The organism is Pseudorhizobium sp. NPDC055634, assembly GCF_053618655.1.
On the sequence record NZ_JBSHHW010000004.1, the window covers coordinates 1 to 418,085 of the forward strand.

The 418,085-nt window shown below is 64.3% G+C and carries 410 protein-coding genes, 12 tRNA genes, 3 pseudogenes and 1 other annotated feature; of the genes and pseudogenes, 264 read left to right on the top strand and 161 right to left on the bottom strand.

From position 1 onward, the window contains the following. Positions 1 to 41: 41 nt before the first annotated feature. The 6 genes from rplI to ACWGPT_RS07365 form a co-directional block, all read right to left on the bottom strand. Positions 42 to 617, bottom strand: a complete 576-nt coding sequence (rplI, locus tag ACWGPT_RS07340) for a 50S ribosomal protein L9 (protein ID WP_452604952.1) — start codon at positions 615 to 617, stop codon at positions 42 to 44. A gap of 23 nt (positions 618 to 640) precedes the next feature. After that, positions 641 to 1,609: a DUF2232 domain-containing protein gene (locus tag ACWGPT_RS07345; RefSeq protein WP_452604953.1), complete on the bottom strand. Its 969-nt coding sequence runs from the start codon at positions 1,607 to 1,609 to the stop codon at positions 641 to 643. A gap of 155 nt (positions 1,610 to 1,764) precedes the next feature. After that, positions 1,765 to 2,013, bottom strand: a complete 249-nt coding sequence (gene rpsR / locus ACWGPT_RS07350; protein WP_452604954.1) for a 30S ribosomal protein S18 — start codon at positions 2,011 to 2,013, stop codon at positions 1,765 to 1,767. A gap of 22 nt (positions 2,014 to 2,035) precedes the next feature. Next, positions 2,036 to 2,479: a 30S ribosomal protein S6 gene (rpsF, locus tag ACWGPT_RS07355; RefSeq protein WP_452604955.1), complete on the bottom strand. Its 444-nt coding sequence runs from the start codon at positions 2,477 to 2,479 to the stop codon at positions 2,036 to 2,038. Between the two features lie 311 nt (positions 2,480 to 2,790). Next, positions 2,791 to 3,060 (bottom strand): hypothetical protein, encoded by a 270-nt coding sequence (locus ACWGPT_RS07360; RefSeq protein ID WP_452604956.1) that lies wholly within the window; start codon positions 3,058 to 3,060, stop codon positions 2,791 to 2,793. A gap of 196 nt (positions 3,061 to 3,256) precedes the next feature. Continuing rightward, positions 3,257 to 4,300 (bottom strand): aldo/keto reductase, encoded by a 1,044-nt coding sequence (locus ACWGPT_RS07365; RefSeq protein ID WP_452604957.1) that lies wholly within the window; start codon positions 4,298 to 4,300, stop codon positions 3,257 to 3,259. Positions 4,301 to 4,544: 244 nt separating this feature from the next. Here ACWGPT_RS07365 and fabD point away from each other — a divergent pair, with 244 nt between their 5' ends. The 7 genes from fabD to gmk all read left to right on the top strand — a co-directional run bounded on the left by fabD (position 4,545) and on the right by gmk (position 11,026). Then, positions 4,545 to 5,489, top strand: a complete 945-nt coding sequence (fabD, locus tag ACWGPT_RS07370; protein ID WP_452604958.1) for an ACP S-malonyltransferase — start codon at positions 4,545 to 4,547, stop codon at positions 5,487 to 5,489. 23 nt (positions 5,490 to 5,512) lie between these two features. Beyond that, positions 5,513 to 6,250 (top strand): 3-oxoacyl-[acyl-carrier-protein] reductase, encoded by a 738-nt coding sequence (gene fabG, locus ACWGPT_RS07375; protein ID WP_452604959.1) that lies wholly within the window; start codon positions 5,513 to 5,515, stop codon positions 6,248 to 6,250. 271 nt (positions 6,251 to 6,521) lie between these two features. Further along, entirely contained in the window at positions 6,522 to 6,758 is a 237-nt protein-coding gene (locus ACWGPT_RS07380) for an acyl carrier protein (protein WP_029618457.1), read from the top strand. A gap of 110 nt (positions 6,759 to 6,868) precedes the next feature. Further along, positions 6,869 to 8,131, top strand: coding sequence for a beta-ketoacyl-ACP synthase II (gene fabF, locus ACWGPT_RS07385; protein WP_452604960.1), 1,263 nt, complete (start codon positions 6,869 to 6,871; stop codon positions 8,129 to 8,131). A gap of 127 nt (positions 8,132 to 8,258) precedes the next feature. Then, positions 8,259 to 9,440, top strand: coding sequence for an endolytic transglycosylase MltG (gene mltG, locus ACWGPT_RS07390; protein WP_452605327.1), 1,182 nt, complete (start codon positions 8,259 to 8,261; stop codon positions 9,438 to 9,440). A 29-nt stretch (positions 9,441 to 9,469) separates the two neighbouring features. After that, positions 9,470 to 10,360 carry a YicC/YloC family endoribonuclease gene (locus ACWGPT_RS07395; RefSeq protein ID WP_452604961.1) on the top strand — a complete coding sequence of 297 codons (891 nt, stop codon included), beginning with the start codon at positions 9,470 to 9,472 and terminating at the stop codon, positions 10,358 to 10,360. Between the two features lie 3 nt (positions 10,361 to 10,363). Beyond that, entirely contained in the window at positions 10,364 to 11,026 is a 663-nt protein-coding gene (gmk, locus tag ACWGPT_RS07400) for a guanylate kinase (protein ID WP_452604962.1), read from the top strand. 19 nt (positions 11,027 to 11,045) lie between these two features. On the opposite strand, the gene ACWGPT_RS07405 is transcribed toward gmk, so the two are convergent. The 7 genes from ACWGPT_RS07405 to ACWGPT_RS07435 all read right to left on the bottom strand — a co-directional run bounded on the left by ACWGPT_RS07405 (position 11,046) and on the right by ACWGPT_RS07435 (position 19,251). Further along, the gene (locus ACWGPT_RS07405; RefSeq protein WP_452604963.1) at positions 11,046 to 11,669 is read right to left on the bottom strand and encodes a methyltransferase family protein; all 624 of its coding nucleotides are present in this window, start codon (positions 11,667 to 11,669) and stop codon (positions 11,046 to 11,048) included. A gap of 62 nt (positions 11,670 to 11,731) precedes the next feature. Further along, positions 11,732 to 12,559 (bottom strand): 16S rRNA (adenine(1518)-N(6)/adenine(1519)-N(6))-dimethyltransferase RsmA, encoded by an 828-nt coding sequence (gene rsmA, locus ACWGPT_RS07410; RefSeq protein WP_452604964.1) that lies wholly within the window; start codon positions 12,557 to 12,559, stop codon positions 11,732 to 11,734. Further along, positions 12,559 to 13,581, bottom strand: coding sequence for a 4-hydroxythreonine-4-phosphate dehydrogenase PdxA (gene pdxA, locus ACWGPT_RS07415; protein ID WP_452604965.1), 1,023 nt, complete (start codon positions 13,579 to 13,581; stop codon positions 12,559 to 12,561). The genes rsmA and pdxA overlap by 1 nt, the downstream gene beginning before the upstream one ends. 15 nt (positions 13,582 to 13,596) lie before the next feature. Continuing rightward, positions 13,597 to 14,544 (bottom strand): SurA N-terminal domain-containing protein, encoded by a 948-nt coding sequence (locus ACWGPT_RS07420; protein WP_452604966.1) that lies wholly within the window; start codon positions 14,542 to 14,544, stop codon positions 13,597 to 13,599. Positions 14,545 to 14,654: 110 nt separating this feature from the next. After that, complete coding sequence (locus ACWGPT_RS07425) at positions 14,655 to 16,997, bottom strand: LPS-assembly protein LptD (protein ID WP_452604967.1); 2,343 nt, start codon at positions 16,995 to 16,997, stop codon at positions 14,655 to 14,657. Further along, on the bottom strand, positions 16,997 to 18,085 hold the full coding sequence (lptG, locus tag ACWGPT_RS07430) for an LPS export ABC transporter permease LptG (RefSeq protein ID WP_452604968.1): 1,089 nt from the start codon (positions 18,083 to 18,085) through the stop codon (positions 16,997 to 16,999). Before lptG ends, ACWGPT_RS07425 begins: the two co-directional genes overlap by 1 nt. Beyond that, positions 18,082 to 19,251: an LptF/LptG family permease gene (locus ACWGPT_RS07435; RefSeq protein WP_452604969.1), complete on the bottom strand. Its 1,170-nt coding sequence runs from the start codon at positions 19,249 to 19,251 to the stop codon at positions 18,082 to 18,084. The genes lptG and ACWGPT_RS07435 overlap by 4 nt, the downstream gene beginning before the upstream one ends. Before the next feature lie 321 nt (positions 19,252 to 19,572). Here ACWGPT_RS07435 and ACWGPT_RS07440 point away from each other — a divergent pair, with 321 nt between their 5' ends. Further along, entirely contained in the window at positions 19,573 to 21,063 is a 1,491-nt protein-coding gene (locus ACWGPT_RS07440; protein ID WP_452604970.1) for a leucyl aminopeptidase, read from the top strand. Positions 21,064 to 21,065: 2 nt separating this feature from the next. Continuing rightward, positions 21,066 to 21,515, top strand: a complete 450-nt coding sequence (locus ACWGPT_RS07445) for a DNA polymerase III subunit chi (protein ID WP_452604971.1) — start codon at positions 21,066 to 21,068, stop codon at positions 21,513 to 21,515. A 4-nt stretch (positions 21,516 to 21,519) separates the two neighbouring features. Here the strand turns inward: ACWGPT_RS07445 and ACWGPT_RS07450 are convergent, their stop codons facing one another. Further along, complete coding sequence (locus ACWGPT_RS07450; RefSeq protein WP_452604972.1) at positions 21,520 to 23,406, bottom strand: ABC-F family ATP-binding cassette domain-containing protein; 1,887 nt, start codon at positions 23,404 to 23,406, stop codon at positions 21,520 to 21,522. Here ACWGPT_RS07450 and ACWGPT_RS07455 point away from each other — a divergent pair. The 3 genes from ACWGPT_RS07455 to ACWGPT_RS07465 are packed head-to-tail and all read left to right on the top strand — an operon-like array spanning position 23,396 to position 25,529. After that, positions 23,396 to 23,617 carry a hypothetical protein gene (locus tag ACWGPT_RS07455; RefSeq protein ID WP_452604973.1) on the top strand — a complete coding sequence of 74 codons (222 nt, stop codon included), beginning with the start codon at positions 23,396 to 23,398 and terminating at the stop codon, positions 23,615 to 23,617. The two genes, ACWGPT_RS07450 and ACWGPT_RS07455, sit on opposite strands and share 11 nt — an antisense overlap. Next, positions 23,611 to 23,916: a hypothetical protein gene (locus tag ACWGPT_RS07460; RefSeq protein ID WP_452604974.1), complete on the top strand. Its 306-nt coding sequence runs from the start codon at positions 23,611 to 23,613 to the stop codon at positions 23,914 to 23,916. Before ACWGPT_RS07455 ends, ACWGPT_RS07460 begins: the two co-directional genes overlap by 7 nt. Beyond that, complete coding sequence (locus ACWGPT_RS07465; protein WP_452604975.1) at positions 23,913 to 25,529, top strand: methyl-accepting chemotaxis protein; 1,617 nt, start codon at positions 23,913 to 23,915, stop codon at positions 25,527 to 25,529. The genes ACWGPT_RS07460 and ACWGPT_RS07465 overlap by 4 nt, the downstream gene beginning before the upstream one ends. A 2-nt stretch (positions 25,530 to 25,531) precedes the next feature. On the opposite strand, the gene ACWGPT_RS07470 is transcribed toward ACWGPT_RS07465, so the two are convergent. Beyond that, positions 25,532 to 26,041, bottom strand: coding sequence for a DinB family protein (locus tag ACWGPT_RS07470; protein WP_452604976.1), 510 nt, complete (start codon positions 26,039 to 26,041; stop codon positions 25,532 to 25,534). Positions 26,042 to 26,181: 140 nt separating this feature from the next. Here ACWGPT_RS07470 and ACWGPT_RS07475 point away from each other — a divergent pair, with 140 nt between their 5' ends. Together ACWGPT_RS07475 and ndk are read left to right on the top strand one after the other, a co-directional pair. Beyond that, positions 26,182 to 26,871 (top strand): glutathione S-transferase family protein, encoded by a 690-nt coding sequence (locus ACWGPT_RS07475; protein WP_452604977.1) that lies wholly within the window; start codon positions 26,182 to 26,184, stop codon positions 26,869 to 26,871. Positions 26,872 to 26,951: 80 nt separating this feature from the next. Next, on the top strand, positions 26,952 to 27,374 hold the full coding sequence (gene ndk / locus ACWGPT_RS07480; RefSeq protein WP_142521150.1) for a nucleoside-diphosphate kinase: 423 nt from the start codon (positions 26,952 to 26,954) through the stop codon (positions 27,372 to 27,374). Between the two features lie 48 nt (positions 27,375 to 27,422). Here ndk and ACWGPT_RS07485 read toward each other — a convergent pair whose 3' ends face one another. Both ACWGPT_RS07485 and ACWGPT_RS07490 read right to left on the bottom strand, forming a co-directional pair. Further along, entirely contained in the window at positions 27,423 to 27,926 is a 504-nt protein-coding gene (locus tag ACWGPT_RS07485) for a hypothetical protein (protein WP_452604978.1), read from the bottom strand. Continuing rightward, a complete protein-coding gene (locus ACWGPT_RS07490; protein WP_452605328.1) occupies positions 27,923 to 28,465 on the bottom strand; it encodes a CGNR zinc finger domain-containing protein in 543 nt (180 codons plus the stop codon). Before ACWGPT_RS07490 ends, ACWGPT_RS07485 begins: the two co-directional genes overlap by 4 nt. Positions 28,466 to 28,527: 62 nt before the next feature. Between ACWGPT_RS07490 and ACWGPT_RS07495 the strand changes: the two genes are divergently transcribed. Continuing rightward, positions 28,528 to 29,424: a branched-chain amino acid ABC transporter permease gene (locus ACWGPT_RS07495; RefSeq protein ID WP_452604979.1), complete on the top strand. Its 897-nt coding sequence runs from the start codon at positions 28,528 to 28,530 to the stop codon at positions 29,422 to 29,424. A gap of 3 nt (positions 29,425 to 29,427) precedes the next feature. Here ACWGPT_RS07495 and ACWGPT_RS07500 read toward each other — a convergent pair whose 3' ends face one another. The 4 genes from ACWGPT_RS07500 to uvrC form a co-directional block, all read right to left on the bottom strand. Continuing rightward, positions 29,428 to 29,889 carry a molybdenum cofactor biosynthesis protein MoaE gene (locus ACWGPT_RS07500; protein WP_452604980.1) on the bottom strand — a complete coding sequence of 154 codons (462 nt, stop codon included), beginning with the start codon at positions 29,887 to 29,889 and terminating at the stop codon, positions 29,428 to 29,430. A 4-nt stretch (positions 29,890 to 29,893) separates the two neighbouring features. Next, positions 29,894 to 30,148, bottom strand: coding sequence for a molybdopterin converting factor subunit 1 (gene moaD / locus ACWGPT_RS07505; protein WP_452604981.1), 255 nt, complete (start codon positions 30,146 to 30,148; stop codon positions 29,894 to 29,896). Between the two features lie 2 nt (positions 30,149 to 30,150). Further along, on the bottom strand, positions 30,151 to 30,732 hold the full coding sequence (gene pgsA / locus ACWGPT_RS07510; protein ID WP_452604982.1) for a CDP-diacylglycerol--glycerol-3-phosphate 3-phosphatidyltransferase: 582 nt from the start codon (positions 30,730 to 30,732) through the stop codon (positions 30,151 to 30,153). A gap of 91 nt (positions 30,733 to 30,823) precedes the next feature. Then, a complete protein-coding gene (gene uvrC, locus ACWGPT_RS07515; protein WP_452604983.1) occupies positions 30,824 to 32,851 on the bottom strand; it encodes an excinuclease ABC subunit UvrC in 2,028 nt (675 codons plus the stop codon). A gap of 479 nt (positions 32,852 to 33,330) precedes the next feature. Between uvrC and ACWGPT_RS07520 the strand changes: the two genes are divergently transcribed. Then, positions 33,331 to 33,969, top strand: coding sequence for an outer membrane protein (locus ACWGPT_RS07520; RefSeq protein ID WP_452604984.1), 639 nt, complete (start codon positions 33,331 to 33,333; stop codon positions 33,967 to 33,969). Between the two features lie 55 nt (positions 33,970 to 34,024). On the opposite strand, the gene ACWGPT_RS07525 is transcribed toward ACWGPT_RS07520, so the two are convergent. Further along, positions 34,025 to 34,624: a glutathione S-transferase family protein gene (locus ACWGPT_RS07525; RefSeq protein ID WP_452604985.1), complete on the bottom strand. Its 600-nt coding sequence runs from the start codon at positions 34,622 to 34,624 to the stop codon at positions 34,025 to 34,027. 26 nt (positions 34,625 to 34,650) lie between these two features. Beyond that, positions 34,651 to 35,259 carry a ribonuclease T2 family protein gene (locus ACWGPT_RS07530; RefSeq protein ID WP_452605329.1) on the bottom strand — a complete coding sequence of 203 codons (609 nt, stop codon included), beginning with the start codon at positions 35,257 to 35,259 and terminating at the stop codon, positions 34,651 to 34,653. Between the two features lie 143 nt (positions 35,260 to 35,402). Between ACWGPT_RS07530 and ACWGPT_RS07535 the strand changes: the two genes are divergently transcribed. After that, on the top strand, positions 35,403 to 36,350 hold the full coding sequence (locus tag ACWGPT_RS07535; RefSeq protein WP_452604986.1) for a lysylphosphatidylglycerol synthase domain-containing protein: 948 nt from the start codon (positions 35,403 to 35,405) through the stop codon (positions 36,348 to 36,350). Here the strand turns inward: ACWGPT_RS07535 and ACWGPT_RS07540 are convergent. Further along, entirely contained in the window at positions 36,347 to 37,213 is an 867-nt protein-coding gene (locus ACWGPT_RS07540; protein ID WP_452604987.1) for a 23S rRNA (adenine(2030)-N(6))-methyltransferase RlmJ, read from the bottom strand. The two genes, ACWGPT_RS07535 and ACWGPT_RS07540, sit on opposite strands and share 4 nt — an antisense overlap. 17 nt (positions 37,214 to 37,230) lie before the next feature. Here ACWGPT_RS07540 and ACWGPT_RS07545 point away from each other — a divergent pair, with 17 nt between their 5' ends. Next, positions 37,231 to 39,435, top strand: a complete 2,205-nt coding sequence (locus ACWGPT_RS07545; protein WP_452604988.1) for a molybdopterin-containing oxidoreductase family protein — start codon at positions 37,231 to 37,233, stop codon at positions 39,433 to 39,435. Then, positions 39,432 to 40,022, top strand: a complete 591-nt coding sequence (locus tag ACWGPT_RS07550) for an NUDIX domain-containing protein (protein ID WP_452604989.1) — start codon at positions 39,432 to 39,434, stop codon at positions 40,020 to 40,022. The genes ACWGPT_RS07545 and ACWGPT_RS07550 overlap by 4 nt, the downstream gene beginning before the upstream one ends. An 85-nt stretch (positions 40,023 to 40,107) precedes the next feature. On the opposite strand, the gene ACWGPT_RS07555 is transcribed toward ACWGPT_RS07550, so the two are convergent. From ACWGPT_RS07555 to purM, 3 genes are all read right to left on the bottom strand, one after another. Next, positions 40,108 to 40,341 carry a type II toxin-antitoxin system Phd/YefM family antitoxin gene (locus tag ACWGPT_RS07555; protein WP_452604990.1) on the bottom strand — a complete coding sequence of 78 codons (234 nt, stop codon included), beginning with the start codon at positions 40,339 to 40,341 and terminating at the stop codon, positions 40,108 to 40,110. Positions 40,342 to 40,403: 62 nt separating this feature from the next. Next, positions 40,404 to 41,081, bottom strand: coding sequence for a phosphoribosylglycinamide formyltransferase (gene purN / locus ACWGPT_RS07560; protein ID WP_452604991.1), 678 nt, complete (start codon positions 41,079 to 41,081; stop codon positions 40,404 to 40,406). After that, complete coding sequence (gene purM / locus ACWGPT_RS07565) at positions 41,078 to 42,151, bottom strand: phosphoribosylformylglycinamidine cyclo-ligase (RefSeq protein WP_452604992.1); 1,074 nt, start codon at positions 42,149 to 42,151, stop codon at positions 41,078 to 41,080. The genes purN and purM overlap by 4 nt, the downstream gene beginning before the upstream one ends. 173 nt (positions 42,152 to 42,324) lie before the next feature. On the opposite strand from purM, the gene ACWGPT_RS07570 reads away from it, so the two are divergent. The 4 genes from ACWGPT_RS07570 to ppx are packed head-to-tail and all read left to right on the top strand — an operon-like array spanning position 42,325 to position 47,947. Further along, complete coding sequence (locus ACWGPT_RS07570) at positions 42,325 to 43,461, top strand: AI-2E family transporter (RefSeq protein ID WP_452604993.1); 1,137 nt, start codon at positions 42,325 to 42,327, stop codon at positions 43,459 to 43,461. Further along, positions 43,458 to 44,165 (top strand): DnaA regulatory inactivator HdaA, encoded by a 708-nt coding sequence (gene hdaA / locus ACWGPT_RS07575; protein ID WP_452604994.1) that lies wholly within the window; start codon positions 43,458 to 43,460, stop codon positions 44,163 to 44,165. The genes ACWGPT_RS07570 and hdaA overlap by 4 nt, the downstream gene beginning before the upstream one ends. A 60-nt stretch (positions 44,166 to 44,225) precedes the next feature. After that, complete coding sequence (locus ACWGPT_RS07580; protein ID WP_452604995.1) at positions 44,226 to 46,412, top strand: RNA degradosome polyphosphate kinase; 2,187 nt, start codon at positions 44,226 to 44,228, stop codon at positions 46,410 to 46,412. 17 nt (positions 46,413 to 46,429) lie between these two features. Next, positions 46,430 to 47,947 (top strand): exopolyphosphatase, encoded by a 1,518-nt coding sequence (ppx, locus tag ACWGPT_RS07585; protein ID WP_452604996.1) that lies wholly within the window; start codon positions 46,430 to 46,432, stop codon positions 47,945 to 47,947. On the opposite strand, the gene ACWGPT_RS07590 is transcribed toward ppx, so the two are convergent. The 3 genes from ACWGPT_RS07590 to ACWGPT_RS07600 all read right to left on the bottom strand — a co-directional run bounded on the left by ACWGPT_RS07590 (position 47,934) and on the right by ACWGPT_RS07600 (position 50,795). Continuing rightward, positions 47,934 to 48,299: a YunG family protein gene (locus ACWGPT_RS07590; protein WP_452604997.1), complete on the bottom strand. Its 366-nt coding sequence runs from the start codon at positions 48,297 to 48,299 to the stop codon at positions 47,934 to 47,936. The two genes, ppx and ACWGPT_RS07590, sit on opposite strands and share 14 nt — an antisense overlap. 126 nt (positions 48,300 to 48,425) lie before the next feature. Further along, positions 48,426 to 49,784, bottom strand: coding sequence for an esterase-like activity of phytase family protein (locus ACWGPT_RS07595; RefSeq protein ID WP_452604998.1), 1,359 nt, complete (start codon positions 49,782 to 49,784; stop codon positions 48,426 to 48,428). A gap of 96 nt (positions 49,785 to 49,880) precedes the next feature. Next, positions 49,881 to 50,795, bottom strand: coding sequence for an AraC family transcriptional regulator (locus ACWGPT_RS07600; RefSeq protein ID WP_452604999.1), 915 nt, complete (start codon positions 50,793 to 50,795; stop codon positions 49,881 to 49,883). On the opposite strand from ACWGPT_RS07600, the gene ACWGPT_RS07605 reads away from it, so the two are divergent. After that, positions 50,773 to 51,180, top strand: coding sequence for a DUF2000 family protein (locus ACWGPT_RS07605; RefSeq protein WP_452605000.1), 408 nt, complete (start codon positions 50,773 to 50,775; stop codon positions 51,178 to 51,180). The two genes, ACWGPT_RS07600 and ACWGPT_RS07605, sit on opposite strands and share 23 nt — an antisense overlap. 11 nt (positions 51,181 to 51,191) lie before the next feature. Here the strand turns inward: ACWGPT_RS07605 and ACWGPT_RS07610 are convergent, their stop codons facing one another. The 3 genes from ACWGPT_RS07610 to ACWGPT_RS07620 all read right to left on the bottom strand — a co-directional run bounded on the left by ACWGPT_RS07610 (position 51,192) and on the right by ACWGPT_RS07620 (position 55,150). Beyond that, entirely contained in the window at positions 51,192 to 52,196 is a 1,005-nt protein-coding gene (locus ACWGPT_RS07610; protein WP_452605001.1) for a DUF2891 domain-containing protein, read from the bottom strand. A gap of 469 nt (positions 52,197 to 52,665) precedes the next feature. After that, complete coding sequence (rnd, locus tag ACWGPT_RS07615) at positions 52,666 to 53,811, bottom strand: ribonuclease D (RefSeq protein WP_452605002.1); 1,146 nt, start codon at positions 53,809 to 53,811, stop codon at positions 52,666 to 52,668. A gap of 85 nt (positions 53,812 to 53,896) precedes the next feature. Continuing rightward, entirely contained in the window at positions 53,897 to 55,150 is a 1,254-nt protein-coding gene (locus ACWGPT_RS07620) for an MFS transporter (RefSeq protein WP_452605003.1), read from the bottom strand. 216 nt (positions 55,151 to 55,366) lie between these two features. Between ACWGPT_RS07620 and aspS the strand changes: the two genes are divergently transcribed. From aspS to ACWGPT_RS07635, 3 genes are all read left to right on the top strand, one after another. Continuing rightward, entirely contained in the window at positions 55,367 to 57,154 is a 1,788-nt protein-coding gene (aspS, locus tag ACWGPT_RS07625) for an aspartate--tRNA ligase (RefSeq protein ID WP_452605004.1), read from the top strand. A gap of 155 nt (positions 57,155 to 57,309) precedes the next feature. Further along, positions 57,310 to 57,636, top strand: a complete 327-nt coding sequence (locus ACWGPT_RS07630; protein ID WP_452605005.1) for a DUF1236 domain-containing protein — start codon at positions 57,310 to 57,312, stop codon at positions 57,634 to 57,636. 100 nt (positions 57,637 to 57,736) lie between these two features. Beyond that, positions 57,737 to 57,794, top strand: a sequence feature (sul1 is cis-regulatory element that is thought to sense ions involved in sulfur or methionine metabolism; They are found in Alphaproteobacteria). A 68-nt stretch (positions 57,795 to 57,862) separates the two neighbouring features. Beyond that, on the top strand, positions 57,863 to 59,344 hold the full coding sequence (locus tag ACWGPT_RS07635) for a SulP family inorganic anion transporter (RefSeq protein WP_452605006.1): 1,482 nt from the start codon (positions 57,863 to 57,865) through the stop codon (positions 59,342 to 59,344). Positions 59,345 to 59,364: 20 nt separating this feature from the next. Here the strand turns inward: ACWGPT_RS07635 and ACWGPT_RS07640 are convergent, their stop codons facing one another. Then, positions 59,365 to 60,291 carry a response regulator gene (locus ACWGPT_RS07640; protein ID WP_452605007.1) on the bottom strand — a complete coding sequence of 309 codons (927 nt, stop codon included), beginning with the start codon at positions 60,289 to 60,291 and terminating at the stop codon, positions 59,365 to 59,367. Beyond that, the gene (locus tag ACWGPT_RS07645; RefSeq protein ID WP_452605008.1) at positions 60,284 to 63,658 is read right to left on the bottom strand and encodes a hybrid sensor histidine kinase/response regulator; all 3,375 of its coding nucleotides are present in this window, start codon (positions 63,656 to 63,658) and stop codon (positions 60,284 to 60,286) included. The genes ACWGPT_RS07640 and ACWGPT_RS07645 overlap by 8 nt, the downstream gene beginning before the upstream one ends. A 433-nt stretch (positions 63,659 to 64,091) precedes the next feature. Here ACWGPT_RS07645 and urtA point away from each other — a divergent pair, with 433 nt between their 5' ends. The 7 genes from urtA (at position 64,092) to ACWGPT_RS07680 (ending at position 70,605) form a co-directional block, all read left to right on the top strand. Next, complete coding sequence (urtA, locus tag ACWGPT_RS07650; RefSeq protein ID WP_452605330.1) at positions 64,092 to 65,267, top strand: urea ABC transporter substrate-binding protein; 1,176 nt, start codon at positions 64,092 to 64,094, stop codon at positions 65,265 to 65,267. A gap of 88 nt (positions 65,268 to 65,355) precedes the next feature. Beyond that, on the top strand, positions 65,356 to 66,282 hold the full coding sequence (gene urtB, locus ACWGPT_RS07655; protein WP_452605009.1) for an urea ABC transporter permease subunit UrtB: 927 nt from the start codon (positions 65,356 to 65,358) through the stop codon (positions 66,280 to 66,282). 11 nt (positions 66,283 to 66,293) lie between these two features. Continuing rightward, a complete protein-coding gene (urtC, locus tag ACWGPT_RS07660; protein WP_452605010.1) occupies positions 66,294 to 67,424 on the top strand; it encodes an urea ABC transporter permease subunit UrtC in 1,131 nt (376 codons plus the stop codon). A gap of 12 nt (positions 67,425 to 67,436) precedes the next feature. Then, positions 67,437 to 68,195 (top strand): urea ABC transporter ATP-binding protein UrtD, encoded by a 759-nt coding sequence (gene urtD / locus ACWGPT_RS07665; protein ID WP_452605011.1) that lies wholly within the window; start codon positions 67,437 to 67,439, stop codon positions 68,193 to 68,195. A 10-nt stretch (positions 68,196 to 68,205) separates the two neighbouring features. Next, a complete protein-coding gene (urtE, locus tag ACWGPT_RS07670) occupies positions 68,206 to 68,895 on the top strand; it encodes an urea ABC transporter ATP-binding subunit UrtE (RefSeq protein ID WP_452605012.1) in 690 nt (229 codons plus the stop codon). A gap of 42 nt (positions 68,896 to 68,937) precedes the next feature. Continuing rightward, positions 68,938 to 70,167 (top strand): formamidase, encoded by a 1,230-nt coding sequence (gene fmdA, locus ACWGPT_RS07675; RefSeq protein ID WP_452605013.1) that lies wholly within the window; start codon positions 68,938 to 68,940, stop codon positions 70,165 to 70,167. A gap of 105 nt (positions 70,168 to 70,272) precedes the next feature. After that, on the top strand, positions 70,273 to 70,605 hold the full coding sequence (locus ACWGPT_RS07680; protein WP_452605014.1) for a zinc ribbon domain-containing protein: 333 nt from the start codon (positions 70,273 to 70,275) through the stop codon (positions 70,603 to 70,605). Positions 70,606 to 70,659: 54 nt separating this feature from the next. Here the strand turns inward: ACWGPT_RS07680 and ACWGPT_RS07685 are convergent, their stop codons facing one another. Then, entirely contained in the window at positions 70,660 to 71,370 is a 711-nt protein-coding gene (locus tag ACWGPT_RS07685) for a GntR family transcriptional regulator (protein WP_452605015.1), read from the bottom strand. A 76-nt stretch (positions 71,371 to 71,446) separates the two neighbouring features. Between ACWGPT_RS07685 and ACWGPT_RS07690 the strand changes: the two genes are divergently transcribed. The 4 genes from ACWGPT_RS07690 (at position 71,447) to uxuA (ending at position 75,509) form a co-directional block, all read left to right on the top strand. After that, positions 71,447 to 72,418, top strand: coding sequence for a C4-dicarboxylate TRAP transporter substrate-binding protein (locus ACWGPT_RS07690; RefSeq protein ID WP_452605016.1), 972 nt, complete (start codon positions 71,447 to 71,449; stop codon positions 72,416 to 72,418). Between the two features lie 65 nt (positions 72,419 to 72,483). Further along, complete coding sequence (locus ACWGPT_RS07695) at positions 72,484 to 72,999, top strand: TRAP transporter small permease (protein ID WP_452605017.1); 516 nt, start codon at positions 72,484 to 72,486, stop codon at positions 72,997 to 72,999. 1 nt (position 73,000) lies between these two features. After that, on the top strand, positions 73,001 to 74,281 hold the full coding sequence (locus tag ACWGPT_RS07700; protein WP_452605018.1) for a TRAP transporter large permease: 1,281 nt from the start codon (positions 73,001 to 73,003) through the stop codon (positions 74,279 to 74,281). Between the two features lie 25 nt (positions 74,282 to 74,306). Then, positions 74,307 to 75,509, top strand: a complete 1,203-nt coding sequence (gene uxuA, locus ACWGPT_RS07705; protein WP_452605019.1) for a mannonate dehydratase — start codon at positions 74,307 to 74,309, stop codon at positions 75,507 to 75,509. Positions 75,510 to 75,555: 46 nt separating this feature from the next. Here the strand turns inward: uxuA and ACWGPT_RS07710 are convergent, their stop codons facing one another. Further along, a complete protein-coding gene (locus ACWGPT_RS07710) occupies positions 75,556 to 76,479 on the bottom strand; it encodes a LysR substrate-binding domain-containing protein (RefSeq protein ID WP_452605020.1) in 924 nt (307 codons plus the stop codon). Between the two features lie 99 nt (positions 76,480 to 76,578). Here ACWGPT_RS07710 and ACWGPT_RS07715 point away from each other — a divergent pair, with 99 nt between their 5' ends. From ACWGPT_RS07715 to ACWGPT_RS07735, 5 genes are all read left to right on the top strand, one after another. Beyond that, complete coding sequence (locus ACWGPT_RS07715; RefSeq protein ID WP_452605021.1) at positions 76,579 to 78,036, top strand: carotenoid oxygenase family protein; 1,458 nt, start codon at positions 76,579 to 76,581, stop codon at positions 78,034 to 78,036. A 75-nt stretch (positions 78,037 to 78,111) separates the two neighbouring features. Next, positions 78,112 to 79,794, top strand: a complete 1,683-nt coding sequence (locus ACWGPT_RS07720) for a thiamine pyrophosphate-binding protein (protein ID WP_452605022.1) — start codon at positions 78,112 to 78,114, stop codon at positions 79,792 to 79,794. A 90-nt stretch (positions 79,795 to 79,884) separates the two neighbouring features. After that, a complete protein-coding gene (locus ACWGPT_RS07725) occupies positions 79,885 to 80,880 on the top strand; it encodes an RNA polymerase sigma factor (RefSeq protein ID WP_452605331.1) in 996 nt (331 codons plus the stop codon). Between the two features lie 97 nt (positions 80,881 to 80,977). Then, positions 80,978 to 81,322: a hypothetical protein gene (locus tag ACWGPT_RS07730; protein WP_452605023.1), complete on the top strand. Its 345-nt coding sequence runs from the start codon at positions 80,978 to 80,980 to the stop codon at positions 81,320 to 81,322. Between the two features lie 74 nt (positions 81,323 to 81,396). Continuing rightward, positions 81,397 to 81,918 (top strand): OsmC family protein, encoded by a 522-nt coding sequence (locus ACWGPT_RS07735; protein ID WP_452605024.1) that lies wholly within the window; start codon positions 81,397 to 81,399, stop codon positions 81,916 to 81,918. Between the two features lie 22 nt (positions 81,919 to 81,940). Here the strand turns inward: ACWGPT_RS07735 and ACWGPT_RS07740 are convergent, their stop codons facing one another. Next, positions 81,941 to 82,279, bottom strand: a complete 339-nt coding sequence (locus ACWGPT_RS07740) for a hypothetical protein (protein ID WP_452605025.1) — start codon at positions 82,277 to 82,279, stop codon at positions 81,941 to 81,943. 70 nt (positions 82,280 to 82,349) lie between these two features. Next, positions 82,350 to 83,540 carry a hypothetical protein gene (locus ACWGPT_RS07745; RefSeq protein ID WP_452605332.1) on the bottom strand — a complete coding sequence of 397 codons (1,191 nt, stop codon included), beginning with the start codon at positions 83,538 to 83,540 and terminating at the stop codon, positions 82,350 to 82,352. Positions 83,541 to 83,735: 195 nt separating this feature from the next. Between ACWGPT_RS07745 and parC the strand changes: the two genes are divergently transcribed. After that, positions 83,736 to 85,994, top strand: coding sequence for a DNA topoisomerase IV subunit A (gene parC, locus ACWGPT_RS07750; RefSeq protein ID WP_452605026.1), 2,259 nt, complete (start codon positions 83,736 to 83,738; stop codon positions 85,992 to 85,994). A gap of 20 nt (positions 85,995 to 86,014) precedes the next feature. On the opposite strand, the gene ACWGPT_RS07755 is transcribed toward parC, so the two are convergent. From ACWGPT_RS07755 to ACWGPT_RS07775, 5 genes are all read right to left on the bottom strand, one after another. Then, positions 86,015 to 86,899, bottom strand: coding sequence for a DMT family transporter (locus ACWGPT_RS07755; RefSeq protein ID WP_452605027.1), 885 nt, complete (start codon positions 86,897 to 86,899; stop codon positions 86,015 to 86,017). A 4-nt stretch (positions 86,900 to 86,903) separates the two neighbouring features. Further along, complete coding sequence (locus ACWGPT_RS07760; protein ID WP_452605028.1) at positions 86,904 to 87,662, bottom strand: arginyltransferase; 759 nt, start codon at positions 87,660 to 87,662, stop codon at positions 86,904 to 86,906. A gap of 139 nt (positions 87,663 to 87,801) precedes the next feature. Further along, positions 87,802 to 88,260, bottom strand: coding sequence for an RDD family protein (locus ACWGPT_RS07765; protein WP_452605029.1), 459 nt, complete (start codon positions 88,258 to 88,260; stop codon positions 87,802 to 87,804). A 72-nt stretch (positions 88,261 to 88,332) separates the two neighbouring features. Further along, on the bottom strand, positions 88,333 to 89,343 hold the full coding sequence (hemB, locus tag ACWGPT_RS07770) for a porphobilinogen synthase (RefSeq protein ID WP_452605030.1): 1,011 nt from the start codon (positions 89,341 to 89,343) through the stop codon (positions 88,333 to 88,335). A gap of 81 nt (positions 89,344 to 89,424) precedes the next feature. Beyond that, positions 89,425 to 89,805, bottom strand: coding sequence for a cupin domain-containing protein (locus ACWGPT_RS07775; RefSeq protein WP_452605031.1), 381 nt, complete (start codon positions 89,803 to 89,805; stop codon positions 89,425 to 89,427). A gap of 126 nt (positions 89,806 to 89,931) precedes the next feature. Here ACWGPT_RS07775 and ACWGPT_RS07780 point away from each other — a divergent pair, with 126 nt between their 5' ends. The 16 genes from ACWGPT_RS07780 to ACWGPT_RS07855 all read left to right on the top strand — a co-directional run bounded on the left by ACWGPT_RS07780 (position 89,932) and on the right by ACWGPT_RS07855 (position 105,117). Then, complete coding sequence (locus ACWGPT_RS07780; RefSeq protein ID WP_452605032.1) at positions 89,932 to 90,363, top strand: DUF6163 family protein; 432 nt, start codon at positions 89,932 to 89,934, stop codon at positions 90,361 to 90,363. 237 nt (positions 90,364 to 90,600) lie between these two features. Beyond that, positions 90,601 to 91,113 carry a transcriptional regulator LdtR gene (ldtR, locus tag ACWGPT_RS07785; RefSeq protein ID WP_452605033.1) on the top strand — a complete coding sequence of 171 codons (513 nt, stop codon included), beginning with the start codon at positions 90,601 to 90,603 and terminating at the stop codon, positions 91,111 to 91,113. Between the two features lie 298 nt (positions 91,114 to 91,411). Beyond that, positions 91,412 to 92,743, top strand: a complete 1,332-nt coding sequence (locus ACWGPT_RS07790; protein WP_452605034.1) for a L,D-transpeptidase family protein — start codon at positions 91,412 to 91,414, stop codon at positions 92,741 to 92,743. 213 nt (positions 92,744 to 92,956) lie between these two features. Beyond that, the gene (gene glyA, locus ACWGPT_RS07795; protein ID WP_452605035.1) at positions 92,957 to 94,246 is read left to right on the top strand and encodes a serine hydroxymethyltransferase; all 1,290 of its coding nucleotides are present in this window, start codon (positions 92,957 to 92,959) and stop codon (positions 94,244 to 94,246) included. Between the two features lie 16 nt (positions 94,247 to 94,262). Beyond that, positions 94,263 to 94,742, top strand: coding sequence for a transcriptional regulator NrdR (nrdR, locus tag ACWGPT_RS07800; RefSeq protein WP_452605036.1), 480 nt, complete (start codon positions 94,263 to 94,265; stop codon positions 94,740 to 94,742). Between the two features lie 4 nt (positions 94,743 to 94,746). Then, entirely contained in the window at positions 94,747 to 95,883 is a 1,137-nt protein-coding gene (gene ribD / locus ACWGPT_RS07805; protein ID WP_452605037.1) for a bifunctional diaminohydroxyphosphoribosylaminopyrimidine deaminase/5-amino-6-(5-phosphoribosylamino)uracil reductase RibD, read from the top strand. Further along, positions 95,883 to 96,497, top strand: coding sequence for a riboflavin synthase (locus ACWGPT_RS07810; RefSeq protein ID WP_452605038.1), 615 nt, complete (start codon positions 95,883 to 95,885; stop codon positions 96,495 to 96,497). Before ribD ends, ACWGPT_RS07810 begins: the two co-directional genes overlap by 1 nt. Then, entirely contained in the window at positions 96,498 to 96,965 is a 468-nt protein-coding gene (locus ACWGPT_RS07815) for a group III truncated hemoglobin (protein ID WP_452605039.1), read from the top strand. Positions 96,966 to 97,253: 288 nt separating this feature from the next. Then, on the top strand, positions 97,254 to 97,709 hold the full coding sequence (gene rnk / locus ACWGPT_RS07820; protein ID WP_452605040.1) for a nucleoside diphosphate kinase regulator: 456 nt from the start codon (positions 97,254 to 97,256) through the stop codon (positions 97,707 to 97,709). A gap of 176 nt (positions 97,710 to 97,885) precedes the next feature. Next, a complete protein-coding gene (locus tag ACWGPT_RS07825) occupies positions 97,886 to 98,467 on the top strand; it encodes a nucleoside-diphosphate kinase (RefSeq protein ID WP_452605041.1) in 582 nt (193 codons plus the stop codon). A gap of 70 nt (positions 98,468 to 98,537) precedes the next feature. Continuing rightward, positions 98,538 to 99,434 (top strand): DMT family transporter, encoded by an 897-nt coding sequence (locus tag ACWGPT_RS07830; protein WP_452605042.1) that lies wholly within the window; start codon positions 98,538 to 98,540, stop codon positions 99,432 to 99,434. A gap of 174 nt (positions 99,435 to 99,608) precedes the next feature. Next, positions 99,609 to 99,836 carry a type II toxin-antitoxin system CcdA family antitoxin gene (locus tag ACWGPT_RS07835; protein ID WP_452605333.1) on the top strand — a complete coding sequence of 76 codons (228 nt, stop codon included), beginning with the start codon at positions 99,609 to 99,611 and terminating at the stop codon, positions 99,834 to 99,836. A gap of 811 nt (positions 99,837 to 100,647) precedes the next feature. Then, positions 100,648 to 101,103 (top strand): 6,7-dimethyl-8-ribityllumazine synthase, encoded by a 456-nt coding sequence (gene ribH / locus ACWGPT_RS07840; RefSeq protein WP_452605043.1) that lies wholly within the window; start codon positions 100,648 to 100,650, stop codon positions 101,101 to 101,103. A 4-nt stretch (positions 101,104 to 101,107) separates the two neighbouring features. Then, positions 101,108 to 101,587 (top strand): transcription antitermination factor NusB, encoded by a 480-nt coding sequence (nusB, locus tag ACWGPT_RS07845; protein WP_452605044.1) that lies wholly within the window; start codon positions 101,108 to 101,110, stop codon positions 101,585 to 101,587. 25 nt (positions 101,588 to 101,612) lie between these two features. Continuing rightward, a complete protein-coding gene (locus ACWGPT_RS07850; RefSeq protein WP_452605045.1) occupies positions 101,613 to 102,836 on the top strand; it encodes an MFS transporter in 1,224 nt (407 codons plus the stop codon). A gap of 142 nt (positions 102,837 to 102,978) precedes the next feature. Then, the gene (locus ACWGPT_RS07855; RefSeq protein WP_452605046.1) at positions 102,979 to 105,117 is read left to right on the top strand and encodes a sodium-translocating pyrophosphatase; all 2,139 of its coding nucleotides are present in this window, start codon (positions 102,979 to 102,981) and stop codon (positions 105,115 to 105,117) included. A gap of 71 nt (positions 105,118 to 105,188) precedes the next feature. Here the strand turns inward: ACWGPT_RS07855 and ACWGPT_RS07860 are convergent, their stop codons facing one another. After that, complete coding sequence (locus ACWGPT_RS07860) at positions 105,189 to 105,674, bottom strand: outer membrane protein assembly factor BamE (RefSeq protein WP_452605047.1); 486 nt, start codon at positions 105,672 to 105,674, stop codon at positions 105,189 to 105,191. Positions 105,675 to 105,915: 241 nt separating this feature from the next. Between ACWGPT_RS07860 and ACWGPT_RS07865 the strand changes: the two genes are divergently transcribed. The 9 genes from ACWGPT_RS07865 (at position 105,916) to ACWGPT_RS07905 (ending at position 111,393) form a co-directional block, all read left to right on the top strand. After that, a complete protein-coding gene (locus ACWGPT_RS07865) occupies positions 105,916 to 106,452 on the top strand; it encodes a ubiquinol-cytochrome C chaperone family protein (RefSeq protein WP_452605048.1) in 537 nt (178 codons plus the stop codon). 7 nt (positions 106,453 to 106,459) lie between these two features. Continuing rightward, on the top strand, positions 106,460 to 107,029 hold the full coding sequence (locus tag ACWGPT_RS07870) for a YceD family protein (protein WP_452605049.1): 570 nt from the start codon (positions 106,460 to 106,462) through the stop codon (positions 107,027 to 107,029). Between the two features lie 94 nt (positions 107,030 to 107,123). After that, positions 107,124 to 108,170: a phosphate acyltransferase PlsX gene (gene plsX / locus ACWGPT_RS07875; RefSeq protein ID WP_452605050.1), complete on the top strand. Its 1,047-nt coding sequence runs from the start codon at positions 107,124 to 107,126 to the stop codon at positions 108,168 to 108,170. Between the two features lie 18 nt (positions 108,171 to 108,188). Then, positions 108,189 to 109,160: a beta-ketoacyl-ACP synthase III gene (locus tag ACWGPT_RS07880; RefSeq protein WP_452605051.1), complete on the top strand. Its 972-nt coding sequence runs from the start codon at positions 108,189 to 108,191 to the stop codon at positions 109,158 to 109,160. A 129-nt stretch (positions 109,161 to 109,289) separates the two neighbouring features. Then, entirely contained in the window at positions 109,290 to 109,628 is a 339-nt protein-coding gene (locus ACWGPT_RS07885) for an integration host factor subunit alpha (protein ID WP_077547891.1), read from the top strand. Positions 109,629 to 109,770: 142 nt separating this feature from the next. Continuing rightward, positions 109,771 to 110,307 (top strand): MerR family transcriptional regulator, encoded by a 537-nt coding sequence (locus ACWGPT_RS07890; RefSeq protein WP_452605052.1) that lies wholly within the window; start codon positions 109,771 to 109,773, stop codon positions 110,305 to 110,307. A 132-nt stretch (positions 110,308 to 110,439) separates the two neighbouring features. Beyond that, positions 110,440 to 110,856, top strand: a complete 417-nt coding sequence (locus ACWGPT_RS07895; protein WP_452605053.1) for a BA14K family protein — start codon at positions 110,440 to 110,442, stop codon at positions 110,854 to 110,856. A gap of 170 nt (positions 110,857 to 111,026) precedes the next feature. After that, positions 111,027 to 111,221: a hypothetical protein gene (locus tag ACWGPT_RS07900; RefSeq protein ID WP_452605054.1), complete on the top strand. Its 195-nt coding sequence runs from the start codon at positions 111,027 to 111,029 to the stop codon at positions 111,219 to 111,221. 98 nt (positions 111,222 to 111,319) lie between these two features. Next, positions 111,320 to 111,393, top strand: a tRNA-Pro gene (locus ACWGPT_RS07905). Between the two features lie 222 nt (positions 111,394 to 111,615). On the opposite strand, the gene ACWGPT_RS07910 is transcribed toward ACWGPT_RS07905, so the two are convergent. After that, positions 111,616 to 112,110 carry a DUF883 family protein gene (locus tag ACWGPT_RS07910; protein ID WP_452605055.1) on the bottom strand — a complete coding sequence of 165 codons (495 nt, stop codon included), beginning with the start codon at positions 112,108 to 112,110 and terminating at the stop codon, positions 111,616 to 111,618. A gap of 280 nt (positions 112,111 to 112,390) precedes the next feature. Between ACWGPT_RS07910 and ACWGPT_RS07915 the strand changes: the two genes are divergently transcribed. The 6 genes from ACWGPT_RS07915 to phoB all read left to right on the top strand — a co-directional run bounded on the left by ACWGPT_RS07915 (position 112,391) and on the right by phoB (position 118,571). Continuing rightward, positions 112,391 to 113,422 (top strand): substrate-binding domain-containing protein, encoded by a 1,032-nt coding sequence (locus ACWGPT_RS07915; RefSeq protein WP_452605056.1) that lies wholly within the window; start codon positions 112,391 to 112,393, stop codon positions 113,420 to 113,422. A gap of 65 nt (positions 113,423 to 113,487) precedes the next feature. After that, on the top strand, positions 113,488 to 114,948 hold the full coding sequence (gene pstC, locus ACWGPT_RS07920; RefSeq protein WP_452605057.1) for a phosphate ABC transporter permease subunit PstC: 1,461 nt from the start codon (positions 113,488 to 113,490) through the stop codon (positions 114,946 to 114,948). Continuing rightward, the gene (pstA, locus tag ACWGPT_RS07925; protein WP_452605058.1) at positions 114,945 to 116,279 is read left to right on the top strand and encodes a phosphate ABC transporter permease PstA; all 1,335 of its coding nucleotides are present in this window, start codon (positions 114,945 to 114,947) and stop codon (positions 116,277 to 116,279) included. The genes pstC and pstA overlap by 4 nt, the downstream gene beginning before the upstream one ends. 12 nt (positions 116,280 to 116,291) lie before the next feature. Further along, a complete protein-coding gene (gene pstB, locus ACWGPT_RS07930) occupies positions 116,292 to 117,107 on the top strand; it encodes a phosphate ABC transporter ATP-binding protein PstB (protein WP_452605059.1) in 816 nt (271 codons plus the stop codon). A 44-nt stretch (positions 117,108 to 117,151) separates the two neighbouring features. Continuing rightward, entirely contained in the window at positions 117,152 to 117,871 is a 720-nt protein-coding gene (phoU, locus tag ACWGPT_RS07935) for a phosphate signaling complex protein PhoU (protein ID WP_452605060.1), read from the top strand. A 16-nt stretch (positions 117,872 to 117,887) separates the two neighbouring features. Further along, positions 117,888 to 118,571 carry a phosphate regulon transcriptional regulator PhoB gene (gene phoB, locus ACWGPT_RS07940; protein WP_452605061.1) on the top strand — a complete coding sequence of 228 codons (684 nt, stop codon included), beginning with the start codon at positions 117,888 to 117,890 and terminating at the stop codon, positions 118,569 to 118,571. A 192-nt stretch (positions 118,572 to 118,763) separates the two neighbouring features. Here the strand turns inward: phoB and phnE (ACWGPT_RS07945) are convergent, their stop codons facing one another. The 11 genes from phnE (ACWGPT_RS07945) to ACWGPT_RS07995 all read right to left on the bottom strand — a co-directional run bounded on the left by phnE (ACWGPT_RS07945) (position 118,764) and on the right by ACWGPT_RS07995 (position 129,069). Then, positions 118,764 to 120,266 (bottom strand): phosphonate ABC transporter, permease protein PhnE, encoded by a 1,503-nt coding sequence (gene phnE / locus ACWGPT_RS07945; RefSeq protein WP_452605062.1) that lies wholly within the window; start codon positions 120,264 to 120,266, stop codon positions 118,764 to 118,766. 12 nt (positions 120,267 to 120,278) lie between these two features. Next, a complete protein-coding gene (gene phnE / locus ACWGPT_RS07950) occupies positions 120,279 to 121,238 on the bottom strand; it encodes a phosphonate ABC transporter, permease protein PhnE (RefSeq protein WP_452605063.1) in 960 nt (319 codons plus the stop codon). Between the two features lie 74 nt (positions 121,239 to 121,312). Further along, entirely contained in the window at positions 121,313 to 122,221 is a 909-nt protein-coding gene (gene phnD / locus ACWGPT_RS07955) for a phosphonate ABC transporter substrate-binding protein (RefSeq protein ID WP_452605064.1), read from the bottom strand. Positions 122,222 to 122,303: 82 nt separating this feature from the next. Next, a complete protein-coding gene (phnC, locus tag ACWGPT_RS07960; protein WP_452605065.1) occupies positions 122,304 to 123,152 on the bottom strand; it encodes a phosphonate ABC transporter ATP-binding protein in 849 nt (282 codons plus the stop codon). A gap of 165 nt (positions 123,153 to 123,317) precedes the next feature. Beyond that, positions 123,318 to 123,659, bottom strand: a complete 342-nt coding sequence (locus ACWGPT_RS07965) for a hypothetical protein (RefSeq protein WP_452605066.1) — start codon at positions 123,657 to 123,659, stop codon at positions 123,318 to 123,320. A 146-nt stretch (positions 123,660 to 123,805) separates the two neighbouring features. After that, positions 123,806 to 123,994 carry a hypothetical protein gene (locus ACWGPT_RS07970; RefSeq protein ID WP_452605067.1) on the bottom strand — a complete coding sequence of 63 codons (189 nt, stop codon included), beginning with the start codon at positions 123,992 to 123,994 and terminating at the stop codon, positions 123,806 to 123,808. Positions 123,995 to 124,084: 90 nt separating this feature from the next. Then, a complete protein-coding gene (locus ACWGPT_RS07975; RefSeq protein WP_452605068.1) occupies positions 124,085 to 124,375 on the bottom strand; it encodes a helix-turn-helix domain-containing protein in 291 nt (96 codons plus the stop codon). A 30-nt stretch (positions 124,376 to 124,405) separates the two neighbouring features. Then, entirely contained in the window at positions 124,406 to 125,659 is a 1,254-nt protein-coding gene (locus ACWGPT_RS07980) for an O-antigen ligase family protein (RefSeq protein ID WP_452605069.1), read from the bottom strand. Further along, positions 125,656 to 127,230 carry an undecaprenyl-phosphate glucose phosphotransferase gene (locus ACWGPT_RS07985; RefSeq protein ID WP_452605070.1) on the bottom strand — a complete coding sequence of 525 codons (1,575 nt, stop codon included), beginning with the start codon at positions 127,228 to 127,230 and terminating at the stop codon, positions 125,656 to 125,658. The genes ACWGPT_RS07980 and ACWGPT_RS07985 overlap by 4 nt, the downstream gene beginning before the upstream one ends. Before the next feature lie 96 nt (positions 127,231 to 127,326). Further along, positions 127,327 to 128,487 carry a glycosyltransferase family 4 protein gene (locus tag ACWGPT_RS07990; protein WP_452605071.1) on the bottom strand — a complete coding sequence of 387 codons (1,161 nt, stop codon included), beginning with the start codon at positions 128,485 to 128,487 and terminating at the stop codon, positions 127,327 to 127,329. Between the two features lie 6 nt (positions 128,488 to 128,493). After that, positions 128,494 to 129,069 carry a polysaccharide biosynthesis/export family protein gene (locus ACWGPT_RS07995; protein ID WP_452605072.1) on the bottom strand — a complete coding sequence of 192 codons (576 nt, stop codon included), beginning with the start codon at positions 129,067 to 129,069 and terminating at the stop codon, positions 128,494 to 128,496. 163 nt (positions 129,070 to 129,232) lie between these two features. Between ACWGPT_RS07995 and ACWGPT_RS08000 the strand changes: the two genes are divergently transcribed. Then, positions 129,233 to 131,386 carry a GumC family protein gene (locus ACWGPT_RS08000; RefSeq protein WP_452605073.1) on the top strand — a complete coding sequence of 718 codons (2,154 nt, stop codon included), beginning with the start codon at positions 129,233 to 129,235 and terminating at the stop codon, positions 131,384 to 131,386. Positions 131,387 to 131,397: 11 nt separating this feature from the next. On the opposite strand, the gene ACWGPT_RS08005 is transcribed toward ACWGPT_RS08000, so the two are convergent. Next, complete coding sequence (locus tag ACWGPT_RS08005; RefSeq protein ID WP_452605074.1) at positions 131,398 to 132,606, bottom strand: GNAT family N-acetyltransferase; 1,209 nt, start codon at positions 132,604 to 132,606, stop codon at positions 131,398 to 131,400. A 114-nt stretch (positions 132,607 to 132,720) separates the two neighbouring features. Further along, complete coding sequence (locus tag ACWGPT_RS08010) at positions 132,721 to 132,936, bottom strand: DUF2842 domain-containing protein (protein ID WP_452605075.1); 216 nt, start codon at positions 132,934 to 132,936, stop codon at positions 132,721 to 132,723. Between the two features lie 145 nt (positions 132,937 to 133,081). Between ACWGPT_RS08010 and ACWGPT_RS08015 the strand changes: the two genes are divergently transcribed. Beyond that, on the top strand, positions 133,082 to 134,182 hold the full coding sequence (locus tag ACWGPT_RS08015) for a COX15/CtaA family protein (RefSeq protein ID WP_452605076.1): 1,101 nt from the start codon (positions 133,082 to 133,084) through the stop codon (positions 134,180 to 134,182). 57 nt (positions 134,183 to 134,239) lie between these two features. Here the strand turns inward: ACWGPT_RS08015 and argC are convergent, their stop codons facing one another. From argC to ACWGPT_RS08040, 5 genes are all read right to left on the bottom strand, one after another. After that, positions 134,240 to 135,169, bottom strand: a complete 930-nt coding sequence (argC, locus tag ACWGPT_RS08020) for an N-acetyl-gamma-glutamyl-phosphate reductase (protein ID WP_452605077.1) — start codon at positions 135,167 to 135,169, stop codon at positions 134,240 to 134,242. A 45-nt stretch (positions 135,170 to 135,214) separates the two neighbouring features. Beyond that, entirely contained in the window at positions 135,215 to 136,168 is a 954-nt protein-coding gene (speB, locus tag ACWGPT_RS08025; protein WP_452605078.1) for an agmatinase, read from the bottom strand. Between the two features lie 101 nt (positions 136,169 to 136,269). Continuing rightward, on the bottom strand, positions 136,270 to 136,737 hold the full coding sequence (rpsI, locus tag ACWGPT_RS08030; protein ID WP_452605079.1) for a 30S ribosomal protein S9: 468 nt from the start codon (positions 136,735 to 136,737) through the stop codon (positions 136,270 to 136,272). A gap of 2 nt (positions 136,738 to 136,739) precedes the next feature. Beyond that, positions 136,740 to 137,204: a 50S ribosomal protein L13 gene (gene rplM / locus ACWGPT_RS08035; protein WP_452605080.1), complete on the bottom strand. Its 465-nt coding sequence runs from the start codon at positions 137,202 to 137,204 to the stop codon at positions 136,740 to 136,742. Positions 137,205 to 137,420: 216 nt separating this feature from the next. Then, positions 137,421 to 137,849, bottom strand: a complete 429-nt coding sequence (locus ACWGPT_RS08040; RefSeq protein ID WP_452605081.1) for a PaaI family thioesterase — start codon at positions 137,847 to 137,849, stop codon at positions 137,421 to 137,423. Positions 137,850 to 138,009: 160 nt separating this feature from the next. On the opposite strand from ACWGPT_RS08040, the gene ACWGPT_RS08045 reads away from it, so the two are divergent. Next, positions 138,010 to 138,438: a CoA-binding protein gene (locus ACWGPT_RS08045; RefSeq protein WP_452605082.1), complete on the top strand. Its 429-nt coding sequence runs from the start codon at positions 138,010 to 138,012 to the stop codon at positions 138,436 to 138,438. Between the two features lie 4 nt (positions 138,439 to 138,442). Here ACWGPT_RS08045 and ACWGPT_RS08050 read toward each other — a convergent pair whose 3' ends face one another. Continuing rightward, the gene (locus ACWGPT_RS08050; RefSeq protein WP_452605083.1) at positions 138,443 to 138,868 is read right to left on the bottom strand and encodes a DUF6455 family protein; all 426 of its coding nucleotides are present in this window, start codon (positions 138,866 to 138,868) and stop codon (positions 138,443 to 138,445) included. 113 nt (positions 138,869 to 138,981) lie between these two features. Here ACWGPT_RS08050 and ACWGPT_RS08055 point away from each other — a divergent pair, with 113 nt between their 5' ends. Together ACWGPT_RS08055 and ACWGPT_RS08060 are read left to right on the top strand one after the other, a co-directional pair. Continuing rightward, entirely contained in the window at positions 138,982 to 140,265 is a 1,284-nt protein-coding gene (locus tag ACWGPT_RS08055) for an O-acetylhomoserine aminocarboxypropyltransferase (protein WP_452605084.1), read from the top strand. 7 nt (positions 140,266 to 140,272) lie between these two features. After that, a complete protein-coding gene (locus tag ACWGPT_RS08060) occupies positions 140,273 to 140,617 on the top strand; it encodes a cupin domain-containing protein (protein ID WP_452605085.1) in 345 nt (114 codons plus the stop codon). Here the strand turns inward: ACWGPT_RS08060 and ACWGPT_RS08065 are convergent. Then, positions 140,607 to 141,098 (bottom strand): MarR family winged helix-turn-helix transcriptional regulator, encoded by a 492-nt coding sequence (locus tag ACWGPT_RS08065; RefSeq protein ID WP_452605086.1) that lies wholly within the window; start codon positions 141,096 to 141,098, stop codon positions 140,607 to 140,609. The two genes, ACWGPT_RS08060 and ACWGPT_RS08065, sit on opposite strands and share 11 nt — an antisense overlap. Positions 141,099 to 141,237: 139 nt before the next feature. Between ACWGPT_RS08065 and ACWGPT_RS08070 the strand changes: the two genes are divergently transcribed. Continuing rightward, entirely contained in the window at positions 141,238 to 142,068 is an 831-nt protein-coding gene (locus tag ACWGPT_RS08070; protein WP_452605087.1) for an SDR family NAD(P)-dependent oxidoreductase, read from the top strand. Between the two features lie 3 nt (positions 142,069 to 142,071). Here ACWGPT_RS08070 and ACWGPT_RS08075 read toward each other — a convergent pair whose 3' ends face one another. The 3 genes from ACWGPT_RS08075 to ACWGPT_RS08085 all read right to left on the bottom strand — a co-directional run bounded on the left by ACWGPT_RS08075 (position 142,072) and on the right by ACWGPT_RS08085 (position 146,475). Further along, positions 142,072 to 143,319: a cytochrome P450 gene (locus ACWGPT_RS08075; RefSeq protein WP_452605088.1), complete on the bottom strand. Its 1,248-nt coding sequence runs from the start codon at positions 143,317 to 143,319 to the stop codon at positions 142,072 to 142,074. A gap of 46 nt (positions 143,320 to 143,365) precedes the next feature. Further along, entirely contained in the window at positions 143,366 to 145,129 is a 1,764-nt protein-coding gene (gene ggt, locus ACWGPT_RS08080; protein ID WP_452605089.1) for a gamma-glutamyltransferase, read from the bottom strand. 95 nt (positions 145,130 to 145,224) lie between these two features. Beyond that, positions 145,225 to 146,475: a GGDEF domain-containing protein gene (locus ACWGPT_RS08085; protein WP_452605090.1), complete on the bottom strand. Its 1,251-nt coding sequence runs from the start codon at positions 146,473 to 146,475 to the stop codon at positions 145,225 to 145,227. A 334-nt stretch (positions 146,476 to 146,809) separates the two neighbouring features. On the opposite strand from ACWGPT_RS08085, the gene clpP reads away from it, so the two are divergent. The 4 genes from clpP to hupB all read left to right on the top strand — a co-directional run bounded on the left by clpP (position 146,810) and on the right by hupB (position 152,239). Next, positions 146,810 to 147,442 carry an ATP-dependent Clp endopeptidase proteolytic subunit ClpP gene (gene clpP / locus ACWGPT_RS08090; protein ID WP_452605091.1) on the top strand — a complete coding sequence of 211 codons (633 nt, stop codon included), beginning with the start codon at positions 146,810 to 146,812 and terminating at the stop codon, positions 147,440 to 147,442. Positions 147,443 to 147,717: 275 nt separating this feature from the next. After that, entirely contained in the window at positions 147,718 to 148,995 is a 1,278-nt protein-coding gene (clpX, locus tag ACWGPT_RS08095) for an ATP-dependent Clp protease ATP-binding subunit ClpX (protein ID WP_152340432.1), read from the top strand. A 358-nt stretch (positions 148,996 to 149,353) separates the two neighbouring features. Then, entirely contained in the window at positions 149,354 to 151,774 is a 2,421-nt protein-coding gene (lon, locus tag ACWGPT_RS08100) for an endopeptidase La (protein ID WP_452605092.1), read from the top strand. Between the two features lie 186 nt (positions 151,775 to 151,960). Next, positions 151,961 to 152,239, top strand: a complete 279-nt coding sequence (gene hupB / locus ACWGPT_RS08105) for a DNA-binding protein HupB (protein ID WP_052637900.1) — start codon at positions 151,961 to 151,963, stop codon at positions 152,237 to 152,239. A gap of 120 nt (positions 152,240 to 152,359) precedes the next feature. Here the strand turns inward: hupB and ACWGPT_RS08110 are convergent, their stop codons facing one another. After that, on the bottom strand, positions 152,360 to 153,346 hold the full coding sequence (locus ACWGPT_RS08110; RefSeq protein WP_452605093.1) for an aldo/keto reductase: 987 nt from the start codon (positions 153,344 to 153,346) through the stop codon (positions 152,360 to 152,362). Between the two features lie 109 nt (positions 153,347 to 153,455). On the opposite strand from ACWGPT_RS08110, the gene ACWGPT_RS08115 reads away from it, so the two are divergent. The 3 genes and pseudogenes from ACWGPT_RS08115 (at position 153,456) to ACWGPT_RS08125 (ending at position 159,439) form a co-directional block, all read left to right on the top strand. Further along, positions 153,456 to 154,691 (top strand): metallophosphoesterase family protein, encoded by a 1,236-nt coding sequence (locus ACWGPT_RS08115; protein WP_452605094.1) that lies wholly within the window; start codon positions 153,456 to 153,458, stop codon positions 154,689 to 154,691. Continuing rightward, positions 154,691 to 158,131 (top strand): AAA family ATPase, encoded by a 3,441-nt coding sequence (locus ACWGPT_RS08120; protein WP_452605095.1) that lies wholly within the window; start codon positions 154,691 to 154,693, stop codon positions 158,129 to 158,131. Before ACWGPT_RS08115 ends, ACWGPT_RS08120 begins: the two co-directional genes overlap by 1 nt. A gap of 161 nt (positions 158,132 to 158,292) precedes the next feature. Next, a pseudogene (locus ACWGPT_RS08125) lies at positions 158,293 to 159,439 on the top strand (ceramide glucosyltransferase). 53 nt (positions 159,440 to 159,492) lie between these two features. On the opposite strand, the gene ACWGPT_RS08130 reads toward ACWGPT_RS08125, so the two are convergent. Then, positions 159,493 to 159,568 (bottom strand) — tRNA-Val (locus ACWGPT_RS08130). Positions 159,569 to 159,825: 257 nt separating this feature from the next. Between ACWGPT_RS08130 and ACWGPT_RS08135 the strand changes: the two genes are divergently transcribed. From ACWGPT_RS08135 to dnaE, 25 genes and pseudogenes are all read left to right on the top strand, one after another. Further along, positions 159,826 to 159,902, top strand: a tRNA-Asp gene (locus tag ACWGPT_RS08135). 59 nt (positions 159,903 to 159,961) lie between these two features. Beyond that, positions 159,962 to 160,038 (top strand) — tRNA-Asp (locus ACWGPT_RS08140). A 214-nt stretch (positions 160,039 to 160,252) separates the two neighbouring features. Continuing rightward, positions 160,253 to 160,618: an NADH-quinone oxidoreductase subunit A gene (locus ACWGPT_RS08145; protein ID WP_452605096.1), complete on the top strand. Its 366-nt coding sequence runs from the start codon at positions 160,253 to 160,255 to the stop codon at positions 160,616 to 160,618. Further along, positions 160,609 to 161,190, top strand: a complete 582-nt coding sequence (locus ACWGPT_RS08150) for a NuoB/complex I 20 kDa subunit family protein (protein WP_452605097.1) — start codon at positions 160,609 to 160,611, stop codon at positions 161,188 to 161,190. The genes ACWGPT_RS08145 and ACWGPT_RS08150 overlap by 10 nt, the downstream gene beginning before the upstream one ends. A gap of 16 nt (positions 161,191 to 161,206) precedes the next feature. Continuing rightward, positions 161,207 to 161,809 carry an NADH-quinone oxidoreductase subunit C gene (locus tag ACWGPT_RS08155; RefSeq protein ID WP_452605098.1) on the top strand — a complete coding sequence of 201 codons (603 nt, stop codon included), beginning with the start codon at positions 161,207 to 161,209 and terminating at the stop codon, positions 161,807 to 161,809. A gap of 78 nt (positions 161,810 to 161,887) precedes the next feature. Next, on the top strand, positions 161,888 to 163,078 hold the full coding sequence (locus tag ACWGPT_RS08160) for an NADH-quinone oxidoreductase subunit D (RefSeq protein ID WP_452605099.1): 1,191 nt from the start codon (positions 161,888 to 161,890) through the stop codon (positions 163,076 to 163,078). Positions 163,079 to 163,151: 73 nt separating this feature from the next. Continuing rightward, positions 163,152 to 163,976, top strand: a pseudogene (nuoE, locus tag ACWGPT_RS08165) (NADH-quinone oxidoreductase subunit NuoE); the annotation flags it as partial. Positions 163,977 to 164,187: 211 nt separating this feature from the next. After that, on the top strand, positions 164,188 to 165,492 hold the full coding sequence (gene nuoF, locus ACWGPT_RS08170; protein WP_452605100.1) for an NADH-quinone oxidoreductase subunit NuoF: 1,305 nt from the start codon (positions 164,188 to 164,190) through the stop codon (positions 165,490 to 165,492). A gap of 5 nt (positions 165,493 to 165,497) precedes the next feature. Continuing rightward, complete coding sequence (locus tag ACWGPT_RS08175; protein WP_452605101.1) at positions 165,498 to 166,151, top strand: 5' DNA nuclease; 654 nt, start codon at positions 165,498 to 165,500, stop codon at positions 166,149 to 166,151. Positions 166,152 to 166,204: 53 nt separating this feature from the next. Next, complete coding sequence (gene nuoG / locus ACWGPT_RS08180) at positions 166,205 to 168,286, top strand: NADH-quinone oxidoreductase subunit NuoG (RefSeq protein WP_452605102.1); 2,082 nt, start codon at positions 166,205 to 166,207, stop codon at positions 168,284 to 168,286. A gap of 7 nt (positions 168,287 to 168,293) precedes the next feature. Continuing rightward, positions 168,294 to 169,340 carry an NADH-quinone oxidoreductase subunit NuoH gene (gene nuoH, locus ACWGPT_RS08185; protein WP_452605103.1) on the top strand — a complete coding sequence of 349 codons (1,047 nt, stop codon included), beginning with the start codon at positions 168,294 to 168,296 and terminating at the stop codon, positions 169,338 to 169,340. Between the two features lie 39 nt (positions 169,341 to 169,379). Next, positions 169,380 to 169,871, top strand: coding sequence for an NADH-quinone oxidoreductase subunit NuoI (nuoI, locus tag ACWGPT_RS08190; protein ID WP_452605104.1), 492 nt, complete (start codon positions 169,380 to 169,382; stop codon positions 169,869 to 169,871). Between the two features lie 121 nt (positions 169,872 to 169,992). Beyond that, positions 169,993 to 170,607: an NADH-quinone oxidoreductase subunit J gene (locus ACWGPT_RS08195; RefSeq protein WP_452605105.1), complete on the top strand. Its 615-nt coding sequence runs from the start codon at positions 169,993 to 169,995 to the stop codon at positions 170,605 to 170,607. A gap of 23 nt (positions 170,608 to 170,630) precedes the next feature. Continuing rightward, on the top strand, positions 170,631 to 170,939 hold the full coding sequence (gene nuoK / locus ACWGPT_RS08200) for an NADH-quinone oxidoreductase subunit NuoK (protein WP_452605106.1): 309 nt from the start codon (positions 170,631 to 170,633) through the stop codon (positions 170,937 to 170,939). A 7-nt stretch (positions 170,940 to 170,946) separates the two neighbouring features. Further along, the gene (gene nuoL / locus ACWGPT_RS08205; RefSeq protein WP_452605107.1) at positions 170,947 to 172,947 is read left to right on the top strand and encodes an NADH-quinone oxidoreductase subunit L; all 2,001 of its coding nucleotides are present in this window, start codon (positions 170,947 to 170,949) and stop codon (positions 172,945 to 172,947) included. After that, entirely contained in the window at positions 172,947 to 174,458 is a 1,512-nt protein-coding gene (locus tag ACWGPT_RS08210; RefSeq protein ID WP_452605108.1) for an NADH-quinone oxidoreductase subunit M, read from the top strand. Before nuoL ends, ACWGPT_RS08210 begins: the two co-directional genes overlap by 1 nt. Before the next feature lie 18 nt (positions 174,459 to 174,476). Then, positions 174,477 to 175,919 carry an NADH-quinone oxidoreductase subunit NuoN gene (gene nuoN / locus ACWGPT_RS08215; RefSeq protein WP_452605109.1) on the top strand — a complete coding sequence of 481 codons (1,443 nt, stop codon included), beginning with the start codon at positions 174,477 to 174,479 and terminating at the stop codon, positions 175,917 to 175,919. 2 nt (positions 175,920 to 175,921) lie between these two features. Further along, positions 175,922 to 176,692: a biotin--[acetyl-CoA-carboxylase] ligase gene (locus ACWGPT_RS08220; RefSeq protein ID WP_452605110.1), complete on the top strand. Its 771-nt coding sequence runs from the start codon at positions 175,922 to 175,924 to the stop codon at positions 176,690 to 176,692. 7 nt (positions 176,693 to 176,699) lie between these two features. Next, positions 176,700 to 178,367: a ribonuclease J gene (locus tag ACWGPT_RS08225; protein ID WP_452605111.1), complete on the top strand. Its 1,668-nt coding sequence runs from the start codon at positions 176,700 to 176,702 to the stop codon at positions 178,365 to 178,367. A 9-nt stretch (positions 178,368 to 178,376) separates the two neighbouring features. After that, positions 178,377 to 178,781 carry a methylmalonyl-CoA epimerase gene (gene mce, locus ACWGPT_RS08230; RefSeq protein WP_452605112.1) on the top strand — a complete coding sequence of 135 codons (405 nt, stop codon included), beginning with the start codon at positions 178,377 to 178,379 and terminating at the stop codon, positions 178,779 to 178,781. Positions 178,782 to 178,855: 74 nt separating this feature from the next. Next, on the top strand, positions 178,856 to 179,125 hold the full coding sequence (locus tag ACWGPT_RS08235; protein WP_452605113.1) for a DUF1467 family protein: 270 nt from the start codon (positions 178,856 to 178,858) through the stop codon (positions 179,123 to 179,125). A 435-nt stretch (positions 179,126 to 179,560) separates the two neighbouring features. Beyond that, entirely contained in the window at positions 179,561 to 180,883 is a 1,323-nt protein-coding gene (gene proS, locus ACWGPT_RS08240; RefSeq protein ID WP_452605114.1) for a proline--tRNA ligase, read from the top strand. Positions 180,884 to 180,929: 46 nt separating this feature from the next. Beyond that, positions 180,930 to 182,237 (top strand): lipoprotein-releasing ABC transporter permease subunit, encoded by a 1,308-nt coding sequence (locus tag ACWGPT_RS08245; protein ID WP_452605115.1) that lies wholly within the window; start codon positions 180,930 to 180,932, stop codon positions 182,235 to 182,237. Positions 182,238 to 182,250: 13 nt separating this feature from the next. Next, the gene (locus ACWGPT_RS08250) at positions 182,251 to 182,934 is read left to right on the top strand and encodes an ABC transporter ATP-binding protein (protein ID WP_452605116.1); all 684 of its coding nucleotides are present in this window, start codon (positions 182,251 to 182,253) and stop codon (positions 182,932 to 182,934) included. Between the two features lie 321 nt (positions 182,935 to 183,255). Continuing rightward, complete coding sequence (gene dnaE, locus ACWGPT_RS08255; protein ID WP_452605117.1) at positions 183,256 to 186,744, top strand: DNA polymerase III subunit alpha; 3,489 nt, start codon at positions 183,256 to 183,258, stop codon at positions 186,742 to 186,744. 6 nt (positions 186,745 to 186,750) lie between these two features. Here dnaE and ACWGPT_RS08260 read toward each other — a convergent pair whose 3' ends face one another. The 3 genes from ACWGPT_RS08260 to ACWGPT_RS08270 form a co-directional block, all read right to left on the bottom strand. Beyond that, positions 186,751 to 188,067: a L,D-transpeptidase family protein gene (locus ACWGPT_RS08260; RefSeq protein ID WP_452605118.1), complete on the bottom strand. Its 1,317-nt coding sequence runs from the start codon at positions 188,065 to 188,067 to the stop codon at positions 186,751 to 186,753. Positions 188,068 to 188,176: 109 nt separating this feature from the next. Then, the gene (locus ACWGPT_RS08265) at positions 188,177 to 189,469 is read right to left on the bottom strand and encodes a DNA polymerase IV (protein WP_452605119.1); all 1,293 of its coding nucleotides are present in this window, start codon (positions 189,467 to 189,469) and stop codon (positions 188,177 to 188,179) included. Positions 189,470 to 189,559: 90 nt separating this feature from the next. Beyond that, positions 189,560 to 189,868 (bottom strand): DUF3572 domain-containing protein, encoded by a 309-nt coding sequence (locus tag ACWGPT_RS08270; RefSeq protein WP_452605120.1) that lies wholly within the window; start codon positions 189,866 to 189,868, stop codon positions 189,560 to 189,562. Between the two features lie 131 nt (positions 189,869 to 189,999). Between ACWGPT_RS08270 and ACWGPT_RS08275 the strand changes: the two genes are divergently transcribed. Together ACWGPT_RS08275 and ACWGPT_RS08280 are read left to right on the top strand one after the other, a co-directional pair. Further along, positions 190,000 to 190,371 (top strand): response regulator, encoded by a 372-nt coding sequence (locus tag ACWGPT_RS08275; RefSeq protein WP_077547187.1) that lies wholly within the window; start codon positions 190,000 to 190,002, stop codon positions 190,369 to 190,371. A 16-nt stretch (positions 190,372 to 190,387) separates the two neighbouring features. After that, positions 190,388 to 191,758: a PleD family two-component system response regulator gene (locus tag ACWGPT_RS08280; protein ID WP_452605121.1), complete on the top strand. Its 1,371-nt coding sequence runs from the start codon at positions 190,388 to 190,390 to the stop codon at positions 191,756 to 191,758. 465 nt (positions 191,759 to 192,223) lie between these two features. Here the strand turns inward: ACWGPT_RS08280 and rpmG are convergent, their stop codons facing one another. The 6 genes from rpmG to topA all read right to left on the bottom strand — a co-directional run bounded on the left by rpmG (position 192,224) and on the right by topA (position 199,826). Then, positions 192,224 to 192,391 carry a 50S ribosomal protein L33 gene (gene rpmG / locus ACWGPT_RS08285; RefSeq protein WP_452605122.1) on the bottom strand — a complete coding sequence of 56 codons (168 nt, stop codon included), beginning with the start codon at positions 192,389 to 192,391 and terminating at the stop codon, positions 192,224 to 192,226. 92 nt (positions 192,392 to 192,483) lie between these two features. After that, entirely contained in the window at positions 192,484 to 193,668 is a 1,185-nt protein-coding gene (locus tag ACWGPT_RS08290) for an MFS transporter (RefSeq protein ID WP_452605123.1), read from the bottom strand. Between the two features lie 9 nt (positions 193,669 to 193,677). Continuing rightward, complete coding sequence (locus tag ACWGPT_RS08295; protein WP_452605334.1) at positions 193,678 to 194,328, bottom strand: NUDIX domain-containing protein; 651 nt, start codon at positions 194,326 to 194,328, stop codon at positions 193,678 to 193,680. 32 nt (positions 194,329 to 194,360) lie between these two features. Continuing rightward, positions 194,361 to 194,810: a DUF983 domain-containing protein gene (locus ACWGPT_RS08300; protein ID WP_452605124.1), complete on the bottom strand. Its 450-nt coding sequence runs from the start codon at positions 194,808 to 194,810 to the stop codon at positions 194,361 to 194,363. Between the two features lie 10 nt (positions 194,811 to 194,820). Next, the gene (gene rnr / locus ACWGPT_RS08305) at positions 194,821 to 197,157 is read right to left on the bottom strand and encodes a ribonuclease R (RefSeq protein ID WP_452605125.1); all 2,337 of its coding nucleotides are present in this window, start codon (positions 197,155 to 197,157) and stop codon (positions 194,821 to 194,823) included. Next, on the bottom strand, positions 197,154 to 199,826 hold the full coding sequence (topA, locus tag ACWGPT_RS08310; protein WP_452605126.1) for a type I DNA topoisomerase: 2,673 nt from the start codon (positions 199,824 to 199,826) through the stop codon (positions 197,154 to 197,156). Before topA ends, rnr begins: the two co-directional genes overlap by 4 nt. Positions 199,827 to 200,058: 232 nt before the next feature. Here topA and ACWGPT_RS08315 point away from each other — a divergent pair, with 232 nt between their 5' ends. Next, positions 200,059 to 200,277: a hypothetical protein gene (locus tag ACWGPT_RS08315; RefSeq protein ID WP_452605127.1), complete on the top strand. Its 219-nt coding sequence runs from the start codon at positions 200,059 to 200,061 to the stop codon at positions 200,275 to 200,277. Here the strand turns inward: ACWGPT_RS08315 and dprA are convergent. The 4 genes from dprA to ACWGPT_RS08335 are packed head-to-tail and all read right to left on the bottom strand — an operon-like array spanning position 200,230 to position 204,254. Beyond that, positions 200,230 to 201,381 carry a DNA-processing protein DprA gene (gene dprA / locus ACWGPT_RS08320; protein WP_452605128.1) on the bottom strand — a complete coding sequence of 384 codons (1,152 nt, stop codon included), beginning with the start codon at positions 201,379 to 201,381 and terminating at the stop codon, positions 200,230 to 200,232. The genes ACWGPT_RS08315 and dprA overlap by 48 nt on opposite strands. 15 nt (positions 201,382 to 201,396) lie before the next feature. Continuing rightward, entirely contained in the window at positions 201,397 to 202,014 is a 618-nt protein-coding gene (gene plsY / locus ACWGPT_RS08325) for a glycerol-3-phosphate 1-O-acyltransferase PlsY (RefSeq protein ID WP_452605129.1), read from the bottom strand. A 12-nt stretch (positions 202,015 to 202,026) separates the two neighbouring features. Further along, positions 202,027 to 203,316, bottom strand: coding sequence for a dihydroorotase (locus tag ACWGPT_RS08330; RefSeq protein WP_452605130.1), 1,290 nt, complete (start codon positions 203,314 to 203,316; stop codon positions 202,027 to 202,029). Continuing rightward, positions 203,313 to 204,254 (bottom strand): aspartate carbamoyltransferase catalytic subunit, encoded by a 942-nt coding sequence (locus ACWGPT_RS08335; protein ID WP_452605131.1) that lies wholly within the window; start codon positions 204,252 to 204,254, stop codon positions 203,313 to 203,315. The genes ACWGPT_RS08330 and ACWGPT_RS08335 overlap by 4 nt, the downstream gene beginning before the upstream one ends. A gap of 121 nt (positions 204,255 to 204,375) precedes the next feature. Between ACWGPT_RS08335 and ACWGPT_RS08340 the strand changes: the two genes are divergently transcribed. Next, the gene (locus tag ACWGPT_RS08340) at positions 204,376 to 206,028 is read left to right on the top strand and encodes an acyl-CoA dehydrogenase family protein (protein WP_452605132.1); all 1,653 of its coding nucleotides are present in this window, start codon (positions 204,376 to 204,378) and stop codon (positions 206,026 to 206,028) included. Here ACWGPT_RS08340 and ACWGPT_RS08345 read toward each other — a convergent pair. Then, entirely contained in the window at positions 206,010 to 206,945 is a 936-nt protein-coding gene (locus ACWGPT_RS08345) for an AEC family transporter (protein ID WP_452605133.1), read from the bottom strand. The genes ACWGPT_RS08340 and ACWGPT_RS08345 overlap by 19 nt on opposite strands. 156 nt (positions 206,946 to 207,101) lie before the next feature. Between ACWGPT_RS08345 and ACWGPT_RS08350 the strand changes: the two genes are divergently transcribed. Continuing rightward, positions 207,102 to 207,746 (top strand): TetR/AcrR family transcriptional regulator, encoded by a 645-nt coding sequence (locus ACWGPT_RS08350; protein WP_452605134.1) that lies wholly within the window; start codon positions 207,102 to 207,104, stop codon positions 207,744 to 207,746. An 86-nt stretch (positions 207,747 to 207,832) separates the two neighbouring features. Here ACWGPT_RS08350 and ACWGPT_RS08355 read toward each other — a convergent pair whose 3' ends face one another. From ACWGPT_RS08355 to ACWGPT_RS08365, 3 genes are read right to left on the bottom strand one after another with little or no spacing between them, the layout of a single operon-like run. Further along, a complete protein-coding gene (locus ACWGPT_RS08355) occupies positions 207,833 to 208,843 on the bottom strand; it encodes a Bug family tripartite tricarboxylate transporter substrate binding protein (RefSeq protein WP_452605135.1) in 1,011 nt (336 codons plus the stop codon). Between the two features lie 25 nt (positions 208,844 to 208,868). Further along, positions 208,869 to 209,732 carry an amidohydrolase family protein gene (locus ACWGPT_RS08360; protein ID WP_452605136.1) on the bottom strand — a complete coding sequence of 288 codons (864 nt, stop codon included), beginning with the start codon at positions 209,730 to 209,732 and terminating at the stop codon, positions 208,869 to 208,871. A gap of 8 nt (positions 209,733 to 209,740) precedes the next feature. Continuing rightward, positions 209,741 to 210,421 (bottom strand): TetR/AcrR family transcriptional regulator, encoded by a 681-nt coding sequence (locus ACWGPT_RS08365; protein WP_452605137.1) that lies wholly within the window; start codon positions 210,419 to 210,421, stop codon positions 209,741 to 209,743. A gap of 204 nt (positions 210,422 to 210,625) precedes the next feature. On the opposite strand from ACWGPT_RS08365, the gene ACWGPT_RS08370 reads away from it, so the two are divergent. Together ACWGPT_RS08370 and ACWGPT_RS08375 are read left to right on the top strand one after the other, a co-directional pair. Further along, complete coding sequence (locus ACWGPT_RS08370; protein WP_452605138.1) at positions 210,626 to 210,802, top strand: hypothetical protein; 177 nt, start codon at positions 210,626 to 210,628, stop codon at positions 210,800 to 210,802. After that, positions 210,799 to 211,128, top strand: coding sequence for a DUF6105 family protein (locus tag ACWGPT_RS08375; RefSeq protein WP_452605139.1), 330 nt, complete (start codon positions 210,799 to 210,801; stop codon positions 211,126 to 211,128). Before ACWGPT_RS08370 ends, ACWGPT_RS08375 begins: the two co-directional genes overlap by 4 nt. On the opposite strand, the gene ruvX is transcribed toward ACWGPT_RS08375, so the two are convergent. Continuing rightward, positions 211,068 to 211,559, bottom strand: a complete 492-nt coding sequence (gene ruvX, locus ACWGPT_RS08380; protein ID WP_452605140.1) for a Holliday junction resolvase RuvX — start codon at positions 211,557 to 211,559, stop codon at positions 211,068 to 211,070. The genes ACWGPT_RS08375 and ruvX overlap by 61 nt on opposite strands. Positions 211,560 to 211,672: 113 nt before the next feature. On the opposite strand from ruvX, the gene ACWGPT_RS08385 reads away from it, so the two are divergent. The 4 genes from ACWGPT_RS08385 (at position 211,673) to ACWGPT_RS08400 (ending at position 214,869) form a co-directional block, all read left to right on the top strand. Continuing rightward, positions 211,673 to 212,377, top strand: a complete 705-nt coding sequence (locus ACWGPT_RS08385; protein WP_452605141.1) for a metal-dependent hydrolase — start codon at positions 211,673 to 211,675, stop codon at positions 212,375 to 212,377. 73 nt (positions 212,378 to 212,450) lie between these two features. Further along, complete coding sequence (gene gatC, locus ACWGPT_RS08390) at positions 212,451 to 212,738, top strand: Asp-tRNA(Asn)/Glu-tRNA(Gln) amidotransferase subunit GatC (protein WP_452605142.1); 288 nt, start codon at positions 212,451 to 212,453, stop codon at positions 212,736 to 212,738. A gap of 53 nt (positions 212,739 to 212,791) precedes the next feature. Then, a complete protein-coding gene (gene gatA, locus ACWGPT_RS08395) occupies positions 212,792 to 214,273 on the top strand; it encodes an Asp-tRNA(Asn)/Glu-tRNA(Gln) amidotransferase subunit GatA (protein WP_452605143.1) in 1,482 nt (493 codons plus the stop codon). Between the two features lie 86 nt (positions 214,274 to 214,359). Beyond that, entirely contained in the window at positions 214,360 to 214,869 is a 510-nt protein-coding gene (locus tag ACWGPT_RS08400) for a GNAT family N-acetyltransferase (protein WP_452605144.1), read from the top strand. Here ACWGPT_RS08400 and ACWGPT_RS08405 read toward each other — a convergent pair. After that, on the bottom strand, positions 214,863 to 215,201 hold the full coding sequence (locus ACWGPT_RS08405; protein ID WP_452605145.1) for a DUF1294 domain-containing protein: 339 nt from the start codon (positions 215,199 to 215,201) through the stop codon (positions 214,863 to 214,865). The genes ACWGPT_RS08400 and ACWGPT_RS08405 overlap by 7 nt on opposite strands. Positions 215,202 to 215,345: 144 nt before the next feature. Between ACWGPT_RS08405 and gatB the strand changes: the two genes are divergently transcribed. The 5 genes from gatB to ACWGPT_RS08430 all read left to right on the top strand — a co-directional run bounded on the left by gatB (position 215,346) and on the right by ACWGPT_RS08430 (position 218,857). Continuing rightward, positions 215,346 to 216,848, top strand: a complete 1,503-nt coding sequence (gene gatB / locus ACWGPT_RS08410) for an Asp-tRNA(Asn)/Glu-tRNA(Gln) amidotransferase subunit GatB (RefSeq protein ID WP_452605146.1) — start codon at positions 215,346 to 215,348, stop codon at positions 216,846 to 216,848. Positions 216,849 to 216,853: 5 nt separating this feature from the next. Next, a complete protein-coding gene (locus ACWGPT_RS08415) occupies positions 216,854 to 217,360 on the top strand; it encodes an N-acetyltransferase family protein (protein WP_452605147.1) in 507 nt (168 codons plus the stop codon). Continuing rightward, positions 217,357 to 217,827 carry an N-acetyltransferase family protein gene (locus tag ACWGPT_RS08420; protein ID WP_452605148.1) on the top strand — a complete coding sequence of 157 codons (471 nt, stop codon included), beginning with the start codon at positions 217,357 to 217,359 and terminating at the stop codon, positions 217,825 to 217,827. The genes ACWGPT_RS08415 and ACWGPT_RS08420 overlap by 4 nt, the downstream gene beginning before the upstream one ends. A gap of 116 nt (positions 217,828 to 217,943) precedes the next feature. Then, positions 217,944 to 218,342, top strand: coding sequence for an NADH:ubiquinone oxidoreductase subunit NDUFA12 (locus ACWGPT_RS08425; protein WP_452605149.1), 399 nt, complete (start codon positions 217,944 to 217,946; stop codon positions 218,340 to 218,342). A gap of 95 nt (positions 218,343 to 218,437) precedes the next feature. Next, on the top strand, positions 218,438 to 218,857 hold the full coding sequence (locus tag ACWGPT_RS08430) for a DUF2155 domain-containing protein (RefSeq protein WP_452605150.1): 420 nt from the start codon (positions 218,438 to 218,440) through the stop codon (positions 218,855 to 218,857). Between the two features lies 1 nt (position 218,858). On the opposite strand, the gene aat is transcribed toward ACWGPT_RS08430, so the two are convergent. The 6 genes from aat to ACWGPT_RS08460 all read right to left on the bottom strand — a co-directional run bounded on the left by aat (position 218,859) and on the right by ACWGPT_RS08460 (position 225,732). Continuing rightward, positions 218,859 to 219,476, bottom strand: a complete 618-nt coding sequence (gene aat / locus ACWGPT_RS08435; protein WP_452605151.1) for a leucyl/phenylalanyl-tRNA--protein transferase — start codon at positions 219,474 to 219,476, stop codon at positions 218,859 to 218,861. Between the two features lie 7 nt (positions 219,477 to 219,483). Next, positions 219,484 to 220,830, bottom strand: coding sequence for an acetyl-CoA carboxylase biotin carboxylase subunit (gene accC, locus ACWGPT_RS08440; RefSeq protein ID WP_452605152.1), 1,347 nt, complete (start codon positions 220,828 to 220,830; stop codon positions 219,484 to 219,486). An 8-nt stretch (positions 220,831 to 220,838) separates the two neighbouring features. Next, the gene (accB, locus tag ACWGPT_RS08445; RefSeq protein ID WP_452605153.1) at positions 220,839 to 221,306 is read right to left on the bottom strand and encodes an acetyl-CoA carboxylase biotin carboxyl carrier protein; all 468 of its coding nucleotides are present in this window, start codon (positions 221,304 to 221,306) and stop codon (positions 220,839 to 220,841) included. A gap of 27 nt (positions 221,307 to 221,333) precedes the next feature. Further along, positions 221,334 to 221,774: a type II 3-dehydroquinate dehydratase gene (gene aroQ / locus ACWGPT_RS08450; RefSeq protein WP_452605154.1), complete on the bottom strand. Its 441-nt coding sequence runs from the start codon at positions 221,772 to 221,774 to the stop codon at positions 221,334 to 221,336. A gap of 132 nt (positions 221,775 to 221,906) precedes the next feature. Next, a complete protein-coding gene (locus tag ACWGPT_RS08455) occupies positions 221,907 to 222,668 on the bottom strand; it encodes a DsbA family protein (protein ID WP_452605155.1) in 762 nt (253 codons plus the stop codon). A gap of 196 nt (positions 222,669 to 222,864) precedes the next feature. Beyond that, positions 222,865 to 225,732, bottom strand: coding sequence for an Rne/Rng family ribonuclease (locus tag ACWGPT_RS08460; RefSeq protein ID WP_452605156.1), 2,868 nt, complete (start codon positions 225,730 to 225,732; stop codon positions 222,865 to 222,867). 662 nt (positions 225,733 to 226,394) lie between these two features. Between ACWGPT_RS08460 and ACWGPT_RS08465 the strand changes: the two genes are divergently transcribed. From ACWGPT_RS08465 to prfB, 3 genes are all read left to right on the top strand, one after another. Continuing rightward, positions 226,395 to 227,582: an N-acetylmuramoyl-L-alanine amidase gene (locus ACWGPT_RS08465; protein WP_452605335.1), complete on the top strand. Its 1,188-nt coding sequence runs from the start codon at positions 226,395 to 226,397 to the stop codon at positions 227,580 to 227,582. Positions 227,583 to 227,798: 216 nt separating this feature from the next. Next, a complete protein-coding gene (locus tag ACWGPT_RS08470) occupies positions 227,799 to 230,255 on the top strand; it encodes a penicillin-binding protein 1A (protein ID WP_452605157.1) in 2,457 nt (818 codons plus the stop codon). Positions 230,256 to 230,354: 99 nt separating this feature from the next. Beyond that, a protein-coding gene (prfB, locus tag ACWGPT_RS08475; protein WP_452605158.1) for a peptide chain release factor 2 occupies positions 230,355 to 231,486 on the top strand; the annotation gives its coding sequence in 2 pieces (ribosomal slippage) (positions 230,355 to 230,423 and positions 230,425 to 231,486; 1,131 coding nt in all). Positions 231,487 to 231,543: 57 nt separating this feature from the next. On the opposite strand, the gene ACWGPT_RS08480 is transcribed toward prfB, so the two are convergent. Further along, on the bottom strand, positions 231,544 to 232,317 hold the full coding sequence (locus ACWGPT_RS08480) for an NAD kinase (protein WP_452605159.1): 774 nt from the start codon (positions 232,315 to 232,317) through the stop codon (positions 231,544 to 231,546). A gap of 172 nt (positions 232,318 to 232,489) precedes the next feature. On the opposite strand from ACWGPT_RS08480, the gene ACWGPT_RS08485 reads away from it, so the two are divergent. Further along, positions 232,490 to 232,565, top strand: a tRNA-Thr gene (locus ACWGPT_RS08485). Positions 232,566 to 232,702: 137 nt separating this feature from the next. Here ACWGPT_RS08485 and ACWGPT_RS08490 read toward each other — a convergent pair. Then, positions 232,703 to 233,644 carry an alpha/beta hydrolase family protein gene (locus ACWGPT_RS08490; protein ID WP_452605160.1) on the bottom strand — a complete coding sequence of 314 codons (942 nt, stop codon included), beginning with the start codon at positions 233,642 to 233,644 and terminating at the stop codon, positions 232,703 to 232,705. Positions 233,645 to 233,759: 115 nt separating this feature from the next. On the opposite strand from ACWGPT_RS08490, the gene ACWGPT_RS08495 reads away from it, so the two are divergent. From ACWGPT_RS08495 to ACWGPT_RS08505, 3 genes are all read left to right on the top strand, one after another. After that, positions 233,760 to 234,710: a LysR family transcriptional regulator gene (locus tag ACWGPT_RS08495; protein ID WP_452605161.1), complete on the top strand. Its 951-nt coding sequence runs from the start codon at positions 233,760 to 233,762 to the stop codon at positions 234,708 to 234,710. Positions 234,711 to 234,951: 241 nt separating this feature from the next. After that, positions 234,952 to 235,773: an alpha/beta fold hydrolase gene (locus tag ACWGPT_RS08500; protein WP_452605162.1), complete on the top strand. Its 822-nt coding sequence runs from the start codon at positions 234,952 to 234,954 to the stop codon at positions 235,771 to 235,773. Positions 235,774 to 236,000: 227 nt separating this feature from the next. Continuing rightward, on the top strand, positions 236,001 to 236,804 hold the full coding sequence (locus ACWGPT_RS08505) for a RibD family protein (RefSeq protein WP_452605163.1): 804 nt from the start codon (positions 236,001 to 236,003) through the stop codon (positions 236,802 to 236,804). On the opposite strand, the gene ACWGPT_RS08510 is transcribed toward ACWGPT_RS08505, so the two are convergent. Genes ACWGPT_RS08510 through ACWGPT_RS08525 form a run of 4 tightly spaced genes read right to left on the bottom strand, consistent with a single transcriptional unit; the run spans position 236,760 to position 240,013 of the window. Further along, positions 236,760 to 237,554 carry a methyltransferase domain-containing protein gene (locus ACWGPT_RS08510; RefSeq protein ID WP_452605164.1) on the bottom strand — a complete coding sequence of 265 codons (795 nt, stop codon included), beginning with the start codon at positions 237,552 to 237,554 and terminating at the stop codon, positions 236,760 to 236,762. The two genes, ACWGPT_RS08505 and ACWGPT_RS08510, sit on opposite strands and share 45 nt — an antisense overlap. Beyond that, positions 237,551 to 238,594 (bottom strand): glycosyltransferase family 4 protein, encoded by a 1,044-nt coding sequence (locus tag ACWGPT_RS08515; protein ID WP_452605165.1) that lies wholly within the window; start codon positions 238,592 to 238,594, stop codon positions 237,551 to 237,553. Before ACWGPT_RS08515 ends, ACWGPT_RS08510 begins: the two co-directional genes overlap by 4 nt. Continuing rightward, positions 238,591 to 238,989 carry a 6-pyruvoyl trahydropterin synthase family protein gene (locus ACWGPT_RS08520; RefSeq protein WP_452605166.1) on the bottom strand — a complete coding sequence of 133 codons (399 nt, stop codon included), beginning with the start codon at positions 238,987 to 238,989 and terminating at the stop codon, positions 238,591 to 238,593. The genes ACWGPT_RS08515 and ACWGPT_RS08520 overlap by 4 nt, the downstream gene beginning before the upstream one ends. A 22-nt stretch (positions 238,990 to 239,011) precedes the next feature. Further along, the gene (locus ACWGPT_RS08525; protein WP_452605167.1) at positions 239,012 to 240,013 is read right to left on the bottom strand and encodes a zinc-dependent alcohol dehydrogenase; all 1,002 of its coding nucleotides are present in this window, start codon (positions 240,011 to 240,013) and stop codon (positions 239,012 to 239,014) included. Between the two features lie 216 nt (positions 240,014 to 240,229). Here ACWGPT_RS08525 and ribA point away from each other — a divergent pair, with 216 nt between their 5' ends. The 3 genes and pseudogenes from ribA to ACWGPT_RS08540 form a co-directional block, all read left to right on the top strand. Then, complete coding sequence (ribA, locus tag ACWGPT_RS08530) at positions 240,230 to 241,333, top strand: GTP cyclohydrolase II RibA (RefSeq protein WP_452605168.1); 1,104 nt, start codon at positions 240,230 to 240,232, stop codon at positions 241,331 to 241,333. A gap of 6 nt (positions 241,334 to 241,339) precedes the next feature. Then, positions 241,340 to 242,110: a CDP-alcohol phosphatidyltransferase family protein gene (locus tag ACWGPT_RS08535; protein WP_452605169.1), complete on the top strand. Its 771-nt coding sequence runs from the start codon at positions 241,340 to 241,342 to the stop codon at positions 242,108 to 242,110. A 98-nt stretch (positions 242,111 to 242,208) separates the two neighbouring features. Then, a pseudogene (locus ACWGPT_RS08540) lies at positions 242,209 to 242,859 on the top strand (FkbM family methyltransferase); the annotation flags it as partial. Positions 242,860 to 242,861: 2 nt separating this feature from the next. Here the strand turns inward: ACWGPT_RS08540 and ACWGPT_RS08545 are convergent. Continuing rightward, positions 242,862 to 243,794 carry a lysylphosphatidylglycerol synthase transmembrane domain-containing protein gene (locus ACWGPT_RS08545; protein ID WP_452605170.1) on the bottom strand — a complete coding sequence of 311 codons (933 nt, stop codon included), beginning with the start codon at positions 243,792 to 243,794 and terminating at the stop codon, positions 242,862 to 242,864. A gap of 86 nt (positions 243,795 to 243,880) precedes the next feature. Between ACWGPT_RS08545 and ACWGPT_RS08550 the strand changes: the two genes are divergently transcribed. Next, positions 243,881 to 245,530 (top strand): sulfatase, encoded by a 1,650-nt coding sequence (locus ACWGPT_RS08550; protein ID WP_452605171.1) that lies wholly within the window; start codon positions 243,881 to 243,883, stop codon positions 245,528 to 245,530. A 7-nt stretch (positions 245,531 to 245,537) separates the two neighbouring features. On the opposite strand, the gene cysQ is transcribed toward ACWGPT_RS08550, so the two are convergent. Next, positions 245,538 to 246,353 carry a 3'(2'),5'-bisphosphate nucleotidase CysQ gene (gene cysQ, locus ACWGPT_RS08555; protein ID WP_452605172.1) on the bottom strand — a complete coding sequence of 272 codons (816 nt, stop codon included), beginning with the start codon at positions 246,351 to 246,353 and terminating at the stop codon, positions 245,538 to 245,540. 70 nt (positions 246,354 to 246,423) lie between these two features. Beyond that, entirely contained in the window at positions 246,424 to 247,308 is an 885-nt protein-coding gene (gene rlmB / locus ACWGPT_RS08560) for a 23S rRNA (guanosine(2251)-2'-O)-methyltransferase RlmB (RefSeq protein WP_452605173.1), read from the bottom strand. 193 nt (positions 247,309 to 247,501) lie between these two features. Here rlmB and ACWGPT_RS08565 point away from each other — a divergent pair. Then, positions 247,502 to 247,586: transfer RNA gene (locus tag ACWGPT_RS08565), tRNA-Tyr, on the top strand. 23 nt (positions 247,587 to 247,609) lie between these two features. Then, positions 247,610 to 247,683, top strand: a tRNA-Gly gene (locus ACWGPT_RS08570). A gap of 318 nt (positions 247,684 to 248,001) precedes the next feature. On the opposite strand, the gene ACWGPT_RS08575 is transcribed toward ACWGPT_RS08570, so the two are convergent. Further along, complete coding sequence (locus ACWGPT_RS08575; RefSeq protein WP_452605174.1) at positions 248,002 to 248,640, bottom strand: hypothetical protein; 639 nt, start codon at positions 248,638 to 248,640, stop codon at positions 248,002 to 248,004. Positions 248,641 to 249,140: 500 nt separating this feature from the next. On the opposite strand from ACWGPT_RS08575, the gene modA reads away from it, so the two are divergent. Next, positions 249,141 to 249,887 carry a molybdate ABC transporter substrate-binding protein gene (gene modA / locus ACWGPT_RS08580; protein WP_452605336.1) on the top strand — a complete coding sequence of 249 codons (747 nt, stop codon included), beginning with the start codon at positions 249,141 to 249,143 and terminating at the stop codon, positions 249,885 to 249,887. Between the two features lie 31 nt (positions 249,888 to 249,918). Here modA and ACWGPT_RS08585 read toward each other — a convergent pair whose 3' ends face one another. Further along, positions 249,919 to 250,296: a winged helix-turn-helix domain-containing protein gene (locus tag ACWGPT_RS08585; protein WP_452605175.1), complete on the bottom strand. Its 378-nt coding sequence runs from the start codon at positions 250,294 to 250,296 to the stop codon at positions 249,919 to 249,921. A 235-nt stretch (positions 250,297 to 250,531) separates the two neighbouring features. Between ACWGPT_RS08585 and tuf (ACWGPT_RS08590) the strand changes: the two genes are divergently transcribed. The 11 genes from tuf (ACWGPT_RS08590) (at position 250,532) to ACWGPT_RS08640 (ending at position 265,531) form a co-directional block, all read left to right on the top strand. Beyond that, positions 250,532 to 251,707 carry an elongation factor Tu gene (tuf, locus tag ACWGPT_RS08590; protein ID WP_452605176.1) on the top strand — a complete coding sequence of 392 codons (1,176 nt, stop codon included), beginning with the start codon at positions 250,532 to 250,534 and terminating at the stop codon, positions 251,705 to 251,707. Between the two features lie 220 nt (positions 251,708 to 251,927). Then, positions 251,928 to 252,003: transfer RNA gene (locus ACWGPT_RS08595), tRNA-Trp, on the top strand. A 188-nt stretch (positions 252,004 to 252,191) separates the two neighbouring features. After that, positions 252,192 to 252,392, top strand: a complete 201-nt coding sequence (gene secE / locus ACWGPT_RS08600; protein ID WP_452605177.1) for a preprotein translocase subunit SecE — start codon at positions 252,192 to 252,194, stop codon at positions 252,390 to 252,392. Positions 252,393 to 252,406: 14 nt separating this feature from the next. Next, entirely contained in the window at positions 252,407 to 252,937 is a 531-nt protein-coding gene (gene nusG / locus ACWGPT_RS08605) for a transcription termination/antitermination protein NusG (protein ID WP_052638093.1), read from the top strand. A gap of 144 nt (positions 252,938 to 253,081) precedes the next feature. Beyond that, positions 253,082 to 253,513, top strand: coding sequence for a 50S ribosomal protein L11 (rplK, locus tag ACWGPT_RS08610; RefSeq protein WP_452605178.1), 432 nt, complete (start codon positions 253,082 to 253,084; stop codon positions 253,511 to 253,513). Positions 253,514 to 253,515: 2 nt separating this feature from the next. After that, positions 253,516 to 254,211, top strand: coding sequence for a 50S ribosomal protein L1 (gene rplA, locus ACWGPT_RS08615; RefSeq protein ID WP_452605179.1), 696 nt, complete (start codon positions 253,516 to 253,518; stop codon positions 254,209 to 254,211). A gap of 336 nt (positions 254,212 to 254,547) precedes the next feature. Next, entirely contained in the window at positions 254,548 to 255,066 is a 519-nt protein-coding gene (gene rplJ / locus ACWGPT_RS08620; RefSeq protein ID WP_452605180.1) for a 50S ribosomal protein L10, read from the top strand. A gap of 60 nt (positions 255,067 to 255,126) precedes the next feature. Beyond that, a complete protein-coding gene (gene rplL / locus ACWGPT_RS08625; RefSeq protein ID WP_247246402.1) occupies positions 255,127 to 255,507 on the top strand; it encodes a 50S ribosomal protein L7/L12 in 381 nt (126 codons plus the stop codon). Positions 255,508 to 255,754: 247 nt separating this feature from the next. After that, complete coding sequence (rpoB, locus tag ACWGPT_RS08630) at positions 255,755 to 259,891, top strand: DNA-directed RNA polymerase subunit beta (protein WP_452605181.1); 4,137 nt, start codon at positions 255,755 to 255,757, stop codon at positions 259,889 to 259,891. Positions 259,892 to 260,080: 189 nt separating this feature from the next. Further along, the gene (gene rpoC, locus ACWGPT_RS08635; RefSeq protein WP_452605182.1) at positions 260,081 to 264,289 is read left to right on the top strand and encodes a DNA-directed RNA polymerase subunit beta'; all 4,209 of its coding nucleotides are present in this window, start codon (positions 260,081 to 260,083) and stop codon (positions 264,287 to 264,289) included. Between the two features lie 177 nt (positions 264,290 to 264,466). After that, positions 264,467 to 265,531, top strand: a complete 1,065-nt coding sequence (locus ACWGPT_RS08640) for a cytochrome-c peroxidase (RefSeq protein ID WP_452605183.1) — start codon at positions 264,467 to 264,469, stop codon at positions 265,529 to 265,531. Between the two features lie 47 nt (positions 265,532 to 265,578). Here ACWGPT_RS08640 and ACWGPT_RS08645 read toward each other — a convergent pair whose 3' ends face one another. Further along, complete coding sequence (locus ACWGPT_RS08645; RefSeq protein WP_452605184.1) at positions 265,579 to 265,875, bottom strand: transcriptional regulator; 297 nt, start codon at positions 265,873 to 265,875, stop codon at positions 265,579 to 265,581. A gap of 483 nt (positions 265,876 to 266,358) precedes the next feature. Here ACWGPT_RS08645 and rpsL point away from each other — a divergent pair, with 483 nt between their 5' ends. From rpsL to rplQ, 31 genes are all read left to right on the top strand, one after another. Further along, positions 266,359 to 266,730, top strand: coding sequence for a 30S ribosomal protein S12 (gene rpsL / locus ACWGPT_RS08650; protein WP_003507760.1), 372 nt, complete (start codon positions 266,359 to 266,361; stop codon positions 266,728 to 266,730). 81 nt (positions 266,731 to 266,811) lie between these two features. Further along, positions 266,812 to 267,282: a 30S ribosomal protein S7 gene (gene rpsG / locus ACWGPT_RS08655; RefSeq protein ID WP_452605185.1), complete on the top strand. Its 471-nt coding sequence runs from the start codon at positions 266,812 to 266,814 to the stop codon at positions 267,280 to 267,282. 33 nt (positions 267,283 to 267,315) lie between these two features. Next, entirely contained in the window at positions 267,316 to 269,415 is a 2,100-nt protein-coding gene (fusA, locus tag ACWGPT_RS08660) for an elongation factor G (protein ID WP_452605186.1), read from the top strand. Between the two features lie 65 nt (positions 269,416 to 269,480). Further along, complete coding sequence (gene tuf, locus ACWGPT_RS08665) at positions 269,481 to 270,656, top strand: elongation factor Tu (RefSeq protein WP_452605176.1); 1,176 nt, start codon at positions 269,481 to 269,483, stop codon at positions 270,654 to 270,656. A 307-nt stretch (positions 270,657 to 270,963) separates the two neighbouring features. Next, a complete protein-coding gene (gene rpsJ, locus ACWGPT_RS08670) occupies positions 270,964 to 271,272 on the top strand; it encodes a 30S ribosomal protein S10 (protein WP_003547547.1) in 309 nt (102 codons plus the stop codon). A 36-nt stretch (positions 271,273 to 271,308) separates the two neighbouring features. Further along, the gene (rplC, locus tag ACWGPT_RS08675) at positions 271,309 to 271,950 is read left to right on the top strand and encodes a 50S ribosomal protein L3 (protein ID WP_452605187.1); all 642 of its coding nucleotides are present in this window, start codon (positions 271,309 to 271,311) and stop codon (positions 271,948 to 271,950) included. Between the two features lie 13 nt (positions 271,951 to 271,963). Further along, positions 271,964 to 272,584: a 50S ribosomal protein L4 gene (gene rplD, locus ACWGPT_RS08680; protein WP_452605188.1), complete on the top strand. Its 621-nt coding sequence runs from the start codon at positions 271,964 to 271,966 to the stop codon at positions 272,582 to 272,584. Further along, complete coding sequence (locus ACWGPT_RS08685) at positions 272,581 to 272,874, top strand: 50S ribosomal protein L23 (protein ID WP_142520908.1); 294 nt, start codon at positions 272,581 to 272,583, stop codon at positions 272,872 to 272,874. Before rplD ends, ACWGPT_RS08685 begins: the two co-directional genes overlap by 4 nt. Before the next feature lie 11 nt (positions 272,875 to 272,885). Next, positions 272,886 to 273,722 (top strand): 50S ribosomal protein L2, encoded by an 837-nt coding sequence (rplB, locus tag ACWGPT_RS08690; RefSeq protein WP_452605189.1) that lies wholly within the window; start codon positions 272,886 to 272,888, stop codon positions 273,720 to 273,722. Positions 273,723 to 273,737: 15 nt separating this feature from the next. Then, complete coding sequence (rpsS, locus tag ACWGPT_RS08695; protein ID WP_452605190.1) at positions 273,738 to 274,016, top strand: 30S ribosomal protein S19; 279 nt, start codon at positions 273,738 to 273,740, stop codon at positions 274,014 to 274,016. A gap of 2 nt (positions 274,017 to 274,018) precedes the next feature. Then, positions 274,019 to 274,408: a 50S ribosomal protein L22 gene (gene rplV, locus ACWGPT_RS08700; protein WP_052638126.1), complete on the top strand. Its 390-nt coding sequence runs from the start codon at positions 274,019 to 274,021 to the stop codon at positions 274,406 to 274,408. Next, positions 274,408 to 275,145 (top strand): 30S ribosomal protein S3, encoded by a 738-nt coding sequence (rpsC, locus tag ACWGPT_RS08705; RefSeq protein ID WP_452605191.1) that lies wholly within the window; start codon positions 274,408 to 274,410, stop codon positions 275,143 to 275,145. Before rplV ends, rpsC begins: the two co-directional genes overlap by 1 nt. 38 nt (positions 275,146 to 275,183) lie before the next feature. Next, complete coding sequence (rplP, locus tag ACWGPT_RS08710; protein ID WP_452605192.1) at positions 275,184 to 275,597, top strand: 50S ribosomal protein L16; 414 nt, start codon at positions 275,184 to 275,186, stop codon at positions 275,595 to 275,597. A 12-nt stretch (positions 275,598 to 275,609) separates the two neighbouring features. Beyond that, on the top strand, positions 275,610 to 275,810 hold the full coding sequence (gene rpmC / locus ACWGPT_RS08715) for a 50S ribosomal protein L29 (RefSeq protein WP_452605193.1): 201 nt from the start codon (positions 275,610 to 275,612) through the stop codon (positions 275,808 to 275,810). Between the two features lie 11 nt (positions 275,811 to 275,821). Further along, positions 275,822 to 276,058, top strand: a complete 237-nt coding sequence (gene rpsQ, locus ACWGPT_RS08720; RefSeq protein WP_052638134.1) for a 30S ribosomal protein S17 — start codon at positions 275,822 to 275,824, stop codon at positions 276,056 to 276,058. Positions 276,059 to 276,291: 233 nt separating this feature from the next. After that, positions 276,292 to 276,660 (top strand): 50S ribosomal protein L14, encoded by a 369-nt coding sequence (rplN, locus tag ACWGPT_RS08725; RefSeq protein WP_052638136.1) that lies wholly within the window; start codon positions 276,292 to 276,294, stop codon positions 276,658 to 276,660. 13 nt (positions 276,661 to 276,673) lie between these two features. Next, positions 276,674 to 276,982 (top strand): 50S ribosomal protein L24, encoded by a 309-nt coding sequence (gene rplX, locus ACWGPT_RS08730; protein WP_452605194.1) that lies wholly within the window; start codon positions 276,674 to 276,676, stop codon positions 276,980 to 276,982. Continuing rightward, positions 276,975 to 277,532, top strand: a complete 558-nt coding sequence (gene rplE, locus ACWGPT_RS08735) for a 50S ribosomal protein L5 (protein WP_452605195.1) — start codon at positions 276,975 to 276,977, stop codon at positions 277,530 to 277,532. Before rplX ends, rplE begins: the two co-directional genes overlap by 8 nt. 33 nt (positions 277,533 to 277,565) lie before the next feature. Further along, the gene (gene rpsN / locus ACWGPT_RS08740) at positions 277,566 to 277,871 is read left to right on the top strand and encodes a 30S ribosomal protein S14 (protein ID WP_247245354.1); all 306 of its coding nucleotides are present in this window, start codon (positions 277,566 to 277,568) and stop codon (positions 277,869 to 277,871) included. 12 nt (positions 277,872 to 277,883) lie between these two features. Then, positions 277,884 to 278,282, top strand: coding sequence for a 30S ribosomal protein S8 (gene rpsH / locus ACWGPT_RS08745; protein WP_052638144.1), 399 nt, complete (start codon positions 277,884 to 277,886; stop codon positions 278,280 to 278,282). A gap of 42 nt (positions 278,283 to 278,324) precedes the next feature. Continuing rightward, positions 278,325 to 278,858, top strand: coding sequence for a 50S ribosomal protein L6 (gene rplF, locus ACWGPT_RS08750; protein ID WP_452605196.1), 534 nt, complete (start codon positions 278,325 to 278,327; stop codon positions 278,856 to 278,858). 12 nt (positions 278,859 to 278,870) lie between these two features. Then, positions 278,871 to 279,233, top strand: a complete 363-nt coding sequence (gene rplR, locus ACWGPT_RS08755) for a 50S ribosomal protein L18 (protein ID WP_452605197.1) — start codon at positions 278,871 to 278,873, stop codon at positions 279,231 to 279,233. Between the two features lie 123 nt (positions 279,234 to 279,356). Beyond that, the gene (rpsE, locus tag ACWGPT_RS08760) at positions 279,357 to 279,926 is read left to right on the top strand and encodes a 30S ribosomal protein S5 (RefSeq protein ID WP_452605198.1); all 570 of its coding nucleotides are present in this window, start codon (positions 279,357 to 279,359) and stop codon (positions 279,924 to 279,926) included. An 11-nt stretch (positions 279,927 to 279,937) separates the two neighbouring features. Beyond that, a complete protein-coding gene (rpmD, locus tag ACWGPT_RS08765) occupies positions 279,938 to 280,150 on the top strand; it encodes a 50S ribosomal protein L30 (protein WP_452605199.1) in 213 nt (70 codons plus the stop codon). Positions 280,151 to 280,166: 16 nt separating this feature from the next. Beyond that, positions 280,167 to 280,640, top strand: coding sequence for a 50S ribosomal protein L15 (gene rplO / locus ACWGPT_RS08770; RefSeq protein ID WP_452605200.1), 474 nt, complete (start codon positions 280,167 to 280,169; stop codon positions 280,638 to 280,640). 228 nt (positions 280,641 to 280,868) lie between these two features. After that, complete coding sequence (gene secY, locus ACWGPT_RS08775) at positions 280,869 to 282,209, top strand: preprotein translocase subunit SecY (RefSeq protein ID WP_452605201.1); 1,341 nt, start codon at positions 280,869 to 280,871, stop codon at positions 282,207 to 282,209. Beyond that, positions 282,206 to 282,856: an adenylate kinase gene (locus ACWGPT_RS08780; RefSeq protein ID WP_452605202.1), complete on the top strand. Its 651-nt coding sequence runs from the start codon at positions 282,206 to 282,208 to the stop codon at positions 282,854 to 282,856. The genes secY and ACWGPT_RS08780 overlap by 4 nt, the downstream gene beginning before the upstream one ends. Positions 282,857 to 283,095: 239 nt before the next feature. Next, positions 283,096 to 283,464: a 30S ribosomal protein S13 gene (gene rpsM / locus ACWGPT_RS08785; RefSeq protein WP_058329561.1), complete on the top strand. Its 369-nt coding sequence runs from the start codon at positions 283,096 to 283,098 to the stop codon at positions 283,462 to 283,464. Between the two features lie 136 nt (positions 283,465 to 283,600). Continuing rightward, positions 283,601 to 283,990, top strand: a complete 390-nt coding sequence (gene rpsK / locus ACWGPT_RS08790) for a 30S ribosomal protein S11 (RefSeq protein ID WP_007766864.1) — start codon at positions 283,601 to 283,603, stop codon at positions 283,988 to 283,990. A gap of 171 nt (positions 283,991 to 284,161) precedes the next feature. Continuing rightward, positions 284,162 to 285,172 (top strand): DNA-directed RNA polymerase subunit alpha, encoded by a 1,011-nt coding sequence (locus ACWGPT_RS08795; RefSeq protein ID WP_452605203.1) that lies wholly within the window; start codon positions 284,162 to 284,164, stop codon positions 285,170 to 285,172. A gap of 45 nt (positions 285,173 to 285,217) precedes the next feature. Then, on the top strand, positions 285,218 to 285,643 hold the full coding sequence (rplQ, locus tag ACWGPT_RS08800; protein WP_452605204.1) for a 50S ribosomal protein L17: 426 nt from the start codon (positions 285,218 to 285,220) through the stop codon (positions 285,641 to 285,643). A 62-nt stretch (positions 285,644 to 285,705) separates the two neighbouring features. Here the strand turns inward: rplQ and msrQ are convergent, their stop codons facing one another. Both msrQ and msrP read right to left on the bottom strand, forming a co-directional pair. After that, entirely contained in the window at positions 285,706 to 286,347 is a 642-nt protein-coding gene (gene msrQ, locus ACWGPT_RS08805; protein ID WP_452605205.1) for a protein-methionine-sulfoxide reductase heme-binding subunit MsrQ, read from the bottom strand. Then, positions 286,347 to 287,291: a protein-methionine-sulfoxide reductase catalytic subunit MsrP gene (gene msrP / locus ACWGPT_RS08810; RefSeq protein WP_452605206.1), complete on the bottom strand. Its 945-nt coding sequence runs from the start codon at positions 287,289 to 287,291 to the stop codon at positions 286,347 to 286,349. Before msrP ends, msrQ begins: the two co-directional genes overlap by 1 nt. Before the next feature lie 228 nt (positions 287,292 to 287,519). Between msrP and ilvD the strand changes: the two genes are divergently transcribed. Continuing rightward, positions 287,520 to 289,355 carry a dihydroxy-acid dehydratase gene (gene ilvD / locus ACWGPT_RS08815; RefSeq protein WP_452605207.1) on the top strand — a complete coding sequence of 612 codons (1,836 nt, stop codon included), beginning with the start codon at positions 287,520 to 287,522 and terminating at the stop codon, positions 289,353 to 289,355. Between the two features lie 8 nt (positions 289,356 to 289,363). Here the strand turns inward: ilvD and ACWGPT_RS08820 are convergent, their stop codons facing one another. Next, positions 289,364 to 290,521 (bottom strand): endonuclease/exonuclease/phosphatase, encoded by a 1,158-nt coding sequence (locus ACWGPT_RS08820; protein WP_452605208.1) that lies wholly within the window; start codon positions 290,519 to 290,521, stop codon positions 289,364 to 289,366. 213 nt (positions 290,522 to 290,734) lie between these two features. Here ACWGPT_RS08820 and ACWGPT_RS08825 point away from each other — a divergent pair, with 213 nt between their 5' ends. Both ACWGPT_RS08825 and ACWGPT_RS08830 read left to right on the top strand, forming a co-directional pair. Continuing rightward, on the top strand, positions 290,735 to 292,135 hold the full coding sequence (locus tag ACWGPT_RS08825; RefSeq protein WP_452605209.1) for a DegQ family serine endoprotease: 1,401 nt from the start codon (positions 290,735 to 290,737) through the stop codon (positions 292,133 to 292,135). Further along, a complete protein-coding gene (locus ACWGPT_RS08830; protein WP_452605210.1) occupies positions 292,132 to 293,448 on the top strand; it encodes a replication-associated recombination protein A in 1,317 nt (438 codons plus the stop codon). The genes ACWGPT_RS08825 and ACWGPT_RS08830 overlap by 4 nt, the downstream gene beginning before the upstream one ends. On the opposite strand, the gene ACWGPT_RS08835 is transcribed toward ACWGPT_RS08830, so the two are convergent. After that, positions 293,445 to 293,750, bottom strand: a complete 306-nt coding sequence (locus ACWGPT_RS08835) for a DUF1883 domain-containing protein (protein ID WP_452605211.1) — start codon at positions 293,748 to 293,750, stop codon at positions 293,445 to 293,447. The two genes, ACWGPT_RS08830 and ACWGPT_RS08835, sit on opposite strands and share 4 nt — an antisense overlap. Positions 293,751 to 293,868: 118 nt before the next feature. On the opposite strand from ACWGPT_RS08835, the gene ACWGPT_RS08840 reads away from it, so the two are divergent. The 3 genes from ACWGPT_RS08840 to ACWGPT_RS08850 all read left to right on the top strand — a co-directional run bounded on the left by ACWGPT_RS08840 (position 293,869) and on the right by ACWGPT_RS08850 (position 296,311). Continuing rightward, a complete protein-coding gene (locus ACWGPT_RS08840) occupies positions 293,869 to 294,126 on the top strand; it encodes a hypothetical protein (protein WP_452605212.1) in 258 nt (85 codons plus the stop codon). Positions 294,127 to 294,387: 261 nt separating this feature from the next. Then, on the top strand, positions 294,388 to 295,428 hold the full coding sequence (gene ftsZ / locus ACWGPT_RS08845) for a cell division protein FtsZ (RefSeq protein ID WP_452605213.1): 1,041 nt from the start codon (positions 294,388 to 294,390) through the stop codon (positions 295,426 to 295,428). Between the two features lie 256 nt (positions 295,429 to 295,684). After that, positions 295,685 to 296,311 carry an outer membrane protein gene (locus ACWGPT_RS08850; protein ID WP_452605214.1) on the top strand — a complete coding sequence of 209 codons (627 nt, stop codon included), beginning with the start codon at positions 295,685 to 295,687 and terminating at the stop codon, positions 296,309 to 296,311. Positions 296,312 to 296,355: 44 nt separating this feature from the next. Here ACWGPT_RS08850 and ACWGPT_RS08855 read toward each other — a convergent pair whose 3' ends face one another. The 6 genes from ACWGPT_RS08855 to ACWGPT_RS08880 all read right to left on the bottom strand — a co-directional run bounded on the left by ACWGPT_RS08855 (position 296,356) and on the right by ACWGPT_RS08880 (position 305,445). Further along, positions 296,356 to 296,517 carry a hypothetical protein gene (locus ACWGPT_RS08855; protein WP_452605215.1) on the bottom strand — a complete coding sequence of 54 codons (162 nt, stop codon included), beginning with the start codon at positions 296,515 to 296,517 and terminating at the stop codon, positions 296,356 to 296,358. Positions 296,518 to 297,740: 1,223 nt separating this feature from the next. After that, positions 297,741 to 298,415, bottom strand: coding sequence for a hypothetical protein (locus ACWGPT_RS08860; protein WP_452605216.1), 675 nt, complete (start codon positions 298,413 to 298,415; stop codon positions 297,741 to 297,743). A 265-nt stretch (positions 298,416 to 298,680) separates the two neighbouring features. Further along, on the bottom strand, positions 298,681 to 302,499 hold the full coding sequence (locus ACWGPT_RS08865) for a vitamin B12-dependent ribonucleotide reductase (protein WP_452605217.1): 3,819 nt from the start codon (positions 302,497 to 302,499) through the stop codon (positions 298,681 to 298,683). Between the two features lie 666 nt (positions 302,500 to 303,165). Continuing rightward, complete coding sequence (gene gpt, locus ACWGPT_RS08870; RefSeq protein WP_452605218.1) at positions 303,166 to 303,663, bottom strand: xanthine phosphoribosyltransferase; 498 nt, start codon at positions 303,661 to 303,663, stop codon at positions 303,166 to 303,168. 77 nt (positions 303,664 to 303,740) lie between these two features. Then, positions 303,741 to 304,577, bottom strand: a complete 837-nt coding sequence (locus ACWGPT_RS08875; protein WP_452605219.1) for a universal stress protein — start codon at positions 304,575 to 304,577, stop codon at positions 303,741 to 303,743. A 94-nt stretch (positions 304,578 to 304,671) separates the two neighbouring features. Then, the gene (locus ACWGPT_RS08880; protein ID WP_452605220.1) at positions 304,672 to 305,445 is read right to left on the bottom strand and encodes a competence/damage-inducible protein A; all 774 of its coding nucleotides are present in this window, start codon (positions 305,443 to 305,445) and stop codon (positions 304,672 to 304,674) included. Positions 305,446 to 305,662: 217 nt separating this feature from the next. On the opposite strand from ACWGPT_RS08880, the gene wrbA reads away from it, so the two are divergent. Beyond that, on the top strand, positions 305,663 to 306,262 hold the full coding sequence (gene wrbA / locus ACWGPT_RS08885; RefSeq protein ID WP_452605221.1) for an NAD(P)H:quinone oxidoreductase type IV: 600 nt from the start codon (positions 305,663 to 305,665) through the stop codon (positions 306,260 to 306,262). 571 nt (positions 306,263 to 306,833) lie between these two features. Next, positions 306,834 to 307,196, top strand: coding sequence for a hypothetical protein (locus ACWGPT_RS08890; RefSeq protein ID WP_452605222.1), 363 nt, complete (start codon positions 306,834 to 306,836; stop codon positions 307,194 to 307,196). Between the two features lie 37 nt (positions 307,197 to 307,233). On the opposite strand, the gene ACWGPT_RS08895 is transcribed toward ACWGPT_RS08890, so the two are convergent. Both ACWGPT_RS08895 and ACWGPT_RS08900 read right to left on the bottom strand, forming a co-directional pair. After that, positions 307,234 to 307,318 (bottom strand) — tRNA-Leu (locus ACWGPT_RS08895). Between the two features lie 70 nt (positions 307,319 to 307,388). Beyond that, positions 307,389 to 308,843, bottom strand: coding sequence for a TrkH family potassium uptake protein (locus ACWGPT_RS08900; protein WP_452605223.1), 1,455 nt, complete (start codon positions 308,841 to 308,843; stop codon positions 307,389 to 307,391). A gap of 34 nt (positions 308,844 to 308,877) precedes the next feature. Between ACWGPT_RS08900 and ilvA the strand changes: the two genes are divergently transcribed. Together ilvA and ACWGPT_RS08910 are read left to right on the top strand one after the other, a co-directional pair. Next, complete coding sequence (ilvA, locus tag ACWGPT_RS08905) at positions 308,878 to 310,197, top strand: threonine ammonia-lyase (RefSeq protein ID WP_452605224.1); 1,320 nt, start codon at positions 308,878 to 308,880, stop codon at positions 310,195 to 310,197. An 88-nt stretch (positions 310,198 to 310,285) separates the two neighbouring features. Continuing rightward, positions 310,286 to 310,609: an HlyU domain-containing protein gene (locus ACWGPT_RS08910; protein ID WP_452605225.1), complete on the top strand. Its 324-nt coding sequence runs from the start codon at positions 310,286 to 310,288 to the stop codon at positions 310,607 to 310,609. 99 nt (positions 310,610 to 310,708) lie between these two features. Here the strand turns inward: ACWGPT_RS08910 and ACWGPT_RS08915 are convergent, their stop codons facing one another. Further along, positions 310,709 to 311,323: an FMN-dependent NADH-azoreductase gene (locus ACWGPT_RS08915; RefSeq protein ID WP_452605226.1), complete on the bottom strand. Its 615-nt coding sequence runs from the start codon at positions 311,321 to 311,323 to the stop codon at positions 310,709 to 310,711. A 142-nt stretch (positions 311,324 to 311,465) separates the two neighbouring features. On the opposite strand from ACWGPT_RS08915, the gene ACWGPT_RS08920 reads away from it, so the two are divergent. After that, positions 311,466 to 312,419, top strand: coding sequence for a LysR family transcriptional regulator (locus tag ACWGPT_RS08920; RefSeq protein WP_452605227.1), 954 nt, complete (start codon positions 311,466 to 311,468; stop codon positions 312,417 to 312,419). A 113-nt stretch (positions 312,420 to 312,532) separates the two neighbouring features. Here ACWGPT_RS08920 and ACWGPT_RS08925 read toward each other — a convergent pair whose 3' ends face one another. From ACWGPT_RS08925 to ACWGPT_RS08935, 3 genes are all read right to left on the bottom strand, one after another. Next, positions 312,533 to 314,518 carry a bifunctional 2',3'-cyclic-nucleotide 2'-phosphodiesterase/3'-nucleotidase gene (locus ACWGPT_RS08925; RefSeq protein ID WP_452605228.1) on the bottom strand — a complete coding sequence of 662 codons (1,986 nt, stop codon included), beginning with the start codon at positions 314,516 to 314,518 and terminating at the stop codon, positions 312,533 to 312,535. A 153-nt stretch (positions 314,519 to 314,671) separates the two neighbouring features. Continuing rightward, positions 314,672 to 315,013, bottom strand: a complete 342-nt coding sequence (locus ACWGPT_RS08930) for a PilZ domain-containing protein (RefSeq protein ID WP_452605229.1) — start codon at positions 315,011 to 315,013, stop codon at positions 314,672 to 314,674. A gap of 83 nt (positions 315,014 to 315,096) precedes the next feature. Beyond that, entirely contained in the window at positions 315,097 to 315,558 is a 462-nt protein-coding gene (locus tag ACWGPT_RS08935; RefSeq protein ID WP_452605230.1) for an Lrp/AsnC family transcriptional regulator, read from the bottom strand. Between the two features lie 157 nt (positions 315,559 to 315,715). Between ACWGPT_RS08935 and ald the strand changes: the two genes are divergently transcribed. After that, complete coding sequence (ald, locus tag ACWGPT_RS08940; protein WP_452605231.1) at positions 315,716 to 316,834, top strand: alanine dehydrogenase; 1,119 nt, start codon at positions 315,716 to 315,718, stop codon at positions 316,832 to 316,834. A 154-nt stretch (positions 316,835 to 316,988) separates the two neighbouring features. Next, complete coding sequence (locus ACWGPT_RS08945) at positions 316,989 to 317,639, top strand: PadR family transcriptional regulator (protein ID WP_452605232.1); 651 nt, start codon at positions 316,989 to 316,991, stop codon at positions 317,637 to 317,639. 78 nt (positions 317,640 to 317,717) lie between these two features. On the opposite strand, the gene ACWGPT_RS08950 is transcribed toward ACWGPT_RS08945, so the two are convergent. The 8 genes from ACWGPT_RS08950 to ACWGPT_RS08985 form a co-directional block, all read right to left on the bottom strand. Further along, positions 317,718 to 318,185: a DUF1203 domain-containing protein gene (locus tag ACWGPT_RS08950; protein WP_452605233.1), complete on the bottom strand. Its 468-nt coding sequence runs from the start codon at positions 318,183 to 318,185 to the stop codon at positions 317,718 to 317,720. Positions 318,186 to 318,256: 71 nt separating this feature from the next. Further along, the gene (locus ACWGPT_RS08955; RefSeq protein ID WP_452605234.1) at positions 318,257 to 318,814 is read right to left on the bottom strand and encodes a GNAT family N-acetyltransferase; all 558 of its coding nucleotides are present in this window, start codon (positions 318,812 to 318,814) and stop codon (positions 318,257 to 318,259) included. Beyond that, a complete protein-coding gene (gene sseA / locus ACWGPT_RS08960) occupies positions 318,811 to 319,686 on the bottom strand; it encodes a 3-mercaptopyruvate sulfurtransferase (protein ID WP_452605235.1) in 876 nt (291 codons plus the stop codon). The genes ACWGPT_RS08955 and sseA overlap by 4 nt, the downstream gene beginning before the upstream one ends. Positions 319,687 to 319,709: 23 nt before the next feature. Further along, positions 319,710 to 320,444, bottom strand: coding sequence for an alanyl-tRNA editing protein (locus ACWGPT_RS08965; protein WP_452605236.1), 735 nt, complete (start codon positions 320,442 to 320,444; stop codon positions 319,710 to 319,712). Between the two features lie 8 nt (positions 320,445 to 320,452). Continuing rightward, on the bottom strand, positions 320,453 to 321,490 hold the full coding sequence (locus tag ACWGPT_RS08970) for a cysteine synthase A (protein WP_452605237.1): 1,038 nt from the start codon (positions 321,488 to 321,490) through the stop codon (positions 320,453 to 320,455). Positions 321,491 to 321,669: 179 nt separating this feature from the next. Then, positions 321,670 to 321,951, bottom strand: coding sequence for a hypothetical protein (locus ACWGPT_RS08975; protein ID WP_452605238.1), 282 nt, complete (start codon positions 321,949 to 321,951; stop codon positions 321,670 to 321,672). A gap of 264 nt (positions 321,952 to 322,215) precedes the next feature. After that, positions 322,216 to 322,608 carry a DUF1236 domain-containing protein gene (locus ACWGPT_RS08980; protein WP_452605239.1) on the bottom strand — a complete coding sequence of 131 codons (393 nt, stop codon included), beginning with the start codon at positions 322,606 to 322,608 and terminating at the stop codon, positions 322,216 to 322,218. 568 nt (positions 322,609 to 323,176) lie between these two features. Then, positions 323,177 to 323,251: transfer RNA gene (locus ACWGPT_RS08985), tRNA-Asn, on the bottom strand. A 134-nt stretch (positions 323,252 to 323,385) separates the two neighbouring features. Between ACWGPT_RS08985 and ACWGPT_RS08990 the strand changes: the two genes are divergently transcribed. Then, the gene (locus ACWGPT_RS08990) at positions 323,386 to 323,682 is read left to right on the top strand and encodes a hypothetical protein (RefSeq protein ID WP_452605337.1); all 297 of its coding nucleotides are present in this window, start codon (positions 323,386 to 323,388) and stop codon (positions 323,680 to 323,682) included. Here the strand turns inward: ACWGPT_RS08990 and ACWGPT_RS08995 are convergent. Then, complete coding sequence (locus ACWGPT_RS08995) at positions 323,679 to 324,320, bottom strand: exopolysaccharide biosynthesis protein (protein ID WP_452605240.1); 642 nt, start codon at positions 324,318 to 324,320, stop codon at positions 323,679 to 323,681. The two genes, ACWGPT_RS08990 and ACWGPT_RS08995, sit on opposite strands and share 4 nt — an antisense overlap. Positions 324,321 to 324,562: 242 nt before the next feature. On the opposite strand from ACWGPT_RS08995, the gene ACWGPT_RS09000 reads away from it, so the two are divergent. Both ACWGPT_RS09000 and ACWGPT_RS09005 read left to right on the top strand, forming a co-directional pair. Further along, positions 324,563 to 324,778: a hypothetical protein gene (locus ACWGPT_RS09000; RefSeq protein ID WP_452605241.1), complete on the top strand. Its 216-nt coding sequence runs from the start codon at positions 324,563 to 324,565 to the stop codon at positions 324,776 to 324,778. A gap of 111 nt (positions 324,779 to 324,889) precedes the next feature. After that, positions 324,890 to 325,381, top strand: coding sequence for a hypothetical protein (locus ACWGPT_RS09005; RefSeq protein WP_452605242.1), 492 nt, complete (start codon positions 324,890 to 324,892; stop codon positions 325,379 to 325,381). A 468-nt stretch (positions 325,382 to 325,849) separates the two neighbouring features. Here the strand turns inward: ACWGPT_RS09005 and ACWGPT_RS09010 are convergent. Continuing rightward, positions 325,850 to 325,923 (bottom strand) — tRNA-Cys (locus ACWGPT_RS09010). A 213-nt stretch (positions 325,924 to 326,136) separates the two neighbouring features. Here ACWGPT_RS09010 and ACWGPT_RS09015 point away from each other — a divergent pair. The 5 genes from ACWGPT_RS09015 to exoR all read left to right on the top strand — a co-directional run bounded on the left by ACWGPT_RS09015 (position 326,137) and on the right by exoR (position 333,682). Then, on the top strand, positions 326,137 to 326,787 hold the full coding sequence (locus ACWGPT_RS09015; RefSeq protein WP_452605338.1) for a protein-L-isoaspartate O-methyltransferase family protein: 651 nt from the start codon (positions 326,137 to 326,139) through the stop codon (positions 326,785 to 326,787). 174 nt (positions 326,788 to 326,961) lie between these two features. After that, positions 326,962 to 327,759 (top strand): DUF2497 domain-containing protein, encoded by a 798-nt coding sequence (locus tag ACWGPT_RS09020; protein WP_452605243.1) that lies wholly within the window; start codon positions 326,962 to 326,964, stop codon positions 327,757 to 327,759. 116 nt (positions 327,760 to 327,875) lie between these two features. After that, positions 327,876 to 330,791, top strand: coding sequence for a valine--tRNA ligase (locus ACWGPT_RS09025; protein WP_452605244.1), 2,916 nt, complete (start codon positions 327,876 to 327,878; stop codon positions 330,789 to 330,791). A 339-nt stretch (positions 330,792 to 331,130) separates the two neighbouring features. Then, positions 331,131 to 332,402, top strand: a complete 1,272-nt coding sequence (locus ACWGPT_RS09030; RefSeq protein ID WP_452605245.1) for an OmpP1/FadL family transporter — start codon at positions 331,131 to 331,133, stop codon at positions 332,400 to 332,402. A gap of 476 nt (positions 332,403 to 332,878) precedes the next feature. Continuing rightward, complete coding sequence (exoR, locus tag ACWGPT_RS09035) at positions 332,879 to 333,682, top strand: exopolysaccharide production regulator ExoR (RefSeq protein ID WP_452605246.1); 804 nt, start codon at positions 332,879 to 332,881, stop codon at positions 333,680 to 333,682. A gap of 28 nt (positions 333,683 to 333,710) precedes the next feature. On the opposite strand, the gene xth is transcribed toward exoR, so the two are convergent. Together xth and erpA are read right to left on the bottom strand one after the other, a co-directional pair. Then, positions 333,711 to 334,505, bottom strand: coding sequence for an exodeoxyribonuclease III (gene xth / locus ACWGPT_RS09040; protein ID WP_452605247.1), 795 nt, complete (start codon positions 334,503 to 334,505; stop codon positions 333,711 to 333,713). Positions 334,506 to 334,592: 87 nt separating this feature from the next. Next, complete coding sequence (erpA, locus tag ACWGPT_RS09045) at positions 334,593 to 334,925, bottom strand: iron-sulfur cluster insertion protein ErpA (protein ID WP_452605248.1); 333 nt, start codon at positions 334,923 to 334,925, stop codon at positions 334,593 to 334,595. A gap of 138 nt (positions 334,926 to 335,063) precedes the next feature. Here erpA and ACWGPT_RS09050 point away from each other — a divergent pair, with 138 nt between their 5' ends. From ACWGPT_RS09050 to ACWGPT_RS09115, 14 genes are all read left to right on the top strand, one after another. After that, positions 335,064 to 336,281: a deoxyguanosinetriphosphate triphosphohydrolase gene (locus ACWGPT_RS09050; protein ID WP_452605339.1), complete on the top strand. Its 1,218-nt coding sequence runs from the start codon at positions 335,064 to 335,066 to the stop codon at positions 336,279 to 336,281. A 56-nt stretch (positions 336,282 to 336,337) separates the two neighbouring features. Then, positions 336,338 to 338,095: an arginine--tRNA ligase gene (argS, locus tag ACWGPT_RS09055; RefSeq protein WP_452605249.1), complete on the top strand. Its 1,758-nt coding sequence runs from the start codon at positions 336,338 to 336,340 to the stop codon at positions 338,093 to 338,095. 67 nt (positions 338,096 to 338,162) lie between these two features. After that, positions 338,163 to 341,030: an SPOR domain-containing protein gene (locus ACWGPT_RS09060; protein WP_452605250.1), complete on the top strand. Its 2,868-nt coding sequence runs from the start codon at positions 338,163 to 338,165 to the stop codon at positions 341,028 to 341,030. A 102-nt stretch (positions 341,031 to 341,132) separates the two neighbouring features. Next, positions 341,133 to 342,149 carry a beta-N-acetylhexosaminidase gene (nagZ, locus tag ACWGPT_RS09065; RefSeq protein ID WP_452605251.1) on the top strand — a complete coding sequence of 339 codons (1,017 nt, stop codon included), beginning with the start codon at positions 341,133 to 341,135 and terminating at the stop codon, positions 342,147 to 342,149. Between the two features lie 26 nt (positions 342,150 to 342,175). Continuing rightward, positions 342,176 to 343,009: a segregation and condensation protein A gene (locus ACWGPT_RS09070; protein ID WP_452605252.1), complete on the top strand. Its 834-nt coding sequence runs from the start codon at positions 342,176 to 342,178 to the stop codon at positions 343,007 to 343,009. After that, positions 342,996 to 343,715: an SMC-Scp complex subunit ScpB gene (scpB, locus tag ACWGPT_RS09075; RefSeq protein WP_452605253.1), complete on the top strand. Its 720-nt coding sequence runs from the start codon at positions 342,996 to 342,998 to the stop codon at positions 343,713 to 343,715. The genes ACWGPT_RS09070 and scpB overlap by 14 nt, the downstream gene beginning before the upstream one ends. Positions 343,716 to 343,764: 49 nt before the next feature. After that, entirely contained in the window at positions 343,765 to 344,874 is a 1,110-nt protein-coding gene (locus ACWGPT_RS09080; RefSeq protein ID WP_452605254.1) for an ABC transporter ATP-binding protein, read from the top strand. Between the two features lie 30 nt (positions 344,875 to 344,904). Next, positions 344,905 to 345,111 carry a twin-arginine translocase TatA/TatE family subunit gene (locus ACWGPT_RS09085; RefSeq protein ID WP_452605255.1) on the top strand — a complete coding sequence of 69 codons (207 nt, stop codon included), beginning with the start codon at positions 344,905 to 344,907 and terminating at the stop codon, positions 345,109 to 345,111. Between the two features lie 33 nt (positions 345,112 to 345,144). Continuing rightward, positions 345,145 to 345,777 carry a Sec-independent protein translocase protein TatB gene (gene tatB / locus ACWGPT_RS09090; RefSeq protein WP_452605256.1) on the top strand — a complete coding sequence of 211 codons (633 nt, stop codon included), beginning with the start codon at positions 345,145 to 345,147 and terminating at the stop codon, positions 345,775 to 345,777. Next, a complete protein-coding gene (tatC, locus tag ACWGPT_RS09095; RefSeq protein ID WP_452605257.1) occupies positions 345,774 to 346,598 on the top strand; it encodes a twin-arginine translocase subunit TatC in 825 nt (274 codons plus the stop codon). Before tatB ends, tatC begins: the two co-directional genes overlap by 4 nt. A 54-nt stretch (positions 346,599 to 346,652) precedes the next feature. Next, on the top strand, positions 346,653 to 347,936 hold the full coding sequence (gene serS, locus ACWGPT_RS09100; RefSeq protein WP_452605258.1) for a serine--tRNA ligase: 1,284 nt from the start codon (positions 346,653 to 346,655) through the stop codon (positions 347,934 to 347,936). Then, on the top strand, positions 347,936 to 348,712 hold the full coding sequence (surE, locus tag ACWGPT_RS09105; protein ID WP_452605259.1) for a 5'/3'-nucleotidase SurE: 777 nt from the start codon (positions 347,936 to 347,938) through the stop codon (positions 348,710 to 348,712). Before serS ends, surE begins: the two co-directional genes overlap by 1 nt. Before the next feature lie 8 nt (positions 348,713 to 348,720). Next, positions 348,721 to 349,362: a protein-L-isoaspartate(D-aspartate) O-methyltransferase gene (locus ACWGPT_RS09110; protein WP_452605260.1), complete on the top strand. Its 642-nt coding sequence runs from the start codon at positions 348,721 to 348,723 to the stop codon at positions 349,360 to 349,362. A gap of 135 nt (positions 349,363 to 349,497) precedes the next feature. Then, entirely contained in the window at positions 349,498 to 351,039 is a 1,542-nt protein-coding gene (locus ACWGPT_RS09115; protein ID WP_452605261.1) for a peptidoglycan DD-metalloendopeptidase family protein, read from the top strand. A gap of 51 nt (positions 351,040 to 351,090) precedes the next feature. On the opposite strand, the gene ACWGPT_RS09120 is transcribed toward ACWGPT_RS09115, so the two are convergent. Beyond that, the gene (locus ACWGPT_RS09120) at positions 351,091 to 351,963 is read right to left on the bottom strand and encodes an ATP-binding protein (RefSeq protein WP_452605262.1); all 873 of its coding nucleotides are present in this window, start codon (positions 351,961 to 351,963) and stop codon (positions 351,091 to 351,093) included. Between the two features lie 195 nt (positions 351,964 to 352,158). Between ACWGPT_RS09120 and yajC the strand changes: the two genes are divergently transcribed. The 4 genes from yajC (at position 352,159) to ACWGPT_RS09140 (ending at position 354,344) form a co-directional block, all read left to right on the top strand. Next, on the top strand, positions 352,159 to 352,509 hold the full coding sequence (gene yajC, locus ACWGPT_RS09125; protein ID WP_452605263.1) for a preprotein translocase subunit YajC: 351 nt from the start codon (positions 352,159 to 352,161) through the stop codon (positions 352,507 to 352,509). A gap of 73 nt (positions 352,510 to 352,582) precedes the next feature. Further along, complete coding sequence (locus tag ACWGPT_RS09130) at positions 352,583 to 352,969, top strand: Mth938-like domain-containing protein (RefSeq protein ID WP_452605264.1); 387 nt, start codon at positions 352,583 to 352,585, stop codon at positions 352,967 to 352,969. Between the two features lie 36 nt (positions 352,970 to 353,005). Next, a complete protein-coding gene (locus tag ACWGPT_RS09135) occupies positions 353,006 to 353,818 on the top strand; it encodes a phytoene/squalene synthase family protein (protein ID WP_452605265.1) in 813 nt (270 codons plus the stop codon). Positions 353,819 to 353,888: 70 nt separating this feature from the next. Next, positions 353,889 to 354,344, top strand: coding sequence for a hypothetical protein (locus ACWGPT_RS09140; protein ID WP_452605266.1), 456 nt, complete (start codon positions 353,889 to 353,891; stop codon positions 354,342 to 354,344). On the opposite strand, the gene trmFO is transcribed toward ACWGPT_RS09140, so the two are convergent. The 3 genes from trmFO to ACWGPT_RS09155 all read right to left on the bottom strand — a co-directional run bounded on the left by trmFO (position 354,299) and on the right by ACWGPT_RS09155 (position 356,401). Next, positions 354,299 to 355,759 carry a methylenetetrahydrofolate--tRNA-(uracil(54)-C(5))-methyltransferase (FADH(2)-oxidizing) TrmFO gene (gene trmFO, locus ACWGPT_RS09145; RefSeq protein ID WP_452605267.1) on the bottom strand — a complete coding sequence of 487 codons (1,461 nt, stop codon included), beginning with the start codon at positions 355,757 to 355,759 and terminating at the stop codon, positions 354,299 to 354,301. The two genes, ACWGPT_RS09140 and trmFO, sit on opposite strands and share 46 nt — an antisense overlap. A gap of 114 nt (positions 355,760 to 355,873) precedes the next feature. Then, a complete protein-coding gene (locus ACWGPT_RS09150) occupies positions 355,874 to 356,017 on the bottom strand; it encodes a DUF1127 domain-containing protein (RefSeq protein WP_452605268.1) in 144 nt (47 codons plus the stop codon). A gap of 237 nt (positions 356,018 to 356,254) precedes the next feature. Beyond that, positions 356,255 to 356,401: a DUF1127 domain-containing protein gene (locus ACWGPT_RS09155; RefSeq protein ID WP_452605269.1), complete on the bottom strand. Its 147-nt coding sequence runs from the start codon at positions 356,399 to 356,401 to the stop codon at positions 356,255 to 356,257. Positions 356,402 to 356,954: 553 nt separating this feature from the next. On the opposite strand from ACWGPT_RS09155, the gene ACWGPT_RS09160 reads away from it, so the two are divergent. The 3 genes from ACWGPT_RS09160 (at position 356,955) to ACWGPT_RS09170 (ending at position 360,382) form a co-directional block, all read left to right on the top strand. After that, a tRNA-Leu gene (locus tag ACWGPT_RS09160) sits at positions 356,955 to 357,039 on the top strand. 144 nt (positions 357,040 to 357,183) lie between these two features. Then, entirely contained in the window at positions 357,184 to 358,680 is a 1,497-nt protein-coding gene (tig, locus tag ACWGPT_RS09165) for a trigger factor (RefSeq protein ID WP_452605270.1), read from the top strand. A gap of 79 nt (positions 358,681 to 358,759) precedes the next feature. Next, positions 358,760 to 360,382 carry an ABC-F family ATP-binding cassette domain-containing protein gene (locus ACWGPT_RS09170; protein ID WP_452605271.1) on the top strand — a complete coding sequence of 541 codons (1,623 nt, stop codon included), beginning with the start codon at positions 358,760 to 358,762 and terminating at the stop codon, positions 360,380 to 360,382. A gap of 48 nt (positions 360,383 to 360,430) precedes the next feature. Here ACWGPT_RS09170 and ACWGPT_RS09175 read toward each other — a convergent pair whose 3' ends face one another. Together ACWGPT_RS09175 and ACWGPT_RS09180 are read right to left on the bottom strand one after the other, a co-directional pair. Beyond that, positions 360,431 to 361,057 carry a glutathione S-transferase family protein gene (locus tag ACWGPT_RS09175; RefSeq protein WP_452605272.1) on the bottom strand — a complete coding sequence of 209 codons (627 nt, stop codon included), beginning with the start codon at positions 361,055 to 361,057 and terminating at the stop codon, positions 360,431 to 360,433. A gap of 119 nt (positions 361,058 to 361,176) precedes the next feature. Then, positions 361,177 to 362,391 carry an NADP-dependent isocitrate dehydrogenase gene (locus ACWGPT_RS09180; RefSeq protein ID WP_452605273.1) on the bottom strand — a complete coding sequence of 405 codons (1,215 nt, stop codon included), beginning with the start codon at positions 362,389 to 362,391 and terminating at the stop codon, positions 361,177 to 361,179. Positions 362,392 to 362,607: 216 nt separating this feature from the next. On the opposite strand from ACWGPT_RS09180, the gene ACWGPT_RS09185 reads away from it, so the two are divergent. The 14 genes from ACWGPT_RS09185 (at position 362,608) to lpxB (ending at position 376,379) form a co-directional block, all read left to right on the top strand. After that, positions 362,608 to 363,141, top strand: a complete 534-nt coding sequence (locus tag ACWGPT_RS09185; RefSeq protein ID WP_452605274.1) for a hypothetical protein — start codon at positions 362,608 to 362,610, stop codon at positions 363,139 to 363,141. Positions 363,142 to 363,334: 193 nt separating this feature from the next. Then, positions 363,335 to 364,108 (top strand): 30S ribosomal protein S2, encoded by a 774-nt coding sequence (gene rpsB / locus ACWGPT_RS09190; RefSeq protein WP_452605275.1) that lies wholly within the window; start codon positions 363,335 to 363,337, stop codon positions 364,106 to 364,108. A 162-nt stretch (positions 364,109 to 364,270) separates the two neighbouring features. Next, positions 364,271 to 365,197 (top strand): translation elongation factor Ts, encoded by a 927-nt coding sequence (tsf, locus tag ACWGPT_RS09195; RefSeq protein ID WP_452605276.1) that lies wholly within the window; start codon positions 364,271 to 364,273, stop codon positions 365,195 to 365,197. A gap of 94 nt (positions 365,198 to 365,291) precedes the next feature. Beyond that, on the top strand, positions 365,292 to 366,014 hold the full coding sequence (gene pyrH, locus ACWGPT_RS09200) for a UMP kinase (RefSeq protein ID WP_452605277.1): 723 nt from the start codon (positions 365,292 to 365,294) through the stop codon (positions 366,012 to 366,014). Between the two features lie 42 nt (positions 366,015 to 366,056). Next, complete coding sequence (gene frr, locus ACWGPT_RS09205) at positions 366,057 to 366,617, top strand: ribosome recycling factor (RefSeq protein WP_452605278.1); 561 nt, start codon at positions 366,057 to 366,059, stop codon at positions 366,615 to 366,617. A 44-nt stretch (positions 366,618 to 366,661) separates the two neighbouring features. Continuing rightward, positions 366,662 to 367,408: an isoprenyl transferase gene (locus tag ACWGPT_RS09210; RefSeq protein ID WP_452605279.1), complete on the top strand. Its 747-nt coding sequence runs from the start codon at positions 366,662 to 366,664 to the stop codon at positions 367,406 to 367,408. Then, positions 367,408 to 368,241 carry a phosphatidate cytidylyltransferase gene (locus ACWGPT_RS09215; protein WP_452605280.1) on the top strand — a complete coding sequence of 278 codons (834 nt, stop codon included), beginning with the start codon at positions 367,408 to 367,410 and terminating at the stop codon, positions 368,239 to 368,241. Before ACWGPT_RS09210 ends, ACWGPT_RS09215 begins: the two co-directional genes overlap by 1 nt. A gap of 45 nt (positions 368,242 to 368,286) precedes the next feature. Next, positions 368,287 to 369,411: an RIP metalloprotease RseP gene (gene rseP, locus ACWGPT_RS09220; protein WP_452605281.1), complete on the top strand. Its 1,125-nt coding sequence runs from the start codon at positions 368,287 to 368,289 to the stop codon at positions 369,409 to 369,411. A gap of 187 nt (positions 369,412 to 369,598) precedes the next feature. Continuing rightward, on the top strand, positions 369,599 to 371,932 hold the full coding sequence (gene bamA / locus ACWGPT_RS09225) for an outer membrane protein assembly factor BamA (protein ID WP_452605282.1): 2,334 nt from the start codon (positions 369,599 to 369,601) through the stop codon (positions 371,930 to 371,932). 50 nt (positions 371,933 to 371,982) lie between these two features. After that, on the top strand, positions 371,983 to 373,047 hold the full coding sequence (lpxD, locus tag ACWGPT_RS09230) for a UDP-3-O-(3-hydroxymyristoyl)glucosamine N-acyltransferase (RefSeq protein WP_452605283.1): 1,065 nt from the start codon (positions 371,983 to 371,985) through the stop codon (positions 373,045 to 373,047). Then, positions 373,040 to 373,507, top strand: a complete 468-nt coding sequence (gene fabZ / locus ACWGPT_RS09235) for a 3-hydroxyacyl-ACP dehydratase FabZ (protein WP_452605284.1) — start codon at positions 373,040 to 373,042, stop codon at positions 373,505 to 373,507. The genes lpxD and fabZ overlap by 8 nt, the downstream gene beginning before the upstream one ends. Beyond that, the gene (lpxA, locus tag ACWGPT_RS09240; protein ID WP_452605285.1) at positions 373,504 to 374,319 is read left to right on the top strand and encodes an acyl-ACP--UDP-N-acetylglucosamine O-acyltransferase; all 816 of its coding nucleotides are present in this window, start codon (positions 373,504 to 373,506) and stop codon (positions 374,317 to 374,319) included. Before fabZ ends, lpxA begins: the two co-directional genes overlap by 4 nt. Before the next feature lie 3 nt (positions 374,320 to 374,322). After that, positions 374,323 to 375,207, top strand: a complete 885-nt coding sequence (locus tag ACWGPT_RS09245) for an LpxI family protein (protein WP_452605286.1) — start codon at positions 374,323 to 374,325, stop codon at positions 375,205 to 375,207. Further along, the gene (gene lpxB / locus ACWGPT_RS09250) at positions 375,204 to 376,379 is read left to right on the top strand and encodes a lipid-A-disaccharide synthase (RefSeq protein ID WP_452605287.1); all 1,176 of its coding nucleotides are present in this window, start codon (positions 375,204 to 375,206) and stop codon (positions 376,377 to 376,379) included. The genes ACWGPT_RS09245 and lpxB overlap by 4 nt, the downstream gene beginning before the upstream one ends. Before the next feature lie 30 nt (positions 376,380 to 376,409). Here the strand turns inward: lpxB and gltA are convergent, their stop codons facing one another. Continuing rightward, complete coding sequence (gene gltA, locus ACWGPT_RS09255) at positions 376,410 to 377,699, bottom strand: citrate synthase (RefSeq protein ID WP_452605288.1); 1,290 nt, start codon at positions 377,697 to 377,699, stop codon at positions 376,410 to 376,412. A 273-nt stretch (positions 377,700 to 377,972) separates the two neighbouring features. Between gltA and ACWGPT_RS09260 the strand changes: the two genes are divergently transcribed. Continuing rightward, complete coding sequence (locus ACWGPT_RS09260; protein WP_452605289.1) at positions 377,973 to 380,546, top strand: ComEC/Rec2 family competence protein; 2,574 nt, start codon at positions 377,973 to 377,975, stop codon at positions 380,544 to 380,546. Here ACWGPT_RS09260 and lexA read toward each other — a convergent pair. Further along, on the bottom strand, positions 380,527 to 381,243 hold the full coding sequence (lexA, locus tag ACWGPT_RS09265) for a transcriptional repressor LexA (RefSeq protein WP_452605290.1): 717 nt from the start codon (positions 381,241 to 381,243) through the stop codon (positions 380,527 to 380,529). The genes ACWGPT_RS09260 and lexA overlap by 20 nt on opposite strands. 204 nt (positions 381,244 to 381,447) lie before the next feature. Between lexA and kdsA the strand changes: the two genes are divergently transcribed. The 14 genes from kdsA to ACWGPT_RS09335 all read left to right on the top strand — a co-directional run bounded on the left by kdsA (position 381,448) and on the right by ACWGPT_RS09335 (position 394,663). Beyond that, a complete protein-coding gene (kdsA, locus tag ACWGPT_RS09270) occupies positions 381,448 to 382,296 on the top strand; it encodes a 3-deoxy-8-phosphooctulonate synthase (protein WP_452605291.1) in 849 nt (282 codons plus the stop codon). Positions 382,297 to 382,391: 95 nt separating this feature from the next. Further along, positions 382,392 to 383,666 (top strand): phosphopyruvate hydratase, encoded by a 1,275-nt coding sequence (gene eno, locus ACWGPT_RS09275; protein WP_452605292.1) that lies wholly within the window; start codon positions 382,392 to 382,394, stop codon positions 383,664 to 383,666. 131 nt (positions 383,667 to 383,797) lie between these two features. Beyond that, on the top strand, positions 383,798 to 384,115 hold the full coding sequence (locus tag ACWGPT_RS09280) for an FtsB family cell division protein (protein ID WP_452605293.1): 318 nt from the start codon (positions 383,798 to 383,800) through the stop codon (positions 384,113 to 384,115). A gap of 151 nt (positions 384,116 to 384,266) precedes the next feature. Continuing rightward, positions 384,267 to 385,313: a pyruvate dehydrogenase (acetyl-transferring) E1 component subunit alpha gene (pdhA, locus tag ACWGPT_RS09285; protein ID WP_452605294.1), complete on the top strand. Its 1,047-nt coding sequence runs from the start codon at positions 384,267 to 384,269 to the stop codon at positions 385,311 to 385,313. A gap of 17 nt (positions 385,314 to 385,330) precedes the next feature. Beyond that, positions 385,331 to 386,761, top strand: a complete 1,431-nt coding sequence (locus ACWGPT_RS09290) for a pyruvate dehydrogenase complex E1 component subunit beta (RefSeq protein WP_452605295.1) — start codon at positions 385,331 to 385,333, stop codon at positions 386,759 to 386,761. Positions 386,762 to 386,773: 12 nt separating this feature from the next. Beyond that, the gene (locus ACWGPT_RS09295; protein ID WP_452605296.1) at positions 386,774 to 388,144 is read left to right on the top strand and encodes a pyruvate dehydrogenase complex dihydrolipoamide acetyltransferase; all 1,371 of its coding nucleotides are present in this window, start codon (positions 386,774 to 386,776) and stop codon (positions 388,142 to 388,144) included. A gap of 13 nt (positions 388,145 to 388,157) precedes the next feature. Further along, positions 388,158 to 388,799, top strand: coding sequence for an SGNH/GDSL hydrolase family protein (locus tag ACWGPT_RS09300; RefSeq protein ID WP_452605297.1), 642 nt, complete (start codon positions 388,158 to 388,160; stop codon positions 388,797 to 388,799). 96 nt (positions 388,800 to 388,895) lie between these two features. Continuing rightward, the gene (locus ACWGPT_RS09305; RefSeq protein WP_452605298.1) at positions 388,896 to 389,135 is read left to right on the top strand and encodes a YdcH family protein; all 240 of its coding nucleotides are present in this window, start codon (positions 388,896 to 388,898) and stop codon (positions 389,133 to 389,135) included. Between the two features lie 74 nt (positions 389,136 to 389,209). Then, entirely contained in the window at positions 389,210 to 390,655 is a 1,446-nt protein-coding gene (lpdA, locus tag ACWGPT_RS09310) for a dihydrolipoyl dehydrogenase (RefSeq protein ID WP_452605299.1), read from the top strand. Between the two features lie 72 nt (positions 390,656 to 390,727). Beyond that, the gene (locus ACWGPT_RS09315) at positions 390,728 to 390,976 is read left to right on the top strand and encodes a GlsB/YeaQ/YmgE family stress response membrane protein (RefSeq protein ID WP_452605340.1); all 249 of its coding nucleotides are present in this window, start codon (positions 390,728 to 390,730) and stop codon (positions 390,974 to 390,976) included. A gap of 34 nt (positions 390,977 to 391,010) precedes the next feature. After that, positions 391,011 to 391,985, top strand: a complete 975-nt coding sequence (gene lipA / locus ACWGPT_RS09320) for a lipoyl synthase (protein WP_452605300.1) — start codon at positions 391,011 to 391,013, stop codon at positions 391,983 to 391,985. A 79-nt stretch (positions 391,986 to 392,064) separates the two neighbouring features. After that, on the top strand, positions 392,065 to 392,508 hold the full coding sequence (locus ACWGPT_RS09325; protein WP_452605301.1) for a type II toxin-antitoxin system RatA family toxin: 444 nt from the start codon (positions 392,065 to 392,067) through the stop codon (positions 392,506 to 392,508). Positions 392,509 to 392,585: 77 nt separating this feature from the next. Next, positions 392,586 to 393,575, top strand: coding sequence for a LysR substrate-binding domain-containing protein (locus ACWGPT_RS09330; RefSeq protein ID WP_452605302.1), 990 nt, complete (start codon positions 392,586 to 392,588; stop codon positions 393,573 to 393,575). Positions 393,576 to 393,670: 95 nt separating this feature from the next. Beyond that, a complete protein-coding gene (locus tag ACWGPT_RS09335) occupies positions 393,671 to 394,663 on the top strand; it encodes an MBL fold metallo-hydrolase (RefSeq protein ID WP_452605303.1) in 993 nt (330 codons plus the stop codon). Between the two features lie 114 nt (positions 394,664 to 394,777). Here ACWGPT_RS09335 and ACWGPT_RS09340 read toward each other — a convergent pair whose 3' ends face one another. The 4 genes from ACWGPT_RS09340 to ACWGPT_RS09355 form a co-directional block, all read right to left on the bottom strand. Continuing rightward, a complete protein-coding gene (locus tag ACWGPT_RS09340; protein WP_452605304.1) occupies positions 394,778 to 395,134 on the bottom strand; it encodes an MmcQ/YjbR family DNA-binding protein in 357 nt (118 codons plus the stop codon). Positions 395,135 to 395,387: 253 nt separating this feature from the next. Next, the gene (locus ACWGPT_RS09345) at positions 395,388 to 395,849 is read right to left on the bottom strand and encodes an Lrp/AsnC family transcriptional regulator (RefSeq protein WP_452605305.1); all 462 of its coding nucleotides are present in this window, start codon (positions 395,847 to 395,849) and stop codon (positions 395,388 to 395,390) included. Between the two features lie 359 nt (positions 395,850 to 396,208). Beyond that, positions 396,209 to 396,979: an AAA family ATPase gene (locus ACWGPT_RS09350; RefSeq protein ID WP_452605341.1), complete on the bottom strand. Its 771-nt coding sequence runs from the start codon at positions 396,977 to 396,979 to the stop codon at positions 396,209 to 396,211. 66 nt (positions 396,980 to 397,045) lie between these two features. Continuing rightward, a complete protein-coding gene (locus tag ACWGPT_RS09355; protein ID WP_452605306.1) occupies positions 397,046 to 397,483 on the bottom strand; it encodes an ester cyclase in 438 nt (145 codons plus the stop codon). A gap of 116 nt (positions 397,484 to 397,599) precedes the next feature. Between ACWGPT_RS09355 and ACWGPT_RS09360 the strand changes: the two genes are divergently transcribed. Further along, positions 397,600 to 397,953 carry a winged helix-turn-helix transcriptional regulator gene (locus tag ACWGPT_RS09360; protein ID WP_452605307.1) on the top strand — a complete coding sequence of 118 codons (354 nt, stop codon included), beginning with the start codon at positions 397,600 to 397,602 and terminating at the stop codon, positions 397,951 to 397,953. Between the two features lie 196 nt (positions 397,954 to 398,149). On the opposite strand, the gene ACWGPT_RS09365 is transcribed toward ACWGPT_RS09360, so the two are convergent. Further along, positions 398,150 to 399,022, bottom strand: coding sequence for a class I SAM-dependent methyltransferase (locus ACWGPT_RS09365; protein ID WP_452605308.1), 873 nt, complete (start codon positions 399,020 to 399,022; stop codon positions 398,150 to 398,152). A gap of 191 nt (positions 399,023 to 399,213) precedes the next feature. Further along, the gene (locus ACWGPT_RS09370; protein ID WP_452605309.1) at positions 399,214 to 400,140 is read right to left on the bottom strand and encodes a manganese catalase family protein; all 927 of its coding nucleotides are present in this window, start codon (positions 400,138 to 400,140) and stop codon (positions 399,214 to 399,216) included. 495 nt (positions 400,141 to 400,635) lie between these two features. Here ACWGPT_RS09370 and ACWGPT_RS09375 point away from each other — a divergent pair, with 495 nt between their 5' ends. Then, a complete protein-coding gene (locus ACWGPT_RS09375; RefSeq protein WP_452605310.1) occupies positions 400,636 to 401,073 on the top strand; it encodes a hypothetical protein in 438 nt (145 codons plus the stop codon). 8 nt (positions 401,074 to 401,081) lie between these two features. Further along, positions 401,082 to 401,597, top strand: a complete 516-nt coding sequence (locus ACWGPT_RS09380; protein ID WP_452605311.1) for a hypothetical protein — start codon at positions 401,082 to 401,084, stop codon at positions 401,595 to 401,597. 84 nt (positions 401,598 to 401,681) lie between these two features. Here ACWGPT_RS09380 and ACWGPT_RS09385 read toward each other — a convergent pair whose 3' ends face one another. Then, complete coding sequence (locus ACWGPT_RS09385; protein WP_452605312.1) at positions 401,682 to 402,827, bottom strand: FAD-dependent monooxygenase; 1,146 nt, start codon at positions 402,825 to 402,827, stop codon at positions 401,682 to 401,684. A gap of 29 nt (positions 402,828 to 402,856) precedes the next feature. Between ACWGPT_RS09385 and ACWGPT_RS09390 the strand changes: the two genes are divergently transcribed. Continuing rightward, positions 402,857 to 403,024, top strand: coding sequence for a TetR/AcrR family transcriptional regulator (locus ACWGPT_RS09390; protein WP_452605313.1), 168 nt, complete (start codon positions 402,857 to 402,859; stop codon positions 403,022 to 403,024). Positions 403,025 to 403,075: 51 nt separating this feature from the next. Here ACWGPT_RS09390 and ACWGPT_RS09395 read toward each other — a convergent pair whose 3' ends face one another. Both ACWGPT_RS09395 and ACWGPT_RS09400 read right to left on the bottom strand, forming a co-directional pair. Further along, positions 403,076 to 403,576 (bottom strand): CinA family protein, encoded by a 501-nt coding sequence (locus tag ACWGPT_RS09395; RefSeq protein WP_452605314.1) that lies wholly within the window; start codon positions 403,574 to 403,576, stop codon positions 403,076 to 403,078. Continuing rightward, positions 403,573 to 404,760, bottom strand: coding sequence for a bifunctional 2-C-methyl-D-erythritol 4-phosphate cytidylyltransferase/2-C-methyl-D-erythritol 2,4-cyclodiphosphate synthase (locus ACWGPT_RS09400; RefSeq protein WP_452605315.1), 1,188 nt, complete (start codon positions 404,758 to 404,760; stop codon positions 403,573 to 403,575). The genes ACWGPT_RS09395 and ACWGPT_RS09400 overlap by 4 nt, the downstream gene beginning before the upstream one ends. A 178-nt stretch (positions 404,761 to 404,938) precedes the next feature. Between ACWGPT_RS09400 and dusB the strand changes: the two genes are divergently transcribed. Genes dusB through ntrC form a run of 3 tightly spaced genes read left to right on the top strand, consistent with a single transcriptional unit; the run spans position 404,939 to position 408,530 of the window. Next, on the top strand, positions 404,939 to 405,937 hold the full coding sequence (gene dusB, locus ACWGPT_RS09405; protein WP_452605316.1) for a tRNA dihydrouridine synthase DusB: 999 nt from the start codon (positions 404,939 to 404,941) through the stop codon (positions 405,935 to 405,937). Further along, a complete protein-coding gene (locus ACWGPT_RS09410; RefSeq protein WP_452605317.1) occupies positions 405,934 to 407,082 on the top strand; it encodes a two-component system sensor histidine kinase NtrB in 1,149 nt (382 codons plus the stop codon). The genes dusB and ACWGPT_RS09410 overlap by 4 nt, the downstream gene beginning before the upstream one ends. Next, the gene (gene ntrC / locus ACWGPT_RS09415; protein ID WP_452605318.1) at positions 407,079 to 408,530 is read left to right on the top strand and encodes a nitrogen regulation protein NR(I); all 1,452 of its coding nucleotides are present in this window, start codon (positions 407,079 to 407,081) and stop codon (positions 408,528 to 408,530) included. Before ACWGPT_RS09410 ends, ntrC begins: the two co-directional genes overlap by 4 nt. A gap of 207 nt (positions 408,531 to 408,737) precedes the next feature. On the opposite strand, the gene ACWGPT_RS09420 is transcribed toward ntrC, so the two are convergent. From ACWGPT_RS09420 to ACWGPT_RS09450, 7 genes are all read right to left on the bottom strand, one after another. Further along, positions 408,738 to 410,258, bottom strand: a complete 1,521-nt coding sequence (locus tag ACWGPT_RS09420) for a TniQ family protein (RefSeq protein ID WP_452605319.1) — start codon at positions 410,256 to 410,258, stop codon at positions 408,738 to 408,740. Then, positions 410,258 to 411,430, bottom strand: coding sequence for an ATP-binding protein (locus ACWGPT_RS09425; RefSeq protein WP_452605320.1), 1,173 nt, complete (start codon positions 411,428 to 411,430; stop codon positions 410,258 to 410,260). Before ACWGPT_RS09425 ends, ACWGPT_RS09420 begins: the two co-directional genes overlap by 1 nt. Before the next feature lie 12 nt (positions 411,431 to 411,442). Further along, positions 411,443 to 413,629 (bottom strand): hypothetical protein, encoded by a 2,187-nt coding sequence (locus tag ACWGPT_RS09430; protein ID WP_452605321.1) that lies wholly within the window; start codon positions 413,627 to 413,629, stop codon positions 411,443 to 411,445. A 19-nt stretch (positions 413,630 to 413,648) separates the two neighbouring features. Beyond that, entirely contained in the window at positions 413,649 to 414,059 is a 411-nt protein-coding gene (locus tag ACWGPT_RS09435; RefSeq protein WP_452605322.1) for a hypothetical protein, read from the bottom strand. A 110-nt stretch (positions 414,060 to 414,169) separates the two neighbouring features. Further along, positions 414,170 to 415,075 (bottom strand): hypothetical protein, encoded by a 906-nt coding sequence (locus ACWGPT_RS09440; protein ID WP_452605323.1) that lies wholly within the window; start codon positions 415,073 to 415,075, stop codon positions 414,170 to 414,172. 97 nt (positions 415,076 to 415,172) lie between these two features. Then, positions 415,173 to 415,373 carry a hypothetical protein gene (locus tag ACWGPT_RS09445; RefSeq protein WP_452605324.1) on the bottom strand — a complete coding sequence of 67 codons (201 nt, stop codon included), beginning with the start codon at positions 415,371 to 415,373 and terminating at the stop codon, positions 415,173 to 415,175. 180 nt (positions 415,374 to 415,553) lie between these two features. Next, complete coding sequence (locus ACWGPT_RS09450; RefSeq protein ID WP_452605325.1) at positions 415,554 to 415,973, bottom strand: hypothetical protein; 420 nt, start codon at positions 415,971 to 415,973, stop codon at positions 415,554 to 415,556. A 446-nt stretch (positions 415,974 to 416,419) separates the two neighbouring features. On the opposite strand from ACWGPT_RS09450, the gene ACWGPT_RS09455 reads away from it, so the two are divergent. Then, positions 416,420 to 417,163, top strand: coding sequence for a hypothetical protein (locus tag ACWGPT_RS09455; RefSeq protein WP_452605326.1), 744 nt, complete (start codon positions 416,420 to 416,422; stop codon positions 417,161 to 417,163). Positions 417,164 to 417,186: 23 nt separating this feature from the next. Here the strand turns inward: ACWGPT_RS09455 and ACWGPT_RS09460 are convergent, their stop codons facing one another. Next, a complete protein-coding gene (locus ACWGPT_RS09460) occupies positions 417,187 to 417,972 on the bottom strand; it encodes a DNA cytosine methyltransferase (RefSeq protein ID WP_452605342.1) in 786 nt (261 codons plus the stop codon). Positions 417,973 to 418,085: the final 113 nt, after the last annotated feature.

Here is a 418,085-nt window from a genome sequence, read left to right on the forward strand (position 1 = left end):
GTATCCGCCGGGGGCCTTTTCCAGAGGTCTGTCGATGAAGATTACTCTTCGTCGCCGTCCCGGTCGGCATCCGGATCGAAGAAATCTTCCGGACGCAGTGCGTCTTCGTCGACGCCGTAGATGGCGTCTGCCGAGGTGAGGGTCTCGCCCTTTGCCTGGCGTTCTGCTTCTTCGGCCGAACGGGCGACGTTGATCTGGATCTCGATCTCGACTTCAGCGTGCAGCAGCAGGGTTACCTTGTGCAGGCCGATGGTCTTGATCGGCAGGCTGAGGTCGACCTGGTTGCGGCCGATGTTGAAGCCTTCGGCGGCCAGTGCCTCGATGATGTCGCGAGCTGCAACCGAGCCGTAGAGCTGGCCGGTTTCGCCGGCGGAACGGACCATGACGAAGGTCTTGCCTTCAAGCGCGTCGGCAACCTTCTGGGCTTCCGAGCGGCGCTCGAGGTTGCGGGCTTCGAGCGTCGAACGCTCGGCGTCGAAGCGCTTCTTGTTGGCCTCGTTGGCGCGCAGCGCCTTGCCCTGCGGCAGGAGGTAGTTGCGGGCGTAGCCGTCGCGGACCTTTACGGTCTCGCCCATCTGGCCGAGCCGGGCAATCCGTTCAAGGAGAATGACTTCCATGGGTTTGTCCTTTCGAGTTTCGGTTAGTTTGATTGTTCGGGTTGATCTTCGCGTGCCGGCGAGAGCGCGACCGTTCGCCGGGTATCGACCAGGCCGAGCACGAGGATGAAGAAGGCCGGCAGTGCCAGCAGCGAGGAGATGTAGGCAAGCACGAGTGCCGGCAGGCGCCAGTCCTTGCCTTTGCTCCGGAAATGCAGGGAGGCGAAGCCGGCCATCAGGAAGCCGGCGCCGAACGCTCCGAATATGGTGGCGCCGATCATCGCCGGGACGCCACCGAGGAAGGTCAGGAGGATGCCGGCCAGGAAGACGAAGATCGCGTTGCGGTTCATGCGCAGCGCCGAAGGCATGTCCTCGCGCGGACGAAGGGCGCGGGGCGAGCGGGAAACGACGCGAATGGCGATGTAGAAGGCGGCAAACAGCATCAGCACCCACAGCCCCGCCTGGACCATCGGCAGCATCAGGATGAACATCTGCTTGGTCTGCGCCAGGCTTTCCGGGTCGGGCGCGAACGAGGGGTCCTGCGCCTGGAATGCCGAGGTCATCATGTCGACGAGCTCGTCGGTCAGCTCCGGCCCGTAGCCGATGACGACGCCGAGCGCGATCATCGCCAGCGTGACCAGGGTGCAGAGATGCAGGAGAATGTCGGACAGCGGATACCATGCGAGGAGACGATCCGGGCCGCCGATCTCGGTGGCAGGGCGCGCAAGGTTCGCCAGATGCGACAGCCAGCCTGCGGGAATGAGCGTGAAGATCGCCATCGTCGCCGCGAAGGTCGGCGAGATGAGCAGTGCGCCCAGGACGGCGGCCGTGACGACGGCCGTGATGGCGGCGCGATTGCCCCAGCCGAGGCCGGCAATCAGGATAGGCAGGGCGGATGCGGCGTAGATGACGACAGCGAACGACAGCTGTGCCATCGCACCCAGCGCAAGCAGGGTGGCAACGACGCCGGCGAGGATGCCGACCGGCAAAATTGTCTGGTTCGATGTCTTCACGGTCTCGCTGTCCTGCCAAATCGAGCAGTTAGGGGAGGCGACCCGACGGATGTCTCGGGTCCTTCGTCCCCAACATGGGATTTCGGGGTGTTCCGATCCGCGCCCATCGCGGAAGGGAGAGGACCCGCCGAACAGCGTTCAGCGGGTCCCAGTCATTACGCTACGACGTAGGGCAGCAAGCCGAGGAAGCGGGCGCGCTTGATGGCCTTGGCCAGTTCGCGCTGCTTCTTCTGGGAAACGGCCGTGATGCGGGACGGAACGATCTTGCCGCGCTCGGAAATGTAGCGCTGCAGGAGGCGTACGTCCTTGTAGTCGATCCGCGGTGCATTCGCGCCCGAGAAGGGGCAGGTCTTGCGACGGCGGTGGAACGGGCGGCGTACGGGAGCAGAGGATGCTTCAGCCATATTCTTTTCTCCTTAAGCTCGATTACGCGCGGTCTTCGCGCGGACGACGCTCGAAGCCGCCTTCGCGCGGACCACGGTCCGGACGGGGGCCGCGATCACGATCGCCGAAGCCGGGGCGGTCGCCACGCGGGCGGTCGTCGCGGTCGCGCTTCTGCATCATCGCGGACGGACCTTCTTCGTGCTTCTCGACGGCGATCGTCATGTAGCGAAGAATGTCTTCGTTGATGCGCATCTGGCGTTCCATCTCATGCACGGCAGCAGCCGGTGCGTCGATGTCCATCAGGGCGTAGTGAGCCTTGCGGTTCTTGTTGATGCGGTAGGTGAGGGACTTGAGGCCCCAGTTTTCTACGCGCCCGACCTTGCCGCCGTTAGCTTCGATGACGCCCTTGTACTGTTCTACGAGGGCATCAACCTGCTGTGCGGAAACATCCTGCCGGGCAAGGAATACGTGTTCGTAAAGAGCCATGTAAGCTTTGCCTTTTCTTGCGGTTGTGTTCACCCGGACTTCGGCGGCTAAGCCTCAACGACTGCTCCTGAGAGGCTGACGCCAAGCAAGAAAAGTTGTTTGATCGAGACGGTCGAGAGCGGAGACACGGGAGGCCTGGACCTTGTGGTCCATGCAGCCCGGTTGCCCGGGCCTACCCTCCGTTCAGCCACCAGCCAGAAGGACCGGGTGTTTCGAACAGGCGCGCTTATACGGATTTCTGGCGAGAAAGCAAGTCGTCTCGTGCCTTTTGGGATGCGACGGATCCGCAGGGCGAAAGCCGGAGAGATATCTCAGCCCTCGGCGGACGACGCCGGTTTCGGGTCTTCCGGAGTGCCCTGGCGGGCGGCGAGGCGTAGTTCGCCGGACAGGTTGCGGTCCTGGACGATCTCGTCCGCCGCTTCCGCGAGCGCCAGCAGGATCTCGTCCGGCTTCCAGCCGGCGTTGACGCATCTGGCGATATGGGCGCGCAAGGGCGCCCGCACGTTGAAGTCGAACTCAAGTGCACGATCGCCTGCCGGGACGGTGGCGGCTGAGTGATTGTCGTGGCTTGCCGATGTCATGCCTTGAAGGAAGCCGCATCGCCGGCGGATTGGCAACCGAAACCCGCAAACAGGGTTGCCCGATAAGGTTAACCAACCGCGTTGGCGGCCGGCGCCGCCTTTCGTCCGCACGCCCCGTATGGTTAACCGGGGCGTGCGGTGGTGCACGGGGAGCGAACCGACCGCCACCGCGGCGATCGGTCGGAACAATGCGTGTTCAGATCGGCATCGGATACTGGCGGTACACCCTGGCGATATCCTCCAGCACATCGTCGTTCAGGACGATATCCTTGGCGGCGATCGCCGTCTTCAGTTGCTCCATGCTCGTCGCGCCGATGATCACGGACGTCATGAAGGGGCGGCCGAGACAGAAGGCGAGCGACATCTGGGCGAGGTCCAGGCCGTGCCTTGCGGCGACGTCCCTGTAGGCCTTCACCGCGGGCTCCTGAAGTGGCTGGAGCCGGCCCCCGAGATCGCTGTTGATCGTCGCCCGCGATCCTTCGGGACGTGCGCCGTCGAGATACTTGCCGGCCAGGATTCCGGCGGCGAGCGGCGAATAGGCGAGAAGCCCGACATCCTCGTGGTGAGAGACTTCGGCAAGGTCGAGGTCGAACTGGCGATAGAGGAGGTTGTATTCGTTCTGGATCGACGCGACGCGCGGTAGGCCCTTCTCCTCTGCGAGTCGCAGATACTTGAGCGTGCCCCAGGCGCTCTCGTTGGAAAGGCCGATGGCGCGGATCTTGCCCTCCTTCACCAGTTCGCCGAGCGTGGAAAGGATTTCGTCGATCTCCTCCGTCGAACGGGCGCGATCCTGCGTCGAGGCGTCGAAGCTCCAGCACTGCCGGAAATGGTAGCTGCCGCGGTTCGGCCAGTGGATCTGGTAGAGGTCGACATGGTCGGTCTGCAGCCGGAGAAGGCTTGCTTCCAGCGCCTCGCGCACGCTCGCGCCGTCCAGCTTGCGGCCGTCGCGGATATGCGGGCGTCCGCTTCCGGCCGCCTTGGTGGCGAGCACGACATCGCCGCGCCGGCCGCTCTTCTTCAGCCATGTTCCGATGAACTCCTCGGTGCGCCCGTATGTGTCAGCGCTGACCGGCGTAGTCGGATAGAGTTCGGCTGTGTCGAAGAAGTTGATGCCGGCTTCCAGCGCGTGGTCCATCTGCGCGTGCGCTTCGGCCTCGATGTTCTGCGAGCCCCAGGTCATCGTCCCGAGGCAAATCTCCGACACGGAAATGTCCGTGCGTCCCAATCGATTGAATTTCATGAAGTCAGTCCTGTCCTGGAAGGTGGCGGAAGTTTAGGCGGGAATTCGTGTCGCGCAAGCGTCGGCAGGCTCGTCCTATCCGGGCGCTCCCGGCAGAGGCAAGCAGGTTTTCGAACGCGGGGCCGGGCGGAACTGCCCCGGGCGATCGCCGGGGACGAGTGACGCGCCGGGGCGCTTTGCCTTGACTCCCGCGGCGGGAACGTGAATGGGAAGGCAAAAAACGAGACGGGAAGGAAGTCATCCCATGAGCATAGCGTTCACGTTCCCGGGCCAGGGAAGCCAGTCGGTCGGCATGGGCAAGGATCTCGCCGATGCCTTTCCGGAGGCCCGCGCGGTCTTCCAGGAAGTCGACGATGCGCTGGACCAGAAACTCTCCGAGGTCATGTGGAATGGGCCGGAGGAAACCCTGACGCTGACGGCGAATGCCCAGCCTGCCCTGATGGCCGTGTCGATCGCCGCCATCCGCGTCATGGAAGCGCGCGGGCTGAAGCTCGCGGACAAGGTATCCTACGTCGCCGGCCATTCGCTCGGGGAGTATTCCGCTCTCTGCGCCGCGGGAACCTTCTCGCTGGCCGACACTGCGCGGCTCCTGCGCATCCGCGGCAATGCCATGCAGTCGGCCGTCCCCGTCGGCGAGGGCGCCATGGCCGCGATCATCGGACTTGAGCACGGCGACGTCGAGGCTGTCTGCCGCGATGCCGCGGCCGCCGGTGTGTGCCAGATCGCCAACGACAACGGTGGCGGCCAGCTCGTCATCTCCGGTTCGAAGGCGGCCGTCGAGAAGGCTGCCGCGCTGGCGACGGAGAAGGGCGCCAAGCGCGCCATCATGCTGCCCGTGTCCGCACCGTTCCATTCCGCACTGATGTCTCCGGCGGCCGATGCCATGCGGCACGCCCTTGCCAGCGTCGCGAAGCACGATCCGGTCGTTCCCCTGGTCGCCAATGTCCGCGCCGCCCCTGTCACCGACGCAGGCGAGATCGTCGACCTGCTCGTCAGCCAGGTGGCCGGCCAGGTTCGCTGGCGGGAAACAGTAGAGTGGTTTGCCGGCAACGGTGTCACCGAACTCTACGAGGTCGGCTCCGGCAAGGTGCTGACCGGGCTTGCCCGCCGCATCGACAAGAGCATATCCGGTACGGCGATCAACACGCCCGCCGATATCGAGACCGCACTTGCCGCCATTCTTGGCTGACCAAATCCGAAGGGAATATGACCATGTTTGACCTGACCGGCCGAAAGGCACTGGTGACCGGCGCGACCGGCGGCCTCGGCGAGGAGATCGCCCGCGTGCTCCACAGGCAGGGCGCCACCGTCGGCCTGCACGGCACGCGCGTCGAAAAGCTCGAGGCGCTCGCCTCGGAACTGGGCGACCGCGTCAAGATCTTCCCGGCCAATCTTTCCGACCGGGCCGAGGTCAAGGCGTTGGGCGAGAAGGCCGAAGCCGAGCTCGACGGCGTCGACATCCTCGTCAACAATGCCGGGATCACCAAGGACGGCCTGTTCGTGCGCATGAGCGACGAGGACTGGGACAATGTCCTGGAGGTCAACCTGAGCTCGATGTTCCGCCTGACGCGGGAACTGACCCATCCGATGATGCGCCGGCGCTTCGGCCGCATCATCAACATCACCTCCGTCGTAGCCGTCACCGGCAACCCCGGCCAGACGAACTACTGCGCCTCCAAGGCCGGCATGATCGGCTTCTCGAAATCGCTGGCGCAGGAAATCGCGACCCGCAACGTGACCGTGAACTGCGTCGCCCCGGGCTTCATCGAAAGCGCCATGACCGGCAAGCTGAACGACAAGCAGAAGGACGCCATCCTCGGGGCAATCCCCATGAAGCGGATGGGCGCCGGCGCCGACATCGCCGCCGCGGTTCTCTATCTCGCTTCCAACGAGGCGGGCTACGTCACGGGCCAGACGCTGCACGTCAACGGCGGCATGGCGATGATCTGAGGACGGCGTTCCCGCCGGAGGCACTCGCCTGTGGGTGCCTTGGCGGGGAACAAATTCTGGCTTTGCGGAACTTGGAAAGCATGTTAAGCGGGCCATGACTGTGGACAGTCGCCCCGAAAAGCAGGGGATCATTGCGCCTTCGCGGCGATGATCGGAACCTGCGAAGGGTTGAACGGGTTTGCCCGCGTAGCCTGATCTGGGCGGCGCAGGTTTTCAACAGGGTACGGATGCCATCGAGGCATCCGAAAAGACAAAGGTCGAGGAAACCGACATGAGCGATATCGCAGAACGCGTTAAGAAAATTGTTATTGATCACCTCGGCGTCGATGCCGACAAGGTTGTCGAAGGCGCAAGCTTCATCGACGATCTCGGCGCGGACTCGCTCGACACTGTCGAACTGGTCATGGCCTTCGAAGAAGAATTCGGCGTCGAAATCCCGGACGACGCGGCTGACTCCATCCTGACGGTTGGCGACGCCATCAAGTTCATCGAGAAGGCCCAGGCCTGATTTTCTCGTTATTATTGCGGAACTGACATGTTCGGTTCCTTTGGCGGCCCGCTCGTTCGGGCCGTTTCAATAAATGGAATATGACTACGACTAAGGGTGGGACGCTGGCGATGAGACGTGTCGTTATCACCGGTACCGGCATGGTATCTCCTCTCGGATGCGGAACCGAGGTCAGTTGGCAGAGGCTGCTGGCCGGCCAGAACGCGGCCAGGAAGGTTGCGGAATTCGAGGTCGAGGACCTGCCGGCCAAGATCGCCTGCCGCATCCCCACCGGCGACGGCTCCGAGGGCACCTTCAATCCCGACGACTGGATGGAACAGAAGGACCAGCGCAAGGTCGATCCCTTCATTGTCTACGGCATGGCCGCCGCCGAAATGGCGCTCGACGATGCCGGCTGGCACCCGCAGACCGACGAGGACCAGATCGCCACGGGCGTTCTGATCGGCTCGGGCATCGGCGGGCTCGAAGGCATCGTGGAGGCCGGCTATACCCTCAAGGAAAAGGGGCCGCGGCGGATCTCGCCCTTCTTCATTCCGGGCCGCCTCATCAACCTGATTTCCGGCCAGGTTTCGATCCGCCACAAGCTCCGCGGCCCCAATCACGCGGTCGTCACGGCCTGCTCCACCGGCGCCCATGCCATCGGCGATGCCGCGCGGCTGATCGCGCTCGGCGATGCCGACGTGATGGTGGCGGGCGGCGCCGAATCACCGATCTCGCGGATCGCGCTTGCCGGCTTTGCGGCCTGCAAGGCCCTCTCCACGCAGCACAACGACGACCCGCAGAAGGCCTCGCGCCCCTATGACCGCGACCGCGACGGTTTCGTCATGGGCGAGGGCGCCGGCATCGTGGTGCTGGAAGAACTCGAACACGCCAAGGCGCGTGGTGCGAAGATCTATGCCGAGATCGTCGGCTACGGTCTCTCCGGCGACGCCTTCCACATCACCGCGCCCTCCGAGGACGGTGACGGCGCGTTCCGCTGCATGACCATGGCGCTGAAGCGCGCCGGCCTTGCGCCCGCCGATGTCGACTATATCAATGCCCACGGCACCTCGACCATGGCCGACACGATCGAGCTCGGCGCCGTCGAGCGTCTCGTCGGCAATGCCGCGTCGAAGATCTCGATGTCGTCGACGAAGTCCTCCATCGGCCACCTGCTCGGTGCCGCCGGAGCCGTCGAGGCCATCTTCTCCACGCTGGCGATCCGCGACAATATCGCGCCGCCGACCCTGAACCTCGACAATCCGGACGTCGAGACGGCGATCGACCTCGTGCCGCACAAGGCGCGGTCCCGCGAGATCAACGTGGCCCTGTCGAACTCCTTCGGATTCGGCGGCACCAACGCCTCGCTCGTCCTGCGCCGCTACGACGCATGATCCTGCCCGGGCCGGGCGCGAGCTGTGCCCGGCGACCTGTCATCGAACCTGTTTTTGCCGTATTGGTTGGCCAATAAGCGGTAACGACCGTGCATTCTAGGGGGGCACATTGAACAACGACAGTCATATGGCCGAGACGCCGCACAATCCCGGCAACGGTCACGGACCGATCATCCCCAAGTCTCCCAACGAGGCCCTGAAGCCGGAGCGCGTACCGGGCCCGCCGCGGCGCTCGCGCAAGGCGCGCAGCCAGCTCGTGATCTTCCTGAACTTCGTCATGACCATGGTGGTGATCGTCTGCGTCGTCGCGGTCGCCGGCTTCTACTACATGATCACCAGCTTCCAGCAGCCCGGGCCGCTGGAGACCAACACCCATTTCATGGTACGGGCAGGCAATGGCCTAGCCGAGATCGCCAACAACCTCGAGCGCAACGGGATCATCTCGGACGCGCGCGTCTTCCGCTATGTCAGCGCAACCTATCTGCGCGACGGCGGCACGCTGAAGGCCGGCGAATACGACATCAAGGCGGGAGCCTCGATGAAGGAGATCATGGAACTCCTGGAATCGGGAAAATCCATCCTCTACTCCGTCGTGCTGCCGGAAGGCCTGACCGTTCGCCAGATGATGCTCCGTCTCGCCGAGGATCCGGTCCTGGAGGGCGATCTGCCGGCCGAACTGCCGCCGGAAGGAAGCCTCCGTCCCGATACCTACAAGTTCTCCCGCGGCACCAAGCGTGCCGAGATCGTCCAGCAGATGCGTGCTGCGCAGGAACGGCTGATCGACCAGGTATGGGAAAAGCGCGACCCCGATCTCCCGATCCAGACCAAGGAGGAATTCGTCACGCTGGCGTCCATCGTCGAGAAGGAAACCGGCGTCGATGACGAGCGTGCGCGTGTCGCCTCCGTCTTCCTCAACCGCCTTCAGAAGGGCATGCGGCTGCAGTCGGACCCGACGATCATCTACGGCCTGTTCGGCGGTGACGGAAAGCCTTCCGATCGGCCGATCTACAAGTCCGACCTCAAGAAGGAAACGCCCTACAACACCTACGTGATCAAGGGCCTTCCTCCGACGCCGATCGCCAATCCGGGCCGTGCCGCGCTCGAGGCCGTCGCCAATCCCTGGCGCACGAAGGACCTCTACTTCGTGGCCGACGGAACGGGCGGACACGCCTTTGCCGAAACCCTCGACGAGCACAATGCCAATGTGCGTCGCTGGCGCCGGCTGGAGGCTGATCGCGCCGACAGTGCCGAAGCGGAACTGAGCGACGGTCAGCCGGGTGGCGACGAGGCCGAGAAGCCGACGAACTGAATTGCGGAACGCCTGGGGCGGAGAAGTTGATGACCGTGCAGTCCATGACCGGGTTTGCCCGCAGCGAAAGCAGTTTCGGGCGCTATCGCATCGTCTGGGAACTGCGTTCCGTCAACGGCAAGGGGCTTGATGTCAGGCTGCGTCTTCCTCCATGCCTCGAAAGGCTCGAGCCGGAGACGCGCCGCCTGATCGGCGAGCGGGTCACGCGAGGCAATATCCAGGCATCGCTCACGCTCACTGCCTCCCAGACGAAGCTGGAAGCGGTCCTCGACCGCGAAGCGCTCGGAGCGTTGCTGTCGCTGCGCACCGAACTCGCCGGCGTCATCGATCCGGCACCCCTGCGGCTCGATACGCTTCTCGGCATCCGCGGCATCGTCGACATCCGCGAGGCCGAAGAAGGCGAGGAGGAAACGGCTGCCCGCGACGCCGAGATCCTGGAATGCCTTGAACGCGCCCTCGACCACCTGAAAGAGATGCGCGAGCAGGAGGGCGCGGCGCTCGCCGACGTGCTCGGCCGCCAGGTCGATCGCATGGAGGAACTGGCGCTGGTCGTGGAAAGGGATCCCTCACGGTCTCCCGAGGAAATCGCCCGCCGGCTCCGGCAGCAGGTCGCCGCGCTCCTCCAGGACAAAAGCCTGGCGCTCGATCCCGTCCGTCTTCATTCCGAAGTCGCGCTTCTGGCCACCAAGGCCGACCTGCGCGAGGAGATCGATCGGCTGAAGGCGCATGTGGACGCCACGCGCGATCTCCTGGGGAAGGGTGGCCCCGTAGGGCGCCGGCTGGACTTTCTGGCGCAGGAATTCAACCGCGAATCGAATACGATCTGTTCGAAATCGAACTCGACCGCGGTCACCGCCGCAGGCGTCGAGCTGAAAGTCGTCATCGACCAGTTCCGCGAACAGGTCCAGAATCTGGAGTGATACATGAGCCCTGCGGCATCAAGCCCGTCCAAGATCGCCCGCCGTGGCTTGATGTTGGTGCTCTCCTCGCCATCCGGCGCCGGCAAGTCGACGATCGCCCGTAACCTCCTGGACGACGACCACACGCTGGAAATCTCCGTCAGCGTGACGACGCGGGCCAAGCGCCCGAGCGAGATCGCCGGCAAGCACTACCATTTCATCACGGTCCCGCAGTTCGAGCGGATGCGCGATGCCGGCGACCTCCTGGAATGGGCGGAGGTCCACGGCAACTACTACGGCACGCCGCGCGAACCCGTCGAGCAGGCGATGGCCGAAGGCCGCGACATGCTCTTCGACATCGACTGGCAGGGCGCGCTGCAGCTGCAGGAGAAGATGAAGGCCGACGTTGTGTCGATCTTCGTCCTGCCGCCGTCGATGACCGAGCTGCAGTCACGTCTTCACAGGCGCGCGGAGGATACCGAGGAGGTCATCCGCACGCGCCTTCTGAACTCGCGCGCCGAGATCGAGCACTGGCGCGAGTACGACTACGTCATCGTCAACGACGATCTCGACGAAGCTTTCGGCTATGTCAGCTGCATCGTGAAGGCCGAGCGCATCCGCCGCGACCGGCGGCATGGCCTCTTCGACTTCGTACAGGGGCTGCTGACCGAAGAGCCCACCCCCTGACGGACAACGGCAAGCCCGATCACGGAAGCACGAGAAGCGTCTGCAGCCCGTGGACGGCATGCAGATATTCGACGCCCTCGATCAGCGGGTAGAGCACGAGGAAGGGCAGGCAGTCGCGCAGCGTTTTCATGAGCGCCCTGACCGAGAAGGTGACCTCGTCGGACGTCGCGTATAGCGAGGGCCGGGGCAAGATCAGCGGCGTGCGGGCCGCGTATTCGCCATAGCTTTCGGTGAACTTCGCGCTGAGGAATTCCGCCTCGCGGAGCGCCGTGTACTGGAAGACGATGAGCGCCGAGACCAGCAGGACGGCGGCGAGCAGAACCGAGCCGTAAACAAGCCCTATTCCGACGAGCCCGGTGATCGAGAAGAAATAGAGCGGGTTGCGCGTCATCGAGTAGGGGCCGAGGGTCACCAGTTCCTCGTTCTTCTTGGACCCGATGTAGAGAATGCTCCACAGCCGGCCCATCACCGCGGTGACCAGGAGCGCGAGCCCGGCCGTCTCCATGACTTCGTGAAGCATGCTCTCCTCGGAGAGCATCGGCTTGCTGATCAGGATGACCGCGGCGAGGCAGATCGAGATGATCCAGAGCGCCGCAAGTCTTGTCTTCTGGTTGAACGGAGTGGGATGCGAGATGGTGTGCATGGGGTCGTCCTGCCGAGTTGATCCCCATACTTGTCGAATTCACTGTGGCGAATTCGTGTCGCCTACAAAGCGTTGGCGAGCGCCACGAATTCCGCCACCGACAGGGTTTCCGCCCGGCGGACGGGATCGATCCCCGCCTTCGCCAGAAGCGTCTCTCCGCCGAGCGACTTCAGGCTCTGCCGCAGCATCTTGCGCCGCTGGCCGAAGGCTGCCTGCGTCACCACTTCAAGCTTCCGGACTTCGCAGGGAAGGGGCTCCGGCCGAGGCACGAGATGCACGACGCTCGAGGTGACCTTCGGCGGCGGCGTAAAGGCCTGGGGCGGCACGTCGAAGACCATCCGCGCCTCGGTGCGCCAGCCGGCGAGCACGCCGAGCCGTCCGTAATGGTCGTCGTCTTCATGCGCGACGATCCGCAGCCCGACTTCCTTCTGGAACATCAGGGTCAGCGATTCCCAGAACGGCGGCCATGATTTGGGAAGCAGCCAGTTGATGAGGAGCTGCGTGCCGACATTGTAGGGAAGGTTGGCGATGATCTTCACCGGCCCTTCGGCCACGAGCGCTTCGAAGTCCACCTTCAGGGCATCGCCCTCGATGACCTCGAGACGGCCCGGATAGTGATCGGCAATCTCGGCAAGGGCGGGCAGGCAGCGGGTATCGCGTTCGATCGCGATAAGCTTCTTCGCCCCGAGCGAAAGAATGGCTCGGGTAAGGCCACCCGGACCGGGCCCGACCTCGATGACAGTGGCATTCTCCAGCGGCCCGGCGCTGCGTGCGATCTTCTGCGTCAGGTTCAGGTCGAGCAGGAAGTTCTGGCCAAGTGCCTTCCTCGCGTCGAGCCCATGCCGCTGGATGACATCCCGCAGCGGCGGCAGACCGTCCAGTGTCGCCATTATCGCTTGGCCTCTGCGGACTTTTCGGCAAGTTCCGCGGCAAGCCGGAGAGCTTCCACGAGGCTGCTCTCGCGCGCGACGCCCTGTCCGGCGATGCCGAAGGCCGTGCCGTGGTCCGGCGAGGTGCGGATGAACGGCAGGCCGAGCGTCACGTTCACCGAAGTGTCGAACCCGAGCGCCTTGGCCGGGATGAGTGCCTGGTCGTGATACATGCAGATGGCGACGTCGTAGCGGCTGCGCGCCTCGTCGTGGAACATCGTGTCCGCGGGCAGGGGGCCGAACGCATTGATGCCTTCGTCGCGCAGGCGCCGGATCGCCGGATGGATGACGTCGGCATCCTCCCGGCCGATTGCGCCGTCCTCGCCCGCATGCGGGTTCAGGCCGGCGATCGCCAGCCGCGGCTGGCTGATCCCGAACCGGGTCCTGAGATCGCGATCGGCGGTCCGGCAGGTCTCGAGGATCAGCGCCTCCGTCAGGGCGGCCGGCACATCCTTGATGGGAATGTGGATGGTGACGGGGATGGCCCGGAGTTTCGGTCCGGCAAGCATCATCACCGGCGTCACCTTCTCTCCGGTCGTCCGGTAGGCAAGTTCGGCGAGAAATTCGGTATGGCCCGGAAAGCCGAAGCCCGAGGAATAGAGCACCGACTTGGCGATCGGATTGGTGACGACTGCGGCCACCGTCCCCTCGAAGGCGAAGGCGACCGCCTGTTCGATCGCCGCGACGGTCCCTGCCGCGGTGGCGACGTGCGGCTCGCCCGGTGCGACGAGCGCGCCGGCCGCGAGCGGATAGACGGGGAGTTTCTCGCCGAAGGATACGGTTGCCCCGGCCGCGTCGGTCTCGAGGATGGGGACATCCAGTCCGAGGAGCCGGGCACGCGCGGCGAGGACCTCCGGGTCCCCGACATAGAGAAACGGGGCAAGCCCGTATTCCCGCCGCTTCAGCCAGGCGGCAAGCGCGATATCCGGGCCTATGCCGGCAGGATCGCCCTGGGTCAGGGCGAGCGGACGATCAAGCGGCATGCTGTCCCTCAAATGTCAGCGCAGGTCTATCTGCGCCTTGCTGCGCAGGTCCGCGAGGTATTTTTCCTCGTTCGGGTTTTCGCCGTTCTTCTGTTTTCCGAGATCCTCGGCACGGAAGACGACTTCCGCTGCGAAGTCGTCGGAGACCTGCCGCTGGTTGCAGATCGCCAGAAACTCCACGCCACGCTGGGTGACGAGCGTCCCGGTCGTCGTGCCCGAGGTCTTCTCGATGAGCGGCTTCCACTCCTCCGGCATTTCGGGGGCAAGCACGCGTCCGAGGTCGCGGACGGATACGTCGAGCATCGTCGCGGCGAACTGCTTGGACTGCTCGCAGCCGGGGAACTTGCCCCGCGCCGCTTCAGCTTCGGCCTTCCGCTTGCCGAGAATGGCGTTGCGCTTGGAATCCGGTACCACGAAGATGACCTGCTGGAGGAAATACTCGGTGGTGACCGGCTTCTCCTTGTTCTCCATCATCCGCGTCACGAGTTCCTGCGAGGACATGCGACCGCGGCTTCCGTAGCGGGCATTGACCAGGCGAGGCCAGCTCATCTGGACGGCGATGTATTCCTTGAAATGCTCGGCGCCGACGCCCGCCTGCCCGAGGATCTTCGTCAGCTGCTCGGGGGAAAGCTTGTTGCTTGCGGCAAAGCGGGCGAAGGCCTTTTCGACATCGTCGGTGCTGACCGACATCTTCACGCGGGCGATCTCCTCCCGCTTCAGGGCTTCTTCGACCAGCTGGTCGCGGGCGGTCTTGGTGTCGCTCTTCTGGCGTTGAAGTCGCAGGAAGGCGGCGCGACGTGCTACGTCGCTGCTGGTGATCGGCGTCTTGTTGACGACGGCGACCACTTCGCTGGCGGCCTGTGCCTGGTGATGGGCGGGTTCGATCGCCACGGAGGCGGCAAGAACCGCCACGGCGACGAGAAGCCTGCGTGTTGCCCTGCGGGTTGCATTGCTTGCCAACATGATCTCGTCCTTCTGCGCGGTTGCTCAACCCGGCCGTGCCGCGCTCCCTTGTCTAGCGTATCCGGCACCGGTTGCACAATTCTTGCGGCGAAACAATGACGGACGAACCCTTACTCAAGCGATGCCGAGCCGATCTCGATGTCGCCGAGCGTGCGGAAGGTGATCCGTGCGCTGATCGACCAGTCGCTGGCATTGGTGCTGCTCGCGCCCTCGTCGGAATAGGCGAGCGTGAAGATCGTGCACTCGTCCGCATAGGAAATGCCGACATTGCGCCGGATGATTTCCTGGTCGTTGAGGTCGAGGACCGCCGCGCCGCCGACGGACCAGTTCTCGTTGATGCGGAAAACGCTCGACGACTGCAGGAGGTCGGTGTTCTCCGGCGACCCGTATTCCGGCTGCGCCTCGATCTGCGTGTAGACGAGCGAACTGCTCAGCCTCGGCGAGCTGTAGGAAACGGACGCATCGGTCCGCTCCAGGTCGAAGGTCTTCTCGTCGAACCGCGTCGCGGCCTGCAGCGAGACGCCGAAGGGCAGGTCGATGCCGGCCATGCCGACATAGTCCGAACGGTCCGTCTCGAGGCCAGAGTTTGCGCCGACATGGACGAGGTCGTCGGTGGCGAACGAGTTCAGGCCGCCGAGCTGGAAGCTCTGGCCGAACAGGCCGCGCAGCCCCACGCCGTTGTCGAAGGAGCCCGTGTAGCGGATGCCGACATTGGCGCGCGTCCCACCTTCGATGCGGTCATAGCCCGAGAACTTGTCGCGCTCGAAAAGCGTGGTGGCGTCGAAGACGAAGCTCTGCGCGTCCTCGTTGGGCAACCGGCCCGCCAGTTGCTCGTCCGGCCTGACGTAGATCTGCGCGATCGGCTCGATGATATGGCTGCTGTTGTCGGTGGTGATGAGGAACGGGTAGCGCGTCTCCAGCCCGGCCGTGACCATGTAGCGGCCATTGGCGCCGGAGTCCTCGAAATCGGGATAGCTGTAGGTGGTGCCTGCGAAGTCGAAGGACGGCGGGCTGGAACTGTGCCGTAGCGCGTCGCCCCGTGCGGCCAGGAGCGGTGTCACGAGAAGGCCGCCGGGCGTGGTGAAGGTGCGCTTCCATTCCGCTTCGGTCGAGAAGCGGGTGTAGTTGCCCTCGAGCCCCGGATAGCGGGCGGTCGTGCCCGCATAGTAGAAGTCGTCTTCCCGGCGCGACAGGTTGGTGAAATTGGTCGTGATCGACAGTTCGCCGCCGGCCACCGGTTCCGGGGAGATGTACTGGTAGTCCAGCGACGGATAGACGATCGCCTGGCGACGCTCGGCAATGTTGTCGTCGGCCGTATCCTGGACGTTGAAATAGAAGGCGCGCAGGTCGAAGTAGTTACGCTTGCCGAGGCCGGTCAGGTAGACTTCGTTGCGGAAGACGTCGTCGTCGACGCCGTCCAGCCTGTAGGTCTTGGAGAAGTTGTTGTCGCTCTGGACCATGACGTCCCAGCCGAAGGCCCAGCGCGGGTTGATCTCGAAGCGTGCTTCCGAGGCGGCCATCAGTCGCGTATCGGCATTGTAGTCGCTGGTATTGACGTCGAACGCGTGCGGATCGCGCTGGTTGATGCCGGCGAAACGGAACCTGTGCTCGCCAGTCTCGAACCGGTTGCGGATCTCGCCCTCCAGCAGCAGGCCCTGGCCGGTGTAGTAGGTCGGGCTCAGCGTCGCGTCCATGTGCGGCGAAAACACATGGTAATAGGGAACGGTCAGTCCGAAGCCGAGCTTGTCGTCGAGGCTCATGGTGGGGAAGAGGAAGCCGGACTTCCGTTCCACCGTGTGGTCGGGAACCTCGATGAACGGCAGGAAGCCGATCGGCCTTCCGAACAGTTCGAAGCGCGCGTTCTCCAGCCGGACGGTATGGGTCTGGCCGTTCTGGATGACGCGCTCCGCCTTCACCTGCCATAGCGGTGCGCGATTCGGCTTTTCCGCACAGGGAAGGCAGGCCGTGTAGACGCCGCTGTTGAGGACCATGAGGTCGCCGGGAAGGCGCTCGGCGCTCTCCGCCGCGATGCGGGTATTGTCGGTGGTCTCGACGCGGAGCGAATTCAGGAAGCCCTGGCCGAAGTCGTCGGTGACGTCCAGCTCGTCCGCATAGATGCGGTTTCCGTCCGGCTCGATCAGCTCGATATTGCCGCGGGCGATGACCCGGCCCGACTGCTGGTTATATTCCACCCGCTGCGCCACCATGCGGTAGCGGTTGTAATAGATCTGCACGCCGCCGGAGGCGGTGACCTTCTCGGCGTCGCGATTGTAGACCAGTTCGTTGGCGCGCAGCAGCATCTTGGCGTCGTCGTCCGTCAGGGACGACGGCAGGCCGGAATTGCTTTCCTGCGCGCGAGCGGGAAGCGGCTGCATGCCGTTCACGCACACAGCAACGCTCGCCAGCAGGACCGCAAGGCGCCGTCTGATATTTCCGCGGTCGTTTACCGCCACTAGCCATCCTCCTGGTGGAGCAGAATCGTCGCGCCGAGAGCCGTCGCCACGATCACTGGCACCCAGACCGCCACGAAAGGCGGAACGGCGCCACTGCTCCCGAATGCTTTTACGAGAACCGTCACGACATAAAGCACGAAGCCGGAAACGATGCCACCCAGAATCACTGACCGGGATTGCGCGAAGCGACTGAATTTCAAAGAGACTGTGGCAGCAATGAGAGTCATCGCCACGAGCAGCAGCGGGAGCGAAAGCAGCGAGTGGAATTGCGTCTCCAGCGCTTTGGTCGAAAGCCCGAAGGAGTGGCCGACCTGGATCTTTCGCAAAAGATCATAAAATGCAACGGTTTCCGGCTGCGACAGCGTCTCCTGCAGGTATTCCTGCTTCAGATTGGTACCAAGTCGCGCGCTTTCGACACGGCTCGGGATTTCGCCGGGGCGAATCTCCTCGACGTCGGTAAGCATCCAGTAACCATCTTCCAACTTGGCCTTTGCCGCGTCCTGACGAAGGACGACCTGGCCGTTCTCGTCAAAATGGAAGATGACGACGTCGAGCAGTTCCGCGCCGCCTTCCTGGTAGCTCTTCGCGCCGATGATCGTGTCCTTGCCCTCGGACATCTGCCGGATCCACGGAAGGAATTCCGCCTTGCGCGACCGGCCGCTCGCCTCGCGCCAGGATGATTCCATGGAGATCGATTCGCGCTGCCCCCACGCCGCCACCGGATTGATCACGAGCATCGCGAGCAAGCCGATCAAAAGGGCTCCGGCCGCAAACGGGGTGATGAACTGCCATACCGATATCCCGGCGGCGCGCGTCACGACGAGTTCGTAGCGGCGGTTGAGCGCAATGAGCGTCGTCATCCCGATGAAGAGGGTGAGGGTCGGGATCGTCTGCTGGAAGATCGAGGGCACGCGCATGGCCGTGAACAGCAGACCGGCCGGCACCGAATACCCCTCCATGTCGGAGAGCCGCCGGCTGGTCTCGCTGAAATCCGCCAGGAAGATGATCCCGCAGACGCCGAGGAAAAACCATCCGGCGGTCGTGACGTAGCGTCGAAAGAAGTAGCGCGACAGTGTCTTGGCGATCACGGGCTGCCCCCGATCGAGGCGCGCGACGAGAACTGCTGGCGCACCTTGCGAAGCATGTCGTTGGCGAAGCTGGAGACGGCGCGCGGCAGGCGGATCGTCTTGTGGGTCGCGAGCAGATAGCTGCACACCCCGATCGTGACGATCGGAAGAAGGTAGGGCGCGAAGATGTAGGCCTCGTCCTGCTTGACGAGGTTCTTGAACGAGAAGCCGAGCCAGCGGATGCCGAAGGCCAGCACCAGCGCGATGACCATCGGATGCAGGCGGGCCTGGCGGTGCGAGCGCGAATCGCCGGCGACGACCAGTGAGATGAGGGCGAACATGAACGGCAGAAGCCACTCGGTCAGGCGGCCATGCAGTTCGGCCCGGTAGCTCCCCGGCGAATGCTTGACGTGCGAATCCTCGGGGTCGGGATTGAGAAGGAAGCCGAGACTGCGGTCGGCCGCCGTGAAGGACGGAGCGTCCGCGCCGGACATAGCTGAAAGATCAAAGGCGTAGGAGACGAACTTGATAATCGAGACGCGGCCCTCGGCGGTCTTCCGATGCACCTCGCCGTCGCGCATGGTGAGCGAGGTTCCGCTCTCGTCGATCGAACCCTCGCGGGCATAGTAGATCAGGTCGAAGTTCGGATCGCGCTGGTCGACCACGAACAGGCCGGTCAGGATTCGCCCGGAATGGCGCTCCGAGATCTGCACGTAGAGGCCGTCCTCGATGCTGCGGAAGGTCTTCTCCTCGATCACGGAGGAGAGGAGGTCGGCATAGGCCGCCGCCACCATCTGCCGTGCCGCGACACGCGAGGGCGGCTCGATGAAATTGGCGACCACGAACGTGAAGATGCTGAGGACGGCCGCCAGCAGAAGGACCGGCCGGTAGATGATGCTGCGCGACGCGCCGGCGGCGTCGATCACCGGCAGTTCGGAATCGTTGTTCATCGCCGTCAGCGTCTGCGTGATGCCGATCGCGAGCGCGAAGGGAAGCACAACCGGCACGATCGTCGGCAGGATGTAGGTCGCGAGCACGGCAAAGGAGCCCATCGACTGACCTGTGTCGGTGACGAGGTTGATGCGTCCGAGTACCTGGATGGTCCAGATGATGGTCAGCACCGGCAGGAGCGTGACCAGGAACATCTGGAAGATACGGCGCAAAATGTAGATTTCGAGAAGCTTCATCACGTTCCGCTGCAGCGATTCGGGGTCCCGTGCCCATCGAACCGCCAAGCCTATCTAAGCGATTGGCTCGACGTTTGCGATGGATACGGCCTTATAAAACTCGCCCTCAAGGTGATTTTTTGACGGAGTGTGTCATTTCGAAAAGTCCCGTGACGCCGCGAGCCGCGACCGGCGGCGGGGAGGCCGGAACGTCGCCACAGCGTCGATGCCGGCCGAACGGCGAGAGCCGTGGCGGGCCCTAAGGAAATTCGTCATTCGGGTTGCCTTGTTCGATGAAAGGAGGATGATCGGCGCAAACCCAATGCGAGCTTCGGAGTGAGAATGTCTGGAAAGTATGAAATCCGTTTTGCATCGTCCGCGCCGCTGGAGAAATCGCTGGCTGTGATGCTGCAGGTCGCCGGCGAGGATGCTCCGGCCGGTCTTGCCGAGGCGGACCCCTCGAATATCTCGGCTCGGGCCGCGGAGATCGCGGGCTTCAAGGCGAAGTCGATGTCGACGCTCGAGGTGATCGCTCCGGCCGGGTCTGCGGCCGACCGGCTCGTGCTGCTCGGGCTCGGGAAGCCTGGTGCGATAACGGCGCACGACTGGCTGCGCGCAGGCGGCGCCGCGGCGGGGCGGTTCAAGTCCTCAAAGCATGCGGTGGTCTTCCTCGATGCCCCCGGAATGCAGGTCTCGGCCCGTGAGGCTGCGGATTTCGCGCTCGGCATGATGCTGCGCGGCTACGCGTTCGACGCCTACAAGACCCAGAAGAAGGACGACGAGGAAAAGCTGCCGAAGAAGGTCGCCGTCACCATCGTCACCGGTGCGCACGCCGATGCCGCCCGACTGCTGGATGACGTCCGCGCCGTTTCGGGCGGCGTCCTTCTGGCCCGCGATCTCGTCAACCTGCCGCCGAATGTCCTCGGCCCGGTCGAATTCGCCGAGAAGGCGAAGGAACTGGAGGACCTGGGCGTCGAGGTCGAGATCCTGACCGAGAAGGAGATGGGCAAGCTGAAGATGCACGCGCTTCTCGGCGTGGCGCAGGGTTCTGCCCGTCCCCCGCGGATCGCCGTCATGCACTGGAAGGGCGGAAAGTCCAAGGATGCGCCCATCGCCTTCGTGGGCAAGGGGGTCGTGTTCGATTCGGGCGGCATCTCCATCAAGCCGGGTGCCGGCATGGAGGAGATGAAGGGCGACATGGGCGGCGCGGCTGCGGTGACGGGCCTCATGCACGCGCTGGCGGCCCGAAAGGCCAAGGTCAACGCGGTCGGTATCATCGGCCTGGTGGAAAACATGCCGGACGGCAATGCCCAGCGTCCGGGCGACATCGTCACCTCCATGTCCGGCCAGACCATCGAGATCATCAATACCGATGCGGAGGGCAGGCTCGTGCTCGCCGATGCCCTCTGGTATTGCAACGACCGCTTCAAGCCGCGGTTCATGATCAATCTCGCCACCCTGACCGGGGCGATCATGGTGGCGCTGGGCAACCAGCATGCCGGGCTCTTCTCCAATGACGACGAACTGGCAGCCCAGCTCGGCTCGGCCGGCGAAGCGACCGGCGAGAAGGTCTGGCGCATGCCGCTCGGCAAGGAATACGACAAGATGGTCGATTCCAAGTTTGCCGACATGAAGAACTCGGCCGGGCGCAATGCCGGCGCCATCACCGCGGCGCAGTTCCTGAAGCGTTTCGTCGGCGATACGCCCTGGGCGCATCTCGACGTGGCGGGCACGGCGATGAACTCGCCCTCCAGCGAGATCAGCCAGTCCTGGGCGTCCGGCTACGGCGTGCGCCTTCTCGACAGGCTGGTTCGCGACCACTACGAAGCCTGACCATGACCGAAGTGCTGTTCTACCACCTGACGGAATCGAAGCTCGAGGATGCGCTGCCGGCGCTCCTCGAAAAGAGCGTCGAGCGGGGCTGGCGGGTGGTGGTCCAGACGGGCGGGGAGGAGCGTCGCGACAGCCTCGACGAACATCTCTGGACCTACCGGGAGGACAGCTTCCTGCCGCACGGGACGGATGCCGGCGAGGACGCCGCGCGCCAGCCGGTCCTCGTCACCGACGGTCCCGGCAATGTCAACGAGGCCAATGTCCGCTTCGTCGTCGACGGCGCGGAGCCGCCGCCGCTCGACGCCTATGAACGCGTCGTCTTCATGTTCGACGGTTACGATGCCGCGCAGGTGGAGAATGCCCGCAGCCAGTGGAAACGGCTGAAAGGCGAGGGGCATGTGCTCACCTACTGGCAGCAGTCCCCGGAGGGGCGGTGGGTGAAGAAGGCGTAAGGCCTCAGCCGGCCATCGCCTCCTCGTATTCGGCAGACAGCTCCAGCCACTGCTCTTCGGCATTGGCGAGCTTTGCTGCCGCTTCGCCGCGTTGCCTGGCCTTCTCCGCCGCCTTGGCCGGCGCCTTTTCGTAGAGCACCGGATCCGCAAGTTCCGCATCAAGTTGCTGAATCAGCTTTTCAAGCTTTGCGGTTACCGATTCGATTTCATTGATCTTTTTCTTCAGCGGCGCGAGCGAGGCGCGCCGCTCCGCGTTCGCCTTGCGCTGCTCGGCCCGGTTCGCCGGCTCGTCCGACGCGCCCTGCGGCTTGTCGTCCTTCTTTCGTCCGGCCGCGATGATCAGGTCGCGATATTCCTCCATGTCGCCCTCGAAGGGCTTCACCGTTCCCTCGTTCACCAGCCACAGCCGGTCCACCGTCGCCTCGATCAGGTAGCGGTCGTGGGAGATCAGGATGACGGCGCCGTCGTAGTCGTTGAGCGCCTCGATGAGCGCCCGGCGGCTGTCGATGTCCAGGTGGTTGGTGGGCTCGTCGAGGATCAGCAGGTTCGGCGCATGGAAGGCGGATAGCCCCATCAGCAGCCGCGCCTTCTCGCCGCCGGAAAGGTCTTTCGCTGCCGTCGCCATCTTCTCCGTGGCAAGGCCCATCTGCGCGACGCGGGCGCGCACCTGCGCTTCCCCCGCCTGCGGCATCAGCCGGCGCACGTGGTCGACGGGCGTCTCGTTCGGCATCAGGTCGTCCAGCTGGTGCTGGGCGAAGAAGCCGACCTTCAGGTTCGGCGCGAGCTTCATTTCCCCGGCCTGCAGCGACAGCCGCCCGGCGATCAGCTTGGCGAAGGTCGACTTGCCGTTGCCGTTGGCGCCGAGAAGCGCGATGCGGTCGTCATTGTCGATCCGCAGGTTGATGCCCTTCAGGATCGGCTTGTCCGCCTCGTAGCCGACGGCTCCGCCGCTGATTGCGATGATCGGCGAGGCGGGCTGCTTCTCGGGCTCGGGAAAGCTGATCGGCTGGACATGATCCTCGATCACGGCCGCTACCGTGCCCATCCGTTCCAGCGCCTTGACGCGGCTCTGCGCCTGCTTGGCCTTGGAGGCCTTGGCCTTGAAGCGGTCGATGAAGCTCTGCAGGTGCTTGCGCGCCGCCTCGTTCTTGGCGCGCGCCTTCATCTGCAGTTCGTCGGCCTCGGCCTTCTGCCGCTCGAACTGGTCATATCCGCCGCGGTAGAAGGTGAGCTTCTTCTGGTCGAGATGGACGATCGAGTTGACCGCGTTGTTCAGGAGGTCGCGGTCGTGGCTGATCATGATCACGGTATAGGGATAGCGGCGGACATAGTCCTCCAGCCACATCGTGCCTTCGAGATCGAGATAGTTGGTCGGCTCGTCGAGAAGCAGCAGGTCCGGCTGCGAGAACAGGACCGCCGCCAGCGCGACGCGCATGCGCCAGCCGCCGGAAAACGACGAGGCGGGGCGGGCCTGCGCCACGTGGTCGAAGCCGAGGCCTGCGAGGATGCTCGCGGCCCGCGCCTCCGCCGAATGCGCGTCGATGTCCACAAGCCGCGTCTGGATTTCGGCGATCCGGTGCGGGTCGGTGGCGGTCTCCGCCTCCCGCATCAGCGCCGTCCGTTCCTTGTCGGCGGCCAGCACGATTTCGATCAGCGGCTGTTCCGTCCCGGGTGCTTCCTGCGCCACCTGGCCGATGCGGGCGTTCCTGGGGATCGAGACGGAACCGGTTTCGGCCGCGAGGTCGCCGGTGATGATCCGGAACAGGGTGGATTTTCCCGCGCCGTTGCGCCCCACCAGTCCCACCTTGGCGCCGGCCGGGAGGCTGACGCTCGCATGGTCGAGGAGCAGGCGGCCCGCGATCCGGGCGGAGACATCGGTAATGGTGATCATGGCCCGCGTTTTGGCTGAACTCGGGGAGCGTGGCAAGCAGGTAAGCGACACGACGCCCCGACGGGCGCCGGAGCATTGCCTTCTGCAGACCTGGCAAAACGCAAAAATGTGGTTAATGGCTTTTTTATTAATGGCGGCTAACAAGATTTCCGGGATCAAGGGGATGGAGACGCGCGAAGCGGTTGCGCCCCGGGACAGGTGCGGATGCTGACGGGTCGAAACTTTATAGCGCTGAGTTTCTGCGTTTTCCTGTTCCTCATCGTCTCGGTCTGGGCCTTGCCCAACGGCCGGTTCGTGCTGGTGCTGACGAACCCTGATCGCCCCCCCGACTATCCACTGACCGTCATCGCCAACGCCGGGGGCGCCTTCGTCGCCCAGGGTCGGCTCCCGTGGATGACTGTCGCCCATTCGGAGGCTCCGGATTTCGCAGCAAGGCTCGCAGAGGCCGGCGCGCTCCTGGTCCTCAATCATCAATTGGCAATCGGTTGCATGGAAGGAAGCAGCGGATGAGTTCACTCGAGGTTCTACGGCAGAAGGCTGCCGGCATCATTGTCGGGCTCCTGTGGATCAACCTGTTCCTCGTCGCGGCGAGGGAGCTTTCCGGAAGCGACGGCTTTTCACTCGCCCCCGTGCTCGCGACCTTCGTGATCGTCGCGCTTGCGACAGCGGGCTGGTGGCAGGATCGCACCGGTCCGACGACCCGCATCGTCACCTCCATGGCGCATGCCGCGACGGTGGCGATGCTGGTCTACGCCTTCTCCGGCTCGCCCCTGCAGATCGACATCCACATGTACTTCTTCGCTTCGCTCGCGATCTGCGCGGTCTGGATCGACTGGCGGGCATTACTCGGTTACTCGGCTCTCGTCGCCGTCCACCATCTCGCGCTCTTCCTCGTCATGCCGCTCGCGGTCTTTCCCGGAGAGTCCGATTTCTCGCGCGTCATCCTGCATGCCGTCGTGCTGATCGTCCAATGCGGCGTGCTCGTCGCGCTCACCCATGCCGTCGTCAACGCCTTCCAGGCGTCCGAAGCGGCGGTCGAAGCCGCCAATGCCGCCGAGCGGAACGCGGTCGAGGCCTCCGAGCGGGCCCGGGAAGCCGACCGCGAGGCCGCGGAGCAGCGGACCTTGAACGCCGAGGAGAGGGCGCGCGAGGCCCAGGCGACGAAGGTCGTCGTGGACCGTCTGGGAATGGCGCTGCAGGAACTGTCGGTCGGCAATCTGGCACATCGCATCGAAGAGCCGTTCGAGGGCAGCCTCGATGCGCTGCGGGACACCTACAATACCTCCCTGAAGAACCTCGAGTCCGTCCTGGCCCAGGCCGGCCACGTCGCCTACACCATCCGCGGCGGCACCGCCGAGATCAGCCAGTCCACCCACGACCTGTCGGTCCGTACCGAACGGCAGGCCGCCTCCGTCGAGGAGAGCGCGAGTGCGCTCGGCATCCTTACCCAGACCGTCAACCAGATGGCGCATGTGGCGGAAAAGGTGGGGAATATGGTCGAGAAGGCCCACCAGGGGGCGGAACGTTCCGGCGTCATCGTCACCAATGCTGTGGAGGCAATGAGCCGGATCGAAAACTCGTCCCGCGAGATCGGCCAGATCATCGGCGTTATCGACGAGATCGCCTTCCAGACCAACCTGCTGGCGCTGAACGCCGGCGTCGAGGCCGCCCGGGCGGGCGAGGCGGGCAAGGGCTTTGCGGTCGTCGCCCAGGAAGTCCGCGAGCTCGCGCAACGCTCCGCCAGTGCCGCAAGAGAGATCAAGGATCTCATAACCACTTCGGGCTCCGAGGTCGGCAACGGCGTGGCGCTGGTCAACCAGGCCGGCGAGGCCCTCGGCATGATAGCCGACGAGGTCCGCGAAATCAGCGCGGAAATCCGGACGATCGTCACCGGTGCACGCCAGCAGGCAAGCGGGATTTCCGAGATCGACGGCACGATCGCCGAAATCGACCGGGGAACGCAGCAGAATGCCGCGATGGTGGAAGAGAATTCAGCCGCGGTCCAGGCCCTCGCCAACGAGGCTGCGGTCCTGGAACAGCTGATGGTCCGGTTCCGGCTCACTTCCGGCACGCAAGGACGGCAGACGACCGACCGTCCGGTGACCGACCGCAACGCGGCCTGAACCTACATCCACCTGCTGCCTTCCGTCCGCGGGAAGTGAACGAGGTCGAGCACCAGGGACGGCTTTCCCGTCGCGGTCAGGATCATGTGGACCTGGCCGCGATGGTGTGTCTGGTGGTTGAAGACATGGGCGAGCATCAGGCCCAGCGGCTGCGTGATCGTCGTGGGCGTCGTGATCATGGTGTAGCTGACGGAGTCCGCGATCCGGTCGTCGTCGAGCCTATCGACGAATTCTATGATCCGCCGGTCCTCCGACCGCCGCGCCGCGCGCAGTTCCTCGAAGTCCGGGAACAGGATGGCGTCGAGGCTCTTCGGAGCGTCGCCGCTGCCGGTGAGGCGTCTCATCCAGATCCGGTCCGCCACGAGAAGGTGGTTGAGGGTGCGGCAGGCCGAGCCGAAGTAGGCGCCCTTGTGGGCGCGGTACTCCTCGTCGCTCAGGGCTTCGCAAGCCTCGTAGACCTGCTCGTTGGCCCAGCGGTTGTAGTCGGCGAACATCTGGAAATGACGGCGCATCGGCAGTTCTCCTGTCGGTCGCCTTATCCTAGCGCCAATTCGCACCTCATGGCCTGATGGGATGCATGAATTTTCCTGATTGGACGCATCTTGCAGGAGCGCCAGTATGGCTGGCACTGGATGGAAGCGAGGAGCAGATGATGACGCGTGTTCTCTATTCGCTGTGCGGCAAGGACGAGAGCCGTCCCTTCTCGCCGCATTGCTGGAAGGTCTCGATGGCGCTAGCCCACAAGGGGCTCGACTTCGTGGAGCGGCCCTATCCCTTCACCGCCGTCCCCGGCATCGAGGCCGGCTTTTCCAAGACCGTGCCGGTGCTGCGGGACGGGGACCGCCTGGTCCGCGACAGTTTCGAGATCGCGCTCTACCTGGAGGAGGCCTATCCCGATCGCCCGACGCTGTTCGGCGGGGAGGGCGGCAAGGCTCTGTCGCGCTTCGTCGAGAGCTTCACGCAGATGGTCCTCCACATGCCGGTGACGAAGATGGCGATCATGCACATCCACGACATGCTGGACGTGCCGGACCAGGCATATTTCCGGCAAAGCCGCCGGGATCGACTGGGCAGGGAAATCGAAGCCGTCGCCGCAGAGGGCGGGGCGGAACGGGAAGCCTTCGCCGCGAGGCTGGAACCGCTCCGCCGCACGCTGCACTTCCAGCCCTTCCTCGGCGGCGATGGCCCGCTGTTTGCCGATTACATCCTGTTCGGCGCCCTGCAGTGGATGCGGGTTACGGCCGGCCCGCCTCCCTTGGCGCAGGACGATACGGTCATGGCATGGTTCGAGCGCTGCCTCGACCTACACGACGGGCTCGGTCGGCGTGTGACAGCGGCGTGAAATTGCCTGAACCCCCTTGTTTCCAGAGCCCCGGGCGGGTAAAGACCGCCCACTTTCTCGGAAAACAAAGGATTTAGACGATGGCGATTGAACGCACGTTTTCGATGATCAAGCCGGATGCCACCAAGCGCAACCTGACCGGTGCGATCACCAAGGTATTCGAGGATAACGGTCTGCGCGTCGTCGCTTCCAAGCGCGTCTGGATGAGCAAGCGCGAGGCCGAAGGCTTCTACGCCGTCCACAAGGAACGTCCTTTCTTCGGCGAACTCGTCGAAGGCATGACCTCCGGCCCGACCGTCGTCCAGGTTCTCGAAGGCGAGAACGCCATCCTGAAGAACCGCGAGATCATGGGCGCCACCAACCCGGCCCAGGCCGCGGAAGGCACCATCCGCAAGACCTTCGCCCTTTCGATCGGCGAAAACTCGGTTCACGGTTCGGACGCGCCGGAAACCGCCGCGCAGGAAATCAAGTACTGGTTCTCCGACACCGAGATCGTCGGCTGATCTGCCGTCCGATACCTCTGGAAAAGCCGGCCCTCGCGCCGGCTTTTTTCATTCCGGGCAGGCCTCCGGAGAAAAATCGGCCGTGCCGTCGGGCCTGAACACGTCCGGGTTCCGGTCGTAGGCGGGACCGAGCGACAGCGGCTTTGCGGGCAGCACGTCTTGGTCGACATTCGACGTGATGGTCGTCTCGATCGTCTGCAACACGTCGCCTGAGGGGTCCAAGAGACGGATCGTGACGCCGTAGGGAATGCCCTTCTTCACGCAGTGTATCGGCGGGCTTTCGAGCACGATCTTCGTCATGGCGGGAAACAGTTTCTGTTCCGCCGTCAGGCGCGCTCCGCCACGGGGGTCCTCGAAACTCGCCTCTGCGACCGCGCCTTCCGGCAGGGGAGAAAGCCTGCGGAGCGTCACGAGATAGGTCGCCCGCGCCAGGCGGTAGTTGAAGACGAAGATCCTGCCGGAAAGCTCCACGAGATCCTCCTCCGCCGCTTCCCGCTGGCAGCCGCCAAGGGCCAAGAGCGGGATCAGGACAAGCACGAACCGGTTCCTCACGAGACCATCTCCTTCCTGCGCCGATAGTGGCGGCTTGCCTTCACGCGATTGCCGCACACGGCCATGTCGCACCACATGCGGCTGCGGTTGCGGCTCCGGTCGAGGAACAGCCAGCCGCAATTGCTGCAGATCTTCAGGCGTTCGGTTTCCGCAAGCAGGCGCAGCGCGGAGCGGGCCGTCGCTGCCTCCATTGTCGCCTCGCTTGCCGATTGCCGCAGCACGTTCCCGCAGGCCTGCAGCAGGTCTGCGAGGAGAAGGCGGTCGTCATCTCCCTCGACGCGGCGGCGGAAATAGGCGTCGATCGCCTCGCGCAGCGCAATGAAACCGGTTCGGTTCCGCTCCGGCACCGGCCGGATGTCGCCGAACAGGTTGCGTTCCGCCGAAAATTCCGCCGCCGCCGCTGCAAACCCCTCCATCTGTGCCGATACCGCGAAGCGGTCGGTACGGCGGTCCGGGTCTGCGCGCAGGATCACGCTGTTGGCGACGTCAAGGGCAAGCGCGCCTCCTGCGAAGCGGTGGGGAGTCCAGGCGAAGGTCATGACCATGAGTATAACCGGTAAAACGCATTTGACCAGTTACATGGATGATGGAATGCTGCGGCATGGATTACCTCCTCCAGCAGCTCGCGAATGCCGTGCCGGTGGCGACGCTCTACGCGGCTCTTGCCTTCGGCTATGCGATCGCCTTCGCGGTGACGCGACGCGCCGACATCACCTATGGCGCGATCTTCGCCTTCGCCGGCCAAGTCTACGTGATGGTGGCGCATTTCGGCTGGAATGAACTGAGGCTCGTGCTGCCGGCTGCGCTGGCGCTCGCTGCCATGGCCGCCCTCGGCGGCGGTATCGGCGCCGGCATTATTGGAGGACGCTTCGTCATCCGGCCTCTCGCGATGGTCTCGCCGAACGCCGTCGTCGTGGGGGCCCTGGGTCTCGTGATCGTCCTGATGGAGGGCGCGCGGCTTGCCGCACAGACCCGCGACCTCTGGCTTCCGCCGCTCATGAAGCAACCGGTCGTGCTGTGGCCGGGCGAGGCGTTTCCGGTTACCCTGACCACCCTCCAGTGCGTGAGCGTCGCGCTCCAGCTGCTGGTCGTCGGGTCAGGTGCTGCGATCCTCGCCATGAGTGCATGGGGAAGGAAATGGCGGGCGGTCGCAGAGGACCCGCGTGCTGCCGAACTCTGCGGCGTCGATTCCCGGACCGTCTTCCTGATGGCCTATGCCGCGGCGGCATTCGTCGCCTCGGTCTGCGGCATCCTGGCCACGTCCTATTACGGCACGATGGATTTCGGCGCGGGCCTCGTCTTCGGCCTCAAGGTGGTGCTGATCACCGCGGCAGGCGGACTTGCCCAGCCGCTGCGCGCCGCCGTCGGCGCCGCCGCGATCGGCTTTGCCGAAACCCTGTGGGCGGGTTACGGCCCGATCGTCTGGAGGGATCTCGTCATCGTCGGCGCGTTGGTCGCGGTGCTGGTCATGAGCCGGCGCGAGCGGGTCGTCCCGTAGCCGCTATCGCCATTTTTCCCGCGCACGGTCGTCGGCATCCTTGGCGGATACCCAGTCACCCGTCGTGCCGTCGGCCCCGTGCTCCTTCTTCCAGAAGGGAGCGGAGGTCTTGAGGTAGTCCATCATGAAGCTTGCGCCGTCGAAGGCCGCCTGCCGGTGCGGGGCGGCGGCGATCACCAGCACGATGTTTTCGCCCGGCGAGATCCTGCCGAAACGGTGGATCGCGGCAAGGCCGAGAAGCGAGAAGCGCTCGATGGCAAGTTCGGCGATGCGGCGCATCTCGGCCTCCGCCATCCCAGGATAATGCTCCAGTTCCAGCGCGGAAAGCGCGCCCAGCTCGTCGCGGCAAAGGCCGCTGAAGGTGACGACGGCGCCGATGTCGGTCCGCCCTCCGGTCAGCGCGTCGATCTCCTCCTGAAGGTCGAAGTCCTGCGCCTGGACCCGGATGCGGGGCGCCGCGGACATGGCTTCAGCCGCCCGTCATCGGCGGGAAGATGCCGATCTCGCGGGCATCGCCGATCTTCTCGTTGTGCTCGACATGCTCCTGGTCCAGCGCGACGCGGATGACCTCCGGATATTGCAGGGCCGCCTCGTACTCTTCGCCGAGCGTCTTCAGGTGCACGAGAAGGTCGCGTACCGTCTTGACGTCGCCGGGAAGGTCGATCTCTTCCTCCGGCTTTCCGATCCGTTCGCGCACCCAGGCGAAATAGACGAGCTTTGTCACGGTCAGTCCACCATGTGCTTCAGGCCGGCCTTGAAGTAGTCGTAGCCGGTATACATCGTCAGCAGCGCGGCGATCCAGAGCAGGCCGATGCCCATCTCGGTTGTGTAGGGCAGGACCTTGTCTCCGGCGGGACCTGCGAGCAGGAAGGCGATCGCCACCATCTGGATGGCCGTCTTCCATTTCGCGATCCGCGTCACCGGCACGGCCACCTTCAGCGCCGCCAGGTATTCGCGCAGGCCGGAGACCAGGATCTCTCGGCAGAGGATCACGATCGCCGCCCAGATCGACCAGCCGGCAATGGTTCCGTCGGCGGCCATCAGGAGCAGCACCGATGCGACCAGCAGTTTGTCGGCGATCGGATCGAGCATGCGGCCGATATTGGAGGTCTGGTTCCAGATCCGCGCCAGGTAGCCGTCGAGATAGTCGGTGATCGACGCGAGCACGAAGAGGACGAGCGCCGTCCAGCGCGCGAAGTCCGAACTCGCCAGCCGCCCCTCGATGAAGAAGCATACGACGATGATCGGAACCGCGACGATGCGCGCGTAGGTCAGGAGATTGGGAATGTTGTATGCGCGCGATGCCATTTCATAACCTGCTGATTGATTTCCCCTAGTTGGCCCTTCCGGCGGCGGGCGTCAACGGTCCTTCCGGTCATTTCAAGGCCGTTGCACGATGTCATCCGGGCTGCCTCTCGTGGAAGTGATGATACACGAGTTTCGCCACCGTCTCCGAGATTCCTTCCACCGACATGAGGTCGTTGAGGCCGGCGCGCGAAACTGCCTTGGCGGTCCCGAAGTGCTGAAGGAGCTTGCGCTTGCGGCCGGGCCCGATCCCGGCGATCTCGTCGAGCGGGTTCTTGATCATCTCCTTCTTTCGCCGCGCGCGGTGCGAGCCGATGGCGAACCGGTGGGCCTCGTCGCGCATGCGCTGCACGAAGTAGAGGACCGGATCGCGCGGCGGCAGGGAGAAGTCGCTGCGTCCGTCGGTGAAGAAGCGCTCGCGGCCGGCGTCGCGGTCGACGCCCTTGGCGACGCCAATCGCGGTGACCACGTCGCGGATGCCGAGTTCGTCGAGGATCGCCCTGACGGCGGTCATCTGGCCCTGTCCGCCGTCGATCAGGATCACGTCCGGCCATGCGGGGAAGGGGGCATCCGTGTCCTCGGTCACGGCCTGCGAGCGGTCCGGGATGCCTTCCTCCTTGATGAGGCGCGAGAAGCGGCGGGTCATCACCTCCCGCATCATCCCGAAGTCGTCGCCGGGGGTGATGTCCGTCGAGCGGATGTTGAACTTCCGGTATTGGTTCTTCACGAAGCCTTCCGGGCCCGCCACGACCATTCCACCCACGGCATTGGTGCCCATGATGTGGGAGTTGTCGTAGATCTCGATGCGCCGCGGCACGCGGGAGAGGCCGAACGTTTCGGCAAAGCCCTGCAGGAGCCGCGCCTGCGAGGAGGTCTCGGCGAGCTTCCGGCCGTGCGCTTCCCGCGCATTGGCGAGCACGTGTTCGACGAGGTCGCGCTTCTCGCCGCGCTGCGGAACGGAGATCGTCACCTTGTGACCTGCCTTCTCGCAGAACGCCCTCGCCAGCAGTTCCTGTTCCTCGACCGGTTCGGAAAGCAGGATCTGCCGCGGAACCGGCTTGTCGTCGTAGAACTGCGCCAGGAAGGCGTTCAGCACTTCCGCACCCGACATCTGCGGGTCGGCCTTCGGGAAATAGGCGCGGTTGCCCCAGTTCTGGCCGGTCCGGAAGAAGAAGACCTGGATGCAGGTGAGCCCGCCTTCGTGATGGATCGCGAAGACGTCCGCCTCCTCGACGCCGGCCGGGTTGATGCCCTGGTGGCTCTGCACGTGGCTGAGCGCCGCCAGCCGGTCGCGATAGACCGCGGCCCGCTCGAAGTCGAGATCCTCCGACGCCTCCTGCATCTGCCGGGCGATCGCGGACTTCACGTTCTGGCTCCGGCCGGAGAGGAAGTCCTTCGCCTCCCGGACGAGTTCGGCATAGTTCTCGTCGCTGATCTCATGGGTGCAGGGACCGGAACAGCGCTTGATCTGGTAGAGCAGGCAGGGACGCGTGCGCGCCTCGAACACGCTGTCGGTGCAGGTTCTGAGAAGGAAGGCGCGCTGCAGCGAGTTGATCGTCCGGCCGACCGCGCTCGCCGAGGCGAAGGGCCCGAAATAATCGCCCTTGCGGGCGCGCGCGCCGCGATGCTTGAAGATCGCCGGGGCCCGGTGGTCGCCGGTGATCAGGATATAGGGGAAGGACTTGTCGTCGCGCAGCAGGACGTTGAAGCGGGGGCGCAGCCGCTTGATGAGGTTCGCCTCGAGCAGCAGCGCCTCGGTTTCCGTGCGCGTGGTGACGAACTCCATGTGGGTCGTCTCGCGCACCATCCGCGACAGCCGGTTGGAATGGACGCGACCCTGGGCATAATTGCCGACGCGCTTCTTGAGGCTGCGGGCCTTGCCCACATAGAGGACGTCGCCGGCTTCGTTGAACATGCGGTAGACGCCGGGCGCGTTCGGAAGGTGCTTGACGAACTCGGCGATCAGCTCCGCGCCCTTTAGCCCCGTCTCGTTCTTCCAGCCCTCGCTCCAGTCGACGCCGAGCGTCCGTTCCACTTCGGGTACGGCAGCCGCGACGTCGTCCTCGTCGTCTTCCGTCTCGTCGTATAGAACGCCGCCGTCCGGCACCTTGGTCGAGTTCATTTCGTCCTCTCGCGCTCCGGCGCGCAAATGCTGACCGCATCGCCGGGGACATCGAATCGCATGCTTCTGGATGATCTACAGGTAGTGCGTGGCGACGAGGATTGAAAGGCGCAGGCGAGATCGGGGCTTATGCCAAGGTTGCGGAGCCGCATGCCTCCTGGTTCGGCGGAATGATTTTGCGTCAGCGCGTATTGCGGGAGGCGGCCGATCGTTAATATTTGATTAAGTTTTGTTTGAATTGGAATGGAAAAGTACAGTCCCCCACTAAGCTTGGCCCGCAATTGCGGGGTATGGTTAACAATACTTATGTTGCCGCGATGCAACATCATCCTTCTGCCTTGCGGTCGCCACAATCAATTCACAGTTCGGCTCTTTCTTGTCCGCATTTCCCGAACATCTTCGCCGCCAGCGGACCGGGAGCAAGTCCTGCGGCAGTTTCGTCGCAACACATTCCGGTCCAGCAAACCAAGGAGAGTTAAATGCGTATTCTGATCGCAACCCTGATGGCCTCGTCGGCAGTGCTTGCCGGTTTCTCGGTTGCCAATGCAGCTGATGCCGTGGACCAGATCCCGGAAGCCCCCGTCGCCTACGAACAGCCGGCCCCCGTCAAAGACTGGAGCGGCGCGTATCTCGGTGGCTACGGCGCCTATGACTGGGGTCGCTTCGATGGCGACCGCGACGGCAAGCTGGGCGGCGGCGTGTTCGGCGGCTACAACATGCAGAGCGGCCAGATCGTCTACGGCGTCGAGGCAGATGTCGGTTACAACGGCGAGGAATCGGACGCTGCTCCCGGTGTAGAAGGCAAGGCCCGCTGGAACGGCTCCGTCCGTGCCCGCGTCGGTTACGACCTCAACCCGTTCCTTCTCTACGGTACGGCCGGTGTTGCCCTGCAGGACAACAAGCTCACCGACACGGCAACCGGCGCCTCCGACAGCAAGACGGCAGTCGGCTACACCGTCGGTGCGGGCGTCGAAGCCCTGGTGACCGACAACATCACCACCCGCGTCGAGTATCGCTACACCGATTTCGGCAGCGACAACTACAACCTCGGCGGCACGTCCGTTTCGAGCGGCTACGACGACCACAGCGTCAAGGTCGGTATCGGCGTCAAGTTCTGATAACCGTTACGGTCACAAACGAATGCCGGCAGCCATGGCTGCCGGCATTTGCGTATCAGGCGCCGGCCTTCAGTTCTTCGAAGTCCGGAAAATCCTGCCGGAAGGCTTCGAGCCACGCCGAAAGTGCCGGGCGACCCTCCCGCCAGTTCCTGTCCGCGAAGCGAAGGTCGAGATAGCTCAGCAGCGCCGCCAGCGCGAAGTCGCCGCCGTTGAGCTTGTGGCCTGCCTTCGGCGGGTCCGCCTCCAGATGATCCAGCCCGCGGCTGACCTTCCCCCACTGCTTGTCGATCCATGGCTGGTGGACCAGTTCCTCCGGCCGGCTGCGGCGCTCGTTCATGATCGCAAGTAGGCTGTCGAGCATCCCGTCGCAGAGCGCTTCCAGGACCTCGGCGGTCGTCCGCTTCGGATCCTTCCCGGGATAGAGCTTCCCGTCCGAAAGCCGGTCGAGATAGTGCATGATGGCGACGCTGTCGTAGATCGCCGGCTCGTCCTCGCGCAGCAGGGTGGGGATCTTGGTCAGCGGATTGCTGTCCAGCAGTTCCGGCGGCGGCGTCGCGGTATCGACCTTCACGGAGACGATCTCGATGTCGAGGTGGCGCGCGGCCATCCTGACCTTCGCGGCATAGGGGGAGGCGGGAGAGTAGAGCAGTTTCATGGTATCGTCCTTGCTGTCTTGATGGCTCATTCGGAGGCCGGCAGTTCGACCTGGCTAAGGCGGCAGCCTCCACGGTCGACCTCCGCGCAGTCGCGAAAGCGGAAGTCCTTCGTAATGCAGATGCGGATGTCTTCAAGGCGCCGCCCTTCGCAACTGGCGGCAATGCCCCTTGGCGACATGCCGGGATTGGCCTCCACGAACTTCCGCTCGATCACGGCTGCCGGCAATGTCAGGCGTTCGTCGCCGTCGGCAAGATCCGCCGGGATGCGGACGCGCTCGAATGCCTGCCGGGTCGCTTCGAAATAGGCGCGCTGCGTCAGCCCGGTGCAACTGCCGTGCTTGCGCCACTGGTGACCGATCAGGCCCATCGAGGGCATGATGTCGAAAACGATATCGCCCGTCGAGCGGGGGACGCGGGCCGGCTCGCGGCTGCGGCAATATTCAGGATAGCTCCGTTCGTATTGCGGCCAGAGCCCGTGGACGATGAAGCCGTATTCCCTCTCGCGGCCGCACTGGGCGGGGTTGCGATCGCCCTTGGGCGACGCGCAGAAGGTCGGCGACCACGACAGCGACAGGACGTAGAAGTCGAAATCGGCGGCCTGCGCGCGGGCCTGGAAGGGCGCCCCGAGCGTCATCACGGCCGCAAGTGCGGCCATAAGCATCGCGATCACTGTTGCGAAAGGTTGATCCGTCAATCCTTTACCTCCAAAGTGGGCGAGTCGGCGCCGGTGCTCCAGCCGCCGATATGCCTTGGAGGAGAGATGGACGGCAATACCGGATGACCGTGAAAAAGTACCTCTGGCCCGTCGTCGGCGCGGTCACGATAGCCGTTTGTGCCTGGCTGCTGTACAAGGAATTGCGGGGCCTTTCGTTCGACGACGTATGGGACAGCCTCGCCGCGATCTCGCCGCTTCACTGGGTGCTTGCCGCGCTTTCCACGCTGGTCGCCTATGCGGCCCTGGCCGGATACGACCGTATAGCGCTCATGCATCTCGGCCGGTCGGTGAACCTGTGGTTCATCACGGTCACGTCCTTCACGACCTATGCGCTCTCCCACAATGTCGGGGCCTCCGTCATCTCCGGCGGCGTGGTCCGCTACCGCGCCTATTCCTCGAAGGGGCTGAGCGGGCGGGAGATCGGCGCGCTCGTCGCCATCTGCTCCTTCACCTTCGCGCTCGGGACGCTGCTTCTTGCGGGCATCGTGCTCATCCTTAAGCCGCAGATCGTCGACCGTTTCGGCGAGGGTTTCCCTATCAGCGCATCCTCCGCCACCGGTTATGTCATCCTCGCGCTGATCGGCGTCTACGTGGCGGTGAGTTTCCTGCGTCCGCGGCCGATCACTATAGGCTCGACGCAACTGACCTATCCGTCGCCGAAAGTGGTCCTGTCGCAACTGGTCATCGGCCCGCTGGAACTGATCGGCGCGGCCGGCATCATCTATTTCGCGCTGCCGGAGGCGGGCAATCCGGGCTTCGTCGTCGTGCTCGGCATATTCCTCGCCTCCTTCTCCGCGGCCCTCATCTCGCATGCGCCGGGCGGGCTCGGCGTGCTCGAGCTCGTCTTCGTCATGGGTTTGCCGGACATGGATCCGGCCGACGTGATCGCGGCGCTGCTGGTGTTCCGGCTCTTCTACCTGCTGATCCCCTTCGCCATCGCGCTCGGGGTGATCTTCGTCTTCGAACGCACCCAGTTCCGGGCCGGCCGCGGTTCCGGTTCCGGGCCCTAGCGCTCTTCCGCCTGCGTCTCTCCGCGAAGCCAGAAGGCCCGTTGCGAGGCGAAGCGATCCTGCGCCAGCACGTCCTTCAGCACCGGCAGGAGCGCATGCATCTCGTCCTTCAGCGTGAAGGGCGGGTTGACGACGATCAGCCCGGAGCCGGTAAGCCCGGTGGTCTCGCGGTCGCTGCGCACCGACAGTTCGAGGCAGAGCATTTTCGGGATGTCCAGGTCCTGCAGCGCCTTGTGGAAATCCTTGATGGGGGCTCCCTTCTTCAGCGGGTACCAGAGGCAGTAGGTGCCGCCGGGGAAGCGCCGGTAGGCCGTCGCCAGCCCCTTGGCCAGCCGCTCGTATTCATCCGGCTCCTCGAAGGGCGGGTCGACGAGGATGATGCCGCGCTTTTCCTTCGGCGGCAGGTGGGCGCCCAGCGCAAGCCAGCCGTCGAGTTCGGTGACTCGGACCTGGTAGTCGCCCTCGAAAAGCCGGGCGAGGCGGGCCTCGTCCTCCGGATGCAGTTCCATCGCGGACAGCCGGTCCTGGGGCCGGAAAAGCATCCGGGCAAGCTTGGGCGAACCGGGATAGAGCCTGACGCCGCCGCCCGGATTGAGGTCCCGCACCGCCGAAAGATAGGGCGCCAGGAGTTCGGCGGCCTTCGGCGGCAGTTCCGCCTCCATCAGCCGGCCGATGCCGTCCTGCCATTCGCCCGTCTTCTGTGCCTCCTCGGTCGAGAGATCGTAGAGGCCGATGCCGGCATGCGTGTCGAGCACGCGGAACGCCTTGTCCTTCTTTTGCATGTAGAGGACGAGGCGCGCCAGCACCGCATGCTTCAGCACGTCGGCGAAATTGCCCGCATGGTAGATGTGCCGATAGTTCATCGCCGCTTCTGCTCCGGATGAATAAAATTGATGGTCCGCAAATCCTGCTTCTTGCGGCTTCGCCCTTCGCATATAGAAAAGCGATGAACCTTGCGACCCCGATCACGGCGAAAGCCGCCCCGAATGTCACGCGCGTCGGCCACACGGTCTGCCCGCATGACTGCCCGTCCGCCTGCGCGCTGGATGTCGACCTGACCGCGGAAGGCAGGATCGGCCGCGTCCGCGGTTCCTCGGAAAACACCTACACCGCCGGCGTGATCTGCGCCAAGGTCGCGCGCTACAGCGAACGCATCTACCATCCGAAGCGGCTGCTCACGCCGAAGCGCCGCCTGGGCGCGAAGGGCGAGGGCGCCTGGCAGGAGATTTCCTGGGAAGCCGCCCTCGACGAGGTCGCCGAAGTCTTCCTGAAGGCGGAGGCGCGTCACGGCTCCGAAGCCGTCTGGCCCTATTTCTATGCCGGCACGATGGGGCAGGTGCAGCGCGATTCGATCGATCGCCTGCGCCATGCCCGCAAGTATTCCGGCTTCTTCGGCTCGATCTGCACCAACATGGCCTGGACCGGCTACGTCATGGGAACCGGCGCGCTCCGCGGGCCAGACCCGCGCGAAATGGCCAAGTCGGACTGCGTCGTCATCTGGGGCACCAATGCCGTCTCGACGCAGGTCAACGTCATGACCCATGCCGTCATGGCCCGCAAGGAACGCGGGGCCAAGATCGTCGTCGTCGACATCTACGACAACCCGACGATGAAGCAGGCGGACATGGGGCTCATCCTGAAGCCCGGCACGGACGCCGCCCTTGCCTGCGCCGTCATGCATGTCGCCTTCCGCGACGGATATGCCGATCGCGCCTACATGGAGCGATATGCGGACGATCCGGCAGGGCTCGAGGCGCATCTGGCGACGAAGACGCCGGAATGGGCCGCAGCCGTCACCGGCCTCACGGTCGAGGAGATCGAGGCCTTCGCCCGCCTCGTCGGCACGACGAAGAAGACCTTCTTCCGCCTCGGCTACGGTTTTGCCCGGCAGCGCAACGGCGTCGTCTCCATGCACGCCGCGCTGTCGATCGCGACCGTCCTCGGCTCATGGCAGCACGAGGGCGGCGGCGCCTTCCACAACAATGGCGACATCTTCCGCCTGAACAAGTCGGAACTGATGGGCACGGCCTATGCCGATCCGGACATCCGGATGCTCGACCAGTCGCAGATCGGGCGGGTGCTCACCGGCGACGCGGAGGCGCTTCGCCATCGCGGTCCGGTCACCGCGCTGCTGATCCAGAACACCAACCCCGTGAACGTGGCGCCGGAGCAGCGCCTCGTGAAGCAGGGCTTTGCCCGCGACGATCTCTTCGTCGCCGTCCACGAGCAATTCCTGACCGAAACCGCCGAGATGGCGGATATCGTGCTTCCGGCAACCATGTTCCTGGAGCACGACGACATCTACCGCGCCGGCGGGCAGAACCACATCCTGCTCGGCCCCAAGCTGGTCGAGCCGCCGGAGACGGTGCGCACCAACCTCTTCGTCATCGAGGAACTGGCAAAAAGGCTGGGCGTCTCCGACCTCCCGGGCTTCGGGCTCTCGGAACGCGAGCACATCGATCGCATGCTGATCGCCAGCGGCTGGCCGGGCTACGAGACGCTGGCCCTGCAGCGCTGGATCGACGCGCAGCCGGATTTCGACACCGCCCACTATGTGAACGGCTTCGGCTATCCGGACGGCAGGTTCCGCTTCAGCCCGGACTGGGCGGGCGGCCCTTCGCCGAACCGTCCGCCGCAAAGCATCGGTCCCATGGGGCCGGTCGCGGCACTGCCGAAGTTCCCGGACTACGTTCCGGTGATCGAGGAAGCGGACGCCGAGCATCCCTTCCGCCTGGCGACCTCTCCCGCCCGCAACTTTCTCAACTCCACCTTCGCCGAGACGCCGACTTCGGCGCAGAAGGAAGGGCGGCCGGAGGTGATGATCGAGCCAACGGACGCGACCCGCATGGGCATTCTCGACGGCGACGTCGTCCGGATCGGCAACGGGCGCGGCGAGATCCGCCTTCACGCCCGCATCGTGCCGGGCGCAAGGCGCGGCGTCCTGATCGCCGAGGGCCTGTGGCCCAACAAGGCGCATCTCGACGGGGAGGGGATCAACGTCCTCACCGGCGCCGATGCCGTCGCCCCCTATGGCGGCGCGGCCTTCCACGACAATCGCGTCTGGATGCGCAAGGACGACGCATGAGCAAGCTTGAGAATGCTAAGGTCGAGATCGTCGAGGACAGGACGCTTTCCGACGACTGGTACCACCTGCGCAAGGTGACGTTCGACTATACCAACTCCCGCGGCGAGGTTCATCGGCTGTCGCGGGAATGCTATGACCGGGGCCACGGAGCCACGATCCTTCTCTTCGATCCCGCCCGCCAGGTCGTCATCCTCGTCAGGCAGTTCCGCATGCCGGCCTACCTCACCGGCCACCCCGGCTGGCTGGTCGAGACGCCCGCGGGCCTCCTGGACGGCGACGCTCCGGAGGAGGCGATCCGCCGCGAAGCGGTGGAGGAGACCGGCTACGAGGTGCGCGACATCCGCTTTCTCTTCGAATGCTTCATCTCGCCGGGCGCGATTACCGAACGTATCCATTTCTTCTATGCGCGGGTCGACATCGACCACAAGGTGAACGACGGCGGCGGCCTGGACGAGGAGCACGAGGACATCGAGGTCCTCGAAATCCCGCTCGACGATGCGCTGTCGATGATCGGCACCGGCGAGATCTGCGACGGCAAGACGATCATGCTGCTGCAATGGGCCGCGCTAAACCGCGACACTCTCTAGGGCTTGGGAGCAGGCGGACTGGCTATGTCAGGCGGCTCGACGCCCTCGCGCATCGCCGCCTCCGCCAGTCGCCGGTTGACGCTGGCTACCTACGGCCGATCTGTTTCCACTCGGCGATCTCTTCTTGGGTGACGGGCTGCCGTCCGGCGCGTTCTCGGATGATGGTTGCGATAAGTTCGGCCTTGCCCATCGGATTTGCGATCCCGGAGAGCTTCGCGACCGGTTCGTCGCCGCGCAGGAGCACGACTTCCTCGCCGGCCTCGACCCTGGCCAGAAGTTCTCGCAGGTTTGCGTCTTCAACGTTGACGGTGATGGTCATGGCTGTGCTCCAGCGACCATTGCTAGATAGGCGCGGTCACGGCGGGCGTCAAATGGCCGGGCCTAAAGCCCGCCGGAAATGAGCTGCTGGGAGGCGAGCTTCCGATCGGTTCCTGGAAGGGTCACCGCGCGCCCGTCCTCCATCCGTACGCTTTCTTCCGCCACCAGCTTCAGCGCCAGCGGATAGAGTTGGTGCTCGATCGACAGCACCCGCGCGGCAAGCGTTTCCGCCGTATCGGACGCCATGACCGGAACGGCTGCCTGCGCCACGATCGGACCTTCGTCCATCCCCTCGGTCACGAAATGCACCGTGCACCCGGCGATCTTCATGCCGGCGTCGATGGCGCGCCGGTGCGTATGCAGGCCGGGAAAGAGCGGCAGGAGGGAAGGGTGGATATTGAGGATGCGTCCCTCGTGGCGGCGGATGAATTCGCCGGACAGGAGCCGCATGTAGCCGGCAAGGCAGATGAGGTCCGGCTCCAGCTCATCGAGAGTTGCAAGGATCGCCGCCTCGTGGGCTGCCTTGTCCGCGTAGTCCTTCCGGTCGAAGACCTTGGTCGGGATTCCCAAGGCCTCGGCCTTCGCGAGCCCGCCGGCCGAGGCCTTGTCGGAGATCACGCAGGCGATCTCGGCAGGCCAGTCCGGCGCTTCGCAAGCCTTTACGAGCGTCAGCATGTTCGAACCGCCGCCCGAGATGAAGACGACGATGCGTTTCCGGGGGCGGCCTTCCGTCAGGGTCATAGGCCGAGCGTGCCCTGGTAGATGACGCCCGGTCCGCCTTCCGCGCGCGACACCATCCGGCCGAGCGGCACGACGATCTCGCCCTCCGCGGAAAGGATGTCTGTCACGGCCTGGGCGTTTTCAGCGGAGACCACGGCGATCATGCCGATGCCGCAGTTGAAGGTCCGGAGCATTTCCTTCGCCTCCACGCCGCCGGTCGCGGCGAGCCAGGAGAAGACCGGCGTCACGGGAATGGAATCGAGGTCGATTTCCGCCGCGAGGTTGGCCGGCAGCACGCGCGGGATGTTTTCCGGGAAGCCGCCGCCGGTGATATGGGCCAGCGCCTTGATCGCGCCGGTCTCGCGGATCGCCTTGAGCAGTGGCTTGACGTAGATCCGCGTCGGCGTGAGCAGCGCCTCGCCGAGGCTCTTGCCGTCGGCGAAGGGTGCGTCGTCGTCCCATCCGAGTTTCGAGACCGAGACGATCTTGCGCACCAGCGAATAGCCGTTCGAATGGACGCCGGAAGAGGTGAGGCCGAGGATGAGGTCGCCCTCGGCGATGTCGCCGACCGGCAGCAGCTGGCCGCGTTCCGCCGCGCCGACGGCAAAGCCGGCGAGGTCGTAGTCGCCGCCCGAGTACATGCCGGGCATTTCCGCCGTCTCGCCGCCGATCAGTGCGCAACCGGCCTGGCGGCATCCTTCCGCGATGCCCTGGACGATTGCCGCGCCCTGGTCCGGATCGAGCTTGCCGGTGGCGAAATAGTCGAGGAAGAACAGCGGCTCGGCGCCCTGTACCACGAGGTCGTTGACGCACATGGCGACGAGGTCGATGCCGACGGTGTCGTGGCGGTCCGCGTCGATGGCGATCTTGAGCTTGGTGCCGACGCCGTCGTTTGCCGCGACGAGGACCGGATCGGTGAAGCCTGCGGCGCGCAGGTCGAAGAGGCCGCCGAAGCCGCCGATCTCGCCGTCGGCGCCCGGCCTGCGGGTGGAGCGGACGGCCGGCTTGATCTTCTCGACCATCAGGTTCCCGGCATCGATGTCGACGCCCGCGTCGCTATAGGTGAGGCCGTTCTTGCCCGTCTCGCTCATCGCTTGTCTCCGCTCGCTAAGCTGTGACGGCCATTGCACGACACGCGGGCTTATGCAAGCACTCCGCCTTCCTTCGCAGGGGAAACCGGTGAGCGAGCGCCGGGATACTTGACCGGCGTGGCGGCGCCTCCTATCCGTGGGCGGACTGCGGCCACCACCGGGGAAGACAGCCGATGCCTTACCATATCAGCGGAGCGAGCCTGCGCCGTCACATCCTCTTCTGGGTGGCGGCGCTGATCGTGTGCGTCGTCTTCCTCTGGGCCTTCCGCTCGATCCTGCTGCCCTTCGTGGCGGGAATGGCGCTTGCCTATTTCCTCGATCCCGTCGCCGACTGGCTGGAACGGCGCGGCCTGAGCCGCATGATGGCGACGGTGGTGATCCTCGTCTGCTTCGTGCTTCTCTTCACGCTCTCGCTGATGATCATCATCCCGGTCATCGTCAGCCAGCTCAACGATTTCGCCCGGGCGCTGCCGGGCTATGTCGGAAAGCTGCAGGAACTGATCGCCACGCCCGATGCCTTCCTTCCGGACTGGCTGAGCGCGCAGATCGAGACCGCCAAGCAGAACTTTTCCGACGTGATGACCGAGGGTGCCGGCTTCATCGCCGGCCTGCTGCGGCAGATCTGGGCCTCCGGAAAGACGCTCCTCGACGTCGTCTCGCTCCTCGTCGTCACCCCGGTGGTTGCCTTCTACATCCTGCTCGACTGGGACAAGATGATCGCCAAGGTCGATGGCTGGGTTCCCCGCTCGCAGACGCAGACGGTTCGCCGGCTGGCCCGCGAGATGGACAATGCGATCGCCGGGTTCGTCCGGGGGCAGGGGTCGATCTGCCTCATCCTCGGCATCTTCTACGCGGTCGGCCTGTCGCTGATCGGTCTCAATTTCGGCCTGCTGATCGGCTTCGTCGCCGGCATGATCAGCTTCATCCCCTATGTCGGTTCCTTCGTCGGCCTCGCATTGTCGCTCGGCGTCGCCCTCGTCCAGTTCTGGCCGGAATACCACTGGATCATCGCGACGGCCGTCGTCTTCTTCGCCGGCCAGTTCATCGAGGGAAACATCCTGCAGCCGAAGCTGATGGGCTCGCGGATCGGGCTTCATCCGGTCTGGCTGATGTTCGCGCTCTTCGCCTTCGGCGCGATGTTCGGCTTCGTCGGGCTGCTGATCGCCGTGCCCGCCGCGGCCGTGGTCGGCGTGCTTGTCCGCTTTGCCCTGTCGCGGTATCTTGACAGCGACCTCTATCACGGCCGTGCGCCCGCGCTTCCCTGGCAGGAGCCGCCGCAGGCCCTGGAGCACTCCCGGGAAGGCGAATGAGCGAACCGACAGAGAAAGAGCGGCGCCGCCACGAGCAGCTGCCGCTTTCCTTCACCTATGATGCCGCAACCGGCCGCGAGGACCTTCTGGTCTCCGGACGCCTGAGCGCGGCCGTCTCCATCATCGATGCCTGGCCGCACTGGCCGTCCCCGGTCGTCGTGCTCGCCGGACCCGTCGGGTCCGGGAAGTCGCATCTCGCCGCCATCTGGCAGGAAAAGAGCGGCGCGACGCCCATTCATCCGCACGCCGGCTCCGGATCGGCGGCGATCGCGGCCGCCGGCCCCGTCCTGTTCGAGGATGCCGAACGCCAGGGCTTCGACGACACCGAACTCTTCCACGTCATCAACAGCGTCCGCGAGAACGGCCACAGCCTGCTCGTCACATCGCGTCTCTGGCCGATGTCCTGGCCGGTCACGCTTCCCGACCTGCGCTCCCGCCTCAAGGCGGCGACCGTCGTGGAGATCGGCGAGCCCGACGAGGACCTGCTGGCCCAGGTGATCGTCAAGCTCTTCGCCGACCGGCAGCTTTACATAGATGACAAGCTGGTCGGATATATCGTTACCCGGATGGAACGCTCGCTGGCCGCCGCGCAGACGATCGTCGACCGCCTCGACCGCCTGGCGCTCGCCCGCGGGACGCGGATCACGCGGCAGCTCGCGGCCGAAGTCCTGAACGAGGTCGGAAATACCGTCGACGACGATTGACTGTCATAGTTCCGTCGCCAAACTGTAATATCGGCCGGAGGATAACTTGGGGGCGATGGCATGGACGTGACGACGGAGACCCATGAACAGGAAGGGGCAGCCCCCGTCATGGAGGATCTGCTGCAGAGCCCCGATCGCTTCATCAACCGCGAATTCTCCTGGCTGCAGTTCAATCGCCGTGTCCTCGAGGAGACGCTGAACACCGCCCATCCGCTGCTCGAACGGGTGCGCTTCCTGTCGATCTCGGCCGCCAATCTCGACGAGTTCTTCATGGTCCGCGTGGCCGGGCTCGAAGGCCAGGTCCGGCAGGGCATCGTCATCCGCAGCCCCGACGGCAAGACGCCGGCGGAACAGCTCGACGCCATCCTGCAGGAGATCGACAATCTGCAGATGGAACAGCAGGCCTCGCTCGCCGTCCTGCAGCAATATCTCGCCCGCGAGGACATCCTGATCGTTCGCCCGGCGGCGCTGTCGAGCGACGACCGCACGTGGCTCGCGAATGCTTTCGACGATGAACTCTTCCCGGTGCTGACGCCGCTGTCGATCGACCCGGCCCATCCGTTCCCGTTCATCCCCAACCTCGGCTTCTCGATCGCCCTGCAGCTGGAGAGCCTCAACGGCCGCGAGCCGATGACCGGGCTCCTGCGCCTTCCGCCGACCCTCGATCGCTTCATCCGCCTGCCCGACGAAGGGGGCGCCATCCGCTACATTACGCTGGAAGACGTGGTCGGAATGTTCACCAACCGCCTCTTCCCCGGCTATGTGGTGCAGGGCGCGGGCACTTTCCGCATCATCCGCGACAGCGATATCGAGGTGGAGGAAGAGGCCGAAGACCTCGTCCGTTTCTTCGAGACGGCCCTGAAGCGGCGCCGCCGCGGCAAGGTCATCCGGATCGAGACCGATTCCGAGATGCCGCCGGAACTGCGCCAGTTCGTGGTGCAGGAACTCGGCGTTCCCGACAACCGCATCGCCGTTCTTCCCGGCCTGCTGGCGCTCAACACGCTTTCGGAGATCACCAAGGCGCCGCGCGAGGACCTGCGCTTCGAACCCTTCAATCCGCGCTTTCCGGAGCGCGTTCGCGAGCATGCGGGCGATTGCCTTGCGGCCATCCGCGAGAAGGACATGGTCGTCCACCATCCCTATGAAAGCTTCGACGTCGTCGTGCAGTTCCTCCTGCAGGCGGCGCGTGACCCGGATGTGCTTGCCATCAAGCAGACGCTTTACCGCACCTCGAACGACAGCCCGATCGTCCGCGCCCTGATCGATGCGGCCGAGGCCGGCAAGTCGGTCACCGCCCTGGTCGAACTCAAGGCACGGTTCGACGAGGAGGCCAATATCCGCTGGGCACGCGACCTGGAGCGCGCCGGCGTACAGGTCGTCTTCGGCTTCATCGAATTGAAGACGCATGCCAAGATGTCGATGGTCGTACGCCGCGAGGACGGCAAGCTCCGGACCTACTGCCACCTGGGAACGGGCAACTACCACCCGGTCACCGCCCGCATCTACACGGATCTCTCCTTCTTCACCTGCAATCCGAAGATTGCCCACGACATGGCAAATGTCTTCAACTTCATCACCGGCTACGGCGAGCCGGAGGACAGCATGAAGCTTGCCGTCTCGCCCTATACGCTGCGTCCGCGCATCCTCCGCCACATCGAGGAGGAAATCGTCCATGCCCGCAACGGCGCCCCGGCCGCGATCTGGATGAAGATGAATTCCCTGGTCGATCCGGAGATCATCGATGCGCTCTACCGTGCCAGCGCCGCCGGCGTGGACATCGACCTGGTCGTCCGCGGCATATGCTGCCTCCGCCCCCGGGTGAAGGGCCTGTCGGACAATATCCGGGTGAAGTCGATCGTCGGCCGCTTCCTCGAGCACAGCCGCATCTTCTGCTTCGGAAACGGCTACGGACTGCCCTCCGACAAGGCGCTGGTCTACATAGGCTCGGCCGACATGATGCCCCGCAATCTCGACCGCCGCGTCGAGACGCTCGTGCCGCTTCTCAACCCCACGGTTCACGAGCAGGTGCTCTCGCAGATCATGCTCGGCAACCTGATTGACAACCAGCAGAGCTACGAGATATTGCCCGACGGCACGTCAAGACGCATCGAAGTGCGTCCGGGCGAGGAACCTTTCAACGCGCAACAGTATTTCATGACCAATCCGAGTCTTTCCGGTCGCGGTGAAGCTCTGAACTCAAGTGCTCCGAAACTGATCGCCGGCCTGGTGTCCGGACGCAGGAACTAGGCCGAGAAAAAGGCAGCATGGTAAGATCTGAAGCACAGGGCCGGCTGCCGGGAATCGCTCCCGTCTCCGTGGTCGACATCGGCTCCAACTCCGTCCGTATCGTGATCTACGAGGGCCTGTCACGCTCGCCTGCCATGCTCTTCAACGAGAAGGTCCTCTGCGGCCTCGGCAAGGGCCTCGCCTCCACAGGCCGGATGGATCCGGGCGCCGTCGACCGTGCGCTGGCGGCGCTCCGACGGTTCCGCGCCCTCTCCGAGCAGGCCCGCGCCACGCATATCTATCCCCTGGCGACCGCCGCCGCACGCGAAGCCGCGAACGGTTCGAAGTTCATCCGCGACGCGGAGGAAATCCTCGGCTGCAAGGTGCAGGTCCTGAGCGGCGAGGAGGAGGCCCTCTATTCCGCCTATGGCGTCATCAGCGGCTTCTACGAACCGGACGGGATCGCCGGCGACCTGGGGGGCGGTTCGCTCGAACTCATCGACATTCGCGGCGAAGAGGTCGGCCGGGGCATCACGCTTCCCCTCGGCGGGCTGCGCCTTTCCGAGACTTCCGGTCAATCGCTCGACAAGGCAAGGGCGATCGCCGCGGAGCACGTCGCGCGGGCGTCGTTCCTGAAGAAGGGGGAGGGCAGGACCTTCTATGCCGTGGGCGGCACTTGGCGAAATATCGCCAAGCTGCACATGGAACTGACCGGCTACCCGCTGCACATGATGCAGGGATACGAGCTCAGTTCGGACGACATGGCATCCTTCCTCGAAAGGGTGGTCGAGGCCGACAGCAAGCATCCCGCCTTCCAGGCGGTGTCCAAGAACCGTCGCGCGCTCCTGCCTTTCGGCGCCGTCGCCATGCAGGAAGTGCTGCGGGTCATGAAGCCCGAGCGCATTCTCTTCTCCGCCCAGGGCATGCGCGAGGGCTATCTCTATTCGCTCCTCTCGGAGGAGGAGAAGGCCTCCGATCCGCTGCTCGTGGCCGCCGACGAACTGGCGATACTGCGGGCCCGCTCTCCCCGGCATGCCCGCGAACTCGCCGTCTGGACGGGGCAGATGGTTCCCCTCTTCGGCATCGACGAAACGCTGGAGGAAAGCCGCTACCGGCAGGCGGCCTGCCTGCTCGCCGATATCAGCTGGCGCGCCCATCCCGATTACCGCGGCCCCCAGGCCATGAACCTCATCGCCCACTCCTCCCTCGTCGGCATCACCCATCCGGGTCGCGCCTATCTGGCGCTTGCCAACTACTACCGCTTCGAGGGGCTGCAAGACGACGATGCGTCCGGACCGCTCGCCAACATCGCCGGTCGACGGCTGCATGAACTGGCAAAGCTGCTCGGCGGCATATTGCGGGTGGTCTACCTGTTCTCCGCCTCCATGCCGGGCATCGTCAACACCCTGGCCTTCCGCCCCGCCTCCTCGCCGGACCTCGACCTGGAATTCGTCGTGCCCCCCGAGCATGCGAACCTCGCCGGCGAGCGCCTGGAAGGCCGGCTGCAGCAACTCGCCAAGCTGACCGGCAAGCGCCTCGCCTTCAGGTTCGAGTAGTGAACGCCGAAGAGGCACCGAGCGCGGCCTTGAGGCTTCTCCTCAACGCTTCGTATTGTGCAGGGGTCGTGTCACTCATCGCTTCCTCCCGCGTAGCGGAAAGGTCGTCGTAAGGGATCGGCGTATCGAACTGGCTCGATGTGAAGTCCTCGCGCAGCCCGCCGATGAGATTATAGAAGTGCATCGCCCCGTTCACGTCCGTGCGGAGCAGCGTTCCGCCCAGCAGGTCCTGGACGGCAAGCGCAGTCACGCTGCACTGGCCGCGGGCGGGGCATTCCTCGGTCCACTTGCTGCTGGTGTCGATCGACCAGGCTTCTCTGAGCGCCTGCTTTATCTCGTCTGGATCTGTCATCGGCCCGTTCTCCGGCCGAAGCTTATCGCTCGGACGCCGCGCGGACAACGGCATCCGGCTTTGGACGAGCCGGGCATGATCCTCCCCCCGCGATCGGGGAGAGGGGAGGCACATGCTTGTTCCCACCTACTTCGCGGCAAGAAACTCGCCGACTTCCAGCAGCACGAACTCGTTGTCGTCCGCCTTGTCGAGCGCCCGCCCGGCCGAGAACGGCAGGTTGTTGTCATTGCCGACGACGATATGGCTGTCATCCACCACGTCGACATCCTCGATCGTGACGAAGGGCATGTCGTAGAAGCCTTCGCCGCCGCCCTGGCGGGCGACGCCCTTCGGGTCCTTCACCTGCATCAGGTCGATATAGCCGATCTTGCGAACGGCCTTCCCGGCGTTCTCGTCGGTCATCTCGATCTTGTAGATCCGCTTGTGCCTGGCGGGGACCGCAAAGCAGGTGGGTTCCGGCTTCTTCGGGTCGGCGCAGGCGCGCTCGGCGGTGCCGGCCCCGTTGTCCCGCTCGATCACCAGCGCGGTCGTGCCGTCGATCATGTTGAAGTCGCCGATCGCCTCGCCGCCGGCCGACAGCGGGTAGAGCCAGGAGCGGCCCGTCCACTCCCTGGAGGCGGCATCGAGTTCGACGACCCGCAGCGCCGTCTGGCCGTCCGCCTGCTCGACTGTCCCGTCTTCCAGGAAGAGCGGGCCCTCCAGCATGCCGTAGAGCTTCGAGCCGTCCTTGGACATGGCAAGCCCTTCATAGCCGCCGGAGCGCTTCAGGTTGAAGGCGGCCATTTTCGCGGTCGGGTTGGCCGGCGTGACGAGCGTCGGATTGTCGGGGGAAAGAACCGGCTTGTCGCCGACCTTGGTGGCAATGACGTCGGTCAGCTTGCCGTCCTTGGTGAACTTCAGGACATAGGGGCCGAATTCCTCGCCGACCCAGAAACCGTCCTCGGTGGGCTGGATCGATTCCACGTCGAAATCGGCGCCCGTCAGGTAGCGGCTGTCGGAGCCTTCCATGACGATCGGGAAGGGAGCCTTGCGGTCCGGATCGCTCAGGAACACCGTGTCGAGCCGGTCGACCGTGCCGCTGTCCCAGTCGAAGCGGATATTGTGAAGCATCAGCATCGTGTCGCTGGAATTGATCTTCGAGCCGAAGCCGTTGTCGGAAAGGCTCCAGAAGGTGCCGTCCGCCATGGTCTTGATGCCCGAAAAGCCCTGCACCGGCTGGCCGTCGAAGGGGAGCGACAGGCCGGTCGGGCGCACGCCGTCCTTGCCGGGCACCGTGCCGAGCCCCTCGGCGCGCTTGCGGTCGGCGGTGGAGAACTTGCCGGACGTCTTCAGGTGCTCCGGCGCGTCTTCCGGCGCCGGGATGATCGTGTTGGCGGGCAGGATTGCGTGGGAGACGAGGGTCGCGGGAAATTCCTTCTCCTCGGCGTGGGCGATACCGCCGAGGAGAGCGGCGAGCGCCACGGAGGCAAGCAGGGTTCTGGTCATGGAAACACCTATGGGTAAGAGGTCGGGACACCCCTTCCTAGGAGCCGCACATGACGAACGCTTGATGGCCGTTTGACAGAACGATGAAGGCGCGTGTCAGGTCCGGCGCGATAGCGCCACCCACCGCCCGGGCGTCATCCCGTAGGTCCTCCCGAAATGGCGGGTGAAGTGGGCCTGGTCGGAAAACCCCGCCGCCACGGCCGCGTCCGCAAGGCCGGCGCCGGCCTGCAGTTCGCGCCGCGCCCGATCGAGGCGGCGCATCACCAGGTAGCGGTGCGGGCTTGTGCCCAGCACCCGGCGGAAGTGCCGCGCCAGCTGGTAGCGGTCCATGCCGCCGACCAATTCCAGTTCGGCGGAAGACACCGGATCGCCGAGGCGTGCGTCGAGATAGTCCTTGCAGGCGAGGACGGCGTCGCGGGCTGCAGCTCCCGTCCGTGAGGGCGTCGCGTCGGCGTTCCGACGCAGCCCGGCGGCAATCCGGGAGAGGGCGTCGTCGAGCAGCAGGTCATCCGGTTCGCGGGCGAGATCGTCCAGTATGTCGGCGAGCGCCTGCCGCAGCGCCGCATCACCGACCACGGGCCCGCTCACGAAGGGAAGCGGCTGCGCGGGATCGCCGCCCGCATCCGAGACGAGATCCGGCGGCAGGTAGATCATCCGGTAGACGAGCCCGTCCTCCGTGCCTGCTGCGCCGTCATGCACCTCGTCCGGATGCAGCACTATGACCTTGCCGGGAAGGCTGAACCGGGAGGCGCCGCGATACTTGAAGGTCTGGACGCCCAAAACCGTAATCCCGATCGCATAGGTATCGTGCCGGTGCGGCGAAAATCCGTTGCCGTGGAAACGCGCCTCGATGCGCTCGATCCCCCGCGAGGCGGCAGCAAGCCGGATACGGTCCCCGCCGTCCGGCCCGCACGAACGTTCAAGACCCGTTCCCGGCGCCGCCGTTAGCTGCTCGCTTCTCTCCATGCCCCGAAGGGAGTTTTCGTGAATGTTCGAGACCAAGATCGCCATCGTCCTTCGCAATGACCTCGCCGCCTGGCAGGAGCTGAACGTCACCGCCTTCCTGGCAAGCGGCATCGTCGCCCAGTATCCGGCGATCATCGGCGAAGCTTATCGGGATGCCGCCGGCAATGTCTATAACCCGCTGACGGTCCAGCCGATGGTCGTGCTCACTGCGGACCAGGAAGGACTGCGGGCCATCCACCGGCGCGCGCTGGAACGGGAGATCACCACGTCCCTCTATGTCGAGGAAATGTTTGCGACCGGCCACGACGGGGCGAACCGCGAGGTGTTCGAACGCTTTTCTCCCGAAGATGCCAGGGTCGTCGGCATTGCCATGCGGGCGGAAAAGAAGGTCGTCGACAAGATCACCAGGGGCGCCCGGCTTCACGCGTGAAAGCGCGCCCTTCAGGCGTCCAGCGCAAGGGTGGCGAAGCTTGCGAGCCAGTGTTCGCCCATGTAGTCGCCGGCCACATGGGGGAGCGCGGCCGCCAGGTGGGCCTCGGCCGCCGCCGCCATCACCGGCCGCCGCGGGTCCGCCTCGGGAAGCGCCTTGCCCAGCGATCGCCAGCACCAGGCGCGGCTGAGGTTGAGGCCGTCGAGATGGGCGATCTTGCCGTCCGAACGGTCGGACACGCGGGCCGGACGAAACAGCGTCGCCGGCCTCCGTGCCTCGATCCCAGGCAGGAAGCGGTCGAACCAGGCGATGAACTCGCCCCGGGGCATCAGCCGCCGCATGCATTCCGCCTCGGCAAGGGCGGAGGAGAGGAAGTCGTCGCCCGAAGGCTCGCCCCAGGCCGGGCAATCCTCGTCGGCCCCGTACCAGCGAAGGGCGGTCTCTCGCAGCAATGCCGTGAGCTTTTCGTCCCGTACGGCCTCGGCATGGTCCGCCGCAAGCCTGAGCGCGAACGCCGTGTTGAAATGCGTCCCCACCCGCACCGGATAGGTGGCGATCGGCAGGAAGTCGGCAAACCGCGCAACGAAGACGTCGGCAAGCGGCTGCAGCGCCCAGAACCAGCGGTCATCGTCGTGCAGGGAAAGTTCCGCCGAGAGCTTCAGCAGCCAGCCCCAGCCATAGGGCCGCTCGAAGCCTTGTGCCTCCGGTGCCGCGAGATAGGCGCACTCGCCCGCGACATTGCCGGCCGTCAGCTGTTCGTCGAACAGCGCGCGAATGGCGGGCGCGGCCTCGATCCCGGGAAAGCGCCGCAGAAGATGCGCCAGCATCCAGTAACCGTGTACGCAGGAATGCCAGTCGAAGCTGCCGTGGAAGATCGGATGGAGTTCCCGCGGCGTGCGCGCATCCTCCGGCCCCGCCAGCACATGCCCCGGCTTGTTGGGATACTCACGCCGCACATGCCCGAGCGCGATGGTCGCGAACCGCTGGGCAATCTCGGCAGTGAGGGCAGGGGACATGGACGCGCTCGTTGAAAACGGAGGTGGGGCGGGTTATCTTCGCCGTCGAACTGAATGAGATCGGCGGTCCGACGTGAATTCAATCAGAGTAAAAGATCTGTCGGCGAAGGCAATCAGCGCGCTGGGGCGCGGGCTCCGGAGCATGGGCTGACGACCGAGGCGGAAGTCGCCCGTATTCTCGAGGAGGTGCTGGTCCCGGACGCGTCCCTCCCGGCGAGAAGTCCGCGCTCGGGCTCGGCAACCGCGCTGAGGGACTTGGCCATGGAGTTCCCAGAACTTCAGGACCTGGACTTTTCCCGGGATCCATCGACGGCACGCGCCGCGTCCTTCGAATGATCACCTTATCGCCGACGGCCAGATCGCGGCAATCGCCCGCGTTCACGGCTTTACCGTCGCAACCCGCGATACCGCGCCGTTCACGGCGGCAGGCGTCGCCGTCGTCAATCCGTGGGAGCTTTGAGCGGCGGCCCTAAAGCTCTACCGCCTCGACCTTCTTGTCGACGAAGCGAAGTGCGACGCCGCCGGAGATCAGTTTGAGGGCCGTGTCGCCGAAGAGATCGCGCCGCCAGCCGTGGAGCGCGGCGACGTCGGCGTCTTCGCCCTCCGCGGCGATCTTTTCAAGGTCGTCGGTATTGGCGATCACCTTGGCGGCAACTCCCTCCCGGTCGGCGATCAGCTTCAGCAGGACCTTGAGGAGTTCGACGGCGGCACCCGAGCCCTCCGGCGAGCGCGTCGGCTTCGGCGCGTGCGGCATCTCGGACTTCGGCAGGGCAAGTGCTGCGTTGACCGCCTCGACGACGGCCGAGCCGGAGGCGGAGCGTTCCCAGCCCTTCGGGATCGTCCTCAGGCGCGACAGCGCCTCGGTATCCTTCGGCTGCTGCTGGGCGATCTCGAAGATCGCGTCGTCCTTCAGCACCCGCGAGCGCGGCACGTTGCGGCTGCGCGCCTCGCGCTCGCGCCATGCCGCCACGAACTTCAGGATCGCCAGCTCGCTCGGCTTGCGAAGCCGCGCCTTCAGCCGCAGCCACGCGTCGTCCGGATGGATGTCGTAGGTGCTGGCGGATTCGAGGATGGCCATCTCCTCGGTCAGCCAGCCGGCGCGGCCCTCGCGCTCCAGTTGCTCCTTGAGGGCGGCATAGACGTCGCGCAGATGCGTCACGTCGGCCAGCGCATATTCCAGCTGCTTGTCGGAAAGCGGCCGCCGGCTCCAGTCGGTGAAGCGGGAGGTCTTGTCGATATGGGCGCCGGTCGTGCGCTGCACGAGCTGGTCGTAGGAGATGCTGTCGCCGAAGCCGCAGACCATTGCCGCGACCTGCGTATCGAAGATCGGGTGCGGCACGAGATTGCCGAGGTGATGGATGATTTCGATGTCCTGCCGGGCGGCGTGGAAGACCTTCACCACCCCGGGATTCGCCATCAGCTCGAAGAAGGGCTTGAGGTCGAGCCCCTTCGCCAGCGGATCGACCAGCACTTCCAGCGTCGGGCTCGCCATCTGGATCAGGCAGAGCTGCGGCCAGAAGGTCGTCTCGCGCAGGAATTCCGTGTCGATGGTGATGAAGTCCGATTGGGCAAGCCTGGTGCAGGCGTCTTCAAGGGCGGCAGTTGTTTCGATCATCAGGTGCGGTCACAACATGGTCGGGAGTAAAGGGACAGGCCTTTCCTTCTCCTTCCGGCCCAATATGTCAATATAACCGGCGAAATCAGCGGTGGTCATCCTTGCCGGGGTCATCCTTCTCGGACGGCGCGGCGAGCTTGTTGAAATAGGCGGAGGTGCGCAAAAGCGCCCGGAACCGTCTCGGCCGCTTCTCGGGCGGCACGGGTGCCCGCGCGCCCATCCGGCGCAGCGTGAAGAGCGCGAAGCCGCCGAAGATCACCGAGGTATAGACGAAGAAGACGTCCGGTCCGTAATATTCGAGCAGCAGCGAGGCGAGCAGCGGCCCGATCGTGGCGCCGACCGACCAGTAGAAGAGAAGCCCCGCCGAGACGATCGCATGCTCGCCCTCCCGGGCATAGTCGTTGCCATGGGCTGAGCACAGCGAATAGAGCGGCATGGAGAATGCGCCGAACAGGAAGACGCCGATGATATTGGCCGTCTCGTTGGTCCCGGCGCCGAAGGAGAGGTAGGCGCCGGTCAGGATCGAGCCGATCGTCGTCCACAGGATGACGGTGCGCCGGTCCAGCCGGTCGGAATAGACGCCCAGCGGATATTGCAGGACGACGCCGCCGATGATGCCGGCGCTCATGAAGGTGGCGATCGAGGTGATGCTCATGCCGATCGCTTCGCCGTAGATCGGCCCGATATTGCGGAAGGCGGCCATGGCGAGCCCGACGCAGACCACGCCGACCACCGCCAGCGGCGAGATGCGCCACACCGCCTTCAGGTCGAAGCGGATTGCTTCGGGCGGCGCCGGGCTCGACCGGTCGGCGAGCGAGATCGGCACCAGCGACAGCGTCATGGCGATCGCGATGATGCTGAAGATGACGGTTCCCTCGATGCCCGCTACCGGGATCATGTACTGGGCCGCCGTGACGGAACCGAGGTCGACGAGCCGGTAGATGGAGAGCGTGCGCGCCCGGTTGGCGTTCGTCACCTGCGCGTTGATCCAGCTTTCCACCGTCGCGAACAGGCTCGCCACCGCAATGCCGATGATGAAGCGCATCAGGAACCAGAAGGTCGGATCGATGACGAGCGACATGGCGAGCGAGCATGATGCGCCGATTGCGGCCATGGCCGAGAAGGTGCGGATATGGCCGATGTCGCGCAGGATCCGGGTGACGTAGATGCAGCCGATCGCGAAGCCGACGCTGTAGCCGGCGCCGATCATGCCGATCAGGGATGGCGAAAAGCCTTCGTGGGAGCCGCGCAGTGCGATATAGGTGCCCTGGAGGCCATTGCCGCCGATGAGGATGCCGGCGGTGACGAGCAGGGGAATCAGCGGGCGTATCTGGCTCATGAAATGCTTTCGCGACAGCCGCGCGACTCGATGCCGCCGCGTGGTTGCAGACGTTCTAGCCAAGCTTGCGCCGCAAAGACAGGTGAAAAGCCGCCAACCGGCTCCAAGCCTTGACAAAGCGGGCCGGGCATGCGCTTTTCGCGCCGATTTTCCGTCTGCCGGATAGACGGCCCCATGCCGCTCCCGCAGCTTCGCACCAGTCCAGGAATCTTTGCAATGCACCGTTATCGCAGTCACACCTGTGCCGCCCTGAGGAAGTCCGACGTCGGCTCCACCGTTCGCATCTCCGGCTGGGTGCATCGCGTGCGGGACCATGGCGGCGTGCTGTTCATCGACCTGCGCGACCATTACGGCCTGACCCAGGTGGTGGCCGATCCGGATTCACCGGCCTTCAAGACGGCTGAAACCGTTCGCGGCGAATGGGTCATCCGCATCGACGGTCTCGTCAAGGCGCGCACCGAGGACACGATCAACAGGAACATGCCGACCGGCGAGGTCGAGCTCTACGCCCAGGAGATCGAGGTCCTGTCGGCGGCGAAGGAACTGCCGCTGCCGGTCTTCGGCGAGCCTGACTACCCGGAAGACGTGCGCCTGAAATACCGCTTCCTCGACCTGCGCCGCGAAACGCTGCACCGCAACATCGTCAAGCGGACCCAGGTCATCGCCGCGATGCGCCGCGAGATGACCAATGTCGGCTTCACCGAATATTCGACGCCGATCCTGACCGCTTCCTCGCCGGAAGGCGCACGCGACTTCCTCGTGCCGTCGCGCATCCACGAAGGTAAGTTCTTCGCGCTGCCGCAGGCGCCGCAGCAGTACAAGCAGCTCCTGATGGTCGCCGGCTTCGACCGCTACTTCCAGATCGCCCCCTGCTTCCGCGACGAGGACCCGCGTGCCGACCGCCTGCCGGGCGAATTCTACCAGCTCGACCTGGAAATGAGCTTCGTCACCCAGGAGGACGTCTGGACGACCATGGAACCGGTCATCCGCGGCATCTTCGAGGAGTTCGCGGAAGGCAAGCCGGTCACCAGGGAATTCCCGCGCATCCCCTATGACGAGGCGATCCGCAAGTACGGCTCCGATAAGCCGGACCTGCGCAACCCGATCGTCATGGAAGCGGTCACCGAGCACTTCGCCGGCTCCGGCTTCAAGGTCTTCGCCAACATGATCGCGTCCAATTCCAAGGTCGAGGTCTGGGCGATCCCGGCCAGGACCGGCGGCTCGCGAGCCTTCTGCGACCGCATGAACGCATGGGCGCAGAGCCAGGGCCAGCCCGGCCTCGGCTACATCTTCTGGCGCCAGGAAGGCGCCGTCCTGGAAGGCGCCGGCCCGCTTGCCAAGAACATCGGCGAGGAGCGCACCGAGGCGATCCGCACCCAGCTCGGCCTCGACGAGGGCGACGCCTGCTTCTTCGTCGCCGGCGAGCCGGAGAAGTTCTACAAGTTCGCTGGCGAGGCCCGCAACCGCGCCGCCGACGAACTGAACCTCATCGACCGCGACCGTTTCGAACTCTGCTGGATCGTCGACTTCCCGTTCTTCGAATGGAACGACGACGAGAAGAAGGTCGACTTCGCCCACAACCCGTTCTCCATGCCGCAGGGCGGCATGGAAGCGCTGGAGAACCAGGACCCGCTGACGATCAAGGCCTACCAGTACGACATGGTCTGCAACGGCTTCGAAATCGCCTCGGGCTCGATCCGTAACCAGTCGCCGGAACTCATGGTCAAGGCCTTCGAGAAGGTCGGCCTCAGCCAGGCGGACGTCGAGGAGCGCTTCGGCGGCCTCTACCGTGCCTTCCAGTACGGTGCGCCGCCCCACGGCGGCATGGCGGCCGGCGTCGATCGTATCGTCATGCTGCTGACGGGCGCGAAGAACCTGCGCGAGATCACGCTCTTCCCGATGAACCAGCAGGCGCAGGATCTCCTGATGAACGCCCCGTCGCCCGCGACCCCTACCCAGCTTCGGGAACTGGCGCTTCGCGTGGTGCCGTCCAAGAAGGACTGAGCGGTTTTCGCACCAGGTGAATTGCATGAACGGCGGCCCTGGCCGCCGTTTTGCGTTTCGGCGGTTCATCTTTGGTGATCACCGGTAGGGGCCGAAAGCGGAACCAACCTCCGTCTCCCGTATTGTCTGCCCAGCAGAAGCACAGGAGAAAGAACATGCGCATTCAGCTTATCGCCGCAACGTCGGCTCTCGTCATGGTCTCCGGCGCCGCCCTGGCGCAGGGCACCGTCATCGTCCAGGAGCAGGCCCCCGTCGTCACCGGTTCCACCGTCGTCGTCCCCGGCGAAGTCCGCACCTACGTGATGGAGCAGAGCGTTCCCTCCGTCGTCTATGACGGCGAGGTCGTCGTCGGCGCGCCGCTTCCCGAAGCGGTCGAGGTCCACACGGTCGATGGCTACAACGACTACGCCTATACCGTCGTCAACGAGCGCCGCGTTCTGGTGAACCCGCAGACCCGCACCGTCATCCAGGTTCTGGACTAACAGCTTCGAAGGCCCGGGCCGAGCGGTCCGGGCCTTCGCCCGCACCGTGGCAGTCGCCACGTTGCAAGGCGGCATCGCCGCCGCTATAGACCCTTCATCACAAGGACTCGGGTGAAACCCCCGGGTGGCTCTTCCGGCCGCCGATCCGCCGGACAACGCAAAGCATCATCTCCACATATGCCGAACTCCCCGTCCGGCCGATGCTTCCATTGCGAAGAATTTTCCGATGAATGGTCTTTCCCAGTACAAGCGCGAATGGTTTTCCAACATCCGCGGCGATGTCCTTTCGGGCATTGTCGTCGCGCTCGCCCTCATCCCCGAGGCGATAGGCTTCTCCGTCATTGCCGGCGTCGATCCCAAGGTCGGCCTCTTTGCGTCCTTCGCCATTGCCTGCGTCTCGGCGTTCACTGGCGGTCGTCCCGGCATGATCTCCGCCGCCACCGCCGCCACCGCCGTACTGATGGTGACGCTGGTTCGCGACCACGGTCTTCAGTATCTCTTTGCCGCAACGCTCCTGATGGGGCTCCTGCAGATCCTCGCCGGCGCCGCCCGGCTCGGCCGCGTCATGCGCTTCGTCTCAAGGTCGGTGATGACCGGTTTCGTGAACGCGCTGGCCATCCTGATTTTCATGGCACAGCTGCCAGAACTCATCGGCGTCCCCGTCGAGACCTATGTGATGATCGCCGCCGGCCTCGCCATCATCTATCTCTTTCCGCTGGTGACGCGCCTCATCCCGTCGCCGCTCGTGGCTATCGCGGCGCTGACCGCGGTCGCCTACTACTGGGGCATGGACATCCGCACGGTGGGCGATCTGGGCGCACTACCGGACAGCCTGCCGATCTTCGCACTGCCGCAGGTGCCGCTGACCTTCGAGACCCTCGAGATCATCTTCCCCTATTCGCTGGCGCTCGCCGCCGTCGGGCTGCTGGAATCCCTGCTGACGGCCAAGATCGTCGACGAGATGACCGACACGAACAGCAACAAGAGCCAGGAATGCGTAGGGCAGGGCGTCAGCAACATCGCCTCCGGCCTGATCGGCGGCATGGGCGGCTGCGCCATGATCGGCCAGTCGGTGATCAATGTCGGTTCCGGGGGGCGCGGTCGCCTCTCGACCTTCGTCGCCGGCGCCTTCCTTCTCTTCCTGATCCTCGTCCTCGACGAGATCGTCCGCATCATACCGATGGCGGCGCTCGTCGCCGTGATGATCATGGTCTCCATCGGCACCTTCTCGTGGCGCTCGGTTCTGGACCTGCGCCGCAATCCCCTGCCGTCGTCGATCGTCATGCTGGCAACGGTCGTGACCGTCGTGGCCACCCATGACCTGGCGAAGGGCGTGCTGGTCGGCGTGCTTCTCTCCGGCGTCTTCTTTGCCGGCAAGGTCTCGCGTCTCTTCCACGTCCGCTCCGAACCGAGCCCCGACGGCACCGCGCGCACCTATCACGTCGACGGCGAGATATTCTTCGCCTCGACGGAGAGCTTCATCAAGGCCTTCGACTTCTCCGAGCCGCTGAAGCGGGTGACGATCGACGTCTCGCAGGCGCATCTCTGGGACATTACCGCGGTCGGCGCGATCGACGACGTGGTGCTGAAGTTCCGCCGCCACGGGGTCGAGGTCGATCTGAGAGGCGTCAACGAGGCAAGCGCCCACATGATCGACCGCTTCGGGACCCACGACAAGGAAAATGCACCGCAGGCCGCGCTGCATTGATCCCGACCGAAGGGGCATGTTCAGCTGTCGCGCCAGAGCACCTTGACCGCCATCGTAGCGGCGGAGGTGCGCTTCTCGACCATAAGCTTGTTGAAGATCTGCTCGAGATGCTTGTTGACGGTCCGCGGCGACATTTCGAGGATGTCGGCGATCTCCTTGTTGGCCTTGCCGTGCGCGATCCAGAGGAGGACCTCGGCCTCGCGCAGCGTCAGCCCGAAGGCCTTGGCGAGCTGTTCCTCGTCCGTGCCGCGGTGTCGATCGACGAGCCGCAAAAGGACTTCCTCGCCCCCGACGTTCGACAGCGTGCGGAATTCCAGGTCCTGGCCGTTGCGGGAATAGCGGAAGGCCTCTTCGCGTATCGCCGGCGATCGCTGATCCGAGGCTTGTCCAAGCCATTCCACCACTTCCCACGGCAGGTAGGCGCGCTGATCGGAGCGGATACCGGCCCGCTGCATCAGGTCGGAGGCCTGCTGGGTCGACCAGAGGATCCGGCCGTTGTGGTCGCAGGCGACGATCCACCGCCCCGTCGAGTCGAGCGCGCGGCGGGCAGAACTCGCCCGCCTCGCATTGGCGAGATGCACCCGCATCCGCGCAAAGAGCTCGTCCAGTTCGATCGGCTTGGTGACGAAGTCCACGCCGCCGGCCGCAAGCGCGCGCACGACATGTTCGCTTTCGTTGAACCCGGTCATGAAGATGATCGGCACGTCCTCGAAGCCGCGGTTCGCCTTGAGGATCTGGCAGGTCTCGAAGCCGTCGAGGCCCGGCATCACCGCATCCATCAGCACGATGTCTGGCGAGTTGCTGTTTGCCAGCGAAACCGCCTGGCGGCCGCTGTTGCAGGTCAGGACGTCCATGCCCTCAAGTTGGAGCGCATCGGACAGCATGGACAGGGCATCGGGAGAATCATCGACCACCAGCACACGGCTGGCATTTTCCTCGTCAGGCATTGTTGACCTCCTCGATCACGGCCAGGAAGTCGCGAAGGCGATAATTCGCGACGAGCAGCCGCATATGGTGGCAGAAGCGCGCCGTCGCCGGCGATGACGTTTCGATATCGTTCAGCGTCGCCTCGATCGAACGGACGAACCCGGTCTGGCCGAGCGTGCGCAACTGCTTGAGCTTGTGCGGCTCGGGCAGTTCCCCGGGAGCGAAGCTCGGCGTCAGGTCGACCTCCGCCGCCTCGTCGCTGGCGTAGAGCCAGGTCACCGACATCAGCGTCGCAAACCAGTCGAAAAGCTCGTCGAAACTGAAGGGCTTGATCAGGTAGGCGTCGCAGAGCCCGGCATATTCCGGCTTCGTGCGCTCGTTTCCGGCATCCGCCGACAGCATGACGATCGCCAGTTCGCGGCCGAACCGCCGGCGCGCCTGCCGTGCCACGTCCCAGCCGGACATGCCGGGCATGGCGATGTCGAGAACGAGGATGTCCGGCCGGTAGAGTGACAGCGCCGAGAGGCATGCCCGTCCGTCGGCCGCGGTGATGACCGTGAAGCCGAGCGGCCTGAGCACGTCCTCGAGAAGCGCCCTCTGGTTGCCGTCGTCGTCGGCGACGAGCACGGTTCGCCGCGGTCCCTCGTAGCCGCTGATGCGCGAGACCACTGCCGGCACGTCCTCCGTCCCCGCAGCCGCCGAAAGATGCAGCCGCACCGAGACATAGGTGCCGACGCCGACCGTGCTGCGCACCACGAGCTCGCCGCCCATGATCTCGACCAGCAACTTGGTGATCGTCAGGCCGAGCCCGGTGCCCGGCGGGCGGTTGGCGTCGCCCGCCTGCTCGCCGCGCTCGAACGGCAGGAACATCCGCTCGATGTCGGCCTCCGGAATGCCGATCCCGGTATCCTCGATCTCGAAGGTCGCCACCTGGCCGCGATAGGTGACGGCGAGGCTGACCTTGCCGTGGTCGGTGAACTTGATCGCGTTCGACAGGAGGTTGATCAGCACCTGCCTGAGCCGCTTCTCGTCGGTGACGACGTAGTCGGGCATGGAGGAGGTGGCCCGGAACTCGAAGTCGATGCCCTTCGCCTGCGCCTGCAGGGTCAGCATGTCGACGATCTGGTCGAGGAAGGGGCGCAGCGGGATCTTGTGGCGGAAGATCTCCAGCCGTCCGGCCTCGATCTTCGAAATGTCCAGCAGGCCCTCGATCATGTCGGCCAGGTGCTCGCCGCTTCGCTTGATGGTTCTGGCGGCGTTGTTGATATAGACCGGCAGCCCCTTCTGGCGCTCCAGGAGCTGGGCATAGCCGAGGATGGCGCTGAGCGGCGTGCGCAGCTCGTGGCTCAGCCCCACCACATACTTGCTCTTGGCGACATTGGCCTGTTCCGCCACTTCCTTCGCCTTCTGCAGCTGCCGGTCGGTCTCCTCGTGCGCCTGGATCTCGTCCATCAGCAGCCGGGTGTGCTTGCGCGCCTCGTCCTCCGCGAAGTTGCGGCTCTCCTGCGCCAGCACGAAAAGCCAGACGATGATGCCGGCGATGATGAAGACGATGATGAAGAGCTTCCAGAGGACGGTGGCGATCCGGTCGGGCGGCAGCGTCCTGTCGAGGCTGCTCTGGAAATAGATCAGCCAGAAGACGAGCCCGATCAGGGCCGTCACCACCGTCAGCACGGCGAGGTATCGCGCCAGCCGGCTTTCGAGGAAGGCGGAAAACCTGCCGGGCAGGAAGGCGACGGCGAAGCCGCGCAATTGCTGCATGAAGCGCGCGTCCGTCTTGCAGCTGTCGGCGCAGCGCGCGTCGAGCGAACAGCAGAGCGAGCAGATTGGCCCCGAATAGATCGGGCAGCGCGCCATGTCCTCGCTGTCGAAATGGTGCTCGCAGATGCAGCACTCGATCGCCTGGCCGCTTTTCCAGTCCACCGAGGACTGCCGCGCGATGTAGTAGCGGCCGCCGGTGGCGAACGCGAGGATGGGCGCGAGGACGAAAGCCGACAGCAGCGCCACATAGGTGTAGACGGCCGCAAGCGTCGGCCCGAACACGCCGAAATAGGCGATCAGTCCGGCAAGCGCCGAGATCACCATCGACCCGAAGCCGACCGGGTTGATGTCGTAGAGATGCGCCCGCTTGAACTCGATCGAGCGGGGCGACAGGCCGAGCGGCTTGTTGATGACGAGATCGGCGACGATCGCCCCCATCCAGGATACGGCAAGGATGGCGTAGAGCCCCAGCGTCTGCTCCAGCGCCTTGTAGACGCCGAACTCCATCAGCAGCAGCCCGAGCATGACGTTGAACACCAGCCAGACGACGCGGCCCGGATGGCTGTGGGTCAGCCGCGAGAAGAAGTTCGACCACGCGATCGAGCCGGCATAGCTGTTGGTGACGTTGATCTTCAGCTGGCAGATGATGACGAAGATCCCGGTGAGGCCGAGCGCCAGTTCCGGCGATCCCAGCATCTGCCGGAAGACGCTCAGGTACATCTGCGTCGGGTCGGAGGCGTCCTTGAAGTCGACGCCGTGCTGGAAGGCGTAGAAGGCGAGGAACGAGCCGGCCAGGATCTTCAGCCCGCCGATGACCATCCAGCCGGGCCCCGCCACCAGCAGCGCCGCCCACCAGCGCACCCGGTTGGCATGGCTGCGGCGCGGCAGGAAGCGCAGGAAGTCGACCTGCTCGCCGATCTGCGCCACCAGCGAGAAGATGACCGCGGACGCGGCGCCGAAATGGACGAGGCTCACCTCTCCGTCCGGATGTCCCCACAGTCCCGAATATCCCGTCCACTGCTGCACCGAAGGGTGGCTCTGGGTGGCGATGAAGACGAAGGGAGCGAGCTGCAGCACCACCCAGAAGGGCTGGGTCCATGCCTGGAAGCGGCTGATGAAGGTCACCCCGTGCGTCACGAGCGGGATGATGACGAGCGCGCTGACGATATAGCCGATCGGCAGCGGCAGCCCGGTGCAGAGCTGCAGCGCCGTCGCGATGATCGCCGCCTCGATCGCGAAGAAGATGAAGGTGAAGGTCGCGTAGATCAGCGAGGTCACCGTCGAGCCGATATAGCCGAAGCCGGCGCCGCGGGTCAGGAGGTCGATGTCGACGCCGTACTTGACCGCGTAATAGGCGATCGGCACGCCCATCAGCACGATCGTCGCGCAGGCGACGGCGATCGCCGGTATCGCGTTGGAAAAGCCGTAGTTCAGCGTGATCGCCCCGCCGATGGCCTCCAGCGCCAGGAAGGAAATCGCACCGATCGCCGTGTTTGCGATCCGCCAGGCGGAGAAGCGCCGCACCTTGTAGGCGGTGAAGCGGAGCGCGTAATCCTCCAGCGTCTGGTTCGCCACCCACTTGTTGTACGTCCGCCGGTTCCGGGGGATTCGCTGCGCCGTGTTCAAGCCGGATGCTCCATGGAAGGGGCCACGGCGTTTCGCACCGCAACATTGCCTCTTCCCGAGAAAGCAAAGCAAGTTGCATTCCACTTTCCCACAGGCCGTCGCTTGGGAAAATGCCGAAGCCCGGCTGCTCCGCCCGGAAATTCTACCCGTCTGTTTTTCACGTTGATAATCAATGAAATAGCAGCCTTCCCCCGGATCGATGACTGCATGCTACGGGCAAAACGCATGGGGGCAAATACGTCAAATGCTCCATTGTTGCGTTGCATCAATCCTGTCGAACTTCCCTCAGCTGGCGGCTGATCGACCAGCGCAGGTTCAAAAAACAAGCGAGATGTGAGGGTTTGCTATGAGGGATGATGTACCGGGAAATACCCCGTCCGTGCGCCGCCGGACGCTGCTGGCTGGCATTGCCAGCCTGTCCGTGCTTGCGATGATGGGCCAGCCGCTCATGGCTGCCGACTATCCGACCGCCACCGTCAACACCACGGGCCTCGCGGTCACCGACGACACCGTCAAGGTCGGCATCCTGCATTCCGTCACCGGCACCATGGCCATCAGCGAGACCGGCTCGGTTCAGGCGGAGAAGCTCGCCATCGAGCAGATCAACGCCTCAGGCGGCGTTCTCGGACGCAAGATCGAGTTCATCCAGGAAGACGGCGCCTCCGACTGGCCGACCTTCGCCGAGAAGGCGAAGAAGCTCCTCGTGCAGGACAAGGCCGCCGCCGTGTTCGGCTGCTGGACGTCGGCGTCGCGCAAGGCCGTCCTGCCGGTCTTCGAGCAGTATAACGGCATGCTCTATTACCCGACCTTCTACGAAGGCCTGGAGGAGAGCCCGAACGTCATCTACACCGGCCAGGAAGCCACGCAGCAGATCCTCGCCGGCATCGACTGGGTCGTGAAGGAGAAGGGCGCCAAGAGCTTCTACCTCCTCGGTTCCGACTACATCTGGCCGCGCACGTCCAACAAGATCGCCCGCAAGCACATCGAGAAGCTCGGTCTCGAGGTCGTCGGCGAGGAGTACTATCCGCTCGGCCACACGCAGTTCAACTCGGTGATCAACAAGATCAAGCTGAAGAAGCCGGACGTCATCTACGCGATCGTCGTCGGCGGCTCCAACGTCGCCTTCTACAAGCAGCTGAAGGCCGCCGGCATCGACGTCGCCAAGGAAAAGCCGCTGCTCCTCACCATCTCGGTGACGGAGGACGAGATCCTCGGCATCGGCGGCGAGAACATGGCCGGCGCCTACGCGATGATGAAGTACTTCCAGAGCCTCGACAACGAGAACAACAAGGCGTTCGTCGATGCGTTCAAGAAGATGTGGGGCGACAATATCGTCATCGGCGACGTCACCCAGGCCGCCTATCTCGGCCCCTGGCTGTGGAAGGCCGCGGTCGAGAAGGCCGGCTCCTTTGACATCGACAAGGTCAGGGCCGCTTCCCCTGGCATCGAGCTGACCACGGCGCCGGAAGGCTACGTCAAGATCCACGAGAACCATCACCTCTGGTCCAAGGCCCGCGTCGGCCGGGCCAAGGCGGACGGCCAGTACGAGATGGTCTACGAGACCAACGACCTGATGGAGCCCAATCCGTTCCCCGAAGGCTACCAGTAAGCCTCGACTGCGCCGCCCGGACCTGTCGCGGGCGGCGCCTTTCCATCCCGTTCTTCCTGCACCCGCTTGCTCTCTTCGCGAGGCCACGATGATTGGCGACTACACCCTTGGCGAATTCACCTCAATCCTTGCGATGCAAGGCTTTGCAGGTCTCATCCTCTTCTCGGTCTTCGTGCTGATGGCCCTTGGCCTTGCGATCATCTTCGGCCAGATGGGCGTCATCAACATGGCGCACGGCGAGTTCATGATCCTCGGTGCCTACGTGACCTACATCTGCTCGCACCTTGTCACTGAATACGTGCCGGCGCTCTTCCCCGTCTACTTCTTCATCGCCATGGGCTTCGCCTTCGTGGCTGCCTTCGCGCTCGGCGTGCTGGTGGAATGGGGGATGATCCGCTTCCTCTACCGCAGGCCGCTGGATACCCTGCTTGCGACATGGGGTCTCTCCCTGGTCCTGCAGCAGGTCTACCGTTCGGTGTTCGGCGCCCGCGAGGTCGGCGTCACGCTGCCCGACTGGATGATGGGCTCGATCGCGCTGACCGACATGATCGAGATCCCGATCAACGGCCTCTTCGTGATGGCGCTGACGCTGATCGTCTCCTTCGCCGTCTACTTCATCCTGTTCCGCTCCGCCTGGGGCAAGCAGGTCCGCGCCGTCCTCCAGAACCGCGTCATGGCGGGCGCCGTTGGCATCAACACCAAGCGCGTCGATGCCCTGACCTTCGGGCTCGGCTGCGGGATCGCCGGCATCGCCGGCTCCGCCTTCACCATGATCGGCTCGACCGGGCCGACGGCTGGCCAGCTCTACATCGTCGACACCTTCCTCGTGGTCGTCTTCGGCGGCGCCGGCAGCCTGATCGGCACGATCGCGTCCGCCTTCACAATCTCCCAGGCGCAATCGACCCTGGAATTCTTCCTGAGCGGGTCGATGGCCAAGGTGCTCACCCTCCTGACCGTCGTCGGCATCCTGATGCTGCGCCCGCAGGGCCTGTTCACGCTCAACATCCGCCGCTGAGGAGCTTCGCCATGCAATCCGACTCCACCTTCTTTTCCAGGCAGGGATGGCTCTTCTTTGCCATCCTCGCAGCTCTCCTCCTTCTCGTCCTGCCGGGCATGGTCGATATCTTCCGCCTCAACCTGATCGGCAAGTACCTGACCTATGCCTTCGTCGCGCTCGGGCTGGTGCTTTGCTGGGGCATGGGCGGCATCCTCTCGCTGGGGCAGGGCATCTTCTTCGGCCTCGGCGGCTACTGCATGGCCATGTTCCTCAAGCTGGAGGCCTCGACGCCGGAGGCCACCAAAATCCAGTCGACCCCGGGCATTCCCGATTTCATGGACTGGAACCAGCTCACCGAACTGCCTTTCTGGTGGCAGCCCTTCCACTCCTTCGGCTTCACGCTGGTGGCGATCATCGCCGTCCCGGTCATCTTCGCCTTCGTCATCGCGGCGGCGATGTTCAAGCGGCGCGTCGGCGGCGTCTACTTCGCCATCATCACCCAGGCGACCGCGGCGATCATGACGATCCTGATCATCGGCCAGCAGGGCTATACGGGCGGCGTCAACGGCATCACCGACCTGCGCACGCTGCTCGGCTGGGACATCCGCACCGACGACGCGAAACTCCTGCTCTATTTCGTCTGCGCGGGCCTGCTGCTCGCCTGTGTCCTCCTGGCGCAGGCGGTGAAGATATCGAAGTTCGGCCGCCTGCTCGTCGCCATTCGCGACCGCGAGGACCGGGTGCGCTTCTCCGGCTACGACGTCTCCAACTTCAAGATCTTCATCTTCTGCCTCGCCGCCGCCTTCTCGGCGATCGGTGGCGCCATGTTCACCCTGCAGGTCGGCTTCATGTCGCCCTCCTTCGTGGGCATCGTGCCCTCCATCGAAATGGTGATCTTCTGCGCCGTCGGCGGCCGGCTGTCGCTGTTCGGGGCGGTCTACGGGGCGCTGATCGTCAACGCCGCCAAGACCTCGTTCTCGGAAAGCTTTCCGGAACTGTGGCTGTTCGCCATGGGCGGCCTGTTCATCGCCGTGGTCATGGCCTTCCCGAACGGTCTCGCCGGCCTCTACCGCGAGCATGCCGAGCCGCTGATGCGACGCCTCGTCAACCGGCTGGGGGCGGCCCGTCCCGTTCCCGCCGCCGCCAACACCGCGAACTGAGAGGACGCCGCGATGCTCGTCACCGATACCGCACAAAAGGACTTCCTGCTCGCGGTCGAGGGGCTAACCGTGTCCTTCGACGGCTTCAAGGCGGTCAACGACCTCTCCTTCTATGTCGACGAGAACGAGATCCGCGTCATCATCGGCCCCAACGGCGCGGGCAAGACGACCGTCCTCGACCTGATCTGCGGCCGCACCCGGCCGACCGAGGGCTCGATCCGCTTCTCCGGCCAGGAGCTGACCGGCATGCGCGAGTTCGAGATCGTCCATGCCGGCGTCGGCCGCAAGTTCCAGAACCCGTCGATCTACGAGGACCTGACGGTGTTCGAGAACCTCGAACTGTCCTTCCCGCGCGGCCGCAACGTGTTCGGGGCGCTGTTCTTCCGCCGCGATGCGGAGGTGCGCGACCGTGTCGAGGAGGTGGCCGAACTGATCTTCCTCAAGGATCACCTGGACACGGAAGCGGCGATCCTCAGCCACGGCCAGAAGCAGTGGCTGGAGATCGGCATGCTGCTCATCCAGAGCCCCAGGCTGATGATGCTCGACGAACCCGTCGCCGGCATGAGCGTCAGCGAGCGCATCAAGACCGCCGAACTGCTGAACACGATCATCCGCAACCAGTCGGTCATCGTCATCGAGCACGACATGAAGTTCGTCGAGGACATCGCCCACCGCGTCACCGTGCTGCACCAGGGCAAGGTGCTCTCGGAGGGCTCGATGGAGCACGTCAAGAACGACCCCAAGGTCATCGAAGTCTATCTCGGCCACTAGGAGACAAGCCATGCTCGCAGTCGATAACCTTCACGTCGCCTACGGCCAGAGCGAGGTGATCCACGGCATGAGCTTCGCCCTTGAGCCGGGCGAGATCGTTGCCATCATGGGCCGCAACGGCATGGGCAAGACCACGCTGATGAAGTCGCTGATGGGCATCGTGCCCTCGACGGCCGGCGTAGTTAGGGTCGGCGAGACGCCGGTCGAGGCGATGGAGAGCTACCGCCGCGTCGGCGCGGGCCTCGCCTACGTGCCGCAGGGCCGCATGATCTTCTCGGCCATGACGGTGAAGGAGAACATCGAGACGGGCCTCACCGTCACCGGCGAGAAGGCCGTGCCCGACCACATCTACGAACTGTTCCCCGTGCTGCTCGAGATGAAGGGCAGGCGAGGCGGCAACCTCTCCGGCGGCCAGCAGCAGCAGTTGGCGATTGCCCGCGCGCTCGCCTCGCGGCCGAAGGTGCTTCTCCTCGATGAGCCGACCGAGGGCATCCAGCCGTCCATCATCAAGGAAATGGCCCGCACGCTCTGCCGCATCCGCGACGAGATGGGGCTGTCGATCCTCGTCTCCGAGCAGGTGCTGAGCTTCGCCCTCGACATGGCGGACCGCGTCCTCGTCATCGAGAAGGGCGCCATCGTCCACGAGAGCCCGCGCGAGGGGCTCAACGAGGCGAAGGTCGCCGGTTTCCTCTCCGTCTAGCGCCCCCGTTCACCCCCATTTCATTTCAGGAAGGAGCAAGAAATGACCGACACGCTGATCAAGGTCGACCTCTCGGAATCGCCCTATACCAACGAGAAGATCCACAACCGCTGGCACCCCGACATCCCCATGGCATGCTGGGTGAACCCCGGGGACGATTTCAAGGTCGAGACCTATGACTGGACCGGCGGCCAGATCAAGAACGACGACAGCGCCGCCGACGTGCGTGACGTCGACCTGAACCAGGTCCACTTCCTCTCCGGCCCGATCGGCGTGAAGGGTGCCGAGCCCGGCGACCTCTTGGTCGTCGACATTCTCGACATCGGCGCCTTCGAGAACTCGCTCTGGGGCTTCAACGGCTTCTTCTCGCTCAACAACGGCGGCGGCTTCCTCGACCAGCATTTCCCGAGCGCCCAGAAGTCGATCTGGGATTTCAAGGGCATGTTCACCCAGTCGCGCCACGTGCCGGGCGTCAAATATGCCGGCCTCATCCACCCCGGCCTGATCGGCTGCCTGCCCGATCACAAGATGCTGGAAATGTGGAATACCCGCGAGAAGAAGCTTAACGACACCGACCCGAACCGCGTGCCGCCGCTTGCCAAGCTTCCCGAAACCGCCGCCGCCCATATGGGGGCGCTGAAGGGGGAGGCGCGCGATGCCGCCGCCGCGATCGGCGCCCGTACCGTGCCGCCGCGCGAACATGGCGGCAATTGCGACATCAAGGACCTGTCGCGCGGCTCGAAGATCTATTTCCCGGTCTATGTGAACGGCGCCGGGCTTTCGATGGGCGACCTGCACTTCTCCCAGGGCGACGGCGAGATCACCTTCTGCGGCGCCATCGAAATGGCGGGCTGGCTGCATATCAAGGTGAGCCTGCTCAAGGGCGGCATGGCCAAGTACGGCATCAAGAACCCGATCTTCCGCCCGTCGCCGATGGCGCCGAAATACGATGACTACCTGATCTTCGAGGGCATCTCGGTGGACGAGAGCGGCACCCAGCATTACCTCGACGTCACGACCGCCTATCGCCAGGCCTGCCTCAATGCCATCGAATACCTGAAGAAGTTCGGATATTCGGGCGCCCAGGCCTATTCCATCCTCGGCACCGCCCCGGTCCAGGGGCATGTCTCGGGCGTCGTCGATATCCCGAACGCCTGCGCCACGCTGTGGCTGCCGACCGACATCTTCGAATTCGACCTCATGCCGGGCGAGGACGGGCCGAAGAAATACCTCGACGGTTCGATCGACATGCCGATCGCTCCCGATCTCTGACGACGAGAAACCCGGGCGGAGGGCGTACGACGCGCCTTCCGCCTTTCAAAGCCCGGCGCCGCGCTTGGCGACGGATCACCAACCGAGACGAGGCGAAGCGATCGCATGCCCTATTACGACTACAACTGCGCCGACTGCGGCCCCTTCACCGAGACGCGGCCGATGGCGGCCTCTGCGGAACCGTGCGACTGCCCCTCCTGCGGCACGGCCGCCCCGCGGGCCTTCTTCACGACGCCGTTCTTCTCCGGCATGGACGCCGGCACGCGCGTCGCCATCGCCACGAACGAGCGTGCCCGGCACGAACCCAAGCGCTCGAAGTCGCTCGGTCACGGCCCGGGCTGCGGCTGCTGCTCTTCGAAGAAACCGTCGAAGTCGGTCTATCGCGCCGACGGCTCCAAGACCTTCCCCTCCGCCCGACCCTGGATGATCAGCCACTAGCCCGAATCCCCGGAAGGCGATTCTAAAGGGAGAGGCGAGAGCTGGCAGACCGGATCACTCGGCGAAGAAGGCGGATTTCTCCTCGGCCAGCTTGGGCAGGGATTTCAGGATCTCCCGCAGGTGCTCGTGCATGGCCTCCTCGGCCTTGTCGGGCGCCTTCGCCTCGATCGCGTCGAGAATGTGGGAATGCTGCTCGATGATGATCTCGATCGGCGTCGCGTTCGGCAGCGAGAGATAGCGGACGCGATCCATCTGCGCCTTGAGGCTGTCGAGCACCCGCCATGCGTCATCGCAGCCGACACTTGCGGCAATCACCTGGTGGAACTGTTCGTCGAGGCGCAGGAAGCCGGAATGATCGCCCTTCTGCGCCATCCGTCGCTGCTGTTCGACGATCTCGCGCAATTCGCCGAGGCTCTCGGCGGATGCCTGCGCCGCCGCCTTCCGCACGATCGCCACCTCGATCGCCTCGCGCAGGAACTGGGCGTTCTCGACCTCGCGCTTGGAGATCAGCCGCACGAAGGTCCCCCGCTGGGGGCGGATCTCCACCAGGCCGGCCTCGCCGAGCTTGATGAAGGCCTCGCGGACGGGCTGTCGCGACACGCCCAGCTGCCCGGCAAGCTCGGCTTCCGAAAGCGCATGTCCCGGCTGCAGCTGAAGCTGGACGATGCCGTTGCGCAACAGTTCGTAGACACGGCCGCCGACGCTCGTCTGCCGCGCGGTCGTCGCCTGGTTCGATAGGGCGCTGAACTCGAATCCGGTCATCATGTTGACTTTCTGTATACTACCATACTAGTCTTGCAAAGAGGCTGGAGGGCCTTGCCATTTTTCAGGGAGGACAATCATGAAATTTCTCACCGTCACCACCTTGCTTGCCGGAACCATCGCGTTCGCCACGCCGGCATTGTCTGCCGACTATACCCTTAGCATCAATACCGCGCTGACCGTCGACGACCCGTTGTACAAGGGTCTCGAAAGCTTCCGCGACAAGCTGGGCGAGCGCACAGGCGGCGCGATCGAGGTCAAGCTCTTCCCGAACTCCCAGCTCGGCCCCGACGAGGACGTCCTCGAGCAGGCCCGCGCCGGCGCGCCGGTGGCCGTGGTCGTCGATGGCGGCCGCCTTGCCGTCTTCCAGAACGAGTTCGGCGTGCTCGGAGCCCCCTATCTCGCCTCCGGCTACGAAGGCATGCGCAAGATCGTCACTTCGCCGGTCTTCGAGGAATGGGTCACCAAGCTGAAGACGGCGTCTGGGCATCAGGTCCTGTCCTTCAACTGGTGGCAGGGCGAGCGCCAGCTGTGGACCAACAAGCCGGTGACCGGCCCCGCCGATCTCTCCGGCAGCCGCATGCGCACGCCGGGCGCGCCGGTCTGGGTCGAGACGATCAAGGCGATGGGCGCCACGCCGACGCCGATGCCGTTCGCGGAAGTCTATTCCGCCCTGCAGCAGAACGTCATCGATTCGGTCGAAGCCCAGCTGCCGGCAGGGCAGGGCGCAAAGCTCTTCGAAGTCACCAAGGAACTGACCAAGACCGGGCATATCAACCTCATCACCGGTCTCGTCACCAGCTCGATCTGGTTCGACAGCCTTCCCGCCGAACTCCAGACGGCGCTCCGCGAGGAGGCGCTCAAGGCCGGTGACGTCGCCTCCTACGGCACGCAGGATGCCCTTTCCAAGATCGAGGAAGGCCTGAAGGCGGCCGGAATGAACGTCTCGGAAATCGATCCCGCACCGTTCCGCGAGGCGACCGCCGGCGTCTACGAGACGCTCGGCTACGCGGACCTTCGCGAGCAGCTCCAGAAGATCGCTGCCGAATAATCACCGTGTGAGAAGGGGCGCCGTCGCGCCCCTTCCTTCTCTTTTCTCAACATAGGTCATTTCCCATGCTCAAACGCTTGGCGCAGCTGGAGTTCGCCATCGCGGCGATCATCCTTGGCGTTATCGTCGTGCTCGTCTTCATCGCGGCCATCATGCGGTTCTTCGGATATCCGCTGATCTGGTCGGTCGACATGGCGCAGCTCCTGTTCATCTGGCTCTGCTTCTTCGGGGCGGCGCGCGCCATGCGCGAGAAGGGCCACCTGGGGATCGACCTTCTCATCCGCTGGATGAAGCCGCGCCAGCGGCTCTGGCTCGAATACGGGCTGTCGCTGGTCATCCTGGTCTTCCTCGGCTTCCTGGCCGTCGAGGGCTATCGCCTGACCGTCATGAACACCCAGCGCCAGTTCGGCGACAGCGGCCTTTCCTATGCGTGGGTGACCTCGGCCGTTCCGGTCGGCTGCCTGATGATCGCGGTCGCTCTCCTCAACAACATGGTCCGGACATGGCGCCGCCGGGACGATGGCAGGACCCTCGTCTATTCGCGCACCGGCATTGATTTCAACACGCCGACGGAACTCTGACATGGGCCTGATCACGCTTCTCTTCTTTGCCTTCATGACCGTCGGCATGCCCGTGGCCTTCGCCATCGGGATCTCCGGCTTCGTCTTCTTCCTCACCGATCCGGTCATGCCGATCTCGATCGCGGTCCAGAAGATCGCGACGATGAGCCAGAGCTTTCCGCTGCTGGCGGTTCCCTTCTTCGTCTTCGCCGGACACCTGATGAACGAGAGCGGCATCACCGACCGGCTCTTCAAGTTCTCCTATGTCGCGGTGGGCTGGATGGCGGGCGGCCTCGCCCAGGTCGCGATCGTCCTCTCCACCGTCATGGGCGGCGTGTCCGGATCGGCCGTGGCCGATGCGGCCATGGAGGCGCGCATCCTCGGGCCGACGATGATCGCCAAGGGCTACGGCAAGGGCTTTTCCGCCGCGGCCATCGCCGTCGGATCGCTGATCACCGCGACGATCCCGCCGAGCATCGGCCTCATCCTCTACGGCTATGTCGGCAACGTCTCGATCGGCCGTCTCTTCGTGGCCGGCATCATTCCCGGCCTGTTGATGATGGTCGGGCTGATGACCACGACCTACCTCGTCGCCAAGCGCCGCGGCTATGTCGTCGCAAACACCGAGCGGCCGACGTTCAAGGCCCTGGCATCGGCCGTCTGGGGCGCCAAATGGGCGCTGTTCTTCCCGGTCGCGCTGGTCCTGACCATCCGCGGCGGCGTCTTCACGCCCTCCGAGGTCGGCGCCTTCGCCGTCGTCTACGCCTTCCTGGTCGGCTTCCTCGCCCACAGGGAACTCAACTTCGAAAAGACCAAGCGCGCCTTCGCTCACGCGATTTCCGACATCGGCCTGATCATGATCATCATCCTGATGTCGGGCATGGTCGGCTTCGCCATCATCTACCTCCAGGTGCCCCAGGGAATTTCCTCCTGGATGCTGGCCGGCATCGAAAGCCCGGCCGGGATCGTCATGCTCATCCTCCTGTTCCTGCTGATCGCCGGCTGCTTCGTCGAAAGCACGGTCCTCGTCCTCCTGCTGACGCCGATCTTCGTGCCGATCGTCACGCAGGTGGGCATCGACCCGGTCCATTTCGGCATCCTGATGATGAGCATCGTCACGCTTGGCGGCATGACGCCTCCGGTGGGGGTCGCCATGTACGCGGTCTGCTCGCTGATGAACGTGAAGATCGAGGAATACACGATCGAGTCGCTGCCGTTCGTGGCGACGATCATCGCGCTCATCGTCGCCCTCTTGTTCCTGCCGGGTCTGGTCCTCTGGCTGCCGAACCTCGCGTTCGGCTGATCCGCAGAGATAAGGAAGTACGATCATGAAACAGACGTGGAGATGGTTCGGGCCGGTCGACAGGGTGACGGTCCGGGACGCACGGCAGGCAGGCGCCGAGGGCATCGTTTCTGCCCTCCATCACGTGGCCTATGGCGAGGTCTGGACGCCGGAGGAAATATCCCGGAGGCAGCAGGAGGTTTCGGTCGATCCGGCCGGCGAGCCGACCGGGCTCGCATGGGACGTCGTGGAAAGCCTGCCGATCTCCGAGGAGATCAAGACGCAGACCGGAGACTGGCGCCGGCATGTCGAGAACTACATCCTTTCGATGGAAAACCTCGCCCGGGCGGGCATCGAGGTCGTCTGCTACAACTTCATGCCGGTCCTCGACTGGACGCGGACGGATCTTGCCTGGCGGGTTCCCCATGGCGGCACGACCATGCGCTTCGAGCTGGTCGATTTCGTCGCCTACGACCTCTTCATCCTCCGGCGAGCAGGGGCGGAGGACGACTATCCGCTCCACCTGCGCGAGGAGGCGGAGGCGCGCTTTTCCAGCATGACGCCGGAACCCCGCCTGCAATTGTCGAGGAACGTCAACGCCGGTCTTCCGGGCTCTTCGGCCCAGCCTTCGCTGGACGACCTGAAGGACCAGCTTGCCCGCTACCGGGCGATCGACGAAAGCCGCCTGCGCGGGCATCTCGTCGATTTCCTCTCCGAAGTCGTCCCGCATGCCGGGCGCCTCGGCCTGCGGCTCTGCTGCCACCCGGACGATCCGCCGTTTCCGCTTCTCGGGCTCCCCCGCATCATGTCGACGGAAGCCCATTACAGGGCAGTGCTGGACGCCGTCGATGACCCCGCGAGCGGGGTCACCTTCTGCACGGGTTCTCTGGGCGCGCGGCCGGACAACGATCTTCCGGGCATGGCGAGACGTCTCGGCCCGCGCATCCACTTCGCCCACCTGCGCAACGTCAAGCGCGAGACGGACGGCATTCCGTGCTCCTTCTTCGAGGACGAGCATCTGGCGGGTGACGTCGACATGGTCGGCGTGGTCGCGGCCCTGCTTGGCGAGGAGGCGCGGCGTCGCGGGGAAGGGCGCTCCGATTGCGTCATTCCCTTCCGTCCGGATCACGGCCAGGACATCCTCGAAGACCTCAAGCGCGGCGCGCAGCCCGGCTATCCGGCGATCGGCCGGCTGAAGGGGCTGGCGGAGCTGAGGGGCGTCGCGGCCGGCCTGGCGGCCCGGCCCTAGACGTCCTTATCCGTCGCCCGCGCGAAGGGCGACGGCGTGGCGCCGGTCACGGCGCCCCGTCCGGGCTCCCGGCGAGAGGGGCCAGCGCCTCCCGCATGCGGGAGGCCACGTGCTGCACAACCGGATCGACGTCGCTTCTCGCGTGCCATGCAATGTGAATGGGAAACCCGCTGATCGGCAGCGGCGGGTCGAAGATCGCGTAGGCGTCGCGGCCGATCGTCGGCACGCAGCGGCTCGGCAGCATGGCGATGAGATCGGTTCGCAGCAGGAGTTGCGGCACGAGCGTGAAGCTGGGGACCGCGAGCCCCACCCGCCGGTCGCGCTCCATCGCCGCAAGCTGCTCGTCGAGCCGCGTATCGAGGAGGCCTCGCCGGGTGACGATGACATGCGGATAGTCGAGCCATGTGTCGAGGTCGAAGGACGCCGCTGCCGGATGATCCCGGCGCATCAGGATCCGGTAGTTTTCCTCAAACAGCAATTCCCGCCGTATCGACCTGTCGCCGGACGGGATGACCGAGACGGCGAGATCGCAACTCCCGCTGACGAGCGCCTCCGTGGCGCTGGTCGAGGATGGCCAGGGCAGGACCGAGAGATCGATGCCCGGCGCTCTGGTGGCAAGTTCCTCCAGGAGGTCGGGCAGCGCAAGGTCCATCAACACGTCCGCCATCAGCAGCGTCACCGTCTGGCGCACGGTCTTCAGGTCGATCTCGCGCGGTGCGACGAGGGCGGCGACGGAGGAGAGTATCTCCTTGATCGGCTCGTGCATCGCCTCGGCTCTCGATGTCAGCCGCATGGAGCCGCGGACGCGCTCCAGCAGCGGATCGGAAAAGAGATGCCGGCAGCGGCCGAGCGCTGCCGATGTCGCGGGCTGGGAGAGCCCGACGCGCCTTGCCGCGCGCGAGACGCTCCGCTCCTCGATCAGGGCATCGAGGACGACGAGGAGGTTGAGATCGACGGCACGCAAATTCATCCGGTGAATGCCCGCGATACGAGATATCGATTAGGTGAGTGTAATATAGTCGATTAATTTCGGAAGAGCCCCGGCAATGAAGATTGGCAGGATGCTCCTATGGACCGAAGAGATTTCCTCAGATCCGGTTTCGTGACGCTCACGGCAGCCACCGCGCCGGCGTTCTTCCTGCAGTCTCCGGTCGCGCGCGCCCGGCGGGCGGAAAACGAGAAGGTCTTCCTCCGCGATCATTACGCGCCGACGCAGGTCGAACTGACCGTCGACCAGCTCTCAGTGCGCGGCGCCATCCCGCCGTCGCTGAGCGGCCGCTATATCCGCAACGGCCACAACCCGCCTGAAGGGCACGAACCGCCCTACTGGTTCGAGGGCAACGGCATGCTGCACGGCGTTAGGCTGAAGGACGGCCGCGCCGAATGGTATCGCAGCCGCTTCGTCCGCACCCCGGCCTTGTCCGGCGCCCGGACCTTCCGCGAGGACGGCAGCGTCGATCTTGCGGCAAGCGCGGCGGCGACCAGCGTCTATGCCCATGCCGGGCGCATCTTCGCCCTGCAGGAGGTGAACCTGCCGTTTCTGGTCGGACCCGAACTCCAGACACTCGGCGTCTTCGACTTCGACGGAAAGCTGAAGGCGCCGATGACGGCGCATCCGAAGATCGATCCCCGCACCGGCGAAATGCTGTTCATCTCCTATGGGCCGCAGGAGCCGCATCTGACCTATTTCCGTGTCTCTCCGGAAGGCGAGCTGACGCATGTCGAGCCGGTGCCCGGCGCGGGCCCTTCGATCATGCACGACTTTGCCGTGACGGAGAACTTCGTCGTCTTCCTGGACCCGAGCGTCGTCTTCGATCCCGCCAGCACGTTGCCCTTTCCCTACAGATGGGACGCCAACTATTCGGCGAAGATCGGCGTGCTGCCCCGCGACCGCTCGAAGGGCCCCGTTCAATGGATCGCGGTGGACCCGAACTTCTACTTCCACATCAGCAATGCCTGGGAGGAGCCGGACGGCACGCTGCGGATGGAGGCGACCTATTACGAGGAGGATGCCTGGGCGCGCTTCAGCCGCTGGCTGATGAGCACGCCCGGCCACGGCCATTATATCGTCGAGGGCGACAAGTTCGCGCGCTGGCACATCGATCCGGCGGCCGGCACTGCAAAGCCGGAAATACGAAGCGATATCTCGGCAGATTTCCCGACGATCAACCAGTCCTTCCTCGGGCGCAGCAATCGCTACACCTATGCCTCTGCCTTCCCCAACGGGGTCCTGAAGCGCAACGCGATCGTCAAGTATGACGGGCGCTCGGGCGGCGTCGACGTGCGGGAGTTTCCGCCGGGCCAGATGCCGGAAGAGCCATGGTTCGTGGCCGATCCGGAGGGAACGGCGGAGGATGACGGCTGGCTCTTCAGCTACGTCGGCGACCTCGCGACGCGGCGCGGCGCGCTCTACATCCTCGACGCGACCGACATCCGGGCCGCCCCGGTGGCCGTCGTCGAGATACCGGGCTGGGTTCCGGCCGGCGTCCACGGGAGCTGGATCGACGATTCCGTCCTGAAAATGTGACACTCCCTCATCTTGCCATGATCAAACCGCAAATGATTCCGAAGGTGCCGGCAGACCCTCCACGGAGATATCGGTGTGCCCCATGACCACGTGAATGCGCCGTTGAAGGACGGTGCCAGGCTTCTCCTCGACGTCCTCGCGGACGAGGGGATCGAGTACATCTTCGGCAACCCCGGCACGACCGAGATGCCGCTGATGCATGCTCTGGCGAGCTATCCCGATCTCACCTACATCCTCGGCCTCCAGGAGACGGCGGTGGTCGCCATGGCCGACGGCTACGCGCAGGCGACCGGCAAGCCCGCCTTCGTCAACCTGCACACAGCCGGCGGGCTCGGGCATGCGATGGGCGCGCTGGTGCACGCGCGGGTGGCGCAGACCCCGATGCTCGTCACCGCCGGGCAGCAGGACACGCGCCACCTCCATGCCGATCCGCTCCTGTCGGGAAACCTCGTCGACATCGCACGGCCCGCCACGAAGTGGGCGCGCGAACTGTCCCATCCGGACGAAATACCGGTCATGGTCCGGCGGGCCCTGCAGGATACCGTGACCGCGCCCGCGGGCCCCGTCTTCCTCTCTCTCCCGATCGACATGATGACGGCTCCGGCGCGGGCGAAGGCCGGCGGGCGGTCGCGGATTGACCGGCAGGCGGTGGCGGGCGGGCTTGACGAGCTTGCCGAAGCGCTGGCTTCGGTCGCGCCGGGCAGGCTTGCGGTCGTTTCGGGCGACGAGGTCACGAGGAGCGACGCGATCTCCGAGGCGACGGCCCTGGCCGATGCCCTCGGGGCCCGGGTGTACGGCCCGTCCTGGCCGGGCTACATGTCCTTCCCGACCGATCATTCGCTCTGGGCGGGAAACCTTCCCTCGACCGCCGGCGGGATGCATTCCACTCTGGAGGACTACGATGCGGTGCTCGTCCTCGGCGGACATTCGCTAATCTCCTACCTCTACAGCGAGGGCCCGGCCGTCCCGATCTCCTGCGATCTCTACCAGGTCTCCGAGGATGTTGGAGAACTGGGCCGCCGATACCCCGCGCGCCTTGCCTGCCACGGCCACCTGAAGACATCGCTTCGGGCACTGCTGCCGCTTGTGTCCGCCCGGATGGCCGCCCACGAAGAGGATGTCGCGCGGATGAGGTCGGCCGCGTCCGCCGGGCGCGAGGCACGTCTTGCCGCGCTGGAGCGACGGATTGCAGCCGAGGTCGGAGCATCGGTGATCTCTCCCCTGGTGGCCGCCGCGGAAGTGCTGCGGGCAGCCGGCGGCGAGGTGCCGGTCGTCGATGAGGCGCCGGCCACCATGCATCACGTGCGCTTGGCGCTCGAAAAATGGCCGGTGTCGAAATATGTCTTCATGCGCAGCGCGATCCTGGGCTGGGGCCTGCCCGCCGCCATCGGCGTGTCGCTCGGACTGGACCGGGCGCCGGTGCTCGCGCTTCTCGGGGACGGTTCGGCGCTCTATTCGCCTCAGGCGCTCTGGAGCGCCGCAAGGTACCGGGTGCCGGTGACCTTCGTCATCATGAACAACGCCGAGTACAACATCCTCAAGAAGTACTCGGTCGCCCAGGGCTACGGCGCCGACGGCAACTCGACGGTGCCGGGCCTGGAAATCGACGACCCGCGGGTCGACTTCATGGCGCTCGCCGCGTCGATGGGCATCAGGTCCCGCCGCGTCGGGCGGGCTCACGAGATAGGACCGGCGGTCCGGGAGGGCATTGCCTCGAACGAGCCGAACCTCGTCGAGATTGTCATCGCTCCGGAGTAAGCGTCTCGCCCCGGGCGGCAGGAAGGCAGGTGCGGAACCCGATCCCGGCAACCGGCTCGCCCGGGCGCCGGATATCGCGTTCCGTTGACGATGAACTTTTTCCGCAACCGGTGGCTCCTTTCGTCCATGGACTATCAGACCCGCACAGAGCCCTCCGATGCCGAACTGGCGTTCGCCGCCAGGGGAGGAGACGTCGCCTGCCTCGGCGTGCTGCTGGAGCGCCACCGCGCACGGCTTCACGCCGCGGCCTTGCGCGTCCTCGGCTATGGCGTGGAAGCCGAGGATGCGGTCCAGGAAACCTTTCTCGTCGCCCTTAGGCACATCGGGTCGCTCAACGAGCCTCAGGCGGTCGTCGGCTGGCTTCTCACCATATTGCACCGCTGCTGCCTGCGGCATCTGCGCCGCCGGCGGGGGGAGGTGCTCGCGGCCGAGGTGCCCGATCGCCCGGACGAGGCTATCGGTCCCGAGGAGCGGGTCGAGAAACTGGCCATGCGCGACTGGGTGTGGGATGCCTTGCACCGGCTGCCCGAGCCTTTGCGGGCGACCGCCATGCTGCGCTATTTCGGAAGCTACCAGTCCTACGAGGAACTGGCGTCCATCCTGTCAATTCCCGTCGGCACGGTCCGAAGCCGCCTGGCCACGTCCAGGCGAAAGCTTGCCGGCATGCTGCTGGAAACGGCGGGACTGCACGACGGCGACAGCCGCTTGAGCGCACGGCGGCACGCTCAGTATTACGAGACGGCGTGTCCGGGCCTGTTGAACCCCAGTGACCGGGATCGCTACTTCCGGCATTTCGCCCCGGACCTTGAGCTTTACCGTGGAGGACAGGCCCCCGTTATCGGACGATGCTTCTTTCTGCAGGAACTGACCGCGACGGCCGATGCAGGCGTCATGCTGCATACGCAGCGTGTCTTGAGCGCCGGGAACGTCACCGTTGTCGAGGGGCGGTTCGTGAACCCTGACAACGATCCGTTCCATTGCCCGCCGGGCGTTGCCTTCGTCATCTTCCGGCAGGGCGGTCTCGCGGTGCGTCTCCACATCCATCTTTCGTCGCGCCCGCCCGCCACGCCGGAGGACGAGCCCTGAAACATCGTGAGGTGGCGGGCGAACTTTTCGCCCCGCCTTCAACTCTTGTGGTTCGTGCCGCCGCAGGCGGCGTGGCCCGAATACGAGGAGAGACAGCGTGAGGAACTCGACGCATAGCTCGCCGCCCGGCGGGCCGGGCGGCAGACCCGGGCAGCGGGGATGGCTTTACGTCATCGTCTTCGCCGCCCTGATCGTCGGCGGCAGCGCTCTGGCCTATCGGACGGAGGGCGGGGCCACCGCCTACAAGGACATCCCGCAGACTGTCGTCCCGGACGCCGGGGCCACGGACGAGGAAATCCGGCGAGCCGCTGCAATCGCCGCGTTGACGAGGCACTGGAACGCGGTGCTGAGCAGCATGCAGGTGGATTTCGAAATGCCCGGGAGCGGGCTCGCCGGCGATACCGACGCGGTCCCGTTCCGAAGCGCCGCGGCACACCGGTAGCGCGCGGAATGGTCCGGAGGTCGTCAGGCAGGCCGCGCCTTGCGCCCGGTAACATCGATCGGGAGGAGGTTTTCATGGCCGTCTTCGGAGAGGCCGCGAGCACGGTCAGGGAAATCGTCTCGGTCCTGGACAAGCATCGCGACGCCGTTCGCGGGACGTATCGCGCGCGCTATGTCTACGATCCGGCGTCAGGCACCGCCTGCAGCGCACCTCGCTTAGAGCGTCCCGCGGGCCATCCCGACAATCCCGCGACGGTCATCGATCCCTTCGAACAGATATTCTGCGCCCTCGCCGTGTGCGCGGGCTCGGATTATCCCATGCTCGCGAAGGACGCCGGCATCGACCTGCGTTTCGTCGATTTCACGGCGGAAGGCCTGTTCGATCCGCGGGGTAAATTCATGGGGCTCGAAGGGCTCGAAGCCCCCGCCGATGCACGCCGCTGCTTCGTGTCCCTGCACCTGCGGGCCGAACTGAGATCATCCGCGCCCCGGTCGGAACTGGAAAAGCTCCACCGTCGCGTCATCTCCTACAACATGGTCCTCGGAACGCTGAGGAATGTCCCCGTGACGGACGAGCTCGTCGTCCGGCGGGGCTGAGGGGACGGGAAGGGGCCTTCGCTCAGGTCACGAACGGCATGATGTCGACGCCGTCGCCGGGAAATACGGTCAGGTGCGGATGGTCCTGGAACAGCCGCGCGGCGGCCTCGGCAGTCTCCGCCTCGACGACCAGATAGCCGCAGAACGGGTTCTGCGCTTCGGCGATCCCGTCCCGCGTCACCCGCGTCGTCCTGCCCACCATGCCGCCGCGGTCGAGGATGTGCGCGCCATTGCGCTCCTCCCACGCCATCCACTGCGGAATTCCCACGGCATCGATGGCATCCTGCTCGGCCTTCGGGAGGCGTCGAAACGCCGCCAGGTCCTCCGGCTTCATCGTGTAGACGGCGAGAAAACGAGGCATCTGCGCAATCTCCATCCTCTGTCGCGGCGACCGGCGCGGTAGCCCCGCCGGATCGCCGCCTGGCCGGCTTCTATTGCCGCTTGTTGGCTTCCACCGTCACGCCCAGCACGTCCGGCAGCGTGTTCGGCGCGCCCATGGCGGCGCCCATGATCATCGGGAAGGGAACCGGGTTCGCGGGTTCCGCCGAGATCGTCAGGTTGCCGGGGTTGTCGAGGTAGATGTTGACCGCCTCGCTCACCATGTTCTGCAGCTTAGGCACGTTGTACTGGGCCAGTACCATCGGCGTCATCGCCTTCAGCATCTGCGCCATGTCCTGGCCCGAAACGCCCTGTTCCTTGCCCGCATGGTCGAGTGCGCGGGCGGTGATCCCGGCATCCTGGAAACTGATTTCGGCGCTGTTGAAGGTCAGCCGCTGCATCAGGCCGAGCATCGCGAGGCTTGCGGCGTCCTGGCTCTCCTTGCTGGCATTGGCCTGCATCGCCGTAGAGGCGTCCTGGGCGGCGCGCACGAAGTCCATCGTATAGCCGGAAAAGCTCATCGCCATCGAAAGCTTGCCGACATTGGCAAAGTCGAAGACGAATTCCTCGAGGTCGACCACGCCGTCCTCGGCCTGCCAGCTTCCCGACATGCTCATCGTGCCCTCGATCGTCGTGAGCTCGAGCGACTGGAGCGCTTCGCGGGATTCTGCATCGTCGACCGATGCGAGATCCGCCTTGATGCCGTCGACCTCGAGCGCAAATCCGATGGCCGACCGGTCCTCGGCAATGTCGGTGGCGGTGTGGGACGAGGCGAAGGAAAACACCGTCTTGCCGTCCTCCGTCACGACCATCGGCCCGGTGGAGGCTTCCTCGTAGAGGAATATGGAGTCCAGGCTGTCGCCGGTCGCCGTGGCGGGCACGGTTATGCCGCTCATCGTCAGGTCGGAGATGGACACGGTCGTCTTGTCTTCCGTCGCGGTAACGTCGGGGAACGCGATGCTCTCGATCAGGTAGCCGCCATTGTCTTCCTCGACGCCTTCGAGGGTGATGTCGCCGATCTCGATTGCCGGCTCCGTTTCGACGGGCTTGTAGGTCGTCCCGCGGAGGATCACGGTGGATCCGCGCACGTCGATCGTCTGGACGACGAGCGGTGTGCCGGACATTCCCATGGCGGCATTCAGCTTCGCCACCAGGTCGGCGCCGTCGAGCGAGAAGGCCGGACCGGCCCCCAGTAGAAGCCCGGCGCCGGCCATCAGAACCCGCATCCTGCCCGCGAGAGACATCATCATTCCTCCTGTGGGCCGCGGCCCTGTTGTTCCGGTCCGCCACTTATACGAGGCGGCGGAAAAACGTCCACGCTTTTGTTGGTCGCCGCCATCCGGCCGGGAGACCGGAAGGGGCGACGCCCGTTGCGTCATCCACAGGCGCATGCCCTGATTTTCTTGCCGGGAATCAGGCTTTCCGCTAGTCAAGGCCGCATGGGACAAAATCTTACACCGCCGTCCGACGGCGAGGGCGGCGATCACATCCTTCCGGTCGACCTGAAGGCGGCGCTTGAAGAGCGCTATCTCGCCTATGCCTTGTCGACGATCATGCATCGCGCGCTTCCGGACGTCCGTGACGGCCTGAAGCCGGTACACCGCCGCATCATCCACGCCATGAGCGAAATGGGCATCCGTCCCAATTCGGCATTCAAGAAGTGCGCCCGCATCGTCGGCGACGTGATTGGTAAGTTCCACCCGCACGGCGACCAGTCCGTCTATGACGCGCTGGTGCGGCTGGCGCAGGATTTCTCGCAGCGCTATCCGGTCGTCGACGGGCAGGGCAACTTCGGCAATATCGACGGCGACAGCGCGGCCGCCTACCGGTACACCGAAGCGCGCATGACGGATGTCGCGGCGCTCCTCCTCGAAGGCATCGACCAGGACGCCGTCGATTTCCGCCCGACCTATAACGAGGAGGACGAGGAGCCGATCGTCCTTCCGGCCGCCTTCCCGAACCTTCTCGCCAACGGTGCATCCGGCATCGCGGTGGGCATGGCGACCTCCATCCCGCCGCACAACGTCCACGAACTCTGCGACGCGGCGCTCCATCTGATCAAGCATCCGGACGCCTCGATCGAGAAGCTCGTCGAGTTCATCCCCGGACCGGACATGCCGACCGGCGGCATCATCATCGACAGTCGCGAGTCCATCATCGAGTCCTACAGGACCGGGCGCGGCGGCTTCCGCGTGCGCGCCAAGTGGGAGACCGAGGACCTCGGCCGCGGCGGCTACCAGATCATCGTCACCGAGATCCCCTATCAGGTGCAGAAGTCGCGGCTGATCGAGAAGATCGCCGAACTGCTCATCGCCCGCAAGCTGCCGCTCCTGGAAGATGTCCGGGACGAGTCCGCCGAGGACGTCCGCATCGTGCTCGTGCCGAAGAGCCGAACGGTCGATGCGACGCTGCTGATGGAATCGCTGTTCCGGCTGACCGACCTCGAAAACCGCTTCCCGCTCAACATGAACGTCCTGTCCATGGGCAAGGTGCCGCGGGTCATGGCGATCAACGAGGTCCTGCTCGAGTGGCTCGATCACCGCAAGACGGTCCTGATCCGGCGCTCGAAGTTCCGCCTGGCCGCCATAGACCGGCGGCTGGAGATACTCGGCGGCCTGCTGATCGCCTATCTCAACCTCGACGAGGTGATCCGCATCATCCGCGAGGAAGACGAGCCGAAGCCGGTGATGATCGCCAAGTGGGATCTCACCGACATCCAGGCCGAAGCCATCCTCAACATGCGGCTGCGCAACCTGCGCAAGCTCGAGGAATTCGAGATCCGCAAGGAATTCGATGAACTCACCGCCGAGAAGGCGGAGATCGAGGCGTTGCTCGCCTCCGACGAGAAACTCTGGCAGGCGGTCTCCTGGGAAGTCCAGGAGGTCAAGAAGAAGTTCGCCAAGGCAACCGAGCTCGGCCGCCGCCGCACGCAGTTCGCCGAGGCGCCGGACGCCGACGTCGAGGCGATCCAGCAGGCCATGATCGAGAAGGAGCCGGTCACTGTCGTCATCTCGCAGAAGGGCTGGATCCGCGCGCTGAAGGGGCATATCGCCGACACCTCGTCGCTGACCTTCAAGGAAGGCGACGCGCTCAAGCTCGCCTTCCCGGCGCAGACGACCGACAAGCTGCTGCTGGTGACGACCGGCGGCAAGGCCTATACGCTTGGCGCCGACAAGCTGCCTGGCGGCCGCGGCCATGGCGAACCGGTCCGCATCATGGTGGACATGGAAAACGACCAGGACATCCTGACCGCCTTCGTCCACGATCCGTCGCGCAAGCTGATCCTCGCCTCCACCGCCGGCAACGGCTTCGTGGTCGCCGAAAGCGAGATGGTCGCCAACACCCGCAAGGGCAAGCAGATCATGAATGTCGGCATGCCCGACGAGGCGAAGCTCGTCGTGCCGGTCGTCGGCGATCACGTCGCGGTGGTCGGCGAGAACCGCAAGATGCTGGTCTTCCCGCTGGTGCAGCTGCCGGAGATGACGCGCGGCAAGGGCGTCCGCCTGCAGCGCTACAAGGACGGCGGCATTTCGGATGTGAAGTGCTTCGCGATCGAGCAGGGGCTCACCTGGGAGGATTCCGCCGGCCGCGTCTTCACCAAGACTCGGGAGGAACTGGTGGAATGGCTCGGCGACCGCGCCTCCGCCGGCCGTCTCGTTCCGAAAGGCTTCCCGCGCAGCGGCAGGTTCTCGGGCTGATCAGGGGTAGGGCGCGGCCGTCACTCGGCGGCCGCGAGCGCGGGCCTTTCCCGCCGCCGCATCTGCCAGGCCGAATGCGCCACCAGCGCGAAAACGAGGATCGCGCCGCCGGCAAGCGCCTGCGTTGCGGGCACTTCCGAAAAGACGATCCACACCCAGACCGGCGCGAGGATCGTTTCCAGCAGGTAGAACATGCCGACTTCCGGGCCGCTCAGATAGCGGGGGCCGGTGGCGAGGCACCAGAAGGCGAGGGGGAGCATCACCGCGCCGTCGAAGATCACCCAGGCGGGTTCGGCCACCGAAAAACCCTGCTGCGCCACGAAGCCGAAGCCGACCAGCGCCGGGAGGATGGTGGCGGCGAGCGCCACGAAGCCCATGTCCTTGCCGCTCTTGCGACCGATCGTGATGGCGGCTGCGAGGAGCGCGGAGGTGACGAGCGCCAGCCCGTCGCCGAGAAGGCCTCCCGCCTCGAGCCCGCCTGCGACGATCAGCGCGACGCCGCAAACCATTGCCGCCATGGTCAGGACCGTCGAGAACGACGGCACTTCCTTCAGCGCCAGCCAGCCGAACAGTGCCGCGAACATCGGGGTGAAGGCGACGATGAAGACGACATTGGCGGTCGCGGTGTTGAAGACCGCGCCGAGGAAGGTCATCGTCGAGACGCCGTAGCAAAGCCCCGCCAGGAGCCCCGCACGCCCCGGCACCAGCACGGGCGCCCGCTTCGTCAGCACCCGCAGCAGCAGCCACAGGACCATGGCGGCGGCGAAGGTCGTCGCGCTGCGCAGCGCGATGACCGACCATGCCTCGCCCTGGCCGAGCTTCACGAGCGGCACGTCGAAGGAAAGCGCCAGCCCGCCGATGGTGGTGAGCGCGAGGCCCTTCTTGTGATCATTCATGGAGAGCATGCCTTCAGGTGTCGGAGGCCGGATCGAAACGTTCCCAGCCCCGCGGGGTCAGGTGCTCCTGCGGCTGGAAGCGGGTCTTGTAGCCCATCTTGCTCGAGCCCTTCACCCAGTAGCCGAGATAGACATGCGGCAGTCCGAGCGCCTGCGTGCGGCTGATGTGATCGAGGATCATGAACGTGCCGAGCGAGCGCTTCGCAAGCTGGGTGTTGAAGAAGGAATAGACCATCGACAGGCCGTCGCTCATCGTGTCGGTGAGCGCGACCGCAAGCAGTTCGCCCTTGCGCTCCCCGATCAGCGTCCCCGGCTCGCGCCTGCGGTACTCGATGATGCGGGTGTTCACATGCGTGTCCTCGACCATGATCGCATAGTCGAGCGCCGACATGTCCGACATGCCGCCCCGTTGGTGGCGGTCGTCGAGATAGCGGCGGAAGAGCGAGAACTGCTCGGTGGAGGGCTGTGTCGGAAGAAGCGTCGAGACGACGTCGGAATTGGCGGCCAGCACCCGGCGCATGGTGCGGCCCGGCTGGAACTCCTCGGCGAGGATGCGGACCGAAACGCAGGCCCTGCAGGTCTCGCAGGCGGGCCGGTAGGCGATGTTCTGGGAACGCCGGAAGCCGCCCTGGGTTAGGAGGTCGTTCATCTCCGCCGCGCGCGGCCCGACGAGGTGCGTGAACACCTTGCGCTCCATCTGGCCCGGCAGGTAGGGACAGGTCGCCGGGGCTGTCAGGTAGAACTGCGGGGAGGGCGTGGTCTGAGTATTCATCGCGGCGCGATTGGTTCCGTCCTGGCTTCCCGATGATGCCGTAACAGCCATACCATGGCGCAGATTGGCAAAACGTCAACAGGACCCGCGGCAGTTGTCGTGGTCGGCCGTGGATAAGCCGCGGCTGACCGGCTCGTCGTCAGTCCGTGCGGACGACGACGGTGCCGAGCAGCATGTCGTGGACGAGCCGCGAGCGGTCGGTGAACAGGCCGGCAAGCAGGATGAGCGGCGTCAGCACCGAGTTGATGATCCAGAACAGCACCGTGTGGACCATGGCCGTCAGGAAATCGATCCGCCGGCCGTCGAGCCGCATCATGGCGATGCCGAGCGCCCGCATGCCGAGCGTCGCCTGGCTCGGCCCGCCGAGCGTCACGCCGAAATAGAGGAGCGCCACGATGACGAACAGCGCAGGATAGAGGAAGAAGCCGAGGCCGAGCGTGATGATGCCGAGGAAGAAGACCACGACCGCGGCGGGGATGCACAGCAGGAGCACGATCGTATAGTCGATGACGAAGGCGAAGGCGCGCCGCGTCAGCACGCCGCTATAGGCGCGCCAGTCGTCCGGCACGATATAGGTCGGGTTCGGGTCGAGGCTCATCGGCTTTTGTCTCCGGTTGCACGAGGAAGCATATGGGAGGTCATGGCCTCCGCTGCAAGCGAAGGCGATGCGTCACCCCTTCGCAAGCTTCCGCGCCACCTCCAGCGAGAAATAGCTGAGAATGCCGTCGCAGCCGGCGCGCTTGAAGCAGAGAAGGGTCTCCATCATGATCCGCTCGCCGTCGATCCAGCCGTTCATCGCCGCGGCCTTGATCTGCGTGTATTCGCCGGAGACCTGGTAGGCGAAGGTCGGCATTCCGAAGGCTTCCTTGAGACGCCAGCAGATGTCGAGATAGGGCAGGCCGGGCTTGACCATCAGCATGTCGGCGCCTTCCTCGACGTCGAGCGCCGCGTCGCGCAGCGCCTCGGTGCCGTTGGCCGGGCTGATGTAATAGCTGTTCTTGTCGCCTTTCAGCAGCCCGCCGGTATTGATCGCCTCGCGATAGGGCCCGTAGAAGCCGGAGGAAAACTTCGTGGCATAGGACATGATGCCCACGTCCTGGTGGCCTGCGGCATCCAGCCCGCGGCGGATGGCGCCGATCCGGCCGTCCATCATGTCCGAAGGCGCGATGATGTCGGCCCCGGCATCCGCCTGCATCACGGCCGCGCGCACGATCTGGTCCACCGTCTCGTCGTTGACGATGATGCCGTCGCGCAGGATGCCGTCGTGGCCGTGGCTGGTGAACGGGTCGAGCGCGACGTCGGTGATGATGCCGATGTTCGGCACCGCCTTCTTGATCGCCGCCGTCGCCCGGTTGATGAGGTTGTCCGCCGAAAGGCTCTGCGAGCCCGTCTCGTCGCGCAGTTCCATCTCGATGTCGGGGAAGGTAGCGATGGCGGGGATGCCGAGATCGGCCGCTTCCCTGACCGCCTCCACCGCCTTGTCGATGCTCATCCGGTTGACGCCCGGCATGGCGGCGATCGGATCGACGATCCCGGTGCCCGGCACGAGAAAGATCGGCCAGATCAGGTCGTCGACCGTCAGCCGGTTCTCCTGCACCATCCGACGCGTCCAGTCGGCGCGTCGGTTGCGCCGCATGCGGCGGTGGCTGGTGATCTCGTCGACGAGATGCGTCTTGTCCATGGCAGGCTTCCATTCATCAGCAGTTGCGGCGCTCAATAGCACGCGGGATCCTGATTATGAATGGGCGAGTTGGTGGCGGTCCTATATCCAGAGATCGTTCTGGGCGGTGCGCTCGCCGCCTTCGCGGCCCGTGTTCAACGTGCCTCGCGGCTCGATCAGCATCATCTGCACCTCCTTCTCCGCAAACGGCTTATGCTCCACGCCCTTCGGGACCACGAACATCTCGCCCGGCCCGATGGTGACGGACCCGTCGCGGAAGTCGATACGCAGGTTTCCCGCCAGGACGATGAAGGTCTCGTCCGTCTCCGGGTGATCGTGCCAGATGAAATCGCCCTCGATGCGGACGAGCTTGAACTGATAGTCGTTCATTTCCGCGATCACGCGGGGCTGCCAGTGATCGCGGATCTGATTGAGCTTGCTGGCCAGGTTGATGGCCGTGCGGGGAAAGACGGGCTTTTCCATGTGGTCTCCTTGACGCTGCCGCGGGAGACTACGCCGTTGCCGCAGTCCCTTCTTGAACGATCGTGCAGCCTCCGGCCATCGATGCCTTCTCTGGCACACCCCGCCCGCGCCGGGTAAGGTGCCGGCATGGAACCTGATTCACCCAACGTGCCGAGGCGGACGCTGACGCAGACCCTGTTCGTGCTGTTTCTGCGCGTCGTCGCCATCACCTGCTTCTGGTTCGGCCTGCAATACTGGGCCATGCTGGTGGGCTATACGCTCGGCGGTCGCGGACGCTTCGACCTCCTCTCGCTCCCATGGCAGGTCGCGGCGCCGAGCCTTGCAGTGCTCTTCCCCGTCGCCTCGCTCGGGCTCTGGCTGACCGTGTCCTGGGGCCCGGTCCTCTACGCGCTCGCCGCGCTCATCCAGTTCCTAATGTACAATCTGTGGGCCGATGTCTTCGGGGCGAACGTCTTCGTCCTGCTTTTCCATGCCCTCGTCGTGGCCGTCTATGTGCTTTTCCGCATCGTTTTCTGGCTGGAAGATCGCCGCAGGGCCGAGCAGGTAACCACCCGTTAACCCTCGCTCGAAAGCTTTCGGGCCCGCGAGTTTAATGATTTTTCGCGCTAACGCGTTGATTTATATAAGAGGAATTTCCCTCCGCCCGGCGCTGCCTTCCATTCGTCGCAATCGTCGAAGCCGGGGTAAGTGCTTGTTAAGGATATGTTTTAAGTCGAATTTTATGGGCATTCGATAGTCTCACTCACAAGGCGGGAAGAAACAAACACCGCCAAACAAAACAGTGAGGCAGAGAAGATGAACACGAAGCTGAAGCCGCAGGCAGCCGCCGCTGTCGAAACCCGCGAAGATGCAATCCGCTCGCTCTACCTGGAGTCCCTCCATCTGGTCGAGCGTCTCCACCGCCGCCTTCTGGACGTCATCAAGGACGAGTTCGACCGCCAGGGTCGCGACGACATCAATGCCGTCCAGGCGCTTCTGCTCTTCAACATCGGCAACTCGGAACTGTCGGCCGGCGAACTCCGCTCGCGGGGCTACTACCTCGGCTCGAACGTCTCCTACAACGTCAAGAAGCTGGTCGACCTCGGCTTCATCAACCACCAGCGCTCGCGCATCGACCGCCGCTCGGTCCGCATCAGCCTGACCGAGAACGGCCAGGAGATCGCCGAGACCGTCGCCCGGCTCTACGAGCGCCATATCGGCTCGATCGAGAAGGTCGGCGGCATCGGCGAGGGCGAGTTCGCGCAGATGAACAAGCTCCTGCAGCGCCTCGACCGCTTCTGGAACGACACGATCGCCTACCGCCTTTAATCCGCGACATCCTCCAGTCGCATCAGGACCGGACGCGTTCCCTGCGCGGCCGGTCTTTGCGTTGCCCGAAAACCACATCCGGACGCCGCGGCCCCGCGTCACGTCATTGTCATCCGCGTCCGGGCCGGGGCCGGCCTCCGGGACACGAATTGGCCATATTGCCGTGTGATCCGCGCAGATGGGTCGCTGGGACTTGGAATCACCCTCTGGTGCCGTCGCCGGCCGCGCAATTTGCGCCTTTGTTAACCATGTCCCGCTAGGGCTGGCCACGATGCCGCGGGAATAGACGGGTAGGATAATGTCGAAGAAAAACGGATCGGAACAAGTTTCTCGCCGGATGCTGCTGCGTTCGGCTGCCACCTTCGGCGCAGCCGCGCTTGCCGCGCCGGCACTCGCCCAGACGGCGATCGACAGCCTGATCGCGGCGCCGCGCCGCGGCACCTGGGACGACCAGTTCGACGCCAAGGGAAGTTCCCGCACGGTCGCCGCCGTCGCCACCAACAATCCGGTTCTCGGTCCGCATGCGCCGGTGAACATCCAGCAGGCGATCATGAACTACCAGATGATCGTCGCCAACGGCGGCTGGCCGCAGATCAGCCCGGCCCAGACGCTGCGGCTCGGCGTGGTTGACCCCTCCGTTTCCCAGGTTCGCCAGCGCCTGATGATCTCCGGCGACCTGCCGCAGTCCGCCGGCATGTCGGCGGCATTCGATTCCTATGTCGACGGCGCCGTGAAGCGCTTCCAGGCCCGCCACGGCCTGCCGGCCGACGGCGTCATGGGCGAGTTCACGGTGAAGGCGATGAACGTCTCCGCCGCAACCCGTCTCCACCAGCTCGAGACCAATCTCGTGCGCCTGCAGTCCATGTCGGGCGATCTCGGTCGCCGCTATGTCATGGTCAACATTCCGGCCGCCTATATCGAGGCCGTCGAGAACGGCCGCGTTGCCCTCCGCAACACCGCCGTCGTCGGCAAGATCGACCGGCCGACCCACGTCATCAACTCGAAGATCTACGAAGTCATCCTCAATCCCTACTGGACGGCGCCGCGCTCGATCATCGAGAAGGACATCGTGCCGCTGATGCGCAAGGACCCGACCTACCTGACGCGCAACAACATCCGCCTCTTCGACGGCAACGGCAACGAGGTTGCGCCGGAGACGGTCGACTGGAACGCGGCCAAGGCGCCGAACCTGATGTTCCGGCAGGATCCCGGCAAGATCAACGCCATGTCCTCGACGAAGATCAACTTCCACAATCCGCACAACGAATACATGCACGACACGCCCCAGCAGGGCCTGTTCAACAAGCTGATGCGCTTTGAATCCTCCGGCTGCATTCGCGCCCAGAACGTCCGCGACCTCTCCAACTGGCTGCTTCGGGAAACACCCGGCTGGGATCGCCAGAACATGGAGCGGGTGATCGCAAGCCGCGTCAACACGCCGATCAGGCTCGCGGAAGAAGTGCCGATCTACATCGTCTACATCAGTGCTTGGTCCGCCGCCGACGGCGTCGTCCAGTTCCGCGACGACATCTACCAGATGGACGGTGCGACCGAACTGGCGCTGCAGACGACCACCGGGGTCGAGCAGTCGGCCGGCCCGATCAGCGAAGAGGACTTCCTGCCGCAGTAAGAACCTGCGCGCCCTGGACCTTCCCGAAAGCCGCGGCCGGTTGCCGCGGCTTTTCGCGTTCCGGGGGCTGGGACCTGGGGGCTGGGGGAACCGAGGGGAACCTGGGAGGACCTGGGGGAGGGCGTGCAAATCGCGCGCACCGTATTGCCCAACAGAAGCCCACCCGCTAAGACGCGGGCCATACGCATCCTGATCTCCTGAGGAGCCCCGACCATGTCGAACACCGACGCTTTCTTCTCCCGCCCGCTCGCCGAATCCGATCCGGAAATCTTTGGCGCGATCGAGAAGGAGCTCGGTCGCCAGCGCCATGAGATCGAGCTGATCGCCTCGGAGAACATCGTCTCCCGCGCCGTGCTCGAGGCGCAGGGGTCGATCATGACCAACAAATATGCCGAAGGCTACCCGGGCAAGCGCTATTACGGCGGCTGCCAGTTCGTCGACATCGCCGAGGAACTGGCGATCGAGCGCGCCAAGAAGCTCTTCGGCGTCAACTTCGCCAACGTCCAGCCGAATTCCGGTTCGCAGATGAACCAGGCGGTCTTCCTGGCGCTTCTCCAGCCCGGCGACACCTTCATGGGCCTCGACCTCAACTCGGGCGGACACCTGACCCACGGCTCGCCGGTCAACATGTCCGGCAAGTGGTTCAACGTCGTCTCCTACGGCGTGCGCGAGGACGACAACCTCCTCGACATGGATGACGTCGCCGCCAAGGCCCGCGAGCACAAGCCCAAGCTGATCATCGCCGGCGGCACGGCCTATTCCCGCATCTGGGACTGGAAGCGTTTCCGCGAGATCGCCGACGAGGTGGGCGCCTATCTCATGGTCGACATGGCCCATATCGCCGGCCTGGTCGCCGGCGGCCAGCACCCGTCGCCGTTCCCGCATTGCCATGTCGCAACCACCACCACCCACAAGTCGCTGCGCGGTCCGCGAGGCGGCGTCATCCTCACCAATGACGAGGACCTGGCGAAGAAGTTCAACTCGGCCGTCTTCCCCGGCCTGCAGGGCGGCCCGCTGATGCACATCATCGCCGCCAAGGCGGTCGCCTTTGGCGAGGCGCTGCAGCCGTCGTTCAAGGACTACGCCGCGCAGATCGTCAGGAATGCCAAGACGCTTGCCGATACCCTGAAGGCCGGCGGCCTCGACATCGTCTCCGGCGGCACCGACAACCACCTCATGCTGGTCGACCTTCGCAAGAAGAACGCCACCGGCAAGCGGGCGGAAGCGGCGCTCGGCCGCGGCTACATCACCTGCAACAAGAACGGCATCCCCTTCGATCCGGAAAAGCCCTTCGTCACCTCCGGCATCCGTCTCGGCACGCCCGCCGGCACGACGCGCGGCTTCCGGGAGGCCGAGTTCGTCGAGATCGGCAACCTCATCGTCGAGGTCCTCGATGGCCTGAAGGCGGCCAATTCCGACGAGGGCAATGCCGCCGTCGAGGCTGCTGTGCGCGAAAAGGTCGTGGCGCTCACCGGCCGCTTCCCGATGTACCCCTACATGTGAAACTGAAGGAGCCGGAATGCGCTGCCCCTATTGCGGTTCTGAGGATACCCAGGTCAAGGATTCGCGTCCGGCGGAGGACAATACCTCCATCCGCCGGCGGCGCATCTGCCCCGATTGCGGCGGACGCTTCACCACCTTCGAGCGCGTGCAGCTACGCGAGCTGACGGTCCTCAAAAAGACCGGCCGCAAGGTGCCCTTCGACCGCGACAAGCTGGTGCGCTCCTTCCAGATCGCGCTGCGCAAGCGGCCGGTCGACGGCGACCGCATCGAGCGCGCGGTCTCCGGCATCGTCCGGCGGCTGGAAAGCTCCGGCGAGACGGAGATTTCCTCCGAGCAGATCGGCCTGCAGGTGCTCGAGGCTTTGAAGAGCCTCGACGACGTCGCCTTCGTCCGCTACGCCTCCGTCTACCGCGACTTCTCCCATGCGGAGGATTTCGAGAAGGTGATCGAGGAGATCAACGCCAAGATCGCCCGCGATCCCGGCCTAGAGCCCTGATCCCGTGAGCGCGACGCCGCAAGACAGGCGATACATGTCGGCGGCCATGCGGCTGTCGCGCTGGCACACGGGCCTGACCGCCACCAATCCTTCCGTCGCTGCCCTGGTCGTCAGGGACGGTGCGATCGTCGGCGCCGCCGTCACCGCTCCGGGCGGCCGCCCGCATGCGGAAACCCAGGCGCTTTCCATGGCCGGCGGGAAGGCGAGGGGGGCGACCCTCTACGTCACGCTCGAGCCCTGCTCCCATCACGGTAAGACCCCGCCCTGCGCCGACGCGATCACCGCGGCCGGGATTGCCCGCGTCGTCGTCTCGCTCACCGATCCCGATCCGCGCGTGTCCGGCCGCGGCCTCGCCATCCTGCGCGATGCCGGCATCGCGGTCGAAAGCGGCGTGCTGGAGGAAGAGGGGCGCCGCGTGCTCGGCGCCTATCTGATGCGCCAGACGCGCGGCCGCCCGCAGGTGACGCTCAAGCTCGCGGTATCGGCCGATGGCATGATCGGTCGCAGGGACCATGCCCCGGGCGAGGGCCAGGTCGCCATCACCGGTCCGGTCGCCCGTGCCCAGGTTCATGTGCTGCGCGCCGAGATGGACGCCATCCTCGTCGGCATCGGCACGGCTCTCGCCGACAACCCCGAACTCACCTGCCGCGCCCCGGGGCTCGAAGCCCGCTCGCCGCTCCGCATCGTGCTCGACCGCCGCCTCGACCTGCCGCCGGCATCGAAGCTCGTGCGCTCGGCCCGCGACGTGCCGGTGATCGCGGCCTCGATCGGCGACGCATTCGAAACGCCCGAGACGCCCGAAACGCGCGAGCCACCCGGGTCCGGACGGGCAGCCCGGCGCCGGGCGCTGGCCGATGCGGGAGTCGAGATCCTCGAAACCGGCTCGCTCGCGACGCTCCTCTCCTCGCTCGCCGCCCGCGGCGTCTCCTCCCTGCTGGTCGAGGGCGGCGCCGGCGTGGCCAGGAGCTTCCTGGATCAGGGTCTCGTCGACCGCATCCTCCTCTTCGAGGGCACGACGACCGTGGGCGCGTCAGGGCTTGCATCGCCGCTCACGCGTGCCGATATGCCGGCTGGCTTCCGGCTCCTGCGCGAGGAGGCCTTCGGCCCCGACCGCCTTACAGAATACGAAAGGTTTTCCTGATGTTCACGGGTATCGTCACCGATGTCGGCACGGTTTCCGGCGTCACGCCGATGGACGAGGGCGTGCGCCTGCGCGTCGCCACCGCCTACGACCCGAAGACCATCGACATCGGCGCCTCCATCGCCCATTCCGGCGTCTGCCTGACGGTCACCCGCCTGCCCGAAGAAGGCGAGAACGCCCGCTGGTTCGAGGTCGAGGCATGGGAGGAGGCGCTGCGCCTCACCACCATCGCCGGCTGGCGCGAAGGCACGCGGATCAACCTCGAGCGGGCGCTGAAGATCGGCGACGAACTCGGCGGCCACATCGTTTCCGGCCATGTCGACGGCAAGGCGGAAATCCTCTCCATCGCGCCGGAAGGCGAGGCGGTCCGCATCCGGCTGCGTGCACCGCAGGCGCTCGCCCGCTTCGTGGCGCCGAAGGGCTCGGTCGCGCTCGACGGCACCTCGCTCACCGTCAACGCCGTCGACGGCTCCGATTTCGACGTCCTCCTCATCCGCCATACGCTCGCCGTCACCACCTGGGGTGATCGCAAGGCCGGCGATTTCGTCAACTTCGAGGTCGATACCATGGCCCGCTACGCCGCTCGGCTGGCGGAGTTTCCGGCAGGGGCGTGAATGCATCCCGATCTCAACGCAAGGGCGGCCCGCACCGCCGAGATCCGCGAGCGCGCGGCGGCCGAGATGAAGGCGATCGGCGTCGACGAGGCCTTCATCTCGGATCTCGTGGAGACCTTCTACGCGCGGGTGCTTGCCCATCCGACCCTCGGCCCCGTCTTCGACGCCCGGCTTGCCGGTCGCTGGCCTGAGCACATGGCGAAGATGAAGGCCTTCTGGTCCTCGGTCGCGTTTCGCACCGGCGCCTATGGCGGCAAGCCGGTCCAGGCGCATCTGGGCGTCGCCGACATGACGCCCGACCTCTTCCCGCAATGGCTCGCGCTCTTTTCCGCCACGCTCGACGAGATGGCGCCGGGCGAGGAGGCGAAGGCCTGGTTCATGGCGACCGCCGAGCGCATCGCCCGCAGCCTGACGCTCTCGCTCTTCTACAATCCCGCCCTGGACGATCCGGCCGCCGGCGCTCGCTGAGGCGGTTTCCCGGCGCGGCGCCTTGCTTGACTTCCTTCCGGATCGGGCCCATGTTCAGGCCATGTTGACCGAACGCCTCCATTCCAGCCTCAAGCGGGTGTGCCTCATCGCAGGCATCTGACCCCCGGCTCGGTCGCGTCGCGCCCTGGCCGCGGGGCGCGCAGGCAGCTTTCCGTAATTTCGGTTGAAGCTGCCCGTTTATGGCGACGGTCATTCTCCAAGCAAAACCACGATCGCCGTTGCGCGCCATGTCGCGCCGGCCGACAACGAAAGTCAGGAATACCAGCAATGGCTCCCGAGAAGAAGAAGAGCAGCCGCAAGCCGGCCATCATCGTTACCCAGTCGGACCACCAGCGGCTGACGCGGCTTGCCGAGGCGCATGCCGACCGCAACCCGGACGTCGCCGAAGAGCTTCTGGCCGAGCTCGACCGCGCCCGCGTGGTCCAGGACGGCAAGATCGGCGCCGATGTCGTGCGCATGGGCTCCACCCTGCGCTTCACCAGCGACCTCGGCGAGGATCGCACCGTCACCCTCGTCTTCCCCGGCGAAGCGGATATCGCAGCCGGCAAGGTTTCAATCCTCACCCCCATCGGCGCCGCGGTGATCGGCCTGTCGGCCGGCCAGTCGATCGACTGGACCGCCCGCGACGGCCGCGTCCACCGCCTCACCGTCGAGACGGTGCAGCCGCCGGCCGAAAACCCGGCAGCCGCCGCCGCCCCCGCGGAGTTGCGGCCGGCATCATGATCCGCACTCTGCCTCCTTGCCGCCTCTCCCTCTACGGAGGCTGCCTCATCGCAGGATAACCGCCCCTGCGCCGCGCAAACGTCGCGGGCAGGGGAATCTCCCGTCCATGTCTTATGTGCGCGCTCCCCCCGGGATCACCTCAGGAAGCACCCCAGGGAGCACAGGAGAACTGCGATATGTCCAAGGATACCGTCATCCTCACCACCAAGGATTTCACCATACTGGAAGCCATGTGCGACAACCCGCTCGCCCGCCGCGACCTGCTCGTGCCGCAGATCCGGCGCAAGCTGGATGCGGCGATCGTCGTCTTCCGCCAGGACCTGCCGGAAGGGGTGGCGAGCATCAACAGCCGGGTCACGTTCCGGGTCGAGAGCAGCCTGCGCGAAGGCGTCGCGCGCGATACGCGCATCCTGTCGACCGGCCAGGTGGGCGGGCCGGTCGGCATGTTCCTGCCGGTCACCACACCGCGCGGCCTTGCCCTGCTCGGCCTCAGCGAAGGCCAGCAGGCCGTGCTGGAGAATGCCGGCGGCGGCGAGGAGCGGCTCGTGCTCGAAAAGGTGGAATACCAGCCGGAAGAGGCCTGGCGTGCCCGCATCCGGGACCGGGACCGGGACCTTGAGCGGGTGGGAAACGATACGCCTCCCGCTAACGGCAGGCCGCAGCTGCGGGTGGTGTCCGGCGGTCTGGTGCCACGACGCGGCCCGGTCCCGGCGACGCCCCGCGGCCGCGACGACGACCCGGGCCCCTCGGCGGCCTGAGCCCACGCAAAGCCGATGCGGCGCGGGCTCGATTGCCCGCGCCTTCCTCTGAGGATGAAGAAGGAACAGGATGTCCACCAACCTTACCCCGGCGCAGGACATGCGCTCCACCGCCTTCGCCCAGGGACTTTTCTGGATGGGCCTCAGCATGGCGGCCTTCATAGGCATGTCGGTCGGCTCCCGCGAACTGGCGGCCACCCTCTCCATCCAGCAGGTGCTCTTCTTCCGGGCGCTTGTCGGCCTCTTCGTCATCCTCGCCGTCGGCCGGGCGCTCCTGCCGGAACTGCGCGGCCTGAAGATGGTCAGGCTGCATGTCCTGCGCAACGTCGTCCACTTCTTCGCCCAGTATCTCTGGACGATCGGCGTCGTGCTCCTGCCGCTCGCCTCGGTCTTCGCGCTCGAATTCACCATGCCGATCTGGGTGGCCTTCTTCGCCTTCCTCTTTCTGAAGGAAAAACTGACGACGCCGCGCGTCCTCGCCACGATCGGCGGCTTCGTCGGCGTGCTCGTCATCGTCCGCCCCGGAGTGGGCATGGTCGATCCGGCAGCCGGCCTGGTGCTGATCGCCGCCGCCGGCTACGGCCTGTCGCTGATCCTCGTGAAGCAGCTGACCCGCGAGGTTTCCCCCGGTGCGATCGTCGTCTGGATGATCCTCATCCAGCTGCCGCTCGGCTTCCTCGTCTCGCTCACCGACTGGCGTCCGGTCGCCCTGACGGACGTTCCATGGATGCTGGTCGCCGGTATCGGCGCGCTCGCCGCCCATTACTGCCAGGCCCAGGCGCTGAGACGCCTCGACGCCTCCGTCGTCATGCCGATCGATTTCCTGCGCGTCCCCATGGCCGCCGTCGTCGGCTACTACGCCTATTCCGAAGCCATCGACCTCTGGGTCTTCCTCGGCGGCGGCATCATCCTCTTCTCCAACTACCGCGCCGTCATGTCCGAACGTAAGGCCGCCGCGGCCGGGTGAGGGGGAGGGGGAGGATGCGACCTCACCGCGATGTTCCTTCTCCCTGCCCGCGGGGTGCTCGCGGCTAGAATGTGCCCGGCAGGGCGGATGAGGGGAGGGTGCATGACGGGCGACGCGACCTCGCTTGTCGCTGTCCGCTTGTGCGCTATTATCGGTGGGGAAGGAAGGGATCGCATGGCGTCGGCGCGAACTGTAGCCAGTCTGTCACTCGATGCTGCGCTTCTATCCGAAGCGGAGGCGCTGAAGCTTGACGTCAACGGTGCCGCCGAAGAGGGGATTGCGCGTGCGGTGAGCGCTGAAAAGGAGCGCCTCTGGAAGATCGAGCACGCCAACGCTATTCGTGCTGAAAACGAACATCTGGACAATCACGGCCTGCCGCTTTCCCGATTCCGGCGATTTTGATGGCGCGTTTCGAAGTCGATCGCGCGAAGAGCAGTTCGCGTCGGCTGCTTTATAAGTACGTTAAGCGCACCCCCACCCACCAAAAATCAACCACTTAACCCCCGCCACATCCCCGTCCCCGAAACCCGTGCCCATACTTTCCCCGTTCCGCCCTCGGATACACCGGCAGGCGTGCTGGCGAGGCGGGGCCGGCGCTGGTGGTGGGGAAACGACGTAAGTCCTCATCATCGGGGTCCGCGGAAAATGGTCTCCCTCCGGCGACACGGGGAGAGGCGAAGGGTTACGGACCAGCCCTCGTCTCTTGATGCCCGAACAGCGCGCCGGGCGTGCCTGTGCGGCACACAAGGGGGTCGACGGAGATGGTGTCGCCGGATTTTCAAGTCCGACGAGAGACCGGGGCGGAAAGCCTCGGGACCCCGGGAAACCGGCGGAAAGCACCTCCTCCCAGACCTCGACAGAGAGACCCAAGTCGCGGGCAAAAACCGCCGAACGGGGCGCTGAGAGGTGCCACATAAACTAACTTTACGAGGCAGCTTTCAGCGCCCCGTCCGATTTGAAATTCGAAGAACACCAAGGGATGAATCCGTCCACCCGTCATCCTCGGGCGAGCGCAGACGTATCCTGGGGAAAGGGCGGCCGAGGGGCGGCTGAGGGGCGGATACCGAGCGCCCGGGGCCCGGTGGCCGGCCCGATGGCCGCCTGCGACGACCGGGAACACCTGCCATGCGGGAAAAGTGCTTGCCTTCAAGGCAGCGGCGTGGTTTGACCCGCGCCATCCCGATTATTCATGCCGTCTGCCCGAGGTCACCCGATGCCCGATTCCGTCAAGCCCCATCTCCTGGTCGTCGAGGCCCGCTTCTATGAGGACATGTCCGACGCGCTGCTCGACGGCGCGACGGCGGCGTTGACCGAGGCCGGCGCGACCTGGGACGTGGTGACGGTGCCGGGTGCGCTCGAAATCCCGCCGGCGATCGCCATGGCGCTCGATGCGGGCGAAAACGGCGGCACGCAATATCACGGCTTCGTCGCGCTCGGCATGGTGATCCGCGGCGAGACCTACCATTTCGATATCGTCGCCAATGAATCCTCCCGCGCGCTGATGGACCTCGCGGTCTCGGAATCGCTTCCGATCGGCAACGGCATCATGACGGTGGAGAACGAGGAGCAGGCCTGGGCGCGCGTCCGCCGCTCCGAAAAGGACAAGGGCGGCTTTGCCGCGCGTGCGGCGCTGGCCATGATCGCGCTGCGCGAAAAGCTGAATGGTTGATCCGATGACGAACCCAGAAAAACCGGCGGTCAAGCCCGCCAACCAGAGGGGCGCTGCCCGGCTTGCGGCCGTTCAGGCCCTCTACCAGATGGATGTCGGCGGCGCCGGCGTCCTCGAAGTCGTCGCCGAATACGAGGCCCATCGCCTCGGCCAGGAACTCGACGGCGAGACCTACCTGAAGGCGGACCCTTCCTGGTTCCGCTCCATCGTCTCGGGCGTCGTCCGCGACCAGGTGAAGATCGATCCGGTCGTCCGCGCGGCGCTGCAGAACGACTGGCCGCTGTCGCGGCTGGATTCCACGCTGCGCGCCATCCTGCGCGCCGGCACGTTCGAGATCCTCGAGCGCAAGGACGTGCCGGTGCCGGTCATCGTCACCGAATATGTCGAGATCGCCCAGGCCTTCTTCGAGGGCGAAGAGCCGAAGATCGTCAACGCGGTCCTCGACCGGATCGCCAAGCAGGTGCGCGGCCCGACCGCGAAATAGCGCCACGACAGGAAAGGTTGCGGCGATGGATGGCAGCGTCGAGGGACTTCAGGGGCAGGTAAGCGCCGCCAGGCGCAACGTCTTCCTGCTGTCGGTCGTCCAGGCGCTGCTCGGCTCCGCCCCGCCGCTCACCTTCTCCCTCGGCGGGCTCGCCGGCTACCAGATGCTGGGCGACGACAAGTCGCTCGCCACCGCGCCGCTCACCGGCTTCAACGTCGGCGTCGCGCTCGGCGCCGTCGCCGTCGCCATTGCCTCCCGCTATCTCGGCCGCCAGGCGGGATTCATGCTGGGCGCGCTGACGGGCGCGGCCGGCGCCGCGCTTGCCGCGGTCGCGCTCTTCCGCGGCGATTTCTGGCTCTTCGCCACCGGGCTCATGCTGATCGGCGTCTCCGGCGGCTTCACCCAGAAGATCCGCTTCGCCGCCGCCGATGCGTCGCCGAGCTTCTACAAGCCGAAGGCGATCTCCTGGATCCTCGCCGCCGGCATCGTCTCCGCCATCCTCGGGCCGCAGCTCGCCATCTGGTTCAAGGACCTCTTCGCCCCCGTCGGCTTCGCCGGCGCCTTCGTCGCGCTCATTCCGCTCAGCCTCGTCGCGATCCTGGTGCTGGCGGCACTGAAACTGCCGGAGGCCCGCGCAAGGACGGAGGCAGACGCCCCGGTCCGCCCGCTCCGCGAGATCGTGCTGACCCAGCGCTTCATGACCGGCATGGTTTGCGGCATCGGCTCCTATGCGCTGATGACCTTCATGATGACCGGCGCGCCGCTTGCCATGGTGATCGGCTGCGGCTTCTCCACCGAACTCGCCACCCTCGGCATCCAGTGGCACGTGCTCGCCATGTTCGCGCCGAGCTTCTTCACCGGCATGCTGATCACCCGCTTCGGCACCGAGAAGGTGGTAGCCTTTGGCCTCGTCATCCTGATGGCCTGCGCCGTCGTCGCCCACATGGGCGTCGAGCTCTGGAACTTCTGGGGCGCGCTCGTGCTCCTCGGCATCGGCTGGAACTTCGGCTTCATCGGCTCCACCGCCATCGTCGCCTCCAGCTATCGCCCGCACGAGGCCGACAAGGTGCAGGGCTTCCACGACATCGTGCTGTTCGGCACCGTGGCGCTCGCCTCCTTCTCGTCGGGCCAGGTCTTCACCGCCTGGGGCTGGTCGGTGATGAACCTCGTCATCTGGCCGGTGACCATCCTCTGCCTCGTCCTCGTCATCGCCCTGATGCGCCGCAACGCCGCCGCGGGAACCGCCTGACCTCATTCATTTCCGGGGCTTGACGCAACCTCGCCGGAGCCGCAATCTCCCGCTCGGCAACCCTTGGTATCCTTGGGAGGGGAGGCGGTTGCCGGTTCAGGCTGCGAGGGGATCTCGTCGGCGAAAGGGAGAGGAAAAGCGAATGACCGTAGTTTTCGGTGTGATCGTGTGCGGCCTGCTGTCCGTCGCGTATGCCGTCTGGGCAACGCAGAGCGTTCTGGCCGCTGATCAGGGCAATGCCCGAATGCAGGAAATCGCAGGCTATATCCGGGAAGGGGCGCAGGCCTATCTCACCCGGCAATACATGACCATCGCCATCGTCGGCGCGGTCGTGACCGTTCTCGCCTGGCTGCTCCTTTCCGGAACGGCCGCCCTCGGCTTCGTCATCGGCGCCGTGCTCTCCGGTGCGGCCGGCTTCATCGGCATGCACGTCTCCGTCCGCGCCAATGTCCGCACCGCCCAGGCTGCCTCGCAGAGCCTGTCGGCGGGCCTCGACATCGCCTTCAAGTCGGGCGCCATCACCGGCATGCTGGTGGCCGGCCTCGCGCTTCTCGGCGTCTCGATCTACTACTGGATCCTGGTTTCCGTGCTCGGCCATGAAAGCGGTTCGCGCGAGGTGATCGACGCGCTCGTGGCGCTCGGCTTCGGCGCCTCGCTGATCTCGATCTTCGCCCGTCTGGGCGGCGGCATCTTCACCAAGGGCGCCGATGTCGGCGGCGACCTCGTCGGCAAGGTGGAGGCCGGCATCCCGGAAGACGACCCGCGCAACCCGGCGACCATCGCCGACAATGTCGGCGACAATGTCGGCGACTGCGCCGGCATGGCGGCCGACCTCTTCGAGACCTATGCGGTCTCCGTCGTCGCGACCATGGTGCTTGCGGCTATCTTCTTCGCCGGCGCGCCGGTGCTCGAGACCGCCATGGTCTATCCGCTCGCCATCTGCGCCGCCTGCATCGTCACCTCGATCATCGGCACCTTCTTCGTCAAGCTCGGCTCGAACGGCTCGATCATGGGCGCGCTCTACAAGGGCCTCATCGTCACCGGGCTGCTGTCGATCCTCGGCCTGGGAGCGGCAACCTCGCTCACCGTCGGATGGGGCTCGATCGGCACGGTCGCCGGTCAGGACATCACCGGGACGAACCTCTTCATCTGCGGCATCCTCGGCCTCGTGGTCACCGCGCTGATCGTGGTGATCACCGAATACTATACCGGCACCAACAAGCGTCCGGTCAACTCGATTGCCCAGGCCTCGGTCACCGGCCACGGCACCAACGTCATCCAGGGGCTTGCGGTCTCGCTGGAATCGACGGCGCTGCCGGCCATCGTCATCGTCGCCGGCATCATCTCGACCTACCAGCTCGCCGGCCTCTTCGGCACCGGCATCGCCGTGACCGCCATGCTGGGGCTTGCCGGCATGATCGTCGCGCTCGATGCCTTCGGCCCCGTCACCGACAATGCCGGCGGCATCGCCGAAATGTCCGGCCTGCCGTCCGACGTGCGCAAGTCGACCGACGCGCTGGATGCGGTCGGCAACACCACCAAGGCCGTCACCAAGGGTTACGCGATCGGCTCGGCCGGCCTCGGCGCCCTGGTGCTCTTCGCCGCCTATTCGAACGATCTGGCCTATTTCGCGGCCAACGGCGATCGCTACCCCTATTTCCAGGGCATCGGCGATATCTCGTTCAGCCTGTCCAACCCATACGTGGTGGCGGGGCTGATCTTCGGCGGCCTCATTCCCTATCTCTTCGGCGGCATTGCCATGACCGCGGTCGGCCGCGCTGCCGGCTCCATCGTCGAGGAGGTGCGCAAGCAGTTCCGCGAGAATGCCGGCATCATGCAGGGAACGGTGAAGCCGGACTACGGACGTGCCGTCGATATCCTGACGAAGGCCGCGATCCGCGAAATGATCGTTCCGTCCCTTCTTCCGGTGCTGGCGCCGCTCGTCGTCTATTTCGGCGTCCTGCTGATCTCCGGCTCCAAGGCGTCGGCCTTCGCGGCGCTCGGGGCATCGCTGCTCGGCGTCATCGTCAACGGTCTCTTCGTGGCGATCTCCATGACCTCCGGCGGCGGCGCCTGGGACAATGCCAAGAAGAGCTTCGAGGACGGCTATGTCGACAAGGACGGCACGCGCCACATGAAGGGTTCTGACGCCCACAAGGCGTCCGTGACCGGCGACACGGTCGGCGATCCCTACAAGGATACCGCGGGTCCCGCGGTCAATCCGGCGATCAAGATCACCAATATCGTCGCCCTTCTTCTCCTGGCCGTACTGGCGGGCTGAAGCTGCAACGACAAAAGGAAAGGGCCCGCGGATCGCTCCGCGGGCCCTTTTTCCGTTCAGAGACCTTTCGCCTACTGGGCGAGGTTCTGGAAGATGTTGCGCGCGGCACTCGCACCGCCGGCGCCGCCGGCCCCGGACAGAAGCTGCTGCAGGAAGGTCAGGTCGCGACCGCCGGTGGGCGTCGTGCGCGAGATCGAGTCGAACACCTTGCCGTCCTGGAGCGTGTAGTTCGCCTTGCGGGCCACGACGCCGTCCTTGTCGAAATAGATCGCAAGCACGTTCTGCTCGACGAGGCGCGGCTTCATGAAGGCCACCGGCCGCTCCCGCTTCTGCGAGATGTAGTAGAAGACTTCGCTGTCGAAGGTGGCGGTGGTGGAGGGGGTGCCCATGGTCAGCAGCACCTGCTCGCGGCTCGACCCGACGGGGATGAGCGCCAGCGACTCCTGGTCGATGACGTAGCCATTGTACATCGTCTGGCCGATATCCATGGACGTGCAGCCGGTGACTGCGGTCGATGCGATGATGGCCGCGATTGCGGTTCTGCTCAGCAATTTCATTTCAGACCTTAACACCCGCCCTTGAGAGGCTTTCCCGAAACTGTGACTTGCGGACTTTGCCGTTGCCTGCTGTCCATATTCATTGTGGCTATTCCGGGGAGACGGCTCAAAACCGGGTCCCGGAGTGATGCGGAAGTGGCCGCTGCAGAAGACATGCGCAACGGCGTTGCAATTCGTGCCTGCTTCGGTAAACCAGCTTTCGTTTCCATGCAACAGATGGAGACCAAACGCGAGAGCTCCAATGATCTTCGGCCTGTTCAGAAAGAAAAGACAAAACCAGCCGATCGTCGACCGCCAGTACGCTTCCTTGACATCGGCCGCACGCGATCCCTTCTTTTATACGGACCTCGGCGTGCCCGATACGGTGATGGGCCGGTTCGAGATGCTGTCGATCGTCATGATCCTGTTCTTCCGCCGCACCGCCCGCTCGAAGACGAGCGGCCAGGAACTGGCGCAGGAGATCATCGACGCCTTCTTCCAGGATCTCGACCATTCGATCCGCGAACTCGGGATCGGCGACCAGGGCGTTCCGAAACGGATGAAGAAGCTGGCCGGCATGTTCTACGGCCGGCTGGAAAGCTATGCCGCGGCGCTTGACGCGACCGATCGCGAGGATCTCGCGGCGGCACTGGCGAGGAACCTTCATCCGGAAGCTGCCGATGCGCCCCCGATGGACGGTCTGGCGGCATGGATGATCGACGCGGAAGCGGCCCTCGGCGCCGTTTCGGAAGAGGATATCGCCCGTGGTGGCGCGGTTCTGCCGCCGCCGGGCAAGTGAGGAATACATGACGCAAGACCATGGACGAGGCGAAAAGCCGCCCTTTTCCTACCCGGTGCGGGTAGGCCACATTTCCGCCAATGCGGTCTCTGTCCACGTCGAGGCCGCGCCGCGCGAGCTGAAGGCCCTCGCGGACCTCTGGAACGTGCTGGACGTCAAGTCGCTGAAGGCCGACCTGCAGATCGCCCGCTGGAAGAAGGATGGCGTGCGCATCAAGGGCCGCGTCGAGGCGGCGATCGAGCAGGCCTGCGTCGTCACGCTCGAACCGGTGGTCTCGCAGATCGACGAGACCTTCGAGCAGGTCTTCGTTCCGGAAGGATCGAAGCTCGCCCGCGTCGTGCTGGGCGACTCGGCCGAAATGGTCCTCGACCCGGAGGGGCCGGACCTGCCCGAGACCTTCGTCGGCGACACGATCGACGCCGGCGAAGTGGTTGCTGAGGCCGTGGCGCTCGCCATCGACCCCTATCCCCGCAAGCCCGCCATCGAGTTCCAGGCGCATATCGAAAGCGATGCGTCGAAGGACGAAGCCAAGCCTTCTCCCTTTGCCGTCCTCAAGGACTGGAAAAAGCAGGACTAGGATGGAAATCGCCTCGATTGGGTTGTAAGCACCTCCAGAACCATTATTTTGGCCTCGATTTTCGCCGGGTGGCGAGCAAAAGGACAAGGGACGCGTGATCAGAATTTCTGTTGATGTCATGGGAGGCGATTTCGGCCCCAAAGTGGTCATCGCCGGCATAGCCAAGGCATTGGAACGGCACCCCGACGTCACTTTCGTCCTCTACGGGCTGAGGGCCGAATGCGAACCCTACCTCCAGAAGTTTCCAAAACTGCGTGAACGGTCGGTCTTCCACGACTGCGAACTGGCGGTCGCGATGGACGAGAAGCCGAGCCAGGCCCTGCGCCGCGGCCGCTACGTCTCGACCATGTGGCGGGCGATCGAGGCGGTGAAGCACGGCGAGGCGGATGTTGCCGTCTCCGCGGGCAATACCGGTGCGCTGATGGCGATGGCGAAGTTCTGCCTGCGCACCATGGCGCATGTCGAGCGTCCGGCGATCGCCGGCATCTGGCCGACGCTGAAGGGCGAGAGCATCGTTCTCGACATCGGTGCGACGATCGGTGCCGATGCCCAGCAGCTGATGGATTTCGCGTTGATGGGCGGGGCCATGGCCCGTGCCCTGTTCGAGACGGACCGTCCGACCGTCGGCCTCCTCAATGTCGGCGTCGAGGAGGTCAAGGGCCTCGAGGAAGTCAAGGAAGCAGGGCGGCTGATCCGCGATGCCAACCTTGCGACAATCGCCTATCACGGCTTCGTCGAGGGTGACGACATCAGCAAGGGCACCGTGGACGTCGTCGTGACCGAGGGCTTCACCGGCAATATCGCGCTCAAGGCGGCCGAGGGAACGGCCCGCCAGATCGCGCAGCTTTTGCGCGACGCCATGTCGCGTACGTTCCTTGCCAAGATGGGATATCTGCTGGCGAAGAGTGCCTTCGACCTGCTGCGGGAGAAGATGGACCCGCGCAAGGTCAATGGCGGCGTCTTCCTCGGCCTCAACGGCATCGTCATCAAGAGCCACGGCGGCACCGATGCCGAAGGGTTCGCGGCGGCGATCGACGTCGGCTACGACATGGCCCGCAACCGGCTGACCGAGAAGATCGCCGAGGACTTGAGAATCTATCACGCCCGCCACCAGCCGCCGGCTGGCCCCGAGGCAGCCTGACGACAGGATGAAAATAGCATGATCCGTTCAGTGGTTCGCGGCTACGGTGCCGCACTGCCCAAGCGCGTGGTCCCCAATCTCGAACTGGAAGGTGTCGTCGAGACCTCCGACGAATGGATTGTCCAGCGTACCGGGATTCGCCAGCGCTACATTGCGGGCGAGGGGGAGACGACGGCCTCGCTCGGCGAGGCGGCAGCACGCGCTGCCCTTGAAAAGGCGGGCCTGACCCCGGCCGACATCGACCTGATCGTCGTCGCGACCTCAACCCCGGACAACACGTTTCCGGCCACCGCCGTGAACATCCAGAACCGTCTCGGCATGACCCACGGCTTCGCCTTCGACATGCAGGCGGTCTGTTCGGGCTTCGTCTATGCGATGGCGACGGCGGACATGTATATCCGCGGCGGCATGGCGAAGCGCGTCCTGGTGATCGGCGCGGAAACCTTTTCGCGCATCCTCGACTGGAAGGACCGCACCACCTGCGTGCTCTTCGGCGACGGTGCCGGCGCGCTTGTGCTCGAGGCGGCGGAAGGCGAGGGCACGATCGCCGACCGCGGCATCCTGACCTCGCATCTGCGCTCCGACGGAAGCCACAAGGAAAAGCTCTATGTGGATGGCGGCCCATCGACGACGGGCACTGTCGGCCATCTTCGGATGGAAGGCCGCGAGGTCTTCAAGCACGCCGTGGGCATGATCACCGACGTCATCGAGGCGGCCTTCGATGCGACCGGCACCACCGCGGAGGACCTGGACTGGCTCGTGCCGCACCAGGCGAACCGCCGCATCATCGACGGCTCGGCAAAGAAGCTCGGCATCCCGCCGGAAAAGGTCGTGGTGACCGTCGACCTGCACGGCAATACCTCGGCTGCGTCCATACCGCTGGCGCTCTCCGTCGCGCTCGACGACGGGCGCATCAAGAAGGGCGACCTGGTCATGCTCGAAGCCATGGGCGGCGGTTTCACCTGGGGAGCGGTGCTGCTCCGCTGGTAGCGCCCTTTCTGCCGTGTGTCATTTCAGCACATCGGTCGAAGCTGCTGATTTTTCAGTAGTGCTTGACCCTGCGGCTTAACCAAAATACTCTCTTAGCGCTTTCAGACGATAGTGGACTGGGCGGGGATCATGGCCGGAAAAACAGTGACACGGGCAGATCTGGCTGAATCGGTTTTCCGTAAGGTCGGTCTTTCTCGAACTGAATCCGCCGAGCTGGTGGAAACCATCATCGACGAGATCTGCAACGCCATCGTCCGCGGCGAAACGGTGAAGCTTTCCTCGTTCGCAACCTTCCAGGTCCGCTCCAAGAACGAGCGCATCGGCCGCAATCCGAAGACCGGGGAGGAGGTTCCGATCTCGCCCCGCCGGGTGATGACCTTCAAGGCCTCCAACGTCCTCAAGCAGCGCATCCTGCGCGCCCACAACATGCGCAAGCTGAAGCAGAAGCCGCCCGTTCCGGCCGCCTGATACATTCAGCTGTTCAAATCTTCCATACGTGCTTGAATTCTGGCGCATAGAGCGCTGAAATAACGACGATTCGTGACTTGCCGGCATTCCTCGCCCCGGTGGGCGGACCGTGAAGCATCATGCTTGCCAGTGGGAGATTGAGGTGGACAAGAGCCCGGACGCTTTCCGCACCATCAGCGAGGTCGCCGAAGATCTCGACCTGCCGCAGCACGTGCTGCGCTTCTGGGAGACGCGCTTCCCGCAGATCAAGCCGATGAAGAGGGGCGGCGGACGCCGCTACTACCGGCCGGAAGACGTCGACCTCCTGAAGGGTATCCGCCACCTCCTCTACGACCACGGCTACACGATCAAGGGCGTCCAGAAGCTCCTGAAGACCAACGGCAACAAGTTCGTCGCGGCGATCGCCTCCGGCGACCTCGCCGCGATGGATGCCCTCATGGCGGCCGGCAGCGACAAGCATGTCGAGCCGAAGGTCGGAGGTTCCGAGGAGGACCAGCTCGTCGGCAGGCCGAAGGCAAAGCCGAGCGGCCGCTTCTTCGGCTTCGGCGCGGCGGGCGAGGGCGACATGCCCGAGATCTCGGTCGGCAAGGCGGGGATCGCCAAGGAAGACCGCGCCCTCCTGCAGGAGGCGCTTTTCGACCTCCTGGAATGCAAGCGCCTGCTCGACCAGGTGCGCTGACCACGCGGGGCCTCCCGGGGCCTCCCGGCGGTTTCTCGTCTTGCGCGCACGAAAACTTGTTTGTTCACCTCTGGTTCAGGCGATTTGCCGGACCATTTTCCCAGGCAGGGACGAACATCAAGGTGAGAAAACATGAAAAAGCTTGCAGTCATTCTGGTTTCGCTGGTCACGGCCGTGTCCGGCATTACGCCGGCCCAGGCCTTTCCCTCGGCCCCTGCCGTTAAGGTGGAAGCGGTAAACGACGTCCAGCAGGTTCGTCACCGTGACCGCCACTGGGGTGGCGATCGCCACTGGCGCCGCCACGGTCCCCGTTATTACGGCCACCGGCACCATCGCCATCGCGGCAGCAATGCCGGCGCCATCATCGGCGGTCTCGCAGCCGGCGCGATCATCGGTGGCGCTCTCGCATCGCAGCCGCGACGTTACTATCGCGGCGGCAACGACGCGCACGTCCAGTGGTGCTACGCCCGCTACCGTTCCTACAGGGCCTACGACAACACGTTCCAGCCCTATAACGGCCCGCGCCGGCAGTGCTACTCGCCCTACTGAGGGCGGCCAAGGCCTTGCCTGCGGCCGGAAGACGCCGCAGGCATCAGGATCGGCGGCGGGCAGTTCGCCCCGCCGCCGATGTAAATCTTCGTTAACAAACTCTTCCTAGGATCCCGGGAACCGGTGAGGGGGATGCGCCGTTATCAACGACGCAAGACGGAGGGACCGACATGATCTGGAAGATTTTCACGCAGGCGCTGTCGACGGACACCCAGCCGGCCACGGGCACCTATCCCGACGGGTTCTACCACCTGCTTGCCCGCAACGACCTCGCCCACGAGCGCGACCGCCACTTCCGCGAATCCTACGGACGCGACTATTCCCTCGCCCGCACCCTCGACACCGCCCCGCCGGCCTTCGGCTGAGACCGGAGAGAAGGGGCGGGACAATTCCGGCTCCGCGATTTTTTTGCTTGCACCGGTCCGGCCGAATGACTAGGGAAAACGTGCTCGCGAGAGCGTGTCGGAATGTAGCGCAGCCCGGTAGCGCACTTGACTGGGGGTCAAGGGGTCGTGGGTTCGAATCCCGCCATTCCGAGATATTCTACGGTTAGTCCGAAAGGGCGACGTATCATCGAAACGCCAGCTACCTCGTAGCTGGCGTTTCTGATTCCGGGGCCGATAATCGAGAGACGTGACGGGACGAGAGTGCCGGCGGACACGTGCCCGTCAGGCCGCCGCAAGATCATGCCGGCGAGGGGCGTCCGCCCGGGGGCGGAAACGCCGGAATGTCTTAAGCGGCCTGAAGGACCGGGCCGGCCTATCTCCGCAATCCGAAGACGAAGCCCAGGAAGGCGGCGATGCCGACCGCCTGCCAGGGGCGCTCGCGGATGCGGACCTCGATGTCCTCGAGCGCGTCCTGGGCGCGTGCCCTCGCAAGGCGGGTCGTTCCCGATGCAAGCGAGGTGACGGTTTCCCGCAGTCGCGCGACCTCGGCCTTCAGCGCGTGCATTTCTCCCGGTTCGAACAGGGTCTCGTCCCGGTCGGGCTTTTCGCGCGTTGCCTCGAGGGCTTCGTCGACCAGGGGGAAGGCGTCGTTGCGCGCTTCGGAACGGGTCGGCTGCGCGCTCCGCAGCGACTTCGGTTCGCTGGCGGCGCGGCCGGCGATCACCGTGTCCGTTGCGGCCACCGGGTCGGATGCGGGAAAGGTCGCCTCCAGTCCCTCCTGCAGGCCGCTCTTGTCATCGCCGGCGCGTTGCCGTGCCCGCTCTTTCCTGATCGAGCGTACGGCGGGGGTTTCGTTGTCCTGTGCCATTTTTTCTCCTTCCTTCGTCAGCGGAGAAAATTCGCCAGCGCCCCCGAAGTTCCATCGGAGGGCAGGGAGGAAACGATCATCCGGAGCAACGCAAAAAGGCCGGTTTCCGGGGATAGTCCTGTCATAGCGACATGCACCGGGCAGACCCGCCCGAACGCTCCTGGAAGGCCCGGAGCGTGCCGCTTCGAACTGCCATGTTACTGTCACAAAACTGTAATGGCGCCCCTATAGAGGGAAGCCGACGCCGAAGCGTCAATCCGAATTCTTAGGGAGAAAATCCATGAAGAAGTACCTTGGAAGCTGCGCCGTCGTCGCCCTGATGCTGGCTACCACGGGTGCGGCCGCGGCACGCGACCAGATCCAGATCTCCGGTTCCTCGACCGTCCTGCCCTATGCCTCCATCGTCGCCGAAGCCTTCGGCGAAAACTTCGATCATCCCACCCCGGTCGTCGAATCCGGTGGCTCGGGCGCCGGCCGCAAGAAGCTCTGCGAAGGCGTCGGCGAGAACACCATCGACATCGCCAACTCCTCCTCGCGCATCAAGCAGTCGGACATCGACCTCTGCGCCCAGAACGGCGTGAAGGAAATCCAGGAAGTCCGCATCGGCTACGACGGCATCGTCTTCGCCTCCGACATCAACGGCCCGGAATACAAGTTCACCCCGGGTGACTGGCACAATGCGCTGGCCGCCAAGGTCGTCAAGGATGGCCAGCTGGTCGACAACCCCTACAGGAACTGGAACGAGATCCGTCCGGACCTGCCGGCGCAGCCGATCCTCGCCTTCATCCCCGGCACCAAGCACGGCACCCGCGAAGTCTTCGACGAGAAGGTCATCGTCGACGGCTGCAAGGAGAACGGCACCGAGGAAGCCCACAAGGCTGCCGGCGCTGAAGATGCCGCCAAGGCCTGCATGCAGCTGCGCACCGACGGCGTTTCGGTCGATATCGACGGCGACTATACCGAGACGCTGGCCCGCATCGACGCCAACAAGAACGGCATCGGCGTATTCGGCCTGTCCTTCTACCAGAACAACACCGACAAGCTGCGCGTCGCGACCATGAACGACGTCGAACCGACGGTCGAGAGCATTGCTTCCGGCGACTACCCGGTATCGCGTCCGCTCTACTTCTACGTGAAGAACGCCCACCTCGACGTCATCCCCGGCCTCCAGGAATATGTGGAGTTCTTCGTGTCGGACGACATCGCCGGCCCGAACGGTCCGCTGGCGCAGTACGGCCTCGTCTCCGATCCGGAGCTTGCCAAGACGCAGGAAGCGGTTAAGAACCGCACCCCGATGGCGCCGCTGAAGTAAGGCGGCACCCTCCGGCGGCGCAAGGAATGCGCCGCCGGTCTTATTCGACCGAGGATCCGGGCTAGATGAACGTTGGTAGCATTATCCTTGTCGTCCTGGTGCTGGCGGCGATCGGCTATGTCCTTGGCCGGCGCCGCGCCCTGACCATGTCAGCGGCCAGTGGAGTTCGCCTCCACTCGCTCCCGGGCTATTACGGCCAGACGGTCGCGCTTTTCGTCGCGGTGCCGGCTCTCCTCATCCTGGCGGTGTGGCTGTTCATCCAGCCGATCGCAATCGAAAGCCGCGTCACCGGGATGATACCGGACGCCGCAATCCCCGAGGGCGAGGCGCGAAGCCTGGTCATGGCGGATGTGCGCCAGATCGCCGGCGGGCTCGATGCGGTGCTGGAGCGCAACGCCCTGAACGAGGAAGCGCTTGTCAACGGCGAGGTGGACTCCTCCAACATCCGGGGACGCCTCGCCGAAGTGGGTGTCGCGCTCGGCAGCGATGCGCCGCGCGAAGTGTTCGAGGCGGCCGTCAGCTACCGGCAGAGCGCCAAGTACAGCCACATCGCCATGACCGTCGTGGTGCTGGGCTGCGCGCTTGGACTGGGCGCCTGGTCGCTGATGCGTATCCAGCCCAGGATGCGGGCCCGCAATGTCAGCGAAAACTTCGTTCTCGCCCTGCTGATCGGCTCCTCGACGATCGCCGTCCTGACGACGGCGGGCATCGTCTTCTCGCTGGTCTTCGAGACCATCAACTTCTTCAAGATGTACCCGGCCTCGGAATTCTTCTTCTCCACGATCTGGAACCCGAAGTTCCAGGGCGGTTCGGAGCTCGGCATCCTGCCTCTTCTCTGGGGCACGCTCTATATTTCGCTGGTGGCGCTTCTCGTCGCCGTGCCGATCGGGCTGATGATCGCGATCTATCTCGCCGACTACGCCAGCCCGACGCTGCGCAGCTTCGCCAAGCCGGCGATCGAGATCCTCGCCGGCATCCCGACCATCGTCTACGGCCTGTTCGCGCTGATCACGGTCGGCCCCTTCCTTCGCGACTGGATTGCCCAGCCGCTCGGTCTCGGCAGTTCCTCCTCCTCCGTCCTCACCGCCGGCCTCGTCATGGGCGTCATGATCATCCCGTTCGTGAGCTCGCTCTCGGACGACATCATCAATGCCGTTCCCCAGTCGATGCGCGACGGCTCCTATGCGCTCGGCGCGACGCAGTCGGAGACCATCAAGCAGGTGATCCTGCCCGCGGCCCTGCCGGGCATCGTCGGCGCCATCCTGCTCGCCGCCAGCCGTGCGATCGGCGAGACGATGATCGTGGTCCTCGGCGCAGGTGCTGCGGCCAGGCTCGATCTCAATCCGTTCGAGGCGATGACGACCGTCACCGTCAAGATCGTCAGCCAGCTGACCGGCGACACGGAATTCGCAAGCCCCGAAACGCTGGTCGCCTTCGCCCTCGGCCTTACCCTCTTCGTGATCACGCTCGGGCTCAACGTGCTTGCCCTCTATGTCGTGCGCAAATATCGGGAGCAGTACGAATGACCGACGCAATCGCCCTGACAACCGGCAAGCCCAAGCTCGCCGCCAGCGCGCGAACGCTTCGCCGCAAGGCGGCCGAGAACCGCTTCCGGCGCCTCGGCCTGCTGGCGGTCATCCTCGGCGTGCTGGCGCTCGTCGGCCTGCTGGCCTCGATCCTGACGAACGGCCTGTCGTCCTTCCGGCAGACTTACATCACCATGGACATCTACCTGGACCCGGGCATTCTCGACAAGCAGGGCAACCGCGACCCCGCCGAGATCGCCAAGGTCACCACCTTCGGCTACGTTCCGCTGATCGAGGGGTCGCTTGCCAAGGAGATGAGCGAGAAGGGCTTCAAGAGCAAGATGGAGGCCGAAGCGGCCGTTGCCCTGATCTCCAAGGAGGCCCCGGCCATCCTGCGCCGCTACGTGCTCGCCGATCCCTCGCGCATCGGCGAGACGGTCAAGTTCGACATGCTCGCCTCCGGCCGGATCGACGGCTATTACAAGGGCCGGGTGACCATGGAGAGCGCGGCACTCGACCGCAACACCTCGCCCGAGCAGCTGGAACTGGCCGATGAGCTGAAAGAGGCCGGCATCCTCACGACGCGGTTCAATTGGGACTTCTTCACCGCTCCGGACGCATCCGATACGCGTCCCGAGGCCGCCGGCCTCGGTGTGGCGATCCTGGGCTCGGCCTACATGATGCTGATCGTTCTCGTCCTTTCGCTGCCGATCGGCGTCGCGGCCTCGATCTACCTGGAGGAGTTCGCGCCCAAGAACCGCTTCACCGACCTGATCGAGGTGAACATCGCCAATCTCGCGGCGGTCCCCTCGATCGTCTTCGGCATCCTCGGGCTCGCCGCCTTCATCAACTTCATGGGACTGCCGCAGTCGGCGCCGATCGTCGGCGGCCTGGTCCTGACGCTGATGACGCTGCCGACGATCATCATCGCGACCAGGGCGGCCCTGAAGGCCGTGCCGCCGTCGATCCGCGACGCCGCGCTCGGCGTCGGCGCCTCGAAGATGCAATCGGTCTTCCACCACGTCCTGCCGCTTGCCATGCCCGGCATCCTGACGGGCACGATCATCGGCCTTGCCCAGGCACTCGGAGAGACGGCGCCGCTGCTCCTGATCGGCATGGTCGCCTTCGTGCGGGAATATCCCGCCGCGCCGCCCGAGGGCTTCTTCGATCCCGCCTCAGCCCTGCCGGTTCAAGTCTACAACTGGACGCAGCGCGGAGACCCTGCTTTTGTGGAACGTGCATCGGGTGCGATTATCGTTCTGCTTGTATTTCTTCTGGTCATGAACCTCGTGGCCGTCATTCTGCGTCGTCGCTTCGAGCGTCGGTGGTAAGGAGAGAGCGAGATGAACATCCTGTCGGAAGCCGGCACAGAAGAAGCCCTGGTAAAGAAGATGAATGAAATCGACTACAAGATGGTGGGGCAGGACGTCTCCGTCTATTACGGCGACAAGCGGGCCCTGTTCGATGTCAACCTCGGCGTCCGCAAGAACACGGTGACCGCGCTGATCGGCCCGTCCGGATGCGGCAAGTCAACCTTCCTGCGCTGCCTGAACCGCATGAACGACACGATCGCCAATGCCCGGGTCACAGGAAAGATCACGCTGGATGGCCAGGATATCCAGGACCCGGACATCGACGTCGTGGAACTGCGTGCCCGCGTCGGCATGGTCTTCCAGAAGCCCAACCCGTTCCCGAAGTCCATCTACGAGAACGTCGCCTACGGTCCGCGCATCCACGGCCTGGCGCGCTCGAAGGCGGAACTGGACCAGATCGTCGAGAGCAGCCTGCAAAAGGCGGGTCTCTGGAACGAGGTGAAGGACCGGCTGCACGAGGCGGGAACCGGGCTTTCGGGCGGCCAGCAGCAGCGCCTGTGCATCGCCCGCGCGGTCGCAGTCTCGCCGGAAGTCATCCTCATGGACGAGCCCTGTTCGGCGCTCGACCCGATCGCCACGGCAAGGGTGGAGGAACTGATCCACGAACTGCGGGCGAACTACTCGATCGTCATCGTCACCCATTCGATGCAGCAGGCGGCCCGCGTCTCGCAGCGCACGGCGATGTTCCATCTCGGCCACCTCGTGGAGGAGGACGATACGGACAAGATGTTCACCAACCCGAACGACCAGCGCACGCAGGACTACATCATGGGTCGCTTCGGCTGATCCGCGGTCAGGCGCCCGATACGAAGACACTGAGGAACTGGATCATGCCATCAACCCATATCACGTCGGCCTTCGACGAGGAGCTGAAATACCTGGCCCGCCGGATCTCCGAGATGGGCGGGCTCGCCGAACAGATGTGCAGCGATGCGGTTCGCGCGCTCGTCAACTCCGACGCGGCGCTGGCCCAGAAGGTGATTTCGGACGACGTGGTGCTCGACCATGCGGAGCGCGAGATCGGCGAGAAGGCGATCCTGACGATCGCCAAGCGCCAGCCCGTCGCGGCAGACCTGCGCGAGATCATCGGCTCTCTGCGCATCGCAGCGGACCTCGAGCGCGTCGGCGACCTCGGCAAGAACACGGCCAAGCGGGTGATCGCGGTCCAGGAAACGGGCATCCCGCGCAACCTGGCGCGCGGGATCGAGCATCTTTCCGACCTCGCGCTGGTGCAGCTCAAGGAAGTCCTCGACGTCTACGTGACCCGCTCGGCCGAGAAGGCCGAAGCGATCCGCGAGCGCGACGAGGAAATCGACGCAATGTACACCTCGCTGTTCCGCGAACTCCTCACCTACATGATGGAGGACCCGCGCAACATAACCAGTTGCACCCATCTGCTGTTCTGCGCCAAGAATATCGAGCGGATCGGCGACCACGCGACCAACATCGCCGAGACGATCTATTACATGGCGACCGGATCGCAGCCGGAGGGTGAGCGCCCCAAGGACGACCGGTCGACCACGCTCAGCACCGTGCTGGGCGAGGAGTAGGATCGCGGGGCCGACCATGCACGCAAAGATTACCGTCGTTGAGGACGAGGAAGCCCTCAGCGTGCTTCTTCGCTACAATCTCGAGGCCGAAGGCTACGAGGTGGAGACCATCGTGAAGGGCGACGAGGCCGAGCTGCGCCTCCAGGAGCGGGTTCCGGACCTCCTCATCCTCGACTGGATGCTTCCCGGTGTCTCCGGCATCGAGCTCTGCCGTCGCCTTCGCCAGCGGCGGGAGACGGAGCGCCTGCCGATCATCATGCTGACGGCGCGGGGCGAGGAGAGCGAACGCGTGCGCGGGCTCGCCACGGGCGCCGACGACTATGTCGTGAAGCCCTTCTCGACGCCCGAACTGATGGCCCGCGTCAGGGCCATGCTCCGCCGCGCCAAGCCCGAGGTGCTGTCGACGGTTCTGCGCTGCGGCGATATCGAGCTCGACCGGGAAACCCACCGCGTCCACAGGAAGAGCCGCGAGGTCCGGCTGGGGCCGACGGAGTTCCGCCTGCTGGAATTCCTGATGTCGGCGCCGGGACGCGTCTATTCGCGCGCACAATTGCTCGACGGTGTCTGGGGCCACGACATCTACGTCGACGAGCGCACGGTGGACGTCCATGTCGGGCGCCTGCGCAAGGCCCTCAACTTCTCCAACATGCCGGATGTCATCCGCACGGTCCGCGGCGCCGGCTATTCGCTGGAAAGCTAGGCGCCGGCTCACCGCGCGGTGCGGGCTGGAATAAGGAAGGCAGTCGGCATCATGCCGGCTGCCTTTTCCGTTTCGGCGTGCCGGCGGAGGGCCGCGGGTAGGGGATCTATGGAAGGGATCTACGGAAAGGAAAGAGCCGCGACCGTCTCCTGCGCGGCTCTGGACTGCGTCGCCCTGGGCGGCTTCCGGTCTCTACCGCTCCCGACCCATCAGCCGCGAACGCAGGGCGTTCGAGATCCCGTCGAAGAGGAAGACGACGATGAGGATGAGGAGCACCATGTAGGCGACGTTCTCCCAGTCGGAATTGGTGCGCATCGCCTCCCACAGCTTCAGGCCGATGCCGCCGGCGCCGACTGCGCCGATGATGGTGGCCGAGCGGGTGTTCGATTCCCAGAAGTAGAGCGCCTGGGAGGCGAAGACGGGCATGACCTGCGGCAGCACGCCGAAGCGCTGGACCGCGAGCGGCGGCGCGCCGACCGAGCGGACGCCCTCCCGCTGCCGGTCGTCGATGTTCTCCAGCGCCTCGGCATAGAGCTTGCCGAGCGTCCCCGTGTCGGTGAAGAAGATGGCGGATATGCCGGCGAGCGGCCCCGGGCCGAAGGCGCGGGTGAAGAACAGCGCCCAGATCAGCATGTCGACGGAGCGCAGGAAGTCGAACAGCCGCTTGGCGATCTGGTTGACCGGCCGGTTGTGGACGATGTTGCGCGCCGCGATGAAGGAGAGCGGGAAGGCCACGATCATCGCGAAGAGCGTGCCGATGAAGGCCATGACGATCGTCTGCAGGAGCTTGGTCCAGACGTCGAGATGCTGCCAGGACGGGTTGTAGAGGATGTCGTTCCAGGCGAGCGACAGGTTGCTGCGGGCGGGATCGATCCGTTCGCCGCCGAAGATCAGCCCGGCGACTTCGCCCGCCGACTTCCCGAAGAAGGCGGAATTCGTGTCGAAGAGGAAGTTCTCCCAGCCGAGGAAGCGCTTGCGGATGCGCACCCGGTCGTCGCTGATGTCGGCCCATCCGGAGAAGCCGAAATAGGCGGTGACCCGGCCGCCGGCCGAGCGCTGCTCGACCCATTCCGGCAAGGGCTCGTGGGCGATCACGTCCTCCGCGTCGCGATCGAGAAGCAGCGTCACCGTCTCCTCGCCGCGCGTGAGGACGACCCGGTCCGGCCTGACGTCGATCGTACGGGAAGGACCCATCAGCACCAGGGCCTCGGTCACGACTTCCTCGGTGCGGGTCTCGGCGACCGGGACCGGTAGCGACAACTGCCGGGGGGAGGGCGCGGGCGCCATGAAGCTGAAGCTCGACGACGGCTGCGGGGCGGCAGCCGGTGCGGTTACCGCCGGGACCTCGATCCTGCGCGTCACCGTTTCGCGGCGTGCCTCGAGCCAGTCGGGATTGGGGTTCGGGCCGATCGGGTCGAAGCGCGGATAGGTGATCCGCATCGCGCCGTCCGGGGCGATGTCGATGTCGGGGCGGATTTCGTAGGAGACCCAGTCGGCGAGGTAGTTGCCCGCGAGCCCCCAGTTGGCGGAGGAGACGACCTTGCCAACGGCGAAGAACCACCACGCGAAGACGAAGTAGGCGAGGGCCGCCGTGGCGATGATGGGGACGCGATACCGCTGCCAGGCGGAGCGCTGGAGGAGTTCGGGGTAGCGGGACGCCAGGGCGTCCATTTCGGCCGCGTTGAGAATGGTCATGCCAGCCCTCGTTCAGATTGCGTGGAAGGCCTGGTCGCCGACGAGCCTGCGGCGCAGCCATGCGGAAAACTGGTCCACGGCGACGATCGTCAAAAGCAGCAGCAGGACGATCGCCAGCGTCTTGGCCTCGTGGCCCTGCCCGATGGAGAGGCGCAGCAGTTCGCCGATGCCGCCGCCGCCGACGGCGCCGATGATCGTGGAGGCCCGCACGTTGATCTCCAGGCGCAGCAGGAAATAGCTCATGAAGTTCGGCATGACCTGCGGCACCATCCCGAACCAGGATCGTTCCAGCCAGTTCGCCCCGACCGCCTTCAGGCCCTCGTCGGGCTTCATGTCGGCATTCTCGATCACCTCGAAGAACAGCTTGCCGAGCGCCCCCACCGTGTGGATCGAGACGGCGATCAGCGCCGGGATCGGCCCGATCGAGAAGATGGCCAGGAAAAAGCCGGCGATCACCACTTCCGGAAAGGCCCGGAGCAGTTCCATCAGCCGGCGGACCGGCCCGCGTATCCAGGGGCTGGGGGTCATGTTCTTCGCCGCGAGGAAGGAGAGGATGAAGCCGAAGACCAGTCCGATGCCCGTCGCGGCGACCGCGATGTTGAGCGTCACCAGCATCTGGTGGACATATTCGGGCAGGTAGAGGCTCTCCGTCAGGTAGAGCCGCCCCTCCGGATAATTGTATTTCAGGCTGCCGTCGTCGTAGGGGGAGGGCAGGTCGAACAGGGCCCGCCACACTTCCATGCCGTCCCTCGGGATCAGCTGGCCGACGAAGTCGAAGAAATAGGGAAGCCTGTCGAAGAACTTGCCGGCATTGCTGTCGTTGGCGAACCAGAGCGAGCCCGAGACGACCATCAGCAGGAGTGCGGAGCACAGGATCGTGTAGAAGCGCCGCTCGCGCGCGAGCTGCTGCCAGTGACGTTCGACGAGCGCGCCGCTTTCGCCGAGCGTCGGTTTCATGACGGAAGTCGGCATGGCGCCATCCCGGATCAGCTGTTGCGAGAAAGGGCCGCCGCGACCATTCCGCGGCGGCCTCGACAGGGGGGCGATCAGCCGCCGATCGTTGCCCTGCGGGCGTCGATGATCGGCTTGTAGAAGTTGACGTCGACTTCGGCGAAGCCGGTGAAGTCGCCGCCCTGGATGGCGGAGAAGCAGGCCGCGTCGGTCTTCGGCAGGGCCAGCATGAATTCCTTGAACTTCGCCTTCATGTCGTCGTTCATCGAGGAGCGGACGACGATCGGCCCGTTCGGGATCAGCGGCGATTTCCACAGCTCGACGAGGTCGTCCATGTTGAGGATGCCCTTGTCGACCATCTTGCGCAGGTTGCCCGACGTGTAGCCGTCCTTGAACTCGCCGACGCCGGAGCCGAAGGTGGTGCCGGCATCGAACGTGCCCTTGAGGACTTCCAGCACGAGGTTTTCGTGGCCGCCGCCGAAGCCGGTCTCGGCCACGACTTCCTTGACGGGCTTGCCGCCGAGGGCTTCAGGCAGGGTGACGGTCGGGATCAGGTAGCCCGAGGTCGAGTCGGGATCTGCGAAGCCGAGCTTCTTGCCCTTGATGTCCTCGACCCTGGTCATGCCGGAATCCTTCCGCGCGACCATGATCGTGTGATAGCCCATGGAGCCGTCCGTCTGGACCGTGGTCAGGATGGGCTCCACCGCGTCCGGGTTCTCCAGGTAGACCTTCGCATAGCCTGACGCGCCCAGTTCCGCGTAATCCAGCGTGCCGCCGAGGAGGCCCTGGATCGTGCCGTCATAGTCGGCGGCCGGGAAGAGCGAGACCTTCTCGACGCCGAGGACGGCCGGCAGCTGGTCGATCATGCACTGGTAGTTGCGCAGGCGGTCGGCTTCGTTTTCGCCGCCGATGATGCCGATCCGGAATTCCTTCAGGTCTTCGGCCATGACATTGCCGGCAAGCGCGGCGAGCGCCGCGGTGGCAAGCAGAAGTTTCTTCAGCATGAGGTCTCTCCTGTTTCGTCCGGCGAACCGGAGCAGCTTTTCTCGGGATGCCCTTGACGCGGGCGTTACGATCGGGGGCGGTTCAGGCGGTGGCCGAGGCCAGCGCGCCAAGGCCACCGGATGGGCGCGCAGCCGCTTCGACGGCCGCGGGAATGTTGATGCTGGTGGAGGTCATCGTCTCGTCGATACCGGCCCCGGCGCGATCGGAACCGTAAATCTCCCGGATCGCGGCGGCCGTCAGCTGGCCCGGCGCGCCGTCGAAGACCACCCGTCCGCCGGCCATGCCGATAATGCGCTCGCAATAGGCGCGCGCCGTGTCGAGCGTATGGAGATTGGTGACGACGGTGATGCCCTCGCGCTCGTTGATGTCGCGCAGGGCATCCATGACGATCTTCGCGTTGAGGGGATCGAGCGAGGCGATCGGCTCGTCGGCCAGGACGAGGCGGGGCGCCTGCATCAGGGCGCGGGCGATCGCGACGCGCTGCTGCTGGCCACCGGAAAGCGTGCCGGCCCGCTGCAGCGCCGTCTGCTCGATGCCGAGCCGCTCCAGCGCGGCGATCGCCATGATGCGCTCTTCCCGGGTGAAGACGTTGAGGATGCTCTTCACCGTCGACCGGTGATTGAGCCTTCCGAGAAGGACATTGGTGAGGACGTCGAGCCGCGGCACGAGATTGAACTGCTGGAAGATCATCGCGCAGTCGCGCTGCCATCGCCGAAGCTCGCTTCCGCGCAGGGCCGAGACTTCGAGGTCGCCGAAATGGATGGTGCCGGAGGATGCGTCCGTGAGCCGGTTCATCATACGGAGCAGCGTGGACTTGCCGGCGCCGGAGCGGCCGATGACCCCGACCATCTGGCCCTGCGGGATCTCCAGGGTGACGGCGTCAACCGCGGTGCGGGCGCCAAATACCCGCGTGAGGTTCGTCAGTCGCATCCTGTTTCCCCCTATTCCAGCTGAGGGGTCAACTAGGCGCGCTTCATGAAGCCGTCATGTCAGGTTGATGTAGGTTCTGTGAAAGCATGAAAAAATCCCGCCCCCGTCGAGCAGCAGGGGCGGGATCCTTGGCACGGGCCGCGAGGGACCCAGCCGAATAAGAAATCAGAGCTCGGGGCAGCCGCGCTCGTTCGCGAAGACCATCCGCTCGGGACCGCGACGCGCGAAGCCCTCGACGGTCACCGTCCTGCGGGTAATCCGGGTCACCTCGGCGCGCCGCAATCCGGCATCGCGGGCGATGGAAAGTGCGAGGCGCGGGCTGCACTCGTCGCGGCGGCGATCACGATCCCGGTCGCGATCACGATCGCGGTCCCGGATGACCGGACGGACGCCATCCGGTCCGATGCGCAGTTCCAGATCCTGTGCAGAGGCAACCTGTGCGGTCGTGGCGACGGCACCGAATGTCAGGGCGAGGGCGAGGCCCATGTTGGTCAGGCTTTTCAGCATTTGTTTCTCCGCTGGCGAGTGGCGCCGTTGATGACCCCACAAACGCGATGGTGAAGGATATGTTCCCGGCATTTGCAAGGGCATTCGTAGGGGATGGATCTTTTGTGGGACTGGAAGCCCACCGCCCGGGCGGTGGGAAAATGCGCTCAGCGGAAACGGGGAGCCCGCGAGGCGTTCATGAGCAGTTCCTGCTCGGAGGCGAACGGGCCCAGAAGCTTCAGAAGCCGTGTTTCTTCGGTGCGGTCGAGACGATAGCGCTTGGCGAATTCGCTGACGCTCCAGACCTTGCGGAGACCTGTCTGCTCGACCTGCTCCAAATCGATCCGCTCGCTCATCTCAAACCCCCGCAACGCGACATTTTGGCAGTAACGCGGAACGGGCGGGAAGGTTCCGCGGATGATGCAGAAACCTGGACGCGGAAGGTGTTAGCCGTCGTTGGCCGAACTCAGGTTCTGGGGACGGATGCCCTCGTCCGTGCCGCGCTGGCGAAGCCGCACGCCCGGTCCGGCGCCGGGATTGTCCTCGCCTGCGGCCAGGAAGAGCACGCCCTTTGCCTCGAGCGACAGGCGCAGCCGTTCGCCGACCGCGGGATCGACGGCAGTAGCCGTTTCCGCGTCGCTGATCGCCGAGGCGGAAAGCCCGGTGGCAGCGGCCAGTTCTTCGATGGAGAGGCCCGCAATGGCGCGGCCGGCGCGAAGTTGATTTCCAGTCAGCATGGGAGAAATCTGGCGCGGCAGGCCGTCAAGTCAAGCGGGGAGGCTAGGGGGGACGGGCGAGCGGCTGCGCCGCAGGTGGCGCTGTTCGAGCGCGATGCAGCCCCAGACGATGCCGAGAAGAAGATAGAAGTGCCGCCAGTGATCCGTGTCGATGACATTGCCGATCAGGCAATGCCCGAGGATCAGGACCCAGCCGATCATCAGATATGGCTGCCAGGGCCGCTCGCGCAGCAGATAGCGGAACCCTGCCGCAAGCGTCCAGCCGATCAGAGTGACATAGGCAACGAAGCCGAGCCATCCGTAGGTCGTCAGCGATTTCAGCCAGATATTGTGTTCGTCCTCGCCGTACATCCGTCCGAGCTCCATCGGTCCGAGCCCCAGCGGACGCTCCATCGCCAGCAGGAAGCCGATCCTGTGGCGCTCGAACCGGCCGAGGCGGGCGCCGTCATATTCCTGGACGAGACGGGCGCGGTTGCCGAAGAGGTCGGCGACGCGATCGAACTGCAGCGCGATGAGGAGGGCGACCGCCAAAAGGGCGATGGCGGCGATCGCAATCGCGAGGATCTTCAGCCGGAACGCCGCCGTCCGCTCCTTCAGGAGCATGAGGAACACGAGCGCGACCACGGAGAAGAACAGCAGCCCCCAGGCGGCGCGGGAGAAGGACAGGAAGACGCCGAGAACCAGCACCAGCAACCCCGCGACGAGGAGCGGCGCCCGGCTGAGCCTGCCGGTCAGGAGACGATGGAGGAGATAGAGGATCGGCGCGACGAGATAGGGGCCGAAGACGTTCGGGTCTTCGAAGGCGCCCATGGCGCGGTCATAGCGCGTGAATACGCCGGCACCGGAAAAGGCGTGGAAATAGCCCAGGATGCCGAGCGTCGCGGTGATCAGCGCGGCAGCGACCCAGGCCTTGAAGATGATCTCGAGCCGCTGCGGACGGTCCTCGATGACCGCGGCGTAGAGGACGGTCGTCAGGGCCAGGAAGGTGGAGACGGCGACATACATCGGACCGCCCGCCATGTCGCGCATGACGAGAAGCGACAGCATGCCCCCGACGTTGAAGACGAGAAGAAGGGCGAGCGGTATGGCGACGGTCCTGGATATCGCCAGTCCCAGCAGGAACCAGATGGCAATCTGGGCCACCATCATCAGTTCGTAGGGAGCCGGTTCCGACATGACGAAGCCGGACAGGAAGACGCCAAGCGCGATCGCGCCCGATCCCGCCAGGCCTGCGATCGCCCGCCCTGGGTCCGCGACGCGGCTTTCGGCGGACAGGGCGCTCAATAGGCGTTCTCCGCCTTCAGGAGCCGGATCGGGGTGAGGAGCAGGATCTTCATGTCGAGCAGCAGCGACCAGTTCTCGATGTAGTGCAGGTCGTATGACGTGCGCATCCTGATCTTTTCGTCGCTGTCGAGTTCGCCGCGCAGGCCGTTGATCTGCGCCCATCCGGTGACGCCGGGCTTGACCCGGTGGCGGGCGAAGTAACTCTCCACCACGTCGACGTAGCGGCGCTCGCCGGTCTGCGCGTAGACCGAATGCGGACGTGGTCCGACCAGCGACAGGTCGCCGCGCAGGACGTTGAACAGCTGCGGCAGCTCGTCGATGGACGACTTGCGCAGGAAACGCCCGACGGGGGTGACCCGCGGGTCGTTGCGGGTGACGGCCCGCTTGGCCGTGGGGTCCGCGCCTTCCGTGTACATGGAGCGGAACTTGAGGACGTTGATGACCTCGTTGTTGAAGCCGTGGCGCTTCTGCACGAAGAGGACGGGTCCGCGGGAGGTGGCCTTCACGGCAATTGCCGCGCCGACCATGACGGGCCAGGTGACGGCAAGCGAGAGCAGGGCGAAGACGATGTCGAACGTGCGCTTCGCGACCGAATCCCAGTCGCGGATCGGCTTGTCGAAGATGTCGAACATCGGCACCACGCCCACGTGGGAGTAGGAGCGCGGCCTGAAGCGCAGCTGGTTGGCATGGGCGGCCAGCCGGATGTCGACCGGCAGGACCCAGAGCTTGCGCAGGAGCTGCAGGATGCGCGCCTCCGCGGTCGCGGGCAGGGCGATGATCAGCATGTCGACGCGGGCGAGACGGGCGAACTCGACGAGTTCCGCGAAGGTCCCGAGCTTGGGATATCCGGCAATGACGTCCGGCGAGCGCACCGAGCCACGGTCGTCGAATATGCCGCAGATGCGGATGTCGTTGTCCGGCTGCTGCTCGAGCGCCCGCACGAGCTGCTTGGCGGGTTCGCCGCCGCCGACGACGACGGCGCGGCGTTCCATGATGCCGTTGCGGGCCCAGTGACGGATGCCGAACGAGATGAGCTGGCGTTCGATCAAGAGGAAGAGCGTGCCGGTGGCGATCCAGGTGAGGTGATCGGCAAGATCAAGCGCCGGTCCCTCGATGAGGTAGAGGCCAACGGCGGCGGCAAGGAAGCCGAGGAGGGCCGCCGTCGCCACCCGGCCCCGGCTTCGCCTTGCGCTCCGGAGCATCGGGATGTGGTAGGTGTCGGCGAGCTGCAGAAGGAGGACCGTCATGCCGGAGGCGAGCGAAAGGACGGCGATCCGCGCAATCGGTTCGAGCGGCGCGGCGGCAGAGAGCAGCATGGCCGCAAGCAGGTTGACGGCAAGCAGGGAGACGAATTCGAGGAGGCGGATCTGGCCGATCAGCAGGGCGGGCGAATAGTTCTCGTCGCTATACTGGGCGGCGATCTGCCGGGCGAGCGGGTTGAGCACAGCAGGCGCCTCGGGGTCCGCGGCTGCGTCCCCGGTGGTGGAAGCGGCGTCTTCTGCGGCAGGCTCCGAGATCTTTCGGCGCAGGGCCGCAGCGTCGAAGCGCGCCTTTCTGCCCAGTTCGTTCATGGCACCGGTTCTCCTGCAGCGCATGCTCCGATCGCATGCGCGCGCGAAGCGGGGTTCCGTCCCGCCCGGACTAGCAGAAAGTTGCTAAGAAACGCTTTAGGGAGCCTTCGCCGGGGCCTTTCGGGCAACCAGTTCGCGGTAGAGGAGCAGCATGCTGTCCGCCATCGCGGAGGTCGAGAATGCGGACCGGAAGGCTTCGGGTTTCGGCATCACCCGGTCCCGCCAGCCACCGTCCGACATGGCGTCTGCCATGATATGCGAGAGCGCCGCGACATCGCCCGGCGCCGCCAGCGCCTCGCTGTCGCGACCGAGGATTTCGGGTATGCCGCCCACCCGCGAGGCGATCACCGGCTTTCGCGCCGCCAGTGCCTCGATGACGATATAGGGCATGGCTTCGGCCCGCGAGGGGACGACGACGGTATGGGCCATGGAGAAGGCCTCGCGCGTCGGCATGGCCGGCAGCATGCCGACGCGCCGCGAAAGCCCGTGCGCCGCGATCATGGTCTCGTAGTCATCCTGGTCCGGCCCGTCCCCGACGATCAGCGCGGAAAGGGGGCGCCCGATCAGGCGTTCGGTACGGGCGAAGGCATCGATGAAGACGTCCGGACCCTTCAGGTCGCGAAGCATGCCGATATAGAGGAAGTCGACCGCGTCGCTCCTCGCCGCGACCGGCTGGAATTCGCTCTCCCGGACACCGTTGAGGATCACCCGGTAGGGGCGGCGGGGTATCCCGATCCTTTCCCGATAGGTCGTCCGCTCGTAGTCGCAGACGAAGACGAGGGCGTCGGTGAAATATTCCTGCAGCCGCTCGAGGCCGGTCACGAACTTTCCGGAGAGCCGGGACGGGTCGAAGTGCAGGCTGCCGCCGTGGGGTGAGTAGAGCCGGGCGACCGGAACCCTGTTGAGCCGGAGCGCGCTGCCGATCATGCGCGCCATGGCGCCGCCCTTGGCGCCGTGGCCGTGGAGAATGTCCGGCTGCAGCCTGCGGATATGCCGGTAGCTGCGAAAGAGCGCCGGAAGGTCCGACGGGGAGATTGCCCGGCGCACCGGGATGCGGGTCAGGCCGAGGGCGAGATACGGCCTGATCGCATCGAACATGCGCTCCTCATGCGCGCCGCCCGTCGTGCTGTCGCAGAGGATGCCGACTTCGTGTCCGGCGGCATGGTGCTCTTCGACGAGGTCGCGGACGTGACGGAAGATGCCGCCGACCGGGGACCGGAAGCAATGGAGGATCCGCAATGGCCTTTGCTCTTCCATGAAGCGTCAGAACAGCCGCTCGCGGACGTAGATCGTGTCTCCTGCAAGAACCGGGCTGGAGACCTCGGTCCGCCCGGTGAAGACGCGCCCGTTGATCTTGCGGGTGACGTCGACCTCGCGCTGGTTTCCGCGCGGGGTGAAGCCGCCGGCGATGGCGATGGCGTTCTGTGCCGTCATGCCGGGCACGTAGGAATACTGGCCGGGGCGGCCGACCTCGCCCATGACGAAGACCGGACGGTAGCGGTCCACCTCGATGGTGACGTCGGGGTCGCGCAGGTAGCCCTGTTTCAGCCTCGCGGCAATGGCCCCTTCGAGGGCGGGCAGCGTCTCGCCGCGCGCCGCGACCTGCCCGATCAGCGGGAAGGCGATGTAGCCGGCCTGGTCGACCGTATAGGTGTTGGAAAGCCCGGGCTGCTCGAACACGGTGATCCGCAGCCGGTCGCCGCTGTCGAGCCGGTAGGGCTGTATCGTCGCCTGCTGGAAGGATTTCGGCGCAGGCTGCGACGTCGAGCACGCCGCAAGCGCAGCGGCGATCGACACCACGGCGACGGTCGTCAGGCTTGTTCGACGGGCGAAGGACATTCGCGATATGCTCCGGATGCGCAGTTTGATGCCTATTTATCCGTCGATCACGGTTAACGCCCGGTAAAGGTGCCGGCGTCGGCCCGGCTGTCCGGGAGCCCATTAACCCTCGCGTTACCATGCTGGTTTACCATCGCGCAGTTGGCGAGGTTGGAGCTTGTGAATGTCGGGCGTAATGGGCAACAGTCAGGATGCGGATATCGACCTGGGGCGGCTTTTCTCCGCCGTCTGGCGGCACCGGCGCCGTTTGCTGGGTGCGACCGCGCTCGCGGCGGGACTTGCGCTTGCGGTGACGACCATGATGACGCCGAGCTTCCGGGGAGAGGCGCGGATCCTGATCGAATCCCGCTCTCCCAACCTGAACGCCGCCCAGGCGCCCGCCGCCGCCAACGACCCCGTCCTCGACGCCCTCAACATTACCAGCCAGGCGGAGGTCCTCCAGTCGAGCGACCTGATCAAGCAGGTCGCCCGTGATCTCAAGCTGCACGAGATCGCCGAGTTCGACCCGGACGGGCATTCGCTGTTTCCCGGCCCCTTCGTGCTGCTCGGCCTGGCCCAGGACCCGCTGTCGGTCGCGCCCGAGGAAAGGGTGATCCGCGAATTCCGGGAGAAGCTCCGGGTCTATCCGATCGAGAACTCGCGCATCATCGCGATCGAATTCTCCGCCCATGATCCGAAGCTTGCGGCAGCCATCCCCAACAAGATGGCGGAAGTCTACCTGACCATCGAGAGCGGTGCCAAGCTGGACACCCAGTCGGAAACGGCCAAGTGGCTGGAGCCCGAGATCGCCGCCTTGACGGAACGGGTCCGCGAGGCCGAGCGCAAGGTCGCGGACTACAGGGCCGAAGCCGGCCTGTTCCAGACCGCCCAGAGCGGCAGTTTCGCGGCTCAGCAACTGAACGACATCTCGACCGAGCTTGCCCGTGTCAGGGGCGAACGCGCCAATGCGGAGGCGAGGGCGCAGAACGTCCGCGCCGCACTGGAGGCGGGACGCGCGTCGGACACGCTGACGGACGTCGTCGGCTCGCAGGTCATCCAGCGGCTGAAGGAAACCGAGGCGAACATCCAGGCGCAGATTTCCGACCAGTCGACCGTGCTGCTCGAGAACCATCCGCGCCTCAGGGGGCTTCGCGCCCAGCTTCAGGGCATCCGCCGGCAGATCGAGGCGGAGACGCAGAAGATCCTCGCGAGCCTCGACAACGAGGCCGAGGTCTCGCGCCTGCGCGAAACGCAACTCGTCCAGCAGCTCAACACGATCAAGGCGGATTCGGCCCGAGTCGGCGGCGAAGAGGTCGGGCTCCGCGCGCTCGAGCGGGAAGCGGCGGCACAGCGGCAATTGCTCGAGACCTACCTTGCCCGCTACCGCGAGGCGGCCTCGCGCCAGGAACCCGGTGCCGCACCCGCCGATGCGCGCATCGTCTCCACCGCCATCGAGCCGCAGAAACCCTATTTCCCGAAGGTCCTTCCGATCGTCATCGTCGTGTCGCTCGCAACGCTGGTCCTGGGTTCGATCGCCGTCATGCTGGGCGAACTGTTCTCCGGACGGGCACTGAGGCCCTCCCGGGAAACGGAAGGCGGCAGCCTCGCGGCCGTGCCCGACATCGACGGCCATCGCGTCCACCGGATGCAGGCCGATGCCGCCGCGCGGTTCGACCGTCTTCCCGAAGAGAAACAGAATGGCAGGATCGTCGAGGAGGCCGCCGAGCCTCCCGCACCGGACGCGCAGGGCGAGGACGAGGTCTTCACCCTCGAGACGGTGGCGAACTACCTGACCCGGTACGACGTCTCGGTGGCGCTCGCCGTGTCGCCGCAGGGCGATGAGGGGTCGACGGCCACGGTCATGCTGGCGCGGGACATCGCCGATCGCGGCAAGACCGTGGTTCTCATCGACATGACCGGCTCGGCCTGCCCGAGCAGGCTGATGGGGGCGGGTGCCATGCCGGGGGTCACCGACCTTCTCTGCGGCGAGGTGGCGTTCGGCGAGGCCATTCACGCCGACCGGCTGTCCGACGCCCATATCGTCCCGACCGGCAAGGCGGATGCCGTCGCCGCCATGCGCGGGATCGATCGCCTGTCGATGATCATCGATGCGCTTTCGGATGCCTATGACCACGTTCTGGTGGAATGCGGGGCGGCCGACGTCGAAGGCATCTCGCGCCTCGGCCGAGGGCGCGACGTGGAGATCATCTTCTCCGTTTCCGACGCCGCCGGCGACGGTCTTGCGCCGGTGCTGGAAGCCTACGAAAAGGCCGGCTTCGGCAATATCCTCGTCATGGCGTCGGACGCGAGCGCACCCGACGGGCGCCGCGCCGCCTGAGCCGGTATGCCCTAGCGCGCCGCGAGCGACCGCAGCCGTTGCACCGTGGAATAGAGGGCGTCGCTGCGCTTCACCGCCTTCTTCAGGCCGCGAACGGCGGCGAGGACCGGCTGCGCCAGGCGGCCCTTCCACGACAGCGGCAGGAGGATGTCGTAGAGGACCGTTTCCTGCGTGCACCAGCTGCGCTTGTAGGGCTGGTCCCCGAGGCCGAAGTCGAAGACGGCAGCCCCTTCCAGGCAGGCCTGTTCGATGATCATCCAGAAAAGCAGTTCGCCGGGGCTCGCGTCCGGACAGAGCTTGTCGTCGATCGAGCCGAACTGGCAAAGGACGTGATCGCCCTTGCGCGACATTCCGCTGATGGCGACGATGCTGCGACGCTCGTCGCACAGCCGCAGGGCATGCACCCTCAGGGGATGGTCGGACTTCCCGACGGACCCGTCGATGAGGCCGTGGAGGAAGCGGCGAACCTCAGGTGGCTGGAAGACGTCGGGCAGGCCGGCCGCCGCCAGCCGCTCCGATTTCTGGTCGAAGAAAAGGTCGAGCAGGGCATGCTGCTCGCTCGCCCCTTCCGGGCAAGAGTGTTCGAAACCTCCAAGCGCGTCCAGCCTGCGGCACTGCTGCCGGTGCCGCTTGCGGCGGGTCTTGGCGTTCAGCTGGGCGATCGTCTCGTCCATGGTTGCCTTGAGCGGGAGCTGGAACGAGCGGTCGGGATGTTCCAGCGTCATCAGCGCATGGAAGGGATGCCGGATCCCCGCAGGCGACGGGTGCAGGGTATCGAGAAGAACGAGGTCGGCCTTCGGAGCGATGGCCCCGGCGAGGGCGGCGGCAAGCCGGCGCGTCGCCTCGTCGTCCGGCTCGGGGAAATCGGCGCTGAAGAGGCCGGTGTTCAGATTGTTGAACCTTCCGCCCGGGAACCGCGCGATCGTGAGGCCATATTCGCTCACCAATTCGAGCGGCAGCAGCATTACCGTCCGGTCGCCGGCGCGTGCGCGAAGGATCAGCGGCGTCCGCCGGACTGCCCGCCACCATGCGCAGGCCCAGTCGAAGTCCTGGTTGAGGGAATTCCGCGGCAGCTTGGCAAGGGCGCGCCATTCGCCTTCCACTTCCGCCGGTGCATCCACGATATCGAAGCGCAACGAAACGAGGTCGACCGGAGTGACCGGTTCGACGGGCGGCAGATTATCGACATGGCCGAGGGCCTGGAGGTTCCGACGCGACATCCCGTCACCTGCTTCTGACGACGACATGATAGTCCCGACCGATTGCGCCGGAGTTTACGAGATCCTCGACGGGGCCAAGCTTTGCGGAGCGTGGTTAACCGGGCGCAAAGACGCTCAGTCCTTCTTCCTGGCGCCGCCCGCCATCCACTTGATGATGAGCATTGCCGGCAGGATCCACAGGACGCCGGAGAACATGAAGTAGAGGAGGTGGACCCACCAGGGTTGGGTGGCGAGCGTCAGCGTGGCGATCGTGGTTGCAAGCAACGCATAGGTGATCACGAGGATGATGATCAGGATCGTTCCGATGAAGCTCCGCAGCCTTTGCGGCATTCTGTTCTCCCGAAAATCGGCGCGCTCACAGGCCCGCGACGGCATGCCGCAAAGCGCCGGGGCTTGTTTTGCATGGGTGCATGGGGCAAATCAACGACTTTGTTCGAGGCATTTTGACTGCCTTGCCCATCCCCGGGGAGTGACGATGTCGGCGGCAGACGTAACAGCAGTGGAAATCTACGGACGGACGCGCAAGCGCGACCGCGATCGCAGGATGGTTCGGATCTGGCTGGGCTTCGTGATCTTCACGCTGTTCTGCCTGGTCATCGTCGGCGGCGCCACGCGCCTGACCGACTCCGGCCTGTCTATCACCGAATGGAAGCCGATCCACGGCGCCATCCCGCCGCTCACCGTCGCCGAATGGCAGGAGGAGTTCGATCTCTACAAGCGCATCCCGCAATACCAGGAAATCAACAAGGGCATGTCGCTCGACGAGTTCAAGACGATCTTCTGGTGGGAGTGGGCGCATCGCTTCCTCGCCCGGGCGATCGGATTGGTCTTCGCGCTGCCGCTCGTTTATTTCTGGGCGACCGGCCGCATCGAGCGCCGGATACGCGGGCCGCTCCTCGGACTTCTTGCGCTCGGCGGCTTCCAGGGCTTCATCGGCTGGTGGATGGTATCGTCGGGGCTGAGCAAGCTCACCAGCGTGTCGCAGTACCGGCTCGCCGTCCACCTGACCATCGCCTGCCTGATCTTCGCCGCCTGCGTCTGGATCATGCGCGGACTTTCCGCCCATAGCGACGACCGCGCGCCCGCCGGACGCGGCAAGGCCGGGGCGGTCGCCGTTGCTATCCTCTGTATCGTGCAGATCTATCTCGGCGCGCTCGTCGCCGGCCTCGACGCCGGGCTCTCCTACAATACCTGGCCGCTGATGGACGGCGCCTTCGTTCCGGGCGGCCTCTTCATCCAGGAGCCCTGGTGGATCAACCTGTTCGAGAACCCGAAGACGGTGCAGTTCGTCCACCGCATCGGCGCCTATGTGCTGCTGGTGGTCGCTCTCTGGCATATGGCGACGATGCTGATGGATGCGCCCGGCACGACCCATGCCCGTCGCGCCGTCGTCCTTGTCGGCCTGATCCTCGTCCAGGCGGGGATCGGCATCGTGACGCTGCTGACGCAGGTCCATCTCCATACGGCGCTTGCCCACCAGGGCATGGCCCTGATCGTGCTGGGCTTTGCGGTGGCCCATTGGCGCGGCTTCGTCGGGGAATATCCGCGCGAAGTGACCGTGGAAGTCAGGTCCTGAAACGAAAAAAGGCCGCAAGCGCGGCCTTTTTGACATCCCGTCGCGGGGAAGGGCTGATCATGCCGAGAGCATGATGTCCATGTTCTGGACCGCACCGCCCGAGGCGCCCTTGCCGAGATTGTCGAGGACGGCGACGAGGTTGACGTGGGCTCCACCGGTATTGCCGAAGACGAAGAGCTTCATCGTGTCCTTGCCGGCCAGTTCCTCGGGATCGATGCGGGAGATCGCATCGCTCTCCGCCAGGCCCACCACCTCCACCACGTCCTGCCCCGCATAGTGGGCGAGCAGCGCCTTGTGGATGCTTTCCCGCGTGAAGCCGTTCTTGAGGTCCTCCAGGAAGAGCGGGATCTGGACGATCATCCCCTGCGGGAAACGGCCGACCGAGGGGGCGAAGAACGGCGGGCGGTCGAGCAGGCCGTGCACCGTCATTTCCGGCACGTGCTTGTGCTTCAGGTTGAGGCCGTAGAGGAAATGGTTGGCGGTGATGGAATCCTCGCGGCCCGCATCCTCCATCTGGGCGATCATCTGCTTGCCGCCGCCCGTATAGCCGGACACGGCGTTGATGGTCACCGGATAGCCGTCCGGCAGGATGCCGGCTGCCCTGAGGGGCCGGATCAGGCCGATCGCGCCGGTCGGATAGCAGCCGGGATTGGCGACGAAGCGGGAATCCCGGATCCTGGCGCGCTGCCCCTTGTCCATCTCCGCAAACCCGTAGGCCCATGCCGGGTCGACCCGGTAGGCGGTGGACGTGTCGATGATCCGCACGCTGTCATTGCCCGAAAGCATGCCGACCGCTTCGCGGGAGGCGTCGTCGGGCAGGCAGAGGATGGCAATGTCGGCGCTGTTGAGCAGGTCCTCGCGCATGGCGGCATTGCGCCGTTCCGCCTCGGGAATGGACAGGAGCTCGACATCGCGGCGGGCAGCCAGGCGCGTACGGATCTGCAGTCCGGTCGTGCCGTGTTCGCCATCGATGAAGATCTTCGCCATCTTGTCAGTCCTGTCTGTTGCGCTTTTCCTGCGGGCCCGGTCGCCTCAACGCCCTTCGGCGAGGCGCCCGGCCCTCAGTCCGAGCATATACATGGCGACCGTAGCCCCAGCAATGGCGGTGACGTCGGCGTGGTCGTAGGCGGGGGCCACCTCGACCACGTCCGCGCCGCGGATGTCGAGCCCCTGCAGCTTGCGCATGACGGAGAGGATCTTTGCCGTCGATGGCCCGCCGGCGACGGGCGTTCCGGTCCCGGGCGCAAAGGCCGGGTCGAAGCAGTCGATGTCGAAGGTGAGATAGGCGGGCGCGCCATCGGTCCGGGCAAGGATCGCCTCGGCAATCTCGGCCGTCGTCATCTCCTCGACCTCGTGGCCGTAGACGATGCGGATGCCGCAGTCTTCCGGCGCGTGGGTGCGAATTCCGATCTGGATCGAGCGGCTGGTGTCGATCAGCCCCTCGCGGGCGGCGCGGGCGACGAAGGAGCCGTGGTCGATGCGGCGGTTGTCGTCGAACCAGGTGTCCTGGTGGGCGTCGAACTGGACGAGCGCCAGCGGCCCGTGGCGCGCGACATGCGCCTTGAGGAGCGGCCAGGTGATGAAATGGTCGCCGCCGAGGGTGAGCAGGAAGGCGCCGCCGGCAATGAGCCGTGTCGCTTCCCGTTCGATCGTGGCCGGCGTCTCCTGATGGTTGCCGTAGTCGAGGAGGCAATCGCCGTAGTCGACGACCGCCATCCCTTCGAAGAGGTCGCGGCCGAAGGGATATTGCGGGTCGTTGTCGAAGATCGCCGAGGCGCGGCGGATCGCCTGCGGCCCGAACCGGGCGCCTGGCCGGTTGGAGGTGGCCGCGTCGAAGGGGATGCCCCAGACCACGGCATCGGCGCCGGCCGTATCCTTGCTGAAGCGGCGGCGCATGAAGGAGAGCGCGCCCGCATAGGTCGGGTCGGTGGCCGCCGATGTCAGGCTCGCCGCGGTGAATGCGTGATCGATCGTCTTTCCTGCCATGGTCCCGTTCCCCTTCGCATGGCCGCCGGATCGCGGCCGGGCACAAAAAGAAAAGGCGGAGCCGAAGCCCCGCCTTGTCTGAATTCCAGGTCCGTGAACGCTTAGCGCTTGGAGAACTGGAACGAACGACGGGCCTTGGCCTTGCCGTACTTCTTGCGCTCGACGACGCGGCTGTCGCGGGTCAGGAAGCCACCCTTCTTGAGGACCGGGCGAAGGCCCGGCTCGAAGTAGGTCAGGGCCTTGGAGATGCCGTGACGAACGGCACCGGCCTGGCCGGAAAGGCCGCCGCCGGTAACCGTGGCGATGACGTCGAACTGGCCGCCGCGGTTCGAGGCGACGATCGGCTGCTGCAGGATCATCTGCAGGACCGGACGCGCGAAATACGCGGAGAAGTCCTTGCCGTTGACGACGATCTTGCCCGAGCCGGCCTTGACCCATACGCGGGCTACGGCGTTCTTGCGCTTGCCGGTCGCATAGGAGCGGCCCTGGGCGTCGACCTTGCGGACGTGAACCGGAGCCTGGTTTTCGGCCGCCGGAGCGAGATCCTTCAGAGAGGAGAGATCGGCCATTATCAGGCGCTCCTTACGTTCTTCTTGTTCAGCGATGCCACGTCGAGAGCGACCGGCTGCTGGGCTTCGTGGGGATGGTTGGAACCGGCATAGACGCGCAGGTTCTTCATCTGGCGACGGCCGAGCGGGCCGCGCGGGATCATGCGCTCGATGGCCTTCTCGACGACACGCTCCGGGAAGCGGCCTTCGATGATGGCGCGTGCGGTGCGCTCCTTGATGCCGCCGGGATAGCCGGTGTGCCAGTAGTACTTCTTGTCGGTATACTTCTTGCCGGTGAAGACGACCTTCTCGGCATTGATGACGATGACGTTGTCGCCGTCGTCAACGTGAGGCGTGTAGGTGGCCTTGTGCTTGCCGCGCAGGCGGTTGGCAACGATGGTGGCGAGGCGACCGACGACCAGCCCTTCGGCGTCGATGATCACCCACTTCTTCTCCACCTCTGCAGGCTTCTGAACGAAAGTAGACATTGTTTATCTTTCCACTGGATCCCCATGCACGATGGCCCGGGGCGTTTCTTGTTGCTTGGGTTGGCGGAAAGCCGCCAAAAAGAATGCCGACCGCAAGGGTCAGCAATCTGCGGTGCTTATACCGGTGACGGAAATTCGCGTCAACCGGGCGGATCTGGCTGCCCTGAAAATTACCTCAATGAATTCAACGGCATAATTATGTGGTGCAATGATACCTCATGATCTCGATGGAATCGAATAGGTGGCGGTCGCCTGGCAGACGGGCCCATCGGCCCTTTCCTGGGTGATGACGGTATCCATGACCGCCAGCCGCTTGCCGAGCTTGAGGATGCGGCAGTCGCAGAAAAGCGGCGCGAGACCGGGGCGGCGCAGGAAGTTGATGTTGAGGCTGGTGGTGACGGCGAGCGCCACCGGGCCGACATGCGCGAGGAGTGCCGCATAGGCGGCGACGTCCGCCAGCATGAACATGGCGGGTCCGGAGATCGTCGCGCCCGGCCGCAGGTGACGTTCGGCCGGATCGAAGCGCATGGTCAGGCCCCCGAGCCGAACCTCGGTGATCTCAAGCACCCGGCCATCGATGCTGATCTGCGGAAATTCGCGGTCCAGGAACGCGTGGATCTCCTGCGAAGTCATGATCGGCTGCATGCATTCCCCCCCATGTCATTGTCGTCTGTCGCACTTCTAGCAGCGATCCCTGAACTCGCCACTCCCTGCCTTCGACCAAAATGCCATGCGAGCGGAGGGGATGTATTGGCGGGGATCGATCCTAGATTAGGAGAGGACAAGCGCATCCCGGAGGAAACGGATGAACCACGACAGTTACGACCCCGCCTATCTCACCGACATCCTGAAGACCACGAAGACGGTCGCGCTCGTCGGCGCCTCGCCCAATCCGGACCGGCCGAGCAACAGCGTCATGGCCTTCCTCCTGTCGAAGGGATACCGCGTCTTCCCGGTCAATCCCGGCCAGGCGGGCAAGGAGATCCACGGCCAGAAGGTCTATGGCAGGCTTTCCGACATTCCCGAGGCGATAGACATGGTCGATGTTTTCCGTGCCGCCGAATATCTCGGCACCGTCGTCGACGAGGCGCTGGCATTGCCGCAGACGCCGAAAGTGATCTGGGGACAGCTGGGCGTGCGCGACGACGATGCCGCAGCCAGGGCGGAGGCTGCGGGCGTCAGGGTCGTCATGAACCGCTGCCCGGCGATCGAATATCCGCGGCTCGTCGGCTGACGCCTCAGGCTGTCAACAGCTTCGCCTCGGCGCGCATGCCGCCGAGATGTGCGGCATTGCCGCAATAGCGGACATGTTCGTGTTCCGCGGCACCGCGCGCCAGGTCCCTGCGGCAGCGGTCCTTCGACGTGCAGGTCGAGCAGGTGATCTGCATGTCGCGGAACTGGAGGCCGTGGGCGCGCGCAGCCTCGTCCGGGTCGATATCGAGCACCTTCATCAGCGCAATCACGTCGTCCGAAGCGCCGGGGCCTGCCTTGGCCAGCTGCCGCAGCTGGCCGGGCGTCACGCAGCAGTCGCGGGCGATCTCGCGCAGGGCCTCGTCGTCGAGCCGGCCGATGACGTCGCCCTCGCTCGTGCCCTCGAAGGCCCTTGCGCACCATTGCAGCAGGCGCGATGCGAGCGTTGCGGATGAATGTGCTACCGTTTCCATGATGAACCCCTCTCTTCTTTCGGGAAGGCTACCGGTCGGACACGGAATTTCCTTGATACGGATCAACCAAGACGCTTTGTTGTGGCCGATGAATTTTGCAGGAGGAGGACGACATGACCACGCATCATCCGGGCTTTGCCACGCTGGCCGTACACGCGGGCGCACAACCCGATCCGACGACCGGGGCGAGGGCGACGCCGATCTACCAGACGACGTCCTTCGTCTTCAACGATGCCGACCACGCGGCCGCACTCTTCGGCCTGCAGCAGTTCGGGAACATCTACACCCGCATCATGAACCCCACCCAGGCGGTGCTGGAGGAGCGCGTCGCCGCGCTCGAGGGCGGTTCCGCAGCGCTGGCGGTTGCCTCCGGTCATGCGGCGCAGATGCTGGTCTTCCACACGATCATGACGCCGGGCGACAATTTCATCGCCGCCCGCAAGCTCTATGGCGGCTCGATCAATCAGTTCGGGCACGCGTTCAAGAACTTCGGCTGGGAGGTCCGCTGGGCCGATCCTGAAGATCCGGAGAGCTTCGCGAGCCTCGTCGACGAACGCACCAAGGGCGTGTTCATCGAGAGCCTCGCCAATCCCGGCGGCACCTTCGTCGATGTCGCGGCGATCGCCGACGTCGCGCATCGCCACGGCCTGCCGCTGATCGTCGACAACACCATGGCCAGCCCCTATCTCCTGCGCCCGCTTGAGCACGGCGCGGACATCATCGTCCATTCGCTGACCAAGTTCCTGGGCGGCCACGGCAATTCCATGGGCGGCATCATCGTCGACGGCGGCACCTTCGACTGGTCCGCGCCGGGCAAGTATCCGATGCTCTCCGAGCCGCGGCCGGAATACGGCGGCATCGTCATGCACCAGACCTTCGGCAATATCGGCTTCGCGATCGCCTGCCGGGTGCTCGGCCTTCGCGACCTCGGCGCTGCCATCTCCCCGTTCAACGCCTTCATGATCCTGACCGGCATCGAGACGCTTCCGCTCCGCATGCAGCGCCACTGCGACAATGCGCTTGCGGTGGCGACGTGGCTGAAGGGCCACGACAAGGTTGCCTGGGTGAGCTACTCGGCGCTTGAGGACGACCCGAACCACGCCCTGCAGCGCCGCTATTCGCCGAAGGGCGCCGGTGCCGTATTCACCTTCGGCCTGAAGGGCGGCTACGAGGCGGGCAAGGCTTTCGTCGAGGGCCTTCAGATGTTCTCCCACCTCGCCAATATCGGCGACACCCGCTCGCTCGTCATCCATCCGGCCTCCACCACCCACCGGCAGCTTTCCGAGGAGCAGCAGGTGGCGGCGGGCGCGGGCCCCGACGTGGTGCGCCTGTCGATCGGCATCGAGGACCAGGCCGACATCATCGCCGACCTCGAACAGTCGCTGGCGAAGATCTGAGCCGCCGATGTCCTTCGTCCTCCGCTTCGACCTCTCCACGATCCAGCCGGAGGAGGGCGCTCCGGCGCCCGACCGGCTGATCTCCGGCACCCCGCGGTTCCGGACCTGGAACCTGGAGGAGGTCGACGGCGGCCTCTATGCCGGAGTGTGGGAAGCGACGCCCGGCAAGTGGCGGGTCGTCTACGATGAGTGGGAGTACTTCCACATCCTCCAAGGCCATTCGATCGTGACCGAGGAGGGCGGCGAGCCGATGGAGCTCCGCCCGGGCGACCGCCTCGTCCTGAGGCCGGGATTCACGGGCACATGGGAAGTCGTCGAGACGACCCGCAAGGACTATGTGATCAGGCTTTAGAAGGCCCGCTGCCGGTACTGGCGAAGGCCTTGGCGAAGTCGGGCGAGGAGATGAAGGCGAGGGTCCGGCGCAGTTCCGCCGACCTCTCTTTTCCAAAGGCCTCGTCGAACCGGCGTTGTGCGTCTTTCCAGCGCGTCGCCACATCCGCCTGCGTGGATCTGCCGAGGGTTGTCAGCCGCACCCGCTTGACCCGCCGGTCGTACTCGTCCGCGACCATCTCGACGAGGCCGTCCCGCAAAAGCGGCTTCAGCGTGTGGCCGAGCGCCGAAAGGTCCATCACCATGGCCTTCGCCAGCACTTTCAGGCTCGGCTCGCCCAGAAGGAGTATCTGCGAGAGCAGGGAAAACTGCGTGCCCCTGAGCCCGCTGTCGCCCATTGCATCGTCATAGAGCTGGCCAAGCTGCCGCGATGCGCGACGAATCGCACTGTTGCTGCAGTAAAGCCAAATCCCGTTCTCACCGTTGTCGATCGTCTCTGCCATCTGTCCACCGTGGTCCGAAGCGCAGTCTACAGTCCCCGCAAGCGTTGCGCAAAATCCGCCGCGGCGGCCTTGCAAGGGTGAAGGACCTTCTCATATAAATAGGGGCATATGCCACTAAATCAAAATCGGGAGAACAGCGATGAGCATCGGATCAAGCCATGGAGCCCGTGGAAGGGCTCTTGTAACGGGTGCATCCTCCGGCATCGGCGCCACATATTGCGAGAAACTGGCGGCGCGCGGCTACGACCTCGTTCTGGTCGCCCGCGATGCCGGTCGCCTGAAGGTCTTGGCGGAGAAACTGGCGCAGCAACACGGGATCGAGGCGGACGTGCTGCGGGCGGACCTGGCCGATCGCGCCGATCTCGACCTTGTCGATCGTCGCCTGAGGGAGGACGGGAGGATCGACCTCTTCGTCAACAATGCCGGCATTGGCCCCAGGGGTCGCTTGCTGAAGGCTGACCTGGCCTATCTTGATCACATGGTCGATCTCAATGTCACCGCGGCCAATCGGTTGGCCGTCGCCGCAGCGCAGGCGTTCAGCGCGCGCGGCACGGGAAAGATCGTCAACATAGCTTCTTCGGTTGCCCTTTCTCCCGAGGTCTTCAACGGCACCTACGTGGCGGGAAAGGCCTTCGTGCTGGCGCTGACGGAATCGCTGGCTGCCGAACTGAGGGAAACCGGCGTCCAGGTCCAGGCGGTCCTGCCGGGCTTTACCCGCACGGAGATCTTCGAGCGTGCCGGGTCTTCCGTCGACAGGCTGCCGCCCGATACGGTGATGGAGGTCGGCGACCTGGTCGATGCAGCGCTGGCGGGTTTGGACCGGGGAGAACTGGTCACCATACCGTCGCTCGAGGATGCCGCCCTGCTGGACGCCTTCCGGAAGGCTCGGGCCGCGCTGGCGCCTTACCTTTCACTGAGAAGGCCGGCGGCGCGCTACCGCGGGGACGCTGCAACGGCGCGGGCGGTCTAGCCGCTACCAGGCGAGGTCCAGCCGCTCCAGCCCGTGGAAGTGATAGACCTCCTTCACCCGCGGCGTTTCCGCCATCCGGAGGCCGGGCAGGCGGCGGAAGAGGATCGGCAGCACCGTATTCAGTTCCAGGCGGGCAAGCGGGGCGCCGATGCAGAAGTGTATCCCAGCGCCGAAGGAGAGGTTCGCCGCCTCCTGCCGGTCCGGCCTGAAGACCAGGGGATCGGTGAACTTCGCCGGGTCGAGGTTGGCGGCCGCGAGGATCAGGCTCACCTTGTCGCCGCGCCGGAAGGAAACGCCGTCCACGTCGACATCCTCCAGGGCCCAGCGCTGGAAGATGTGGACGGGCGCGCAGATGCGTAGCGTCTCCTCCACCGTCCGTTCGGTCCTTGCCTCGTCGCAAAAGAGGTCGGCGGGCGGCAGGCCACTCTCCAGGATCACCCGCACGGAGTTTCCGATCTGGTGGACGGTTGCCTCGTGCCCGGCATTGAGGAGCACGATCGTGGTCGATACGAGTTCGTCGTCGCTCAGATACTGGCCCTTGTGCTCCGTGTGGACCATGTGGCTCAGCAGGTCCTCCCGCGGGGTCCTGCGGCGCTCGGCGATCAGCGTGCGGACATAATCGGCGAATTCCCGGGCCGAGCGGTCCGCGGCAAGCTCGTCCTCGCGGCTGCGCTTGAACATGTACATGCCGACATAGTCGTGGCTCCACTTGAGGAGTTGCGGACCCATCTCGTCGGGAATGCCGATCATCCGGGCGATCATCGTCACCGGGATGATGTCGGCGAAGGAGGACAGGAGTTCGGTCCGGCCCTCCTTCTCGAAACCGTCGATCAGGCTCTCCGTCAGCGCGGCGATCTCCGGCCGCAGCCGTTCGATGTGCCGGGAGACGAAGGCGCGGTTGACGAGGGTCCTCAGCCGGGTGTGTTCCGGCGGCTCGATCTCCAGGAGCGAATGACGCTCCGCAAGGTCGAAGTTTTCAAGATGCGGCTGCGGGCCGGGCAGCCCGAGTTCCTCGCGGCTCGCCACATGCAGGATCTGCCGGCCGAAGCGGCGGTCGCGCAAAAGGGCGTTGACGTGATCGTAGCCGGTGAAGAACCACTGCTTCTGCTCCTCCCAGAAGAAGGTCGGACAATGCCGGTGCAGCAGTGCGTAGACCCGGTTCGGGTCGCCGTAGAAGCCGGGGTCGCGGCCGTCGAGCGAGACGCGGCGGGTGTCGGGATCGATCCGGAGGAAGGGAGGCAATGCGGTCATGCCCCGAGGCCTACCGCAATCTTGCGGCCTTCGGAAGACCCTTCGGCTACTCGCCGAGCGCCACGCCCTCGCGCCTCGGATCGGCGCTGCCGGCAAGCCCGTCCGGCGTCAGTTCTATCGCCTGGATGCCCGATGTCATCTCGCCGGGCTTCACCTCGTAGCCGAGCGCTGTCAGCGGCCCGGCCATCTCCTCCGCCCAGGTGCCTGCCTCCAGTTCATAGGTGCCGAAGCGGTTGACGAGGTGGGGCATGGCGACGATCTCCTCGACCGGCATCTGCCAGTCGATATAGGCGATCAGCGCCTGCGCCACGTAGCCGATGATCTGGCTGCCGCCGGGCGACCCGATGGCGAGGAGCGGCTTGCCGTCCTTCATCACGATCGTCGGCGACATGGACGAGCGCGGCCGCTTTCCAGGTCCGACCCGGTTGGCGACCGGCATGCCGGCATCGTGCGTCTTGAAGGAGAAGTCGGTCAGTTCGTTGTTGAGCAGGAAACCGTTGGTCATCAGCCGCGAGCCGAATCCGTTCTCGATCGTCGTGGTCATCGAGACGACGTTGCCGTCGCCGTCGACGATGGAGAAATGGCTGGTGGACGGGAGTTCGATCGCCTCGCCGTCGCCGAAGAGGAGGGCGTGATCCCATTCCGGCTCCCCGGCCTTGACCGTATCTGCCGGCAGCGCCTTGTCGGTATCGAGCAGTGCCGCTCGCTCCGACAGGTAGTCCTTCGAAAGCAGGCCCTTGATCGGTGCGGGCACGAAATCGGCGTCGGCGATGTAGCGCTCGCGGTCCGCGAAGGCCAGCCGCTGCGCATCGCCGATCAGCCGCCAGCTTTCCGGGTTGCGCGGCCCGAGCGCGCTGAGGTCGAAGTTTTCGAGGATGCCGAGGATCTGGCCGACGGCGACGGCGCCGGAGGAGGGCGGTCCCATGCCGCAGATGTCGAGTGCCCGGTAGGTGATGCAGACGGGCTCGCGTTCCTTGATCCGGTAGTTCGCGAGGTCGGCGAGCGAGATAACGCCGGGATTGCCGCTTGCCTCGCGCACCGTGGCCACGATCGCCTCGGCGATCGGCCCCGCGTAGAAGGCATCCGCGCCGCCCGCGGCAATGGCTCTCAGCGTCTCGGCATAGGGTTCGTTTCTGAGGAGCGTGCCGGCGGGAAGCGGCGCGCCCGTTTCATCGAAGAAATAGCGGGTCGTGATGTCATGGGTCTTCAGCTTGTCGCCCTCCGCCGCGACCAGTCCGGCCAGCCGGGGAGACACGTCGAAGCCTTCCGAGGCAAGCCTGATCGCCGGATCGAAGAGGCCGGCCCAGTCGGACTTGCCGAGACGGGAATGGACGTCGTGCAGGAGGCGCACCGTTCCGGGCGTCCCGACCGACCGGCCGCCCACCACCGCATCCATGAACTTCATCGGCTGCCCGTCGCCGTCGAGGAAGAGCTTCGGCGTCGCCGCCATCGGCGCCGTCTCGCGCCCGTCGAAGGTCGTAAGCTTGCCTGAAGCGGCGTCGTAGTAGACGAGGAAGGCACCGCCGCCAAGCCCGGAACTCTGCGGCTCCACGAGGCCGAGCACCGCCTGCACCGCCACCATGGCATCGATTGCGTTTCCGCCTTTGGCGAGCACGTCGCGGCCGGCCTTCGACGCCAGCGGATTGGCGGCGGCCACCATGAACCGCTTCGCCTCCGCTCGCTCGGCGCTTCTGGTTTCCGTTGCGCCTTCGGGCGCGACCGCATCGGCCGCCTGCTGTGCGAAGGCCGGTCCGGTGGATAGGAGAACTCCCAGCAGAACGCCTGAAAGCCGCAGTGTTGAAGACGTCATGTCGTGCTCCCGCCCTTGGATCAGACCGGCCGGACGCGTGCCGGCAGGTCTTTCGGGATGTGGTGCACTGTAACCGCCGGGCAAGGGCCGGTCGGTCAGCCGGCGGCCGCCGACAGGCGGCGGAGCGCGGAGACCTGTTCGCTGGCGCTGAGTTCCAGCGCCATCTCCTGCTTCGTCAGCATCGTGGCCGAGGGGACGATCGCGACCCTGCCTGCGTCCTCGACGGCGGTGCAGTTACGGCCGGCGGTCTTTGCGGCGTAAAGCGCCCGGTCGGCCGCGCTGAGGAGGTGGTCGAGATCGGCCTTGGCGGCCGGCTGCAGCGAAATGCCCGCGCTGACCGTGATGCCGAGCCGCTGTTCGCCCGCCGAGATCGTCTGGAGCGCAAGCGTCATGCGCAGGCCCTCGGCAATGCTTGCAGCCTCCACCACGTCGGAGACCCGCAGGATGCTGGCGAATTCCTCCCCGCCCATGCGCCCGAATGCGCCGCGGTGGCTCAGCGAGATCGAGGCGAGGCGGGAGAAGGCGACGAGTACGGCATCTCCGGCCTGGTGGCCATGGAGATCGTTAACCTGCTTGAAGTGATCGATGTCGAAATGAAGAAGCGCGATGAAGGGCTTTCCGGGAGCTTTCGCGTTGCGCAGGCTCTGGAACTCGTCCATCAGGCCGCGGCGGTTGAGGATGCCGGTCAGCGGATCCGTCGAGGCGAGTGCCTTCAGCCGCTGCTCGGCGCGCTCGGCCATCATCTGGGCCCCTGTGAGCATCGCCGCGAAGAAGCAGAAGGCGCCCGGCACCAGCACGAGGCCAGGGGAGGGCAGCGCCGCCAACGACATGGCCTCGGCATATCCGGTCATGGCGGCATGGGTCAGGCCGGTGAGGACGTGGATCCCCAGGATCACCGCGAGTACGCGCCGCGGCCACATCCCGTCGGTGCGCCCGGGTACCAGCATGGCGATCAGCATGGCAAAACCCATGCTGGCGGAGACGTTGTAGAGCACGACGCGTCCGCTGAAGCTTTCCCGCACCGGCGAAAGAAGCAGGCCGCCGATCCAGATCAGCACGGGAATGGCGATATATCCCTCGAGCGGCTTGCCGTCGAATTGTCGCAGGCCGACCATCAGCATGGCGATGAAGCCGAGGACGAAGGCGTTGCCGACTTCGATCGACAGGAAGGAAGGGATCTGCCCACGCTGGCTGATCATCACGATACCCGCACCGAAAAGCGCAAAGGCGACGCTCCAGCTCAGCCGGAATGTCTGCGACCGGTAGCGTATCCAGCCGATGAACATGAGGAGCGATATCATGGCCGCCTGCGCCGCCCAGATGATCAGCCCCGTCAACATGTCCATGATCTTATTCCCTTCCGTCTGCGAGGTCCCGGCTTACTGCCGATTGCTTAAGGACGTCTTGCCGGCGGGGCGTCGCGGCCGCTGTTCAGGGGTCGTTTACCACGCCGTCTCACAAAGCTGTCGGTATCGTCTTTTCCCCGGTGCGCAGGCTCGCCTGCCGGGCGCGATCGGGTAGAAGCGGCGGGTGGAGCGCAGCAGGGCACGCGTCCGGCGCGATTAAGGATAACGCTGCCGCCGTCTTGAAGTGCCGGGCATTGACACTCTATGTAGGGGTTGACCTATTCCATCTGATTCTGGGGCTTCCACCTCCGGAGAAGCGTGACAAAGGACTGACATGAGAAATCCCGTCGATACTGCCATGGCTCTGGTGCCGATGGTCGTCGAGCAGACCAATCGCGGCGAGCGGTCGTACGACATCTATTCGCGGCTTCTGAAGGAACGCATCATCTTCCTGACGGGCCCGGTGGAAGATCACATGGCGTCCCTTGTCTGCGCGCAGCTTCTCTTCCTCGAGGCCGAGAACCCGAAGAAGGAAATCGCGCTCTACATCAACTCTCCGGGCGGCGTCGTCACCGCCGGCATGGCGATCTACGACACCATGCAGTTCATCAGGCCTGCCGTTTCGACGCTCTGCATCGGCCAGGCGGCCTCCATGGGTTCGCTCCTTCTCGCCGCCGGTGAAAAGGGCATGCGCTTCGCAACGCCGAACTCGCGCATCATGGTCCACCAGCCTTCGGGCGGTTTCCAGGGGCAGGCCTCGGATATCGAGCGTCATGCTCGTGACATATTGAAGATGAAGAGACGCCTGAATGAGGTGTATGAAAAGCACACCGGGCGGACCTACGAGGAAGTTGAAAAGACGCTTGATCGCGACCACTTCATGGATGCTGCGGAAGCGAAGGAATGGGGCGTGATCGACAAGATCCTCACCTCGCGGCAGGAACTCGAAGGCGGGTCTGCGGATTGAGGTGATCGGAATTCCCGCTCTCGTCACCCCTATGTTACAACGGCAGGGGGTTTCACAGGAGCGGGAAACCGGTATTAGTACTTGTTAATGCTGTGTAGAGCTTTGCTGCATAGCATTCGTGGTCGAGGGTTTCGTTGCCGCCGAGAGGGAGATTTTCTCCTCATCGGTCGAGTACCCCGGGCAAAGCCGCCACATCGTACCGGGTGGTTCCGGTGCCGGCGAATGAGTGGACCGCACCCGGCAACGGGAAGGCGGAGTGCTGGAAGGAAAGTGATATGAGCAAAGTCAGCGGCAGCAACGGCGGCGACTCCAAGAATACTCTGTATTGTTCGTTCTGCGGCAAGAGCCAGCACGAGGTCCGCAAGCTGATCGCCGGTCCGACGGTGTTCATCTGCGATGAATGCGTCGAGCTCTGCATGGACATCATCCGCGAAGAGAACAAGTCTTCGATGGTGAAGTCGCGCGACGGCGTGCCGACGCCCCAGGACATCATCAAGGTTCTCGACGAATACGTCATCGGCCAGCAGCAGGCCAAGCGTATCCTGTCGGTTGCGGTGCACAACCACTACAAGCGCCTGGCGCACGCCTCCAAGGGCGGCGAGGTGGAGCTTGCGAAGTCGAACATCATGCTGGTCGGCCCGACCGGCTGCGGCAAGACCTATCTTGCCCAGACGCTGGCGCGCATCATCGACGTTCCCTTCACCATGGCCGACGCCACGACCCTGACGGAAGCCGGCTATGTGGGCGAGGATGTCGAGAACATCATCCTCAAGCTGCTGCAGGCCGCCGACTACAACGTCGAGCGCGCCCAGCGCGGCATCGTCTACATCGACGAGGTCGACAAGATCTCGCGCAAGTCGGACAACCCGTCCATCACCCGCGACGTCTCGGGCGAGGGCGTGCAGCAGGCGCTGCTGAAGATCATGGAAGGCACGGTCGCTTCCGTTCCGCCGCAGGGCGGCCGCAAGCATCCGCAGCAGGAATTCCTGCAGGTGGACACGACCAATATCCTGTTCATCTGCGGCGGTGCGTTCGCCGGCCTCGACAAGATCATCTCCGCCCGCGGCGAGAAGACGTCGATCGGCTTCGGCGCCACGGTCAAGGCCGAGGATGACCGTCGCGTCGGCGAGGTCCTGCGCGAACTGGAGCCGGAAGACCTGGTCAAGTTCGGCCTCATTCCCGAGTTCATCGGTCGTCTGCCGGTCCTGGCGACGCTTGAGGATCTCGACGAGGACGCGCTGATCCAGATCCTGTCGGAGCCGAAGAACGCGCTGGTCAAGCAGTATCAGCGCCTCTTCGAGATGGAGGACGTGGAGCTTACCTTCCACGAGGACGCCCTTCGCGAGATCGCCCGCAAGGCGATCACCCGCAAGACCGGCGCCCGCGGCCTTCGTTCGATCATGGAGAAGATCCTGCTCGACACCATGTTCGAACTGCCCGCGCTGGAAGGCGTCCGCGAAGTCGTCATCTCCGACGATGTCGTGAAGGGCAATGCCCGTCCTCTCTACATCTATGCCGAGCGGCAGGAAGAGAAGGCGAACGTCTCCGCCTGAGGATGACGTTGCAGATCGGTTATGAAGAGGCCCCTTGCGGGCCTCTTTTCGTTTCCGGACGCCTTCTCGACCTTGTGCCTGTTGATCCCGCGCATTGTGCTTCGCTTGAACCGGTTTAATCGTTATGAATAGGGTTTAGGATTCGGCGGTTCCGCGTGCTCAACCGCGTGCGGCCTGCCTGTTTCCTGCGTCCGGCGTAACCCGCGTCTCCGTCGTCCCGGCGCCTTGCCAGCGCGGGGGGCAGGCGGTGAACGAGGCTTGAAATCAACAGTCGCACTCTCCACTTTGGGCTCAAGTGGACGGCCCGGATATCAGGTCTGGGGACGAATCCCGGCAACGGGATATGAAAGGAAGAAGAATGACGAATCCAACGTCTTTGGCACCCGGCGGCGAAACTTTCCCGGTATTGCCCCTTCGCGACATCGTGGTATTCCCCCACATGATCGTGCCCCTGTTCGTCGGACGGGAGAAATCCATCCGCGCACTGGAAGAAGTGATGGGGTCCGACAAGCAGATCATGCTCGTCACGCAGATCAATGCCGGTGACGACGATCCCGAGCCCTCGGCGATCTACAAGATCGGCACGGTTGCCAATGTCCTGCAATTGCTGAAACTTCCCGACGGGACCGTGAAGGTCCTGGTCGAAGGGCGTGCCCGCGCCAAGATCGACAGCTACACGGACCGCGAGGAATTCTACGAGGCGAAGGCCGACATCCTGGCCGAGCCGGAGGAAGACCCGGTCGAGGTCGAGGCGCTGTCGCGCTCCGTGGTTTCCGAGTTCGAGAACTACGTCAAGCTGAACAAGAAGATCTCTCCGGAGGTCGTCGGCGCCGCGAGCCAGATCGAGGATTACTCGAAGCTTGCCGATACGGTCGCCTCGCACCTGTCGATCAAGATCACCGAGAAGCAGGAGATGCTCGAGACGGTCAGCGTCAAGGGACGTCTCGAAAAGGCGCTCGGCTTCATGGAAGGCGAGATTTCGGTCCTTCAGGTCGAGAAGCGCATCCGCTCCCGCGTCAAGCGGCAGATGGAGAAGACCCAGCGCGAATACTATCTCAACGAGCAGATGAAGGCGATCCAGAAGGAACTCGGCGACGGCGAGGATGGCCGCGACGAGATGGCCGAACTGGAGGAGCGCATCTCCAAGACGAAGCTTTCCAAGGAGGCCCGCGAAAAGGCGGAAGCCGAAATGAAGAAGCTTCGCCAGATGAGCCCGATGTCGGCGGAAGCCACCGTCGTGCGCAACTACCTGGACTGGCTCCTGTCGATCCCGTGGAACAAGAAGTCGAAGATCAAGACCGACCTCAACAACGCCGAGAAGATCCTCGAGCAGGATCACTTTGGCCTGGAAAAGGTCAAGGAACGGATCATCGAGTATCTCGCCGTGCAGGCGCGCGCTTCCAAGATCAAGGGTCCGATCCTGTGCCTCGTCGGCCCTCCGGGCGTCGGCAAGACCTCGCTCGCCCAGTCGATCGCCAAGGCGACCGGCCGCGAATACGTGCGCATGGCGCTCGGCGGCGTGCGTGACGAAGCCGAAATCCGCGGCCACCGCCGCACCTATATCGGCTCCATGCCCGGCAAGGTCATCCAGTCGATGAAGAAGGCGAAGAAGTCCAACCCGCTCTTCCTGCTCGACGAGATCGACAAGCTCGGCCAGGACTACCGCGGCGATCCGTCCTCGGCGCTTCTCGAAGTGCTCGACCCGGCACAGAACTCGACCTTCATGGATCACTACCTGGAAGTCGAATACGACCTGTCGGACGTGATGTTCATCACCACGGCGAACACGCTGAACATTCCGGCGCCGCTGATGGACCGCATGGAGATCATCCGCATCGCCGGCTATACCGAAGAGGAAAAGTTGGAAATCGCCAAGCGTCACCTTCTGCCGAAGGCGATCAAGGAGCACGCGCTGCAGCCGAACGAGTTCTCGGTGAGCGACGACGCGCTGATGGCGATCATCCAGCAGTACACCCGCGAGGCGGGCGTGCGTAACTTCGAGCGCGAACTGATGAAGCTCGCCCGCAAGGCGGTCACCGAGATCATCAAGGGCAAGACGAAGAGGGTCGACGTCACGGCCGCCAACATCAACGACTACCTGGGCGTGCCCCGGTTCCGCCATGGCGAGGCCGAGCGCGAAGACCAGGTCGGCGTGGTGACGGGTCTTGCCTGGACGGAGGTCGGCGGCGAGCTGCTGACGATCGAAGGCGTGATGATGCCGGGCAAGGGTCGCATGACGGTGACCGGCAACCTGCGCGAGGTGATGAAGGAATCGATTTCCGCGGCGGCCTCCTATGTCCGCTCGCGTGCCGTCGATTTCGGCATCGAGCCGCCCCGCTTCGACAAGTCGGACATCCACGTGCACGTTCCGGAAGGGGCGACGCCGAAGGACGGCCCGTCGGCAGGCATCGCCATGGCCACGGCCATCGTCTCGGTCATGACCGGCATCCCCGTTTCCAAGGACGTGGCGATGACGGGCGAGGTGACCCTGCGCGGTCGCGTCCTGCCCATCGGCGGCCTGAAGGAGAAGCTGCTTGCAGCGCTTCGCGGCGGCATCAAGAAGGTTCTGATCCCGGAGGAAAACGCCAAGGACCTGGCGGACATCCCGGACAACGTGAAGAACAACATGGAAATCATCCCCGTGTCGCGCATGGGCGAAGTGATCGAGCACGCGCTCCTTCGCAAGCCCGAACCGATTGAATGGGATGGTTCCATCGAGACCCCGGTGATCGCCACCGTCGAGGGTGTCGACGACACGGGCGCCTCCATCGCCCACTAGGATCATGCCAATTTGGCACGCAAAGCGAAAAAAGCCGGCTACAAGCCGGCTTTTTTGGTGAAAATCACCCGATGCCCCTTGTTTTTCAGGCTATAGCGAGGCTTCTGGCTTGCGAAGGCCTGACGGGTATTTAATGTCGGGCCGGATCACTTGAGTCGTTTCAATACCAGTTGAAAGGGTGGAAACATGAACAAGACTGAGCTCGTTACGGCTGTGGCCGAAAAGGCTGGCCTCTCCAAGGCTGATGCGGCTTCGGCAGTCGATGCTGTATTCGACACCGTTCAGGCCGAACTGAAGAACGGTGGCGACATCCGTCTCGCCGGTTTCGGCAGCTTCTCCGTTTCTCGTCGCGAAGCCTCGAAGGGCCGTAACCCTTCGACGGGTGCCGAAGTCGACATCCCGGCTCGCAACGTGCCGAAGTTCTCGGCCGGCAAGGGCCTGAAGGACGCCGTCAACGGCAAGTAAGCCGCTGCGTCGCAGACAGATTTCGAGGCCCGGCTTGCCGGGCCTCTTTTCGTTTGGAGAAACCTGTTCCCGGAATATGCCCGGTTTTCTCCTGTCCGCTGCCTATCCGGCCCGTGCCGCCTACCAGCGCTGGTGGACGTGCGGGGCGATCAGGCGTGCGTAGATTTCGCGGGTTGCCGTCATCACCGCGTCGGACAGGGGTGCGAGATCGGCCGCGGCGGCGTTGGCGCGGGCCTGCTCGGCATTGCGCGCACCCGGAATGACCACGGTCACCGCGTCGTTCATCAGGATCCAGCGCAGGGCGAAGGCCGCCATGGACGCACCCTCCGGCACCAGCTTGCGGACTTCCTCCACCGCCTGCAGCCCGACCTCGAGCGGCACGCCCGCAAACGTCTCGCCGACGTCGAAGGCCTCGCCATGGCGATTGAACTGGCGATGGTCGTCGCTCGCGAATGTCGTGTCGCGGGTAATCCTGCCCGACAGGAGGCCGCTCGCCAGCGGCACGCGGACGATGACCGCGACATCCTTGCGCCTGGCTTCCTTGAAGAACAGGTCGGCGGGGCGCTGGCGGAAGATGTTGTAGATGATCTGGACGCTGACGACGTCGGGATACTCGATCGCCTTCAGGGCCTCCTCGACTTTCTCGACGCTGACGCCGTAGTTCCTGATCTTGCCCGCCCGGCGCAGGTCGTCCAGCGCTCCGAACACCTCCGGCCGATAGAGAACCTCCGTCGGCGGGCAGTGAAGCTGCAGGAGATCGAGGCTCTCGACGCCGAGGTTGGAGAGGCTCCGGTCGACGAAGGCTTCCAGGTTGGTCCTGGTATAGCCGTCGGCCTTATGCGGATCGAGCCGCCGCCCGGCCTTGGTCGCGACCATCGGCCGCTCGCCGCGGCGCCCCTTGAGGACGCCCGATATGATCTTCTCCGAACGGCCGTCGCCGTAGGCGTCCGCGGTGTCAATGAAGGTGACGCCGGCATCCAGCGCCGCCTCCAGTGCCGCCCGTCCGTCGGCCTCGCTGACAGTGCCCCAGGCGCCGCCGATCTGCCATCCGCCGAAGCCGATCTCGCCGACGGTGAAGGATGTGCGGCCGAACTGGTGCTGTCTCATGGTCTCTCCTCCGATGCCTATCCACAGGCCTGTCCGGCAGACGCTTCCGCCATGCCCGCCCTTTGCCTAAAACACATGGTCACCTGACACAACCAGAGCAAGCGATTCGATGTCCTCCTTCACCTTCATCCATGCCGCCGACCTGCATCTCGGCAGTCCTTTCCAGGGGCTGGCGATGAAGGACGCCGAGGTGGCCGAGATGTTCATGGAGGCGAGCCGCCGTGCCTTCACGGCACTGGTCGACCAGGCCATCGAGAGGCGGGTCGATTTCTTCCTCGTGGCCGGCGACGTCTATGACGGCGACTGGAAGGACAACAAGATCGGCCTGTTCTTCAACCGCGAAGTGGCGCGGCTGGAGCGCGCGGAGATTCCCGTCTTCCTGCTGAAGGGCAACCATGACGCCGAAAGCGTCATCACCAGGACGATCACGCTGCCACGCAATGTCCGCGAGTTCCCGGTCACGAAGCCGGGCACCTTCACGCTTGATCACCTGAAGGTGGCGCTGCACGGGCAGGGCTTCGCGGAGCGCTCGGCGACGGAAAACCTGGCGCTCGCCTATCCTCCGCCACGTCCCGGCTGGTTCAATATCGGCGTCCTCCACACCTCGCTGACCGGCCGTGAGCCGCATGCGCCCTACGCGCCCTGTTCGGTCGAGGACCTGCGCTCGCGCGGCTACGACTACTGGGCGCTCGGACATGTGCACGACTACGAGGTGGTCGCGGACAACCCGCCGATCATCTTTCCCGGCAACCTTCAGGGCCGCTCCATCCGCGAGCAGGGAGCGAAGGGCGCCGTTCTGGTCTCTGTGGAAGACGGCACGGTCACACATGAGCGGATCGTCACCGACAGCGCCCGGTTCGCCCAGAGGTCGGTCACCGTCGAGGCGGAGGACGACCTGCCGGCGATCCTGCGGCGCATCGAGGCGGCGCTGGAGAATGTCGCGGACGAGATGGAGGGCCGGCCCCTTGCGCTGCGCATCCGCCTGACCGGCAAGAGCCGCTATCGCGGCGAGCTGATTGCTCGCGCCCGCGATTTCCGCGACGAGGCGCAGGCCGCCTGCCACCGCTGCCACGAGGATATCTGGCTGGAGAAGGTCGAGGTGCGGGTCGAGGATGCCGGAGAGAAAGCCGCTGGCGGGGCGGCATCGCTCGGCCTCGACGGCCTGCTTGCGGTCGAGGCGCTCCCGCCCGAACTCCTGGCGGAGGCAGAGGCAAGGATTGCCGAGATCGCCGCCCGGCTCCCCGGTGGGCTCGGCGCCCACGAGCTTGCGCTGGGCGACGATGCCGAAACGCTGCTTGCCGAAGCGCGCGACCTTCTGCTCGCCCGGGCGGGAGGGGATCGCTGATGCGCTTCGACCGCCTCGACATCCTGCGCTACGGCGCTCTTGCCGACCGCAGCCTTGCCTTTCGCCCGGACGCCCGGCTGCACATCGTCTACGGGCCGAACGAGGCCGGCAAGTCGTCCGCGCTCGCGGCGATCTCCGATCTCCTGTTCGGATTCCCGGAGCGGACGCCCTACGGTTTCCGGAGCGACGCCGCGAGCCTTCGGATCGGCGCAAGCATTTCCTCGCGGGGCGGGGCTTGCCTCGAGTTTCGCAGGCGCAAGGGCCGCAAGGGCACGCTTCTTGCGGCGAGCGATCCGGAGACGAGCCTGCCCGACGACGCGCTGGCGCCCTTTCTCGGCACGCTCAGCCGGGACGTCTTCGAGCGCGCCTTCGGGTTGAACTCGGCCTCGCTGCGCGCCGGCGGCGACAGCATGCTGAAGAGCGGTGGCGAGATCGGCAGCCTGCTTTTCTCCGCCGCGTCCGGGCTCACCGGGCTTGCCGACCTCAGGAAGGGGCTGGAGGCGGAGGCGGATGGTATCTATGCGGCGCGCCGTTCGCGCGACCGGCTGTTCTACCAGGTGCTCGATGCGCACGAGGAGGCGCGCCAGGCCGAGCGCGAAAGCGAGTTGCGATCCGGCGACTGGAAGAAGCTGATCGCGGAGCAGGGCGAACTGGAGACGGAACTTGCGGGCCTTCTCGCCCGGCGCCAGGAGAATATCCGCCGCCTGGAGCACCTGCGCATGCTGCAGCGGCTCGATCCGATCATCCGCGAGATCGACCGCGAACGGGAGCAGATGGCGGAGTTCGAATGGCTGGCGGGCCAGCCGGGGGACCTGGAGACCAGGCTTTCGGCCCTCATCGAGCGCCTGCGCGAGAACGAGGCGGCCCTCAGGCGCGCGGACGGGGATCATGCGCGCCTGCGAGACGACATCGCCGCCGTCCATGTCGACGACGCGCTGCTGGCCATGTCGGCCGCTATCACCTCCGCCCATGCGGACAAGGGCGTGTATGCCAAGGCCCGGGAGGACATCGCCCGGGTGCGCGGCGAGGTCGAGGACTACGACCGCAGGCTTGCCGATGCCGCCCGGCGGCTGGGCCTTGCCCTGGCCGATCTCGAAACGCGCCAGCCGCGCGATGCCGATCTCGCACGCCTGCGCGCGCTTCTGGAGGAGGGGGCGGATCTCGATCGCAGCCTGCGCGACGCCCGCCAGAGGATGGAAGAGCACCATGATGCCTTGCGCGGCATGGGAAGGCCGGCCGGCGCTGCCCATCTCATCGACCCCAAGCCCTGGTCGGAACAGCTCGCTGCCCTGCAGCCGGATCTCGTCGAGCTCCAGCGTCTCGAAGCCCTGCAGGTGAAGCTCGCCCGCGCCGGTGCCGACCTCGCCACGGCGACGGCACGGCTCGATCCGCCCGTATCCGACCTGCGCGCGCTTTCTTCGGCGCCCCTGCCTGAAACCGCCGAGATTGCTGCCCACCGGCGGACGATCGACGAGGCGCGCGCGGAGGCGAAGGACGCCGAGGGTCGTGTCGCCGCGCTCGACGAGGAGGCTCACCGCATCCGTCGCGACCTCGCGCTGCTCGAAGGCACGGGACGGATCGTTTCGCGCCAGGAACTCGCGGCAGGCCGCAGCGAGCGCGATCGCCGGTTCGACGCAGTGCGACAGCAACCGGACGAGGCCGGTTTCGACCGGCTGGCCGCTGGCATTGCCGAGGCCGACCAGCTTGCCGATGCGGTACTCGCCGACGCCGAACGCGTCACGCGCCACGCGCAACTGACGCTGCGGCAGGGCGAACTGGAGCGCGAGCTTGCCGGTGCACGCGAAGCGCTCCGCCTCCGCGAGATCGCGCTTGCCGATGCCGTGACGGCCTACGAGGACGCCTTCCGCCCGTCAGGGATCATGCCGGCCTCGCCCGAACGGATGATTGACTGGCGCCGTACCGTGGAGGAGTGTTTCCGCCAGCTGCGCGAGATCGACCTTCTCGGCGACGAGTTGGAGGCATTGCAGCTGAAGGAAAAATCCCTGCGCCCGGCGCTTTTGTCGATCGCGGACGCCGTGGGGCTCGCGGCCGTGGCGCTTCCGACCGTGGCGCTCGGCCGGGGCCTGGAACGCAGGCTGTCAGAAATCGGCCAGGAATGGCTGGAGAGCCGAAGCAGCGAGACGAAGCGGGCGATGGCGCAGGAGGCGATCGGTCGGCTGGAGGAGCGCGAGCGCGCCCTGCTGGCCGAGACCGGCGCCTGGCAGACGAGCTTCTCCGCCGCCGTCACGGGGATCGGCCTGCCCGATGACGCCGATCCGCCCATGGCGCTCGCCGCGCTCGAGGCGTGGCGCACGGTGCCGGGGCTACTTTCGGAGCGCGAGAACCGCCAGCGGCGGGTTCGCGGCATGGAACGCGACATGGAAGGCTTCGAGGGATCGGTCGGCAGGCTGGCCGCCGCCGTCGCTCCCGACCTTGCCGCCATCCCCGCCGATATCGCGGCCGGCCTGCTGAACGAGCGGCTCGTGGCTTCGGCAAACGAGAACAAGCGGCGCGAATCGCTCTCCGACCAGCTCGAACGGATCGAGATTTCCCGGGCCCGACTGAAGGCCGAGGAGACGGAACTTTCCGCCGCGATCGCGACGCTCGCCGCGGGCCTCGGCCGTCCGGTCGCCGAACTGCCGCAGGTGCTGGAGGACCTTCGCCAGCGCCACCGCCTGGAAACCGGGCTCAGGCAATGCCGCGAACGCTTCGCCGAGCATGCCGAGGGTCTGTCGGAGGACGAGGTGCGCGCGGCGCTTTCCGGTTTCGACCGCGTCGAGGCGGGCCTGGAGATCGAGGCGCTCGCTCGGGAGGAAAACGGGCTTATCGAGCGCATGAACGCGCTCGGGATCGCCCGCGCCGACAACGAACGCCGCCGGCGCGAACTGGAGACCGGAATCGGTGCCGAGCGCGCCGTGTTCCGCAAACTCGCCGCCGAGACGGAGGCGCGCGAACTGGCGCGCCGGTGGGTGGTCCTGAAGCTTGCGGCGAGCCTTCTCTCGACCTCGATGGAAAACTACCGCGAGCAGCAGGCGGATCCGGTGATGAAGCGGGCAGGGGAGCTGTTCTCCGCCCTGACCGGCGGGCGCTTTGCGCGCCTCCTGCAGGTCTACGATGAGCGAGACGACCTGCAGCTCGCCGTCGAGCGCCGGACGGGCGAGCAGGTCCCGCTTTCAGGCCTCAGCGAAGGCACGGGCGACCAGCTTTATCTCGCGCTGCGGCTTGCCTTTCTCGAGGACTACTGCCGCCGCAACGAGCCGGCCCCGCTCGTGCTGGACGACATCTTCCAGACCTTCGACGACGAACGCACCGCCGCCGCCCTTCGCACCCTGGCGGAGGCCAGCGGGACGCACCAGACCCTGCTGTTCACCCACCATGCGAGCGTGGTGGAGACGGCAAGACGGGAACTGGGAGACGGGGTGGACCTGGTCCAGCTCTGACGTCGCGTCGCAACGCCTTGCCCCTCGGGTCCGAAAGCCCCGGGCGGGGTACCAACGGGCTGTCATTCGCCTGCAACAGAGCGGTGATGATGTCGCATTCCTGTCACGGTGATTCCCGCGGGAGCGTTTTCCGCAGGATACGTGCCGCCGGAGTGTTCCTGATGGCCGTCGTTCTTGCTGCCGCCGCCGCGGCTCTCGTCCTTGCAAACTGGATCAGCATCCTGGTCGCCGCATGGCGCCTTGCCCCGAAGGGCACGTCGCCGCCGCCGCTTGCCGACCGGCCCGCCGCGACGATCGTCGTGCCCATGTGCGGGATCGAGCAGTTCACCGGCGAGACGCTGGAGCGCGCCTTCGCGCTCGACTGGCCGGACTATGAACTCATCTTCGGCATCGCCAGTGCCGGCGATCCGGTGGTACCCCTCGTCCGGAAGGCGATCGCCGCCCATCCGGAACGGGCGGCGCGACTGATCGTCGGAGACGAGCGCGCCCAGTGCCAATCCGAAGCTCAACAACTGCGTGAAGGGTTGGCGGGCCGCCCGGCACGACTGGGTGGTTCTTGCCGATTCGAACGTGCTGATGCCGCCGCAATACCTGCATCACCTGTTCGCCGCATGGCGGGTCGACGAGACCGGGCTCGTCTGCTCGACGCCGCTCGGGTCGCGTCCCTCGGGCTTCTGGGCGGAGGTCGAATGCGCGTTCCTGAACACCCATCAGGCGCGCTGGCAATATGCCGGCGAGGCGCTCGGGATGGGCTTTGCGCAGGGAAAGAGCATGTTGTGGCACAAGCCGACGCTGGACGCCGCGGGGGGTATAGAGGCGCTGGGCGAGGAGATCGCCGAGGATGCCGCCGCAACCAAGCTCGTGACACGCCTGGGCCGCAAGGTGCATCTCGTCGCCTGGCCGTTCGAACAGCCGCTCGGGCGACGCACCGCTGGCGAGATCTGGGCCCGCCAGGGCCGCTGGGCGCGCCTGCGCCGCGTCACCTTTCCGGGCTTCTTTGCCCCGGAGGCGCTGCTCGGCCTCCTGCCGCCGCTGGCGCTCGGCCTGCCGGCCGGGTTCGCAGCCGGGTTCAGCCCCGCCGCAACGGCCGCCTTCATCGCCGCGGCGATCTACCTGCCCGAACTTGCGCTGGCCGCCGCCAAAAACTGGCGCCTGTCGCTCCAAAGCCTGCCCGCCATGCTGGTGCGCGACGTGATGCTGCCGGCGATCTGGATCCGCGGCTGGACCGGCGGCGCCGTCCACTGGCGCGGCAACCGCATGACGATTGGCACCGACAATTCCGAACTGGAACAGCTGCCGGCGGTGTGAACCGGGGCAATTCGGGTCAAGAATGAGTGATGATCCGGAAAGGGGAAGGGGAATGGTGGGCGATGAGAGACTCGAACTCCCGACATCCTCGGTGTAAACGAGGCGCTCTACCAACTGAGCTAATCGCCCTTCGCGTCGCGGAGCATGTCCGTCGCGTCGGTGGGCGTGATCTATGCGGATCGGCGAAAAACCGCAAGAGCCTTTGACTGAAATTTTGATTTTTTTGCCGCGCCCGAAGCCACACGGGCGCTCTGCCGGAGAAAGGCGAGGGGCATCATCCTTTTGTCTTGAAACGCGCTTGACACCTGTTCGCGAACCTCTTAGTTAGCCGCTCAACCGAGGCGGTCGAGGTCGCTCCGGCAAGGGTTCAGGCCCTTACGAAATGCGCGGGTGTAGCTCAGTCGGTTAGAGTGCCGGCCTGTCACGCCGGAGGTCGCGGGTTCGAGCCCCGTCACTCGCGCCATTCGTCCTCGAACTCTTCTGATATTCCCTGGAATGTCGGATTGCCGCAAGGCATCATGCGCGGGTGTAGCTCAGTCGGTTAGAGTGCCGGCCTGTCACGCCGGAGGTCGCGGGTTCGAGCCCCGTCACTCGCGCCACTTCTTGCCACTTCCCGTCCGTCAAGCCTATAGATCGCGAAGAGCCTCTGCCGTTCGCAAGGTGTACTATTGCGGCGCAAAATCGCGACTCTAAATCTCTTGCGCCAAAGCGTGGGCTGGGGTAGTCACGGGCCAGTTGCAATGCACGTTCGCTTTGCCCGCGCATTGCTGATCGAGCGCCGCCCGGCGCTTACGGCAAGCAGGATCGAATACTATGAGTGAACTCCTCAGTTCCTATCTTCCGATCGCGATCTTTATCGGAATCGCCTTGGTGATCGGGTTGGCCCTCCTGATTGCTCCCTTCGCCGTCGCCTACAAGGCGCCCGACTCCGAAAAGCTTTCAGCCTACGAATGCGGCTTCAATGCGTTCGACGACGCGCGCATGAAGTTCGACATCCGATTCTACCTCGTGTCGATCCTGTTCATCATCTTCGACCTGGAAGTGGCCTTCCTCTTCCCCTGGGCGGTCTCCTTCGGCGAGATCGGCTGGTTCGGTTTCTGGTCGATGATGGTTTTCCTGGGCGTGCTGACCATCGGTTTCATCTATGAATGGAAGAAAGGAGCGCTGGAATGGGAGTAGTCGACACCGGCAACACCCTGGTCGCGCCGCAGCCCAAGGGCATAATCGATCCCAATACCGGCAAGCCGATCGGCAGCGATGACCGTTTCTTCGGCGAGATCAACAATGAGCTCGCCGACAAGGGCTTTCTCGTCACCTCGACGGACGAGCTGATCAACTGGGCCCGCACCGGCTCGCTGATGTGGATGACCTTCGGTCTCGCCTGCTGCGCGGTCGAGATGATGCAGATGTCCATGCCGCGCTACGACGCCGAGCGCTTCGGTTTTGCGCCGCGCGCCTCGCCGCGCCAGTCGGACGTGATGATCGTTGCCGGCACGCTGACCAACAAGATGGCGCCCGCGCTCCGCAAGGTCTACGACCAGATGCCGGAGCCGCGCTACGTCATCTCGATGGGCTCCTGCGCCAACGGCGGCGGCTATTATCACTATTCCTACTCCGTGGTGCGGGGCTGTGACCGCGTGGTGCCTGTGGACATCTACGTCCCGGGCTGTCCCCCCACGGCGGAGGCGCTGCTTTACGGCGTGCTTCTGCTGCAGAAGAAGATCCGTCGCACCGGAACGATCGAGCGCTGAGGGCAAGGACCGTATCATGAGCGAAGCCCTGAGAGAGCTTTCTTCCTACATCGCCGAGATGCATCCTCGGTTCGTCGTCGATTCCAAGATCGAATTCGACGAGCTGACGGTGGTGACGACGCCCGAAAACATTGTCGCCCTGCTGACCTTCCTGCGCGACGACGTGCAGTGCAGCTTCGTCAACCTGCTCGACATCTGCGGCGTCGACTGGCCGCAGCGCAGGAAGCGCTTCGATGTGGTCTACCACATGCTGTCGCCGCGCCAGAACCTGCGCATCCGCGTGACGGTCATGGTGGGCGAGGACGAGGCGATCCCCTCGGCCTGTCCCGTCTTTCCGGGTGCCGACTGGTTCGAGCGCGAGGCGTGGGACATGTACGGCATCGTCTTCACGGGCCATCCGGACCTGCGGCGCATCCTGACCGACTACGGCTTCGAGGGCCATCCGCTGCGCAAGGACTTTCCGACGACGGGGTTTGTCGAGGTTCGCTACGACGATGCGGCCAAGCGTGTCGTCTACGAGCCGGTGATGCTGCGCCAGGAATTCCGCAACTTCGATTTCCTGTCTCCCTGGGAAGGCACCGATTACGTGCTGCCGGGCGACGAAAAAGCCAAGGTCTGATGAACCGGCGTCTCGGCGCCGGGTGCTGCTTTTCATTCCGCCCGTTGCGGCTTGGCCGCTCGGCATGGAGCTGACAGAATGAACGAACATAACGTCCGCAACTTCAACATCAACTTCGGACCGCAGCATCCGGCGGCGCACGGCGTGCTTCGGCTGGTGCTGGAGCTTGACGGCGAAATCGTGGAGCGCGTCGATCCGCATATCGGCCTGCTTCACCGCGGCACTGAAAAGCTGATCGAGACGAAGACCTATCTGCAGGCGCTGCCCTATTTCGACCGCCTCGACTACGTGGCGCCGATGAACCAGGAGCATGCTTACTGCCTGGCGGTCGAGAAGCTCCTCGGCCTCGAGATCCCGATCCGCGGCCAGCTGATCCGTGTCCTCTACTCGGAAATCGGCCGCATCCTGTCGCACCTTCTCAACGTCACGACACAGGCGATGGACGTCGGCGCGCTGACGCCGCCGCTCTGGGGCTTCGAGGAGCGCGAGAAGCTGATGGTCTTCTACGAGCGTGCATCGGGCTCGCGCATGCACGCCGCCTATTTCCGCCCCGGCGGTGTCCACCAGGACCTGCCGCCGGAACTGGTGGAGGATATAGGCGCCTGGTGCGATCCGTTCCTGAAGACGCTGGACGATATCGATGACCTCCTGACCGGCAACCGTATCTTCAAGCAGCGCAACGTCGATATCGGCGTCGTGAAGCTCGAGGATGCCTGGGCCTGGGGCTTCTCGGGCGTCATGGTCCGCGGCTCGGGCGCAGCCTGGGACCTGCGCAAGTCGCAGCCCTACGAATGCTATGCCGACATGGAGTTCGACATCCCGATCGGCAAGAACGGCGACTGTTTCGACCGCTACCTGATCCGCATGATCGAGATGCGGGAATCGGTGAAGATCATGAAGCAGTGCGTCAATCGCCTGCTGGGTGATGCCAGGGTCGGGCCCGTCTCGTCGCTGGACGGCAAGGTCGTCCCGCCGAAGCGCGGCGAGATGAAGCGTTCGATGGAAGCGCTCATCCATCACTTCAAGCTCTACACGGAGGGCTATCACGTGCCGGCCGGCGAAGTGTATGCGGCCGTCGAGGCGCCGAAGGGCGAGTTCGGCGTCTACCTCGTCGCCGACGGCACCAACAAGCCTTACCGCCTCAAGATAAGGGCGCCGGGCTATGCACACCTGCAGGCCATGGACTTCCTGTGCCGCGGCCACCAGCTCGCCGACGTGTCGGCGATCCTCGGCTCGCTCGACATCGTGTTCGGCGAGGTCGACCGCTGATGGCTTTCGCAATCGAAATCACGGGCGCCGGTTTCCGGCAGCCTGCTTCCAAGACTGATAAGGCGTAAGAAGAATGTCTGTTCGTCGACTGGCCGAAGAGAATGTGCAACCGGCAAGCTTCGCCTTCAGCGCGGAGAACGCCGCCTGGGCCGAAGCCACGATCCGCAAGTATCCGGAAGGCCGCCAGCAGTCCGCGGTGATTCCGCTGCTCATGCGGGCTCAGGAGCAGGACGGCTGGGTCACGCGCGCGGCGATCGAATACGTCGCCCAGAAGCTCGACATGCCCTACATCCGGGTGCTGGAAGTGGCGACCTTCTACACCCAGTTCCAGTTGAAGCCCATCGGCACCCGGGCGCATGTCCAGGTCTGCGGCACGACGCCCTGCATGCTGCGCGGCGCCGAGGACCTCATCAAGGTCTGCAAGTCGAAGATCCATGCGGAACCCTTCGAGCTCAACGAGGACGGCACGCTGTCCTGGGAAGAGGTCGAATGTCAGGGGGCGTGCGTGAACGCCCCGATGGTGATGATCTTCAAGGACGCCTACGAGGACCTGACGCCGGAGCAGCTCGAGCACATCATCGACCGCTTCCAGGCCGGACAAGGCCAGGAAATCACGCCCGGCCCGCAGATCGAGCGGTTCTCCTCGGCGCCCGTCGGTGGCCCGGTCACGCTGGTTGACGACGTGAAGCCGGCCGCGAATGGCGCAGAGCAGAAGCCCGCTGCCGGGACCGCAGCGCCTGCGACCCAGGTGCCGCCGTCCGACGCCGCGCGTCCGAAGGATACGGCCGAGGAGGCCGATCCGTCGATCAAGACGCCGCTGACCGACAAGGAAGGCTCCAGGAAGCGCGTCAAGGCCGCGGAGACGCAGCCGCTTTCGGGAACCGCATCGACGCCGAAGCCGGATCGCAAGCGCGCCGGCAGCGCAGCCGAGGGAGCGCCGCCGGAGCCGGGTACGGTCTCGGGCGACGCCAAGCCGAAGCGGACACGCAAGAAGACGACGCCGGAAGGCGACGCTTCGTAGGGAATGCGAACTCTTCTGCGGCCCGCTCGCCGGGCCGCGCGATGCATAACAACGGCCGGCAAGTGTCGGCGGACCGGTGGAATAGATCATGCTAAAAGATCAGGATCGCATCTTTACCAATATCTACGGCCTCAAGGACAAGTCCCTGAAGGGGGCGATGAGCCGTGGTCATTGGGACGGCACCAAGCAGATCCTTGAAAAGGGCAGGGACTGGATCATCGAGGAGATGAAGGCGTCGGGCCTGCGCGGTCGCGGCGGCGCCGGCTTCCCGACCGGCCTGAAATGGTCCTTCATGCCGAAGGAGTCCGACGGCCGCCCGCATTACCTCGTGGTCAACGCCGACGAATCCGAGCCCGGCACCTGCAAGGACCGCGACATCATGCGCCACGATCCGCATACGCTGATCGAAGGCTGCGTGATCGCGAGCTTCGCCATGGGCGCCCACACCGCCTACATCTACGTCCGCGGCGAATACATCCGCGAGCGCGAGGCGCTGCAGGCGGCGATCGACGAATGCTATGACGCCGGCCTCCTTGGCAAGAACAACAAGCACGGCTGGGACATGGACATCTACGTCCACCACGGCGCCGGCGCCTATATCTGCGGCGAGGAAACCGCGCTCCTCGAAAGCCTCGAGGGCAAGAAGGGCCAGCCGCGCCTGAAGCCGCCGTTCCCCGCGAACATGGGCCTCTACGGCTGCCCGACCACCGTCAACAACGTCGAATCGATCGCGGTGGCGCCGACGATCCTGCGCCGCGGCGCGGGCTGGTTCTCCTCGATCGGCCGCCCGAACAATGTCGGCACCAAGCTGTTCATGGTCTCCGGCCACGTCAACAAGCCCTGCACCTTTGAGGAAGCCATGGGCCTGTCCTTCCGCGAGATCATCGAGCGGCACTGCGGCGGTATTCGCGGCGGCTGGGACAACCTGCTCGGCGTCATCCCCGGCGGTGCCTCCTGCCCGGTGGTGCGCGGCGAGGACATGGCCGACGCGATCATGGACTTCGACGGCATGCGCGAGGTGAAGTCCTCCTTCGGCACCGGCGGCATGATCGTCATGGACAAGTCGACGGACATCATCAAGGCGATCTGGCGCATCGCGGCCTTCTTCAAGCACGAGAGCTGCGGTCAGTGCACGCCCTGCCGCGAAGGCACGGGCTGGATGATGCGTGTGCTGGAGCGCATGGTGCGCGGCAATGCCCAGAAGCGCGAGATCGACATGCTGTTCCAGGTCTCCAAGCAGATCGAGGGACACACGATCTGCGCGCTCGGCGATGCAGCGGCCTGGCCGATCCAGGGCCTGATCCGCAACTTCCGCCCCGAGATCGAGGCGCGCATCGACCGCTACACCCATAACGCCCTGGCGCACGGCGCCGTCATGGAAGCAGCGGAGTAGGAAACGTGGCCAAGCCGGTGGAAGAAAAGCAGGAAGGAGCAGCGACGGCCAAGCCGGCGCCGGCTTCCGTCTATGCCGATTTCGCCGAAGCCATGGCCGCAAACCCGCTTCTGGCGCAGTCGACCGCGGCAATGGCGGCCGCCACTGCCGTCGGCATGAGCATTGCCGGACAGTTCGCCGGCGCCTTCTTCGGGGCCCTTCAGGGCGCGCTGGAGGCGCAGAACCGCATGGCGGGCTCGCCCGCCCGCGCGCCGGAAAGCCCGCAGGAGCCGAAGGCGGAGGAGGTGGTCTCTCCGTCCGTCGCAACGCCCGCGCAAACGGCCGGGCAAGCGCGGAAGTCTGCGTCCGGTGACCGTTCGGTCGAGGCTGCGTCAAAGCCGGTTGAGAAAAAGCAGGGCCGGGAAAAGCCGGCTGCGAAAGCCGGCGCGCGGAAGGCCACGACCGCAAAGCCGAAGGCAACAGCCGGCGACGACCTGAAACGGATTGCCGGCATCGGCCCCAAGCTGGAGAAGGTTCTGAACGGGCAGGGCATTACCAGCCTCGGCCAGATCGCCGCCTGGAAGGACGCCGATGTCGCGAAGTTCGACGAGGCGCTCGGACTGGATGGACGCATCGGCCGGGACGATTGGGTGGGCCAGGCCAAGAAGCTGGCGAAGTAAGGATTTTTCCCCGGCCGTGGCTGCGGGATTGAGCACAGGACGTAAGTGATACGATGGCAAAGCTGAAGATCGACGGCAAGGAAATCGAGGTTCCGGATCATTTCACGCTGTTGCAGGCGTGCGAGGAAGCCGGTGCCGAGGTTCCGCGGTTCTGTTTCCACGAACGCCTGTCGGTGGCGGGCAACTGCCGCATGTGTCTGGTCGAGGTGAAGGGCGGCCCGCCGAAGCCGGCGGCGTCCTGCGCCATGGGCGTGCGCGACATCCGGGGCGGCCCGAACGGCGAACTGCCGGAAGTCTTCACCAACACGCCGATGGTCAAGAAGGCCCGCGAAGGCGTGATGGAGTTCCTGCTCATCAACCACCCGTTGGATTGCCCGATCTGCGACCAGGGCGGCGAGTGCGACCTGCAGGACCAGGCCATGGCCTTCGGCATGGATGCCTCCCGCTACACCGAGAACAAGCGCGCCGTCGAAGACAAGTATATCGGCCCGCTCGTCAAGACGGTGATGAACCGCTGCATCCATTGCACGCGCTGCGTCCGCTTCACGACCGAAGTGGGCGGCATTTCCGAACTCGGCCTCATCGGCCGCGGGGAGGATGCCGAGATCACCACCTATCTCGAGCATGCGATGACCTCCGAACTGCAGGGCAATGTCATCGACCTCTGCCCCGTCGGCGCGCTCACCTCGCGTCCCTTCGCCTTTACGGCGCGTCCGTGGGAGCTGAACAAGACGGAAACCATCGACGTGATGGATGCCGTCGGTTCGGCGATCAGGGTCGATACGCGCGGCCGCGAAGTGATGCGCATCATGCCGCGCGTCAACGAACTGGTGAACGAGGAATGGATCTCCGACAAGACCCGCTTCATCTGGGACGGCCTGAAGACGCAGCGCCTCGACCGGCCCTATGTCCGGCGTGACGGTCGCCTGCAGCCCGCAAGCTGGGGCGAGGCCTTCGCCGCGATCAAGGCTGCCGTTTCGGCCGCGTCCGCAGACAAGATCGGCGCTGTCGCCGGTGACCTTGCCGCAGTCGAGGAAATGTATGCGCTGAAGGAACTCATCCGTTCGCTCGACTCGGAAAACCTCGACTGCCGCCAGGATGGCGCCGCGCTGGACCCGTCGCTCGGCCGCGCCAGCTACCTCTTCAACCCGACGATCGAAGGCATCGAGCGCGCCGGCGCGCTGCTGCTGATCGGCGCGAACCCGCGGCTCGAGGCGACCGTGCTCAACGCGCGCATCCGCAAGCGCTGGCGCCGCGGCGATTTCCCGATCGGCGTGATCGGCGAGAATGTCGACCTGCGCTACGGCCATGAATATCTCGGCGCCGGACCGGACACGCTGAATGAGCTCGTCAACGGTTCCGGTAGCTTCCTCGAGACGCTGCGCAACGCCAAGAACCCGATGATCATCGTCGGCCAGGGCGCGCTTGCCCGTCCGGACGGCGCTGCGATCCTCGGCGCCGCCGCAAAGCTTGCCGCTTCGCTGGGCGCCGTCACGGCGGAGTGGAACGGCTTCGGGGTGCTGCACACGGCGGCTTCCCGCGTCGGCGCGCTGGACCTCGGCTTCGTGCCGGGTGCGAACGGCGTCGGTGCGTCGGACATGCTGGCAACCATGGACGTGCTCTTCCTGCTCGGCGCCGACGAGCTGGACTTCACCCGCAAGGGCGCGAAGTTCACCGTCTATATCGGCAGCCACGGCGACAACGGCGCCCACCATGCCGACGTCATCCTGCCGGCCGCGACCTATACCGAAAAGTCGGGCACCTGGGTCAACACCGAGGGGCGCGTACAGATGGGCAACCGCTCTGCATTCCCGCCGGGCGAGGCGCGAGAGGACTGGGCGATCATCCGCGCCCTGTCGGACGTGCTGGGCAAGAAGCTGCCGTTTGATTCGCTCTCGGCCCTGCGTGCCAAGCTCTACGAAGCCTATCCGCATTTCGCCGATCTGGACGAGATCGCCGCCGGCGACGTCGCCCATGTGGCGGCATTGGGGCAAAAAGCCGGTGAGATGAGCAAGTCCGCGTTTGCGTCCCCGATCAAAGACTTCTATTTGACGAACCCGATTGCACGGGCATCGGCAGTAATGGCCGAGTGCTCGGCGCTTGCCCGCAACAATTTCCAGGCTGCGGCGGAGTAACAGGAATATGGACGGTACATTTTTCTCGACCTACGCGTGGCCGGCGCTGGTGATGATCGGGCAGTCTCTGCTCGTCCTCGTCTGCCTTCTGGTCTTCATCGCCTATATCCTCTACGCCGACCGCAAGATCTGGGCGGCTGTCCAGCTTCGCCGTGGTCCGAACGTGGTCGGTCCCTGGGGGCTGTTCCAGTCGTTCGCCGACCTCCTGAAGTTCGTCTTCAAGGAGCCGATCATCCCGTCTGGTGCCAACAAGGGCGTCTTCCTCCTTGCCCCGCTCGTGGCCGTGACGCTGGCGCTCGCCACATGGGCGGTGATCCCGTTCAACGAGAACTGGGTGATCGCCAACATCAATGTCGGCATCCTCTACGTGTTCGCCATCTCCTCGCTGGAAGTCTACGGCGTGATCATGTCGGGCTGGGCGTCGAACTCGAAGTACCCGTTCCTCGGCGCGCTTCGTTCCGCCGCGCAGATGGTTTCCTACGAGGTCTCGATCGGCTTCGTCATCGTCACCGTTCTTCTCTGCGTCGGTTCGCTGAACCTCTCCGACATGGTCTTCGCGCAGAGGGACGGCCTCGGCACGATGATGGGCCTGCCGAACTCCTTCCTCGACTGGCACTGGCTGCCGCTCTTCCCGATGTTCGTCATCTTCATCATCTCGGGTCTCGCCGAGACCAACCGCCCGCCCTTCGACCTTCCGGAAGCGGAATCCGAACTGGTGGCCGGCTACATGGTCGAATATTCTTCGGCCCCGTACATGATGCTGATGCTCGGCGAGTATGCGGCGATCCTGCTGATCTGCTCGCTGACGACGATCCTCTTCCTCGGCGGCTGGCTGCCCCCGGTCGATATCTGGATCCTCAACTGGGTCCCGGGCATCATCTGGTTCATCCTCAAGGTGCTCTTCGTCTTCTTCATCTTCTCGATGGTGAAGGCATTCGTACCGCGCTACCGCTACGACCAGCTGATGCGGCTGGGCTGGAAGGTCTTCCTTCCGCTCTCGCTGGCCATGGTCATCATTACCGCATTCGTGCTCAAGCTGATGGGGTGGGCATAACATGGCCCGCCTTCTCTCGAGCCCTACTGGAGAATAACGATGGCAAGTGTGACTCAGGCCGTCAGTTCGCTCTTCCTGAAGGAGTTCGTCGGCGCCTTCTTCCTGTCGATGCGCTACTTCTTCCGACCCAAGGCGACGGTCAACTACCCGTTCGAGAAGAACCCGGTATCGCCGCGCTTCCGTGGCGAGCACGCGCTGCGCCGCTATCCGAACGGCGAGGAACGCTGCATCGCCTGCAAGCTGTGCGAGGCGATCTGTCCCGCGCAGGCGATCACGATCGAGGCCGGGCCCCGCCGTAACGACGGAACCCGCCGCACCGTGCGCTACGACATCGACATGGTGAAGTGCATCTATTGCGGCTTCTGCCAGGAGGCGTGCCCGGTGGATGCGATCGTCGAGGGCCCGAACTTCGAGTTTTCGACAGAGACGCGCGAAGAGCTCTACTACGACAAGGCGCGGCTTCTGGAGAACGGCGACCGCTGGGAGCGCGAGATCGCGCGCAACATGGCGCAGGACGCGCCGTACCGCTGACGCACGGGCCACCGTCGACGGTGGCCGCACATGCAATGTACTTTCCGGCACGCCGCGGGCGGCCGGATGAAGCGGGGAGAGGCGGAAAGCCGATCCCCGATGAGGACGAAAAGGCACCACGATGGGTCTGCAGGCTGTTTTCTTCTATCTCTTTGCGTTCGTCGCGGTGGCGTCGGCCTTCATGGTCATCTCGTCACGCAACCCGGTTCATTCGGTTCTGTTCCTGATCCTGGTGTTCTTCAACGCGGCCGGCCTGTTCCTGCTGACCGGTGCGGAGTTCCTGGCGATGATCCTGCTGGTGGTATACATCGGCGCGGTCGCGGTGCTCTTCCTCTTCGTGGTCATGATGCTCGACATCGACTTCGCGGAACTGCGGGCAGGGGTGCTGCAATATGCGCCGGTCGGCATCCTGATCGGGCTGATCGTCGCGGCCGAGCTGATCATCGTGATCGGCGGCAGCGTCCTGACCCCGCAGGCGGCGGAAGCCATCACCATGCCGATCCCGAACCCGGCGGAACGCACCAACACGGCGGCGCTGGGAGACGTTCTCTATACCCACTACGTCTACTTCTTCCAGATCGCCGGTCTTGTGCTGCTAGTCGCCATGATCGGCGCCATCGTACTGACCCTCCGCCACCGCACGCACATCAAGCGCCAGGACGTCTCCCGCCAGGTTGCCCGCACGCCGGAGACCGCCGTCGAGGTGGTCAAGGTGAAGTCGGGCCAGGGTCTCTGAGGCAGGCGAAGAAGGAAACGGACATGGAAATCGCTCTCTCCCACTACCTCACCGTCAGCGCCATCCTCTTCATCCTCGGCGTGTTCGGCATCTTCCTGAACCGCAAGAACGTCATCATCATCCTGATGTCGATCGAGCTGATTCTGCTGTCGGTCAACCTGAACATGGTGGCCTTCTCCTCCTACCTGAACGACATCGTCGGGCAGGTGTTCGCACTGTTCATTCTGACCGTCGCGGCTGCCGAAGCGGCCATCGGTCTTGCAATTCTCGTCGTCTTCTACCGCAACCGCGGGTCGATCGCCGTCGAAGACGTCAACATGATGAAGGGCTGATCAGGTCATGATCTACAAGGCAATCGTCTTCCTTCCCCTGATCGGCTTCCTGATCGCCGGCCTGTTCGGCCGGTCGATCGGCGCAAAGGCTTCGGAATACATCACCAGCGGTCTGATGGTGATCGTCGCGATCCTGTCATGGATCGTCTTCTTCAACGTCGCGATGTCGCATGGCGATGGCCACGAGGTCATCAAGGTCGAGGTCCTGCGCTGGATCCAGTCCGGCGGCATCGACGTCGAGTGGGCCTTCCGGATCGACACGCTGACGGCGGTGATGTTCGTCGTCGTCAACACCGTGTCGTCGCTCGTTCACATCTACTCGATCGGCTACATGCACCACGACCCGCATCGGCCGCGCTTCTTCGCCTACCTGTCGCTGTTCACCTTCGCCATGCTGATGCTGGTGACCTCCGACAACCTGGCGCAGATGTTCTTCGGCTGGGAAGGCGTGGGCCTTGCCTCCTACCTGCTGATCGGCTTCTGGTACAAGAAGCCCTCCGCCACGGCTGCCGCGATGAAGGCCTTCATCGTCAACCGCGTCGGCGACTTCGGCTTCCTTCTCGGCATTGCCGGCATCTTCATGCTGTTCGGCTCGATCAACCTCGAGACGATCTTCGCCGCAGCCGCCAACTATATCCCCGCCGCAGGTGCCGCCGACAGCGGTGAAGTGATCGCCAACATCTTCGGCATGGAGCTGACCCGCGCCGGTGCGCTGACCGTCATCTGCCTGCTGCTCTTCATGGGTGCTATGGGCAAGTCGGCGCAGTTCCTTCTGCACACCTGGCTTCCGGACGCCATGGAAGGCCCGACCCCGGTCTCGGCGCTCATCCATGCCGCCACCATGGTCACCGCCGGCGTCTTCCTCGTCGCCCGCATGTCGCCGATCTTCGAACTGTCGCCGGACGCGCTGCTGTTCGTCACCATCATCGGTGCGATCACCGCATTCTTCGCCGCGACCGTCGGTCTCGTGCAGAACGACATCAAGCGCGTCATCGCCTATTCCACCTGCTCGCAGCTCGGCTACATGTTCGTCGCGCTGGGGGTAGGGGCCTATGGCGCCGCCATCTTCCACCTGTTCACCCACGCCTTCTTCAAGGCGCTGCTCTTCCTTGGAGCAGGCTCCGTGATCCACGCCGTCGATGGCGAGCAGGACATGCGTTACATGGGCGGCCTGCGCAAGCACATCCCTGTCACCTTCTGGATGATGACGATCGGCACGCTGGCGCTGACGGGCGTCGGCATCCCGGGTACGATGATCGGCTTCGCCGGCTTCTTCTCGAAGGACTTCATCATCGAGTCCGCCTATGCCTCGCATTCGGTGGCCGCTGGCTTTGCCTTCACGCTGCTGGTAATCGCGGCGCTGTTTACGAGCTTCTACTCGTGGCGGCTCGCCTTCCTCACCTTCTTCGGCAAGCCGCGGGCCTCGGCCGACGTGATGCACCACGTCCATGAATCGCCCCAGGTCATGCTGGTGCCGCTCTACATCCTCGCCATCGGCGCGGTTGGCGCCGGCGTCGTGTTCCAGGGCTATTTCTTCGGCCACGAGTACAACGAGTTCTGGAAGGGCGCGCTCTTCACGCTGCCCGCCAACCAGATCCTCGAGGAGTTCCACCACGTGCCGCTGCTGGTCAAGTGGAGCCCGTTCATCGCCATGGCGGTTGGCTTCGCGACGGCCTGGTACTTCTACATCAAGTCGCCGGAGACGCCGCGTCGCCTGGCCGCGTCGCAAAAGGTCCTCTACGAGTTCCTGCTCAACAAGTGGTACTTCGACGAGATCTACGACTTCCTGTTCGTGCGGTCCGCCAAGGCTCTCGGTCGCTTCCTCTGGAAGAAGGGTGACATCGGCATCATCGATACCTATGGCCCGAACGGCGTCGCCGCGCGCGTCGTCGACGTGACCCGCAGCGTCGTGCGCCTGCAGTCCGGCTACCTCTATCACTATGCGTTCGCGATGCTGATCGGCGTCGCCGCCCTCGTCACCTGGATGATGCTCGGGAGCTCAATGTAATGACCGACTGGCCAATTCTCTCGACGGTCACCTTCCTGCCGCTCGTCGGCGTGTTCCTCCTCCTGCTCACCCGCGAGGACAGCACCTACGGGCGCCGCAATATCCTGAACGTCTCGCTGCTGACGACGGTCTTCACCTTTGTCGTCTCGCTCTTCATCTGGATCGGCTTCGACAATTCGAACCCCGGCTTCCAGATGGTCGAGAAGCATGCCTGGCTGACGACCGGAATTTCCTACCACCTCGGGGTGGACGGCATTTCCATGCTGTTCGTCATCCTGACGACGTTCCTCATGCCCTTCTGCGTGCTGGCAAGCTGGCAGTCGGTCGAGAAGCGGCTGAAGGAATACATGATCGCCTTCCTGCTCCTGGAAGTCGTCATGGTCGGCGTGTTCGTCTCGCTCGACATCGTCCTCTTCTACGTCTTCTTCGAAGCGACGCTGATCCCGATGTTCGTCATCATCGGCGTCTGGGGCGGCAAGGATCGCGTCTACGCGTCCTACAAGTTCTTCCTCTATACGCTTGCCGGTTCGGTGCTGATGATGCTCGCCATCATGGCCATGTACTGGCAGGCCGGCACGACCGACATGGTCGAGCTGCTGAAGTTCAACTTCCCGGCCAACCTGCAGACGTGGTTGTGGCTGGCTGCCTTCGCAGCCTTCGCGGTGAAGATGCCGATGTGGCCGGTCCACACCTGGCTTCCGGATGCGCACGTGCAGGCGCCGACGGCCGGTTCCGTCATCCTGGCCGGCGTCATGCTGAAGCTCGGCGGCTACGGCTTCATCCGTATCTCGCTCGCCATGTTCCCGCTGGCGTCGGACTACTTCGCGCCCTTCGTCTTCACGCTCTCGGTGCTGGCGATCATCTACACCTCGCTGGTGGCGTTGATGCAGGACGACATCAAGAAGCTGATCGCCTACTCCTCGGTCGCGCACATGGGCTATGTCACCATGGGCATCTTCGCCGCCAACGTGCAGGGCGTGCAGGGCGCGATCTTCCAGATGCTGTCGCACGGCATCGTCTCCGGCGCGCTCTTCCTCTGCGTCGGCGTCATCTATGACCGCCTCCATACCCGCGAGATCTCGGCCTATGGCGGGCTCGTCAACAACATGCCGAAATATGCCGTCGCCTTCATGGTCTTCACCATGGCGAATGTCGGCCTGCCCGGCACGTCGGGCTTCGTCGGCGAATTCCTGACCGTGATCGGGGTCTTCCAGGTCAACACCTGGGTTGCGCTCTTCGCCGCGACGGGTGTTATCCTCTCGGCCTGCTACGCGCTCTGGCTCTACCGCCGGGTGATCTTCGGCGGGCTGGAGAAGGAAAGCCTCAAGGGCCTCCGCGACCTGACGACCCGCGAAAAGCTGATCCTCTACCCGCTGATGGTGCTGACGATCTTTTACGGGGTCTATCCCGCACCGATCTTCGATGCGACGTCGGCGTCGGTGGATCTGCTTGTGAACAATTACGCCGCCGCCCTGCAGGCTGCGCAAGACCTTGCACTGACAGTGCACTGAGACAGGACATAATCGGACATGAGCTCTGAACTTCTCCTCGCTAGCCTGCAACTGTCCATGCCGGAAATCATTCTGGCGGTGGGAGCGCTCGCGCTCCTGATGATCGGCGTCTTCTCCGGCGACCGTTCCGCACCGACGGTTACCGGCCTTGCCGTTGCCCTGCTGATCGCGGCGGGCCTCTGGCTGGTTCTGGCGCCGGGTGAGGGCGAGGCCTATGGCGGCGCCTTCCTGCTCGATCCCTTCGCGCGGTTCATGAAGGTCGTCGCCCTGATCGGCTCGGTGACGGCGATGATCATGACGGTCGGCCATGCCCGCTCAGAACAGCTCGACCGCTTCGAGTTCCCGGTCCTGATGGTGCTGGCGACTCTGGGCATGATGCTCCTGATCTCAGCCAACGACCTCCTGGCCCTTTATCTCGGCCTCGAGCTCATGTCGCTGGCGCTTTATGTCTGCGCCGCGATCAACCGGGACAGCCTCCGCTCGACCGAATCCGGCCTGAAGTACTTCGTGCTGGGTTCGCTCTCCTCGGGCATGCTGCTCTACGGCTGCTCGCTGGTCTACGGCTTCACCGGCAATACCGGCTTCGACGAGATCGCCGCGGTTCTCTCCTCCGAGACCCGTTCGCTGGGCCTCGTCTTCGGTCTCGTCTTCGTGCTCGCCGGCGTCTGCTTCAAGATTTCGGCCGTGCCGTTCCACATGTGGACGCCGGACGTCTACGAAGGCGCGCCGACGCCCGTGACCGCCTTCTTCGCGGCCGGTCCCAAGGTTGCCGCCATGGCGATCCTCGTCCGCGTCGTTTCGGAAGCCTTCTCGCCGATCGTCGCCGACTGGCAGCAGATCCTCGTCTTTGTCTCCATCGCGTCGATGCTTCTCGGATCCTTCGCCGCGATCGGCCAGCGCAACATCAAGCGACTGATGGCCTATTCCTCGATCGGCCACATGGGCTTCGCGCTGGTCGGCCTCGCCGCCGGCACGGAGACCGGCGTATCGGGCGTCATGCTCTACATGCTGATCTACATGGTGATGACGCTCGGCACCTTCGCCTGCATCATGGCCATGCGCCGCAAGGAAGGCGAGAACGTCGAGAACGTCGACGATCTCGCAGGCCTCGCATCGACCAAGCCGTTCATGGCAGTCGTGCTGACCGCGCTGATGTTCTCCATGGCGGGTATTCCTCCGCTGGCCGGTTTCTTCGCGAAGTACTTCGTCTTCGTCGCGGCGATCGAGGCCAAGCTCTACGCGCTGGCGGTCATCGGCGTCCTGACCTCCGTTGTCGGTGCCTACTATTACCTGCGTATCGTCAAGCTGATGTGGTTCGATGAGGCGACCGGCGAGTTTGCGCGCATTTCCGGAGAACTCCGCCTCGTCTTCGGTCTCTCGGGCCTCTTCGTCACGGCCTACGTCCTCTTCGGCGGACCGGTCGGCAACGCCGCCAACGCCGCGGCGAAGTCCTTCTTCTGAGGATGGCAAGACCAACGGGACGCTTCTCGCTGGAGGCGTTCCGCCACGAGGCGCTGGGTGATGTCGGTTCCACGAATACCGAATGCCTGGCGCGCGCAAGGGCGGGTGACCCGGGCCGCCTCTGGCTGACGGCGACGCGCCAGACGAGCGGCCGCGGACGCCGCGGCAGGGCCTGGACCTCCGAAGCCGGCAACCTCTACGCCTCGCTGCTCCTCATCGACGCCGCCCCGATGGACCGCCTGGGTTCGCTCCCGCTCGCCGTCGCGCTTGCGGTGCATGGCGCCATCCGGAGGGTCCTGCCGCCGGGCTCCGAACCGGTCGAGGTGAAGTGGCCGAACGACATTCTGATCGGACGCCGGAAGACCTGCGGCATCCTGATCGAGGCTGAGAAGCTTCCGGACGGCAGGCAGGCGCTGGTCATCGGGATCGGTATCAATATCCGGCACATGCCGGACGCAACCAGTTATCCCGTGACCCGGCTCGAAGACCACGGCTGCCACGTGGCTCCCGAAGAAGTGTTCGCGCATCTTTTCAACGAGATGGCGATGGTTCTGGAATCATGGGATGAGGGGCGCGGCGTGGCGGAGATCAGCAGGCGCTGGCTGGAGGTCGCCTGCGGGATCGGCGAGCCCGTCACCGTGAACCTCCCCGACCGCTCGCTATCCGGCAGGTTTGCGGGCATTGATGGACAGGGGCTGCTGCAGCTCGAGACCGGCACAGGACAGGTTTTGTCCGTAGCAGCCGGTGATGTATTCTTTGGAAGAACGGAATAAGGACGTTATGGCTAGACAGGAAGAACTGGTGTTTCTGCCGCTCGGAGGTGTCGGCGAGATCGGCATGAACCTGGCGCTCTACGGGTACGGCACGCCCGGCAAACGCCAGTGGATCATGGTCGATTGCGGCGTGACCTTCGCCGGCCCGGAACTGCCGGGCGTCGATCTGATCCTCCCCGACATCCGCTTCCTGGCCAAGGAGCGCGAGAACCTCAAGGCCATCATCATCACCCATGCGCACGAGGATCACTACGGCGCCCTGAACGACCTGTGGCCCGGCCTCAACGTTCCGGTCTATGCCTCTGGTTTTACGGCAGGAATGCTGGAAGCCAAGCGCAATTACGAGGGCACGCGCGCCGATATTCCGGTGACGCCGTTCAAGGCCGGCGACCGGATCTCGATCGGGCCGTTCGATGTGGAGGCGGTCGCCGTCAACCACTCCATTCCCGAGCCAATGTCGCTGGTGATCCGCACGCCGCTCGGAAACGTCGTCCATACGGGCGACTGGAAGATCGACCAGGCCCCCTCGCTCGGTCCGATGACCGACGAGGCACGCTTCCGGGCGATCGGCGACGAGGGCGTGCTCGCCCTGATGTGCGATTCCACCAATGCGAACCGCGACGGCGTCTCTCCCTCCGAGGAAGAGGTCTCGCACGGCCTGCGGAAGATCATCGAGGAGGCCGAGGGCAGGGTGGCGATCACCACCTTCTCGTCGAATGTCGGCCGTATCCGCTCCATCGCCCGCGCGGCCCAGGCGGCCGGTCGCGAGGTCCTGCTGCTCGGCAGTTCGATGAAGCGGGTGGTCAATGTCGCCCGCGACGTCGGTCTCATGGAGGGGATACAGCCCTTCATCGCGGAGGACGAATACGGATACATTCCCCGCGACAAGGTCGTGGTCGTCCTCACGGGCAGCCAGGGCGAGCCGCGGGCCGCACTTGCCAAGATCGCCAGGGACGAGATGCGCAATGTCGCGCTCGCGGCCGGCGATACCGTCGTCTTCTCCTCGAGGACCATCCCCGGCAACGAGAAGGCGATCCTCGACATCATGAACGGCCTGATCGACCAGGGCATCAACATCGTCACCGATGCGGACGCGCTGGTTCACGTCTCCGGCCATCCGCGCCGCAACGAACTCGTCAGGATGTACGAGTGGACCCGCCCGCAGATCCTCGTGCCGGTCCATGGCGAGGCCGCCCACCTGACCGCCCAGGCCGAGCTTGGCGCGCAGGCGGGCATCCCGACCATTCCGCGGGTGCGCAACGGTGACGTGCTGCGGATTGCCCCGGGACCGGCCGAGGTCATCGACCAGGTGGCCCACGGCCGCATCTTCAAGGACGGCAAGCTGATCGGCGACCTCGACGAGATGGGCATCGGCGACCGCCGCAAGCTCTCCTATGTCGGCCATGTCTCGGTGAACGTGCTTCTCGACAGCCGGTTCGACTTCATCGGCGATCCGGACCTCGTCGCCTTCGGCCTGCCGGAGTTCGATGAGGAGGGCGAGGACATGGAGGACACCTTGTACGATGCCGTGCTCGGCGCGGTGGAGAGCATTCCGCGGGCCCGCCGCAAGGACCTTGAGATGGTGCGCGAGGCAATCCGACGCGCGGTGCGCTCCGCCGCCAACGAAGCCTGGGGCAAGAAGCCCGTGGTTACCGTGTTCGTCAACAAGGTCTAGGGGAACGTCATGCTTGGCCGGGTCAACCACATCGCCATTGCGGTCCCGGATCTCGCGCAGGCGACTGCGATCTATCGGGATGTGCTCGGCGCGCGTGTATCGCAGCCGCAGCCCCTCCCGGAGCACGGCGTGACCGTCGTCTTCGTCGAACTGGACAATACCAAGGTGGAGCTTCTGGAGCCGCTCGGCGCCGATTCCCCGATCGCGGCCTTCCTCGAAAGGTCGCCGTCGGGGGGCATGCACCACATATGCTACGAGGTGGACGACATCCTGGCCGCCCGTGACCAGTTGAGGGCGAGCGGTCTTCGCGTGCTGGGCGACGGCAACCCGAAGACGGGCGCCCATGGAAAGCCGGTGCTCTTCCTGCACCCAAAGGACATGAATGGCACGCTGGTCGAGCTCGAAGAGGTGTGACACTCCGCCCGCGCCGGCGGGTTTGAGGTCACTGCGTTTGCGGCTATAAGCGCGAAATCACAGGAACCCCTCGAATGTCGTTTCTCTCCTTCTTCGCCGTCTACTTCATCATCTGGTGGATCACGCTTTTCGCCGTGCTGCCGCTCGGTATGCGTTCGCAGGGCGATGAGGGGGACGTGACGCTGGGAACGGTGGAAAGTGCCCCGGCCCGGTTCCGGGCAGGCCGCGTGCTTCTGCTGACGACGGCGATTTCAGCTGCAATCTATGCGGCGTGGTTCCTCGCCTCGAATTATTTCGGCCTCAGCATCGGCAATCTTCCCCGCATCGTGCCGGAATTCGGATAGTCTCCAAGGCTGAAGGGCAAAAAAAAACAAGGCCGTTAGGCCTTGTTTCCAGTTTCGCGTGATCCTTACCGTTGCCGGGGCTGCGTCGAACGCGCCTGAGATCTGATCCTCCCAAGACTTGACCGCGAGGTCGGCAAGAATTTGTACTTCCTGCCTCTTTTATGGGCCGAAGCTAGCCTAAAGATTGGGCCTTGTCACCTGCTTTTTTGTAATTTGGCTACACTCAAAATATTATTTCGTCATCGGCTGAAATGTCGCATCGCTGTCACGGCGCCGCCCTCGAAGGGTCGGGTTTGCGGTCGTGCGACGGGGCCGCGAACGTGACGAACGCACCGGTCGGCGGGTTTCCTTGGCCCGGCGAAACCGCTATGAACGCAGCCAACCAGCTTGAAAACCGCGATTCCCGGTGGGGACGTCGAAACTTCGGAACATTCCATGCGCCTATCCCGCTATTTCATGCCGATCCTCAAGGAAAATCCCAAGGAAGCGGAGATCGTTTCCCACCGCCTGATGCTGCGGGCGGGGATGATCCGCCAGCAGAGCCAGGGCATTTACTCCTGGCTCCCGCTCGGCAAGCGCGTCCTCGACAAGGTCAACCGGATCATCCGCGAGGAGCAGAATCGCTCCGGCGCGATCGAGCTGCTGATGCCGACGCTGCAATCGGCCGAACTCTGGCAGGAGAGCGGCCGCTATGACGACTACGGCAAGGAAATGCTGCGCATCAAGGACCGGCAGGACCGTCCGCTGCTCTACGGCCCGACGAACGAGGAGATGATCACCGACATCTTCCGCTCCTACGTGAAGTCCTACAAGAACCTGCCGCTGAACCTCTACCATATCCAGCTGAAGTTCCGCGACGAGATCCGCCCCCGCTTCGGCACGATGCGCTCGCGCGAGTTCCTGATGAAGGATGCCTATTCCTTCGACCTGACGCAGCAGGATGCCATCCACTCCTACAACCGGATGTTCGTGGCCTATCTGCGCACCTTCGCGCGGATGGGGCTGCGCGCCATCCCGATGCGCGCCGATACCGGCCCGATCGGCGGCAATCACAGCCACGAATTCATCATCCTCGCCGAGACCGGCGAATCGGAAGTCTTCAGCCACAAGGCCTTCGTCGATTTCGACATCCCCTCCGCGGATACCGATTTCGACGACGTCGCGGGCCTGCAGGCGATCTTCGACAAGTGGACGTCCGTCTATGCGGCGACCTCCGAAATGCACGACGAGGCGGCCTTCGATGCCATCCCCGAGAGCGACCGCCTGTCCGCCCGTGGCATCGAGGTCGGCCACATCTTCTATTTCGGCACCAAGTATTCCGAGCCGATGGGCGCCAAGGTGCAGGGTCCGGACGGCAAGGAACACTTTGTCCACATGGGATCCTACGGCATCGGCCCGACGCGCCTTGTTCCCGCCATCATCGAAGCCTCGCATGACGAGAACGGAATCATCTGGCCGGAGGCCGTCGCCCCGTTCGACGTCGTCGTCATCAACATGAAGCCGGGCGACGAGGCATGCGACCGGCTGTCGGAAAACCTCTATGCGGGCCTCGGCAAGGCCGGCAGGGACGTCCTCTATGACGACAGCGACGACCGCGCCGGCACCAAGTTCGCGACCGCCGACCTGATCGGCGTGCCGGTCCAGGTAATCGTCGGCCCGCGTTCGGCGGCAGCCGGCGAGGTCGAGGTCAAGGACCGCAAGACCGGTGCCCGCGAGGTGATGACCTTCGAAGCCGCGATGAACCGGCTGGCCGGCTGAGGCCGCGTCACCGGATGGACGATGAGTTGAGGCTAGGGACGGACGGATGGCGAGCGTGACGGCAGGGGAGCAGACGAACAGGGAAGGCCACGGATCGGCTGCCGGGCCCTTTTCCGCGTTCGAACGCATGGTCGCGTGGCGCTACCTGCGCTCCCGCCGGAAGGAAGCCTTCATCTCCGTCATTGCCGGCTTCTCCTTCATCGGCATCATGCTGGGCGTCGCGACGCTGATCATCGTCATGGCCGTCATGAACGGCTTCCGCACCGAACTGATCTCCCGCATCCTCGGCATCAATGGCCACATGATCGTGCAGCCGGTGGACGGGCCATTTACCGACTATGCGGACCTGACGGCCAAGTTCCAGGCCGTGCCGGGCGTGCGGATCGCGCTGCCGCTGGTCGAGGGGCAGACGCTCGCCTCCGGTCGCGCCGGGGCCGGCTCCGGCGCGCTCGTCCGCGGCGTGCGCCCGGAAGACCTGGAAAAGCTCGGCGAAGTCGCCAACAACATCCGTCAGGGCGACATAATCGGCTTTGCGTCGGGGCAGGGCGTTCTGGTCGGCTCGCGGCTTGCAGCCTCGCTCGGGATCACCGCCGGCGACGACATCACGCTGATCTCGCCCGAGGGCGACATTACCCCGATGGGGGTCAATCCGCGGGTCAAGTCCTATCCCGTCTCCGGCGTCTTCGAGATCGGCATGTCGGAATACGACGCGACGATGATCTTCATGCCGCTGGAGGAGGCGCAGCTCTACTTCAATGCCGGCGGACTGGTGCAGTCGATCGAGCTGTTCGTCGACCATCCCGAGGGCGTCGACGGGTTGCGCCCGCTCGTGGAGGCGGCCGCCGGGCGGCAGATCCACATCACCGACTGGCGCCAGCGCAACCAGACCTTCTTTTCCGCCCTGCAGGTCGAGCGGAACGTCATGTTCATGATCCTCACGCTGATCGTTCTCGTGGCGGCGCTGAACATCATTTCCGGCCTCATCATGCTCGTGAAGGACAAGGGAAGCGATATCGCCATCCTGCGCACAATGGGGGCGAGTTCCGGCGCGGTGATGCGGATATTCTTCATGACCGGCGCGGCGATCGGCACGGTCGGAACGCTCGCCGGCGTCGTCCTCGGCGTCATCGTCTGCCTCAACATCGAATCCATCCGGCAGTTCTTTTCCTGGCTTTCAGGTACGGTGCTTTTCGATCCCGAACTCTATTTCCTCAGCCAGCTCCCGGCGGAGATGAGCTTCAGCGAGACGCTCTCGGTCGTGCTGATGGCGCTGACGCTCTCCTTCATCGCCACCATCTTCCCCGCCTGGCGGGCTTCGCGGCTCGATCCGGTGCAGGCCCTCCGATACGAATAGGACCAGATCCCTTATGGCAGGCAAGACAGTCCTGAAGCTCTCCGGTGTCGAAAGACATTATGGCCAGGGCGAAACCACGCTTTCCATCCTCAAGGGTGCGGATTTCGAGTTGCGCAGCGGCGAGATCGTCGCGCTCGTGGCGCCTTCGGGAACCGGGAAATCCACTCTCCTGCATCTCGCCGGACTGCTGGAACATCCCGATGGCGGCGAGGTCTTCGTCGGCGGCCATGCCTGCAACGGCCTTCCCGACGACGACCGCACCGCCATCCGCCGCAGCGAGATCGGTTTCGTCTATCAGTTCCACCACCTGCTGCCGGAATTCACGGCGCTCGAGAACATCATGATGCCGCAGCTGATCGCAGGGCTTCCCGAGCGGGAGGCGAAGGAGCGGGCAAGCCAGCTTCTCGACTACATGCGCATCGGCCATCGCGCCGATCACCGTCCGGCAGAGCTCTCCGGCGGCGAGCAGCAGCGCGTCGCCATTGCGCGCGCCGTCGCCAATGCCCCGCGCGTCCTTCTTGCCGACGAGCCGACCGGCAACCTCGATCCGGAAACCGCCTCCTATGTGTTCGATGCGCTGGAGGCGCTGGTGAAGCAGTCCGGCCTCGCGGCCCTGATCGCCACCCACAACCACGACCTGGCATCCCGCATGGACCGGCGGGTAACGATCGACGGCGGCAAGGTCGTCGGCTTCTGAAGCTTCCCTCTTAACCTTTTGTATACCGAGGCTGCCGGCAACGGCGGCCCTTTTTGTTCTCGTTTCGTTTCGCGCTTGACTCATTGGACAAAAATAGAACAAAATAAAAACATAAAGGAACAAGGGAGACGACCATGACTGATTTCATTCGGGACATCGCCGCATTCGCTTCCATTGCAACCTTCATCGCGAGCATCTCCATGCTCATGCTGGCCATGTAGACGGGCCGAAGGCGGAATATCCGTTGACGACGCAAGTCCGAACTGGACTTGGGAGGCTTCGCGCCGGAAAATCACCTGATTCATGAGGTGAGAGACGACGATGGCCGACGAGATGGAAAGCACGGGTGCAGCGAGCGGAGAGCATTCGCCTCAGTTCGTCCATCTGCGCGTCCATTCGGCATTTTCGCTGCTCGAAGGAGCGCTGCCGCTCAAGAAGGTACTGGCGAAGGCGCTTTCCGACGGCCAGCCGGCGATCGCGATCACCGACACCAACAACCTGTTCGTCGCGCTTGAATTTGCCCAGAAGGCGATCGGCGACGGTCTCCAGCCGATCATCGGCTGCCAGGTCTCCATCGACATGGAGGATCAGGCAGAGGATCGCCGCAACAACCAGATGGCGAAGCAGCCCGCCATCGTGCTCCTGGCCTCTACGGCCGACGGCTACGAGCGGCTGGTCGATCTCGTCAGCCGCGCCTATCTCGGAGGCGAGGGGCATGGCAGCACTTATATCGAGCTGTCCTGGCTCCAGGAGATCGGGACGGAGGGGCTGATTGCACTGACCGGCGCGGCCGGCGGCCCCGTCGACAGGGCGATGCGGGAAGGCAATCCCGCCCAGGCAAGGTCACGGCTTCTGGCGCTGAAGCAGGCGTTCGGCGACCGGCTCTATGTCGAGCTGCAGCGGCACGGCGCCTATGACCGGCGCCACGAGCACAAGATGATCAGCCTTGCCTACGAGCACGATCTTCCCCTGGTCGCCACCAACGAGGCATTCTTTCCCTCGCGCGACGATTATGACGCCCATGATGCGCTGATGGCGGTCGCGCACAATGCGATCGTCTCCGACGACAGCCGTTTCCGGCTGACGCCCGACCACTACCTGAAGAGCCGCGCCGAGATGGCGGCGCTGTTTGCCGATCTGCCGGAGGCGCTCGCCAACACGGTCGAGATCGCCCGGCGCTGTTCCTTCATCCTCAACACCCGCGCTCCCATCCTGCCGCGCTTCACCGGCGCCACGGCCGATCCGGAAGAGGCCGAGCGCGCGGAGACGGAGGAGTTGCGCCGGCAGTCGATCGAAGGTCTGGAGCGGCGCATTGCCGCTCTCGGCATCAGCCCCGGCTATACGGAGCAGGACTATCGCGAGCGCCTCGACTTCGAGCTGAGCGTCATCGAGAGGATGAAGTTCCCGGGCTACTTCCTGATCGTCTCGGACTTCATCAAGTGGGCGAAGCAGAACAACATCCCTGTCGGTCCCGGCCGCGGATCGGGCGCGGGCTCGCTGGTCGCCTATGCGCTGACGATCACCGATGTCGATCCGCTCCGCTTCTCGCTGCTCTTCGAACGCTTCCTCAATCCCGAGCGCGTCTCGATGCCCGACTTCGACATCGACTTCTGCCAGGACCGGCGCGAGGAGGTGATCCGCTACGTCCAGCAGAAGTATGGCCGCGAGCAGGTGGCCCAGATCATCACCTTCGGATCGCTGCAGGCGCGGGCGGCGTTGCGCGACGTCGGGCGCGTGCTGGAAATGCCCTATGGCCAGGTGGACAAGATCTGCAAGCTGGTGCCGAACAATCCCGCCAACCCGACGCCGCTTTCCAAGGCGATCGAGGAGGAGCCCCGCCTCCAGGAAGAGGCGGAGAAGGAACCGGTCGTCGCCCGGCTGCTCGACATCGCCCAGAAGATCGAAGGCCTCTACCGGCATGCATCGACCCACGCCGCCGGCATCGTCATCGGCGACCGGCCGCTGTCGAAGCTCGTGCCGATGTATCGCGATCCGCGCTCCGACATGCCGGTCACCCAGTTCAACATGAAATGGGTCGAGCAGGCGGGACTGGTCAAGTTCGACTTCCTCGGCCTGAAGACGCTCACCGTACTGAAGACCGCGGTCGATTACGTCGCCAAGCGCGGCATCCATGTGGACCTCGCCGCCATTCCGCTGGATGACGAGAAGACCTACGAAATGCTCTCCCGCGGCGAGACGATCGGGGTGTTCCAGGTGGAAAGCGCCGGCATGCGCAAGGCGCTGATCGGCATGCGGCCGGACTGCATCGAGGACATCATCGCGCTCGTGGCGCTCTATCGCCCGGGCCCGATGGAGAACATCCCGGTCTACAACGCCCGCAAGCATGGCGAGGAGGAGATCGAGTCGGTTCATCCGAAGATCGACTATCTCCTCAAGGAGACCCAGGGCGTCATCGTCTACCAGGAGCAGGTGATGCAGATCGCCCAGGTCCTGTCCGGCTATTCGCTCGGAGAGGCAGACCTCCTGCGCCGGGCGATGGGCAAGAAGATCAAGGAGGAGATGGACAAGCAGCGGGCCCGCTTCGTCGATGGTGCCGTCAAGAACGGTGTGTTGAAGCCGCAGGCCGACCTGATCTTTGACCTTCTCGCCAAGTTTGCCAATTACGGCTTCAACAAGTCGCACGCCGCCGCCTACGCCATCGTGTCCTACCAGACGGCCTTCATGAAGGCCCATTATCCGGCCGAATTCCTTGCCGCGTCGATGACGTTCGACATGGCGAATACGGAAAAGTTGAACGATTTCCGCCAGGACGCGGCCCGCCTCGGCATCACCGTCGTGCCGCCGTCGGTGCAGACCTCGTTCCGTCGTTTCGAGACCGATGACAACCGGATCTACTATGCGCTCGCGGCCATCAAGGGGGTCGGCGAAGCCGCCGTCGAACACATCGTCGAGGTCCGCGGCGACCGGCCCTTCGCGTCGATCGAGGACTTCTGCCTGCGCATCGATCCGAAGCAGATCAACCGCCGCGTGCTGGAAAGCCTCATCTGCGCCGGCGCCTTCGACTGCTTCGGCCGCGACCGTGCCGAACTGATCGGCGGCCTCGATCGCATCATCGGCTATGCCCAGCGCGCCCAGGAAAACAAGACGAGCGGCCAGTCCGACATGTTCGGCTCGTCGTCCGCGGCCGGCCCCGAGACGCTGATCTTCCCGCCTTTCTCGCCCTGGGTTCCGTCCGAGAAGCTGATGCGGGAATACCAGGTGCTCGGTTTCTATCTCTCCGCGCACCCGCTGGATTCCTATGGCGACGTGCTGGCGAAGATGCGCGTCCAGAGCTTCGCAGACTTCTCCGTGGCGGTGAAGAAGGGGGCGACGGCGGGCCGTCTTGCCGGAACGGTCACCGGGCGCCAGGAGCGCAAGACCCGAACCGGCAACAAGATGGGGATCGTCACCTTCTCCGATGCCTCGGGCCAGTTCGAGGCCGTGCTTTTTTCCGAGGCGCTGGCGCAGTATCGCGACCTGCTCGAACCGGGCAAATCGCTCGTCATCACGGTTCAGGCCGACGAACGTCCGGAAGGCATCGGCCTGCGCATCCAGACGGTCGCCTCGCTGGAGGAGCAGTCGGTGCGGATGCAGAAGGCCCTGCGCCTCTATGTCCGGGACTCAGGTCCCCTGAAGACGGTGACCCGCCACCTGAATGCAAGGGGCGACGGGCTGGTCTCCTTCGTCGTCATCAAGGACGACGGGCAGCGCGAGATCGAGGTCGAACTGGCCGAGAAATTCCGTATTTCCCCCGAAATCGCCGCCGCGCTGCGGGCGGCGCCGGGAGTGCTGGACGTCGAACTCGTATAACCGGCCTCAGTAGAGGCCGACGCCGTTGCGATAGGCGCGGGCCGGCTTCTGGCGGACCTGCTTCGGCTTTGCCGCCGCAGTCCGGGCCTCGGCAAGCTGAGCCTCGGAACGGGTCAGGGTGATGAAGTCGGTGCCCTTTCCGGTCTCCGGTCCCAGGCCCTCGTCGGTGATCGTCATGGAGGTGCCGTCGGTCAGCAGCGAAGCGATGCGCTCGCGGATATCGGCGGGGATGTCGAGGCGGTCGAGCGCTCCGGATGCGGATGAAGCAGCCGTGTCCGCGCCGATGTCCAGTCGCTTGCGGTCCGCCGGCGTGAGATGGTTCGGAAGGGTCAGCGCGTGCCACTCGGCGCTGCCTTCAGTGCGGTTCACGTTGCTTGCCGTGAAGAAATGCGTGCCGAGCGGGGTCTCGGGGTTCTTCAGGCCGATGGGCGCCTCGAAGAGCGGTGCGAAATTGCGGCGGACGAGGAGTTGCGCCGCAGGCGGTTCCTGCTTGCCGGAAGAGCGATGGAGCGCGGAAAGAAACTCCCTGGTCAGCGCCGAGCCCGGGGGAAGCTCCTTCCACCGCTTGAAGCCGGCGATTGCCGCCTGCGTCTTCGAGCCCATCAGTCCGTCGGGCGTTCCCGCATCGAAGCCGAGATCGTTCAGCATGGCCTGTACGTCCTGCACGGTCTCGCGCAGTTCGCGCCGCTTGACGAGGATGCGCAGCGGCCGGGCGTCCTGCGGTTCGATGGAACCGGTCAGCGTGGGGTCGGTCGCGCCCTCCGCCATCGCCACTTCATAGGCTTCGGATGCCTGCCGCTTGACCGTCGGCCGCAGGTCGATGTCCGACATCAGCGGTTCCGATTGCAGCGGCTTGAGAGGGGCGAAGAGGTTGGCGTGGGTAATCGGGGCCGGCGTCACCGGTGCGTCTGCGACGATCACGTGGACGCCGCGCTCCGTCATCCCGAAGAGCGTCTTTGCAAAGCCCGGAGGAAGGCGCACGCAGCCGTGCGAGGCCGGGTAGTCCGGTACATGGCCTTCGTGAAGCGCGATTCCGGACCAGGTCAGTCTCTGCATGAACGGCATCGGCGCGTTCGAATAGATGTTGGATTCGTGGTACCGGCGCTTTTCCAGGATGGAGAAGATGCCGCTCGGCGTCGAATGGCCAGCCTTGCCCGTGGAGACCCGCGTGGTCGCGATGACCTTGTCCCCGTCATAAACGGTCATCGACTGGTTGCTCTTGGAGACGACGATCTGCAGCGTATGTTCGATTTCGGCGAGGGCGGGATGGGAAAGGATCGTGGCGGACAGGAGCCCGACACCAAACGCGAGACGACGCAGCATGGAGAACCTCTTTACGCAATACTGAGCGGGGGAGATTACCAGCGGTGAATTAATGAAGATTTGCCGAAGAATGTAACGAATCGGATTGAGGGCGGCGCGTCATCACATGTCAGTGATCGCGCCTGCGGTCGCCGAACGTATAGCCGGTTTCGACCGCCGCCTTGCCGAACTTGTCGCGAAGCCGGTCCATGGCAGCCTCTGCCGCGGCGCGGCGCCCCGCATCGTGGTCCACCAGGTCCGGCGGGTCCGCCCGGTCGGGATCGCAAAGGTCGGTGACGCCGATGCCTATGAGGCGAAACCGGGTGCCGTCGGCTTCAGGTTCGAGAAGCGACAGCCCGGTGCGGAAGATACGGTCGGCGAGCTGGGTCGGGTCCTCCAGCCGCCGGTTTCGCGTGCGGCTCTTGAAATCCGATGTCTTGAGCTTGAGGACCACCGTCTGGCCCGCGATCGCGTTCTTCTTCAGGCGCAAGGAAACCTTCTCCGACAGGCGGCGAAGGATCGGGACGAGATCTTCTCGCCGAGAGATGTCGTCGAAGAATGTCACCTCGGCGGAAACGCTCTTGGCCGGGTCGTTTGGATGGACGCTGCGGTCGTCGATACCGCGGGCAAGCCGGTAGAGGCGCTGGCCCATGGAGCCGTAGCGCCGCATCAGGTCGGCTTCCTCCATCGCCTGCAATTGCCCGATCGTCCGGATCCCGTCGGCCTCCAGCGTCGTGTTGAAGGCCTTGCCGACACCCCATATCGTCGTCACCGGACGCGGCGCGAGGAAGGAGAGGGCCTCTTCGCGGCCGACCACGGAAAAGCCGCGCGGTTTCTGGAGGTCGGATCCGACCTTGGCCAGGAACTTGCAGTAGGAAAGCCCGATCGAAATGCTGATGCCGATCTCGGACGAGATCCGGTTCGCAAGCTTCGCGAGGATGCGCGCCGGCCGGTCGTGATGCAGGCGCTGCGTGCCGGAAAGGTCGAGAAACGCCTCGTCGATCGAAAGCGGTTGAACGAGCGGCGTCAGTTCCAGCATCATCTGCCGTATCTCGCGGCCAACCCGCACGTATTTCTCCATGTTCGGGCGGATGACGACCGCGTCGGGACAGGCCTCCAGCGCCTTGAACATCGGCATGGCCGATCGCACGCCGTTGATGCGGGCGATGTAGCAGGCCGTGGAGACGACGCCGCGCTTGCCGCCGCCGATGATGACCGGCTTGTCGACAAGCTCCGGATTGTCGCGTTTCTCGACGGCCGCATAGAAGGCGTCGCAGTCGATATGGGCGATGGAGAGGTCGTGGAGTTCGCGATGATAGAGGAGCCGGGGACTGCCGCAGCTGCGGCAGCGGCGCAGTTCCGCCTTCTGCTCGGCGAGGCAGTCACGACAGAAGCCGGGTTTTGTCTCGGGCGAGGGCGTCATGGGGCGGAACGGAAGTTGAACATCCGCAATCTATGCCCTGCCACGGCAAATCTCAACGCCGCTCATTGCGCGTCCACATGGAAGAGGGGCTCAGTATTCCCCGGAATCGAGGCCGGGCTTGGAAAGGTGACGCCAGGCGGAGGCGACGTCCTCCGGCTTCGTTCCGCTTGCCTCGCAGAAGGCCAGCAGCGTCGGCTCGTGGGCCATCACGAAATCGAGCATGCCCGCCAGGAAATCCGGATCGTTGACGGCCTGGCGCAACTGCCCGGCTTCCAGCCCGGAAAGGGCGAGGAAACGACCGAGCATGTCAGGCTCGCCCGCCAGCCAGCCCAGCACGGCCACCGCCGTCTGGTCCGCCGCCTCGCGCCCGGCCTTCACGTTTTTGGGATCGTCTCGCATTGCCCGGAGATGGTTACCTCTTTTTCAACCAAATGGCCGTACCGTCGCTCGATGTGACGGAGATGGAATCGGCCGTGCGCGACCTTATATCTTGAAATGAGGCTTGCAAGGCAGCATCGGGGACGGGGTACATGCCCAAACGGGTCATGATTGTCGAAGACAACGAGCTCAACATGAAGCTCTTCCGCGATCTGATCGAGGCTTGCGGCTATGAAACCATCCAGACGCGCAATGGCATGGAGGCGATGGAGCTTGCCCGCAAGCACCGCCCCGACCTCATCCTGATGGACATCCAGCTTCCGGAAGTCTCCGGGCTCGAGGTGACTAAGTGGCTCAAGGAAGACGACGAACTCCATATCATCCCGGTGATCGCCGTGACCGCCTTCGCGATGAAGGGCGACGAGGAGCGTATCCGCCAGGGTGGCTGCGAAGCCTATGTTTCGAAGCCGATCTCAGTTCCGAAATTCATCGAGACCATCAAGACCTATCTGGGCGACGCGTGATGCCGGAGCGCAGGACATGACCGCACGCATACTGGTCGTTGACGATGTCCCCGCCAACCTCAAGCTGCTCGAGGCCCGGCTGGTGGCGGAATATTTCGACGTCCTGACCGCCGAGGACGGCTACAAGGCGCTGGCAATCTGCGAGCAGAGCCAGGTCGACCTCATTCTCCTCGACATCATGATGCCCGGCCTCAGCGGCTTCGAGGTCTGCGAGCGCCTGAAGGCGGATCCGCGCTTTTCCCATATTCCGGTCGTCGTGGTGACGGCGCTCGACCAGCCGGCCGACAGGGTGCGCGGGTTGAAGGCCGGCGCCGACGACTTCCTGACGAAGCCGGTCAATGACCTGCAGCTCATCTCCCGCGTGAAGAGCCTCGTTCGGCTGAAGACGCTGAGCGACGAGTTGCGCATCCGCGCCGAGACGGCCCAGAGCGCCGGTATAGAAGACATGCTGAAGGGCACGGACGGCCGGGACGAGCCGGGACAGGTCCTGCTGGTCGATAGCCGTGCCAACTCCCAGGAGCGGCTCATCAAGGCGCTGAAGCCCATTGCCGAGGTCGTGGCGATCTCCGACCCGCAGGCAGCCTTGTTCGAGGCCGCCGAAAACAGCTTCGACCTCGTCATCGTCAATGCCAATTTCGACGACTATGACCCCCTGCGCCTCTGTTCGCAGCTCCGGTCGCTGGAGCGGACCCGCTTCCTGCCGCTGCTCATCGTCACCGAGCAGGGCGAGGAGGACCTCATCGTCCGCGCGCTCGACCTCGGCGTCAACGACTACATCATGCGGCCGGTCGACCCGAACGAACTCGTCGCCCGCAGTCTGACCCAGATCCGGCGCAAGCGCTACAACGACCGCCTGCGCGTCAGCGTCCAGCAGACGATGGAACTGGCGGTTACCGACGGCCTGACCGGGCTGCACAACCGCCGTTACCTCGACAGCCACCTGAAGACGCTCTTCAATCGCGCCGCCGCACGGGGCAGGGCGCTCTCGGTCTGCATCACCGACATCGATCGCTTCAAGGCGATCAACGATACCTACGGCCACGATGCCGGCGACGACATTATCCGGCAGTTCGCAGCACGCATCCGTTCGACCGTCCGCGGAGCGGATCTCGCCTGCCGCTATGGCGGGGAGGAGTTCGTCGTCGTGATGCCGGACACCGACGCCGAGGCAGCCGGCGTCATTGCCGAGCGGCTGCGCGGGCTGATCGAACACCAGGCCTTCCTCATCCGCGCGACCGGCCAGTCGATCAGCGTGACCGCCTCGCTCGGGATCGCCTCCAACGAGGCGGGAGCCGAGACGCCAGAGCAGCTGATGAAGCAGGCCGACAGGGCGCTCTACGAAGCAAAGAACGGCGGCCGGAACAGGGTCGTCGCGGCGGCCGCCTGAAGTTAGGTAGTCTAGCCCATCGCCCTCGTTGCGGGGCCAGCTGCGCCGCCGATGTGGCGCCGACATTGCCGACCAATATCTCCAGTCCTCAAGAACAGACCGAAGCGGCGTCAGGTTAAGATGCCGCTATTCATTCTTTGCGCGGCGAATTACGTCATATTTTAACCAACATTCGAGTTCGCGCGGAGGGAGGGCAAGATTTAGTTGATTTCTTTAAGAGTTTGCGCGATTTTCAGTAATGTCAGATACCCCATGATGCTCAGGTCCGCCGCATCTCCTGGGTCGTGGGGTCGGTCGATCGGTTGCATCTCCCGGTTCCTCGTGCCGGTTTGCAATCGGTCGACCCCCAAATAAAAAAGCACCGCTTTTCAGAAGCGGTGCTTTTTTATTTGTCCTGAAGGGCAGGCATGAAAAAAGGCGCGTCGCCCTGGGGCCCGCGCCTTCGTCCTTGCGGATACCGCGATCTTACTTGATCTTGGTTTCCTTGAATTCGACGTGCTTCTTGGCGACCGGGTCGTACTTGGTCTTGGACATCTTGTCCGTCATCGTACGGCTGTTCTTCTTGGTCACGTAGAAGAAACCGGTGTCCGCCGTCGACAGCAGCTTGATCTTGATGGTCGTAGCTTTCGCCATGGTGTTCTGCCTTTAGGAAAAATGAAGCCGCGGACGGCCGGATGGTGTCCACGGCGAAATCTGGCGCGAAACTACAAATCGCGCCCGAAAAGTCAAGTCCGTTTCGGTTTAAAAAGGAACCGGCCGATCGAGAGCAGGACATAAAGCCCGAAGAACGAGGCAAGTGCCCATGCGAAACCGTTATTGCCGGCGATATCGATCGCCGCGCCGATCGCCTGCGGCCCCGCAACTGTCCCCACGGCATAGCAGAAGACGAAGGCGGCGTTCGCCGCGGCGAGGTCGGCGCCGGTGAGTCGCGAGCCGAGATGGGCAAGGCCTACCGTGTAGAGGCCCGACACGCAGCCACCCCAGAACAGCAGCACGACGGCCGTCAGCAGCCAGTCCCCGATCAGAAGCGGCAGAAGCAGCGAGCCCACGAGGCCCGTCAGCGCCATCAGCGCCAGGAGCGGTCGCCGGTCCCGCAGCCGGTCGGAATACATGCCGAGCGGGATCTGGAAGATCATGTTGCCGATGCCCATCACGGTGAGGAGCAGTGCTGCCTGCGCCTCGCCGAAGCCCATCCGCACCGCATAGATCGGAAACAGCGAAAGGCCTCCGGCCTCCACTGCGCCGAAGACGAAGACGGCGGCGGTCGCGGTGGGCACGAGGAAGATGTAGCGGAGGAAGTGGCGCTCCGGCTTTTCGTCGAGAACGGGGCTTTCGTGGCGTGCAATGTAGATCGGCACGGCCGCCATCAATATGGCGCCGGCGCCGATCAGGAAGGGCGCCACGCCCTCGCTGCCGATGGCGGAAAACAGCAGAGGTCCCATGGCGAACCCGACCGCCAGAACGGTCGCGTAGATGCCCAGCACCAGCCCCCTGCGACGTGGCGGGGCGGTGGCGTTGATCCAGAACTCGGAGAGGATGAACAGCGTGGTCGTGGCGCCATGGAAGGCGAAGCGCAGCGGAAACCACATCCAGAAGTCAGTGGCATAATAGAAGCCCAGTCCGCTGACGGACGAGATGAGGACGGCCCAGAGCATGGTCCTGGCGACCCCGAAGTCATGGGCGAGCCGCGTCGTGATGGGCGCGGCAATCATCGCGGCCACGCCTGCCATGGCCGAGTTCAGCCCGATCATCGTCGAGGATATGCCGCGCTTCTCCAGGATGATGCTCAGCAGCGGAAGGCCGAGGCCGATCGCTATACCGACCGCGCTGATCGCCGAGATCGCCGCGAGGAGCGATGGCCAGTGTATTTCCTCGACGGCGTGGTTGAGGTCGTTCTTGGGATGGGACATCCTGTGCCTCTAGAGTTCGGTCCGGACGAACCGTCCACCGCGCATGAAGTAGTAGGGAACCGGCAGTCCATAGGGGAGGGTGGGGTCGCTCTCAAGCAGCATTTTGACGTCGTCGAGAACGGCACGCGTTATCTGCGGCACCTTGAGGTCGGCAAGGTCGGAGAATGCCACCCAGCGGAGATCCTGCAGTTCGTCGGTATCCTCGAGCGGTACCGCGGCGATATCGGCCTCGTCGGCCGGCAGGAGGAAGAAACGGGTGTCGAAGCGGCGAACGTTGCCGGGCGGCGTGACGGCACGCGCCACGTAGCGCAGGGCGCCGAGGTCCGCCGGGCCACCACTCGCAAGGCCGGTCTCCTCGCGCAGTTCGCGCAGGGCCGCCAGTGCAAGGGCGCGGGCGGTCGACGGTCCGGTGCGGGTCGCCGTTCGCGCGAGAAGCCGCTCGGTAACCAGCGGATGCAGGTCACGCCGGAAGGGAAGGGCGTAGTCCTGCCTGTCCCGGCGTCCGCCCGGAAAGACGTAGACGTCGGGCATGAAGGCATGGCCGCCGCCTCTGCGTCCCATCAGGAAGCGGGGCGTGCCCTGGTTGCGATCGAGAAGGATTATGGTGCTCGCATCCTTCGGGCGCAGCTTTTCCATGTGCCTGAGCGAAGGTTCGTCCATGGCGAACGGTGCGGGTGCGACCGCGGCCGGCTTCACGGAAGTCGGTCTCCGTGATCGGCGGCGTCCTCTTCTGTCTCGCCGCCGAAGCCGTGCATCCTGTAGGCCCACTGGAGCCCGATGACGCCGCCCTTGATCGGCTGGATCGTCAGGAGCGCGGCAAGGACGGAGAGCGGTATCCAGATTGCGAGATGCACCCAGGCGGACAAGGGGTAAACCGCGTCCGTCAGCATGTAGCCCGTCATCAGCACATGCCCGACGACGAAGATGACGAGGTAGGCCGGCAGGTCGTCGGCCCTGTGGTGGTGCATTTCCTCGCCGCAGGCCGAGCATTCGTCCACCGGCTTGAGGAAGGCCCGGAACAGGTGGCCGGTGCCGCAGGCGGGGCAGGTGCCCCTCATTCCGCGTCCTATCGACGGCATGAGGGCGCGCTCTTCCTCCCGCGCCCCTCCGAATCGGACCGGCTGGTCTCCCTGTCCATGCATATGCTTACTCCTATCGGCCGCGCGGGGGCCGGGTGCCGGCCTTCACCCGCCGCTGGCTTCGGTCTCTTCGCCCGGATTTGTGAAAAGATCGTGTCGCGGTCGGCATTTTGCGGCCCTCGCTGAGCATTTCGAAGCGCAACGCGCCGGCCAGCGGGATCGCTTCGGCCAGCCGAACCTCGACGGAATCCCCGAGCTGGTAGCCAAGCCCGGATTTTTCGCCCGTCAGTGCCTGATGGGCCTCGTCGTAGATGAAATAGTCCGTGCCGAGGGTGGAGATGGGCACGAAACCGTCCGCCCCGTACTCCGGCAGCGCTATGAACAGGCCGGCCTTGGTGACGCCCGATACGCGCCCCTCGAATTCCTCGCCGATGCGCTCGCTCAGGTGATGGGCGATGAGCCGGTTGATCGTATCGCGCTCGGCCGCCATTGCCCGCCGCTCGAAGGTCGAGATCTCGGCGGCAATGTCGTCGAGGTTTCCTTCCTCCTCGGGCGTGATGCCGCCTTCGCCCAGTCCGAGCGATCCGACCAGCGCGCGATGCACGATCAGGTCGGCATAGCGCCGGATCGGCGACGTGAAGTGCGCGTATTTCATCAGGTTCAGCCCGAAGTGGCCGATGTTCTCGGGGCTGTAGATCGCCTGGCTCTGCGAGCGAAGGACCATCTCGTTGACCATGATCTGGTGGGGCGTGTCGAGCGCCCGCGCCAGGATCCCATTGAAGGAGTTCGCCCGCAGCTGTCCGCCCTGGGCCATGGAGAGGCCGATCGTGGCGAGGAATTCCCTGAGCGTCTCCTGCTTCGAGAGCGCCGGCGCGTCGTGGACGCGGTAGACGAGCGGCTGGCGCTTCTTCTCCAGCGTTTCGGCCGCGGCGACATTCGCCTGGATCATCATCTCTTCGATGAGCTTGTGGGCATCCAGCCGCTCGGGGATGAAGACCCGGTCCACGGTCCCGTCGGGCTTGAGAATGATCTTCCGCTCCGGCATGTCGAGTTCGAGCGGCTGCCGCCGCTCGCGACCGCGCTTGAGGGTCGCATAGGCCTCCCAGAGAGGCTTGAGGATCGGCTCCAGAAGCGGCGCGGTCTTGTCGTCCGGCTTGCCGTCGATCGCGGCCTGCGCCTGCTGGTAGGAAAGCTTGGCGGCACTCTTCATCATGATGCGATGGAAGGTGTGGCCCGCCTTGCGGCCCTCTTTGGAAAAGACCATGCGCACGGCGATCGCCGGCCGGTCCTCGCCTTCGCGGAGGGAGCAGAGATTGTTGGAGATCCGTTCGGGCAGCATCGGCACGACGCGGTCCGGGAAATAGACCGAGTTGCCGCGCTTTAGCGCCTCGCGGTCGAGCGGGGAGCCGGTACGGACATACCAGGAGACATCGGCGATCGCGACGGTGACGATGACGCCGCCCGGGTTGTCCGGAGAGTTGTCCGGCTCCGCGTAGACAGCGTCGTCATGGTCCTTGGCGTCGGCCGGGTCGATGGTGATGAGCGGGACATGGCGCCAGTCCTCGCGCTTGGCCATCGTCGCCGGACGTGCCGCCTCGGCTTCGTCCAGGACCGCCTGGGGAAAGATATGGGGAATGCCGTGGGCGTAGATGGCGATCATCGAGATCGCCTTCTCGGACCCGACCGAGCCGACCACCGACAGGACGCGGGCGCGGGGCAGGCCGAACCGGCCGCTGCGTGCAACTTCCACCTCGACGAGGTCGCCGTCCTTGGCATCGCCCATGCCGTCCCGTTCGATCAGCATCTCCTCACCTCGCCGATCGATCGGCATCAGCCGCGTCTCGTTCTCCATAGTGCGGATGACGCCGAGCGACGCGCCGCGACGGCGGTCGATGATCTTGATGATGCGCGCCGTATAGGCGGAGCCGCTGCGATCCTTGTTGGGGAAGATCTTGGCGAGAACCCTGTCGTTGAGCCCGGCCGCAGGCGTCTTGCCCTTGCCCTTGCGCTCGGAAGGCTGACGGATCAGCACCGCCGGCGCGACGCCCTGGTCCTCCGGCCATTCCGCAGGCCGGCCGATGAGTTCGCCATCCTTGTCGCGGGTGGTGATGTCGATGACCGTGACGGGGGGCAGCGCGCCCGGGCGCGACAGGGACTTGCGGCTCTTCTTCAGGAGCCCCTCGTCCTCGAGCGTCCTCAGGAGGTCCTTCAATTCCACCCGCGCCTCGCCCTTGAGGCCGAAGGCCTTGGCGATCTCGCGCTTGGATGCGCGATCGGGATTGTCGGCGATGAACTCGAGCAGGACCTCGCGCGGCGGCACCGCGCCGTGGATGATGGCCGTACCTCCGGAGGAGGGCGCATTTTCCTTGCGGCGTCCTGGCGCGGATCTTTCCCGATCTTGTCTGGTCACGTTCCGGTCTTCTTCGCCTTCGTCGCAGTCTTCGTGGTGGCCTTCGGCTTTGCCGCGGCCTTGGGCTTTGCCGCAGCCTTCGGCTTGGACGCGGCCTTCGGTTTCGCGGCCGCCTTCGGCTTTGTTGCCTTCGCCTTGCCCGAACCCGCCTTGCCGCCCTTCTCGACGATCAGCGCAAGTGCCTCTTCCATCGTTACCGCCTGCGGATCCTTGCCCTTGGGCAGCGTCGCATTGACCTTGCCCCAGTTGACATAGGGTCCGTAGCGGCCGTCACGAACGGTAATCGCGCCGCCATCGGGATGATCTCCCAACGTCTTCAGTGCGGCCGGTGTTCCGCGCCCGCGCCCGCCCGGTCCCTTGGCCTGCTTCTCGGCAAGGACCGTGACGGCCCGGTTGAGGCCGATCGTGAACACGTCCTCGACGCTTTCGAGATTGGCATAGCTGCCGTCATGCAGCAGGAACGGGCCGTAGCGCCCGATGCCGGCGGAGATCATCTTCCCGCTTTCCGGATGCTTGCCGATGTCACGCGGCAGGCTGATGAGGGCGAGCGCCTTCTCGTGGTCTATGTCCTCGGGCTTCCAGCCCTTAGGCAGCGACGCGCGCTTGGCTTCCTTGCCTTCGCCGCGCTGGATATAGGGTCCGAAGCGGCCGGAACGGAGCGTCAGGTCCTCGCCCGTATGCGGGTCGGCGCCGAGCGACTTCGGCTCGTTGAGGCCGTTTGCGTCCGCTTCCGCACCTTCCTGCGAGAGCTGGCGCGTATAGTTGCATTCCGGATAGTTGGAGCAGCCGACGAAGGCGCCGTACTTGCCGAGCTTGAGCGAGAGCTTGCCCGTGCCGCAGACCTGGCAGATGCGCGGATCGCTGCCGTCCTCGCGCTTGGGGAAGACCAGCGGTGCGAGCGCCTCGTTGAGCGCGTCCAGGACGTTGGTGACGCGCAGTTCCTTGGTTTCCTCGATCTGAGCGAAGAAATCCTGCCAGAATTCGCGAAGAACCTGCTTCCAGTCGAGGTCGCCGGCGGAAATCCTGTCGAGTTTCTCCTCGAGATCCGCCGTGAAGTCGTACTCGACATACTTCGTGAAGAAGTTCTCCAGGAACGCCGTGACCAGTCGGCCCTTCGCCTGCGGGATCAGCTTGCGCTTCTCCATGGTGACGTAGTCTCGGTCGCTCAGCGTCTTGAGGGTGGCGGCATAGGTCGAGGGCCGTCCGATGCCGAGCTCTTCCATCTTCTTGATGAGCGAGGCTTCGGAATAGCGCGGCGGCGGCTCGGTGAAGTGCTGGCTGGCATTCACCCTGTTCTTGTCGAGCTTGTCACGGGCGTTGATTTCCGGCAGCCGTACGTCCTCGTCGCCCTCGTCGGAAGGTTCCGCATCCTCGCGGCTGTCGGTATAGGCGCCGAGAAATCCGTCGAAGCGGATCACCGAGCCGACGGCCCGCAGGCCTGCCTTCTGGCCGTCGTTCTCCGCGAGAATCTCGACGGTCGTGCGCTCGATCTCGGCCGATGCCATCTGGCTGGCGATACCGCGCTTCCAGACCAGTTCGTAGAGACGTGCCTGGTCCGCGTCGAGATAGCGGCGGACCTTGTCGGGCGTGCGGTTGAAATCGGTCGGGCGGATGGCTTCGTGCGCTTCCTGGGCGTTCTTCGCCTTGGTGGAGTAGAAGCGGGGCTTTTCCGGCACGTAGCGTTCGCCGAACTGTTCCTGCACGGCGCGCCGCGCACCCTCGATCGCCTCCGGCGCCATCTGCACACCGTCGGTACGCATATAGGTGATCAGGCCGACCGTCTCGCCGCCGATATCGACGCCCTCATAGAGCTTCTGGGCCACCTGCATGGTGCGCGAGGCGTTGAAGCCGAGGTTGGAGGACGCAGCCTGCTGCAGCGTCGAGGTCGTGAAGGGCGGGCCGGGATTGCGCTTGACCGGCTTTGCCTCGACGCTCTCGACCACGTAGTTCGCGCCGTCGAGCAGTGCTTTCAGGCGATTGGCGTCGTCGCCCGTCTTGATCGAGCGGTTCTGCAGCCGCTTGCCGTCCGCCGACACCAGCCGCGCCTCGAACTCGTCGCCGCGCGGGGTCCTGAGCAGTGCCGAGATGTTCCAGTATTCTTCCGAGACGAAGCGCTCGATTTCCGACTCGCGGTCGCAGACGAGACGCAGCGCGACCGACTGCACGCGTCCGGCCGACCGCGCGCCGGGCAGCTTGCGCCACAGGACCGGCGAAAGGTTGAAGCCCACGAGGTAATCGAGGGCGCGGCGGGCGAGATAGGCGTCGACCAGCGGAACGTCGATGTCCCGCGGCGCCGCCATCGCGTCGAGCACGGCCTTCTTGGTGATGGCGTTGAAGACGACGCGCTTGACGGGCTTGTCCCCGAGGACGCGTTTCTTCTTGAGAAGATCGAGGACGTGCCAGGAAATGGCTTCACCTTCGCGATCCGGGTCGGTGGCAAGGAACAGGCCGTCGGATGCCTTGACCGCGTCGGCAATGTCCTTGATGCGCTTCTGCGAGGCGCTGTCGACCTCCCAGGACATTTCGAAGTCCTGGTCGGGAAGGACCGATCCGTCCTTGGCGGGCAGATCGCGGACATGCCCGAAGGATGCGAGAACCTTGTAGCCGGGCCCGAGATACTTGTTGATGGTCTTGGCCTTGGCCGGAGATTCGACGACGACGACGTTCATTGAGCTTCTCTGTGAGGTGCATGGCCGGACGCGGACACGGGTTCCGGACCGGATTTTGGTTCCGACATGGATGGCGATTGAGCCGCGGTCAAGTGCCGAGGTCAATTTAGCCGATACAACGCGATACAACCAGTGGGAGATTTAACCCTAGATTGCAATCTGCGATAAATAATCTATCCTGTTCCATCGATGGAGGTTCATCCATCGGATTGCGGGGGCAGCGGGATCAGTCATGGATTCGGAGCGTGCGGGTTTGGAGGACAAGGAAGCCATCGCTTACATCCGCCAGATGCTGGGCGAATTGCATCAGGTTGCACGCAACGAAGGCGCGGACATGCTCTGCTACCTGATCGAGATGGCCTATGTCGAAGCGGGTGACGTTCATTCCGGCCGCAGGCCCCGATCATTCACTCATGGACAGCGAGACAAGACCCCCGGCATGACGATGTAGGCGACCGGCGAGGTCGACTTCCAGCAGGACGAGATAGACGGCCGATGGGGAGAGGCCGGTGTGACGGATGATGTCGTCGATCTCGACCGGGGTTGGGCCGAGCGAGGAGATGATCGTGGCGCGGTCGCTGTCGTCGGGGGGAAGCAGGGCGGTCGCGTCCACCTCGTCGCCGGTCTCCTCGATCACCGCGGTGCCACCGCCGTCGAGCCCGGCCAGTGGCGCAAGAGCCTCGAGGACGTCCTCCGAAGACGTGGTGACGATCGCGCCCTCCTTCAGGAGCGCATTGGTGCCGTGGCATCGCGGGTCGAGCGGAGAGCCCGGCACCGCAAAGACGAGACGGCCGAAGTCTCCGGCCATTCGCGCCGTAATCAGGGAACCCGACCTCTGCGCGGCCTCGATGACGACGACCCCATGCGAAATGCCCGCAATCAGCCGGTTGCGCCGCGGGAAGTCGCGCGCCCGCGGCTCCCAGCCGAAGGGCATCTCGCTGATCGCCAGCCCTTCGCCCGCCACGATCTCCTTCAGGAGCGGGATATTCTCGGGCGGATAGGGCTGGTCGAGCCCGCCCGCCAAGACCGCGATCGTCCCGGTATCCAGGCTTGCCCGGTGGGCGGCGGTATCGATGCCGCGGGCAAGCCCGGACGTGACGCTATAGCCGACGCGGCCGACGTCGCGGGCGATCATGGTCGCAAATTTCGCGCCGCTGATCGAGGCATTGCGGGAGCCGACGATGCCGACCGACGGGCTGAGCGCGACGGACGAACGTCCCATTGTGGCGAGGAGCGGCGGAGCGCCGTCGATCTGCCGGAGGGCCGGCGGATAATCGGGTTCGCCGATGCCGACGAAACGGGCGCCGTGTCGGCGGGCCGCTTCGAGTTCGCGTTCGGCATCCTCCACGGAGGCGATCCGGATCGCGCGCAAGGCTCCGCCGCGACTGGACAGTTCCGGCAGCATGGCCAGCGCATTTTCCGCCGAGCCGAAGTGGTTGATGAGGTCGCGGAAGGTGGCCGGCCCGACGTTGTCGCTGCGGATGAGGCGAAGCCAGGCGATCCTTTGCCTGTCGGTGAGCGCAATCCCCTGTCGTCTTGCGCCGCCGTCGGGCATCGCTATCCCTTCTCGCTATCCCTTCTGGCCGATCCTGCCTTCCGTGCCCGCCAGAAGCCGCCTGATATTGGCTTCGTGGCGCCACCAGGTCACCGCCGTCATGATCGCCATGACGAGAGCAACCTTTTCGCTACCTACTATCCACAATGCAACCGGAATAACAAGGGTTGCAACCAGCGCGGACAGCGACGAGTACTTGCTGACGAAGGCGACGGCGAGCCACACGGCCGCGAAGACCAGCACCCATATCGGCGCCACGCCGAGGAGCATGCCGATATAGGTCGCCACGCCCTTGCCGCCCTTGAAGCCGAGCCACACCGGGAAGAGATGCCCGAGGAAGGCGCCGAAGCCGGCGAGAAGCCCGGCTTCCGGTCCGGCGATATAGGTGCCGGCCAGCGCGGCGACGGTCGCCTTCAGCGCATCGAGGAGGAGGGTTGCGGCAGCGAGCTTCCTGTTGCCGGTGCGCAGCACGTTGGTCGCGCCGATATTGCCCGATCCGATCGACCGGATGTCACCGAGGCCGGCCATCCGTGTCAGCAGCAGGCCGAACGGGATCGAGCCGAGGAGGTAGCCGAGCGCGAGGGAAGCGATCGCCACCCCGCCGCCGATCTGCCAGGTCAACAGGTCACTCACCGGCACGTCTCCTTAAAGCGAATGGACGCGTTTGCCGGCGACATAGGTCGCGACGGCGCGGCCGGAAAAACGGGCGTCCTCGAAGGGCGTGTTCTTCGATCGCGACAGGAGAGCATCCTTCGACACGATCCACGGCTCGTCGAGGTCGATCAGCGTGATGTCGGCCTTTGCGCCCGGTTTGAGCGTGCCGGCGTCGAGGCTGAAGATCTGCGCCGGGCGGGTCGACATGGCGTCGATGAGGCGCATCAGCGGCACCTGTCCGGAGTGATGCAGCCGAAGCGCGGCGGCAAGCATCGTCTCCAGGCCGACGGCGCCATCGGCGGCATCGGCGAAGGGCAGGCGCTTCGTGTCGACGTCCTGCGGATCATGGGAGGAGACGATGATGTCGATGGTTCCCGTCGCCAGGGCCTCGACCATGGCGACCCGATCCTCCTCGGTTCTCAGCGGCGGGGAGAGCTTGAAGAAGGTCCGGTATTCGCCGATGTCGTTCTCGTTGAGGCAGAGGTGGTTGATCGAGATGCCGCAGGTGACGTTCGCCCCGCGCCCGCGGGCAAGCCGGATCGCCTCGGCGGAGTCCGGCACGGAAATCTTCGCGGCATGGTACTTCGCCCGCGTCAGCCCGGCGATCCTGAGGTCGCGCTCCAGCGGAATGATCTCTGCTTCCTTCGGAACGCCGGCGAGCCCGAGCCAGCTAGCGAAGAGCCCCTCGTTCATCACCCCGTTGCCGATATAGGTCTCGCGCGGTTCGAGCGCGACGACGGCGCCGTATTCCCGGGCGTAGGTCATCGCCCGACGCAGCACCAGCGTGTCCGGCAGCGCGTGCCGGCCATTGGTGAAAGCGACGGCGCCCGCCTGCTGAAGCAGGCCGATTTCGGTCATCTCCTTGCCGGCGAGCCCCTTCGTCAGTGCTCCGGCCGGATGGACGTTGACAAGTGCCGTGTCCCGGGCGGTCTTCTTGACGAACTCGATCAGCGCGATGTCGTCGAGGACGGGATCGGTGTCCGGCATCATGATGAAGGAGGTGACGCCGCCCGCGGCCGCGGCGCGGCTTGCGGATTCGATCGTCTCGCGATGTTCCGCCCCGGGTTCGCCGACGAAGACGCGGCTGTCGATAAGACCCGGTACCGCGACAAGGCCCTTGCAGTCCCGGACCTGCGCGCCGTCCGGCGCCCCCTGGTTGCGGGCATCTGCCCCGGCGGCAAGGATGCGGCCGTCGTCGCCGACGACGATCGACCCCACTTCGTCGAGATTGCGGGACGGGTCGATGATGCGGGCGTTGTTGAGAACGAGCGCTCGTGTCATGCCCGTGCCCCCTGGTTCTGCGAGAGAAGCAGCGTCTCCATCACTGCCATGCGCACGGCAACCCCCATTTCCACCTGTTGCTCGATGACGCTCTGCGGGCCGTCGGCCACGTCCGATGCGATCTCCACGCCGCGGTTCATCGGGCCGGGATGCATGACGAGGGCATCCTCCCTGGCGGCCTTCAGCTTCTCGGCGTTCAGTCCGTAGTAATGGAAGTATTCGCGGACGGACGGCACGAAGGAGCCCGACATCCGCTCCCGCTGCAGGCGCAGCATCATCACCACGTCGGCATCCTTGAGGCCTTCCTCCATCGAGTGGAAGACTTCGGCTCCCATCTGCGCGATGCCCGAGGGCAGGAGGGTGGCGGGTGCGACGACGCGCACCCGTGCCCCCATGGCATTCAGAAGCAGGATGTTCGAGCGCGCGACGCGGGAATGAAGCACGTCGCCGCAGATCGCGACGATGATGCGCGAGAGCTTGCCCTTGGCGCGCCGGATCGTCAGCGCGTCGAGGAGGGCCTGCGTCGGGTGTTCGTGCTGCCCGTCGCCGGCATTGACCACCGAGCAGGCGACCTTCTGCGCCAGGAGCGCGGCTGCCCCGGCGGAGGAATGGCGAAGCACGAGCACGTCCGGGTGCATGGCGTTCAGCGTCATGGCGGTGTCGATGAGCGTCTCGCCCTTCTTCACCGACGAATTGCCGACCGACATGTTCATGACGTCGGCGCCGAGCCGTTTGCCGGCAAGCTCGAAGGAGGCTTGCGTGCGCGTCGACGCTTCGAAGAACAGGTTGATCTGGGTCAGCCCGCGCAGGGTGGATGTTTTCTTTTCGCGCTGCCGGCTGATCTGCACGGCCTCGTCGGCCTTGTCGAGAAGAAAGGTGATATCCTGTTCGGTAAGGCCCTTGATGCCGAGAAGGTGGCGGTGGGGGAAGAAGACCATGAGGTGTCTCCGCTTGCGTTCGGGCGTCTATAAAGACTGGCCGGGAAACGGGCAAGCGAATGGACGGGAAAAGTCCGCTCATCCTCATGCATTTTTCAGAGAAACGGGCTAGAAGCCAAGCATGACACAGAATACCCGGACCGAACAGAAGCTTGCCGAACTGAACCAGCCGAAACCCTGGTCCGGCATCAATGCCTACCGCTCAGATCCCCTGATGGTTGATCTCACCGCCGGCCTGCACCGCACACTGCGCGAGGAGTTCGATTCCATCGGCCAGTACGCCACGTCCCCGGAGGCACAGGAACTGGCGCGGATGGCGAACGAGAACCCGCCGAAGCTGCGCACCCATGGTCCGCGCGGCGAGCGGCTCGATGTCGTCGAGTTTCATCCGGCCTGGCACGCCCTGATGCGGCGTTCCATGTCCATCGGGCTCCATTCCTCGGTCTGGGAGAGCGTCGCCGAGGCCAAGGGCAGCGAACACAAGGCGCGCGCCACGCGCTTCTACCTGACGTCGCAGCTCGAATGCGGCCATCTTTGCCCGCTGACCATGACCAGCGCCTCCGTCGCCGCCCTCATGGCGTCGCCGCGAGTGCAGAAGGAATGGGCGCCGAAGATATTGTCGCGCAAGTACGATTCCTCCAACCGGCCGGCCCTTCAGAAGAGCGCGATCACGCTCGGCATGGGCATGACCGAGAAGCAGGGCGGCACGGACGTGCGCGCCAATCGCTCCACCGCGGAGCGGGTGGGCGAGGGGATCTATCGCCTCTCCGGGCACAAGTGGTTCATGTCGGCGCCGATGAGCGATGCCTTCGTCATGCTGGCCAAGACCGGCGAGGGGATCGGCTGCTTCCTCGTTCCGCGCCTGCTGGAGGACGGTTCGGCCAACGGCCTGCAGTTCCAGCGGCTGAAGGACAAGCTCGGCAACCGGTCGAACGCCTCCTCCGAGGTCGAGTTCACCGATGCCTTCGGATATCTGCTCGGCGACCCGGGCGCCGGCGTCCGCACCATTCTCGACATGGTGACCCTGACGCGGCTCGACTGCGCGCTTGCGTCGGCGGGCATCATGCGCGCCTCGCTCGCCGAAGCGGTGCATCACTGCCGCGGCCGCAGCGTGTTCGGGAAGAACCTGATCGACCAGCCGCTGATGACCCGGGTGCTGGCGGACATGGCGCTCGACGTCGCGGCCGCGACCGCGCTCGCCTTCCGGCTCGCGGATGCCTTCGACCGCGCGGCAAGCAGCCCGGCGGACGCGGCCTTCGCGCGGGTCATGACGCCGGTGATCAAGTACTGGAACTGCAAGATCGCGCCGTCGCTGATCTACGAGGCGATGGAATGCCTCGGCGGCAACGGCTATGTTGAGGAGCGGCCGGTGGCCCGCCACTACCGCGAGGCGCCGGTCAACGCGATCTGGGAAGGGTCCGGCAATGTCATGGCGCTGGACGTCCTGCGCGTCCTGTCGCGCGGCAAAGACCTGTTCGAACTCGTCCTTTCCGGCTTCGAGCGGGATCTCGGCGCATCGGGTCGCAAGACGATCGAGGTTCTGAGGGCGGCTATGGCGCTCTGCGAGACGGACGAGGGAGCGGCGCGCCTTCTGGTGGAGCAGCTCGCGCTCGCCGCCGGTGCCGCCGAACTGGCGCGCCTCGGCGCCGGCAAGATCGCCGATGCCTTCCTGGAAACCCGTCTTGCGGGTGGCTGGCGCTCGACCTACGGCATGATCGACGCCCGTTTCGACGCCTCCTATATCGTTGACCTTCTCTATCCGGCGGCGAACTGAGCCGCGACCATCAGCACCAGCGGGATCGTGACGAAGGAAAAGACCGTCTGCACTGTGGCGGTGGCGGCGTATAGTTCCGCGTCACCGCCCATCTTCTTTGCAAGGAGATAGCCGTTCATGGCGGTCGGGACGCCGGCGCTCAGTCCGAGCAGCGCGACGGCCGGCCCGGTGACGCCGGCGATAATCGCGGCGGCGATCATCAGCAGGGGAAAGAAGACGAGCTTGATCGCCGTCGAGAACAGGACCAGCGGCCGCGGCTTCAGCGCATCGGAAATACGAAGGCCGGCGCCGACCGCAATCAACCCGAGGCTCAGTGCGGCGCGCCCGACCAGATCGACGGAGGTCATCAGCGGTTCGTAGATCGGCACGCCCAGCCGGTTGACGATCACGCCCAGCAGGCTGCTGATGATCAGCGGATTGGTGACGATCCGCAGCACGAAGGCCCCATAGCTCGTCCGCGTGCCGGAAAACGAGAGAAGAACCGCGACATTGATCAGGTTTATCGGGACGATGACCACCGCCATCACCAGCGCCACGACGGTCAGCCCCAAGTCTCCATAGGTCTTGCCGGCGATCGCAAGCGCGATGAAGGCATTCCAGCGCGTTGCGGTCTGGAAGACCGAACTGTAGGCGGAGGGCGTGACGCCGATCCGCCTCAGCAGCGGCCAGAGCGAAAGCACCAGCGCCGAGACGAGGACCACGACCACGACGGCGGTGACGCCGATTGCGCCCGTCTCCAGGCTCGCGAAATCCGCCGTCGCCAGCGTGTGGAAGAGGAGGGCGGGAAACAGGACGTAATATCCGCACTGCTCCAGGCCGTCCCAGAAACTGCCGTTGATCAGCGGGCTGCGCTTGAGCGCGACGCCAAGCAGGACCAGCAGGAAGATCGGCAGGATACTCTCGAAGATGATCAGCATGCGGGCCCGGAGGGATGAATGCGAAGGGAGAGTGAGGCTTATCCGCGCCCGGCGGGCGACGCAATGCTTGCGGTTTCTGTGTATGGCGGCCGGTGGCGCATTGTGCCGGGCGATTGCGGGGCTTATCGCCGGAAAGCCCCTTGGAGTATCTCGTCTATGCTGGCAGTGCAGGAAGCCTTCACCCCATCCGTGCCCGAAAAGCGCGTCAAGAACCGTGCCCAGACCGAAGCGGCCATCTTTGCGGCCGCCCGCGACCTTCTGGCGGAGGAGGGTTTCCAGGGTTTCGGTATCAATGCCATCGCGCGGCGCGCCGGCTGCGACAAGCAGCTGATCTACCGCTATTACGGCGGCCTCGACGGTCTGCTGGACGCCATCGGCGCCGATCTCGGCGACTGGGTGAAGGAGCGCATTCCCGAAGATACGGGCGGCATGTTCCTGCTCACCTATGGCGACCTCATGGAACGGCTGTCGCTCCTTTACATGGAAGCGCTGCGCGACGACCCGCTCGTCTGCAAGATCATCGCCTGGGAGGTCTCCAAGGATACGCCGCAGGTGCGCCGTCTTGCCGAGGCCCGCTCCAGGGCGCTGGCGAAATGGCTCGACCGGATGCGCGGCAGTCTCTCGGCCCCGAAGGGCGTCGATGCGCCGACCGCGAACGGCATCCTGTTCGCCGCGATCCAGCACCTGGTGATCTCGTCGCGGGCAACGGGCGAATTCGCGGGCCTTCCGCTGCGTAGCGAAAAGGACTGGGACAAGGTCGCCGCATCCATACGGCGCCTGGTGCGCGGGATCTACGGCTGAACAAGGCCCGGGAGAGCGAGCAGGCTCACATCCCCCGGGCCGAGAGGAGACGGAGCCGCCACCCCGTCTCCCGGTAACGGTAACGGTTACTGCTTGGGAATGCCGGCCTTTTCGATGACGGCGCCCCACTTCTCGATATCGGCGGCGAGCCGGTCACCGATCTCCTGCGGCGTGCTCGAGCGGGCCTCGACGCCGAGTTCGGCAAAGCGCTTCTGGACCGCCGGGTCCGCCAGCACCTCGACAAGCGTTGCGTTCAGCTTCTCGACCACTTCCGGCGGTGTGCCGGCCGGCGCGAAGATCGCGTTCCATGAGGTGACGTCGAAGCCTTCGACGCCCTGTTCCTCGGCCGTCGCGAGATCGGGCAGCAGGCTGGAGCGCTTGGGGCCGGACGAGGCGAGGGCGACCGCCTGGCCCTGTTCGAGCGCCGCCTTCAGCGCCGTCTGGCTGTCGATGATGACGTCGAGTTCGTCACCGAGGAGCGCCACGAGAAGGTCCGGCGTCGCCTTGTAGGGCACGATGGTGAAGTCGATGCCGGCCGTCGACTTGAAGAGCTCGGCTGCAAGGTTCTGGCTGCTGCCGACGTTGATCGTGCCGACGTTGAGCATGCCCGGCTCGGCCTTGGCGGCGGCGAGCACGTCGGCAAGCGTGGAAAACTTGCCGCCCTTCTTCGACACGAAGACGAAGTCGAAATAGGCAAGGCTCGATACCGGGACGAAATCCTTCACCGGATCGAACTGCAGGTTCGCGAAGAGCGGGACGCTGATCGCCGTGCCGTTGGATAGAAGCGCAAGCGTGTAGCCGTCGGCCGGTGCGTTCAATGCGGCACGCGCGGCGACCGAACCTGCAGCGCCCGGCTGGTTCATTATGATGATCTGCTTGCCGAGCCTCTTGCCGAGCGAATCGGCCACCACGCGGGACGTGATGTCGGCGATGCCGCCGGGCCCGAAGGGCAGGACGAGCGTGATGTCGCGGGCCGGATACTCCTCCTGTGTCCAGCCCACGGCCGGAGCCGTCGTCGCCAAGAGCATTGCCGGCAGCAATGCCTTGATCATCGTGCGGCGGAACAATCCCGCCTGCTTGGTTTTCGTTTTCCTCATGTCTTCCTCCTCCAGGTGACGTTCTTCAGGTGGTAAAGCCGTAGAGCCGGGCCGGGTTTTCGACCAGCAATCGCCGTTGACCCTCCACGTCCGGCACGATCCGTGGGACCAGGTCGAGAAGATCAGCCTCGTCGACCGGGTCCTTCAGGTTGGGATGCGGGAAGTCCGTTCCCCAGAGCGTCCGCTCGGGGCTCGCCTCCACGAGAGCCCGGGCAAACGGCAGGGCCGCATCGAATGGATAGGCCGAGATGCGCTCGGAGCCGCAGACCTTGACCCAGCAATCGTCCCGCCGCGCGAGGTCGAGCAGCGACCGGAAGGCCGGCTGTTCGATGCCAAGGCTCGTGTCGACGCGCCCCATGTGGTCGATCACGAACGGAATGGGCAGGCGGCGGATCATGTCGGAGAGCGGCACGATGTCGACGGCGTCGAGATGCAGGACGACGTGCCAGCCGCGTCCCTTGATGCGCTCGATCACACGGTCGAAGACGACCATATCGGGCGCGCCGCCGAGATGCTTGACGAAGTTGAACCGCACGCCGCGCACGCCGCCGTCATGGAGCGTCTGCAAGGCCTTGTCGTCGAAGCTGTCGTCGATGATCGCCACACCCCGGTAGAGGTCCGGCCGCCAGGCGATGGCATCCAGCATCGCGCGGTTGTCCGTGCCGTGGCAGCTCGCCTGCACGATCACCGCGCGCTTGATGCCGAGCCGCTCGTGCAGCGCTGCCAGCGCCTCCCTCGGCGCATCCTCCGGCGTGTAGCGGCGGTTCGGCGCATAGGGAAACGAGGCCCCCGGCCCGAATACATGGCAGTGCGCGTCGCATGTAAGCCCGGGCGCGACGAAATCCGGCTTGCGCTTCTGCTGGTCCTCGCGAGACGGGGCAGAGGTCATTCACATACTCACTTTCCTGATGGGGTTTGTTTTGGCTGGGAGCTTGGACCGGCGGGCGCCGTCTCCGACAGGCTCCTGAAGCTGGCATAGGTCGCCTCGACCAGGTGCTCGATGGCCGCGTCGCGGTCGTCGCCGTCGACGCTTCCGTTGGAGAGGCGGGTGATGCGCTCGGGATTGATGAGGGCGTAGTAGAGCCCGCCGAGCAGGAACTGGCCGCGCCACACGAGACTTTCGAGCGGCGCGCCGGGGAGGCACTCCGCCAGGGCCTCGATGAAGGTCCGGCTGGTCTCGTCGAAGGCGTCGGCGATGATCGCCTGCGCGTCGGGATTTCCTTCCGCCGAAAGAACCGCGCGCATGCGGGTGAACTCCGCCCCGCCGCCGTCGCCTTCCGAGGACGAGATGAAGGCCGGCACCACGTAGGCCCGCAGGATTGCCGTCAGCCGCTGGTCGGAATCGCTGATTCGCCGAGCCTCGCCGAGAAGCTCCAGGCGCCGCGCATTCATGGGGTGGGTGTGCCGCTGGTAGATTTCCCGCAGCAGGTTTGCCTTCGAACCGAAGTGATAGGTCAGGCTCCCGACATTGACCCCCGCGGCCTTGGCGACGTCGCGCAGGGAAACGGCGTTGTAGCCGCTGCGGGAGAACAGGGTGGCGGCGTTTCGCAGCAGGGCTTCTTTTACGTTTGATCGCATTATTTGTACACTTGTCCAAATTAATTGGTCGGTCAACGGGGAAAATGAGGTGCCGCGCCGATGTCGCTTCCGAGCAAGCCCGCGGGCTGGGGTATCCGACGCGCGGGTCGCCGCGTTAACCATAGGCGCGGGTTTGCGTTGCCCTTGCCGGCCAGTGGCCTAAGTTGGGATTAACGCAATGTTAACCATGGACGAGTCGAGCCGTTGCTGCAGGGCACCCTTTTTCCGGAACGCGCATTGCTGGGCATCATGACGATGTTCTTCGCGGTGCTGGCTCTGAATATCGCTGTTCCGGCGATCCTGCTCAGCGTCATGGCTTTGCTGAGATGGCTGCCGACGGTGGAGTTCCACCTGTCGCAGCCCGGAAGGAAGGCTGCATGAAGTGGTTCCTGATTCTATGGGGCGGACCGATCCTGCTGCTCGGCAGCTGGTATGGGCTCTCCTACAATGACATGAGCTTCGGCTTCTTCATGCTGACGCGCGAGACGCATGACCTGGTGTTCGAGGTCTACAGCAATGTGCTCGGCATTCCGGCCGCCGATATCCCGCCGCTGGTCGCCCGCGCCATCGTCGTCGACAGCCTCATCGTCTTTGCGATCATCGCCTTCCGTCGACGCAGGAAGATTGCCGCCTGGTGGCGTGCGCGTCAGGAGGCGTCGGCGTCAGCTGCCCTGCGTAGCGACGAAAGCCTGTCCAGCGCGCCCTGAAGGATAAAGCTCGCCGCCGCCGAATCGATGCGTTCGGCGCGCTTCGCCCGCGAGACATCCATTTCCAGCAGCGCCCGCTCCGCCGCCACGGTGGACAGCCGCTCGTCCCAGAAGACGAAGGGGAGGGTGGTCTTTTCCGCCATGGAGCGCACGAAGGCGCGCGTTGCCTGGACCCTGGGGCCGACCGATCCGTCCATGTTCATGGGCAGGCCGATGATGAAGCCGGCGACCTTCTCCTTTTCCGCGAACGCCAGCAGCAGTTCCGCGTCCCTGGTGAACTTGGTGCGCTTCAGCACGGGCCGCGGGGTGGCGAAGCGACGGCCGAGGTCGGACATGGCGATCCCGATCGTCTTTGTGCCGAGATCGAGGCCTGCGATCGCCTGACCGGTCTGCAGCGTCTCGGCCAGTTCCTCGATCGTCAGCACTGTCATCCGTTTTCTTCCTTCGCGCAGAAACAGGCGTGGTACCGCTTCCATTTGGGTGGGGGTGGGATATCTCTTTAGCATTTCCGCCAGCATTCGCATCACCTACGAGGAGACTTTTCATGAAGATCACCTGGCTCGGCCATTCCGCTTTCCGCCTCGAAACGGCAACGGCCAAGATCCTGATCGACCCGTTCTTCACCGGCAATCCCGGCTTTGCCGGTCTCGATGCCCATGATGCGGCCGAGGGCGTGACGCATATCCTCCTGACTCACGGTCATGGCGACCATGTCGGCGACACCGTTTCCCTGGCGAAGGAAACCGGCGCCATCGTGCTTGCCAATGCCGACCTCGCCGGATGGCTTTCCAAGAAGGGCGTTGCGAAGATCGACATGGGAAATACCGGCGGCACGGTCTCCTTCGACGGCTTTACCGTCACCTTCACGCAGGCCCAGCATTCGTCCGCGCAGATCACCGAGGACGGGGTCTCGCATTCCCTGGGCAGTGCCAACGGGCTGATGCTGCATTTCGACGACGAGCCCTCGCTGCTTCACATGGGCGATACCGATATCTTCACGGACATGGGGCTGATCAACGAACTGCACCAGCCGGATATCGGCCTGGTGCCGATTGGCGACCGGTTCACCATGGGCGGTGCCGTCGCCGCGCTCGCCTGCCAGCGCTTCTTCGACTTCAAGCACGCCATTCCCTGCCACTACGGCTCCTTCCCGATCATCGACCAGACGGCGGATAAATTCGTCAAGGGAATGGAGGGGACGCGGACGCGGGTGGAGGTGCCGGCACCCGGCACCGTGCTGAGCTTCTGATTATCCGCTTCCCCGTTGCGAACGGCGGACGTGGCCATTATAGCGGTAGGAAATTCTTGCCCGGAGTCATGCCATGTCCGTCGATCTCGCCACCGTCAAGCGCGTCGCGCGCCTTGCCCGCATCGCTGTCAGCGAAGACGAGGCCGAGCACATGGTGGGTGAATTGAACGGCATCCTGGGCTTCGTCGAGCAACTCGGCGAAGTGGACGTTTCGGGGGTCGAGCCCATGACATCGGTCACCCCCATGGTCATGCGCAAGCGCGCCGACGAGGTCACCGACGGCGGCAAGGCCGACGACATCGTCGCCAACGCCCCGGCGACCGACCGCAATTTCTTCCTCGTGCCGAAGGTCGTCGAGTAACGGCGTCCGCCGTTTTCCGACAATTCCCGACACACCGCTGAGCGAATAATCACATGACCGAACTTACCAGCCTGACCATTGCCGAAGCCCGCGAGAAGCTGAAGTCCAGGGACATCAAGGCCGTGGAACTCACGCAGGCCTATCTCGACGCGATCTCGGCCGCCAACGAGGCGCTCAATGCCTATATCACGGTGACGCCGGAGAAGGCGCACGACATGGCGAAGGCCTCCGACGAACGTCTCGCCGCCGGCAAGGCCGGTGCGCTCGAGGGTATCCCGCTCGGCATCAAGGACCTGTTCGGCACCCGCGACGTCCACACCCAGGCATGCTCCCACATCCTCGACGGCTTCCGTCCGAAATACGAATCGACCGTGACCCAGAACCTCTGGGATGACGGTGCGGTCATGCTCGGCAAGCTCAACATGGACGAGTTCGCCATGGGCTCGTCCAACGAAACCTCCTATTACGGTCCGGTCATCAACCCCTGGCGTTCCGAAGGCTCCAACCAGCAGCTCGTACCGGGCGGTTCGTCCGGCGGTTCGGCCGCTGCCGTCGCCGCGCATCTGTGCGCCGGCGCGACCGCGACCGATACGGGTGGCTCGATCCGCCAGCCGGCCGCGTTCACCGGCACGGTCGGCATCAAGCCGACCTATGGCCGCTGCTCCCGCTGGGGCGTCGTCGCCTTCGCCTCGTCGCTCGACCAGGCAGGACCGATCGCCCGCGATGTGCGCGATGCCGCTATTCTCCTGAAGTCCATGGCAAGCGTCGATGCGAAGGACACGACCTCGGTCGACCTGCCGGTTCCCGACTACGAGGCCTCGCTCGGCCAGTCGGTCAAGGGCATGCGGATCGGCATCCCGAAGGAATACCGCGTCGAGGGCATGCCCGAGGAGATCGAGGCGCTCTGGCAGCAGGGCATCGCCTGGCTGAAGGACGCCGGTGCCGAAATCGTCGACATCAGCCTGCCGCACACCAAATACGCGCTGCCCGCCTATTACATCGTCGCGCCCGCGGAAGCCTCCTCCAACCTCGCGCGCTATGACGGCGTCCGCTACGGCCTGCGGGTCGACGGCAAGGACATCGTCGACATGTACGAGAAGACGCGCGCCGCCGGCTTCGGCCAGGAAGTCAAGCGCCGCATCATGATCGGCACCTACGTGCTGTCGGCCGGCTATTACGACGCCTACTACCTGCAGGCGCAGAAGGTCCGCACGCTCATCAAGCGCGATTTCGAGCAGGTCTTCGACGCCGGGGTCGATGCGATCCTGACGCCCGCGACCCCGTCCTCCGCATTCGGCGTCGCCGACGAGGCGCTCGCGGCCGATCCGGTCAAGATGTACCTCAACGACATCTTCACCGTGACGGTGAACATGGCGGGCCTCCCCGGCATCGCCGTCCCCGCCGGCCTCGACCACAAGGGCCTGCCGCTCGGCCTGCAGCTGATCGGCAAGCCCTTCGAGGAAGAGACCCTGTTCCGGACGGCGCACGTCATCGAACAGGCCGCCGGCCGCTTCACGCCGAAGAAGTGGTGGTAGGGTCCGGCGACGAGACCTGCACGTACCGCGTTGGCACTTGGCAAAACGCCAGACTCAGTGGTCTACTGTGAAAAACAGGGGCTGCCATGGCGAGCATTCGCAACGCGCGTGAGGACGAAACCGGGACACTGAGCGAGATCGGCCTGCGCGCCTGGGAGAAGGCGATGCTGAATGTCGGCGAGATGGCCGGCATCCGTGACAATGCCCGCATGGCTTTCGAGAATTTCACGCGGTCCGCCTGGCTTACGATCACCGTGATCGAGCAGGGCGGCGCGATAGCCGGCTGGGCGGCCCGCGAAAAGCTCGACGAACTGATCAGCGACTTCTGGATCGACCCTCCCTTCCAGCGCCAGGGGCACGGAAGCGCGCTGTTGGCGGCGATCGAGGCGGATATCGTGCGCCAGGGCTTCGACACGGCCCGCGTCGAGACCCATGCCCGCAACGAGGAGGCCGTCAGCTTCTTCGAGAAGCACGGCTACCGCATCAACTGGCTCTCGGCCACCTATTCCCCCAAACTCGACCGCGAGGTGCAGTCGGTCGGCCTCTCCAAGGTCCTTGTGGAGGAGGTCGCGGAATCCTATGGCCCGGCCTACTGATGGTCTTCGGGGAGGCTGAGCATGGCGGCGATCGTGCCCTCCGGCGCCAGGAGCCATATCCCCGCGAGGAAGGTGACGAGAACGACGTGAAGCGAGGCGATCAGCGCCAGGATGGTCCGGAACGGCTCCTTGCGCGTCTTGTGTCTCAGCACGCGCTGCGCCGTGATCGCGCCGAAACTGCCGCCGATGAATGCCAGCACCAGCAGGGTGCTCTCCCGCACGCGCCGTTCGCCGGCGATCGCCGCCTGCTTGTCCCACCGGTAGATGCAGAACACGACGAGGTTGAGAAGCAGGTAGATCAGAACTGATGCGGCGAGCTGTTCGGGTTGCATATCCGAAGCCTGGCACCCTGCGGTTAAATTTACCCCAAGAGTGGCAAGGATGTTTTATGTCCGGACAGGGTCGCGCGCTTGCGCCACCGCGCCATTTGCTCTACCTCACGGAGAACCCCAACAAGACGATTTCAAGAGCATTCCATGACCATTGTCGATGTCCGCACGCCCGATCCGAAGCGTCTCATTCCCGGTGCCACCGGCGACTGGGAGGTGATCATCGGCATGGAAGTGCATGCGCAGGTCCTGTCGAAGTCGAAGCTCTTCTCGGGCGCTTCGACCGAATTCGGCAACGACCCCAATGCGAACGTGTCGCTCGTCGATGCGGCCATGCCCGGAATGCTGCCGGTCATCAACGAGGAATGCGTCCGCCAGGCGGTGCGTACGGGTCTCGGTCTGAAGGCGAAGATCAACAATCGCTCCCTCTTCGACCGCAAGAACTATTTCTATCCCGACCTTCCGCAGGGCTACCAGATCTCGCAGTTCAAGGACCCGATCGTCGGCGAGGGCATCATCACGATCTCGCTCGGTCCCGACCGGCAGGGCAATTTCGAGGATGTGGAGATCGGCATCGAGCGCCTGCATCTGGAGCAGGATGCCGGCAAGTCGATGCACGACCAGCATCCGACCATGTCCTTCGTCGACCTCAACCGCTCCGGCGTCGCGCTGATGGAGATCGTCTCCAAGCCCGACATGCGGTCTTCGGACGAGGCCAAGGCCTACATGACGAAGCTGCGCTCGATCGTCCGCTATCTCGGCACCTGCGACGGCAACATGGACGAGGGCTCGATGCGTGCCGACGTCAACGTTTCCGTGCGCCGCCCGGGCGAGCCCTTCGGGACGCGCTGCGAGATCAAGAACGTCAACTCCATCCGCTTCATCGGCCAGGCGATCGAGTACGAGGCCCGCCGCCAGATCGGCATCCTCGAGGACGGCGGCACGATCGACCAGGAGACCCGCCTCTTCGATCCCGGCAAGGGCGAGACCCGCTCCATGCGGTCGAAGGAAGAGGCGCATGACTACCGCTACTTCCCCGATCCGGACCTGCTGCCGCTGGAGTTCGACGACGCCTTCGTCGAGGAACTGAAGCGGGACCTTCCCGAACTGCCGGACGACAAGAAGGACCGCTTCGTGCGCGAGCTGGGGCTCTCGGTCTACGACGCCTCGGTGCTGGTTTCGGAGAAGGCGATCGCCGACTATTTCGAGGCCGTTGCCGCAGGTCGCGACGGCAAGACGGCCGCGAACTGGGTTATCAACGACTTGCTTGGCGCCTTGAACAAAGCCGGCAAAGGCATTGAAGAGACTCCCGTTTCTCCCGACCAGCTGGGCGGCATCATCGACCTCATCAAGGCCGAGACGATCTCCGGCAAGATCGCCAAGGACCTGTTCGAGATCGTCTGGAACGAGGGCGGCGACCCGGCCGAGATCGTCGAGGCGCGCGGGATGAAGCAGGTGAGCGACACCGGCGCGATCGAGGCGGCGGTCGACGAGATCATCGCGGCCAATCCCGACCAGGTCGCCAAGGCGCAGGCCAAGCCCGCGCTCGCCGGATGGTTCGTCGGCCAGGTGATGAAGGCAACCGGCGGCAAGGCCAATCCGCAGGCCGTCCAGGCGCTGGTGAAGGCAAAGCTCGGGATAGAGGAATAGGCCGTATGGTCTTCTTTGTCCGCACCGCCGCAGAAGGAGACGTCGAGAAGATCCGCGATCTTCTCAAGGAAACATTCCACGCGACCTACGATCCGTTCTATGGCCCCGAAAGGGTCACGCAGCTGGTGAACAGCTGGCATTCGCCGGCGGCCATCCGCGCCCGGATCGTGCGCAAGGACGGCGAGTTTCTGGTTGCGGACAACGGCACCGAACTCGCCGGGCTCGGCTATGCGGCCATGTACCCGAAGATGGAAAAGACGGTGATGCTGCACCAGCTCTACGTCCGGCCATCCTGCCAGGGCGAGGGGGTCGGACGCGATATCTTCGCCGAACTGGAAACCTGCTTCCCCTATGCCGAGGTCATGCGCACCGAGGTGGCGCTCGAGAACGAGCGCGCGATCTCCTTCTACCAGCGGCTCGGCTTCTCCGAGGTGGACCGCATGGAGGAGTGGGGCGGCCCGAACTCCGGCCTGCCCGCGGTCGTCCTCGAAAAGCCGCTGCGGAACCTGTGAGCGGCGCGGGCAAGGACATCCTGATCCGCAGGGCGCGGGAGGCGGACCTTCCGTCACTCATCGCTCTCTTCGCGTCCGACGACCTGGGCGGTCATGGCGACACCACCGATGCGCAAGCCTACGACGACTACCTCAAGGCCTTCATCGCGATCGACCTCTCGGCGAACGAGCAGCTCTTCGTCGCCGAGCGCGACGGCGAGGTTGTCGGCACGTTCGAGATCATGTTCAACCGGACGCTGACCGGCAGGGGTGGCCTCTCCATGGTGATCGAGGCCGTCCAGACCCGCGCCGACATGCGCGGGCGGGGGATAGGGGCGGCGATGATCGGCCATGCCGTCGACGAGGCGCGGCGCCGGGGCTGCCGCCTGGTGCAGCTGACCTCGAACATGGCGCGCCAGGACGCACACCGCTTCTACGAGCGGCTGGGTTTCGCAAGGAGCCACTACGGCTTCAAGCTGAAGCTCTGAGGCGGCGTTGGCGAACCGGAATCGCTGGACATGGCGCGCTTCAGGTTGCATAAGCGATCGGACAATCCTCGGGCGTCCGCTGCGCGGGCGTCGTTGCCAGAGCTGATGAAGAACACATGAAAAATCTCCTGCTGCAGATATTCACCTGGTGGAACGGACAGACGATCGGGACGCGCTTCTTCACCTGGCGCTCCGGCAAGAAGGTCGGCGTGGACGAGCTCGGCAACGTCTACTACGAGGGTCCGGAGACCTCCTTCGGCGTGCCGCGCCGCTGGGTGATCTTCAACGGCCCCGCCGAAGCATCGGCGATCCCGCCCGGCTGGCATGGCTGGATGCACCACCGCACCGACGTCCCCCCGTCGCAGGAGAGCTACAAGCCCCGCGAATGGGAACTGCCCCACAAGCCGAACCTCACGGGAACGCCCGGCGCATACCATCCGAAGGGATCGCTTGTCGGCGCCGGTGAGCGCCCCCGCGTGACGGGCGACTACGACGCCTGGACGCCGGGAAGCTGACACCTGTTTTGGCCACATTCGGCTTCTAGGCCGGAGACGCGCCGGCCGGCGCGGTCAAAGCCATGGGGCAGGACGCGAGATTGGGACCATCATCGATGACGAGTATCATGCGCAAGCTGACGATCTGCCTCCTTGCAGCGGCTGCGTCGGCCGCTTGCGTCGTCCCGGTCCTTGCCGCTCGCATCTCCAACCCGGTCGCCGTCTTCGCCGGCATCGACAAGATCACCGGCCGCATCACCACCTTCGACGTCTATATCGACGAGACCGTGCAATACGGCGCCCTGCAGGTGACGCCGAAGGTCTGCTATTCGCGCGACGAAACGGAAGCCCAGCGGGTGGACGGGTTCATCGAGGTGGACGAGATCACCCTCGACCGCAAGATCCGGCGGATCTTCACCGGCTGGATGTTTGCCGACAGCCCCGGCCTCAACGCCGTCGAGCATCCGATCTACGACGTGTGGCTGACGGGCTGCAAGCAGGAGTCGGACGTGCCGGCGCCGGCTGCCACCAACTGAGCTAGAACTTCAGATGGGGCGATTCCAGCGCGTCCTTCAGCTTCTCCAGATACTCTTCCTTCGGAATGTCGATCGCACCGAACGCCTTGAGGTGCTCGGTCGTGAATTGGGTATCGAGTAGCGTGAAGCCGTTCGCCTTCAGTCTCTGGACCAGATGCACGAGGCAGATCTTGGAGGAATCGGTCCGCCGCGAGAACATGCTCTCGCCGAAGAAGGCCGCGCCGAGCGAGACGCCGTAGAGGCCGCCCACGAGTTCCTCGCCGACGAAGGCTTCCACGCTGTGGGCGTGGCCCATGGCATGAAGCTCGTTGTAAAGCCGGCGGATGGTCGCGTTGATCCAAGTGCTGGGACGGTCGCCGGCCGGTTCCGCGCACTTTTCCAGCACCTGGCTAAACGCGGTATCGAAGCGGATGTCGAAGGGGTTCTTGCGAAGCGTCTTGGCGAGGCTCCGTGAGATATGGAATTTCTCGAAGGGCAGGATCCCCCGCACCTCCGGCTCGACCCAGAAGATTTCCGGGTCGTCGGCCGATTCGGCCATCGGAAAAAGCCCGATGGAATAGGCGCGCAACAGTATCTCCGGAGTGATGGCCGGATAGTATCTGCCGCGCCGCCCGACCATGCCTCTCCTATTGCGCTTTGTGATGCGCCAGATAGTTTTCCAGCCAATGGATATCATACTCGCCGTTGGCGATATCCTGATTGGAGACAAGTTCCTGGAAAAGAGGGAGAGTTGTTTTCACGCCGTCCACGACGAACTCGTCCAGCACCCGGCGCAGGCGCATCATGCATTCTATCCGCGTCCGGCCGTGCACGATCAGCTTGCCGATGAGGCTGTCGTAGTAGGGCGGGATCTTGTAGCCGGCATAGGCTCCGGAATCGACGCGAACGCCAAGACCGCCGGGCGCGTGGAAATGCGTGATCGTTCCGGGCGAGGGAACGAAGGTCCGCGGATCCTCCGCATTGATGCGGCACTCGATCGCGTGGCCGGAGAAGGTGATCTCGTCCTGCGTGACGGAAAGTCCCGCACCGGAAGCGACGCGGATCTGTTCGTGCACGAGGTCGATACCGGTGATCGCCTCCGTGATCGGATGCTCGACCTGGAGGCGCGTGTTCATCTCGATGAAGTAGAACTCGCCGTTCTCGTAGAGGAACTCGATCGTGCCGGCGCCGCGGTATTTCATCTTCTTCATGGCGTCGGCGCAGATCTGGCCGATCTTCATGCGCTGCTCGACGTTGAGCGCAGGGGAGTTGGCCTCTTCCCATACCTTCTGGTGGCGGCGCTGCAGCGAGCAGTCGCGTTCCCCCAGATGGATCGCGTTGCCTTCGCCGTCACCGACGACCTGCACTTCGATGTGCCGCGGCTTGCCGAGGTACTTCTCCATGTAGACGGCCGGGTTGCCGAATGCGGCCGCCGCTTCCGAGCGTGCGGTATCGAAGGCTTCCATCAGGTCGTCCTCGATCTTGGCGACCTTCATGCCGCGGCCACCGCCGCCGGCCGTCGCCTTGATCAGCACCGGGAACCCGATCTTGCGGGCCGTCTCCAGCACGTTTTCCGGCGTAACCTCGCCATCGGAACCGGGAACGACGGGGATGCCGAGTTCGACGGCCGTCTGCTTGGCGGTGATCTTGTCGCCCATCATCCGGATGTGCTCGGCCGTCGGGCCGATGAAGGTGATGCCGTGAGCGTCCAGGATGTCTGCGAACTTGGCGTTCTCCGACAGGAAGCCATAGCCCGGGTGAACGGCGTCCGCGCCGGTAATCTCGCAGGCGGCGACGATCTGGTGAATGTTGAGATAGCTGTCACGCGACGGCGGAGGGCCGATGCAGACGCTCTCGTCGGCCAGCCGCACATGCATGGCATCGGCGTCGGCGGTCGAATGAACCGCGACGGTCGCGATACCGAGTTCCTTGCAGGCGCGAAGCACGCGAAGCGCAATCTCGCCGCGGTTGGCTATGAGGATTTTCGAAATCATTGGTGGTCCTACTCGATGACGACGAGCGGTTCGCCGTATTCGACCGGTTGCCCGTCGGTGACCAGGATCTCGGTGACCTTGCCGGAGCGGGGCGCGGAAATCTGGTTCATGGTCTTCATCGCTTCGATGATGAGGAGCGTCTGCCCTTCCTTGACCGTCGAACCGACCTCGATGAAGGGGCGGGAACCGGGGGCCGGGGCGAGGTAGACGGTACCGACCATCGGCGCCGGCACGGCATTGGCGTTGTCGCGCGCGGCAGGAGCTGCTGCCGGTGCGGCGGCAGGGGCGGGCGCCGCAGCCAGCGCCGGAGCGTGTTGTGCCACGGGGGCCTGGACGTATTGCGTCGTCGACTGGCGGGAGACGCGGATACGCAGGTCGTCCTGCTCGATCTCGATTTCGGTGAGGTCGGTGTCGTTGAGGATGTTCGCGAGATCGCGGATCAATCCCTTGTCGATACCGTTCTTCTTCTCAGACATGGCAATTCCTATTGTTCTGTTATCTTGTCAGTCAGTGATGCTTTTCAAGGCGTGCAGCGCCAGGATGTAGCTCATCGGGCCGAAGCCGCAGATGACGCCCTTGCAGGCCGGCGCGATCTTCGAGTGATGGCGGAATTCCTCGCGCGCGTGCACATTAGAAATGTGCACTTCGATGACCGGAACCGGCTGGATTGCGCGGATCGCGTCGTGCAGGGCAAGCGAGGTATGGGTATAGGCGCCGGCATTGATGGCGACGCCTGCGGCCTTCTCGCCCGCCTCGTGGAGCCAGTCCACGAGCACGCCTTCATGGTTGCTCTGCCGGAAATCGACGGTCAGTCCGTAGTCGCGCCCCGCGGCGATGCAGTCGTTCTCGATATCCTTCAGCGTCTTTCCGCCGTAGATCCCGGGCTCCCGCTTGCCGAGCATGTTGAGATTGGGGCCGTTCAGGACAAAGACCGTCTTGTTCATCTTTTTTTGATGTTCCATCAGAATTGAGCGCCACCTATAGCCGCCACGGCCTGCAAGGAAAAGCCCCCGCTGCCTGAAACGCCCGGCTTTCCCCGTGTCGCTCGCCCCGGGAGCCTGATCTCGGGCCGGATGTCAGCAGGTGCTTTTTCCGCAGGCGCGGATGTTGGCGATCTTCTCCTCGAGCGCATCTTCGCCGACCGCGCCGAACAGCGCCTCGTCGCCGACAATGTAGGTGGGCGTGCCGGTCACGCCAAGATTGGTCGCCAGCGCGTAGGCGTCGCGGACCAGTTGGTCGTTCGGACTGTCCGCCATCGACTTGCGGATGTCGTCGGCATTGATGCCGAGCGATGTCGCGACCGCAATGGCGCTTTCTTCGGTGGCCGTGTCGGTGCTGCCGAGGAGCGCGCGGTGGAAGTCGCCGTATTTCTCCGGAGCGACGAGGCGCACGGCATTGGAGACCCGGTGCGCGTCGATCGAGTCCGGCCCGAGGATCGGCAGTTCCTTCAGGACGAAGCGGACGTTAGGATCGCTCGAGAGGACCTTTTCCATGTCGGCCAGCGCCCGCTTGCAGTAGCCGCAGTTGTAGTCGAAGAACTCAACCACCGTGACGTCGCCCTCGGGATTGCCGAGTGCAATGTCATGTTCCGAGTTGAAGATCGCGTCGCGGTTCGTGGCGACCGCCTGTCCGGCCTGCTCCAGCCGCTGCGCGTGCTGCTTCGCCTCCAGCGCGGACTGGACCTCCAGCATCACCTCCGGGTTTTCCAGAAGGTATTCGCGGATGAAAGCCCCCATCTCCTTCTTCTCGTGTTCCTCGAGCGCGAGCGCCGGCGGCGTCAGCCACAGGGCGGTCATCAGCATGGAACCGAGGGCTAGGGTCTTGGAGCGGGCAGGCATGTATGATCCTCGTGAGATTGGCGGCTGCGGCGGGAGTATCCCCGATTTGGGGCAAAGCTAAGCCAGGGGCGGCAGCAACCGGAACTAAAAAGCGGCGATGGTCCCGTGAAGCGCGATCACATCTGCGTTGCAGGGCTGACCGGTCACGAGAATGGCCGCACGAGGCGGCCATTCTAATCGTCGGGGCAGCGGCTTCCTAGAGGAAGCCGCGGCGTTGCCACCAGCCAGCCTTCTTCGGCTTCGGCGGCTCGTCGTTCGGTTCGTCACCGACAGGCTCGGAGCTCTTCACCACCGGGTCCGAGGAGCTGATGTTCGAAGCGCGGTTGGCTCGCACCGGCTTCTGCTCCTCTTCCGAAGGGGCATCGGCCTCGGGCGCATCCTCTCCGAGCGCGGCATCGACCTGCGGAGCAATGGTCTCCTGGGCGGCAGGCTCGGCGATCCCGGCAGCCGTCTCGAGGGCGGCTTCGGAGACGGTGCTTGCGGCCTCGACCGGAGCGGTTTCGGCGACCGCTGCCTTCTTGCGGCTGCGCCGGGGCTTGGGGGCGGGTGCCTCCACGGCCGGTTCGGCCACAGCCACCTCTTCGCCGGCAACCGGTTCTTCGGCCGGAGCTTCTGCGGCCGATTCGACTGCCGGTGCCTCGGTGGCAACCGCTGCTTCGGCATCGTCGCCGGGTTCCTCGTCAGATCCTTCCGAATCGTCCGAGGCGGTTTCTACGCCGTCTTCCGGACGGTTGCGACGACCACCGCGCTTGCCGCGGCGGCGGCGCTTGCGGCGTCCGTTCTCATCGTCCGCGGCGCCTGACGCTTCCGCGTCAACGCCCTCGGCGTCGTCGGCCTCGCCGGCGTCCTCGCCGTCTACGTCGCTGTCATCGGCGTCCGAGGCGCTCACGCCTTCGGGACGATCGCCGCCCTTGCCGCGACGGCGGCGGCGGCGCTTGCGCTTGCGACCGTTCTGCTCGTCGCCGTGGTTGGAGGCGGCGGCAGCGGGAGCAGCCCTCTCCTCGGCGACTTCCTCGTCTTCATCCTCCTCGATGACGACGTCGTCCTCGTCCTCCTCCACGGGGAAGGCGGCGAACTGCATGAGGCTCTCGATCCTCACCGGGTTCTCCACCGGATCGCCGCGATCGATGGCGAAGTGGCTGGAGCCGATGCCGTCGTCCGACTCGATGTAGATCGAGACGCCGAAGCGCTTCTCGTAATCGACGACGGTGTTGCGCTTCTGGTTGAGGAGATAGAGCGCGGTTTCCGGCGTGGTGCGGACCGTGATGTCATGCGTGGTGTTCTTGAGGAGATGCTCCTCGATACCGCGCAGCACATGCAGGGCAACCGAGGACTGCGACCGGACGTGGCCCGTGCCGCCGCAATGGGTGCAGATCTGCGTGGTCGATTCCAGGACGCTGGCCCGGATGCGCTGGCGCGACATTTCCAGCAGGCCGAAATGGGAGATACGGCCGACCTGGATGCGGGCGCGGTCGTTCTTCAGGCAGTCCTTCAGCTTCTTCTCGACGGCGCGGTTGTTGCGCTTCTCTTCCATGTCGATGAAGTCGATGACGATCAGGCCGGCGAGGTCGCGCAGGCGAAGCTGGCGCGCGACTTCCTCGGCTGCCTCCAGGTTCGTCTGGAGAGCGGTTTCCTCGATCGAATGCTCGCGTGTCGAGCGACCCGAGTTGACGTCGATGGCGACCAGCGCTTCCGTCTGGTTGATGATCAGGTAGCCGCCGGACTTCAGCGTCACCTGGGGCTGCAGCATGCGGTCGAGTTGCGCCTCGATGCCCGAGCGCGAGAAGATCGGATGCAGGTCCCGGTAGGGCTGAACGACCTTTGCATGGCTCGGCATCAGCATCTTCATGAAGTCCTTGGCTTCACGATAGCCTTCTTCGCCGGCAACGACGATTTCCGAGATGTCCTTGTTGTAGAGGTCGCGGATCGAGCGCTTGATCAGGCTGCCTTCCTCGTAGACGAGGCAGGGCGCGGTGGAGTTCAGCGTCAGCGTGCGGACGTTTTCCCAAAGCCGCATCAGGTATTCGAAGTCGCGCTTGATCTCGACGCGGGTGCGGTTGGCCCCGGCGGTGCGGACGATCACGCCCATGCCCTGCGGAACTTCCAGTTCGCGGGCGATTTCCTTCAGGCGCTTGCGGTCCTGCGGCTGGGTGATCTTGCGGGAAATGCCGCCGCCGCGCGCGGTGTTCGGCATCAAAACGGAATAGCGGCCGGCAAGCGACAGATAGGTGGTCAGGGCCGCGCCCTTGTTGCCGCGCTCTTCCTTGGCAACCTGCACCAAGAGGATCTGGCGGCGCTTGATGACTTCCTGGATGCGGTACTGCTTGCGCGGCTTGCGGTAGATGCGGTCGGGAACTTCTTCCATCGCATCTTCGGCGCCGACCGACTCGATTTCTTCCTTCTCGTCGTCGTGGTCGTCGTCGTCGGACTGGCGACGGCGGCCGCGGACGTCTTCGGAGATCGAATCGGTTTCGACCATCGCCGCCATTTCGCTCGGCGTGCCCTTGTCGTCGCCGCTCTCGTCGGCGGCGTCAGTGACTTCGCCTGCCTCGGTGTCGGCTGCTTCCGCCTCGACGGCCTTCTTGCGCGAGCGGCTGCGGCGCGGCTTGGCCTTCGGCTTTTCGGCAACGGCTTCTTCGCCGGGGCTCGCTTCGGCGGCCTCGGATCCGGCATCGGCGTCGGATGCCTCGACTGCGACATCCTCGACCACCGGCTGTTCCGCCTCGGCCGGATCGGAGATCGGGTCGATCGCGTCGTCGTCGGCGATCTTCCTCTGCTCCTCGGCTTCGGCCTGCATCAGCGCCTGCCGGTCAGCCAGGGGGATCTGGTAGTAGTCGGGGTGGATTTCCGCAAAGGCGAGGAAGCCGTGGCGATTGCCGCCATAGTCGACGAACGCGGCCTGCAGCGAGGGCTCGACCCTCGTTACCTTGGCCAGATAGATGTTGCCGCGTATCTGCTTCTTGTGCTGTGACTCGAAATCGAATTCTTCGATACGGTTGCCGCGAACGACGACTACCCGCGTCTCCTCTTCGTGAGACGCATCGATGAGCATTTTGTCTGCCATGTATATTCTGCTCCTCGGCGCAGCCGAGCAGGTGCAGAAAAGCCTGCCGCGCGGACAGGCCTTTCATGCAGGATGGTGATTGCGCCGGAAAAATTGGTTCCCGCAGGCTCTTGCGACGACGCCCGGACGGCTGCCGGAGCACTTTGCTCCTTCAGGGTATCCCGGTTCTGAAACACTTGCCGCAACATGTAAGTCCAACGAGAACGACGATATCTTAGGGCTCGAGGCCCGGTGAGGTGCTCCATGTGAGCGTGGATGGCGTGCCATCCGGTATTGTTCCGGCCAGTGCCGGGAGGATTGCGTATCAGGATCAAAGTAGACAGACGGCGGATGACTGTCCGGTTTCGGCGCCAGGTCCCTGGGGCTGGCAGGCCTGCCGGAAGACTATCCCGTCAACACCTTAGTCCTCATGCGCCTTGTATGGTTTCTGCGACATAATAGCAAGGGAAAAGCCGGGGCCGCCATATTGTGGATTAAATGAGAAGGCTACTGGAAGTGGTTGATTCGCCAGTGGTGGCGGGTCAGATGTCGGGGACATGCACACGACGTCGCGTTGGGCGATTCAAGGGCCCGCGATGGCGGATCATGTCGCGAACAGGCATGGTGCATTGCACGGAGTGCGGGAGAGGCAGTTGTTTGTGCGAATCGTTTCAGCCGCGGTGATGGCCGTCGCCTTCCTGCTGCCTGCGCTTTTTCCGCCGCCGGCACATGCGCAGGCGGAAGCGGGCGGGTCCACGCCGTTGCTTGCCTATGCAGCCCGCATCGCGGGAGACGAGGCGAGGACACGCGTCGTCATCGATTTCGACCAAAAGCCCGAGTTCTCCGTCCACTACATCGATTCCCCGCGGCGGGTCGTGGTCGACCTGCCGGCGACGGCCTTCGGCTTCCCGCGGGAAGACCTCGCTGCCCGCGGCCTGTTCGAGGACATCCGCTACGGGGCCATGGACGAGGAGAGCGCACGGATCGTCCTGACCGCCAGGCGTCCGGTCAAGCTCAGCCTTGCCGAGGTCCAGGAAGGGGAGGAGGGCGACTTCCGGCTCGTCCTCGATGCCGAGATGGCAACCCCCGAGGTCTTCGCCGCGCTCGTGGGTGAGCAGGGCTGGCAGGGCGATACGGGATCGGTCCCCGCCGGGGTTGCCGCAAAGCCGGAGGACGGAACCTTCGTCGTTGCCGTGGATGCCGGCCATGGCGGGATAGACACAGGAGCGATCGGCTCCGCCACCAAGACCCCTGAAAAGGCGATCACGCTTTCCTTCGCGCAGGCTCTTGTCGGGCAACTTGCCGGCATGCCGGGCGTGAAGGCCGTGCTGACCCGCGACAGCGATACCTTCCTCTCCCTTTCGGAGCGGGTGACCCTGGCCCGCCAGGCCGGCGCCGATCTCTTCCTCTCGCTGCATGCCGATACGCTGAGCCAGAAGGATATTCGCGGGGCGACCGTCTACACGCTTTCGGACCGGGCCTCGGACCGCATGGCCGAAAATCTCGCCGCCCGCGAGAACCTCTCCGACCAGCTCGCGGGCGTCAGCCTGAAGGACGAGCCCCCGGAAGTCGCCGACATCCTGCTCGATCTGACGCGCCGCGAAACGCAGGCGCTCTCCATCACCCTCGCCAACAACGTCATCCAGTCCTTCGAGGGGCAGGTTGGCCTGATCAACAACGCCCACCGCTATGCCGGTTTCCAGGTCCTGAGGGCGCCCGACATTCCCTCCGTCCTTCTCGAACTGGGCTTCCTCTCCAATCCCGAGGACGAAAAGCTGCTCGCCGACGAGAAATGGCGCGCCAAGGTGAGCGGCCTGCTCGTCGAGGCGATCCTGCGTTACAGGGACCGGGTCTATGCGGGTGGCGGCTGAAGGGCTGGTGCCGGCTTGCCACAGACGCCAACGCCCTGGGAACTTAGTCCAAGGGCCCTATTTTGCTCACATTCAAGCCGTTAGTCCCCGTGAACCGGGCGACGTGACTCGAATGCAAACCAATGTCGACTTGCGCTGGCCGGATCAGCGTGCAAAAGCCCCGTAATCATGCGATGGTGTCCGGGCACCGAGTGAAAGCCAAGCGGTAGCTTCAATATGATCAGACTTATCGGGTATTTCTTTGGATTGGCGTCCGTCCTCTTCCTGGGCGTCGCCGTGATCGCCGCGGTGTATCTCGTCGGCGTCTCCAGGGATTTGCCCGATTACGAGGTCCTCAGCGCCTACGAGCCGCCTGTCGCGACGCGCGTTCATGCGGGCAACGGTGCGCTCATGGCCGAATATGCCCGCGAACGGCGTCTGTTCCTGCCGATCCAGGCCGTTCCGGATCGCGTCAAGGCCGCCTTCCTCTCCGCCGAGGACAAGAATTTCTACAACCACCCGGGCATCGACGTGGCCGGTCTTGCCCGCGCCGTGGTCAACAACTTCCAGAACCTTGCGTCCGGACGCCGCCCCGAGGGCGCTTCGACCATCACCCAGCAGGTCGCGAAGAACTTCCTTCTCAGCAACGACCAGACGATAGACCGCAAGATCAAGGAGGCCATCCTCTCCTTCCGGATCGAGCAGACCTATTCGAAGGACAAGATCCTCGAGCTCTACCTGAACGAGATCTTCTTCGGCCTGAACTCCTACGGCATTGCCGGTGCCGCACTCACCTATTTCGACAAGTCGGTGACCGAACTGACGATCGCCGAGGCCGCCTACCTCGCGGCTCTCCCGAAGGGCCCCAACAATTATCACCCCTTCCGCAAGGCGCAGGCCGCGATCGAACGGCGGAACTGGGTGATCGAGCGCATGGCCGAGAACGGCCACATCACCCGTGCCGACGCCGACGAGGCAAAGAAGCAGCCGCTCGGCGTCCAGCCGCGCCGCGGCGGCACGCATCTCTTCGCGTCCGATTTCTTCGCCGAGGAGGTCCGCCGCCAGATTATCGAGAAGTACGGCGACGACACGCTTTACGGAGGCGGTCTCTCGGTACGGACCTCGCTGGATCCCGACCTCCAGGTTCTGGCCCGCAAGAGCCTCAACAAGGCGCTGGTCGACTACGACGAGCGCCGCGGCTTCCATGGGCCGGTGGCGAAGGTCAATGCGACCGGCGACTGGGCGACGGAACTGGCAAAGGTGCCGGGTCTCCGGGACGTTCCCGAATGGAAGCTCGCCATGGTCAAGGCCGTGTCCGCCGACGCCGTCGACATCGTGCTGCAGCCCTCGCTCGATGCCGGCGGCAAGGTCGGCGACGCCCGGGAAGCGGGCGTCATCGCCGCGCAGGACATGAAATGGGCCTTCCGCGACGCGAAGGGCGAGCGCAAGACGGCCAAGTCGCCCGAGGGCGTCCTCACGGCGGGCGACGTCGTGTTCGTCGAACCGCTGGCCGACAAGGCGGGTGCCTATCGCCTCCGCCAGCCGCCGAAGGTCCAGGGCGGCTTCGTCGCGATGGACCCGAATACCGGGCGCGTGCTCGCCATGGTCGGTGGCTTCTCCTACGCCCAGTCCGAATTCAACCGCGCCACCCAGGCGATGCGCCAGCCGGGCTCCTCGTTCAAGCCCTTCGTCTACGCCGCGGCGCTCGACAACGGCTACACGCCGGCATCCGTCATTCTCGACGCGCCGATCGAAATGGTCGCCGGCGGCAAGGTGTGGCGTCCGGAAAACTACGGCGGCGGCTCCGCCGGCCCGCAGACCCTGCGCCTTGGTATCGAGAAGTCGCGTAACCAGATGACCGTTCGCCTGGCCCAGGACATGGGCATGGAACTGGTGGCGGAATATGCGGAGCGTTTCGGCATCTACGACGACATGCTGCCGGTTCTGGCCATGTCGCTCGGCTCCGGCGAGACCACGGTCCTTCGCATGGTGTCGGCCTATGCGGTGCTTGCCAATGGCGGCAAGCAGATCAAGCCGACGGTGATCGACCGCATCCAGGATCGCTACGGAAAGACCATCTTCCGCCACGAGGAGCGCACCTGCGACGGCTGCAACGCCTCGAGCTGGACAGGCCAGGACGAGCCGATCCTGCTCGACAACCGCGAGCAGGTCCTCGATCCGATGACGGCCTACCAGATCACGTCGATGATGGAAGGCGTGGTCAAGCGCGGAACGGCCGCCGGCAAGATCAAGATCGACGATCGCCCGGTTGCGGGCAAGACCGGCACCACCAACGACGAGAAGGATGCCTGGTTCGTGGGCTATACGCCGAACCTCGTCGCCGGCGTCTACCTCGGCTTCGATACGCCGACGCCGCTCGGACGCGGCGCGACCGGCGGCTCGCTTGCCGCTCCGGTCTTTGCGGAATTCATGGAAGAGGCCGTCAAGCGCACGCCTCCCGAGAAGTTCCACGTCCCGGAAGGCATGCAGTTCATCCCGGTCAACCGCACGACCGGCATGATGGCCTTCGAGGGCGAGCCCGACATGATCGTCGAGGCATTCAAGCCCGGCACGGGCCCGGCCGACGTCTTCGCGGTCATCGGCGATACCGAATACCTGCCGCCGGAAGAGATCCTGGAAACCTCGCCCCAGGCCCACCAGGCCGTCACGTCCGGCGCCGCCGGACTGTTCTGACCCCGTCTCCAGAGCATGCCGGCGCGGCCTTTACATCCGCCGCCGGCACAACTATGTCCACCCCGTCTTCCAATTGAGAACGAGAGTAAGAAGCGAGCCATGCGGGCTGAAATCACGAGTGTAGTCGACGAAATCAAGCAGGCTGTCGGCCTGCTGAGGAGGCATCTTTGACTGGGACCAGGCGATAAGACGACTGGACTGGTTGAACAACAAGGCAGAGGACCCCAACCTCTGGAACGACGCCTCCCAGGCACAGAAACTGATGCGCGAGCGCCAGCAGCTCGACGATTCCATCAGTGGCGTGCGCGCGCTGGAACAGCAGCTTTCCGACAATATCGAACTCATCGAGATGGGTGAGGAAGAGGGCGACGAGGCAATCGTCAAGGATGCCGAGGACGCGCTGAAGGCGCTGCGGACCGAGGCGAACCGCCGCCAGGTGGAGGCGATGCTTTCGGGCGAGGCGGATGGAAACGACACCTATGTCGAAGTGCATTCCGGCGCCGGCGGCACGGAAAGCCAGGACTGGGCCAACATGCTGCTTCGCATGTATATCCGCTGGGCCGAGCGCCAGGGCTACAAGGTCGAGGTGCTGGAAGTCCATGAAGGCGAGGAGGCCGGCATCAAGTCGGCGACCATTCTCGTCAAGGGGCACAACGCCTATGGCTGGATGAAGACCGAATCGGGCGTTCACCGCCTGGTCCGCATCTCGCCCTATGACAGCAATGCCCGTCGCCACACGTCCTTCTCGTCGATCTGGGTCTATCCGGTCATCGACGACTCGATCAACATCGAGGTGAACGAGAGCGATTGCCGCATCGACACCTACCGGTCCTCCGGTGCCGGCGGCCAGCACGTCAACACCACCGACTCGGCGGTGCGCATCACGCATATCCCGACCGGGATCGTCGTCGCCTGCCAGCAGGAGCGGTCGCAGCACAAGAACCGGGCCAAGGCCTGGGACATGCTGCGCGCCCGCCTTTACGAGGCCGAGCTGAAGAAGCGCGAGGAGGCCGCCAATGCCGAAGCCGCTTCGAAGACGGATATCGGCTGGGGCCACCAGATCCGCTCCTACGTCCTCCAGCCCTACCAGCTGGTGAAGGATCTCCGCACGGGCGTGGAAAGCAGCGCACCCGACGACGTCCTGAACGGCGATCTCAACGAGTTCATGGAAGCGGCACTTGCGCACCGGATCAGCGGCAAGCCCGACGCGGCCGTCGCCGACGTCGACTGACGCCCGGTCGTCTGGCGAACAGGTGAGGGCGCCCGGCGGCGCCCTTTTCGTTTGACGCTAGTTGTTGAACTGTTCGGCGAGGATGCGGTCCGACCACGTGTGGTCGGGATCCGACAGGATGCGCGCGGTCATCTCCTCCGACTGCTGCACCTGCACGTGAAGCACGGACTTCACCTCCATATTGTCCGCAACCGCATTCACCGGGCGCTTGTCCGGCTCCAGGATATGGAGATCCAGCCGCACCCGGTCGGGAAGGAGTGCGCCGCGCCAGCGGCGGGGCCGGAAGGGACTGACCGGCGTCATCGCGAGCAGCGGCGCCTCGAGCGGCAGGATCGGCCCGTGGGCGGAAAGGTTGTAGGCGGTCGAGCCGGCCGGTGTGGCGACCATCAGTCCGTCGCAGATGAGCTCTCCGAGCCGCTCGCGCCCGTCGATCTCCACCCGAAGCTTGGCCGCCTGGTAGGACTGGCGGAAGAGGTAGACCTCGTTGATGGCAAGCGCGATCGAAGTCGTCCCGTCGGCATTGGTGGTCTTCATCTGCAGCGGATGAAGCACGTTCTCGACAGCCGATTCGATCCGCTCCCGCAGGTTCTCGGTACGGTAGTCGTTCATCAGGAAACCGACCGATCCGCAGTTCATCCCGTAGATGGCCTTGCCGGAATTGATCGTCCCGTGCAGCGTGTGCAGCATGAAGCCGTCGCCGCCGAGCGCGACGATGACATCCGCCTCCTCGACCGGGCTGTTGCCGTAGATCCGGATGAGTTCGTCCCGTGCGGCAATCGCCTCCGGGGCGGAGGATGCGCAGAAGGAGAGGCTCGTGGCGGTGCTGGACATGGATGACCCTCGTGATGCCGGCATACCTAGCGGAGAAATTCCTTTCTCGACAAGGGCTGTGCCCGCCCGATGCGGTACGGCCGGCCCCCCTAGAGCAAGACTGAGCGTCCGCCGCTGCGGTTTTTAGCGCTTTACACGCGTGGAGAATATGCTAACTCCCGCTCTACGGATTGCCCTTGTAGCTCAGTTGGTAGAGCACCTGATTTGTAATCAGGGGGTCGCGGGTTCGAACCCTGCCGGGGGCACCAATATTTTCCAGACTTAGCTGTTTCTGCCGTCGCTGCGGACCTCTTCGGGGTGCCGAAAGGCGCGCGCTCGCGGCGGGAAACGACCGACAGTGGATTTGCGGAGATCCGCTTCTGCAGGACCTCCGCAAGTCGTTTTCTCAGACGATGTGGCGTGCGAACCAGTCGAGCATCGGTTCCGGATGCTTCGGCAGATAGTTGTAGCCGTCGAAACGTCGGTTGGTGCCGTCGATCCAGATCAGTTCCTTCCGGTCGGTCGCCAGTCCGTCGAAGATGGATTGGACGTCGGAAGGCGTGGTCAGGACATCATCTCGAACCTGAAGCAGCAGCGTCGGGACGTTCACGGCCGGGGCGTATTGCGGCATGTCCAGGTCGTTGAGGTCGAGGCTGGTCGCCCGACGAAGCGCATCCGCCACTTCGGGAAGGGCATCGGGCATGCCCATGTGGCCGAGGATCGTCTTGTAGAAGGAAGTGAGCGAGATCGGCTGCGGCGCGACGATCGCCTGGACGTCCGTGAATTCCTCCGGATGCCGGGTCATGCCGACCATGGTGGCGTTCATGCCGCAGCACCGGCTGAGCAGGCCGACCTTCATCCCCTTCAGATCAGGACGGGACCGTACATATCGCAGCGACCCGATCACGTCGCGGTATTCGCGCGTTCCATTTGCGATGACGCCGCCGCTGCCGGCAGCGCTTTGACCGAAATTGCGAAGGTCGTAGGCGAGGATGTTGTAGCCGGCGTCGTGGAGATGCTTGTAGTCCGGCATGAAGTCGACTTCGATATTGTTGCCGCTTGCGGCCCACGGGTCTCCGTAAGGCGATAGATGTCCCGCAAAGCCCTGGCGGTTTGCCCAGATGGGATGGTTGGCGATAATCAGGCGGTCGCTTTTGCCGGGGATGAACCATCCCTCGATCGCGACGCCGTCCATCGCCGGGAAGAAGACGTCCTCATAGTCGAGACCATCCTCGGCCGGCGTGCGAAGGATCGGAGAGCGCAGCGTGTTTACCAAAGCAGAGACGAGGTTTGCGGCCACCTGCTGGGCAGTGGGGGCCGCAGAAGAGGCGAGCGGTGCGTGGGTCATGGCGTGCATCCTTTAACTGGAGTTCAGCCCGTTTGGCTGTGTCAGGAACCTGTGCCTTGCTGACTGACGCGATAATCCGGTACAATTCGCACGAGCTGTACGGTAAACTGGCGCAATGGCGACGAACCTTTCTGATCTCAATGCCTTCCTGGCAGTGGCCCGAGCCCGAGGCTTCCGTGGTGCATCGCGGGAAACCGGTATCAGTCCCACTACGCTCAGCGAGGCCGTCCGCCGCCTGGAGGACCGCCTCGGGGTGAGACTCCTGCACCGGACAACGCGGAGTGTGACCGTAACCGAAGCCGGCGCACGGCTGATGGACCGGCTCGTTCCGGCACTGAATGAGGTCGACGACACGCTTGAGAGCATGAAAGCGTTTCGCGATACCCCGGCAGGGAAATTGCGGCTCAACGTGCCCGTGGCGGCGGCACGTGTGGTGCTTCCGCAAATCCTCGCCGGTTTCCTGGAGCGATACCCGGAGATCGACGTCGAGATAGTCGCAGAGGACAGTTTCGTCGACGTGCTCGCCGCCGGCTCGGATGCCGGGATCAGATACGATGATCGCCTGGAACAGGACATGATCGCGGTGCCGATCGGATCGCGCAGGCAGTGTTTCATCCTTGCTGCCGCACCCGCCTATCTCGATCGTCGAGGAAGGCCCGCCCATCCGCGAGACCTGCTCGATCACGCCTGCCTGCTGGGGCGCTTCCGCAGCGGGGCCCTTACAAGTCCGTGGGACCTGGAGAAGGATGGCGAACAGATAAGCATCGAACCGCGGGGGCCGCTCATCGTCAGCGTGGGTGGGGCGATGGATCTCGCCGTCGATATGGCCGTCGCCGGGGTAGGCATTATTGGGCTGTTCGAGGACTGGCTCAGGCCGCAGCTCGAAAGCGGCGCGCTGGAGCCGATCTTGCCGGACTGGTGGTCGTCCTTCGATGGACCATATCTCTACTACTCCGGGCGCCGACTGGTGCCGCCTCCGCTGCGGGCCTTTATCGATTACATCAAGGTCAATCCCGCCGGCGCATCGAAACGGGATCATCCGCCGATCGCCGGAGCGGATCGCTAGGACTTGGCAGCAGCAGATCCCTGACATGATAACGGGCGCCAACGTCACCACTGCAGCGCCCTCCGCCCGGCGCGCATCCCGTCCGTTACGGTTGTGATGAATCGGAAGGGGCGCCGAAACGGAAGAGACATGTCGAGGGGGCAGGTAAGGATCCTCGCCCTGATGCGGGATAGGTCCGGAGCCCATGCCGCTGGCGGGCTCCCGGGTCGGTCAACGATGTGGATTTGCCCCAGGAGACAGAATGACCGAGACCTCCGAACGCCTCGTTGAAACCTCACATGGAAAGGTGGCCGTGGAACTGACCCGCAGCAGCGGGCCCGATGTCGTCCTGATCCACGGGAACTCCTTCTCCCGGGAGGTCTTTCACCGGCAGGTCCACTCCGATCTCGCGGAGCGGTATCGGCTCATTGCAGTGGATCTGCCCGGACATGGGCGATCGGACGATGCGAGGGAAAAATCGCGCACCTATCCGATAGTGGGGCTCGCCGAGGCGGTCGCCGAAACGCTCGACGAACTCGGCGCCCGCGATCCCGTGCTTCTTGGCTGGTCCCTGGGCGGCGCCGTGGCGATCGAAATGCTCGCCAAGGGTACAGGTTGCCGGGGCCTCTTCATCACTGGCGCTCCCCCCGTGGGGGACAATATCTCGGAGGGGTTCAAGGGAAATCTCCTCCAGACCGTGGCAACCAGGGGGCCGTTTCTTCCGCCTGATGCCGCGGAATACGTCAGGCACGTTTTCGGGCCCGACGCCGAAAAGCGGTTCGAGGATGCGGCGCTCAGAACCGACAAGGATTTCCGGCCGATCCTGTTTTCTTCCGAGCGACGAACGGAGCGGAGCGACCAGCGCGAGGTCGTCGCCAGAAGCGCCGTGCCGATCGCCGTGGTGAACGGCGCCGACGATCCCGTCATCAACCTCGACTATATCGATGGCCTGCCGTTTTCAAATCTGTGGAACAGGAAGTGTCTACGCCTTCAGGGCTCGGGGCATGCCCCGTTCCTGCAGAATGCGGCGAGTTTCAACTGGCTCCTGGGTGACTTCCTGAAAGACCTGGACGCGGCTGCGTAGCGGTCATCTCCCTCCATAACCGGTCCTCCGAGCCGATCCCGATGGCGTCGATATGTCGGAAGATCTCCGACATCGGCGCCCGCTTCGGTCCGCCCGCGGGTTCCGCCTTCTACGCTTTCTGCTATCCAGACGGCCGGCGCGTGGAGCCTTCGGCCGCCTTTCGCGTTGCCTATCGGCGCGGTGCCTCTCATGGTGGAGGCGGCGCAAGGGATGAGTCAGGGAGCAGCATGTTCAGTCTGGAAATGAGCGACGCGACATGGGCCGGACTGCTGGCGCTTCGCCAGGGAACCGGGGAAGTGGTCGCCGGGGAACCTGCCGGCCGCCTCTATGGCCCGATTGCCGGTGCCTCCGGCCGTTTCGTGCTGGCGCAGGTCGGCCAGTCGCTCGACGGCAGGGTCGCGACACCAGCCGGCGACGCGCGCGACATTTCCGGCGAACACGGGCTGGCGCATCTCCACCGGTGCCGGGCATTGGTGGATGCGGTCATCGTCGGGGTCGGCACCGTGAAGGCCGACGATCCGAGCCTTTCCGTCCGGATGGTCAAGGGCCTCTCGCCGGTCCGGGTGGTCATAGACTGCCACGGAACGCTCGAGGGCCACGAGAGCCTGCTGAATGACGGCGGCGCGCCGGTGATCGTCTTCCGGAGCACGCGGGCGGCCGCAGCCGCGCTCCCCAATGCGGAGATCGTCTGCCTGGAGCCGAAGGAGGGCGGGCTCGATCCTCGCGACATCCTCGACGCTCTATTCGAGCGCAACCTGCGGCGCGTGCTGGTGGAGGGAGGCGCGCGCACCATGGCCCGCTTCATCGACGCAGGCCTGGTCGACCGGCTTCACGTCGCCATTTCCCCGATCATCATCGGTTCGGGCCCGAGCGGAATCTGCCTGCCGCCCATCGAGAGGCTCGCGGGCGCGCACCGGCCGGTCACCGACGTCTACGACCTCGGGAGCGATATCCTGTTCGACTGCGCGCTGCGGCCCCGCGAAGCGTCAGCCGGGAAGGGCGAGGAGATCGCGGTGGCCAACGAGGCATGAGGCTCCGGGCCTTGAAATCGCGTCCAGCCTGAACTCCAGCCATTCATCGACCGCCGTTTCCGGAAAGTCTCCTGCCGCCACGAGCGGCTCGCGCAGGCTTTTGAGCAGTTCGGCGTGAAGGGCGGCCGTCCGGCCGTCCAGTCGCCACGGGCTCTCTCCGGTCGCCACGGTAAACCCGCGCGCCGCCAACTGGCCGGCGAGACAGGCCGTCGCGTCAGGCCCGAGCGCCGGCCCGAACCCCTTGTCCGTGCGCTGGTGCCGGTTGAAGAGCTCGGTCATCCGGCCGTCGAGCGGATGCTGCGGAGACCAGCGCATGACACCGTCATAGTTCAGCGCCGCATAGAGGCCGCAGCCTTCTTCGGCCAGCCTGTCCGCAAGCGCGGCGCAGAAACCCTCCGAGCAGAGATCGAACAGCGCCGATGCCGTGACGACGCTCACGCCGTCGAGCGGCAGGGCATCGAGGTCGGTGAGGTCGTGGACGCGAAACTCGATCCGCCGATCGGTGCCCGCCCGCCGCGATGCCTCCTCCAGGAGAAGCGGGTCGTTGTCGAGCAACAGCCAGCTTGTCTCCTCCGGCACGTGCTCCGAAAGGCTGCGCAGCGTCGAGCCGGTGCCGCAGCCGATGTCGAGGAGGCGCGGACGCTCCATTTTCTCAAGGTAGGCCGCAAGGCCTTCCACCAGCCTTTCGTCGCGGGCGGCGCGATCCGCCGGCTCCCGAAGCGCCAGCCAGTCCTTGTCGAAACCGCTCACGAAAGCGCCTCCAGTCTGCCTGATATGATGTCCACCGTCTCCTCCCAGCCGGGCAGGAGCGAGCCCGCCCGCCGGGCCGCTTCCGCCTTCCTTCGCCGCAATCCCCTGTCCGTAACGAGACTGCCGAGTGCTGCGGCGAAGGCCTCGACGTCGTCGACGGGCGTCAGCATCCCGGCGTCCTCCGGCACGACGTCCGGAACGGCGCCCGTCCGGCAGGCAACGATGGGCAGTCCCTGGGAAAGCGCCTCCGCGAAGACCATGCCATAACCCTCGAATCTGCTTGCCAATGCGAATATGTCCGCCTTGGCGAGGAGCGGCCTCGTATCCGCGCATTCGCCCGGAAGACTAATGCGGTCTTCGAGCCCGGTCGCGATGACCTGCGCCTCGAGTTCGCGTGCCGTCTGCGGACTGAGGGTACGGCTGCCGACGATCGTGGCGGTCCAGGGCAGATGGTCGATCCGCTTGAGCGCAGCGATCAGCACGTCATGGCCCTTGCGCGGAATGAGCGTGCCGATGGAGAGGATATGCGGGGGATCGCCGTTGCCGCTCGCCATGGGCCCGGGTTCGGTGCCGGGCACCGCCACGGTGATGCGGTCGGCCGGCACGCCGTAGGCGGAGGCCAAAGCGCGCCCTGTCGTCGGCGACGTCACGATGACATGCTTCGCGCAGGCAAGGGCGCGGCGCTCGCTTTGCGTGAACCGGTCACGATCTCCTGCCGCGAGCCCGGTCTCCAACGCCAGCGGGTGGTGGACGAGGGCGATGATCCGCAGGCGGTCGCCTTCACGCTCCGCCCAGCCCTCCAGCACCCCGAAGGCGAGGCCGTCGGCGACCAGCCGCGCACCGTCGGGCAAGGCTGAGAGGAGCTCTTCCGCCTCCCGTTTCGTCTCCGGCGAGGCGAATGGGAAACCGTCGCCGAGAGGCAGGTGCTCGACCTTCCATCCGCGATCCGAAAGCCCGGTGATGACGCGCCGGTCGTAGGCGTAGCCGCCGGTGTTCAGCGCGAGGTTTCCGGGATAGGCGAAGGCGACCGTCCGGCTCAAAGGTCGGCCTCGTACCAGCCCCGCGCCGCGTGGGATTCGTGCAGCGTCACCTTCAGCCGGCAGATGCGCCGGCTTCCGTCGCCCAGCCTGCCGTCCGCGACGGCGGCCGCAAGCTGGTCGAATATATGCTTCGCGATCACCTCGGTGGTCGTGACCCTACCTGCGAAGACTGGCAGTTCATCGAGGTTCTGGTAGTTGAGCGGCGCCAGGACTTCTCGAAGTACCGTCGTCGCGGCGCCGATATCGACCGCCAGTCCGTTGTCGTCGACCTCCCGCGTGAAGAAGGCGGCATCGACCACGAAGGTTGCGCCATGCATGCCTTGGGCAGGGCCGAATACGGGGCGGGGGAGGCTGTGGGCGATCATGATGTGATCGCGGACTTCGACTGCGAACATGCGATTGAAACTCCGTGGCTCTTCAGTAACGAATACGGTGGCAGAGGGTGTCCGGATCGGCGAGGATCCTCGGATAGGCGCTTTCGAGGTCCGGGAAGGCGGTCTCGCCGGAGATCAGCGCGTCGAGGCGCGCGTCGAGAAGAAGGTCGAGCGCCTTGGCGAGGCGGCGGCCGGTAGTCCAGCGCGCACGCCGGGATGGCGGCACCGAACCCACCTGCGAACTGGCAAGCGTCAGCCTGCGTGCGTGAAAAGCGCCGCCGAGCGGAATGCTGGCGCGTTCGTTTCCGTGCCAGCTGGCCTCCACGATGCGGGCCTCCTGTCCCGCAAGATCGATCGCCTGCGAGAGGGCCTCGGCCGATCCCGACGCATTCACCAGCACGTCGAATTCTCCTGGCACGACGTTGCCGGTCGAGAAGTCGAGGTCGAGACGCGCCGCAAGCGCCCGCCGCGCGGGATTGGGATCGATCAGCAGGGGCTCCGTTCCGCAAATTCGCGATGCGAGGTGGGCGACGAGGCTGCCGATCACGCCCGCCCCGAAGATCGCGACACGGTCGCCCGGCATCACTCCTGCATCCCACACGATATTGAGGACGGTCTCCATGTTGGCGGCCAACACCGCGCGTTCCGGCGGCAGGCCGTCGGGCAGCACGATCAGTTCGGAAGCGGCGGCGGTGAAGAGATCCTGATGCGGATGAAGGCAGAAGACGAGCTTTCCCGAAAGCGCGCCGTCTCCGTCCTCGACCCTACCGACCGTCGAATAGCCGTACTTGACGGGAAAGGGGAACTCGCCGCCCATGTGGGGCCCGCGCATGCGCTCGAACTCGCTCGCCGGCACACGGCCGTTGAAGACGAGGTTTTCCGTGCCCCGGCTGATGCCGCTGAAGAGCGCGCGCACGAGCACCTCCCCTTGGGCCGGTTCGGCAAGCGCCTCCGGCCTCAGTTCGCATGCGCCGGCGGAGCGGAACCAGAGGGCCCGGGCGATTTGCGTTTGCGCAACCTCCGCTGGGGAAGCACCGAGGTTCATTCCGTCTCTCCTCTCTCCAGACTGTCCCGGATCGGATGTCGCACAACCGTCACAAAACTCGGGACCCGAAACCGGCACTGGGGCGTTATCTTGTTCTGTGCAGTCGATCCGGCAAGGCGTCGGCGAACATCCGGCCGATGCCGAAGACGTGATTGATCCGGCGGAAGTCTCGACGCGTAAAGGCCTGCACCGGCCATTTCGGGAGGGTTATCGGCAATGTCATCCGACGATCAGGGTTTTGAGTTTGCCTCTGCCGCGGTTCAGGTGGAGCGTGTGGTCGCAGAACTGCGATACGGTCGACCGGTTCTTCTGGAGGACGGGCGGCGGACGCTGGCCGCCCTTGCGCTCGATAGCGCGGCGCCGGCCGTCTACGATCGGTTCGCCGCTGCCGTAGAGGCGCGGCACAGCCTCCTTCTGACGGCAAACCGGGCAATGCGTCTCATGCCGGGCGTCGATCGCGATATCGCCGTCCCGCTTGCCGGCGTCTCCTTCGACGAGGCGTCGCGCCTTGCCTACGCTCTCGGCCAGCCGGCACCCGACCGTTGGAGTCCGGCCGACCCGCTGACGAGCGTGTCAGTGGAACTTGCGCGGATGGCGCTCCTCTTGCCGGCCATGGTCTGCGCCGACGTGGGCGCGGCCGGACATCGCTTCGATGGATGCTGCAGGCTCGACCGGTCGCTGCTGGCGCCGGCCGGCAGCCAGCGACAGAAATTCCAGATCGTCGTGCGCACCCGCGTTCCGCTGAGGGATCTCGGCGATTGCGAGTTCGTGGTCTTTCGCGGAGGGCTTGCCCAGAAGGACCAGATCGCCATCGTCGTCGGCAGTCCCGACCCATCGCGGCCGGTCCCCGTCCGCATCCATTCCTCGTGCATTACCGGCGATCTCTGCGGCTCCCTCAAGTGCGACTGCGGAGACCAGCTGCGCAACGGCCTCGCCTCGATGAAGGCGGCGGGTGGAGGCGTGCTTCTCTATCTCGACCAGGAGGGAAGGGGCACGGGCATCGGCGCCAAGATGCGCGCCTACGGATACCAGCACCAGGGCCTCGATACCATCGATGCGGATGCCGAACTCGGCTATGATGTCGATCATCGCCGCTATGAGGCAGCCGTTGCGATGCTGGAACTGCTGCAGATCGGCAAGGTCGTCCTGTTCACCAACAACCCGACCAAGATCGCCGCGCTTCGCAGTGCGGGGATCGAGGTGGAGAGCCGCGTGCCGGTGACGGGCGAGGTGACCATCGAAAACGTCGCCTATCTGCAGACAAAGAAGGAGCGCGCCGGCCATCTGCTGGATATCCGGGCGCTTCTGGCAGCGGAGTAGGACGAGATGCGATTGAAGCAGGCATTTGCATCGCACGTGTCCCCGACGGGCCCCGACCCGTCGCCCGCGCTGCGTTCCAGCGCGCTGGCGGTGCTCGGCAGCGTGTTCGTAGTCGCGGTCGCCGCCTATTCGGCGATAGCGCTTCACCTCTCTCTCGGTCGTGCCACCGTCATCGCGGCGACCCTCGTTCTTCTGCTCATCTTCGCCTTCGTGGTGGCAGGCCTGCACCATCACCGCTTCGAAAGCTTCGGCCTCGCCAATACGGTCACCGCGATCCGATCGGCGATCGTCAGCCTGGTCGCTGCAGCGGTACTCATCCCGGACTTTCCCGGGGATACGTCCTGGGCGCTCGTGCTTCTCGCGACGGTTGCCCTCACGCTCGACGGGTTCGACGGATATCTCGCCCGGCTGCAGAGGCTGGAATCGGACCTCGGCGCGCGGTTCGACATGGAGGTCGATGCGCTCCTCATCCTCTGCCTCGCGGTGGCGGTCTTCCTGCTCGGCAAGGCGGGTGCCTGGGTCGTGATGATTGGCCTTCTGCGCTACGGCTTCATCCTGTCGCAGTATCTCATGCCTTCTCTCACCGCACCGCTTCCGCCCTCGCTGCGACGCAAGGCCGTCTGCGTGATCCAGGTGGCGACCCTCTGCCTGATCCTCGTCCCCGGGGTGGACGCTCCGGCTTCCGTCTGGATGGCCGCCGTCTCGCTTCTGTTGCTGATCTATTCGTTCGCGGTCGACTGCCTCTATCTCATGCGCCCCGGCGAGGGCGGCCGATGAGGGGCGCAGGCGGGTTCGATACCGCGATCGGCGTCGCCCGGTCGCTGGCGATCTATTACGGCCAGCCGTGGCGCCGGGCGCAGCTCAGGCGGTTCTACGCCGGGATCGTGAGGCCCGGCGATCTCGTCTTCGATATCGGCGCGCATGTGGGAAGCCGGAGCCGGACGCTTCTGTCCCTCGGCGCCAGGGTGGTGGCCGTCGAGCCGCAGCCCGTCTTCGCCGACATGATCGATCGGCATCTCTCCCGCCGGCTGGCGGGGTTCGAGCGCGTGGCGGTCGGGGCTGCCGAAGGCGAGGCGAGGCTTCGCATCTCGCGCCGCCATCCCACGGTCACGACGATTTCCGACCGCTTCATCCAAGGCGTCGGGACGGCGGCGGGCTTTCGCGATGTGTCGTGGGATCATGAGGTCGTCGTTCCCCTGACGACCCTCGACCGGCTGATCCGGGTCTACGGCGTCCCGGACTTCTGCAAGATCGACGTCGAGGGGGCGGAGGCGGACATCCTGCGGGGCCTTTCACGGCCAATTCGGCTCATCGCCTTCGAATACATCCCGGCGCTGCCGGAGATCGCCCGCGAAGCCGTGCGCTTGCTCGAAAGCCTCGGCCCCTACCGCTTCAACCGCGTGGTCGGCGAGACGCACCGTTTCGCCGATGGAGACTGGAAGGGCGCAAGGCAACTCCTCGCGGACCTTGATGCGCTCGAGCCGGACGATCGGTCAGGCGATATCTATGCGCGGTTGATGCCGTGAGTTCACCGGACGGCCGTCGTGCCCTGCCGCCATCCGCCGACAGCCGACGCGGCGTAGACGATGAGGCCGGGAAGGGCGGTTCCTGCCAGCGAGAAGGCACCATAGAGAAGACTTGCTGCAAGTCCCTGGGCGCTGGTGTAGCCGACGAGCGGCCAGAGCAGGGCCGCTGCCGCCTCCCGGCTTCCCCAGCCGCCGATGCCGATGGGCACCAGCATCGTCAGAAGGCAGAGCGGTATGATGGTGAAGGCGGCGGCCGCGGGCAGAGGCGCGCCGACTGCATCGGACGCGATCAGGAAGGTTGCGACATAGCCCGCGACGATCAGGATGCTCAGTCCCGCCTGGATCACGAAGGCGCCATCCTTCCAGAAGACAGCAGCGATATCCGGAAGATGACGTGCTCCCCAGGTCCTGAGCGGTCGGGAAAGCAGAACTGCGGCGATGATCGCCGCGACGATGGAAAGCGCTGCCAGCGCGACGGCCCGAAGGTCGAGACCGACATCGGCGGGCAGGCGCGGCGCCCAGGCGAGCAATCCGATGAATGTGAGCATGAAGAAGGCAAATTGACCCGACAGCCGCTCCATGACGACGGCCGCCGTGGCCCGCTTCCACCCGCCGGCCTCGCTGCCGCCGGTACGATACGCCCTTGTGGCGTCGCCCGCGATGCCGCCCGGCAGGGTCTGGTTGAGGATGCCGCCGAGGTAGTATTCCCGTATCGCCCGGCGCCGCGACATGGGGTGGCCGAGACGCCGCGCGGTAAAACGCCAGCGCAAGGCGGAGAGCACGATCTGGAACTGGACGACGACCAAAGCGGCGAGCGCGTGTCCCGGCGGGACGTCGGCAAGTGCATCGGCAAGCCGTTCCGGATCGACGGCGAGCACGAGGAGGGGCAGAAGCACGAGGGCCGCAGCCACGGCGGATCTCTTCAGCATGCGCATGGCTATCGGTTTCCTCGCTCGTCGTTCATGATCCGGCCCCGGCGCGGCGTCGCCTTTTTGAGTATACGCGCGGGAGGCACGTTCGGATGAGCGGAAGCGTGAGGATGGACGGGATAAATGGATGGCGGGCGGCGCTGGCGGTTGCCGTCTTCCTCGCCATCGCGCTCCTCGCCTGCCTCATGCCGGACACGCCGGGCGCCGCAGGCGGTGGCATTTCCCGCTTCCTCCGCCTGCCGGTCGAGATACCGCTGATTGCTCTGGCATTGCTGCTTCTGCCGCAAAGAATGGCGCTGGCCGTCGCGATCCTTTCGACCATCGTGGTCTTCTTCCTCTTTTTTCTCAAGATCGGCGATCTTGCCGTGCTTTCGGCCTTCCACCGCCGCTTCAACCCCTATCTCGACCTCAGGATGATCTTCGATGGCTGGAACCTCCTTTCCGGCTCCGTCGGCACGATCACCGCGGCCGTCGCGATCTGCTCGGCGTTCGCTGTCCTGGCGATCCTCGTTCTGGCCTTCCTCTGGGCCTGCATCCGGATGACGGGTCTTCCCCGCAATGCCCGAAGGGTCGCGGTTGCCGTCTTCTCGCTGCTCCTCGCGGCCGGTATCCTGTCGATGGCGCTGGATGCCCGGATGGGGGCGCAACCCGTCGCCCGGCTGCACGTGGCACCCTATCTCGGAGAGCGACTGTCGCTTGTCGCGAGTTCCGCGGCCGATATCCGCGCATTCGAAACGGAACTGGCGGATGAGGGTGAGGGGGCCGCTGCCGCTCCCGGATTCGAGCGGATCGCAGGCCGAGACGTCATCCTCGTCTTCATCGAATCCTATGGCCGGAGCGCGATCGAGGATGCCCGCTACGGCGGAATGATCGGTCCCCGCCTCGATGCCATCGAGAAGCAGCTTTCCGACGCCGGATTCGCGTCCGCCAGCGGCTGGACCGGATCGCCGACGGTCGGGGGGCTCAGCTGGCTTGCCCACGGCACGCTTCTTTCGGGCCTCAGGGTCGACAGCCAGGCGCGCTACGATCGGTTGATGACGAGCAGGCGGCCGAGCCTCAACCGGTTGTTCCGCGATGCCGGCTGGCGGACGGTCGCGGTCATGCCCGCAATCACCATGGATTGGCCCGAGTCGGCCTATTTCGGGTATGACGAGGTTCTGGCCGAGAAGGACCTCGGCTATCGCGGCAAGCCCTTCAACTGGGTCACGATGCCGGACCAGTACACCTTGTCAGCCTTCGAACGCCTCGCCCGACGGCCCGCTGGCGGTAGCGACAGACCCGTCATGGCGGAGATCGCGCTGATTTCCAGCCATGCCCCCTGGACGCCGGTACCCCGCCTCGTCGACTGGGACGAGGTCGGCGACGGGACGATCTTCGACGGGCATACCGAAAGCGGCGATCCGCCGGAAGTCGTGTGGGCGGACCAGGACCGGGTCCGCCGGCAATATGCCGCGACCCTCGACTACACGCTCGAGACGCTCGGTTCCTACATCGCAAATTTCGGCGAAGACGCCGTCTTCGTGCTCGTGGGAGACCATCAGCCCGCGGCCCTTATCACGGGGCCGGACGCGTCCCGGGACGTGCCCGTCCACATCGTCAGTCGTGACAAGGCGCTGGTCGAAAGTTTCATGAAGGACGGTTTTTCCGCCGGCATGACACCGTCCCCCGAGGCCCCGGCACCGCCGATGGACAGGTTACGGCAGATACTGATCGACAGGTTCAGCACGCCGGAGGCAGGCTGAGAAGCGATCAGCCGGCGGACCCTGCTTTTCCCCGGGCGATGAAATCGGGATTGGCGAACAGGGGGAAGCCGGCGTCCGACGTCCTTCCGTAGAGGAGGGGATTGCCGTCGAGCGTCGCGGTCGTGCCGCCTGCCGCGCGCAGCACCGCATCGCCGGCCGCGGTATCCCATTCCATCGTCCGGCCGAAGCGGGGGTAGATGTCGGCCTGCCCTTCCGCGACCAGGCCGAACTTCAGGGACGAGCCGATCCGGCAGGTCTCGGCGATCTGGTTGTCCTTAAGGAAGGCTTCCGTCTCCGGCGTGTTGTGTGACCGGCTGGCGACCGCGACCACGACGGGGCCGGCCTCGCGCACGTGGATCGGCTTGACTTCCCGGACGTCGAAATCCGGTCCGATCGCCAATCGGCAGGCCTTGTCGCCATTGCCCGTATAGGCAAGGCCGAGCGCGGGCGCGTAGACGACGCCGAGCACCGGCGCGCCATCCCGGATCAGGGCGATATTGACCGTGAATTCATCGCGGCGGGCGATGAACTCCTTCGTCCCGTCGAGTGGATCGACCAGGATGAACGGCCCGTCGCCGATCACCGGTATGCGGCCTGCGGCAACAGCTTCCTCGGCGACGACGGGAATCTCGGGAACGGCCTGCCGCAGCGCCGCGAGGATGATGCGTTCGGCCTGCTCGTCCGCTTCCGTCACGGGTGAACTGTCGGCCTTGTAGCTCGCCGTCGGTCCGGCCCGGTAGACGTCCATGATCGCGCGCCCGGCATCGAGTGCCGCGGATATGAAGACGTCGATCAGGCTTGTCGTGGTGGTGCCGGTTCCCAAGGCCTTCCCCGATTGGCATTGTCCTGCCGCGGGAGGGACCGGCGTCGGCCGGGATCCTCCCGCAGGCGTGTCACGATCCGGCGCGCGCCAGGTGAATGCGGGTCGCGTAAAGCGCGACGGCCGCGGCGTTCGATACGTTGAGCGACTTGATCTCGCCGGGCATGTCGAGGCGTGCGAGTGCCGTGACGGTCTCCCGGGTCTTCTGGCGCAGGCCCTTGCCTTCCGAGCCGAGGACCAGCGCAATCCTGTCGCCGGAAAGTGTTTCCTCCAGCGGCTGCGGCCCCTCCGAATCGAGGCCGACCGTCTGGAAGCCGAGCGCGTGAAGCTCGTTCAGGGCATCGGCAAGGTTGGTGACCTGGATATGGGGGATGAGCTCAAGGGCACCGGAGGCCGACTTCGCCAGGACGCCCGATTCCACCGGGCTGTGTCTCTGGGTGGTGACAAGCGCGCCCGCACCGAAGGCGACCGCCGAGCGCATGATCGCGCCGACATTGTGCGGATCGGTTACCTGGTCGAGCACGAGCAGGAGCGGGCTGTCCTTCAGCGCCTCGAGGCGCCGGACGGGCAGCGGTCGCGTCTCCAGCATGACGCCCTGGTGGATGGCATCGGGTCCCAGCGCCTTGTCGAGGTCCTGCGGCTGCACGAGGTCGACCGGGCAGGGAAGGGCGTTCACGTCTCCCGCCTCGAGGCGCGCGAGCGCGTTCTGCGTGACGGAGAGCCTGATGAGCTTCCGCTGCGGGTTGGCGAGTGCCGCCCGCACCGTATGCAGGCCGTAGAGGAAGACCTGGTCGGACTCCAGCTTGGGAGGTGTCCAGCCGGCGTCCTTACGGCGGTTCTTGCGCGGATCGGGGGTGGGGATTTCGCCGCGTTCGCGCTTCGCATCGCGCACCGCGCGCCGAAGATTGGCATAATGGGTGTCGCGCCCGGGCTTGTTGTCTTTGTCGTTCTTGCTCATGCGGCCTTATAGCCCCGGCTCGTTCCGGAGCATAGTCGTCACCCCGGAGATAAGCCTCGAACGAGGCGCGATTTTTTTCACGGAATTGACGTTAAACCCGTGTTGACAGACGGGCAGCAGGCCGTCATATACGCGGCGCAGATCGAAGCCCGGCGCATCGATCCGCGAGCTTGGTAACGATCCCGACGGATATGGAGGGATGCCCGAGTGGTTAAAGGGGACGGACTGTAAATCCGTTGGCTCAGCCTACGTTGGTTCAAATCCAACTCCCTCCACCATTCGTCACTGGATCGGCCGCCCCGCGGGTATAGCTCAATGGTAGAGCAGCAGCCTTCCAAGCTGAATACGCGGGTTCGATTCCCGCTACCCGCTCCAGCTTCCCGGCCCCTTAGCCATACCGCCTGCTCGTCTACGGCCATCGTCTACACGACCGATGGCTGGTCCATGCTGGACCTCAGCCTCTGGCTGTCGCTCGGCGGTCTCTCCACTACGAGGAGGGGCGGGCGGTCGCCTCTCTGACTCGGCGCCAAGCTGCTCGCATGGTAGGATGCCGGCTACGGCCGGCCGCTCGCCGGGAACCATGTGGCGGCATGGGTGGACTAAAAGAACGGCTACAGCGTGACGCAGAGATTGCATTCCGCTTGGCTATTTCGATAGCGGATTTGCATTATATCCTTGGCGAACCCGGTTGTGCTAATCCTCCCCGGCAAATTTTCTGTGACGAGAAGCAAAGCGTTCCCTTGTCATCCTGACTTCCCCAGGGCCAGCTGCGACAAACTCCGCTATAGGTAATTCATCATACTGATCCGGCGTCATCGCTTTTACTTGGTCCGAGACAATGGCATCGAGAACTGATATCCTTCGGTCGACCGTGTTTTGGGCGATCTGCACGAAGCGCTTGAGTTGGTGGATCCCCGATTGGTCGGGGCCGCCGTAAACGCTAACGAACTCACCTCTGGCGTAACCGTCACCTTGCTTCGCCATACCGACCACGGATTGGCGCATCGGCCCGAAGTTGTGGGCCGCGTATGCATCTCGCAAATCTTGCACCCACCGAAAGAAATCGCTCGCGCCAGGAAACTGGGCATACACAGTAGCGCTCTGGAGCTTTGGCTCAGTTTTTCCAAAGCAGCCAGTAAACTGCACTATTGCGTCGCGGAACAACGAGGCTGCCACAAAAGAATCCTCTTCCGTGGAGCGTCCGAAGCGAAGGCGCTCGTAGATTTGCAATGCTCGCATAGAATTCGCCAGCTCACCTCTAAACAAAAGAAATTCAGCCAGTTCGTTCGCCTCTTTTGTTTGAATTTTCCTCAAGGGTTCATTGTAAATCATAGAGTCCCCCATTTTAGAATGGCGACGAGATGTTAGAGCGGACACTGTGGCTAGTCGTAATAATGAATACAAGAATATTTGGCGACGCCAGTTTAGGTGAAAGCAGATGAGTTTTCCGTAAGGAAAATTTACGCTCTCCACCGTAGTAAAAACCTCTACAACGATGGCCGCATCTCCACGCGCAGATGATCCGGTTAGTTCGGGTCCGGCGTCTACGGTTTCATCGCCCGTTACGGGCCACTGACGTTCGGGGCGTCGAGTGCAAGCCCTTCGGCCTGATCAAGGTGTCGGATCTCGGAAGCAGGACCGGCACTGCGGCAGACGGCAGTTTCAGGCTGACGCTGGCTGCAAGCCCAAAAGAGAGCTCCCCCCGAAGTCCTGATCCAAGTCGACGCGAGGGCCGGCGACAGGCTGGACGCGGGCGTGAATTCCGATATGTTTGATCATATACAACGGGAGGATTGTCCATGATCGTGAAGCTTTCGGGATATGCGCGGGCCATGCTTCTGGCGTTTGCCCTGTTCGGTCTCGCGTGTTCGCAGGCTGCTGCACAGGAGCCGGTCACGGTTTTCGCAGCCGCCAGCATGAAGAATGCGCTTGATGCGGCGAACGCCGCATGGGTGAGCCAAGGTGGCCCGAAGGTGTCGGTTTCCTATGCGGCAAGCTCGGCGCTCGCCAGGCAGATCGAGGCCGGCGCACCGGCGGACATATACATTTCGGCCGACCGCGACTGGATGGACTATCTGGCCGAGCGCAAGCTCATCAAGGATGAAAGCAGGGTCGACCTGCTCGGCAACCGCCTCGTGCTGATCGGAACGCAGGGAGCGGCACCTGTGAAGATGGAGCCGGGCTTCGACCTCGCCGGCCTGCTTGCCGGCGGAAAGCTCGCCATGGCATCGCCCGATTCGGTACCGGCCGGGAAATACGGCAAGGCGGCGCTCGAAACGCTCGGCGTCTGGCCCTCGGTCGAGGCAAGCGTCGCGGGTGCGGAGAATGTCCGGGCGGCACTCCTCCTCGTCTCGCGTGGCGAGGCGCCGTTCGGGATCGTCTACCAGACCGATGCCGTGGCCGATCCCGGCGTCACCGTCGTCGCGACCTTCCCGGAGGACACGCATCCGCCGATCGTCTACCCGGTCGCCCTCGTTGCGAGTTCCGACAACCCGCAAGCCGGCGCCTATCTGGAATTCCTGAAATCGGAAAAGGCGAAGCCGCTGTTCGAGGCGCAGGGTTTCACTGTCCTTCACTAAAGGTAGGGCAGAAGGAGGAGGGGTGGGGCGCTCAGCTGTCCTCGTCGGTGTCTTCGGTGCTCGGGCGTCGCGCCGCCAGCAGCCAGCCGATGTCCGGCGCCAATGCCGCGAGGCATTCGCTTTCCATCGCCCGGAAGCGGGAGACGAGTTCCTCGCCGAAGGGCGTCAGCACCGCCCGGCCGCCCTGGCTTCCGCCCCGCTGCGTCGTCACCACCGGCTGCAGGAACATCCGGTTCATCTCGTCCACGAGGATCCACGCCCGCCGGTAGGACATCTCCATGGCGCGGCCTCCGGCGGAGATCGAGCCCTCTTCCCGGATATGCTCGAGAAGCTCGATCTTGCCGCGGCCCAGGCGGTGCCGGTCGGGGAAGTCGAGGCGCATCACGAGGCTCGGTGCGTTGGGTTCCATGCGAGACTTCATTTCGTTGCCCTGGATGACGGTTCGTCTCACCGTTAGCCGACCCTGCAGCGCCTGACCAGCCGGATGAACGAGGCGGCTTGCGGGCAAAGGCAGGTCGCCGCTTTCCGGGAAGGCCGGCCGAGCAGGCGCCAAGCAATTATGTCTTGCGCATCTTGACCGAAAGCCTTAAACGGCCACACCAAACCCGCGCGCCGGGTCCACATCAGTCCACAGGAAGCATTCAATGGCAAAGAGCAAGTTTGAGCGGACGAAGCCGCACGTCAACATCGGCACGATTGGTCACGTTGACCATGGCAAGACGTCGCTGACGGCAGCGATCACGAAGTACTTCGGCGAGTTCAAGGCGTATGACCAGATCGACGCCGCTCCTGAAGAGAAGGCGCGCGGCATCACCATTTCGACGGCGCACGTCGAGTACGAGACGCCTGCCCGTCACTACGCGCACGTCGACTGCCCCGGCCACGCCGACTACGTGAAGAACATGATCACCGGTGCTGCCCAGATGGACGGCGCGATCCTGGTCTGCTCGGCCGCTGACGGCCCGATGCCGCAGACGCGCGAGCACATCCTGCTGGCCCGCCAGGTCGGCGTTCCGGCGATCGTCGTGTTCCTCAACAAGGTCGACCAGGTTGACGATGCCGAGCTTCTCGAGCTGGTCGAGCTGGAAGTGCGCGAGCTTCTGTCGTCCTACGACTTCCCGGGCGACGACATTCCGGTGGTCAAGGGTTCGGCGCTTGCTGCTCTCGAAGATTCCGACAAGAAGATCGGCGAAGACGCGATCCGCGAACTGATGGCTGCCGTCGATGCCTACATCCCGACGCCTGAGCGTCCGATCGACCAGCCGTTCCTGATGCCGGTCGAAGACGTGTTCTCGATCTCGGGCCGCGGCACGGTTGCCACGGGTCGCGTCGAGCGCGGCATCATCAAGGTCGGTGAGGAAATCGAGATCGTCGGCATCCGCGCGACGTCGAAGACGACCTGCACGGGCGTCGAGATGTTCCGCAAGCTGCTCGACCAGGGCCAGGCCGGCGACAACATCGGCGCGCTGCTTCGCGGCGTGGACCGCAACGGCATCGAGCGCGGTCAGGTTCTGTGCAAGCCGGGTTCGGTCAAGCCGCACAAGAAGTTCAAGGCAGAAGCCTACATCCTGACGAAGGAAGAGGGCGGCCGTCATACGCCGTTCTTCACGAACTACCGTCCGCAGTTCTACTTCCGCACGACGGACGTGACGGGCATCGTGACGCTTCCGGAAGGCACGGAAATGGTCATGCCTGGCGACAACGTCACGGTTGACGTCGAGCTGATCGTTCCGATCGCGATGGAAGAAAAGCTGCGCTTCGCTATCCGCGAAGGCGGCCGTACCGTCGGCGCCGGCATCGTCGCCTCGATCATCGAATAACGGACTTTTCCCGCAAGGGATGAGGAAGCCCCCGCCGGCAACGGCGGGGGCTTTTTGCTATGCGCGGCGGGCGCCCGGCGTCGGTCTCCGGCCGGTGACAGCGCGTCGGCAAAGAAAGTCCGGGGCAGGGGATTTTTGCCGCGAATAATGCTTGTCATCGGCAGGCAAGTTGAATATTAAGCCGCCTGTCCCGGGGCACGATGCGCCATCGGGGCGGTGAAGGGGTATAGCTCAGTTGGTAGAGCGGCGGTCTCCAAAACCGCAGGTCGGGGGTTCGAGCCCCTCTGCCCCTGCCAGTCCTTCCGTTGCGCGAACTGTCGCGGCGTTGAAGGGCGAGCCTGCCGCTCATGCGGCCGGCGAAATTCATCGGGCATCGATTCCCTCTTGTAGAAGTGGGAATGGAAGTCTATGTAGGGAAAAACAGACACGCGGTGCGTGGGGCTGAACGAGATCAGCTTTACGTGCCGTAATGGCGTGGACATCGATGGCTTCCAAAACCAACCCAGTACAGTTTCTGCAGCAGGTTCGTTCCGAGGCTTCCAAGATCACGTGGCCGTCGCGCCGCGAGACATTGATCTCCACCGCGATGGTCCTCCTGATGGTTATCTTCGCTGCTCTGTTTTTCTTTGCTGCTGACCAGCTTATCGGCTGGCTGATCGGCCTTGTGCTGAACGTCGGCAATTGATTGTGGAGATGAAGATGGCGGCGCGTTGGTACATCGTCCACGCATATTCGAATTTTGAAAAGAAGGTTGCCGAGGACATCGAGAACAAGGCCCGCCAGAAGGGTCTTGATCATCTGTTCGAGAGAATCCTGGTGCCGACCGAGAAGGTTGTTGAGGTCCGTCGCGGCCGCAAGGTCGATTCCGAGCGCAAGTTCTTCCCCGGCTACGTGCTGGTGCGGGCGAACCTGACCGACGAGGCCTATCACCTGATCAAGAACACGCCGAAGGTCACCGGCTTCCTCGGTTCCGATTCGAAGCCGGTTCCGATTCCGGATTTCGAGGCCGAGCGCATCCTGGGCCAGGTCCAGGAAGGCGTCGAGCGTCCGAAGTCCTCGATCAGCTTCGAGATCGGCGAGCAGGTTCGCGTATCGGACGGTCCGTTCGCTTCGTTCAACGGCACCGTGCAGGATGTCGACGAGGAGCGTTCGCGCCTCAAGGTCGAGGTCTCGATCTTCGGTCGCGCCACTCCGGTGGAACTGGAATACGGTCAGGTCGAAAAGGTCTGATCGAAGGAGGGGTAACTCTCCGAACCGCGTGGGAGACGGCGGCCTGAAGCCGGGCCTCAACCGATCGAACCACGCAACCGCAGCCGCCGGCCCAGCCGGCAATCGTCGGCCGGGTCACCGGCCAGAGTAGAAAGGCAGAGAGAAATGGCTAAGAAAGTTGCAGGCCAGCTCAAGCTGCAGGTCAAGGCAGGATCGGCAAACCCGTCCCCGCCGATTGGCCCCGCACTTGGTCAGCGTGGCATTAACATCATGGAATTCTGCAAGGCGTTCAATGCCGCCACGCAGGAAATGGAAAAGGGGATGCCGATTCCGTGCGTCATCACCTATTACCAGGACAAGTCCTTCACCTTCGTCATGAAGCAGCCGCCGGTTACCTACTGGCTGAAGAAGGAAGCGAAGATCCAGTCCGGTTCCAAGACGCCCGGCAAGGGCGGCAAGGCCGGCACGATCACCAAGGCCCAGGTCCGTACGATCGCCGAAGCCAAGATGAAGGATCTCAACGCAGCCGACGTCGAAGGCGCAATGGCGATGGTCGAGGGCTCTGCCCGCTCCATGGGCCTGGAAGTGGTGGCTTGATCATGGCGAAGGTAGCAAAGCGCATTCAGAAGATCCGTGAAGGCATCGACCCGACCAAGCTGGTCGCGCTGTCCGATGCTGTTTCGCTGGTCAAGGAGCGGGCGATCGCGAAGTTCGACGAGACCATCGAGATCGCGATGAACCTCGGCGTTGATCCGCGTCATGCCGACCAGATGGTCCGCGGCGTCGTCAACCTGCCGAACGGCACGGGCCGTGATGTTCGCGTCGCCGTCTTCGCTCGCGGCGCCAAGGCCGACGAAGCCAAGGCTGCCGGTGCAGACATCGTCGGTGCGGAAGACCTGCTGGAAATCGTCCAGGGCGGCAAGATCGACTTCGATCGCTGCATCGCCACGCCGGACATGATGCCGCTCGTCGGTCGCCTCGGCAAGGTTCTCGGCCCCCGCGGCATGATGCCGAACCCGAAGGTCGGCACGGTCACGATGGACGTTGCGGGTGCCGTCAAGGCATCCAAGGGCGGCGCCGTCGAGTTCCGCGTCGAGAAGGCCGGTATCGTTCACGCCGGCATCGGCAAGGCTTCCTTCGACGCCAAGGCGCTCGAAGAGAACATCAAGGCCTTCGCTGACGCCGTCATCAAGGCGAAGCCCGCCGGTGCGAAGGGCAACTACGTCAAGCGCGTAGCGATCTCCTCGACCATGGGTCCGGGCGTCAAGATCGATCCGTCGACCGTAACGGCCTGATCGTCAAATTCCCGGGTCTTCCCGGGCTAGCAAGAATTCCCGGTCCTTCGGGGCCGGGAATGTCCAGGGAAACCTGGATTTCCTGTCCGAGATTGCAGGTGGTTCATCCTTAATCACTTTGCCTGCATGAGACGGGTAAGAACGGATTTCATCGCGGACGTCACGTCCCGATGTTCGGTTCGAGCCTTGTGTGCCTTGTGCCTGTAGCCGTGCGGCGACAGTGCGAGGGGACAGGATCCTCAAGCGTCGCTTGGGATCTTGATTGAAAGATCCCTTGGGGCAAAGGCAAACCGATGGGGCCTGCAGGATTGCGGTCCCGTCAACTGGAGACAGACAGTGGAAAGAGCGGAAAAGCGCGAATTTGTCACGGAGCTGAACGAAGTCTTCAAGGCTTCCGGTTCGGTTGTCGTGGCCCACTATGCTGGTGTCACAGTTGCGCAGATGAACGATTTTCGTTCGAAGATGCGCGCTGCTGGCGGCACCGTCAAAGTCGCGAAGAACCGTCTGGCCAAGATCGCTCTTCAGGGCACGGAGTCGGAAGGGATGTCGGACCTGTTCAAGGGTCAGACGCTCATCGCTTACAGCGATGACCCGATCATCGCTCCGAAGGTCGTCATGGATTTCGCCAAGACCAACGACAAGCTCGTTGTCATCGGCGGCACCATGGGTTCGACCGCGCTAAACGCGGAAGGCGTCAAGTCGCTTGCGACCCTGCCTTCGCTGGACGAACTGCGCGCGAAGCTGCTGGGTATGATTCAGACCCCGGCAACCCGTATCGCAGGCGTCGTACAGGCACCGGCAAGCCAGCTTGCCCGCGTTTTCGCAGCCTATGCCAAGAAGGACGAAGCCGCGTAAGGCGGTTTTTCGCTGTAGATATCAAACCAGTTCGAACCGAACACATAAGGAACTAGTAAAATGGCTGATCTCGCAAAGATCGTTGAAGACCTCTCCTCGCTGACCGTCCTGGAAGCTGCTGAGCTGTCCAAGATGCTCGAAGAAAAGTGGGGCGTTTCCGCCGCTGCTCCGGTAGCTGTTGCTGCCGCTGGTGGCGCTGCTGGCGCAGCTGCTCCGGCTGAAGAAGAAAAGACCGAGTTCGACGTCATCCTCACGGATGCCGGCGCCAACAAGATCAACGTCATCAAGGAAGTCCGCGGCATCACCGGCCTCGGCCTCAAGGAAGCCAAGGACCTCGTCGAAGGCGCTCCGAAGGCTGTCAAGGAAGGCGTTTCCAAGGCTGAAGCCGCTGACCTCAAGAAGAAGCTTGAGGATGCCGGCGCAAAGGTCGACGTCAAGTAATACGGAATACGGCGGGAGGGGACGAAAGTCCTCTCCCATCGCTCGTTCGTTGAACATATTACCCAAAAGCCCGTGAAACGGCTTTTGGGTAATGGGTTCTCAAGAGGATGGTCCCCGTCCGAGGCGACCGGCAATCCGGCCGGCGGCTCAGGAAGGGGGACGAGTTTGATACCCATGATCGACGGGGACCGACTGGCCAGCGAGTCCCGTCCGTTGCAGGCCCGGATGCATTTTTGAAGGAGCGACGATGGCTCAGACCCTTACGTTCAATGGTCGCAGGCGCGTACGCAAGTTTTTTGGTAAGATCCCCGAAGTCACTGAGATGCCGAACCTCATCGAGGTCCAGAAGGCGTCCTACGATCAGTTCCTCATGGTGGAAGAGCCAGAAGGTGGCCGTCCGGACGAAGGTCTGAACGCAGTCTTCCGGTCGGTTTTCCCGATCACCGACTTCTCCGGCGCATCCATGCTGGAGTTCGTATCCTACGAGTTCGAGCCGCCGAAGTTCGACGTCGAGGAATGCCGTCAGCGCGACCTGACCTATGCAGCGCCGCTCAAGGTGACGCTGCGCCTCATCGTGTTCGATATTGACGAGGACACCGGCGCCAAGTCGATCAAGGACATCAAGGAACAGTCCGTCTACATGGGCGACATGCCCCTGATGACCGACAACGGTACCTTCATCGTCAACGGTACCGAGCGCGTCATCGTCTCGCAGATGCACCGTTCGCCAGGCGTCTTCTTCGACCACGACAAGGGCAAGAGCCACTCCTCCGGCAAGCTGCTCTTCGCGGCCCGCGTCATTCCGTATCGCGGCTCCTGGCTGGATATCGAGTTCGACGCCAAGGACATCGTCTACGCCCGCATCGACCGCCGCCGCAAGATCCCGGTGACGTCGCTGCTGATGGCGCTCGGGATGGACGGCGAGGAAATCCTCGAGACCTTCTACACGAAGTCCGACTACGTCCGCGACGGCGACGGCTGGCGCATCCCGTTCCAGCCCGAGACCCTGAAGGGCGCCAAGGCTCTGTCCGACATGATCGACGCCGATACCGGCGAAGTGGTCGTGGAATCGGGCAAGAAGCTGACGCCGCGCCTTCTCCGCCAGCTGACCGACAAGGGCCTGAAGGCCCTCAAGGCGTCCAATGACGACCTCTACGGCAACTATCTCGCCGAAGACATCGTCAACATGAAGACCGGTGAGATCTATCTCGAGGCCGGCGACGAGATCGACGAGAAGACGCTTCCGATGATCCTGGAAGCCGGCTTCACCGAGATCCCGGTTCTCGGCATCGACCACATCAACGTCGGCGCCTACATCCGCAACACGCTGTCTGCGGACAAGAACGAGAACCGCCAGGACGCGCTCTTCGACATCTACCGCGTCATGCGCCCGGGCGAGCCGCCGACCATGGAATCGGCCGAAGCCATGTTCAACTCGCTGTTCTTCGATGCGGAGCGTTACGACCTCTCCGCCGTCGGCCGCGTGAAGATGAACATGCGTCTCGACCTCGACGCTCCGGATACCGTCCGCACGCTTCGCAAGGAAGACATCCTGGCCGTGGTCAAGATGCTCGTCGAGCTGCGTGACGGCAAGGGCGAGATCGACGATATCGACAACCTCGGCAACCGCCGCGTCCGTTCGGTCGGCGAGCTGATGGAGAACCAGTATCGTCTGGGCCTGCTCCGCATGGAGCGCGCCATCAAGGAGCGCATGTCGTCGATCGAGATCGACACGGTCATGCCGCAGGACCTGATCAACGCCAAGCCGGCAGCCGCCGCAGTCCGCGAGTTCTTCGGTTCCTCGCAGCTGTCGCAGTTCATGGACCAGGTGAACCCGCTTTCGGAAATCACCCACAAGCGCCGTCTCTCGGCTCTTGGACCGGGTGGTCTGACCCGCGAGCGCGCAGGCTTCGAAGTCCGCGACGTTCACCCGACCCATTACGGCCGTATCTGCCCGATCGAGACGCCGGAAGGCCCGAACATCGGTCTGATCAACTCGCTCGCGACCTTTGCCCGCGTCAACAAGTACGGCTTCATCGAGAGCCCGTACCGCAAGATCATCGACGGCAAGGTCACCAACGACGTGCTCTACCTCTCCGCCATGGAAGAGGCGAAGTACTACGTTGCCCAGGCGAACGCTGAACTGACGAGCGACGGCAACTTCGTCGAGGAATTCGTCGTCTGCCGTCATGCCGGCGAAGTCATGCTCGCTCCGCGCGACACCATAAACCTGATGGACGTCTCGCCGAAGCAGCTCGTCTCGGTCGCGGCCGCGCTCATTCCGTTCCTGGAAAACGACGACGCCAACCGCGCCCTCATGGGCTCGAACATGCAGCGTCAGGCGGTTCCGCTGGTCCGCGCCGAGGCACCGTTCGTCGGTACCGGCATGGAGCCGGTCGTGGCACGTGACTCCGGCGCTGCCATCGCGGCACGCCGCGGCGGCGTGGTCGACCAGGTCGATGCGACCCGTATCGTCATTCGCGCCACGGAAGATCTCGAGGCCGGCCGTTCCGGCGTCGATATCTACCGCCTGCAGAAGTTCCAGCGTTCCAACCAGAACACCTGCGTCAACCAGCGTCCGCTGGTTGCCGTTGGCGACATCCTGAACAAGGGCGACATCATCGCGGACGGTCCGTCGACCGACCTCGGCGACCTCGCGCTCGGCCGCAACGCGCTCGTCGCGTTCATGCCGTGGAACGGCTACAACTACGAAGACTCGATCCTGCTCTCCGAGCGCATCGTGTCCGACGACGTGTTCACCTCCATCCACATCGAGGAATTCGAGGTGATGGCGCGTGACACCAAGCTTGGTCCGGAAGAAATCACCCGCGACATTCCGAACGTTTCGGAAGAAGCGCTGAAGAACCTGGACGAAGCCGGTATCGTGTATATCGGAGCCGAGGTGCAGCCGGGCGATATCCTCGTCGGCAAGATCACGCCGAAGGGCGAAAGCCCGATGACGCCGGAAGAAAAGCTCCTGCGCGCCATCTTCGGCGAGAAGGCATCCGACGTCCGCGACACCTCCATGCGCATGCCGCCCGGCACCTTCGGCACGGTCGTCGAAGTTCGCGTCTTCAACCGCCACGGCGTGGAGAAGGACGAACGCGCCATGGCGATCGAGCGCGAGGAGATCGAGCAGCTCGCCAAGGACCGTGACGACGAGCAGGCGATCCTCGACCGTAACGTCTACGGCCGACTGATCGACATGCTGCGTGGCCAGAAGTCCGTCGCCGGCCCGAAGGGCTTCAAGAAGGGCGCCGAACTCAGCAACAACGTCGTGTCGGAATACCCGCGGTCGCAGTGGTGGATGTTCGCCGTCGAGGACGAGAAGGTCCAGGGCGAGATCGAAGCCCTGCGGGCCCAGTACGACGAGTCCAAGTCGCGCCTTGAACAGCGCTTCATGGACAAGGTCGAGAAGGTCCAGCGCGGCGACGAAATGCCTCCGGGCGTCATGAAGATGGTCAAGGTCTTCGTCGCTGTGAAGCGCAAGATCCAGCCGGGCGACAAGATGGCCGGCCGTCATGGCAACAAGGGCGTCGTGTCGCGCATCGTTCCGGTAGAGGACATGCCGTTCCTCGAAGACGGTACGCATGTCGACATCGTGCTTAACCCGCTCGGCGTGCCGTCGCGCATGAACGTCGGCCAGATCCTCGAGACGCACCTTGCCTGGGCTTGCGCCGGCATGGGCAAGCGTATCGGCGAGATGCTGGAAGAGTACAAGCGCTCCAACGACATCAGCGACCTGAAGCGCGAGCTGAAGGACGTCTATGCCAGCGTGGCCAACGACGAAGTGGCTAGCTTCGACGACGAGTCGCTCGTTCGTCTCGCCGAGCAGTCGAAGCGTGGCGTCTCGATCGCGACGCCGGTCTTCGACGGTGCTCACGAGGCTGATGTGTCGAACATGCTGAGCAAGGCGGGTCTCGACTCCTCCGGCCAGTCCGTTCTCTACGACGGACGTACCGGCGAGGCCTTCGACCGCAAGGTGACCGTCGGCTACATGTACATGATCAAGCTGAACCACCTTGTCGACGACAAGATCCACGCCCGTTCGATCGGTCCTTACTCGCTCGTTACCCAGCAGCCGCTGGGCGGCAAGGCGCAGTTCGGCGGTCAGCGCTTCGGGGAAATGGAGGTCTGGGCTCTCGAGGCTTACGGCGCCGCCTACACCCTGCAGGAAATGCTGACGGTGAAGTCGGACGACGTTGCTGGTCGTACCAAGGTCTACGAGGCGATCGTCCGCGGCGACGACACGTTCGAAGCCGGCATTCCGGAGAGCTTCAACGTTCTCGTCAAGGAAATGCGTTCGCTGGGTCTGTCCGTCGAGCTTGAAAACTCGAAGGTCGAGGCAGGCGACGCGGGTCAGCTGCCGGACGCGGCCGAGTAATCTCCGAAAGGGCGCGCGCCTCCAGGCTGGCGCGCGCCGCTCTCCTCCCGTCCGGTCGGTCCGGAAGGGCAGGGGAAGTTTCGCCGCATTGTGCGGCTATGACCATTTTGAGCGACAGGCCGTCCGTCCCGGGAATGTGGAAGGCCATGATCGCAAGTTGAGGGCAAATTGCCCCGTAAGGAGATAGGCATGAACCAAGAGGTCATGAATCTTTTCAACCCGCAGGTGCCGGCACAGCACTTCGATTCGATCCGTATCTCGATCGCGAGCCCCGAGAAGATTCTCTCCTGGTCCTACGGTGAAATCAAAAAGCCGGAGACCATCAACTACCGTACGTTCAAGCCCGAGCGTGACGGCCTCTTCTGCGCGCGCATCTTCGGACCGATCAAGGACTACGAGTGCCTGTGCGGCAAGTACAAGCGCATGAAGTACAAGGGCATCATCTGCGAAAAGTGCGGCGTCGAAGTCACGCTGTCGCGCGTTCGCCGTGAGCGCATGGGTCATATCGAGCTTGCCGCTCCGGTCGCCCACATCTGGTTCCTGAAGTCGCTTCCGTCGCGTATCGCCACCCTTCTCGACATGACGCTGAAGGATGTCGAGCGCGTTCTCTACTTCGAGAACTACATCGTGACCGAGCCGGGCCTGACGTCGCTCAAGGAGAACCAGCTTCTCTCCGAAGAAGAGTACATGATCGCCGTCGACGAGTTCGGCGAGGATCAGTTCACCGCGATGATCGGCGCCGAGGCCATCTACGAGATGCTCGCCTCGATGAACCTCGACAAGATCGCCGGCGACCTGCGCTCGGAGCTTGCCGACACGACGTCCGATCTGAAGCAGAAGAAGCTGATGAAGCGGCTGAAGATCGTCGAGAACTTCATCGAGTCCGGCAATCGCCCGGAATGGATGATCATGAAGGTCGTGCCGGTGATCCCGCCGGACCTGCGTCCGCTCGTGCCGCTCGATGGCGGCCGTTTCGCGACCTCCGACCTGAACGACCTCTATCGTCGCGTCATCAACCGTAACAACCGTCTGAAGCGCCTGATCGAACTGCGCGCTCCGGGCATCATCATCCGCAACGAAAAGCGCATGCTGCAGGAATCTGTCGATGCGCTGTTCGACAACGGCCGTCGCGGCCGCGTCATCACCGGCGCCAACAAGCGTCCGCTGAAGTCGCTGTCCGACATGCTGAAGGGCAAGCAGGGCCGCTTCCGCCAGAACCTGCTCGGCAAGCGCGTCGACTATTCCGGCCGTTCGGTCATCGTGACCGGTCCGGAACTCAAGCTGCACCAGTGCGGCCTCCCGAAGAAGATGGCGCTCGAGCTCTTCAAGCCGTTCATCTACGCCCGCCTCGACGCCAAGGGTTACTCCTCGACCGTCAAGCAGGCCAAGAAGCTGGTCGAGAAGGAAAAGCCGGAAGTTTGGGATATCCTCGACGAGGTCATCCGCGAGCATCCGGTTCTCCTGAACCGCGCGCCGACGCTGCACCGCCTGGGCATCCAGGCCTTCGAACCGATCCTGGTCGAAGGCAAGGCGATCCAGCTGCACCCGCTCGTCTGCACCGCCTTCAACGCCGACTTCGACGGCGACCAGATGGCCGTTCACGTGCCGCTGTCGCTTGAGGCTCAGCTTGAAGCCCGCGTCCTGATGATGTCGACGAACAACATCCTGCACCCGGCCAACGGTGCACCGATCATCGTTCCGTCGCAGGACATGGTTCTCGGCCTCTACTACCTGTCGATCCAGAACCAGAACGAGCCGGGCGAAGGCATGGCCTTCTCCGACATGGGCGAGCTGCATCACGCGCTTGAAAACAAGGTCGTGACGCTGCATGCCAAGATCAAGGGCCGCTACAAGACGGTCGACGAGAACGGCAACCCCGTCTCGAAGATCTACGAAACGACTCCCGGCCGCATGATCATCGGCGAACTCCTGCCGAAGAACCCGAACGTGCCGTTCGACATCTGCAACCAGGAAATGACCAAGAAGAACATCTCCAAGATGATCGACGCGGTCTATCGTCACTGCGGTCAGAAGGACACGGTGATCTTCTGCGACCGGATCATGCAGCTCGGCTTTACCAACGCCTGCAAGGCCGGCATCTCCTTCGGCAAGGATGACATGATCATCCCCGAGACCAAGGTGAAGATCGTCGGCGAAACCGAAGCGCTGGTGAAGGAATACGAGCAGCAGTACAATGACGGCCTGATCACCCAGGGCGAAAAGTACAACAAGGTCGTCGACGCCTGGGGCAAGGCAACCGAAAAGGTCGCCGAAGAAATGATGGCCCGCATCAAGGCGGTCGAGTTCGACGAGGCCACCGGCCGTCAGAAGCCGATGAACTCGATCTACATGATGTCGCACTCCGGCGCCCGTGGTTCTCCGAACCAGATGCGTCAGCTGGGCGGCATGCGCGGCCTTATGGCCAAGCCGTCGGGCGAGATCATCGAGACGCCGATCATCTCGAACTTCAAGGAAGGCCTGACCGTGAACGAGTACTTCAACTCGACGCACGGCGCCCGTAAGGGTCTTGCAGACACCGCCTTGAAGACGGCGAACTCGGGTTACCTGACCCGCCGTCTGGTCGACGTCGCGCAGGACTGCATCGTCAACATGGTCGATTGCGGCACCGAGAGCGGTCTCACGATGACGGCCATCGTCGATGCCGGCCAGGTCGTGGCTTCGCTTGGAGCACGTATTCTCGGTCGTACGGCGCTTGACGACATCGATCATCCGGTCACGGGTGAGCGCATCGTCGACGCCGGCAAGATGATTCTCGAGCCCGACGTCATCGAGATCGAGAAGGCCGGGATCCAGTCGATCCGCATCCGCTCGGCGCTGACCTGCGAAGTCCAGACGGGCGTCTGCTCGGTCTGCTACGGCCGCGACCTTGCACGCGGTACGCCGGTCAACATGGGCGAGGCCGTCGGCGTCATCGCCGCTCAGTCGATCGGTGAGCCGGGTACCCAGCTGACCATGCGTACCTTCCACCTTGGGGGCACGGCGACGGTTGTCGACCAGTCCTTCCTGGAAGCCTCGTACGAGGGCACCGTCCAGATCAAGAACCGCAACATCCTCCGCAACTCGGAAGGTGTTCTGGTGGCGATGGGCCGCAACATGGCCATCACCATTCTGGACGAGCGTGGTGTGGAACGGTCGTCGCAGCGCGTCGCCTACGGCTCCAAGCTGTTCGTCGACGACGGCGACAAGGTCAAGCGCGGCCAGCGTCTGGCAGAGTGGGACCCCTATACCCGTCCGATGATGACGGAAGTCGAGGGTGTCGTTCAGTTCGAGGACGTGGTCGACTCGATCTCGGTCTCCGAATCCACCGACGAATCGACCGGCATCACCAAGCGCCAGGTCATCGACTGGCGTTCGACGCCGCGCGGTGCGGACCTCAAGCCTGCCATCGTCATCAAGGATGCGTCCGGCAACATCATGAAGCTCGCCCGTGGTGGCGAAGCCCGCTTCATGCTGTCGGTCGACGCCATCCTTTCCGTCGAGCCGGGCCAGAAGGTCAGCCAGGGTGACGTCCTTGCGCGTGTTCCGATGGAAAGCGCCAAGACCAAGGACATCACCGGTGGTCTGCCGCGCGTTGCCGAACTGTTCGAGGCCCGTCGTCCGAAGGACCACGCCATCATCGCCGAGATCGATGGTACGATCCGCCTCGGCCGCGACTACAAGAACAAGCGTCGCGTCATGATCGAGCCGGCGGAAGACGGTGTCGAGCCGGTCGAATACCTGATCCCGAAGGGCAAGCCCTTCCATCTCCAGGACGGCGACTACATCGAGAAGGGCGACTACATCCTCGACGGCAATCCTGCGCCGCACGACATCCTGGCGATCAAGGGCGTGGAGGCTCTGGCTTCCTACCTCGTCAACGAGATCCAGGAAGTCTACCGACTGCAGGGCGTTGTCATCAATGACAAGCACATCGAGGTCATCGTTCGACAGATGCTGCAGAAGGTGGAGATCACCGATGCGGGCGACAGCCAGTACATCGTCGGCGACAACGTCGACCGGATCGAGCTGGACGATCTCAACGACCAGCTGATCGAGGAAGGCAAGAAGCCTGCTTCGGGCGAGCCGGTCCTGCTCGGGATCACCAAGGCATCGCTGCAGACGCCGTCGTTCATCTCGGCTGCATCCTTCCAGGAGACCACGAAGGTTCTCACGGAAGCTGCCATCGCCGGCAAGACCGACACGCTGCAGGGTCTGAAGGAAAACGTCATCGTCGGCCGCCTTATCCCGGCCGGTACCGGCGGAACCATGACCCAGATCCGCCGCATCGCCACCTCGCGCGACGACCTCATCCTCGAGGAACGCCGCAAGAGCTCCGGTGCGTCGGCCGCAACCCCGATGTTGCAGGAACTGTCCGGCGAGGGCACCCCGGCCGAGTAAGGCCTGGTATACTCCTGTCGGAACCTATGAAAACGCCCGGAGAAATCCGGGCGTTTTCTGCGTTTTGTCAAGGCATTGCGCTTTGTCATTAGTCGGCGCTAATGTATTGACCTGCCGCAACTCCCGGGTCCGGGAGGCCTTTACAAGAGACTCGTTCACTCATGAACGGAGGCTCAAATGAAAATGCTCTTGTCGTCAGTCGCGCTCGGCGTCGTCCTGGCGACCGCCGCGTTCGCGGTAGAGCCGGTTCCCGCTGATCTGAGGGAAACCGCTCTGGAAATGTTCAAACCCTTGCCATCGACGATCCCGTCGGTGAAGGACAACAAGATCACCCCGGAAAAGATCGCGCTCGGCAAGGCGCTCTGGTTCGACCCCCGCATGTCGGCATCGGGCGTTTTCTCGTGCAACTCGTGCCATAACCTGGCCACCGGCGGCGACGACAACCTCGAGACCTCTATCGGTCACGGCTGGCAGAGAGGACCGCGCAACTCGCCGACCGCGCTGAACGCCGTCTTCAACATCGCCCAGTTCTGGGATGGCCGCGCCGAAGACCTGAAGGCACAGGCCAAGGGGCCGGTCCAGGCAGGGGTCGAGATGGCCAATACGCCCGACCAGCTGATTACGACGCTGAAGTCGATGCCGAAGTATGTCGAATGGTTCGAGGAAGCCTTCCCGGGCGAGAAGGACCCCGTGACCTTCGACAACTTCGCCAAGGCCATCGAAGCCTTCGAGGCGACCCTGATCACGCCCGCTCCCTTCGACGCCTATCTGAACGGTGACGAGGATGCGCTCTCGACGGAGCAGAAGCAGGGTCTGGCGCTCTTCATGGACAAGGGCTGCGTCTCTTGCCACGCCGGGATAAATGTCGGCGGGGAGGGGTACTATCCCTTCGGCCTGATTGAGAAGCCCGGCGCCGACGTCCTGCCGGAAAACGACAAGGGGCGGTTCCAGGTCACCAACACGGCAGACGATTCCTACGTCTTCCGCGCCGCGCCGCTGCGCAACATCGCGGTGACCGCGCCATACTTCCACTCGGGCAAGGTATGGGATCTTAAGCAGGCGGTCGCCATCATGGGGACGGCGCAGCTTGGAGAGGAACTCCACGACAACGAAGTCGACCTGATCGTCGCCTTCCTCAACTCGCTGACCGGCAAGGTTCCTGAAGTGACCTACCCGGATCTGCCGCCGGAAACGTCCGCGACGCCACGGCCGATCATCCACATCCTGCCGACGGCGAACTGACGGGATAGATGAGGGGATCCGCCGGCAATCCGGCGGATCCCTAGTATTCAAGGGGCGAAGCGGATGATCGCGACCTCGCCCTCAAGCGCGCCCTGATAGGCGGAGGCGTGCGGCTCCTCGACGGGCTCTTCCTGCAGCACGCCGATCTGGTCGAGGTCAGCCTCTATGAAACCTTCCTCCGACAGCGCGTTGAGCGCTTCCCGGACGGCCGAATCGTCGTCGGGCGCCTGCAGCAGGATGTGCAGGTCTATGCCTTCGGTGTCTTTTGCCTCATAGGCCTTGCCGATGATGATGAACACCATGGGCCCTTCGAGATTGTTGTCGTTGTCGGGGGTGGACACCATAGTGAACTCCATTGGTATCTGTCGGGCCTCCAGCTGAGTCCCGCGGTCGGGTGATGGTAAGGCGCAATATCGGGCTTGGCAAAGGTTCCGCAAGGGACCGGGCGCGTGCACTTGCGCGAGCACAGAAGAATTACTAATTTTATGTCGTCAGGCCTGCTCCGAAAGGGGTGAAAGCCATTATTTTCAGGCCCGGTCTTGACGGGGAAGGGGTAAAACAGTAAACGCCCCACCATCGGAAGCGACGTGAGACTTACCCGTTCGGAACGACTCGTACCGGACAAGCGTCTCAAACGCGGTTCCAGACGCACGATGAAGACAAGAATGCTGCACGCATGACGCATGAGGAATGCGTCCTCTGCTTTCTGTGGTCCATCCGGCAGTCGGATAGGGCCACGTTTTGCGCATGAATGTGTGTGTCGCCGCCGGAGACGGCATAGATTGGCCCGAAAGGGTTTGGAAGACAATTTTGCAAGGGATGGTTATATGCCTACCGTAAACCAGCTGATCCGCAAGCCGCGTCAGGCACAGGTAAAGCGCAACAAGGTTCCTGCTCTGCAGGAGAATCCGCAGAAGCGCGGCGTTTGCACCCGCGTCTACACCACGACCCCGAAGAAGCCGAACTCGGCTCTGCGTAAGGTCGCCAAGATCCGTCTGACGAATGGCTTCGAAGTCATCGGCTACATTCCGGGCGAAGGTCACAACCTTCAGGAACACTCCGTGGTCATGATCCGCGGCGGCCGCGTCAAGGACTTGCCGGGCGTTCGCTACCACATCATCCGCGGCGTTCTCGATACTCAGGGTGTCAAGAACCGCAAGCAGCGCCGTTCCAAGTACGGTGCGAAGCGTCCGAAGTAATCCTTCGGATTCCAACCTATTCGGCGCTGCGCGAGGTTCTCCGCGTGATAAAGCGCCCGCAACCTTTGAGAGACGAGAAGTATGTCCCGACGTCACAGTGCAGAAAAGCGTGAGATCAACCCGGACCCGAAGTTCGGCGATCTGGTCGTCACCAAGTTCATGAACGCCATCATGCTCCACGGCAAGAAGTCCGTGGCTGAAAGCATTGTGTATGGCGCGTTCGACGCCGTGCAGAGCAAGGCGAAGCAGGAGCCCCTGGCAGTCTTCCACCAGGCCCTCGACAACGTCGCTCCGCATGTTGAAGTCCGTTCGCGCCGCGTCGGTGGTGCTACCTATCAGGTTCCGGTCGATGTTCGTCCGGAGCGACGCCAGGCTCTTGCGATCCGCTGGCTCATCGCCGCTGCCCGCAAGCGTAATGAAACAACGATGATCGATCGCCTTTCGGGTGAGTTGATGGATGCCGCCAACAACCGTGGCAGCGCCGTCAAGAAGCGCGAAGACACGCACAAGATGGCCGACGCCAACCGCGCCTTCTCGCATTACCGCTGGTAATCTTCATCCGATCGAATTTCGAAAGGCAGTCCTATGGCTCGCGAATATAAAATCGAAGACTACCGAAATTTCGGTATCATGGCGCATATCGACGCCGGCAAGACCACGACGACCGAGCGGATCCTGTACTACACGGGTAAGTCGCACAAGATCGGCGAAGTTCACGATGGCGCAGCCACCATGGACTGGATGGAGCAGGAGCAGGAGCGCGGCATCACCATCACGTCCGCTGCCACCACGACCTTCTGGAAAGGTCGTGACGGCAAGGCTCGCCGCTTCAACATCATCGACACCCCCGGCCACGTCGACTTCACCATTGAAGTCGAGCGTTCGCTGCGCGTTCTCGACGGCGCCATCGCGCTGCTCGATGCCAACGCCGGCGTAGAGCCGCAGACGGAAACCGTCTGGCGCCAGGCCGAGAAGTATCATGTTCCGCGCATGATCTTCTGCAACAAGATGGACAAGACCGGCGCCGACTTCTACCGCTCGGTCGAGATGATCAAGACTCGCCTCGGCGCGACGGCTGTCGTCATGCAGCTGCCGATCGGCGCTGAAAGCGACTTCAAGGGCGTCATCGACCTCGTTGAGATGAACGCGCTCGTCTGGCGCGACGAATCCCTCGGTGCTGCCTGGGATGTCGTCGAGATCCCGGAAGACATGAAGGAAAAGGCCGAGGAATATCGCGACAAGCTGATCGAGACTGTTGTCGAGATCGACGAAGAAGCGATGGAAGCCTACCTGAACGGCGACATGCCGGACAACGACAAGATCCGCGAACTCGTTCGCCGCGGCACGATCGACGTGAAGTTCCACCCGATGTTCTGCGGTACCGCGTTCAAGAACAAGGGCGTTCAGCCGCTTCTCGACGCCGTCGTCGACTACCTGCCTTCGCCGCTCGACATTCCGGCGATCAAGGGCATCGACTTCAAGACCGAAGCCGAGATCGAGCGTCACGCTGACGACGCCGAGCCGCTTTCGATGCTGGCGTTCAAGATCATGAACGACCCCTTCGTCGGTTCGCTCACCTTCGCACGCATCTATTCCGGCAAGCTCGAGAAGGGCTCCTCGGTTCTGAACACGGTCAAGGACAAGCGCGAGCGCGTCGGCCGTATGCTGCAGATGCACTCCAACAGCCGTGAAGACATCGAGGAAGCCTTTGCAGGCGACATCGTTGCTCTCGCAGGCCTCAAGGAAACCACTACGGGCGACACGCTCTGCGATCCCCTGAAGCCGGTTATCCTCGAGCGCATGGAATTCCCCGAGCCGGTCATCCAGATCGCGATCGAGCCGAAGTCCAAGGGCGACCAGGAAAAGATGGGCCTCGCGCTCAACCGCCTGGCGGCCGAAGACCCGTCCTTCCGCGTCAAGACCGACCAGGAATCCGGCCAGACGATCATCGCCGGCATGGGCGAACTTCACCTCGACATCATCGTCGACCGCATGCGTCGCGAGTTCAAGGTTGAAGCCAACGTCGGTGCTCCGCAGGTTGCCTACCGCGAAACCATCACCCGCCAGACGGAAGAAGACTACACGCACAAGAAGCAGTCCGGTGGTACCGGCCAGTTCGCGCGCGTCAAGATCGTCTTCGAACCGAACCCGGATGGCGAAGATTTCGTCTTCGAATCGAAGATCGTCGGTGGTGCCGTTCCGAAGGAATACATCCCGGGTGTCCAGAAGGGCATCGAGAGCGTTCTGTCGTCCGGTCCGCTGGCCGGCTTCCCGATGCTGGGCGTCAAGGCGACCCTCATCGACGGCGCCTTCCACGACGTCGACTCGTCGGTCCTGGCCTTCGAAATCGCATCGCGTGCCTGCTTCCGTGAAGCAGCCAAGAAGGCTGGCGCACAGCTTCTCGAGCCGATGATGAAGGTCGAGGTCGTGACGCCGGAAGATTACGTCGGCGACGTTATCGGTGACCTCAACTCCCGCCGTGGCCAGATCCAGGGCCAGGAGCAGCGCGGCATCGCGATCGTCATCAACGCCCACGTTCCGCTGGCGAACATGTTCAAGTACGTCGACAGCCTGCGCTCCATGTCCCAGGGCCGCGCGCAGTACTCGATGGTCTTCGACCACTACGCTCCGGTCCCGTCCAACGTGGCAACGGAAATCCAGGCAAAGTACTCCGGTCAGAAGTGACCGGGGTATCCCTCTGAACCCATAGAACATTCTCCCCGCAAGGGCATAAGAACGGAGAGCCGGAAATGGCAAAGAGCAAGTTTGAGCGGACGAAGCCGCACGTCAACATCGGCACGATTGGTCACGTTGACCATGGCAAGACGTCGCTGACGGCAGCGATCACGAAGTACTTCGGCGAGTTCAAGGCGTATGACCAGATCGACGCCGCTCCTGAAGAGAAGGCGCGCGGCATCACCATTTCGACGGCGCACGTCGAGTACGAGACGCCTGCCCGTCACTACGCGCACGTCGACTGCCCCGGCCACGCCGACTACGTGAAGAACATGATCACCGGTGCTGCCCAGATGGACGGCGCGATCCTGGTCTGCTCGGCCGCTGACGGCCCGATGCCGCAGACGCGCGAGCACATCCTGCTGGCCCGCCAGGTCGGCGTTCCGGCGATCGTCGTGTTCCTCAACAAGGTCGACCAGGTTGACGATGCCGAGCTTCTCGAGCTGGTCGAGCTGGAAGTGCGCGAGCTTCTGTCGTCCTACGACTTCCCGGGCGACGACATTCCGGTGGTCAAGGGTTCGGCGCTTGCTGCTCTCGAAGATTCCGACAAGAAGATCGGCGAAGACGCGATCCGCGAACTGATGGCTGCCGTCGATGCATACATCCCGACGCCTGAGCGTCCGATCGACCAGCCGTTCCTGATGCCGGTCGAAGACGTGTTCTCGATCTCGGGCCGCGGCACGGTTGCCACGGGTCGCGTCGAGCGCGGCATCATCAAGGTCGGTGAGGAAATCGAGATCGTCGGCATCCGCGCGACGTCGAAGACGACCTGCACGGGCGTCGAGATGTTCCGCAAGCTGCTCGACCAGGGCCAGGCCGGCGACAACATCGGCGCGCTGCTTCGCGGCGTGGACCGCAACGGCATCGAGCGCGGTCAGGTTCTGTGCAAGCCGGGTTCGGTCAAGCCGCACAAGAAGTTCAAGGCAGAAGCCTACATCCTGACGAAGGAAGAGGGCGGCCGTCATACGCCGTTCTTCACGAACTACCGTCCGCAGTTCTACTTCCGCACGACGGACGTGACGGGCATCGTGACGCTTCCGGAAGGCACGGAAATGGTCATGCCTGGCGACAACGTCACGGTTGACGTCGAGCTGATCGTTCCGATCGCGATGGAAGAAAAGCTGCGCTTCGCTATCCGCGAAGGCGGCCGTACCGTCGGCGCCGGCATCGTCGCCTCGATCATCGAGTGATCTACAGCCAAAGGTGCAGGCCTGGTCTGCACCTTTGGCGCCAGAATATTTAAGCAAGAAGCCGGTGGTGACTTGCTTATGACACGAAAATGTAGCAAATGGCGCGCGAGCGCGATTTGTCCCTGCTTCGCATGGGGCAGGGAACTGCAATCAACAATAAGGTGGGCCGCTCGGCCCGAAGAGTGGAAAGGGATACCGCAACCCGGTGTCCCCTTCGATCTTTGAAACCGGTGGTCCGCCTTAGGTAGAAAAAGGTCCCGTGCCGTATTGCGTGCACGCGGCAAACGAAGAACAAGGATAACGTCGAATGAACGGCCAAAATATCCGCATTCGCCTTAAGGCATTCGATCATCGTATTCTCGACGCTTCCACGCGCGAGATCGTGTCGACGGCGAAGCGCACCGGTGCTAGTGTCCGGGGCCCCGTTCCGCTTCCGACCCGAATCGAGAAGTTTACGGTTAACCGGTCCCCCCACATCGACAAGAAGAGCCGCGAGCAGTTCGAGATGCGCACCCACAAGCGCCTTCTCGACATCGTAGATCCGACACCGCAGACGGTAGACGCGCTGATGAAGCTCGATCTCGCCGCTGGTGTCGATGTTGAGATCAAGCTCTGAGGTATTGCCTCGAGCTGAGTGAGAAGGATTGAACCGATGCGTTCGGGTGTAATTGCACAGAAAGTGGGAATGACCCGCGTCTATAACGACGCCGGCGAACATATCCCGGTAACGGTACTGCGGCTGGAAAACTGCCAGGTCGTCGCTCACCGCACCAAGGACAAGAACGGCTACACGGCTGTTCAGCTCGGTGCCGGCACGGCCAAGGTGAAGAACACGACCAAGGCGCTGCGCGGCCACTTCGCCGTCGCCGAAGTCGAGCCCAAGTCGAAGCTCGTCGAGTTTCGCGTTTCCGAAGACAACATGATCGATGTCGGCACCGAGCTGAAGGCTTCGCATTTCGAAGCCGGCCAGCTGGTTGACGTCACCGGCACTTCGATCGGTAAGGGTTTTGCCGGCGCCATGAAGCGCCATAACTTCGGCGGCCTTCGCGCCACGCACGGTGTGTCCGTTTCGCACCGCTCGCATGGTTCGACCGGTTCCAACCAGGATCCGGGTCGCGTCTGGAAGGGCAAGCGCATGGCTGGTCATATGGGCCAGACGCGCGTCACCACGCAGAACCTCGAAGTTGTCTCCACCGACGAAGGCCGCGGCCTGATCCTCGTCAAGGGTGCCGTCCCCGGCTCCAAGGGCGCGTGGATCGTGGTTCGCGACGCCGTCAAGTCGGCTGCGAAGTAAGGGAGCCAAGCAAATGGAATTCAACGTCAAGACCCTCGAGGGAAAAGACGCTGGCAAGGTCTCCCTTTCGGATGAGATCTTCGGCCTCGATCCCCGCGAAGACATTCTCGCCCGCATGGTTCGTTGGCAGCTCGCCAAGAAGCAGCAGGGTACCCACAAGATCAAGAACCGTTCGGAAGTTTCCCGCACCGGCGCGAAGATGTACAAGCAGAAGGGTACGGGCCGCGCTCGTCACCATTCGGCACGTGCACCCCAGTTCCGCGGCGGTGGCAAGGCTCACGGCCCGGTCGTCCGCAGCCACGAGCATGACCTTCCCAAGAAGGTTCGCGCTCTGGCCCTGCGTCACGCCCTCTCGGCCAAGCTGAAGGCTGAAGACCTGATCGTCATCGACAATCTGGTCGCAACCGAAGCCAAGACCAAGGCGCTTGCCGGTTCGTTCGCGACGCTCGGCCTCACCAATGTCCTCTTCATCGGTGGTGCTGAACTCGACAACAACTTCAAGCTCGCAGCCCAGAACATCCCGAACGTCGACGTTCTGCCGGTTCAGGGCATCAATGTTTACGACATCCTGCGTCGGGGCAAGCTCGTGCTGTCCAAGGCTGCGGTGGAAGCTCTAGAGGAGCGTTTCAAGTGACCGATCTTCGCCACTATGATGTGATCGTCTCGCCGGCGATCACCGAAAAGTCGACGCTGGTATCCGAACAGAACCAGGTCGTCTTCAACGTTGCCAAGGATGCTTCCAAGCCCGAAATCAAGGCTGCCGTCGAGGCGCTGTTCGGTGTGAAGGTCAAGGCCGTCAACACGCTGGTCCGCAAGGGCAAGGTAAAGCGTTTCCGCGGCTTCATTGGCAAGCAGAAGGACGTGAAGAAGGCCGTCGTCACGCTGGTCGAAGGCCAGTCGATCGACGTCTCCACCGGACTCTGAGGTAAAGAACAATGGCATTGAAAAGCTACAACCCGACGACCCCGAGCCAGCGTCAGCTGGTCATCGTCGACCGGTCCGGTCTTCACAAGGGCAAGCCGGTCAAGGCGCTGACGGAAGGTCTGTCCAAGAGCGGCGGCCGTAACAACCTTGGTCGCATCACCGCCCGCTTCATCGGCGGCGGCCACAAGCGGACCTACCGCCTGGTCGACTTCAAGCGTCGCAAGTTCGACGTCGAAGGCACCGTCGAGCGCCTGGAATACGACCCTAACCGCACGGCGTTCATCGCTCTCGTCAAGTACGAGGACGGCGAGCTGGCCTACATCCTCGCTCCGCAGCGCCTTGCTGCCGGCGACAAGGTCATCGCATCCGCCAAGGCCGTCGACGTCAAGCCCGGCAACACCATGCCGCTGCAGTACATCCCGGTCGGCTCCATCGTCCACAACGTCGAGATGAAGCCGGGCAAGGGCGGGCAGATCGCCCGTTCGGCAGGCACCTACGTTCAGCTCGTCGGTCGCGACCAGGGCATGGCCATCCTGCGCCTGAACTCGGGCGAACAGCGCCTGGTACACGGCAGCTGCCTTGCAACCATCGGCGCCGTTTCCAACCCGGATCACGGCAACATCAACGATGGCAAGGCCGGCCGTACCCGCTGGCGCGGCAAGACCCCGCACAACCGCGGTGTCGTCATGAACCCCGTCGACCACCCGCACGGCGGTGGTGAAGGCCGCACCTCCGGTGGCCGTCATCCCGTTTCCCCGTGGGGCAAGCCCACCAAGGGCAAGCGCACGCGCTCGAACAAGTCGACCGACAAGTTCATCATGCGTTCGCGCCATCAGCGCAAGAAGTAAGAGAGGTAGTCAGGAATGGCTCGTTCAGTATGGAAAGGCCCGTTTGTTGACGGCTATCTTCTCAAGAAGGCTGAGAAGGTGCGCGAAGGCGGCCGCAGTGAAGTGATCAAGATCTGGAGCCGTCGCTCCACGATCCTGCCGCAGTTCGTCGGTCTTACGTTCGGCGTCTACAACGGCAACAAGCATGTGCCTGTCTCGGTCAACGAAGACATGGTCGGGCACAAGTTCGGTGAATTCGCTCCCACCCGGACCTACTACGGTCACGGCGCGGACAAGAAGGCGAAGAGGAAGTAACGATGGCGAAGGCAAAGACCGAACGCCGGCTGAAGGACAACGAGGCGCAAGCCGTTGCCCGCACGCTCCGCGTCAGCCCCCAGAAGTTGAACCTCGTTGCCGCCCTGATCCGCGGCAAGAAGGTGGACCGCGCGCTTGCCGAGCTGGAATTTTCCCGCAAGCGCATCGCAGGCACGGTGAAGAAGACTCTCGAGTCGGCTATCGCCAATGCCGAGAACAACCATGACCTCGACGTCGACAGCCTGATCGTATCGGAAGCATACGTCGGCAAGTCGATCGTCATGAAGCGTTTCCACGCTCGTGGTCGCGGCCGTGCATCTCGCATCGAGAAGCCCTTCGCGCACCTGACGATCGTGGTTCGTGAAGTCGAGGAAAAAGGGGAGGCCGCATAATGGGCCAGAAAATCAATCCGATCGGCTTCCGCCTCGGCATCAACCGTACCTGGGATAGCCGCTGGTTCGCCGACAACGCCGAATACGGGCAGCTCCTGCACGAAGACCTCAAGATCCGTGCATACCTGATGTCCGAACTGAAGCAGGCCGGCATTGCAAAGGTCGTCATCGAGCGTCCGCACAAGAAGTGCCGCGTCACGATCCACTCGGCACGTCCGGGCCTGATCATCGGCAAGAAGGGCGCCGACATCGAAAAGCTCCGCAAGAAGCTTTCCGAGATGACGTCCTCCGAAACGCACCTCAACATCGTCGAGGTTCGCAAGCCGGAAGTCGACGCGACCCTGGTCGCACAGTCGATCGCCCAGCAGCTCGAGCGTCGCGTGGCCTTCCGCCGCGCCATGAAGCGCGCTGTCCAGTCGGCCATGCGTCTTGGCGCCGAAGGCATCAAGATCACCTGCGCCGGCCGTCTCGGCGGTGCTGAAATCGCCCGTACGGAGTGGTACCGCGAAGGTCGCGTTCCGCTTCACACCCTGCGCGCCGACATCGACTACGGCACGGCAGAGGCGGAAACCGCCTACGGGATCTGCGGCATCAAGGTCTGGATCTTCAAGGGCGAAATCCTGGAGCACGATCCTATGGCATCCGAACGCCGTGCGCTGGAAGGCGATGCACAGGGTCCGGCAAGCCGCGAACGTAGCGACCGTGGCGATCGTCGCCGCGAACGCGAAAACGCTTGATCAACGCTGGCGAAAGATAAGCTCGGAGAAGTAAGAAAATGTTGCAGCCAAAGCGTACCAAGTTCCGGAAGCAGTTCAAGGGACGCATCAAGGGCGTCGCCAAGGGCGGCTTCGACCTGGCTTTCGGCGAATTCGGCCTGAAGGCACAGGAGCCCAACCGCGTCAATGCTCGCGAGATCGAGGCGGCCCGCCGCGCGATCACCCGTTACATGAAGCGTGCAGGGCGCGTGTGGATCCGCGTATTCCCCGACGTCCCGGTCACGGCCAAGCCGACCGAAGTTCGTATGGGTAAGGGCAAGGGTTCGGTTGAATACTGGGCATGCAAGGTCAAGCCCGGCCGGATGATGTTCGAGATCGACGGCGTCTCCGAGGAGATCGCCCGCGAGGCGCTTCGCCTCGGTGCTGCCAAGCTCTCGGTCAAGACGCGCTTCGTACAGCGCATCGCAGAGTAAGGAGAGGCTAGGATGAAAGCCGAAGAAGTTCGCGCCCTCACGGCCGACCAGCTCAAGGACAAGCTCGCAGAGCTCAAGAAGGAGCAGTTCAACCTGCGCTTCCAGAAGGCCACCGGCCAGCTCGAGAAGTCCTCGCGAATCAATGAGGTTCGCAAGGATATTGCCCGCGTAAAAACCATTGCCCGCCAGAAGGCGGCAGAAGCCAAGGCCTAAGGAAGAACAATATGCCGAAACGCATTCTGCAGGGCGTCGTAGTTTCCGACAAGAACGAGAAGACCGTTGTTGTCCGCGTCGAGCGCCGATTCGCGCACCCGCTGCTTCAGAAGACGGTCCGCCGTTCCAAGAAGTACAAGGCGCATGATGAAAACAACCAGTACAAGGTAGGCGACGTCGTTTCCATCCAGGAATGTGCGCCCATCTCCAAGGACAAGCGCTGGACGGTCGTATCCGCCCAGGCTTGATTTGCAGCGATTTTGCGCCGGGGCCTTGCTTCTGGCGCAAAATTCTGTATGAAGCACGCCATCGGCGCAGGACGCTCGGCAACGAGCGTTCTTTTGCTTTGAGCGCAGGGAAGGTCCTTAACAGGAAACCACCTTGGCAAGATCCATCCCGCGCACAATGAAATTCTGTCCATAAGCCGGATCGGGGCGTTCGCGCGCCCGGTCGTTCCGGTCATTAGAAAAAGGCGACTGACATGATTCAGATGCAAACAAACCTCGACGTGGCGGATAATTCCGGCGCACGTCGTGTCATGTGCATCAAGGTGCTGGGCGGCTCCAAGCGCAAGTACGCTTCGATCGGCGATGTAATCGTCGTGTCGATCAAGGAAGCTATTCCGCGCGGCCGCGTTAAGAAGGGCGACGTGATGAAGGCGGTTGTTGTGCGTACCGCCAAGGACATCCGTCGCGCGGACGGCAGCGTCATCCGCTTCGATAACAACGCGGCGGTCCTCATCGACAACAAGAAAGAGCCGATCGGTACCCGTATCTTCGGACCGGTTCCGCGCGAACTTCGCGCCAAGAACCACATGAAGATCATCTCTCTGGCTCCAGAAGTACTGTAAGGGAGCGATAGCGATGCAAAAGATCCGCAAGGGCGACAACGTTGTCGTATTGACTGGCAAGGACAAGGGCCGCACCGGCGAAGTCCTTCAGGTCCTGCCGAAGGAAGACCGCGCACTCGTGCGCGGCGTGAACATGGTGAAGCGCCACCAGCGTCAGACTCAGACGCAGGAAGCCGGCATCATCAACAAGGAAGCATCCATCCACCTGTCGAACATCGCGATCGTCGCGAAGGACGGAAAGCCGACCCGCGTCGGTTTCCAGGTTGTCGACGGTAAGAAGGTGCGGGTTGCCAAGCGTACGGGAGATGTGATCGATGGCTGAGGCAAAGTACGAGCCGCGGCTCAAGGCTGAATACGTTTCCCGGATCCGTGGCGCTCTGATGGAGAAGTTCTCCTACAGCAACGAGATGATGATCCCGAAGCTGGAGAAGATCGTCATCAACATGGGTGTGGGCGAGGCGACTGCCGACTCCAAGAAGCCCACCGTTGCTGCTGCCGACCTGGCTGCGATCTCGGGCCAGAAGGCTGTCATCACCCGCGCCCGCAACTCCATCGCTGGCTTCAAGGTCCGCGAAGGCATGCCGATCGGCGCCAAGGTGACCCTGCGCGGCGCGCGCATGTATGAATTCCTGGATCGCCTGGTCAACATCGCGCTTCCGCGCGTTCGCGACTTCCGCGGCCTGAATCCGAAGAGCTTTGACGGCCGTGGCAACTTCGCCATGGGCATCAAGGAACACATCGTGTTCCCGGAGATCAATTACGACAAGGTTGATCAGATGTGGGGCATGGACATCATCGTTTGCACGACGGCCACGACCGACGACGAAGCACGGGCTCTGCTGACAGAGTTCAACTTCCCGTTCCGTCAGTAACCGTAACGACGAGCGTAGAAAAGGAACTCCGATATGGCGAAGACCAGCGCAGTTGAAAAGAACAAGCGCCGCCGCAAGACCGTTGCCAACCAGGCTGCAAAGCGTGCAGCCCTGAAGGCGACCATCATGAACCAGGAGCTGCCGATCGAAGAGCGGTTCCAGGCAACCCTGAAGCTCGCCTCGCTGCCGCGCGATGGCTCCAAGACCCGCATCCGTAACCGGTGCGAAGTCACGGGCCGCCCGCGCGCATTCTATCGCAAGCTCAAGATGTCGCGTATCGCGCTTCGCGAGCTGGGCAACCTCGGCAAGGTGCCGGGCGTCGTCAAGTCGAGCTGGTAAGGAGACGGTTAGATGACCATGACTGATCCGCTGGGCGATATGCTCACCCGCATCCGCAATGGCGCTGCTCGCCGCAAGTCGTCCGTCACGACGCCAGCTTCCAAGCTGCGCGCTCGCGTCCTGGACGTCCTGCAGGCGGAAGGCTACATCCGCGGCTATTCCCAGACCGATTACGGCAACGGCAAGTCCGAGATCGAAATCGAACTGAAGTACTACGAAGGCGCGTCGGTGATCCGTGAGATCGGCCGCGTGTCCAAGCCTGGCCGCCGGGTCTATGTCTCGGTGAAGTCCATCCCGCAGGTCGCGAACGGCCTCGGCATCACCATCCTTTCGACTCCGAAGGGCGTGATGGCCGATCACCAGGCTCGCGAACAGAACGTTGGTGGCGAGGTTCTTTGCTCCGTCTTCTAAGACAGGGCAGGGATCTCCATAGCGAACAGACAGGATAAAAAAATGTCTCGTATCGGTAAAAGGCCCGTTCAGGTTCCTGCAGGTGTCACGGCTACGGTCGATGGCCAGAAAGTGACTGCAAAGGGCCCCAAGGGCGAGCTGTTCTTCGTCGCCAATGACGAAGTGAAGCTTGAATTCAGCGATAACGCCGTCTCGGTAACCCCGATCAACGACTCCAAGGATGCCCGCTCCAAGTGGGGCATGTCGCGGACGATGATCGAGAATATCTTCAAGGGCGTTAAGGACGGTTTCGAGCGCAAGCTCGAGATCAACGGCGTCGGCTACCGTGCCTCCATGCAGGGCCAGAACCTGCAGCTGGCTCTCGGTTTCAGCCATGACGTCGTCTACGAACCGCCGAAGGGTATTTCGATTGCCGTGCCGAAGCCGACGGAAATCGTCGTCACCGGCATCAACAAGCAGCAGGTCGGTCAGGTTGCCGCGGAAATCCGCGAATACCGCGGTCCGGAGCCCTACAAGGGCAAGGGCGTCAAGTACGCCGAGGAACGGATCGTCCGCAAGGAAGGCAAGAAGAAGTAAGGATCACGCGAAATGGCTAGCAGGAAACAAGCACTTGCAAAGCGCGCGAGCCGCGTGCGCCGCCAGATTAAGGCGGTCGCCAACGGCCGTCCGCGCCTGTCGGTTCATCGCTCGTCGAAGAACATCTATGTCCAGGTCATCGATGACGTGGCCGGCCGCACGCTTGCTGCCGCCTCCACGCTCGACGCCGACCTGCGCTCCAAGCTCAAGACCGGTGCGGACGTTGAAGCCGCTGCCGCCGTCGGCAAGCTTGTCGCAGAACGTGCGACCAAGGCGGGCGTGAAGGAAGTCGTGTTCGATCGCGGCGCCTTCATCTACCACGGCCGCATCAAGGCCCTGGCCGAAGCTGCCCGCGAAGGCGGTCTGAGCTTCTAAGGAATTTGCCCGGCCCTGGCGCTTGCCTGGCCGGGCAAACTGCGGTTATGCCGCACCGATCCGGTCTGAAGGATCACCCCGTAATCTGCCGATTGCACCCGGAAAAGAAAAAGGAACAGGACAATGGCACAAGAAAGAAGAGGTTCTCGCGACGATCGCCAGAACCGCGAAGAGCGCGATAGCGAATTCGTCGACAAGCTGGTCGCGATCAACCGCGTCGCCAAGGTTGTCAAGGGCGGCCGTCGCTTCGGCTTCGCAGCACTCGTCGTCGTCGGCGACCAGAAGGGCCGCGTAGGCTTCGGTCACGGCAAGGCACGCGAAGTGCCGGAAGCGATCCGCAAGGCGACCGAATCCGCCAAGCGCGATCTGATCTTCGTCCCGCTTCGCGATGGCCGTACGCTGCATCACGACGTCAACGGCCGTCACGGCGCCGGCAAGGTTCTGCTGCGCGCTGCCAAGGCTGGTACCGGTATCATCGCCGGTGGTCCGATGCGCGCCGTCTTCGAAACGCTCGGCGTTCATGACGTCGTCGCCAAGTCGACCGGTTCGTCGAACCCCTACAACATGGTTCGCGCAACCTTCGACGCCCTGAAGCATCAGGTTCATCCGAAGGACGTCGCAGCTCAGCGTGGCATCAAGTATGCAACGCTCCAGGCTCGCCGCGCCGCTTCCGGCAACGCCGCGGAAGAATAAGGAGAGCGATCATGGCCAAGAAAGCCACCAAGGCAGACGCCAACAAGACGGTTACCGTCGAACAGATCGGTAGCCCCATCCGCCGGCCGGCTGTACAGCGCCAGACGCTGATCGGTCTCGGTCTCAACAAGATGCACCGGGTCCGCACCCTGGAGGATACTCCTTCGGTTCGCGGCATGATCCGTGCTGTCCAGCATCTCGTTCGCGTCGTCGACGAGAAGTGAGACGGGGGAAGTCATCATGAAACTGAATGAAATCAAAGACAACGAAGGCGCCACCAAGGACCGCATCCGCGTTGGTCGCGGTATCGGCTCCGGCAAGGGCAAGACCGGTGGTCGCGGCGTGAAGGGTCAGAAGGCTCGTTCCGGCGTCGCCGTCAACGGCTTCGAAGGCGGCCAGATGCCGATCTATCGTCGTCTGCCGAAGCGCGGCTTCACCAACATCTTCGCTTCCGAATACGTCACCGTATCGCTCGGCCGTATCCAGACCGCGATCGATGCCAAGAAGCTCGACCCGAAGGCCACGATCGATGCTGCTGCCCTGAAGGCTGCCGGCGTCATCCGTCGCTTCAAGGACGGCGTGCGGATCCTGTCCGACGGCGAACTGAAGGCCAAGGTTTCGATCGAAGCCGCCGGCGCCTCCAAGGCTGCCGTCGAGAAGATCGAAAAGGCCGGTGGCTCGATCAAGCTTCCGGAAGCCGCAGCGGCTGAATAAACCGTTTAAGATCGCCCGGAGTGCTTCACACCGGGCGATTTTGCTCCCATATGTGAGCCTCACGATTCCGGGACCGGTCGCCAGGCCGGCGTATTCCGGAGCCATACGGAAAACAGGGTGAGGCACAGATTGCACCTGCGATCCCCGCCCGTTATCTGAAACTGAATTTGGACTGCATTCCGGAACCGGCACACCCCCGCCGCCGGAATTGGTCAGGCGGAGAGATGCATGGCTTCTGCAGCGGAACAACTTGCCTCCAACCTCAATTTCTCGACCTTTGCCAAGGCTGAGGATCTCAAGAAGCGGCTGTGGTTCACGCTCGCCGCACTGCTCGTCTACCGTCTCGGCACGCATATCCCGCTGCCCGGGCTCAATCCCGAGGCCTATGCGCAGGCATTCCGCGGGCAGGCCGGCGGTATCCTCGGCCTCTTCAACATGTTTGCCGGCGGCGCCGTCGAGCGCATGGCGATCTTCGCGCTCGGCATCATGCCGTACATTTCCGCGTCGATCATCGTGCAGCTGATGACGTCGGTCGTTCCTTCTCTCGAAGCGCTGAAGAAGGAAGGCGAGCAGGGCCGCAAGGTCATCAACCAGTACACCCGCTACGGCACGGTGCTCCTCGGAACCCTGCAGGCCTACGGCATTGCGGTCGGCCTCGAGAGCGGCAACGGCCTCGTCGTGGATCCGGGCTGGTTCTTCCGCATCTCGACCGTCGTCACGCTTCTTGGCGGCACCATGTTCCTGATGTGGCTCGGCGAGCAGATCACCGCTCGCGGGATCGGCAACGGAATTTCGCTCATCATCTTCGCCGGCATTGTCGCCGCGCTCCCGACGGCTCTTGCCGGGACGCTGGAACTCGGCCGCACCGGCGCGCTGTCGACGGCGCACATCCTCGCGGTCATCGTCGTGGCGATCGGCGTGATCATGCTGATCGTCTTCGTGGAGCGTGCGCAGCGCCGCCTGCTGATCCAGTATCCGAAGCGCCAGGTCGGCAACCGGATGTTCCAGGGCGATACCTCGCACCTGCCGCTGAAGCTCAACACGGCCGGCGTCATCCCCGCGATCTTCGCCTCCTCGCTGCTGCTGCTGCCCGCCACGGCGGCCGGCTTTGCGGGCAGTTCCGAGATGCCGGGCTGGGCAACCACCATCATTTCGGCGCTCGGCCACGGCCAGCCGGCATTCATGGTGCTCTACGGCCTGCTCATCGCGTTCTTTGCATTCTTCTATACGGCGATCGTCTTCAATCCGAAGGACACCGCCGACAACCTGAAGAAGCACGGCGGCTTCATCCCCGGCATTCGCCCGGGCGAGCGGACGGCCGAATACATCGACTACGTCCTGACGCGGATCACCGTCGTCGGTGCGGCATACCTCGTCTTCGTCTGCGTGCTGCCGGAGCTGCTGATCGCCCGTACGGGCGTACCATTAGCCCTTGGTGGGACTTCGCTTTTGATCGTTGTCAGTGTAACTCTCGACACGGTTGCACAGATCCAGGGTCACCTTATTGCTCAGCAGTATGAGGGGCTGATCAAGAAGTCGAAACTGCGTGGAGGAAAGAGGGGACGATGAGACTGATTCTTTTGGGACCGCCGGGCGCGGGAAAGGGAACCCAGGCCCAGCGGATCGTGGAGAAGCACGGCATTCCGCAGCTCTCCACGGGGGACATGCTGCGCGCCGCGGTGGCCGCCGAAACCGATGTCGGCAAGCGCGCCAAGGCGGTCATGGATGCAGGCAAGCTCGTCTCCGACGATATCGTCATCGCCATCGTCTCCGAGCGAATCGACCAGCCGGACTGCGCCAACGGTTTCATCCTCGACGGCTTCCCGCGGACGCTCGTCCAGGCGGATGCCACGGAGACGATGCTGCGGGACAAGGGCATGGACCTTTCCGCGGTCATCGAACTGAGGGTCGACGACAAGGAACTGATCCGCCGGGTATCCGGCCGCTATTCCTGCGCCCAGTGCGGCACCGTCTACCATGACACAGACAAGGTTCCGGCCAAGGAAGGTGTCTGCGACAAGTGCGGCTCGACTCACTTCAAGCGTCGCCCCGACGACAATGCCGAGACGATGACCCAGCGCCTCGAGGTCTACTACAAGGAGACCTCTCCGCTGATCGGCTACTACTATGCCAAGGGCAAGCTGAAGTCCGTGGACGGCATGGCCGAGATGGACGCCGTTACGGCGGAAATCGAGAAACTGCTCGCGGCTCTCTGAGCAGCCGCGGCATTCCAAAGAATCTTGGCGGGGCCGGTTGCATTTTTTAACCGATTCCGCTAAACACCGCGCCAACTCGCGACAGCATATGCGATCGGTGCGGATCTCCCCACTAGGGTGTCCGGGTCCGATCGTTTTGACCTGTTCCGGATGGATTTGAACTGGCGGCCTTAGATTGGCTGCTCTCATGGAAGAAGTACCACTTGCCGGATGGCAACTGGAACGCAAGGAGAATAGGCGTGGCACGTATCGCTGGCGTCAACATCCCGACTGCGAAGCGCGTCGTTATCGCGTTGACGTATATTCACGGGATCGGCCCGAAGTTCGCACAGGAAATCATCGAGAAGGTCGGTATCCCGGCTGATCGTCGCGTCCATCAGCTGACGGATGCGGAAGTCCTGCAGATCCGCGAAGCCATCGACCGCGACTACCAGGTCGAAGGTGACCTGCGTCGCGAGACCTCGATGAACATCAAGCGTCTGATGGACCTTGGCTGCTACCGCGGCCTGCGTCATCGTCGCGGCCTTCCGGTCCGCGGCCAGCGGACGCACACCAATGCCCGCACCCGCAAGGGTCCGGCAAAGGCTATCGCTGGTAAGAAGAAGTAATTTCCCGGGTAACTCCGGGCGAGGGGAGGCCGGCGGCAATTCGCTGGCCTCTTTTTGAGTTTGGTGCCGGATCTCGGTCCGGTTCCGGTGGAGCCGCTGGAATTACGGCGGTGACGAGATCAACGAAAGGAAGACCATGGCCAAGGAAGCCACCCGCGTCCGCCGTCGCGAACGCAAGAACATCACGTCGGGCGTTGCCCACGTCAACTCGACCTTCAACAACACGATGATCACCATCACGGACGCTCAGGGCAATGCGATTGCCTGGTCGTCGGCTGGTGCCAAGGGCTTCAAGGGTTCGCGCAAGTCGACTCCGTTTGCCGCTCAGATCGCTGCCGAAGACTGCGCCAAGAAGGCTCAGGAACACGGCATGAAGTCGCTGGAAGTCGAAGTCTGCGGTCCGGGTTCCGGCCGTGAATCGGCTCTGCGCGCCCTGCAGGCTGCCGGCTTCATGATCACTTCGATCCGTGACGTTACGCCGATCCCGCACAACGGCTGCCGTCCGCGCAAGAAGCGCCGCGTCTGATCGTTGGATGCGTCGGCCTTCGGCCCGGTCGCATTGAACTCGCGTAATGCCGCCTTACTTCGTCGTCGAAGTCTGGCGGTTTTGCCGTACCGCCGAAAGGCAATGTCTTACGGTGCTTCTCATGCTCGGTTGCCACGATTGAATGGTGGCAACGAACGGAAGGTTTAAAACATGATCCAGAAGAACTGGCAGGAACTGATCAAGCCGAACAAGGTGGAGTTCACCTCGTCCGGCCGCACGAAGGCAACGCTGGTTGCAGAGCCGCTTGAGCGGGGCTTCGGCCTGACGCTCGGCAACGCCCTGCGCCGGGTGCTTCTGTCGTCGCTGCGCGGCGCGGCTGTGACCGCCGTCCAGATCGACGGCGTTCTGCACGAGTTCTCCTCCATCCCCGGCGTTCGGGAAGATGTGACGGACATCGTGCTGAACATCAAGGAAATCGCCATCAAGATGGATGGCGACGACGCAAAGCGCATGGTCGTGCGCAAGCAGGGCCCTGGTGCCGTTACCGCTGGCGACATCCAGACGGTTGGCGACATCGAGATCCTGAACCCCGACCATGTCATCTGCACCCTCGACGAGGGCGCGGAGATCCGCATGGAGTTCACGGTCAACAACGGCAAGGGCTATGTCCCGGCCGAGCGTAACCGTGCAGAAGACGCGCCGATCGGCCTGATCCCGGTCGACAGCCTCTACTCGCCGGTCAAGAAGGTGTCCTACAAGGTGGAAAACACCCGCGAAGGACAGGTTCTCGATTACGACAAGCTGACCATGACCATCGAGACCGATGGTTCGGTAACCGGTGAAGACGCTGTCGCCTTCGCCGCCCGTATTCTTCAGGACCAGCTCTCGGTCTTCGTCAACTTCGACGAGCCGCAGAAGGACGTCGAGGAAGAAGCCGTTACCGAACTGGCGTTCAACCCGGCGCTCCTCAAGAAGGTCGACGAACTGGAACTCTCTGTCCGTTCGGCGAACTGCCTGAAGAACGACAACATCGTCTACATCGGCGACCTCATCCAGAAGACCGAGGCGGAAATGCTGCGCACTCCGAATTTCGGTCGCAAGTCGCTGAACGAGATCAAGGAAGTTCTGGCATCCATGGGCCTCCATCTTGGCATGGAAGTTCCCGCCTGGCCGCCGGAAAACATCGAAGATCTCGCCAAGCGTTACGAAGACCAATACTAACTAGTCAGACTGCAGGCGAATGCCTGCAAGTGAAGGAGACCAGACATGCGCCACGCAAAAGCAGGCCGCAAGCTCAACCGCACCGCAAGCCACCGCAAGGCGATGTTCGCCAACATGGCGGCTTCGCTCATCACCCATGAGCAGATCGTGACCACCCTGCCGAAGGCAAAGGAAATCCGTCCGATCGTCGAAAAGCTCGTCACGCTCGGCAAGCGCGGCGACCTGCACGCTCGTCGTCAGGCGATCTCGCAGATCCAGGACCAGGACGCCGTCCGCAAGCTGTTCGATGCAATCGCATCGCGCTACGCCACCCGCAACGGCGGCTACCTGCGCATCATGAAGGCCGGCTTCCGCCAGGGCGACAATGCCCCGCTCGCAGTCATCGAATTCGTCGAGCGCGACGTCGATGCCAAGGGCGCGGCCGACAAGGCCCGCGTTGCTGCCGAAGCTGAAGCAGCAGAAGCCGCTTGATGATCTGATCCGCCTTGCGGATCTGTTTTAAAAGGCCGGGTGGAAACGCCCGGCCTTTTTCGTCATCTGGCGGCGCGCGCCAGTCGCGGCGTTCCGCGTTTCCAGTTCAGGAACGGCCGACGCAGGGGCCGGTAGAGAAGCAGGAGGACGATGAGCGCGATGTGGACGAAGGGGACGAGCGTCACGGACTTGACCGCAAGGAAGTAGTGCAGCGCCCCGCCGAGCGCCACCGGATAGATGAGCCGGTGCAGGCCGTTCCATCTCTGTCCGAGGCGGCGTATCGACCAGTTGTTGGAGGTCAGCGCCAGGGGCACGAGGCAGGCGAGGCAGACCATGCCGATGGTGATATAGGGGCGCTTGGCTATATCCGCACCGATCGATCCGAAGTCGAGGCCGCGATCGAGGATCAGCCAGACGGAAAAGTGCATCAGCACGTAATAGAAGGCGAGGAGCCCGAGTGCCCGCCGGTAGCGCAGCCAGTTGATGCCGGTAAAATCGCGCAGCGGCGTGATGGCAAGGGTCGCGATGAGAAAGCGCAGCGCCCATATGCCGAGCAGGTGCTCGAACGTCTTCACGGGATTGACGCCGAGGCCGCCGGTTGCCCCCAGGTAGAAATACCAGGCCGCCGGCACTAGGCCGGCCGCATAGAGCGCCCAGATGCTGGGTCCGTGCAGCCGGCGGGGCAGGGCGGGGATTGCGGCCATCAGTAGTTCGCCTTCAGGTCCAGTCCCTCGTAGAGGCCGGCCACTTCCTCGGCATATCCGTTGAACATCAGGGTCGGCCGGTTGGCGACCTTGAAGAAGCCGCCTTCGCCGATCCGCTGCTCGGTGGCCTGGCTCCAGCGGGGGTGATCCACTTCCGGGTTCACGTTGGAATAGAAGCCGTATTCGCGGGCGTTTGAATTCTTCCAGGTCGTCGGTGGTTCGTTCTCGACCAGCGAGATCCGGACGATCGACTTGATGCTCTTGAAACCGTATTTCCACGGGACGACGAGCCGGATGGGCGCGCCGTTCTGCTTCGGCAGCGTCTCCCCATAGAGGCCGACGGAGAGGATGGTGAGGGGGTGGCGCGCCTCGTCGAGCCGCAGCCCTTCCACATAGGGCCATTCGAGCGGCTGGAAGAGCCCCGTCTGGCCGGGCATTTCCTCCGGCCGGACCAGCGTCTCGAACGTCACGTACTTGGCGCTGCCGAGCGGGTCCACCTGGTCGAGGAGTGCCGAGAGCGGAAAGCCGATCCACGGGATGACCATCGACCAGCCCTCGACGCAGCGCATCCGGTAGACGCGTTCCTCGAGCGGCAGCTTCATCAGTTCCTCGATGCCGAACTCGCGCGGCTTGCCCACCAGCCCGTCCACCTTCACCGACCAGGGCAGCGGATTGAAATGCTGCGATCTCTCGGAAGGATCGCTCTTGCCGGTCCCGAATTCGTAGAAGTTGTTATAGGTCGTGACGGCTTCCTTGGGCGTCAGCATCTCGTCGGTGGAATAGGGGCTTGCCGATGCGGCAAGGGGTGCGGCGAACGCCGGTCTGGCCCCGGCGGCCAGCGCAAGTCCGGCCGCCGCGGTCCCGAGAAAGGTGCGGCGCGACATGTAGACCCCGCGCGGCGTGATCTCGGAGGCTGGTATGCGGGGCGGATGATAGACGGGCATGACGGTCTCCCTGGGGCGGCGGCTTTGTCATCTATACGTAATCCGGGTGCGAACGGTTTCACAGCGTCGGAAGCGCCGGCGAAGGGCAATTTTGCGTGAGGCGTACCGGGGAGTACCGTTTCCCCCGTCCGTGATAGTGACACCTTCTGTCGTCTGGAGTAGGAAAGTCGTTCAATCCGGGCGTCATCCCAAGCCGGCGGGCGCCGATACCAGATCGAGGACAAATCCATGCCTGCCTATCGTTCCAGAACCACGACCCACGGCCGCAACATGGCTGGTGCGCGCGGCCTGTGGCGTGCCACGGGCATGAAGGACAGCGACTTCGGCAAGCCCATCATCGCCGTGGTGAACTCGTTCACCCAGTTCGTCCCGGGCCACGTCCACCTGAAGGACCTCGGCCAGCTCGTCGCGCGCGAGATCGAGGCGGCCGGCGGCGTGGCCAAGGAGTTCAACACGATCGCCGTGGACGACGGCATCGCCATGGGCCATGACGGCATGCTCTACTCGCTGCCGTCGCGCGAGATCATCGCCGATTCCGTCGAATACATGGTCAACGCCCATTGCGCCGATGCCATGGTCTGCATCTCCAACTGCGACAAGATCACCCCCGGCATGCTGAACGCCGCCATGCGGCTCAACATCCCGGCCGTCTTCGTTTCGGGCGGGCCGATGGAGGCCGGCAAGGTCGTCCTGCAGGGCAAGACGGTCGCCCTCGACCTCGTCGATGCCATGGTGGCGGCCGCCGACGACGCGATTTCGGATGCCGATGTCCAGGCGATCGAACGCGCCGCCTGTCCGACCTGCGGTTCCTGCTCGGGCATGTTCACGGCCAATTCCATGAACTGCCTCACGGAGGCACTTGGCCTGTCGCTGCCGGGCAACGGCTCGACGCTTGCCACCCATGCCGATCGCAAGCGCCTGTTCGTGGAAGCCGGCCACCTGATCGTCCATCTCGCCCGCCGCTGGTACGAGCAGGAGGACGAAAGCGTCCTGCCGCGCTCGATCGCCACCAAGCAGGCCTTCGAGAACGCCATGGCGCTCGATATCGCCATGGGCGGGTCCACCAATACGGTCCTGCACATCCTCGCTGCGGCCTACGAAGGCGGCGTCGACTTCACCATGGACGACATCGACCGCCTGTCGCGCAAGGTTCCCTGCCTGTCGAAGGTCGCGCCGGCCAAGAGCGACGTCCACATGGAGGACGTCCACCGCGCCGGCGGCATCATGCGCATCCTCGGCGAGCTCGAACGCGGCGGCCTCCTGAACCGTGATTGCTACACGGTGCACGAAACGACGCTCGGCGACGCCATTGACCGCTGGGACATCACCCGCACCAATAGCGAGACCGTGCGCACCTTCTTCAAGGCTGCCCCCGGCGGCGTGCCCACCCAGGTTGCCTTCTCCCAGTCGTCGCGCTGGGACGATCTCGATACCGACAGCGAAAAGGGCGTCATCCGGTCCGTGAAGAACCCGTTCTCCAAGGATGGCGGGCTGGCGGTCCTCTACGGCAACATCGCGCTCAACGGCTGCATCGTGAAGACGGCGGGTGTTGACGAATCCATCCTCAAGTTCACCGGTCCCGCCCGTGTCTTCGAAAGCCAGGACGCCTCGGTCAAGGCCATCCTCAACAACGAGGTCGTCGCCGGTGACGTGGTCGTCATCCGTTACGAAGGCCCGAAGGGTGGCCCCGGCATGCAGGAAATGCTCTATCCGACGAGCTACCTGAAGTCGAAGGGCCTCGGAAAGGCCTGCGCGCTGGTCACCGACGGACGCTTCTCCGGCGGCACGTCCGGCCTGTCCATCGGCCACGCCTCCCCGGAAGCGGCCGAGGGCGGGGCGATCGGCCTCGTCCGCGAGGGCGACATGATCGAGATCGACATTCCCAACCGGACGATCAACCTGCTGGTTTCCGATGCCGAACTCGCGCATCGTCGCACCGAGCAGGACAAGGCGGGCTGGAAGCCGGTGGCGCCGCGCAAGCGCAACGTCACGACGGCCCTCAAGGCCTATGCCGCCTTTGCGTCGAGCGCCGACAAGGGCGCCGTGCGGATATTGCCGGAATAGGCCGGTCTTCAGCCCTCATGCTGCGAAACGACGAGGCTGACCGGCGCGTGATCGCTGGTCTTCGCCTTTTCCCGGAGGACCGCGTTGATCCTGCCGTGAATCTCGTGCTCCACCCAGCCTGAGCGGGGCTTGACGATGAGCGGCCCGAGACCCCGTCGGCTGAGCGCCTCGGTGAAGGTGATGTGGTCGAGCAGGATCGTCGGCGACCGCAACGGATCGAGCTCATCGACGAAGCTGACGGTCCAGCGCAGGTTCTGCGGATAGTCGAAGAGCGCGTGGTTCAGGAATTTGCGGGCGAAGAAGACATCGCCCTGCAGCACGCCGATCAGGTCGTGGAGCAGGTATTCGCGCTCCAGCAGTTCCTTGCCGGGACCATCGTTGAGGTCCCCGATAACGAAGATGATCGGCAGTTCCTCCTGCGCGAAACGCTTGTCGATATAATAGCGGACATCGGTCGCCTCGGTCGTCAGCTTGGCCCGGGCGAGATGCGCATTGGCCATGAACCATGCGACATCGGCGCGGGCGTAATAGGCGTCGCTCGTTTCGCCCGCGTGCCGTGGGGGGACCTCGATGCCGATATGCTTGCTCTTGAAGTGGCAGCCGATCACCTCGACCCGCCGTCCCTGGTAGGTGAGCACCAGCACCTGCGGGTGGCGGTAGTGGTCGTGCGTGTGGCGGATGTTGGCGCCGGCGCTCATCGTCTTCTTGTCGAGCGAGGGCGCGGACAGGTGCCAGTTGCCCCCGGCATGGCTGCCGAGCGATGCCTCTTCCGTATAGTTCCGCCAGATTGCAAGATCGAGGAGATGCGCCCCGCAGGTATCGGCGAGGGCCGGCTTCACCAGGAACCACATCCACTGCTCGCCGAGCGTGCCATAGGCCTTGTCGCTTTGGCCGGCATGGGTGATCAACCGGTATTCCGGAAGGTAGGCGGTGACGAATTCCTGCATCGCCTCGGCGCCGCGGATCGCCTCGATCATGAAGAGGATGTCCGCGTCGATCTCCAGAACCTCGCCGCGAAGGGCCTGCAGCTTGGCCTGCGCATCGGCCATCGATGGCCGCCGGCCGGTGAAGCTCCTGGATCTCTCCTGGTATCTCCCGCTCGTCACGCCGAAGGAATCGATCAGCCATTCGACATTCCAGGTCGTCAGCTTGAACGCCTGTGCCATCATCTCCTCCCTCGGAGAGCCCGTGGCGTCAGTCTAACACACCGCCATTGGGCGCGGTATGACGGCACTTGGCGGCCTTGGCCGGGAGAAAGCCGCTGCCGGGAACGGTCGTTGCCGCGGGCGGCATGCCGGGCTGCTATCCTTGTTCGGCCACCTTTCCTTTCTAGCCTGCAGCGCTACAAATCGGGACGGTAATTCGTAGCGAGGAATCACATGCTGACCATTCGAATGGGCCTGTCGGCCTGTTTTGCCGCCCTTCTTTTCCTGCAGCCCGTCGCCGTTGAGGCGCAGGAGGAAAAGGCGGTGCCCAAAAGCCAGGCGGAAATCCAGCTCTCCTTCGCGCCGCTGGTCAAGCGGACGGCCGGTGCCGTCGTGAACGTCTACGCAGAGCGCGTCGTGCAGCGGCGGAACCCGTTTGCCGGCGATCCCTTTTTCGAGCAGTTCTTTGGCCAGCGCATGCCGAACCGCAGCGAGAAGCAGTCCTCGCTCGGCTCCGGTGTCATCGTCTCGAATAACGGGCTGGTGGTGACCAATCATCACGTCATCCAGGGCGCCGACGATATCCGCATCGCGCTTGCCGATGGCCGGGAGTTTGCCTCGGAAGTGCTGCTCAAGGACGAAAGCCTCGATCTGGCGGTCCTGAAAGTAAGCGGCCGCCAGGATTTTCCCGTCCTGCCGATCGGCAATTCCGATGCAGTAGAAGTCGGTGACCTCGTGCTTGCGATCGGCAACCCGTTCGGCGTCGGCCAGACGGTGACGAACGGCATCGTTTCCGCGCTTGCCCGCAACCAGGTGACGCCCGGCGATTTCGGCTTCTTCATCCAGACCGACGCCTCCATCAATCCCGGCAATTCGGGCGGGGCGCTCATGAACATGAACGGCGAACTGATCGGCATCAACACCGCGATCTTCTCCCGCGGCGGCGGCTCGAACGGGATCGGCTTTGCGATCCCCGCCAACCTCGTCAAGGTGTTCCTTGCCGCAGCGGAGAAGGGCGACAAGACCTTCGAGCGTCCGTATATCGGTGCGCGCTTCGAGCCGGTGACGTCGGACGTGGCGGAAGCGCTCGGCCTGGACGCGGCCCGCGGCGCGCTTGTCGTCGGGGTCGTGGAGGGCGGTCCGGCCGACAAGGCCGGCCTGAAGCCCGGCGAAGTGATCACCGCTGTCGATGGCATTGCGGTCGAGCATCCCGATGCGCTCGGCTACCGCCTGACGACGGCAGGCCTTGGCCAGGAAGCCGTGCTGACGGTCCGCTCCGACGAAGTCCGCGAGATCGCCATCGCTCTTGGTTCAGCACCCGAAACGCCGGCTCGCGACGAGCGCCTGATGGAGGGCCGCAATCCCTTCGCCGGGCTCCGGGTCGCCAACCTCTCGCCGCGCCTCGCGCAGGAACTGAGCATGGAAGCGGAGAAGAGCGGCGTGGTCGTCGTCGACGTCGCCCGCGGTTCGCCCGGCAGCCGCCTCGGCTTCCGGCCGCGGGACATTCTCGTTTCGCTGAACGGCGTTGCCGTTCCCTCGACCCGCGTGATGGAAGACATGCTGGCCGAGGATCCGGGCTTCTGGCGCGTCGAGATCGAGCGGGACGGTCAGCGTATCCGGCAGTTCTTCCGATGAGCGGCGACCTCTTCGCGCCGCAGGTCCCGGACGAGGTCGCGCGACTGCGGCCGCTTGCCGATCGCCTGCGGCCGAAGTCGCTGGCGGAGGTCACCGGCCAGAAGCACCTGACCGGCGAAGACGGCGTCCTGCGGCGGATGATCGCCTCGGGCTCGCTCGGCTCGATGATCTTCTGGGGGCCTCCCGGCACGGGCAAGACCACGGTTGCGCGGCTGCTGTCGGGGGAGGCGGGCCTCGCCTTCGAGCAGATATCGGCCATCTTCTCCGGCGTCGCCGACCTGAAGAAGGTCTTCGAGGCGGCGCGCATGCGCCGCATGGAGGGGCGCCAGACGCTGCTCTTCGTCGACGAGATACATCGCTTCAACCGGGCCCAGCAGGACAGCTTCCTCCCCGTCATGGAGGACGGGACCATCATTCTCGTCGGCGCGACGACGGAGAACCCGAGCTTCGAACTGAACGCCGCGCTCCTGTCCCGCGCCCGGGTGCTTACCTTTCTGCCGCATGACGAGGAAAGCCTCGAGGAACTGCTGCAGCGCGCCGAGGAGGCGGAGGGAAAGACGCTGCCGCTCGATCCGGGCGCGCGAGCGAGCCTGATCCGCATGGCCGATGGCGACGGCCGGGCGGTGCTGACGCTCGCCGAGGAGGTGTGGCGGGCGGCGCGGGCCGACGAGGTGTTCGACACCGAGGGCCTGACCCGGATCGTCCAGCGGCGCGCGCCTGTCTACGACAAGGGGCAGGACGGCCACTACAACCTGATCTCGGCGCTGCACAAGTCCGTCCGCGGATCCGACCCGGACGCAGCGCTCTACTACCTGGCGCGCATGTTCGACGCCGGCGAGGACCCGCTCTACCTGGGGCGTCGTCTCGTGCGCATGGCGGTGGAGGATATCGGCCTTGCCGATCCGCAGGCGCTGGTGATCTGCAATGCGGCCAAGGACGCCTACGATTACCTGGGATCGCCCGAGGGCGAACTGGCGCTGGCGCAGGCATGCGTCTATCTCGCCACGGCGCCGAAGTCGAACGGCGTCTATACCGCCTTCAAGGCGGCGATGCGGGCTGCGAAGGAGAACGGCTCGCTGCTGCCGCCGAAGCATATCCTCAACGCGCCGACCAAGCTGATGAAGGGCGAGGGCTACGGGGAGGGCTATCGCTACGACCATGACGAGCCGGACGCCTTCTCCGGCCAGAACTACTTTCCCGAGAAGATGGGCAGGCAGGTCTATTACGACCCGCCGGTGCGCGGTTTCGAGCGGGAGATCCGCAAGCGGCTCGACTGGTGGTCGAAGCTGCGCAAGGAGCGGGGAGAGCCCTAGGAGGCCCGGCGCGCCGCTGCCGCAGGCGGCGTCAGCTTGACCGAGGATTCCGCAAGGCCGTGATGTCCTTCCATGTCGACGATCAGGTGCCAGTGACCGTCTTCCGGGACCACAAGCCGGATCGGCGACTTCCGGGCGACGCCACCGACATACTTGAAGTCGAGCAGTTCCTTGAAGCGCTGGAAATTGCCGGCCGTCATCAGCCGGACATTGTTGACGGCGCTGAGGGTGACCTCGACGACCGTCCCGCCGCGCTGTCCCTTGAGATCGAAATGTTTGAAACGAAAAGACGGTGCTGCCACGTCTGCCTCGATAAATGCATTTGAGTTTTCGGCAGCCTATCTCCGGTCCGGTTAAGGAATGGTGGAACCAGATCGCGTTTTGGGGGTTTTCCGATCGAACGACATGAAGAGGCATGGAATGGCAGCGATCAGGACAGACACCTACCTTACCGTTATCGCATCGATGATGGTCAACGCGGTGGTCTTCGGTTTCGGCGCGATCGCGATCCTCTCCATCCCGGTCCTGGCGGAGAATGCGAAGTTTCTTCTTCCCGCCTGGATCGTCTTCTCCTTCGTGGTGGCCCCGTTCATCGCGAAGCGGATCGCGCCGCGCATGCGTCTTCGGTACTGGCGCCGGCGCGAGGATGAGCGGCAGGCCCGCCCCGTCTGGGAATAGCAGTTCGACAATAAAAGGTGGCGTTTCCCCTGCCGCCACCGCCAGAACGAAAATGACCTCCAGTCCTAGCCCTGCCTCTCCCAAGGCAGGGTCTTTTTTTGTTCGTCGCGCTCCGACGTCGATGCTGGGGACAGTCGGTGAAACGGGGCCATATCTTGTCCTTTCGCCCACCCTCTGCCTTGTTACGGGCTTAGTCTGCATATCGATTCGGCGCGCCAAGTGGCGGGGCCGACGAACAAACGTGTCGCAAAAGGACAGTCCATGTCGGAAGACAAGAAGCAAACGATCACCGAAATGCGGCCCAAGATCGCGGTGATCGGCGTTGGCGGCGGCGGTGGAAACGCCATCAACAACATGATCGTCGAGGAACTCGAAGGGGTCGAGTTCATCGCCGCAAACACCGATGCGCAGGTGCTGGCGACCTCGAAGGCCACCCGCCGTATCCAGCTCGGCACCGCCGTCACCGAGGGACTGGGTGCAGGCTCGCTGCCGGAGATCGGCCGCGCCGCCGCCGAGGAATCGATCGACGAGATCATGGACCATCTTTCCGGGTGCCACATGTGCTTCGTCACCGCCGGCATGGGCGGCGGCACCGGCACGGGTGCCGCACCCGTGATCGCCCAGGCGGCCCGCAACGCCGGCATCCTGACGGTGGGCGTGGTGACCAAGCCCTTCACCTTCGAGGGCAACCGCCGCATGAAGACGGCCGAGGCCGGCATCGAGGAACTGCGCCGCGCCGCCGATACGGTGATCGTCATTCCCAACCAGAACCTGTTCCGCATCGCCGATGCCAAGACCACGTTCGCGGACGCCTTCATGACGGCCGACCGCGTGCTCTTTTCCGGCGTCGGCTGCATCACCGACCTGATCGTCAAGGAAGGCCTCATCAACCTCGATTTCGCCGACGTGAAATCGGTGATGAAGGGCATGGGCCGGGCGATGATGGGAACCGGGGAAGCCTCCGGCGACGGGCGGGCCCTGGTCGCGGCCGAGGCGGCGATCGCCAATCCGCTGCTCGACGAGATTTCCATGAAGGGCGCAAAGGGCGTGCTGATCTCGATTTCCGGCGGCTCCGACATGACCCTGTTCGAGGTGGACGAGGCGGCAAGCCGCATCCGCGACGAGGTGATGGACGATGCCGACATCGTCGTCGGCGCGATCTTTGACCGCGAACTCGACGGCAAGTTCCGGGTGTCCGTCGTGGCGACCGGGCTTGACGGCGGGCAGGGGGCAGCCGCCGCCGACCACGTCAACGGCGTTTCGCTCGAGACCGGCGCGCCGGTGCCGCGCTTCCTCCAGTAGCGGTCCCGGACGCCGCCCTTCTGACCTGATGCGCGGCCTCGATGGCCGCGCTCTCCTTTTTGTTACACTTGTTGATTGCGGCCAGGTGCCGCCCCGTCCCGAAGTTAAGGGACCGTTTAACAATTCATGAAATTCAGAACGAACCTGCCGGCGGTGCAGCCTGACGGGGCTGTAAGGCGGCCGCACCCGCCGCGGTGTGTGTAACCCGAGTAATGCCGGCATGTCTTGGACATGCGGGCCGTGTATGGAGTAGATCATGACAGCCAAGTCGTATGCCCTGGCGCTCGCCGCCGTTTTCGCCACAAGCCCCGCCCTTGCAGCGGACCTCACCTATTCGGAGCCTGCGCCGTCCTACGGCGAGCCCGTCGCCTCTTCGGGCGGCTGGACCGGCGCCTATGTCGGCGGGCATATCGGCACGAGCTCGGATAATCTCCGCCCCTTCTCCGGCGAGAGTGAATTCATGGGCGGCATCCAGGGCGGCTACAATGCCGAAATGGGCGGCGCCGTGGTCGGCGGCGAAGTCGAGTTCTCCCACATGGGCGATACGGAAGTCGACGTTCCCGGCGGCGAGCTGAAGGAGCGTTACCGCCTTGCCGCCAAGGCCAAGGTCGGCGCACCGCTCGGTGACACGCTGGTCTACGGCATCGCCGGCGCGGCGATGACCAGCCTGCGCGACACGTCCTCGGCCGAAGGCCCCGACGGCTGGAAGCCCGGCTGGCTGCTGGGCGCCGGCGTCGAGCAGAAGTTCAACGAGCAGATCTCCGGCCGCGTCGAGTACAACTACACCCGCACCGGCGACGTCCGCAGCTTCAACGGCACCTCGACCAACGAGACCAATCTCAGCGACCACACGATCAAGGCCGGCGTGAACTACCGGTTCTGATTGCGACAGTTGCGCCCTGCCTTCCGCAAGGCAGGGCGCAAACCTTACTTGTTGCAGGTGCCTGCCGCGTCCTTCGCCAGGCATTCGTTGCAGAGCTCCCCGCCCGGCGGCTTCGTCGGCCTTTCGACATAATCCGAAGTCGGCCAGTTGTTGCAGTTGCTGCACCAGTGCCACGTATCCTTCCCGTTTCGCCTTCTGTACGCCATTTGCTCCTCCTATGGTTGCATTGGAGAGACTATGCATATCGGCGGCTTCTTTCCACCAACCCGATGCATCCGCAGGTAGCCGAAGACGGAGCTTCGACGTGCAACGCCACTGCCGTTCGTCTTCGCGCTGCCGGTCCTGCTTGACCGGATGGGCGTGGCGATCGCCTCCATCGCTGCGCTGCTGTTGGTGACGACGAAGATGCGGTGACAGGCGCTTTTTCATCACGACAGGCTCCTCTCTTGTCCTCGGATCGCGCTCCGCTTGTCCGAGGATGACGGGCGGGCGGATTCATCCCTTGTCCTCGGGTCTCGCTGCGCTGGCTCGAGGATGACGGGTGGACGGATTCATCCCTTGGTGTTCTTCGAATTTCAAATCGGACGGGGCGCTGGAAGCTGCCTCGTAAAGTTAGTTTATGTGGCACCTCTCAGCGCCCCGTTCGGCGGTTTTTGCCCCGCGACTTGGGTCTCTCTGTCGAGGTCTGGGAGGAGGTGCTTTCCGCCGGTTTCCCGGGGTCCCGAGGCTTTCCGCCCCGGTCTCTCGTCGGACTTGAAAATCCGGCGACACCATCTCCGTCGACCCCCTTGTGTGCCGCACAGGCACGCCCGGCGCGCTGTTCGGGCATCAGAAGCAGGTGGCCGGTCCTTGCACCATCCCGCTTCCCCCGTGTCGCCGGAGGGAGACCATTTTCCGCGGACCCCGGTGATGAGGACTTACGTCGTTTCCCCACCACCAGCGCCGGCCCCGCCTCGCCAGCACGCCTGCCGGTGTATCCGTTGCGGAACGGGGAAAGTATGGGCACAGGTTTCGGGGACGGGGATGAGCGGGGATGATTTTTTTCGTTCGTCATCCTCGGGCTTGACCCCAGGATCCAGATACAAGCTGCAAAATCAGAGTGTTAGTCGTGCAGGCGACTTGGACGAGTTCCGTCCTGCGATGAAAATTGCCTGGTTTTGGATCCTCGGGTCAAGCCCGAGGATGACGAAGGAGAGAGGTGGGAGAGGGAATGCGCCGAGAGTGCCGCGCCGGCTCCTCTCCCCCTGTGGGAGAGGATGTCAATTTCAGCATCTTAGCGTCAGCTAAGTGCTAGAAATTCCAGGTGAGGGGACCGTATCTCGCCCGTCTACCCCTCACCAACAAAATCTGAGGTTTAGCCTCCGGCTAAGCCCTCGATTTTGTAACCTCTCCCACAAGGGGAGAGGGAGGCGTCGCGGTTTGTTTGACGCTAGACCGACGGCGATGGGGGCTCCGTCGTGCCAATCGTGCTCGTGCTGCCGTCTTCTTTCATCAATGCCCGACAAAGGCGGTCTAGCCGCAACACCAGGGTGGTAGCTAAATCCTGATAATGCTCCGGATCATCCGACCACCGATATAGCGTCATATCTTGAAGTGAAAGGACAGCGAAATCGTTGTCGCTGTCACGATCTCCTGGCCAGTTTGCCTGCACCAATGACAACGCTGCAAGAACGAAGCTCCTAGATAGCTTCGTGCCTTTCGTGTTCCAGATGTGTATAGCAGTGCGCTTCCCGTCGAGTTCAATGACAAAGTCGGCATCGAATCGAACTTTGAACTGTGAGTGGGGGCTTTCAAATATGACTGATTCACAGGTGGCCACCGGCCCGGGAACGAGCTTTCTCCATTTGATGTAGCGGATGATCCCGCGTTTGGCGGAATGCCGCTCTGATACCTTCTTGATGGAACTCAAGGATGATAGCACGTCAGCGGCTGAGTGGCTGCCGCTATTGAGACGCTGCAGTGCGAGGCGAAGGCTGCGGTGATAGTCGTAGCCCTTGCCGCTTGACGGCTTATAGCGCTCGCGTATCGCGGATTTTTGAGGCGCCTCGTTCAATGAGATCAGTCGTAAAAATGCGGAGAAACCGAAGGTTGGTGTCTTAGTCAAGTGGTCTTCCTTTGTTGAAAGTGAGTGGCTTGTGCTCGACTTCCAGACCGACTCCTCGTAAGGTCACCTTGCTACAGGGTGAGGAGAAATCTTTGCCGCGCACATAAAAGCGGTTTGCTTGTTGTGTATCGAAGCCGGCATCATTGCAGTGATGTCGGCTTCGTTGTTTTAGGGGAACGCTCATCCGGAGGTTGATTCCTGTTTCGTTCCGCCTTGCGTTTTGGCCCGAGATTTCTCTCGGGCCAAAGGTCTAGAACAGTAGATCTCAGCTGCACCCGCTCGTCGCACCACACGTGTCGCACTTCTCGCACGTGCCGTTCCGCACCATGGTGAAATTCTGGCACTCGGAGCACATGTTGCCGGTGTAGCCCTGGGCGATCGAGCGCATGCGGCGTTCGTTTTCCACCTTCTTGGCTTCCGTCTTGGCGGCAGCGGCGTCGGCGGCGGCCTTGTCGGAGAAGAGGGCGGTCGAGGCCTGCTGTTCCTCGGTCGCGAGTTCGTCCAGAACCTCCTCGGCGATTTCCTCGGCCAGTTCCTTCGCCCGCTCCTCGTAATCGCGCTTGAAGGCGACGATCTCGGAGGTGGAGGCGGCGACGGCCGGCTCCAGCTTGCGGGCGGCCGAGCCGGCGAACGCCGTCACGTTGCCGCCGGCGGACGCCTTGGCGGGGGCGGCGGTTGCCGCACCCTTTGCCTCCGACGAGCCCGACTGACCGCCCTGGATGAGGGTCGGCTTGTGGCCGCGGGTCCAGCCGGTCGAGATCAGGTTGGTCTTGCCTTCCTGGATGCCCTTGCCGAGCGCGGTGTTGGAGAAGTCCGACGTGTCCACATGGGCGAGGTCGTGGCGGTTGAGGTAGGAGACGGCGAGTTCGCGGAACACGTAGTCGAGGATCGACGTGGCGTTCTTGATCGCGTCGTTTCCGGTGACGATGCCGGCCGGCTCGAACTTGGTGAAGGTGAAGGCCTCCACATATTCTTCCAGCGGCACGCCGTATTGCAGGCCGAGCGAGATGGCGATGGCGAAGTTGTTCATCATCGCACGGAAGGCCGCACCTTCCTTGTGCATGTCGATGAAGATCTCGCCGAGGCGGCCGTCGCCGAACTCGCCGGTGCGCAGATAGACCTTGTGGCCGCCGACATTGGCCTTCTGGGTATAGCCCTGGCGGCGGTTCGGAAGCTTTTCACGCTCGCGGGTCACGCGCTCGATGACGCGCTCGACGATCTTCTCGGTGATCGTCACCGCCTGGGCGGCGACCGGCTGCTGGATCAGGTCCTCGATCGCCTCCTCGGCATCCTCCTCGTCGATCAGCGAGGCGTTGAGCGGCTGGGAAAGCTTGGAACCGTCGCGGTAGAGGGCGTTCGCCTTGAGCGCCAGCTTCCAGGACAGCATGTAGGCCGCACCGCAATCCTCGACGGTCGCCTCGTTCGGCATGTTGATCGTCTTGGAGATGGCGCCCGAGATGAAGGGCTGGGCAGCCGCCATCATGCGGATGTGGCTTTCGACCGAGAGGTAGCGCTTGCCGATCTTGCCGCAGGGATTGGCGCAATCGAAGACCGCGAGATGCTCGGTCTTGAGGAAGGGCGCGCCTTCCAGCGTCATCGCACCGCAGACATGGATGTTGGCGGCCTCGATGTCCTTCTTCGAGAAGCCGAGGTGCTCGAGCAGGTTGAAGCTCATGTCGGAGAGCTGTTCGTCGGTGACCTTCAGCGTATCCTTGAGGAAATCGGCGCCGAGCGTCCACTGGTTGAAGACGAACTTGATGTCGAAGGCCGACTTCAGCGCGCCGTTGACGGCCTCGATCTTCTCGTCGGTGAAGCCCTTGGCCTTCAGCGTGCCGGGATTGATGCCGGGCGCCTGGTTGAGGTTGCCGTGGCCGACCGCATAGGCCTCGATCTCGGCGATCTGGCTTTCCGAATAGCCGAGCGTGCGCAGCGCTTCCGGAACGGCGCCGTTGATGATCTTGAAGTAGCCGCCGCCGGCGAGCTTCTTGAACTTGACGAGCGCGAAGTCGGGCTCGATGCCGGTCGTGTCGCAGTCCATGACGAGGCCGATCGTGCCGGTCGGCGCGATCACGGTCGTCTGGGCATTGCGGTAGCCGTGCCGTTCGCCGAGTTCCAGCGCCTTGTCCCAGGCGGCCCGGGCATGGGCGACGAGGTCCTGGTCGGGATTGTCGGAATGGACGAGCGCGACCGGGTTGACGGACAGGCCTTCATAGCCGGCGCTCTCGCCATGGGCGGCGCGGCGATGGTTGCGGATGACCCGCAGCATGTTCTCGCGGTTCGGCGCAAAGCCCGGGAAGGGGCCGAGCTCGGAGGCGATCTCCGCCGAGGTCGCATAGGCGACGCCGGTCATGATCGCCGTCAGGGCGCCGGCAATCGCGCGGCCCTCGGTGGAATCGTAGGGAATGCCGGAAGACATCAGCAGGCCGCCGATATTGGCATAGCCGAGGCCGAGCGTGCGGTATTCGTAGGAAAGTTCGGCGATCTGGCGCGACGGGAACTGCGCCATCATCACCGAGACCTCGAGAACGACAGTCCACAGGCGCACGGCATGCTCGTAGTCGGCGATGTTGATGCGCTTCGTCGCCGCATCCTTGAACTGCAGGAGGTTCAGCGAGGCGAGGTTGCAGGCCGTATCGTCGAGGAACATGTATTCCGAGCACGGGTTCGACGCGCGGATCGGGCCGGCGGCCGGGCAGGTGTGCCAGTCGTTCATCGTCGTGTTGAAGTGCAGGCCCGGATCGGCCGATGCCCAGGCGGCGTAGGAGATCTGCTCCCAGAGTTCGCGCGCCTTCAGCGTCTTCATCACCCGGCCGTCCTTGCGGGCCGTCAGGTTCCACTCGCCGTCGTTCTCGACGGCGCGCAGGAAGTCGTCCTTCAGGGAGACGGAATTGTTGGAGTTCTGGCCGGAAACGGTCAGGTAGGCGTCGGAATCCCAGTCGGTGTCATAGGTCTTGAACTCGAGGTCCTTGTAGCCCTGGCGCGCGAACTGGATGACGCGCTTGACGTAGTTTTCCGGAACCTGGTCGCGCTTGGCGGCGCGGATCTCGCGCTTCAGCGCCGGGTTCTTGCCGGGGTCGAAGCAGTCGTCGTCGCTGCCTTCGCAGTTGACGCAGGCCTTCATGATCGCCTTCAGGTGCCGGGCGACGATCTTGGAGCCGGTGACGAGCGCGGCGACCTTCTGCTCCTCGCGGACCTTCCAGTTGATGTATTCCTCGATGTCCGGGTGGTCGATGTCGACGACGACCATCTTGGCGGCGCGGCGCGTCGTGCCGCCCGACTTGATGGCGCCGGCAGCCCGGTCGCCGATCTTCAGGAAGCTCATCAGCCCCGACGACTTGCCGCCGCCCGAAAGCTTCTCGCCCTCGCCACGCAGATAGGAGAAGTTGGAGCCGGTGCCGGAGCCGTACTTGAAGAGGCGTGCCTCGCGCACCCACAGGTCCATGATGCCGCCCTCGTTGACGAGGTCGTCCTCGACGGACTGGATGAAGCAGGCATGCGGCTGCGGATGCTCGTAGGCCGACTTGGACTTGGTCAGTTTGCCGGTGAAGGGATCGACGTAGAAATGGCCCTGGCCGGGGCCGTCAATGCCATAGGCCCAGTGCAGGCCGGTGTTGAACCACTGCGGGGAGTTCGGCGCGACGCGCTGGGTGGCGAGCATGTAGGCAAGCTCGTCGCGGAAGGCCAGCGCATCTTCTTCCGAGGAGAAATACTTGCCCTTCCAGCCCCAGTAGGCCCAGGTGCCGGCAAGACGGTCGAAGACCTGGCGCGCATCGGTTTCCGAGCCGTACTGCTCTTCCTTCGGCAGCGCCTTCAGGGCGTCGAGATCGGGGACGGAGCGCCAGAGGAACGAGGGGACATCGTTCTCTTCGACCTTCTTGAGGATCTTCGGTACGCCCGCCTTGCGGAAATACTTCTGGGCGAGAACGTCGGTCGCGACCTGCGAGAACTGCGCCGGCACGTCGATGTCGGCGAGCCGGAAGACGATCGAGCCGTCCGGGTTGCGGATCTCGCTCACCGCCTTGCGGAATTCGATCGCGCCATAGGCGCCTGTCTCTGGCGTGGTGAAACGACGTTCGATGCGCATTGCCTTGTCCCTCGTCTGCTGGCCCGTCGGGCACAAATATTTGGTCCGGCTGCTCACGCTATGGGGCAGCCGGGGAAACTTCATCATCCAGGTGAATCACTGGGATACCGACCTGTATATTGTGCTGATGGTGGGCTGCAATACTAAATATAGTACTAACAGGTTGTTTTTACCAGTCCCCATCACGATGTTGCGGCAGGCGCCAGGGTGCACGGAAATCCGTCTGGCGGACCGCCCCTCATAGCCGGGTCCGCCATTGTCATTCCGCCTGAAACTCATGAAGGAACCGGCGCCCGGATGGTCCCGGGCCGGTTGCCGCCGCAACACCTGGCCAATGTCTCGCGGGCCGGGAGATTCGTCAAGTCATAGATCGACACGCATTCTTAACCACAAGATATTGTGTCTGCCGCTGTGGAAAACGGGGAATAAATTTCCTCTGCAAATTCAGGTATTTGGAAGAGGCACCCGAGGTGTTGCGCGGCTGCAAGGCCTGCCCTGGCCAGTCCCTGCGGCCGCAATCGCCGCTATTTCAGGCCTGAGCGATGTATCGTGGCCGGCGATCCGCAGTTGTGGAAAAGCCCGCCGGAGAAAATCGCGGCGGGCCTCGTCTTGACAGGAGATCGAATTCGATTCTCCTGCAGGTGGCGACAGGCGCCCTCCGTCCGGTCAGGCCTTCTGGCCCTTGGCAATCGGCTCCTGGTAGGTGAAACCCATGTCCCAGGGGAAGTAGATCCAGGTATCCTGGCTGACTTCCGTGACGAAGGTATCGACGGTCGGGACGCCCTTGGGCTTGGCGTAGACGCAGGCGAAATGCGCCCTGGGCAGCATCTCGCGGACTTCCGATGCGGTCTTGCCCGTATCGGTCAGGTCGTCGACGACGAGCACGCCTTCGCCGCCGTCGGTGGTGAGTTCGGCAGCGATGCCCTTGAGAAGGTTCATCTCTCCCTGGCTCGTATAGTCGTGGTAGGAGGCGATGCAGACCGTCTCGATGAGGCGGATGTTGAGTTCGCGCGAGATGATCGCCGCCGGCACCAGGCCGCCGCGGGTGATGCAGACGATGCCGCGGAACTGCTGGCCGAGGCCGGCGAGCCGCCAGGCGAGCGCGCGGGCATCGCGGTGGAACTGATCCCAGGAGACGGGAAAGGCTTTTTCAGGAAGGGACATGGGACAGGCCGTTAGCAAGAGCACATGGAAGTGCCCTCGCTATTAGCCGGACTGGGCCTGCGAAGGCAAGTACGCCCTCAACGCGACATCAGCGAGAGCGCCGTCATCGATTCAAGGAGACTGCGGGTGACGCCGCCGAACAGCATTTCCCACCAGCGGGACGTGCCGTAGGCGCCCATGACCAGGAGATCGACGCTGTTGTCGGCAAGCCGGTTCTCGATCGCCGTTGCCGCCGACACGCCGCCGCTTTCCTGCGTCGTCAGCGTGACGTTGACGCCGTGGCGCGCCAGCGCCGCGGCAAACTCGACGCCGGCAAATTCCCGAGACTGGTTCGCGCGGTCGGGCGCGTCGTGGCAGAAGACCTCGACGCTTTCGGCGGCCTTCAGGAAGGGAAGGGCGTCGAAGGCCGCCCGGGCCGCCTCGCGCGATCCGTTCCAGGCGATCATGACGCGGCGGATCTCGCGCGGCGCCTTCATGACATAGGGGACGAGCAGGACCGGGCGCCCGCTGTCGAACAGTAGGTTTTCCAGTTCCGAGCGGTTGTCGTGATTGGGGTCGCCCTGGCTCGCGATGATCAGGTCGGCGGCCCGCATCGTCTCCATGACCGCCGCGGCATTGTAGCCGGAAGACGAAATGAAGCTGCGCCACTCCGCCGAGCGTCCCTCGCGGGCAATGCTGTCGCGGAAGATCGCCTCCACCTGCTTCGTCTCCTGCCGGGCCGCCTCCTGGAGGGCCTCGATCGCCGTCGGATCGGGTATTTCCATCGGGGCGATCAGCGGCAGGGCCGCCAGCGTCTCGGCGTGAACGCCGAGCACATGGGCGTCGAAGCGGCGGGCGACGTCGAGCGCGTAGTCGGTGATCCGCTGCGCGTGGTCGGGTGTGTCGAGTACGGCGAGGATTGTCTTGTAGGTCATGGCTTCCCCCTTGTCGGCGACGTGATGTCGGTCAACTCTCGCCGCCTAACGTGTGGCTTTCCTTGATTTTGGTCAACCGCCCCGACAATTGCCTTCAGGCATCCACGCCGATCCCCGGCGGCAACCGGCTTGCCTGCAGCGCGTGTATCATGTCCTGGACTGCCTCGACCGCAGGCGCAAGTTCGCTCTCGGTTCTGGCTCGCACGACGATTTCGGTCGTGAAGCGCGTCCCGTCATACTTCGGATAGGAGCCGATGCTCGTTGCCGGATGTTCCTTCTGGATGCGGGAAAGCGGCGTGCCGATATCGCCTTCGCCGAACGGGCAGGCGAGTGCCCGGGAAAGCATCGGCGCCCCGGGCTGCAACTGCGGCAGGACGTTCTCCACCATTGCCTGAAAGACCTGCGGCACGCCGGCCATGACATAGACGTTCTCGACGATGAAACCCGGGGCCGTGGAAACGGGGTTTGCGATATGCCGGGCGCCTTGCGGCATGCGCGCCATTCTCTGGCGTGCTTCCGTGAACTCCATCTCGCGCCGGGCATACATCTCGCCGAGAAGCCGCATCGCTTCCGGATCGTGCACGCAGGCCAGTCCGAAGGCCTTCGACACCGCATCGGCGGTGATGTCGTCGTGGGTCGGGCCGATGCCGCCCGAAGTGAAGACGTAGTCGTATCGCTTGCGGAGCGCGTTCAGCGCATCGACGATCGCATCCTCCTCGTCGGCGACGATGCGCACTTCCTTCAGGTCTATCCCCGCGACCGTCAGCACATCGGCGAGATGGCCGATATTCTTGTCCTTGGTGCGTCCGGAGAGGAGTTCGTCGCCGATGGCGAGCATGGCGGCGGTTACGACGGATGAAGACGACATGTGAGCCCCGGGGTTACGACCTTTTTTCGTGTTTTACGCCAGTCCTCCCGATCGCAGAAGCGGTTTCGTCGGCCGTTCACCGCCCGGGGGTAGCATGGCCATGTACGTTTCTCTTTTGCGAACAGTGCGTCGTCCGGCACCGGGGCTGACGGCGCGGGCGGAACAGCTTAGATGCCGATGAGTTGAGACGCGTGGGGCGTCGCCAAGGAGATCAGCAATGGCAAAGGTACTTGTTCTTTATTATTCGGCATACGGCCACGTGGAGACGATGGCCCGGGCTGTCGCCGAGGGCGCCCGCGGCGCCGGCGCCGAGGTGACCGTCAAGCGCGTGCCGGAACTCGTACCCGAGGAGATCGCAAGGGCTTCGCACTACAAGCTCGACCAGGAAGCGCCGATCGCCACCGTCGCGGAACTTGCAGACTACGATGCCATCATCGTCGGTGCCGGTACCCGCTTCGGCACGGTCGCCTCGCAGATGCGCAATTTCTGGGACCAGACCGGCGGCCTCTGGGCCGAAGGCAAGCTGGTCGGCAAGCTCGGCTCGGTCTTCACCTCCACGGCGACGCAGCACGGCGGCCAGGAATCCACCATCCTCGGCTTCATTCCGACATTCCTCCACCAGGGCATGATCGTGGCGGGCCTGCCTTACGCCTTCCAGGGCCAGAGCGGCGTCGAGGCCGTCAAGGGCGGCTCGCCCTATGGCGCCAGCACGATCACCGACAGCGACGGTTCGCGCCAGCCTTCCGCCGTCGAGCTCGACGGGGCCCGCTTCCAGGGCGATTATGTGGCCAAGCTCGCCGCCCGGCTTTCGGCCTGAACCGACAGATCAGAGACTGAAGCTGAACGCGGCCTCCAGGCCGCGTTTTGCGTTCGGCGGGGCGGGATTCGGCGGCTGGCGGGATTCGGGAGGAGCCTGATGCCTGGCGGGGCAGCCGGCTCCTCCCGAAGGCCAGCGTGCCGGCAGAGCGATCTCTAGGGGACAAGCCTTGCGGCAAGCTGACGGGAGCCCCGGACGCGGGGGCAGGGGGCTGCCGGAGCTCCCGGCCGCGCCGGTAAGGACGCGGCAGGGGCAAAGATGGAAGCCCTGGGCCGCTTGTCGAACGCCATTGCCGCGGCTGGTTGACCGGACCCTAATTCCCCCGCGCATCGTCCCGCGTCGGGGCATTCGGGCGCTGCCGGAATAAAAAAATGCCCCGCCATGAGGCAGGGCAATAAGGGGAAAAGCCCGGCTTTCTCAATCGGGCGATTCCTGTTTGACATCTGGCGCCGGCGCCGGCGAGTGCAGTTGGAACATTTTCGGTACGCCCGGCGACTTTTCGAGCGCGGATCGACATGGAACCAACCCCCGGATCGGCAATTGAGGGAGTGGATCAACGGAGGAAGAGACCATGCGCAGGACCGTCACCTTCACCATGTTGGCACTCGGGCTTGCCCTTTGCCCGCCCCTCGGCCCGTCCCTCGGCCTGAACGTCGCCGCGCAGGCGCAGGATGGCGGATCAGGCGGAGCCGCGACCGGCGGTGCTGCCGGTGCTGCCGGAGCTACCGGAACGCTCGGCGCGACCACCAACCTTCCCGGCGTCGACACGCAGACATCGACCGGCACGGACGGCAGTGCCACGGCGACGGGCCGCGTCGACAATTGCGGCGCCGACACCTCGATGCAGGGCACCGGAACGGCCGGCAGTTCGGGCGTCGCCGATATCGGCGCCGGCGCAACCGCAGGCGCCTCCAGCCCCTCGCAGGGCTGCTGAGCTGTCAGGGCGAAGGTCTTCCAGTTCGGGTCATGCTTGGTGCGGACGACGGGGGTCGAACCCGTATGACCGAAGTCGAGGGATTTTAAGTCCCTTGCGTCTACCAGTTTCGCCACATCCGCTTCAGGCGAAGTGCATAATGTGCCGGGGCCGGATTGAAAAGGGCGGGGACGGCGTAAAAGCGGCGGGCGGTCAGTGGCGCCAGAAGACCGGGGTCAGCAGGACCAGGACGGTGAGAATTTCCAGGCGGCCGAGCAGCATCATCAGCGAGAGGAGGTAGAGGGCCGAATCGCTGATGGTCGAGAAGTTGCCGACGGGTCCGATGATGGGGCCGATGCCGGGGCCGACATTCGAGAGGCACGTCAGCACGGCCGAGATCGCGGTGAGGAAATCGTAGCCGATCATGCTCATCACCATGCTGCCGATCGCCCATAGCGCGAGAAACAGTCCGAGGAAGAGGAAGACCCCGCGCTGCGCGTCCGCATCCACCGTCACCGAGCCGTAGCGCACCGGATAGATCGCGTTCGGATAGACGAGGCGCTTCAGGCCGCTGCGGATCATGTTGAACATGATGACGAAGCGGTAGGTCTTGATGCCGCCGGCCGTCGAGCCAGAGCAGCCGCCCATGGCGGTCGCGAAGAAGGCGAGCGTGACGGCGAACGGTCCCCAGAGCGTGTAGTCGTCGCTGGCGAAGCCGCCGGTCGAGAGGATGGACGCCATGTTGAAGAAGGAATGGATCAGTGCGTCGGGAAGATCCACGCCGTTGCGCAGGTGGTGGTAGACGGCCAGCATGACAGACATCGCCACCAGATAGCCGATGAAGACCATGATCTGCGGATCACGGAGGGTGTTGATCTGGCGGCGCACGGCCAGGAGGATCAGGACCGAGAAGGGCAGGCTTCCGAGCGTCAGGAAGATCGTTCCGATGACGAGGATCGCCTCGTTGTTGAAATATGCGAATGACATGTCGTGGGTCGAAAAGCCGGCGGTGGCGACAGTCGACATGGCATGGTTCAAGGCATCGAAATGGCTCATTCCGGCGAGGTCGTAGGCGATCATGCAGACGAGGGTCAGCAGGACGTAGACACCGAGGAAGGCACGCGTGAAGCTCGCCAGGCGGGCAAACGGCTTGTCGCTCCGGTCCGATGATTCGAGCTTGAAGATCGACATGCCCCCGACCTTGAGGAAGGGTAGCACGAAAAGGCCGAGCGCCACGATCCCGATGCCGCCCAGCCAGCAGAGGAGCGACCGCCACAGAAGGATCCCGTGCGACAGCGTGTCGAGCCCGACGATCACGGTGGAGCCGGTCGTGGTGATCCCCGAGACCGATTCGAACAGCGCCTGGGCGAAGCTCAGGTCGACGTCGGCGAGATAGAGCGGGATGGCGCCGACCAGCGAGAAGACCGCCCAGAGCAGGTTGACCATCAGGAAGGCGAGCCGCTTGGTGACGACCGGCGGCGGGCCGTGGGTGGCGAGTGCCGTCATCAGCGACAGGCCGCCGACCATGAAACCGGACAGCGCAAAGACCTGCCAGTCGTCGTCCCCGTAATAGAGGTCGATCATGGCGGGCAGGAACATCGCGGTGGACAGATAGAGCCCGCAGAGCGACGCGATATAGAGGGCCGGCCGGACGAGACTGGCGTTCAAGACTGGAATCCCCGATTCGCGTGGCGTCGGAAGGATGGTTTTCTTTCTTCGGGTTGGCTATGGCATATCGGGATACCGGAGCAAATTCAATGGATGGGCGGTCGTGAGCAAAGAGGCTGTGGACGAGGCGATGAAGGCATTGCGGGAGATCTTTCCCGAAACGCCGCTGCAACTGAACGAACACCTCAGCCGCCGTTACGGCGCGGACATCTGGCTGAAGCGCGAGGATCTGTCGCCGGTCCGCTCCTACAAGATCCGCGGCGCGTTCAACTTCTTCCGCAAGGCCATGGAAGATGCCCCGGGTGGTCGGACCTTCGTCTGCGCCTCGGCCGGAAACCATGCGCAGGGCTTCGCCTTCGTCTGCCGCCATTTCCGCGTGCCGGGCGTCGTCTTCATGCCGGTGACCACGCCACAGCAGAAGATCGACAAGACCCGCATGTTCGGCGGTGAGTTCATCACCATCCGCCTGGTCGGCGACATCTTCGACCAGTGCTATGCGGCGGCCCACGCGCATGTGGACAAAATCGGCGGCGTCATGGTGCCGCCCTTCGATCATCCCGACATCATCGAGGGGCAGGCGAGCGTGGCGGCCGAAATTCTCCGCCAGCTGCCCGAAGGAACGCGTCCCGACCTGGTGGTCGTGCCGGTCGGCGGCGGTGGGCTCGCATCGGGCGTGACGGCCTATCTCGGCGACGTCGTGCCGGACGACGGTTTCGTGCTCGTCGAGCCCCTCGGCGCGCCGAGCCTTAGGCGCAGCCTGGAGGAGGGGCGTCCGGTCCGCCTTCCCAAGGTCGACAACTTCGTCGACGGAGCCGCGGTCGCGCGGATCGGCGACCTCAATTTCGAGGCGCTGAAGCATTTCCGGCCCGACCAGGTCCTGCTCGCCCCGGAGAATGCCATCTGCGTCACGATCAGCGAGATGCTCAACATCGAGGGCCTGGTGCTCGAACCGGCCGGCGCCCTGTCTCTGACCGCACTCGACATGCTCGGCCCCGAACGGCTGCGGGGAAAGACGGTGGTCGCGGTGGTGACCGGCGGCAATTTCGACTTCGAGCGGCTGCCCGACGTCAAGGAGCGCGCCATGCGCTATTCCGGGCTCAAGAAGTACTTCATCCTGCGGCTTGCCCAGCGTCCCGGAGCGCTGAGGGACTTCCTCAACCTGCTGGGACCGGAGGACGATATCGCCCGCTTCGAATATCTCAAGAAGTCGGCCCGGAACTTCGGCTCGATCCTGATCGGCATCGAGACCAGGAGGCCGGAGAATTTCAGCGGACTGCTCGATCGCTTCGAGGCCGCCGATATCGGCTACCAGGACATAACCGACAACGAAATCCTGGCAAACCTGATCATCTGAGCGCGATTAAGGCGATGACGCTGGAGGGCGGAGCCGCACCGGCGCGCCGCCGCTTCCACCCGCATCGCCGTCGTGCTAGTCAGCGTGCATGGCTTCGATCATTTCCAGCATCCTGTCGCTGTTTTCCGGCGGCTCCCGTACACCGCAGGCGCCTCAGCCGGCAGCGGTCCCGCAGGCGCATGGCGACTGCATGATCCATGCGACGCCGATCCGCGAAGGAAGCCAGTTCCGGCTGGCCGGGCGTATCGAGAAGGACGTGGAGGGCGAGACCCTGGTGCGCACCTTCATCCGGGCGGACGTCTTCACCTCGCTCGATGACGCGCTCGACTGCACCTATCGCAAGGCCCGCCAGATCATCGACCAGAACGGACCGTCGCTCTTCGCCGACGGCGAGAAGTCCCGCTCCGTCTAGCGGCTTTCGCCATTGGCGGCGGGAGACGTGGAGGCAGGGGCATGGCGCCGCTGCCGGGAAAAGGCGGCCGCCGGTGGCGGCCGCGTCGTGCAGGGGGGCTCAGGCAGCGGCGGCAAGTTCCGTGATTCGCGCATCGGCCTGCGCCAGCGCCTTGTCCAGGGCTTCCGGGCCGAAGGCCGTCCCTTCCACATAGATCACTTCCACATCCGTCATGCCCATGAAGGAGAGAACCGTCTTCAGGTAGGGAACGGCGTGGTTCATCCCCATGGCCGGGCCCTCGGAATAGATGCCGGCGGCCGACAGCACGACATAGACCTTCTTTCCGGTGGCAAGGCCTTCCGGACCCTCGGCGGTATACCGGAAGGTAATGCCGGCGCGGGCGACATTGTCGATCCAGGACTTGAGTGTCGAATAGATGTTGAAGTTGATGAGGCCGGTGGCGAGCACGACGGTATCGGCAGCCATGAGTTCGGCCACGAGTTCGTCAGAGGCGGCAGCCGCGGCCGCTTCCTCCGGGCTGCGCTCGGCGGCGGGCTTGCGGATCGCGGACGTGGTCACCGTGTCGAGGTGGGCGATCGGGTTGAGGCCAAGATCGCGGTGAACGACGGTTGCCTCGCTGTCCCGGCTCTTCAGCTTCTCGACGAGATCGGTGGCGACCTTGGTGGAGAGGGACCCTTCGCGCGGGCTGGACGTAACGAGGAGAATCGAGGACATGGCTCTGCTTTCCGGTAATGGACGACTGTCGGGGAGGTGATCCGGCCAGAAGGCTGCGGACAAAGGGTCCATAGGACAGGTACCATCATCGATGAAACGGTGATAATGTCGCATCCATCTATCGATTTTATGGATGGAAGACATGGATGCGAACCCGACGCTGGATCAGTTGCAGGTCTTCCTCGCCGTCGCCGAGGCCGGCAGCTTTTCGGCCGCCGCGCGAAGGCTCAATCGCGCCCAGTCGGTGATCAGCTACACGATCGCGAATCTTGAGGCGCAGGTTGAGGTGCCGCTCTTCGACAGGAGCGGGCGCCAGCCCAACCTGACGGAGGCCGGACGGGCGATGCTCCCCGACGCGCGGCGCATCGTGGCCGATCTCCAGGTGATGCGCTCGCGCGCGCGCAGCTTGAAGCAGGGGCTCGAACCGGAAGTTTCCATAGCGATCAGCGTGATGGTGCCGGCCGATGCCGTGGTCTCCATCCTGCGGTTGTTCGGCACGCGATTTCCGACCGTGGGCCTCAATCTCAACGTCGGCGAGCTCGGCATGGTCATGGACATGGTCGGCAGCGGCAGGGCCGCGATCGGCCTCGGCGGCGCGCTGATGAAGCCCGACGAGACGATCCATGCCGAAAGGATCGGCCATTCCTTCATGGTCCCGGTGGCCGCCGCCGACCACCCGCTCGGCCTGGTCGACCGCCCGCTGACCCTCAACGACGTGCGCGAGGAAACGCAACTCGTGGTCACCGATGCCTCGGGGCTTACCAAGGGGCGCGATTTCAACGTCCTGTCCTACAAGACCTGGCGTGTCAGCGACATCGCGACCAAGTACCAGCTCATCCGCGGCGGCCTCGGCTGGGGCGGCCTGCCGGCCTCGCTGGTGCGCGAGGACCTCGTTTCAGGGCGCCTGGTGGCGCTGCGGCTCGACGCCTATGAACAGGGCGAGTACCCGATCTATGCGCTTCGCAAGGTCGCCAATCCGCCCGGCCCGGCGGCGAGCTGGCTGATACAGGCGTTCAGGGAGCAATTGTCGACCTGCCCGAGAGCCGACGAGATGCCCGGCATGCAAGGCCCGGATGGGCGGGCCGCGGCGGAATGAAAGCCTTGGGGACAACCCATTGAATGCACCCGAACTCTCGTGCTTCTGCGCCTGCTCGGGCGGCTCGGGAGAAGGCCGCCTGAGGGCGACCCTCCCGTCACCGGGCGGTGACGTCAGAGGAGGAGGCGGAACTTCGCGAACCCTTCGGCGCCGTCGCCGGCATCCTCGATCCTGGTTCCCTTGATCTCGGCGAGATAGGCGCGGCCCTTCGGCCCGCTCTCGAAGACCGCCGTCGTGCCTGCCATCGGCTTGAACGACCAGTTGGCGTCGGCCGACGGATTGATCGTGCCCTGTTCGACGATATAGCGGACGATCACGTCGCGGTTGGTGTCGGGGGCGACGAAGATCACCTTGTCGCCGGCGATCTCCGGGAACTTGCCCCCGCCGCCGGCGCGGTAATTGTTGGTCGCCACCACGAACTTCTGGGCCGGATCGATCGGCTTGCCATCGAACCGGAGGTCGACGATGCGGCGCGCATCCGGGTTGATCAACTGGCCGTCCTTGTCGAAACGGGGCGGCTGGGAAAGGTCGATCTGGTAGGTGACGCCGTCGATGATGTCGAAGTTGTAGGAGGGAAAGCCGGTGTTGAGGAGGGGCGCGTCCTTCGCACCCGGCTCCACCTGGTTGAACATGCCCGCCGACATCTCCAGCCAGTTCCCGACCTGCTCGCCGGTGATCAGCACGGCCTGGACGGTGTTGGGATAGAGGTAGAGGTCCGCGACGTTCTTGATGGCGATGTCGCCGGCCGGCACGTCCGTATAGTATTCGGCGCCGCCGCGTCCGCCGGCCTTGAACGGGGCTGCCGCGGAGAGGACGGGATAGTCCTTGTAGGCGCCGTCCTTGAGCATGTCGGCGATGTACCAGGTCTGGGCATTGGAGACGATCTGCACCGACGGGTCGTCGGCCACCAGCGCGAAATACGAGTAGAGAGGAGCGGATGTCTTGCCGACCGGGCGGCGCACATAGGCGAGCGTCGCCTCATGCGCGTCCTTGACCGCAGCCGTCACCTCCGGCTTGTCCTTGACGTCGGCGACGACCTTGCGATCGGCGTCGCGGTGGTAGATCGGTCGGGCTTCGGTGGTGAAATCGACGATCTTCCAGCCGCTGCCGTCCTTTTCCAGCAGAAAATCGATCAGCCCCATATGCGAGCCCCAGAACCCGGCCATGACGGCGGGCTTGCCCATCAGCGTGCCCTTCGCGGCATCCGCACCGGCGATGCCCTCGAAATCCTTCGGCCCGGGGAAGACGAGATGCTGGTGGCCGGTGAAGACCGCGTCTATGCCTTCGACGCCTGCGAGATAGAGCGATGCGTTCTCCATCCGGTCGCTCAGTCCCGAACCGTCGATGCCGGAATGGGCGAGTGCTACGATGATGTCCGCGCCTTGCTCCTTCATCACCGGCACCCAGGCCTTGGCGGCATCGACGATGTCCCGGGTCTGCGCCTTGCCCTCCAGATGCTTGGCGTCCCAGACCATGATCTGCGGCGGAACGAAGCCGATGAAGCCCACCTTGACCGGGCTGCTTGCGCCTCCGCCGTCCCTGATCTGCTTGTCGAGGATCACGTAGGGCTCGAAGAAGAGGTCGTCCTGCCTCGGATCGGACGCCAGCGCGCCTCGTGTCAGGTTCGCGCAGACGTAAGGGAAGCCTGCGCCGCCCAGAACCTTGAACATGAAGTCGAGGCCGTAGTTGAATTCGTGGTTGCCCAGCGTGCCCGCATCGTAGCCGAGGACGTTCATCGCCTGGATGACCGGGTGCTGGTCGCCTTCCTTCATGCCGCGCTCGTAGGCGATGAAATCGCCCATCGGATTGCCCTGCAGGAAGTCGCCGTTGTCGATCAGCAGCGAATTGCCGGCCTCGGCCCTGATGGAATCGATCAGCGAGGCCGTCCGCGCGAGACCCATCGTGTCGTTGGGCTTGTCGCCGTAATAGTCATAGGGAAGCACATGCACGTGGATGTCGGTCGTTTCCATGATGCGAAGATGCGCCTGGTTCGCCTGCGCGCGCGCCGCGAACGGATGCAGCACGACGAGCGCAGACGAGGCGGCAAGGCCGCCGAGCAGCGAGCGGCGTGTCATCGACGGGAGAGAGATGGACGGCATGGACGGCTCCTGACTGGCGGTTGCCGGAGCAAGACTATGCGCAATGGAGCGGAAGTACATCGGCAAAATCGCAGGGTCGACGTCCTTCGACCATCGCCCGCCGCGAGGGGCCTAAGCCCCTTCAGCACCGCAAGGCACATCGGGATCGCCGCGCTACCGGGTCAGGATCGGGCTTACGTCCCGGTGGAAGAAGCGGAAATAGGCGGAGATCTGGGCCAGCGCATTGCTGTTCAGGTTCAGCTGTATGCCGATCCTGCTGCCGCGGCACCATTTCACCGTACCTTCGAGGAAGCCGAGCTCGTCGCTCTCTATCCTCACCCTGCTTCCGTCGGCGGCGCTGAACGGGCCGTCGAGTTCCAGCGCAATGCCCGTGGCCGAAAGGTCGACGATCTTGCCGCGAGCGGACTTGCCGAGATGCGTGACCGTTCCATAGATTCGGGTCTTGGTGCGTTCCGCGCCGCGATTGGTCATTCCGGGATTGGTGCTGACTGCCATGAAAGCCTCGCCCGTTGCGTTACCGACTGCTTATTTAGCACGGCCTGGTTGCATCAAGGTGAGGACGTTTCCTAAAATTCGCGTCAAAGGCCGATATTCGGACGGTCGAGGATTTCCCGCAGCGCGAAGCTCGAATTGATCTTCACCACATGGGGCAGGGCCGCCAGCCAGTCGCGGTGGATGCGTTCGTAATCCTCCAGGTCCCTGGCAGCGACGCGCAGGATGTAGTCGTACTCGCCCGACATCAGGTAGCATACGAGAACGTTGGGGCAGCGCTTTACGGCCGCCTCGAATTCGGTGAGGGTCTTGGCGAACTGGCCGGACAGCGAGATGTGGACGATCACCATCATCTTGTGGTCCAGAGCCTTGTTGGAAAGCCGGGCGTGATAGCCGCTGATCGTGCCCTCGCTTTCGAGCGCGGCAAGCCGCCGCGAGCAGGCCGACTGGGAAAGCCCCACGCGCTCGGCAAGTTCGGCATTCGATATGCGGCCGTCCTGCTGAAGAATGCGCATCATCGCAAGATCGATTGCGTCCGGGCTCTTCATTGCAAGTAAACCCTGTCTCATTGCTCGGGTGCGCAATTATCTTCGACAATAGCCCGTCTGCAAAGGGACCTTCGCAAGGACATTGCTCGATATATCTGGTCTGGTTTCCTCCTCGATAAAATCTCGCCCACGGCGATTACGGCAGAGAGGAACGTGCATGCGTGTCGGGTGTCCGAAGGAAATCAAGAACCATGAATATCGGGTCGGGCTAACGCCCGCCGCGGTGCGCGAATATGCGGCGCATGGCCATGACGTGCTGGTGGAAACGAAGGCCGGTGCCGGCATCGGTGCCGACGACAGCGCCTATGTGGCCGCCGGGGCAAAAATTGCCGCGAATGCGGAGGAAATCTTCCAGACCGCCGACATGATCGTGAAGGTGAAGGAGCCTCAGCCCCGGGAATGGGCGCAGCTTCGCGAAGGACAGATCCTCTACACATATCTTCATCTGGCGCCCGATCCCGAGCAGACCAAGGGCCTTCTGGCTTCCGGCGTGACCGCGATCGCCTATGAGACCGTCACCGACGACCGCGGGGGATTGCCGCTGCTGGCCCCGATGTCGGAAGTCGCGGGCCGGATGGCCATACCGGCGGGCGCGACCGCCTTGCAGAAGGCGCTGGGGGGCAGGGGCGTGCTCCTCGGCGGCGTTCCCGGTGTCCCGCCGGCAAGGGTCGCCGTCATCGGCGGCGGCGTCGTCGGAATGCATGCCGCACAGATGGCCGTCGGGCTCGGCGCCGATGTCGCCATCCTCGACCGCTCGCTCCCGCGACTGCGCGAACTGGACAATATCCTGCACGGTCGCGTCCATACCCGCTACTCCACGATCGACTCGCTGGAGGAGGAGCTCTTCGCCGCCGACCTCGTGATCGGTGCCGTTCTCATCCCCGGAGCGACCGCGCCGAAGCTGGTCACGCGCGAGATGCTCTCGGGGATGAAGCCCGGTTCGGTTGTCGTCGACGTGGCGATCGATCAGGGCGGATGCTTCGAGACATCGCACCCGACGACCCATTCGGACCCGACCTACGAGGTCGACGGCATCATCCATTACTGCGTCGCCAACATGCCGGGTGCCGTCCCGGTGACCTCGGCCCACGCGCTCAACAACGCGACGCTGCATTACGGGCTGGCCCTGGCGGACCGGGGGCTGCGGGCGATCGCCGAGGATCGCCATCTGCGCGACGGGCTGAACGTCCATCGCGGGCGCATCACCAATCCGGCTGTCGCGGATGCGCTGGGCTACGAAGTCTTCCCCGCCGAAAGCGTGATCAGCGTCGCGTAGAGATATATCGTAGATAATTACGTGAGTTGGAACGGATGACGGATCATGAGAACTGGAGTCACATCCTCCGGCCCTTGTTTATTTTAGATGCCCCTTGAATGATCTCCGGAAAGTAGTATCTTAGATATATCGAAACGGAACTGGAGATAGAAACATGTTCATGAATGGAGATGAAAATCATCGCGACTGCGGGCGAAACCGCCGCATGGCGGCGGTCATGTGCGCAATGCACGGTGGTCCGTCCCGCAGGGGCGGACGCCACGGCGGCGGCCACGGCCGCGGGTTCGGCGGCGACGGCGAGGGCCGCATCGGTCGCTTCCTGATGCAGGGCGACCTGCGCCTCGTCGTGCTTGCACTGGTCGAAAAGGAGCCGCGCCACGGCTACGAGATCATCAAGCATATCGAGGAACTGACCCACGGCTTCTATGCGCCGAGCCCGGGCGTCATCTACCCGACGCTCACCTATCTCGAAGAGGCGGGCTATGTGGTCGCCGAGCAGGACGGCAACAAGAAGCGCTATGCGATCACCGCGGAAGGCAAGGCCCACCTCGACGAGAACCGGACCTTCGCGGTGACCGTTCTCGAGCGGCTGGCGCAGTTCGCCGAACGCATGCGCCAGAAGCAGGAACGGCGGGGCAGGGACGAAGGTCCGAGCCTTCCCCGCAGCGTCGATGCCGCGCTCCTGAACCTCAGGGAGGTGATCGCCCGCAGGCTGGAAGGCGACGAGCGCAAGGCCGGCGAGGTCGTCAGGCTTCTCCTGCAGGCCGCCGACGATATCGACAGCGGCAGCGTCCGGGAACAGTAACACCCGGTCACAAGCAATAATGAAGGGCGGCGGCCGGACGGCCGGCGCCCTTCGCCCATTTGGGGAACGGCACAGGCTTCAGGCGGGGTCGATGCGGCACTGGTAGCAGTTGTTGCGGGCCGAGCGCACATGCACATAGGCGACATCGCCCCGCTCGAGAAGCATCGCCGCCCGTTCGGCGATACTGTCGGTCGGCGTAACCGCGCCGGTGCCGTAGACGATCCTGTCGTCGCGGCCGTAACCGCGCACGATATAATCCGGGGACGTCAGGATGGCGGGCAGGGCGTCCGACGCTTCGTGCCGGCGGCACGGCGCCGCGTGGAGAAAGACGGGGCCCGTCTCCGCATAGGGCTGCAATGCCGAAAAAGGCCGGTAGGCGAGAACCATGACGTCCTCGCCGGCATCGATATTCCGCAGGCAATGGCGGCAGGGATAGCCGTCTCCGTCGGACCTGCGCGTTTCCGGCAAGAGGCCGTAGGCATCCGTGCCTCCGTCCCAGAGGTGGGCAGCTTCTGTCGTCGGCATGGCATTGAAGACGAGGTTCATCGCGCGGGTTCCTTTCCGTTCGCGATGAGACTGACTGCAGCGGCGCTCGCGCGCCACCCGATTCCTGCCCGTCAGGTGTCGAGCACCTTCAACAGTTCCGGTCCGCTCATCGGATGGACGAAGGCATCGTAGGTCGCCACCGGGGAAAAACCCATCATCTGGTAGAGTTGCAGGGCGCGCGGATGGTCCAGCGTGTTGGTCGTCACCGTCACCTTCCTCGGGTCGTCCTGCCAGGCGGCGTAGAGGGCCTGCAGCAGGAACCACTTGCCGATGCCGAGGCCGATCGCCCATTCCAGCAAGCCGAAATAGGAAAGTTCCACGACGTTCTCGTCCGCCTTGCGCAGTTCGAAGAAGCCCGCCGGAGCGCCGTTGACGTAGAGGACGGTCACGGAGACGCTGGGATCGTGGATGATCGCCGCCAGTTCCTCATCCGCCAGCCGCAGCCGCTGGTACCAGTGCCATCGCTTGCCCACCCGCCGGTAGAGATAGCGGTAGTAGTGGAGCGGGATTTCCGGCGCCCGGATGATGGCGGTCTGGAGGTTCATCGGCACGGGCAGGCTTGCCTTCGGCGGCGAAGTCATCTCGAGCCGCGTGACATGGGCCGTGAGCGGTGCGGGTTTGCGGGTCATCGGTCTTGCACGGGCGCGGCCGAGGGCGGGCCGGTAACGATCGGCGTGTCGGCATGCGCTCCCCACTCCGTCCAGGACCCGTCGTAGAGGGCATTGTCCCGGTGGCCGAGCGATTCGAGCGCAAGGGTGATGACCGCGGCCGTGATGCCGGATCCGCAACTCGTGACGACCGGGCGGTCGAGGTCGATACCCGCTTCGGTGATCAGGGTGCGCAACTGGTCCAGCGGCTTCAACCGTCCGTTCTCCGAGAATGCGCCCGCCGGAAGATTTCGCGCGCCCGGCATGTGACCCGAGCGCAGGCCCTGCCGCGGCTCCGCCTCTGTTCCCGCGAAGCGACCGGGGCTGCGGGCGTCCGCCACCTGCTTGGAGCCGCTTTCGACGATCCCCTTCATGGTTTCGAGGTCGATGACCCGGTTCGGGTGGAACTGCGCCTTGAACTCGACCGGCTGCGGGCTCGGGACTTCCGTCTGCAGCGGGCGTCCCTCGGCCTTCCAGCCGTCGAGCCCGCCGTCGAGGACGAGGACGTTTTCGGCGCCCATGGTGCGGAACAGCCACCATGCGCGCGGCGCGGAGAACATGCCCGGCCCGTCATAGACGACGATCCGGTCCGTTTCCCTGATTCCCATCCGTCCGAGCGCATCGGCAAAGACTTCCGGGGAGGGAACCATATGGGGAAGATCCGTGGAATGGTCCGCGACCTTGTCGTGGTCGAAGCGCACGGCGCCCGGTATGTGCCCGGCCGCATATTCCGCGTCGGCATCGCGCATTTGCGCAGGCAGGTAGAAGGAGGCGTCGACGATACGAAGCTCCGGGCTTCCGAGCTCCGCGGCAAGCCGGTCGGACGATATGACGAAGGGACTATGTTCTGGCACCGTGCTTCTCCCGGGGCAGGGCGTCAGCCGCCGGCGGCGTCGCCGAACCGGATGCGAAAGCGCCGGTTTTCCTTGCCCTTCTTCTCGATCTTGGCGATGTGGATGCGGCCCACCTCGCCGGTACGGGAAACATGTGTGCCGCCGCAGGGCTGGCTGTCAACGGCGGAGTTTTCGCCGATGCAGACGAGGCTGACACGACCGAGCCCCACCGGCGGCCGGACGTTCTTCGACTTGACGATGCCGGGATTGGCCGCAAGCTCGTCGTCGCTGATCCACTGGACGTAGACCGGGTGGTCCTGGTCGACGAGTTCGAGGAGCCGGGCCGTCACCTCGTCCTTGTCGGCGACGTCGACCATGTCGAAATCCACGCGCGATTCGTCCTCGCCGACCGCCGCTCCGGTAATCGGGAAGGGGCAGACGACGGAGAGCAGATGGCAGGCCGTGTGCATCCGCATCAGCCGGAACCGTCGCTCCCAGTCGATATGGAGGCGCACCGTTTCTCCGAGGATCGGCGGCCGCTCGCCGTCGAGCGGCATATGCAGGATGATGTCCTTGCTCGCGCCGTGCCTTGCCTGCCCAAGCGTGATCCTGCTGCCATCCGAACGCTCGACATGACCCGTGTCGCCGGGCTGGCCGCCCGAGGTCGCATAGAAGCACGTCCGGTCGAATTCGATGGCGCCGTCCTGATGGACCGCCGTCACGACCGCCTCCGTCGTCTTCAGGTAGAAATCGTCGCGGAAGAGGGCGTTGACGGGCATGGACGGGCTCAGGCGGGCTCGAAGGGGGCGACAATCCCGTGGCGGCGGGTCATCCACTGGGGCACGGGCAGGTTCTTGGAGCGCAGGAACTCGGGGTTGAAGAGCTTCGACTGGTAGCGGTTTCCGTAGTCGCAGAGGATCGTCACGATCGTATGGCCCGGGCCGAGGTCGCGGGCGAGGCGGATGGCGCCGGCAACGTTGATGCCGCTCGATCCGCCGAGGCACAGGCCCTCCCGCTCGACAAGGTCGAAGATCACCGGCAGGGCTTCCGCATCGGGAATCTGGTAGGCATAGTCCGGAGCGAAGCCTTCGAGGTTCGCCGTGATCCGGCCCTGGCCGATCCCCTCGGTGATCGACGAACCCTCCGACTTCAACTCCCCATGGGCGTAGTAATCGTAGAGAGCGGCACCTTCCGGGTCCGCAAGGCCGATCTTGATCCCGGGCTTGCGGTCCCTCAGCCCCTCGGCAACGCCGGCGAGCGTCCCCCCGGACCCGACCGAGCAGATGAAGCCGTCGATCTGGCCGCCTGTCTCATCCCAGATCTCGGGCGCGGTGGTCTCCACATGCGCCTGGCGGTTCGCGACGTTGTCGAACTGGTTGGCCCAGATCGCACCGGCGGGATCGGTCTTCGCCAGTTGTTCGGCAAGCCGGCCCGAAATCTTCACGTAGTTGTTGGGGTTACGGTAGGGGACCGCGGGAACCTCGACGAGCTCGGCCCCGAGCAGGCGCAGGGCGTCCTTCTTCTCCTGGCTCTGGGTCTCGGGAATGACGATGACGGTCCGGTAGCCGAGCGCCTTGGCGACAAGCGTCAGCCCGATGCCGGTATTGCCGGCCGTACCCTCGACGATCACGCCGCCCGGGCGAAGCAGGCCTTTCCGCTCGGCGTCGCGGATGATGTAGAGCGCCGCGCGGTCCTTCACCGATTGGCCGGGGTTGAGGAATTCCGCCTTGCCGAGGATCTCGCAGCCCGTCGCCTCCGAAGCGCCCTTGAGGCGAATGAGCGGCGTATTGCCGATGACGTCGAGGACGGATGTGTGAAGGGACATGATGGGGGCCTTGTGAGGAATTCAGTTTATGAGCGCTCTTCTGGGAGGACAAGGCAGCCGAGACAAGAAACAGGTTTTCGCGATCCGGGGCACTCTCGAAATAATATGTTGTCGGCGGCTTTGCGGCTCACGCAAAAAGGCTGGCGCGGGCGCCAGCCTTAGGGTTGAACGGTTGCGGATTATTCTTGGCAGGCTGCGTCGGGAATCGTGCCGGACTGGACGGATGTCGTCTGTTCGGCACTGGTCTCGGTGCAGCGGTCGTCATCGCGGTTGCCCGACGAAGCGTTGTCGGCGGCGCCACCGGGGGCGGTATCCGCCTGGCCGGTATTGGCATCCGAGGTGCTCCCCGCGCTGCCCGTGCCGTCGGTCGACTTGTCGCCCGATTCGGACGCGGACTGGGCCATCGCGCCCGAAGCGAGCATCAGCACGATGGCGGATGCCGTAACCATTTTCCTGAGCATTCTTATCTCCTCCTTGGCCGGTTTCCCGGAAACGTTTCTCTGAACGCGAGCCTAACCATCGAAAGTTGCGCCGGTTCCGGGCTACCTCCGAAAGTTATGGTTGCGGCTGCTCGGGGAGGAGTTCGGATGATTTCTCCGGCTGGGGCTGGAGAAGCGGCGCGAGGCCCCGTCGTCTCGGTGTGGCCACGAATTGGAGGTTCTGGTGGTCCACAACGCAAGAAGCCCCGGGCGATGCCGGGGCTTCATGGATAAGATCAAGGACGATCAGTCGAGGACCTGAACGACCGTATAGTTCTTCGGATCGACGATGACGCGGCGCTCGTTGACATAGGTATAGGCATATTCCGGTGCGTCCGGGACCGGGGTCAGCACCACGGTCTCGGGCAGCGGCTGGCCGACGACGACCTCACGCTCCACGACGACCGGCTGGGCGGGAACCGGCTGTTCGCGCACATAGGTGACGACGCGCTCCGGCGGCGGATCGATTGCGGTTCCGGCAGCAGCGCCGACAATGCCGCCCACGGCAGCGCCGATCGGGCCGCCGACGATCGCGCCGGTTACCGCTCCGCCCGCGGCGCCGCTGACCGTGCCTTCCTGTGCAAGGGCGCCGGTCGCGGCAAGGCCTGCAGCGGCAGCGATAAGTACGAACTTCCTCATGGCGATCTCCTTTTCATGTAAAGCCATGGGGCAGTGAACGTGAATGTCCGAAATTCGTTCCGCGCCAGGCAACCCCTGCAATCCCGGCCAATCGCACCCTGTCGCGACCCAGCAGTCCGCCGTCGGGAGGACATGCACCCCGCCGGGGCGGCTCTCGGATCGGCAGGAGCAATCTTCATCGATTCGAATGGCCATGGGCCGGGAGTTCGGCCTGAGGAGCGGTAGGAAGCCCATATCTTCTTCTGTGCGGGGCCAGATTTAGCACTGGCGCTCCATTCCCCGAAGTCTACCTACGCGTCCTCCTGCGTCCACATGGACGTGGCGGGGAGTCGTCCTAGTGTTCCCCCCTCCCGGAGCGGCTCCTCTAGTTGCACCGGCGCTGCCGGACCAAAGTCGGCGCGCCGGTGCTTTTTCTTTGAAAACCTGACGACGTGCGCCTCGCCATCCTGGCCGGAGCATTTCCGAGAGGCACAAACGGCATAAGCCGGCCAAAAGCGGGAGGGGAAATGAGGAAGGGGTGCGGTATCGGGCCAGATCGATGGCAAGCTTAATCACTTGCAGAAAGAAATGGCTCCCCGGGCCGGATTCGAACCGGCGACCTGTCGATTAACAGTCGAATGCTCTACCGCTGAGCTACCAGGGAACAGGGCGCCTCGGCGCGCCGTCGAGCGGGGTAATACAAATGCTTTGACCGTTTGCCAAGCGCTTTTTCGAAAAAAAATCATGCCGCTTGTTTCACGGCCGATCCTGCACCATTTCAGCGCCTGCGTTGTGGAGATGAGTGTGGAGAATTCGGAAAACAAGCCCCGGCAGAAGCGGTTCGGTGTCGATCCCGCCAGCGGTCGCTTGTCCCTCGGCAACTGGCACCTGCCATTGCCGCGATCAAGGATCGGCCGCCTCCTGGTGGGGGGCAGCCTCATCCTCGGCGGTACGCTCGGTTTCCTGCCCGTTCTCGGCTTCTGGATGGTGCCGCTCGGCCTGCTCGTGCTCTCGCACGACCTTCCCTATGTGCGCCGCAAGCGCCGCCGCTTCGCGGTCTGGTGGGAGCGCCGCCGCCTGCGCCGGCGTGACTAGCTGAAGAAGCCGGCGAGGCCCTGGCCGGCGCTGAACGCCATGTAGGCCAATATCCCGAAATAGATGAGCGTGATGACGTTGAAGGCATAGCCCGCCAGCACGACCAGTCCGTCGCGCTGGATCATGCCGGTGGCGACGAGCAGGACCGCGATCGCCGGAAGCGTGTTGGAAAACGGGATCAGCCCCAGCGGGAACATCAGGAGCACGCCGGCCAGCGCGATCGCCAGCCCGTTCAGGCGGTTGGCGGCAGCGCCGCTGACGAGCGCCCCCATGCGGGGCTTCAGGTAGGCGTCGAGCCGGGAGACGATGGAGACGCCCTTTTCAAGCGCCGGCACGAGCTTCTGCGTTTCCAGCCGCCGATCGAGGATACGGCGGGGCAGCCACGGCAGTCTGTTGAAGGTGATCGACAGGCTGACCAGAATGATCGCGAACCCGAAGACCGTGCTGACGCCGGGGATGGAGACCGGGAGGAGGAAGGGAAGCGACGCAACGGCGCACAGCAGGAGAAGGCCCTGCTCGCCGACCGCCTCCATCAGGTCCCGCAGCGTCACCGACGAACCGTCGATCCCTGCGATGACCTCTTTCAGCGTTGCGCTCAGCGAGGCATCGGTGTCCTGGAACTCAAGGTGATCTTGCAAGGTCTGGCTCCCATGTCTGGCGGCTGATGGATATCACCATTCTCGACCCGCGCAAGGCCAGCGCCTACACGGGCATTGGGCCGCGTGTGTGGCGGGGCAAGATTGCGGGAGTAATTATCGCTGTTGTGCCGCCCCACCCGAATCGCCGAGGCTTGCTTCGGGACTGACGAGGATTTGCGATGAAGCTGAGAGTTATTGAGGGCGGATTGCGGGACCAACGGTCGTTGGACGCTGCCGAAGCAATGCGCACATCACCGTTCGACGTGAGGCGGGAGGCGGACCGCCGCCTCGACGCGCTGGACTACGACCGCCACCTGACCCGCGAGAGAGCCGTCGGAGTGGCGGTTCCGAGAGCGATCCGCGACCTCGCGCTGCAGATCGATTTCGTGGCGCGCACCCTGTCTTCGCTTGAAGAGATACCCGAAGACTTCCGTTCGGATCGCTACTGGCCGACGTGACGGCGTCCAGGCTTCAGAGCTTCAGGGCTTCAGGGCTGATCGACCGATCCCGGCCGACATTCGGGAACGGCTCTCGATCTCGTCAGTTATGGGCGGGAAAGGGAGGCTGCGATGCATCTCCGATCCGCTCTTTTCTGTACCCTGCTCCTTTCTTCCGCGACGATGGTCTCGGCCCAGGAGGGACTGGAGGACTTTACCGGCACCTGGAAGGGCGGCGGCGAATATGTCCGCCTGAACGGAGACCGGGTGAACGTCGAATGCACGATGAACGGGGAGGGCGGCGCGACCTCGCTGACCATGAGCGGGCGATGCACGGCGCTCGGCTTCATCACCCGTGACATATCGGCGGCGGTCAAGGAGGACGGTTCGCGCATCTCCGGGCAGTACGTAGGCCCTGAGGGTGGCGGAGCGGTCCAGGGCGAAAGAACGGGAAACACGCTCAACCTGGCCATCCAGTGGCAAAGGCCGGTACGCGGGAACATGACCGCCGACCTGCGGATCGAAATCACCGCGTCAGGCGCCCTGGAGATCCGTACCTTCGAGGCCGACCCCAAGACCAAGTCGACCGTGACGGTGACCGACCTCCGGCTCCAGCGCCAGTGATTGCGCCTCTGGTCATCACCTGTTGATCAGCATGTCTGGAAAGCGGTCGGACGCGCAGGCTTCTGTAGGGGGCACTGATCAGAACCCCGAATCCCCGATGCCCGAAATAACGAAGAAGCTCGCCAGGGAGGCTGACGAGCTTCTTCAGAGGCTTGCTCGCTGGGGGGCAGCGAGCCTCCCGTTCATGGCCCCCGCGGACCTTTCGGGCGGTTAACGAGCGTTTCCAGAAATCGCATTGAGGAGATGTTGGTGGACGACCACACCCGGCTGCGCGAGGTCCGTCATGGGTATGTCGGCCGATGCGCGGGCAGCCGGGTTGCTGGCGGGACAACGTTGCCGGAATGTGCGGGGGCGATGGGGGAAGCGGTGCAGATCATGAAACGCAGGCTGCATCACGCAACACGAGCCGGCGGCCGGTCGCGCGGGTCCCCATGGAGGGGTAAGTTTCTGATCCTGCTGCGGGAAATTTGGAGGCCTCGCCCGGAATTGAACCGGGGTACGAGGATTTGCAGTCCTCTGCGTCACCACTCCGCCACGAGGCCATCCTACCGCTGAAAAGAGCGAGTGGTGACGGGCGTTTAGAACGAATCGAATGACGGTGCAAGAGGAAAGGCGACCCGAAAATCATTTCATCCGGGTGCGGCACGGGGCGGGCAGGGCAACGTTTTTAGCGGGCGATCGGGCCTGCGTCTTGAAAGAGCCGCCGCCGCCCAGTAAAGACGGCGCAATCAGGTATATTCAGGACAGCCGAGATGATGGACTTCGAAGCCGCACGGACCAAGATGGTGGACAACCAGATACGCACCACCGATGTGACGTCTCATCCGGTCTTGCAGGCCTTCCTCTCCGTGCCGCGCGAGGAGTTCGTACCCGCCAGGCTGAAGCCGATCGCCTATATCGACGAAGATCTCCAGATCGCCCCCGGCCGCTACCTCATGGAGGCGTCCCCGCTTGCCAAGCTCCTGCAGCTCGCGCGCATCGGCAAGGATGACCTGGTACTCGAAGTGGGCTGCGGCACCGGTTACGCGGCGGCGGTCCTTTCCCAGCTCGCCGGCTCCGTCGTCTCGGTCGAGGCTGACGAGCAGCTCTGCGCGCAGGCGGTCGAGAACCTCACGCGTCTCGGCTACGACAACGTGGCCGTCGTCCACGGCGAGATGGAAAAGGGCTATACGTCCGAGGCTCCCTACGACATCATCTTCGTGAACGGCGCGGTGGAAGAGATTCCGGCAGCACTCGTCGACCAGCTGCGCGACGGCGGCCGCCTCGTCGCGGTTGTCGGCCACGGCAATGCCGCACAGGCCAGGCTGCTGATCAAGGAGCACGGCGCGATTTCCGAAACCGCCCACTTCAACACGTCGGTGAAGCAGCTTCCCGGCTTCCAGAAGCAGCCGTCCTTCGTATTCTGACGGCCTTGCGCCCGCCGGTCGGCCCGACTGTGGCCGGCGGGACTCAACGGCAAAACAATTCTGTGTATGCCGTCGATCCCATCGCCCGCCGCGATTGTTTCAGGCCTCTCCTTTCGTACACTAATGACGAATCAGGTCCGCTAAGGGCCGCGTTTGCAGTTGCGGGGATGAAGAATGGCTCAGCCAGGTGTAGTGCGTGAACCCTCGATGGAAGAGATCCTGGCCTCGATCCGCCGGATCATCGAAAGCAATGAGCCGCAGGCGGAAAACGCCTTGCCGCAAAGCATGCCGCCCGTATATGCCGAGGACGAGATCGACGACGGCGATATAGACATCGTCACCGAAATGGCCGCCAACGACCGGGGCCGCCCGCATCAGGCGGATGCCGCAAGCGCTCTGGAGGCCGATCGCGGCCAGGAGAGGTCGCTTTCTCTCGCCGACGTCGCGGCGCGGGTGAGGGCGGCATCGGCCCGCCCGGTCGATGCCGATGTTCGCCAGGTTCAGCCCGCAGCCACGGCAGCAGCCCCGGCGCAGAAGATGGCGCCCCCCGCCGCGCAGGAGCCTGCGGTTGCGAGTGCTCCGCGTCCGCAGCCCGCTCCGTTGCCTGAATTTTCGCCGCAGCCCGCAAGGGCCGGGAAGGCCGATGCTCCCGCGGCGCCCCTGCCGTTTGCCCTGGAAGCTGCGACTGATCCGGTCGAGCGGCCGGCCGCTCCTGTCACGCCTGAAGCGCCCGGCTCCCTGCCGGCCTGCGTGGAGGCGCTGATTTCCGAGAAAGCCGGTGCGCAGGTCGCGCGCTCCTTCAACGATCTTGCCGCCGTGTTCGACGGCATCCGCAACAGGTCTGTCGAGGACATGGCCCAGGAGATGCTCCGCCCGATGCTGCAGGAGTGGCTGGACGACAACCTGCCGACGCTGGTCGAGCGCCTCGTGCGCGAGGAAATCGAACGGGTGGCGCGCGGCCCGCGCCGCTGACGCTTGACCGTTCCAAGGGACGGGCCGCCCCGGCGACGGGGCGGCTTTTTTATTGACTTGCTTCTGCCCGTCCTATTTACACCGGGGCCTGTTAGAACTCGAATTCTGGTCGGAAAATGCTCGACAAAACCTACGATTCCGCCGCCGTTGAACCGAAGATCGCAGCAGCCTGGGACGAGGCAGACGCCTTCCGCGCCGGCGCCAATGCCGAACCCGGCGCCGAGACCTTCTCGATCGTCATTCCGCCGCCGAACGTCACCGGTTCGCTGCACATGGGCCATGCGCTCAACAACACGCTGCAGGACATCATGGTGCGGTTCGAGCGGATGCGCGGCAAGGACGTGCTGTGGCAACCGGGCATGGACCATGCCGGGATCGCGACGCAGATGGTCGTCGAGCGCCAGCTGGCCGAGCGCAAGCTGCCCGGCCGCCGCGAGATGGGCCGGGAGGCGTTCATCGACAAGGTCTGGGAGTGGAAGGCAGAGTCGGGTGGCCTGATCTTCAACCAGTTGAAGCGACTGGGGGCATCCTGCGACTGGTCGCGCGAGCGCTTCACCATGGACGAGGGACTGTCGCAGGCCGTTCTTGAAGTTTTTGTAACGCTTTACAAGCAGGGGCTCATCTATCGCGGGAAGCGGCTGGTCAACTGGGACCCGAAGTTCGAGACGGCAATCTCCGACATCGAGGTCGAGAACCGCGAAACCGACGGCCACATGTGGCACTTCAAGTATCCCCTGGCCGGCGGCGAGACCTACACCTATGTCGAGAAGGACGCCGACGGTAATGTCGTCCTTCAGGAAGAGCGCGACTACATCTCGATTGCGACGACCCGCCCGGAAACCATGCTCGGCGACGGCGCCGTTGCGGTCCACCCGTCGGACGAGCGCTACCGGCCGATCGTCGGCAAGCTCTGCGAGATCCCCGTGGGGCCGAAGGAGCACCGCCGCCTGATCCCCATCATCACCGACGAATACCCCGATCCGACCTTCGGTTCGGGGGCGGTGAAGATTACCGGCGCGCATGACTTCAACGACTACCAGGTCGCCCGCCGCAACAACATTCCGCTCTACCGGCTGATGGATACCCAGGCCCGGCTGCGCGACGACGGCGAACCCTATGCCTTCTATGCCCAGGTCGCGATGGAAATCGCGAGATCCGGCGAACTGCCGACCGAGGCCGAGGTGGACGATATCAACCTCGTTCCCGACGAATATCGCGGGCTCGACCGCTACGAGGCGCGCAGCCGCATCGTCGAGGCCATCAATGCGGAAGGCCTTGCCGTCACGGTCAAGGACGCGGAGGGCAACGACGTCCCCTACGTCGAGAACAAGAAGATCATGCAGCCCTTCGGCGACCGCTCGAACGTCGTCATTGAGCCCATGCTGACCGACCAGTGGTTCGTCGATGCCGAGACGCTCGCGAAGCCCGCGATCGAGGCGGTGCGCGACGGCCGCACCAAGTTCGTGCCGAAGAACTGGGAAAAGACCTATTTCGAGTGGATGGAGAACATCCAGCCCTGGTGCATTTCCCGCCAGCTGTGGTGGGGACACCAGATCCCGGCCTGGTACGGTCCGGACGGCCAGGTCTTCGTCGAGAAGACCGAGGAGGAGGCGCTGCACGCCGCCATCCAGCACTATATCGCCCACGAGGGCCCGATGAAGGCCTATGTCGAGGACCTACTGGAGAACTTCAAGCCGGGCGAGATCCTGACGCGCGACGAGGACGTCCTTGACACCTGGTTCTCCTCGGCTCTGTGGCCCTTCTCGACGCTGGGCTGGCCCGAGCACACGAAGGAACTTGAGAAATACTATCCGACAAGCGTGCTGGTGACGGGCTTCGACATCATCTTCTTCTGGGTCGCCCGGATGATGATGATGGGCCTGCATTTCATGAAGGACGAGGACGGCAACCCGGTGGCGCCGTTCCACACGGTCTATGTCCATGCGCTGGTCCGCGACAAGAACGGCCAGAAGATGTCGAAGTCGAAGGGCAACGTCATCGATCCGCTCGATCTGATCGACGAATACGGCGCCGACGCGCTGCGCTTCACGCTGGCCATCATGGCGGCGCAGGGCAGGGATGTGAAGCTCGACCCCGCCCGCATCGCCGGCTACCGCAACTTCGGAACGAAGCTGTGGAATGCCACCCGCTTCGCGGAAATGAACGGCGTCGAGCGCGACCCGCATTTCATCCCGGAGACGTCTACCGTCACCATCAACCGCTGGATCCTGACGGAGCTTAGCCGCACCATCGCCGAGGTCACCGAGGCCATCGAGAGCCAGCGCTTCAACGATGCCGCCGGCTCGCTCTACCGATTCGTCTGGAACCAGTTCTGCGACTGGTACCTGGAACTCCTGAAGCCGGTCTTCGCCGGAACGGACGAGCGGGCGAAGGCTGAGGCGCAGGCCTGCGCGGCCTACGTGCTCGAACAGACCTACAAGCTCCTGCACCCGTTCATGCCGTTCATGACCGAAGAGCTCTGGGCCCACACGGCAAGCCGCGACACGCTTCTCTGCCACGCGGAGTGGCCGGTGCCGGATTTTGCCGACGAGGCCGCGGCTGCCGAGATCAACTGGCTGATCGACCTGGTTTCCGGCCTGCGTTCCGCGCGCGCCGAGATGAACGTGCCACCTGGCGCCGTGGCCCCGCTCGTCGTGGTCGGCGCGAGCCCGCAGACGGAGGCCCGGCTCCGGCGCCACGATGCCGCCATCCGCCGCCTGGCGAGGGTGGAGAGCATCGAGGCGCAGCAGACCGCCTCCAAGGGTGCGGCCCAGGTCGTCGTCGGCGAGGCGATCGCCTGCCTTCCGCTCGGCAGCCTCATCGATCTCGCCGCGGAAAAGGCGAGGATCGAGAAAGCCATCGGCAAGACCGAAGCCGACATGGAGAAGGTTGCGAAGAAGCTCGCCAACGAGAGGTTCGTCCAGAACGCCGATCCGGATGTCGTCGCCGCCGAGCAGGAGCGCTACGCGGAACTGGAAGTCCAGATGGCGAGCCTCAAAACCGCCGCGCAGAGAATCGCCGAGGCCGGCTGAGATCCGTCAAACACTCTGAAACCCGCATCGATCCTCGATGCGGGTTTTCCGATGTTTTGTAAGTGGAATTTCCGTCGTTTTCCGTGGACGTCAATGGGGCCGGACATGTTGCGATCGGGTCACACGTCGTCTGCCGAAGGAAATCTCATTCCTTCCTTGATTGACCTGAAACGTTTCCACGAAAAATAAATTCCGTTTTTCGATCGCGAATACGTGGGTGTTTGAAGTTTCACGTAAATTTTTGACCGGTTTATGGACGCCCCGAAGCGCTCACGGAAAGTTGTCATTTACTTCGAACTATCTACACTCGCCCCAACGCATACCGGGAGGTGGGAGAAGATGACAAGTAAACTGGTTTCCAAAGCTCTGTTGGCACTCGCGGCGAGCTGCGCAATGACTGCGCCGGCCATGGCCGGCGGCCTCGAGCGAGGCGGATACAACATCGACCTTCTGTTCGATCCGGGTCGATTTGCAGCGGAATCGGCGGTTACATTCGTTGCCCCGCAGCGCAAGCTCAAGAACGTCCGCGACGTCGACACCACGAACTACAATCCGTCAGGCGGTACCTTCGGTGGTGGCAACCTGAACTCCCTGTCGGACACCGCCGATGGCAGCGAGAACTACTGGGCGCCGCGTATCGGCGCGAAGGCTGCGATCGGTGATGCCGCAGACTGCATGTTCGATTACTCGGAGCCGTGGGGAGCTCACAAGGATCCGGGCAGGGACTGGGCTGGCGCCAACGAGGACATCGAAACGAAGGTCGAGAGCCGTAACTACGCTCTGACGTGTTCCTATCGTGTCGATGCCGGCCCGGGCCAGCTCCGGTTCATCGGCGGTACGTTCTATCAGGAGGTCTATGGCTTCCAGGAGCGTCTCGTGCAGGCCGTTCCCGCAAGCACCGGCCTGTCCGGCGTTGGCCGTCTTGATCTCGAAGGCGACGGCTGGGGATGGCGTGCCGGTATTGCTTACGAAATCCCGGAATACGCCTTCCGCGCCAGCCTCGTCTACAACAGCGAAGTCAAGCTTGACGACATCACCGGTACCCTTGATCTCACCGGGCTTCCGGCCTCTTCGGGAGCGCCGGCCGGCAGGGTGACGGATGTCCACGGCGCCCAGGATATGCCGGACGTGGTCGAGTTGAAGGTTCAGTCGGGCATCGCTCCTGACTGGCTCGCCTTCGGTTCGGTGAAGTGGACCGACTGGAGCCAGTTGCAGAAGGTGCCGTTCTGCACCGCGGCCGTCACCGGCAAGTGCACGACCTCCAACAGCGTTACGAGCCTCGATCTCGGCTATCGCGATGGCTGGACCATCTCCGGCGGTGTTGGCCACAAGTTCAACGACCAGTGGAGCGGCGCGGTCAGCGTCACCTGGGATCGTGGGACGTCGCAGGACTTCGGCACGCTGACGGATACGTGGACGCTTGGCGTCGGCGCCTCCTACTCGCCGACCGAGAACGTCGAGTTCCGCCTTGCCGGCGCCCTGGCGCTGCTGACCGGCGGCAGCTCGAACACGGTGACCATCGACGGCCTTCAGTACGGGCAGCGCGCCAACTACGAGTTCGACGACGACATCGCCTACGGCTTGTCGACCGCCTTGAAGGTTCGGTTCTGATCCGGCACCTTCGACCAACAGAAGCCCGGCTCGCGCCGGGCTTTTTTGTGGGCTGCTATTTGTTTCTCCGCCAGCGCGATTGTGACGATTTGGCAACATCTCTTTGCGAGAGTCGGCATGTGGGCCGGAGGCGGCGAATTTGTCCATTTCCCGCCACAAACCGGGAGCAGCGATAAGTCTGAAAGCGGCGGACCGCGGGGGCGGGGTCGCGTAATGTCTGGAGTACCATGGGCGGGTTTATGATGGATCGGCGAAGCGAGGGGGGCAATGCCTTGCGCTTCGGGGGGCGCAAGGCAAGTTCTTCAATAAGGCCACACCTGCGTCCCAGTCTTGCCGAAAAGGCAGGCTACTCTTCCTGTCTCCATTTCCCCATCGGCATCACGCCGGTCGGAACGCTCCCATGCGGTCGTGCCCTGGCGGAATTTACAATGAGGCTGATGGACGTCGCCGTCTCGCCGGCCGGAAGAGTTTGAACGATGTCGTCGATGAAATCGGGTTCCTTGCGTATCTTGCTCCTGGGCATTTCTCTGGCCTCTGCCGCCGCGGCCGGCCCTGCGGCAGCATTCGACATCCAGTCGGGCGTAACGAAGGAATCGGGCCCGTTCGACCTCTTCAAGTTCGGCTTCAATGCCTACAAGAACGGGCAGAAGGAAGACGCCGTGGAAGCCTACCGCTATGCCGCCGAGAAGGGGCATACCGGCTCCCGCTGGGCGCTCGCCAACATGTATGCCGATGGCGACGGCGTGACCAAGGACGATTTCGAAGCCTTCAAGATCTACAACGAGATCGCGGCGGCCGGCATCGAGCCGGGCTCTGAGGATACCGGCTTCTTCATCAATGCTCTGATGTCGCTTGCCGGCTATTACCGCGACGGCATTGCCGGCACGCCGGTCAGGCGCGATCTTTCACAGGCCCGGCAGCTCTATTTCCAGGCGGCATCCGCTTTCGGTGTTGCAGACGCCCAGTTCGAACTGGCACGGATGATGCTGGCGGGCGAGGGCGGCGGCGCCAGCGTGCAGCAGGCGAAGAAGTGGCTGAACCAGGCGCGAAAGAGTGGCCATCCCGGAGCGATGGCGGTTTTCGGGGACCTGCTTTTCCAGGAAGGCCATACGGTCCGGGGCCTCGCCTTCATGACGGCGGCGCTCAACCGGTGCAACCCGGTGGACTGCGACTGGATGCAGGACCTGCAGGAGCAGGCCTTCTCGGTCGCCAACGAGCAGGATCGCCGCGTCGCCGTGGCGCTTTCGCAGGAAATGGCCGCGCACGGCGGAGTGCAGTAGCCCTTGGCGCAGGCGACGCCTGACGCGGTCAGGCGGCCTCGAAATCGAAGATTGCCGCCACCGGCACGTGATCGGACGGTTTTTCCCACGCGCGCACATGCTTCTCGATCGCCGTCGAGCGCAGCCGATCGGCAGCCTCCGGCGACAGCAGCAGGTGGTCGATGCGGATGCCGTTGTTCTTCTGCCAGGCCCCGGCCTGATAATCCCAGAACGTATAGAGCTTCGTCGCGTCATTCGTCGCGCGGACGGCGTCCGTCAGGCCGAGGACTTCAAGCCGGCGGAACGCGGCCCGCGTCTGCGGCAGGAAGAGCGCGTCGGTCGCCCACACGGCCGGGTCGTAGCAGTCGTGCGGCTCCGGGATGACATTGTAGTCGCCGGCAAGGATGAGCGGCTCTTCCCGGGCAAGGCAGTTGGCGGCATGCATGGCCAGCCGGTCCAGCCATCGAAGCTTGTAGGGATACTTGATCGGGTCGTCGGCGGGATTGCCGTTGGGCAGGTAGATCGACGCGACCCGGATCACGCCGCCTGAAACGGAGAAGACCCCCTCGATATAGCGCGACTGATCGTCGCCGTCTTCTTCCGGCAGGCCGCGGATGACCTCGTCCGGCCGGATCTTCGAAAGCAGCGCGACGCCGTTGAAGCCCTTCTGGCCATGCGTCTCGACGTGATAGCCGAGCGCCTCGATCTCGAATCGCGGGAAATTCTCGTCGACCGACTTGATCTCCTGCAGGCAGACGATGTCCGGCTGGGAATCCGTCAGCCACTGGCGCAGGTTGTCGATCCTCGCCTTCACGCCGTTGATGTTCCAGGTGGCTATCTTCATCGTCCTGCCGCTCCTCGTTCAGCCCCGTTGTAACGGACCTGCCGCCGTTTGGAAGCCCGATATCAAGTGAAGGCGGCGAGAGGAAGCCTAGATGGAGAAACTGGTGCCGCAGCCGCAGCTTGCGACGGCGTTCGGATTGTTGATCTGGAAGGACTGGCCCAGAAGGTTGTCGACGAAGTCGATCTGCGAGCCGTCCATATAGGCCAGCGAAAGGCTGTCGATCAGCACCTTCGCGTCGCCGTTGGCGACGATCGTGTCGTCGTCCGCCGGCGCGTCGGCAAGGTCGAACTTGTAGGAAAAGCCGGAACATCCGCCACCCTCGACCGAAACGCGCAAGGCCTGCTTGCCTTCTTCGCCTGCGAGGATTTCGCGGATGCGCTTGGCTGCCGCGTCTGAAAGCGTGACATTCGGGTTGTTCATCTCGTCTCCTGCCCGGGTTCAAGGCTCGGGAAAGGTTGATAGTCTCGGCTGTAGCCGCATTGCACTATAGGTATGAACGCTTAAATGGCACGTCAATGGGCCGACAAGCGCGAGAGCCTGCGAAAGGGTATGGGACTGATGACGATCGACAAAGAGGCGCTCGGCTATGGCAGCGGCGAAAAGGCGGCCTATGCGGCCAATCCCTGGGCGTCGCGCGGCCGCCTGTTTCCGGAGGAGGGCAGCCTCACGCGTTCGGAATTCCAGCGCGATCGGGACCGCATCGTCCATGCGACCGCCTTCAGGCGCCTCAAGCACAAGACGCAGGTCTTCATCAGCCCGGACGGCGATCATTTCCGCACACGCCTCACCCATACGATCGAGGTCGCCCAGATCGCCCGCGCGCTCGCCCGGGCGCTGAAGCTCGACGAGGACCTCGCCGAGGGCGTCGCCCTTGTCCACGACTTCGGCCACACGCCGTTCGGCCACACGGGCGAGGATGCCCTCGACGAGGCGCTGAAACCCTATGGCGGCTTCGACCACAACGCCCAGTCGCTGCGGATCGTCACCAAGCTCGAGCGGCGCTACGCCGATTTCGACGGCCTCAACCTCAGCTGGGAGACGCTGGAGGGGCTGGTGAAGCACAATGGCCCCTTGCTGACGCCGGAAGGCGAGGGGACCCGCGGCCCCGTCCCCCAGCCCATACGCGATTACTGCGCGCTCAACGACCTGGAACTGGCGACCTTTGCGAGCCTGGAGGCGCAGGTGGCGGCGATCGCCGACGACATCGCCTACAACACCCACGACATCGACGACGGCCTGCGCGCCGGCTACCTGGATTTCGGGATGCTCGAGGACATTCCCTTCCTTGCCGGCCTGATGAAGGAGGTTCGCGATCGCTACCCCGATCTGGAGCCCAGCCGGTTCACCCACGAACTGATGCGCCGGCAAATTACCCGGATGGTCGAGGACGTCATCGGCTACGCCCAGCAGAACCTCGCCGAGATCAGGCCGCGCTCCAGCGCCGACGTGCGGGCCTGCGGGCGGATCATCGCCACCTTCTCGCCGGCCATGGCCGAGACCGATCGGCAGATCAAGAAACTGCTGTTTTCCCGCATCTACCGGCATCCGGACATCATGCGCATCCGGACCGGGGCGGCGCAGATCGTCACCGATCTCTTCGGCGCCTACATGGACAGGCCTTCGCTCATGCGCAGCCACTACTGGGTGCAGCACATCGAGGGTCTTTCGCACCCGGCGCGCGCGCGCCATGTCGGGGATTATCTCGCCGGAATGACGGATTCCTATGCGGTCAAGGCCCATCGCGCATTGTTTGACCATACTCCCGATTTGAGTTAGGCATCGCGCCATCAGTAACGGCCTATTAAGGAACCGCCCCAGGCGGACATACGGACATGAACCTCTTTGCCGACTTCGAGACCCGCATCAAGGACGCGCTGGAAACCATCGACCTTGTCAAGGAAAAGCGCGCAGAGATTGATTTCGGCCGCATCACAGTGGAGCCGCCGCGCGATCCCAGCCATGGCGATGTCGCGACGAATGCGGCCATGGTCCTCGCAAAGCCCCTAGGGACAAATCCGCGCACGCTGGCAGACCTCGTCTGCACGGCCTTGAAGCAGGATCCGGACGTGAGCGAAGTGACCGTCGCCGGTCCGGGCTTCATCAATGTCAGGCTCACCAAGGCCTATTGGCAGCGGCTGCTCGCCGCCATGATCGAGGCGGGGACCGATTTCGGTCGCTCGACCATGGGTGCCGGCCTCAAGACCAACGTGGAATATGTTTCGGCCAACCCCACCGGCCCGATGCATGTCGGCCATTGCCGCGGCGCCGTCGTCGGCGATGCACTGGCAAATCTCCTCGCCTTCGCCGGCTACGAGGTGACGAAGGAATATTACATCAACGACGCGGGCAGCCAGATCGACGTTCTCGCCCGCTCCGCCTTCCTGCGGTATCGGGAGGCGCTCGGCGAGACGATCGGTGAAATCCCGGCCGGCCTCTATCCCGGCGACTATCTGGTCCCGGTGGGCCAGGCGCTCGTCGACGAGTTCGGCACCCGCCTGCTCACCATGCCGGAAGACGAGTGGATGCCTCTCGTCAAGCGGCGGACCATCGACGCGATGATGGCGATGATCCGCGAGGATCTTGCCGCTCTCAACGTCCATCACGACGTCTTCTTCTCGGAATACACGCTGCATGCGGACGGTGCGCAGCGCATCCGGACCGCCATCAACGACCTCACCTTCAAGGGGCATGTCTATCGGGGCACGCTGCCGCCGCCGAAGGGGCAGTTGCCGGAGGACTGGGAGGACCGCGAGCAGACGCTCTTCCGCTCGACCGACGTCGGCGACGACATCGACCGGCCGCTGATCAAGTCGGACGGCAGCTATACCTACTTCGCGGCCGACGTCGCCTACTTCAAGGACAAGTTCGACCGCGGCTTCAACGAGATGATCTACGTGCTGGGCGCCGACCACGGTGGCTACGTCAAGCGGCTCGAGGCCCTTGCGCGCGCCATTTCGGGCGGCGACGCGAAGCTCACGGTGCTCCTGTGCCAGCTGGTCAAGCTCTACCGCAACGGCGAGCCGGTGAAGATGTCGAAGCGCTCCGGCGACTTCGTCACCCTGCGCGAAGTGGTCGAGGAGGTCGGCTGCGATTCCGTCCGGTTCATGATGCTCTATCGCAAGAGTTCCGAGCCGCTGGACTTCGACTTCGCCAAGGTGACGGAGCAGTCGAAGGACAATCCGGTCTTCTACGTGCAGTATGCGCATGCCCGCTGCATGTCGGTTTTCCGCCAGGCGCGCGAGGCGTTTCCCGATCTCGACATTGATTCGCTCGATCTCGCCGCATCGGCAAAACTCATCGAGGATGACAGCGAAATCCAGCTGATCGCCAAGATCGCGGAGTATCCACGGCTAATTGAGGCGACAGCACTGTCGCAGGAGCCTCATCGCCTTGCTTTTTACCTTTACGATCTGGCAAGTTTCTTCCACGCCCACTGGAACAAGGGCAAGGATCAGCCTGACTTACGTTTTGTTAACGATAAGGACCGAGAATTGAGCATTGCCAGACTTGGGCTGGTGCACGCTGTCGCGTCTGTTTTGAAGTCGGGCTTGGCCATTACGGGCACTGCCGCGCCGGAAGAAATGCGATAGCGTCGCCACCATTTCCCCACAAAGCACTGGCAATGCCCCGAGTAAGTGTAGGTGGGTGGACCAAGTAATGGCAGACGATAACCTTGCGCGTAGCCGGAATGACGGTCCGGACTTCTTTGCCGAAGACGATCCGCTGGCGGAACTCGCCCGTATTGTCGGCTACGACGAGCGCCTGGTGCCAAGGTCCCCGGTGACCGAGCGCCGCGAGCCCGCCTTCAACCTTGAGGACGAATTGCTGCGCGAATTCGAGCGCTACGATTCCCCGCGTTCCCGGCTGCCCGCCGAGAGTTTCGCGCCATCCGTGGATGAGGCCGCGGTCTCTTCCCCGATGGAGGCGGTGGAGCCCGAGGAACTGGACTGGATTGCCGCGAACGACCAGCGCCAACCAGAGGAGCAGTTCTTCGACGAGACGATCCTCGCCGATACCCTGCCGGAACCGGACACGGATGCACCCGGGCGGCTCGACGAGACGCCGGACGTGGAAGGTGCAACGGAGTTCGATCTCGCCGACGAGCTCGAACTCGCGCTCGGGGAGGCGCCGTTCAGGGCTGCCGAGCCGGCGCCCGCCGAGCCTCAGGCTCAACCGGTGCGGAGGGGAGGGTACACGCCCGGCTTCCGCATGCCGCTTGCCAATTTCAACATTGCCCGCGACCTCGGCTCCGATCCTTCCGCACGCGGCGAGGTGTCGCCCGCGGCTGCCGTGACGCCGCCGAAGGAAGAGGCTGTCGCGGTCCCTTCCGTCGATGTGTTCTCCCGCGATGACCTCGCTCCCGCCTCCGGACATGAGCTGGCGATACCGGCGGATCTTTCCGACCTCGACGCGCTGATCGGCGACGCTTCTCGTCATTCGATGGCGAATGCGGCGCGTGATACTGCGATCCCTTCCGTCGGCGATGGCCACGAGAAGTGGGCGGAAGCCGTGACGCGCCGGCAGGCCGCAGCGACTGCATCCGCCGGATCTGACGTTGCAGGCTTCGAGATCGCGACCGGCTCAAGCCGTGCGGTCGAGCCGGCTTTGGCCGACGAATTCGTGGTCGATGATTTCGAACTCGCGCTCGACGATCTGGATTTCGATCTTTCCGACCTAATGCTGGACGACGAGCAGCCACTCTTTGCCGAGCCTCGGCCCGCCGCGGCTTCGGTATCACCATCCGCCGTCGCATCGCCGTCGCAGCCGGTATTTGCACCGCAGCCGGCAGTGCAGCCGGTGACGCCGCAGCCCGTAGCTCAGGCACTAACTCAGCCAATACCTCAGGCTGTCGCCGCGCCTGCTCCGATCCAGCATACCGCAAGCTGGTCGCCGATCGCCCGGGCTGCTCCTCAGCCCCTGGTGACGGAACCCGTCGCCACGACCGCTCCGGTCCGCAGCGTTGCCGAAACCGTGGCACCGGCAGTGGCGCAGCTCGATGATCTTCCGTTCGACGCGTCCATGATCACGGACGGTGAAGACCAGCCCGAGCCCGTCGCACACCTGGACGTTCCGGATCTTCACATCGAGGAAGACGAGCCCGTAGCGCCCCAGCGTAACGACTATGATTTCGATCTCGACGGCGAGCTTTCGGCGCTGCTGCGGGCGTCTCCCGCGCTCGAGGCCGAAGCTGACGAGCCTGTTCCTGTTTCCGCCGTCGAGGGCGCCGCCCAGCAGACGCCTCCGCCGGCTGCCTATCCGGATCTCGACGACTTCGAGCGGGCCCTCGAAGAGGATTTCCGCCGCAGCCTCACCGCTCCGCTGGCGCCCCAGCCGCAGCCTTCCTATGCGGATGTCATGACACCGGCCACAGGCCTCATCCCGGCGCGCGAGAGATTGTCGCTGCCGTCCATTTCCTTGCCGCTTGCCATCGCAGGTGTCGTCCTGATCGGCGGATCGATCGGTTATGCCTTCCTCTCCGGTGACGATTCCACCGTTGCGGACAACGGCGGGCCGATCGTCATCGCCGCCGATACCGACCCCGTGAAGGTGCTGCCGGAAAACCCCGGCGGAAAGACCGTCCCCAACCAGGACAAGGCCGTCTATGACCGCGTCGCCGGTGCGGCGATGGAAGCGCCCAAGCAGGAGACCCTGATCTCTACCAGCGAAGAACCGGTCGATGTCGTCCAGAAGACGCTGATGACCGACTCGCTTCCGCTGGAAGGCCAGGATATTGCCACCGCCGAAGATGCCGATGCAGGCGGGCTGATGCAGGACGATCGTCTCCTGCCGGACGAGGCCGAGGCGCTGCCTTCCGAAGCCGGTCAGCAGACGGTCGCGGTGATGCCGCGCCGCGTGAAGACGATGATCGTTCGCCCCGACGGCACGCTGGTCGAGCAGGAAGTGCCTGCCGAGCCCGCGACTGTCGCCGAGCCCGCCCGTTCGCCTGAAACGGACAAGCTGCCCGCCGCCTCGGTGAAGACGGTCGAAGTGGCCGCCGTTCCCGACGCGCCTGTCGCCGCTCAGCCGCAGGCAAATGCGGCCGGTGTCGCCGGCATCGTTCCGGTTTCCACAGGTGTTGCCGACACTGCGCCGGTTGCAGCCGAGATGACCGACGATGCCCCGGCTATGTCCGGCATGGCGGCTCCGGTTCCGACTGCGCGTCCGGCCGAACAGCCGGTCAATGTCGTCGCGGCTGTGAGCGATCGCGGCAACCTGCGGCCTACGCAGGAACAACCGGCTGCAGCACCTGCGCCCGCGACACAGGTCGCAGCGGTTGCTCCGGGCGGCTATGTCATCCAGATCGCATCGCTCCCGAGCGAAGCGGACGCCCAGAAGTCGTACCAGAACCTCTCGTCGAAGTTCGGCTCCGTCATCGGCGGCCGCGGCGTCGACATCAAGAAGGCCGAGATCGCCGGCAAGGGAACGTTCTACCGCGTGCGCATCCCGGCAGGCAGCAAGGCCGATGCCGTGTCGCTCTGCGAGAGCTATCGTGCCGCCGGCGGAAGCTGCCTCGTCGCCCAGTAGGGCCGAGCCGGCACTGAATTGACGATCGGGGCCTTCGCGGCCCCGATTTTCGTTCATGCCCGCGGCATTCGCCTTTGCGTCCGCGGCGTCTATGATCCGGGCATGAGCGAATCAAAAGCAATGATCCTGGGTGCGAGCGGCTCCGAACTGACCGCCGACGAATTGGCCCTCTACAGGGACGAGCGTCCGTGGGGCTTTATCCTCTTTGCGAGAAACATCCAGGAGGCCGCGCAGGTGGCCGACCTGGTCGCGGCGATGCGCGACGCGGTCGGGCGCCCGGCCGCACCGGTCCTGATCGACCAGGAGGGCGGGCGCGTCCAGCGCATCCGGCCGCCGCTTGCGGAAAAGTATCCGCCGGCCGCGGAACTCGGCGCCTTGTACGCGCAGGACCGGGAAAAAGGCCTGCGGGCGGCTTGGCTGATGTCGCGCCTGCATGCCTTCGATCTCCTGCGCCTCGGCATCAATGTGGACTGCCTGCCGGTGCTCGACGTCCCGGTAAGGGGGGCCAGCAACGTCATCGGCGACCGTGCCTACGGCTTCGATCCCATGCTGGTGGCCGACATGGGCCAGGCGGCGGCGGATGGGCTGAAGGCCGGCGGCGTCCTGCCCGTCATGAAGCATATCCCCGGCCACGGGCGCGGCATGGCGGATTCGCACCACGAACTCCCGGTGGTGGACGCGAGCCTGGCGGAACTCGAGGCGCATGATTTCGTGCCGTTCCGCGCCTTGAGGAACGAACTGATGGCGATGAGCGCGCACATCGTCTTTACCGCGATCGATCCCGATCAGCCGGCGACGACCTCGCCCCGGGTCATCGACGACGTCATCCGCGGCACCATCGGCTTCGACGGGCTTCTGATGTCGGACGACACCTCGATGAACGCGCTGCGGGGAACGATCGGCGAGCGCGCCCGGCGAATAGCTGGGGGTGGCTGCGATATCATCTTGCATTGCAACGGGATGATGGACGAAATGAAGGCTGTCGTTGAAGAAGCAAAGCCGCTCGCTGGCGATGCGCTTCGGCGGGCAGAAGCCGTGGAGACCGCCTTAGGCCCCGCGGACGCACTGGACGAAGCCGCGCTGCGTCAGGAGTTCTGGAGCCTGCTCTCGATCGCCTGACGTCGACGCCATGGTCGGAAACGAGGATGAACATCGCGCAGAGTTCCATTCCGATGGACCAGCTTTGGCAGGACGCCCCCGAGCGGGCGGCCGACGAGCCGGCGCTGGTCATCGACGTGGGCGGCTTCGAAGGCCCGCTCGACCTGCTGCTTCACCTCGCACGGTCCCAGAAGGTCGACCTTGCGCGCATCTCGGTGCTGGCGCTTGCGGAACAGTATCTTGCCTTTATCGACAGCGCGCGGCGCGTCCGCATCGAGCTCGCCGCCGACTATCTCGTCATGGCCGCGTGGCTCGCATTCCTGAAATCGAAGCTCCTGATACCGCAGCAGGTGAAGGGCGACGAGGGGCCGACGGGCGAGGAAATGGCGGCGACGCTCGCCTTCCGTCTGAAGCGGCTGGAGGCGATGCGCGAAGCCGCCACCCGGCTGGTCAACCGCAATCAGGTCGGCCGCGACGTGCATGCGCGCGGCGCTCCCGAGCACATTCCTCATCGCGTCCAGTCGGCATATGACGCAAGCCTCTTCGACCTCCTCTCCGCGTATGCCAACATCCGGCAGCGGCACGCCATCACGCAGGTAACCATCGAAAAGCGCAATGTCTGGTCGCTCTCCGATGCGCGGGAGCTTTTGACCCGCATGCTCGGCGAGATCACCGACTGGACGGTCCTGCAGCATTATCTTCTCCGCTACCTGTCGCCGCGCGACCGCGTGACCGCGACGGCGAGTGCGTTTGCCGCCTCGCTGGAACTGGTCCGGGAAGGCAAGATGGAGATCCGCCAGGACGGCGCCTTCCAGCCGATCTACCTCCGCCAGGGGCGCAACCCCGCGATCGTCCAGGAGGCGCCTGTTGACGGCTTCTGACCAGGACGAGGACGAGCGGGAAGGGCAGGCCGGAGCGCCGCCGGAGGATAGCTTTTCGCTTCTCGAGGTCGAGCGGATCGCGGAGGCGCTGGTCTTTGCCTCCGCCGAGCCCGTCTCCGAAGCCTTCCTTGCGGAACGCCTGCCGCGCGGCGCCCCGGTGACGCAGGTCATGCAGGGGCTTGCCGAACGCTACGCCGCGCGTGGCGTGAACCTCGTCCGCAGCGGCGACCGGTGGGCCTTCCGCACCGCGGCCGATCTCTCCTTCGTGATCCGCAAGGACGAGAACGAGGTGCGCAAGCTGTCGCGCGCCGCTCTCGAGGTCCTGGCCATTATTGCCTATCACCAGCCGGTGACGCGGGCCGAGATCGAGGAAATCCGCGGCGTGCAGACGTCGAGGGGAACGCTCGACGTCCTGATGGAGGCGGGCTGGATACGCTTTCGCGGACGAAGGCGCTCTCCCGGCCGCCCGGTGACGCTCGGCACGACGCCCGATTTTCTCGACCATTTCGGGCTGGAGGAACTGCGGGACCTGCCGGGGCTCGATGAACTGAAGGGTGCGGGGCTGCTGTCCGGCCGCATCCCGCCGAACTTCCAGGTGCCGATCCCGACGATGTCCGACGACCTGTCGGACGACGAGGATCCGATCACCCAGCTCGATCTCGAGGAACTCGGTCTCTTGACACCGAGCGGTGAAGAAGAGGAATGAAGTCATCTTATCGTGAGCCCTCGACCGGGCTTCAGCCTGCGAGCATGTGATGACTTCCGATCCCCAGAGCCAGGGCACACCGATCACCCGGGCGGCAGGCGTTTCTTTCGCCTCGCGGCTCACCTTCGAGGATATCCGGCACAGCTATCACGGCAAGGCGACGATCCGCGGCATTTCGCTGACGGCCGAGCCCGGGGAGGTCCTCTGCCTGCTCGGCCCTTCGGGATCCGGCAAGACGACGTTGCTGCGAATCGCGGCAGGCATCGAGGCCCAGACCGGTGGGCGGGTCGTCATAGACGGTCGGGAGGTTGCCGGCCCCGCCGCCTTCCTGCCGCCCGAAAAGCGCGGCATTGGCCTGATGTTCCAGGACTTTGCCCTCTTTCCGCATATGACGGTGCTCGACAATGTCCGTTTCGGGCTGACGGCGCTGACCGGGCACGAGGCGGCGGCGGCCGCGAAGGCAGCCCTCGAACGGGTGGGGCTCGCCCGGTATGCCGACAAGTACCCCCATGCGCTTTCCGGTGGCGAGCAGCAGCGGGTGGCGCTGGCGCGCGCGCTTGCACCGCGTCCGGGCGTCCTCTTGATGGACGAACCGTTTTCCGGGCTCGACTCCCGCCTCAAGGACGCAATTCGCGCCGATACGCTCGCAATCCTGCGCGAAAGCCGCGCTACCGCCATTGTCGTGACCCATGATGCCGAGGAGGCCATGCGGATGGCGGACCGGATCGCGCTTCTGCGGGACGGCCGCCTCGTGCAGGTCGGCAGTGCCGAGGAACTCTACAGGGCTCCGCGGGATCTCTTCGCCGCCGCCTTCTTCTCCGAGATCAACGAGTTCTCGGGCGTGGTGCGGGGGGCGATGGTCGAGACGCCGCTGGGGACGGTTCCCGTCCGCGACATCGGCGAGGGGGCCGAGGTCTCCATTGCGGTGCGTCTTTCGGACGTGCGCGTTTTGCCGCAGGGCGGGCCGATCGAGGCCAGAATCCGCTCCCGACGCTTCCTCGGCGTGGTGGAAGTGCTGAATCTGGCTGTTTCGGGTCGCGAGGAACTCGTCCGGGCCCGTGTACGGGCGGATCTCCTGCCGCCGGGTCTGACCGAGGTCACGCTCGGAGCGGCTCCGCAGGACATTTTGGTATTTGAAAAAGCAGATCAAACAGCATAAATCGAGAAAAACAGAATTGGAGTTGCAGTTATGGGTTCCTTCAGTGTTTGGCATTGGCTGATCGTTCTGGTGATCGTGCTCGTGCTCTTCGGTCGCGGCAAGATTCCGGAATTGATGGGTGATGTCGCCAAGGGCATCAAGAGCTTCAAGAAGGGCATCAGCGAAGACGATACTCCTGATACGACCAAGACCGTCGAGCATAAGTCCGAGGATACCAAGGAAAGCACTCGGACCTGATCTTGTCGGACCGGGGTCGAGGAGCCTTGTTGAATGCTTGATATCGGCTGGACCGAGCTTCTCGTAGTGGGGATCGTTCTCATCGTCGTGGTTGGTCCGAAGGACCTGCCGCCGATGCTGAGGGCGTTCGGCCGGATGATGGGCACGCTTCGCAAAATGGCGGGCGAGTTCCGCACGCAGTTCGACGAGGCGCTGCGCGAGTCCGACATGGACGAGGTGCGCAAGACGATCTCGGATGCGCAGAAGCTCAATCCGTCCAACGCTCTTCGCGACGCGATCAATCCGCTGCGCCAGATGGGCCAGGATATCCGCAAGGACCTCGAGAAGTCGACGCGCGTCGAGACGCCCGACGTCGAGGCCCAGGCCGTCGTGGAGGGGATTGTCCCGGCTGAGCAGCCGGCGCCGGTGACGGTTCCGCCTCCGGCCATGAGCCTTCCGTCCACGCCCCCCGACATCCCGGTTCCCGCGGCGGCTGCCGTCGCGGCGGCACCGGAGAAGGCCAGGCGCAAGGCGCCGGCGGTGAGAAAAACGGCGGATGCGCCGGTAAGCAGGGCTCCAAGAGCCAAGACCCCCGCGAAGGACGCAGCGGCAGAGACGGCGGCCGAAAAGCCGGCTCCCCGCAAGCGAGCCCCGCGGAAATCCGTAACGCCGAAGGATGATGCATGAGCGGTGATCTCGAAGACAAGCCGCAGCCGCTCATCGAGCATCTGATCGAGTTGCGTACGCGGCTGATATGGTCGCTCGGCGCGTTCTTTGTCGCCTTCCTCGTCTGCTTCTTCTTCGCCAAGGATCTCTTCAACTTCCTGGTCGTCCCCTACAGGTGGGCGGTGACCTGGGCGGACATGGACGTCACCAAGTCCGAGCTGATCTACACCGCGCCGCAGGAGTTCTTCTTCACCCAAGTGAAGGTGGCCATGTTCGGGGCGCTGGTCATCGCCTTTCCGGTCATCGCCTCACAGATCTACAAGTTCGTCGCGCCGGGCCTCTACAAGAACGAGCGGGCAGCCTTCCTGCCATTCCTGGTGGCCTCGCCGATCCTCTTCCTGATGGGCGCGGCGCTCGTCTATTTCTTCTTCACGCCGATGGTGATGTGGTTCTTCCTCGCCATGCAGCAGGCGCCGGAGGAAGGCGAGATGGCAATCTCGCTCCTGCCGCGCGTGTCGGAATATCTCAGCCTGATCATGACGCTGGTGCTGTCCTTCGGCCTGGTGTTCCAGCTGCCGGTCGTCACCACGCTTCTCGCGAGGGTGGGATTGCTGACGAGCGACTGGCTGCGCGAGAAGCGCAAGTTCGCGATCGTCATCGCCTTCGTCGTCGCGGCCGTCCTGACGCCGCCGGATCCGCTCTCCCAGATCGGCCTTGCGCTGCCAACTATCCTTCTCTACGAGATTTCCATCTACGCCGCACGACTCGTCGAGCGCAAGCGCGCCGAGGAGGCTCTTGCCGAACCTGCCGCGTCGGACCTTGCCGATACGGACAAGGCCTAGGCTTTTCTGCCTTGCCCGCGAGAGTGCTGCGTTCCGCTGGAAAGGCCAGGAACGATGCTCGATATCAAGTGGATTCGTGAAAACCCCCAGGCGCTGGATGAAGCGCTTGGAAAACGTGGCGCCGAACCGATGGCGGCCACCCTGCTGGCGCTCGACGAGAAGCGCCGCGCCGTCATTCAGAAGCTCCAGGACATGCAGTCCCGCCGCAACGCCGCCTCCAAGGAGATCGGCGCGGCCATGGCGCAGAAGAACACCGAGCTTGCCGAACGCCTGAAGTCCGAGGTCGCGACGATCAAGGACACGATGCCCGCCGCCGAGCAGGAGGAGCGGGAGGTCGTGTCGGCACTCGACGACGCCCTGTCGCGCATCCCGAACATTCCCCTCGACGACGTCCCGGTCGGCAGGGACGAGAACGACAACGTGGTCAAGCACGTCGTCGGGCAGAAGCCCGGCTGGAACCACGCCGCGGAGGAGCACTTCGAGATCGGCGAGGCGCTCGGCTACATGGATTTCGAGCGGGCGGCGAAGCTTTCCGGCTCGCGCTTCACGGTCCTGACGGGGCCGCTCGCGAGGCTCGAACGCGCCATCGGCCAGTTCATGCTCGACCTGCACACCACCGAGCACGGGTATACGGAAGTCTCCTCGCCGCTGATGGTGCGCGACGAGGCCATGTACGGCACCGGGCAGCTCCCCAAGTTCGCCGAGGATCTTTTCCGCACGACCGATGGCCGCTGGCTGATCCCGACCGCCGAGGTGACGCTGACCAACCTCGTCGCCGGCGAAGTGCTGGAGCAGGAAAAGCTGCCGCTGCGCTTTACGGCGCTGACGCCGTCCTTCCGCTCGGAGGCGGGTTCTGCCGGCCGCGACACGCGCGGCATGCTGCGCCAGCACCAGTTCTGGAAGTGCGAACTCGTCTCGATCACCGACGCCGAAAGCTCCATCGCCGAGCATGAGCGGATGACGGAATGCGCCGAGACGGTCCTGAAGCGCCTCGGCCTGCATTTCCGCACCGTGACGCTCTGCACCGGCGACATGGGCTTCGGCGCGCAGAAGACCTACGATATCGAAGTGTGGTTGCCCGGCCAGGACACCTATCGCGAAATCTCGTCCTGTTCGGTCTGCGGCGATTTCCAGGGCCGCCGCATGAATGCCCGCTACCGCGTCAAGGACGACAAGGCGCTCAGGTTCGTCCACACGCTGAACGGATCGGGGACCGCCGTGGGGCGCTGCCTGATTGCGGTCATGGAGAACTATTATAACGAGGACGGGTCGATCAGCGTCCCGGACGCACTTGTCCCCTACATGGGCGGCATCACGAGAATTGAACGGGGCGCCTGATGCGCATCCTGCTCACCAATGACGACGGAATCCATGCGGAGGGCCTGGCGGCGCTGGAGCGCATCGCCCGCCAGCTTTCCGACGACGTCTGGATCGTCGCACCAGAAACCGACCAGAGCGGTCTTGCCCATTCGCTGACTCTATCGGAGCCTCTGCGGCTGCGGCAGGTGGGCGACAAGCACTTCGCGCTCCGCGGCACGCCGACCGACTGCGTCATCATGGGCATCCGCCAGGTCCTTCCGGAAAAGCCGGACCTCGTTCTCTCCGGCGTCAATGCCGGGGCCAACATGGCCGACGACGTCACCTATTCCGGCACGATCGCGGGGGCGATCGAAGGCACGCTGCAGGGCGTGCGCTCCTTCGCGCTGAGCCAGGCCTACCATCATGATGCCGAAGGCGGCCGTATCGTTCCCTGGGAGACAGCGGAAGCCTACGCGCCGCAGCTCATCCGCAAGCTGAGCGATGTCGATCTGCCGGACGGAACCTTCCTGAACCTCAACTTCCCGAAATGCGCGCCCAAGGATGTCCAGGGCGTCCAGGTGACCTCGCAGGGAAAGCTGGATTTCGGCCTGACGATCGATGAACGGCGGGACGGCCGGGGGCTTCCCTATTACTGGCTGAGGTTTGGCGAACGGCTCGGTCACTTTCGGGAAGGGACCGATATCCACGCCGTCAAGCACAACCGGATATCCGTCACACCCCTCAAGCTGGACCTCACCGATCATTCGGTACAGGATCGCCTCGCGGAAGCGCTTGGATTCGGAGTGGCCGATTGAAGCCCAGCATGGTCGAGAAAGAGGGTTTTGCCGCGCTCGTGCTGCGTTTGCGGGCCGAGGGCATTTCCGACCTCGACCTTCTGACCGCCGTCGAGCAGACGCCGCGCTCACTGTTCGTGCCTGCGGCAGTGGCGGCCGACGCCTATTCGGGCAGGACGATCCCGATCGAATGTGGGGCCTTCATGGAAGGCGCCGATCTCGCCGTCCGCATGCTCCACCATTTGCAGGTGAAGCCCGGCCAGCGCGTGCTCGAAATCGGCACGGGTAGCGGGTTCACCGGCGCGGTCCTCGGCCGGCTTGCGGAGCGGGTCCTGTCCGTCGATAGGTACAGGACGCTGGTGACGGGCGCCCAGGGCCGCATGGACAAGCTTTCCCTCCGCAACGTCGTGATCCGCCAGGCCGACGGCATAAACGGCATGCCGGGCGAGGGGACCTTCGACCGCATCCTGGTCACCGGGGCCTTCACGTCGATGCCGCGCTTCTATGCCGAGCAGTTGGTGTCCGGCGGAGCGATGATCGCGCCTCTCATCCGCGAGGACGGTTCCTGCATGATGATGCGGCTCACGAAGACCGGAAGCCGCTTCGACCGCGAGGATCTCTTTCCCGCGCCCTATCTGCCGCTCGTCCCCCATATTGCGGCAGCACTTTGACATTTGCCGCCGCCCAGGGTGGCATGGTTACCAAATTAGAAAAAATTCAAATTCCGTACCGGCGCTTTAACCCGCCAGTAAGACTAACACGCTTTAATCTCACCCAACGATGGTTGCGTCACGTTAGGTCGAGTCATGCGTATCAAGAGTTCGCTCAAGTCCCGTCAATCACTTCTCCGGATTGCAGGTGCCGTATTGCTCGCCAGCGCTGCCACGGGCTGCAGTTCTGATGCGACGCGATTTTCCGGTCTGTTCTCCGATACGGATTCGCTCACCACGGCGTCCATTCCGCAACGACAGGGAGCAGGCGCCTACGGCCGGGCCCCGGTCCCGCGCGGCGATGTCGCTTCGGCGCCCGCCGGCGGTTACGGAAATCAGCCCGCCGCGCCGTCGCAGCCCTATCCTTCCGCCGGCGGCGACTATGTCTCCATTCCTTCGGCGGCGCGGTCCGCGTCGGCTCCGGCAAGCGTGCAGCGCACGGAACTCGAGCCTCCCGGTGGCGCCGTTGCCGGCAACGACATGGCGGCTCGCCAGCAGGCGCTCGCACAGCCGTTCCCTTCCAATTCCCCGAGTGCCGCGCGTCCGGCGCCCGCCGCGGCTGCTTCCGACGACCTGACGACCGGAACCGTCAAGACGACCTCCGGCTGGTCGACCGTCAACGCACCGCAGGTGACGCTGAAGGCAGGCGAGTCGGCGGCCACGCTGTCGCGTCGCTACGGCGTTCCGGAACGCGAGATCCTGCGCGCCAACAATGGCAAGCTCGTCGCCGGCCAGTCCGTCGTCATTCCGACCTTCGGCCCGGCGAGCAATTCCGCCAAGGTCGCCGCCGGTGACATCGATCTGCAGAACAAGGCGCCGGCTCCGGTCGAACAGCCGGAACAGAAGGTTGCCGTCCTGCCGACGCCGGCCCGCGACAAGTCCATGGCCCAGCCGGGCAAGGTCACGCCGCCTGCCGGTGCGGGCGGGACCCATACCGTCCAGCCGGGCGACACGCTGACGAAGATCGCCCGTGCCAACGGCATCTCCGTGGACCAGTTGAAGGCGGCGAACGGCCTGACGAACGAAGGTATCCGCATCGGCCAGGTCCTCAGCCTCTCGGCCTCCTCGGCACCGGTCGCGACCGACCCGGTCAAGACGGCATCCGTCCGGCAGGTGCCGGCAGCCCCCGCCGCCGCACCCGTCGCCGAAAAGCCGGTCGTGCAGGCGCAGCCCGCCGAGGCCCAGAAGCCGGTCGAGACGGCATCCGTCTCCGAAGCTGCCGTCAAGTCGGACGTCACGGCCGCGGCTCCGCAGTCAACCGGCATCGGCAAGTATCGCTGGCCGGTCAATGGCGCCGTCATCGCAGGCTTCGGCCAGAACGTCGAAGGCAGCCGCAACGACGGCATCAACATCTCCGTCCCGGAAGGCACGCCGATCAAGGCCGCCGAGAACGGCGTCGTCATCTATGCCGGCAACGGCCTGAAGCAGCTCGGCAATACGGTCCTGGTGCGCCATGACGACGGCAAGGTCACCGTCTACGGCCATGCCGGCGCTCTCAACGTTGCCCGCGGCCAGAAGGTCACCCGTGGCCAGACCATCGCCAGTTCCGGCATGAGCGGCGACGCGAAGCGTCCGCAGGTTCACTTCGAGGTTCGCAAGGACGCGACGCCCGTCAACCCGATTACATTCCTTGAGTAGAGTAGTGCGTTTCAGGGAATGCGGAAAAGCCCGGCTCGTCCGGGCTTTTCGTTATTTGCGCTCCAGCGGCAGCCGCAGCCGACCGGCGAGATCCTGGATATACTGCCAGGCGACGCGTCCGGAGCGTCCGCCCCTTGTGGTCGCCCATTCGAGCGCTTCGCGGTGAAGCTCGTCCCGCTGCAGCGGGAGACCGAAGTAGTCGGCATAGCCGTCGATCATCGTCAGGTAGTCGTCCTGGCTGCATTTGTGGAAGCCGAGCCACAGCCCGAACCGGTCCGATAGCGACACCTTCTCCTCGACCGCCTCCGACGGGTTGATGGCGGTCGACTGCTCGTTTTCCATCATGTGCCGCGGCAAAAGATGGCGCCGGTTCGACGTTGCGTAGAAGAGCACATTGTCGGGCCGCCCTTCGATGCCGCCGTCGAGTGCCGCCTTGAGCGACTTGTAGGCGGTGTCGTCGTGATCGAAGGAGAGATCGTCGCAGAAGACGATGACGCGCTGGCCGGAGACCTTGAGGATATCGAGAAGCAGCGGCAGGGACGCAATGTCCTCGCGATGCACCTCGACGAGTTTCAGCGCGCCCTGGACGGAGGCGCGGACGTCCTCATGCACCGCCTTGACCAGCGAGGATTTTCCCATCCCGCGGGCGCCCCACAGGAGCACGTTGTTGGCGGGATAGCCCTCGGCAAAACGCAGCGTGTTCTCGTGCAGGATGTCGCGCACGTGATCGACGCCGCGGATCAGCGAAAGCGCCACCCGGTTCGGACGCGGCACGGGCTGCAGCCGCTGGTTTGCGGGCACCCAGACGAAGCAGTCGGCCGACGACCAGTCGTTGGCGGCGGGAGGCGGGCCGGCCAGCCGTTCCAGGGCGTCGGCAAGGCGCGACACTTCCGCGAGCAGGCGCTGATTGAGTTCCTCGGCCACGGCATCCTCCCTGCTGAATTGGTGTTGAACGTCCCTGGTCAGCGGTTAGCACGCTGCATCGGCCTGCAAAAGCCAGCCAGTCGTGGATTTGGTACGCGCAGCATCCTGTTTCTGTTGCATTCAGGGTGGGCACAATTATATTCCGGCCACTTGCAAAAAGGGGGCGTTGGGCTCCTGTCAATCATGGAGTACTCGATGTTCATCACCGAAGCATTCGCCCAGGCGGAAGGTGCAGCCCCGTCTGCGATGGGTTCCGGCCTCGAAATGCTGTTTCTCTTCGCGCCGCTGATGGTGGTCTGGTACTTCTTCCTGATCCGTCCGCAGCGCACGCAGCTGAAGAAGCGGCAGGAAATGCTGTCCAACATCCGCCGTGGCGACAACGTCGTTCTCGGCGGCGGCATTGCCGGCAAGGTCACCAAGGTCATCGACGACAACGAGGTCGAGGTCGAGATCGCCGAAGGCGTCAAGGTCCGCGCGCTGCGCGCCTATGTTGCCGAAGTGCGGGTGAAGGGCGAGCCGGTCAAGACCGACGCTCCCGCATCCTGATGCCTCGTGCGGCGTGCCCCGGGGGCGCGCCGCAACTCCTCCGCCTCGCGGAGAACGCAAGGAGGCACGTATAGTGCCAAAGGGAATTGAAATCCGGGACACCCACTTTCCGGGCCGCGCACCGATCGATGCCTATGGCAATGGCGGTTTCCGGTTCGCCGACATGTCCCATCGCGGTTCGCTCCTCTGCCTGCCCTCCGGGATCCACGGCTGGGATCTTGCCGAAGGCCAGCCGCTGATGGTCGACGCGCTCGCCAAGGTATTGGACGAAGCTGAGGGCATCGAAGTCCTGCTCGTCGGCACGGGCCTCGAGCTTCGCCCGATCCCGCAACAGGTCAAGGCGGCGCTGAAGGCCCGCGGCATCGCATCGGACCCTATGTCCACCGGGGCGGCCGTTCGGACCTACAACGTCATGCTCTCCGAAGCGCGCGCCGTCGCTGCCGCCCTGATCGCGGTGTGAGCGCGGGTGGCCTCCGGTTCCGACATAGTTCTTTCGATGCTTCGCGAGACCGACCGCGACCGGTATCTCGCATGCCTTCTGTCGCCCGAGGACAAACGGGACGCGCTCGCCGCGCTCTATGCCTTCAACGCCGAGATTGCCCGCGTTCGCGACGTGGTGCACGAAGCGCTTCCGGGTGAAATACGCCTCCAGTGGTGGCGTGACCTGATCGAGGGCGCCGCCCACGGGGATGCCGGCGGAAATCCGGTTGCCGCTGCGCTTCTCGCGACGATCGGTGCCCATCGGCTGCCGCGGCAGACATTCCTCGCGATGATCGATGCGCGGGTCGGAGATCTCTATAACGACCCGTTCCCCGGCCGCAACGAACTGGAAGGCTATGCCGGCGAGACGGCCTCGGCGCTGATCCAGCTCGCAAGTCTCGTGCTCGATCCGGGCGAAGCGGCAGGGACCGCCGACGCGGCAGGTCACGCCGGCGTCGCCCAGGCGATCGCCGGGCTTCTCCTTCTCATGCCGCTCCACCGCCGACGCGGCCAGCTCCATATTCCGCTCGACATCCTGGCGGCGACCGGGCTCGATCGCGATACCTTCCTCGCGGGGCAGGAGCGCGACCGGATCTCGGCCGCGATCGAAGCCTTCGCGGGTCTCGGCCTCGAGCATCTCGCGAAGGCGCGGGATGCGGGCCCGCTTCCGCGGTCCGTATTTCCAGCCTATCTGCCGGTCTCGCTCGCCGAACCTGTCCTGCGCGATGCGGGCCGGAAAGGGGCGCGCCTGCTTGAGGAAAGCGTCGCCCCGCCGCAATGGCGTCGCCAGTTGCGCATGCTGAGGGCGCAGTTCCGGCAGCGGTTCTGACAACCGGGCAACGGCTCGCGCAAGGCTGGTCGGCTATGGCAGCCGGGTGTCCATCTCAGGGAGCAGGGACGTGAACTCTGTCATCGTCTGGTCGATCATCTTCGTGCTGATCGCGCTTTTTGCCTACTACGCCACCCGCATGGCACGACGGGACCGCGGAGAAGAGGGCTTGAACGATCCGGGTTTCGCGCTTCTCGAATTCGGTCGCGCCTTCCCGAACGAGGCCGTCCGGGAACTGCATTCCACGGCGGACGGGAAGGCGGTCTTCATCCGCCTGCATGACGGCAAGACCGGCATCATGCGCAGCCATGCGAAGCACTATACCTGCTATCTCATCAAGCCGGGCCGCGTCCGCGTGCAGGGACAGGCGGACGCCTGCAGCCTTGCGGTCGAATTCCTCGACTCGCCGGCCAATAACGGCCTCTTCACCTTCAGGACGGAAACCGAGGCAGCCGAGGTCTCGCTCTGGCTGCTCGGAACCTACGTCAGTTCTACCGACATGGACGTCGCCGAAGACGAAGCCTGAGTTTCGGGAGGAAGCCCGAGCCAGGCGGCGCAGTCCCTGAGGGCGCGCGCGGCCATCAGCTGCTTCTTCATGATCGCCTTTTCCTTGCCGCGAAAGCGCTTGACGCCTTCCGGCTTGGTGATCGATCCCGGCTCCAGTTCCGGGAAAAGCCCGAAGTTGATGTTCATCGGCTGGAAGGAGCGCTTGCCCGGTTCGTCATGCGAAACGAGATGGCCGCCGGTGATGTGGCCGAGCAGCGAGCCGAAGGCCGTCGTGGCGGGCGGCGGCGGAAGGGTAACGCCCTTGCGTTCCGCCGCGGCGAAGCGTCCGGCCAGAAGGCCGATCGCCGCGCTCTCCACATAGCCCTCGCAGCCCGTGACCTGGCCTGCAAAGCGCAGGCCCGGGCGGCTCTTGAGGGCGAGCGTCCGGTCGAGAAATGTCGGCGAGTTCATGTAGGTGTTGCGGTGCAGGCCCCCGAGGCGCGCAAACTCGGCGTTCTCGAGCCCCGGGATCATCCGGAAGATCTCAGCCTGGGTGCCGTATTTCAGCTTCGTCTGGAAGCCGACCATGTTGTAGAGCGTGCCGAGCGCATTGTCCTGCCGAAGCTGGACGACCGCATAGGGCTTGACCGTCGGGTTGTGGGCATTCGTCAGGCCCATCGGCTTCATCGGCCCATGACGAAGCGTCTCGCGGCCCCGTTCGGCCATGACCTCGATCGGCAGGCAGCCGTCGAAATAGGGCGTGCCTTCCCATTCCTTGAAGCCCACCGTGTCGCCCGCGATGAGGGCATCGATGAAGGCATTGTACTGCGCCTCGTCGAGAGGGCAGTTGATATAGTCCTTGCCGGTTCCGCCGGGTCCCACCTTGTCGTAGCGCGACTGGTACCAGCAGACGTCCATGTTGATGGTTTCGCGGTAGACGATCGGCGCGATCGCGTCGAAGAAGGCGAGTGAATCCTCGCCCGTCTCCGCCTGGATCGCCGCGGCGAGCGCCGGCGAGGTGAGGGGGCCCGTCGCGATGATCGCGAGGTCCCAGTCGGCCGGCGGAATGCCCTGCACTTCCTCGCGGACGACGGTGATCAGCGGATTTTCCGAGATCGCCTTGGTGACCGCATCGGAAAACCCGTCGCGATCCACCGCAAGCGCACCGCCCGCCGGCACCTGGTTGCGGTCGGCGCAGGCCATGATCAGCGAGCCGGCGAGGCGCATTTCCGCATGGATGACGCCGACCGCATTGGAGGTCGCGTCATCGGAGCGGAACGAGTTGGAGCATACCAGTTCGGCAAGGCCGTCGGTCTTGTGGGCGTCGGTTCCGCGCACACCGCGCATTTCGTGCAGGATGACGGAGATTCCGGACTGGGCGATCTGCCAGGCAGCCTCGGAGCCCGCGAGCCCGCCGCCGACGACATGAATGGGAGAAACGGTCTTATCGGTCATGGGCGCGCTCATATCACGCGTTTGCCGGGGGCGGAATCAAAAAGGCACCCGAGCAGGTGCCTTAGCGAAATCTTGTAGGCTGTTCGGCTGCGCCGCGGCGCATCCTGTCCGCGTTTAGCGGAAGGAGCGGGAGGCGACGTGCCGGATGTCGTAGCGGGTCAGGCCGATATCGTTGAGCGCCTGGTTGGACAAGCCGCCCAGTTCGTTGATCGTACGACGATAGCTCAACCAGTTCTTGGCAAAGCGGATCGGGTTCATGATGGTTCCTCGGGGTTCATACCGGCGGGGCCGGCGATGGCGGTGTTATACACGCGAATAATAACATTGTGCAGTGCAAAGTTTGAGCGACTGCCATGCAATTAAGCGAGGGGTTGCCGAACTATTGGGCGCTGCCGGTTCCTTGGGCGGCGCCTGAGGCTCGCAGGCTGTGGGTGAAAAACAAAAAAACGCCCCGCGAACGGAGCGTTTTTCACACCTTGATTGGTCAGGCGGCGCTTAGAAGCCGACGGCGTTCCGGGCAACGCGGCGGATGTCGCTGCGGCCGATCCCGAGGTCGTTGAGTTCACGATCGCTCATGCGGTCGAGTTCGCTTACGGTTTCGCGGTACTTGCGCCAGTTGTTGAGTTTGCGTGCGATGTTCATGGTCTGCCTCTTTTTGCTGCCGCCGGCAGCGCATCGGGCGCCGGCTGAATTTCATGGCCGGAATATAAGATGCACGGCAAAGCTGTAACAGGCGCAAGTTTGTATGCCACCTATGCGCCAGGTGCATCGCCTTCGCCATCCCGCGTCAACCATTGATTAAGGATTGTTCAGGAGCCGGGTTTCGCCGACAAAAAAATAGCGCCTGCCGGGGGAGGATTCCGGCAGGCGCTATTTGCACGACTGGCGCTAGAGGAGGAGGGTCGCCAGTCTTCGACGGCAAGGGAGGAGGAGATGCCGCCGAATGGTCGGATTGCAGACCCGCGGAGAGTGGGCGGGCGCGTTCCGAAAGTGCTGTATCGAATTAGGGATATCTTATATGATGGCGGTTAAGGAATGGTTAATAACCGTTCCGCCGCTTGAGGCCGAACGGTGTGTGGATCGTAAGTCTCCGCACGTCGCAGAGCCGTCATTTTCCCTTTGCGCCGGAAAAAACGGGTGATATAGAGACGCGCGCTCCGAAAGCCTCCTTGCGGGGATTTTGCGCGGCGGGAGCGCGGGTATGGTGAAATTGGTAGACACGCCAGATTTAGGTTCTGGTGCCGCAAGGCGTGGGAGTTCAAGTCTCTCTACCCGCACCAGAGCCGCAGGAGCAGGATCGGGAGCCGCCAGCGGCTAGAGATCAGCGTTCCAGAAGTCGCGGCCGGTCACTCAGGTTCCGGCGTCGTGCTCATCGAAAACCAACGGCTGTCTGAGCACCGCCGCCACGATATGAAGGTTTTAAAATGCAGGTTACCGAAACGCTCGCTGAAGGGCTGAAGCGCGAAATCAAGGTTGTCATTCCCGCCAAGGACATGGAAGCACAGATGAACGTGCGCCTTGCCGACGCGAAGGACAAGGTCCGCATCAACGGCTTCCGCCCGGGCAAGGTGCCCGTCGCGCATCTGAAGAAGATGTACGGCAAGTCGATCATGGCCGAACTGGTCAACGAGATTGTTCGCGAGCGCCCGACCCAGATCCTGTCCGAGCGCGGTGAGAAGTCGGCGACCCAGCCGTCCGTCACCATGACGGAAGACGAAGCCGAGGCAGAGAAGATCCTCAACGCCGAGGCCGATTTCGAATTCACGCTGTCCTACGAAGTCATCCCGCCGATCGAGCTGAAGCCGACCGACGGCATCAAGGTCGTGCGCGAGGTCGTCGAGGTTTCCGACGACGAGGTCAACGAGCAGATCCTCAAGATCGCCGAAAGCGCCCGCACCTACGAAGCCAAGAAGGGCAAGGCCGCCGATGGCGACCGCGTCACCATGAACTACCTCGGCAAGGTCGACGGCGAAGCCTTTGACGGCGGCGCTGCGGAGGATGCCGAACTGGTTCTCGGTTCCGGCCGCTTCATCCCCGGCTTCGAAGACCAGCTCGTCGGCCTCAAGGCTGGCGACGAGAAGACCATCACCGTGACCTTCCCGGCTGACTATCCGGCCGCAAACCTTGCCGGCAAGGAAGCCACCTTCGACGTTACCGTCAAGGAAGTCGCGGCTCCTGCCGACCTGGAACTGAACGACGAACTCGCCTCCAAGCTCGGCATCGAATCGCTGGACAAGCTCAAGGAGATCGTCCGCGGCCAGATCGAAGGCCAGTACGGCAACGTCACCCGCCAGAAGGTCAAGCGCCAGATCCTCGACCAGCTCGACGAGATGTACAAGTTCGACACGCCGCAGGGCCTGGTCGATGCCGAGTTCGAAAACATCTGGCGCCAGATCAACACCGATCTCGCCCAGTCCGGCAAGACCTTCGAGGACGAGGACACGACCGAGGAAGAAGCACGCGAGGAATATCGCAAGCTCGCCGAACGCCGCGTCCGCCTCGGTCTGGTTCTCTCCGAGATCGGCGAGAAGGGTGGCGTCGAGGTGACGGAAGAAGAGATGCAGCGCGCTCTCTTCGCCCAGCTCCAGCAGTTCCCGGGCCAGCAGAAGGAAATCCTCGACTACTTCCGCAACACGCCCGGCGCTTCCGCTTCGCTGCGTGCGCCGATCTTCGAAGAGAAGGTCGTCGACAAGCTGCTGTCCGAGATCACGGTGACCGACAAGACCGTCTCCAAGGAAGAGCTTCTGGCTGACGACGAGGAAGGTTCCGAGGGCGGTGACAAGCCGGCCAAGAAGAAGGCTGCTCCGAAGAAGAAGGCTGCTGCCAAGGACGAAGCTGCCGAGGCAGGCGCCGAGGAAGCTGCTGCTCCGAAGAAGAAGGCCGCTCCGAAGAAGAAGGCCGCTGACGACAGCGCCGAATAATCTTCGTCTCGCATGATTGAAAAAGCCGGGTCGGCAACGATCCGGCTTTTTTGTTGTCCCCTCCCGAAGTTGTCCCGCCATGATCCGCATCGAAAACATCAGCAAGTCGAACAGCCACCGCATCCTCTATATCGAGGCATCGGCAGCCCTCAATCGCGGCGAGAAGATCGGCCTGGTCGGGCCGAACGGCGCCGGCAAGACGACGCTGTTCCGCATGATCACCGGCCAGGAGAGCCCGGACGAGGGCCAGGTCGCCGTTGAGAAGAACGTCACGATCGGCTACTTCAACCAGGATGTCGGGGAAATGTCCGGCGTCAGCGCGGTGACCGAGGTCATGAACGGCGCCGGTCCCGTCAGTACCGTTGCGGCAGAGCTGCGGGAGCTTGAGGCGGCCATGGTCGATCCGGATCGCCTCGACGAGATGGACGAGATCATCGAGCGCTACGGCGAGGTGCAGGCGCGCTACGAGGAGCTCGACGGCTACGGGCTCGAAAGCCGCGCCCGCGAAGTCCTGGCCGGGCTTTCGTTTAGCCAGGAGATGATGGACGGCGACGTCGGCAAGCTGTCCGGGGGCTGGAAGATGCGCGTCGCGCTCGCCCGCATCCTGCTGATGCGCCCGGACGTGATGCTGCTCGACGAACCGTCGAACCACCTCGACCTCGAAAGCCTGATCTGGCTGGAACAGTTCCTGAAGACCTACGACGGCGCGCTGCTGATGACCTCGCACGACCGCGAGTTCATGAACCGCATCGTCAACAAGATCATCGAGATCGATGCCGGCTCGCTCAACACCTATGCGGGCGATTACGGCTTCTACGAGCAGCAGCGGGCCCAAAACGAGAAGCAGCAGCAAGCGCAGTTCGAGCGCCAGCAGGCGATGCTCGCCAAGGAGATCAAGTTCATCGAGCGCTTCAAGGCCAGGGCCTCCCATGCGGCGCAGGTCCAGAGCCGCGTCAAGAAGCTCGACAAGATCGAACGGGTGGAGCCACCGCGTCGCCGCCAGGCCGTCGCTTTCGAATTCCAGCCGGCGCCGCGCTCGGGAGAGGATGTCGCAAGCCTCAAGGGCGTGCACAAGGCCTATGGCAGCCGGACGATCTACGACGGCCTCGACTTCATGATCCGTCGCCGCGAGCGCTGGTGCATCATGGGCGTCAACGGCGCGGGCAAGTCGACGCTCCTCAAGCTCGTCGCCGGATCGACCGAGCCAGACCAGGGATCGGTCTCGATCGGCGCGAGCGTCAAGATGGGCTATTTCGCCCAGCACGCCATGGATCTCCTTGACGGCGAGCAGACGGTGTTCGAGTGGCTGGAGTCGGAGTTCCCGCGGGCGGGGCAGGGGACGCTGCGCACGCTTGCAGGCTGCTTCGGCTTTTCAGGCGATGACGTCGAGAAGAGATGCCGGGTCCTGTCGGGCGGCGAGAAGGCACGCCTCGTCATGGCGGCCATGCTGTTCGATCCGCCGAACTTCCTCGTCCTCGACGAGCCGACCAATCACCTCGACCTCGACACCAAGGAAATGCTGATCCGGGCCCTCTCCACCTACGAAGGCACCATGCTCTTCGTCAGCCACGACCGGCACTTCCTGTCGGAACTGTCGAACCGCGTGCTGGAAGTCTCGGCGGACGGCATTCACCGCTATGACGGGGGCTATCGGGAATATGTCGAGCGCACGGGCTACGAGGCGCCCGGCCTTTCGGCGTGACGGTCATCCGTTCGCGGATAACCGAGGCGGATGATCTGAAGGAGGCCGTCAGGCCGCCTCCAGTTCCTTCATGTCGGCATCGTCGAGTTCTGTCGCACGCAAGTGCGCAGGCCGGTCGTGAATGCGGCCGACATAGGCTTCGAAGGCGGGCCTCTTTTCGATCGAGCCGAACTGCATGCCCCACATGAGATGCGAGCCGAGATAGACGTCGGCGGCCGTGAAGCTGCTGCCGGCGATATAGGTCCGGTTCGACAGCGCGTCGTCGAGCGTGTCGATCACGTCCTCGTAGCGCCCGTATCCGATCATCACCTGCTTTTCGTCCGGCACCTTGAAGCCGAGCGCGCGGTTGCTGACGGCCGCTTCCAGCGGACCGGCGGCGAAGAAGAGCCAACGATAGTAATCGGCCCGCTCCCGCTGCGGCGGCGCAAGGCCAGCCTGCGGGAAGGCGTCGGCCATGTAGGCGCAGATCGCCGCGCATTCCGTGATGACCTTGTCGCCGTGGATGAGGGTCGGCACCTTGCCCATCGGATTGAGCCTGAGATAGTCCGGCGACTTGATCGTGCCGCCGAAGGTTCGGATCTGCCGGCGGTAGGGGACGCCGACTTCCTCCAGCATCCATCGGGCGATCCGTCCTCGCGACATGGGATTGGTATAGAGAATGAGTTCATCCGGCATATTGACTTCCTCCGTTCCCTTTATGTTCTAGATGCGATGGGGTTCGGTTGCAATCCTGCGGTGCACAAAAAACGGCGGGATTGCTCCCGCCGTCGGTATATCCTGGAACCTGAGTGCGATCAGGCGGCCATGGCCTTCCTGAGGTTCTCGTCGATCTTGTCGAGGAAGGCGGTCGTCGAGAGCCACGGCTGATCGGGACCGATGAGAAGGGCGAGGTCCTTCGTCATGAAGCCGGATTCGACCGTCTCGATGCAGACGCGCTCGAGGGTCGAGGAGAACCGCGCAAGGGCGGCATTGTCGTCGAGCTTCGCACGGTGCGCGAGGCCGCGGGTCCAGGCGAAGATCGACGCGATCGAGTTGGTCGAGGTCTCCTGGCCCTTCTGGTGCTGGCGGTAGTGGCGGGTCACCGTGCCGTGGGCGGCTTCGGCTTCCACCGTCTGGCCGTCCGGCGTCATCAGGACCGAGGTCATCAGGCCGAGCGAGCCGAAGCCCTGCGCGACGATGTCGGACTGGACGTCGCCGTCATAGTTCTTGCAGGCCCAGACGTAGCCGCCGGACCACTTCAGGGCGGCCGCGACCATGTCGTCGATCAGGCGGTGCTCGTACCAGATCTTCTTGGCTTCGTACTGTTCCTTGAACTCGGCGTCGTAGATCTCCTGGAAAATATCCTTGAAGCGGCCGTCATAGGCCTTCAGGATGGTGTTCTTCGTGGAGAGGTAGCAGGGAACGCCGCGCATCAGGGCGTAGTTCAGCGAAGCGCGGGCGAAGTCGCGGATCGAATCGTCGAGGTTGTACATCGCCATCGCGACGCCGGCCGACGGAGCGTCGAACACGTCGTGCTCGATCGTCTGGCCGTCCTCGCCGACGAACTTGATCGTCAGCTTGCCCTTGCCGGGGAACTTGAAGTCGGTGGCGCGGTACTGGTCGCCGAAGGCGTGGCGGCCGACGATGATCGGCTGCGTCCAGCCCGGGACGAGGCGCGGCACGTTCTTCATGATGATCGGCTCGCGGAAGATCACGCCGCCCAGGATGTTGCGGATCGTGCCGTTCGGGCTCTTCCACATCTTCTTGAGGCCGAATTCCTCGACGCGGGCTTCATCAGGCGTGATGGTCGCGCACTTGATGCCGACGCCGTGCTTCTTGATGGCGTTGGCGGCATCGACAGTTACCTGGTCGTCGGTGGCGTCACGGTTCTCGACGGAGAGGTCGTAGTATTCGATCGGCAGATCGAGGTAGGGCAGGATCAGCTTGTCCTTGATGAACTGCCAGATGATGCGGGTCATCTCGTCGCCGTCCAGATCGACGACCGGATTTGCTACCTTGATCTTTTCCATGGATTCCTCTTCGAATGCTGGCAGGGAGCAATTCCCGGCAGTTTTGGACAAGAATGTGGGCTGCGCTATAGCATCCGGGGTGCAGAACGCAAAGCCAAACGGGAAGGCGGAATGCCTTTTCCTGGTGCCGGGATGCCTTCACTTTGGTCGGAGATACCATTGCCACTAAAGGCGATGGTAAAGGATGATCGTAGTCTGGAATCATCGGAACCGCCCATGCGCAAAATTCTCCTGGCCACGGCCTGCCTCCTGATCGCTTCGCCGGTGTCGGCCGGGGATGCTACCGACCCTGTCCGGGAGGTCATGGACATCACCGCCAGGAACTGGTCCAGCAGCGAGGGCGAATGGATCTACCTCTTCGACCCCGAACCCCTCGGTCGACTGTTCAGCCGGAGCTTCCAGGCGGCCTATGCCGAGGCGTCGAAGCGGCCCGCTTACGAGACCGACAACGGAAGCCCCGGCGATCCGTTCGGCTATGACGTCGTCACCGCGTCGCAGGATGGTTGCCCGCTGGAGGATCTCGCCGTTTCGGCGGGTCCGGAAGAGCAGGGCATCACCCGGGTGCGGGTGACCTTCAAGCTGTGGCGCTGTCTCGACCAGCCGGAACTGCGGGAAAGCCTGAACGAGGTGCATTTCGACGTGACGAGCGAGGACGGCCGGTTCGTCATCAGCGACATTCACCGCGTCGAGGCCGGCGACGAGGATTCCGTGCTTGCCGAGATGAGGCAGCACGTCACGGAAACCTATTGAACGGAAAGCGGTGGCTTCCTAAATTTCCCTCGCGACCCTTGCGTTTTTGCAGGATCGCCTGTATGCGCACCACCATTCCACACGTAAGGCATGGGATCGTCCGGGAGAAATCCGGGCCTTTCCGCCGGTGGCATTCCTTAAAGAGGGGTGCTGTTCGCCTTGCGGAGGTTCAACCGGAAAAGGAGAAAAAGGCATGGCATTGCCTGATTTCAGCATGCGCCAGCTTCTGGAAGCTGGTGTTCACTTCGGCCACCAGACCCACCGCTGGAACCCGAAGATGAAGCCGTACATCTTCGGCGACCGCAACAACATCCACATCATCGACCTTGCTCAGACCGTGCCGATGCTGTCGCGCGCGCTGCAGGTCATCTCGGATACCGTTGCCCGCGGCGGACGCGTTCTTTTCGTCGGCACCAAGCGCCAGGCGTCTGAACTCATCGCCGACTCGGCCAAGCGTTCGGCCCAGTACTACGTCAACTCCCGCTGGCTCGGCGGCATGATGACGAACTGGAAGACCATTTCGAACTCGATCGCACGCCTGCGCAAGCTCGACGAAATCCTCTCGTCGGAAGGGTCCGGCTACTCCAAGAAGGAGCGCCTGACCCTCGAGCGCGAGCGCGAGAAGCTCGAAAAGGCCCTCGGCGGTATCCGCGACATGGGCGGCACGCCGGACCTGATGTTCATCATCGACACCAACAAGGAAAAGATCGCGATCGACGAAGCGAAGCGCCTGGGCATCCCGGTCGTCGCCATCATCGACTCGAACTGCGATCCGGACCTGATCGACTACCCGATCCCGGGCAACGACGACGCCTCGCGCGCCATCGCTCTCTACTGCGACCTGATCGCACGCGCTGCCATCGACGGCATCGCTCGCCAGCAGGGTGCATCCGGCCGTGATCTCGGCGCATCCGCCGAAACCCCGGTCGAGCCGGCCCTCGAGGGCGAGGCCGAGGCTCAGGCCTGATCTCCGGCAAAGGCGGCGCTCGCGCCGCCTTTCTTGTCCGGGTCGAGGCAAGTCTCCCCGGCAAGGGTTCATGACCCTGTCACACATCCGGGTACATTCGTCCCCAACGCTGCCTTCGCCGATGTTCTTCCGGCAAGGTGATCTTGAAACAAGAGGCACACAATGACCGAAATCACAGCCGCAATGGTGAAGGAACTGCGCGAAAAGACCGGCGCAGGCATGATGGACTGCAAGAAGGCACTCGCCGAAACCAACGGTGACATGGAAGCGGCGATCGACTGGCTGCGCGCCAAGGGTATCGCCAAGGCCGACAAGAAGTCGGGCCGCACCGCCGCCGAAGGTCTGGTCGGCATTGCCAGCGCAGGCACCAAGGCTGTTGTCGTGGAAGTCAATTCCGAAACCGACTTCGTCGCCCGTAACGACGCCTTCCAGGATCTCGTTCGCGGCGTCGCCCAGGTTGCCCTGTCGACCGACGGTTCCGTCGATGCGATCGGTGCCGCCACCTACCCGGCCTCCGGCAAGTCGGTCACCGACACGATCAAGGACGCGATCGCAACCATCGGCGAGAACATGAGCCTTCGCCGCTCGGCAATGCTCTCCGTCGATGATGGCGTTGTCGCCACCTACATCCACAACGCTGCTGCCGACGGCCTCGGCAAGCTCGGCGTCCTCGTCGCCCTCAAGTCGACCGGCAACAAGGATGCGCTGGCTGCAATCGGCCGCCAGGTGGCAATGCACGTCGCCGCGACCGCGCCGCTCGCAATCCGCGCCGAGGAAGTCGATGCCGCCGTTGCCGAACGCGAGCGCAACGTCTTCATCGAGCAGTCCCGCGCCTCCGGCAAGCCGGATGCCATCATCGAGAAGATGGTCGAGGGCCGCATGCGCAAGTTCTTCGAGGAAGTCGCACTTCTCTCGCAGGCTTTCGTCATCAACCCCGACCTGACCGTCGCCGCTGCCGTCAAGGAAGCGGAAAAGGAAGTCGGCGCGCCGATCGAAGTGACCGGCATGGTTCGCCTGCTCCTCGGCGAAGGCGTCGAGAAGGAAGAGTCCGACTTCGCAGCAGAAGTGGCTGCAGCCGCCAAGGGCTGATTTAGCTCATCTTGATTGGTGAAACCGAAGGGCATCGCGTGACAACGCGGTGCCCTTCGTGTATCCGCAACCCGTCTGATCCTCAGGAGTGCCCATGTCCCCGAAGCCCATCTACAAGCGCGTTCTTCTCAAGGCCTCCGGTGAAGCCCTGATGGGCAGCCAAGGCTTCGGAATCGATGTCGCGGTCGCTGATCGGATCGCATCCGACATCGCCGCAGCCCGCGCCATGGGGGTCGAGGTCGGCGTCGTGGTCGGCGGCGGCAACATCTTCCGCGGCGTGGCCGTGGCCTCCAAGGGCGGCGATCGCGTCACCGGCGACCACATGGGCATGCTCGCGACCGTCATCAATGCGCTCGCCCTCGCCACCTCGCTTCGCAAGCTCGACATCGAGACGGTCGTCCTGTCGGCGATCGCCATGCCGGAGATCTGCGAGAGCTTCACGCAGCTGCGGACCTTGCATCATCTGGAGCAGGGCAGGGTGGTGATCTTCGCCGGCGGCACCGGAAACCCGTTCTTCACCACCGATTCGGCCGCAGCCCTGCGCGCTGCCGAAATCGGCGCCGAAGCCATCTTCAAGGGTACCCAGGTCGACGGCATCTATTCGGCCGATCCGAAGAAGGATCCGACGGCCACCCGCTTCGAGACCTTGACCCATGGCGAAGTCCTCGAGAAGGGCTTGGCCGTCATGGACGTGGCGGCCGTTGCGCTGGCCCGGGAGAATTCGATCCCGATCATCGTGTTCTCCATTCACGAAAAGGGCGGCTTCGCCCAGATATTGACCGGCGGCGGCCGCAAGACCATCGTTGCCGACACCTGAGCCGCCGACACCAAAGTAAAGAGCAAGACAGGGAGTAGACGGATGACTGGAGCCATCGATCTCAACGACATCAAGCGCCGCATGGACGGCGCGATCAACGCCTTCAAGAGCGATATCGCCTCGCTGCGGACCGGTCGTGCATCGGCCAACATCCTCGATCCCGTGATGGTCGAGGCCTACGGCTCGCGCGTGCCGCTCAACCAGGTCGCCAACATCACCGTTCCCGAGCCCCGCATGCTGGGCGTCTCCATCTGGGACAAGTCCATGGTCGGTGCCGTCGACCGCGCCATCCGCGAGTCGCATCTCGGCCTCAATCCGATCGTCGACGGCCAGAACCTGCGCATCCCGCTTCCCGAGCTGAACGAGGAGCGCCGCAAGTCGCTCGTCAAGGTTGCCCATGACTATGCCGAAAAGGCCAAGGTGGCCGTCCGCCACGTGCGCCGCGATGGCATGGACAGCCTGAAAAAAGCCGAGAAGGATGGCGACATCGGTCAGGACGAAAGCCGCTCGCTTTCCGAGAAGGTCCAGAAGATGACAGATGATATGATTTCGGAAGTTGACCGCTTGCTCGTCGAGAAGGAAAAGGAAATCATGCAGGTCTAGGTCCGCCTGCATCGCGCTCCCGGCATCCGACAATCGGAACTTTCATGACGAAACTCGATCTCCCGGTCATTCCCCAGCATGTTGCCATCATCATGGACGGCAACGGAAGGTGGGCAAAGCAGCGCGGCCTGCCGCGCACGATCGGCCACAACAAGGGGGTCGAGGCTGTTCGCGAAACGGTCAAGGCGGCCGGCGAGTGCGGCGTGAACTATCTCACGCTCTTCGCCTTCTCCTCTGAGAACTGGTCGCGGCCGGAAGCGGAGGTTGAGGATCTTCTGGGTCTGCTCCGCCGGTTCATCCGGCGCGATCTCGCCGACCTGCATCGCGAGAACATCCGCATCCGCATCATCGGCGAGCGCCATAAGCTCCGAAGCGATATCCTCCCCCTTCTGCTCGAAGCCGAGGAGACCACCCGCGACAATACCGCGATGACGCTGGTGATCGCCTTCAACTACGGCGCGCGAGACGAGATCACGCGTGCCGCGGCGCAATTGGTGAAGGACGTGCAGGCCGGCCTCGTGGACCCGCAGGATATCGGTCCCGACGCGATCGAGAGCCGGCTCGACACCGCCGGCATTCCGGATCCCGACCTGATCATCCGCACCAGCGGCGAGGAGCGCCTCTCCAACTTCCTGCTCTGGCAGGCGGCCTATTCCGAATTCGTCTTCCTGCCTTGCTACTGGCCGGATTTCGATCGTCAGCAGTTCGAGGAAGCGCTGCGCATCTTTGCCGCCCGCGACCGCCGCTTCGGCGGCCTGTCGAATGCCACGACGACGGCGGTGGTCGGCTGATGGCGACGGAACTGGGGCGCCGGGTTGTCTCCGGCCTGGTCATGGCCGCCGTCGTTCTCGCGGCGACCTGGGCCGGCGGCGTGGCCTTCCGCAGTCTTGCCGCGACGATCGCGCTGCTCGTCTATTTCGAGTGGTCGACGATCACCCGGCTGACCGAGCGCAACTTCACCGGCAATCTCGTCGGCTGGGTCGGCATCATCCTGCTTTCGGCCAACATTGCCTTCGGCGATGCCGACATGAACATGCCCTTCCTCGGCGGCCTTGCGATCACCATGCTGCTGATCGTCGCGATCGGCGGGGGCACCTGGTGGCTACCCGGCGGGGTGGTCTATGCGGGCCTGAGCGGCGTCTCGCTTGCCGCGATCCGGGACGGGGGCTTTGCCGGCCTTGCGGCCATCCTTTTCGTCTTCGCCGTCGTCTGGGCGACCGACATCCTCGCATATTTCATCGGAAGAGCCCTGAAGGGGCCGAAGCTCGCGCCGCGAATCTCGCCCGGCAAGACGTGGTCCGGGGCGATCGGGGGGACGGTTTCGGCGATCATCGCCGGCTGCCTTGTCGGGCTTGCCGTCACGGGCATCGTGTCCGTCTGGCTTGCTGTGGTCGCGCTTGTCCTCTCCGTCGCCAGCCAGATCGGTGACCTGTTCGAATCCTTCATCAAGCGCCGTTTCGCGGTCAAGGATTCCAGCCAGCTCATCCCCGGCCATGGCGGCGCCATGGATCGCGTCGATGGTCTTGTTTTTGCCTGCTTCGCGATCTTTCTTCTGGCGCTTGCATATGACGCCTGGAGTGGCCACGTAGGCACCAGCGTCGGCGAGTTCATCTTTGGTCTTTGAGCCTCGGCCGGCAGAACCGGCATATGGAAGGATGGAATCGATTTGATGGCGATCATCGGGCTGCTGACGGGCTATATAATCCCCTTCATCATTGTCCTCTCCGTGCTCGTCTTCGTGCACGAAATGGGTCACTATCTGGTCGGACGCTGGTGCGGCATCCGCGTCACCGCCTTCTCCGTTGGTTTCGGTCCGGAACTCTTCGGCTATACCGACCGTCACGGAACCCGCTGGAAGCTCTCCGCCGTCCCGCTCGGGGGCTATGTCAAGTTCTTCGGCGACGAGGACGCGGCAAGCGCCCCCGATTCCGCCAGTCTCGCGAAGTTCACGCCCGAGGAGCGCGCCCAGACGCTTGCCGGCGCGCGCCTGTGGAAGCGCGCCGCGACCGTTGCCGCCGGCCCGATAGCCAACTTCATCCTCGCGATCGCGATCTTCGCGGCCCTTTTCTCCATCTACGGCAAGGTGGTCTCCGATCCCGTCGTGGCCGAAGTCCGGCCGGAGAGCGCCGCGGCGAGCGCCGGCATCGAGCCGGGCGATCTTCTCGTGGCTCTCGACGGGGAGGGCATCCGCACCTTCGATGACGTGCGTCGCTACGTTGCCGTCCGGCCGGAAACCCGCATCGTCATCACCGTGGAACGCGACGGCCGGGAGCTTGATCTTCCGGTGACACCCCAGCGGACGGAGATCACCGACCAGTTCGGCAACAAGGTGGAGCTCGGCCAGATCGGCATCGTCACCAATGCCGAGCGCGGCAACTTCCGCGTCGAGACCTATTCTCCCGTCGAGGCGGTGGCCGAAGGCGTGCGGGAAACCGGCCACATCATCAGCGGCACCTTCAGCTACCTCGGCAATATCTTCTCCGGCCGCATGAGCGCCGACCAGATCGGCGGCCCGATCCGAATCGCCGAGACGACCGGCCAGATGGCGACGCTGGGCTTCGCGGCGGTCCTCAATTTCGCGGCCGTCATCTCCGTATCGCTCGGCCTGATGAACCTCTTCCCGATTCCCGTGCTTGATGGTGGCCACCTTGTCATGTACGCATTGGAGGCGGTGCGCGGAAAGCCTTTGAGCCCCCGTGTGCAGGACGTGGTTTTCCGCTTCGGGCTGGCCATGATCCTGACGCTGATGGTTTTCGCCACCTGGAATGACACCTTCGGCCGATGGATCGGTTGAGTTTTAAGAAAACTCTTTGTTTACCGTATTTTGAAGTCCGCGTGTCCGCTCGGCCACGCCTTGCGACGAAGTAAACAGAATTTAACGTCATGCCTTGCTTGTAGGGTAAAAGCAGGTAAAACGACACACGTGTGGCCGGAGTCGGGCTCCACCCGCCGAGGGACAACGGGAAAAGGTAAGATTTGAAATGAAGGCCAGTTCAAGGTTTTTGAACGCTGTATCGGCGTTTGCGCTGTCTGCTAGCGTTGTCGGGTCGGGCGCGGGCGTATCGGTACTTGCCTCTGCATCGGTCGCGGAAGCGGCAGTTATTCGCAATGTCCAGGTGAGGGGGACCGAGCGCGCCGGCGAAGAGGCCGTGCGTTCCAATCTTACCATTCGGCCGGGCGTGAGCTTCTCGAACGCCGACATCGATGAATCGGTGAAGCGCCTCTATTCCACCGGATACTTCTCCGACGTACGCATCACCGTTTCCGGCAGCACGCTCGTGGTGACGGTCAGCGAGAACCAGCTGATCAACCAGGTCGTGTTCAACGGCAACCGCAAGATCAAGGATGACAAGCTGGCCGCGGTCGTTCGCACCCAGCCGCTCGGTCCCTATAACCAGGAACTCATCAACGCCGACATCGAGCGTCTGCGCGAGGCCTATTCGGCCATCGGCCGCAGCGATGTCGAGATCACGACGCAGACGGCCCCCGTCGGCCAGGGTCGCGTCAATCTCGCCTTCGTCATCAACGAAGGTGACCGCACCAAGATCGCCGACATCAACTTCGTCGGCAACGAGGCCTATGGCGACGGCCGCCTGCAGTCCGTGATCCTGACGAAGGAATCGGGCCCGCTGTCGTTCCTGACCCGCAAGGACGTCTACAACGCCGACAAGCTGCGCGCCGACGAGGATGCGCTGCGCCAGTTCTACTACAATCACGGCTACCCGGATTTCCGGATCATCTCGTCCGAGGCGGTCCTGGATGAGGCGACCAACCAGTACAACATCACCTTCACGGTCGAGGAAGGCCCGCGTTACCGCTTCGGCGATATCATCGTGGAATCCACCGTCGAGGGCGTCGACGCGGATGACCTGCGCGGCCTGGTTCGCACCAAGAGCGGCAACACCTATGATGCCGCCGAAGTCCAGAAGTCGATGGAAGCCATCTCGCAGCGCGTCGCATCGGCCGGATACCCGTTCGCCCGCGTCACGCCGCGCGGTGACCGCAACTTCGGCAACCAGACGGTTGGCGTCTCCTACCTGGTCGACCAGGGCGAGCGCGCCTATGTCGAGCGGATCGAGGTTCGCGGCAACACCCGCACGCGCGACTATGTCGTCCGTCGCGAATTCGACTTCAGCGAAGGCGACGCCTTCAACCAGCACATGATCTCGCGCGCCAAGCGTCGTCTCGAGGCCCTCGGCTATTTCACGACCGTCAACATCACGACCGCGCAGGGCTCTGCTCCTGACCGCGTCGTGGTGATCGTCGACGTCGAAGACCAGCCGACCGGCTCGTTCGGCATCGGCGCCGGCTACTCCGCCGGTGGCGACGGCCTGATCCTCGAAGCCTCCATCGAGGAGAAGAACTTCCTCGGCCGCGGTCAGTTCATCCGCGTTGCCGTCGGTGGCGGCCTCGACGATGCCCGCAGCTACAACCTTTCGTTCACCGAGCCCTACTTCCTCGGTTATCGCCTGGCAGCCGGCTTCGACATCTTCCGCAGCCAGACCTCGTCGGAGCGCTATTACGACTACAGCGAACAGGGCGTGACCCTGCGCGTGACCGCGCCGATCACCGAGGATCTCGCGACCACGTTCCGCTACACCTACAAGCAGATCGACTACGACGGCGAGGGCAACTGGGAGACCGGTCTTTCGGCGCCTTACCGCGCGCTGGTCGAGCACGGCGAGTTCGTACAGTCGTCCGTTTCGCAGACGCTCACCTACAACACGCTCGACAGCAACACGCTGGCGCGCGAAGGCATCTACGCCACGCTGACGCATGAGTATGCGGGCATCGGCGGCGATTCCGAATACTACAAGATCTATGGTCGCGGCCGTTACTTCCACCTGCTGTCGGACGAAGCCGATATCATCGGTTCGGTCGCACTCGGTGCAGGCCATGTCGTCCCCACGGGTGACAACCTCTACGTCTTCGACCAGTTCCAGCTCGGTGGCCGCCTCGTTCGCGGCTTCGAGAACAAGGGTATCGGTCCGCGCATGGCCAACGGCGATCCGTTGGGCGGCACCACCTACTTCACCGCTTCGGCTGAAGTTACCTTCCCGATGCCCGCCTTCCCGGAGGATTTCGGTCTTCGCGGGGCCCTGTTCGCCGATGCCGGAACGCTCTATGGCAACGATGTCGACCTGCGCGGCGAAACTGCCGAGGGGACCAGCATGGCCTGGCGCGCCTCGGTCGGCGCGGGCATCCAGTGGGCCTCGCCCTTTGGTTCGATCCGCTTCGACTACGCAATTCCCGTGGTCAAGGAAGACTTCGACGAAACTCAGGAATTCCGGTTCAGCATGGCAAACCAGTTCTGACCTCTGCGGTCAGGACTGCGGCCAGATCTGATCCGGAGTAATAAGGCCTGATGGACTCAAACGAATTTTTTCCGCCCCATGACGGGATCAGCTTGCGCGAGCTAGCTGCCCGCCTTGGGGCCGAACTTGTCGATCCCGCCGCTGGCGACCGTATCATCCGGTCGGTAGCGCCTCTGTCGCGTGCGGGCGAGGGGCAGCTCAGCTATCTGCGCGCCCGCAAGGATCGGGACGAGCTTTCGGCCTGCAAGGCCTCGGCCATCCTTTGCGATCCCTCCCTGCAGAGCCTCATCCCCGACCACATCGCCGTCCTGCGGACAGCAACCCCCCATACGGCTTTTGCCCGGGCGGGAGCATTGCTGCATCCGATCGCCATGCGTCCTTCGCCCTTCACGTCCGGGGAGAGCGGCATTCATCCCGCCGCCTTCGTCGATCCGACCGCCCGGCTCGAACCGGGAGTCGAGGTGGAGCCGATGGCCGTGGTTGGTGCGCGCGCTGAGATCGGCGCGGGCACCCGCATCGGGGCCGGCGCGCTGATCGGTGCCGACGTGAAGATCGGGCGCGACTGCACGATTGCCGCCGGGGCTTCGGTCGTCGCCTCGCTGATTGGCAATGGCGTCATCATCCACAACGGCGCCCGCATCGGCCAGGACGGCTTCGGCTATGCGCCGGGCCCCGCCGGCATGCTGAAGATCGTGCAGATCGGCCGCGTCATCATCCAGGACAATGTCGAGATCGGTGCGAATACCACGATCGATCGCGGCACCATGGACGATACGGTCATCGGCGAGGGAACCAAGATCGACAACCAGGTGCAGATTGCCCACAACGTTCGGATAGGCCGCCATTGCGGTATCGTGAGCGGAGTTGGTATTGCAGGGTCGACGACCATCGGCAACGGCGTGATGATCGGCGGCGCCAGCGGCATCAACGGTCATATCACCATTGGCGACGGCGCCCAGATCGCCGCGATGAGCGGCGTCATGTCGGACGTGCCACGCGGCGCCCGCCTCGGCGGCATCCCGGCTCGCCCGATCAAGGATTTCTTCCGCGATGTTGCCGAGGCGATAGCGCGGTCCGAAGGACGGGCCAAGCGAAGAGGAGACAGGAATGAGTGAGCAGGCGGACACCACGCTCGGTTCGGCGGACATTCTCGAGATCATGAAGCTGCTGCCGCACCGGTATCCGTTTCTGCTGGTCGACAAGATCATCGAGATCGATGGTGACGAGTCGGCGATCGGCATCAAGAACGTGACCGCGAACGAGCCGCATTTCACCGGCCATTTTCCCGACCAGCCGATCATGCCGGGCGTGTTGCTGGTCGAGGGCATGGCCCAGACGGCGGGTGCCATCTGCGCCCGCAAGCAGGGCGAGGGCGGTGACCTGGTCTATTTCATGACCATCGACAATGCCCGTTTCCGTCGGCCGGTCGTGCCGGGGGACCGGGTCGAGTTCCGCGTCAAGAAGCAGAAGCAGCGCGGCAATATCTGGAAGTTCCATTGCGACGCCTATGTGGACGACGCGCTGGTCGCCGAAGCCGATATCGGCGCCATGATCCGTCGTAGGGATGGCGCATGAGCCGGATTGCAAGTACAGCCCGCATCCATCCGATGGCGGTTGTCGAGGACGGCGCCACGATCGGCGAAAATGTCGTCGTCGGACCGTTCTGCACGATCGGCAAGGACGTCGTGCTGAAGGATGATGTCGAGGTTATTTCGAACGCCGTCGTCTCGGGCAAGACGGAGATCGGCAAGGGCTGCCGCATCTTCCCCATGGCGGTGATCGGCGGCCTGTCGCAGAGCCTCCACGAGGCCGGCGAGGATTCCACCCTTACGATCGGCGACAACTGCACGATGCGCGAAGGCGTGACCATCAACATGGGCACGCTCGGCGGCGGCGGCAAGACCGTGATCGGCAGCAACTGTCTCTTCCTCGCCAACTCCCACGTCGCCCATGACTGCATCCTCGGCGACGGCATCGTCATGTCGAACAACGTCATGCTGGCGGGTCACGTGAAGGTCGGCGATCGCGCGATCCTCGGGGGCGGATCGGCAGTGCACCAGTTCAACCGCATCGGGCGCAATGCCTTCATCGGTGGCCTGAGCGCCGTGAACTACGACGTCATTCCCTACGGCATGCTGAACGGCAATCCGGGCATCCTGGGCGGTCTCAACATCGTCGGCATGACGCGCGCGGGCATCGAGCGGGCGACCATCCACCGGGTGCGGCGCGCCTTCAAGCAGATCTTCGAGGGCGAGGGCAACATCCGCGCCAACGCCGCGGCGATCCGCGAGGAATATGCCGACTGCCCCGAAGTCGTCGAGATCCTCGACTTCATCGCGGCAGACAGCGACCGGGCGATTTCCTCCCCGTTCCGCGGCAAAGCCTGATCCATGTCGATCCATCCGGCCCCCGATCCCAAGGGGCGGCTTGCCATTGTCGCCGGCTGGGGACAATTGCCCCTCTACCTTGCGGAAGCCGCACGGAAGGCGGGCGAGGACCCGGTCATCATTGCGCTGGCTGACGAGGCAGACCGCAGCTTCGAGGGCTTCGAGACGCTGGCCGTCGGCGTCGGCGATCTCGCCGGCATCGAACGCTTCATCCGCGACAAGGGTGTCGACAGGGTGGTGATGTCGGGAGCCGTCAGGCGGCGCCCGGAACTGCACGACATCCGCCCGACCTTCCGCACGCTGATGCGGATACCCGCCGTCATCCGCACCCTGGTCTCGGGGGGCGACGACGCCGTGCTGCAGATGGTCATCAAGCTTTTCGAGGGAATGGGATGCCGCGTGCTCGGCGCCCACGAGATCGCGCCGGGACTGTTGGCGAAGACCGGTCCCTTGACCTCTGCGAGGCCCTCGGCGGAAGATGTCCGCGATATTGAACAGGCGGTCGCGGCGGCTCTGGCGCTGGGTCGGCTGGATGTCGGCCAGGGCGCGGTCAGCGTCGGCGGACGGGTTGTCGCGCTGGAAGGTGCGGAAGGAACGGATCGCATGCTCGAACGGGTTGCCGAGCTTCGGCGGGAAGGCCGGATTTCTCCCCGCAGGAAGGGCGTACTCGTGAAACTGTGCAAGCCGCAGCAGGACGTGCGCGCGGACCTGCCAGCGATCGGACTGTCGACGGTCGCCAATGCGGCCCGCGCCGGCCTTGCCGGCATCGCCGTCGAGGCGGGACGGTCGCTGGTGCTCGAGGAACAGGCACTTGCCGCTGCCGCCGACCAGGCGGGGATCTTCGTTTGCGGCATCGATACGGGCCTCCCCAGGGGAGGGCTCGGATGACCAGCGGGTTGAAGGTTGCGGTCATCGCAGGCGAAGTCTCCGGCGATCTGCTGGGCGCCGACCTTGTGACCGCGCTGAAGGCCGCGCATCCGGGACCGATAGAGCTTGTCGGCGTCGGCGGAGAGGCGCTGGAGGCGCAGGGCCTCTCCTCGCTCTTCGACTTTTCCGAGCTTTCCATCATGGGTCTGACGCAGGTGCTGAAGCGCCTGCCGCAGCTTGCCCGCCGTATCCGCCAGACGGCAGAGGCCGTGATTGCCGCAAGGCCCGACGTCCTCGTCATCATCGACAGCCCCGACTTCACCCACCGGGTGGCAAGGAAGGTCAGGGCGGCACTGCCCGACCTGCCGATCATCGATTATGTCTGCCCGAGCGTATGGGCCTGGAAGGAATACCGCGCCCGCGCCATGCTGCCCTATGTCGATCACGTGCTGGCCGTGCTTCCCTTCGAGCCCGCCGTGATGCAGCGCCTCGGCGGCCCCCCGACGACCTTCGTCGGGCACCGGCTGACGAGCGAGCCGGCGGTTCTCAAGGTGCGCGACATCCGCCGCACCCTGCAGCAGAGGCAGCCCGGCGAACCCGCCACGGTCCTCCTGCTACCCGGTTCGCGTGCGGCCGAGATCCGACAACTGCTTCCGGTCTTCGGCCAGGCGGCTGCGGAATTCCTGCAGCGGGGAGGGCCGGCGCGCTTCCTGCTGCCCACGGTGCCGCGACAGGAGGCACTCGTTCGCGAGATCGCCCGGGGCCTGCCCGTGAAGACCGAGATCACGGTATCCCCCGAGGAAAAATGGGCCGCCTTCGCCAGCGCGGATGCGGCGCTCGCGGCATCCGGTACCGTGCTTCTGGAACTGGCGCTCTGCGGCATCCCGGCCGTCTCGGCCTACAAGGCGGACTGGCTGATCACCATGATGTCGAAGCGGATCAAGGTCTGGTCGGCGGCGCTTCCCAACCTGATCGCCGACTATCCGGTCATCCCGGAATACCTGAACGACGTCGTGCGTCCCGGAAGCCTGTCCCGCTGGCTGGAGCGGCTTTGCACCGATACCCTGCAGCGGCAGGCAATGCTGGAAGGTTTCGAACTGACCTGGCAGCGCCTTGCCACCAGGGTTCCGCCCGGCGAGGCGGCGGCCGGCATCGTGCTTGAGGTCATGGAACGAAAGAAGCCCGGTCGATGACCGGGCTTCTTGCATTTCGGGGGCTGTCGATCAGCGCTTGGAGACGGGAACGTAATCCCGCTCCGGGGCGCCGGTATAGAGCTGCCGCGGGCGGCCGATGCGCTGCTGCGGATCCTCGATCATTTCGGCCCACTGGGCGATCCAGCCGACGGTGCGCGCGAGCGCGAACAGGACCGTGAACATCGTGGTGGGGAAGCCCATCGCCTTCAGGGTGATGCCCGAATAGAAGTCGATGTTCGGGTAGAGCTTCTTCTCGATGAAGTACTCGTCGGTCAGCGCGATCCGCTCCAGTTCCATGGCGACCTGCAGCAGCGGATCGTCCTTGTGGCCGAGTTCGGCCAGGACTTCGTGCGTCGTCTTCTGCATGATCTTCGCGCGCGGGTCGTAGTTCTTGTAGACGCGGTGACCGAAGCCCATCAGGCGGAAGGGGTCGTTCTTGTCCTTGGCCCGGGCGATGAATTCCGGGATGCGGTCGACGCTGCCGATCTCCGTCAGCATGTTGAGTGCCGCTTCGTTGGCGCCGCCGTGTGCGGGGCCCCAGAGGCAGGCAATGCCGGCCGCGATGCAGGCGAACGGATTGGCGCCCGACGAGCCGGCGAGGCGGACGGTCGAGGTGGAAGCGTTCTGCTCATGGTCGGCATGGAGGATGAAGATCCGGTCCATGGCGCGGGCCAGAACCGGGTTTACCTTGTACTCCTCGCACGGCACGGCGAAGCACATGTGCAGGAAGTTCGCCGCGTAATCCAGGTCGTTCTTCGGGTAAACGAAGGGCTGGCCGATATGGTACTTGTAGGCCATCGCGGCGATCGTCGGCATCTTGGCGATCATGCGCAGCGAAGCGACCATCCGCTGGTGCGGATCGGTGATGTCGGTCGAGTCGTGATAGAAGGCCGACAGCGCGCCGACGCAGCCGCACATGACGGCCATCGGGTGGGCGTCCCGGCGGAAGCCGGTGAAGAAGCGCGTCATCTGCTCGTGCACCATGGTATGGTGCGTGACGCGGTAGTCGAAGTCCTTCTTCTGGGCGGCGGTCGGCAGTTCACCGTAAAGCAGCAGGTAGCAGGTCTCGAGGAAGTCCCCGTGTTCCGCCAGCTGTTCGATCGGGTAGCCGCGGTGGAGGAGCACGCCCTTCTCGCCGTCGATATAGGTGATTTTCGATTCACACGACGCAGTCGAGGTGAATCCCGGATCGTAGGTGAAAGCTCCGGTCTGCTTGTAGAGGGCACCGATGTCGATGACCTCGGGACCGATCGTGCCGGACTTCACGCCCAACTCGACGCTCTTGTCACCCAGTACCAGATTTGCGCTCTTATCCGTCATGCTGATCCTCCAAACTGTTGGCGGCGGGGCGTCTCAAAACGCCACAAGAATTAAGCGTCATGTGTAGCTATATGATCCGATGGCCGCTGCCAAGCACTGCGGAGGTCTAATTGTGCGGCGCCAAAATCGCTTCTGTCGTCAACACTTGGTCGGGGTTAATGATCCGCAAACAGGCCCGTGTAAAGGCCATCGGATCACCCCGTTTCTGCAGGTTCGGGTTGCATTCCGCCGGTCTCGGTTGCATCCTTCATCCGCAGGGGCGGGTGGACGCGGATGCCGCAGCAGGGCCTACTTCGGGAGCAGTCCGAGCCGGGTGCGATTGCCGCTCCGGTCGTGGCCGGCCATGTCCTTATTCCAGACGATGAGACGCTCCCTGCCGTGGTCGGCAACCGTGTCACGTGCCCGAGAAGGTGGAGCCGGTTGCGCGACGTCCTGCGGCAAGGCCGGCTGACGGAGCGGACCGCCGGGCGCATGCGTGCCTTCGTCGAGGAGGAGGCCGCGCACGGGCACGGCTTCCTGTTCGTGCCGGTCCTGGTCGGCGGCGGTGCCGCCTTCTGGTTTGCGCTCGCCCGCGATCCGCCGGCAACCGTGCTCGCACTTCTCCTTTTGGCGTTTGCGGCGGCGACCGTCGCGGCGCAGCGGCGGACCGGCAGGCTTCCGCTTCTTCTCTTTCTGCCGGCACTGGTTCTGGCCGGCATGAACCTTGCCCAGTTCGAAACCTGGCGGCAGGCGACCGTCATTCTCGATTCCCCCGTGACCACGACCGTCACCGGAGAAGTGCACCGCCGCGAACCGGCGGGCGAGGGCCGCTGGCGCTACATCATCCGCATCGCTTCGACCGAAGAGCCGACGCTGAGGCGGCCGCCCCGCGATGCCGTTCTCCTCGCGCGCGGCAGGCATCCGCCGTTTGCGGCCGGCGACACGGTGCGCGGCAGGGCCCGCATGTCGCCGCCGTCGGGACCGGCGCTGCCCGGCCTCAACGACTTTGCCTTCCGTTCCTTTCATGACGGCATCGGGGCGGTCGGCTTCTTCTATGGCGCGCCCCAGCCGGTTGAGCCGACGACCGTCGGGGAGCGGGATTGGCGCCGCGCCATCGAGCGGTGGATCTTCGCGCTCCGCAGCACGATCGCCGACCGCATCCGCGAGGTCGTGCCGGGGGACGCGGGCGCCTTCGCCGCCGCCATTGTCACCGACGAGAGACGTGCGATCTCGAAGGAAACGACGGAGGCGCTCCGTATTTCCGGGCTGGCGCATATCGTGGCGATCTCCGGGCTCAACATGGCGCTCGCCGCCGGCATCTTCTTCGTCGGCCTGCGCGGATTTCTCTGCCTCTTCACGGGCTTCGCCCAGGCCTGGCCGGTCAAGAAGATCGCCGCCGCCGGGGCGCTTCTCATGGCGACCGCCTATTACCTCATCTCCGGCTTTGCCGTCTCCGCCGAGCGGGCCTACCTGATGATGGCGGTCACGCTGATTGCCGTCTGGTTCGACCGCGCCGCGATCAGCCTTCGCAACATTGCCGTGGCGGCGCTGATCATGCTGGCGGTCGCCCCTTCGCAGGTCATGGGCCCGAGCTTCCAGATGTCGTTTGCGGCGACCGCGGCGCTGGTGGCGGGTTATGCCTGGTGGAGCCGGCGCGCCGCGGCAGGGGAGCGCGAACCCTCGCTCATGGCGCGCGGCCGGCTCGCGCCGGTCATGACCGGCTGGCACTGGATGGCCGGCATTTTCGCAACCTCGCTGATCGGCGGCCTCTCGACGGCGATCTTCTCGATGGAGCACTTCCACCGCCTCGCCGGTTACGGGCTGGCGGCGAACCTCGCCGTCATGCCGATCATCTCCTTCGTGGTCATGCCCGCCGGACTGCTCGCCATGCTGCTCATGCCCCTCGGGCTGGATGCGCCGCTCCTGGGATTGATGGGCATGGGTCTTGAGGCGGTCATCGCCGTCGCAGGCCATGTCGCGGCCTGGGGCGGAGATGTCGGCACCGGCCGCCAGCACCGGTGGTTCCTGGCCATCGCCTCGGCAGGCTTCCTGCTGCTTGCGCTGCTGCGCACGCCGCTTCGGCTCCTGGGCGTGCCGGCAATGCTGCTTGCCTTCGCGCTGAGCTGGCATGAAGCGCGTCTGCCGCCGCCGGACCTCCTGGTCTCCGAAGACGGGACGCTCGTCGCGCTGGCGACGGGCCCCGTCGCAACGAACCGGGCCCGCCCGCCGGCCTTCATCTTCGACCAGTGGCAACGCGCACTTCTGCTTCCCGATCCCGTCGCCCCGGTCGTGTCGCCGGCGGGTGACATTGGCCTTGCCGCGACGGATGAACCCTCCGCGGCCTCGAGCGCAGACCCGAGCTCAAGCACTCTCCCGACGGCGCCCCAGACAGCGCCCCGGACTGCCTCCCGGATAGCCCAGTTGACCGACGATCAGCGCGCCCGGGTGCGCTCGGAGATGAAGGCGTCACTTGCCGCCGCCGCTGCCGATGCGGGACGGTTCCATTGCCGGCAGAAGGCATGGTGCCTGGCGGTGACGCGGGAGGGTGCGGTTGTCGCCGTGGTGGAGGATCCAAGGCTCGCCGGCAGCGCCTGCGACATCGCCGCTCTGGTCGTCGCCCCGCGGACGCGGCTGGCAGAATGTCTGTCCGGCGCGCTCATGCTGAACGGCGCGAGCCTCAGAAGGACAGGCGCCCTGGAAATCCGCATGAACGGCAGCCCCGATCCGTCGATGTGGCGCGCGCATGCCGCAAGCGCCGATACCCGGCGCCCTTGGACCAGCCATCGACTTTATGACTGGCGCACGGATCGTTTCGACGAAACGCTTCCCCGCAGCCTCCTGCGGCTTCTCAGTGGTAGCGCCGGATGAGGCCGACGAGCTTACCCTGGACCTTGACGCGGTCGGCGGGAAGAATGCGGGTTTCGTAGGCGGGATTTGCCGCTTCCAGCGCGATCGAGGCGCCGCGGCGCCGGAAGCGCTTCAGCGTTGCCTCCTCGTCGTCGACGAGCGCCACGACGATGTCGCCCGGGCTTGCTGTCTGGCCGTTGCGGATGATCACCGTATCGCCATCCAGGATGCCGGCCTCGATCATCGAGTCGCCCTTGACCTCGAGCGCATAATGCTCGCCGGCTCCCAGCATCTCGGCCGGGACGGCAATGTCGTGGGTGTTGTTCTGGATCGCCGAGATCGGCACGCCGGCCGCGATGCGGCCCATGACGGGCACGCTCGTGCTGGTGTTCTCATTGCTTGCCGCAACCGGCTGGGCCGCCGGCGCAGGCTTCTGCTTGCCGAGGCTGCCTTCGATGACGCTCGGCGAAAAGCCGCGGCGGGGCTGCAGGCTGCTGCTATAGGCTTCCGGCAGCTTGATGACCTCCAGCGCGCGTGCCCGATTGGGCAGGCGGCGGATGAAGCCGCGTTCCTCAAGCGCCGTGATGAGCCGGTGGATGCCGGATTTCGACGCGAGGTCGAGTGCGTCCTTCATCTCGTCGAACGACGGCGGAACCCCCGACTCCTTCATCCGTTCGTGAATGAAAAGAAGAAGTTCCTGCTGTTTGCGCGTGAGCATCCGGGTTTCCTAAGCGTGAAACAAAGCCAGAACAGACGATATATGTTCCGGATGCGTTCCGCAAGGCAAAAGTTCCAGCTGTTTGGCACCCCGCTTCTCCCATCCCGCCGTGACAGCGGCGATCGTTGCTGTTAAGGACGTCGCGTCCGCCGCTGCCGGGTCAGCGTGACGGACGACGACGCCTGCCTCGAAGGAGTTTCCGCCATGGACATCAAGCCCAATTTTGAAGTCGTTGTGGGTGAAGGAGAAGGCCGCGTGCTGTTCTCCCAGGCGCGCCGGTTTTCGCTGATCGCCGGTCCGTGCCAGATGGAGAGCCGCGACCACGCCTTCATGATCGCCGGAACGCTGAAGGAATTGTGCGCCAAGCTCGGGATCGGCCTCGTCTACAAGTCCTCCTTCGACAAGGCCAACCGCACGTCGCTGACGGGCAAGCGCGGGATCGGCCTCGACAGCGCGATGGAAATCTTAGCTGACCTGAAGAAGGAATTCGGCTTCCCGGTCCTCACCGACATTCATACCGAAGAACAATGTGCCCTCGTGGCGCCCACGGTCGATATCCTTCAGATCCCGGCCTTCCTCTGCCGGCAGACGGATCTCCTCGTGGCGGCGGCGAAGACCGGCCGCGTCATCAACGTCAAGAAGGGCCAGTTCCTCGCGCCCTGGGACATGAAGAACGTCCAGGCCAAGTTCACCGCGAGCGGCAATCCGAACGTGCTCCTGTGCGAGCGGGGCGTTTCCTTCGGCTACAACACGCTCGTCTCCGACATGCGCTCGCTGCCGATCATGGCGGCCATGGGGTCGCCGGTCGTCTTCGATGCCACCCATTCTGTGCAGCAGCCGGGCGGGCAGGGCGGTTCTTCGGGCGGCCAGCGCGAGTTCGTCGAGACGCTGGCGCGCGCGGCGGTGGCCGTCGGCGTCGCCGGGCTTTTCATCGAGACGCACGAGGATCCGGACAATGCGCCCTCCGATGGCCCCAACATGGTCCATCTGAAGGACATGCCGCGGCTCCTGGAAAAGCTTCTGGCCTTCGACGCCGTCGCCAAGTCCGCTTAGGCGCCGCAGCGGCAGCCGGATTGTAATTCGCCTGTCATCGATTAAGAGACATTGTCACTGACCGCACGGCATTGGGTTTACCTCAGGGAGAGATCATGACCGCCATTACCGATATCATCGCACGCGAAATCCTCGACAGCCGCGGCAATCCCACCGTCGAGGTCGACGTCTATCTCGAAGACGGCAGCATGGGCCGCGCCGCGGTCCCCTCCGGCGCCTCCACCGGCGCGCACGAGGCGGTCGAACTGCGCGACGGCGGCAAGCGCTATGGCGGCAAGGGCGTCGAGAAAGCCGTCGAGGCGGTCAACACCGAAATATTCGACGCGATCGGCGGCTTCGATGCCGAAAGCCAGATCCACGTCGACAAGACGATGATCGCGCTGGACGGCACGCCCAACAAGTCGCGCCTCGGCGCCAACGCCATCCTCGGTGTTTCGCTCGCCGTCGCCAAGGCCGCGGCCGAGGCGTCCGGCCTGCCGCTCTACCGCTATGTCGGCGGAGCCGCCGCCCATGTCCTGCCGGTCCCGATGATGAACATCATCAATGGCGGCGCTCATGCCGACAATCCGATCGACTTCCAGGAATTCATGATCATGCCGGTCGGCGCGGAAAGCCTTCGCGACGCCGTCCGCATCGGCGCGGAAGTCTTTCATGTCCTCAAGAAGGAACTCGCCGCGCAGGGTTACAATACCAATGTCGGCGACGAGGGCGGCTTTGCTCCCGGCCTGAAGAGCGCGCCGGAAGCGCTCGACTTCATCATGCGCTCGGTGGAAAAGGCCGGCTACACGCCGGGCGAGGATGTCTGCCTGGCGCTCGACTGCGCCTCCACCGAATTCTTCAAGGACGGCAAGTACGTCATGGAAGGCGAGGGTCGCACGCTGGAGCCCGGCGCCATGGCCGAATACCTGGCTGAACTCGTCGGCAAGTATCCGATCATTTCCATCGAGGACGGCATGGCCGAGGACGACTGGGATGGCTGGAAGGCGCTGACCGATCTCGTCGGCTCCAGGTGCCAGCTCGTCGGCGACGATCTCTTCGTCACCAACTCGGCGCGCCTGCGCGATGGCATCCGCATGGGCGTCGCCAACTCCATCCTCGTCAAGGTCAACCAGATCGGCTCGCTGACCGAAACGCTGGATGCCGTCGAGACCGCGCACAAGGCCGGCTACACGGCCGTCATGTCGCACCGCTCGGGCGAAACCGAGGATTCGACGATCGCCGATCTCGCCGTCGCCACCAATTGCGGGCAGATAAAGACCGGCTCGCTGTCGCGCTCCGACCGCCTTGCGAAGTACAACCAGCTCATCCGCATCGAGGAAATGCTGGGTCCGCAGGCTGTCTACGCCGGACGGTCCATTCTGAGGGCATGACACCACATAACCTGATGATCTGAGGAAAGCCCGGCTCGTCCGGGCTTTCTGCGTTTCGGGCGATCAACGATTGCTTAAGCAAGTTCTGCGAATTTGAACCATCGTAATGAGTTTCGAGGACGTCGCGGGGCATGTGGACCAAGCACCATAAGGAAAGAAGACTCGGTCGTTTCGTCCTCCCGCTCATTACCGTCGCCTTCCTTTCCTATTTCGGCTATCATTCGGTCAATGGCGAGCTCGGGCTGATTGCCACGGAGCATTTCGAGCGTCAGCGGCTCGATCGGCTGGCCGAACTGGAACGGTTGACGGTAAAGCGCCAGGCGCTGGAGCGCCAGGTGCAGCTTCTCAGCGACGGGTCGCTGGAAAAGGACATGCTGGACGAGATCGCGCGTTACCAGTTGAACGTCTCGCGCGACGATGAGATCGTGATCTTCAACAACTATTTCTAGATTAACCGAATTCCGGTTAATTTAATTTCCCCGTGCGTTATCAACAGGTTGCGCGGAATGTGAGCCATGCATTTATGGCATTGCTGGGGTGCTTTTTCTTCCCTATGGTAGCGCCCTGAAACGAGACCTGCAGCACATGAGGGAGGGATGAATGGCGCCTAGAAAAACCGCGTCTGTATCCGGCCGCAAATCAGCGGCGAAGCCTGCACGAAAAGACTTCAACGGCGGAACCATCGCGGAGTTCGACAAGGAACACGAGCTCCAGGCCTATCGCGACATGCTGCTGATCAGGCGCTTCGAGGAAAAGGCGGGCCAGCTTTACGGCATGGGCTTCATCGGCGGCTTCTGTCACCTCTACATCGGCCAGGAAGCGGTCGTTGTCGGCATGCAGATGGCGCTCAAGGAAGGCGACCAGGTCATCACCGGCTATCGTGACCATGGCCACATGCTGGCAACCGGCATGAGCGCGCGCGGCGTGATGGCGGAACTGACGGGGCGCCGGGGCGGCTATTCCAAGGGGAAGGGCGGCTCCATGCACATGTTCTCCAAGGAAAAGCATTTCTACGGCGGCCACGGCATCGTCGGTGCGCAGGTCTCTCTCGGCACCGGTCTCGCCTTCGCCAACAAGTATCGCGGCAATGACAGCGTTTCGACCGCCTATTTCGGTGACGGCGCCGCCAACCAGGGCCAGGTCTATGAAAGCTTCAACATGGCCAACCTGTGGAAGCTGCCGATCGTCTACGTGATCGAGAACAACCGCTACGCCATGGGCACGGCCGTCTCGCGCGCCTCCGCCCAGACCGATTTCTCCCAGCGCGGCGCCTCCTTCGGCATTCCGGGTTACCAGGTGGATGGCATGGACGTGCGCGCCGTCAAGGCCGCCGCCGACGAGGCGGTCTCCTATTGCCGTTCGGGCAAGGGGCCGATCATCCTCGAAATGCTCACCTACCGCTATCGCGGCCACTCCATGTCCGACCCGGCGAAATATCGCTCCAAGGACGAAGTGCAGAAGATGCGTTCGGAGCACGATCCGATCGAGCAGGTGAAGAACCGCCTGCTGGAGAAGGGCTGGGCAACGGAAGAGCAGCTGAAGGCGATCGACAAGGACGTCCGCGACATCGTTTCCGATTCCGCCGACTTCGCCCAGAACGATCCGGAGCCGGATACGTCCGAGCTCTACACCGACATTCTGCTCTGAGACGGGGGGGACACCCAATGCCAATCGAGATTCTCATGCCCGCCCTCTCTCCGACCATGGAAGAAGGCACCCTCAGCAAGTGGCTGAAGAAGGAAGGCGACACGGTCGCCTCCGGTGACGTCATCGCCGAGATCGAAACCGACAAGGCCACCATGGAAGTGGAAGCCGTCGACGAAGGCGTGATCGGCAAGCTGCTGGTCGATGCCGGCACCGAAAACGTCAAGGTCAATACGCCGATCGCCGTCCTGCTGCAGGAAGGCGAGAGCGCAGATGCGATCTCGGCGGAAAAGCCTGCCCAGCCGCAGGCTGCGAAGGCCGATGCCGATACGCCGGCTGCCACCGCCGACGATGCGGGCGGCAAGGCCCGGGAAGCCAGCGCCGAGCCGTCCTCGTCCGCCGACAACAAGGTTCCGGCCCAGCCGAAGCTCGACGTCGCCGCCGATCCGGACATCCCGGCCGGCACCGAAATGGTCTCTACCACGGTCCGCGAAGCGCTTCGCGACGCCATGGCCGAGGAAATGCGTCGCGACGAGACCGTCTTCGTCATGGGCGAGGAAGTTGCCGAATACCAGGGCGCCTACAAGGTGACTCAGGGCCTGCTCCAGGAATTCGGCCCGCGCCGGGTCGTCGACACGCCGATCACCGAGCACGGTTTTGCGGGCGTCGGCGTCGGAGCGGCCATGGCCGGCCTTCGCCCGATCGTCGAGTTCATGACCTTCAACTTCGCCATGCAGGCGATCGACCAGATCATCAACTCGGCCGCCAAGACGCTCTACATGTCGGGTGGGCAGATGGGTGCGCCGATGGTGTTCCGCGGCCCGAACGGTGCCGCCGCCCGCGTCGCCGCCCAGCACAGCCAGGATTACGCCGCCTGGTATTCCAGCATCCCGGGCCTCAAGGTCGTCATGCCCTACACGGCAGCCGACGCCAAGGGGCTCCTGAAGGCCGCGATCCGCGATCCGAACCCTGTCATCTTCCTGGAAAACGAGATCCTCTACGGCCAGTCCTTCGACGTGCCGAAGCTTGATGATTTCGTGCTGCCGATCGGCAAGGCGCGCATCCACAAGCAGGGCAAGGACGTCACCGTCGTCTCCTTCGGCATCGGCATGACCTATGCCGTCAAGGCGGTTGCCGAGCTGGAGAAGGAAGGCATCGACGTCGAGCTGATCGACCTGCGCACCCTGCGTCCGATGGACCTGCCGACGGTCATCGAATCGGTCAAGAAGACCGGCCGCCTCGTCACCGTCGAGGAAGGCTATCCGCAGAACTCGGTCGGCACCGAAATCGCCACCCGCGTCATGCAGCAGGCCTTCGACTATCTCGATGCGCCGATCCTGACGATCGCCGGCAAGGACGTGCCCATGCCCTACGCGGCCAACCTCGAGAAGCTGGCCCTGCCGAATGTCGGCGAAGTCGTCCAGGCGGTGAAGACCGTCTGCTACAAGTAAGGGAGGCGTCCGATGCCGATCAACATCACCATGCCCGCCCTTTCGCCGACGATGGAAGAGGGCAATCTCGCCAAGTGGCTGGTCAAGGAGGGCGACAAGGTCGCCCCCGGCGACGTGATTGCCGAGATCGAGACCGACAAGGCGACCATGGAAGTGGAAGCCGTGGATGAAGGCACGGTGGCGAAGATCGTCGTCCCGGCCGGCACCGAGGCGGTGAAGGTCAATGCGCTGATCGCCATCCTCGCCGGCGAAGGCGAGGATGTGAAGGAGGCCGCCTCCGGCGCCTCCGCAGATGCCCCGAAGCCTGCCGCCGCTGCAGCAGAAGCCAAGGCGGAAGCGCCGAAGGCCGAACCTGCCCAGGCGCAGGCGGCACAGCCGGCCGCAAATGCCGCTCCCGCCGCGTCCGCTCCCGCCCAGAAGGCTGCCTCCGGCGAACGCGTCTTCGCGTCGCCGCTCGCGCGTCGCCTGGCCAAGGAAGCGGGCCTCGATCTTACCGCAGTGTCCGGCTCCGGCCCGCACGGCCGCGTGGTCAAGGCGGATGTCGAGAAGGCAGCAGCCTCCGGCACCGCCAAGGCCGCCCCGGCTGCCGCAGCCGCCGCGCCTCAGGCGGCAGGTCCGGCTCTCGCGAAGGGTCCATCCGACGATGCCGTCCTCAAGCTCTTCGCGGAAGGCTCCTACGAACTCCTGCCGCATGACGGCATGCGCCGGACAATCGCCTCGCGCCTGACCGAATCGACCCAGACGGTTCCGTCCTACACCGTGTCGATGGACTGCGAGATCGACGCACTGATGAAGCTGCGCGCCGAGATCAATGCATCTGCGCCGGTGAAGAAGACGGAGAAGGGCGAGGTTCCGGCCTTCAAGCTTTCCGTCAACGACTTCATCATCAAGGCGATGGCGCTGGCGCTCCGCGATGTCCCGATGGCGAACGCCTCCTGGACCTCGACCGCGCGCGTGCTGCACAAGCACGCCGATGTCGGCGTGGCCGTGGCCATTCCCGACGGGCTCATCACCCCGATCGTCCGCAATGCCGAAGAGAAGTCCCTCTCCGTCATCTCCAACGAGGTGAAGGATCTTGCCAGGCGCGCGCGCGACAAGAAGCTGAAGCCCGAAGAATATCAGGGCGGCACGACGTCCGTCTCCAACCTCGGCATGTACGGCGTCTCGAGCTTCACCTCGATCGTCAACCTGCCGCAGGCCTCGATCGTCTCGATCGGCGCCGGCGTCGAAAAGCCGGTCGTGAAGAACGGCGAGATCAAGGTCGGCACGGTGATGACGGCAACCTTCGCCTTCGATCACCGCGTCATCGACGGCGCGCTCGGCGCGGAGCTCGCCTCCGCCTTCAAGCGCTACATCGAGAACCCGATGTCGATGCTGGTCTGATCCGGAAGGGCTCATGGCGAAGACGGTCCTCTGCTACGGCGACTCGCTCACCTGGGGTTACGATCCGGAAGGTCCGGGTCGTCACCGCTTCGAGGACCGCTGGCCGAACGTGCTGCAGGCGGCCCTCGGCTCGGGCGTCCATGTCGTCGCGGAAGGGCTGAATGGCCGGACCACCGGCTATGACGACCATCTGGCGGATTGCGATCGCAACGGCGTGAGAACCCTGCCCACGGTGCTGCATACCCATATGCCGCTCGATCTCGTCATCCTGATGCTCGGCACGAACGACATGAAGCCGGCGATCGCTGGCACTGCGATTGCCGCCCGGCAGGGCATGCAGCGGCTCGTGGCGCTGGTCCGTCATCACGAGTGGTCCTTCGGCTACGATGCGCCGGATGTCCTCGTCGTCTCGCCGCCTCCGCTCTGTGAGACCGCCGACCCGGTCTTCGCCGCGATGTTTTCCGGCGGGATCGAAGAATCGGCGATGCTTGCGTCGCTCTACAGCGACCTTGCGGATGAACTGGGCTGCGGCTTCTACGATGCGGCCTCGGTCGCAGAGACGACGCCGCTCGACGGCGTGCACCTGGATGCGGCAAATACCCGGGCGCTCGGCAAGGGCCTGGAGCCGATTGTAAGGATGATGGCGGGGATCTGATCCTCTTTGCGAAGGGGATTGACTACGATCAAAGAGAAAGCGGGTGCGAAGGATATGGCTGGTCACATCGATTGATGGACAGAGAGGAACCAGGCCATGTCGAACACCCCTCATGAAATTCACGATGAGTTTCCGGAATATGCGGACAAGATTCATGCGCTGAAGGTCAGCGACGAGCATTTTGCCAGCCTGTTGGAGAGCTATCGCGAGGTCAATCGCGCGATCCACCGGGCCGAAACTGAAGTGGAACCTGTCGGCGACGCGTACATGGAAGACATGCGCAAGCGCCGTATGGTTCTGAAGGATGAAATCTACGGGATGCTGGTCAAGGCGTGACGCCTCGGGACTTCATCCCGCCGGATGGCTCGGCGAATGCCGGGCCTGCCGGGACTACAAGGAGATGAAGGCCCGTGTCCAACGCTTATGACGTCATCATCATCGGCTCCGGCCCCGGCGGCTATATTGCCGCGATACGGGCAGCGCAACTCGGCATGAAGGTCGCCGTCATCGAACGCGAGCACCTCGCCGGCATCTGCTCCAACTGGGGCTGCATTCCGACCAAGGCCCTCCTGCGGTCCGCCGATGTCATGCACAGCGCCAGCCATGCCGCGGACTACGGCCTCACCCTCGAGGGCTCGATCAAGCCCGACATCAAGGCGATCGTCGCCCGCTCGCGCGGCATCGCGCACCGCATGAACAACGGCGTCGGCTTCCTGTTCAAGAAGAACAAGGTCGACATCATCTGGGGCGAGGCGAAGATCACCAAGCCGGGCGAAGTGGTCGTCGGCAAGATTTCCAAGCCGATCGTGCAGCCGCAGGGCCCGGTGCCGAAGAACACGCTGGGCGAGGGGACCTACACCGCCAGGCACATCATCGTCGCGACGGGCGCCCGCCCGCGCGCCCTGCCGGGCATCGAGCCCGACGGCAAGCTGATCTGGACCTACTTCGAGGCCATGAAGCCTGAGGAAATGCCGAAGTCGCTGCTCGTCATGGGCTCGGGCGCCATCGGCATCGAGTTCGCGAGCTTCTACCGCACCATGGGCGTCGACGTGACCGTCGTCGAGATCATGGGCCAGGTCATGCCTGTGGAGGACGCGGAGATTTCGGCGCTGGCCAAGAAGCAGTTCGAGCGCCAGGGCATGAAGATCCTGCTCGAGGCCAAGGTCGCCAAGGTCGAGAAGGGCGCCAACTCCGTCACGGCCACGATCGAACTCAAGGACGGCAAGACGCAGCAGGTCACCGCCGACCGGATGATCTCGGCCGTCGGCGTCCAGGCCAATATCGAGAACATCGGCCTTGAGGCCGTCGGCGTGAAGACCGATCGCGGCTTCATCGCCATCGACGGATACGGCAAGACCAATGTCCCCGGCATTTACGCCATCGGCGATGTCGCCGGCCCGCCGCTGCTCGCCCACAAGGCCGAGCACGAGGCGGTCATCTGCATCGAGAAGATCGCGGGCCTGCCGAACGTCCATCCCATGGACAAGGCGAAGATCCCCGGCTGCACCTACTGCAATCCGCAGGTCGCCTCCGTCGGGCTGACCGAAGCCAGGGCCAAGGAGCAGGGCAGGGACATCCGCGTCGGCCGCTTCCCCTTCGTCGCCAACGGCAAGGCGATCGCCCTCGGCGAGGACCAGGGCCTCGTCAAGACCATCTTCGACAGGAAGACCGGCGAACTCCTCGGCGCCCACATGGTCGGCGCCGAAGTGACCGAACTCATCCAGGGCTTCGTCGTCGCCATGAACCTCGAAACGACGGAAGAGGACCTGATGCACACCATCTTCCCGCATCCGACCATTTCGGAGACAATGAAGGAAAGTGTGCTCGACGCCTACGGGCGGGCGCTGAACGCCTGATCCCGCATTCGGTGCCGGCTTGTTCCACGAGCCGGCATTCCCCACATGAGAGCTTCTAACGGAGGAATGGCAATGGACGGCGTGGGTTGGTTTGCTGCAATCGTCATCGGTGGCTTGGCGGGCTGGCTTGCCGGCAAGTTCATGGACATGCGCTACGGCCTGTTGATGAACATCTTCATCGGCATCGTCGGCGCCATTCTGGCCAACGCGGTCTTCCAGGGCGCCGACATCCATGTCGCAGACGGATGGCTGGGTTTCCTCGCGACAGGTTTCATCGGCTCCTGTGTTCTGTTATTCCTCGCAAAAATCGCCCGTCGCTGACGGGAGCCGCCGGCGCGGCAAGGGCAGGTAACTGATGGTCACCATTCTCGACAGAACGGCAGCGGAAGAGGTCAAGCGCGTCCGCCACCCCGAAAAGGCGCATCGCCCCGATACCGAGGTGCTGCGCAAGCCGGAATGGATCCGCGTCAAGGCGCCGGTCTCCAAGGGCTACATGGAAACGCGCGAGCTCGTCCGTTCCCACAATCTGGTCACGGTCTGCGAGGAAGCGGGCTGCCCCAATATCGGCGAGTGCTGGGACAAGAAGCACGCGACCTTCATGATCATGGGCGAGATCTGCACCCGCGCCTGCGCCTTCTGCAACGTCATGACGGGACGCCCCAATCCGCTCGATCCGCTCGAGCCGGAAAGCGTCGCCAAGGCGGTCAGGCAGATGGGTCTGTCGCACGTGGTCATCACCTCCGTCGACCGCGACGACCTGGACGACGGTGGCGCGGAGCATTTCGAGAAGGTCATCTGGGCGATCCGCGCGGCCTCGCCGACGACGACCATCGAGATCCTGACGCCCGACTTCCTCAAGAAGCCCGGTGCGCTGGAGCGCGTCGTGGCCGCACGGCCGGACGTCTTCAACCACAATCTCGAAACCGTCCCGGGCAACTACCTGACTGTCCGCCCCGGCGCCCGCTATTTCCATTCCATCCGCCTTCTGCAGCGGGTGAAGGAACTCGACCCCACCATGTTCACCAAGTCCGGCATCATGGTCGGCCTCGGCGAGGAGCGGAACGAGGTCCTGCAGCTGATGGACGACCTGCGGACCGCCGACGTCGACTTCATGACCATCGGCCAGTACCTGCAGCCGACGCGCAAGCACCACAAGGTCGAACGCTTCGTCACGCCCGAGGAATTCAAGTCCTACGAGACGATCGCCTATACCAAGGGCTTCCTGATGGTCGCGTCGAGCCCGCTGACCCGCTCCTCCCACCACGCCGGCGACGACTTCGAGCGCCTGCGTGCCGCGCGCGAGCGCAAGCTCCTGGCCGCTGCCGAGTAGTTCCGGCCCCCACTATCGTCGCCGGGAAGGTATCGTCCCGGCTCTTGCCATCCCTTGCCCCCGGCATTAGCTCTCCCCCATGCCCAAGTTCGAGACTCATCGCCCCGTCAAGCATTCCCCCAAGCAGATGTATGATCTGGTCGCCGATGTGGAGAAGTACCCGGAATTCCTTCCGCTCTGCGAGGCCTTGACCGTCCGGTCCCGCAAGGAGCGCGACGGCAAGACGCTGCTGATCGCCGACATGACCGTCGGCTACAAGGCGATCCGCGAAACCTTCACGACCCAGGTTCTTCTCAATCCGGCCGAACAGGCGATCGACGTGAAGTATATCGAGGGTCCGTTCCGCTACCTCGACAACCGCTGGCGTTTCGAGGCGACCGCGGACGGCTGCAAGGTGCACTTCTTCATCGACTACGAATTCAAGAACCGGCTCCTCGGCGCGCTGATGGGATCGATGTTCGACCGCGCCTTCCGCATGTTCGCGGAGGCCTTCGAGACGAGGGCCGACCGGGTCTACGGATAGCACCCGCGGAAAATGCTTCCGGCCGGTTCGTCGCTTGAGCCAGGCATTCGCTGCGGGCCACAGCCAGGGAGGCGCCGATGCTTCGCGACATGAGTGACACGCTGGCCTTCGTCGAGGTGGTCGAGCGCGGAAGCTTCACGGCCGCCGCCGAGAGCCTCAAGACCTCCAAGGCGCGGGTGAGCAAGAAGGTCCAGGATCTGGAGCAGCGGCTGGGCGTCAAGCTGCTTCACCGGACGACGCGAAACATCAGACTGACCGAGGCGGGGTCGGTCTATTTCGAACGCTGCCGGGATCTCGCCCGCCTCATCGGCGATGCCGAGAGCGCCGTCGACCAGGTCCATGGCAGGCCCTCCGGATGGCTGAGGGTGACCGCGCCCCATTGGCTGGCGACCAGGGCGCTCGCGCCCCTGCTGGTCGGCTTTCGCGAGGCCTATCCGGACGTCAGGCTGCAAATGCTGCTCGACCACGATATCAAGAACATCGTCCACGAGGACATAGACGTGGCCTGTCGCCTCTGGAATGGCCAGATGCCCGATTCCAGCCTCGCCGCGCGTCGCCTGGCCGAAATCCCGACGGGCCTCTACGCCTCCCGGCGCTACCTCGAAGAGAACGGGGTTCCGCAACATCCCTCCGAGCTGAAGGACCACAGCTGCCTCGTGACCCAGCTGTTTTACGGCCGCCAGCGCCACTCCTGGCCGCTGATGAACGGACGCGAGCTTGCGGATTACCCGATCAACCCGGCGGTCGTCGCGACGGATCCGGAGGCGCTGCTGGCCTTCCTGGTCGCAGGGCATGGCATCCAGCTCACCAACCCCTATCTCGTCCGGGCCGCGGTCGAGGCCGGCGAGGTGGTGCGCATCCTCCCCGAATGGCACGGCCCCGAAGCCACGCTCTATGCGGTGAGGGCGGGCGGACGGGTGCAGCCCCTCAAGGTGAGGGCATTCATAGACTACCTCGCGGAGCACCTCGAGGAGGTGCTTCCCCCGGCTCTGATCTCCGGGTCTGAGTTGAGGACCGGCGGCATTGTAGCCGGATCTTTGACAGCGCGATCAGGATCTTGTGCCTAATCGCCGGGGCCTGCACCGACTACGTTCCCGCCATGCGCTGCCCCGGCCCGGGACGGGCTCGGGACGGGCGGCGAAAACCGTCGAAGGAACTGGTCATGAAAGAGATTACAAGAAGAAGCATCCTGAAGGCCGCCTCCGCGCTGGCGACCGTCGCTGCCATTGGCGGCGCGCCTTCACTCTCCGGCGCCGCCGCGCCGAAACAGCGCTTCCAGGCGCCCGGCTTCTACCGGATGCCTGTCGGGGATCTGGAGGTCACCGCGCTCCTGGACGGCACCCTGCCGCTTCCACTCCCGCAGATGTACCGCGACGTCACCGCCGAGGACGCCGCACGGCTCCTGCGCCAGTCGTTCCGCGACATCCCCACCGAGACCTCCGTCAACGCCTTCCTGGTCAACGACGGCAACCGACTCGTCCTGATCGATGCGGGAACAGGAAGCTATATGGGCGGCGAGGTCGGGCATCTCGTGTCGAACCTGGAGGCGTCCGGCTACAAGGCGTCCGAGATCGACCACATCATTCTCACCCACGTCCATACCGACCATTCCGGCGGCCTTGTCCGCGACGGAAGGATCGTCTTCGAGAACGCCACCCTTCATGTTCCCGAACGCGAGCTTGCGTTCTGGCTGGATACACCGCCGGGAAACCGTCCCGAAGACGTGGAAAAGGCCATGTTCGCGCAGGCCGAGGAGTGCCTGCGTCCCTACCTGAATGAAGACAGGGTCGTGGCCTTCCGGGCGGACGGGGAGGTGATCCCCGGCTTCCGCTCCATCCTGCGTGCCGGGCACACGCCTGGCCACAGCTCCATCGTCACCACGAGCGGCGGCAGGACAATCGTGTTCTGGGGCGACATCACCCACGGCGACATCGTCCAGTTCAGGGAGCCGGACGTCACCATCGAACTGGATGTGGATCGTGCGGGCGCGGTCCGTTCACGCCACGCAGCCTTCTCCGAAGCGGCCAGGGACGGCTATCTCGTCGCCGGCGCCCATGTCGCCTTCCCCGGGATCGGCAACGTCCTGCAGGACGCGACAGGCTATCGCTGGTTGCCGGTGAATTATTCCGACGGCGAGGCGGGCGTCATCAACTGACCATGGCTCAGGAAGCCCGACCCGCCACGACATGCCGGAAGGGCTGATAAGGAGCGGTTGCGCCGAAAGGCAAAGGCCCGGCGAGCCGGAGTGTCTCGACGTGGCCGCCCGGCGCTACCTTGTCAGTCCGTAGCTTTCATCCAGGAGCGTCAGGACCTCCTGCTTCGGGACGGACCCATCGAGGATCACCGTCAGCCAGTGCTCCTTGTTCATGTGATAGGCAGGCCGAAAACCCGGCCTGACCTTGAGATCATCCACCTTGGCCGGATGGCATTTGATGTCCAGGATGTCGATCTCCTCCTTGCCCTGCAGCCCGACCCGCTCCCGCGGAACGTTCATCACCAGCCCGAACCACCTGTCATCGTCCCCGTGGCGAAGGACGGCATAATGCCTGTAGGACTTGAAGGGATAGTCCGGCCTGATGCCGTACTTCTTCTCGGCGTACTTGAAGAGTTCAGCGCGATTGATCATGACCGGGCCCTTGCGGCTGCAAGCTCAAGGCTCAGGCGGCGTCTCAGCCTGGCACCGGTCGATGCTAGGCGGTTCTGTCCGTCCATCAATGATTTCAGTCAATGTCGGCGAATGCGACCGGGAATGGTCGTGTTGGTGCACCCGTGGCCGTTTCGGGCCGGAACCGGCTTCCCCCGAGAGGACGCCCGGTGCAGGATCGGGCATGCTCGGAGGTCGCGCGATGTTGAGGATTGCCACGCCGGAGGAATGCGACCTAGTCGTGAACGCGGATCCCCAGGCCGCGCTTGATCGTCTTGAGTGCGATCAGGCTCTTGTACTTTCGAACAATCGCCTGCTGCTCGCTCATTAGCCGCTCAATGAAATCGTTGTATTCCTCAAGGTCGCGGACGGCGACGATCAGAACGTAATCCATGTCGCCCGTCACGTACCAGCAGGATTGAACTTCGGGCGCGTGATGCAGCCATTTCTGCAACTGTTGAAGAGTGTGTCTGTGTTCGTTCTGGATTTCCAGTTCGACTATGACGGAGAGCGTGCGATCCACCGCCTTGGGACTGACAACCGCAGCGATCCGTTCGATCGCCCCTTCCTGCTTGAGCTTGTTTATGCGGCGCTCCACGGCCGAGATCGAGAGGTCCACCGCTTCAGCGATGGCCTTTCCCGGAACATCGGCATCGTCCTGAAGCATCGACAGGATGGTGCGGTCAATATCATCCATCGCGAAAATCCCATCTGAGGCGCGGAATATCCGCGAAACTATTTATCAAGGCGCGGTAAATCCGCGGATTATTTCAATATCATGAGCGCATGACAAAGCAAAATCCCCCTTCATCGCTCGGAATTTCTGCCGCCGGAAGGACATGGTTTCCATCTGCGGGCGTGGCCGCCGGAGGTAAATACTCATGATCGACATCCTCGGTGCGGCGCTCATGAATGAATTGAGATCCAAGCCTCAATCAAGGCCTCCGCGTGAGGTTCCTCAGTCCGATGCCGCCGATCGCGTCCGACTGTTCATCGGATTGCTCGCGGTTCTGGCAATACCGGTGTTGGCGCTGGGAGAGGCACGACCGAATGCACTTACAGATCGCGCAGCGCTTGCTCCACGAACTCCTCCGGATCGAGGGTGAAGTCCCGGTAGAGCTTGAAGTGAGCCGTGTCCCGCAGGTCCGTTTCCGCAAGGCCGGCGCGGGTGATTTCCAGCAGCCGGGCGCCGGGGACGGCCATGAGGATGGGGGAATGCGTGGCCATGATGATCTGGGCGCTCGCCGATCTCTGGATCGCGTGAAGAAGCCGGAGCAGTTCAAGCTGGCGCTTCGGCGACAGCGCGCTCTCGGGTTCGTCCAGCAGGTATATCCCCTGCCTGGACATGCGTTCCTCGAAGAAGCGCACGAAGCCTTCGCCATGGCTCCAGGACAGGAAGTCGGGTGGCGCGGCGTTGACGTCCCGGGCGGCTTCATCGAGGAAGCGGGCGACCGAGAAGAAGGATTCGGCGCGGAAGAACCATCCCGCCGTGACCTTGGGAAGCCAGGCCGCCCGCAGCGCGCCGGCCAGGACTGCGCCGCTGCGGTCCACGGCGCGGGAATGATCGACCGGCATGTGACCCTTGCCGCCGCCTGCCTCGTCATAGCCGCACAGCGCCGCCACGGCCTCGATCAGGGTGGATTTTCCCGTACCGTTCTCGCCGACGATGATCGTCACCGGGGTTGCGAAATCCACGGAAAATTCCCTGTCCAGCCAGGGCAGGTCGAACGGATAGTGTTCGCCGAGGCTCGCATCCTCCCTGACCCAGAGACGCTTGAGATACGGGGCCGGCAGGTTCGTCGTTCTGGTTTTTCGCATCGCGGACATCGGCACCGTGCTGTCGATTGTTGTTGATGGCATGTCGCGCCGCGGCGGCGCCACGGCAAAACCCTGTCAGGAAGCCGGCGAGCTGCCGTCGAGACCCAGTTGGTGCCGCATGATCGAGGCGGCATTGTAGCAGTGGAAGGAGATTACCTTTCCGTCCCTCAGGTGAAAGACGTCGCAGCAAGGCACGTCGATGGTTCTTCCCGTGGGAGGAATGTCTCCCTCGCGCGTCGCCAGAACGCCCTTATGGGTGCCGCGAATGGCGAGTTCTACGACGACGACATCCTCCATCCGGTAGATGCTGAAGAGCTCGCGGTGAACGTCCGGGAAGGCCTGCGCCATGCCGGTTGCGAGCCTTGCGATATCCTCTCCGCGAAACTCGATGCCGGTCGGGATATCCCGCGCATAGCCGTCTTCGGAAAAACCGGACCGGAACCTGGCCGCGTCCAGCCCGTCGCCTTCCGCTGCAAGATAGAGGTCCTTGATGGCCTGGACATCGTCATTCATGGGGCGCTCCTGGTCGGATGTTTCCGTGCCCGCCCGGTCATCGGGCGGCAATGAAGGATATAGACCCGCACTTGTCTTTTGGGTAGAACGTACTAAAAGGTAAGTGTGAGGTTCCGATGGAAAACACGGTGACGCAGTGCGGGCTCGACGTTGCGCTGGCGGTGGTGGGCGGCAAGTGGAAGCCCCTGATCCTCTATCATGTCCGGGGCGGGCCGACCCGCTTTTCCGAGGTGAAGAGACGCGTCGGCGGCATCAGCGAAAAAGTGCTGGTCCAGCAGTTGCGCGAGCTGGTCGCCATGAACGTTCTCGTCCGCCGCGACCACAACCGCATCCCCCCGGTCGTCGACTACGCGCTCACCCCGTTCGGCGAAACGCTCGTCGAAGCCCTCGTGCCGCTTTGCACCTGGGGCAACCGGAACCGCGCGGAGGTAACGGAAATGCTGCAGCGGGAAGGGGGGCAGGAGGTGTGAAAGAGACCGCTTGGGGGATGGGCGGTCGCTTATTCCTTTTCGGGCAGGAAACCGCCGGTCTGCCGAGACCGAGGCGGGCAAGCAATCCGCCGGACGACACGAGCTCGTCAAGCGTGCCTTCTTCGACGATACGTCCGCCGTCCAGAACCACGATCCGGTCCATCTTCGCAATGGTGGAAAGAAGCAGTCACCCGGCTCACCGGGATTTCCTGCCCACGGCGATCAGCACGGCTGACGCGAGCCTTATCCCGCCGTCGACCGCGCGTGCCTCGACGATCCGGCGTATGGCCGCGTCGACCCTGAGGCGATCGTCCCTGTCGAGTGCGGCATAGGGCGGCATGTAGCCGTGTAGCGCCTGCAGTTCGTCGAGGTAGGCATCGCCCGCGGGTCCTTTCCAGATGGCCTCGATCTCGACCGTCTCCACATGGCTGAAGCCGGCCGCCATCATCTCCGCGTCCAGCCTCGCCGGGTCGCTCAGGGCGGCAAACCCTTCCGGAGGTGGCGGGGGTTTCCGGTCGGGAAACACCTCCCGCAGGGCCTGCGCCATGATCATGAACGGGCCGCCGCCCGGGGGCGTTTTCCAGGTGGCGACGCAGCCCCTGCCGCCGTCGCGAAGCACGCGCGCCATTTCCCGCAGGCCCTTTCGCCAGTCGGAGAAAAGGCTGGTCCCCATGATCGAGCAGGCGATGTCGAAGCTGTCGTCGACGATCTCGAGATCCTCGCCGTTCATCACGCGTGCCTTGGCGTCCGGGAAGGGCGCGAGGCGCTCGGCGAGGAGATCGACCATGCCCGGCGCGATATCGATGGCGAGAACCGTCGCGCCGCTGAAGGCTGCGGGAATGCCGAGCGCGCCGGCGCCGGCCGCGATGTCGAGCACGCGGACCCCAGGCCCCACCGGACCGACGCGCCGCAGGGCCTCGAAGGCAATCGGGCCGGTGATACGGCTCCCCGTCCGCTCGTAGACGCGGGCGAATTCGCGCGTCATGAACGGGTTGTTTGCCGCCGGCGGTGCCGCCGTGAGGGGGCCGGAGCCGGCGGCTTGGTGGCGGGTCGCGGACGGTTCGTTCACTACAGGCACTCCTCGTTGCCGGGACAGGGGAGTGGACGTTAGGCGGGCGGGCGACCGGCAATCTTGTAGGATCTTGCGGGAATTGAAGCCCCGCGCGAGGCACATCTCGTCGCGCGGCTTTGCGCGCATGTGCCGGCTAGGTGCCGCCCCGAGGCGGTACGGACACCCGGGGACGACACTCGACAGGTCGGCTACCTGGACTTCTTGTAGAGCTTCTCGGCGATCTCGAACATTTCCTCCGGCGCATAGTCCGGCGTGAAGGCGGAGGGCACGCCGGTGAGCTGCTGGATCTTGCCGCCGTCAGGCATGCCGTCGATGACTTCCAATTCCCCCGGCGGGTCGGTCGGAAGGGCGACCTCGTCATTGCTCCAGATCGAGGCGATCTCCTTGTAGTCCTTCGGGCTCCAGGTATAGAGCCGGCGATGCGACCCCTCGTCGAGGTATTTCTGGCACTCGGGAATGTTGCCGAGCGGGATATTGGGGCAGGGGAGGAATTTCTCGATTTCCACCCCGGTGATCTTCTTCAGCGCCAGCGCATAGGCATGGGCGTGTACCGACCCGCGAACCAGGAGATAGCCGCAGACCTCCCGACCCGTCGGATCGCTGACGGTCTCGTAGACCCTGAGCTTGTGAAGCCGCGCGCCGCATTCGAGATGGAAGTTGTGCAGGAGGTCGAGGACGACGTTCCCGGTCGTGGTGATGAAGTCGTTGTTCCAGGACTGGCCGTTGCTGTTGATCGGCATGGCGCCTCCGCCGCCCGACAGGAAGCTCGCCGCAAGCCGGATGTCCTTCATGTCCTCGAAGGGCGCGCCCGAGATGTCTCCGCCGTCGCCTTCGTCGCCGCCCGGAATGTCCGGCCCGTTGTTGAGCATGGCGACGCCGTTGCTGACCAGTTCCACATGGCCCAGTTCCTCGGCGGTGATGCTGGCGACGAGGCTGTAGAACGGCCTCAGCTTCGATTTGGAGCGGAAGTTGAAGCTCTGGAACATGTAATTGCCGAGGGTCGACATCTCCCCGTACTTGCCCCCGAGCAGTTCCTGGAGTGCGGCGGCGGCATTCGGGTCCGCGGCCTTCGGCGGCGGCAGTTCAGCCTGCAGTTGATCAACGCGCATGAACATCGGGTAGCTCCTTGGTTGGGGTAACGAAAACTCCAACAAGGTTGAGGCCACGGGGTTCCTGAGGGGAGCGGCAAAGCGTCTCAACCTCCTTCCGGCCCGGCAGGCCCGGCCCTGTGCCGCCCCGGTCGCAGGAGGGCCTGCGACATGGCGATCGCCCGTCCGCCTTCGGTCGATGCCGCCTGGCGCGGGAGGCACACGAAAGTTTCAACGTTTACAGGAAGATGGCGTAGAAAAGATGAACGTTATACTTGCCGCGAGCGCCGCTTTACCCACGCGCCGGAGGCGGCGTGATGCGTTATGCAGCAGAGGATCCGTCTCAAGCCTTGGATGATTTTACCTGCAAAAAAATAGGGGTAAATGATCCAAATCACAGTTTATTCGAACGTACTGAAGTTGCGAAACTGCCACGTTTTGGATAGAGCGCTGCCGTAATCGTGGCAATACCACGGCAAATAGCACCGTCACACACGTACCAGGATTATCAAGGAGTAAGACTTGTCCAGGTCACACCGCATATCGGAGCGAACGCTTTATGTCGCTTCGCTCATCATTGCCGCCCTGTTCCTCGCCAACATCTACTACCAGCTTCACGTTGCGCCCGGCTGGCAATGGGGACCGGCCCTCGACAAGATGCCCAAGCAGATGCTCAGCGACTTCCGCGAGGAAGTCTACGTTAACGGCAAGGGCGGTTTTGCCGCCGACGAATACATTGCTCCCAACGCCGAGTTCGACAAGACCCTCTTCCCCGAATTCGTCGATGGCGCACAGGTGACTTCCGAACTGCTGCAGCCGCTCATCGGCGACGGACGCACCGTCGTCGCGGTCCAGAAGCTGACCCAGGCCGGAACCGAACAGACCGTCGTCGACATCTACCACGTCGGCCCGCGCGGTGGCCGCATCGACAGCATCAAGCGCTACATCTCGCAGGAGTAACGGAAGTCATGTCTAAGGAAATCACCTACGAGTGGAGCCTCGGAACCATCGTCAAGATCCTGCTTTCGCTCGGACGTCTCTACCTCGGCGGCTGGATGCTGGTCTCGGGTACGTCCTACTGGCTGACGCAGGCGGGCCTGCCGCCCATCTTCCCGCAGCCGGTCGGTAACACGCCGCTGTCTTCCCAGATGCTCGTCACCATGATCGAGGTCGGCCTGTTCGATATCGTCAAGACGCTCGAGATCGTCTGCGGCCTGATGCTGATCTTCAACCGTTTCGTGCCGCTCGGCCTGCTGATCGCCATGCCGATCTCCGGCGTCGTATGGTACAACGCCATCATCCTCAACGGCCGCTACGACCGCCTGTTCAACCCGACGTATATGGGAGTCATGTGCTTCTATATCTCGATCGCGCTGATGTTCGCATATCTGCGTTTCTACGCTCCGCTCCTGACCTGGAAGGCGAAGATGGGCGGCCTGGGCGACGTCAAGAAGCTCGTAGAGGCTGCACGGACCGAGGCCTGACCTCAGCGCTGCCCGAAACGGGCGACACAGAAACCCCGGGCATCCTCGCTGCATGCCCGGGGTTTATCCTCTCCGCATCTCCCCTCAGGAATATCCGGCCAGCGCCTCGGCAAGAGATCGCCGCACGAAGGGCAGCGCGCCCGCAAGGCGGATCATCTGGTTTCGGCCCCAGCGCGAAACCGCCGGCGTCATGGTCGCAAGGCGCGTGAGACGGTCGGTACGCTCGAGCACCCTCTCCGCTGCGGCTCTCCTCGTAACATCGTATTCGGCAAGCCGGACATCGCTCCCGCTGCGTATGGCGTCGGCAAGCGCTCGCGACAACAGGACCGCGTCGCGAAGGCCGAGGTTCATTCCCTGTCCGCCCGCCGGACTGTGCACATGGGCGGCATCCCCCACCAGCAGCACGCCGTCCCGGTAGAAGCGGTCGGCCAACCGGTGATGGACCTGGAAGCGCGAGCCCCAGAGAACCTCGCGGACGCGCGCCCCCGGGCCTGGACCGCGGCTTTCGAGCGCCGTCTGGACATCCGCGACGTCGGGAACGCGCGGCGGATGCGGATCCTGCGCAACGATGCGGAACCGTCCCCCCGACATCGGCGCGACCACGAGCATTCCCGCTTGCGAGAAGAACAGCGCCACCTCGTTGCCGCCCGTCGGCCAGTCCATTCGCACATCGGCGAGAAGAAACGATCCGTAGGTCTTTCCTGGAAAGCCGATGGCCGCGCTGTCGCGAACCGCGCTGTGCGTGCCGTCGGCGCCGACGACGTATCTCGCCTCGATGACCTCGCGCCCCGCTTCTCCATCCACTTCAACATGAAATGACGAACCGCGCCTTTCGAGGCCGGTGAACGTCCGCGGCCGGGAGACCGTATGGCCCAGCGTGCGGAGCCGCTCGACAAGGATCGCTTCCGTCTCGTCCTGCGGGATCATCAGCGCATAGGGGTGGGCGCTCTCCATAACCCCGAAATCCACATGGAGGAGAACGCGGTCTTTCTCCCGGACCCTGAAGCGCGGCACCTTCAACCCCTGTGCGATCATCGTCTGGGCGACGCCGAGCGCGTCCAGGCTGTCCAGCGTCGCCGCGTGGACGACGGCCGCGCGGGACGTGTTCTGCGCCTCCTTGAGCGCGTCGATGATGATGAAGTCGATCTTTTGCTGCGCGAGGCCGATCGCGGTCGCAAGTCCCGTCGGCCCCGCGCCGACGATCAGCACCATGGTAGAAAAGTTGCTCATTGAGCTTTCCCTCCATCGGTTGTGAACGAATGGTACCCCGATCGCGCCGACGCGCCTATCTCGTGGCGACCGAGATCCTCGGCCTCCCCTATGCGCGCTACGGCATCGGGTTTCCGGCCGCCGATATCGATCGCGAAACGCTTGTTTCCGTCATCGTAGAAACGCTGCAGCGCTATATCGTGGGAACCTTGCGGTAGAAGCCGGCCGGGGCTGGGGAGGGCGCGGATCGGCGGCGAGGCGACCTGCCGCTATTCCGCGACCGCCTCGATCAGCATCTCAAGCGCCGTCTGGACGGTTGCGAGACGCACCTCGGCGCGTCCGATCGCTCCGTAGCGCATCTCCCGGTGGAGGAGGAGCCCGGCGCGCGTCTGCACCGCCAGATGCACGAGGCCGACCGGCTTTTCCGGCGAACCTCCCGTCGGGCCGGCAATGCCGGTCACCGCGACGGAGGCGCTCGCCCGGGAGCGGTAGAGAGCCCCATGCGCCATCTGCAGGGCGACCTGTCGCGATACCGCGCCGAAGGTGTCGAGCGTCTCCTGCTGCACGCCGAGCAGGTCCGCCTTCGCCTCGTTCGTATAGGTGACGAAGCCGCGGTCGACGACGGCGGACGATCCGGAAATTTCCGTAAGCGCCCCGGCAATCAGCCCGCCCGTGCACGATTCGGCCGTCGAGATCATCCACCGGCGGGCGCCGTAGAGCGCTATGATGCGGCCTGCGGCCCCCTCGATCTCCGCCGGGAAGAGAGTCATGGCTGGCGACCGGAATAGACCACCGTTGCGGTGGCGATGGCTGCGATCCCCTCGCGCCGTCCGATGAACCCGATCTGCTCGTTGGTGGTCGCCTTGACGGAGCAGCGTTCGGTGGCGATCCCCAGTATGGCGGCCATCGTCTCGCGCATGACCTGCCGATAAGGTCCGATCTTCGGGGCCTCGGCGATCAGCGAGACGTCCGCATTCATGATCGTGCCGCCGTTCTCGCGAACGATTTCGGCAGCACGGGCCAGGAAGATTTTCGACGGCGCGCCCTTCCACTGCGGATCGGAGGGTGGGAAATGGTCCCCGATGTCGCCCGCGCCGCAGGTCGCCAGCAGCGCATCGGTGAGCGCATGAAGGCCGACATCGGCGTCGGAATGTCCCTTCAGTCTCTGGTCGTGGGGAATGAGGACGCCGCACAGCGTCACGCCGTCGCCCGGCTCCAACTGGTGCACGTCGTAGCCGTTGCCGGTCCGTACGTCTGGAAGCGTCGTTGCCGACAGTCTCTCGTCCGCCATGATGATATCCCGTCTTACCGTCAGTTTCACATTGTCAGGGGAGCCTTCGACGATCGCCACGGGCACCCCGGCCCATTCGGCGATCGCGCAGTCATCCGTGAAGTCGCTGCAATCCTCCGCGGCTGCTCTCTCATGTGCCGCAAGCACCGTCGCCAGCCGGAAGCTCTGCGGCGTCTGGGCCGCGTAGAGCCCCTCTCTCGATACCGTCGCGACGACATGGCCACCCGCGCCGCGCTTCAGCGTGTCCGTCACGGGAAGGGCGGGCAGGACGGCGTCCTTGCCGGCTTCCAGTTCGGCCGCGATCCGGTCGAGGAGCGCATGGTCGACGAAGGGGCGCGCGCCGTCATGGATCATCGCATGCGTCGCCGAAAGCGCCTGGATCGCCCTGAGGCCGGCCAGTACCGACTGCTGGCGCGTTGCCCCGCCCGCCACGGTTCTCACCCGATCCATGCCCGCAAGGTCGCGAACGGCCTCGTCGAAGAGGGTGCGGTCGTCTGGGTGAATCACGACGACGATCGGCCCGGATTTCGGCCAGCCGAGAAAGGCCTCAAGCGTATGCGCGATGACCGCGCGGCCGCCGATCTTCCGGTACTGCTTCGGTCCCTCTGCCGTTCCCGCGCGTTCCCCGCGCCCGGCTGCGACGATGACGATCCCGATATTCATGTTGGGTGCGGCTCACGCTATGCTGACACATTCGGTTGACACTCGATGACTATAGACTCACAAGGCGTTTTGCCAGCCGCGACGCGCCTCATCTTCTTTCCGCATGATTGCCCTTGTGGACCGCAGATAGAATGGCTAAAAATAGGGCACAGCTCTCGCGTGCCCGAAAGATTACCATTTGCCTATTTCGCATTTAGCCTCACCCTTCAGCATCGGAACGGTCGCGATCAGGAATCGCGTCGTCCTGGCGCCGATGTCCGGGGTGACGGATCTGCCGTTCCGCGAAATAGCCTGGCGCTGGGGCGCGGGCCTTGTCGTCACCGAGATGATCGCCAGCCGAGAACTCGTCATGTCGCGGGGAGAATCCTGGGCGCGACTGAAGAAGTCCGGGCTCGGGCCGCACATGGTCCAGCTCGCCGGGCGCGAGCCCCGGTGGATGGCTGAGGCCGCCCGCATTGCCGCCGCCAACGGCGCCGACATCATCGACATCAACATGGGTTGTCCCGCCAAGAAGGTCACCGGCGGCTATTCCGGCTCCGCTCTGATGCGCGATCCCGAACTCGCGCTTTCGCTCATCGAGGCGACGGTCGGGGCGGTGGATGTGCCCGTCACCCTGAAGATGCGGCTCGGCTGGGACGAGAACTCGATCAACGCGCCGCAGATCGCCCGCCAGGCCGAGCAGGCCGGCGTCACCCTGGTGACGATCCACGGCCGCACCCGCATGCAGTTCTACGAGGGCAGGGCGGACTGGAAGGCCATTCGCGCCGTCCGCGAGGCGATTTCCGTACCGCTGATCGCCAATGGCGACGTCCAGTCCACCGAGGATGCCGACCGCATCCTCGAACTGTCCGGCGCCGGCGCCGTCATGATCGGGCGGGGCGCGCAGGGACGGCCCTGGCATGCGGGCGCGCTCGCTGGCCATCCGGTTCCGTCGCGGCGGGAGCAGATGGAGATCGTCGCGGAACACTATGAGGCAATGCTCGGATTCTACGGCCGAGAGCCGGGTCTGCGGCACGCCCGCAAGCATCTCGGCTGGTATCTGGACCGGTTGGCGCCATCGCTCCCGGTCGAGGAAAAGGCTGCAATCTTCCGATCCACCGATCCAGAGGATGTCATGCAGAAAATGATGCAGGCGCTGCGCGTTGCGGCAGGGCCGGGTGCGAGGGAGGCCGCATGAGTACGCACAAGAGCGCGTCCGGGGACAATGCCCTGGCGCTGGCCGTCCTCAATTCCGTCCAGAACCCGGTGATCCTCGTCGATCCTGCCGGCCATGTCGCATTCGCGAACTGGGAGGCCGAATCCTTCTTCGGCGCCAGCGCCTCGCAGCTGGCGCGTCACGATATCGCGACCCTCATACCCTTCGGCAGCCCGCTTCTGGCGCTGATCGACCAGGTCCGGGAGCGCAAGGCGCCCGTCAACGAGTATCGCGTCGACCTTTCCTCGCCCCGTCTCGGCCAGGACAAGCTGGTGGACCTCTACGTGGCGCCGGTCGTCAGCGAGCCCGGCTCCGTCGTCGTCGTCTTCCAGGAACGCTCGATGGCCGACAAGATCGACCGGCAGCTCACCCATCGCGCCGCGGCCCGGTCGGTGACGGGGCTCGCCTCGATGCTGGCGCACGAGATCAAGAACCCGCTGTCCGGCATCCGTGGCGCGGCCCAGCTTCTCGAGACCTCGGTGGAGAGCGACGACCGGGCGCTGACGAGGCTGATCTGCGACGAGACCGACCGGATCGTCTCGCTCGTCGACCGCATGGAGGTCTTCTCCGACGAGCGGCCCGTCGACCGCCAGCCGATCAACATCCACTCGGTGCTCGACCACGTGAAGGCGATCGCCAAGGCAGGCTTCGGGCGTCACATCAGGTTTGCCGAGAACTACGACCCCTCGCTGCCGCCGGTCCACGCCAATCGCGACCAGCTGGTGCAGGTCTTCCTCAACCTGGTGAAGAACGCCGCCGAGGCGATCGGCGACCAGCCGGACGGTGAGATCATGCTGACCACGGCCTATCGTCCGGGCATCCGGCTTTCGGTGGCGGGGTCGCGGGAAAAGATCTCGCTGCCGCTGGAATTCTGCGTGATCGACAACGGGCCCGGCGTTCCCGCCGACCTGCTGCCCAACCTCTTTGATCCCTTCATCACCACCAAGACCAACGGCTCCGGCCTGGGTCTTGCGCTGGTTGCCAAGATTATCGGCGCCCATGGCGGCATCGTCGAATGCGACAGCCAGAACCGCCGGACCGTCTTCCGTGTCCTGATGCCGATGCACAAGGAGGAGAGTGTGCCGGATCAGGGTGCTGCCCACAAAACGACAGGAAAAGCGAAATGACTGCCACGATCCTAGTCGCCGACGACGATGCGGCTATCCGCACTGTTCTCAATCAGGCGCTGACGCGTGCGGGCTACGATGTCCGCATCACCTCCAATGCGGCGACCCTCTGGCGCTGGGTCTCGGCGGGCGAGGGCGATCTGGTGGTCACGGACGTCGTCATGCCGGACGAGAACGCCTTCGATCTCCTTCCCCGCATCAAGAAGGCGCGGCCCGACCTCCCGGTGCTGGTCATGAGCGCGCAGAACACGTTCATGACGGCCATCAAGGCCTCCGAGAAGGGGGCCTATGACTACCTGCCCAAGCCCTTCGATCTGACGGAGCTGATCGCCATCATCGGCCGCGCGCTCGCCGAGCCGAAGAAGAAGCCCGCGCGTCTCGAGGACGATACCCAGGACGGCATGCCGCTCGTCGGCCGCTCCGCCGCCATGCAGGAGATCTACCGCGTTCTCGCCCGTCTCATGCAGACGGATCTGACGCTGATGATCACCGGCGAATCGGGCACCGGCAAGGAACTCGTCGCCCGCGCGCTGCACGACTACGGCAAGCGCCGCAACGGCCCCTTCGTCGCGATCAACATGGCGGCCATCCCGCGCGACCTCATCGAATCGGAACTCTTCGGCCACGAGAAGGGTGCCTTCACCGGCGCCCAGGCCCGCTCCACCGGACGCTTCGAGCAGGCCGAAGGCGGCACGCTCTTCCTCGACGAGATCGGCGACATGCCGATGGACGCACAGACCCGTCTTCTCCGCGTCCTGCAGCAGGGCGAATACACGACCGTCGGCGGCCGCACCCCGATCCGCACCGACGTCCGCATCGTCGCGGCCACCAACAAGGACTTGAAGCAGCTCATCAACCAGGGCCTCTTCCGGGAGGACCTCTACTACCGGCTCAACGTCGTGCCGCTGCGCCTGCCGCCGCTGCGCGACCGTGCGGAGGATATTGCCGACCTCGTCCGCCACTTCATGCAGATGGGCGAGAAGGAAGGGCTCGACGCCAAGCGCTTCGATACCGAGGCGCTCGACGCCATGAAGGCCTATGCCTGGCCGGGCAACGTCCGCGAGCTGGAAAACCTGATGCGCCGGCTGATGGCGCTCTATCCGCAGGACGTCATCACCCGCGAGATCATCGAATCGGAACTCCGGTCGGATGCGCCCGACAGCCCGATAGAGAAGCTGACGCCGCGCGGAGAGGCGCTGACCATATCGCAGGCGGTGGAGGAAAACATGCGGGCCTATTTCGCCGGCTTCGGCGACAGCCTGCCGCCGCCCGGCCTCTACGAGCGCGTCCTGCGGGAGATGGAATATCCGCTGATCCTCGCGGCGCTGACGGCCACGCGCGGCAACCAGATCAAGGCCGCCGATCTCCTCGGCCTCAACCGGAACACGCTGCGCAAGAAGATCCGCGAACTCGGCGTATCGGTCTACCGCAGCGCCCGCAGTGCATGACGCCTGCTTCGGCTCGATAACAATGTCCCTAAATCTGTAACTTCCTAGTCGTAAGTGGTTGAATTCACTAAGGCGGAAGGTCTTCAGTGTCCCTCGTGGTGAAGGCATTGTCCCTGAAGCGATGGCCCAAATCTCGAAGTCTCATTCAAAGAAGGCACAAAAAACCCGCCTTAAAGGCGGGTTTCTTGAAGCCAATTTGGTCAGTTCCTAGGGCTCAGGAGGCTCTCCCTCCGTTCCCTCTCCCCGGTCTAGTGCATGGCGCACCTCCGAGATCGACACCCTGATCCCCAGGAACTTCAGGTCAGGACGGTATTCGACCTGCTCCAGGGCACCTCGCGCCAGGAGATCAAGGACCTCGTTGACGGTGCAGCCAGCGAACCGGGCCGCCTCGCCGATCATCTTCATGTCGCGTGCCGAAGGACTTCCGGCTCTCGAGGTGAGTAGCGCCAGCGTTGCCTCGGTACCAGAGATGGTGACACGTCTACGGCGGTAGTTTCTGCGGTGGGGGCTGCGAGGGATGGCGTAGGGCCAGCGTTCGTCGAAGAGACTGGTCCCGACGAAGGTGCGAAGGTTGTACAGATCCAATACCAGGTTGAATGCAGGACCTACGCCTTCTTCATCGAGCCTCTCAATCGGAAGGTCGGCTGTTCGAAACTTCAGGCTCCGTGCGTCGGCTTTCGAATCCGCCGGCATCAGTCCTTGTTCTTCAAGGATGCGAGCCACTGACGGTTTCGACAGTCCAAATCTTGTTGCGATGGTCGCGAGCGTCTGAACCTGCTGCTCCGAAACCCTTCCCAAGAAGGGATCTTGTGGACCATATGGTAGTTCACCGATCACTACCCGTCGCACCGCTTCAACGAACGGACGGTGATACTCGTCGAGATGATTTTCAAGGTAACGATAAAGGTCTCCAAAGATACGAGAACCCTGCTGCGGACCGTACCCGATTGGCAATGCTCGGATGCGTTCGAGTAGGAACTTTTCTAAGCCTGCTTCCCCGTCTGCAAGGATGTCGAAGCCGCGGCGTCGGAGGTCACGGAGATCAGCGCCCGAGAAGCCTGTGAGTCGGGCCTTGGCTCCCTTTGATGAGAGGAGACCGATCAATTCGCAGCCGATCTTGGCGACGTGGTAGGGCAGGCCGTCAAGAAATTGGCTAGCGTCGGTGACTCCGTCCAGACGCCCCGCGAAGTAGCGATCGGCGGGCTGCACCTCCCTGACTCCCGCGCGCTCAGCATCGAATCGAACCAGCGACAAGTCTCGGGAGACCAGATTGTAGAAGTCGTGTCGGAGCGGGCCGCCGTGGCTGCGTTCAGCGAACACCGTCCCATGGACGCGGCATGTTTCAAAATCTTCAAAGAGCCATGAGAGGCGCGCGTACGGACGGGTTTTCTTGGTTCCGCTTCCGCATTCGAGATCGTCCAGGAGGCAGGCGGCACAGTAACGCACAGTCCCTTTCCTGATGTGCCGGCGCTCGACGTTGTGTCCGCGAACGATATAGCGGCTCCGCCCGAGCGGCTTGAAACACGCATCGCGGATTTCACCTTCGGGGTGGGTGCTGTGATCGACGATGGACTGGATCGCTCGCGGCGCCCCGATCCATAAAGGGTTCAGCGTTGTGCCCATCTGAACAAGCATCGACGAAAGAGTGCCGACACCGTTCGCCGCCGCCAGCCGAGAGCAGTAGGACAGGATGTTCTCGCCAGGGTGCAGGTCGACTTCGATAAGCATCAGAGGCCTCCTTTCTTGCGATTAAGATGCCGGGCATCCATCCGCAGATCGGCAACCTCCTGTCGTTCCGAGATTTCTGCCACTGATGTGAAAGAGGACAGGATCTTCCAGTCCTCCACGAGGAAGATATTGTGCTCCGCGCGGCAGCCCGACATGAGACTGAAAGCCTGCGCGAAGTCGCCGCGATCAACGACATCCCTGTCTTCGCGGATCGCCATCTCGCAGGCCGACCGGATGAGCTCGATGGTCGTTCCGAAGCCGCCGCCAGCCGCCTGGACGAGCCGGTGTACGAATTCGTCGGACAGAACCGCGCTATCGGCGATCATCTCTGCGTGCTTCTCGACGACGCCCTTGATGATGGTGCGGACGCGTTCCTGGTCTGCAGGACAGGAGAGGGTCTCCAGTTCCACCACGATGCTCCGGTTGCGGAGCTGCGGCTCGTACTCGAGAAATTTTGCCAGGGTGGGCACGCCGGCCAGCACGAGGTGGAGCGGCCATCCTTCGATCTGCAGCAGGCTCTTCACCGTGTCGGCAAGGTTCTGGATCGTCTGCTTGTCATTGCCCTTCAGAAGATGTTGGGCCTCGTCGATCACCACCATAAGTACCTGGCGCTCTCGCAGCACGGTCTTGGCGAGTTCGAATAGATCGTACTCGCGGAGCCTCGATGTGTCGAACGGATGACCGGCCGCTTCGATGATCTTCCGCGCGAACAGCTTCAAGGACAGGGGCTTCGGGGCATCGAAATAGATCAGCGGGCGCACCATGACGCCATGCTCGTTGATATAGGGCTGGAGTTCGGGCCGGTTTAGAAGCGCATGTCCCAGCACCGTGCTCTTCCCTGAGCCCGACTCCCCGATGATCACCAGCGCCCGGCGCTTCCGAGCGCTGCCTTCGGCGGACGCCGCGACGTTCTCGATGATATCGCAGACGGCCAGCTCCACCTTTGCATTGAGGTGGGAGGTCACGTACATCTCTTCGAGCTTGCCACGCCGGTAGGCGCGCTGCCGCGCCTTGGGATCCAGCATGGCGGCGAGGCGGGAGGCCGCACTTTCGGCCTCCTGTTCATTGGCTCCATCGGTGTCGCAGGTGGTGACGATCTTGGTGGACTGGATCATCTGCTGCCCCTTGTTGGTCGAGGTGGACTGGTGCGTAGTGCTGTGGCTGCGTGTCATGCGCGGTCCTCCCTAGAAGCTGATGTCGTCTGCGGGCTTGATGGCGACGGGGACGGGCTCGGCCGCGACCGTGACCACCTGTTTGTTCGCCTCGAGGTAGACGAGGTCGTCGTCGACGCCTGCGATGCCGTGATGCAGCGGGTCCTGGGCGAACACGAGCGGTACGAGAACCGGATCACGATCCTCGAGATCGTCGCGGAGCGTCATTCCGTCGAAGTACTGCATCTGAAGCTTGTTGAGCTTTTCCGCATCGATCGGCTGAGTACCGAGGTTGGCGCGTGCCGATGCTGCATCGCCTGTCATGCGCAGGCGGTTAACTGCTGAGAGCATTGTCGAGAGGTTGCGCTCGGTGCTAAGGGCATTCTCCGAAGTGATCTCGCGGCGGGCGTCGATCCACTCCCAGATCGAAAGATCTTCCGGAATTGCTTCCTGCGCCTTCACGGTGAGCCATCCGGTGCCGGTCCATACGCTGACGGTGTCCAAGGAGAAACGGTCGACGCGTACGAGCACGGTGCGCTTGCTCTGCAGGCGGATCTCCTGCAGTTCCCTTGACTGGTAATGGATGCCCCAGAAGACGACGCCGCGATCGGTGATGGTGCGCTCGACCGTGGTGCCGAAAACGTGGCGGCGGACGGACCGCGGGGGCGGGGGCATGACGCCGTACTGGCGGGAGAGACGCATCCATGCCTGGTGCGGCGTTTCCCCTCCCAGTCCGTCATGGGGCTGATGGTGGTAGATGTCGACGACCGCCTGGACGAGAACCTGATTGAGCTGGTCGATTGAAAGCGAAACCCGCTTCTCCGACGGATAGTCGCCGCGCTCAAAAATATCGCCGAAGGTGCGGCCCTCGAAGTAGTGCATGAATTGCAGACCGAAGGTGCGGAACACGGATTCGATCGCGCCGCGCATCTGCGGGACCCCTGCAGGCGGATACATGTAGTTGCATCCGAGCGATGTAAGCACCGCGCGATACATCAGGCCTACGAACGGGCCGCCGTTATCAGTGACGATGCACTCCGGTGTGAGATGGTACGGCCAGAGCGACGCCGCGCCGCAGGTGAGGGCGAGGCGGGACTTGTCGGTAACCATCATCTCCACCGTCTCGATGGCTGCAAGTTCCGTGGCCGCCGCCTGTACGAAGCGCATCGCCAAGATGCAGCGGGTGGCGGCGTCGATCGCAACGATGACCTTTAGGCGCACCTTCTTGATGGCCTTCATCTCGTCTTCGTTCAGGGTGTCCAGCAGCCGGAACCAGCCGAGCCACGTGATGAGGTCTACCGTCCATTCGTCCATCTGGACGATTTCGCCCGGACGTTCCACGTCGAGACCCTCAAACGTGATCTGGAAAATTCGGCGCGCCGCTTCCTCGCCTTCGCGCTGCGCGCAAACCCAGAAGGCGTTCAGGCTCTTTACGAGCCGCTCGAAGACTTTGCGGCTGGGGACGGAATGCAGGCGGAGTCCCTGCCTGGCCCGCTCCTCGTTGCGGATTGACAAGTCCGCGATAAGCTCGCGGAGGAGACTGGACATCGTGGGCTTCCGGGGGTCGGCGTACTTGCGCGCATGCTCGTCCCAGATGGCGACGTCCTCCGCTGCGTGGAAGGAGATGCGCGGCTTCGAGCCGGCGCATCGCTTCACGAGCGACATCGCGTCATATCCGCCTTCAACATACCGTTTCAGCAGGCGGCGGAATTGGCGGTTCGAAGGACGGTTCGCAGTCTTCTTGACCGAACCGCCCCGTTGTTTCCCTCGGATCTCCTCCTCGATCGCGGGCAGCAGCCAGTCCAGGCATGTGTCGCTCAGAGAGATGCGACGCGCTTTACGCCCCTTCGAGGCGGCAGCCTTGCGGCGGAGATAGGCATCAAGAAATTCCTTGTACCCCAAAACTCGAACCATCGCGTCTTCCGGAAGGTCGACCACGCGCGCCTCTGCATAGTGCACGCGGCTCTTGGCCTTGCCTTCGCGATAGTAGTCCTGGTCGATTTCCAGACGATGGGCGGACATGAGGTCGTAGAGGTCGGGATGGGAGAAGAACTCCCGTGGGCCGTTGCGGCCGTCGGGGACAAGCGTGTGTCCAATTTCGGTCGTCATGACGGGGCGGTAGTGGTTCTTACCGTCGATGGTGACACGGGCTGTCATCGCGATGGAGTAGTACGGGATATGACGGGCGAAACGACCGTTGGCAGCGGTAAGCGTGTTCATCGGTGCTGTTCCTTTCAGATCAACGGATTTCGGACATGAAGTTGAGAAGAGCGGCGGCGTCCTTGGCGGCACGCTCGTAGGTACGCAGCGCGCGGCGCATGAGGCGCGGCCCCGGCACGGGGCGCTTGCCTGCTTGCGAGGGATAGAGGCGAACGACGCCCTCAACCTGCTTGAGCAGGATCTCGAACTCGCTCCCGCTACGGCTTGAAGGAAGCCCGCGGCCGTCCTTCTTCCCTTGTTCCAGGTGCAGGAAGATGCGGCAGAGGTCGGCGAGCTCGAGACCGCGGCGGCGGGCGCCCGGCTTGACCTTAACGGCGCAGTTGAGGCGCCGCGAACGCTCCACCAAAGCGATGCAGCCGGCTGCATGGACGAATTGCGACACTGAGAAGGTCTCGTCGGAGGAGGGGGTGATCGAGGGCTTGATCGTCATGTCGGTGCGTCCTTTGACATCGTGTAGGGGCGGGGCGGCGGGCGCCGAGGCTCTGGCACGTGCGAGAGCGAAGGCGGACAGCGGGAGCGGCTTGGTCACGGCAGGTGTCCTTAGTTCTGGCTGGGGCGGCGCAGCCACGTGAGGTCGTTGATGCGGCCTGGGTGGAGGACGACGAGGTGGCCCTCGTCGATCAGGTTCCAAATCGCGATGCGGCGGGCGGCAGGTTCTGCGGCTCCGTCGAGCAGGTCGTGGAACCGAACGGAGCCCTTGATGCTGGAGACAAGGGAGAAGGCCTCTTCGTAGGCGTCCTCGTTGCGCATTCGGCGGGAATGGAGCTTCCAGCCTGCTTCATGGGCCGCGTCGTGGGTGGCATAGGCGTCGGTGATCAATGCCACCTGATCCGCGAAATTCCCGTTTCCCTGTTCGCTGATCAGCTTTAGGGTCCGTAGAACGCCTGAAGAGCGGACCCGACTTGTCGGTTTGACGGCGATCGCGACGCGACGACCGTCGGCGAAACGCGCCCAGAAGTCGAAGGTGTGGCTTGCGATACGGCCACAGTCCACGTGATGCACATCGGGCCACTGGTCGCGGACCTCGACAATGTCGCGGCGAGCCAGCAGGATCTTGGCGACACGTGCCTCGAGTGCGCTTTCGAAGACGATCTTGCGGTTGTCCGCGTGGTGCTGAACGGCGCCCCGGAACGAAACGACGTTCTTGCTGTCCGGCTGCCGGAGGCCGGTGGACTCGCCTGTCGGAACCCATACCTCGCCTGTCCATGAGCCGTCCTGCGGCACAACCTTGCTTCCGATGTGGAAAAGGTCGGGGTTCAGGTAGGTGGTCGCTGTGGGGATGGTGCGGTCCGGAGTTACACCGGCGCGGTTCATCTTGACGCGGACGGCGGCAAGCTTCGTCTTTCCCATAAGGGTCTCCTTGCAGAAGCGGATGATGTTGAGGAAGGTCGTCGCCAGGAGTTTGGCTGACCGGAATTGTGGGCGTGCGGGCTCGATCTGCGACATGGCAGTTCTCCTTTTGGTTTCTTGAAGGGCGAGGTGTTGCCGGAGCCTTGGGATCCTGCGAGGGGCGGACGGACGTGCACCCCTCGCATAGGATCCGCTAAAGGTCGCGGCGGCCTGAGCGAACCCAGGCCCCGCGTGCGCCGTGGCGCACGCGTTTCTTGGGATGGGCCGCCGGTTCGATGGAGCGCATGTAGCGCTCGTAGGAGGCAACCTGATCATCGTAGCGGGAGAGGCCGCTGTTGAGATCTGAAGGTCCGGAATGGCGGCTGCTGTAGATGGCGTCAAAGATGTCGCGCACTGGGTTCTCCTCTTGCGGACGGTTGTTGTGAGCTTCTCGGCAGGCCTCGACGCTGGGGTCTTGGCGATCATAGTGCGGTCGGATCCGGAACCGGCCGGATTGCGCGCACGGGTCCTCGATCTGCGGCGACGCAGGTCCTCCTGTCGTTAGAGTTGCTTGTTGGTGAGGCCTCGTGAGACGCTATTCGGCGCCGGTCACCCCGGTTCCGACTGACGCCGACGCCTCGTCATGAGGCGTAAACGAGCTCAGGATCCGGCCTATCGCCAGATCGCTGACGGGTTCATCTCCGCGGTAGTGGAGTTCGCGGATGTGATCTTCGGACCAGTACTCATCGAAGAGATCGAGAAAAGTCTTGAAGCTTGGGACCTGCTGCACTTGCTTGGTAACTGCTGAGATCTTCACGATGTTCTCGACGAGTTCCAGGTACGGCGCACGCCAGTCCTGTTCCAACCGACCTGCCAGCCGACAGACAGCCAGGAGCATCAGCACCATGGTGCCGCTGCATGTTTCGCCAAAGCGCGCCGCAACCCACTCCGTCACGGAGGGGTGGAAGCCAAGGTCTTGTGTGCGGAACTGCATGTCGTACTCCTGCTGATCCATCGGAACGCGCCTATCGTGGAATGCAACTGGGAACTCGGTCAACTAGCAAAAGACAACCTGCGGACGTATCGAGGTTTGCTCGACTCTCATCCGCGGAAGCAGTTGTTCCGGTTATGTTCGATGTGAATCCGGGAGGCGGGAGGTCAAGGATTCGCAGTCCTGGTCAGGCGCCCGTCGCTTGATGATCCTCAGGCCTTGGCTCTAGCAGAGCTGGATATGAGCGCTGTTCGCATGGAATTCTTCCCATTGAGCGAGGCGCATTCCGACGCCGAAATGCTGCGGCGTCAATTAGAGCTTTAATAAAATCTTAAGCATGGTTAACGCGGCGCCGTCGCCGCTCCCGACAAACCAGGACTCCTGTTCCGATAAATCGCGTGTCCCTCAGCCGGCTGTTGTTCCAGGCGTGGCGCGGCCTGAGGCTTCCTTGATTGTGAAGGAGAAGCCGGATGTACCTGAAGAAATGCCTATTGCACATCAAGGAACGGCTTGGGCCGGTTACGAAAGAACTGGGTCTGCGGCACACGCTTGGAAAGGGGCACGACGACGACATCTGCCTGTTCTTCGACCGCAGGGACGAGAACGGCATTCTTTGGAGGTCGATGCTGAGCTTTACCTTCCCGCCGGCAAGGCTGACACCAGAGAAGGAACTGTCGTGGCAAAACGTGAGGTTGGGTATCGATGTGCCCGAAGTGATTTCAGTCGGCACCAATGGATGGATTCACTATGTGAACGAGATGATGGATCTTGAAGGCACGGCCCTTTCAAGATGGGTCAAAGGCGGTCCACTGGACGCTGTCTTCGATATTGCGGCAGGTTATCTTAGGGAGCACCCTCTGGTCCCGGAGAGATTCGATCTGCCAAAGATCGTTTCCCTCGGAGACTTCGGCCAACTCTGGCGATACCTGGAGCCTGAGCTCCGGAAGAGGGGCGTCGAGACTGTTGATGTGTCGCGCCCAGAAGAATGGGTCGAAGTCTACAGCTTCGAATTTGAGGGGCATCGGGCGGAGATCATCTTCCAACTGGAAACGGCAGCGCTGCTGATCGACGGCGTAGTAGTCCACAAAGGAACGAGTTACAACGACAGCGACAAGCTCATCCGAACCCTGTCCTATCTAATGGACGACATGCTCGACCCGACGTCCGACGGAGGAAGGTTCGCGTTGATGTTGGCCTCCAGGAATCACCGCTGATCAGGCTACTCTGTAGCCGAACACTATGCGATGTCTTTGACACCCCTTCCGGCCGTTCGGCGAATGGGTTCGCGTTCTTCGCGCCTTTTATTTTCCTGGTCGATGATCACGTTTTGGGGATTCGCCAGGAATTGTGACCCCAGCGGCGGAGCATACGTCGAACAGCCGATCTCGAATTCGTGAGAGGTGCGGGGCCTCTGATTCTCCAATGGTTTCGACGCCGCGCGTCGATAGTCGAAATCGAGACCAGTCAAAGCGGAATGAAGAGCCAAGCCGAGCATCCTCGCAGCTAAGGGCGGAAATGAACTTTCAAGGAGCTTGGCGTTGGAGCTTGACGGCCCTTCCACTTGCCAGCTCCGTGGAAAGGACTGAATGGCCTTCAGGAGAGCGTTGTTGAGTTTAAAGCCAGTGACGAGAGCTGCCCGATGAGGTTGTGAATTGTGGTAGTCTTGGATGTCGATTCCCAGCCTTCTCCATCTTTGGATGGCCCGAGACTCCCTACGGTTTGGAAATTCGGGAGCAAGCTCGCTGTCCCAGCGAACCCGCCACTGTTCCACCGCCGTCCTTTCCATCTCCCTTCGCTCCGAGGCAATGTCTGCGTACTGGATATAGCGGTCGACAAGATGGCCTGCAGCTTGAGCGAGTGTACGTCGCTCCGGAGGAGCGATGACCGGCGTAGAGAAGCCCTTCAGGAGGCCGTCCCTCGCACCGATCATCACAACACGGTTCCGTGACTGGGCGACGCCGTAGCTTGAGACGTCGACGGTATGCCAGGCGAGGTCATACCCCTTGTCTCCGAACAGCTTCACCAACTTCTCGTCCCCGATTGTCAATCGGCGCGGAATATTGACCCCTTATCGGCGTCCAATATTGACCCCTCCTACAGACGATCAGCGCTTGGCCTGCCCGGCGCTGGCCGGGG

Bases quoted from the DNA above. Each gene is read 5' to 3' on its own strand.
- rplI (WP_452604952.1), bottom strand. From the start codon at position 617: ATGGAAGTCATTCTCCTTGAACGGATTGCCCGGCTCGGCCAGATGGGC.
- rpsR (WP_452604954.1), bottom strand. From the start codon at position 2,013: ATGGCTGAAGCATCCTCTGCTCCCGTACGCCGCCCGTTCCACCGCCGT.
- rpsF (WP_452604955.1), bottom strand. From the start codon at position 2,479: ATGGCTCTTTACGAACACGTATTCCTTGCCCGGCAGGATGTTTCCGCA.
- ACWGPT_RS07360 (WP_452604956.1), bottom strand. From the start codon at position 3,060: ATGACATCGGCAAGCCACGACAATCACTCAGCCGCCACCGTCCCGGCA.
- ACWGPT_RS07365 (WP_452604957.1), bottom strand. From the start codon at position 4,300: ATGAAATTCAATCGATTGGGACGCACGGACATTTCCGTGTCGGAGATT.
- fabD (WP_452604958.1), top strand. From the start codon at position 4,545: ATGAGCATAGCGTTCACGTTCCCGGGCCAGGGAAGCCAGTCGGTCGGC.
- fabG (WP_452604959.1), top strand. From the start codon at position 5,513: ATGTTTGACCTGACCGGCCGAAAGGCACTGGTGACCGGCGCGACCGGC.
- ACWGPT_RS07380 (WP_029618457.1), top strand. From the start codon at position 6,522: ATGAGCGATATCGCAGAACGCGTTAAGAAAATTGTTATTGATCACCTC.
- fabF (WP_452604960.1), top strand. From the start codon at position 6,869: ATGAGACGTGTCGTTATCACCGGTACCGGCATGGTATCTCCTCTCGGA.
- mltG (WP_452605327.1), top strand. From the start codon at position 8,259: ATGGCCGAGACGCCGCACAATCCCGGCAACGGTCACGGACCGATCATC.
- ACWGPT_RS07395 (WP_452604961.1), top strand. From the start codon at position 9,470: ATGACCGTGCAGTCCATGACCGGGTTTGCCCGCAGCGAAAGCAGTTTC.
- gmk (WP_452604962.1), top strand. From the start codon at position 10,364: ATGAGCCCTGCGGCATCAAGCCCGTCCAAGATCGCCCGCCGTGGCTTG.
- ACWGPT_RS07405 (WP_452604963.1), bottom strand. From the start codon at position 11,669: ATGCACACCATCTCGCATCCCACTCCGTTCAACCAGAAGACAAGACTT.
- rsmA (WP_452604964.1), bottom strand. From the start codon at position 12,559: ATGGCGACACTGGACGGTCTGCCGCCGCTGCGGGATGTCATCCAGCGG.
- pdxA (WP_452604965.1), bottom strand. From the start codon at position 13,581: ATGCCGCTTGATCGTCCGCTCGCCCTGACCCAGGGCGATCCTGCCGGC.
- ACWGPT_RS07420 (WP_452604966.1), bottom strand. From the start codon at position 14,544: ATGTTGGCAAGCAATGCAACCCGCAGGGCAACACGCAGGCTTCTCGTC.
- ACWGPT_RS07435 (WP_452604969.1), bottom strand. From the start codon at position 19,251: ATGAAGCTTCTCGAAATCTACATTTTGCGCCGTATCTTCCAGATGTTC.
- ACWGPT_RS07440 (WP_452604970.1), top strand. From the start codon at position 19,573: ATGTCTGGAAAGTATGAAATCCGTTTTGCATCGTCCGCGCCGCTGGAG.
- ACWGPT_RS07445 (WP_452604971.1), top strand. From the start codon at position 21,066: ATGACCGAAGTGCTGTTCTACCACCTGACGGAATCGAAGCTCGAGGAT.
- ACWGPT_RS07455 (WP_452604973.1), top strand. From the start codon at position 23,396: ATGGTGATCATGGCCCGCGTTTTGGCTGAACTCGGGGAGCGTGGCAAG.
- ACWGPT_RS07450 (WP_452604972.1), bottom strand. From the start codon at position 23,406: ATGATCACCATTACCGATGTCTCCGCCCGGATCGCGGGCCGCCTGCTC.
- ACWGPT_RS07460 (WP_452604974.1), top strand. From the start codon at position 23,611: ATGCTGACGGGTCGAAACTTTATAGCGCTGAGTTTCTGCGTTTTCCTG.
- ACWGPT_RS07465 (WP_452604975.1), top strand. From the start codon at position 23,913: ATGAGTTCACTCGAGGTTCTACGGCAGAAGGCTGCCGGCATCATTGTC.
- ACWGPT_RS07470 (WP_452604976.1), bottom strand. From the start codon at position 26,041: ATGCGCCGTCATTTCCAGATGTTCGCCGACTACAACCGCTGGGCCAAC.
- ACWGPT_RS07475 (WP_452604977.1), top strand. From the start codon at position 26,182: ATGACGCGTGTTCTCTATTCGCTGTGCGGCAAGGACGAGAGCCGTCCC.
- ndk (WP_142521150.1), top strand. From the start codon at position 26,952: ATGGCGATTGAACGCACGTTTTCGATGATCAAGCCGGATGCCACCAAG.
- ACWGPT_RS07490 (WP_452605328.1), bottom strand. From the start codon at position 28,465: ATGACCTTCGCCTGGACTCCCCACCGCTTCGCAGGAGGCGCGCTTGCC.
- ACWGPT_RS07495 (WP_452604979.1), top strand. From the start codon at position 28,528: ATGGATTACCTCCTCCAGCAGCTCGCGAATGCCGTGCCGGTGGCGACG.
- ACWGPT_RS07500 (WP_452604980.1), bottom strand. From the start codon at position 29,889: ATGTCCGCGGCGCCCCGCATCCGGGTCCAGGCGCAGGACTTCGACCTT.
- pgsA (WP_452604982.1), bottom strand. From the start codon at position 30,732: ATGGCATCGCGCGCATACAACATTCCCAATCTCCTGACCTACGCGCGC.
- uvrC (WP_452604983.1), bottom strand. From the start codon at position 32,851: ATGAACTCGACCAAGGTGCCGGACGGCGGCGTTCTATACGACGAGACG.
- ACWGPT_RS07520 (WP_452604984.1), top strand. From the start codon at position 33,331: ATGCGTATTCTGATCGCAACCCTGATGGCCTCGTCGGCAGTGCTTGCC.
- ACWGPT_RS07525 (WP_452604985.1), bottom strand. From the start codon at position 34,624: ATGAAACTGCTCTACTCTCCCGCCTCCCCCTATGCCGCGAAGGTCAGG.
- ACWGPT_RS07530 (WP_452605329.1), bottom strand. From the start codon at position 35,259: ATGACGCTCGGGGCGCCCTTCCAGGCCCGCGCGCAGGCCGCCGATTTC.
- ACWGPT_RS07535 (WP_452604986.1), top strand. From the start codon at position 35,403: ATGACCGTGAAAAAGTACCTCTGGCCCGTCGTCGGCGCGGTCACGATA.
- ACWGPT_RS07540 (WP_452604987.1), bottom strand. From the start codon at position 37,213: ATGAACTATCGGCACATCTACCATGCGGGCAATTTCGCCGACGTGCTG.
- ACWGPT_RS07545 (WP_452604988.1), top strand. From the start codon at position 37,231: ATGAATAAAATTGATGGTCCGCAAATCCTGCTTCTTGCGGCTTCGCCC.
- ACWGPT_RS07550 (WP_452604989.1), top strand. From the start codon at position 39,432: ATGAGCAAGCTTGAGAATGCTAAGGTCGAGATCGTCGAGGACAGGACG.
- ACWGPT_RS07555 (WP_452604990.1), bottom strand. From the start codon at position 40,341: ATGACCATCACCGTCAACGTTGAAGACGCAAACCTGCGAGAACTTCTG.
- purN (WP_452604991.1), bottom strand. From the start codon at position 41,081: ATGACCCTGACGGAAGGCCGCCCCCGGAAACGCATCGTCGTCTTCATC.
- purM (WP_452604992.1), bottom strand. From the start codon at position 42,151: ATGAGCGAGACGGGCAAGAACGGCCTCACCTATAGCGACGCGGGCGTC.
- ACWGPT_RS07570 (WP_452604993.1), top strand. From the start codon at position 42,325: ATGCCTTACCATATCAGCGGAGCGAGCCTGCGCCGTCACATCCTCTTC.
- hdaA (WP_452604994.1), top strand. From the start codon at position 43,458: ATGAGCGAACCGACAGAGAAAGAGCGGCGCCGCCACGAGCAGCTGCCG.
- ACWGPT_RS07580 (WP_452604995.1), top strand. From the start codon at position 44,226: ATGGACGTGACGACGGAGACCCATGAACAGGAAGGGGCAGCCCCCGTC.
- ppx (WP_452604996.1), top strand. From the start codon at position 46,430: ATGGTAAGATCTGAAGCACAGGGCCGGCTGCCGGGAATCGCTCCCGTC.
- ACWGPT_RS07590 (WP_452604997.1), bottom strand. From the start codon at position 48,299: ATGACAGATCCAGACGAGATAAAGCAGGCGCTCAGAGAAGCCTGGTCG.
- ACWGPT_RS07595 (WP_452604998.1), bottom strand. From the start codon at position 49,784: ATGACCAGAACCCTGCTTGCCTCCGTGGCGCTCGCCGCTCTCCTCGGC.
- ACWGPT_RS07605 (WP_452605000.1), top strand. From the start codon at position 50,773: ATGTTCGAGACCAAGATCGCCATCGTCCTTCGCAATGACCTCGCCGCC.
- ACWGPT_RS07600 (WP_452604999.1), bottom strand. From the start codon at position 50,795: ATGGCGATCTTGGTCTCGAACATTCACGAAAACTCCCTTCGGGGCATG.
- ACWGPT_RS07610 (WP_452605001.1), bottom strand. From the start codon at position 52,196: ATGTCCCCTGCCCTCACTGCCGAGATTGCCCAGCGGTTCGCGACCATC.
- rnd (WP_452605002.1), bottom strand. From the start codon at position 53,811: ATGATCGAAACAACTGCCGCCCTTGAAGACGCCTGCACCAGGCTTGCC.
- ACWGPT_RS07620 (WP_452605003.1), bottom strand. From the start codon at position 55,150: ATGAGCCAGATACGCCCGCTGATTCCCCTGCTCGTCACCGCCGGCATC.
- aspS (WP_452605004.1), top strand. From the start codon at position 55,367: ATGCACCGTTATCGCAGTCACACCTGTGCCGCCCTGAGGAAGTCCGAC.
- ACWGPT_RS07630 (WP_452605005.1), top strand. From the start codon at position 57,310: ATGCGCATTCAGCTTATCGCCGCAACGTCGGCTCTCGTCATGGTCTCC.
- ACWGPT_RS07635 (WP_452605006.1), top strand. From the start codon at position 57,863: ATGAATGGTCTTTCCCAGTACAAGCGCGAATGGTTTTCCAACATCCGC.
- ACWGPT_RS07640 (WP_452605007.1), bottom strand. From the start codon at position 60,291: ATGCCTGACGAGGAAAATGCCAGCCGTGTGCTGGTGGTCGATGATTCT.
- urtA (WP_452605330.1), top strand. From the start codon at position 64,092: ATGGGCCAGCCGCTCATGGCTGCCGACTATCCGACCGCCACCGTCAAC.
- urtB (WP_452605009.1), top strand. From the start codon at position 65,356: ATGATTGGCGACTACACCCTTGGCGAATTCACCTCAATCCTTGCGATG.
- urtC (WP_452605010.1), top strand. From the start codon at position 66,294: ATGCAATCCGACTCCACCTTCTTTTCCAGGCAGGGATGGCTCTTCTTT.
- urtD (WP_452605011.1), top strand. From the start codon at position 67,437: ATGCTCGTCACCGATACCGCACAAAAGGACTTCCTGCTCGCGGTCGAG.
- urtE (WP_452605012.1), top strand. From the start codon at position 68,206: ATGCTCGCAGTCGATAACCTTCACGTCGCCTACGGCCAGAGCGAGGTG.
- fmdA (WP_452605013.1), top strand. From the start codon at position 68,938: ATGACCGACACGCTGATCAAGGTCGACCTCTCGGAATCGCCCTATACC.
- ACWGPT_RS07680 (WP_452605014.1), top strand. From the start codon at position 70,273: ATGCCCTATTACGACTACAACTGCGCCGACTGCGGCCCCTTCACCGAG.
- ACWGPT_RS07685 (WP_452605015.1), bottom strand. From the start codon at position 71,370: ATGATGACCGGATTCGAGTTCAGCGCCCTATCGAACCAGGCGACGACC.
- ACWGPT_RS07690 (WP_452605016.1), top strand. From the start codon at position 71,447: ATGAAATTTCTCACCGTCACCACCTTGCTTGCCGGAACCATCGCGTTC.
- ACWGPT_RS07695 (WP_452605017.1), top strand. From the start codon at position 72,484: ATGCTCAAACGCTTGGCGCAGCTGGAGTTCGCCATCGCGGCGATCATC.
- ACWGPT_RS07700 (WP_452605018.1), top strand. From the start codon at position 73,001: ATGGGCCTGATCACGCTTCTCTTCTTTGCCTTCATGACCGTCGGCATG.
- uxuA (WP_452605019.1), top strand. From the start codon at position 74,307: ATGAAACAGACGTGGAGATGGTTCGGGCCGGTCGACAGGGTGACGGTC.
- ACWGPT_RS07710 (WP_452605020.1), bottom strand. From the start codon at position 76,479: ATGAATTTGCGTGCCGTCGATCTCAACCTCCTCGTCGTCCTCGATGCC.
- ACWGPT_RS07715 (WP_452605021.1), top strand. From the start codon at position 76,579: ATGGACCGAAGAGATTTCCTCAGATCCGGTTTCGTGACGCTCACGGCA.
- ACWGPT_RS07725 (WP_452605331.1), top strand. From the start codon at position 79,885: ATGAACTTTTTCCGCAACCGGTGGCTCCTTTCGTCCATGGACTATCAG.
- ACWGPT_RS07735 (WP_452605024.1), top strand. From the start codon at position 81,397: ATGGCCGTCTTCGGAGAGGCCGCGAGCACGGTCAGGGAAATCGTCTCG.
- ACWGPT_RS07740 (WP_452605025.1), bottom strand. From the start codon at position 82,279: ATGCCTCGTTTTCTCGCCGTCTACACGATGAAGCCGGAGGACCTGGCG.
- ACWGPT_RS07745 (WP_452605332.1), bottom strand. From the start codon at position 83,540: ATGTCTCTCGCGGGCAGGATGCGGGTTCTGATGGCCGGCGCCGGGCTT.
- parC (WP_452605026.1), top strand. From the start codon at position 83,736: ATGGGACAAAATCTTACACCGCCGTCCGACGGCGAGGGCGGCGATCAC.
- ACWGPT_RS07755 (WP_452605027.1), bottom strand. From the start codon at position 86,899: ATGCTCTCCATGAATGATCACAAGAAGGGCCTCGCGCTCACCACCATC.
- ACWGPT_RS07760 (WP_452605028.1), bottom strand. From the start codon at position 87,662: ATGAATACTCAGACCACGCCCTCCCCGCAGTTCTACCTGACAGCCCCG.
- ACWGPT_RS07765 (WP_452605029.1), bottom strand. From the start codon at position 88,260: ATGAGCCTCGACCCGAACCCGACCTATATCGTGCCGGACGACTGGCGC.
- hemB (WP_452605030.1), bottom strand. From the start codon at position 89,343: ATGGACAAGACGCATCTCGTCGACGAGATCACCAGCCACCGCCGCATG.
- ACWGPT_RS07775 (WP_452605031.1), bottom strand. From the start codon at position 89,805: ATGGAAAAGCCCGTCTTTCCCCGCACGGCCATCAACCTGGCCAGCAAG.
- ACWGPT_RS07780 (WP_452605032.1), top strand. From the start codon at position 89,932: ATGGAACCTGATTCACCCAACGTGCCGAGGCGGACGCTGACGCAGACC.
- ldtR (WP_452605033.1), top strand. From the start codon at position 90,601: ATGAACACGAAGCTGAAGCCGCAGGCAGCCGCCGCTGTCGAAACCCGC.
- ACWGPT_RS07790 (WP_452605034.1), top strand. From the start codon at position 91,412: ATGTCGAAGAAAAACGGATCGGAACAAGTTTCTCGCCGGATGCTGCTG.
- glyA (WP_452605035.1), top strand. From the start codon at position 92,957: ATGTCGAACACCGACGCTTTCTTCTCCCGCCCGCTCGCCGAATCCGAT.
- nrdR (WP_452605036.1), top strand. From the start codon at position 94,263: ATGCGCTGCCCCTATTGCGGTTCTGAGGATACCCAGGTCAAGGATTCG.
- ACWGPT_RS07810 (WP_452605038.1), top strand. From the start codon at position 95,883: ATGTTCACGGGTATCGTCACCGATGTCGGCACGGTTTCCGGCGTCACG.
- ACWGPT_RS07815 (WP_452605039.1), top strand. From the start codon at position 96,498: ATGCATCCCGATCTCAACGCAAGGGCGGCCCGCACCGCCGAGATCCGC.
- rnk (WP_452605040.1), top strand. From the start codon at position 97,254: ATGGCTCCCGAGAAGAAGAAGAGCAGCCGCAAGCCGGCCATCATCGTT.
- ACWGPT_RS07825 (WP_452605041.1), top strand. From the start codon at position 97,886: ATGTCCAAGGATACCGTCATCCTCACCACCAAGGATTTCACCATACTG.
- ACWGPT_RS07830 (WP_452605042.1), top strand. From the start codon at position 98,538: ATGTCCACCAACCTTACCCCGGCGCAGGACATGCGCTCCACCGCCTTC.
- ACWGPT_RS07835 (WP_452605333.1), top strand. From the start codon at position 99,609: ATGGCGTCGGCGCGAACTGTAGCCAGTCTGTCACTCGATGCTGCGCTT.
- ribH (WP_452605043.1), top strand. From the start codon at position 100,648: ATGCCCGATTCCGTCAAGCCCCATCTCCTGGTCGTCGAGGCCCGCTTC.
- nusB (WP_452605044.1), top strand. From the start codon at position 101,108: ATGACGAACCCAGAAAAACCGGCGGTCAAGCCCGCCAACCAGAGGGGC.
- ACWGPT_RS07850 (WP_452605045.1), top strand. From the start codon at position 101,613: ATGGATGGCAGCGTCGAGGGACTTCAGGGGCAGGTAAGCGCCGCCAGG.
- ACWGPT_RS07855 (WP_452605046.1), top strand. From the start codon at position 102,979: ATGACCGTAGTTTTCGGTGTGATCGTGTGCGGCCTGCTGTCCGTCGCG.
- ACWGPT_RS07860 (WP_452605047.1), bottom strand. From the start codon at position 105,674: ATGAAATTGCTGAGCAGAACCGCAATCGCGGCCATCATCGCATCGACC.
- ACWGPT_RS07865 (WP_452605048.1), top strand. From the start codon at position 105,916: ATGATCTTCGGCCTGTTCAGAAAGAAAAGACAAAACCAGCCGATCGTC.
- ACWGPT_RS07870 (WP_452605049.1), top strand. From the start codon at position 106,460: ATGACGCAAGACCATGGACGAGGCGAAAAGCCGCCCTTTTCCTACCCG.
- ACWGPT_RS07880 (WP_452605051.1), top strand. From the start codon at position 108,189: ATGATCCGTTCAGTGGTTCGCGGCTACGGTGCCGCACTGCCCAAGCGC.
- ACWGPT_RS07885 (WP_077547891.1), top strand. From the start codon at position 109,290: ATGGCCGGAAAAACAGTGACACGGGCAGATCTGGCTGAATCGGTTTTC.
- ACWGPT_RS07895 (WP_452605053.1), top strand. From the start codon at position 110,440: ATGAAAAAGCTTGCAGTCATTCTGGTTTCGCTGGTCACGGCCGTGTCC.
- ACWGPT_RS07900 (WP_452605054.1), top strand. From the start codon at position 111,027: ATGATCTGGAAGATTTTCACGCAGGCGCTGTCGACGGACACCCAGCCG.
- ACWGPT_RS07910 (WP_452605055.1), bottom strand. From the start codon at position 112,110: ATGGCACAGGACAACGAAACCCCCGCCGTACGCTCGATCAGGAAAGAG.
- ACWGPT_RS07915 (WP_452605056.1), top strand. From the start codon at position 112,391: ATGAAGAAGTACCTTGGAAGCTGCGCCGTCGTCGCCCTGATGCTGGCT.
- pstC (WP_452605057.1), top strand. From the start codon at position 113,488: ATGAACGTTGGTAGCATTATCCTTGTCGTCCTGGTGCTGGCGGCGATC.
- pstA (WP_452605058.1), top strand. From the start codon at position 114,945: ATGACCGACGCAATCGCCCTGACAACCGGCAAGCCCAAGCTCGCCGCC.
- pstB (WP_452605059.1), top strand. From the start codon at position 116,292: ATGAACATCCTGTCGGAAGCCGGCACAGAAGAAGCCCTGGTAAAGAAG.
- phoU (WP_452605060.1), top strand. From the start codon at position 117,152: ATGCCATCAACCCATATCACGTCGGCCTTCGACGAGGAGCTGAAATAC.
- phoB (WP_452605061.1), top strand. From the start codon at position 117,888: ATGCACGCAAAGATTACCGTCGTTGAGGACGAGGAAGCCCTCAGCGTG.
- phnE (WP_452605062.1), bottom strand. From the start codon at position 120,266: ATGACCATTCTCAACGCGGCCGAAATGGACGCCCTGGCGTCCCGCTAC.
- phnE (WP_452605063.1), bottom strand. From the start codon at position 121,238: ATGCCGACTTCCGTCATGAAACCGACGCTCGGCGAAAGCGGCGCGCTC.
- phnD (WP_452605064.1), bottom strand. From the start codon at position 122,221: ATGCTGAAGAAACTTCTGCTTGCCACCGCGGCGCTCGCCGCGCTTGCC.
- phnC (WP_452605065.1), bottom strand. From the start codon at position 123,152: ATGCGACTGACGAACCTCACGCGGGTATTTGGCGCCCGCACCGCGGTT.
- ACWGPT_RS07965 (WP_452605066.1), bottom strand. From the start codon at position 123,659: ATGCTGAAAAGCCTGACCAACATGGGCCTCGCCCTCGCCCTGACATTC.
- ACWGPT_RS07970 (WP_452605067.1), bottom strand. From the start codon at position 123,994: ATGAGCGAGCGGATCGATTTGGAGCAGGTCGAGCAGACAGGTCTCCGC.
- ACWGPT_RS07975 (WP_452605068.1), bottom strand. From the start codon at position 124,375: ATGCTGACTGGAAATCAACTTCGCGCCGGCCGCGCCATTGCGGGCCTC.
- ACWGPT_RS07985 (WP_452605070.1), bottom strand. From the start codon at position 127,230: ATGAACGAACTGGGCAGAAAGGCGCGCTTCGACGCTGCGGCCCTGCGC.
- ACWGPT_RS07990 (WP_452605071.1), bottom strand. From the start codon at position 128,487: ATGGAAGAGCAAAGGCCATTGCGGATCCTCCATTGCTTCCGGTCCCCG.
- ACWGPT_RS07995 (WP_452605072.1), bottom strand. From the start codon at position 129,069: ATGTCCTTCGCCCGTCGAACAAGCCTGACGACCGTCGCCGTGGTGTCG.
- ACWGPT_RS08000 (WP_452605073.1), top strand. From the start codon at position 129,233: ATGTCGGGCGTAATGGGCAACAGTCAGGATGCGGATATCGACCTGGGG.
- ACWGPT_RS08005 (WP_452605074.1), bottom strand. From the start codon at position 132,606: ATGTCGCGTCGGAACCTCCAGGCCCTCGGCCATGTCGATAATCTGCCG.
- ACWGPT_RS08010 (WP_452605075.1), bottom strand. From the start codon at position 132,936: ATGCCGCAAAGGCTGCGGAGCTTCATCGGAACGATCCTGATCATCATC.
- ACWGPT_RS08015 (WP_452605076.1), top strand. From the start codon at position 133,082: ATGTCGGCGGCAGACGTAACAGCAGTGGAAATCTACGGACGGACGCGC.
- argC (WP_452605077.1), bottom strand. From the start codon at position 135,169: ATGGCGAAGATCTTCATCGATGGCGAACACGGCACGACCGGACTGCAG.
- speB (WP_452605078.1), bottom strand. From the start codon at position 136,168: ATGGCAGGAAAGACGATCGATCACGCATTCACCGCGGCGAGCCTGACA.
- rpsI (WP_452605079.1), bottom strand. From the start codon at position 136,737: ATGGCCGATCTCTCCTCTCTGAAGGATCTCGCTCCGGCGGCCGAAAAC.
- rplM (WP_452605080.1), bottom strand. From the start codon at position 137,204: ATGTCTACTTTCGTTCAGAAGCCTGCAGAGGTGGAGAAGAAGTGGGTG.
- ACWGPT_RS08040 (WP_452605081.1), bottom strand. From the start codon at position 137,849: ATGCAGCCGATCATGACTTCGCAGGAGATCCACGCGTTCCTGGACCGC.
- ACWGPT_RS08045 (WP_452605082.1), top strand. From the start codon at position 138,010: ATGAACCACGACAGTTACGACCCCGCCTATCTCACCGACATCCTGAAG.
- ACWGPT_RS08050 (WP_452605083.1), bottom strand. From the start codon at position 138,868: ATGGAAACGGTAGCACATTCATCCGCAACGCTCGCATCGCGCCTGCTG.
- ACWGPT_RS08055 (WP_452605084.1), top strand. From the start codon at position 138,982: ATGACCACGCATCATCCGGGCTTTGCCACGCTGGCCGTACACGCGGGC.
- ACWGPT_RS08060 (WP_452605085.1), top strand. From the start codon at position 140,273: ATGTCCTTCGTCCTCCGCTTCGACCTCTCCACGATCCAGCCGGAGGAG.
- ACWGPT_RS08065 (WP_452605086.1), bottom strand. From the start codon at position 141,098: ATGGCAGAGACGATCGACAACGGTGAGAACGGGATTTGGCTTTACTGC.
- ACWGPT_RS08070 (WP_452605087.1), top strand. From the start codon at position 141,238: ATGAGCATCGGATCAAGCCATGGAGCCCGTGGAAGGGCTCTTGTAACG.
- ACWGPT_RS08075 (WP_452605088.1), bottom strand. From the start codon at position 143,319: ATGACCGCATTGCCTCCCTTCCTCCGGATCGATCCCGACACCCGCCGC.
- ggt (WP_452605089.1), bottom strand. From the start codon at position 145,129: ATGACGTCTTCAACACTGCGGCTTTCAGGCGTTCTGCTGGGAGTTCTC.
- ACWGPT_RS08085 (WP_452605090.1), bottom strand. From the start codon at position 146,475: ATGGACATGTTGACGGGGCTGATCATCTGGGCGGCGCAGGCGGCCATG.
- clpP (WP_452605091.1), top strand. From the start codon at position 146,810: ATGAGAAATCCCGTCGATACTGCCATGGCTCTGGTGCCGATGGTCGTC.
- clpX (WP_152340432.1), top strand. From the start codon at position 147,718: ATGAGCAAAGTCAGCGGCAGCAACGGCGGCGACTCCAAGAATACTCTG.
- lon (WP_452605092.1), top strand. From the start codon at position 149,354: ATGACGAATCCAACGTCTTTGGCACCCGGCGGCGAAACTTTCCCGGTA.
- hupB (WP_052637900.1), top strand. From the start codon at position 151,961: ATGAACAAGACTGAGCTCGTTACGGCTGTGGCCGAAAAGGCTGGCCTC.
- ACWGPT_RS08110 (WP_452605093.1), bottom strand. From the start codon at position 153,346: ATGAGACAGCACCAGTTCGGCCGCACATCCTTCACCGTCGGCGAGATC.
- ACWGPT_RS08115 (WP_452605094.1), top strand. From the start codon at position 153,456: ATGTCCTCCTTCACCTTCATCCATGCCGCCGACCTGCATCTCGGCAGT.
- ACWGPT_RS08120 (WP_452605095.1), top strand. From the start codon at position 154,691: ATGCGCTTCGACCGCCTCGACATCCTGCGCTACGGCGCTCTTGCCGAC.
- ACWGPT_RS08145 (WP_452605096.1), top strand. From the start codon at position 160,253: ATGAGTGAACTCCTCAGTTCCTATCTTCCGATCGCGATCTTTATCGGA.
- ACWGPT_RS08150 (WP_452605097.1), top strand. From the start codon at position 160,609: ATGGGAGTAGTCGACACCGGCAACACCCTGGTCGCGCCGCAGCCCAAG.
- ACWGPT_RS08155 (WP_452605098.1), top strand. From the start codon at position 161,207: ATGAGCGAAGCCCTGAGAGAGCTTTCTTCCTACATCGCCGAGATGCAT.
- ACWGPT_RS08160 (WP_452605099.1), top strand. From the start codon at position 161,888: ATGAACGAACATAACGTCCGCAACTTCAACATCAACTTCGGACCGCAG.
- nuoF (WP_452605100.1), top strand. From the start codon at position 164,188: ATGCTAAAAGATCAGGATCGCATCTTTACCAATATCTACGGCCTCAAG.
- nuoG (WP_452605102.1), top strand. From the start codon at position 166,205: ATGGCAAAGCTGAAGATCGACGGCAAGGAAATCGAGGTTCCGGATCAT.
- nuoH (WP_452605103.1), top strand. From the start codon at position 168,294: ATGGACGGTACATTTTTCTCGACCTACGCGTGGCCGGCGCTGGTGATG.
- nuoI (WP_452605104.1), top strand. From the start codon at position 169,380: ATGGCAAGTGTGACTCAGGCCGTCAGTTCGCTCTTCCTGAAGGAGTTC.
- ACWGPT_RS08195 (WP_452605105.1), top strand. From the start codon at position 169,993: ATGGGTCTGCAGGCTGTTTTCTTCTATCTCTTTGCGTTCGTCGCGGTG.
- nuoK (WP_452605106.1), top strand. From the start codon at position 170,631: ATGGAAATCGCTCTCTCCCACTACCTCACCGTCAGCGCCATCCTCTTC.
- nuoL (WP_452605107.1), top strand. From the start codon at position 170,947: ATGATCTACAAGGCAATCGTCTTCCTTCCCCTGATCGGCTTCCTGATC.
- ACWGPT_RS08210 (WP_452605108.1), top strand. From the start codon at position 172,947: ATGACCGACTGGCCAATTCTCTCGACGGTCACCTTCCTGCCGCTCGTC.
- nuoN (WP_452605109.1), top strand. From the start codon at position 174,477: ATGAGCTCTGAACTTCTCCTCGCTAGCCTGCAACTGTCCATGCCGGAA.
- ACWGPT_RS08220 (WP_452605110.1), top strand. From the start codon at position 175,922: ATGGCAAGACCAACGGGACGCTTCTCGCTGGAGGCGTTCCGCCACGAG.
- ACWGPT_RS08225 (WP_452605111.1), top strand. From the start codon at position 176,700: ATGGCTAGACAGGAAGAACTGGTGTTTCTGCCGCTCGGAGGTGTCGGC.
- mce (WP_452605112.1), top strand. From the start codon at position 178,377: ATGCTTGGCCGGGTCAACCACATCGCCATTGCGGTCCCGGATCTCGCG.
- ACWGPT_RS08235 (WP_452605113.1), top strand. From the start codon at position 178,856: ATGTCGTTTCTCTCCTTCTTCGCCGTCTACTTCATCATCTGGTGGATC.
- proS (WP_452605114.1), top strand. From the start codon at position 179,561: ATGCGCCTATCCCGCTATTTCATGCCGATCCTCAAGGAAAATCCCAAG.
- ACWGPT_RS08245 (WP_452605115.1), top strand. From the start codon at position 180,930: ATGGCGAGCGTGACGGCAGGGGAGCAGACGAACAGGGAAGGCCACGGA.
- ACWGPT_RS08250 (WP_452605116.1), top strand. From the start codon at position 182,251: ATGGCAGGCAAGACAGTCCTGAAGCTCTCCGGTGTCGAAAGACATTAT.
- dnaE (WP_452605117.1), top strand. From the start codon at position 183,256: ATGGCCGACGAGATGGAAAGCACGGGTGCAGCGAGCGGAGAGCATTCG.
- ACWGPT_RS08260 (WP_452605118.1), bottom strand. From the start codon at position 188,067: ATGCTGCGTCGTCTCGCGTTTGGTGTCGGGCTCCTGTCCGCCACGATC.
- ACWGPT_RS08265 (WP_452605119.1), bottom strand. From the start codon at position 189,469: ATGACGCCCTCGCCCGAGACAAAACCCGGCTTCTGTCGTGACTGCCTC.
- ACWGPT_RS08270 (WP_452605120.1), bottom strand. From the start codon at position 189,868: ATGCGAGACGATCCCAAAAACGTGAAGGCCGGGCGCGAGGCGGCGGAC.
- ACWGPT_RS08275 (WP_077547187.1), top strand. From the start codon at position 190,000: ATGCCCAAACGGGTCATGATTGTCGAAGACAACGAGCTCAACATGAAG.
- ACWGPT_RS08280 (WP_452605121.1), top strand. From the start codon at position 190,388: ATGACCGCACGCATACTGGTCGTTGACGATGTCCCCGCCAACCTCAAG.
- rpmG (WP_452605122.1), bottom strand. From the start codon at position 192,391: ATGGCGAAAGCTACGACCATCAAGATCAAGCTGCTGTCGACGGCGGAC.
- ACWGPT_RS08290 (WP_452605123.1), bottom strand. From the start codon at position 193,668: ATGTCCCATCCCAAGAACGACCTCAACCACGCCGTCGAGGAAATACAC.
- ACWGPT_RS08295 (WP_452605334.1), bottom strand. From the start codon at position 194,328: ATGGACGAACCTTCGCTCAGGCACATGGAAAAGCTGCGCCCGAAGGAT.
- ACWGPT_RS08300 (WP_452605124.1), bottom strand. From the start codon at position 194,810: ATGCATGGACAGGGAGACCAGCCGGTCCGATTCGGAGGGGCGCGGGAG.
- topA (WP_452605126.1), bottom strand. From the start codon at position 199,826: ATGAACGTCGTCGTCGTCGAATCTCCGGCCAAGGCCAAGACCATCAAC.
- ACWGPT_RS08315 (WP_452605127.1), top strand. From the start codon at position 200,059: ATGGATTCGGAGCGTGCGGGTTTGGAGGACAAGGAAGCCATCGCTTAC.
- dprA (WP_452605128.1), bottom strand. From the start codon at position 201,381: ATGCCCGACGGCGGCGCAAGACGACAGGGGATTGCGCTCACCGACAGG.
- ACWGPT_RS08330 (WP_452605130.1), bottom strand. From the start codon at position 203,316: ATGACACGAGCGCTCGTTCTCAACAACGCCCGCATCATCGACCCGTCC.
- ACWGPT_RS08335 (WP_452605131.1), bottom strand. From the start codon at position 204,254: ATGGTCTTCTTCCCCCACCGCCACCTTCTCGGCATCAAGGGCCTTACC.
- ACWGPT_RS08340 (WP_452605132.1), top strand. From the start codon at position 204,376: ATGACACAGAATACCCGGACCGAACAGAAGCTTGCCGAACTGAACCAG.
- ACWGPT_RS08345 (WP_452605133.1), bottom strand. From the start codon at position 206,945: ATGCTGATCATCTTCGAGAGTATCCTGCCGATCTTCCTGCTGGTCCTG.
- ACWGPT_RS08350 (WP_452605134.1), top strand. From the start codon at position 207,102: ATGCTGGCAGTGCAGGAAGCCTTCACCCCATCCGTGCCCGAAAAGCGC.
- ACWGPT_RS08355 (WP_452605135.1), bottom strand. From the start codon at position 208,843: ATGAGGAAAACGAAAACCAAGCAGGCGGGATTGTTCCGCCGCACGATG.
- ACWGPT_RS08360 (WP_452605136.1), bottom strand. From the start codon at position 209,732: ATGACCTCTGCCCCGTCTCGCGAGGACCAGCAGAAGCGCAAGCCGGAT.
- ACWGPT_RS08365 (WP_452605137.1), bottom strand. From the start codon at position 210,421: ATGCGATCAAACGTAAAAGAAGCCCTGCTGCGAAACGCCGCCACCCTG.
- ACWGPT_RS08375 (WP_452605139.1), top strand. From the start codon at position 210,799: ATGAAGTGGTTCCTGATTCTATGGGGCGGACCGATCCTGCTGCTCGGC.
- ruvX (WP_452605140.1), bottom strand. From the start codon at position 211,559: ATGACAGTGCTGACGATCGAGGAACTGGCCGAGACGCTGCAGACCGGT.
- ACWGPT_RS08385 (WP_452605141.1), top strand. From the start codon at position 211,673: ATGAAGATCACCTGGCTCGGCCATTCCGCTTTCCGCCTCGAAACGGCA.
- gatC (WP_452605142.1), top strand. From the start codon at position 212,451: ATGTCCGTCGATCTCGCCACCGTCAAGCGCGTCGCGCGCCTTGCCCGC.
- gatA (WP_452605143.1), top strand. From the start codon at position 212,792: ATGACCGAACTTACCAGCCTGACCATTGCCGAAGCCCGCGAGAAGCTG.
- ACWGPT_RS08400 (WP_452605144.1), top strand. From the start codon at position 214,360: ATGGCGAGCATTCGCAACGCGCGTGAGGACGAAACCGGGACACTGAGC.
- ACWGPT_RS08405 (WP_452605145.1), bottom strand. From the start codon at position 215,201: ATGCAACCCGAACAGCTCGCCGCATCAGTTCTGATCTACCTGCTTCTC.
- gatB (WP_452605146.1), top strand. From the start codon at position 215,346: ATGACCATTGTCGATGTCCGCACGCCCGATCCGAAGCGTCTCATTCCC.
- ACWGPT_RS08415 (WP_452605147.1), top strand. From the start codon at position 216,854: ATGGTCTTCTTTGTCCGCACCGCCGCAGAAGGAGACGTCGAGAAGATC.
- ACWGPT_RS08425 (WP_452605149.1), top strand. From the start codon at position 217,944: ATGAAAAATCTCCTGCTGCAGATATTCACCTGGTGGAACGGACAGACG.
- ACWGPT_RS08430 (WP_452605150.1), top strand. From the start codon at position 218,438: ATGACGAGTATCATGCGCAAGCTGACGATCTGCCTCCTTGCAGCGGCT.
- aat (WP_452605151.1), bottom strand. From the start codon at position 219,476: ATGGTCGGGCGGCGCGGCAGATACTATCCGGCCATCACTCCGGAGATA.
- accC (WP_452605152.1), bottom strand. From the start codon at position 220,830: ATGATTTCGAAAATCCTCATAGCCAACCGCGGCGAGATTGCGCTTCGC.
- accB (WP_452605153.1), bottom strand. From the start codon at position 221,306: ATGTCTGAGAAGAAGAACGGTATCGACAAGGGATTGATCCGCGATCTC.
- aroQ (WP_452605154.1), bottom strand. From the start codon at position 221,774: ATGAACAAGACGGTCTTTGTCCTGAACGGCCCCAATCTCAACATGCTC.
- ACWGPT_RS08455 (WP_452605155.1), bottom strand. From the start codon at position 222,668: ATGCCTGCCCGCTCCAAGACCCTAGCCCTCGGTTCCATGCTGATGACC.
- ACWGPT_RS08460 (WP_452605156.1), bottom strand. From the start codon at position 225,732: ATGGCAGACAAAATGCTCATCGATGCGTCTCACGAAGAGGAGACGCGG.
- ACWGPT_RS08465 (WP_452605335.1), top strand. From the start codon at position 226,395: ATGGCCGTCGCCTTCCTGCTGCCTGCGCTTTTTCCGCCGCCGGCACAT.
- ACWGPT_RS08470 (WP_452605157.1), top strand. From the start codon at position 227,799: ATGATCAGACTTATCGGGTATTTCTTTGGATTGGCGTCCGTCCTCTTC.
- ACWGPT_RS08480 (WP_452605159.1), bottom strand. From the start codon at position 232,317: ATGTCCAGCACCGCCACGAGCCTCTCCTTCTGCGCATCCTCCGCCCCG.
- ACWGPT_RS08490 (WP_452605160.1), bottom strand. From the start codon at position 233,644: ATGACCCACGCACCGCTCGCCTCTTCTGCGGCCCCCACTGCCCAGCAG.
- ACWGPT_RS08495 (WP_452605161.1), top strand. From the start codon at position 233,760: ATGGCGACGAACCTTTCTGATCTCAATGCCTTCCTGGCAGTGGCCCGA.
- ACWGPT_RS08500 (WP_452605162.1), top strand. From the start codon at position 234,952: ATGACCGAGACCTCCGAACGCCTCGTTGAAACCTCACATGGAAAGGTG.
- ACWGPT_RS08505 (WP_452605163.1), top strand. From the start codon at position 236,001: ATGTTCAGTCTGGAAATGAGCGACGCGACATGGGCCGGACTGCTGGCG.
- ACWGPT_RS08520 (WP_452605166.1), bottom strand. From the start codon at position 238,989: ATGTTCGCAGTCGAAGTCCGCGATCACATCATGATCGCCCACAGCCTC.
- ACWGPT_RS08525 (WP_452605167.1), bottom strand. From the start codon at position 240,013: ATGAACCTCGGTGCTTCCCCAGCGGAGGTTGCGCAAACGCAAATCGCC.
- ribA (WP_452605168.1), top strand. From the start codon at position 240,230: ATGTCATCCGACGATCAGGGTTTTGAGTTTGCCTCTGCCGCGGTTCAG.
- ACWGPT_RS08535 (WP_452605169.1), top strand. From the start codon at position 241,340: ATGCGATTGAAGCAGGCATTTGCATCGCACGTGTCCCCGACGGGCCCC.
- ACWGPT_RS08545 (WP_452605170.1), bottom strand. From the start codon at position 243,794: ATGCGCATGCTGAAGAGATCCGCCGTGGCTGCGGCCCTCGTGCTTCTG.
- ACWGPT_RS08550 (WP_452605171.1), top strand. From the start codon at position 243,881: ATGAGCGGAAGCGTGAGGATGGACGGGATAAATGGATGGCGGGCGGCG.
- rlmB (WP_452605173.1), bottom strand. From the start codon at position 247,308: ATGAGCAAGAACGACAAAGACAACAAGCCCGGGCGCGACACCCATTAT.
- ACWGPT_RS08575 (WP_452605174.1), bottom strand. From the start codon at position 248,640: ATGATTTACAATGAACCCTTGAGGAAAATTCAAACAAAAGAGGCGAAC.
- modA (WP_452605336.1), top strand. From the start codon at position 249,141: ATGCTTCTGGCGTTTGCCCTGTTCGGTCTCGCGTGTTCGCAGGCTGCT.
- ACWGPT_RS08585 (WP_452605175.1), bottom strand. From the start codon at position 250,296: ATGGAACCCAACGCACCGAGCCTCGTGATGCGCCTCGACTTCCCCGAC.
- tuf (WP_452605176.1), top strand. From the start codon at position 250,532: ATGGCAAAGAGCAAGTTTGAGCGGACGAAGCCGCACGTCAACATCGGC.
- secE (WP_452605177.1), top strand. From the start codon at position 252,192: ATGGCTTCCAAAACCAACCCAGTACAGTTTCTGCAGCAGGTTCGTTCC.
- nusG (WP_052638093.1), top strand. From the start codon at position 252,407: ATGGCGGCGCGTTGGTACATCGTCCACGCATATTCGAATTTTGAAAAG.
- rplK (WP_452605178.1), top strand. From the start codon at position 253,082: ATGGCTAAGAAAGTTGCAGGCCAGCTCAAGCTGCAGGTCAAGGCAGGA.
- rplA (WP_452605179.1), top strand. From the start codon at position 253,516: ATGGCGAAGGTAGCAAAGCGCATTCAGAAGATCCGTGAAGGCATCGAC.
- rplL (WP_247246402.1), top strand. From the start codon at position 255,127: ATGGCTGATCTCGCAAAGATCGTTGAAGACCTCTCCTCGCTGACCGTC.
- rpoB (WP_452605181.1), top strand. From the start codon at position 255,755: ATGGCTCAGACCCTTACGTTCAATGGTCGCAGGCGCGTACGCAAGTTT.
- rpoC (WP_452605182.1), top strand. From the start codon at position 260,081: ATGAACCAAGAGGTCATGAATCTTTTCAACCCGCAGGTGCCGGCACAG.
- ACWGPT_RS08640 (WP_452605183.1), top strand. From the start codon at position 264,467: ATGAAAATGCTCTTGTCGTCAGTCGCGCTCGGCGTCGTCCTGGCGACC.
- ACWGPT_RS08645 (WP_452605184.1), bottom strand. From the start codon at position 265,875: ATGGTGTCCACCCCCGACAACGACAACAATCTCGAAGGGCCCATGGTG.
- rpsL (WP_003507760.1), top strand. From the start codon at position 266,359: ATGCCTACCGTAAACCAGCTGATCCGCAAGCCGCGTCAGGCACAGGTA.
- rpsG (WP_452605185.1), top strand. From the start codon at position 266,812: ATGTCCCGACGTCACAGTGCAGAAAAGCGTGAGATCAACCCGGACCCG.
- fusA (WP_452605186.1), top strand. From the start codon at position 267,316: ATGGCTCGCGAATATAAAATCGAAGACTACCGAAATTTCGGTATCATG.
- tuf (WP_452605176.1), top strand. From the start codon at position 269,481: ATGGCAAAGAGCAAGTTTGAGCGGACGAAGCCGCACGTCAACATCGGC.
- rpsJ (WP_003547547.1), top strand. From the start codon at position 270,964: ATGAACGGCCAAAATATCCGCATTCGCCTTAAGGCATTCGATCATCGT.
- rplC (WP_452605187.1), top strand. From the start codon at position 271,309: ATGCGTTCGGGTGTAATTGCACAGAAAGTGGGAATGACCCGCGTCTAT.
- rplD (WP_452605188.1), top strand. From the start codon at position 271,964: ATGGAATTCAACGTCAAGACCCTCGAGGGAAAAGACGCTGGCAAGGTC.
- rplB (WP_452605189.1), top strand. From the start codon at position 272,886: ATGGCATTGAAAAGCTACAACCCGACGACCCCGAGCCAGCGTCAGCTG.
- rpsS (WP_452605190.1), top strand. From the start codon at position 273,738: ATGGCTCGTTCAGTATGGAAAGGCCCGTTTGTTGACGGCTATCTTCTC.
- rplV (WP_052638126.1), top strand. From the start codon at position 274,019: ATGGCGAAGGCAAAGACCGAACGCCGGCTGAAGGACAACGAGGCGCAA.
- rpsC (WP_452605191.1), top strand. From the start codon at position 274,408: ATGGGCCAGAAAATCAATCCGATCGGCTTCCGCCTCGGCATCAACCGT.
- rplP (WP_452605192.1), top strand. From the start codon at position 275,184: ATGTTGCAGCCAAAGCGTACCAAGTTCCGGAAGCAGTTCAAGGGACGC.
- rpmC (WP_452605193.1), top strand. From the start codon at position 275,610: ATGAAAGCCGAAGAAGTTCGCGCCCTCACGGCCGACCAGCTCAAGGAC.
- rpsQ (WP_052638134.1), top strand. From the start codon at position 275,822: ATGCCGAAACGCATTCTGCAGGGCGTCGTAGTTTCCGACAAGAACGAG.
- rplN (WP_052638136.1), top strand. From the start codon at position 276,292: ATGATTCAGATGCAAACAAACCTCGACGTGGCGGATAATTCCGGCGCA.
- rplX (WP_452605194.1), top strand. From the start codon at position 276,674: ATGCAAAAGATCCGCAAGGGCGACAACGTTGTCGTATTGACTGGCAAG.
- rplE (WP_452605195.1), top strand. From the start codon at position 276,975: ATGGCTGAGGCAAAGTACGAGCCGCGGCTCAAGGCTGAATACGTTTCC.
- rpsN (WP_247245354.1), top strand. From the start codon at position 277,566: ATGGCGAAGACCAGCGCAGTTGAAAAGAACAAGCGCCGCCGCAAGACC.
- rpsH (WP_052638144.1), top strand. From the start codon at position 277,884: ATGACCATGACTGATCCGCTGGGCGATATGCTCACCCGCATCCGCAAT.
- rplF (WP_452605196.1), top strand. From the start codon at position 278,325: ATGTCTCGTATCGGTAAAAGGCCCGTTCAGGTTCCTGCAGGTGTCACG.
- rplR (WP_452605197.1), top strand. From the start codon at position 278,871: ATGGCTAGCAGGAAACAAGCACTTGCAAAGCGCGCGAGCCGCGTGCGC.
- rpsE (WP_452605198.1), top strand. From the start codon at position 279,357: ATGGCACAAGAAAGAAGAGGTTCTCGCGACGATCGCCAGAACCGCGAA.
- rpmD (WP_452605199.1), top strand. From the start codon at position 279,938: ATGGCCAAGAAAGCCACCAAGGCAGACGCCAACAAGACGGTTACCGTC.
- rplO (WP_452605200.1), top strand. From the start codon at position 280,167: ATGAAACTGAATGAAATCAAAGACAACGAAGGCGCCACCAAGGACCGC.
- secY (WP_452605201.1), top strand. From the start codon at position 280,869: ATGGCTTCTGCAGCGGAACAACTTGCCTCCAACCTCAATTTCTCGACC.
- ACWGPT_RS08780 (WP_452605202.1), top strand. From the start codon at position 282,206: ATGAGACTGATTCTTTTGGGACCGCCGGGCGCGGGAAAGGGAACCCAG.
- rpsK (WP_007766864.1), top strand. From the start codon at position 283,601: ATGGCCAAGGAAGCCACCCGCGTCCGCCGTCGCGAACGCAAGAACATC.
- ACWGPT_RS08795 (WP_452605203.1), top strand. From the start codon at position 284,162: ATGATCCAGAAGAACTGGCAGGAACTGATCAAGCCGAACAAGGTGGAG.
- rplQ (WP_452605204.1), top strand. From the start codon at position 285,218: ATGCGCCACGCAAAAGCAGGCCGCAAGCTCAACCGCACCGCAAGCCAC.
- msrQ (WP_452605205.1), bottom strand. From the start codon at position 286,347: ATGGCCGCAATCCCCGCCCTGCCCCGCCGGCTGCACGGACCCAGCATC.
- msrP (WP_452605206.1), bottom strand. From the start codon at position 287,291: ATGCCCGTCTATCATCCGCCCCGCATACCAGCCTCCGAGATCACGCCG.
- ilvD (WP_452605207.1), top strand. From the start codon at position 287,520: ATGCCTGCCTATCGTTCCAGAACCACGACCCACGGCCGCAACATGGCT.
- ACWGPT_RS08820 (WP_452605208.1), bottom strand. From the start codon at position 290,521: ATGGCACAGGCGTTCAAGCTGACGACCTGGAATGTCGAATGGCTGATC.
- ACWGPT_RS08825 (WP_452605209.1), top strand. From the start codon at position 290,735: ATGCTGACCATTCGAATGGGCCTGTCGGCCTGTTTTGCCGCCCTTCTT.
- ACWGPT_RS08830 (WP_452605210.1), top strand. From the start codon at position 292,132: ATGAGCGGCGACCTCTTCGCGCCGCAGGTCCCGGACGAGGTCGCGCGA.
- ACWGPT_RS08840 (WP_452605212.1), top strand. From the start codon at position 293,869: ATGGCAGCGATCAGGACAGACACCTACCTTACCGTTATCGCATCGATG.
- ftsZ (WP_452605213.1), top strand. From the start codon at position 294,388: ATGTCGGAAGACAAGAAGCAAACGATCACCGAAATGCGGCCCAAGATC.
- ACWGPT_RS08850 (WP_452605214.1), top strand. From the start codon at position 295,685: ATGACAGCCAAGTCGTATGCCCTGGCGCTCGCCGCCGTTTTCGCCACA.
- ACWGPT_RS08855 (WP_452605215.1), bottom strand. From the start codon at position 296,517: ATGGCGTACAGAAGGCGAAACGGGAAGGATACGTGGCACTGGTGCAGC.
- ACWGPT_RS08865 (WP_452605217.1), bottom strand. From the start codon at position 302,499: ATGCGCATCGAACGTCGTTTCACCACGCCAGAGACAGGCGCCTATGGC.
- gpt (WP_452605218.1), bottom strand. From the start codon at position 303,663: ATGTCCCTTCCTGAAAAAGCCTTTCCCGTCTCCTGGGATCAGTTCCAC.
- ACWGPT_RS08875 (WP_452605219.1), bottom strand. From the start codon at position 304,577: ATGACCTACAAGACAATCCTCGCCGTACTCGACACACCCGACCACGCG.
- ACWGPT_RS08880 (WP_452605220.1), bottom strand. From the start codon at position 305,445: ATGTCGTCTTCATCCGTCGTAACCGCCGCCATGCTCGCCATCGGCGAC.
- wrbA (WP_452605221.1), top strand. From the start codon at position 305,663: ATGGCAAAGGTACTTGTTCTTTATTATTCGGCATACGGCCACGTGGAG.
- ACWGPT_RS08890 (WP_452605222.1), top strand. From the start codon at position 306,834: ATGCGCAGGACCGTCACCTTCACCATGTTGGCACTCGGGCTTGCCCTT.
- ilvA (WP_452605224.1), top strand. From the start codon at position 308,878: ATGGTTTTCTTTCTTCGGGTTGGCTATGGCATATCGGGATACCGGAGC.
- ACWGPT_RS08910 (WP_452605225.1), top strand. From the start codon at position 310,286: ATGGCTTCGATCATTTCCAGCATCCTGTCGCTGTTTTCCGGCGGCTCC.
- ACWGPT_RS08915 (WP_452605226.1), bottom strand. From the start codon at position 311,323: ATGTCCTCGATTCTCCTCGTTACGTCCAGCCCGCGCGAAGGGTCCCTC.
- ACWGPT_RS08920 (WP_452605227.1), top strand. From the start codon at position 311,466: ATGGATGCGAACCCGACGCTGGATCAGTTGCAGGTCTTCCTCGCCGTC.
- ACWGPT_RS08925 (WP_452605228.1), bottom strand. From the start codon at position 314,518: ATGCCGTCCATCTCTCTCCCGTCGATGACACGCCGCTCGCTGCTCGGC.
- ACWGPT_RS08930 (WP_452605229.1), bottom strand. From the start codon at position 315,013: ATGGCAGTCAGCACCAATCCCGGAATGACCAATCGCGGCGCGGAACGC.
- ACWGPT_RS08935 (WP_452605230.1), bottom strand. From the start codon at position 315,558: ATGAAGAGCCCGGACGCAATCGATCTTGCGATGATGCGCATTCTTCAG.
- ald (WP_452605231.1), top strand. From the start codon at position 315,716: ATGCGTGTCGGGTGTCCGAAGGAAATCAAGAACCATGAATATCGGGTC.
- ACWGPT_RS08945 (WP_452605232.1), top strand. From the start codon at position 316,989: ATGTTCATGAATGGAGATGAAAATCATCGCGACTGCGGGCGAAACCGC.
- ACWGPT_RS08950 (WP_452605233.1), bottom strand. From the start codon at position 318,185: ATGAACCTCGTCTTCAATGCCATGCCGACGACAGAAGCTGCCCACCTC.
- ACWGPT_RS08955 (WP_452605234.1), bottom strand. From the start codon at position 318,814: ATGACCCGCAAACCCGCACCGCTCACGGCCCATGTCACGCGGCTCGAG.
- ACWGPT_RS08965 (WP_452605236.1), bottom strand. From the start codon at position 320,444: ATGCCCGTCAACGCCCTCTTCCGCGACGATTTCTACCTGAAGACGACG.
- ACWGPT_RS08970 (WP_452605237.1), bottom strand. From the start codon at position 321,490: ATGTCCCTTCACACATCCGTCCTCGACGTCATCGGCAATACGCCGCTC.
- ACWGPT_RS08975 (WP_452605238.1), bottom strand. From the start codon at position 321,951: ATGCTCAGGAAAATGGTTACGGCATCCGCCATCGTGCTGATGCTCGCT.
- ACWGPT_RS08980 (WP_452605239.1), bottom strand. From the start codon at position 322,608: ATGAGGAAGTTCGTACTTATCGCTGCCGCTGCAGGCCTTGCCGCGACC.
- ACWGPT_RS08990 (WP_452605337.1), top strand. From the start codon at position 323,386: ATGAGTGTGGAGAATTCGGAAAACAAGCCCCGGCAGAAGCGGTTCGGT.
- ACWGPT_RS09000 (WP_452605241.1), top strand. From the start codon at position 324,563: ATGCGCACATCACCGTTCGACGTGAGGCGGGAGGCGGACCGCCGCCTC.
- ACWGPT_RS09005 (WP_452605242.1), top strand. From the start codon at position 324,890: ATGCATCTCCGATCCGCTCTTTTCTGTACCCTGCTCCTTTCTTCCGCG.
- ACWGPT_RS09015 (WP_452605338.1), top strand. From the start codon at position 326,137: ATGGACTTCGAAGCCGCACGGACCAAGATGGTGGACAACCAGATACGC.
- ACWGPT_RS09020 (WP_452605243.1), top strand. From the start codon at position 326,962: ATGGCTCAGCCAGGTGTAGTGCGTGAACCCTCGATGGAAGAGATCCTG.
- ACWGPT_RS09025 (WP_452605244.1), top strand. From the start codon at position 327,876: ATGCTCGACAAAACCTACGATTCCGCCGCCGTTGAACCGAAGATCGCA.
- ACWGPT_RS09030 (WP_452605245.1), top strand. From the start codon at position 331,131: ATGACAAGTAAACTGGTTTCCAAAGCTCTGTTGGCACTCGCGGCGAGC.
- exoR (WP_452605246.1), top strand. From the start codon at position 332,879: ATGTCGTCGATGAAATCGGGTTCCTTGCGTATCTTGCTCCTGGGCATT.
- xth (WP_452605247.1), bottom strand. From the start codon at position 334,505: ATGAAGATAGCCACCTGGAACATCAACGGCGTGAAGGCGAGGATCGAC.
- erpA (WP_452605248.1), bottom strand. From the start codon at position 334,925: ATGAACAACCCGAATGTCACGCTTTCAGACGCGGCAGCCAAGCGCATC.
- ACWGPT_RS09050 (WP_452605339.1), top strand. From the start codon at position 335,064: ATGACGATCGACAAAGAGGCGCTCGGCTATGGCAGCGGCGAAAAGGCG.
- argS (WP_452605249.1), top strand. From the start codon at position 336,338: ATGAACCTCTTTGCCGACTTCGAGACCCGCATCAAGGACGCGCTGGAA.
- ACWGPT_RS09060 (WP_452605250.1), top strand. From the start codon at position 338,163: ATGGCAGACGATAACCTTGCGCGTAGCCGGAATGACGGTCCGGACTTC.
- nagZ (WP_452605251.1), top strand. From the start codon at position 341,133: ATGAGCGAATCAAAAGCAATGATCCTGGGTGCGAGCGGCTCCGAACTG.
- ACWGPT_RS09070 (WP_452605252.1), top strand. From the start codon at position 342,176: ATGAACATCGCGCAGAGTTCCATTCCGATGGACCAGCTTTGGCAGGAC.
- ACWGPT_RS09080 (WP_452605254.1), top strand. From the start codon at position 343,765: ATGACTTCCGATCCCCAGAGCCAGGGCACACCGATCACCCGGGCGGCA.
- ACWGPT_RS09085 (WP_452605255.1), top strand. From the start codon at position 344,905: ATGGGTTCCTTCAGTGTTTGGCATTGGCTGATCGTTCTGGTGATCGTG.
- tatB (WP_452605256.1), top strand. From the start codon at position 345,145: ATGCTTGATATCGGCTGGACCGAGCTTCTCGTAGTGGGGATCGTTCTC.
- tatC (WP_452605257.1), top strand. From the start codon at position 345,774: ATGAGCGGTGATCTCGAAGACAAGCCGCAGCCGCTCATCGAGCATCTG.
- serS (WP_452605258.1), top strand. From the start codon at position 346,653: ATGCTCGATATCAAGTGGATTCGTGAAAACCCCCAGGCGCTGGATGAA.
- surE (WP_452605259.1), top strand. From the start codon at position 347,936: ATGCGCATCCTGCTCACCAATGACGACGGAATCCATGCGGAGGGCCTG.
- ACWGPT_RS09110 (WP_452605260.1), top strand. From the start codon at position 348,721: ATGGTCGAGAAAGAGGGTTTTGCCGCGCTCGTGCTGCGTTTGCGGGCC.
- ACWGPT_RS09115 (WP_452605261.1), top strand. From the start codon at position 349,498: ATGCGTATCAAGAGTTCGCTCAAGTCCCGTCAATCACTTCTCCGGATT.
- yajC (WP_452605263.1), top strand. From the start codon at position 352,159: ATGTTCATCACCGAAGCATTCGCCCAGGCGGAAGGTGCAGCCCCGTCT.
- ACWGPT_RS09135 (WP_452605265.1), top strand. From the start codon at position 353,006: ATGCTTCGCGAGACCGACCGCGACCGGTATCTCGCATGCCTTCTGTCG.
- trmFO (WP_452605267.1), bottom strand. From the start codon at position 355,759: ATGACCGATAAGACCGTTTCTCCCATTCATGTCGTCGGCGGCGGGCTC.
- ACWGPT_RS09150 (WP_452605268.1), bottom strand. From the start codon at position 356,017: ATGAACCCGATCCGCTTTGCCAAGAACTGGTTGAGCTATCGTCGTACG.
- ACWGPT_RS09155 (WP_452605269.1), bottom strand. From the start codon at position 356,401: ATGAACATCGCACGCAAACTCAACAACTGGCGCAAGTACCGCGAAACC.
- tig (WP_452605270.1), top strand. From the start codon at position 357,184: ATGCAGGTTACCGAAACGCTCGCTGAAGGGCTGAAGCGCGAAATCAAG.
- ACWGPT_RS09170 (WP_452605271.1), top strand. From the start codon at position 358,760: ATGATCCGCATCGAAAACATCAGCAAGTCGAACAGCCACCGCATCCTC.
- ACWGPT_RS09175 (WP_452605272.1), bottom strand. From the start codon at position 361,057: ATGCCGGATGAACTCATTCTCTATACCAATCCCATGTCGCGAGGACGG.
- ACWGPT_RS09180 (WP_452605273.1), bottom strand. From the start codon at position 362,391: ATGGAAAAGATCAAGGTAGCAAATCCGGTCGTCGATCTGGACGGCGAC.
- ACWGPT_RS09185 (WP_452605274.1), top strand. From the start codon at position 362,608: ATGCGCAAAATTCTCCTGGCCACGGCCTGCCTCCTGATCGCTTCGCCG.
- rpsB (WP_452605275.1), top strand. From the start codon at position 363,335: ATGGCATTGCCTGATTTCAGCATGCGCCAGCTTCTGGAAGCTGGTGTT.
- tsf (WP_452605276.1), top strand. From the start codon at position 364,271: ATGACCGAAATCACAGCCGCAATGGTGAAGGAACTGCGCGAAAAGACC.
- pyrH (WP_452605277.1), top strand. From the start codon at position 365,292: ATGTCCCCGAAGCCCATCTACAAGCGCGTTCTTCTCAAGGCCTCCGGT.
- frr (WP_452605278.1), top strand. From the start codon at position 366,057: ATGACTGGAGCCATCGATCTCAACGACATCAAGCGCCGCATGGACGGC.
- ACWGPT_RS09210 (WP_452605279.1), top strand. From the start codon at position 366,662: ATGACGAAACTCGATCTCCCGGTCATTCCCCAGCATGTTGCCATCATC.
- ACWGPT_RS09215 (WP_452605280.1), top strand. From the start codon at position 367,408: ATGGCGACGGAACTGGGGCGCCGGGTTGTCTCCGGCCTGGTCATGGCC.
- rseP (WP_452605281.1), top strand. From the start codon at position 368,287: ATGGCGATCATCGGGCTGCTGACGGGCTATATAATCCCCTTCATCATT.
- bamA (WP_452605282.1), top strand. From the start codon at position 369,599: ATGAAGGCCAGTTCAAGGTTTTTGAACGCTGTATCGGCGTTTGCGCTG.
- lpxD (WP_452605283.1), top strand. From the start codon at position 371,983: ATGGACTCAAACGAATTTTTTCCGCCCCATGACGGGATCAGCTTGCGC.
- fabZ (WP_452605284.1), top strand. From the start codon at position 373,040: ATGAGTGAGCAGGCGGACACCACGCTCGGTTCGGCGGACATTCTCGAG.
- lpxA (WP_452605285.1), top strand. From the start codon at position 373,504: ATGAGCCGGATTGCAAGTACAGCCCGCATCCATCCGATGGCGGTTGTC.
- ACWGPT_RS09245 (WP_452605286.1), top strand. From the start codon at position 374,323: ATGTCGATCCATCCGGCCCCCGATCCCAAGGGGCGGCTTGCCATTGTC.
- lpxB (WP_452605287.1), top strand. From the start codon at position 375,204: ATGACCAGCGGGTTGAAGGTTGCGGTCATCGCAGGCGAAGTCTCCGGC.
- gltA (WP_452605288.1), bottom strand. From the start codon at position 377,699: ATGACGGATAAGAGCGCAAATCTGGTACTGGGTGACAAGAGCGTCGAG.
- ACWGPT_RS09260 (WP_452605289.1), top strand. From the start codon at position 377,973: ATGCCGCAGCAGGGCCTACTTCGGGAGCAGTCCGAGCCGGGTGCGATT.
- lexA (WP_452605290.1), bottom strand. From the start codon at position 381,243: ATGCTCACGCGCAAACAGCAGGAACTTCTTCTTTTCATTCACGAACGG.
- kdsA (WP_452605291.1), top strand. From the start codon at position 381,448: ATGGACATCAAGCCCAATTTTGAAGTCGTTGTGGGTGAAGGAGAAGGC.
- eno (WP_452605292.1), top strand. From the start codon at position 382,392: ATGACCGCCATTACCGATATCATCGCACGCGAAATCCTCGACAGCCGC.
- ACWGPT_RS09280 (WP_452605293.1), top strand. From the start codon at position 383,798: ATGTGGACCAAGCACCATAAGGAAAGAAGACTCGGTCGTTTCGTCCTC.
- pdhA (WP_452605294.1), top strand. From the start codon at position 384,267: ATGGCGCCTAGAAAAACCGCGTCTGTATCCGGCCGCAAATCAGCGGCG.
- ACWGPT_RS09290 (WP_452605295.1), top strand. From the start codon at position 385,331: ATGCCAATCGAGATTCTCATGCCCGCCCTCTCTCCGACCATGGAAGAA.
- ACWGPT_RS09295 (WP_452605296.1), top strand. From the start codon at position 386,774: ATGCCGATCAACATCACCATGCCCGCCCTTTCGCCGACGATGGAAGAG.
- ACWGPT_RS09300 (WP_452605297.1), top strand. From the start codon at position 388,158: ATGGCGAAGACGGTCCTCTGCTACGGCGACTCGCTCACCTGGGGTTAC.
- ACWGPT_RS09305 (WP_452605298.1), top strand. From the start codon at position 388,896: ATGTCGAACACCCCTCATGAAATTCACGATGAGTTTCCGGAATATGCG.
- ACWGPT_RS09315 (WP_452605340.1), top strand. From the start codon at position 390,728: ATGGACGGCGTGGGTTGGTTTGCTGCAATCGTCATCGGTGGCTTGGCG.
- lipA (WP_452605300.1), top strand. From the start codon at position 391,011: ATGGTCACCATTCTCGACAGAACGGCAGCGGAAGAGGTCAAGCGCGTC.
- ACWGPT_RS09325 (WP_452605301.1), top strand. From the start codon at position 392,065: ATGCCCAAGTTCGAGACTCATCGCCCCGTCAAGCATTCCCCCAAGCAG.
- ACWGPT_RS09330 (WP_452605302.1), top strand. From the start codon at position 392,586: ATGCTTCGCGACATGAGTGACACGCTGGCCTTCGTCGAGGTGGTCGAG.
- ACWGPT_RS09335 (WP_452605303.1), top strand. From the start codon at position 393,671: ATGAAAGAGATTACAAGAAGAAGCATCCTGAAGGCCGCCTCCGCGCTG.
- ACWGPT_RS09340 (WP_452605304.1), bottom strand. From the start codon at position 395,134: ATGATCAATCGCGCTGAACTCTTCAAGTACGCCGAGAAGAAGTACGGC.
- ACWGPT_RS09345 (WP_452605305.1), bottom strand. From the start codon at position 395,849: ATGGATGATATTGACCGCACCATCCTGTCGATGCTTCAGGACGATGCC.
- ACWGPT_RS09350 (WP_452605341.1), bottom strand. From the start codon at position 396,979: ATGTCCGCGATGCGAAAAACCAGAACGACGAACCTGCCGGCCCCGTAT.
- ACWGPT_RS09355 (WP_452605306.1), bottom strand. From the start codon at position 397,483: ATGAATGACGATGTCCAGGCCATCAAGGACCTCTATCTTGCAGCGGAA.
- ACWGPT_RS09360 (WP_452605307.1), top strand. From the start codon at position 397,600: ATGGAAAACACGGTGACGCAGTGCGGGCTCGACGTTGCGCTGGCGGTG.
- ACWGPT_RS09370 (WP_452605309.1), bottom strand. From the start codon at position 400,140: ATGTTCATGCGCGTTGATCAACTGCAGGCTGAACTGCCGCCGCCGAAG.
- ACWGPT_RS09380 (WP_452605311.1), top strand. From the start codon at position 401,082: ATGTCTAAGGAAATCACCTACGAGTGGAGCCTCGGAACCATCGTCAAG.
- ACWGPT_RS09385 (WP_452605312.1), bottom strand. From the start codon at position 402,827: ATGAGCAACTTTTCTACCATGGTGCTGATCGTCGGCGCGGGGCCGACG.
- ACWGPT_RS09390 (WP_452605313.1), top strand. From the start codon at position 402,857: ATGGTACCCCGATCGCGCCGACGCGCCTATCTCGTGGCGACCGAGATC.
- ACWGPT_RS09395 (WP_452605314.1), bottom strand. From the start codon at position 403,576: ATGACTCTCTTCCCGGCGGAGATCGAGGGGGCCGCAGGCCGCATCATA.
- ACWGPT_RS09400 (WP_452605315.1), bottom strand. From the start codon at position 404,760: ATGAATATCGGGATCGTCATCGTCGCAGCCGGGCGCGGGGAACGCGCG.
- ACWGPT_RS09410 (WP_452605317.1), top strand. From the start codon at position 405,934: ATGAGTACGCACAAGAGCGCGTCCGGGGACAATGCCCTGGCGCTGGCC.
- ntrC (WP_452605318.1), top strand. From the start codon at position 407,079: ATGACTGCCACGATCCTAGTCGCCGACGACGATGCGGCTATCCGCACT.
- ACWGPT_RS09420 (WP_452605319.1), bottom strand. From the start codon at position 410,258: ATGCTTATCGAAGTCGACCTGCACCCTGGCGAGAACATCCTGTCCTAC.
- ACWGPT_RS09425 (WP_452605320.1), bottom strand. From the start codon at position 411,430: ATGACACGCAGCCACAGCACTACGCACCAGTCCACCTCGACCAACAAG.
- ACWGPT_RS09430 (WP_452605321.1), bottom strand. From the start codon at position 413,629: ATGAACACGCTTACCGCTGCCAACGGTCGTTTCGCCCGTCATATCCCG.
- ACWGPT_RS09435 (WP_452605322.1), bottom strand. From the start codon at position 414,059: ATGACGATCAAGCCCTCGATCACCCCCTCCTCCGACGAGACCTTCTCA.
- ACWGPT_RS09440 (WP_452605323.1), bottom strand. From the start codon at position 415,075: ATGTCGCAGATCGAGCCCGCACGCCCACAATTCCGGTCAGCCAAACTC.
- ACWGPT_RS09450 (WP_452605325.1), bottom strand. From the start codon at position 415,973: ATGGATCAGCAGGAGTACGACATGCAGTTCCGCACACAAGACCTTGGC.
- ACWGPT_RS09455 (WP_452605326.1), top strand. From the start codon at position 416,420: ATGTACCTGAAGAAATGCCTATTGCACATCAAGGAACGGCTTGGGCCG.